The sequence below is a fragment of the Pseudomonas sp. PDM21 genome (assembly GCF_014852505.2).
GTDB lineage: Bacteria > Pseudomonadota > Gammaproteobacteria > Pseudomonadales > Pseudomonadaceae > Pseudomonas.
In genome coordinates this window covers 1,523,641-1,978,233 of sequence record NZ_CM181223.1, presented here as the reverse complement: position 1 = coordinate 1,978,233, position 454,593 = coordinate 1,523,641, and the positions used below count along the sequence as shown (strand labels likewise).

Annotated in this window: 430 protein-coding genes, 6 tRNA genes and 4 pseudogenes (2 of these 440 cut by a window edge); 201 read left to right on the top strand and 239 right to left on the bottom strand. The window is 64.7% G+C overall.

Annotated features, from left to right (window positions below):
* The 3 genes in view from IB275_RS09405 to IB275_RS09395 are tightly spaced (at most 45 nt apart) and all read left to right on the top strand, a layout consistent with a single transcriptional unit that may run on beyond the window.
* Window positions 1-322 carry the 3' portion of a hypothetical protein gene (locus IB275_RS09405; RefSeq protein WP_192318961.1) on the top strand. The gene continues 44 nt to the left of window position 1, outside the view, so only the last 322 of its 366 coding nucleotides appear in the window; its start codon lies off the left edge, out of view; its stop codon occupies window positions 320-322.
* Between the two features lie 45 nt (window positions 323-367).
* Entirely contained in the window at window positions 368-1,288 is a 921-nt protein-coding gene (locus IB275_RS09400) for a recombinase RecT (protein ID WP_192318964.1), read from the top strand.
* The gene (locus tag IB275_RS09395) at window positions 1,272-1,898 is read left to right on the top strand and encodes a lambda exonuclease family protein (protein WP_192318967.1); all 627 of its coding nucleotides are present in this window, start codon (window positions 1,272-1,274) and stop codon (window positions 1,896-1,898) included. Before IB275_RS09400 ends, IB275_RS09395 begins: the two co-directional genes overlap by 17 nt.
* 14 nt (window positions 1,899-1,912) lie before the next feature.
* On the opposite strand, the gene IB275_RS09390 is transcribed toward IB275_RS09395, so the two are convergent.
* Entirely contained in the window at window positions 1,913-2,110 is a 198-nt protein-coding gene (locus tag IB275_RS09390) for a hypothetical protein (RefSeq protein ID WP_192318970.1), read from the bottom strand.
* A 153-nt stretch (window positions 2,111-2,263) separates the two neighbouring features.
* On the opposite strand from IB275_RS09390, the gene IB275_RS09385 reads away from it, so the two are divergent.
* From IB275_RS09385 to IB275_RS09335, 11 genes are all read left to right on the top strand, one after another.
* Window positions 2,264-2,749 carry a hypothetical protein gene (locus IB275_RS09385; RefSeq protein ID WP_192318973.1) on the top strand — a complete coding sequence of 162 codons (486 nt, stop codon included), beginning with the start codon at window positions 2,264-2,266 and terminating at the stop codon, window positions 2,747-2,749.
* Window positions 2,730-2,909, top strand: coding sequence for a hypothetical protein (locus tag IB275_RS09380; RefSeq protein WP_494514426.1), 180 nt, complete (start codon window positions 2,730-2,732; stop codon window positions 2,907-2,909). Before IB275_RS09385 ends, IB275_RS09380 begins: the two co-directional genes overlap by 20 nt.
* Window positions 2,906-3,139 (top strand): hypothetical protein, encoded by a 234-nt coding sequence (locus IB275_RS09375; protein ID WP_192289040.1) that lies wholly within the window; start codon window positions 2,906-2,908, stop codon window positions 3,137-3,139. The genes IB275_RS09380 and IB275_RS09375 overlap by 4 nt, the downstream gene beginning before the upstream one ends.
* Window positions 3,136-4,113 carry a hypothetical protein gene (locus IB275_RS09370; protein ID WP_192289042.1) on the top strand — a complete coding sequence of 326 codons (978 nt, stop codon included), beginning with the start codon at window positions 3,136-3,138 and terminating at the stop codon, window positions 4,111-4,113. Before IB275_RS09375 ends, IB275_RS09370 begins: the two co-directional genes overlap by 4 nt.
* Window positions 4,106-4,594: a hypothetical protein gene (locus IB275_RS09365; protein WP_192289044.1), complete on the top strand. Its 489-nt coding sequence runs from the start codon at window positions 4,106-4,108 to the stop codon at window positions 4,592-4,594. The genes IB275_RS09370 and IB275_RS09365 overlap by 8 nt, the downstream gene beginning before the upstream one ends.
* A 212-nt stretch (window positions 4,595-4,806) precedes the next feature.
* Complete coding sequence (locus IB275_RS09360) at window positions 4,807-5,109, top strand: phiTE_015 family protein (RefSeq protein ID WP_192289046.1); 303 nt, start codon at window positions 4,807-4,809, stop codon at window positions 5,107-5,109.
* Window positions 5,109-5,369: a hypothetical protein gene (locus IB275_RS09355; RefSeq protein WP_192289048.1), complete on the top strand. Its 261-nt coding sequence runs from the start codon at window positions 5,109-5,111 to the stop codon at window positions 5,367-5,369. Before IB275_RS09360 ends, IB275_RS09355 begins: the two co-directional genes overlap by 1 nt.
* Window positions 5,366-5,791, top strand: coding sequence for a hypothetical protein (locus tag IB275_RS09350; RefSeq protein WP_192289050.1), 426 nt, complete (start codon window positions 5,366-5,368; stop codon window positions 5,789-5,791). The genes IB275_RS09355 and IB275_RS09350 overlap by 4 nt, the downstream gene beginning before the upstream one ends.
* Window positions 5,788-6,054 (top strand): DUF551 domain-containing protein, encoded by a 267-nt coding sequence (locus IB275_RS09345; RefSeq protein WP_192289052.1) that lies wholly within the window; start codon window positions 5,788-5,790, stop codon window positions 6,052-6,054. Before IB275_RS09350 ends, IB275_RS09345 begins: the two co-directional genes overlap by 4 nt.
* Before the next feature lie 101 nt (window positions 6,055-6,155).
* Window positions 6,156-6,680: a GIY-YIG nuclease family protein gene (locus tag IB275_RS09340; RefSeq protein ID WP_192289054.1), complete on the top strand. Its 525-nt coding sequence runs from the start codon at window positions 6,156-6,158 to the stop codon at window positions 6,678-6,680.
* 310 nt (window positions 6,681-6,990) lie between these two features.
* Complete coding sequence (locus tag IB275_RS09335; protein ID WP_192289056.1) at window positions 6,991-8,169, top strand: tyrosine-type recombinase/integrase; 1,179 nt, start codon at window positions 6,991-6,993, stop codon at window positions 8,167-8,169.
* Between the two features lie 82 nt (window positions 8,170-8,251).
* Here IB275_RS09335 and IB275_RS09330 read toward each other — a convergent pair.
* The 10 genes from IB275_RS09330 to IB275_RS09285 all read right to left on the bottom strand — a co-directional run bounded on the left by IB275_RS09330 (window position 8,252) and on the right by IB275_RS09285 (window position 16,765).
* A tRNA-Pro gene (locus IB275_RS09330) sits at window positions 8,252-8,328 on the bottom strand.
* An 85-nt stretch (window positions 8,329-8,413) separates the two neighbouring features.
* Window positions 8,414-8,770, bottom strand: coding sequence for a MerR family transcriptional regulator (locus tag IB275_RS09325; RefSeq protein WP_015476661.1), 357 nt, complete (start codon window positions 8,768-8,770; stop codon window positions 8,414-8,416).
* On the bottom strand, window positions 8,751-9,053 hold the full coding sequence (gene ihfA / locus IB275_RS09320; RefSeq protein WP_003090661.1) for an integration host factor subunit alpha: 303 nt from the start codon (window positions 9,051-9,053) through the stop codon (window positions 8,751-8,753). The genes IB275_RS09325 and ihfA overlap by 20 nt, the downstream gene beginning before the upstream one ends.
* A 3-nt stretch (window positions 9,054-9,056) precedes the next feature.
* Entirely contained in the window at window positions 9,057-11,435 is a 2,379-nt protein-coding gene (pheT, locus tag IB275_RS09315; protein ID WP_192289058.1) for a phenylalanine--tRNA ligase subunit beta, read from the bottom strand.
* Between the two features lie 34 nt (window positions 11,436-11,469).
* On the bottom strand, window positions 11,470-12,486 hold the full coding sequence (pheS, locus tag IB275_RS09310; RefSeq protein WP_024763164.1) for a phenylalanine--tRNA ligase subunit alpha: 1,017 nt from the start codon (window positions 12,484-12,486) through the stop codon (window positions 11,470-11,472).
* A 97-nt stretch (window positions 12,487-12,583) separates the two neighbouring features.
* Window positions 12,584-12,940, bottom strand: a complete 357-nt coding sequence (gene rplT, locus IB275_RS09305) for a 50S ribosomal protein L20 (protein ID WP_045217787.1) — start codon at window positions 12,938-12,940, stop codon at window positions 12,584-12,586.
* Window positions 12,941-12,961: 21 nt separating this feature from the next.
* Window positions 12,962-13,156, bottom strand: coding sequence for a 50S ribosomal protein L35 (gene rpmI / locus IB275_RS09300; RefSeq protein WP_017516491.1), 195 nt, complete (start codon window positions 13,154-13,156; stop codon window positions 12,962-12,964).
* 60 nt (window positions 13,157-13,216) lie between these two features.
* A complete protein-coding gene (infC, locus tag IB275_RS09295; protein ID WP_192290605.1) occupies window positions 13,217-13,768 on the bottom strand; it encodes a translation initiation factor IF-3 in 552 nt (183 codons plus the stop codon).
* Window positions 13,768-15,690: a threonine--tRNA ligase gene (gene thrS, locus IB275_RS09290; RefSeq protein ID WP_192289060.1), complete on the bottom strand. Its 1,923-nt coding sequence runs from the start codon at window positions 15,688-15,690 to the stop codon at window positions 13,768-13,770. Before thrS ends, infC begins: the two co-directional genes overlap by 1 nt.
* A 241-nt stretch (window positions 15,691-15,931) precedes the next feature.
* The gene (locus IB275_RS09285) at window positions 15,932-16,765 is read right to left on the bottom strand and encodes an alpha/beta fold hydrolase (RefSeq protein ID WP_192289062.1); all 834 of its coding nucleotides are present in this window, start codon (window positions 16,763-16,765) and stop codon (window positions 15,932-15,934) included.
* A gap of 255 nt (window positions 16,766-17,020) precedes the next feature.
* Here IB275_RS09285 and IB275_RS09280 point away from each other — a divergent pair, with 255 nt between their 5' ends.
* Together IB275_RS09280 and IB275_RS09275 are read left to right on the top strand one after the other, a co-directional pair.
* Window positions 17,021-17,374 (top strand): histone-like nucleoid-structuring protein, MvaT/MvaU family, encoded by a 354-nt coding sequence (locus tag IB275_RS09280; protein WP_192289064.1) that lies wholly within the window; start codon window positions 17,021-17,023, stop codon window positions 17,372-17,374.
* Between the two features lie 443 nt (window positions 17,375-17,817).
* Window positions 17,818-18,042, top strand: coding sequence for a hypothetical protein (locus IB275_RS09275; RefSeq protein ID WP_138212887.1), 225 nt, complete (start codon window positions 17,818-17,820; stop codon window positions 18,040-18,042).
* 69 nt (window positions 18,043-18,111) lie between these two features.
* On the opposite strand, the gene IB275_RS09270 is transcribed toward IB275_RS09275, so the two are convergent.
* Window positions 18,112-18,633: a DUF4946 domain-containing protein gene (locus tag IB275_RS09270; protein ID WP_192290607.1), complete on the bottom strand. Its 522-nt coding sequence runs from the start codon at window positions 18,631-18,633 to the stop codon at window positions 18,112-18,114.
* Between the two features lie 447 nt (window positions 18,634-19,080).
* Window positions 19,081-19,257, bottom strand: coding sequence for a hypothetical protein (locus IB275_RS09265; protein WP_192289066.1), 177 nt, complete (start codon window positions 19,255-19,257; stop codon window positions 19,081-19,083).
* 140 nt (window positions 19,258-19,397) lie between these two features.
* Between IB275_RS09265 and IB275_RS09260 the strand changes: the two genes are divergently transcribed.
* Complete coding sequence (locus tag IB275_RS09260; protein WP_192289068.1) at window positions 19,398-19,712, top strand: hypothetical protein; 315 nt, start codon at window positions 19,398-19,400, stop codon at window positions 19,710-19,712.
* Between the two features lie 21 nt (window positions 19,713-19,733).
* On the opposite strand, the gene IB275_RS09255 is transcribed toward IB275_RS09260, so the two are convergent.
* Window positions 19,734-20,351, bottom strand: a complete 618-nt coding sequence (locus IB275_RS09255; protein ID WP_192289070.1) for a hypothetical protein — start codon at window positions 20,349-20,351, stop codon at window positions 19,734-19,736.
* A gap of 659 nt (window positions 20,352-21,010) precedes the next feature.
* Window positions 21,011-21,136, bottom strand: coding sequence for a hypothetical protein (locus IB275_RS09250; RefSeq protein ID WP_263864834.1), 126 nt, complete (start codon window positions 21,134-21,136; stop codon window positions 21,011-21,013).
* 289 nt (window positions 21,137-21,425) lie between these two features.
* Here IB275_RS09250 and IB275_RS09245 point away from each other — a divergent pair, with 289 nt between their 5' ends.
* Window positions 21,426-21,599 carry a hypothetical protein gene (locus IB275_RS09245; protein WP_353051514.1) on the top strand — a complete coding sequence of 58 codons (174 nt, stop codon included), beginning with the start codon at window positions 21,426-21,428 and terminating at the stop codon, window positions 21,597-21,599.
* A 100-nt stretch (window positions 21,600-21,699) separates the two neighbouring features.
* On the opposite strand, the gene IB275_RS09240 is transcribed toward IB275_RS09245, so the two are convergent.
* A tRNA-Val gene (locus tag IB275_RS09240) sits at window positions 21,700-21,776 on the bottom strand.
* 186 nt (window positions 21,777-21,962) lie between these two features.
* On the opposite strand from IB275_RS09240, the gene IB275_RS09235 reads away from it, so the two are divergent.
* Window positions 21,963-23,246 carry an NAD(P)/FAD-dependent oxidoreductase gene (locus IB275_RS09235; protein ID WP_192289072.1) on the top strand — a complete coding sequence of 428 codons (1,284 nt, stop codon included), beginning with the start codon at window positions 21,963-21,965 and terminating at the stop codon, window positions 23,244-23,246.
* A 34-nt stretch (window positions 23,247-23,280) separates the two neighbouring features.
* Here the strand turns inward: IB275_RS09235 and IB275_RS09230 are convergent, their stop codons facing one another.
* The 7 genes from IB275_RS09230 to moaA form a co-directional block, all read right to left on the bottom strand.
* On the bottom strand, window positions 23,281-24,240 hold the full coding sequence (locus IB275_RS09230) for a formate/nitrite transporter family protein (RefSeq protein ID WP_192289074.1): 960 nt from the start codon (window positions 24,238-24,240) through the stop codon (window positions 23,281-23,283).
* A gap of 73 nt (window positions 24,241-24,313) precedes the next feature.
* A complete protein-coding gene (locus tag IB275_RS09225; protein ID WP_192289076.1) occupies window positions 24,314-25,258 on the bottom strand; it encodes a PA2778 family cysteine peptidase in 945 nt (314 codons plus the stop codon).
* Window positions 25,259-25,269: 11 nt separating this feature from the next.
* Complete coding sequence (locus tag IB275_RS09220) at window positions 25,270-25,665, bottom strand: PA2779 family protein (RefSeq protein ID WP_081518106.1); 396 nt, start codon at window positions 25,663-25,665, stop codon at window positions 25,270-25,272.
* 130 nt (window positions 25,666-25,795) lie between these two features.
* A complete protein-coding gene (locus IB275_RS09215; RefSeq protein WP_192289078.1) occupies window positions 25,796-26,281 on the bottom strand; it encodes a hypothetical protein in 486 nt (161 codons plus the stop codon).
* Window positions 26,278-26,613: a low molecular weight protein tyrosine phosphatase family protein gene (locus IB275_RS09210; RefSeq protein WP_192289080.1), complete on the bottom strand. Its 336-nt coding sequence runs from the start codon at window positions 26,611-26,613 to the stop codon at window positions 26,278-26,280. The genes IB275_RS09215 and IB275_RS09210 overlap by 4 nt, the downstream gene beginning before the upstream one ends.
* A 59-nt stretch (window positions 26,614-26,672) precedes the next feature.
* Window positions 26,673-27,503: a substrate-binding periplasmic protein gene (locus tag IB275_RS09205; protein WP_225607753.1), complete on the bottom strand. Its 831-nt coding sequence runs from the start codon at window positions 27,501-27,503 to the stop codon at window positions 26,673-26,675.
* 65 nt (window positions 27,504-27,568) lie between these two features.
* The gene (gene moaA / locus IB275_RS09200; RefSeq protein WP_192289082.1) at window positions 27,569-28,564 is read right to left on the bottom strand and encodes a GTP 3',8-cyclase MoaA; all 996 of its coding nucleotides are present in this window, start codon (window positions 28,562-28,564) and stop codon (window positions 27,569-27,571) included.
* A 210-nt stretch (window positions 28,565-28,774) separates the two neighbouring features.
* Between moaA and IB275_RS09195 the strand changes: the two genes are divergently transcribed.
* A complete protein-coding gene (locus IB275_RS09195) occupies window positions 28,775-29,428 on the top strand; it encodes a TetR/AcrR family transcriptional regulator (RefSeq protein WP_192289084.1) in 654 nt (217 codons plus the stop codon).
* Between the two features lie 113 nt (window positions 29,429-29,541).
* Here the strand turns inward: IB275_RS09195 and IB275_RS09190 are convergent, their stop codons facing one another.
* A complete protein-coding gene (locus IB275_RS09190; protein WP_081518101.1) occupies window positions 29,542-29,973 on the bottom strand; it encodes a GlcG/HbpS family heme-binding protein in 432 nt (143 codons plus the stop codon).
* Window positions 29,974-30,330: 357 nt separating this feature from the next.
* Between IB275_RS09190 and gcl the strand changes: the two genes are divergently transcribed.
* The 11 genes from gcl to IB275_RS09135 all read left to right on the top strand — a co-directional run bounded on the left by gcl (window position 30,331) and on the right by IB275_RS09135 (window position 44,608).
* A complete protein-coding gene (gcl, locus tag IB275_RS09185; RefSeq protein ID WP_081518100.1) occupies window positions 30,331-32,106 on the top strand; it encodes a glyoxylate carboligase in 1,776 nt (591 codons plus the stop codon).
* Between the two features lie 132 nt (window positions 32,107-32,238).
* Complete coding sequence (hyi, locus tag IB275_RS09180) at window positions 32,239-33,021, top strand: hydroxypyruvate isomerase (protein WP_081518099.1); 783 nt, start codon at window positions 32,239-32,241, stop codon at window positions 33,019-33,021.
* Between the two features lie 69 nt (window positions 33,022-33,090).
* On the top strand, window positions 33,091-33,981 hold the full coding sequence (locus tag IB275_RS09175; protein ID WP_024763150.1) for a 2-hydroxy-3-oxopropionate reductase: 891 nt from the start codon (window positions 33,091-33,093) through the stop codon (window positions 33,979-33,981).
* A 269-nt stretch (window positions 33,982-34,250) separates the two neighbouring features.
* Entirely contained in the window at window positions 34,251-35,522 is a 1,272-nt protein-coding gene (locus tag IB275_RS09170; RefSeq protein WP_192289086.1) for a glycerate kinase type-2 family protein, read from the top strand.
* The gene (pyk, locus tag IB275_RS09165; protein WP_081518096.1) at window positions 35,519-36,949 is read left to right on the top strand and encodes a pyruvate kinase; all 1,431 of its coding nucleotides are present in this window, start codon (window positions 35,519-35,521) and stop codon (window positions 36,947-36,949) included. The genes IB275_RS09170 and pyk overlap by 4 nt, the downstream gene beginning before the upstream one ends.
* 511 nt (window positions 36,950-37,460) lie before the next feature.
* Complete coding sequence (locus tag IB275_RS09160; RefSeq protein WP_192289088.1) at window positions 37,461-38,363, top strand: urea transporter; 903 nt, start codon at window positions 37,461-37,463, stop codon at window positions 38,361-38,363.
* 33 nt (window positions 38,364-38,396) lie between these two features.
* On the top strand, window positions 38,397-39,233 hold the full coding sequence (dapF, locus tag IB275_RS09155; RefSeq protein WP_192289090.1) for a diaminopimelate epimerase: 837 nt from the start codon (window positions 38,397-38,399) through the stop codon (window positions 39,231-39,233).
* Window positions 39,234-39,450: 217 nt separating this feature from the next.
* Window positions 39,451-40,695: a serine/threonine transporter SstT gene (sstT, locus tag IB275_RS09150; protein ID WP_192289092.1), complete on the top strand. Its 1,245-nt coding sequence runs from the start codon at window positions 39,451-39,453 to the stop codon at window positions 40,693-40,695.
* Window positions 40,696-40,784: 89 nt separating this feature from the next.
* Window positions 40,785-41,636 (top strand): ion transporter, encoded by an 852-nt coding sequence (locus IB275_RS09145; protein ID WP_192289094.1) that lies wholly within the window; start codon window positions 40,785-40,787, stop codon window positions 41,634-41,636.
* Window positions 41,637-41,777: 141 nt separating this feature from the next.
* Entirely contained in the window at window positions 41,778-43,433 is a 1,656-nt protein-coding gene (locus IB275_RS09140) for a mucoidy inhibitor MuiA family protein (protein ID WP_225601892.1), read from the top strand.
* A 176-nt stretch (window positions 43,434-43,609) separates the two neighbouring features.
* Entirely contained in the window at window positions 43,610-44,608 is a 999-nt protein-coding gene (locus IB275_RS09135; RefSeq protein ID WP_081518090.1) for a sulfate ABC transporter substrate-binding protein, read from the top strand.
* Window positions 44,609-44,793: 185 nt separating this feature from the next.
* On the opposite strand, the gene IB275_RS09130 is transcribed toward IB275_RS09135, so the two are convergent.
* Window positions 44,794-45,891, bottom strand: a complete 1,098-nt coding sequence (locus tag IB275_RS09130; RefSeq protein WP_192289096.1) for a DmpA family aminopeptidase — start codon at window positions 45,889-45,891, stop codon at window positions 44,794-44,796.
* Window positions 45,892-45,919: 28 nt separating this feature from the next.
* Window positions 45,920-47,284: an APC family permease gene (locus IB275_RS09125; protein ID WP_192289098.1), complete on the bottom strand. Its 1,365-nt coding sequence runs from the start codon at window positions 47,282-47,284 to the stop codon at window positions 45,920-45,922.
* Window positions 47,285-47,495: 211 nt separating this feature from the next.
* On the opposite strand from IB275_RS09125, the gene IB275_RS09120 reads away from it, so the two are divergent.
* On the top strand, window positions 47,496-48,299 hold the full coding sequence (locus tag IB275_RS09120; RefSeq protein WP_192289100.1) for a helix-turn-helix transcriptional regulator: 804 nt from the start codon (window positions 47,496-47,498) through the stop codon (window positions 48,297-48,299).
* Window positions 48,300-48,554: 255 nt separating this feature from the next.
* Here IB275_RS09120 and IB275_RS09115 read toward each other — a convergent pair whose 3' ends face one another.
* A complete protein-coding gene (locus IB275_RS09115; protein WP_225601893.1) occupies window positions 48,555-49,553 on the bottom strand; it encodes an FkbM family methyltransferase in 999 nt (332 codons plus the stop codon).
* 210 nt (window positions 49,554-49,763) lie between these two features.
* On the opposite strand from IB275_RS09115, the gene IB275_RS09110 reads away from it, so the two are divergent.
* Together IB275_RS09110 and IB275_RS09105 are read left to right on the top strand one after the other, a co-directional pair.
* On the top strand, window positions 49,764-50,348 hold the full coding sequence (locus IB275_RS09110) for an HD domain-containing protein (protein ID WP_192289104.1): 585 nt from the start codon (window positions 49,764-49,766) through the stop codon (window positions 50,346-50,348).
* 141 nt (window positions 50,349-50,489) lie between these two features.
* Window positions 50,490-51,881, top strand: a complete 1,392-nt coding sequence (locus IB275_RS09105) for an adenylate/guanylate cyclase domain-containing protein (protein WP_192289106.1) — start codon at window positions 50,490-50,492, stop codon at window positions 51,879-51,881.
* A 552-nt stretch (window positions 51,882-52,433) separates the two neighbouring features.
* On the opposite strand, the gene IB275_RS09100 is transcribed toward IB275_RS09105, so the two are convergent.
* The gene (locus tag IB275_RS09100) at window positions 52,434-53,735 is read right to left on the bottom strand and encodes a dicarboxylate/amino acid:cation symporter (protein ID WP_081518078.1); all 1,302 of its coding nucleotides are present in this window, start codon (window positions 53,733-53,735) and stop codon (window positions 52,434-52,436) included.
* 365 nt (window positions 53,736-54,100) lie between these two features.
* Here IB275_RS09100 and IB275_RS09095 point away from each other — a divergent pair, with 365 nt between their 5' ends.
* Window positions 54,101-55,102, top strand: a complete 1,002-nt coding sequence (locus tag IB275_RS09095; RefSeq protein WP_192289108.1) for an AraC family transcriptional regulator — start codon at window positions 54,101-54,103, stop codon at window positions 55,100-55,102.
* 181 nt (window positions 55,103-55,283) lie between these two features.
* On the opposite strand, the gene IB275_RS09090 is transcribed toward IB275_RS09095, so the two are convergent.
* From IB275_RS09090 to IB275_RS09070, 5 genes are all read right to left on the bottom strand, one after another.
* Complete coding sequence (locus IB275_RS09090) at window positions 55,284-56,627, bottom strand: ATP-binding protein (protein ID WP_192289110.1); 1,344 nt, start codon at window positions 56,625-56,627, stop codon at window positions 55,284-55,286.
* The gene (locus IB275_RS09085; RefSeq protein ID WP_151186432.1) at window positions 56,624-57,301 is read right to left on the bottom strand and encodes a response regulator; all 678 of its coding nucleotides are present in this window, start codon (window positions 57,299-57,301) and stop codon (window positions 56,624-56,626) included. The genes IB275_RS09090 and IB275_RS09085 overlap by 4 nt, the downstream gene beginning before the upstream one ends.
* A gap of 56 nt (window positions 57,302-57,357) precedes the next feature.
* A complete protein-coding gene (locus IB275_RS09080) occupies window positions 57,358-57,969 on the bottom strand; it encodes an outer membrane beta-barrel protein (RefSeq protein WP_192289112.1) in 612 nt (203 codons plus the stop codon).
* Between the two features lie 183 nt (window positions 57,970-58,152).
* Window positions 58,153-59,361, bottom strand: coding sequence for a lytic murein transglycosylase (locus tag IB275_RS09075; RefSeq protein WP_192289114.1), 1,209 nt, complete (start codon window positions 59,359-59,361; stop codon window positions 58,153-58,155).
* Window positions 59,358-60,029 carry a polysaccharide lyase family 7 protein gene (locus IB275_RS09070; RefSeq protein ID WP_192289116.1) on the bottom strand — a complete coding sequence of 224 codons (672 nt, stop codon included), beginning with the start codon at window positions 60,027-60,029 and terminating at the stop codon, window positions 59,358-59,360. Before IB275_RS09070 ends, IB275_RS09075 begins: the two co-directional genes overlap by 4 nt.
* A 215-nt stretch (window positions 60,030-60,244) precedes the next feature.
* Between IB275_RS09070 and IB275_RS09065 the strand changes: the two genes are divergently transcribed.
* The 3 genes from IB275_RS09065 to IB275_RS09055 all read left to right on the top strand — a co-directional run bounded on the left by IB275_RS09065 (window position 60,245) and on the right by IB275_RS09055 (window position 63,599).
* Window positions 60,245-61,045 (top strand): dienelactone hydrolase family protein, encoded by an 801-nt coding sequence (locus tag IB275_RS09065; protein ID WP_081518071.1) that lies wholly within the window; start codon window positions 60,245-60,247, stop codon window positions 61,043-61,045.
* Window positions 61,046-61,282: 237 nt separating this feature from the next.
* Window positions 61,283-62,005: a 4'-phosphopantetheinyl transferase family protein gene (locus IB275_RS09060; protein ID WP_151186430.1), complete on the top strand. Its 723-nt coding sequence runs from the start codon at window positions 61,283-61,285 to the stop codon at window positions 62,003-62,005.
* 220 nt (window positions 62,006-62,225) lie between these two features.
* Window positions 62,226-63,599 (top strand): OprD family porin, encoded by a 1,374-nt coding sequence (locus IB275_RS09055; protein WP_192289118.1) that lies wholly within the window; start codon window positions 62,226-62,228, stop codon window positions 63,597-63,599.
* 184 nt (window positions 63,600-63,783) lie between these two features.
* Here the strand turns inward: IB275_RS09055 and modC are convergent, their stop codons facing one another.
* The 3 genes from modC to modA are packed head-to-tail and all read right to left on the bottom strand — an operon-like array spanning window position 63,784 to window position 66,348.
* Window positions 63,784-64,887 (bottom strand): molybdenum ABC transporter ATP-binding protein, encoded by a 1,104-nt coding sequence (gene modC / locus IB275_RS09050; RefSeq protein ID WP_192289120.1) that lies wholly within the window; start codon window positions 64,885-64,887, stop codon window positions 63,784-63,786.
* A 7-nt stretch (window positions 64,888-64,894) separates the two neighbouring features.
* A complete protein-coding gene (gene modB, locus IB275_RS09045) occupies window positions 64,895-65,581 on the bottom strand; it encodes a molybdate ABC transporter permease subunit (RefSeq protein ID WP_138212850.1) in 687 nt (228 codons plus the stop codon).
* Window positions 65,582-65,592: 11 nt separating this feature from the next.
* Window positions 65,593-66,348 carry a molybdate ABC transporter substrate-binding protein gene (gene modA, locus IB275_RS09040; protein WP_045217828.1) on the bottom strand — a complete coding sequence of 252 codons (756 nt, stop codon included), beginning with the start codon at window positions 66,346-66,348 and terminating at the stop codon, window positions 65,593-65,595.
* A 128-nt stretch (window positions 66,349-66,476) separates the two neighbouring features.
* Here modA and IB275_RS09035 point away from each other — a divergent pair, with 128 nt between their 5' ends.
* Window positions 66,477-66,905, top strand: coding sequence for a TOBE domain-containing protein (locus IB275_RS09035; protein ID WP_192289122.1), 429 nt, complete (start codon window positions 66,477-66,479; stop codon window positions 66,903-66,905).
* A 217-nt stretch (window positions 66,906-67,122) separates the two neighbouring features.
* On the opposite strand, the gene IB275_RS09030 is transcribed toward IB275_RS09035, so the two are convergent.
* From IB275_RS09030 to IB275_RS09020, 3 genes are all read right to left on the bottom strand, one after another.
* Window positions 67,123-68,748, bottom strand: coding sequence for an ATP-binding protein (locus IB275_RS09030; protein WP_225607754.1), 1,626 nt, complete (start codon window positions 68,746-68,748; stop codon window positions 67,123-67,125).
* Between the two features lie 226 nt (window positions 68,749-68,974).
* Window positions 68,975-69,529, bottom strand: coding sequence for a GNAT family N-acetyltransferase (locus IB275_RS09025; RefSeq protein ID WP_151186426.1), 555 nt, complete (start codon window positions 69,527-69,529; stop codon window positions 68,975-68,977).
* Window positions 69,530-69,532: 3 nt separating this feature from the next.
* Window positions 69,533-70,237, bottom strand: a complete 705-nt coding sequence (locus tag IB275_RS09020) for a response regulator (protein WP_192289124.1) — start codon at window positions 70,235-70,237, stop codon at window positions 69,533-69,535.
* 768 nt (window positions 70,238-71,005) lie between these two features.
* Between IB275_RS09020 and IB275_RS09015 the strand changes: the two genes are divergently transcribed.
* The 4 genes from IB275_RS09015 to IB275_RS09000 all read left to right on the top strand — a co-directional run bounded on the left by IB275_RS09015 (window position 71,006) and on the right by IB275_RS09000 (window position 77,724).
* A complete protein-coding gene (locus IB275_RS09015; protein WP_138212845.1) occupies window positions 71,006-73,894 on the top strand; it encodes a ribonucleoside-diphosphate reductase subunit alpha in 2,889 nt (962 codons plus the stop codon).
* Window positions 73,895-74,132: 238 nt separating this feature from the next.
* The gene (locus IB275_RS09010; RefSeq protein WP_081518061.1) at window positions 74,133-75,380 is read left to right on the top strand and encodes a ribonucleotide-diphosphate reductase subunit beta; all 1,248 of its coding nucleotides are present in this window, start codon (window positions 74,133-74,135) and stop codon (window positions 75,378-75,380) included.
* A 177-nt stretch (window positions 75,381-75,557) separates the two neighbouring features.
* Window positions 75,558-77,018, top strand: coding sequence for an SIR2 family protein (locus IB275_RS09005; protein WP_192289126.1), 1,461 nt, complete (start codon window positions 75,558-75,560; stop codon window positions 77,016-77,018).
* Between the two features lie 238 nt (window positions 77,019-77,256).
* Window positions 77,257-77,724 (top strand): BRO-N domain-containing protein, encoded by a 468-nt coding sequence (locus IB275_RS09000; protein WP_192289128.1) that lies wholly within the window; start codon window positions 77,257-77,259, stop codon window positions 77,722-77,724.
* 1,171 nt (window positions 77,725-78,895) lie between these two features.
* Here the strand turns inward: IB275_RS09000 and ycaC are convergent.
* Window positions 78,896-79,525 carry an isochorismate family cysteine hydrolase YcaC gene (gene ycaC / locus IB275_RS08995; RefSeq protein WP_192289130.1) on the bottom strand — a complete coding sequence of 210 codons (630 nt, stop codon included), beginning with the start codon at window positions 79,523-79,525 and terminating at the stop codon, window positions 78,896-78,898.
* A gap of 354 nt (window positions 79,526-79,879) precedes the next feature.
* Between ycaC and IB275_RS08990 the strand changes: the two genes are divergently transcribed.
* The gene (locus IB275_RS08990; protein ID WP_024763117.1) at window positions 79,880-80,101 is read left to right on the top strand and encodes a DUF1654 domain-containing protein; all 222 of its coding nucleotides are present in this window, start codon (window positions 79,880-79,882) and stop codon (window positions 80,099-80,101) included.
* Window positions 80,102-80,156: 55 nt separating this feature from the next.
* Here the strand turns inward: IB275_RS08990 and IB275_RS08985 are convergent, their stop codons facing one another.
* On the bottom strand, window positions 80,157-80,480 hold the full coding sequence (locus IB275_RS08985) for a hypothetical protein (protein WP_081518058.1): 324 nt from the start codon (window positions 80,478-80,480) through the stop codon (window positions 80,157-80,159).
* A gap of 157 nt (window positions 80,481-80,637) precedes the next feature.
* Between IB275_RS08985 and IB275_RS08980 the strand changes: the two genes are divergently transcribed.
* The 4 genes from IB275_RS08980 (at window position 80,638) to IB275_RS08965 (ending at window position 83,606) form a co-directional block, all read left to right on the top strand.
* Window positions 80,638-80,910 carry a hypothetical protein gene (locus IB275_RS08980; RefSeq protein ID WP_192289132.1) on the top strand — a complete coding sequence of 91 codons (273 nt, stop codon included), beginning with the start codon at window positions 80,638-80,640 and terminating at the stop codon, window positions 80,908-80,910.
* 82 nt (window positions 80,911-80,992) lie between these two features.
* The gene (locus tag IB275_RS08975) at window positions 80,993-81,877 is read left to right on the top strand and encodes a LysR family transcriptional regulator (protein WP_192289134.1); all 885 of its coding nucleotides are present in this window, start codon (window positions 80,993-80,995) and stop codon (window positions 81,875-81,877) included.
* A gap of 187 nt (window positions 81,878-82,064) precedes the next feature.
* Entirely contained in the window at window positions 82,065-82,901 is an 837-nt protein-coding gene (locus IB275_RS08970; RefSeq protein WP_192289136.1) for a bifunctional allantoicase/(S)-ureidoglycine aminohydrolase, read from the top strand.
* A gap of 183 nt (window positions 82,902-83,084) precedes the next feature.
* Complete coding sequence (locus IB275_RS08965) at window positions 83,085-83,606, top strand: hypothetical protein (protein ID WP_192289138.1); 522 nt, start codon at window positions 83,085-83,087, stop codon at window positions 83,604-83,606.
* Between the two features lie 4 nt (window positions 83,607-83,610).
* On the opposite strand, the gene IB275_RS08960 is transcribed toward IB275_RS08965, so the two are convergent.
* Window positions 83,611-84,459 carry a CAP domain-containing protein gene (locus tag IB275_RS08960; RefSeq protein ID WP_081518053.1) on the bottom strand — a complete coding sequence of 283 codons (849 nt, stop codon included), beginning with the start codon at window positions 84,457-84,459 and terminating at the stop codon, window positions 83,611-83,613.
* A gap of 233 nt (window positions 84,460-84,692) precedes the next feature.
* Between IB275_RS08960 and IB275_RS08955 the strand changes: the two genes are divergently transcribed.
* Entirely contained in the window at window positions 84,693-86,132 is a 1,440-nt protein-coding gene (locus IB275_RS08955; RefSeq protein WP_318652546.1) for a sensor domain-containing diguanylate cyclase, read from the top strand.
* A gap of 7 nt (window positions 86,133-86,139) precedes the next feature.
* On the opposite strand, the gene IB275_RS08950 is transcribed toward IB275_RS08955, so the two are convergent.
* The gene (locus tag IB275_RS08950) at window positions 86,140-86,433 is read right to left on the bottom strand and encodes a putative quinol monooxygenase (protein ID WP_192289140.1); all 294 of its coding nucleotides are present in this window, start codon (window positions 86,431-86,433) and stop codon (window positions 86,140-86,142) included.
* A gap of 164 nt (window positions 86,434-86,597) precedes the next feature.
* Between IB275_RS08950 and mdaB the strand changes: the two genes are divergently transcribed.
* Window positions 86,598-87,188, top strand: a complete 591-nt coding sequence (gene mdaB / locus IB275_RS08945; RefSeq protein ID WP_192289142.1) for an NADPH:quinone oxidoreductase MdaB — start codon at window positions 86,598-86,600, stop codon at window positions 87,186-87,188.
* 109 nt (window positions 87,189-87,297) lie between these two features.
* Complete coding sequence (locus tag IB275_RS08940) at window positions 87,298-87,579, top strand: peptidylprolyl isomerase (RefSeq protein WP_184594568.1); 282 nt, start codon at window positions 87,298-87,300, stop codon at window positions 87,577-87,579.
* A gap of 70 nt (window positions 87,580-87,649) precedes the next feature.
* On the opposite strand, the gene IB275_RS08935 is transcribed toward IB275_RS08940, so the two are convergent.
* Both IB275_RS08935 and IB275_RS08930 read right to left on the bottom strand, forming a co-directional pair.
* A complete protein-coding gene (locus IB275_RS08935) occupies window positions 87,650-88,282 on the bottom strand; it encodes a LysE family translocator (RefSeq protein WP_192289144.1) in 633 nt (210 codons plus the stop codon).
* A 210-nt stretch (window positions 88,283-88,492) separates the two neighbouring features.
* Window positions 88,493-89,152: a response regulator gene (locus IB275_RS08930; protein ID WP_225607755.1), complete on the bottom strand. Its 660-nt coding sequence runs from the start codon at window positions 89,150-89,152 to the stop codon at window positions 88,493-88,495.
* A gap of 27 nt (window positions 89,153-89,179) precedes the next feature.
* Between IB275_RS08930 and IB275_RS08925 the strand changes: the two genes are divergently transcribed.
* From IB275_RS08925 to IB275_RS08910, 4 genes and pseudogenes are all read left to right on the top strand, one after another.
* The gene (locus IB275_RS08925; protein WP_192289146.1) at window positions 89,180-90,949 is read left to right on the top strand and encodes a hybrid sensor histidine kinase/response regulator; all 1,770 of its coding nucleotides are present in this window, start codon (window positions 89,180-89,182) and stop codon (window positions 90,947-90,949) included.
* A gap of 136 nt (window positions 90,950-91,085) precedes the next feature.
* A pseudogene (locus tag IB275_RS08920) lies at window positions 91,086-91,814 on the top strand (PAS domain-containing protein); the annotation flags it as partial.
* Between the two features lie 9 nt (window positions 91,815-91,823).
* Window positions 91,824-92,402 carry a methyl-accepting chemotaxis protein gene (locus IB275_RS08915; RefSeq protein WP_494514441.1) on the top strand — a complete coding sequence of 193 codons (579 nt, stop codon included), beginning with the start codon at window positions 91,824-91,826 and terminating at the stop codon, window positions 92,400-92,402.
* Window positions 92,403-92,516: 114 nt separating this feature from the next.
* Entirely contained in the window at window positions 92,517-93,632 is a 1,116-nt protein-coding gene (locus IB275_RS08910; RefSeq protein ID WP_192289150.1) for a PilT/PilU family type 4a pilus ATPase, read from the top strand.
* Window positions 93,633-93,947: 315 nt separating this feature from the next.
* Here IB275_RS08910 and IB275_RS08905 read toward each other — a convergent pair whose 3' ends face one another.
* On the bottom strand, window positions 93,948-95,177 hold the full coding sequence (locus IB275_RS08905; protein ID WP_192289152.1) for an SGNH/GDSL hydrolase family protein: 1,230 nt from the start codon (window positions 95,175-95,177) through the stop codon (window positions 93,948-93,950).
* Between the two features lie 105 nt (window positions 95,178-95,282).
* Between IB275_RS08905 and IB275_RS08900 the strand changes: the two genes are divergently transcribed.
* Both IB275_RS08900 and IB275_RS08895 read left to right on the top strand, forming a co-directional pair.
* Complete coding sequence (locus IB275_RS08900) at window positions 95,283-96,191, top strand: LysR family transcriptional regulator (protein ID WP_192289154.1); 909 nt, start codon at window positions 95,283-95,285, stop codon at window positions 96,189-96,191.
* An 88-nt stretch (window positions 96,192-96,279) separates the two neighbouring features.
* Complete coding sequence (locus IB275_RS08895; protein WP_192289156.1) at window positions 96,280-96,831, top strand: hypothetical protein; 552 nt, start codon at window positions 96,280-96,282, stop codon at window positions 96,829-96,831.
* Here IB275_RS08895 and IB275_RS08890 read toward each other — a convergent pair.
* Together IB275_RS08890 and IB275_RS08885 are read right to left on the bottom strand one after the other, a co-directional pair.
* Window positions 96,828-97,733: a YihY/virulence factor BrkB family protein gene (locus IB275_RS08890; RefSeq protein ID WP_081518044.1), complete on the bottom strand. Its 906-nt coding sequence runs from the start codon at window positions 97,731-97,733 to the stop codon at window positions 96,828-96,830. The two genes, IB275_RS08895 and IB275_RS08890, sit on opposite strands and share 4 nt — an antisense overlap.
* Before the next feature lie 156 nt (window positions 97,734-97,889).
* Window positions 97,890-98,324 (bottom strand): PGDYG domain-containing protein, encoded by a 435-nt coding sequence (locus IB275_RS08885; RefSeq protein ID WP_192289158.1) that lies wholly within the window; start codon window positions 98,322-98,324, stop codon window positions 97,890-97,892.
* Window positions 98,325-98,531: 207 nt separating this feature from the next.
* Between IB275_RS08885 and IB275_RS08880 the strand changes: the two genes are divergently transcribed.
* The 3 genes from IB275_RS08880 to IB275_RS08870 all read left to right on the top strand — a co-directional run bounded on the left by IB275_RS08880 (window position 98,532) and on the right by IB275_RS08870 (window position 99,382).
* On the top strand, window positions 98,532-98,969 hold the full coding sequence (locus tag IB275_RS08880) for a hypothetical protein (protein ID WP_081518042.1): 438 nt from the start codon (window positions 98,532-98,534) through the stop codon (window positions 98,967-98,969).
* Between the two features lie 21 nt (window positions 98,970-98,990).
* Complete coding sequence (locus tag IB275_RS08875) at window positions 98,991-99,179, top strand: hypothetical protein (RefSeq protein WP_081518041.1); 189 nt, start codon at window positions 98,991-98,993, stop codon at window positions 99,177-99,179.
* A gap of 74 nt (window positions 99,180-99,253) precedes the next feature.
* Window positions 99,254-99,382, top strand: a complete 129-nt coding sequence (locus tag IB275_RS08870) for a hypothetical protein (RefSeq protein ID WP_017516671.1) — start codon at window positions 99,254-99,256, stop codon at window positions 99,380-99,382.
* A 118-nt stretch (window positions 99,383-99,500) separates the two neighbouring features.
* Here the strand turns inward: IB275_RS08870 and IB275_RS08865 are convergent, their stop codons facing one another.
* The 11 genes from IB275_RS08865 to edd form a co-directional block, all read right to left on the bottom strand.
* Window positions 99,501-100,337, bottom strand: coding sequence for a D-hexose-6-phosphate mutarotase (locus IB275_RS08865; RefSeq protein ID WP_192289160.1), 837 nt, complete (start codon window positions 100,335-100,337; stop codon window positions 99,501-99,503).
* 181 nt (window positions 100,338-100,518) lie between these two features.
* Entirely contained in the window at window positions 100,519-101,877 is a 1,359-nt protein-coding gene (locus tag IB275_RS08860; RefSeq protein ID WP_138212817.1) for a carbohydrate porin, read from the bottom strand.
* A 52-nt stretch (window positions 101,878-101,929) separates the two neighbouring features.
* A complete protein-coding gene (locus tag IB275_RS08855; RefSeq protein WP_192289162.1) occupies window positions 101,930-103,090 on the bottom strand; it encodes an ABC transporter ATP-binding protein in 1,161 nt (386 codons plus the stop codon).
* Between the two features lie 11 nt (window positions 103,091-103,101).
* Window positions 103,102-103,947 (bottom strand): carbohydrate ABC transporter permease, encoded by an 846-nt coding sequence (locus IB275_RS08850; RefSeq protein WP_192289164.1) that lies wholly within the window; start codon window positions 103,945-103,947, stop codon window positions 103,102-103,104.
* A complete protein-coding gene (locus IB275_RS08845) occupies window positions 103,940-104,866 on the bottom strand; it encodes a carbohydrate ABC transporter permease (RefSeq protein WP_192289166.1) in 927 nt (308 codons plus the stop codon). Before IB275_RS08845 ends, IB275_RS08850 begins: the two co-directional genes overlap by 8 nt.
* A 102-nt stretch (window positions 104,867-104,968) precedes the next feature.
* Window positions 104,969-106,231 carry an ABC transporter substrate-binding protein gene (locus tag IB275_RS08840; RefSeq protein ID WP_192289168.1) on the bottom strand — a complete coding sequence of 421 codons (1,263 nt, stop codon included), beginning with the start codon at window positions 106,229-106,231 and terminating at the stop codon, window positions 104,969-104,971.
* A gap of 377 nt (window positions 106,232-106,608) precedes the next feature.
* Window positions 106,609-106,974: an endonuclease domain-containing protein gene (locus IB275_RS08835; RefSeq protein ID WP_192289170.1), complete on the bottom strand. Its 366-nt coding sequence runs from the start codon at window positions 106,972-106,974 to the stop codon at window positions 106,609-106,611.
* Between the two features lie 253 nt (window positions 106,975-107,227).
* On the bottom strand, window positions 107,228-108,649 hold the full coding sequence (locus IB275_RS08830) for an ATP-binding protein (RefSeq protein ID WP_139791564.1): 1,422 nt from the start codon (window positions 108,647-108,649) through the stop codon (window positions 107,228-107,230).
* A gap of 19 nt (window positions 108,650-108,668) precedes the next feature.
* Window positions 108,669-109,403 carry a response regulator gene (locus tag IB275_RS08825; RefSeq protein WP_081518033.1) on the bottom strand — a complete coding sequence of 245 codons (735 nt, stop codon included), beginning with the start codon at window positions 109,401-109,403 and terminating at the stop codon, window positions 108,669-108,671.
* A gap of 47 nt (window positions 109,404-109,450) precedes the next feature.
* Window positions 109,451-110,449, bottom strand: a complete 999-nt coding sequence (locus tag IB275_RS08820; protein ID WP_225607756.1) for a glucokinase — start codon at window positions 110,447-110,449, stop codon at window positions 109,451-109,453.
* 115 nt (window positions 110,450-110,564) lie between these two features.
* Window positions 110,565-112,391, bottom strand: a complete 1,827-nt coding sequence (gene edd, locus IB275_RS08815) for a phosphogluconate dehydratase (protein WP_192289172.1) — start codon at window positions 112,389-112,391, stop codon at window positions 110,565-110,567.
* A gap of 128 nt (window positions 112,392-112,519) precedes the next feature.
* Between edd and gap the strand changes: the two genes are divergently transcribed.
* On the top strand, window positions 112,520-113,524 hold the full coding sequence (gap, locus tag IB275_RS08810; protein WP_192289174.1) for a type I glyceraldehyde-3-phosphate dehydrogenase: 1,005 nt from the start codon (window positions 112,520-112,522) through the stop codon (window positions 113,522-113,524).
* Window positions 113,525-113,797: 273 nt separating this feature from the next.
* Here the strand turns inward: gap and IB275_RS08805 are convergent, their stop codons facing one another.
* Entirely contained in the window at window positions 113,798-113,980 is a 183-nt protein-coding gene (locus IB275_RS08805; protein ID WP_081518029.1) for a DUF1289 domain-containing protein, read from the bottom strand.
* Window positions 113,981-114,156: 176 nt separating this feature from the next.
* Here IB275_RS08805 and IB275_RS08800 point away from each other — a divergent pair, with 176 nt between their 5' ends.
* A complete protein-coding gene (locus IB275_RS08800) occupies window positions 114,157-114,936 on the top strand; it encodes a hypothetical protein (RefSeq protein WP_192289176.1) in 780 nt (259 codons plus the stop codon).
* Window positions 114,937-114,995: 59 nt separating this feature from the next.
* Here IB275_RS08800 and bglX read toward each other — a convergent pair whose 3' ends face one another.
* From bglX to IB275_RS08770, 6 genes are all read right to left on the bottom strand, one after another.
* Window positions 114,996-117,293, bottom strand: a complete 2,298-nt coding sequence (bglX, locus tag IB275_RS08795) for a beta-glucosidase BglX (RefSeq protein WP_285888652.1) — start codon at window positions 117,291-117,293, stop codon at window positions 114,996-114,998.
* A 217-nt stretch (window positions 117,294-117,510) separates the two neighbouring features.
* A complete protein-coding gene (gene scpB, locus IB275_RS08790) occupies window positions 117,511-118,551 on the bottom strand; it encodes an SMC-Scp complex subunit ScpB (RefSeq protein WP_192289180.1) in 1,041 nt (346 codons plus the stop codon).
* Window positions 118,552-118,634: 83 nt separating this feature from the next.
* Window positions 118,635-119,651, bottom strand: coding sequence for a segregation and condensation protein A (locus IB275_RS08785; protein ID WP_192289182.1), 1,017 nt, complete (start codon window positions 119,649-119,651; stop codon window positions 118,635-118,637).
* A gap of 369 nt (window positions 119,652-120,020) precedes the next feature.
* The gene (locus IB275_RS08780) at window positions 120,021-121,196 is read right to left on the bottom strand and encodes a tryptophan--tRNA ligase (RefSeq protein WP_494514440.1); all 1,176 of its coding nucleotides are present in this window, start codon (window positions 121,194-121,196) and stop codon (window positions 120,021-120,023) included.
* Between the two features lie 100 nt (window positions 121,197-121,296).
* Window positions 121,297-121,926 (bottom strand): L-threonylcarbamoyladenylate synthase, encoded by a 630-nt coding sequence (locus IB275_RS08775; protein WP_081518024.1) that lies wholly within the window; start codon window positions 121,924-121,926, stop codon window positions 121,297-121,299.
* Window positions 121,923-122,798: a PHP domain-containing protein gene (locus tag IB275_RS08770; protein WP_151186399.1), complete on the bottom strand. Its 876-nt coding sequence runs from the start codon at window positions 122,796-122,798 to the stop codon at window positions 121,923-121,925. Before IB275_RS08770 ends, IB275_RS08775 begins: the two co-directional genes overlap by 4 nt.
* Window positions 122,799-122,998: 200 nt before the next feature.
* Between IB275_RS08770 and IB275_RS08765 the strand changes: the two genes are divergently transcribed.
* From IB275_RS08765 to IB275_RS08735, 7 genes are all read left to right on the top strand, one after another.
* Window positions 122,999-123,592, top strand: a complete 594-nt coding sequence (locus IB275_RS08765) for a septation protein A (RefSeq protein WP_138212802.1) — start codon at window positions 122,999-123,001, stop codon at window positions 123,590-123,592.
* A gap of 1 nt (window position 123,593) precedes the next feature.
* The gene (locus IB275_RS08760) at window positions 123,594-123,893 is read left to right on the top strand and encodes a YciI family protein (protein WP_192289185.1); all 300 of its coding nucleotides are present in this window, start codon (window positions 123,594-123,596) and stop codon (window positions 123,891-123,893) included.
* 107 nt (window positions 123,894-124,000) lie between these two features.
* On the top strand, window positions 124,001-124,423 hold the full coding sequence (locus IB275_RS08755; RefSeq protein ID WP_192289187.1) for a translation initiation factor 2 (IF-2, GTPase): 423 nt from the start codon (window positions 124,001-124,003) through the stop codon (window positions 124,421-124,423).
* 13 nt (window positions 124,424-124,436) lie between these two features.
* Window positions 124,437-125,114, top strand: coding sequence for a response regulator transcription factor (locus tag IB275_RS08750; protein WP_192289189.1), 678 nt, complete (start codon window positions 124,437-124,439; stop codon window positions 125,112-125,114).
* Between the two features lie 170 nt (window positions 125,115-125,284).
* A complete protein-coding gene (locus tag IB275_RS08745) occupies window positions 125,285-125,740 on the top strand; it encodes a Spy/CpxP family protein refolding chaperone (RefSeq protein ID WP_045210140.1) in 456 nt (151 codons plus the stop codon).
* A gap of 93 nt (window positions 125,741-125,833) precedes the next feature.
* Window positions 125,834-127,171 carry a sensor histidine kinase gene (locus IB275_RS08740; protein ID WP_192289191.1) on the top strand — a complete coding sequence of 446 codons (1,338 nt, stop codon included), beginning with the start codon at window positions 125,834-125,836 and terminating at the stop codon, window positions 127,169-127,171.
* A gap of 26 nt (window positions 127,172-127,197) precedes the next feature.
* Window positions 127,198-127,677, top strand: coding sequence for a hypothetical protein (locus IB275_RS08735; protein WP_192289193.1), 480 nt, complete (start codon window positions 127,198-127,200; stop codon window positions 127,675-127,677).
* Here IB275_RS08735 and IB275_RS08730 read toward each other — a convergent pair.
* The gene (locus IB275_RS08730) at window positions 127,658-128,218 is read right to left on the bottom strand and encodes a nitroreductase family protein (protein WP_192289195.1); all 561 of its coding nucleotides are present in this window, start codon (window positions 128,216-128,218) and stop codon (window positions 127,658-127,660) included. The two genes, IB275_RS08735 and IB275_RS08730, sit on opposite strands and share 20 nt — an antisense overlap.
* Window positions 128,219-128,397: 179 nt before the next feature.
* Between IB275_RS08730 and IB275_RS08725 the strand changes: the two genes are divergently transcribed.
* Window positions 128,398-129,852 carry a TrkH family potassium uptake protein gene (locus IB275_RS08725; protein ID WP_192289197.1) on the top strand — a complete coding sequence of 485 codons (1,455 nt, stop codon included), beginning with the start codon at window positions 128,398-128,400 and terminating at the stop codon, window positions 129,850-129,852.
* Window positions 129,853-130,020: 168 nt separating this feature from the next.
* On the opposite strand, the gene IB275_RS08720 is transcribed toward IB275_RS08725, so the two are convergent.
* A complete protein-coding gene (locus IB275_RS08720) occupies window positions 130,021-131,019 on the bottom strand; it encodes an AraC family transcriptional regulator (RefSeq protein ID WP_192289199.1) in 999 nt (332 codons plus the stop codon).
* Window positions 131,020-131,167: 148 nt separating this feature from the next.
* On the opposite strand from IB275_RS08720, the gene IB275_RS08715 reads away from it, so the two are divergent.
* Window positions 131,168-131,485, top strand: a complete 318-nt coding sequence (locus IB275_RS08715) for an Mpo1-like protein (RefSeq protein WP_045210136.1) — start codon at window positions 131,168-131,170, stop codon at window positions 131,483-131,485.
* Between the two features lie 12 nt (window positions 131,486-131,497).
* Here the strand turns inward: IB275_RS08715 and IB275_RS08710 are convergent, their stop codons facing one another.
* Together IB275_RS08710 and IB275_RS08705 are read right to left on the bottom strand one after the other, a co-directional pair.
* Window positions 131,498-133,018 carry a glycosyltransferase family 39 protein gene (locus tag IB275_RS08710; protein WP_192289201.1) on the bottom strand — a complete coding sequence of 507 codons (1,521 nt, stop codon included), beginning with the start codon at window positions 133,016-133,018 and terminating at the stop codon, window positions 131,498-131,500.
* Between the two features lie 57 nt (window positions 133,019-133,075).
* Window positions 133,076-137,392: a DEAD/DEAH box helicase gene (locus tag IB275_RS08705; RefSeq protein WP_192289203.1), complete on the bottom strand. Its 4,317-nt coding sequence runs from the start codon at window positions 137,390-137,392 to the stop codon at window positions 133,076-133,078.
* A 111-nt stretch (window positions 137,393-137,503) separates the two neighbouring features.
* Between IB275_RS08705 and IB275_RS08700 the strand changes: the two genes are divergently transcribed.
* Window positions 137,504-137,872 (top strand): hypothetical protein, encoded by a 369-nt coding sequence (locus tag IB275_RS08700; protein ID WP_192289205.1) that lies wholly within the window; start codon window positions 137,504-137,506, stop codon window positions 137,870-137,872.
* A gap of 134 nt (window positions 137,873-138,006) precedes the next feature.
* On the opposite strand, the gene IB275_RS08695 is transcribed toward IB275_RS08700, so the two are convergent.
* Entirely contained in the window at window positions 138,007-139,569 is a 1,563-nt protein-coding gene (locus tag IB275_RS08695) for a sigma-54-dependent transcriptional regulator (protein WP_192289207.1), read from the bottom strand.
* A gap of 259 nt (window positions 139,570-139,828) precedes the next feature.
* On the opposite strand from IB275_RS08695, the gene phhA reads away from it, so the two are divergent.
* The 3 genes from phhA to IB275_RS08680 all read left to right on the top strand — a co-directional run bounded on the left by phhA (window position 139,829) and on the right by IB275_RS08680 (window position 142,272).
* Window positions 139,829-140,617 (top strand): phenylalanine 4-monooxygenase, encoded by a 789-nt coding sequence (gene phhA / locus IB275_RS08690; RefSeq protein ID WP_192289209.1) that lies wholly within the window; start codon window positions 139,829-139,831, stop codon window positions 140,615-140,617.
* Window positions 140,618-140,722: 105 nt separating this feature from the next.
* A complete protein-coding gene (locus IB275_RS08685; protein WP_081518008.1) occupies window positions 140,723-141,079 on the top strand; it encodes a 4a-hydroxytetrahydrobiopterin dehydratase in 357 nt (118 codons plus the stop codon).
* Window positions 141,076-142,272 carry an amino acid aminotransferase gene (locus IB275_RS08680; protein ID WP_192289211.1) on the top strand — a complete coding sequence of 399 codons (1,197 nt, stop codon included), beginning with the start codon at window positions 141,076-141,078 and terminating at the stop codon, window positions 142,270-142,272. The genes IB275_RS08685 and IB275_RS08680 overlap by 4 nt, the downstream gene beginning before the upstream one ends.
* A 126-nt stretch (window positions 142,273-142,398) precedes the next feature.
* Here IB275_RS08680 and IB275_RS08675 read toward each other — a convergent pair whose 3' ends face one another.
* The 6 genes from IB275_RS08675 to IB275_RS08650 all read right to left on the bottom strand — a co-directional run bounded on the left by IB275_RS08675 (window position 142,399) and on the right by IB275_RS08650 (window position 150,229).
* On the bottom strand, window positions 142,399-143,421 hold the full coding sequence (locus IB275_RS08675) for a transporter (protein WP_192289213.1): 1,023 nt from the start codon (window positions 143,419-143,421) through the stop codon (window positions 142,399-142,401).
* Between the two features lie 158 nt (window positions 143,422-143,579).
* Window positions 143,580-144,710, bottom strand: coding sequence for a TIGR03364 family FAD-dependent oxidoreductase (locus tag IB275_RS08670; protein ID WP_192289215.1), 1,131 nt, complete (start codon window positions 144,708-144,710; stop codon window positions 143,580-143,582).
* Window positions 144,711-145,000: 290 nt separating this feature from the next.
* Window positions 145,001-146,026 (bottom strand): putative 2-aminoethylphosphonate ABC transporter substrate-binding protein, encoded by a 1,026-nt coding sequence (locus IB275_RS08665; protein WP_037012373.1) that lies wholly within the window; start codon window positions 146,024-146,026, stop codon window positions 145,001-145,003.
* A gap of 110 nt (window positions 146,027-146,136) precedes the next feature.
* Window positions 146,137-147,852 (bottom strand): putative 2-aminoethylphosphonate ABC transporter permease subunit, encoded by a 1,716-nt coding sequence (locus tag IB275_RS08660; protein ID WP_192289218.1) that lies wholly within the window; start codon window positions 147,850-147,852, stop codon window positions 146,137-146,139.
* A 1-nt stretch (window position 147,853) separates the two neighbouring features.
* The gene (locus IB275_RS08655) at window positions 147,854-148,909 is read right to left on the bottom strand and encodes a putative 2-aminoethylphosphonate ABC transporter ATP-binding protein (RefSeq protein WP_192289220.1); all 1,056 of its coding nucleotides are present in this window, start codon (window positions 148,907-148,909) and stop codon (window positions 147,854-147,856) included.
* 468 nt (window positions 148,910-149,377) lie between these two features.
* Complete coding sequence (locus IB275_RS08650; protein ID WP_192289222.1) at window positions 149,378-150,229, bottom strand: LysR family transcriptional regulator; 852 nt, start codon at window positions 150,227-150,229, stop codon at window positions 149,378-149,380.
* Window positions 150,230-150,484: 255 nt separating this feature from the next.
* Between IB275_RS08650 and wecB the strand changes: the two genes are divergently transcribed.
* The 5 genes from wecB (at window position 150,485) to IB275_RS08625 (ending at window position 159,028) form a co-directional block, all read left to right on the top strand.
* Window positions 150,485-151,639 carry a non-hydrolyzing UDP-N-acetylglucosamine 2-epimerase gene (gene wecB, locus IB275_RS08645; protein WP_192289224.1) on the top strand — a complete coding sequence of 385 codons (1,155 nt, stop codon included), beginning with the start codon at window positions 150,485-150,487 and terminating at the stop codon, window positions 151,637-151,639.
* Entirely contained in the window at window positions 151,636-153,810 is a 2,175-nt protein-coding gene (gene nfrB, locus IB275_RS08640; protein ID WP_192289226.1) for a cyclic di-3',5'-guanylate-activated glycosyltransferase NfrB, read from the top strand. The genes wecB and nfrB overlap by 4 nt, the downstream gene beginning before the upstream one ends.
* Window positions 153,807-156,992, top strand: a complete 3,186-nt coding sequence (locus IB275_RS08635) for an NfrA family protein (RefSeq protein ID WP_192289228.1) — start codon at window positions 153,807-153,809, stop codon at window positions 156,990-156,992. The genes nfrB and IB275_RS08635 overlap by 4 nt, the downstream gene beginning before the upstream one ends.
* Entirely contained in the window at window positions 156,992-157,864 is an 873-nt protein-coding gene (locus IB275_RS08630) for a DUF4434 family protein (RefSeq protein ID WP_192289230.1), read from the top strand. The genes IB275_RS08635 and IB275_RS08630 overlap by 1 nt, the downstream gene beginning before the upstream one ends.
* 96 nt (window positions 157,865-157,960) lie before the next feature.
* The gene (locus IB275_RS08625) at window positions 157,961-159,028 is read left to right on the top strand and encodes a GGDEF domain-containing protein (protein ID WP_081517996.1); all 1,068 of its coding nucleotides are present in this window, start codon (window positions 157,961-157,963) and stop codon (window positions 159,026-159,028) included.
* 53 nt (window positions 159,029-159,081) lie between these two features.
* Here IB275_RS08625 and IB275_RS08620 read toward each other — a convergent pair.
* Window positions 159,082-159,158: transfer RNA gene (locus IB275_RS08620), tRNA-Arg, on the bottom strand.
* A 92-nt stretch (window positions 159,159-159,250) separates the two neighbouring features.
* Between IB275_RS08620 and IB275_RS08615 the strand changes: the two genes are divergently transcribed.
* Window positions 159,251-159,727, top strand: coding sequence for a GNAT family N-acetyltransferase (locus IB275_RS08615; RefSeq protein WP_081517983.1), 477 nt, complete (start codon window positions 159,251-159,253; stop codon window positions 159,725-159,727).
* A gap of 2 nt (window positions 159,728-159,729) precedes the next feature.
* On the opposite strand, the gene phnN is transcribed toward IB275_RS08615, so the two are convergent.
* Window positions 159,730-160,293, bottom strand: a complete 564-nt coding sequence (gene phnN, locus IB275_RS08610) for a phosphonate metabolism protein/1,5-bisphosphokinase (PRPP-forming) PhnN (RefSeq protein WP_081517982.1) — start codon at window positions 160,291-160,293, stop codon at window positions 159,730-159,732.
* A 487-nt stretch (window positions 160,294-160,780) separates the two neighbouring features.
* Between phnN and amrZ the strand changes: the two genes are divergently transcribed.
* The gene (gene amrZ / locus IB275_RS08605) at window positions 160,781-161,113 is read left to right on the top strand and encodes a transcriptional regulator AmrZ (protein WP_017517196.1); all 333 of its coding nucleotides are present in this window, start codon (window positions 160,781-160,783) and stop codon (window positions 161,111-161,113) included.
* Between the two features lie 125 nt (window positions 161,114-161,238).
* On the opposite strand, the gene mgtE is transcribed toward amrZ, so the two are convergent.
* Window positions 161,239-162,681: a magnesium transporter gene (gene mgtE / locus IB275_RS08600; protein WP_192289233.1), complete on the bottom strand. Its 1,443-nt coding sequence runs from the start codon at window positions 162,679-162,681 to the stop codon at window positions 161,239-161,241.
* A 322-nt stretch (window positions 162,682-163,003) separates the two neighbouring features.
* Here mgtE and bamE point away from each other — a divergent pair, with 322 nt between their 5' ends.
* Window positions 163,004-163,531: an outer membrane protein assembly factor BamE domain-containing protein gene (bamE, locus tag IB275_RS08595; RefSeq protein WP_192289235.1), complete on the top strand. Its 528-nt coding sequence runs from the start codon at window positions 163,004-163,006 to the stop codon at window positions 163,529-163,531.
* An 83-nt stretch (window positions 163,532-163,614) separates the two neighbouring features.
* Here bamE and IB275_RS08590 read toward each other — a convergent pair.
* The 25 genes from IB275_RS08590 to IB275_RS08470 all read right to left on the bottom strand — a co-directional run bounded on the left by IB275_RS08590 (window position 163,615) and on the right by IB275_RS08470 (window position 189,793).
* Window positions 163,615-163,691: transfer RNA gene (locus IB275_RS08590), tRNA-Arg, on the bottom strand.
* Between the two features lie 98 nt (window positions 163,692-163,789).
* Window positions 163,790-163,866: transfer RNA gene (locus IB275_RS08585), tRNA-Arg, on the bottom strand.
* A 110-nt stretch (window positions 163,867-163,976) separates the two neighbouring features.
* Window positions 163,977-164,067 (bottom strand) — tRNA-Ser (locus IB275_RS08580).
* Between the two features lie 60 nt (window positions 164,068-164,127).
* Window positions 164,128-164,313, bottom strand: coding sequence for a carbon storage regulator CsrA (csrA, locus tag IB275_RS08575; RefSeq protein WP_003085981.1), 186 nt, complete (start codon window positions 164,311-164,313; stop codon window positions 164,128-164,130).
* A 186-nt stretch (window positions 164,314-164,499) separates the two neighbouring features.
* Complete coding sequence (locus IB275_RS08570) at window positions 164,500-165,735, bottom strand: aspartate kinase (RefSeq protein ID WP_081517979.1); 1,236 nt, start codon at window positions 165,733-165,735, stop codon at window positions 164,500-164,502.
* Window positions 165,736-165,836: 101 nt separating this feature from the next.
* Window positions 165,837-168,461: an alanine--tRNA ligase gene (gene alaS / locus IB275_RS08565; RefSeq protein WP_192289237.1), complete on the bottom strand. Its 2,625-nt coding sequence runs from the start codon at window positions 168,459-168,461 to the stop codon at window positions 165,837-165,839.
* 121 nt (window positions 168,462-168,582) lie between these two features.
* The gene (ltaE, locus tag IB275_RS08560) at window positions 168,583-169,587 is read right to left on the bottom strand and encodes a low-specificity L-threonine aldolase (RefSeq protein ID WP_192289240.1); all 1,005 of its coding nucleotides are present in this window, start codon (window positions 169,585-169,587) and stop codon (window positions 168,583-168,585) included.
* Window positions 169,588-169,679: 92 nt separating this feature from the next.
* Entirely contained in the window at window positions 169,680-170,672 is a 993-nt protein-coding gene (astE, locus tag IB275_RS08555; protein ID WP_192289242.1) for a succinylglutamate desuccinylase, read from the bottom strand.
* A gap of 50 nt (window positions 170,673-170,722) precedes the next feature.
* Window positions 170,723-171,004, bottom strand: a complete 282-nt coding sequence (locus IB275_RS08550; protein WP_026078911.1) for a GTPase — start codon at window positions 171,002-171,004, stop codon at window positions 170,723-170,725.
* A gap of 9 nt (window positions 171,005-171,013) precedes the next feature.
* Window positions 171,014-172,360 carry an N-succinylarginine dihydrolase gene (astB, locus tag IB275_RS08545; RefSeq protein ID WP_192289244.1) on the bottom strand — a complete coding sequence of 449 codons (1,347 nt, stop codon included), beginning with the start codon at window positions 172,358-172,360 and terminating at the stop codon, window positions 171,014-171,016.
* Window positions 172,360-173,826 carry a succinylglutamate-semialdehyde dehydrogenase gene (gene astD / locus IB275_RS08540; protein WP_192289246.1) on the bottom strand — a complete coding sequence of 489 codons (1,467 nt, stop codon included), beginning with the start codon at window positions 173,824-173,826 and terminating at the stop codon, window positions 172,360-172,362. The genes astB and astD overlap by 1 nt, the downstream gene beginning before the upstream one ends.
* Window positions 173,827-173,851: 25 nt before the next feature.
* On the bottom strand, window positions 173,852-174,871 hold the full coding sequence (gene astA, locus IB275_RS08535; RefSeq protein WP_192289248.1) for an arginine N-succinyltransferase: 1,020 nt from the start codon (window positions 174,869-174,871) through the stop codon (window positions 173,852-173,854).
* A gap of 11 nt (window positions 174,872-174,882) precedes the next feature.
* A complete protein-coding gene (gene aruF / locus IB275_RS08530; RefSeq protein WP_138215125.1) occupies window positions 174,883-175,899 on the bottom strand; it encodes an arginine/ornithine succinyltransferase subunit alpha in 1,017 nt (338 codons plus the stop codon).
* A 165-nt stretch (window positions 175,900-176,064) separates the two neighbouring features.
* Window positions 176,065-177,285 carry an aspartate aminotransferase family protein gene (locus IB275_RS08525; RefSeq protein ID WP_138215126.1) on the bottom strand — a complete coding sequence of 407 codons (1,221 nt, stop codon included), beginning with the start codon at window positions 177,283-177,285 and terminating at the stop codon, window positions 176,065-176,067.
* Window positions 177,286-177,654: 369 nt separating this feature from the next.
* Window positions 177,655-178,638 (bottom strand): transcriptional regulator ArgR, encoded by a 984-nt coding sequence (argR, locus tag IB275_RS08520; RefSeq protein ID WP_192289251.1) that lies wholly within the window; start codon window positions 178,636-178,638, stop codon window positions 177,655-177,657.
* A gap of 34 nt (window positions 178,639-178,672) precedes the next feature.
* Window positions 178,673-179,437, bottom strand: a complete 765-nt coding sequence (gene aotP, locus IB275_RS08515) for an arginine/ornithine transport ATP-binding protein AotP (RefSeq protein WP_015476463.1) — start codon at window positions 179,435-179,437, stop codon at window positions 178,673-178,675.
* A 17-nt stretch (window positions 179,438-179,454) separates the two neighbouring features.
* Window positions 179,455-180,567: a succinylglutamate desuccinylase/aspartoacylase family protein gene (locus IB275_RS08510; protein ID WP_192289253.1), complete on the bottom strand. Its 1,113-nt coding sequence runs from the start codon at window positions 180,565-180,567 to the stop codon at window positions 179,455-179,457.
* 10 nt (window positions 180,568-180,577) lie between these two features.
* Window positions 180,578-181,276: an ABC transporter permease gene (locus tag IB275_RS08505; protein ID WP_138215129.1), complete on the bottom strand. Its 699-nt coding sequence runs from the start codon at window positions 181,274-181,276 to the stop codon at window positions 180,578-180,580.
* A gap of 16 nt (window positions 181,277-181,292) precedes the next feature.
* A complete protein-coding gene (locus IB275_RS08500; protein ID WP_081517967.1) occupies window positions 181,293-181,982 on the bottom strand; it encodes an ABC transporter permease in 690 nt (229 codons plus the stop codon).
* A gap of 140 nt (window positions 181,983-182,122) precedes the next feature.
* A complete protein-coding gene (locus IB275_RS08495) occupies window positions 182,123-182,902 on the bottom strand; it encodes an ABC transporter substrate-binding protein (protein ID WP_192289255.1) in 780 nt (259 codons plus the stop codon).
* A 627-nt stretch (window positions 182,903-183,529) separates the two neighbouring features.
* Window positions 183,530-185,485: an acetate--CoA ligase gene (acs, locus tag IB275_RS08490; RefSeq protein ID WP_192289257.1), complete on the bottom strand. Its 1,956-nt coding sequence runs from the start codon at window positions 185,483-185,485 to the stop codon at window positions 183,530-183,532.
* A 162-nt stretch (window positions 185,486-185,647) separates the two neighbouring features.
* Window positions 185,648-186,928 (bottom strand): C4-dicarboxylate TRAP transporter large permease protein DctM, encoded by a 1,281-nt coding sequence (dctM, locus tag IB275_RS08485; RefSeq protein ID WP_151186375.1) that lies wholly within the window; start codon window positions 186,926-186,928, stop codon window positions 185,648-185,650.
* Complete coding sequence (locus tag IB275_RS08480; RefSeq protein WP_151186374.1) at window positions 186,925-187,563, bottom strand: TRAP transporter small permease; 639 nt, start codon at window positions 187,561-187,563, stop codon at window positions 186,925-186,927. Before IB275_RS08480 ends, dctM begins: the two co-directional genes overlap by 4 nt.
* 61 nt (window positions 187,564-187,624) lie before the next feature.
* Window positions 187,625-188,641: a TRAP transporter substrate-binding protein gene (locus tag IB275_RS08475; protein WP_192289259.1), complete on the bottom strand. Its 1,017-nt coding sequence runs from the start codon at window positions 188,639-188,641 to the stop codon at window positions 187,625-187,627.
* 204 nt (window positions 188,642-188,845) lie between these two features.
* Entirely contained in the window at window positions 188,846-189,793 is a 948-nt protein-coding gene (locus tag IB275_RS08470) for a LysR family transcriptional regulator (protein WP_081517961.1), read from the bottom strand.
* A 362-nt stretch (window positions 189,794-190,155) separates the two neighbouring features.
* Between IB275_RS08470 and IB275_RS08465 the strand changes: the two genes are divergently transcribed.
* Both IB275_RS08465 and IB275_RS08460 read left to right on the top strand, forming a co-directional pair.
* Window positions 190,156-192,303, top strand: coding sequence for an FUSC family protein (locus tag IB275_RS08465; protein ID WP_192289261.1), 2,148 nt, complete (start codon window positions 190,156-190,158; stop codon window positions 192,301-192,303).
* 552 nt (window positions 192,304-192,855) lie between these two features.
* Window positions 192,856-193,119: a DUF2790 domain-containing protein gene (locus IB275_RS08460; RefSeq protein ID WP_024766324.1), complete on the top strand. Its 264-nt coding sequence runs from the start codon at window positions 192,856-192,858 to the stop codon at window positions 193,117-193,119.
* Window positions 193,120-193,178: 59 nt separating this feature from the next.
* On the opposite strand, the gene IB275_RS08455 is transcribed toward IB275_RS08460, so the two are convergent.
* Entirely contained in the window at window positions 193,179-194,501 is a 1,323-nt protein-coding gene (locus IB275_RS08455) for a phospholipase C/P1 nuclease family protein (RefSeq protein ID WP_192289263.1), read from the bottom strand.
* 237 nt (window positions 194,502-194,738) lie between these two features.
* Between IB275_RS08455 and IB275_RS08450 the strand changes: the two genes are divergently transcribed.
* Window positions 194,739-196,403 (top strand): MFS transporter, encoded by a 1,665-nt coding sequence (locus tag IB275_RS08450; protein ID WP_192289265.1) that lies wholly within the window; start codon window positions 194,739-194,741, stop codon window positions 196,401-196,403.
* A gap of 58 nt (window positions 196,404-196,461) precedes the next feature.
* Here IB275_RS08450 and IB275_RS08445 read toward each other — a convergent pair whose 3' ends face one another.
* On the bottom strand, window positions 196,462-197,799 hold the full coding sequence (locus IB275_RS08445; RefSeq protein WP_192290621.1) for a DEAD/DEAH box helicase: 1,338 nt from the start codon (window positions 197,797-197,799) through the stop codon (window positions 196,462-196,464).
* A 171-nt stretch (window positions 197,800-197,970) separates the two neighbouring features.
* On the opposite strand from IB275_RS08445, the gene IB275_RS08440 reads away from it, so the two are divergent.
* The 3 genes from IB275_RS08440 to IB275_RS08430 all read left to right on the top strand — a co-directional run bounded on the left by IB275_RS08440 (window position 197,971) and on the right by IB275_RS08430 (window position 199,866).
* Window positions 197,971-198,516, top strand: a complete 546-nt coding sequence (locus IB275_RS08440; RefSeq protein WP_192289267.1) for a dihydrofolate reductase family protein — start codon at window positions 197,971-197,973, stop codon at window positions 198,514-198,516.
* Window positions 198,513-198,917 carry an NUDIX hydrolase gene (locus tag IB275_RS08435; protein ID WP_192289269.1) on the top strand — a complete coding sequence of 135 codons (405 nt, stop codon included), beginning with the start codon at window positions 198,513-198,515 and terminating at the stop codon, window positions 198,915-198,917. Before IB275_RS08440 ends, IB275_RS08435 begins: the two co-directional genes overlap by 4 nt.
* A 343-nt stretch (window positions 198,918-199,260) precedes the next feature.
* Window positions 199,261-199,866: a C40 family peptidase gene (locus IB275_RS08430; RefSeq protein WP_081517953.1), complete on the top strand. Its 606-nt coding sequence runs from the start codon at window positions 199,261-199,263 to the stop codon at window positions 199,864-199,866.
* Between the two features lie 54 nt (window positions 199,867-199,920).
* Here IB275_RS08430 and rarD read toward each other — a convergent pair whose 3' ends face one another.
* From rarD to mtnA, 10 genes are all read right to left on the bottom strand, one after another.
* Complete coding sequence (rarD, locus tag IB275_RS08425) at window positions 199,921-200,817, bottom strand: EamA family transporter RarD (protein WP_192289271.1); 897 nt, start codon at window positions 200,815-200,817, stop codon at window positions 199,921-199,923.
* A complete protein-coding gene (locus IB275_RS08420) occupies window positions 200,814-201,683 on the bottom strand; it encodes a carboxylate/amino acid/amine transporter (protein ID WP_192289273.1) in 870 nt (289 codons plus the stop codon). The genes rarD and IB275_RS08420 overlap by 4 nt, the downstream gene beginning before the upstream one ends.
* A 140-nt stretch (window positions 201,684-201,823) precedes the next feature.
* Window positions 201,824-203,506 (bottom strand): 30S ribosomal protein S1, encoded by a 1,683-nt coding sequence (gene rpsA, locus IB275_RS08415; protein ID WP_017517968.1) that lies wholly within the window; start codon window positions 203,504-203,506, stop codon window positions 201,824-201,826.
* Window positions 203,507-203,902: 396 nt separating this feature from the next.
* Complete coding sequence (gene cmk, locus IB275_RS08410) at window positions 203,903-204,592, bottom strand: (d)CMP kinase (RefSeq protein ID WP_192289275.1); 690 nt, start codon at window positions 204,590-204,592, stop codon at window positions 203,903-203,905.
* Window positions 204,592-206,817, bottom strand: coding sequence for a bifunctional prephenate dehydrogenase/3-phosphoshikimate 1-carboxyvinyltransferase (locus IB275_RS08405; protein WP_192289277.1), 2,226 nt, complete (start codon window positions 206,815-206,817; stop codon window positions 204,592-204,594). The genes cmk and IB275_RS08405 overlap by 1 nt, the downstream gene beginning before the upstream one ends.
* Entirely contained in the window at window positions 206,810-207,922 is a 1,113-nt protein-coding gene (gene hisC / locus IB275_RS08400) for a histidinol-phosphate transaminase (RefSeq protein WP_192318976.1), read from the bottom strand. Before hisC ends, IB275_RS08405 begins: the two co-directional genes overlap by 8 nt.
* 87 nt (window positions 207,923-208,009) lie before the next feature.
* Complete coding sequence (gene pheA / locus IB275_RS08395; protein ID WP_192289281.1) at window positions 208,010-209,107, bottom strand: prephenate dehydratase; 1,098 nt, start codon at window positions 209,105-209,107, stop codon at window positions 208,010-208,012.
* Window positions 209,107-210,192 (bottom strand): 3-phosphoserine/phosphohydroxythreonine transaminase, encoded by a 1,086-nt coding sequence (gene serC, locus IB275_RS08390; RefSeq protein ID WP_192289283.1) that lies wholly within the window; start codon window positions 210,190-210,192, stop codon window positions 209,107-209,109. Before serC ends, pheA begins: the two co-directional genes overlap by 1 nt.
* A 14-nt stretch (window positions 210,193-210,206) precedes the next feature.
* Entirely contained in the window at window positions 210,207-212,987 is a 2,781-nt protein-coding gene (gyrA, locus tag IB275_RS08385) for a DNA gyrase subunit A (protein WP_081517945.1), read from the bottom strand.
* Window positions 212,988-213,220: 233 nt separating this feature from the next.
* Window positions 213,221-214,297: an S-methyl-5-thioribose-1-phosphate isomerase gene (gene mtnA, locus IB275_RS08380; protein ID WP_081517944.1), complete on the bottom strand. Its 1,077-nt coding sequence runs from the start codon at window positions 214,295-214,297 to the stop codon at window positions 213,221-213,223.
* 151 nt (window positions 214,298-214,448) lie between these two features.
* On the opposite strand from mtnA, the gene IB275_RS08375 reads away from it, so the two are divergent.
* The 5 genes from IB275_RS08375 to IB275_RS08355 all read left to right on the top strand — a co-directional run bounded on the left by IB275_RS08375 (window position 214,449) and on the right by IB275_RS08355 (window position 219,246).
* Complete coding sequence (locus IB275_RS08375; RefSeq protein WP_192289285.1) at window positions 214,449-215,774, top strand: TRZ/ATZ family hydrolase; 1,326 nt, start codon at window positions 214,449-214,451, stop codon at window positions 215,772-215,774.
* 111 nt (window positions 215,775-215,885) lie between these two features.
* Entirely contained in the window at window positions 215,886-216,584 is a 699-nt protein-coding gene (ubiG, locus tag IB275_RS08370) for a bifunctional 2-polyprenyl-6-hydroxyphenol methylase/3-demethylubiquinol 3-O-methyltransferase UbiG (RefSeq protein ID WP_081517942.1), read from the top strand.
* Window positions 216,581-217,258, top strand: a complete 678-nt coding sequence (mupP, locus tag IB275_RS08365; RefSeq protein WP_139791535.1) for an N-acetylmuramic acid 6-phosphate phosphatase MupP — start codon at window positions 216,581-216,583, stop codon at window positions 217,256-217,258. Before ubiG ends, mupP begins: the two co-directional genes overlap by 4 nt.
* Window positions 217,259-217,309: 51 nt before the next feature.
* Window positions 217,310-218,053 (top strand): YciK family oxidoreductase, encoded by a 744-nt coding sequence (locus IB275_RS08360; protein ID WP_138215154.1) that lies wholly within the window; start codon window positions 217,310-217,312, stop codon window positions 218,051-218,053.
* 266 nt (window positions 218,054-218,319) lie between these two features.
* Entirely contained in the window at window positions 218,320-219,246 is a 927-nt protein-coding gene (locus IB275_RS08355) for a GGDEF domain-containing protein (RefSeq protein WP_192289287.1), read from the top strand.
* A 112-nt stretch (window positions 219,247-219,358) separates the two neighbouring features.
* Here the strand turns inward: IB275_RS08355 and rluB are convergent, their stop codons facing one another.
* On the bottom strand, window positions 219,359-220,789 hold the full coding sequence (gene rluB / locus IB275_RS08350; protein ID WP_151186359.1) for a 23S rRNA pseudouridine(2605) synthase RluB: 1,431 nt from the start codon (window positions 220,787-220,789) through the stop codon (window positions 219,359-219,361).
* 122 nt (window positions 220,790-220,911) lie between these two features.
* Between rluB and IB275_RS08345 the strand changes: the two genes are divergently transcribed.
* The 4 genes from IB275_RS08345 to IB275_RS08330 all read left to right on the top strand — a co-directional run bounded on the left by IB275_RS08345 (window position 220,912) and on the right by IB275_RS08330 (window position 223,685).
* Window positions 220,912-221,346, top strand: a complete 435-nt coding sequence (locus IB275_RS08345) for an NUDIX hydrolase (RefSeq protein ID WP_192289289.1) — start codon at window positions 220,912-220,914, stop codon at window positions 221,344-221,346.
* A gap of 151 nt (window positions 221,347-221,497) precedes the next feature.
* Complete coding sequence (ccoN, locus tag IB275_RS08340; protein ID WP_192289291.1) at window positions 221,498-222,925, top strand: cytochrome-c oxidase, cbb3-type subunit I; 1,428 nt, start codon at window positions 221,498-221,500, stop codon at window positions 222,923-222,925.
* Between the two features lies 1 nt (window position 222,926).
* Window positions 222,927-223,157 carry a cbb3-type cytochrome c oxidase subunit 3 gene (locus IB275_RS08335; RefSeq protein WP_192289293.1) on the top strand — a complete coding sequence of 77 codons (231 nt, stop codon included), beginning with the start codon at window positions 222,927-222,929 and terminating at the stop codon, window positions 223,155-223,157.
* 261 nt (window positions 223,158-223,418) lie between these two features.
* Window positions 223,419-223,685 (top strand): DUF2790 domain-containing protein, encoded by a 267-nt coding sequence (locus tag IB275_RS08330; RefSeq protein WP_138215160.1) that lies wholly within the window; start codon window positions 223,419-223,421, stop codon window positions 223,683-223,685.
* Between the two features lie 183 nt (window positions 223,686-223,868).
* Here IB275_RS08330 and IB275_RS08325 read toward each other — a convergent pair whose 3' ends face one another.
* Window positions 223,869-225,773, bottom strand: a complete 1,905-nt coding sequence (locus IB275_RS08325; protein WP_081517935.1) for a potassium transporter Kup — start codon at window positions 225,771-225,773, stop codon at window positions 223,869-223,871.
* A gap of 244 nt (window positions 225,774-226,017) precedes the next feature.
* On the opposite strand from IB275_RS08325, the gene rimO reads away from it, so the two are divergent.
* From rimO to IB275_RS08310, 3 genes are read left to right on the top strand one after another with little or no spacing between them, the layout of a single operon-like run.
* Window positions 226,018-227,340, top strand: a complete 1,323-nt coding sequence (gene rimO, locus IB275_RS08320; protein WP_081517934.1) for a 30S ribosomal protein S12 methylthiotransferase RimO — start codon at window positions 226,018-226,020, stop codon at window positions 227,338-227,340.
* Between the two features lie 49 nt (window positions 227,341-227,389).
* Window positions 227,390-227,851 (top strand): YehS family protein, encoded by a 462-nt coding sequence (locus tag IB275_RS08315; RefSeq protein WP_081517933.1) that lies wholly within the window; start codon window positions 227,390-227,392, stop codon window positions 227,849-227,851.
* Between the two features lie 7 nt (window positions 227,852-227,858).
* Window positions 227,859-228,227 carry a DUF2784 domain-containing protein gene (locus IB275_RS08310; RefSeq protein ID WP_192289295.1) on the top strand — a complete coding sequence of 123 codons (369 nt, stop codon included), beginning with the start codon at window positions 227,859-227,861 and terminating at the stop codon, window positions 228,225-228,227.
* Here the strand turns inward: IB275_RS08310 and IB275_RS08305 are convergent.
* On the bottom strand, window positions 228,175-229,758 hold the full coding sequence (locus tag IB275_RS08305) for an ArnT family glycosyltransferase (protein WP_192289297.1): 1,584 nt from the start codon (window positions 229,756-229,758) through the stop codon (window positions 228,175-228,177). The genes IB275_RS08310 and IB275_RS08305 overlap by 53 nt on opposite strands.
* Window positions 229,759-229,931: 173 nt before the next feature.
* Between IB275_RS08305 and IB275_RS08300 the strand changes: the two genes are divergently transcribed.
* Entirely contained in the window at window positions 229,932-230,705 is a 774-nt protein-coding gene (locus IB275_RS08300) for an SDR family oxidoreductase (protein ID WP_151186354.1), read from the top strand.
* 57 nt (window positions 230,706-230,762) lie between these two features.
* Window positions 230,763-231,461, top strand: a complete 699-nt coding sequence (gene tsaA / locus IB275_RS08295) for a tRNA (N6-threonylcarbamoyladenosine(37)-N6)-methyltransferase TrmO (RefSeq protein WP_192289299.1) — start codon at window positions 230,763-230,765, stop codon at window positions 231,459-231,461.
* Between the two features lie 8 nt (window positions 231,462-231,469).
* Here tsaA and IB275_RS08290 read toward each other — a convergent pair whose 3' ends face one another.
* Entirely contained in the window at window positions 231,470-231,772 is a 303-nt protein-coding gene (locus IB275_RS08290; RefSeq protein WP_138212700.1) for a heme-binding protein, read from the bottom strand.
* A gap of 60 nt (window positions 231,773-231,832) precedes the next feature.
* On the opposite strand from IB275_RS08290, the gene IB275_RS08285 reads away from it, so the two are divergent.
* On the top strand, window positions 231,833-232,246 hold the full coding sequence (locus IB275_RS08285) for a VOC family protein (protein WP_192289301.1): 414 nt from the start codon (window positions 231,833-231,835) through the stop codon (window positions 232,244-232,246).
* Between the two features lie 181 nt (window positions 232,247-232,427).
* On the opposite strand, the gene fpr is transcribed toward IB275_RS08285, so the two are convergent.
* A complete protein-coding gene (fpr, locus tag IB275_RS08280; protein ID WP_081517926.1) occupies window positions 232,428-233,204 on the bottom strand; it encodes a ferredoxin-NADP reductase in 777 nt (258 codons plus the stop codon).
* 222 nt (window positions 233,205-233,426) lie between these two features.
* On the opposite strand from fpr, the gene IB275_RS08275 reads away from it, so the two are divergent.
* Window positions 233,427-234,353: a LysR family transcriptional regulator gene (locus IB275_RS08275; protein ID WP_081517925.1), complete on the top strand. Its 927-nt coding sequence runs from the start codon at window positions 233,427-233,429 to the stop codon at window positions 234,351-234,353.
* Between the two features lie 115 nt (window positions 234,354-234,468).
* On the opposite strand, the gene IB275_RS08270 is transcribed toward IB275_RS08275, so the two are convergent.
* Window positions 234,469-234,840, bottom strand: coding sequence for a diacylglycerol kinase (locus IB275_RS08270; RefSeq protein ID WP_024765290.1), 372 nt, complete (start codon window positions 234,838-234,840; stop codon window positions 234,469-234,471).
* 115 nt (window positions 234,841-234,955) lie between these two features.
* A complete protein-coding gene (erdR, locus tag IB275_RS08265) occupies window positions 234,956-235,606 on the bottom strand; it encodes a response regulator transcription factor ErdR (RefSeq protein ID WP_024765291.1) in 651 nt (216 codons plus the stop codon).
* Between the two features lie 265 nt (window positions 235,607-235,871).
* On the opposite strand from erdR, the gene IB275_RS08260 reads away from it, so the two are divergent.
* Window positions 235,872-236,756 carry a DMT family transporter gene (locus IB275_RS08260; protein ID WP_081517924.1) on the top strand — a complete coding sequence of 295 codons (885 nt, stop codon included), beginning with the start codon at window positions 235,872-235,874 and terminating at the stop codon, window positions 236,754-236,756.
* A 67-nt stretch (window positions 236,757-236,823) separates the two neighbouring features.
* On the opposite strand, the gene IB275_RS08255 is transcribed toward IB275_RS08260, so the two are convergent.
* Both IB275_RS08255 and IB275_RS08250 read right to left on the bottom strand, forming a co-directional pair.
* Window positions 236,824-237,540 (bottom strand): tRNA-uridine aminocarboxypropyltransferase, encoded by a 717-nt coding sequence (locus IB275_RS08255; protein ID WP_192289303.1) that lies wholly within the window; start codon window positions 237,538-237,540, stop codon window positions 236,824-236,826.
* Window positions 237,541-237,677: 137 nt separating this feature from the next.
* Entirely contained in the window at window positions 237,678-239,375 is a 1,698-nt protein-coding gene (locus tag IB275_RS08250) for an OmpP1/FadL family transporter (protein ID WP_192289305.1), read from the bottom strand.
* Window positions 239,376-239,706: 331 nt separating this feature from the next.
* Between IB275_RS08250 and IB275_RS08245 the strand changes: the two genes are divergently transcribed.
* Together IB275_RS08245 and IB275_RS08240 are read left to right on the top strand one after the other, a co-directional pair.
* Window positions 239,707-240,114, top strand: a complete 408-nt coding sequence (locus IB275_RS08245) for a quorum-sensing-regulated virulence factor family protein (protein ID WP_017518004.1) — start codon at window positions 239,707-239,709, stop codon at window positions 240,112-240,114.
* 9 nt (window positions 240,115-240,123) lie between these two features.
* Entirely contained in the window at window positions 240,124-240,339 is a 216-nt protein-coding gene (locus IB275_RS08240) for a DUF3820 family protein (protein WP_045210039.1), read from the top strand.
* Window positions 240,340-240,379: 40 nt separating this feature from the next.
* Here the strand turns inward: IB275_RS08240 and IB275_RS08235 are convergent, their stop codons facing one another.
* Window positions 240,380-242,785: a phosphoketolase family protein gene (locus tag IB275_RS08235; RefSeq protein ID WP_192289307.1), complete on the bottom strand. Its 2,406-nt coding sequence runs from the start codon at window positions 242,783-242,785 to the stop codon at window positions 240,380-240,382.
* 125 nt (window positions 242,786-242,910) lie between these two features.
* Here IB275_RS08235 and IB275_RS08230 point away from each other — a divergent pair, with 125 nt between their 5' ends.
* A complete protein-coding gene (locus IB275_RS08230; RefSeq protein WP_192289309.1) occupies window positions 242,911-244,332 on the top strand; it encodes an MBL fold metallo-hydrolase RNA specificity domain-containing protein in 1,422 nt (473 codons plus the stop codon).
* 167 nt (window positions 244,333-244,499) lie between these two features.
* Entirely contained in the window at window positions 244,500-245,573 is a 1,074-nt protein-coding gene (locus tag IB275_RS08225; RefSeq protein WP_192289311.1) for an LOG family protein, read from the top strand.
* Window positions 245,574-245,634: 61 nt separating this feature from the next.
* Here IB275_RS08225 and recX read toward each other — a convergent pair whose 3' ends face one another.
* From recX to IB275_RS08210, 3 genes are all read right to left on the bottom strand, one after another.
* The gene (recX, locus tag IB275_RS08220; RefSeq protein WP_192289313.1) at window positions 245,635-246,099 is read right to left on the bottom strand and encodes a recombination regulator RecX; all 465 of its coding nucleotides are present in this window, start codon (window positions 246,097-246,099) and stop codon (window positions 245,635-245,637) included.
* 5 nt (window positions 246,100-246,104) lie between these two features.
* Window positions 246,105-247,160, bottom strand: coding sequence for a recombinase RecA (gene recA, locus IB275_RS08215; protein ID WP_081517917.1), 1,056 nt, complete (start codon window positions 247,158-247,160; stop codon window positions 246,105-246,107).
* Between the two features lie 85 nt (window positions 247,161-247,245).
* Window positions 247,246-247,758, bottom strand: a complete 513-nt coding sequence (locus IB275_RS08210) for a CinA family protein (RefSeq protein WP_192289315.1) — start codon at window positions 247,756-247,758, stop codon at window positions 247,246-247,248.
* Between the two features lie 82 nt (window positions 247,759-247,840).
* Here IB275_RS08210 and mutS point away from each other — a divergent pair, with 82 nt between their 5' ends.
* Both mutS and fdxA read left to right on the top strand, forming a co-directional pair.
* Window positions 247,841-250,414, top strand: coding sequence for a DNA mismatch repair protein MutS (mutS, locus tag IB275_RS08205; RefSeq protein ID WP_192318979.1), 2,574 nt, complete (start codon window positions 247,841-247,843; stop codon window positions 250,412-250,414).
* Window positions 250,415-250,479: 65 nt separating this feature from the next.
* Window positions 250,480-250,803 carry a ferredoxin FdxA gene (fdxA, locus tag IB275_RS08200; protein ID WP_015476292.1) on the top strand — a complete coding sequence of 108 codons (324 nt, stop codon included), beginning with the start codon at window positions 250,480-250,482 and terminating at the stop codon, window positions 250,801-250,803.
* A gap of 434 nt (window positions 250,804-251,237) precedes the next feature.
* On the opposite strand, the gene rpoS is transcribed toward fdxA, so the two are convergent.
* From rpoS to IB275_RS08160, 8 genes are all read right to left on the bottom strand, one after another.
* Window positions 251,238-252,242, bottom strand: a complete 1,005-nt coding sequence (rpoS, locus tag IB275_RS08195; protein WP_045210031.1) for an RNA polymerase sigma factor RpoS — start codon at window positions 252,240-252,242, stop codon at window positions 251,238-251,240.
* Window positions 252,243-252,337: 95 nt separating this feature from the next.
* Window positions 252,338-253,186 carry a peptidoglycan DD-metalloendopeptidase family protein gene (locus IB275_RS08190; protein WP_405306688.1) on the bottom strand — a complete coding sequence of 283 codons (849 nt, stop codon included), beginning with the start codon at window positions 253,184-253,186 and terminating at the stop codon, window positions 252,338-252,340.
* 73 nt (window positions 253,187-253,259) lie between these two features.
* Window positions 253,260-253,895, bottom strand: coding sequence for a protein-L-isoaspartate(D-aspartate) O-methyltransferase (locus IB275_RS08185; RefSeq protein ID WP_139791561.1), 636 nt, complete (start codon window positions 253,893-253,895; stop codon window positions 253,260-253,262).
* 25 nt (window positions 253,896-253,920) lie between these two features.
* Window positions 253,921-254,679 carry a 5'/3'-nucleotidase SurE gene (gene surE / locus IB275_RS08180; RefSeq protein ID WP_081517912.1) on the bottom strand — a complete coding sequence of 253 codons (759 nt, stop codon included), beginning with the start codon at window positions 254,677-254,679 and terminating at the stop codon, window positions 253,921-253,923.
* A complete protein-coding gene (gene truD, locus IB275_RS08175; protein WP_081517911.1) occupies window positions 254,667-255,725 on the bottom strand; it encodes a tRNA pseudouridine(13) synthase TruD in 1,059 nt (352 codons plus the stop codon). The genes surE and truD overlap by 13 nt, the downstream gene beginning before the upstream one ends.
* Window positions 255,722-256,195 carry a 2-C-methyl-D-erythritol 2,4-cyclodiphosphate synthase gene (gene ispF, locus IB275_RS08170; protein ID WP_192289321.1) on the bottom strand — a complete coding sequence of 158 codons (474 nt, stop codon included), beginning with the start codon at window positions 256,193-256,195 and terminating at the stop codon, window positions 255,722-255,724. The genes truD and ispF overlap by 4 nt, the downstream gene beginning before the upstream one ends.
* A 59-nt stretch (window positions 256,196-256,254) precedes the next feature.
* Window positions 256,255-257,106 carry an S-formylglutathione hydrolase gene (gene fghA / locus IB275_RS08165; protein WP_081517909.1) on the bottom strand — a complete coding sequence of 284 codons (852 nt, stop codon included), beginning with the start codon at window positions 257,104-257,106 and terminating at the stop codon, window positions 256,255-256,257.
* A 45-nt stretch (window positions 257,107-257,151) separates the two neighbouring features.
* Window positions 257,152-258,264 carry an S-(hydroxymethyl)glutathione dehydrogenase/class III alcohol dehydrogenase gene (locus tag IB275_RS08160; protein ID WP_138522672.1) on the bottom strand — a complete coding sequence of 371 codons (1,113 nt, stop codon included), beginning with the start codon at window positions 258,262-258,264 and terminating at the stop codon, window positions 257,152-257,154.
* A gap of 216 nt (window positions 258,265-258,480) precedes the next feature.
* Between IB275_RS08160 and IB275_RS08155 the strand changes: the two genes are divergently transcribed.
* From IB275_RS08155 to yedF, 3 genes are all read left to right on the top strand, one after another.
* A complete protein-coding gene (locus tag IB275_RS08155) occupies window positions 258,481-259,374 on the top strand; it encodes a LysR substrate-binding domain-containing protein (protein WP_192289323.1) in 894 nt (297 codons plus the stop codon).
* Between the two features lie 68 nt (window positions 259,375-259,442).
* Window positions 259,443-260,669: a selenium metabolism membrane protein YedE/FdhT gene (gene yedE / locus IB275_RS08150; protein WP_192289325.1), complete on the top strand. Its 1,227-nt coding sequence runs from the start codon at window positions 259,443-259,445 to the stop codon at window positions 260,667-260,669.
* Window positions 260,635-260,883 (top strand): sulfurtransferase-like selenium metabolism protein YedF, encoded by a 249-nt coding sequence (gene yedF / locus IB275_RS08145; RefSeq protein WP_192289327.1) that lies wholly within the window; start codon window positions 260,635-260,637, stop codon window positions 260,881-260,883. The genes yedE and yedF overlap by 35 nt, the downstream gene beginning before the upstream one ends.
* Before the next feature lie 91 nt (window positions 260,884-260,974).
* Here yedF and ispD read toward each other — a convergent pair whose 3' ends face one another.
* The 23 genes from ispD to rpsB all read right to left on the bottom strand — a co-directional run bounded on the left by ispD (window position 260,975) and on the right by rpsB (window position 286,684).
* Window positions 260,975-261,673: a 2-C-methyl-D-erythritol 4-phosphate cytidylyltransferase gene (gene ispD, locus IB275_RS08140; protein ID WP_192289329.1), complete on the bottom strand. Its 699-nt coding sequence runs from the start codon at window positions 261,671-261,673 to the stop codon at window positions 260,975-260,977.
* Window positions 261,670-261,954, bottom strand: coding sequence for a cell division protein FtsB (gene ftsB, locus IB275_RS08135; RefSeq protein ID WP_017521200.1), 285 nt, complete (start codon window positions 261,952-261,954; stop codon window positions 261,670-261,672). Before ftsB ends, ispD begins: the two co-directional genes overlap by 4 nt.
* Window positions 261,955-262,029: 75 nt before the next feature.
* A complete protein-coding gene (gene eno / locus IB275_RS08130; RefSeq protein ID WP_081517903.1) occupies window positions 262,030-263,319 on the bottom strand; it encodes a phosphopyruvate hydratase in 1,290 nt (429 codons plus the stop codon).
* 107 nt (window positions 263,320-263,426) lie between these two features.
* Window positions 263,427-264,272, bottom strand: coding sequence for a 3-deoxy-8-phosphooctulonate synthase (gene kdsA, locus IB275_RS08125; protein WP_192289331.1), 846 nt, complete (start codon window positions 264,270-264,272; stop codon window positions 263,427-263,429).
* Between the two features lie 2 nt (window positions 264,273-264,274).
* Complete coding sequence (gene pyrG / locus IB275_RS08120; protein WP_024766069.1) at window positions 264,275-265,903, bottom strand: CTP synthase; 1,629 nt, start codon at window positions 265,901-265,903, stop codon at window positions 264,275-264,277.
* A gap of 171 nt (window positions 265,904-266,074) precedes the next feature.
* Window positions 266,075-267,394: a tRNA lysidine(34) synthetase TilS gene (gene tilS / locus IB275_RS08115; RefSeq protein WP_192289333.1), complete on the bottom strand. Its 1,320-nt coding sequence runs from the start codon at window positions 267,392-267,394 to the stop codon at window positions 266,075-266,077.
* A 69-nt stretch (window positions 267,395-267,463) separates the two neighbouring features.
* The gene (gene accA, locus IB275_RS08110; RefSeq protein ID WP_081517900.1) at window positions 267,464-268,414 is read right to left on the bottom strand and encodes an acetyl-CoA carboxylase carboxyl transferase subunit alpha; all 951 of its coding nucleotides are present in this window, start codon (window positions 268,412-268,414) and stop codon (window positions 267,464-267,466) included.
* 114 nt (window positions 268,415-268,528) lie between these two features.
* On the bottom strand, window positions 268,529-272,059 hold the full coding sequence (gene dnaE, locus IB275_RS08105) for a DNA polymerase III subunit alpha (RefSeq protein WP_192289335.1): 3,531 nt from the start codon (window positions 272,057-272,059) through the stop codon (window positions 268,529-268,531).
* Between the two features lie 154 nt (window positions 272,060-272,213).
* Entirely contained in the window at window positions 272,214-272,825 is a 612-nt protein-coding gene (gene rnhB, locus IB275_RS08100; RefSeq protein ID WP_192289337.1) for a ribonuclease HII, read from the bottom strand.
* Window positions 272,825-273,967 carry a lipid-A-disaccharide synthase gene (lpxB, locus tag IB275_RS08095; RefSeq protein ID WP_192289339.1) on the bottom strand — a complete coding sequence of 381 codons (1,143 nt, stop codon included), beginning with the start codon at window positions 273,965-273,967 and terminating at the stop codon, window positions 272,825-272,827. The genes rnhB and lpxB overlap by 1 nt, the downstream gene beginning before the upstream one ends.
* Window positions 273,968-273,969: 2 nt before the next feature.
* Window positions 273,970-274,746 (bottom strand): acyl-ACP--UDP-N-acetylglucosamine O-acyltransferase, encoded by a 777-nt coding sequence (lpxA, locus tag IB275_RS08090; protein WP_192289341.1) that lies wholly within the window; start codon window positions 274,744-274,746, stop codon window positions 273,970-273,972.
* A complete protein-coding gene (gene fabZ, locus IB275_RS08085) occupies window positions 274,743-275,183 on the bottom strand; it encodes a 3-hydroxyacyl-ACP dehydratase FabZ (protein ID WP_081517895.1) in 441 nt (146 codons plus the stop codon). Before fabZ ends, lpxA begins: the two co-directional genes overlap by 4 nt.
* A 48-nt stretch (window positions 275,184-275,231) precedes the next feature.
* Entirely contained in the window at window positions 275,232-276,293 is a 1,062-nt protein-coding gene (gene lpxD, locus IB275_RS08080; protein ID WP_192289343.1) for a UDP-3-O-(3-hydroxymyristoyl)glucosamine N-acyltransferase, read from the bottom strand.
* On the bottom strand, window positions 276,293-276,796 hold the full coding sequence (locus IB275_RS08075; protein WP_081517893.1) for an OmpH family outer membrane protein: 504 nt from the start codon (window positions 276,794-276,796) through the stop codon (window positions 276,293-276,295). Before IB275_RS08075 ends, lpxD begins: the two co-directional genes overlap by 1 nt.
* Before the next feature lie 48 nt (window positions 276,797-276,844).
* Window positions 276,845-279,235 carry an outer membrane protein assembly factor BamA gene (bamA, locus tag IB275_RS08070; RefSeq protein WP_192289345.1) on the bottom strand — a complete coding sequence of 797 codons (2,391 nt, stop codon included), beginning with the start codon at window positions 279,233-279,235 and terminating at the stop codon, window positions 276,845-276,847.
* Window positions 279,236-279,308: 73 nt separating this feature from the next.
* The gene (gene rseP / locus IB275_RS08065; RefSeq protein WP_192289347.1) at window positions 279,309-280,661 is read right to left on the bottom strand and encodes a sigma E protease regulator RseP; all 1,353 of its coding nucleotides are present in this window, start codon (window positions 280,659-280,661) and stop codon (window positions 279,309-279,311) included.
* A 16-nt stretch (window positions 280,662-280,677) separates the two neighbouring features.
* Window positions 280,678-281,868 (bottom strand): 1-deoxy-D-xylulose-5-phosphate reductoisomerase, encoded by a 1,191-nt coding sequence (gene ispC, locus IB275_RS08060; RefSeq protein WP_192289349.1) that lies wholly within the window; start codon window positions 281,866-281,868, stop codon window positions 280,678-280,680.
* Window positions 281,865-282,680 (bottom strand): phosphatidate cytidylyltransferase, encoded by an 816-nt coding sequence (locus IB275_RS08055; protein WP_192289351.1) that lies wholly within the window; start codon window positions 282,678-282,680, stop codon window positions 281,865-281,867. The genes ispC and IB275_RS08055 overlap by 4 nt, the downstream gene beginning before the upstream one ends.
* Window positions 282,674-283,429, bottom strand: a complete 756-nt coding sequence (uppS, locus tag IB275_RS08050; protein WP_192289353.1) for a polyprenyl diphosphate synthase — start codon at window positions 283,427-283,429, stop codon at window positions 282,674-282,676. Before uppS ends, IB275_RS08055 begins: the two co-directional genes overlap by 7 nt.
* A 16-nt stretch (window positions 283,430-283,445) precedes the next feature.
* Window positions 283,446-284,003 (bottom strand): ribosome recycling factor, encoded by a 558-nt coding sequence (frr, locus tag IB275_RS08045; protein ID WP_045210004.1) that lies wholly within the window; start codon window positions 284,001-284,003, stop codon window positions 283,446-283,448.
* Window position 284,004: 1 nt separating this feature from the next.
* The gene (gene pyrH, locus IB275_RS08040) at window positions 284,005-284,742 is read right to left on the bottom strand and encodes a UMP kinase (protein ID WP_017521181.1); all 738 of its coding nucleotides are present in this window, start codon (window positions 284,740-284,742) and stop codon (window positions 284,005-284,007) included.
* A 206-nt stretch (window positions 284,743-284,948) separates the two neighbouring features.
* Complete coding sequence (tsf, locus tag IB275_RS08035) at window positions 284,949-285,818, bottom strand: translation elongation factor Ts (RefSeq protein ID WP_017521180.1); 870 nt, start codon at window positions 285,816-285,818, stop codon at window positions 284,949-284,951.
* A gap of 125 nt (window positions 285,819-285,943) precedes the next feature.
* The gene (gene rpsB / locus IB275_RS08030; RefSeq protein WP_045210003.1) at window positions 285,944-286,684 is read right to left on the bottom strand and encodes a 30S ribosomal protein S2; all 741 of its coding nucleotides are present in this window, start codon (window positions 286,682-286,684) and stop codon (window positions 285,944-285,946) included.
* Window positions 286,685-287,003: 319 nt separating this feature from the next.
* On the opposite strand from rpsB, the gene map reads away from it, so the two are divergent.
* The 3 genes from map to dapC all read left to right on the top strand — a co-directional run bounded on the left by map (window position 287,004) and on the right by dapC (window position 291,865).
* The gene (map, locus tag IB275_RS08025) at window positions 287,004-287,786 is read left to right on the top strand and encodes a type I methionyl aminopeptidase (protein WP_081517886.1); all 783 of its coding nucleotides are present in this window, start codon (window positions 287,004-287,006) and stop codon (window positions 287,784-287,786) included.
* A gap of 143 nt (window positions 287,787-287,929) precedes the next feature.
* Complete coding sequence (locus IB275_RS08020; protein ID WP_192210123.1) at window positions 287,930-290,629, top strand: [protein-PII] uridylyltransferase; 2,700 nt, start codon at window positions 287,930-287,932, stop codon at window positions 290,627-290,629.
* Between the two features lie 39 nt (window positions 290,630-290,668).
* Window positions 290,669-291,865: a succinyldiaminopimelate transaminase gene (dapC, locus tag IB275_RS08015; RefSeq protein ID WP_081517884.1), complete on the top strand. Its 1,197-nt coding sequence runs from the start codon at window positions 290,669-290,671 to the stop codon at window positions 291,863-291,865.
* A gap of 72 nt (window positions 291,866-291,937) precedes the next feature.
* Here the strand turns inward: dapC and IB275_RS08010 are convergent, their stop codons facing one another.
* On the bottom strand, window positions 291,938-293,602 hold the full coding sequence (locus IB275_RS08010) for a Na+/H+ antiporter (RefSeq protein ID WP_192289355.1): 1,665 nt from the start codon (window positions 293,600-293,602) through the stop codon (window positions 291,938-291,940).
* Window positions 293,603-293,816: 214 nt separating this feature from the next.
* On the opposite strand from IB275_RS08010, the gene IB275_RS08005 reads away from it, so the two are divergent.
* The 5 genes from IB275_RS08005 to IB275_RS07985 all read left to right on the top strand — a co-directional run bounded on the left by IB275_RS08005 (window position 293,817) and on the right by IB275_RS07985 (window position 297,544).
* A complete protein-coding gene (locus tag IB275_RS08005; RefSeq protein WP_494514439.1) occupies window positions 293,817-294,125 on the top strand; it encodes a Spx/MgsR family RNA polymerase-binding regulatory protein in 309 nt (102 codons plus the stop codon).
* Between the two features lie 11 nt (window positions 294,126-294,136).
* Window positions 294,137-294,763 (top strand): LysE family translocator, encoded by a 627-nt coding sequence (locus IB275_RS08000; protein ID WP_192289359.1) that lies wholly within the window; start codon window positions 294,137-294,139, stop codon window positions 294,761-294,763.
* A 42-nt stretch (window positions 294,764-294,805) separates the two neighbouring features.
* Entirely contained in the window at window positions 294,806-295,840 is a 1,035-nt protein-coding gene (gene dapD, locus IB275_RS07995) for a 2,3,4,5-tetrahydropyridine-2,6-dicarboxylate N-succinyltransferase (protein WP_081517880.1), read from the top strand.
* 94 nt (window positions 295,841-295,934) lie between these two features.
* Entirely contained in the window at window positions 295,935-297,140 is a 1,206-nt protein-coding gene (locus IB275_RS07990; protein WP_192289361.1) for an aminotransferase class V-fold PLP-dependent enzyme, read from the top strand.
* Window positions 297,137-297,544 (top strand): SufE family protein, encoded by a 408-nt coding sequence (locus tag IB275_RS07985; RefSeq protein ID WP_192289363.1) that lies wholly within the window; start codon window positions 297,137-297,139, stop codon window positions 297,542-297,544. Before IB275_RS07990 ends, IB275_RS07985 begins: the two co-directional genes overlap by 4 nt.
* A 93-nt stretch (window positions 297,545-297,637) precedes the next feature.
* On the opposite strand, the gene tcdA is transcribed toward IB275_RS07985, so the two are convergent.
* On the bottom strand, window positions 297,638-298,444 hold the full coding sequence (tcdA, locus tag IB275_RS07980; protein ID WP_192289365.1) for a tRNA cyclic N6-threonylcarbamoyladenosine(37) synthase TcdA: 807 nt from the start codon (window positions 298,442-298,444) through the stop codon (window positions 297,638-297,640).
* Window positions 298,445-298,745: 301 nt separating this feature from the next.
* On the opposite strand from tcdA, the gene IB275_RS07975 reads away from it, so the two are divergent.
* From IB275_RS07975 to IB275_RS07955, 5 genes are all read left to right on the top strand, one after another.
* The gene (locus IB275_RS07975) at window positions 298,746-301,346 is read left to right on the top strand and encodes a glycosyltransferase (protein WP_192289367.1); all 2,601 of its coding nucleotides are present in this window, start codon (window positions 298,746-298,748) and stop codon (window positions 301,344-301,346) included.
* A gap of 83 nt (window positions 301,347-301,429) precedes the next feature.
* Window positions 301,430-302,587, top strand: coding sequence for a succinyl-diaminopimelate desuccinylase (gene dapE / locus IB275_RS07970; protein WP_192289369.1), 1,158 nt, complete (start codon window positions 301,430-301,432; stop codon window positions 302,585-302,587).
* Complete coding sequence (locus tag IB275_RS07965) at window positions 302,584-302,778, top strand: hypothetical protein (RefSeq protein ID WP_081517874.1); 195 nt, start codon at window positions 302,584-302,586, stop codon at window positions 302,776-302,778. The genes dapE and IB275_RS07965 overlap by 4 nt, the downstream gene beginning before the upstream one ends.
* Window positions 302,772-303,581, top strand: coding sequence for a putative RNA methyltransferase (locus tag IB275_RS07960; protein WP_192289371.1), 810 nt, complete (start codon window positions 302,772-302,774; stop codon window positions 303,579-303,581). The genes IB275_RS07965 and IB275_RS07960 overlap by 7 nt, the downstream gene beginning before the upstream one ends.
* 10 nt (window positions 303,582-303,591) lie before the next feature.
* Window positions 303,592-303,963: a hypothetical protein gene (locus IB275_RS07955; protein ID WP_192289373.1), complete on the top strand. Its 372-nt coding sequence runs from the start codon at window positions 303,592-303,594 to the stop codon at window positions 303,961-303,963.
* A gap of 66 nt (window positions 303,964-304,029) precedes the next feature.
* On the opposite strand, the gene IB275_RS07950 is transcribed toward IB275_RS07955, so the two are convergent.
* Window positions 304,030-304,239, bottom strand: coding sequence for a cold-shock protein (locus tag IB275_RS07950; RefSeq protein WP_045209986.1), 210 nt, complete (start codon window positions 304,237-304,239; stop codon window positions 304,030-304,032).
* A gap of 556 nt (window positions 304,240-304,795) precedes the next feature.
* On the bottom strand, window positions 304,796-305,266 hold the full coding sequence (locus tag IB275_RS07945) for a YMGG-like glycine zipper-containing protein (protein WP_192289375.1): 471 nt from the start codon (window positions 305,264-305,266) through the stop codon (window positions 304,796-304,798).
* Between the two features lie 169 nt (window positions 305,267-305,435).
* Between IB275_RS07945 and plsB the strand changes: the two genes are divergently transcribed.
* The 24 genes and pseudogenes from plsB to IB275_RS07825 all read left to right on the top strand — a co-directional run bounded on the left by plsB (window position 305,436) and on the right by IB275_RS07825 (window position 331,458).
* Window positions 305,436-307,946, top strand: a complete 2,511-nt coding sequence (gene plsB, locus IB275_RS07940; protein ID WP_192289377.1) for a glycerol-3-phosphate 1-O-acyltransferase PlsB — start codon at window positions 305,436-305,438, stop codon at window positions 307,944-307,946.
* A 92-nt stretch (window positions 307,947-308,038) separates the two neighbouring features.
* Entirely contained in the window at window positions 308,039-308,485 is a 447-nt protein-coding gene (locus IB275_RS07935; RefSeq protein WP_192289379.1) for a low molecular weight protein-tyrosine-phosphatase, read from the top strand.
* 149 nt (window positions 308,486-308,634) lie between these two features.
* A complete protein-coding gene (locus tag IB275_RS07930) occupies window positions 308,635-309,687 on the top strand; it encodes a glycosyltransferase family 4 protein (protein ID WP_192289381.1) in 1,053 nt (350 codons plus the stop codon).
* A gap of 338 nt (window positions 309,688-310,025) precedes the next feature.
* Window positions 310,026-310,472, top strand: coding sequence for a low molecular weight protein-tyrosine-phosphatase (locus tag IB275_RS07925; protein WP_192289383.1), 447 nt, complete (start codon window positions 310,026-310,028; stop codon window positions 310,470-310,472).
* A gap of 19 nt (window positions 310,473-310,491) precedes the next feature.
* Window positions 310,492-312,738: a polysaccharide biosynthesis tyrosine autokinase gene (locus tag IB275_RS07920; RefSeq protein WP_192290623.1), complete on the top strand. Its 2,247-nt coding sequence runs from the start codon at window positions 310,492-310,494 to the stop codon at window positions 312,736-312,738.
* Between the two features lie 36 nt (window positions 312,739-312,774).
* Window positions 312,775-313,272 (top strand): transcription/translation regulatory transformer protein RfaH, encoded by a 498-nt coding sequence (rfaH, locus tag IB275_RS07915; protein WP_192289385.1) that lies wholly within the window; start codon window positions 312,775-312,777, stop codon window positions 313,270-313,272.
* 174 nt (window positions 313,273-313,446) lie between these two features.
* Window positions 313,447-314,772 carry a UDP-glucose dehydrogenase family protein gene (locus IB275_RS07910; protein WP_192289387.1) on the top strand — a complete coding sequence of 442 codons (1,326 nt, stop codon included), beginning with the start codon at window positions 313,447-313,449 and terminating at the stop codon, window positions 314,770-314,772.
* Between the two features lie 35 nt (window positions 314,773-314,807).
* Window positions 314,808-316,106, top strand: a pseudogene (locus tag IB275_RS07905) (flippase).
* Window positions 316,107-316,152: 46 nt separating this feature from the next.
* A complete protein-coding gene (locus tag IB275_RS07900) occupies window positions 316,153-317,313 on the top strand; it encodes a polysaccharide pyruvyl transferase family protein (RefSeq protein ID WP_192290625.1) in 1,161 nt (386 codons plus the stop codon).
* Window positions 317,306-318,157 carry a glycosyltransferase family 2 protein gene (locus tag IB275_RS07895; RefSeq protein WP_192289393.1) on the top strand — a complete coding sequence of 284 codons (852 nt, stop codon included), beginning with the start codon at window positions 317,306-317,308 and terminating at the stop codon, window positions 318,155-318,157. Before IB275_RS07900 ends, IB275_RS07895 begins: the two co-directional genes overlap by 8 nt.
* Window positions 318,157-319,584, top strand: a complete 1,428-nt coding sequence (locus IB275_RS07890; RefSeq protein ID WP_192289395.1) for a hypothetical protein — start codon at window positions 318,157-318,159, stop codon at window positions 319,582-319,584. Before IB275_RS07895 ends, IB275_RS07890 begins: the two co-directional genes overlap by 1 nt.
* Window positions 319,511-319,954 (top strand): oligosaccharide biosynthesis protein Alg14, encoded by a 444-nt coding sequence (locus IB275_RS07885; protein ID WP_192289396.1) that lies wholly within the window; start codon window positions 319,511-319,513, stop codon window positions 319,952-319,954. Before IB275_RS07890 ends, IB275_RS07885 begins: the two co-directional genes overlap by 74 nt.
* A complete protein-coding gene (locus tag IB275_RS07880) occupies window positions 319,951-320,445 on the top strand; it encodes a glycosyltransferase (protein ID WP_192289398.1) in 495 nt (164 codons plus the stop codon). The genes IB275_RS07885 and IB275_RS07880 overlap by 4 nt, the downstream gene beginning before the upstream one ends.
* A 22-nt stretch (window positions 320,446-320,467) precedes the next feature.
* On the top strand, window positions 320,468-321,883 hold the full coding sequence (locus IB275_RS07875) for an undecaprenyl-phosphate glucose phosphotransferase (RefSeq protein ID WP_192289400.1): 1,416 nt from the start codon (window positions 320,468-320,470) through the stop codon (window positions 321,881-321,883).
* A 176-nt stretch (window positions 321,884-322,059) separates the two neighbouring features.
* Complete coding sequence (locus tag IB275_RS07870) at window positions 322,060-323,166, top strand: polysaccharide biosynthesis/export family protein (RefSeq protein WP_192289402.1); 1,107 nt, start codon at window positions 322,060-322,062, stop codon at window positions 323,164-323,166.
* Window positions 323,167-323,175: 9 nt separating this feature from the next.
* Window positions 323,176-323,832: a YjbF family lipoprotein gene (locus IB275_RS07865; protein ID WP_192289404.1), complete on the top strand. Its 657-nt coding sequence runs from the start codon at window positions 323,176-323,178 to the stop codon at window positions 323,830-323,832.
* Complete coding sequence (locus IB275_RS07860; protein ID WP_192289406.1) at window positions 323,829-324,602, top strand: capsule biosynthesis GfcC family protein; 774 nt, start codon at window positions 323,829-323,831, stop codon at window positions 324,600-324,602. Before IB275_RS07865 ends, IB275_RS07860 begins: the two co-directional genes overlap by 4 nt.
* A complete protein-coding gene (locus tag IB275_RS07855; protein ID WP_192289408.1) occupies window positions 324,599-326,698 on the top strand; it encodes a YjbH domain-containing protein in 2,100 nt (699 codons plus the stop codon). Before IB275_RS07860 ends, IB275_RS07855 begins: the two co-directional genes overlap by 4 nt.
* A gap of 80 nt (window positions 326,699-326,778) precedes the next feature.
* Complete coding sequence (gene rfbB / locus IB275_RS07850; protein ID WP_192289410.1) at window positions 326,779-327,837, top strand: dTDP-glucose 4,6-dehydratase; 1,059 nt, start codon at window positions 326,779-326,781, stop codon at window positions 327,835-327,837.
* Window positions 327,834-328,739, top strand: a complete 906-nt coding sequence (gene rfbD, locus IB275_RS07845; RefSeq protein ID WP_192289412.1) for a dTDP-4-dehydrorhamnose reductase — start codon at window positions 327,834-327,836, stop codon at window positions 328,737-328,739. Before rfbB ends, rfbD begins: the two co-directional genes overlap by 4 nt.
* Complete coding sequence (gene rfbA, locus IB275_RS07840; RefSeq protein WP_192289414.1) at window positions 328,736-329,617, top strand: glucose-1-phosphate thymidylyltransferase RfbA; 882 nt, start codon at window positions 328,736-328,738, stop codon at window positions 329,615-329,617. The genes rfbD and rfbA overlap by 4 nt, the downstream gene beginning before the upstream one ends.
* A complete protein-coding gene (gene rfbC, locus IB275_RS07835; RefSeq protein ID WP_192289416.1) occupies window positions 329,617-330,165 on the top strand; it encodes a dTDP-4-dehydrorhamnose 3,5-epimerase in 549 nt (182 codons plus the stop codon). The genes rfbA and rfbC overlap by 1 nt, the downstream gene beginning before the upstream one ends.
* Window positions 330,166-330,270: 105 nt before the next feature.
* Complete coding sequence (locus IB275_RS07830) at window positions 330,271-330,672, top strand: YbaY family lipoprotein (protein ID WP_192289418.1); 402 nt, start codon at window positions 330,271-330,273, stop codon at window positions 330,670-330,672.
* Between the two features lie 108 nt (window positions 330,673-330,780).
* On the top strand, window positions 330,781-331,458 hold the full coding sequence (locus tag IB275_RS07825; RefSeq protein WP_081517852.1) for a DUF4197 domain-containing protein: 678 nt from the start codon (window positions 330,781-330,783) through the stop codon (window positions 331,456-331,458).
* Window positions 331,459-331,534: 76 nt separating this feature from the next.
* On the opposite strand, the gene IB275_RS07820 is transcribed toward IB275_RS07825, so the two are convergent.
* Both IB275_RS07820 and IB275_RS07815 read right to left on the bottom strand, forming a co-directional pair.
* Window positions 331,535-334,603 carry an efflux RND transporter permease subunit gene (locus IB275_RS07820; protein ID WP_192289420.1) on the bottom strand — a complete coding sequence of 1,023 codons (3,069 nt, stop codon included), beginning with the start codon at window positions 334,601-334,603 and terminating at the stop codon, window positions 331,535-331,537.
* A 6-nt stretch (window positions 334,604-334,609) separates the two neighbouring features.
* A complete protein-coding gene (locus IB275_RS07815) occupies window positions 334,610-335,713 on the bottom strand; it encodes an efflux RND transporter periplasmic adaptor subunit (RefSeq protein WP_192289422.1) in 1,104 nt (367 codons plus the stop codon).
* 97 nt (window positions 335,714-335,810) lie between these two features.
* On the opposite strand from IB275_RS07815, the gene IB275_RS07810 reads away from it, so the two are divergent.
* Entirely contained in the window at window positions 335,811-336,443 is a 633-nt protein-coding gene (locus IB275_RS07810) for a TetR/AcrR family transcriptional regulator (protein ID WP_138212639.1), read from the top strand.
* A gap of 39 nt (window positions 336,444-336,482) precedes the next feature.
* On the opposite strand, the gene IB275_RS07805 is transcribed toward IB275_RS07810, so the two are convergent.
* From IB275_RS07805 to ppc, 8 genes are all read right to left on the bottom strand, one after another.
* Window positions 336,483-337,265, bottom strand: a complete 783-nt coding sequence (locus IB275_RS07805; RefSeq protein WP_192289424.1) for a class I SAM-dependent methyltransferase — start codon at window positions 337,263-337,265, stop codon at window positions 336,483-336,485.
* A gap of 54 nt (window positions 337,266-337,319) precedes the next feature.
* The gene (locus tag IB275_RS07800) at window positions 337,320-338,012 is read right to left on the bottom strand and encodes an extensin-like domain-containing protein (protein WP_192289426.1); all 693 of its coding nucleotides are present in this window, start codon (window positions 338,010-338,012) and stop codon (window positions 337,320-337,322) included.
* A 3-nt stretch (window positions 338,013-338,015) separates the two neighbouring features.
* On the bottom strand, window positions 338,016-338,843 hold the full coding sequence (locus IB275_RS07795) for an isocitrate lyase/PEP mutase family protein (protein WP_192289428.1): 828 nt from the start codon (window positions 338,841-338,843) through the stop codon (window positions 338,016-338,018).
* Between the two features lie 74 nt (window positions 338,844-338,917).
* Window positions 338,918-339,778: a DUF72 domain-containing protein gene (locus IB275_RS07790; protein ID WP_192290627.1), complete on the bottom strand. Its 861-nt coding sequence runs from the start codon at window positions 339,776-339,778 to the stop codon at window positions 338,918-338,920.
* Window positions 339,775-340,122, bottom strand: coding sequence for a hypothetical protein (locus IB275_RS07785; RefSeq protein WP_192289430.1), 348 nt, complete (start codon window positions 340,120-340,122; stop codon window positions 339,775-339,777). The genes IB275_RS07790 and IB275_RS07785 overlap by 4 nt, the downstream gene beginning before the upstream one ends.
* A gap of 67 nt (window positions 340,123-340,189) precedes the next feature.
* Entirely contained in the window at window positions 340,190-340,864 is a 675-nt protein-coding gene (tsaB, locus tag IB275_RS07780) for a tRNA (adenosine(37)-N6)-threonylcarbamoyltransferase complex dimerization subunit type 1 TsaB (RefSeq protein ID WP_192289432.1), read from the bottom strand.
* A 103-nt stretch (window positions 340,865-340,967) separates the two neighbouring features.
* A complete protein-coding gene (gene adk, locus IB275_RS07775; protein WP_081517842.1) occupies window positions 340,968-341,615 on the bottom strand; it encodes an adenylate kinase in 648 nt (215 codons plus the stop codon).
* 248 nt (window positions 341,616-341,863) lie between these two features.
* The gene (gene ppc, locus IB275_RS07770) at window positions 341,864-344,500 is read right to left on the bottom strand and encodes a phosphoenolpyruvate carboxylase (protein ID WP_192289434.1); all 2,637 of its coding nucleotides are present in this window, start codon (window positions 344,498-344,500) and stop codon (window positions 341,864-341,866) included.
* Between the two features lie 205 nt (window positions 344,501-344,705).
* Between ppc and IB275_RS07765 the strand changes: the two genes are divergently transcribed.
* Complete coding sequence (locus IB275_RS07765; RefSeq protein WP_192289436.1) at window positions 344,706-345,041, top strand: pilin assembly protein; 336 nt, start codon at window positions 344,706-344,708, stop codon at window positions 345,039-345,041.
* A gap of 322 nt (window positions 345,042-345,363) precedes the next feature.
* Here the strand turns inward: IB275_RS07765 and cadR are convergent, their stop codons facing one another.
* Window positions 345,364-345,831: a Cd(II)/Pb(II)-responsive transcriptional regulator gene (cadR, locus tag IB275_RS07760; RefSeq protein ID WP_088417911.1), complete on the bottom strand. Its 468-nt coding sequence runs from the start codon at window positions 345,829-345,831 to the stop codon at window positions 345,364-345,366.
* A gap of 87 nt (window positions 345,832-345,918) precedes the next feature.
* On the opposite strand from cadR, the gene IB275_RS07755 reads away from it, so the two are divergent.
* From IB275_RS07755 to IB275_RS07740, 4 genes are all read left to right on the top strand, one after another.
* On the top strand, window positions 345,919-348,261 hold the full coding sequence (locus IB275_RS07755) for a heavy metal translocating P-type ATPase (protein WP_225607759.1): 2,343 nt from the start codon (window positions 345,919-345,921) through the stop codon (window positions 348,259-348,261).
* Window positions 348,262-348,450: 189 nt separating this feature from the next.
* A complete protein-coding gene (locus IB275_RS07750; protein WP_192289438.1) occupies window positions 348,451-348,870 on the top strand; it encodes a DUF4398 domain-containing protein in 420 nt (139 codons plus the stop codon).
* Between the two features lie 37 nt (window positions 348,871-348,907).
* The gene (gene lptF, locus IB275_RS07745) at window positions 348,908-349,699 is read left to right on the top strand and encodes a lipotoxin F family OmpA-related lipoprotein LptF (protein WP_192289440.1); all 792 of its coding nucleotides are present in this window, start codon (window positions 348,908-348,910) and stop codon (window positions 349,697-349,699) included.
* Window positions 349,700-349,865: 166 nt separating this feature from the next.
* A complete protein-coding gene (locus IB275_RS07740; RefSeq protein ID WP_192289442.1) occupies window positions 349,866-350,315 on the top strand; it encodes a DUF7832 domain-containing protein in 450 nt (149 codons plus the stop codon).
* A gap of 18 nt (window positions 350,316-350,333) precedes the next feature.
* Here the strand turns inward: IB275_RS07740 and IB275_RS07735 are convergent, their stop codons facing one another.
* The 15 genes from IB275_RS07735 to IB275_RS07665 all read right to left on the bottom strand — a co-directional run bounded on the left by IB275_RS07735 (window position 350,334) and on the right by IB275_RS07665 (window position 366,466).
* Window positions 350,334-350,843 (bottom strand): O-acetyl-ADP-ribose deacetylase, encoded by a 510-nt coding sequence (locus IB275_RS07735; RefSeq protein ID WP_192289444.1) that lies wholly within the window; start codon window positions 350,841-350,843, stop codon window positions 350,334-350,336.
* A 38-nt stretch (window positions 350,844-350,881) separates the two neighbouring features.
* On the bottom strand, window positions 350,882-351,208 hold the full coding sequence (locus IB275_RS07730) for a PA3694 family proteiin (RefSeq protein ID WP_081517833.1): 327 nt from the start codon (window positions 351,206-351,208) through the stop codon (window positions 350,882-350,884).
* The gene (locus IB275_RS07725) at window positions 351,205-352,143 is read right to left on the bottom strand and encodes an alpha/beta hydrolase (protein ID WP_192289446.1); all 939 of its coding nucleotides are present in this window, start codon (window positions 352,141-352,143) and stop codon (window positions 351,205-351,207) included. The genes IB275_RS07730 and IB275_RS07725 overlap by 4 nt, the downstream gene beginning before the upstream one ends.
* 162 nt (window positions 352,144-352,305) lie before the next feature.
* A complete protein-coding gene (locus IB275_RS07720) occupies window positions 352,306-353,610 on the bottom strand; it encodes a flavohemoglobin expression-modulating QEGLA motif protein (RefSeq protein WP_192289448.1) in 1,305 nt (434 codons plus the stop codon).
* Window positions 353,607-354,170, bottom strand: coding sequence for a hypothetical protein (locus IB275_RS07715; protein ID WP_081517830.1), 564 nt, complete (start codon window positions 354,168-354,170; stop codon window positions 353,607-353,609). The genes IB275_RS07720 and IB275_RS07715 overlap by 4 nt, the downstream gene beginning before the upstream one ends.
* A 107-nt stretch (window positions 354,171-354,277) precedes the next feature.
* Window positions 354,278-354,994, bottom strand: a complete 717-nt coding sequence (locus tag IB275_RS07710; protein WP_138212622.1) for a TetR/AcrR family transcriptional regulator — start codon at window positions 354,992-354,994, stop codon at window positions 354,278-354,280.
* A gap of 316 nt (window positions 354,995-355,310) precedes the next feature.
* Window positions 355,311-356,816: a lysine--tRNA ligase gene (gene lysS, locus IB275_RS07705; protein WP_081517829.1), complete on the bottom strand. Its 1,506-nt coding sequence runs from the start codon at window positions 356,814-356,816 to the stop codon at window positions 355,311-355,313.
* A gap of 82 nt (window positions 356,817-356,898) precedes the next feature.
* Window positions 356,899-357,994, bottom strand: a protein-coding gene (gene prfB, locus IB275_RS07700) for a peptide chain release factor 2 (protein WP_138212621.1) whose coding sequence is annotated in 2 segments (ribosomal slippage) — window positions 356,899-357,921 and window positions 357,923-357,994 — 1,095 coding nt in all. Because the reading frame shifts where the segments join, the coding sequence is not laid out codon by codon here.
* A 119-nt stretch (window positions 357,995-358,113) separates the two neighbouring features.
* On the bottom strand, window positions 358,114-359,124 hold the full coding sequence (locus IB275_RS07695; protein ID WP_139791560.1) for a response regulator: 1,011 nt from the start codon (window positions 359,122-359,124) through the stop codon (window positions 358,114-358,116).
* 38 nt (window positions 359,125-359,162) lie between these two features.
* Window positions 359,163-360,170, bottom strand: a complete 1,008-nt coding sequence (locus IB275_RS07690) for a chemotaxis response regulator protein-glutamate methylesterase (protein WP_081517827.1) — start codon at window positions 360,168-360,170, stop codon at window positions 359,163-359,165.
* Complete coding sequence (locus IB275_RS07685) at window positions 360,167-362,437, bottom strand: hybrid sensor histidine kinase/response regulator (RefSeq protein WP_192289450.1); 2,271 nt, start codon at window positions 362,435-362,437, stop codon at window positions 360,167-360,169. The genes IB275_RS07690 and IB275_RS07685 overlap by 4 nt, the downstream gene beginning before the upstream one ends.
* Window positions 362,434-363,135, bottom strand: coding sequence for a chemotaxis protein CheW (locus tag IB275_RS07680; protein WP_192289452.1), 702 nt, complete (start codon window positions 363,133-363,135; stop codon window positions 362,434-362,436). Before IB275_RS07680 ends, IB275_RS07685 begins: the two co-directional genes overlap by 4 nt.
* Window positions 363,128-364,363 (bottom strand): CheR family methyltransferase, encoded by a 1,236-nt coding sequence (locus tag IB275_RS07675; protein WP_192289454.1) that lies wholly within the window; start codon window positions 364,361-364,363, stop codon window positions 363,128-363,130. The genes IB275_RS07680 and IB275_RS07675 overlap by 8 nt, the downstream gene beginning before the upstream one ends.
* Complete coding sequence (locus IB275_RS07670; RefSeq protein WP_192289456.1) at window positions 364,360-364,872, bottom strand: chemotaxis protein CheW; 513 nt, start codon at window positions 364,870-364,872, stop codon at window positions 364,360-364,362. The genes IB275_RS07675 and IB275_RS07670 overlap by 4 nt, the downstream gene beginning before the upstream one ends.
* Window positions 364,847-366,466, bottom strand: coding sequence for a methyl-accepting chemotaxis protein (locus IB275_RS07665; RefSeq protein ID WP_151186238.1), 1,620 nt, complete (start codon window positions 366,464-366,466; stop codon window positions 364,847-364,849). The genes IB275_RS07670 and IB275_RS07665 overlap by 26 nt, the downstream gene beginning before the upstream one ends.
* Before the next feature lie 203 nt (window positions 366,467-366,669).
* On the opposite strand from IB275_RS07665, the gene IB275_RS07660 reads away from it, so the two are divergent.
* From IB275_RS07660 to IB275_RS07650, 3 genes are all read left to right on the top strand, one after another.
* Window positions 366,670-367,107 (top strand): YqaA family protein, encoded by a 438-nt coding sequence (locus IB275_RS07660; RefSeq protein ID WP_192289458.1) that lies wholly within the window; start codon window positions 366,670-366,672, stop codon window positions 367,105-367,107.
* 168 nt (window positions 367,108-367,275) lie between these two features.
* On the top strand, window positions 367,276-368,886 hold the full coding sequence (locus IB275_RS07655) for a methyl-accepting chemotaxis protein (protein WP_225610415.1): 1,611 nt from the start codon (window positions 367,276-367,278) through the stop codon (window positions 368,884-368,886).
* A 118-nt stretch (window positions 368,887-369,004) separates the two neighbouring features.
* Window positions 369,005-369,397, top strand: a complete 393-nt coding sequence (locus tag IB275_RS07650) for a hypothetical protein (protein WP_192289462.1) — start codon at window positions 369,005-369,007, stop codon at window positions 369,395-369,397.
* Window positions 369,398-369,698: 301 nt separating this feature from the next.
* Here the strand turns inward: IB275_RS07650 and IB275_RS07645 are convergent, their stop codons facing one another.
* A complete protein-coding gene (locus tag IB275_RS07645) occupies window positions 369,699-369,983 on the bottom strand; it encodes a hypothetical protein (RefSeq protein WP_081517818.1) in 285 nt (94 codons plus the stop codon).
* 266 nt (window positions 369,984-370,249) lie between these two features.
* Here IB275_RS07645 and IB275_RS07640 point away from each other — a divergent pair, with 266 nt between their 5' ends.
* The 7 genes from IB275_RS07640 (at window position 370,250) to IB275_RS07610 (ending at window position 375,642) form a co-directional block, all read left to right on the top strand.
* Window positions 370,250-370,840, top strand: a complete 591-nt coding sequence (locus IB275_RS07640; RefSeq protein WP_192289464.1) for an amino acid synthesis family protein — start codon at window positions 370,250-370,252, stop codon at window positions 370,838-370,840.
* A 23-nt stretch (window positions 370,841-370,863) separates the two neighbouring features.
* A complete protein-coding gene (locus IB275_RS07635; protein ID WP_081517816.1) occupies window positions 370,864-371,697 on the top strand; it encodes an alpha/beta fold hydrolase in 834 nt (277 codons plus the stop codon).
* Entirely contained in the window at window positions 371,694-373,175 is a 1,482-nt protein-coding gene (locus IB275_RS07630; protein WP_192289466.1) for an aldehyde dehydrogenase, read from the top strand. The genes IB275_RS07635 and IB275_RS07630 overlap by 4 nt, the downstream gene beginning before the upstream one ends.
* A 13-nt stretch (window positions 373,176-373,188) precedes the next feature.
* Window positions 373,189-373,677 (top strand): flavin reductase family protein, encoded by a 489-nt coding sequence (locus IB275_RS07625; protein WP_192289468.1) that lies wholly within the window; start codon window positions 373,189-373,191, stop codon window positions 373,675-373,677.
* 172 nt (window positions 373,678-373,849) lie between these two features.
* A complete protein-coding gene (locus IB275_RS07620; RefSeq protein ID WP_081517813.1) occupies window positions 373,850-374,239 on the top strand; it encodes a carboxymuconolactone decarboxylase family protein in 390 nt (129 codons plus the stop codon).
* A gap of 82 nt (window positions 374,240-374,321) precedes the next feature.
* Window positions 374,322-375,074, top strand: coding sequence for a GntR family transcriptional regulator (locus tag IB275_RS07615; RefSeq protein ID WP_081517812.1), 753 nt, complete (start codon window positions 374,322-374,324; stop codon window positions 375,072-375,074).
* A 4-nt stretch (window positions 375,075-375,078) separates the two neighbouring features.
* The gene (locus IB275_RS07610; RefSeq protein ID WP_192289470.1) at window positions 375,079-375,642 is read left to right on the top strand and encodes an NUDIX hydrolase; all 564 of its coding nucleotides are present in this window, start codon (window positions 375,079-375,081) and stop codon (window positions 375,640-375,642) included.
* 192 nt (window positions 375,643-375,834) lie between these two features.
* On the opposite strand, the gene IB275_RS07605 is transcribed toward IB275_RS07610, so the two are convergent.
* The 5 genes from IB275_RS07605 to ribBA form a co-directional block, all read right to left on the bottom strand.
* Window positions 375,835-376,977, bottom strand: a complete 1,143-nt coding sequence (locus tag IB275_RS07605) for an ABC transporter ATP-binding protein (RefSeq protein WP_192289472.1) — start codon at window positions 376,975-376,977, stop codon at window positions 375,835-375,837.
* 17 nt (window positions 376,978-376,994) lie between these two features.
* Entirely contained in the window at window positions 376,995-377,804 is an 810-nt protein-coding gene (locus IB275_RS07600; protein WP_081517808.1) for an ABC transporter permease, read from the bottom strand.
* A 3-nt stretch (window positions 377,805-377,807) separates the two neighbouring features.
* Window positions 377,808-378,758 (bottom strand): ABC transporter permease, encoded by a 951-nt coding sequence (locus IB275_RS07595; protein WP_192289474.1) that lies wholly within the window; start codon window positions 378,756-378,758, stop codon window positions 377,808-377,810.
* Window positions 378,743-379,768: a polyamine ABC transporter substrate-binding protein gene (locus IB275_RS07590; RefSeq protein ID WP_192224884.1), complete on the bottom strand. Its 1,026-nt coding sequence runs from the start codon at window positions 379,766-379,768 to the stop codon at window positions 378,743-378,745. Before IB275_RS07590 ends, IB275_RS07595 begins: the two co-directional genes overlap by 16 nt.
* A 322-nt stretch (window positions 379,769-380,090) precedes the next feature.
* Complete coding sequence (ribBA, locus tag IB275_RS07585) at window positions 380,091-381,200, bottom strand: bifunctional 3,4-dihydroxy-2-butanone-4-phosphate synthase/GTP cyclohydrolase II (RefSeq protein WP_192289476.1); 1,110 nt, start codon at window positions 381,198-381,200, stop codon at window positions 380,091-380,093.
* A gap of 88 nt (window positions 381,201-381,288) precedes the next feature.
* On the opposite strand from ribBA, the gene IB275_RS07580 reads away from it, so the two are divergent.
* Window positions 381,289-381,582, top strand: a complete 294-nt coding sequence (locus tag IB275_RS07580; protein WP_192289477.1) for a DUF1330 domain-containing protein — start codon at window positions 381,289-381,291, stop codon at window positions 381,580-381,582.
* A gap of 578 nt (window positions 381,583-382,160) precedes the next feature.
* On the opposite strand, the gene IB275_RS07575 is transcribed toward IB275_RS07580, so the two are convergent.
* Window positions 382,161-383,558, bottom strand: coding sequence for a purine-cytosine permease family protein (locus IB275_RS07575; protein WP_081517803.1), 1,398 nt, complete (start codon window positions 383,556-383,558; stop codon window positions 382,161-382,163).
* 334 nt (window positions 383,559-383,892) lie between these two features.
* Here IB275_RS07575 and IB275_RS07570 point away from each other — a divergent pair, with 334 nt between their 5' ends.
* Window positions 383,893-384,378, top strand: coding sequence for a flavin reductase family protein (locus IB275_RS07570; protein ID WP_151186231.1), 486 nt, complete (start codon window positions 383,893-383,895; stop codon window positions 384,376-384,378).
* A 414-nt stretch (window positions 384,379-384,792) separates the two neighbouring features.
* On the opposite strand, the gene IB275_RS07565 is transcribed toward IB275_RS07570, so the two are convergent.
* Both IB275_RS07565 and IB275_RS07560 read right to left on the bottom strand, forming a co-directional pair.
* Window positions 384,793-385,491, bottom strand: a complete 699-nt coding sequence (locus tag IB275_RS07565) for a methyl-accepting chemotaxis protein (RefSeq protein WP_494514438.1) — start codon at window positions 385,489-385,491, stop codon at window positions 384,793-384,795.
* Window positions 385,492-385,698: 207 nt separating this feature from the next.
* Window positions 385,699-386,583, bottom strand: a pseudogene (locus tag IB275_RS07560) (cache domain-containing protein); the annotation flags it as partial.
* A 358-nt stretch (window positions 386,584-386,941) separates the two neighbouring features.
* Here IB275_RS07560 and IB275_RS07555 point away from each other — a divergent pair.
* Window positions 386,942-387,985 carry an LLM class flavin-dependent oxidoreductase gene (locus IB275_RS07555; RefSeq protein WP_192289481.1) on the top strand — a complete coding sequence of 348 codons (1,044 nt, stop codon included), beginning with the start codon at window positions 386,942-386,944 and terminating at the stop codon, window positions 387,983-387,985.
* Window positions 387,986-388,192: 207 nt separating this feature from the next.
* Here IB275_RS07555 and IB275_RS07550 read toward each other — a convergent pair whose 3' ends face one another.
* From IB275_RS07550 to IB275_RS07540, 3 genes are all read right to left on the bottom strand, one after another.
* Window positions 388,193-388,531 (bottom strand): DUF5713 family protein, encoded by a 339-nt coding sequence (locus tag IB275_RS07550; protein ID WP_192289483.1) that lies wholly within the window; start codon window positions 388,529-388,531, stop codon window positions 388,193-388,195.
* A 150-nt stretch (window positions 388,532-388,681) separates the two neighbouring features.
* Window positions 388,682-390,319: an MFS transporter gene (locus IB275_RS07545; RefSeq protein ID WP_192289485.1), complete on the bottom strand. Its 1,638-nt coding sequence runs from the start codon at window positions 390,317-390,319 to the stop codon at window positions 388,682-388,684.
* Between the two features lie 126 nt (window positions 390,320-390,445).
* A complete protein-coding gene (locus IB275_RS07540) occupies window positions 390,446-392,110 on the bottom strand; it encodes a GMC family oxidoreductase (protein ID WP_192289487.1) in 1,665 nt (554 codons plus the stop codon).
* 124 nt (window positions 392,111-392,234) lie between these two features.
* On the opposite strand from IB275_RS07540, the gene IB275_RS07535 reads away from it, so the two are divergent.
* Together IB275_RS07535 and IB275_RS07530 are read left to right on the top strand one after the other, a co-directional pair.
* Window positions 392,235-393,140: a LysR family transcriptional regulator gene (locus IB275_RS07535; protein WP_192289489.1), complete on the top strand. Its 906-nt coding sequence runs from the start codon at window positions 392,235-392,237 to the stop codon at window positions 393,138-393,140.
* Between the two features lie 94 nt (window positions 393,141-393,234).
* On the top strand, window positions 393,235-393,963 hold the full coding sequence (locus IB275_RS07530; protein ID WP_192289491.1) for a WGR domain-containing protein: 729 nt from the start codon (window positions 393,235-393,237) through the stop codon (window positions 393,961-393,963).
* A 195-nt stretch (window positions 393,964-394,158) separates the two neighbouring features.
* Here IB275_RS07530 and eco read toward each other — a convergent pair whose 3' ends face one another.
* From eco to IB275_RS07515, 3 genes are all read right to left on the bottom strand, one after another.
* Window positions 394,159-394,641 carry a serine protease inhibitor ecotin gene (eco, locus tag IB275_RS07525; protein ID WP_192289493.1) on the bottom strand — a complete coding sequence of 161 codons (483 nt, stop codon included), beginning with the start codon at window positions 394,639-394,641 and terminating at the stop codon, window positions 394,159-394,161.
* 109 nt (window positions 394,642-394,750) lie between these two features.
* Window positions 394,751-395,488 (bottom strand): tellurite resistance TerB family protein, encoded by a 738-nt coding sequence (locus IB275_RS07520; protein WP_192289495.1) that lies wholly within the window; start codon window positions 395,486-395,488, stop codon window positions 394,751-394,753.
* 289 nt (window positions 395,489-395,777) lie between these two features.
* On the bottom strand, window positions 395,778-396,500 hold the full coding sequence (locus IB275_RS07515) for a tellurite resistance TerB family protein (RefSeq protein WP_192289497.1): 723 nt from the start codon (window positions 396,498-396,500) through the stop codon (window positions 395,778-395,780).
* Window positions 396,501-396,745: 245 nt separating this feature from the next.
* On the opposite strand from IB275_RS07515, the gene IB275_RS07510 reads away from it, so the two are divergent.
* The 11 genes and pseudogenes from IB275_RS07510 to IB275_RS07460 all read left to right on the top strand — a co-directional run bounded on the left by IB275_RS07510 (window position 396,746) and on the right by IB275_RS07460 (window position 409,250).
* Complete coding sequence (locus IB275_RS07510; RefSeq protein ID WP_081517787.1) at window positions 396,746-397,657, top strand: LysR family transcriptional regulator; 912 nt, start codon at window positions 396,746-396,748, stop codon at window positions 397,655-397,657.
* A gap of 277 nt (window positions 397,658-397,934) precedes the next feature.
* On the top strand, window positions 397,935-399,389 hold the full coding sequence (locus IB275_RS07505) for a gamma-aminobutyraldehyde dehydrogenase (RefSeq protein WP_405306730.1): 1,455 nt from the start codon (window positions 397,935-397,937) through the stop codon (window positions 399,387-399,389).
* A 119-nt stretch (window positions 399,390-399,508) separates the two neighbouring features.
* On the top strand, window positions 399,509-400,654 hold the full coding sequence (gene ydcS / locus IB275_RS07500) for a putative ABC transporter substrate-binding protein YdcS (RefSeq protein WP_192289501.1): 1,146 nt from the start codon (window positions 399,509-399,511) through the stop codon (window positions 400,652-400,654).
* A gap of 193 nt (window positions 400,655-400,847) precedes the next feature.
* Complete coding sequence (locus tag IB275_RS07495; protein ID WP_192224872.1) at window positions 400,848-401,876, top strand: ABC transporter ATP-binding protein; 1,029 nt, start codon at window positions 400,848-400,850, stop codon at window positions 401,874-401,876.
* A gap of 1 nt (window position 401,877) precedes the next feature.
* Window positions 401,878-402,828 carry an ABC transporter permease gene (locus IB275_RS07490; protein ID WP_192210090.1) on the top strand — a complete coding sequence of 317 codons (951 nt, stop codon included), beginning with the start codon at window positions 401,878-401,880 and terminating at the stop codon, window positions 402,826-402,828.
* On the top strand, window positions 402,818-403,639 hold the full coding sequence (locus tag IB275_RS07485) for an ABC transporter permease (protein ID WP_192289502.1): 822 nt from the start codon (window positions 402,818-402,820) through the stop codon (window positions 403,637-403,639). Before IB275_RS07490 ends, IB275_RS07485 begins: the two co-directional genes overlap by 11 nt.
* Window positions 403,640-403,743: 104 nt before the next feature.
* The gene (locus tag IB275_RS07480; protein WP_192289504.1) at window positions 403,744-405,168 is read left to right on the top strand and encodes a gamma-aminobutyraldehyde dehydrogenase; all 1,425 of its coding nucleotides are present in this window, start codon (window positions 403,744-403,746) and stop codon (window positions 405,166-405,168) included.
* 291 nt (window positions 405,169-405,459) lie between these two features.
* The gene (locus tag IB275_RS07475; RefSeq protein ID WP_192289506.1) at window positions 405,460-407,322 is read left to right on the top strand and encodes an FAD-dependent oxidoreductase; all 1,863 of its coding nucleotides are present in this window, start codon (window positions 405,460-405,462) and stop codon (window positions 407,320-407,322) included.
* An 86-nt stretch (window positions 407,323-407,408) separates the two neighbouring features.
* The gene (locus IB275_RS07470; RefSeq protein WP_024766936.1) at window positions 407,409-407,885 is read left to right on the top strand and encodes an ester cyclase; all 477 of its coding nucleotides are present in this window, start codon (window positions 407,409-407,411) and stop codon (window positions 407,883-407,885) included.
* A gap of 207 nt (window positions 407,886-408,092) precedes the next feature.
* Window positions 408,093-408,386, top strand: a pseudogene (locus tag IB275_RS07465) (methyl-accepting chemotaxis protein); the annotation flags it as partial.
* A 132-nt stretch (window positions 408,387-408,518) separates the two neighbouring features.
* Complete coding sequence (locus IB275_RS07460; RefSeq protein WP_494514437.1) at window positions 408,519-409,250, top strand: PDC sensor domain-containing protein; 732 nt, start codon at window positions 408,519-408,521, stop codon at window positions 409,248-409,250.
* 51 nt (window positions 409,251-409,301) lie between these two features.
* On the opposite strand, the gene IB275_RS07455 is transcribed toward IB275_RS07460, so the two are convergent.
* Window positions 409,302-409,631: a hypothetical protein gene (locus tag IB275_RS07455; RefSeq protein ID WP_138212580.1), complete on the bottom strand. Its 330-nt coding sequence runs from the start codon at window positions 409,629-409,631 to the stop codon at window positions 409,302-409,304.
* 604 nt (window positions 409,632-410,235) lie between these two features.
* On the opposite strand from IB275_RS07455, the gene IB275_RS07450 reads away from it, so the two are divergent.
* The 3 genes from IB275_RS07450 to IB275_RS07440 are packed head-to-tail and all read left to right on the top strand — an operon-like array spanning window position 410,236 to window position 412,213.
* The gene (locus IB275_RS07450; protein ID WP_192289509.1) at window positions 410,236-410,937 is read left to right on the top strand and encodes a PEGA domain-containing protein; all 702 of its coding nucleotides are present in this window, start codon (window positions 410,236-410,238) and stop codon (window positions 410,935-410,937) included.
* A gap of 38 nt (window positions 410,938-410,975) precedes the next feature.
* Window positions 410,976-411,377 carry a TssQ family T6SS-associated lipoprotein gene (locus tag IB275_RS07445; RefSeq protein WP_192289511.1) on the top strand — a complete coding sequence of 134 codons (402 nt, stop codon included), beginning with the start codon at window positions 410,976-410,978 and terminating at the stop codon, window positions 411,375-411,377.
* A gap of 26 nt (window positions 411,378-411,403) precedes the next feature.
* On the top strand, window positions 411,404-412,213 hold the full coding sequence (locus tag IB275_RS07440; protein ID WP_192289513.1) for a hypothetical protein: 810 nt from the start codon (window positions 411,404-411,406) through the stop codon (window positions 412,211-412,213).
* A gap of 81 nt (window positions 412,214-412,294) precedes the next feature.
* On the opposite strand, the gene IB275_RS07435 is transcribed toward IB275_RS07440, so the two are convergent.
* The 3 genes from IB275_RS07435 to IB275_RS07425 all read right to left on the bottom strand — a co-directional run bounded on the left by IB275_RS07435 (window position 412,295) and on the right by IB275_RS07425 (window position 414,536).
* On the bottom strand, window positions 412,295-413,401 hold the full coding sequence (locus tag IB275_RS07435; RefSeq protein WP_081517775.1) for an NADH:flavin oxidoreductase/NADH oxidase: 1,107 nt from the start codon (window positions 413,399-413,401) through the stop codon (window positions 412,295-412,297).
* 197 nt (window positions 413,402-413,598) lie between these two features.
* Window positions 413,599-413,907: a transcriptional repressor gene (locus tag IB275_RS07430; protein ID WP_192289515.1), complete on the bottom strand. Its 309-nt coding sequence runs from the start codon at window positions 413,905-413,907 to the stop codon at window positions 413,599-413,601.
* Window positions 413,908-413,915: 8 nt separating this feature from the next.
* On the bottom strand, window positions 413,916-414,536 hold the full coding sequence (locus IB275_RS07425; protein WP_192289517.1) for a hypothetical protein: 621 nt from the start codon (window positions 414,534-414,536) through the stop codon (window positions 413,916-413,918).
* A 306-nt stretch (window positions 414,537-414,842) separates the two neighbouring features.
* Here IB275_RS07425 and IB275_RS07420 point away from each other — a divergent pair, with 306 nt between their 5' ends.
* The 3 genes from IB275_RS07420 to IB275_RS07410 are packed head-to-tail and all read left to right on the top strand — an operon-like array spanning window position 414,843 to window position 416,865.
* Window positions 414,843-416,027: a PepSY-associated TM helix domain-containing protein gene (locus tag IB275_RS07420; protein ID WP_192289519.1), complete on the top strand. Its 1,185-nt coding sequence runs from the start codon at window positions 414,843-414,845 to the stop codon at window positions 416,025-416,027.
* Complete coding sequence (locus IB275_RS07415) at window positions 416,024-416,548, top strand: PA2404 family protein (RefSeq protein ID WP_192289521.1); 525 nt, start codon at window positions 416,024-416,026, stop codon at window positions 416,546-416,548. Before IB275_RS07420 ends, IB275_RS07415 begins: the two co-directional genes overlap by 4 nt.
* Entirely contained in the window at window positions 416,545-416,865 is a 321-nt protein-coding gene (locus tag IB275_RS07410; RefSeq protein ID WP_192289523.1) for a hypothetical protein, read from the top strand. The genes IB275_RS07415 and IB275_RS07410 overlap by 4 nt, the downstream gene beginning before the upstream one ends.
* Window positions 416,866-417,264: 399 nt before the next feature.
* On the opposite strand, the gene recJ is transcribed toward IB275_RS07410, so the two are convergent.
* From recJ to IB275_RS07395, 3 genes are all read right to left on the bottom strand, one after another.
* Window positions 417,265-418,980 carry a single-stranded-DNA-specific exonuclease RecJ gene (recJ, locus tag IB275_RS07405; RefSeq protein ID WP_192289525.1) on the bottom strand — a complete coding sequence of 572 codons (1,716 nt, stop codon included), beginning with the start codon at window positions 418,978-418,980 and terminating at the stop codon, window positions 417,265-417,267.
* Between the two features lie 67 nt (window positions 418,981-419,047).
* A complete protein-coding gene (locus tag IB275_RS07400; protein ID WP_192289527.1) occupies window positions 419,048-419,587 on the bottom strand; it encodes a YaeQ family protein in 540 nt (179 codons plus the stop codon).
* A gap of 61 nt (window positions 419,588-419,648) precedes the next feature.
* Window positions 419,649-420,827 carry a GGDEF domain-containing protein gene (locus IB275_RS07395; protein ID WP_192289529.1) on the bottom strand — a complete coding sequence of 393 codons (1,179 nt, stop codon included), beginning with the start codon at window positions 420,825-420,827 and terminating at the stop codon, window positions 419,649-419,651.
* A 260-nt stretch (window positions 420,828-421,087) separates the two neighbouring features.
* Here IB275_RS07395 and IB275_RS07390 point away from each other — a divergent pair, with 260 nt between their 5' ends.
* Window positions 421,088-422,287, top strand: a complete 1,200-nt coding sequence (locus IB275_RS07390) for a CaiB/BaiF CoA transferase family protein (RefSeq protein ID WP_192289531.1) — start codon at window positions 421,088-421,090, stop codon at window positions 422,285-422,287.
* 229 nt (window positions 422,288-422,516) lie between these two features.
* On the opposite strand, the gene IB275_RS07385 is transcribed toward IB275_RS07390, so the two are convergent.
* Entirely contained in the window at window positions 422,517-423,203 is a 687-nt protein-coding gene (locus IB275_RS07385; protein WP_192289533.1) for a GntR family transcriptional regulator, read from the bottom strand.
* A gap of 72 nt (window positions 423,204-423,275) precedes the next feature.
* Complete coding sequence (locus IB275_RS07380; RefSeq protein ID WP_045209895.1) at window positions 423,276-424,010, bottom strand: SDR family NAD(P)-dependent oxidoreductase; 735 nt, start codon at window positions 424,008-424,010, stop codon at window positions 423,276-423,278.
* Between the two features lie 333 nt (window positions 424,011-424,343).
* Between IB275_RS07380 and IB275_RS07375 the strand changes: the two genes are divergently transcribed.
* The 3 genes from IB275_RS07375 (at window position 424,344) to IB275_RS07365 (ending at window position 427,952) form a co-directional block, all read left to right on the top strand.
* Complete coding sequence (locus tag IB275_RS07375) at window positions 424,344-425,372, top strand: ABC transporter substrate-binding protein (RefSeq protein WP_151186205.1); 1,029 nt, start codon at window positions 424,344-424,346, stop codon at window positions 425,370-425,372.
* Between the two features lie 172 nt (window positions 425,373-425,544).
* Window positions 425,545-426,633, top strand: a complete 1,089-nt coding sequence (locus IB275_RS07370) for a phosphotransferase (RefSeq protein WP_192289535.1) — start codon at window positions 425,545-425,547, stop codon at window positions 426,631-426,633.
* Entirely contained in the window at window positions 426,630-427,952 is a 1,323-nt protein-coding gene (locus tag IB275_RS07365) for an aspartate aminotransferase family protein (RefSeq protein WP_192289538.1), read from the top strand. Before IB275_RS07370 ends, IB275_RS07365 begins: the two co-directional genes overlap by 4 nt.
* 77 nt (window positions 427,953-428,029) lie before the next feature.
* On the opposite strand, the gene IB275_RS07360 is transcribed toward IB275_RS07365, so the two are convergent.
* From IB275_RS07360 to IB275_RS07350, 3 genes are all read right to left on the bottom strand, one after another.
* The gene (locus IB275_RS07360; RefSeq protein ID WP_192289540.1) at window positions 428,030-428,488 is read right to left on the bottom strand and encodes a sn-glycerol-3-phosphate transporter; all 459 of its coding nucleotides are present in this window, start codon (window positions 428,486-428,488) and stop codon (window positions 428,030-428,032) included.
* Between the two features lie 14 nt (window positions 428,489-428,502).
* Window positions 428,503-428,967 carry an outer membrane lipoprotein gene (locus tag IB275_RS07355; protein ID WP_081517759.1) on the bottom strand — a complete coding sequence of 155 codons (465 nt, stop codon included), beginning with the start codon at window positions 428,965-428,967 and terminating at the stop codon, window positions 428,503-428,505.
* 129 nt (window positions 428,968-429,096) lie between these two features.
* Complete coding sequence (locus IB275_RS07350; protein WP_192289542.1) at window positions 429,097-430,026, bottom strand: LysR family transcriptional regulator; 930 nt, start codon at window positions 430,024-430,026, stop codon at window positions 429,097-429,099.
* Window positions 430,027-430,119: 93 nt separating this feature from the next.
* Here IB275_RS07350 and IB275_RS07345 point away from each other — a divergent pair, with 93 nt between their 5' ends.
* A complete protein-coding gene (locus IB275_RS07345) occupies window positions 430,120-430,719 on the top strand; it encodes a short chain dehydrogenase (protein WP_192289544.1) in 600 nt (199 codons plus the stop codon).
* 89 nt (window positions 430,720-430,808) lie between these two features.
* Here IB275_RS07345 and IB275_RS07340 read toward each other — a convergent pair whose 3' ends face one another.
* On the bottom strand, window positions 430,809-431,207 hold the full coding sequence (locus tag IB275_RS07340) for a DUF488 domain-containing protein (RefSeq protein ID WP_192289546.1): 399 nt from the start codon (window positions 431,205-431,207) through the stop codon (window positions 430,809-430,811).
* 76 nt (window positions 431,208-431,283) lie between these two features.
* On the opposite strand from IB275_RS07340, the gene IB275_RS07335 reads away from it, so the two are divergent.
* Window positions 431,284-431,952 (top strand): COG3650 family protein, encoded by a 669-nt coding sequence (locus IB275_RS07335; protein WP_192289548.1) that lies wholly within the window; start codon window positions 431,284-431,286, stop codon window positions 431,950-431,952.
* 68 nt (window positions 431,953-432,020) lie between these two features.
* On the opposite strand, the gene IB275_RS07330 is transcribed toward IB275_RS07335, so the two are convergent.
* From IB275_RS07330 to IB275_RS07280, 11 genes are all read right to left on the bottom strand, one after another.
* Window positions 432,021-432,272, bottom strand: a complete 252-nt coding sequence (locus IB275_RS07330) for a hypothetical protein (protein ID WP_081517755.1) — start codon at window positions 432,270-432,272, stop codon at window positions 432,021-432,023.
* A gap of 14 nt (window positions 432,273-432,286) precedes the next feature.
* Complete coding sequence (locus IB275_RS07325) at window positions 432,287-432,976, bottom strand: aspartate/glutamate racemase family protein (RefSeq protein WP_192289550.1); 690 nt, start codon at window positions 432,974-432,976, stop codon at window positions 432,287-432,289.
* 16 nt (window positions 432,977-432,992) lie between these two features.
* A complete protein-coding gene (locus IB275_RS07320; RefSeq protein WP_192210072.1) occupies window positions 432,993-434,093 on the bottom strand; it encodes a PLP-dependent cysteine synthase family protein in 1,101 nt (366 codons plus the stop codon).
* Between the two features lie 38 nt (window positions 434,094-434,131).
* Complete coding sequence (locus IB275_RS07315) at window positions 434,132-434,992, bottom strand: EamA family transporter (RefSeq protein ID WP_494514436.1); 861 nt, start codon at window positions 434,990-434,992, stop codon at window positions 434,132-434,134.
* A 149-nt stretch (window positions 434,993-435,141) separates the two neighbouring features.
* Window positions 435,142-435,477: a Na+/H+ antiporter subunit G gene (locus IB275_RS07310; protein ID WP_192289554.1), complete on the bottom strand. Its 336-nt coding sequence runs from the start codon at window positions 435,475-435,477 to the stop codon at window positions 435,142-435,144.
* The gene (locus tag IB275_RS07305; RefSeq protein ID WP_081517750.1) at window positions 435,474-435,743 is read right to left on the bottom strand and encodes a K+/H+ antiporter subunit F; all 270 of its coding nucleotides are present in this window, start codon (window positions 435,741-435,743) and stop codon (window positions 435,474-435,476) included. Before IB275_RS07305 ends, IB275_RS07310 begins: the two co-directional genes overlap by 4 nt.
* Entirely contained in the window at window positions 435,728-436,228 is a 501-nt protein-coding gene (locus IB275_RS07300; protein ID WP_192289556.1) for a Na+/H+ antiporter subunit E, read from the bottom strand. The genes IB275_RS07305 and IB275_RS07300 overlap by 16 nt, the downstream gene beginning before the upstream one ends.
* Entirely contained in the window at window positions 436,225-437,721 is a 1,497-nt protein-coding gene (locus tag IB275_RS07295) for a monovalent cation/H+ antiporter subunit D (RefSeq protein ID WP_192289558.1), read from the bottom strand. Before IB275_RS07295 ends, IB275_RS07300 begins: the two co-directional genes overlap by 4 nt.
* The gene (locus IB275_RS07290) at window positions 437,718-438,050 is read right to left on the bottom strand and encodes a Na+/H+ antiporter subunit C (protein ID WP_192289560.1); all 333 of its coding nucleotides are present in this window, start codon (window positions 438,048-438,050) and stop codon (window positions 437,718-437,720) included. Before IB275_RS07290 ends, IB275_RS07295 begins: the two co-directional genes overlap by 4 nt.
* Window positions 438,050-440,848 (bottom strand): monovalent cation/H+ antiporter subunit A, encoded by a 2,799-nt coding sequence (locus IB275_RS07285; protein ID WP_192289562.1) that lies wholly within the window; start codon window positions 440,846-440,848, stop codon window positions 438,050-438,052. The genes IB275_RS07290 and IB275_RS07285 overlap by 1 nt, the downstream gene beginning before the upstream one ends.
* A 259-nt stretch (window positions 440,849-441,107) precedes the next feature.
* Window positions 441,108-441,572, bottom strand: a complete 465-nt coding sequence (locus tag IB275_RS07280; protein WP_045209875.1) for an outer membrane lipoprotein — start codon at window positions 441,570-441,572, stop codon at window positions 441,108-441,110.
* A gap of 195 nt (window positions 441,573-441,767) precedes the next feature.
* On the opposite strand from IB275_RS07280, the gene IB275_RS07275 reads away from it, so the two are divergent.
* The gene (locus IB275_RS07275) at window positions 441,768-442,004 is read left to right on the top strand and encodes a hypothetical protein (protein WP_192289564.1); all 237 of its coding nucleotides are present in this window, start codon (window positions 441,768-441,770) and stop codon (window positions 442,002-442,004) included.
* On the opposite strand, the gene IB275_RS07270 is transcribed toward IB275_RS07275, so the two are convergent.
* From IB275_RS07270 to dinG, 6 genes are all read right to left on the bottom strand, one after another.
* Window positions 441,989-443,128, bottom strand: coding sequence for a glycerate kinase (locus IB275_RS07270; RefSeq protein WP_192289566.1), 1,140 nt, complete (start codon window positions 443,126-443,128; stop codon window positions 441,989-441,991). The genes IB275_RS07275 and IB275_RS07270 overlap by 16 nt on opposite strands.
* A 172-nt stretch (window positions 443,129-443,300) precedes the next feature.
* On the bottom strand, window positions 443,301-443,948 hold the full coding sequence (pdxH, locus tag IB275_RS07265; protein ID WP_192289568.1) for a pyridoxamine 5'-phosphate oxidase: 648 nt from the start codon (window positions 443,946-443,948) through the stop codon (window positions 443,301-443,303).
* A gap of 108 nt (window positions 443,949-444,056) precedes the next feature.
* Window positions 444,057-444,869 carry an OmpA family protein gene (locus IB275_RS07260; RefSeq protein WP_192289570.1) on the bottom strand — a complete coding sequence of 271 codons (813 nt, stop codon included), beginning with the start codon at window positions 444,867-444,869 and terminating at the stop codon, window positions 444,057-444,059.
* 244 nt (window positions 444,870-445,113) lie between these two features.
* Complete coding sequence (locus tag IB275_RS07255) at window positions 445,114-446,259, bottom strand: serine hydrolase domain-containing protein (protein ID WP_192289572.1); 1,146 nt, start codon at window positions 446,257-446,259, stop codon at window positions 445,114-445,116.
* 118 nt (window positions 446,260-446,377) lie between these two features.
* Entirely contained in the window at window positions 446,378-448,660 is a 2,283-nt protein-coding gene (locus IB275_RS07250) for a beta-galactosidase (protein ID WP_192289574.1), read from the bottom strand.
* 79 nt (window positions 448,661-448,739) lie between these two features.
* Entirely contained in the window at window positions 448,740-450,884 is a 2,145-nt protein-coding gene (gene dinG, locus IB275_RS07245; protein ID WP_081517739.1) for an ATP-dependent DNA helicase DinG, read from the bottom strand.
* A 122-nt stretch (window positions 450,885-451,006) separates the two neighbouring features.
* Here dinG and IB275_RS07240 point away from each other — a divergent pair, with 122 nt between their 5' ends.
* Window positions 451,007-451,471 carry a CopD family protein gene (locus tag IB275_RS07240; RefSeq protein ID WP_192289576.1) on the top strand — a complete coding sequence of 155 codons (465 nt, stop codon included), beginning with the start codon at window positions 451,007-451,009 and terminating at the stop codon, window positions 451,469-451,471.
* Window positions 451,472-451,535: 64 nt separating this feature from the next.
* Here the strand turns inward: IB275_RS07240 and IB275_RS07235 are convergent, their stop codons facing one another.
* The 3 genes from IB275_RS07235 to IB275_RS07225 all read right to left on the bottom strand — a co-directional run bounded on the left by IB275_RS07235 (window position 451,536) and on the right by IB275_RS07225 (window position 453,333).
* Window positions 451,536-452,300 (bottom strand): collagen-like protein, encoded by a 765-nt coding sequence (locus tag IB275_RS07235; RefSeq protein WP_192289578.1) that lies wholly within the window; start codon window positions 452,298-452,300, stop codon window positions 451,536-451,538.
* Window positions 452,293-452,580, bottom strand: coding sequence for a DUF1145 domain-containing protein (locus IB275_RS07230; RefSeq protein WP_192289580.1), 288 nt, complete (start codon window positions 452,578-452,580; stop codon window positions 452,293-452,295). Before IB275_RS07230 ends, IB275_RS07235 begins: the two co-directional genes overlap by 8 nt.
* Before the next feature lie 120 nt (window positions 452,581-452,700).
* Complete coding sequence (locus IB275_RS07225) at window positions 452,701-453,333, bottom strand: OmpA family protein (RefSeq protein ID WP_081517735.1); 633 nt, start codon at window positions 453,331-453,333, stop codon at window positions 452,701-452,703.
* A gap of 140 nt (window positions 453,334-453,473) precedes the next feature.
* Between IB275_RS07225 and IB275_RS07220 the strand changes: the two genes are divergently transcribed.
* The 3 genes from IB275_RS07220 to IB275_RS07210 form a co-directional block, all read left to right on the top strand.
* Window positions 453,474-453,962, top strand: a complete 489-nt coding sequence (locus tag IB275_RS07220; protein ID WP_192289582.1) for a DUF6231 family protein — start codon at window positions 453,474-453,476, stop codon at window positions 453,960-453,962.
* A gap of 2 nt (window positions 453,963-453,964) precedes the next feature.
* Window positions 453,965-454,438 (top strand): YchJ family protein, encoded by a 474-nt coding sequence (locus tag IB275_RS07215; protein WP_192289584.1) that lies wholly within the window; start codon window positions 453,965-453,967, stop codon window positions 454,436-454,438.
* Between the two features lie 123 nt (window positions 454,439-454,561).
* Window positions 454,562-454,593 carry the start of a trimeric intracellular cation channel family protein gene (locus IB275_RS07210; RefSeq protein ID WP_138212538.1) on the top strand. The gene runs 595 nt beyond the window's last position, so the window shows 32 of its 627 coding nt (coding positions 1-32); its start codon is at window positions 454,562-454,564; its stop codon lies off the right edge, out of view.

Sequence of the window (454,593 nt, the reverse complement as noted above, 5' to 3'; positions counted from 1 at the left end):
GAACTATCAGGAATTCAAGGATCGCTATCTAGGCGAATACGAGGAAGGTTACGACCAGTACGTCGATTCCTTCAGCGACAGCGCCTATAAGGGCATCCAGCACCACGATGGCCTATGCGTCATCTTCGATGGCATGAGCGGCGCGTATGTATTCATCGGCCGCGTACTGGCGAAGTCCATAGACGAGCATGGAGAGGGCATCCAGATCACCGAATGCACCGTGACCGCTGGGCTGCGTGCAGAAGTCTCCGACCTTCTGGTCAAGCACTTCGAACTGTCAGAGCCAGACGTCCGCATCTGGGCCTTCACCCACTACCGATAACCCCTCCCTTCACTGGCTGCGCGATGCGCGGCGAGGTATCACCACATGAGCAATCTTGCGGTCATCGAGCAGGATGTCTACGGGGCTCGCAGCTCCTTCGCGTCCGTGCTGACCGACTCGGCACTCAACTTCGAGCGTGAAGCCGAGTTCGCCATCCAGACCTTCCAGAACAACGATTACGCCGCGAAGATCGCCGCCAGCAACCGCCAGTCGGTTGTGAACGCAGTGACCAACATCGCGGCCATCGGGATAAGCCTGAACCCAGCGAAGCGCCAGGCGTACCTTGTGCCGCGTGATGGGCGCATCTGCCTGGACATCAGTTACATGGGTCTGATGGACCTTGCCATGGCTACGGGGTCGATCCTGTGGGCTCAGGCCGAACTGGTCTACGCGCACGACTCCTTCGCCCTGAATGGCTTCGACAAGCCCCCTACCCACTCCTACAACCCTTTCGCCAAGGAGCGCGGGGATATCGTCGGTGTGTACGTGGTGGTGAAGACGGCAGACGGTGACTACCTGACCACCTGCATGAGCCGGGATGACATCGACGGGATCATGAACCGTTCCCAGTCGGTGAAGTCTGGCAAGTCTTCCCCTTGGAAGACCGACTACGGCGAGATGGCGAAAAAGACGGTCGTGAAGAGGGCCTACAAGTACTGGCCAAAGACAGACCGCTTGGACAAAGCCATTCATCACCTGAACACCGATTCCGGCGAAGGGCTGGCAAGCCTTGCGGCCAACGCTCAGGGCGGCGAGCTCGCAGAGAAGTGGATCGCCCAGGTGGTGAACGCCGAATCGCTGGACGCGCTGCAAAGCGTATGGCTCGCCGGCAAGGCAGAGATGCAGTCAGCCCGCGATGTGCAGTCGTTCGCAAAGTTCAAAGAGGCCGTGAAGCAGCGCCAAAGCGCGCTTGCCGCTCAGCCTGAGCCGATCGATGCGGAGGTGGAACATGCTCCAGCAGACTGATGATTGGTTCGCCCAACGACTCGGAAAAGTCACGGCGAGCAAGGTGAAGGACGTAATGGCAAAGGGGCGCGGAGGCGCCCCTTCTGCTGTCCGCACCAACTACATGATGCAGCTGCTGTGCGAGCGCCTTACCGGTACGCGAGAGGAAGGCTACACGAACGCAGCCATGCAACGCGGTAATGATCTGGAACCTATCGCGCGCTCGGCCTACGAGATGTACGAGGACTGCGAGGTGCTGGAGGTAGGCCTGATCCTGCACCCAAGCATTGAAGGATTCGGCGCGAGCCCTGATGGCGTGATCTTGTTGGACGGCGGTCGCCGCGGACTGGAAATCAAGTGCCCGAACACGGCGCAACACATTGCAGTCATCCAGGCCGGCAAGCACGACAGCCAGTATGAGTGGCAGATGCTCGCCCAGATGGCCTGCGCCGAATTGGAATCGGTCGACTTCGTGTCCTTCGACGACCGCCTGCCAGATGAACTGCAGTACGTCTGCTTTCGCTACCACAGGGACGACAAGCGCATTGCAGAGATGGAGGCCGAGGTGAAGGTGTTCCTGGAAGAGCTGGCAGCGCTTGAGGCTGACATGCGCGGGAGGATGGCAGCGTGATCACTCCCGAAACCCTAGCCTGCTTCGAGCGCGCCGGAGTAGTTGCGGCAGCACGAGCGTTTCACCGCAGCACGCGGACCATAGGCCGCCTCGCCAAGCAATTTGGCGTTGAGTTCAGGACCGATACCGAACGACAGCTTGAGCGGCGCCGGAAGGAACGCGCAGCGCTTGCCCCAGCAGTTCGGAAGCTCGCCCGCCAGCGCCTCAGCCAAGCACAGATTTGCGAGGCGCTAGGCATCACTCGATGGGTTCTGCGGCACATAGCCGAGGAACACCACATCGACATCAACAGCCGTTCCTACGGATGAATCCCTTGCATCACGTCCTATAGGCGCCTCCACGGCGCCTTCTTTTTGAGGTGTGCCATGGAAACAGACTTCCCCGAGATTGAAGAACCCTGCGAGGCAGACGCTTGGCAGGAGATCGTCCACTGCGATCACAAGCTGAGTCATGACGACATTGACCGGCTGATGGCTGAGTTTCTGGCCAGTGGCGGCGCAGTGCAGGAAATCGGATTCGGCCAGCGCACTGACCTGATCCCGGTGTTCAACGGCCAGTTCATCCACAAGAGTTCTCCGCTTGAGCGCATGCACGAAGTTGCACGTCGCCGCAGCGCTGAGTCCCGCATCGAGCTGGGTGACGCCGAGCTGATCAAGCGGATGGACGCAGAGATAGAAGCCTTCCCCACCCGCAAGCACATGATGCGTGCCCTGCACATCAGCAACGACCGAATCCTGCGGCTGATCTACACGCACTTCCGCGATGACCCGCGGTTCGCGCTGATGCTGACCCGCAAGGACATCAACGCGCAGCGGCTGTGGGAGGAGCGCCATGAACAGGCAGCAGCTTGAGTACCCCGAGAACACAGCCGAGTACCAGGACGGCGTAGAGGCCAAGCAACTTGGCCTTACCGAGCGCGCCTGCCCATGGGGACTCCACGAACTCGACCGCCGCTGCCGTTGGCTGGCCGGCTACCACGACACCGTCCTTGATCGGAGGGCAGCAGCATGAAAGGCCTCGACAAGTCCAAAACACAGCGTCAGATCGAATCGATCACCGGCCAGTCCTTCGACGACATATTCGAATCCGCGCGCCGGCAAGCCGAGGCAGACGCACTGCTCCGCCGCTGCAAACACATGACCGGCCAGCTCAGCACCATCGGCGGCCAGCAACTCAGCGAAGACATCTGCGAGTACTTCAAACAGTACGCCACGCAACGGGATCAGGAGAAAGCTGCATGACCATCAAGCACGAACTTCCCGCCGACCTCGACAACTACATCGCCGGGCTCCGCATCGAGAACATCAACCTGAAGTTGGCGGCGAAGCAGGCGGAAGCGCTTCTGCGTGAGATGCGCACCATCTTCAGCATCCCGCCGTATTGGCATGAGCGAATCGACGCTTTCCTCGCCTCGCAGCAGGGGGAGCAGACCGTAGAAGAACGCAACGAGGAAATCCTGCGGAAGTTCTCCGCATGGGTGAATGATGAGCACCCCGAGCAGGCAGAGGGCGCGCAGGGGGAGCGGGAGGTCACGCCAAACCAATCGTGCAGCATGTGCCGAGGTAGTGGTTACTTCTTCGAGTTCAGTACGGTCGAAACTTGCTGGTGCTGCCTGCCAAAGTCTGAACCCGAAGAAACGGTTGAGGCGCTGAAGGCCAGGATTGAAAGCCTCAAGGCCTGCATAACCCACATGAAGCAACAGCGTGACGCTGCGATTGCCCGCGCCGCCCTGGCGCAACCCTCCCCGGCGCCGGAGCTGGAGCGGCCGCGCCTGAAGGTCTGGTCTGCCGCAATGCCGGAGAGCAACGGCAAATCGAACTTCACCGCGATCCTCATGCGTGAAGGCGGCGACATCTGCGACGGGTTCACCATCGCCCGATCCGAATACCCCGACCGGGTTCGCTATGAGGCTGACTGTGTGCGCTGGCTGATCGGCGAACTCCCTGAGAAGCCTTTCATCCTCGACTACGACGCGAACAAGCACAGCGGCTACAAGGCCCCGGTCGCCCAGGCTGGGCAGGTGCCGGAGGAATGGCGCGACATGCTGGCGAACCTGCAATGGCACTACCGCGACCACGACGACTACTGGCACCGCCCGCAGGGCTACTACTGCCCGCAGTGTGGCGGCGAAAAAGACAAAGGCCATGAGCAGCACTGCGAACTTGCCGCGCTGCTCGCCGCCGCGCCGGCGCAGGGAGGGTCGACCGATGAGTAAGCCTGTGACTGGATGCGAGCGCTTCAAGACCTGGGTTCCGCAGACTATCGGCGGTTCGATGCTCGCCGAAGCTGTGCCGGCAGAACGATACGAAAACCTCGAAGCCGAGGCCCAGGCGCTCAGGGAGGAAGTCGCGGCCCTGCGCGCAAGGGTGGTGGTTCTCCCCAGCGTCGATAGCGTCATGAACATCGTCATGCGCTACCAGTGGAACGAGAAGACGAACGTCACCGGCACTACGAACTGGGCTGCAAACCTTGGCATGAAGGTTGTCGATGAGGTCAAGCGCCTCAACGGCAAGGTGGTGAGCGAGGGGGTGTTGCGCGAGACCATGCGTCATCTCGGCAACTGGCTGGAACTCCACGAGTGCGAGTGCGAAAGCGGGTTTCATTACTGCGGGCGCGAACAGGTGGCGAAGACCCATCGGGAACTGCGCGCCCTGCTCGGCGAGGGGAAGGAGGTGGGCGATGTGCCAAGCGCATGAGCTGAAGGCTGACTTCGGACGGTGTCAGGGAGTGCGGACATCGAAGTACTACAACGACAACCTCTACTCAGACTTCCAATGCACTCGCTCTGCTCGCTTCGAAGTGAATGGCGTTCGGTACTGCCTGCGCCACGCTGAGATTGAAGCGCTCCGCACCCTCCTCCACCCCTAACCCTTCCCCTTAACCGCACACCCATATGGGAGGCATTCGCATGTCTGGAATTCGAGAAGAGTTTGAAGCGTGGGTTAGGACTCAAGTGCCTGAGCCATCCCACGCGACAGCGCTTGCATATAGCGCCGGTAACGATCTGTACCTCAACCCGCACATTCAGGGCCGCTATGAAGGCTGGCAAGCCAGCCGCGCGGCTCTGAGGGTGGAGCTGCCGGCTGAGCGCGATGAGACGCTTGGTAATAGTGCCGTCAGCGAGTACCAGGCAACCAAGAACCAAGGCTTCAACGACTGCCTTGAGCGCGTGACCGAAGCCCTCCAGCAAGCCGGAATAGAGGTGAAGTGATGAGCGACTTTCTAGTTTGGTGCCCCGACTATGGCCATGAAGAAGATGACGCGATGCATGTTCGCGACTCCTACGACCATGCTGCTGCGGCACGCGAGTGGGCTGAGCGGTATGAACAGCGTAACGCGGACTACAACATCGCCAATGGCGAGTGCGTGACCGTGATGGTTCATCGCTTAGGCGAGGACACACAGGCTTTCGCTGTCTCCGGCTATGCGCAGCCAGTCTATACAGCAACCGCTATCAGGGAGCAGCCATGACCGACACCAACAAGCTGAAGGAGCTGGCGGAGCGGGCTGTCGATGACTTCGGAAGCTTCGATCCGAGCGAGGCTGAGCAGGAGTTTATGGAGCAGATAACGCCGCGGGATGTTCTCGGGCTGATTGCCGAGGTGGAGCGGCTGCGCGCCAGGCTGGAGATCGACGAGCGCACGTCTTACGACGGCATTGCCTGTCGTGACGAAACGATCAAAGGACTGGACGAGAAATGCGACAGACTCAAGGCGGAGAACGAGGCGCTTCGCAAGGACGCTGAGCGGTATCGGTGGCTTATTGCATCTGCATGGTACGTAGGGCCTGAGCCGCGTGGAGATACCGAAGCAGTCAGTTGGCATGACCACAACGACACCATGCACGGGGTGACGGCTGCAATCGACGCAGCCCTGGAAGGAGGCGGGAGATGAGCGAGTGGATCAAGTGCAGCGACAGGCACCCCGAGCACTCGGAGGAAGTCATGGTCTGGCGAAAGTGGCCGGGCTGGGACTGCTTCGCGCCAGAGTTCGACCGCTGGGAATCTGACGAAGGCTCGGATGAAGGCGGTTTCTGGATCCTTGCCGAGGATTCCTGCCAACACATCGAAACCTGTGCCGACGGTCCAGGTCACGTAAAGCGGCCTGAAACTACGCACTGGATGCCACTCCCTGTCCCACCGCAGAACCCTTCCTGACACCCCATCCTTGCCCGACGCGGGCGACCTCTCAGGTCAGGTCCTGGCCTTCACCATAGATCATTCATCGCCGGCAATCGCTGGCAGGCGAGGTATTACCCATGGATGCAGCAGAGAAGATTGAAGCGCTGGCTAAGCCAGGCTTCCTTTACAGGCACTTTGATGCAGATGGAGTGCTTCTCTATGTCGGTATATCCCTGAACGCTGTCAGTCGGCTTGCTCAGCACAAAGACCATGCGCATTGGTTCCAGCTTATCGCCAAGGTGGAGATTGAGCAGCACCCGAGCCGAGAGGCTGCAATTCAGGCAGAGAAGGTTGCGATCACCGAAGAGAACCCACGCCATAACCTGGTTCGACCAGCTCCGCCGAAGCAGTCGCGAGGCGCCCAGGCCAGTTCCGAGAACCTGGTATCCCGTCTTGTCAGCTTCAACCCCACCTATTCGCTGAAGCAAATTGCCGAGTGCCTTGGTATTCGGACTAGCAAGGTGAACGACCTGATGGATAAGGGTCTGCTGTCCTTCTACGAGATCGAAGGCCCTAGAGCTGGCGGCCATGAGCCGAAGCTTCACCGGAAATGTACCGGCTGGCAGCTGATCGACTATCTCGAATCCCTGCAAGGCAAATGACCTTCTGAGGTAACGCTATGTCCGCCCTTCTCGCGCCGACGGAACCCCGCCTGCAGCAGCCTCCTCTCGCCCCGAGATTCATCCGTGCGAAGGACGCCCCGGCCTATTTCGGCATGTGCCGTGACGAATTCAAACGAACCATCCGCCCTCTCCTGACGGAAATACGCATTGGGAAACAGGGGGTTGCGTTCGACAGAGTGCAAATGGACGCGGTCGCCGACTCACTGGTCGAGCGCGCATCAATTGAAAAACCGGGCGCCGGGGGCAAGAATCTGTCCCGCAGCGAGCGCCAGGGCAACGGAGCATTGCCATGGCAAAAACAATCACAGGGCTCCAGAAGCAGCCGAACGGCATCTGGAAAATCGACAAGGTCTACAGAGGAGAACGAATTCAAGAGAGCACTGGCACTTGTGACCGGGAGGAAGCAGAGCAATACCTGATCCATCTCCTGGAGAAGAAGCGTCAGCAAAAGGTCTACGGGGTTCGCGAGTCGAAGACCTGGCGCCAGGCGGCCACGAGATTTCTGGTCGAGTTCAAGGACCAGCCATCGATCCGGCTGTCCGCGATCTACCTGGAACAGCTCGACCCATATCTCGGCCACCTGCAGGTGGAGTGCGTCGACGACGAGGCCTTGGCCCCGTACATCTACGATCGGCAGAACCCGAAGGAAGGAAAGGCGGCCAGCAACCGGACGATCAACATCGCCATCGAGCGCGTGATCCGCATTCTGAACCTCTGCGCCCGGAAGTGGCGAGATGATCAGAAGCGGCCCTGGCTCGATACGGTGCCGATGATCACCAAGCTGAACGAGAAGAAGGCCAGCAGGAAGCCCTACCCGATGTCGTGGGAGGAGCAGCGGATTCTGTTCGCTGAACTGCCGGACCATCTCCACCGGATGGCGTTGTTCAAGGTGAACACCGGGTGCCGAGAGCAAGAGGTCTGCAAACTGCGCTGGGAGTGGGAGATCAAGGTTACGGAACTGGGTACCAGCGTGTTCCTGATCCCTGACGGGTTTGGCGGGCGCCACGAGAAGTCGGGCGTGAAGAACGGCGAGGAGCGCTTGGTCATCCTCAACGAGGTGGCCCGGAGGGTGATCGAGGGACAGCGTGGGTTGCACACCAGTCTGGTCTTCCCCTACGGGAAGCCGGATGAGTATGGCCCTACCGCTATCCACAGGATGAACGACAGCGCCTGGAAGAAGGCCAGGGTGCGGGCGGCGGACAAGTGGGAGAAGGACCACCGTACGCAGGCGCACCCTGGTTACAGGTCTCTCCGGATCCACGACCTGAAGCACACGTTTGGCAGACGGCTTCGGGCAGCGGGCATTACCGAAGAGGATCGGAAAGCGCTATTGGGCCACAAGAACGGAAGCATCACCAGCCACTACTCCGCGGCGGAGTTGGATCAGCTGATTGATGCGGCCAACAAGGTATCAGCTACCGACAGCCGCGCACCGGCGCTGACGATACTGAAGAGGAGGATTGGCTAGTCAAAAAGGGGCATGTCACTTGAAAAGTCACTGACCCAGAAACGAGAAAGCCACCAGAAGGCGGCTAAATCGTTGAATTTTTTGGTCGGGACGGAGTGATTCGAACACTCGACCCCTTGCACCCCATGCAAGTGCGCTACCAGGCTGCGCTACGCCCCGACATTGCATCCGAGTTCCCTCAGAAGCGGATCGCACTATACCCCAAGCATTTGCTTTGGAGAAGTGCTTTTTTCATTTTTTTCAGCTACTTGCGCAACACATGCAGCACATCTTCCAGTTCGGCGATCATCTGCCGGATCAGTTGCTTGTACTGGGTAGCGTCCTCGCGGGCTTCGTCGCCGGTGAGGCGCTGACGGGCTCCACCGATGGTGAAGCCCTGGTCATAGAGCAGCGCACGGATCTGGCGAATCATGAGCACGTCCTGGCGCTGGTAGTAGCGCCGGTTGCCCCTTCGCTTGACCGGGTTGAGTTGCGGGAACTCCTGTTCCCAATACCGCAGCACGTGCGGCTTCACCGCGCAAAGGTCGCTCACTTCACCGATGGTGAAATAGCGCTTACCCGGGATAGGGGGCAACTCGTCGTTATGACTTGGTTCCAGCATAAGCTTCAACCCTGGCCTTCAGTTTCTGCCCTGGACGAAAGGTGACGACGCGCCGGGCTGTGATCGGGATTTCCTCTCCCGTCTTCGGGTTGCGTCCGGGACGCTGGCGCTTGTCGCGCAGATCGAAGTTGCCGAAACCCGACAACTTCACCTGTTCGTTGTGCTCCAGCGCCTGGCGGATCTCTTCGAAGAAGAGCTCCACCAGTTCCTTGGCTTCCCGCTTATTCAGGCCCAGCTCTTCGTACAGACGTTCAGCAATTTCAGCTTTCGTCAGAGCCCCCATACGCTACTTCCTTAACGTGGCGTTGAACCTTTGTTCCAGCGAGGCGACGATATTCTGCGTAGTCGCGTTCACCTCGTCATCATTAAGAGTGCGTGATGGATGCTGCCAGGTCAAGCCAACGGCCAAGCTTTTTCTAAGCGGATCAATGCCTTTACCGTGGTAGACGTCAAAGAGCCTGAGGTCCGTCAGCCATTCGCCCGCCGTTTCACGGATATTTGCCAGGACGAATTCGGCCGGGGTATCCAGATCGACGATCAGCGCGAGGTCACGGCGCACTTCGGGGAAGCGCGACAGTTCGCTGAATTTCGGCAGGCGACCCTTGGCGACTTCGGCCAGTACCAGCTCGAAGACGTAGACCGGGCGATCCAGGTCCAGCGCCTTGGCCAGCTCCGGGTGCAGGGCGCCCAGGTAGCCGACCAGCACGCCGTCGCGCTCGATCTTGGCGGTCTGGCCCGGATGCAGCGCCGGGTGCTCTGCCGGAGAGAAGGTGAAGGCTTCGAGGGCGCCGGCATTACCCAGCAGCGCTTCGACGTCGGCTTTGACATCGAAGAAGTCGACGCTCTCGCGGCCGTTGGCCCAGCCTTCCGGCTGACGAGCACCGCAGACGACACCGGCGAGCATGTTTTCCTGCACCAGCCCTTCCAGCTGACCAACGAAGCGCAGGCCGCTTTCGAACAGGCGCACGCGGGTCTGCTGGCGGTTGAGGTTGTGCTGCAGGGACTTCACCAGACCCGGCCAGAGCGAGGCGCGCATGGCGGCCATGTCGGCGGAGATCGGGTTGGCCAGCATCAGCGGCTCGACGCCAGGATGGAACAGCTGGAACAGCTTGGGATCGATGAAGCTGTAGGTGATGGCTTCCTGGTAGTCGCGGGCGACCAGCAGGCGGCGCAGCGCCGGCAGCTCGGCCTGGGACTCGGACTTGGTGTTCGGCGCCAGGCGAGCCTGCGGGTAACGAACCGGCAGGCGGTTGTAGCCGTACAGGCGACCAAGTTCTTCGATCAGGTCGACTTCGATGGAGACGTCGAAGCGATGGCTCGGCACACCCACGGTCCAGGCATCGGCACCGGCTTTCTGGACGTCGAATTCCAGCGCAGTGAGCAGGCGCTCGATCTCGGCGTTTTCCAGGGTCATGCCCAGCATCTGAGTGACGCGCTCGGCACGCAGGGTGACCGGCGCAACCTTCGGCAGGCCGGCTTCGCTGGCTTGCTCGATGATCGGGCCGGCTTCGCCGCCGACGATCTGCAGCAGCAGCTCGGTGGCGCGCTCCATGGCGCGGCGGGCCAGTTGCGAGTCCACGCCGCGCTCGAAGCGGTGCGAGGCATCGGTGTGCAGGCCATAGGAGCGGGCCTTGCCGGCGACGGCGATGTTGTCGAAGAAGGCGCTTTCGAGGAACAGGTCGCGGGTCTTGGCGCTGACGCCGCTGTGCTCGCCACCCATTACGCCAGCAATGGCCAGGGCGCGTTCATGGTCGGCGATCACCAGGGTGTCGGCACGCAGGGTGACTTCGTGGCCGTCGAGCAGGACGAGCTTCTCGCCCTCCTCCGCCATGCGCACGCGAATGCCGCCCTTGATCTCGTCGAGGTCGAAGGCGTGCATCGGCTGGCCCAGCTCGATCATCACGTAGTTGGTGATGTCGACGGCGGCATCGATGCTACGGATGTCGGAACGGCGCAGGCGTTCGACCATCCACAGGGGGGACGGCTTGCTCAGGTCGACGTTGCGGATGACGCGGCCGAGGTAGCGCGGGCAAGCCTTGGGCGCCAGCAGTTCGATGCTGCGTACTTCGTCGATATGCGGAGCAACGGCGTTGACCACCACCGGCTTGACCTCGGCGCTGTACAGCGCGCCGACTTCGCGGGCGAGACCGGTCAGCGACAGGCAGTCACCGCGGTTCGGGGTCAGGCCGATCTCGATGGAGGCGTCGTCCAGTTCGAGGTAGTCGCGGACGTTGGCGCCCACCGGCGCGTCTGCGGCGAGCTCCATCAGGCCGGCGTTCTCTTCGCTGATTTCCAGCTCTTTGGCCGAGCAGAGCATGCCGTTGGATTCAACGCCGCGCAGCTTGGCTTTCTTGATCTTGAAGTCGCCCGGCAGTTCGGCGCCGATCATGGCGAAGGGGATCTTCAGTCCCGGGCGCACGTTGGGCGCGCCGCAGACGACCTGGAAGGTCTCCGAACCGTTGCTGACCTGGCAGACGCGCAACTTGTCGGCGTCCGGATGCTGTTCGGTCGACAGCACTTCGCCTACGACCACACCGCTGAACTGGCCGGCGACGGGGATCACGGCGTCGACCTCGAGGCCGGCCATGGACAGACGAGCGACCAGCTCGTCACGGGATACCTGCGGATTTACCCAGCTCCGCAGCCACTGTTCACTGAATTTCATCCTGCTCTCCTAAATGCGTTGACGGTCGTGCGGGCTAGCGGAACTGGCCGAGGAACCGCAGATCGTTGTCGAAGAACAGGCGCAAGTCGTTCACGCCATAGCGCAGCATGGCCAGGCGCTCGATCCCCATGCCGAAGGCGAAGCCCTGGTATTTCTCGGGGTCGATGCCGGACATGCGCAGCACGTCGGGGTGGACCATGCCGCAACCCATGACTTCCAACCAGCCGGTCTGCTTGCAGACGCGGCAACCCTTGCCGCTGCAGAGCACGCACTGGATGTCGACTTCCGCCGAAGGCTCGGTGAAGGGGAAGAAGGACGGACGGAAGCGGACTGAGAATTCCTTCTCGAAGAAGGCGCGGAGGAATTCCTCGATGGTGCCCTTGAGGTCGGCGAAGCTGACGTCTTCATCGACCAGCAGACCTTCGACCTGGTGGAACATGGGCGAGTGGGTCAGGTCGGAGTCGCAGCGGTAGACGCGGCCCGGGCAGACAATGCGAATCGGCGGCTTCTGGTTTTCCATGGTGCGGACCTGTACCGGCGAGGTATGGGTGCGCAGCAGCATGTTCGCATTGAAGTAGAAGGTGTCGTGCATGGCACGAGCCGGGTGGTGGCCCGGAATGTTGAGCGCTTCGAAGTTGTGGTAATCGTCTTCGACTTCCGGACCCTCGGCCACTTCATAGCCGATGCGGGTGAAGCACTGCTCGATGCGCTCTTTGGTGCGGGTGACCGGGTGCAGGCCGCCGGAGGACTGGCCACGGCCCGGGAGAGTCACGTCGATGCGCTCGGCTGCCAGCTTGGCGGCGAGGGCGGCGCCCTCCAGCTCGGCCTTGCGGGCGTTCAGCACATCCTGAACCTTTTCCTTGGCGACGTTGATCAGCGCACCGACCTTGGGGCGCTCTTCGGCCGGCAGGTCGCCCAGGGTCTTCATGACCTGGGTCAGCTCGCCTTTCTTGCCGAGGTAGTGAACCCGGATCTGCTCCAGGGCGTTGACGTCTTCGGTGTTCCGCACGGCGTCCAGGGCCTGCGAGACCAGCGCGTCCAGGTTTTCCATGTACCAACTCCAGATACAAAATAGGGGAAGAGCGGTAAGGCTCTTCCCCTATCGGTGACGTTACGTCCGGACCAAGATCCGGTAACTGTCGCGGGGCTTAAGCCAGGCTGGCTTTCGCTTTCTCGACAATTGCGGTAAACGCCGCTTTTTCGTTCACAGCCAGATCGGCCAGGACCTTACGGTCGATCTCGATGGCCGCTTTTTTCAGACCAGCGATCAGACGGCTGTAGGACAGACCGTTCAGACGAGCACCAGCGTTGATACGAGCGATCCACAGAGCGCGGAACTGACGCTTGCGCTGACGACGGTCACGGTAGGCGTATTGGCCTGCTTTGATGACCGCCTGCTTGGCAACACGGAACACACGCGAACGCGCGCCGTAGTAGCCTTTTGCGAGCTTCAGAATCTTTTTGTGACGACGACGGGCAATCACGCCACGCTTAACACGAGCCATTTATTTATCCTCTACCAGAAATCAACGCAGACGCAGGGAGCGCGCTACACGGCGAACGTCGGAAGCAGCGAGCATCGAAGTGCCGCGCAGCTGACGCTTACGCTTGGTGGTCATTTTGGTCAGGATGTGGCTCTTGAAAGCGTGCTTGTGCTTGATACCACCAGCAGTCACTTTAAAGCGCTTTTTGGCGCCACTCTTGGTTTTCATCTTTGGCATGTTTAGTACTCCGCATTCGTTAACAACTGATAACCATCAGGCCTGCCAGTGCCCGGGAGGTTATTTACGCTTCTTGGGAGCGATGACCATCATCAGCTGGCGTCCTTCCAGCTTAGGATGCTGTTCCACGGTGCCGACTTCGGCGAGGTCGGTTTCGACCCGCTTCAACAGCTCCATGCCCAGCTCCTGGTGGGCCATCTCACGACCACGGAATCGAAGCGATACCTTGGCCTTGTCCCCTTCATTAAGGAAACGTACCAGGTTGCGTAGTTTTACCTGGTAATCCCCTTCTTCCGTCCCTGGACGAAACTTGATTTCTTTGATCTGTTGCTGGTGCTGGTTCTTCTTCGCAGCAGCGGCTTGCTTCTTCTTCTCGAAGAGGTGCTTGCCGTAGTCCATGATGCGGCAGACAGGGGGCACCGCATCAGCAGAAATTTCCACCAGGTCCAGCTTGGCCTCGTCAGCCAGACGGAGAGCCTCATCGAGGGAGACCACACCGATCTGCTGACCGTCAGCACCAATCAGACGAACCTCACGGGCGGTGATGTTCTCGTTGATCGGCGGTTTCGGGAGAGCCCGCTTATCCTGTCTCATTTCACGCTTAATAATGATTACTCCGAGTCTTGGCGACCACGCCGGGAAACCGCCTGAGCAAGCAGCTCAGCGAACTGGGCGACCGGCATCGAGCCGAGGTCTGCCCCTTCGCGCGTACGTACGGCGACGGCCTGCGATTCAACTTCCCTATCACCGATGACCAGCAGATAGGGAACCTTGAGCAAAGTATGCTCGCGGATTTTAAAGCCAATTTTCTCGTTTCTCAAGTCAGACTTGGCACGGAATCCGCTTTGCTCGAGCTGACGCACCACTTCTTCAGCCCATTCGCCCTGCTTGTCAGTGATATTCATCACTACAGCCTGGGTCGGTGCGAGCCAGGCCGGGAACAGGCCGGCGTAGTGCTCGATGAGCATGCCGATGAAGCGCTCGAAGGAGCCGAGAATCGCGCGGTGCAGCATGACCGGGCGGGTACGGCTGTTATCTTCGGCGATATAGCTGGCATCCAGACGCTCCGGCAAGTTCGGGTCGTACTGCAGGGTGCCGCACTGCCAGTTACGGCCGAGGCAATCCTTCAGGGTGAACTCGATCTTCGGACCGTAGAAGGCGCCCTCGCCCGGCTGGTATTCCCACTCCAGGCCGGATTCGTTCAAAGCGTCGGCCAGCGCGCTTTCAGCGCGATCCCACAGCTCTTCGGAACCGACGCGTTTGGCCGGACGAGTGGACAGCTTCATGGAGACATCGCTGAAACCGAAGTCCGAATAGACCTGCAGGGTCAGCTTGATGAAGTCGGCCGCTTCCTTCTTCACCTGCTCTTCGGTGCAGAAGATGTGGGCGTCGTCCTGGGTGAAGCCACGCACGCGCATGATGCCGTGCAGCGCGCCGGACGGCTCGTTGCGGTGGCAGGCGCCGAACTCGGCGAGGCGCAGCGGCAGGTCACGGTAGGATTTCAGGCCCTGATTGAAGATCTGCACATGACATGGGCAGTTCATCGGCTTGACCGCGAAGTCACGGCTTTCCGACGAAGTGGTGAACATGTTCTCGGCGTAGTTGGTCCAGTGGCCGGAGCGCTCCCAGAGGATGCGATCGACAACCTGCGGGGTGCGGACTTCCACATAACCGTGGTCGCGCTGCACCTTGCGCATGTACTGCTCGAGCACCTGGTAAACGGTCCAGCCGTTCGGGTGCCAGAAGACCATGCCCGGCGCTTCTTCCTGGAGGTGGAAGAGGTCAAGCTGCTTGCCGATGCGGCGGTGATCGCGTTTCTCGGCTTCCTCGATGCGCTGGATGTAGGCAGCCAGCTGCTTCTTGTCCGCCCAGGCGGTGCCGTAGACGCGCTGCAGCTGCTCGTTCTTCGAGTCGCCGCGCCAGTAGGCACCGGAAATCTTGGTCAGCTTGAAGGCCTTCAGGAAACGAGTGTTCGGCACGTGCGGGCCGCGGCACATGTCCACGTACTCCTCATGGAAGTACAGGCCCATGGCCTTCTCGTCCGGCATGTCGTCGATGAGGCGCAGCTTGTACTCCTCACCACGAGCCTTGAAGGTCTCGATGACTTCGGCACGCGGCGTCATCTTCTTGATGACGTCGTAGTCCTTCTCGATCAGCTCGGCCATGCGCTTTTCGATCGCGGCCATGTCGTCCGGAGTGAAGGGGCGCTCGAAGGCGATGTCGTAATAGAAGCCTTCGTCGATCACCGGGCCGATGACCATCTTGGCGGTCGGGTACAGCTGCTTGACCGCATGGCCCACCAGGTGAGCGCAGGAGTGGCGGATGATCTCCAGCCCGTCCTCGTCCTTCGGGGTAATGATCTGCAGGGTCGCGTCGCTGTCGATGATGTCGCAGGCATCGACCAGGCGGCCATTGACCTTGCCGGCCAGGGTGGCTTTTGCCAAGCCCGCGCCAATGGATTGCGCCACCTCGGCCACGCTGACCGGATGATCGAATGAACGCTGACTACCGTCGGGAAGAGTAATGATGGGCATGGCGCCTCCTCTCCTAGTGGTGACCCCTACGAAAGGCCACATGGGTTGGGATGTGCCAGTAAGCGTCGCCCGCTGGGTAAGCCTGCCTCACAGTGGCAGGCGCCTTGTCGGCACCCTGCGCTTACGCGCGCGGACGTAGATCACTGGAAGAAATCGAAAACCTGTCCGCAAACGATAGCGGGCAAGGCGTGGGATGTTACTGCATGTTTGGGAAGCTGACGAGCGGCAAGCCTGACTTCGCTCAGTACTGGTCGACAAACTCCAGCACGCTGCGATTGAAGGACGCCGGGCGGATCACATTCATGCCGTGGGACGCACCGGGAATCGTCACCGAGCGCGCATCCACAAGCGTCGATTGCAATGCCTGGATGATTCGCGGAAACGGCTCCGGACTTTTTGCCCCGCCGATCAGCAATACCGGCAACTGCAACTGCAAGATCTGCTCATGCCTTATAGGCACGGGATGATCAGCGACCTGCCCAACCAATGTCATGGCATTAGCTGTCGCCATTTCGCGGAATTTCCGGGAAGACCGCGACCAGACTCCTGCACCACTGACAGTATCGACAAAGAGTTGCAGCCCCTCTTCCACCGCCCCCGCTCGAATCATCTCCAGCGCCTGCTGACGAAACTGATTGCGCTCCACGGGAGATACTGGCGCTTCGATATTTACCCCCGCGAAAACATCATCGGCATAGTCCCCGCCGGGATCAGCGAGTGTCAACGAGAGTAATTTCTGCGGAGCCGCCAGTGCCAAGCGCAGACAGATATTACCGCCCCGCGAATGCCCCAGCAGATGAACCGGACCCGGCAACTGATCGAGCAACGCCCACAGATCATCGACATGCTGCTGCGTTGTAAAATCCGGCCCCGCTCCATCCCACTGCTCGGGAAAATAGTGGCGCAGGCTGGGCACCACCACACGATAACGGGCAGACAACGCCTGGACTTGCCCCTGCCAGTAGCGGTAGTCACAGAGCGAACCATGCACCAGCAGCAGCGGCACGCCCTGCCCGGCAACCTGGCACGTCAGTTCATAATCATTGACCCGGTATTGCACTATCTCGTTATTCATCCAGCACTCGCACGCAACGCACCACAATAAAGCACACAGATTTCGCAGGGGCTATTGATCGACGAAAAATACCGCCACACCCTTTAGCCGGCACATTATCCCTCATTGATCAATTAATCGACCAATCCTTCATGCGCCCTTAACATTTAAAGCGTGCTTCCCAATCGCAACAATTCATATATTCAGTTGACGCGAACAATCACAAGAACACAGAATCGCGCCGTACTAAATCACCCTGCATACGGGAGCACCCAGATGTCCAAACTTGCGGAATTCCGCGAAGCCGAGCGCAAACTCCAGGAACAACTCGCCCTGCTCGAGAAACTCAAGAGCGATGGCGGCCTGAAGAAAGAACTGGAGTTCAAGGATCAGCTGCAAGCCTTGATGAACCAGTACGGCATGAACCTGCGCAATGTCATCGACATTCTCGATCCGCAGACTTCCACCGAGCCGGCTGCCGCACAACAGCCGCGCCGTACCCGCCAACTGAAGGTTTACAAGAACCCGCACAACGGCGAGACCATCGAGACCAAGGGCGGCAACCACAAGACCCTGAAAGCCTGGAAACAACAATACGGTGGCGACACCGTGGAATCCTGGCTGCAGTAATGCTGATGTTCCGCGGAGCGCTCCCGCTCCGCGGAATCTATCCTTTGCTCGGCGACTCCTGACAGACGGCTGCATATAAACTAGCCATCGTTAGAAGAAATCCTTATACTGGCCGACAGCGAACACCAAACCCAAGGTCGCCCCTCCCAGCACTCCCTACCTGATCCAGGGCAGAAGCTGGGCTCTACAGGGCCACGGCCAGCGCATCCTCCGCATTGATTCCAGAGCACGCCAACCGCGCCAGGAACATTTGCCCGAGCGATCAGCGCCCCACGTCAGACCCCCTGCTTTCACCCAACATCGCAGCCTGACGCGAACAGACCCCCAAGTTTCCAATCGCTGCCATATTCCGGTCATACGTTTTCTGCATTCTCAGATCGCACCCGGAGCTTTTGACGATTTCGACGGTCATAGGACCGTTACCTATTTGGAAAGACAAGACAATGAAAACCTCCCTGCAAATCCAGGAGGCGATTCGCACCCTCTCGGCGGCCTTCGCCCCTCTGAACTGCGTTATCCAGGCCAAGCGCAAGCACGGCTTCAGCTTCACCCTGGTGAACGAGCATGGCATCGCCAAGCACACCGAACGCCTCTACCCTCAGCAATACCAGGGCGAGGTACCGCTGAGCGCGGTGATTCAGCGAGTGCAAGCCACCATCGCTGCCTGAGCCTGAAAACGAAAAAAGCCCCGCATGAGCGGGGCTTTTGCTTTTCTGCCGTCCCTATAAAGGCAGCACTCAATTCAGACTGATGCCTGCCTTCACCGATTCGATCTCCGCCATCAGCGCCGCATAGCGCTCCGATGGCGCCGCATAGGTCAGCGAGTACGCCGCCCCATCACCCAACGCGACCTGCACGGTCTGCTTGAGCACCTCGGTGCCGTTCTGGCTGATGCCGCAATGCACTTCCAGCCCCGCCAACCCACCCAGCCTCGCATCCAGCGGCTTGCTGCACGCCGCCTGGAATCCCTGGCGCATGAAGTCCTTCTGCAACGCCTTGCGCATCTCGACGATGACATTCTCGACACTGACCTTGGCGGCATCGCCGAGCCGACTGCGCGTGATCTCCATGACCAGATCCTGGGATCCATCCTCCGCCATGCGCACGCCACGCTGACGAACCACCGGTGCATCAGCAGCCGCTTCCGCTGGCGAACGCGAAACCTCCCAGCCCTGCGGCCAGATCACCTGCATTTCTGCCAAAGCCGGCAGCGGCACCCACAACACGCCGAGCAACAACCAGGATCGCAGACCACCCATCACCACCTCCGTGCACACGCCAAGGGCCACCATAGCAGGCAGCCCTGCAATTTCGCGGGCCAGCCGCCCTTCCGAGAGCCAAGGAAAGGGCGACCCTACCGGACCACCCTTCCAGCGCCAAGCACCGCTTACGACGCCTGACGCCCCAACCGCCGGGTCGAAGCTACATTCACAGTACAGCCGAAGGACCGGCTTGCCCGTACCCCCCCTGAGTTGCCGTCTTGAAGCCCCGCGCGCTCCAGCTGCGGGGCTTCTCCTTAGTGCCACCAGCAAAACGCCGTCCATCGATCGCCGGAAATGCATCAGCGCCGACACAATACTTACCCTGCCGATACCAAATTCTTCGAGACACCGGCGCCCCCGGCGGGTCTACTTCGCACCGATTTTTCCATGTCCCACGGTGTCTCGATGTTATCCAAGCTGACCAAAGCCGCTCTGCTCACCGCCTTAGTATTGCTCTCCGGCTGCTGGCCGTTCTTCCCGCCCTTCGGCGGTCCAGGTGGAGGTGGCCACGGCGGTGGCGGCAACCACGGAGACGGTGGCCACGGCGGCGGTCCCGGCTTCGAAAGTCGCCGATAGCGAAACGCCCGGCGCACCGCATCGGGCGTTTTTGATTCCCGTCATCACAAACAACCTGGGCAGATCCGGCAGACACACGCCCCGAAAGAGAGAGGCTTCGTCACACTCACGCACAGGACGAGCAGAAGGCCGCAGCAGGCTCCATACTTAGAGGCAGAATGAAATCGCAGGCTCAGTGAGGCCACATGAAAAAGCTCACAGCATTGCTCCTGCTCATGCCACTTGCCGCCGGCGCCCAAGCCTCCGACTTCTGCACCGGCATCGGCCTGTTCGCCCGAGCGGGAGCCCTGTACCGAAACGAGGGCAAGACCGAGCAGCAGGCGATAGCGGCCGTTCACGAGGGCAGCGCCAAGCTCGACGCGGATACTCAGGTGGTCGTCAGGTACTTCGTGCGCTTCGGCTACCACGGAGATCAGACACCCGACCAGGCGTTTGCCAACGCCGAGCAGAAATGCCGGCAGTACGAAGCCTATAGCGAGCGCAGAAGCGCGATGAACTAGAGGCGACTCAACCGCCCGCGCCTACTTCGGCGACTGAGGCGGTTCGATGCGATACACGTAGCGGGGATAGTAGAGGCATTCGGTCTTGGCCTTGATTGCTGCCGAGTAGCGCTCCCGAGGACTCGTGCTTTCATTCAGAGCGATCGCCATTTCGGTCTTCACTGCCGCGCTGATGTTGTTTGCAATCGTAATATCTGCACCGCCGCTCATCCCAGCACTATCCACTTGGCGAACAGCAACAGCGCTCGCACCACCAACACCACTGAAAGCCGCAATCCAGGGCGCATTGGCCGCGGCGTTCGCTGCTGTCAGCGCGGGAGCAATCACTGAACCGGCTGCCAAACCAATCAGCGAGATGCCAAGGGTATCGCGAGACCTCTTCTGGGCCAGTTGCTCGCGCGAGCCGATGACTTCGCTGCAAGTCTGATTGGCATCCTCGATGGCGGACTGGATCTTCGCATCCAGCTTCTCCTCGACCTCGACTCTTTCCTTCTGCGCACTGGCGTCCCCACCCGCCGCCAAGGCCATGAGCTGTTGCCGCCGCTGCAGCAGCTCAGGAAAGCCAGTTTTGAGTGTGTCGGTGGTGGAGCAGCCTTCCAGCAGGGCAAGTGAAAGCAGCAACACGGCGCAATGGCGCATCGGGAGAGTCCTTTCAGTGATGGGCGTCAATATCAAATTGATAGCACACCACCAGCATCGCGACGCCCAACCTCCGATTAATTCAATCAGCGCCCCACCGCACTCCTTGCACGGCAGTTACCGGCGACCGGCGCACTCACCCATAAGCCAACTGAGGGGCTGCCGGGTTAAGCAGGCGAAAGGCAAACCGTGCGAATGACCCGGGATTCTGGTGCGAAGGCCAGCTTCACCAGTCGTGGCGCCGGCAACAAAAGCGATTTCGTCGACGCCTATGCGAGAGGGGCATCCGGGAAAACAAACGCCCAGGAGAGCAAGACGATGCCCCCAAGGCCAACCAGCAGCAATCACCACCAGCCAGCACGCAGGCAAGCGCGCCATCTTCAGCAAGCCGTCCTCGCACGGCGCAGGCCGGTGCTTCGCCAGCTTCACTAGCGGCCTGCTGGCCGGCGCGCAGGTCAAGGTCAGCGATATCCAGGCCATCCTTTGATGGCCTACGTCACTTGGGCCGTCGACAGTCGCAAACTTCCGACCGAGATCAACTTCTGCACCCACTGCAGCGCCGAGCCTTAGAAGATCATCCCATTGAGCGAGACCGATCAAATCCTGGGCGCGGATAGGGCCGCATCCCGGTACCGCTTCTCGCAGGAGGCAGCGCGATGTCAGCTCACGCCCAGCAACAATATCGAGGACACGGCGAGGGCGCCTGCGACCAGTGAAAGAACGCCGAGCGCAACAACGGCATCGTCACTGCCAATCAGATCTACCAATGCGGACAGAGCTTTCATCTTCAGGTCCTCCAAACAGCGCTCATAGCGCCTGACCTAAGTCTCGCCCTCCTCGCTCGGCGCCTGACTGATAGATGTCAACGCACCAGCGGGCGCCGGCCGGATGAGGTATTGCCCATGACAAAGGTGATTTCACAAGTTACCGCGAGAACGCCGCGCCCAATGGAGGCCGGCGAGCATAGAAAGCTGCGGTACGTCGGCGGCAAGCCGAGCCTGCAGCAACTCAAACGATGGATTGAGGAAGGCGCGGGACAACTGCGGGGCGTACACCCACATCACCAGGCCAACTGTGCATGAGCTTCGCGCACTGAGTTCCTGGCTATATGAAGAGCAGGGATTCCCGACCGAGTACGTGCAGGCGCTGACGGGCCACGCCGACGGCGAAATGACGACCTACTCTCAGGAGGGACACGAACAGAAGGCGATCGAGTATCGGAGGATGCGAGCCAACCTGAAACTCTAGAGCCGGCGGCCGTTTTCCCAAGGATTTTCCAAATAGCCCCAAGACAAAAAGGGCGACCCTTTCGGATCGCCCTTTCTGAAATCGCCGAAGCGATTATGTTTGGTAGGCACAATTGGACTCGAACCAACGACCCCCACCATGTCAAGGTGGTGCTCTAACCAACTGAGCTATGTGCCTGTCGTGTGGGGCGCATTCTACGCGATCGTTTTAGAGCGTCAAGCACTTTTTTCAGCTAAGCCACTGAAAAAGTGAATTTTTTTATGTTCGACCGTCCGTAAATTATTTTGCACGGGCACTAGCCGGTCCGATTCGACTCAGGTAGCATCCGCACATCTCGTAAAAAATAACAAACACAGGTGCATTATGCCGCACACTTCCTACCCCTCTTCCTATTACGCAGCTTCGGCCAACCCGGTTCCGGCCCGTCCTGAACTGCAAGGCGAGGTGGAAACCGATGTCTGCGTGATCGGCGCAGGCTACACCGGCCTGTCGACCGCCCTGTTCCTGCTGGAAAACGGTTTCAAGGTCACCGTACTGGAAGCCGCCAAGGTTGGCTTCGGTGCCTCGGGCCGCAACGGCGGTCAGATCGTCAACAGCTATAGCCGCGACATCGACGTCATCGAACGCAGCGTTGGCGCCAAGCAGGCCAGACTGCTGGGCGACATGGCCTTCGAAGGCGGCCGCATCATTCGCGAGCGCATCGCCAAGTACAACATCCAGTGCGACCTGAAGGACGGCGGCGTGTTCGCGGCCCTCAGCACCAAGCAGATGGGCCACCTGGAGTCGCAGAAGAAGCTGTGGGAGCGCTTCGGCCACACCCAGCTGGAACTGATGGACGCCAAGCGCATCCGTGAAGTCGTCGGTACCGACAGCTATGTCGGCGGCATGCTCGACATGAGCGGCGGCCACATCCACCCGCTGAACCTCGCCCTAGGCGAAGCCGCCGCCGTGGAGTCCCTGGGCGGCGTGATCCACGAGCAGTCCCCTGCCGTGAAGATCGACCGTGGTGCCAACCCGGTAGTGCACACTCCGAAGGGCCGTGTGAAGGCCAAGTTCATCGTGGTAGCCGGTAACGCCTACCTCGGCGGCCTGGTGCCGGAACTGGCTTCCAAGTCCATGCCGTGCGGCACCCAGGTGATCACCACCGAGCCGCTGAGCGCCGACCTGGCCAAGTCCCTGCTGCCGACCGACTACTGCGTCGAGGACTGCAACTACCTGCTCGACTACTACCGCCTGACTGGCGACAACCGCCTGATCTTTGGCGGTGGCGTAGTCTACGGTGCACGCGACCCGTCGAACATCGAAGCAATCATTCGTCCGAAGATGCTCAAGGTCTTCCCGCAGCTGAAGGACGTGAAGATCGACTTCGCCTGGACCGGCAACTTCCTGCTGACCCTCTCGCGCCTGCCGCAGGTTGGTCGCATCGGCGACAACATCTACTACTCCCAGGGCTGCTCGGGCCACGGTGTGACCTATACCCACCTCGCGGGCAAGCTGCTGGCCGAAGTGCTGCGTGGTCAGGCCGAGCGTTTCGACGCCTTCGCCACCCTGCCGCACTACCCCTTCCCGGGCGGTCGCATGTTCCAGGTCCCGTTCTCCGCGATCGGTGCCTGGTACTACACCATGCGCGACAAGCTGGGCATCTGACGCCTCGCTTCTCACCGCACGAAAAAACGGCGCCTCAGGGCGCCGTTTTTCTTTTCGGGGACTTCTCCGGTGGCGACGTATCGCTGCGCACCTGGGCATGGCTCATCAGAGCGAAGATCAGGCTGCCGCCGACGATATTGCCCACCAGCGTCGGCAAGGCGAAATCGACGACGAACGCCGCCAGCCCCACTTCGCCGGCAAACATCAGGTAACCCACCTCGCAGGTGCCGACCACGATGTGGCTGAAGCTGCCCAACGCCATCAGGTAGGTAACCAGGAAGATGATCCACACCTTGGCGTTTTCCGCCGCCGGCACCAGCCAGACCATGGTGGCGATCATCCAGCCGGATACGATGCCCTTGGAGAACATCTGCCAGTGGTCGTTCTCCATCACCTCGCGGCCGATATCGAGGAAGGCCTGGTCGGCCTTTGTGTCGAAGATCGGCAGATGCAGCATGCCGTAGGCGAACAACAGCGCGCCGACGACATTGCCCGCCAATACCACCGACCACAGCCGCAGCAACTGTCCGAACTTTTCCAGCGTTGGTTCGCTCATCACCGGCAGCACTGCCGTCAGGGTGTTCTCGGTGAACAGCTGCTGGCGCGCGAGAATGATCGCCAGGAAGCCCACCGGATAACCCAGGCTGGTGGTGATCACCGCCATGTCGTGATCCGGCAGCCGAGCACGGAACAACCCCATGGCCATCAGCGACAGGCCGATAGTCAGCCCGGCCGCCAGCGCCGACCACCAGAGCGCCGCCAGAGTGCGGTCCAGTTCATGATTGCCCTGCAGGCGGATGACTTCGTGCAGCACCAGCGCACGGGGCGGCTGGCTTTTCTCGACCTTGCGGCGCTCCTCGGCGGAGAGATCGTCGGCCGTGTCGCTCCCGGCTTTCGAGCTGCGGGAAGGATTGCGAGGCGCCGCCTTCTTAGTAGTCGACGCGCTCTCCTTGGCACGCGCGCCGCCGCGTGCCGGTGGTTTTTCGCTGGCCATGCCAAGCACCTCGCTGGGACATTGCAGGTTTAGGCTGTGCCGTTCCCGCTTCGGATCCAGAAACCTTCGCGTCTCAGTTCGCCGGGCAGACCGGCACCGCCTGGCAACCGTCACCTGCCGCGGCCGTACTACCGATCCTCTGCGAGAAGCGCGCATCGTCTGGCGCCAGGTGCCGCGCACAACTCGCCGCTGCGCCAGCCTGCTGCGGACAACCACGCTCGCCCAATACGTTGGCCAGGTTGAACCAGCCCGCCGCAAACCCCGGCTTCGCGCCGACGCTGTGGCGCAGCGCATCCTCGGCATCGCCGAGATTTCCGTCGCTGTAGCGCGCATTGGCCAGGGCGAACCAGCCGAGCGACTCCTGCGGCCAGGCCTTGGTCGCGGTGCGGTAGGCCTGCTCCGCCAATGCCGGCTGACCGGTTTCCTCCAGGTCATGGGCCGCCCTCAACCAGGCCGTCGGCTCCGCCGTCGCCGGTAGCCGGTCCGCTGGCACGGTCAGCACCGCCCAGCGCTGGCTGCGCTTCCAGGTCACGTCGAAGGCGGTGAAGTCGATCACCAGGCGCTCGGTGATGCCCGAGCGGAGGATCAGTTCGTGCCGATTGCGATCGAAGCCGACCACCACCGCGAAGTGCCAGACCGGCAGCCAGCCCAGCCCCTGATTCTGCAGGATCAGCACCGGATTGCCCGCCGCCACTTCGGTCAGGATATTCTCCAGGCGCGGCCTGAGCGGATAGACCAGCATGCCCTTCTCCCGCGCCGCCGCTACCAGCTCCACCTGCAAGCTGCCCTCGCGTCCAGGGATGAACACCCGATCCTTCAGCTCGCGAGGAGTCACCCGCACGCCGCGCTGATTAAGCATGGTCGCGAGCGCGGCCGGGCCGCACTGGAACTCCTGCTGCGGGAAGAACTGCACATCACTCAGTTCCACCCGCTCCGGCAACGCATCCACGCTGGCTGGCAACCTCGGCGACTGCGCGCAGCCGCCGAGTGCCACGGCCGCCGCAAACGCGACGGCCATGGCCCAGCGTCTCAACGCTGGCACCTCACGAAGGTGAAGATGTGGGTGATACAGAGCAGGTCGGTGATCACGAAGATCAGCAGGAACAACAGGATGATCCCGATGATGCCGCCAGCGGGAGCCTCGTCCAGTTGCTGGTTGAACTGCGCCAGCTCTTCATTGGACAGGCTCTTGATGCGCTGCTCGACCTTGCTGCGCTCGACGCCCATGGACTGCAGTTTTTTCTGCACGCCCTGGTCATCGAGCATTTTCAACAACTGTTCGCGGTCGACCTGTTGCTGCTGTGCCTGCAGCACTTCGCCGGTGCCAACCATGGCGGCCTGAGCCAACGGGACTTCCGCGACGACACCCAACTGCGCGAACACCAGGACTGCTGCAAGGCTCTTTACCCGTCTTGTTATGGTCATTCTGGGTCACCTCATCATGGACTGCATGCACTGGGCAGGAGGTGCAGGCCGCTCGCACGCGAGACAACCGACCACGACGCTCCCGCCGTATCGGCGGCACCGCAGGGCCGCTATCTAGTGTGATGCCGGCTCAGGAAAAGAGTTCGAAGCGAATTTGGCGCCAGTCGGCGTCCAGATGCCCCAGGTAGAGGCAGGCATGGCCATGGGGAAAGAGGATGTGCTCCGGGCCGATGCCCGGACCTTCGAGGCGCAGCAGACGTCCCCAGGGATAATGGCTAATGCGCCCGCGCACATCGTCGACCGTGCCGCCGCGCCACCAGTGGATAGCGGCCTCGGCATCCTCGACGCCTTCGGGCTGCTCGATGCGCACCGGCTCGTCGCGCCAGCCGATCACCCGCTGCGGGTCGAAACCAGCCTGCTGCGCCAGCGGCAGCGGCGTGATCCACTGTGCGCCGTCACGCTCCTCGAGCGACACAGCCAGCGGGCACCACTGCGGCTGCTCCAGCGCCCAGAGCAGATCGCCGTCGATGGCCAGCGAAGGTTCGGGCTGGGCCTGGATGCGGAAACCAGGGCAGACCAGCGCGCCTTCGCGCAGGGGAATGCGAAGCTCGCTCACGCACTCTCCTGCCGTAGAAAAGGCCCGACCTTGCGCTCCAGCAGGAGCACCAGCTCGGGCTGGAGATAGACGTAGTCGTCAGGGATATCCAGGCACACCAGGCGCTTGCCGCGCATCGCCACGGGGAAGCGGCGCAGCAGTGCCTGCCGATGGCGGCGCTCCATGACGAAAACCAGGTCGGCCCACTCCAGTTGCTCGGCGCTCAGGGAGACTTCCGCGTCCGACGCCAGACCGGCGGAGTCAGTCTCGACCTCCGGCCAGTTGGCGAAGACGGTTTCGGCAGTGGGACTGCGCAGACGGTTGCGGCTGCAGATGAACAAAGCGCGGCGCACTTCATCCTCCCTACGGCTGGCGCGCAAACGGCAGCGGCGATTCTAGGGAAGAAGGCGGCTCACGGCGACTTCTGTTTCGCTTTCTGGCGCTCGAGGAAATCCACTTTCCACTGCTCGACGCCCAGGTGCTCGGAGTCCAGGCTCGCCTCGACGCCGTACTTGGCCTTGAGCGCAGCCACCTCCCTGGAATGGTCGACGAGGAAGCGGTCGAAGCGCTCGATCAGCTCGCCCTGCTTCACCGTGGACAGGTGGAAGGCGCTGCGCGTGTGTGGCAGTGAAGGATCGAACACCAGTGCCCCCGGCTTCGCGCGGATGTTGTCCAGGTAGAAAGTGGCGACCACCACGTTGAAATAGACGCCGTCGGCCTGCTTCTTCAGCGCGGCATGGATCATCTGCTTGAGGTCGGCGCTGGGCGCGAGGGCGATCTGCCCGGCCTGCACCGACTGCTCATAACCGCGTGGCGTCCAGCCATCCACCAGCGCCAGCCGCCTCAAGGCGCCAACGCCTTGCCCCAGCCGCTCCGGCGCCACCAGCACGCCGTCGACGTACTCGGTCACCGGCTGGCTGTAGCGCAGGGTTCTCCCGGCTTTCTGCTCGGGCGCCCAGTTCGGGTTGTCCGGGTACTTGAGATCGACCTGGCCGGACAGCAGCGCCGGCAGCAGCGCGTCCACCGGCAGCGGACGATACTCCAGGGTGATGCCGCTGGTGCTGGCGAAAAGGTCCAGCACCTCACGGGCGAAGCCCTGGTAATTGCCCTGCACATCGGTGCTGTAGTGAGGGGCGAAGGCCAGGTTCTCGACGCCGACGACGAAGGTCTGCGCCATGGCGACACTTGAAACACCGGTGGAAAAAATGCTGGCGAGCGCGCAGCAGAATGCCTTGAGCTTCAAACGACTCTCCTTGTTGCCTGTTGTTTTTGTTCTGTCCGGCGGGCCGGGCGCCCGCCGTGGCGGACTCAGCCGCCGGTCATGCTCATGAAGCGCAGCACCTGCACCTGCTGGTCGGCTTCGAAATGATGGCGTTCGGGCTTGAGCTGCAGCGCCTGCATCAGCGCCTCGCGCAGGCGCGCGCCGTCGCCGGGGTGCTCGCGCAGCAGTTGGCGCAGGTCCAGCGCGCCCTCGTGGCCGAGGCAGAGCACCAGCTTGCCTTCGGCGGTCACCCGCACCCGGTTGCAGTCGCCGCAGAAGTTGTGGCTGTGCGGGGAAATGAAGCCGATGCGGCTGGCGTAGCCGTCGATGCGGTAGTAACGCGACGGGCCGCCACTGCGCTCCGGCGTCGGCAACAGTTGCCAGCGCTCGGCGAGCTGCGCACGGACTTCGTCGCTGCTGCACAAAGTCTGCTTGCGCTCGTGGCTGCTGACGCTGCCCAGCGGCATCTCCTCGATGAAGCTGATGTCGATACCCTTCTCCAGGGCGAAGGCCACCAGGTCGCAGACTTCGTCGTCGTTGCGGCCCTTCTGCACCACGGCATTGAGCTTGATGCGCTCGAAGCCGGCCTCGCGGGCGGCGTCGATTCCGTCGAGCACCTGCTCCAGCTTGTCGGAGCGGGTGAAGGCGGCGAAGCGTTCGCGGCGCAGCGAGTCGAGGCTGATATTCAGCCGACGCACGCCGGCCGCGCGCAGCTCTGCTGCACGCTCGCGCAGTTGCGAGCCGTTGGTGGTGATGGAGAGATCGTCCAGCTCCGAACGTGCGCCCAGTCTTGCCAGCAGACCGGTCAGGCCCTTGCGCACCAGCGGCTCGCCGCCGGTGATGCGGATGCGCGTCACGCCCAGGCCGATGAAGGCGTCGGCCACGGCTTCGAGTTCCTCCAGGCTCAATACCTGGTCGCGAGGCAGGAACTGCATGTCTTCGCTCATGCAGTAGGTGCAGCGGAAGTCGCAGCGGTCGGTGACCGACAGGCGCAGGTAGGTGATGCGTCGACCGAAGGGGTCGACCAACTGGGAATCGGACATGGGGGGTTCCGGATGGCAGGTGCCGAACGAAAGTGCGCTAGAAATACCTTAGAACGTCGTCGCTGTACACACAAAACCGACCCGCGAGTCAGGAAATTGCACGCAAGTACCCGCAACGGGGCCGAGTTGAGGGGCTCAAGAACCCGGTGCTACCATGCCCGGCTCGGTGACAACAGCTATAACAGCAATAAAAGAAAAGAAGACCAGCCAATGACCAGCATCCGCGAGCGTAACCGTCGCCTCATCCTTCGCGCCGCCAGCGAAGAATTCGCCGAAAAGGGTTTCGCGGCGACCAAGACCAGCGACATCGCCGCTCGCGCCGGGCTGCCCAAGCCCAACGTCTACTACTACTTCCAGTCCAAGGAAAACCTCTACCGCTGCGTGCTGGAAAGCGTAGTGGAGCCGCTGCTGCAGGCCTCCGCGCCGTTCCGCGAGGATGACGAACCGAGCGAGGCGCTGCGCGCCTACATCCGTTCCAAGGTGAAGATTTCCCAGGAGCTGCCGCACGCCTCCAAGGTGTTCGCCAGCGAGCTGATGCACGGTGCGCCGCACCTGCCCAGGGAATACCTGGATGAGCTGAACGCCCAGGCGCAGCGCAACATCGCCTGCCTGCAGAGCTGGATCGACCGCGACCTGCTGGCGCCGGTGGACCCGCACCACCTGCTGTTCACCATCTGGGCGGCGACCCAGACCTACGCCGACTTCGACTGGCAGATCTCCATGGTCACCGGCAAGACCAGCCTCAGCGAGGCAGACTTCGAAGCGGCCACCGAAACCATTACCCGCCTGGTGCTGCGCGGCACCGCGCCGGACAATGGCGCCGAACACAAGCCGCAGGGGCGTTTGCGGCCGTTGTCGATCTGACGGTTATCAACCGCTGCTGCATGGGTATCGCTTCGCTCCACCCATCCTACGGATGCCCCGGAAACGCGTAGGAGCGAGGCGCGCGATGAACCGCGCGCCCTGCCCTTCTTCGATCAGCCCGCGTCAGCGACCAGGCCCAGCGCCTGCACGCCACGGATCGCGCATTGCTCGTCGATGTCCGAGACGTCGCCGCTGATGCCGATGGCACCAATCACTTCATTGGCCGAATTGCGGATCAGCACGCCGCCGGGCGCGGGTACCACGTTGCCTTGCGCCAGGGTGTTCACCGCGGCGATGAACGACGGCCGCTGCTGAGCGTCCGCCGCCAGCACCCGCGACGACTTGCCCAGCGCCACCGCGCCCCACGCCTTGCCGATGGCGATCTGCGGGCGAAGCATGCTCGCGCCGTCCTCGCGCTGCAGGCTCAACAGGTGCCCGCCGGCATCCAGCACGGCGATGGTCAGCGGAGCGGTGGACAGCTCGCGGCTGGCGACCAGGGCGTGACGGGTGATGTCCAGTGCGGTTTCCAGACTCAGGGTGCTCATGAGGTTTTCCTCTTCAAGTTGATAAGGCGGTTCAAGATCGACAAGCCGGGGCCACGCCATGCGCACAAGTGAATGCTGCGCACACGCGTATCAGAAATCTGTACGCAATCTAGTAGCCGAAGGTCTCAACCAAAGCAACTGAAAAGGACAATTCATATATATTTTTGTATACATTTTTTCAAACGACAGTTTGACCCTGCGTTCAGCTTTTTCTCGAAACCCCCGGAATAAACGGCCCACAGCGAAAAATGACCACTCAGTCCCTCGTATACAACCCGTCTTGACCTTCGTCGAATTGCCTGCCTAGAATCGCCTCAACTTTTGTACACAATCAGTATAAGAACCGAGGAACAAAATATGGCCAGAATGAGAGCAATCGAGGCTGCCGTACTCGTCATGCGTCGCGAAGGCGTGGATACCGCCTTCGGCGTACCGGGCGCCGCCATCAACCCCATGTATGCGGCCATGAAGAAACTCGGTGGCATCGATCACGTCCTGGCCCGCCACGTGGAAGGCGCCTCGCACATGGCCGAGGGCTACACCCGCACCAACGCCGGCAACATCGGCGTGTGCATCGGCACCTCCGGCCCCGCCGGCACCGACATGGTCACCGGCCTGTACTCGGCTTCCGCCGACTCCATCCCGATTCTCTGCATCACCGGCCAAGCTCCCCGTGCGCGCATGCACAAGGAAGACTTCCAGGCCGTGGACATCACCAGCATCGTCAAGCCGGTCACCAAGTGGGCGACCACCGTGCTGGAACCGGGCCAGGTGCCCTATGCCTTCCAGAAGGCCTTCTTCGAAATGCGCAGCGGCCGTCCCGGCCCGGTGCTGATCGACCTGCCCTTCGACGTGCAGATGGCCGAGATCGAATTCGACATCGACGCCTACGAACCGCTGCCGGTGAACAAGCCCAAGGCCACTCGTGCCCAGGCCGAGAAAGCCCTGGCCCTGTTCAATGACGCCGAGCGCCCGCTGATCTGCGCCGGCGGCGGCATCATCAACGCCGACGCTTCCGACAAGCTGGTCGAGTTCGCCGAGCTGACCGGCGTGCCGGTAGTCCCGACCCTGATGGGCTGGGGCACCATCCCCGACGACCACCCGTTGATGGCGGGCATGTGCGGCCTGCAGACCTCGCACCGCTACGGCAACGCCACCGTCCTGGAATCGGACATGGTGCTGGGCATCGGCAACCGCTGGGCCAACCGTCACACCGGTTCGGTCGACGTCTACACCGCAGGCCGCAAGTTTGTTCACGTGGACATCGAACCGACCCAGATCGGCCGTGTGTTCACCCCGGACTTAGGGATAGTTTCCGACGCCGGTTCCGCCCTCGACGTGTTCCTTGAAGTAGCCCGCGAGTGGAAAGCCGCCGGCAAGCTGAAGGATCGCAGCGCCTGGGTCGAAGCCTGCCGCGAGCGCAAGCGCACGATGCAGCGCAAGACCCACTTCGACAACGTGCCGGTCAAGCCGCAGCGCGTCTACGAAGAGATGAACGAGTTCTTCGGCAAGGACACCTGCTACGTCAGCACCATCGGTCTGTCGCAGATCGCCGGCGCGCAGTTCCTGCACGTCTACAAGCCGCGCCACTGGATCAACTGCGGCCAGGCCGGCCCGCTGGGCTGGACCATTCCGGCAGCGCTGGGCGTGGTCAAGGCCGACCCGAGCCGTCAGGTCGTCGCGCTGTCGGGCGACTATGACTTCCAGTTCATGATCGAAGAACTGGCCGCCGGTGCGCAGTTCAACCTGCCGTACATCCACGTCCTGGTGAATAACTCTTACCTGGGCCTGATCCGCCAGGCGCAGCGTGGCTTCGAGATCGACTACTGCGTGCAGCTGGCCTTCGACAACGTCAACGCTCCGGAGCTCAACGGCTACGGCGTGGACCACGTCGCAGTGGTGGAAGGCCTGGGTTGCAAGGCGATCCGCGTGTTCGACCCGAACCAGATCGGCGCCGCCTTCGCCCAGGCTCGCGAGCTGATGCAGCAGCACCGTGTACCGGTGGTGGTCGAGGTGATCCTGGAGCGCGTCACCAACATTTCCATGGGTACCGAGATCAACGCGGTCAACGAGTTCGAAGAGCTGGCCCTGAAAGGCGTTGATGCGCCGACCGCCATCTCGCTGCTGGACTGATAGATCCGAACGACTCCTCCCTTAGGGGAGGAGCAGGGGGTGGATATTTCCTGGCGGAGAGTCCCCCACCCCCTGCTCTCTTTCATCAGGACGCCGAGCGCCACGCACCACCCGTTCAACAGGAGTGACCCCATGCCCCGTTTCTGCGCCAACCTGTCCATGCTGTTCACCGAGGTGGACTTCCTCGACCGTTTCGAAGCCGCCGCGCGCGCCGGTTTCAGCGGTGTCGAGTACCTCTTCCCGTATGACGTCGAGGCCGAGGTGATCAAGGCCCGCCTGGACGCCAACAAGCTCGAACAAGTGCTGTTCAACCTGCCGGCCGGCGACTGGTCGAAAGGCGAGCGCGGCATCGCCTGCCACCCGGACCGCGTCGAGGAATTCCGCGCCGGCGTCGACAAGGCCATCGCCTACGCCAAGGTCCTGGGCAACACCCAGGTCAACTGCCTGGCCGGCATCCGCCCGCAGGGCCACGACTGCGCGACCATCGAGAACACCTTCCTGAACAACCTGGAATACGCGGCAGGCAAGCTCGAAGCCGCGGGTATCAAGCTGGTCATGGAAATGATCAACACCCTCGACATTCCCGGCTTCTACCTGCAGACCACGAAGCAGGCCCAGGACATCCGCGAGAAGGTCGGCAGTGCCAACCTGTTCCTGCAGTACGACATCTACCACATGCAGATCATGGAAGGTGACCTGGCGCGGACCATCGAGAAGAACCTCGCCTCGATCAACCACGTGCAGCTGGCCGACAACCCCGGCCGCCACGAGCCGGGCACCGGCGAGATCAACTACCGCTTCCTGTTCGATCACCTGGACCGCATCGGCTACCGCGGCTGGATCGGCTGCGAATACAAGCCCAAGACCACCACCGAAGCCGGCCTCGGCTGGCTCAAAAGCCACAACGTCATCTGATTCGCCGGCCGGCGCGGTGGGTACGCACTGCGCCAGCCAGCCTAACAAGAACAACCAGGAGAACTCCTCATGGCCAAAATCGGATTCATCGGCACCGGCATCATGGGCCTGCCCATGGCGCAGAACCTGCAGAAAGCCGGCCACCAGATCTTCGTTTCCACCCACCACGACGCAGCCCCGGCGGCCCTGGTCGAAGCCGGCGCCATCGGCCTGGCCAACCCCAAGGAAGTCGCCCAGGAAGCCGAGTTCATCATCGTGATGGTCCCGGACACCCCGCAGGTCGAAGACGTGCTGTTCCGCAAGGACGGCATCGCCGAAGGCGTGGGCCCGAACAAGGTGGTGATCGACATGAGCTCGATCTCCCCCACCGCCACCAAGACCTTCGCCGAGAAGATCAAGGCCACCGGCGCGCAGTACCTGGACGCCCCGGTTTCCGGTGGTGAAGTCGGTGCCAAGGCCGCTTCCCTGAGCATCATGGTCGGCGGCTGCCCGAACACCTTCGAACGCGCCCTGCCGCTGTTCCAGGCCATGGGCAAGAACATCACTCGCGTCGGCGGCAATGGCGATGGCCAGACCGCCAAGGTGGCCAACCAGATCATCGTCGCCCTGAACATCCAGGCTGTTGCCGAAGCCCTGCTGTTCGCCGCGAAGAATGGCGCCGACCCGGCCAAGGTACGTGAAGCGCTGATGGGCGGCTTCGCCTCCTCGCGCATCCTCGAAGTGCACGGCGACCGCATGGTCAAGGGCACCTTCGATCCGGGCTTCCGCATCAGCCTGCACCAGAAGGACCTCAACCTGGCCCTGGCCGGCGCTCGCGAACTGGGCCTGAACCTGCCCAACACCGCCAACGCCCAACAGGTGTTCAGCACCTGCGCGGCCATCGGCGGCAGCAACTGGGACCACTCCGGCCTGATCAAGGGCCTGGAGCACATGGCCAACTTCTCCATCCGCAAGGACTGAGAATCGGCGGATGAAGCGTTCCGCTTCATGCGCCCTGCAAGGTACGCCAACGTAAGGCGCATAACGCCAAAGGCGCTATCCGCCACAGTGCAAAGTGACGGGCGAGGTTATGGGAGTGGCCTCGCCCGCCACGCTGCAAAGCGACTCGAACCCCCGGCCGTAGGGAATCACGGCCTCGCCGGCCGGGGTGTTCGATTCCATCGCTGAGCCTTCTGCAAGACAGAAGCCTGAGCCATGGAACACCACAACAAGAATCATCGGAGCCTGTCATGAGCCTCGACCCACGCGCCTTCCTGCGCGAGCTGTTCGACACCGCCATTGCCGCCGCGCATCCGGCCCAGGTACTGGCGCAGCACCTGCCCACCGACAAGGGCGGCCGCACCATCGTCATCGGTGCCGGCAAGGCCGCCGGCGCCATGGCCGAAGTCGCCGAGAAGCACTGGAACGGTGAGGTCCAGGGTCTGGTGGTCGCGCCCTACGGCTACGGAGCGCAGTGCCGCAGCATCGAAGTGGTGGAAGCCTCGCACCCGGTGCCGGACGACGCCGGCGAACGCGTCGCCCGCCGCGTGCTGGAACTGATCAGCGGCCTGTCCGAGAACGACCGGGTGATCTTCCTGCTCTCCGGCGGCGGCTCCGCCCTGCTCGCCCTGCCGGCCGAAGGCATCAGCCTCGACGACAAGCGCAGCGTGAACAAGGCGCTGCTGAAATCCGGCGCCGCCATCAGCGAAATGAACTGCGTGCGCAAGCACCTCTCGGCCATCAAGGGCGGCCGCCTGGCCCGCGCCTGCTGGCCGGCCAGCGTGTACACCTACGCGATTTCCGACGTGCCCGGCGACGAGGCCACGGTGATTGCCTCCGGCCCGACCGTGGGCGACCCGACCACTTCCGCCGACGCCCTGGCGATCCTCAAGCGCTATGCCATCGACATCCCGGCGAACGTGCGCGCCTGGCTGGAAGACCCGCGCTCGGAGACCGTCAAACCCGGCGACGAATGCCTGTCGCGCAGCCACTTCAAGCTGATCGCCACGCCTCAGCACTCCATTGACGCGGTAGCTGCCAAGGCCGAAGCCGCCGGCATCCCGACACTGATCCTGGGCGATCTGGAGGGCGAATCCCGCGAGGTCGCCAAGGTCCACGCCGGTATCGCCCGGCAGGTCCGCAAGCATGGCCAGCCGCTGAAGGCGCCGTGCCTGATCCTTTCCGGCGGCGAGACCACCGTGACCGTGCGCGGCAACGGCCGTGGCGGACGCAATGCAGAGTTTCTCCTCAGCCTCACCGCCGACCTCAAGGGCGAACCGAACATCTGGGCCCTGGCGGGGGACACCGACGGCATCGACGGCATGGAAAGCAACGCCGGTGCCCTGATGAGCCCGTGCAGCTACAGCCGCGCCCTCAAGGCCGGCCTGAATCCGCTGCACGAACTCGACAACAACAACGGCTACGGCTTCTTCGCTGAACTGGGCGACCTGGTGATTACCCGGCCGACCCGCACCAATGTCAACGACTTCCGCGCCATCCTGGTCCTCGAGAACGACAAATGACTCCGGATAAAAAAGTAAAGATCCTCGCCACCCTGGGCCCGGCGATCAAAAGCCGCGACGACATCCGCGCCCTGGTGGAAGCCGGCGCCAACCTGTTCCGCCTGAACTTCAGCCACGGCGAATACGACGACCACGCCCAGCGTTTCGCCTGGGTGCGCGAAGTGGAAGCCGAACTGAACTACCCCATCGGCATCCTCATGGACCTGCAAGGGCCGAAGCTGCGCGTGGGTCGTTTCGCCGACGGTGCGGTCCAGCTGCAGAAGGGCCAGACCTTCACCCTCGACCTGAACGACGCACCGGGCGACGACAAGCGCGTCACCCTGCCCCACCCGGAAATCATCCAGGCGCTGGAGCCAGGCATGAGCCTGCTGCTGGACGACGGCAAGATTCGCCTGCAGGTACTCAACGCCCATAGCGATGCCATCGAGACCCGCGTGATGAACAGCGGCGAGCTGTCCGACCGCAAGGGCGTCAACGTCCCCGAAGCGGTGCTCAAGCTCAGCCCGCTGACCGCCAAGGATCGCCGCGATCTGGCTTTCGGCCTGGAGCTGGGCGTGGACTGGGTCGCCCTGTCCTTCGTGCAGCGCCCCGAAGACATCGAGGAAGCCCGCGAGCTGATCGGCGACAAGGCCTTCCTCATGGCCAAGATCGAGAAGCCCTCGGCGGTGCAGTCCATCGAAGCCATCGCCAGGCTGTCCGACGCGATCATGGTCGCCCGTGGTGACCTGGGTGTGGAAATGCCGGCCGAGAGCGTGCCGGGCATCCAGAAGCGCATCATCCAGGTCTGCCGCCAGCTCGGTCGCCCGGTGGTGGTCGCGACGCAGATGCTCGAATCCATGCGTTTCTCCCCGGCGCCGACCCGCGCCGAGGTGACCGACGTCGCCAACGCCGTCAGCGAAGGCGCCGACTGCGTGATGCTCAGCGCCGAGAGCGCCTCGGGCCAGTACCCGCGTGAAGCGGTGGAGATGATGGCGAAGATCATCCGCCAGGTCGAAGCCGAGCCGGACTACCAGGCCACGCTGGAAATCAACCGCCCGGAACCGGATGCCACCGTCTCCGACGCCATCAGCTGCGCGATCCGCCGGATCAGCCGCATCCTGCCGGTGGCGGTGCTGGTGAACTACACCGAATCCGGAGCCTCGACCCTGCGCGCTTCCCGTGAGCGGCCCAAGGCACCAATCCTCAGCCTGACGCCGCAACTCAAATCCGCCCGCCGCCTGACGGTGGCGTGGGGCGTCCACTCGGTGGTCAACGCGCAGCTCGCCCATGTCGACGAGATCTGCTCCACCGCCCTGGACATCGCCCTGGCACAGCGCATGGCTCGCCGTGGCGACACCGTGGTGATCACCGCCGGCGTGCCCTTCGGCCAGCCGGGCAGCACCAACATGCTGCGCATCGAGACGGTGGCGCCGGCGTTGGAGGTTTGACTCAAGCCTGAGAGCCCCTCTCCCAACCCTCTCCCTGAAGGGAGAGGGGGCAGTTCGGCGCCGCCGGTGACTCCGGTGTTCCGCCTTCTGCCACTCAAGCCCCCTCTCCCGCTTGCGGGAGAGGGCTGGGGAGAGGGCAACCGAGTTCAGGAGCCACGCCCAAGCGCGTGCCTCCGCACCGAGTCACTCCCGGACGGACGGGGCCGGGAATACGGGGCCGCGTCCCCGTCCGTCCGGGATTGACCTTTGTACTGAGTGCTTACGCACCAGCAACATGCGTACCGAATGCTTGTCGGTCCATGGCCCCCACGCAGCAACTCCCAATGCTGGCCATGGAATTTCGAGGTTGTTGGCGGTGATCCCGCCGGCAACCTCTTTTCTTTTTCCTGACCCGTGGCGCAGCCCCGTATGGCGGCGTCACAAGGTTCTCACGCAGCGCCCGCCGATGGGGCCTCGATGCCCCACACCCAACGAGGCGCTGCGGAGTCACTTTCAACTGCCCAGACGTCAAATGCCCCTGAACAAGTTCATCCCCAACCGGCTGATCGGCTTCGGCCAGATCTACCTGCAGGCCGATGCCCGATTCGGCCTGATCCTGCTGCTGACCATCGCCTGGTCCGCGCCGCACCTGCTGCCCGGCGCCCTGCTCGGCGCGCTGCTCGGGCCGCTGACCGCCCGCTTCGTGCGCGAGCCGCAGACGGACATCGATGCCGGCCTGCACGATTACAACCCGATCCTCATCGGCCTGCTGCTGCCCTTCCAGTTCCAATGGTCGCTGGGGCTGGTGATGCTGAGCATCGCCGCCATCCTCACCAGCGTCGCCGTGCAGGCCGTGCTGCTGCGCCAGTCGCGCCGGCGCTTCGGCCTGCCGGCCTACACCTCGGCCTTCGTGCTGCTGGGCTGGGTCTCGGTCGCGCTGGGCAAGGCGCTCGGTTTCGCGCCGGCCAGCGGCGTCGCCTGCCTGTCCTGCGGCACAGCCAATCTGCTGCTGGATTCGACTGCACTGGGCTTCGGCGAAGTGATCTTCCTCGGTGAACCGCTGGCCGGCCTGACCATCGCCCTCGGCCTGCTGCTGGTGGAGCGTCGCGCCGCGTTCTGGGCACTGGCCGGCGCCGCCGGTGCGCTGGCCATGGCGCCGCTGTTCGACCTGCCGGGCGCCTCGGCGCAGGCCGGCCTGCTCGGCCTGAACGGCGCGCTGGCCGGTATAGCCCTGTCGCTGCGTTTCCGCAGCCCGCTGGCGCCGCTGTGCGGCATCGTCCTGGCGGTGCTGCTGCAACCCGGCTTCGCCCTCATCGGCCTGCCCGCGTTCACCGCGCCCTTCATCCTCGCCTGCTGGCTGGTGATCCTCGGCCAGCGCGTGCTGGAAGCGCTGCTGCACGATCCGCGAAGGGAAAACAGCCGCCCGCGTGTATAGTCGGGGACCTTCTTCCGGCGATGGATCGCACCGATGAACTTCGTGAAATACCAGGCCCTGGGCAACGACTACCTCGTCTATGCCGGCGACGCACCGTTTGCCCTGACCGCTGCGCAGATCGGCCGCGTCTGCGACCGCCACCACGGCATCGGCTCCGACGGCATCCTGGTGGCGAACCACAGCGACGCCGCCTTTGGCCTGCGCATCCTCAACCCCGACGGCTCCGAGGCGGAGAAAAGCGGCAACGGCCTGCGCATCTTCTCCCGCTACCTGTGGGACTGCGGGCTGGTCGCCGGGCAGGCGTTCGACATCGTCACCGCCGGAGGCACCGTCACCAGCCAGGTGTCCGACGAGGGCCGCACCGTGGAGGTGTCCATGGGGCGCGCCGAGTTCGCCTGCGCGAAGATCCCGGTGCTGATCGATGCTCCCGAGGCGCTGGACCACGAGCTGGAAGTCGGCGGCGTGGCGCTGAGGATCAACGCCGTCTCCATGGGCAACCCGCACTGCGTGGTGTTCGTCGAACAGACCAGCCGCGAACTGGCCTGCCGCCTCGGCCCGCTGCTGGAAAACCACCCGCTGTTCCCCCGCCGCACCAACGTGCAGTTCGTCCAGTGGCTGTCCCGCGATGCGCTGCGCGTGGAAATCTGGGAGCGCGGCGCCGGCTACACGCTGTCCTCGGGCACCAGCAGCTGCGCCGCCGCTGCGGTGGCGCGCCGGCTCGGCCTGTGTGACGGGCACATCGACCTGCACCTGGCCGGCGGTCTGCTGAAAATCCGCGTCGAAGACGACTTTCAGGTGACCATGCGCGGCGCCGTGCAGCGGGTCGCCGGCATCGACCTGGATCCGGAAGCCTTCGCCGACCTCGGCTGACCCGCCGGCTGGTTCCTCGGGAATTGCCGACGCGACCGGCATGGATCAATGCCGGCCCGCTCGCGCCCGTCCAGACTTCGACCTGACACCTGCCGAAGCAAAGCCTGACCGATCAATCGACGGGTAACCGCGCATTTCCCGGCATCAGACGGCATAATCCGCGACCTTTCGCACCCGGTCCGCCGGGGCGATCCCACTTCCAGCAGCGAAAGACGTCATGACGCTTCCAACTCCCACTCTTCTGCAGCGCATCAAGGGCACCAGCCTGGTCCTGCGGATTTTCATCGGCATGCTCTGCGGCATCGCCCTCGCCGTGCTCTGGCCGCAGGGTGCGGCGGCAGTCAGCCTGCTCGGCAAGCTGTTTATTTCCGCCCTGAAGGCCGTGGCGCCAGTGCTCGTCCTGGTGCTGGTGATGGCCTCCATCGCCAACCACAAGCAGGGCCAGCGCACCCACATCCGGCCGATCCTGCTGCTGTACCTGATCGGCACCTTCTCGGCTGCCGTGGTCGCGGTGATCGCCAGCTTCACCTTTCCCTCGACCCTGGTGCTCAGCGCCCCCACCAGCGAACTGACTCCGCCCGGCGGTATCGGCGAGGTACTGCGCTCGCTGTTGTTCAGCGTCACCACCAACCCGGTGAAGGCGCTGCTGGAGGCGGACTTCATCGCCATCCTGGCCTGGGCCATCGGTCTGGGCATCGCCCTGCGCCACGCGCGCCAGAGCACCCGCGACCTGCTCGATGACATGGCAGGTGGAGTGACCCTGATCGTCCGCGTGGTGATCGCCTTCGCCCCGCTGGGTATCTTCGGTCTGGTGGCCGGCACCATCGCCGAATCCGGCTTCGACGCATTACTGGGCTACCTGCACCTGCTGGCCGTTCTGCTGGGCTGCATGCTGTTCGTGGCGCTGGTGGTCAACCCGCTGATCGTCTTCGCCAAGATCCGCCGCAACCCCTACCCGCTGGTTCTGCTGTGCCTGCGCGAGAGCGGCATCACCGCTTTCTTCACCCGCAGTTCGGCGGCCAACATCCCGGTCAACCTGCAACTGTGTGAACGCCTGGGCCTGCACGAGGACACCTACTCGGTGTCGATCCCGCTGGGCGCGACCATCAACATGGCCGGCGCGGCGATCACCATCAGCGTGCTGACCCTGGCAGCGGTGCACACCTTGGGGATAGCCGTGGACCTGCCCACCGCCATCCTGCTCAGCGTGGTCGCCTCGGTCTGCGCCTGTGGCGCATCCGGCGTGGCCGGCGGCTCGCTGCTGCTGATCCCCCTGGCCTGCGGCCTGTTCGGCATCTCCAGCGAAGTGGCGATGCAGGTGGTGGCGGTCGGCTTCATCATCGGCATCCTCCAGGATTCGGCCGAGACCGCGCTGAACTCCTCCACCGACGTGCTGTTCACCGCCGCGGCGTGCATCGCCGAAGGCGACGTGGACGAGCCGCAGGAAGGCGAGCGCGCCTGAACCTGCTTTCCCGGATGTGAACCGGGGCGGCTGCGGCCGCCCCGGTGCATCTCGGCTAAGGTGTCTGAATCCCTTCCGTGGATTCCCCCATGGCCGACTCCCCCAGCTGGCGCCAGCGTCTCTACGTCGTCATTTTCCAGTCCGACACCATTGCCGGCCGGCGCTTCGACAGCGCGCTGCTGGTCGTCATCCTCGCCAGCCTGCTGGTGGTGATCCTCGACAGCGTCGACGACATCAGCCACGCCTACGGCAGCCTGCTCAGCGACATCGAGTGGGTGATCAACGGCCTCTTCCTCATCGAATACCTGCTGCGCCTGTACTGCTCGCCCAAACCGCTGCGCTATGCGCTGAGCTTCTACGGGCTGGTCGACCTGCTGGCAGTGCTGCCGGGAGTGATCGCCATCTTCTACCCCGACGCGCAGTACCTGCTGGCGGTGCGGGTGATCCGCGTGCTGCGCATCTTCCGCATCCTCAAGCTGCGCCAGTACCTGCGCCAGGCCGACTTCCTCCTCACCGCGCTGCGCGGCAGCCGGCAGAAGATCACGGTGTTCTTCGTCTCGGTGATGAGCCTGGTGACGGTGTTCGGCTCGCTGATGTACGTGGTCGAAGGCCCCGAGCACGGCTTCACCAGCATCCCGCGCGGTATCTACTGGGCCATCGTCACCCTCACCACCGTGGGCTTCGGCGACATCACGCCGAAGACGCCGCTGGGCCAGGCCATCGCCAGCCTGGTGATGCTCACTGGCTACTCGATCATCGCCGTGCCCACCGGCATCTTCAGCGCCGAACTGCACAACGCCATGCGCCAGGAACGCATACCAGGCGCGCTGGACAAGCCTTGCCCCGCCTGCGCCAAGGCCAGCCACGAAGCCGAGGCGGCGTTCTGCTCGCGCTGTGGCAATCCGCTCTATCCGCGTATGGACGACGCCGCGCAGCGCTGATCCGCGCTGGATAGCCGTTCGTCGGTCATCCTCACCCACGCTCAACCCGTTCCGCACGCCCTCTTCGTCACACGCTGCATGGACGGACGCCGTGGTGGCGTTCCGCAGTGCCGGCCGCCTTCCAGGCCGCGAGGTGAGCACATGCCCTTTCGATTCCACCCACTGATCCTCGCCATGGCCGGCGCGCTGGCCAGCCCTTCGCTGCTGGCCGCGCCGCAGGTGGCCGACAGCCGCATCAGCGCGGTCACGGTCTACACCGACCGCGCCATCGTCACCCGCACCGCCACCCTGCAATTACCTGCCGGCCAGCATGAAATCGCCCTGGAGCAGTTGCCCCTGCGCATCGACGACAACAGCCTGCAGGCCTCGCTCAGCGCCAGCGCCGCCGCGACCCTGCTCGATGTCAGCAGCGCACCGCAGGCGTCGCCGCCCTCCGCGGACAACCGCTTGCAACAACTGGACGCGCAACTGCGCGACATCGAGCGGCAGGAGCGTGAGATCAGCGACCGAGGCAGCGTGCTGGAGAATCAGAAGCAGTTTCTCGCCGACATCCAGGCCAGCAGCACCAAGCCGGGCAAGAACCAGGCACTGCCGAGCATCGACGAACTGAAGAACCTTCTGCAGATGAGCGAGGGCAACCTCGGCCGCATCCTCGACGAGCAGCGCAAGCTCGACCAGCAGGGCGAGGAGTTGCAGCAGCGCAAGCAGGAGCTGGAGAACCAGCGCAGCCACCTGGCTGGCGACGGCACCCACTACAAGCGCGCGATCCTACGCGTAGCGCTGGAGAAGCCCGCACAGGTCCAGCTGCAGCTCAGCTACACGCTCTACGACGCCTCCTGGCGCCCGGCCTACGACGCCCGCCTGCGCGATGGCGAAGAGCAGATCGAGATGACCTACCAGGGCATCGTCCGGCAGAGCAGCGGCGAAGACTGGACCGACGTCGACCTCACCCTGTCCACCGCCCGCCCCAATCTGGGCAGCAGCGTACCGGCACTCTCACCATGGTTCGTCGATACCTTCGACCCGCGCACGGTGATGGCCGCCCGCCCCGCCCCGGCGCCAGCCGCGCCGATGATGGCGCTTGAGGCGAAGAAGGCCCAGCGCTTCGCCGCGGACGAGATGGCCGCGACCGGTTCGCTGGAAGAGATGCCGGTGGCCGTCGCCGAAGTCAGCGGCGCGACCACCAGCGCCTCCTTCCACATCCCGACCCGTGCCACGCTGAACAGCGACGGCAGCTCGCAGAAGGTCTCCATCGCCCAGTTCAAGCTGCCGGCGACCTTCCGCTACCTGGCCACGCCGTCGCTGCGCGAAGCCGCCTACCTGCAGGCCGACACCCGCAACGCCAGCGACTATCCTCTGCTGCCGGGCACACTCAACACCTACCTGGGCAACACCTTCGTCGCCAGCGGCCAGCTGCGCGCAGTGATGCCGGGCGAGACCTTCGAGCTGGCCCTGGGCGGCGACGAGGCGATGTCGATCAAGCGCAAGCTGGTCAACCGCTACACCGACTACACCGGCCTCACGGGTGGCCGCAAGCGCGTCACCTACGAGTTCCGCATCGACGCACAGAACAACCACAAGACCGAGCAGCGCCTGCAGTTCAAGGACCAGTTGCCGGTCTCGCGCAACGAGCAGATCAAGGTGGCTCTGCTGGCGCCCGAAGACCAGGCCGCCACCCGCGAGGACGACGGCAAGCTGCTTTGGGACTGGCAACTGAAGCCGGGCGAGAAACGCAGCACCACCTTCAAGTTCAGCGTGGAGTATCCGAAGGAGCTGGAAGTCAGCGGGCTGGACTGACGTCCGTCGGGAGCAGTCATAGCCCGGCAGGCCTGCTAGGCTGCCGGGCAACCTTCTTCTGCGTTGGGTACGACACACGGGGAACCCCGCATAAGCAAATAGCCTTTAAGTATTTAAGTGCCATATAACCTGTCGGCATAATCGACACCCAACAACACTGCCAAAAGGAACTGCTCGTGAAACGTCTGTTCAGCGCCTCGCTGCTGGCCGCCGGCCTTGCCCTGGCCTCCACCGCCCAGGCCGCCCAGCCCCTGCTCAACGTCTCCTACGACGTGATGCGCGACTTCTACAAGGACTACAACGCCGCCTTCCAGAAACACTGGCAGGCCGAGAAAGGCGAGAAGATCACCATCCAGATGTCCCACGGCGGTTCCAGCAAGCAGGCCCGCGCCGTGATCGACGGCCTGCCGGCCGACGTCATCACCATGAACCAGGCCACCGACATCGACGCCCTGGCCGACAACGGCGGCCTGGTGCCCAAGGACTGGGCGACCCGCCTGCCCAACGACAGCGCGCCCTTCACTTCCGCCACCGTGTTCATCGTGCGCAAGGGCAACCCCAAGGGCCTGAAGGACTGGAACGACCTGGTGAAGCCGGGCGTGCAGGTCGTGGTGCCGAACCCGAAGACCTCGGGCAATGGCCGCTACACCTACCTCTCCGCCTGGGGCTACGCGCAGAAGCACGGCGCCGATGAAGCCAAGGCCAAGGAATTCGTCGCCCAGCTGTTCAAGAACGTTCCGGTGCTGGATACCGGCGGCCGTGCAGCGACCACCACCTTCATGCAGAACCAGATCGGCGACGTGCTGGTGACCTTCGAGAACGAAGCCGAGATGATCGCCCGCGAGTTCGGCCGTGGTGGCTTCGAAGTGGTCTACCCGACCGTCTCCGCCGAAGCCGAGCCGCCGGTGACCGTGGTCGACAAGGTGGTCGACAAGAAAGGCACCCGCGCCGAGGCCGAGGCCTACCTGAAGTACCTGTGGTCCGACGAAGGCCAGACCATCGCCGCGAACAACTACCTGCGCCCGCGCAACCCGGACGTGCTGGCCAAGTTCTCCGACCGCTTCCCGAAAGTGGACTTCTTCTCCGTGGTGAAGACCTTCGGCGACTGGCGCACCGTGCAGAAGACCCACTTCGCCGACGGCGGCGTGTTCGACCAGATCTACACTCCGAACTGATTCCGCTCCCGCGAAAATGTGAAAGCCGGAGCTGCGCTGCAGCTCCGGCTTTTTTCATGGAGCAGCACTCCTGCAAACAGCGCCGAACCTTCCGGTTGCGACTCGCAGCGATCCCCATGCCGCATCGGCACAGGGCCCATCGATGGGTATCGCTGCGCTCCGCACCATCCTACCCATGCGTCATCTCATCCCTTCCAACCCACTTCGCGCAACGCCGCCAGCAGGCGCTCCCCGCTCAGCGCAGGCACCAGCACGCCGTCATCGGTGCGCATGTCCTTGCCGGCCAGCAGCACGTTGACGATGGCTTCCTCCACTGCCTCGGCGGCGGCGGCGAACAGCGGCGAGATGTGGTCGTTGTTCACCATCTCCAGGGCCGTGGCGAACGGCAGGCCTTTGCGTCCGTAGTCCGCGGGCGGCAGGTCGCGGTTGCCAGTGGCGAAGGCGAGGAAGATGTCGCCGCTGGAGTCGTCGGTACCGCCTCCCGTGCGGGCGATCCCCAGCGAAGCACGCTGCGCCAGGCGCTGGCACTGGTGCGGCAGCAGCGGCGCGTCAGTGGCGAGGATCACCACGATGGAGCCCATACCCGGCGTGCCCTGCTCGGCGAAGGGTGACGGCAGGTCGCCCAGTTGGCGGCCGACCGGGTAACCATCCACCCGCAGTTCGCGGCGCTGGCCATGGTTGGCCTGGACCAGCGCACCCACGGTCCAGCCGCCCTGCTCCATCGGTAGTTTGCGCGAGGCTGTGCCAATGCCGCCCTTGAACTCGTGGCAGATCATCCCCGTGCCGCCACCCACCGGGCCTTCCCGTACCGGACCGGACTCGGCCGCAGCCAGGGCCTCGCGCACCTGCTCGGCGCCGACGTGCTGGCCCCAGATGTCGTTGAGCAGGCCATCGTAGGTTTCCATCACCACCGGCATGCACCAGTAGATGGTCGGGTCCGCCAGCTCGACATGCTCGGCGGCGATCAGCGCATCGCGCACCGCGCCCACGCTGTGGGTGTTGGTGATGGCGATGGGCGTGGTCAGCAGCCCCGCCTCGCGAATCCACTCAAGGCCGGTGGCGTCGCCGTTGCCGTTGAGCACATGGCAGCCGGCGAAGCAGGGTTGCTGGCGCGCCGCGCCGTCACGTGGTTGCACTACCGTGACGCCGGTGCGCACAGCCTTGCCGTCGCGCTCGCCGATCAGAGTACTGTGACCGACACGGATGCCGGGCACATCGGTGATGGCGTTGAACTCGCCGGGAGTGCCCAGGCCGAGGGTGATGCCGAGTTGACGAGCGCGCATGCTGTCTCCTTGGTTTTCGAAAAGGGGTTCAGAGCTTCTGGAAGGCCGGGCTGAGCTTGCCGTAGGTGCTGTAGAGAATCACCGACACGGCCAGTATCCCGACAATGATCATGACGTCCCGCGAGGAGGCATCCAGTAGCAGGTTGAGCAACAGGTAGCCGGCGCCGACCACCGCCAGCATCGCCGGCAGCGGCCAAAGCGGCATGCGGTACGGGTGCTCGCGGTCGCGGCGCAGCACGCGGCTGAACAGCGCGCAGAGCGCCACCACCAGGTAGACCATCACCAGCAGCAGTACGGTGAAGGAGGTCAGCTCCTCCAGGTTCGAGCTGAAGCTCAGCGCCGCCGAGGGCACGCCGAGGAACAGCGTGGCGATCCATGGCGATTCCCAGCGCGGGTGAATACGGGTGAAGGCACGGTTCATCAGCGGCGTCCACAGCTCGTCGCGGCCGCTGCTGAAGATCACCCGGCCGACCTGGATGACGATGGCGACGATGGCGTTGAACACCGAGAGGAAGATGCCGGCGCTGACCAGCCGCGACAGCGTTGCATTGCCGTGTGCGGTGAGCAGGTAGCCGACCGGGTCGGGGCTGGCGATCATGTCCTTGAGCGAAGGCGCGCCCAGCAGCAGTGCGGTCAGCGGGACGATCTCGATCGCCACCACCAGCACCAGCGACCAGATCACCGCGCGGTGCACATTGCGCCCGCCGCACTTCATATCCTCGGCCAACAGCACCGCGCCGCCAAAGCCGTTGTAGGAGAACAGCGCGGTGCCCACGGCGCCGATCACCAGCGCCCAGGGCGCGGCGGCCAGTATCCCGCCGTCGATGTGCTGCGGTTGCACCAGCACACTGACCGGCTGACTGACGTGGCCAAAGCCGAGCACCACGATCACCAGCAGCGCCGCCACTTCGCAGAGCAGGAACACCCCGGTGATCCAGGCGTTCACGCGGATATTGAGGATGCCCAGCACGTAGCTGGCGGCGACTATCACCAGGGCGACGGTCTGGGTGTCGAAGTTCGTCCCCAGGGCGTTGTTGAGGTAAGTCGCCGCGCCCGTCGCCAGAACCGGCGGGATGAACAGCAGCGAGACCAGTACGGTGAGGAAGGTGGCGTAGCCGGCGAGACCGCCGAACACGCGCTTGGCGTAGACGTACTCGCCGCCGGCGGAGCTGTGGGCGCGGCCGAGTTCGGCGTAGCACCAGGCAAACATCAGCGCCAGGAAGCCGGCGAAGACAAAGGCCAGGAAGGCGCCGCTGCCGGCCTGCTGGATGGCAAAGGGGGCAATGACGAAAACGGAGCTGGCGGGGGTGACCGCCGAGACGGTAATGGCGACTACGTCGAGCACGCCCAGGCTGGGCTTGAGCGCGCTCGCTGGCGCAGGGGAAGCGCTCATATCGTTGTTTCCTCGTGTTGTTATTGGTGGCTGAGGCAGGAACGAAAACCTTCTTGCGCCCTCTTGCTCGGGGCGTCAGGTGGCGCTGAGTCTGTGCGTGGCACGCGGAGCGGCCAATCACCATTTGGGGTTACGCCCCCTTGACGGCAGGCAGGTAAAAGGAGGAAACCGTGGGCCGAACCCACGCCGCCAGTTCGGAGAACTACCGTCGATGCACACCCTGTTCCGCGAGGTCGGCATGCACGCCAACCTCGGCCGCGCCATCGAGCAGATCGGTCAGCCGCGCTTCTGGAAGCAACTGGTCCTGCTGCTGCACCAGTGGTTGCCGTTCGATAACGCCCTGGCGATGTTCTACCCGGCCAGCGGCACCCCGGTGGCGCTCGAGGAATACGATGCCGAACCCACCGCCGGACCGGCCGCCATGGCCATCTACCTCGACGGCCTGTTCCAGCTCGACCCGTTCTACCAGGCCTGCCGCGAGGGCGTGCCCAGCGGGCTGTACCGGCTGGAAGAAATCTCCCCGGACCAGTTCCGCCAGAGCGAGTACTTCCTCAGCTACTTCCACGACAACGTGCTGGAGGACGAGGTGCAGTTCATCCTCCAGCTTCCCGGCCAGGGCGCGCTGTCGCTGTCACTGGGTATGCGCAAGCTGTTCGATGGCGAGCAGACCGGCCTGTTGGCGATGCTCGGCCCCTGGGTGCTGGCGCTGATGCAGCAGCACTGGCAGCAGCGCAGCCAGCGCCTGCTGCCAGGCACCAGCGACGGTGTGGCGGTGCAGGTGCGCGACGCCCTGAGCCACTTCGGCGCCGGCGTGCTCTCCGAGCGAGAACTGGAGATCGCCCGGCTGATCCTGCGGGGTTACTCCTCCAAGGCCATGGCCGAGCGCCTGGCGATCTCGCCGGAGACCATCAAGGTCCACCGCCGGCACCTGTACAACAAGCTCGACATCTCCTCGCAACCGGAGCTGTTCTCGCTGTTCCTGCAGTCGCTGGGGCACGATCCGCAGAATCCCTGAACGCCAACGCGCTTCGCTGCCCAAGGACTGAGCACGTCGCCGGCCCAACCACAGCGCGCCATTCACCCTGGCCACCGCGTTCAGCGTGCGCTCGCAAAAGCTCGAAGTACTGGCAGGGCTCTCCGAGCGCTTCCCCAAGGCGGATGTATTCTCCGTGGTGAAGACCTTCGGCGGCTGGCGGCGGGCTCGGCCAGTTCTACCCCCTGACAGATTTCCCCCCGGCTGCGCGCGCAACTTTGCAGCACAGGCCCTGTATCAACGCCGCAGGCTGGACAGGACCTTCCTGAGCGGCTCGGTGGCACGCCAGCTGGTCGAATTTCTCAGTGCGCGAAGCTCTTCCCGCAAGCATGAATTCTCCTGCCTCAAGTGCTCCTGGAGGCTGCCCATCCTTTCCAGCTCGGCGCCCTGCAAGTCAATTTCGGCCTGAGTTGCTTCCAACTGAAGGAGAGTCGACTGCGGGGTCGAATCAACCTCCTGAAGATAGGGCAAGGCTCCCTTCGTATGGGCCAGCTCTGCAAACTGATCTGCCTTTTCCCCTGGGACCATAAAGAAGTCCCAGCACAGGAAATCCACTGCCTCGACCCAATCCGTGCGGTCTTCCAGGCGGTTCAGGAAGATGTCGAACAGGACATATCCTGCCTCGGTCGCCAGGTCATAGAGGCTTTCCGGCACATGACCATAGGCTTTGAAGGCCAGCGAACCATACTCGACCGAAATGATCGGCCGAAGCCGCTTCAGGACGTCGCCAGCACCTCGCAGACAGTCGATCTCAGCGCCTTCGATATCGATCTTGATATAGGCAACACTGCTCAGATCCTGGGTGAATTCGTCCAACTGATGCACTTTGACCCGAATGGTTCTGGGTCTTGCCAGCTCAGGCACATTGAAGGTTCGCTGGATCAGACCACTTTCTTCCGGAGAACCTTCGGCGAAGGTGAAATCGAATTCGCCATCCTTGTTGGAAAGCGCGACGTTGTGCAGCGAGAGATTGGAATGAGGCAGGGTGCTGCACAACTGTTCGTAAGCGAACGGCAAGGGTTCGAAGGCGATCGCTCTGCCGCTTTCACCAATGCACTCGAGCAATGGACGCAAATGCCGTCCGGCATGTGCACCAATGTCGATCACGGTGTCCCCCGGTCGCAGGATCTGCCGGTAGACATGCTCGAGCATGCGTTCGAACTCCAGGCGAATGATTCCCCGGGAAAGGAGATTGGCGACACCTTCCATTCTCGATCTCATCGACACTCGTTCCATGTTGCGTTCCTTTGTCAGAGCCGGATCCGAATTGGCAAAACCCGATTCAGGCTAGCTGCTTCCTCCCGCTCTGCAATTACATAACAGGACAACTTACCCATCGGGACATCCCGTTGGCGTCCTACGGACACTTCCGTGTTCCATACAGGCTTCTAGACTGGACCCGTGCCATCCAGACACGCCACGACAATCACAAGAGAGCACAGCCTGATGAACGCACGCGCCAATTTCACCCACATGGAAGACGGCAGCGCCGAGGACTGGGCGATCATCGCCAAGGACTTCGGCCAGTACGCCGCGCTTCTGCCCGACCGGATCATGACCCACCTGCGCCTGCTCGACGGCGACTTCGGTGGCTTCCCGGTGGACCGCCTGACCCACTCGCTGCAGACCGCCACCCTGGCCCACCGCGACGGCCGCGACGAGGAGTACGTGGTCTGTGCCCTGCTCCACGATATCGGCGACACGCTCGGCTCGTTCAACCACGCCGACATCGCCGCGGCCATCCTCAAGCCGTTCGTCAGCGAGGCGAACCTGTGGATGATCGAGAAGCACGCGATCTTCCAGGGTTACTACTTCTTCCATCACCTGGGGCTGGACCGGCACCTGCGCGAGCAGTTCAAGGACCATCCGCAGTTCGAGCAGACCATCGAATTCTGCGCGCGCTACGACGCCGCCGCCTTCGATCCGGACGGCGAAGTGATGCCCCTGGAGTTCTTCGAACCCATGCTGCGCCGGGTCTTCGCCCAGCCCCGCCGCTCGATCTACCAGAAGCCTGACGGCACGATGGCCTGAAGGTCCCGTGGTGACCGGCGGTCCGCGACGAAGAGTGGCGAACCGCCGCTGGCCCGGGGGCTGCGCATGGAATAAGATTCCTCCCAAAATCAGACGCGCAACCGGCCACGAGCCTACGCGCACCAGGGAAGTTTCTTGCGCATGAAGCCTAACGTTCTTGAGCGCCCCAGCAGTCCGCTCACCCCCGCCCCTCTGCGCGAATACCATTCCCGCGTGCTGGCGTATATCGCCATCGCCGCGACCATCACCGCCGGCATTTTCGCCAAGTACTTCGGCTACGAGATCCTCTGGATGATCCCGTACGCCCTGCTCTACCCGCACCTCGCCCAGCAGGTCAGCCGCCGCTTCAAGCGCGACAACCCACAACGCACCCGCCTGGTGCTGCTGTTCATCGACGCCCTGCACGCCGGTATCGCCACCACGCTGCTGGGCTTCTCCGAAGTGCCCAGCCTGATGCTGGTGCTGATCCTCGCCTTCTCCGCGCTGATCATCGGCGGCCTGCGTTCCCTGGGCCTGGCGCTGCTGGTGGCACTGAGCGCCGCGGTCCTCAGCGCCGCGCTGATCGCCCCGGCCTACAAGGGCCAGACGCCGAGCATCGTCGCGCTGGTCAGCGTGCTGTTCTCCACCCTGTATATCTGCATCACCGCCTTTTTCGTGCACCAGCAGGGCCTGCGCCTGGCCCAGGCCCGCTCGGACATCACCCTGGAGCAGGAAAAGGCTGCGCGCCTGGCCAGCAACCTGGCCAAGTACCTGTCTCCGCAGGTGTGGGAATCGATCTTCAGCGGCAAGCGCACGGTGCGCCTGGAAACCCAGCGCAAGAAGCTCACGGTGTTCTTCTCCGACATCAAGGGTTTCACCGAGCTGTCCGAAGAGCTAGAAGCCGAAGCCCTTACCGACATGCTCAACAACTACCTCAACGAGATGTCGAAGATCGCCCTGAAGTACGGCGGCACCATCGACAAGTTCGTCGGCGATTGCGTAATGGTGTTCTTTGGCGACCCGGCCACCCAGGGCGCGAAGAAAGACGCCGTGGCCGCCGTGTCCATGGCCGTGGCCATGCGCAAGCACATGAAGGTCATGCGCCAGCAGTGGCGCGCCCAGGGCATTACCAAGCCGCTGGAAGTGCGCATGGGCCTGAACACCGGCTACTGCACCGTGGGCAACTTCGGCGCCGACACACGCATGGACTACACCATCATCGGCCGCGAAGTGAACCTCGCCAGCCGCCTGGAAAGCGCCGCCGAAGCCGGCGAGATCCTCATCAGCCACGAGACCTACTCGCTGGTCAAGGACGTGCTGATGTGCCGCGACAAGGGCCAGATCGCCGTGAAGGGCTTCAGCAAGCCGGTGCAGATCTACCAGGTGGTCGACTTCCGCCGCGACCTGGGCTCCAACCCCAGCTTCGTCGAGCACGAGGTGCCGGGGTTCTCCATGTACCTGGACACCAACAACGTGCAGAACTACGACAAGGAGCGGGTCATCCAGGCGCTGCAGCAGGCGGCGGAGAAGCTCAAGGACAAGATCATTCTCTGATCCTCCGACCTCCTCGCTCAGGCTCACCCGATCGCGGACAGAGTCCGCTCCTACCCGAAATATTGCGCAAGGGCATGCCCTCTCCCCCACCCTCTCCCTGAAGGGAGAGGGAGCCGCCTGTGCCGGCTGACACTTTGGTTTCAACCTGTGCTGAACGGTCCCCTCTCCCTTCAGGGAGAGGGTTAGGGAGAGGGAATCGCTGGCACAGGGTTTCAGATAAAGACAGTTGTTCCTACGCTCGCCGGGCAGTATCTGGCGTCCGGCAAGGCTCACGCCTGGCATCGCGGCGTGGCCCACCGGCGTAGGAGCGGACCCTCTCCGCGAAATCCATCGCGGCGGCCCCCTCTCACCGGTTAGCACTAATACGTGCCGCCATTGCAGGCGCACATCCTGCCCACGATCCATCGTCAAACGACGAAGCCCAGCGCTCCTACGAAGAGCCGAAGAGCCCGCCCTTTTCCCCCGCCCATAAAAAAGCCCGCTCAATCGAGCGGGCTGGAAAGGCTCCGGCGCTTCACGTTCACCGGGCCGAATTGCTCGTTGAGGCACTCGTCAGGAGGGCTGAAGCTCCGCAGAGTTGCCCGGGCCGGCGGCCAGTTCGGTGGACAGGGTCTTCTCGTCCAACTGCTTGCACCACTTGGCAACCACGATGGTGGCCACGCCGTTGCCGACCAGGTTGGTCAGGGCGCGGGCCTCGGACATGAAACGGTCGATACCCAGGATCAGCGCCAGGCCGGCAACCGGCAGGTGGCCGACGGCGGACAGGGTGGCGGCCAACACGATGAAGCCCGAACCGGTAACGCCGGCAGCACCCTTGGAGGCAATCAGCAGCACGACCAGCAGGGTCAGCTGGTGGGTGATGTCCATCGGGGTGTCAGTGGCCTGGGCGATGAACACGGCGGCCATGGTCAGGTAGATCGAGGTGCCGTCGAGGTTGAACGAGTAGCCGGTGGGGATCACCAGGCCGACGACGCTCTTGTCGGCGCCCAGCTTCTCCATCTTGGCGATCATGCGCGGCAGGGCCGATTCGGAGGACGAGGTGCCCAGCACGATCAGCAGTTCTTCGCGGATGTAGGAGATGAAGCGCAGGATGCTGAAGCCATGGGCGCGGGCGATGCCACCCAGCACGATCAGCACGAACAGCAGGCAGGTGATGTAGAAACACAGCATCAGCTGACCCAGCTGCACCAGCGAGCCGAGACCGTAGGCGCCGATGGTGAAGGCCATGGCACCGAAGGCACCGATGGGAGCGACCTTCATGATCACGTTGATGATGTTGAACATCACATGGGTGATGCGATCGATGAACTCGAACACCGGCTTGCCGTAGTCACCCAGGCGGTGCAGCGCGTAGCCGAACAGCACGGAGAAGAACAGCACCTGGAGGATGTCACCGTTGGCGAAGGCGCCGACCACGGTGCTGGGGATGACGTTCATGAAGAAGTCGATGGTGCTCTGCTTCTCGCCCGAAGCGATGAAGCCGGTGAGCGCCGCGTTCTTGTTCATTTCGGCGGTCAGCGTGGCGACGTCGGCGTGCATGCCGGCACCCGGCTGGACGACGTTGACCACGACCAGGCCGATGATCAGCGCGACGGTGGAAACGATTTCGAAGTACAGCAGCGCCATGCCGCCCGTCTTGCCCACGGCCTTCATGCTCTGCATGCCGGCGATGCCGGTAACCACGGTGCAGAAGATGATCGGCGCGATGGCCATCTTGATCAGTTTGACGAAGCCATCGCCCAGCGGCTTCATCAGTTTGGCGGTGTCGGGGTAGAAGTGGCCAAGTGCGATACCGATGGCGATGGCGATCAGTACCTGCACGTACAGGCTTTTGTAGAAGGGTTGCTTGGTCATGGCAGCTCTGTCCTCACGGGCGAGTGCTCCCTGGGAGGAAACACAAGACCGAACGCGTTATCTCCCTGCAATGGGAGAATTTGTTTTCAGGGCATGCCAGAAGGCAGGCCTTGATCGCATATGGCAAGTGCTGTGCCAGACCTTTAAAAAATATTTAATCCCTTTAAATTCAATAGCTTCCGTAAAAAGTCGCGGCACGGAAGGCCTCGGAAATGGCGGAAACCCGCCTCCGCACTGGCGGGTTTCCCGCCCTCTGGCGGGTATCCGCCACGGCCTTCGTACCGTAGATTGTAGAACTCCGATCAGGTTCGATCGGGTTAACCGCGCGGCTGTTGGACGTGCGGCCAGAACAACAAGGACCGCTCATGCGTGAACGCACCATTGCCAGCCATTTCGTCCGCGCCGCCGTCCACGGGGCCCAGCGCAAGGGGCTGGATATCCAAGTCCTGCTGCGTGACGCCGGCATCGCCCCGGCCATCCTCGACGAGCCCCGCGCACGCATCGATCCATTGCAGTTCACCTGCCTGATGCAACGCCTGTGGGAAGTGCTCGACGACGAGTACATGGGCTTCGGCGCCATGCCCAGCAAGCGCGGCACCTTCGCCATGATGTGCAACGCGATCATCCACTGCCGCACGCTGGAAAAGGCTCTGGGACGCGGCGCGCTGTTCTACGGGCTGTTTCCCGAGGCACCACGGATCGAGCTGGTGCGCGACGGCGACCGCGCCCGCCTGACCCTGGATGAAACGCACCTGCGCGACCCGGACCACTTTCTCGCCGAGAGCCTGCTGCTCATCTGGCACCGCCTGGCCAGCTGGCTGATCGGCCAGCGCATCCGCCTGGAGGAAGCTACCTTCAGCTACCCGGCGCCCGAGCATCAGGCCGAGTACGACCTGCTGTTTCCCTGCCCTCGCCGCTTTTCCGCCGGCAGCACCAGCCTGCTCCTGCAGGCGCGCTACCTGGACATGCCGCTGCTGCAGGACGAGCGCACGCTCAAGCACTTCCTCAAGGATTCCCCCGCCGACCTGCTCGCCCGCCCCGACGGCGGCGACAGCCTGACCAGCCAGATCCGCCGCCTGCTCGGCCGCGACTGCCGCAGCTGGCCGGACCTGGAACAGGTCGCCGCGCAACTGCACATGAGCCCGCAGACCCTGCGCCGGCACCTGCGCGAGGAGGGGCCGAACTTTCAGGAGCTCAAGGACCAGCTGCGCCGCGACCTGGCGATCTACTACCTGGGCCGCGCCGAACTCTCGATCCAGGACATCGCCGACCAGCTCGGCTTCTCCGAGCCCTCGGCGTTCCACAGGGCGTTCAAGAAATGGACGGGGCTGACGCCGGGCGCCTACCGGGCGCAGCAGGGGGAATAGCTCGGTTTCAACCTGCAGGCGCGCCGGCGCCCAGGCCGTGGGGCGCATAGCCCGGAACGGGTTATCCGCCGATTGCTCTCGCGGCGGATAACGCTGGCGCGTTATGCGCCCTACGACCTAAAACGAGACTACGGTGCGTGGGCGTTCGCGAGCAAGCTCGCGAATCCGAACCGACTCCCGATCACCCCGGCAGGCGAATGCGGAAACACGCCCCGCCCAGCGCGGAATCCTCCAGCGCCAGCTCGCCGTCGTAGCTGTCGATGATGTCCTTCACCACCGCCGTGCCGATGCCCTGGCCGGGGTGCTGGGTGTCCAGGCGCTCGCCGCGCTTGAGGATACGTTCGCGCTGGCTGGCCGGCACACCGGGGCCGTCGTCTTCGATGATCAGCTCGAACAGCCGGCCGTTCTTGCGTGCACTGACCTTTACCGTGGTCAGGCAAAGGCGGTAGGCGTTCTCCAGCAGGTTGCCGAGCATCTCCAGCAAGGCGCCCTTCTCCAGCGGCAGGGAAAAGCCCGGCGGAATTTCCCGCTCCAGCTTCACACGCTTGTCGCGGTAGACCTTGTCCAGCGCACCGCCGATGGTGTCCAGCAATGGGTCGAGTGCCGCGCGGTGGCGGATCAGACCACTCTTGCGCATCGTTGCGCGCTGCAACTGGTAGCCGATCTGCTGGCTCATGCGCTCGATCTGGGTCTGCAGCACCTGCACCTGCTCGCGGTTCTTCGGCTCGTCGGCGAGGGTTTCGCTGACGCCCTGCAGCACCGCCAGCGGCGTCTTCAGGCTGTGGGCAAGGTCGCCCAGGGAGTTGCGATAGCGCTCGCGCTGGGCGCGCTCGCTTTCCAGCAGGCGGTTCAACGAGTCGGTCAGGCGCAGCATCTCGGCGGGGTGATCGTCACTCAGGCGCTCGCGGTCACCGGTCTCGATCTGGTCCAGCTCCGAACGCAGGCCGCGCATGGATCGGAAGCCCCAACCAAGACCGAGCCACAACAGGCCCAGCAACAGCAGCAGCGCGCCCCCCAACCAGAGGTAGAGCTGATCACGGAAGCCGCTGACCAGCTCACGGAATTCGCTTTCCGGCTGCATGGTGACGATGCTGTAGGCCGCGCGCTTGCCACCGAGCAGGTCGATCTCCACGTCGTAGACGAAGAACTCCTGGCCGGTGGCGTCGCGGATACGGGTGAACTCGTCGATCAGGCCGTCGTACTTGGGCGAGTAATCAACGCTCTCGTCCTGGGCCGAGGTGGAGCGCCAGACCAGCCTGCCGGACTGATCGTAGATAAAACCCAGCAACTTCGATTCGGGGAGGTTGAAGTCCTCCACCGGCAGGTGCTCGGGCATGCTCAGGACATTGCCCTCGATGCGCGCCGAGGACACCAGGGTCGCCACGTCCGCCGCCAGGCGCTGCTGGATGGCGTTCTCCAGGGCAATGCTGAATGCACGCTGGAGCGCCGGCAGCAGCGCCGCCATGAACAGCACGGCGAGAATCGCCGCACCGATCATCAGCCGCAGCCGTAGCGAGCGGATCATTTACACAGCTCGTTGAAAATGTAGCCTTGGCCGCGCACGGTATCGATCGGCTTGAAGCCTGCGGCACTCTCCAGCTTGCGGCGCAGGCGGCCGACCAACACTTCGATGACGTTCGGATCGCGCTCGTCGTCGTCCGGGTAGAGCTGCTCGATCAGGCGCTCCTTGGCCACCACCTGCTGGTGATGGCGCATGAGGTATTCAAGGATGCGGTACTCGAAGGCCGTCAGCTGCAGCGACTCGCCGTTGACCAGCGCCTGCTTGCGGTTGGTATCCAGCACCAGCGGGCCGGCCTCGATGCTCGACTGGGCGAAGCCGCTGGAACGGCGCAGCAGCGCGTTCAGCCGGGCCTCCAGCTCTTCGAACTGGAAGGGCTTGACCACGTAGTCGTCGGCGCCGGCGGCCAGGCCCTCGACCTTGTCCTGCCAGTTGCCGCGAGCGGTGAGGATGAGAATGGGGAAGGTCTTGCCCTGGCTGCGGAATTCGCGGATCAGGTCCAGGCCGCTCATGCCCGGCAGGCCCAGGTCAATCATCGCCAGATCGTGATGGTATTCGCTGGCGCGGTACAGCGCCTCTTCGGCGTTGGCGACGGCATCGACCACATGGCCTTGCTCGCCGAGCCGGGTATACAGGTGATGGCGCAACAGCGCCTCGTCTTCCACCACCAGCAGTTTCATGCGCGTGCTCCCTGAGTCAGGCAACCGGGCCACGCGGGGCCCGGTTGCGGTACCGGTCAGAACTTGTAGTTGGCACCCAGGTAGAACTGGGAGCTGCTGTGCAGGTCAAGGGATCCCACCTTGCCGCCGCCGTGCGGGCTCATCTCGGTACTCGCGTTGGTACGCAGGTAACGGTAGCCGCCTTCTACGGATGCGTTCTTGCCGAGTTCCTGGAGGATACCGGCTTGGGCGCCGATGGCGTACCCCACATCGCTGTCGCGGCTGTAGCCCTTGGAGTCCTGCTCCAGCTTGACCAGGCCGGCGGTGCCGCCGCCGAACAGCTTGGTGCCCTGGTCGCCCAGCGGCAGGAAGGCGTCGTAGCTGCCGAGCAGGTTCTGCTGGCGCAGCTTCAGGCCGTTCTCGGTGTCGGAGACGTTTTCATAGGTGACGTAGTAGCGACCCTGCTCCATCTGCTGGCCGGCGCGTACGCCCCAGGTGCCGCTGTTGTTGATCACACTGTCGAATTTCGGGTTGCCGAGGTTGCGGTTCAGCGCATCGGACTTCTGGATGTTGTTGCTGGTTTCACCCCAGGTCATACCGACGAAGGTGTCGGCGGCATTGGCTGCGGTAGCGGCGACGCTGGCACCGAGAATGGCGGTGGCGAGGGCGATTTTCTTCATGGTGTTCATGGGGATTCTCCCGTCAAGGATGTCTGTAATGTGTTGACGGGAAGTAGGTTACGAGGGGGGCACTGAACCGAACCTGTCGGACTGCTGAACCAATGCTGAACGACTTGGCTGAAGGAAATTTCGCTCCTACAGAAATGCAAAGCCCCGGCACAGGCCGGGGCTTTGCTGGAACGGGCGGGATGCTCAGCCGCCCTGCAACGCCTTCAGGATCTTCTGTCCAGCGCGACCGTCCGCCGGCGTCATACCGCGCTTGTTCTGCTCCTGCTGGATCGCCTTGCGCGTCACATCGCCGATCATGCCGTCGGGCTGGCCGATGTCGTAGCCACGCTGGACCAGCAACTCCTGCAGCTCCTTGCGCTGCGCGCGGCTCAAGCCCGGATCATCGGTCGGCCAGGGCGTGCGCAGGCCCGGCTCGCCGCGCAGGCGATCGGACAGCAAGGCAATGGCCAGCGCGTAGCTTTCCGCCGCGTTGTAGGAATAGATCGCGTCGTAGTTGCGCAGCACCAGGAAGGCCGGGCCGTTGGCGCCCGCCGGCAGCAGGATCGCCGCCTTGGAATCGATGCTCGGGATCGGCTTGCCGTCGACACGTTTCACGCCGCGGCTGGTCCAGTCGGACAGCGCACGGCGCTTGGTGCGCCCCGCCAGCGAGGCGTCGAAGCCCGCCGGCAGTTTCACTTCGTAGCCCCACGGCTGCCCTTCGCGCCAGCCGGCCTTGCGCAGGTAGTTGGCGGTGGACGCCAGGGCGTCGGCGGTACTGCCTACGAGATCGCGATGACCGTCGCCGTCGAAGTCCTCGGCGATGCGCGCGTAGGTCGAGGGCATGAACTGCGTCTGGCCAAAGGCGCCCGCCCAGGAACCGGTGATGCCGCTGTCGCGGATATCGCCCTGCTGCAGCAGCTTGAGGGTGGCGATGAACTCGCCCTGGAAGAACGACTGGCGCCGCCCATAGCAGGACAGCGTCGACAGCGACACCAGCAGCGGGCGCTTGCCGGTGATGCGCCCGTAATCGCTCTCCACGCCCCACACGGCGACCACCGTGGCCGGGTCGACTTGATAGCGCGCCGCGACCTTGCGCAGCAGGTCGGCGTGCTCGGCCATACGCGCCTTGCCGTCAGCCACGCGCTGGTCGTCCACCAACCCGGCCAGGTAGTCCCAGATCGGCGTGGTGAACTCGGGCTGGGCGTCCAGCAGCGGCAGCACGCTCATGTCCGGCTGCAGACCCTGGGTGAATTGCGCGAAGCTGGCGGCGCTGACGCCCTTGGCCTGGGCTGCACCCTGCAGACGATTCAGGCAGGAACCGAAATCGTCGCCCGGCGCTGCCTGCGCCAATGCCGCCGGCAGCAGCAGGGACAAGGCCAGGGACGCGCGGCGCGCGATGGAGGAAGTCTTCATTGGTGTCGAATGCTCAGATCGGTGAAGGTGGCGCGCCCGCCCTCGCTGGCGGGCCCGCGATTGTCCTGCAGGTAGAGCCCTGCCTTGAAGTACAGGCCCTGGTAGGCCCATTTCGTATCCAGTTGCTGGCTGACCTGGCCGCCCTCGACCTGCACGCTCAGCACCCCGCTGCTGGACACGCCCAGCCGGTAGGTAAAGGTATCGCCCAGCGCAATGCCGTCATAGACGGTATAGGTGCGCGTGGTGATGTCGTCCGGCCGATCGCGAACCAGCGCCTGTACCCGCGCCTTGTCCAGGCGCTGCTGGTACACCAGCTTGACCAGCGGCAGGGCCTCGGCGCTGCCGCTGCCGTTGCTGTGGATCTGCCCGATCACCATGCGCCGGCTGGAGGGCACGGACTCCACGCGCAGAGTGGCGACCATCAGGTTCTCCGCCAGCGGATAGCGCCAGGTCAGCAGACGGCCGTCGGGCTTGGTCTCGCGCAGTTCGGTGCGGGGATATTCGCTGCCGCTGGTATGAGCGCCGTTCACCGGCACCCAGAACTCCACGCCATCGGCGCTGCGGCGGAAATACGGGCTCTCGTAGTCACGGCCGAGTTTCGCCGTGGAAATGGTCGCGGCCGGGCCGCGTTGGGGAATGGTCAGATTCCAGGTGCTCAGGTCCAACATCGGCCTATCGCTTCGCGGGTCAGGACATGGGCGCAAGGGTAGACGAGGCTGTCGGACTTTTCATCCATGCGGCTTCCCCCCTCTTCTGACGAACAACCGCGCCCTTGAGCGGCCGCGTGCAGTCTGCACGGGCGTTTTCCGCATCACCGGCTATCGTCATGGTTTCCGCCATCCGCCATCCGCCATTGCCACGGCCAACGCCACGGAGAAACCTCATGCGCCTGCTCACTGCCCTGCTGCTGTTCGCCTTCGCGGCCAGCGCTTCAGCCGCGATCAAGACTCAGGAAATCCCCTACGAATCCACTGACGGCACGAAGATGATCGGTTATTTCGCCTACGACGACGCCAAGTCCGGCATCCGTCCCGGCGTCATCGTCGTCCACGAATTCTGGGGCCTGAACGACTACGCGAAAAGCCGCGCGCGGCAGCTCGCCGAACTGGGCTACAGCGCCCTGGCCATCGACATGTACGGCGAAGGCAAACACACCGACCATCCCAACGATGCCAAGGCCTTCATGGCCGAGGCGCTGAAGAATGCCGACGCCGCCAAGGCGCGCTTCCAGGCCGGCCTGGAGTTGCTGAAGAAACAGCCGCAGACCGACCCGAGCAAGATTGCCGCCATCGGTTACTGCTTCGGCGGCAAGGTGGTACTGGACATGGCCCGCGCCGGCCTGCCGCTGGCCGGCGTGGCCAGCTTCCACGGCGTGCTGGCGACCCAGACGCCGGCGCAGCCGGGGCAGATCAAGGCGAAGATACTGGTCGAGCACGGCGGCGCCGACACCCTGGTTCCGGCCGAGAGCGTTGCGGCATTCAAGACAGAAATGGACAACGCCAAGGCCGACTACAAGCTGGTGATCCAGCCCGGTGCCAAGCACAGCTTCACCAGCCCGGACGCTGACAAGCACAAGGGGCACGGGCTGGACGTGGGCTACGACAAGACCGCCGACCAGAAGTCCTGGGCGGACCTGCAGGCGTTCTTCAAGGAAATCTTCGACGTCAAACCGGACGCGTCATAAATCGCAGGCAATAAAAAACGGGAGCCCATTCGGGCTCCCGCACTCAATCAAGTGTCTAAGGTCAGAGCCCGCCTTGGCGGTACTCCAACAACAACCTCACCTGCGTCCCCTAGGGAACGCGGCGTGCAGTGTGACAAAGCTTGTCAGACGAATCCGTACGCCTTTGGTGAAGGTTTGCAAACGAATGTAAGTGCCGCGTGACTGGTGAGCCACGTTCCGGCGCGGCAGAATGCTCCCATGACTGCCCTCCCCGACTTCTGCACCCCCCTCGATGCCGACTGGCCCCTGCCCACCCCGCTGGCAGGCATTCAATTGCGCAGCACCCGCTTCGACCGCCAGCGCCTGCAGGCCGGGGACTTTTCCCTGAGCCAGGTCGAGGCGCCGGCCAACATCCAGCGCTCCGTCGCCAAGCGCCAGGCCGAGTACCTGGCGGGGCGCATCTGCGCCCGCGCGGCATTGCTGGCCGCAGGCTCGACGGCCTGGGTACCGGGCACCGACGAAGAACGTGCGCCGGTCTGGCCGACGGGCTTCTGCGGCTCGATCACCCACGGTGACGGCTGGGCGGCGGCCATTGTCGCCCGTGACAGTTGCTGGCGCGGGCTCGGCCTGGACGTGGAGAACCGCCTGGAAACCGCACGAGCGGAGCGACTGGCCGCTGAAATCCTCACGCCTGACGAACTGGCGCGCCTCGACCCACGGCAGGCGGCGCTGCAGGTCACCCTGACCTTTTCCCTCAAGGAAAGCCTGTTCAAGGCGCTCTTCCCGCTGGTGCGCAAGCGCTTCTACTTCGAGCACGCCGAGCTGCTGAGCTGGTCCGCCGGGGGCCATGCGCGCCTGCGTCTGCTCACCGACCTGTCGGAGGAATGGCACCACGGCAAGGAGATCGACGGGCAGTTCAGCCTGTTCGATGAACGCCTGCTGAGCCTGGTGGCCATTCCTTCGGTCAAGGGCAGCGCCTGACCGCCGCGACTGACAGACACATCCGAAAGTCTTGACTTAAAAGTCAGAATTTGGCGTCATGCACGCCATCCAGACGTCCCCGTACCTCTTTTGATCCTCAAGTTTTGCCTTCAGAGGAATCGTCAGCAGGCCTATCGGTATATAGAATCTTATACAGCCAAACGGCAACGTCTGGTTCTTGGGGTCCCCACAAAAAGAAATGACCATCGGAGCAAACGTAATGACCAGAAACACCCTGGCGCTCGCCATTGCCGCCAGCTCGCTCGGCCTCATCGCGCAATCGGCACACGCCGGCGGCTTCATCGAAGACAGCAAGGCCAGCCTGACCCTGCGTAACTTCTACATCAACACCGACAACCGCAACGGCCCCGCCTCACCCAGCAAGCAGGAAGAATGGGGCCAGGGCTTCATGCTCAACTATTCCTCGGGCTTCACCCAGGGCACCGTGGGCTTCGGCGTCGACGCCCTGGGCCTGCTCGGCGTGCGCCTGGACGGCGGCGGCAAGGCCGGCAAGGCCGGCGTGGATCGCCAGCCCGGCACCATCTTCCCGCTGGAGAGCGATGGCAGCGCCGTCGACGAATTCAGCAGCCTCGGCATGACTGCCAAGGCGAAGATCTCCAAGACCGAATTCCGCTACGGCACCCTGCAGCCCAAGCTGCCGGTGGTGGTCTACAACGACGCCCGCCTGCTGCCGATGACCTACGAAGGTGGCCAGGTCACCTCCACCGACATCGACAACCTGACCCTGACCGGCGGCCAACTGACCCACACCAAGGGCCGCAACTCCACCGACTGGCGCAGCATGTCCATCGCCGGCGCCAACGGTAGCAGCGCCTCTTCGCGCGACAGCAACAAGTTCTACTTCGCCGGCGGCGACTACAAGGCGACCAAGAACCTGACCCTGTCGTACTACTACGGCGAACTGGACAACTTCTACAAGCAGAACTACCTCGGCCTCGTCCATAACTGGGGCATCGGACCGGGTACCCTGAAGTCCGACATCCGCGTCTTCATCAGCGACTCCGACGGCAAGAACGGCAGCGCCTCCGGCCGCGCCGACGGCTACGTCAGCAGCGGTTACTACGGCGGCAACAGCCTGAAGGGCGAAGTGGACAACAACGTCTACAGCGGCATGTTCACCTACTCCCTGGGCGGCCACAGCATCGGCGCCGGTTACCAGACCATGACCGGCGACAGCGACTTCCCCTACCTCAACCGCGGCGACGGCGAAGGCACCAGCACCTACCTGATCTCCGACGCCCAACTGCTGAAGTTCAACCGTGCCGGCGAGCGCACCTGGATCGGTCGCTACGCCTATGACTTCGCCGACCTCGGCATGCCCGGCCTGACCTTCAGCGTGCTCTACCTGAACGCCGACAACATCGACACCAAGCAAGGCGACAAGGGCGAGTGGGAACGCGATATCGCCCTGGGCTACGTGGTCCCGGAAGGCACTTTCAAGGGCCTGGGCCTGGCCTGGAAGAACGCCGCCATGCGCAGCGGCCTGCCGGCAACCACCACCGCGGGCGTGCCGAGCCAGCGCGACCAGGACGAGAACCGCCTGATCGTCAGCTACACCATCCCGCTGCTGTAAGGCGTGGAGTGAAACGAAGAAGGGCGGCCAATGGCCGCCCTTTTTGTTTCTGATCTATCCGCAAAGCTGGTCGTCAGGAGGCATCTGCAGGATGGCGTGGAGCGCAGCGATACCCATCGCTCCAGCGCACCGGCAGCCTGGGTATCGGCGCGCTCCACCCATCCTACGAGAAGCAGGCGCAGTCTCAGGCCAGCAACGCCACCGATTTGATCTGCGCCCAAACTTCCTGCCCGGCGTGCAGGCCGAGCTGGTCGTGGGAGTAACGGGTGATCCGCGCCAGCAGCGGCGTGCCGGCCACATCCAGCTTCACCAGCAGGTGCGCCGGGTTGTCCGTCGGCACGATCTCGACAACGGTCGCCGGCAGCACGTTGAGGATGCTGCTGTGGGCCGCCGGCTCCAGGCTCAGGCTGACGTCCCGCGCCTGCACCTTGATGCGCAGCGCCCTGCCCTTGTCCATCGGCGCGTGGGCCAGGCGGATGCGCTGCTCGCAGTGGGGCAGCGCCAGGGTCAGCAACCCGTAGTCGGCGTTGTGCCCCAGCACCTGGCCGTCGATTACCACACCGGCGTCTTCCAGATGGGAGATGGGCAGGTCGGTGCGAGCCAGGGTCTCCACCACCGGGCCACTGGCGATGGCCTTGCCCTGGTCCAGCAGCACCAGGTGATCGGCCAGCCGCGCCACTTCATCCGGCGAGTGGCTGACGTAGAGAATCGGGATATCCAGCTCGTCGTGCAGGCGCTCCAGGTACGGCAGGATTTCCGCCTTGCGCTTGAGGTCCAGCGCCGCCAGCGGCTCGTCCATCAGCAGCAGGCGCGGGCTGGTCAGCAACGCCCGAGCCATGCCGACTCGCTGGCGTTCGCCGCCGGAGAGGTGACCCGGCATGCGCTCCAGCAGATGGCCGATGCCCAGCAGTTCGGTGGCCTGCTCCAACGCCACACGGTGCTGGTCGCGCGGCACGCGCTTCATGCCGTAGGTGAGGTTGCGCTTCACCGACAGATGCTCGAACAGGTTGGCGTCCTGGAACACATAGCCCAGCGCGCGCTGGTGCGGCGGCAGGAACACACCGCTCGCGCTGTCCTGCCAGACCTCGCCGTTCACCACCAGCCGGCCGATCGGCGCACGCTCCAGGCCCGCCACGCAGCGCAGACAGGTGGTCTTGCCGGAGCCGGAATGGCCGAACAGTGCGGTCACGCCCTTGCCCGGCAGCTGCAGGTCGACGTCCAGGCTGAAGCCCGAATAGGCGATCTGGAAGCGGGCCTCGATGGCACGCGCGGAAAACTCTTGCGACATGCCCACCTCAGGCCCAGGCCGACCGGCTGCGGCGACTCGCATAGAGCGCCAGCAGGACGAAGAAGGAGAAGATCACCATGCCGCCGGCCAGCCAGTGCGCCTGGGCGTACTCCATGGCCTCGACGTGATCGAATATCTGCACCGACACCACGCGGGTCTTGCCCGGGATGTTGCCACCGATCATCAGCACCACCCCGAACTCGCCCACCGTGTGGGCAAAGCCGAGGATGCTGGCAGTGATGAAGCCCGGCCGCGCCAGCGGCAGGACCACGGAAAAGAAGGTATCCAGGGGGCTCGCGCGCAAGGTCGCGGCGGCCTCCAGCGGCTTGTTGCCGATGGCCTCGAAGGCGTTTTGCAATGGCTGCACCACGAAGGGCAGCGAATAGAACACCGAGCCCACCACAAGCCCGGCGAAGGTGAACGGCAGGCGCCCCAGCCCCAGGCTCTCGGTCGCCTGGCCGATGACGCCGTGGGGGCCCATGGTGATCAGCAGGTAGAAGCCGATCACCGTCGGCGGCAGCACCAACGGCAGCGCCACCACCGCTCCCAGCGGACCTTTCAGCCAGGAGCGGGTGCGCGACAGCCACCAGGCGATCGGCGTGCCGATCAGCAGGAGGATCAAAGTGCTCAGGGCGGCCAGCTCGATGGTGAGCCGGATGGCCAGGAAATCCTCCTGCGTGAGGGGCATCGCTATTCCTTGAAGGCTTAGAGTTCGTAACCGTAGGACTTGATCACCGCAGCGGCCTTCGGCCCTTTCAGGTACTCGACCAGGGCCTTGGCGGCGGCGCTGTCCTTGCCCTTATTGAGGATCACGGCATCCTGGCGGATCGGGTCATGCAGGTCGGCCGGGACGATCCAGGCGGAACCGCTGGTCACCTTGCCATCCTTGTAGATCTGCGACAACGCCACGAAGCCCAGCTCCGCGTTGCCGGTGGAGACGAACTGGAAGGCCTGGGTGATGTTCTGGCCTTCGACGATCTTGCCGGCGACCTTGTCCTTCAGGCCGAGCTTGTCGATCACCTGGGTGGCGGCCAGGCCGTAGGGCGCGGCTTTCGGGTTGGCGATGGACAGGTGCTTGTACTCGTTCTTCTTCAGCACCTCGCCCTTGGCGTCGACGTAGCCGTCTTTCGCCGACCACAGCGCCAGGGTGCCCACGGCATAAGTGAAGCGTGAACCGGGGACGATTTCCTTCTCTTCCTCGAGCTTCTTCGGCGTGGTGTCGTCGGCGGCGAGGAAGACCTCGAACGGCGCGCCATTCTTGATCTGGGTGTAGAACTGGCCGGTGGCACCGTAGGCGGCGACCAGCTTGTGGCCGGTGTCCTTCTCGAAGTCCTTGGCGATCGCCTGGATCGGCGCAGTGAAGTTGGCGGCGACGGCAACCTGCACTTCATCGGCCAGGGCCGAGTGCAGGGTGAAGCAGGATGCGACCAGCAGGGAAAGACTTGCGAAGCGGTGTTTCATCGTGAGGCTCCAGTGGGTGTTGTTTTTTAAAACTTCGATTTGTCAGGACTGGTCTATAAACTCGGTTCAGCCCCGTGTTACGCCCGGCGCAAAGCCGGCCATTCAAAACGTTCAAGGAGAGTCAGTTCATGAAGGTCAGTGCACGCAACGTGTTCAAGGGCAGCGTCAAGCAACTGCGCAACGGTGCGGTCAACGCGGAAGTCGTGGTCGCCCTGCCCGGCGGCAGCGAGCTGGTGGCGATCGTCACCGAGGAAAGCGTGAAGAGCCTGAATCTTGCCCAGGGCAAGGAAGTCATCGCGCTGGTCAAGGCGCCCTGGGTGATGCTGATGACCGAGGCCGACGGCATCCGCCTGTCCGCGCGCAACTGCCTGGCCGGCACGGTGAAGTCGGTCACCGACGGCGCGGTGAACGCCGAAGTCGTGCTGAGCCTGCCGGGCGGCACCGAAGTGGTGGCCGTAGTCACCCGCGATGCGGTCAGTGAGCTGGGCCTGGCGGCCGGCGTGAAGGCGACTGCAGTGATCAAAGCGTCCCATGTGATCCTCGGTGTTCCTGCCTGAAACCCTGCGCGGGCCTGTCGCTGACAGGTCCGCCTGCCGTGCCTGCAAGCGATCGTTATAGCAAAAATTACATAACGATACCGGTGACTCTGCAATACCCCCTAAGAGAGAGCGAACTCGAAAGGCTATTTACCGTAGGGAAGGCATGCAGAGTGACGCGGCGACTGCCATCCACCCGTGATGGCACCGCAGCATTCTGCATTTTTTGACTTCAAGGTCAAATATTGTCTTCGACCTTCGGCGCCTGGCGGCGTGGCCACATCAGCGTGAAGCACGCGCCGCCCAGCACTTCGCTTTTGGCGATCTGCGCGCGGCCGCCGTGCCAGTGGATGATCCGCCGCACGATGGACAGCCCCAGCCCATGCCCGCCGGTAACCCGCGTGCGGCTGTCGTCGGCGCGGAAGAACGGCTGGAACAGTCGATGCCACTGCGCTTCCGGCACGCCGGGGCCGTCGTCCTCCACATCCACCTGGCAGCGGTCCACGCTCACCCGGTAACTGATGCGCACCCGCCCCTCGGCGTAGCGCAGCGCGTTGGTCATCAGGTTCTGCAGCGCGCGATGCAGGTAGCGCGGCTCAGCCTCGATCCAGCTGCCCTGGTCGAACGGCACCAACGCACCCGCCTCGCAGGTGACGGTGATTTCCCGGCGCAGCGGGGCGATCTCCGACACCACCTGCTCCACCAGCGCGCCCAGCTCGATGCGCTGGTAGCTCAGCGCCGGCGAGCCCTGCTCCAGCCGCGCGTAGGTGAGCATCTCGTCCACCAGCTGGTCGAGGTCCTGAATGTCGCCATCCATGCCTTCCATGTACTTGCGCCGCGCCGTCTCAGTCTCGGCGGACTCGATCATCTCCAGCCCGAAACGCAACCGCGCCACCGGTGTGCGCAGCTCGTGGGATACCGCGCGCACCAGCTCGCGCTGCACCGTCAGCAGCAGGTGCAACTGCTCGGCCATGTGGTTGAAGGCCCCGGCGAGGCGCCCCACCGAGTCCGCGCCGCGCACCTCCACGCGGGTGTCCAGGCTGCCGCGGGCAATGCGCGTGGCGGCGGACTCGAGCCCGCGCAGGCGCTGCTCCAGGCCGCTGATCAGCAGGTACAGGGTCAGGCCGATCAGGGTCAGCGCGACGACCACGATGATCGTCAGCAACTGCGGCGGGTACGGATTCATCTGGTAGATCGGCCCCAGCTCCAGCACCCAGGGCGTGTCGAGTATGCCGGAGAGCACGCGGATCGAATCGCCGCCCTTGCCCAGCGCCATCACCGTGTCGCCCTCTTCCACGCGGCGGCTCTGGTCGTCGTCCAGGTCGACCTCCTTCAGGCGCAGCAGGTGCACCTCGAAGCCGAAACGCTTGTCGCGGACGATGCGCGCCAGGTGATAGGGCTGCTCGCTGGCAGGGTAGCGCTTGAGCTCGTCCATCAGCAGGTAGATGGTGGCGCGCGCCAGTTGCTCGCTGACCTGCTCCACCTCGCCGGTGAGGATCAGCCCTTCCGCTGCACTCACCTGGGTCATCACCTTCACTTCATGGGGCGCGCCGGCCTGCACCAGCACCTGGTCGTTCATCAGCCGCGCCCGGCTCCGCCCTTCCATGCCCAGCGCGTCCAGGCTGGTAAGCTTCAGCGGGATGCCCAGCAGGCGGCTCCACTGGCTCAGCGCACGCTTGCGGTCCACCTCGCTCATGGGCAGCAGCTCATCCGCCATCAGGCGGAAGGTGCCGCGCGCCAGGTCCTCGCGGTAACGCTCACCACGCACGTCGTTGACCAGGTGCAACGTCAGCACCGCCAGCGCGGCGACCGCCACCAGGGTCAGCAGCATGCCGCCGTAGATGCGCAGGAAGATGGATTTCATTGAGGGCTGTTCCGGGGTGACACGGTGCAGGCTGGGAGCACCCTCACCCTAGCCCTCTCCCAGAGGGAGAGGGGACTGTGCGGAGTACGCGTGAAGATTGGCGCCCTGCTCGAATGGCTCGGCTGGCATCGATCACGACAGGACAACACCGAATCGGCAGCTCGCACGGACGGCCCCCTCTCCCCCTGGGAGAGGGTTGGGGTGAGGGCAGGCCCGAGCACCGGACTCACCCTGCCTCCTCCGAGTTGAGCAACCCGTAGTTGTCCAGGCTGAGGAACGCCCCGTCCTTCACCTCGCATTCGCGGCGCCGGCCTTCCAGCGTGAACCCCTGGCGCAGCAGCAGGCGGCCGCTGGCAAGGTTCTCCGTTTCCACCTCGGCCTCGATGCGGTGCACGTTCATTTCGCGGAAGGCGTGGCGGAAGATCAGCGGCAGGCACTCGCCCATCACGCCCTGTCCCCAGTGCTCGGGCAGCAGCCAGTAGCCCAGTTCCAGGCGGCGATGTTCCTGCTGCCAGTTGTTGAAGCCGCAGCCGCCGAGGATGTCCTCGGGCGCATCCGGCCGGCAGATCGCCCACCAGATGCCGCTGCTTTCCTTATAGATGCGCTCGAACCACTCCATCTGCTCGCGGGTGGCTTCCAGCGTCGCGTAGGAGACGCCGTAGTAGCGGATCACCTCGGGATGCGACAGCGCGCGGAACACCGCCGGCTGGTCGGCATCGGTGAAAGCCCGCAGGCGGAAGCGTTCGCCATGCAGCTCGGGGAACGGTGGCACGGCGCTCACGGCTCAGAGTTCCCCGACGAACAGGTAGCCCTTGCTGCGCACCGTCTTGATCAGGCGCGGGTGCATCGGGTCGTCGCCGATCTTCGGGCGGATGCGCGAGATGCGCACGTCGATGGAACGGTCCTGGCCGTCGTACTCGATACCGCGCAGGGAGTTGAAGATTTCCTCGCGGGAGAGAATGCGTCCGACGTTGGCCGCCAGCAGCCAGAGCAGGTCGAACTCGGCGCTGGTCAGCTCGATGGTCTGCTCGTCCAGCCAGGCCTCGCGCATCGCATTGTCGATCACCAGCTTGCCGAAGGTCAGGCGCTTGCCGCTCACCGCCGGCGCAGCCTCGGCCGGCTCACTGCGGCGCAGCAGGGCGCGGATGCGCGCCAGCAGCACGCGCGGGCGCACCGGCTTGCACACGTAGTCGTCGGCGCCCATCTCCAGGCCCTGCACCTGGTCCATGTCGTCGGTACGCGCGGTGAGCATCAGGATCGGCCCGTCGTAATCCGGGCGCAGGCGCTTGCAGATGGACAACCCATCCTCACCCGGCAGCATCAGGTCGAGCACCACCAGGTCCGGCCGTTCGGCCAGCACCCGTTCCACCGCCTTGCCGCCATGGGACTCGATGGACACCGCCAGGCCGTTGCTCTCCAGGTAATCCTGGGTCAACTCGGCCAGTCGCTGGTCGTCCTCGACGATGAGAATGCGCGCTTCTTGTTCCACCTTGCCTCCTGATGCGCCATGAGCGAGCACGGCCCCTCTTACTATAGAGAGCCCGCAAAAGCGGCCGGCATTGTAGCCAGATTGCCAGTGCCGCCGCACGCCAACGGCGTAAACAGGCATTGCACGAAAAGGTCAAGGGCTGCTGCGCCAGAAACACTACATATTGTGGTAGTGTTCCTCCCCGCGCAGCGCCCCTTACGCGTGTGAAAAATCTGTCGCCGAGCACGACGAACGGTGAAAGGCAGTCAGCATCAGGGATAGCGCGAGTTACCCCGCTTCACCCACATTCCATGCACATTTTATCCACAGCTTTTCCCCGCCTCCCCGCCTTGCAAACACCCCCTTAGCGCATTATCTTGTATCCCCGTTGCGGTATACCCCTACATCTTGGGGTTACAGCAGCGAACCGGACACAAGAAGAAAGTCGAAATCCCGAGCCTGTTCCACGGCTCCTCCGGTTCCACCACAACGTATTCCAGACGTACTGATGTGCCAGGCGGCCCCGCCCGCGAGGAGCGATTCATGTCGATGGAAATGCGGTACGGGTGTTGCAACGTAACGTTCAACACCACTAGGTATTGTGGTCCCGGCCCGTAAAGCCGGCACCCGAGATGGGCCAGGGAGGCGCTTCGGGTCATTCCCCCTGTTCCAGAAGAATTCCAGCTTGCGGCTGCAATCGCGGGCGACTGCTCTTTTTGCTCTTTATTTCGCAACGACGCCCCGGCGTCAGCAACACACCAAATTACGAGAACGTGGAGACAACCACCCATGCAAATCGACACCACTCGCGAGAACCCGCAGGCCAACGCGCCGCAGGCCGCCGAATCCGCTCAGGATCTGGCTGCCACCGCGCCCGGCCAGCTGCGCGTGATCAAGCGCAACGGCACCGTAGTTCCCTACACCGATGACAAGATCACCGTAGCCATCACCAAGGCGTTCCTCGCCGTGGAAGGCGGCACCGCCGCCGCCTCGTCGCGCATCCATGAGACCGTGCGCCGCCTGACCGAACAGGTCACCGCGACCTTCAAGCGCCGCATGCCCTCCGGTGGCACCATCCACATCGAAGAAATCCAGGACCAGGTCGAACTGTCCCTGATGCGCGCCGGCGAACAGAAAGTCGCCCGCGACTACGTGATCTACCGCGAAGCCCGTGCCAACGAGCGCAAGACCGCCGGCGTCGCCAGCGACATCGCCCAGCCGCACCCGAGCATCCGCATCACCAAGGCCGACGGCAGCACCCAGCCGCTGGACATGGGCCGCCTGCAGACCATCATCCGCGAAGCCTGCGAAGGCCTGGCCGAAGTCGATGGCGCCCTGATCGAACGCGAGACCCTGAAGAACCTGTACGACGGCGTTGCCGAGAAGGACGTCAACACCGCCCTGGTGATGACTGCCCGTACCCTGGTCGAGCGCGAGCCGAACTACTCCTACGTCACCGCCCGCCTGCTGATGGACACCCTGCGCGCCGAAGCCCTGGGCTTCCTCGGCGTCGCCGAGAGCGCCACTCACCACGAGATGGCCGACCTCTACGCGCAGGCCCTGGTTGCCTACGTCGAGAAGGGCTCCGAGTTCGAGCTGATCGACAGCAAGCTCAAGGGCTACGACCTGGCCAAACTGGGCGCCGCGATCAACCACGAGCGCGACCAGCAGTTCACCTACCTCGGCCTGCAGACCCTGTACGACCGCTACTTCATCCACAAGGACGGCATCCGTTTCGAACTGCCGCAGGTCTTCTTCATGCGCGTGGCCATGGGCCTGGCCATCGAAGAGAAGGACCGTGAAGCTCGCGCCATCGAGTTCTACAACCTGCTCTCCTCCTTCGACTACATGTCGTCGACCCCGACCCTGTTCAACGCCGGCACCCTGCGTCCGCAGCTCTCCAGCTGCTACCTGACCACCGTTCCGGACGACCTGTCGGGCATCTACAACGCCATCCACGACAACGCCATGCTGTCCAAGTTCGCAGGCGGCCTGGGCAACGACTGGACTCCGGTCCGCGCGCTGGGCTCCTACATCAAGGGCACCAACGGCAAGTCCCAGGGCGTGGTTCCGTTCCTCAAAGTGGTGAACGACACCGCGGTGGCCGTGAACCAGGGTGGCAAGCGCAAGGGCGCCGTCTGCGCCTACCTGGAAACCTGGCACCTGGACATCGAGGAATTCCTCGAGCTGCGCAAGAACACCGGTGACGACCGTCGCCGCACCCACGACATGAACACCGCGAACTGGATTCCGGACCTGTTCATGAAGCGCGTCTTCGACGACGGCAAGTGGACCCTGTTCTCCCCGTCGGAAGTTCCGGACCTGCACGATCTGACCGGCAAGGCCTTCGAAGAGCGCTACGAGTATTACGAAGCCCTGACCGAGTACAACAAGATCAAGGTGTTCAAGGTCGTCCAGGCCAAAGACCTGTGGCGCAAGATGCTCTCCATGCTCTTCGAGACCGGCCACCCGTGGCTGACCTTCAAGGACCCGTGCAACCTGCGCAGCCCGCAGCAGCACGTGGGCGTGGTCCACAGCTCGAACCTGTGCACCGAGATCACCCTGAACACCAACAAGGACGAGATCGCGGTCTGCAACCTGGGCTCGATCAACCTGGTCAACCACATCGTCGACGGCAAGCTGGACACCGCCAAGCTCGAGAAGACCGTGAAGACCGCCGTGCGCATGCTCGATAACGTTATCGACATCAACTACTACTCGGTCCCGCAGGCTCGCAACTCGAACCTCAAGCACCGCCCGGTTGGCCTGGGCATCATGGGCTTCCAGGACGCGCTGTACCTGCAGCACATCGCCTACGGCTCCGACGCTGCCATCGAGTTCGCCGACAAGTCCATGGAAGCGGTGAGCTACTTCGCCATCCAGGCTTCCTGTGACCTGGCCGACGAGCGTGGCGCCTACGAGACCTTCGACGGCTCCCTGTGGTCCAAGGGCATCCTGCCGCTGGACTCCCAGCAGATCCTCATCGAAGCCCGTGGCCAGAAGTACATCGACGTCGACCTGACCGAATCCCTCGACTGGGCTCCGGTACGTGCCCGCGTACAGAAAGGCATCCGTAACTCGAACATCATGGCCATTGCGCCGACCGCGACCATCGCCAACATCACCGGCGTATCGCAGTCCATCGAGCCGACCTACCAGAACCTGTACGTGAAATCGAACCTCTCCGGCGAATTCACCGTGATCAACCCCTACCTGGTTCGCGACCTGAAAGTGCGCGGCCTGTGGGACCCGGTCATGGTCAACGACCTGAAGTACTACGACGGCTCCGTGCAGCAGATCGAGCGCATCCCGCAAGACCTGAAGGACCTGTACGCCACCGCCTTCGAAGTCGAGACCAAGTGGATCGTCGACGCCGCCAGCCGCCGCCAGAAGTGGATCGATCAGGCCCAGTCCCTGAACCTCTACATCGCCGGCGCCTCGGGCAAGAAGCTGGACGTGACCTACCGCATGGCCTGGTTCCGTGGTCTGAAGACCACCTACTACCTCCGTGCCCTGGCCGCGACCAGCACCGAGAAGTCCACCATCAACACCGGCAAGCTCAACGCCGTGTCGGCCGGTGGCAACGAAGGCCTGCAAGCCGCCGCTGCCGAGCCGCAGCCGGCTCCGGTCCCTCAGGCATGCAGCATCGACAATCCCGACTGCGAAGCCTGCCAATAAGGTGAGCGCGCCGCGAAAGCGGCGCTGACACCGAAACGGCAGACCGCACGGACTGTCCCCTCTCCCTCTGGGAGAGGGCTAGGGTGAGGGGCTCTTCCGGGCCCCTTTTCCCCACCGAACAACAGCCTCCTCCGCCGCGCACCGCGCAGGACGGAAGACGCACAAGCTCTTAGCGTGCACCACACGCCACCAGACATCAGGCCGCCCTAGAACGGCCATCCAGAACAGGAGAGGACCCATGCTGAGCTGGGACGAATTCGACAAAGAAGACGCCACCGAAGCCAAGGCCGCCCCGGCCGTCGCCCAGGCCGCCGCGCAGAACGCTGACAAACTCGACGCCGACGCCGCCGGCTCCGTCGAAGAAGCGCGCGCCGTTTCCGCCGACGACTCCGACGCCGTCGCCCGCGCCAAGCAGGCCCTCGACGCCCTGGACATCCAGGAAGGCCTGGACGATCTCGAAGGCTCCGCCGCCCGCGTACAAGTCGGCGACAAGCAGATGATCAACGCCCGCGCCGACCTCAACCAGCTCGTACCCTTCAAGTACGACTGGGCCTGGCAGAAGTATCTGGATGGTTGCGCCAACCACTGGATGCCCCAGGAAGTGAACATGAACGCCGACATTGCCCTGTGGAAGAGCAAGGACGGCCTGTCCGAAGACGAGCGCCGCATCGTCATGCGCAACCTCGGCTTCTTCTCCACCGCCGACTCCCTGGTCGCCAACAACCTGGTGCTGGCCGTCTACCGCCTGATCACCAACCCCGAATGCCGCCAGTACATCCTGCGCCAGGCCTTCGAAGAAGCGATCCACACCCACGCCTACCAGTACTGCATCGAGTCGCTGGGCATGGACGAGGGCGAAATCTTCAACATGTACCACGAGATTCCTTCGGTCGCTAAGAAAGCGTCCTGGGGCCTCAAGTACACCCGCTCGATCTCCGATCCGAAGTTCGAAACCGGCACCCCGGAGACCGACCGCCAGTTCCTGCGCAACCTGATCGCCTACTACTGCGTCCTGGAAGGCATCTTCTTCTACTGCGGCTTCACCCAGATTCTCTCCATGGGCCGCCGCAACAAGATGACCGGCACTGCAGAGCAGTTCCAGTACATCCTGCGCGACGAATCCATGCACCTGAACTTCGGCATCGACGTGATCAACCAGATCAAGATCGAAAACCCGCACCTGTGGGATGCCCAGATGAAGGACGAGGCCACCCAGATGATCCTCCAGGGCACCCAACTGGAGATCGAATACGCTCGTGACACCATGCCGCGTGGCGTACTGGGCATGAACGCCGCGATGATGGAGGACTACCTCAAGTTCATCGCCAACCGTCGCCTGACCCAGATCGGCCTCAAAGAGGAATACCCGGGCACCAGCAACCCGTTCCCGTGGATGAGCGAAATCATGGACCTCAAGAAGGAAAAGAACTTCTTCGAGACCCGCGTGATCGAGTACCAGACCGGCGGCGCGCTGAGCTGGGACTGACGGAAGTAGTAGCACCACCGCAAGTCAAGACCATTAGAAACGCTGTAGACCGAAATGGAATTTTGGGGCAGTGATAAAGAAAGACGAAAAGCCCCGCCTAGTGCGGGGCTTTTTATGCGTTCAACATGACTATTGATATTAAAGAGCCATCCATGTAGATTCATTTGAAAACCCATCATGGATGAAGGGATGACAAAGCCAAAGCCCCGCCATGCGCGGGGCTTTTTGCTAATTAAGGAAAATACAAAAATGAATATTCACATAAAGAGAAATTCCGAAAGCAACGAGTTTGAGCAAAGGGCTTTTAATCTGCTAAAGAAACTCTGCGCACAATCTGAAACTCCGTTTTATTCCGGCCCTGAAGCTGGCGAAATATACAAAAGCATTGATGCATTTGCCCCAGCTGGAATCTTGGGACTACCAGGCCCGACAGCTATAGAAATGACGCTAGCAAACAATTTAGCCAGCCTCAGCCTAAGAGTATTACGAATTCGATCTCTACTACCCAAAATACGTAGCATTCTACTTGTCACGGACAGGTCAGAAAACTACGTAATAAACGCAACAAAAAGCCTATTAGAGAAGCACGAATTCGAGGTAAAGGTTATAGGAAAGGACTTCCTCTCTGAGCTTTCACAAAAATTCCCAGAAATAGCAATTCCATACGATCACAAATTGCTATCGATAGCCATAGAGTCACTTAAGAAAATTGAATCAGGCTCACAAAACAAGTCTCACATTGAAAGCCTAAAAACCGCCTACAAGAACGACCAACTAGTTCTATACCTAGGCGCGGGAGTTTCTCTCGATAGCAATCTCCCTACCTGGAAAGAACTCCTTGCCCGGCTAATATCCACAGTGCTAAAAAAGCACAACAACGCCATGGGCATCAAAAATGAGATAAATGGTTTAATAGATGTCTTCAAAGAAAACTCACCTGAGTCCCCTCTTATTGCTGCAAGAATTCTATCTGACGCTTTAGGAGATGAGTTCCCAAATGAAGTCAGGAGTGCTCTGTATAAAGAGTTCGACCCAAACACCAGAACAAAGTTAATTGAAAAGATCGGATCAATTTGCTCACCGCAGCGCTCGAAGCTTGGCCTGCAAGCGGTAGTCACCTACAATTACGATGAAATACTTGAAGCAGAACTCTCTAGGCGATCAATTTCTCATTATGTAGTCACAAAAGAAACCGACAGCCCATCTGCCAATGAACTACCAATATACCACCCCCATGGCTTTCTCCCGATACATGGAGAACTTAGCCAAGAACTAAAATCAGCGCTGGTCCTGTCCGAAAACGCATACCACCTACAATTTATGGACCCTTACTCCTGGGCAAACATAACCCAACTTAACTTGCTAAGAAATTATTCCTGCCTATTTATTGGCTGCAGCATGACCGACCCAAATCAACGCCGACTTCTTGAAATATCCCAAAGCAAACGAAGTGGCGTTCGACATTATGCAATACTCAAAGATAATTGGAAATCAAAGACAGAAAACTTCAGCTCCCAAGAGGCAGGAAACATACTTAGAGGCTTTGAGGAAGCATCACTTAGCAAGCTTGGTGTATCGATTATCTGGATCAATGACTACAACGAGATACCTGACATAGTAGCCAGCATCAAAGAATAATCGACCAAACCAAATAAGGGCTGGCACTTCAAAGCCACCCTTATTCTATTTGACAGCAACTTATTTTCTAAATAACTTAGAAGCCAGCGCCTAAGAAACGCTTCACGTAGCGGCATTACTGCTCCCGAAAGTAGCGGTGTACCCATTAAGGTAATGGATATGCCTATCACTCCCTACCTTCGCCCCGAAGGCGCTTCGCTGTACCCGCCCTCTTCTCCCTCCTTCCCGGAGGTGCGCCATGTCTGAAGAGTTCCTGATCCCCACCGAATTCATCCGCCACAAGCGCCTGTTGCGCGCCGTGCTGCGGGAAGACCAGTGCTGGTTCTGCGCCCACGACCTGGGCCGGCTGATCGGCGTTCCATGGCTGGCCGAGCGCGTGGAACGCAACCTGGACGACGACCAGTTCCGCCGCGCCTGGGTGCGCGATGGCAGCGGCGATTACGTCGATGAGCTGCTGATCAGCGAGTCGGCGGTGTATGCGGCGTTGATTCACTACTTCCATCCGGAGAATCGCAGCGTGCGGCAGTGGTTGTCGCTGCATGTGATTCCGGCGTTACGGGACCAGCATCGGGTGGATGCTGGCAAGCCGAGACGGGAGCTCCTGCGGGGGACGACGACGTTGTCGGTGTTGAAGTGGCAGGGTGTGACCTGGGTGCCCTACCAGAACTGGCCCGAGCTGAGCCTCGGGCCGGAGAGCAAGACGTAGGATGGTGTGGAGCGGAGCGATACCCATCGCTCTGCTCTTCCCATTCGACGCGCGGGCGTTCCCTTGTAGGAGCGGGCCATGCCCGCGATCCGCCGGCAGGGCCGGCGCCCGTTTCGGTGCCTGTGTTGGTCTGTTGCTTCGGAATGGGTGTTTCTGCGCCGCTTCGGCGTACGCGCGGGCTTTTTGTTTCGCCCCCTCGGGCGAGTCCCTTTTGGCAAACGCCCCAAAAGGAACCAAAAGGGCTTGCCCCTGCCATCCGGCTTTTCGCTTCGCGAAAAGTACAATCGGTTCTTCGGAGTTTCAGGGGGCCGCCGCGAAGGGCCATCCCTGGCCAGTCGCGGCTTCCGCGGCATCCATGCCGCTCTCCCCCTGAAACTCCGATCACCTTCGGCCTCCTGAAAGGGGCATTTCGGCGCGTGCGGTTGTATCGCTGGAAGACTTGCAAGAGCCAAAGCCAGTGCAGCGGCGTTGAGGAGTTTTGTAGGATGGGTGGAGCTTGCGATACCCATGCTGCCCCGCGCACAGCAATCGATGGGTATCGCTGCGCTCCACGCCATCCTACGTTTGTGCTTCGCCGTGGCTTCGGCGTGGATGGAAACTCCAATCGCGGACAAGGTCCGCTCCTACGAAAGCTGGTACGTCGGCGCGGGGATGGTTCGCGAGCAAGCTCGCTCCTACGAAAAGCCCAACCTGCCAATCCCCGGCTCTGGCTCTGGCTCTGGCTCTAAAGGCTTCCAGAGAAATACCAGCGCACTCCGGCCTGCCCCGTTCAGGAGGCCTCGTTGAATTGGAGTTTCAGGGGTTGAGCGACATGGATGTCGCGAGAGCCGCGATGGGCCAGGGATGGCCCTTCGCGGCGGGCCCCTGAAACTTCGATTCAACGAGGGAATTTTTCGCCTAAGCGAAAAACCGGATGTCCGGGGCAAGACCTTTGGTTACTTTGGGGCGTTTGCCAAAGTGACTCGCCCGAGGGGGCGAAACACGAAGCCCGAGCGCACACCGAAGCGGCGCTGGAACACCCAAGCCAACGCAGCAGCCCTGCAACACCGAAAACGTCGGCCCTGCCGACGGATCGCGGGCATGGCCCGCTCCTACAGGGAGCACTCTGCAAACCCGCAACGCAAAAAACCGGAGCCTCGCGTGAGGCTCCGGTTTTCATTTCAGCGGGCTGTTACTTGCCAGCAGCGAACGCGTTGTAGCTGGTCATCAGATTCCGATAATCCGGAATGTGGTTCGAGCACAGCGCCGCCAGCCCTTCGATGTCGTTGCGCCAGTCGCGGTGCAGCTCACAGGCCACGCCGAACCAGGTCATCAGCTGCGCACCAGCCGCTTCCATCCGGCGCCAGGCGGCGTCGCGGGTCATCTCGTTGAAGGTGCCGGACGCATCCGCCACGACGAACACATCGAAACCTTCCGCCAGGGCCGACAGCGCCGGGAACGCCACGCAGACCTCGGTCACCACGCCGGCGATGATCAGCTGCTTCTTGCCAGTGGCCTTCACCGCTTTCACGAAATCCTCGTTGTCCCAGGCATTGATCTGACCGGGGCGGGCGATGTACGGCGCGTCCGGGAACTGCGCTTTCAGCTCGGGAACCAGCGGGCCGTTGGGGCCGGTTTCGAAGCTGGTGGTGAGGATGGTCGGCAGGTTGAAGAATTTGGCCAGGTCGCCCAGCGCCAGCACGTTGTTCTTGAACTTGTCCGGATCGATGTCGCGGACCAGCGAGAGCAGACCGGCCTGGTGGTCAACCAGCAGTACGGCGGCGTTGTCTTTGTCCAGGCGGTTGTAGGTGGCGTTGGTCATGGTGAAATCCTCGATTTGCTTTCAGTGGGTGCCGGCTGGGCCGGGAAGGTTTGGACTCGTTTGCAGTGCGTCACTGCATGGAACAAAGATTAAATTCGACACCCTTGATCCACCAGATGGCAAAAATTGCTTCTAGCGTTCCATTTTCAGAACGATAGCAACAAGACACCCCGCAAACCCACGGCTCCCAGGGGCTGCGCCCCTGAGCAAACGCCGAGCATCACTCCAAGCACCGCCCCAGAGCCCCGATTTCTCGTCCTTCAGAAATCAGCCTACCAACGATCACCCAGGCCTTTACAAGAAACACTGTATTTACATACAGTATTTCCATCCACCCCGAACCGGAGGCCTCCCATGCACGCCGCAACCTACAACCAGCTGTCCGCCCGCGTGAACGCCCTGCTGGCAGACCCGACCACCCTGAAGAACCTCGGCATCACTCTGCGCCGCGAACCCAGCGACGACTCCGCCGCCTGGAGCCAACTGGTCACCGACCTGCGCCAGGCCCCGAACCTGACCCTGCTGCCCCTGCAGGACGGCGCGATCCGGCTGGCCTGGCACAGCTGGCTGGATTGATCCACGAGAGGGAAAGCAAATCAGGATGGACCACAAACACCCCATCCCAGGTGACTTACGGCGAGCTGGTCCGCGCCGTATCGGCGATGGCGTTGCAGGTGGTGGGGTTGAGGCAGTAAGTGATGTAGGTCGCCTGCTTGTTACAGCCGCGCACGCCGATGGTGTATTCGGTGCGCTCCATGGCACGGCGAACCTGGGTGACCTTGCTCGACAGCACGCTGCTGGTGACCGACTCGCAATTGAGCTCGAACTTCGCCCGTGATTCGGTGGCACTGATCGCGGCCTGCTGGTTCGAGGCAAGGAACTCTTCGTTACTCATGCAACCGGACAACGCGGCGACAGCGGCCAGCACCGGCAGGGACAGCGGTAGACGTTTCATGAAGACGCTCTCCGTGTAATTCCCCCGGTAGGGTCAGCTTCTGGAGTCTAGATCGCGCTGAAGGAAACGTCTGACGTGCAGTCCGTCGGCTGATACGGCGCAACGCCACTACGCTTCTACGCTCACCTCTGAGGGTATTGCAGTGGAGCGACGCGTGATGAATCTCGACGACGATTTCAACCTCAGTGATTTCAACTTCGATGACCTGAACATCGATGAACTCAGTCTGGTTCCCATGGAGCCCACCGCCGCGCCCGTTTCGGCGATGCCGGCCAAGCCCAAGGCCAAGTTCCAGATCGACACCCGCCACAACGAGCGCCGCTGCAGCGCCGACCGACGACAATCCATCCGCTTCGAAGACGACCGCCGCAAGGGCGACCGCCGCGGTAGCAGCGTCAGCGATCCCTGGGCGAAGACAGTCGACTTCTGAGCGTCGGCGGCGCCAGGTGATTTGCCGGGGCTCGGGCTGAGCTGCTAGAAAGCGGTATCGCATTCAGATTTCCGATACCGCCATGAGCGACAGTGATAAACCGAATACCCGTCTCTTTGACCTCGATCTGCTCCGCGCCATCGTCACGGTGGCCGACTGCGGCAGTTTCACCACGGCCGCTACGCGCCTGCACTCGACCCAGTCCACCGTCAGCCAGAAGATTCGCCGGCTCGAGGAAATGGCCGGGCACCGGCTGCTCGAGCGCGGCAACCGCGATGTGCTGCCCACCGATGCCGGCGACACGCTGCTGGGCTATGCCCGGCGCCTGCTGGCGTTGAATGACGAGATGCTCGAGGCGCTGTCCGGCGCCACCGTGGCGCTGACGGTGCGCATCGGCGTGCCGGACGACTTCGCCACCGGGCGCACGACCGAGCAACTGGCCGCGTTCAACCGCCGCTACCCGCAGGTGAAGCTGGAAGTCACCAGCGGGCTGAGCCGTGATCTGTCCGCCAGCTATGACCGTGGCGAGCTGGACCTGGTACTGCTCAAGCAGCGGCAGAACGCCCGCGAGGCGGTGGCCTGCTGGCCGGAGAAGACGCGCTGGGTGGATAGCGCGAAGAACGCCTGCATCGAGCTGGACCCGCTGCCCATCGTGACTTTCCCGCCGCGCGGGGTGTACCGCGACGAGATGATCGCCGCGCTGGAATCCATTGGTCGGCGCTGGCACATCAGTTTCACCAGTTCGAGCCTGTCCGGCATCCAGTCGGCCATCGCCGACGGCATGGGCATCGGCCTGCTGCCGCAGCGCGCGGTGACCACGGAACACGCCGTGCTGCCGAAGAATATCGGGCTACCCTCGGTGGACGTGTTCGAGGTGGCGATGCTGCACCGGCCAGCGGTGGACCCGATGGTGAAGGAGCTGGCGCGGGTGCTGTCGCGGGTTCTGGCACAGGACACGAAAGGCTGAGCGCCTCCATCGTCGCATTCAGAAATTGAATACAGCGGATTCCAACATTTAATTTGTGCATGAAGTCGCCGCTGGATATCGTGGTTTCCAGCGACGGCCAGCGCACCGACAGCGCGCCGCTCTGCACGAATTGCTCACCACGGCGCCGCACGCGCCGGGCAGCAAGACAACAATGAGGAATTACCCCATGGCCAAATCCACTTATTACGCGCCGCACGGCGGGCACCCGGCACAGACCGAGCTGCTCACCGACCGCGCCATGTTCACCGAAGCCTATGCCGTGATCCCCAAGGGCGTGATGCGTGACATCGTCACCAGCCACCTGCCCTTCTGGGACAACATGCGCATGTGGGTCATCGCCCGCCCGCTGTCTGGCTTCGCCGAGACCTTCGCGCAGTACATCGTCGAGCTGGCGCCCCAGGGCGGCAGCGACAAGCCCGAGCAGGACATCAACGCCGAAGCGGTGCTGTTCATCGTCGAAGGCGAGCTGACCCTGACCCTGCAGGGTGAAGTGCACAAGATGCAGCCGGGCGGCTACGCGTTCATTCCGCCGGGCGCCGACTACAAGGTGCGCAACACCAGCAGCCAGCACACCCGCTTCCACTGGATCCGCAAGCACTACCAGAAAGTCGACGGCGTACCGCTGCCCGAAGCCTTCGTCACCAACGAGCAGGACATCGAGCCGCGGGTGATGCCGGATACCGAAGGCCGCTGGAGCACCACCCGCTTCGTCGACATGGCCGACATGCGCCACGACATGCACGTGAACATCGTGAACTTCGAGCCGGGCGGCGTGATTCCGTTCGCCGAGACCCACGTGATGGAGCACGGCCTGTACGTGCTGGAAGGCAAGGCGGTGTACCGCCTGAACCAGGACTGGGTCGAAGTGGAAGCCGGCGACTTCATGTGGCTGCGCGCCTTCTGCCCGCAGGCCTGCTACTCCGGTGGCCCCGGTCGCTTCCGCTACCTGCTGTACAAGGATGTGAACCGTCACATGCGCCTGACCCTGAACCAGCCGCACTGAGTGGCAGGTTCAGCCGGGAACTGACTCCGGTTCCCGCAGTGTCACCTGAAAAACCGGCGCCCAGGCGCCGGTTTTTCTTTTGCGCGTCGCCCGTGCCGTGACCGGCCTCGCGTGGCAAGCATGCCCTGGTCTGCTAAAACGTCTGGCTGGGAAATGTTTTGCAGTCGCCGAGGAAACAGGTACATGGAAGTCCGGTTCTTGCCGCAGACCGAGTTCGACAACGTCCATTTCTACCGCGCCGCCACGCTGCTGATTCTGCTGGCGATGGCCGCGTTCACGCTGATCAAGATGTTCAGCGGCGTCGTTCCCCTGTTCTCCGCCCTGCCCCTCTGCCTGCTGCTGCTCGGCGGGCGCTTCGCCTTGGAGTGGCGGCGGGTGTCGAAGGCGGAACCGGCCTTCATCGACAAGGGCGAACTGGTGCTCTGCGGCCAGGAAAGCCACCGGAAGATCGCCCTGGAGAAGATCAGCTCGGTACGCAGCCGCCACAGCCTGTTCATGGTGCGGCGCTATCGCTCCTGGTCGGAGCACCTGGCGTTCGTGGAATTCACCCTGGACAGCGGCGAGCGCGTCTCCACCCTCGCCGAGAGCCGCGTGCTCGAACTTCCCGCGGCATCCGGCACGCTGGCGGCGGTCGAGTCGGCCATCCTCGCGGCGAAGGTGAAGCGCCAGGGCGGCGAGGCCGACGCCGTCGGCAACGGTCGATGACGGCTCAGGGCGAGCCGAACATGGCCGTCCAGTAGATGCCCGCGTCGCTTTTCGGGTCCGCCGCGTAGGCCGCGCCCAGCTCGCTGTACTGCGGGTTCATCAGGTTGGCGCAATGGCCGGGGCTGGCCAGCCAGCTGTCCACCACCTTCTGCGCGTTGCCCTGGCCGGCGGCGATGTTCTCGCCGATGCGCTGGCCGGCGTAGCCATCCAGTTCCGCGCGGTCGCCCGGCGTGCTGCCGTCGCGGCCCTTGTGGTCGAAATAGTTGTTGTTGGCCATGTCGCGGCTGTGGGCTTCGGCGGTGCCGCCCAGGGTGGCGTTCCAGCTCAGCGCAGCAGCCGGGCCGAATGCCTGGCCGCCGCACTGGCGGCCCTTGCCGCGTGCCGCGTTGATCGCCTGCAACAGTTGCTGGCCTTCGGCTTCCCAGGTGCCCAGCTTGCCCTGCAGCAGCGGGCGGCCGAGCAGCACGCGCCAGTCATCACCCTCGCGGACGATGCCGACATCGACGAACTGCGGGTCCAGCAGCACCTGGCAGAAGCTTTCCTGCAGCGCCTTCATGGCGGCCGTCACGTCGCGCGGGCCGGTGAGGCTGAGCATGCGCACGCTGCTCATCGGGTAGCCGGCCTGGTTCAGCGCGGCCTTCCACTCCCCCGCAGAAGCGGGCAGCGCCAGGCGCGGGTCCGGCGACAGTGGCGGCAGCACCTGGGAGGCCTGGCCACCGCAGGACTGCACGTCGCCACGGTAGGCGTTGATGGCTTCGAGCAGTTGATCCTGGTCGGCCGCGCCGGCATTGGCGGCGGCCAGCAGGCCGAGCGACAACAACAGGCTACGCGGAAGGAACGACTGGCTGGGCATGGATGGCTCCGATGGTCGAAAAGGGCTCAATGATGCGTGATTTCTCGGCGTTTGGCTGCGGCCGGGACGTTCCGGTTCCCTTTGCGGAAAAACCCGGCAACGTTTGCCTGTCCCGGCCTGCAGAGAATTTCCGGGCCGCCTGACATAGGGCAAGAGAGCTCCCGACTTCGATTGCCGGCCCCGCGCTGTCAGGGACAATTCAGGTACCTGAACGAAACCGGACAACCCGCATCGTGCTCAAACCGCTGCATGTCTTCGCCCTGACCTTCCTCCTGGCCGTGCTCGCCACGCTGCTGGCCGGCTGGCACATGCTGCAGATGAAGCAGGACGCGCTGATGTACGCCCGCGCCAGCGGCACCAACACCCTGCTGCTGGTGGAGCGTGAATTCCACCGCGACCTCGACGTCCACGCGCAGACGTTGCAGACCCTCGCCAATGTCATCACCGGCCCCAGCACACCGGCCATGACCCAGCAGGTGCTGCAGGAACTGGTACAGGGGCACGCGGCGGGCGCGCTGCAGTCCGGCACCCTGGTGGTGACCGACGCCAAGGGGCAGTTGCTGGTGGACCTCAACCATGCCGGCGAAACCCGCCGCGACCTGTCGGCCCGCGAGTACTTCACCGCGCAGCGCGCCAACCCGGGGCATCTCTACCTCAGCCATCCGTTCCTGCCGTCCTATCCCGGCTCGGGGCCGAGCATCGCGCTCAGCCGCGCCATCGTCGGCAAGGACGGTCAGTTCCAGGGCGTGGCCGTGGCGATCAAGGACCTGCATCACCTGGACGCCTTCGTTCACGGCCTCGACCTGGGCCAACGCGGCGTGGTCGCCATTCGCCTGCTCGACGGCACACCGCTGACGCAATGGCCGCCGCAGCACCCCATGCACGAGGACGAGAGCGGCACCTTCCATGACTTCGTCGCTTCCGGCCGCGCCGAAGCGGTCGACGAGAGCATCGGCGGTGCCAGCGCCCACTGGCGCGGCTACCGGCGCATCGGCGATTACCCCGCCGTGGTCTCGGTGGAGTTGTGCCGCGAGGAAATCTTCCACACCTGGACCGGGCGCACCTGGATCACTGCGGGCCTGCTGCTGGCGATCAATGCCGCGACCATCTGTTTCGCCTACCGCCTGACCCGCCACCTGAAGCACCGCAATGCCAAGGAGAACAAGCTGCGCATCCAGGCCGACACCGACCCGCTGACCGGTCTGCACAACCGTCGCTGGTTCGATGAGAAGGCGCAGCACGAATGGCAGCGCCGCCGTGCCGGGGATGGCCACCTGGCGGTGCTGATGATGGATATCGACCAGTTCAAGGCCTACAACGACCACTACGGCCACCCGCGCGGCGACCTGGCGCTGATCAATGTCGCGCACCTGGTGCGCAAAGGCTGCCGCCGCGAGGAAGACGGCGCGGCGCGCTACGGCGGCGAGGAGTTCGTGATGATCCTCCCCGGCTGCGACAGCGCCGCCGCCGCCCAGGTCGCCGAATCGATCCGCCGCGACGTGGAGGAAACCGCGCTGCCCCACGAAAAGAGCCAGCGCGGCGTGGTGACTATCAGCATCGGTGTGGCCAGCACCTCGGACACACCGGCGGACAGCCTGCAGGCGCTGATCGATGCGGCGGACGCCAACCTCTACAAGGCCAAGGAAGCCGGGCGTAACCAGGTGGTGGCCTGAGCGCCGGTCAGCGTGGCTGCATGACCTCGACTTCCTGGATATCGAAATCGCGGCGCAGGTACTCCATGCGCCGCTCGTGGAACTCGCGCATGTGCGGTAGCGAGGAGTGGATGGCCAGGTGCTCGCGGCTCTGCCAGACCTCGAAGAAGGTGAACAGGGTCGGGTCGCTGGCGTCGCGCAGCATGTGGTACTGGAGGCAGCCTTCCTCGGAGCGGCTGGGGGTCAGGTAGGTACGGAACAGGTCCTCGAAGGACTGGGATTTTTCCGGAAGGGTGTGGGCCTGGAGGGTGAAGGCGTACATCGGACTGGCTCCTGGAGGGCGAAAAGATTACCCAATCCTGACGCAAATCAATCCTCCACATTCTTGATTCTCACGCACGGATCATTTGTCCGAAAACGGGTTTTTCCACCCTGCTGCGCTCGATATTCTGCCGCCATCCAATTTCTCACCTCAGGGCCCACACCATGAAAAAGATCCTGCTGATCAATGGCGGCAAGCAGTTCGCCCACTCCGATGGCCGCTACAACGCGACCCTGCATGAAGCCGCGATCGCGCATCTGGACCACGCCGGTTTCGACGTGAAGGAAACCTTCGTCGACGGCGGCTACGACATTCAGGAAGAAGTGCAGAAGATGCTCTGGGCCGACGTCATCGTGTACCAGATGCCCGGCTGGTGGATGGGCGCGCCCTGGACCGTCAAGCAGTACATCGACGAGGTGTTCACCGCCGGCCACGGCAGCCTCTACGCCAACGACGGTCGTACCCGCTCCGACGCTTCGCAGAAGTACGGCAGCGGCGGCCTGCTGCAGGGCAAGCAGTACATGATCTCGGCCACCTGGAACGCGCCGCAGCAGGCCTTCGACGACCCGACCGATTTCTTCGAGGGCAAGGGCGTGGATGCGGTGTACTTCCCCTTCCACAAGGCCAACCAGTTCCTGGGCATGAGCCCGCTGCCGACCTTCCTCTGCGTGGACGTGATGAAGCGCCCGAACATCGAGAATGATGTGGTGCGTTATCAGCAGCACCTGAGCGAAGTGCTGGGCGGCGGGGCCTGATACTCCGCGCCTGAAGAATCCGCCCGTACCGCTGGGCAACCAGCATTGGGTTCGTCAGCGGAATCGGCTAGGCTTCGCCCTTTCCTACTGCCTGTTCAGGAGTTATCCCATGGCCCGTGCATCCGCCCGTCACATCCTGGTTTCCAGCGAAGCCAAGTGCAATGAACTGAAAACCGCCATCGAAGGCGGCGCCGACTTCGCCCAGGTGGCGCGCGACAACTCCACCTGCCCGTCCGGCCGCAGCGGCGGCGACCTGGGCAGCTTCCGCCCGGGCCAGATGGTTCGCGAGTTCGACCAGGTCGTGTTCAGCGCTCCGCTGAACGTCGTCCAGGGGCCGGTGAAGACCCAGTTCGGCTATCACCTGGTGGAAGTGACCAGCCGCGAGGACTGATCCGCTTCGCCCGCGCCGCGCCCTTTGCCGGGGGCGGCGCCTGCTCTGCTTTGCGCTCCAGATCCCCGCGTCACACCGGCCCGCCCCGCGCCACCAGCATCACGCCCAGCCCGACCAGAATCGAACCGCACACCCGCGGCATCAGCCGCTGTCCGCGTCCCTTGCCCAGTGCGCCCAGCAACAGCGAGGCGAATAGCACGGCGAGCACGTCAGCCGTGGAAAACACCAGGTTGACGATCATTCCGAGGATGAAGAACTGCAGGCCCACCGGCAGGCTCGCGGTCGGGTCGACGAACTGCGGCAGGAAGGTCAGGAAGAACAGCGCCGTCTTGGGGTTGAGCACCTCGACGATGATGCTGTCGCGCAGCACCTTCGGCCGTGCCTCACCCGCTTCCTGCTCGTTCCCGAGCAGGCGGCGCCCGCCGAAGATCATCGTGCCGCCAAGCCAGATCAGGTAGGCCGCGCCGGCCAGCTTCAGCGTGAGGTACAGGTTCGGCGCGTGGTGCAACAGTGCGGCAAGGCCGGCGCTGGCGGCGAGGATGTGTGCGTAGCAACCCAGGTGAATGCCCAGCGCGGCGTGCAGGCCGGCGCGGCGGCCGTGGGCGAGGGTCTGCGAAGTCATGTAGAGGATGGCCGGGCCCGGCATGCAGGCGAAGGCCAGCGTCGCCACGGCGAACGAGGCCCAGTAGGCAGGCAGTGTCATGGTGTGATCCTTCCCTTGATCGGGTGTCGGCCGGCGCTCATCGAGGCGGCGTCTGGTCCGTGACGAGAAGGTTAAGCAGCGCGGGCGGCCGGGCACATACGGCAGTTGCCGTATTTTTTCCCGGCGTGCGGGACGCTAGTCTCTGCCGGACGACTCATCCATGGGACGGGGACGCGCCGCATGCGCACGCAGGCAAGGCACAGGTTCGACTCAGGCGCTGGGCAGGCCCAGGCGCACGGCGAAGGCAGCCAGCTCCGCTGGGCTGTGCAAGTCGAGCTTGCGCATGAGGTTTTCGCGGTGCTTGCGCACGGTCAGCGGGCTGATGCTGAAGTGCTCAGCGATTTCCCGCGCACTGTGCCCCTGGGCGGCCAGGATGAGAATCTGTCGCTCGCGCCTGGTCAGTTCCACGGCCGACAGCAGACTGGAATCAACCGGGGTGCGGGCGTTCGGGTTGTCCAGCAGGACGCGCAGGCTGTGCGCCAGGAAATGCCGGCCGCCACGCAGGACATCGATGGCTTCGAGCAGCTCGCCGGTATCATCGTTCTTGCTCAGGTAGCCGTGTACGCCGGCGTCGAGCACCGAGCGCACCGTGGCCGTCTCCGTGTTGGCGGTGAGCACCAGTATCTTCAGCCGGGGGTGACGCTGGCGCAGTTCGTGGATGAACTGCAGCCGGTTGAGGCCGGGCATGTTCAGGTCGAGCAGGAGCAGGTCCGCGCCCTGTTCTTCCAGCAGGGCGTGCAGGCGCATGCCGTCCCCCGCCTCGCCCACCACCTGGATGCCGTCCTGGGTCGACAGCAGCAGGTGCAGGCCGTCCCGTACGATGCCGTGGTCATCGGCGATGACCACCCGCATTTCGCGCTTCCCGTCCATCTTTCGTCTCCCTGAGGCATTCCGGATATGCACAACAGCCTGCAGCAGCGCGATCTGGTCGATCTCTTGTTCCGCCAGTCCTACGCCGTGCTCTTTGCCAACCTGGTGATACCCCTGCCGGTGCTGTACATCTTCCGCAACGCCCTGTCGCCGACGACGATGGTCTTCTGGTTGGTCGCGCTCTACGCGCTCACGCTGGGGCGGATTGTCCTGGCACGCACGTACTTCCGGCAAGCCCCGGCGCGCACGCGGGAAGAAAAATGGTTGTGGAGCAATACGCTGCTGTCCTGGGCCAGCAGCCTGCTCTGGGGATGGCTGGGCTGGGCCGGCTTCGCCCATGGCGATCCGCAGCTCTTCGCCTTCACCTGCATCGTGCTCACGGGCCTGGTGTGCGGCGCGGTGCCCTCGCTGTCGGCCTTTCCGCCGGCCTACATCGGCTCGCTCACCGCGATGCTGCTGCCCATGCTGGTACGCTGCCTGAGCATTGCCGATGAACAGCACACCACCTACAGCTTCTTCATCGTCTGCCTGGCCGCGGTCAACCTGTACTACAGCCGGGTGACCTACCGCAGCCTGTGCGAGACCATCCGCCTGCGCCAGGAAAACTCCGAGCTGGTGCAGGACCTGCGCGAGCAGCGAGACCGCGCCCGCGCTGCCGACCAGGCCAAGACGCGCTTCCTCGCCGCCGCCAGCCACGACCTGCGCCAGCCGATCCACGCCCTTGGGCTGTTCGTCGGGGCGCTCTCCGCCCTCGCCGAGCGCGGCCCCGTCGATGCCCGCCAGGCGCGCGATATCGCCTCGCGCCTGCGCGCCATGCTCGGCAACCTGAGCGACCTGCTCAACGGCCTGCTGGATATCTCGCGCCTGGACGCCGGCGTGGTGCCGGTGGCGCGCGAGCCGATCTCGCTGCACAAGCTGTTCGCCGACCTGCGCGAGGCATTCGCCGGCACCGCCAGCGAGCACAACCTGCGCTGGCGGGTGCAGGACAGCCGGCTGTGGGTGGATAGCGACCCGCTACTGCTCAAGCGCATCCTCGACAACCTGCTGAGCAACGCCTTCCGCTATACGCCCAAGGGCAGCGTGCTGCTGGGCTGCCGGCGGCGCGGCGACGAGCTGGAGATCCAGGTGATCGACACCGGCGTCGGCATCCATGCCAGCCAGCAGGAGGTAATTTTCGACGAGTTCGTCCAGCTGCATAACGCCGAGCGCGACCGCAAGCAGGGGCTCGGCCTGGGCCTGGCCATCGTGCGCCACACAGCGCGGCTGCTCGGGCATCCGCTGGCGCTGACCTCCGAGGCGGGCCGGGGCACCTGCTTCAGCCTGCGCGTGCCAGCAGCCGAAGCGCCGTTGCAGGCTCCGCCCCTGCCGCTGCCGACGGCCGCCCGCGGGCCCGGCCTGGGCATCATGGTGGTGGAGGACGAAGTCGACGTGCTGCACGCGCTGTGCAGCCTGCTGGAGGTCTGGGGCCATCGCGTCTATCCCGGCACCAGCGCCCTGCTCGCCTGCCAGCGGCATATCGAGGCCAGCCACACTGGCCGCGCCCCCGTGGACCTGATCCTCAGCGACTACCGCCTGGGTGACGGCCAGACCGGCGCCGACGCGGTGCGCCGCATCCGCAGCTACCTGTCGCGCGGGCATTTGGGAGAGGTGCCGGCGCTGATCATCACCGGCGACACCTCCCCCGAGCGCCTGCGCGAGGCCGCCGCCAGCGGCAGCCAGCTGTTGCACAAGCCGCTGGACACCGACCAGCTGCGCGCCGCCATCGCCAGCAGTCAGGATGTGACCAGCACCGCCTGAAAACTGGCGTCAGGCCTTGTGGCATGGGGGCTACGCCGGTTCATCCGGGGCTAAAGTCGCGGCTGGATCGGCCGATGCACTGGGTGAAACGAATCGGCAGCAGCCTTCGTGCCTCACCACTAGAGAAAGCCCTCGCATGTTCAACTCGCGTCTGAAGCAGGAAATCGCCACCCTGCGTGAAGAACTCGCCTCCTTCGAAGAGATCCGCGCCAGCCTCGACGAAGAAATGCTCGTGCTGTTCCTCGACCCCCGAGGGCGCATCGAGTCGGTGAATGCCAACTTCGAGAAGGAAATGCTCCACCGCGGCGAACAGCTCAAGGGCCGCCCGCTTCTCGACCTGATCCCCGACCACGTACGCGGGCTGGACTTCCACCTGAAGGTGAAGCACGCCATCGAACGCGGCGAGCACCTGGCCGGAGTCATTCGCCTGCTGCGCGGCGACGGCGAGGAAGCCTGGCTGCGCTCGATCCTGCAGCCGGTGCACGACAGCGCCGGGAAGATTCAGCACTTCTCGATCTACGCCAGCGACCTGACCCGCACCATCGAGAACTCCCGCGAGCACGAGAACCTGATCGAGGCGCTGCAACGTTCCACCGCAGTAATCGAATTCAACCTGCAGGGCGAAGTGCTCGCCGCCAACGACCGCTTCCTCAACGCCATGGGCTACAGCCTGACGCAGATCCAGGGCAAGCATCACCGGATGTTCTGCGAGCCGGCCGAATACAACTCGTCGCAGTACGACGCCTTCTGGGCCAAGCTGCGCCGCGGCGAGTTCGTCACCGGCCGCTTCAAGCGCCTCGACAGCCGCGGCCACGAAGTCTGGCTGGAGGCCTCGTACAACCCGATCATCGACGCCCACGACCGCCTCTACAAAGTGGTGAAGTTCGCCACCGTGATCACCGAACAGGTACACCGCGAGAACGCCGTTGCGCAGGCGGCGACCATTGCCTTCGACACCTCGCAGACCACCGACGACAGCGCCACCAAGGGCGCCGCCGTGGTGCAGCAGACGGTTGAGGTGATGCGCGAGCTGGCCGACCGCATGCAGGAGGCCGCCCAGGGCATCGAGGCACTGGACCGCCAGTCCCAGGCCATCGGCGCGCTGGTGCAGAGCATCCGCAGCATCGCCGACCAGACCAACCTGCTGGCCCTCAACGCCGCCATCGAAGCCGCCCGCGCGGGCGACCAGGGACGCGGCTTCGCGGTGGTCGCCGACGAGGTGCGCCAGCTCGCCTCGCGCACCAGCGCTGCCACCGAGGAAATCACCCGCGTGGTGGAACAGAACCAGCACCTGGCGGGCCAGGCCGTGGCCATGATCGACCGAGGCAAGCAGCAGGCCGAGCTGGGCCTGGAGCTGTCCGGGCAGGCCGGTACGGTGATCATCGAGATCCAGGACAGCGCCCAGCGCGTGGTCAACGCCGTGGGCCAGTTCGCCAACCAGCTGTCGACCTGAGGCGCTTCCCTGCGGCACGTCAACACGGCGTGCCGCAGCCTCCCCTAGGCTCCCGTCCGGCATTGCAGCTAGGCTCAATGCAGATGCGCATTTTCGCCATCGAAGGACGACCCCATGAGCGACACTCCCCTCCCCGACGTTATCCAGTATCTGAGCCTGCTGCCCGAGCGCGGCGGCTCGGACATGTTCTTCAGTGTCGGCGCGCCGCCGCACCTGAAGGCCGAAGGCCACAGCCAGCCGGCGGATGACCGCGTACTGCAGAACGGCGAAGTGAAGACCCTGGCCTGGCAACTGATGTCGCCGGCCCAGGCACAGGATTTCGAGCGCGACCTGGAAATGAACCTGGCGCTGAGCGTGCCGGACGTCGGGCGCTTCCGCGCGAACATCTACTACCAGCGTGGCGAAGTGGCCATGGTGGTACGCCTGATCAAGCAGGTGATCCCCGACGTCACCTCCCTCGGCCTGCCGTCGATCCTCGACAAGCTGGCCATGCAGGATCGCGGGCTGATCCTGGTGATCGGCGCGGCCGGCGCGGGCAAGTCGACGACCCTGGCGAGCATGCTGGACTTCCGCAACCGCCACCGCTCCGGGCACATCGTCTGCATCGAGGACCCCATCGAGTTCCTCCACACGCACAAGAAGTCGATCATCGACCAGCGCGAGGTCGGCCTGGACACCCACAGCTACGAAGACGCCCTGCGCAATGTGCTGCGTGAGGCACCGGACGTGATCATGCTCGGCGAGATCCGCGACGCCGCCACCATGCAGCACGCACTGCACTACGCCGAGACAGGCCACCTGTGCGTCGCCACCCTGCACGGCACCAGCTGCCGCCACGCCATCGAGCGTATCACCCGCTTCTTCCCCGACGAGGCGCGCCCGCAGGTGCTGGCCGACCTGTCGCAGAACATCCTCGCGCTGGTCGGCCAGCGCCTGGTGCCCGGCACTCACCAGCGGCGCGCCGTGGCGGTGGAACTGGTGCTGGGCACGCCACACATCCGCGGCATCATTCAGCGCGATGAACTCCCCGAGCTCAAGGGCGCGGTGGAGCGCGCGCTGGAAAGTGGCATGCAGAGCTTCGACCAGAGCCTCTACAAATTGCTCGAGGAAGGCCGCGTGAGCGTGAGCGATGCACTGAAGTTCGCCGACTCGCGCACCGACCTGGCGCTGAAGATCAAGCTGGAGCGCGGCATGGACGACGACAGCGTCGGGCCGGTGTTTGGTAGCTGAACAAGCCTGGTCGGTATAAGCCAGGGTTGAGCCAATCGCGGACAGAGTCCGCTCCTACCGGATAGATCGGTGCTCGGATCGGCCCTCACCCTAACCCTCTCCCAGGGGGAGAGGGGACCGTTCGGAGCCGGATGAAACCACAGCGTCAGCCGGCACGATTTGCTCCCTCTCCCTGAGGGAGAGGGCTGGGGTGAGGGGGAAAGCACAAACACGGAACCACCAGGGAAAGACAGTTGCTCCTACGTATCCTGTTAGCGCGTGCGTAGGAGCGGACTTCGTCCGCGATAGATCCCCGGCAACGCCTATATCCAGGCGTCATATCCCCTGCAACAACGCATCAATATCCACGCTCTGGGCCATCGCCCGGTTCCCCGCATCGTTGGGGTGCAGGTGGTCGCCGCTGTCGTAGGCCGGCAGCAGGCGCAGCGGATGGGCGGGATCGCGCAGGTGCGCATCCAGGTCCACCACAGCATCGAACTCGCCGCTCTCGCGAATCCACTGGTTCACCCGCTGGCGCAGCGCTTCCTTGTTGGCGGCGTGATAGTTCTCGATGGGCGACCCGCTGAGCGCACGCTCGAACGGCAGGAGGGTCGCGCCGATGAGGCGCACGCCACGTACATGGGCCTGGGCGATCAGCTGGCGGTAACCGGCGACCAGGTCCTCGTACTGCACCAGCGGGTTGTTCGGCGCGAAGGTACTGCCGGGCCAGGAGATGTCATTGATCCCCAGCGCCACGATGACCGCCTTCACACCCGGCTTGCCCAGCACGTCACGCTGAAAGCGCACCAGGGCGCTCTGCCCCATGCCGTCGGAGAGCAGGCGCGCTCCGGAGATGCCGGCATTGACCACACCCACGTCACGCAACGCCAGCCGCTGCGCCAGCAGGTCCGGCCAGCGCTGGTTACCGTCCAGGCTGGCGCCACGGCCATCGGTGATCGAGTCGCCGAGCACCGCCACCACCGGGCGCACTTCGGAACTCTCCACCAGCACGTCGGCAAGGAACAACCGCGCCTCCATCTTGCCGTCCGCCGGCAGGCGCGCGGCGTCGAGCTGCTCGCCCGGGCCACCGTAGACGCGCTGCTTGCCGTCCCAGTGGAAGCTTTCGATGGCGGTGGGCTGCGGCAGGTAGATCGACACGGCCAGTTCGCCCAGCGGCGGGACGGCAAGGTCCAGGGGATCGCTCAGCAGCTCGGCGCCCGGTGCGATGTACGCCGTGGGCTGACCGGCGAAGGTCAGGCGGCGGCCAGGGCCATCGAGCTGGCCGGCGGACGCGGCGAGTGCCACGGCGACACCGCCGATGGCCACCGGCTGGCCGCCATAGGCATTGGACAGCGCGACGCGCACACGCTGGCCACCCAGGCTGAGCTTCACGCTCTGCCGCAGTGTGTGGTTGCCGATCACCGACGGCACACCCAGCGGCAGCGGTACTTCCTTGCCCCAGGTGCGCTGCGGGCTGGCGCTCCAGGTCGCCTGCCAGTGTCCTTCTTCGGCCTGCGCCAGCGGCAGGGCCAGGGTGATCAGGGCGGCGAGCAGCAGTCGTTTCATGGCATTCCTCGAAATCGGTGATGGGGTGGCCATAGGCTCAGCCATTCCCAATCACGGAGGTAGACGGCATATTTGCAGACCCGTCATTCGATAAACGAATAGGACATGGATACCCTCAAGGCGTTGCACTGTTTCGTCCGCGCCGTGGAGCTGGGCAGCCTTTCCGCCGTGGCCCGCGAATCCGGCAGCAGCCAGCCGACAGTGAGCAAGACCATGGCGGCGCTGGAGCGGCAGGTCGGCGCGCAGTTGCTGATCCGCAGCACCACCCGCGTACAGCCCACCGAACAGGGCCGGCGCTTCTACGAGCATGCCCGGCAGACGCTGGAAAGCTACGCCGAGGGCGTCAGCGAGGCCCGTGGCGAGACCGAGCAGGTGCGCGGCCGCCTACGGGTCAGCGCACCGGTGAGCCTGGGCGTGCTGCGCCTGAATGCGCTGCTGCTGGAGTTCATGCAGTTGCACCCGGAGGTCGAGGTGGAATTGCTGCTCAACGACCGCTTCGTCGACCTCGCCGAAGAAGGTATCGACCTCGCCCTGCGCCTGGGCGGCGAACTGCCGGACCAACTGATCGCCCGCCCGCTGGCGCGCTCGCCGCGCTATCTGGTGGCCGCCCCGGCATGGCTTGCGCGGCAGCCCGGGCTGCACGCTCCCGAAGACCTGCCGCTGGCCGACTACCTGCGCTTCGCCTGGCTCGACGCCGGACAGCACCTGTTGCTGCGCCACGCCGACGGGCGCGAACTGAACCTCGCCACACGCAGCCGCTACACGGTGAACAGCTCCCTGGCGATCCGCGAGAGCTACTGCCTGGGCGCCGGCTTCGGCCTGACGCCGGCCTGGCTGGTGGCCGACCTGCTGGCCGACGGCAGCCTGCAACACCTCCTTCCAGAGTGGCGCGGGCCTATTCAGGAGGCCAGTCTGCTGTATCCTTCGCGGCTTTTTCTGCCGGCCCGAACCCGCGCGCTGATCGATTTCCTCATCGAGCGCCTGCCGCGCCTGCCTGGTTTCGAAGCTCTCTGACGGGCAGCGGCTATGCTTTTCGCCAATGAGCAGAACCGGCGCGCCCACCAACCGGTCGAACCCTGACATCCGCTCCCGAGGGACTTGCATGGGCAAGCAACACACACCTTACCTGCTGGCCGCCCTGGCGCTGCCGCTACTGCTGGCCGGCTGCTCGACGAACGCCAGCAATCCCTGCGACGAGCCGCTGAGCGGCGAGGCCTGCCGGCAGGAGCACCTGCTCTACCAGAACGACATGCTGCAGGCGAAGCTGCTGATCGCCAGCGGCGACCTGGCCAACTACGAGCTGGCCGAGGCGCTGCTCGCCCGCTCCATGGAAAAGGACGTGCGCGGCGAGGCGAGCTTCTACATGGCGCTGCTGAAGATCAAGGAAGGCCCGCAGGTGGACGAGGTGCTGCCGCTGCTGGAGAAGGCCGCCGACGCCGGCCAGCCCTACGCCGTGGCGCTGCTCTACAAGATGTGGTCCGAGCCCTTCCTGGTGGAGCAGGCCGACCCGGCCAAGGCCCGGCAGTATCTTGAGGACTACGGCAACCTGGACGTCGCCAAGAGCGGCTACCCGTCGTTCGAGAAGGCCACCGCACTGGTCAACTCGCTGCTCAGCGAGCCACCCGCCGTCGCCGGCCAGCCGGCCCAGCCCTAACCCTCATCGGGCGCCGGAGCGGCCCGGTCAAAGGTCTTCTCGCCCTCGTCCTTGCCGTGGGGCAGATGGTGCTCGATCACCGCGTTGAGCTCCGCGCCCAGCAGCAGCACCGCCGACGAGATGTAGAAATACAGCAACAGCACGATGATCGCCCCGACGCTGCCGTACATGGCGTTGTAGTCGGCAAAGTTCTTCACGTAATAGCCGAAGCCCAGCGATGCGGAAATCCACAGCACCACGGCGAGCACCGAGCCGGGGGTGATGAAGCGGAATCTCTGCTGCACGTTGGGCGTGACGTAGTAGATGATCGCCACCGCCATCATCATCAGCAGCACGATCACCGGCCAGCGCAGGATGCTCCAGAGGATCACCACGAAGTCCTCCAGGCCCACCTTGGCGGCGATCCAGCCCATCACCTGGGGCCCGAGGATCATCAGCGCGGCGATCAGCATCAGCATCGCCACCAGGCCGAAGGTGTAGAACAGCGACAGCGGGATGCGCTTCCACGCCGGGCGTGCTTCGCGCACATCGTAGGCGGCGTTGAGCGCGATCATCAGCGAACGCACCGCCGCCGAGGACGACCACAGCGCCACCACGATACCGATGGACAGCAGCCCGCCCTGGCGCTGCTGCAACTGGTCGATGACCGGGTTGACCTGATCCAGCGCCTGCGCCGGCAGCACGTAGTCGGCCTGCTGGCGGAGGAAGTCGAAGAATTCCGGCAGGTGCAGGAAGCCCAGCAGCGCGATGAGGAACAGCAGGAAGGGAAACAGCGAGAACAGCCCCTGGTACGCCAGCGCGGCGGCATAGGTGGGCATCTCGTCGTCGAGGAACTCCTTCACCGTCAGGCTGATCAGCTTCCAGGGCCCCAGACTGAGCCCGCGCATGTCCATGAATCGCATCCCGCACCGTCCTCCCGATGAGCGTCCCGCCCGCCGGCGGGCTGCAGGGTGGACCTGCGCAACGCCGGCAAAGTTGCAACAAAAGCGCGACGCAGAGCGCCAGCCAGCACAGACCATAGCCGCTGGCGGGGCGTGGAAGCCAGTGCGGGGGCGGTTTCAGTCGGCCAGGCGATAGACCTTGGCGAAGCGCTCGGCCTTCACCACACCGTAGTCGCCGGGGGCGTATTGCATGATCCAGTCGCCAGCGGCACCGGTGAGGCGGTCGCCACCGGCCGAGCGCAGCAGGGTGAAGGGTTCGTCCATGCGCCGGGCCAGCACCGGACTGGGGATGTTGCGGTAGGCACCCGGCTCGCCGTGGGTTAGCGCTGTGTCGACGGGCCGGTACTTCGGATCGAAGCGCTCGCGGGAGACGACCCAGCGCTCGCCGGTCGCGCCGCTGATGATCGCGTCGCCGACGGCATAACGGTTCGGGCCTTCGAGGCTCATCAATGCGCCTGCCACCGCAGCGAATTCGACGGTGACGGTTTCGTCCTTCACCACGCGCTGCGCGGCGGGATCGGTGCGGAGGTCGACCTGGGTCAGTTCGATCATGGCGGGACTGCGGACCTGCGGAAAAGGTGGGGGAAAGAACGGGGGCAAGCCTACTCGCAAAAGAATCGCCCTGCGAGAAGCCAGCCGCTGGTGGTGCTCTACACTCACTGACCATGCGTGCCGTCACGACACTCCCGGCCGAACCCAGCCCGCTTTCCGGCGGTCGCACCTACTGAGCCAACCCCATCAGCCGTACAGGAATCTCCCATGCCGTTTGCCCGTCTCGCCCTGCCCTTCCTGTTGCTCACCAGCCTTGCCGTCCACGCCGAAGACACTCCCGAAGAAGCGAAATTCCTCAAGGAATCGGCGGACTATTTCGACCAGGTGACCAAGTCCAACCTGCCACGCCAGGTAGACAAGGTGACGACCCTCAACAGCGTGCAGCTCGACCCGGCGAAGAAGATGCTGTATTACCGCTACGCCATCTCCAACCTGCGCCTGGACGCGATGGACCTGGGCGCCCGCGCCAAGTTCGAGAACGGCCTGAAGAAGCAGCTCGAAGGCACCACCTGCGAGCAGCCCGACCTGCTGCAGCGCTTCCGCGAGCACCACCTGAGCGTCACCCACGAGTACGCCGGCAGCGACGCCAAGCCGCTGGCCAGCATCACCATCGACCCGCAGACCCTGAGCTGCGCCAAGACCTGACACTGCACCGAAGAACCGCCGATGAGCCGTGCCGACTACCACCAGGAAAACGCCCAGCGCGCCGAAGCCGAAGCCCGGCGCCTGCTGGCCGAACGCGACCAGCTCGGCGCCCGCTGGCTGCCCTGGGTGGCCGGCGAGCTGTACCGGCTGAGCCCGCCGCACTACGCCAACATGGTGCGCCGCGAGCTGGAGCGCCTGACCGCCGGCTGAACAGCCGCCTTCCACGGGACTATGCTGAAGCAGTCAGCTCTCGGCCCGAGGGCGTCCCGTTGGAGGACAGGCTCGTGAAAGGTCTCGACGCGAAGAAACAGGCGAAGAAGAAGCCGCTGAAAACCGCGCACGAAAAACGCATGGCCAAGCGGCAGAAGAAAACCGGCAAGTCGCTGCTGGGTACTCCGCAGCAACCGTCCTGAGGGCGCGCCCCTCGTTCTGCGGATGGCCTCGGTGAGGCTGTCCGCTCACCTTTCTTCCCGCTCCTACAAGTGTGTTCCGGCGCACCGCCCAGGTAAGAGTGCGCGAAACCAATCCGGGTCAGATCAATCCGGCCCGCAGATTCAGCAGCATCCGCTCGCCCTGGGCGAGAATCAGCCCGCCGGCGCGATAGCCGGCGGCGCCGATGCACAGGAAGCGCTCCGCTTCACCCGGCTCCACCTGCTCCACCGCGCGGCTGCCGGGGTGCCAGATGACACTGCCGGCGCTGGTGTTCTTGTCGATGCGCAAGCGCCGCTGCCAGCCGGCATCCTCCAGCACCAGGGAACCGGTGTTGTAGAGCACCTGCTTGACCGCGCCACGGGGAGCCCAGGTGTTGGGCAGGCCGCTGGCCTTGCCGTCCAGCTCCATCCCATGGACCACCGAGCGGCGCAGCGAACCCACGCGCCAGTAGGGCTGCAGGGCGAAGCTGAAGAGGCAGTCGCTGTCATCTTCGTGGTAGCTGGAGAGTTCGATGTCCAGATCCTGGCCCAGGCGCGCTTCCAGGCGCACGTGCCAGTCCTCGATATCCAGCTGCCAGCTGACCACCACCTTGCTGTCGTCGGCCCAGGCATCGAGCATGCGCCACTCGCGCTGGCGCGCCCAGCCGTGCTGCGGCCAGTCGGCTTCCACCGGGTGGCTGCCAAACCAGGGCCAGCAGACCGGGATGCCGCCGCGGATCGGCGCCGTGCTCAGGCTCGGCCACTGGCTGGAGCACCACAGTAGCGGGCGCTCGCCGCGCGGCTGGAAGTGCAGCAGTTGCGCTCCCTGGCGGCTGAACACCGCCTGGCATTGCGGATGATCGATGAGCAGCAGGTCGCGACGCTGGAAGCGCACCCAGTCGAAGGGACGCTTGCCCCGCATGGAATGAAAAAAGCGCTGCAGCGGATGCTCGAGCATTGTCCGGATGTCCTGATCCAATCCCTGCCCGGACATTCCGGGGCGTGAAGATCTCTGTAGTTTCACTACATCTTACAGAAAAGGCGGCGATTCTAACCGCAAAGCCTAGTCACGCGCAGCGCCCGCGCCAATGAAAAAAAGGCCCGTCACAAGGACGGGCCAGGTTCACACCAGGGAGCAATCAGAAGCTGGACTGGATCTTCAGGCCGGCGACCACAGCGTTGTTGACCTCGTCAACGCCGCCCGGATGGCGGATGTACTGCAGGTTCGGCCGCACGGTGAGCCAATTGGTCACATGCACGCCGTAGTACAGCTCGGCGTTGTACTCGGTGTCCTGGATGGGCTGGTACAGCGGGTTGTCGTAGTCGTCGATGCCGTTGACCTGGTTCACCAGGCGCTGGCGATCCTGCACGTCGTCGTTGACGTGGATGCGCGCCACGCCGAAGCCGATATCGTCCTTGGGCCGCGCGTCGAACGGGCCCTTGTAGACCACGCCGAGCTGCTGGTAGTTGTCGACGGTGTTGGTGGCCTTGTCGTGGACGGTGAAGTTGGCGAACAGGCTCAGGCCGCGCGAAGTGTCGCCGTCATGGGCGGTGACCTGCTGCTGCGCCACCACCCACCAGCCGTGCTTGCCGCTGTGGGTCTTGGCCGGCTCGCCGGTGAGCGCCTGCGGGTTGCCGTTGACGTCGTCGTACACGTCGTCAGCCTCGGCAGTGCTGTAGTAGTAGCCCAGGCGGTATTCGCCGGGCAGTTGCTGGGCGCCGACCTTGGGCATCCAAACCAGCTCCACCGGCAGGATGGTGCCCTTGGTGCCGCTGCCGTTGAGCTTGAAGCCGTTACCGGTTTCCAGGTTCGACGGGTTCTGGTTGTACGCGCCGACCTGGGCGTACCACTCGTCGTTGAAGTTCCACTTCACGCGGGCCGCCCACTGGCTGACCGGCCAGTTGTACCAGATGCCGCCGACCCAGTTGCCCACCTGCGAGCCGCAGAAGGCCAGGTTCTGGAAATCGCAGGGGAAGCTGTTGAAGTCCTCGCCCTCGCCGAAGCGGCCCACCTTCACGTCCAGCGCGCCGTCGAAGTACTGCTGCTTGATCCACATCTGCGTCAGGCGCCAGGTCTGGCCACGGCCCCAGACTTCCTGCACGGAGCTGAACTGCCCGGCGCGCGGGTCGCTGATACGGTCGTTGGAGAGGTTGCGGCCGCTACGCTCGGTGACCGTCAGCTGGAACTCGGTGGCGTCCCAGCCGAGGATCTTCTGCAGGTCCAGGTGGGTGCCGAGGGCGAACTGGTCGGAGTAGCGCGCCGTGGTGTGCTGGTCGTAGCCGCCGCCCAGGTTGCTGGCGGCCTCGCCGACGTAGTCGAGCTTGAAGTCGTAGCCCTTCTCCAGCAGCTCGGTGCGCTTGCCGCCCCAGTCACCCAGGCCCCACCTGGACTCGGATGAGAAGGCATCGGCGGCATGGGCGACGTTGCCCGCGCAGCCTAGCGCGAGCAGGCAGCCCAGGGTTCTTGCTGCAGGCCGGTTGTTGTTGTTCTTGTGCATCTCCAGCGTCCTCGTTGTCTTGGTTTCTAGCGTAGTTACAGGCAGGGGTGTTTCAGGAATGCTTCTGGCGGGCCAGCGGCGTCACCTTGTTCGCGCCGTCGCCGCGCGGCTCGGCGCGCAGGCGCTCGCCGCTCTGCGCGTCGAACAGCAGCGCGCGGGAAGGATCGAAGCGCAGCTGCAGGGACGAGCCCGGCTGGGGCGCCTGGTCCGGCGCGAGGCGGCAGCAGACCTTGGCGCCATTGAGCGTGACGAAGGCCAGGGTGTCCGGGCCGGTGGGCTCGACCACCTCGACCTCGGCGCGCAGGTCGCTGGGACCGTTGGCGCCATCAGTGGCCAACTGCACCTGTTCCGGGCGCACGCCGAGGATCAGCTCGCGGCCTTCGATCAGCCCGGCCTGCAGTTGCAGCGGCAGCTCGCAGCGGTCCTGGCCGCTGTCCAGCAGGCCGACCAGCCGGCCGCCCTGCTGCTGGACCTTGAGCGGGATGAAGTTCATCGGTGGCGAACCGATGAAGCTGGCGACGAACAGGTTCGCCGGGTCGTTGTAGATCTGCTGCGGTGTGCCGAACTGCTGGACGATGCCGTCCTTCATCACCGCCACCTTGTCGCCCAGGGTCATGGCCTCGATCTGGTCATGGGTCACGTACACCGTGGTGGTCTTCAGGCGCTGGTGCATCAGCTTGATTTCGGTGCGCATCTCCACACGCAGCTTGGCGTCGAGGTTCGACAGCGGTTCGTCGAACAGGTAGATCTTCGGCCGCCGCGCCAGCGCCCGGCCCATGGCCACGCGCTGCTGCTGGCCGCCGGAAAGCTGCGAGGGCTTGCGTTCGAGCAGGTGCTCGATCTGCAAGAGCTTGGCCACGCGAGCCACCTCGGCGTCGATCTCGGTTTTCGGCAGCTTGCGGATCTTCAGGCCGAAGGCGATGTTCTCGCGCACGCTCATGGTCGGGTACAGCGCGTAGGACTGGAACACCATGGCGATGTCGCGATCCTTCGGGCTCATGCCGCTGATGTCCTGGCCATCCACCAGGATGGCGCCGCCGGTGACGTTCTCCAGCCCGGCGATGCAGTTCATCAGGGTGGATTTGCCGCAGCCCGAAGGGCCGACCAGGATCAGGAACTCGCCCGACTCGATCGCCAGGTTGATCGACTTCAGGGTGTCCGCCAGGCCTGCGCCGTAGGACTTGTGCAGGTTGTGCAGTTCAAGGGTGGACATCGGTGCTTACCTCAACCTTTGACGGCGCCGGCAGTGAGCCCGCGCACGAAGTACTTGCCGGCCAGTACGTAGACCACCAGCGTGGGCAGCGCCGCGATCATCGCGGCCGCCATGTCGACGTTGTATTCCTTCACGCCCGTGCTGATGTTCACCAGGTTGTTCAGAGCCACCGTGATCGGTTGCGCGTCGCCACTGGCGAACACCACACCGAAGAGGAAATCATTCCAGATCTGGGTGAACTGCCAGATCAGGCAAACCATCACGATGGGGGTGGACATCGGCATCAGAATGCGTAGGAAAATGGTGAAGAACCCCGCGCCGTCCAGGCGCGCGGCCTTCACCAGCGCATCCGGGATCGCCACGAAGTAGTTGCGGAAGAACAGCGTGGTGAAGGCCAGGCCGTAGATGCAGTGCACCATCACCAGGCCGGTGGTGGTGTTGGCCAGGCCGAGCTTGCCGAGGGTGAAGGACATCGGCAGGAGGATGACCTGGAACGGCAGGAAGCAGCCGAACAGCAGCGCGCCGAAGAACAGCTGCGAACCGCGGAAGCGCCACATCGACAGCACGTAGCCGTTCATGGCGCCGATGAAGGTGGAGATCAGCACGCCCGGCACGGTGATCTTCACCGAGTTCCAGAAGTAGTCGCCCACTGCGCCCCAGGCTTTCACCCAGCCAACCACGGTGAACACGTCCGGCAGCGCCAGCAGGTTGCTGCTTCTGATGTCCTCGGGCGACTTGAAGCTGGTCAACAGCATCACCAGCAGCGGGATCACGTACAGCGCCACGGCGCCCCAGAGGGTCGCGTGCACCGCCAGGCGGCTCAGGCTGAACGACGGTTTCAGGGTCGAGTCATGCATGGCGCTTGCCCCGCAGTTCGGAGTACAGGTACGGCACGACGATGGCCAGCACGGCGCCCAGCATCAGCATCGCGCTGGCCGCGCCCAGGCCCATCTGGCCACGGGTGAAGGTGTGGGCGTACATGAACATCGCCGGCAGGTCGGAGGAGTAGCCGGGGCCGCCGGCGGTCATCGCGGCGACCAGGTCGAAGCTCTTGATGGCGATGTGCGCGAGGATCATCAGTGCGCTGAAGAACACCGGGCGCAGGCTCGGCAGGACGATGCGCAGGTAGATGGTCGGCAGGCTCGCGCCGTCCACCTGGGCGGCACGCACGATGGCCGGGTCGACCCCACGCAGGCCGGCAAGGAACAGCGCCATGACGAAGCCCGAGGCCTGCCATACGGCGGCGATCACCAGGCAGTAGACGACCCGCTCCGGGTCCACCAGCCAGTCGAAGCGAAAGCCGGTCCAGCCCCAGTCGCGCAGCAGCTTGTCCAGGCCCAGGCCGGGATTGAGCAGCCACTTCCAGGCGGTGCCGGTGACGATCATGGACAGCGCCATGGGGTACAGGTACACCGTGCGGATGAAGCCTTCGCGACGGATGCGCTGGTCCAGCAGCACCGCGAGGAACACCCCGAGCACCAGGCAGACGCCGATGAACAGGCCACCGAACAGCAGCAGGTTCTTGCTCGCCACCCACCAGCGGTCGTTGTCCCACAAGCGCAGGTACTGGCTCAGCCCGGCCCAGCTGTAGGCCGGCATGAAACGTGAGTTGGTGAAGGACAGCAGCAGCGTCCAGCCGATGTAGCCGTACACGCAGACCAGCACCACGAGCATGCTCGGGGCCAGCACCAGCTTCGGCAGCCAGGCCTGCAGGCCATCGAGCAGCGAAGCGCGTGGCGCGACAGCAGGAGTGAAAGTCGGAGATCGGGTCGCCATCTGCTTTCTCGAGGATGAGTGAGCCCACCCGGGCCGCCATGGCGGCCCGGAGTCGTTCAGTTGGGAAGAGAGGCCGGCTCCGCGACGGAGCCGGCGAGCGTGTTACTGCGCGGCGGCCTGGATGGCGGCGCCCAGTTGCTGCGCGGCCTTCTGCGGGTCGGCGGCGGGGTCGTTGAAGAAGTTGGTGACCACGTCGAAGATCGCGCCCTGTACGTAGCTGGAGGCGGCCATGCTGTGGGCCATGCTTGGCACCAGGTTGCCGCTGGCGGAAGCGGCCTTGAAGTCCTTCATCGACTGCTGGGCGCAGCTGTCGAACGGCGTCATGTCGACGTCCAGGCGCACCGGGATCGAGCCCTTGTTCAGGCTGAAGTCCTTCTGGAAGGACGGGTCGAGCACCGCGCGCGCCAGGTCTTCCTGGGCCTTGCGGTTCTCCTCGTTGCTCAGCTTGAACATCACCAGGGAATCGATGTTGTAGTCGAAGGCCTTCTGCGTGCCGGGGAACGGCAGGCACTGGTAGTCCTTGCCCGCCACCTTGCCGGCGGCGGTGAACTCGCTCTTGGCCCAGTCGCCCATGATCTGCATGCCGGCCTTGCCATTGATGACCATGCCGGTGGCGACGTTCCACTCACGTCCGGCAGCGTCGGCGTCGACGTAGCCGTGCAGCTTCTTCAGCGCGGCGAAGACGTCGGCCATCTGAGCACCGGTGAGGGTTTCCTTGTCCAGTTCGACGAAGGCCTTGCGATAGCCCTCCGGGCCCATCTTGCTGAGCACCAGGTTCTCGAACAGGGTGCCGTCCTGCCAGGGCTGGCTGCCGTGGGCCAGCGGCGTGAAGCCGGCAGCCTTGAGCTTGTCGGCGGCGGCGAAGAATTCGTCGAGGGTGGTCGGCGGCGTGGCACCGGCCTTCTTGAATACTTCCGGGTTGATGTACAGCCAGTTCACCCGGTGCACGTTGACCGGCACGGCCACGTAGTCGCCCTTGTACTTCATGATCTGTGCGACCTGCGGCGGCAGCAGCTGGTCCCACTTGCCTTCGGCGGCGACGTCATTGAGGTCGGCGAGCAGCCCCAGCTCGCCCCACTCCTGGATGTCCGGCCCCTTGATCTGCGCGGCGGCCGGCGGATTGCCGGAGACGGCGCGGGTCTTCAACACGGTCATGGCCGCTTCACCACCGCCACCGGCGACGGCGAAGTCCTTCCAGGTGTGCCCCTTGGCTTCGACGAGTTTCTTCAGGGTTTCGGCAGCGCGCTTCTCACCGGGGGAAGTCCACCAGTGCAGCACTTCGACTTCACCGGCGTGGGCCAGCAGGGGGGAGAGACAGAGGGAGGAAAGACAGATGGCGGCCGACAGGCGACGGATCGCATTCATGGGGAGCACCTTGTTCTTGTTATTGGAGGCAAGTCTTTGCTTGCGATGGTCCGAGTCTATCCAAGGCATTCCGTTCTCCGGGTAACGAAGCGATCTTTGATTGTCACGAGGTGGTGACATTGGGGCTTGGGGTTGATACGAGCGTGGAGGTGGATTGGAGCGTGAAAGCGCGCTTACGGATACCCCCTGGGGGATTTCCGCTCGGCCTACCACCCTCTCCCCCGCCCTGGCTGCGCGCCCCGCTCCGAAGGGAGAGGGAGTTGTCCTCTGCCGTGCCAGGTGTGCAGTTCGCCTGATGCCATCGGAGCTTTCAAATATCAATGGAGAGGCCGGCTGAAACCGAGGTCTCGCTTCACGCCGAACGGCCCCCTCTCCCTTCAGGGAGAGGGTTGGGGAGAGGGCAAAGCGTCCGCATCGAGCGCCAGACGTATCGCCTCCAGCACCGAATCCATCTTCGACAGCACATCATGATTCCAGAAGCGCAGCACCATGAAACCCCTGGCCTTGAGCCACGCGTCGCGCTGCTGACCCTCACTGGAATCCAGATGCTGCCCACCATCCAGCTCAATGATCAACAGGCGTTCGTGACAAATGAAATCGATGATGTAGGGCCCGATGACCTTTTGCCGGCGGAACTTGAGGCCGAGGAAGCGGTGGGCGCGCAGGTGGTGCCAGAGGGCGCGTTCGGCTTCGGTCTGGTCATGGCGGAGTTGTTTCGAGAACTGGGTGAGGTGGGAGGTCATTGGGTTGGCTCCGGCGGGGCTACGCCTGGAGGCTAGTGCCTCGGCCCACCACTCTCTCCCCAGCCCTCTCCCTGAAGGGAGAGGGAGCTTTCCGAGCTGCCTGTAGGCTTCTGCGTCCACTCACACCGTGGCATCAAGCCAACTCCGTGGTTACCACTCGCGCCGATCCAGTCCCCTCTCCCTTCAGGGAGAGGGTTAGGGAGAGGGGCGCAATAACCGAGCACTCCGGAGCGACCAAGAGCAACCAACCGCCCTACTCAACCTCCAGCCGCGGCAACCTCAACGTCACTCGCAGCCCACCCTCACGGCGGTTCTGCAAGGTGACTTCGCCGCCGTGGGTATGCGCGATGTTGCGCGCGATACCGAGGCCAAGGCCGTACCCCTGGCCGCGTTCGGACAACCGGAAGCGCGGTTCGAAGACTTTCTCCAGGCGTTGTTCCGGCACGCCGGGGCCCTGGTCGTCGACGTGCAGGACCACCGCGTCGGGATCATCCTCGATGCTCAGCTGGGCGCGGCCGCCGTACTTCAGGGCGTTGTCCAGCAGGTTGCCGATACAGCGCTTGAGCGCCAGCGGCTTGCCCGGATAAGGCTCGAGCGCCGCGCCCAGCACTTCGACGCGGCCGTCGGCGATGTAGGGGCCGGCGACGTACTGCAGCAACTGGTTGAGGTCCACCGACTCGACGTTTTCGTGGATGTCGGTGTCCTTCACGCATTGCAGCGCGCCCTTCACCAGCAGTTCCAGTTCGTCGAGGTCGTGGCTGAACTTGTCCTGCGCCTGTTCATCCTCCAGCAGTTCCACGCGCAGGCGCAGGCGGGTGATCGGCGTGCGCAGGTCGTGGGAGATGCCGCTGAACAGCTGCGCGCGTTCGTTGACGTAGCGGTCGATGCGCTCGCGCATGGTGTTGAAGGCGCGGGAGACCTCCACCAGCTCGCTCGCGCCGCTCTCCTCCAGCGGCTGTTCCTCGCCGCCCAGGGCGATGTCGCGGGCGGCGCGGGCCAGGCGCTTGAGCGGGCGGCTCTGCCAGTGCACCAGCAGGCCGGTGAACAGCAGCAGCAGGAGGCTGGTGAAGACGATGGAGATGACCTGCTGCGGCGGCAGGCCTTCGGGTTCCAGGGTGACGTAGGGCGCCGGCATCAGGCTAGCGATGTACAGCCATTCGCTTTCGCCGATGCGGATCTGCGTGACCAGCACCGGTGGGTTCACCGGCTCCAGGGTCAGCGCGTAGTGCGCCCAGGAACGCGGCAGTTCCTCCAGCTTCAGCTCGCCGTTGAACAGCCGCAGGTCGTCCGGGCTGACGAACTCGACCTGCAGCTCGACGTCCTTGCCCAGCTTCTGGTGCAGCACGTCCTGCACGATGTCGATCACCGCCTGCTTGTTGGTGGTGTCCGGCAGCGCGCGCAGGTTCAGCGGGCGTTCGTTGAGCGAGACGAAGAAGCGCGTACCGCCCATGCTGCGCAGCTGGTCGAGCACCAGCGGACGGTAACCGATGGGCAGCGAGCGAAAGTAGCTGACGCTGGCGGCCATGGAATAAGCCAGGCTGCGCGAGCTGGTGAGCAGGCCGTCACGCTGGCTGGTGCGCAGGTGGGATATCCAGAACAGGCTCGACAGGCCCTGGGCGATCAGCACCGCCAGCAGGGTGAGCAGCAGCATGCGGCCGAGCAGCGAGCGCGGCACCAGGGCCCAGCGGCGGCGTTCACTCATGGCCGGCGAGGTGCGGGCGAACCTGGGCGGCCAGCAGGTAGCCGCTGCCGCGCACGGTCTGGATCAGCCGCGCCGGTTTCTCGGTGTCACGCAGGCGCTGGCGCAGGCGCGACACGGCCATGTCGACGATGCGCTCCAGCGGCATCACTTCGCGGCCACGGGTGGCGCTGGCGATGGTATCGCGGTCGAGAATCTGCCGGGGGTTGTCGAGGAACAGCTTGAGCAGGGCGAAGTCGGCGCCGCTGAGGAAGTGCTCCTCGCCGTCCTCGTGGAACAGCCGGTGGCTGATGGTATCCAGCCGCCAGTCGTCGAACGCGATGACCTCGCCGCCGCGCACCTGGGTGAACTGCGCACGGCGCAGCAGCGCCTTGATCCGCGCCAGCAGCTCGCGGGGGCTGAAGGGCTTGCCGAGGTAGTCGTCGGCGCCCAGCTCCAGACCCACCACGCGGTCGGCTTCGTCGGAACTAGCGGTGAGCATGATCACCGGCATGCAGGCGTGGCGCTGGTGTGAGCGAATCCAGCGGCACAGGCTGAAGCCGTCCTCGTCGGGAAGCATCACGTCGAGGATCGCCAGGGCGGCGTCCTCGTCGCACAGCGCGCGGCGGAAGCTCTCGCCATCGGCGACGCTGCGCACCTGGAAGCCGGCGCGGCTGAGGTAGGTTTCCAGTAGCTCGCGGATTTCCTGGTCGTCGTCCACCAGCAGGATGGATCGGGCAGGCTGGTTCACTTCGGGCGTCCTTTGTTCTTGTTGTTCTTCAGGGATGAAGCGGGGTGTCAGCCTTCGTTGCGCAGCGCCTGCTCCAGGGCCACGCCGGCGCCGAACAGGCCCGGATGATCCGCCGTCATGACCCACACCGGAACCTGGTCGAGGTACGGCCCGCTGGTCTTGCCACGGCTGCGGAAGGCCTCGGCGAAGCCGCTGTGCTGGAAGCGCTCGAGGAAGCGCGGGACGATGCCACCGGTGATGTACACGCCACCCAGCGCGCCGACCGTCAGCACGGCGTTGCCGGCGACGCGCGCCAGCCAGACGAAGAAGTGCTCCAGCACCGCGTCGGCATAGGCGTCGCCAGCCATGGCGCGCTCGCCGATCTCGGCGGCAGTCGCGCATTTCGGCTCCACGCCATCGAGCTGACAGCTCATGCGGTAGAGGTTTTCCAGGCCGCTGCCGGAGAGCACGCGCTCGGCCGAGACATGGCCGTACTTCTCGCGCAGCAGTTGCCAGAGGGCGAAGTCACGTTCGGAGGTCACCGGCAGGTCGACGTGGCCGCCTTCGCAGGGCAGCACTTCCCAGCCGCCACCCGGCAGCGGCATCAGGCTGCCGACACCCAGGCCGGTGCCCGGACCGATGATCAGCTTGGCGCGGCCTTCCAGCGCCTTGCCGGGGCGCACCTGCACCAGGTGTTCCTCCGACAGCCGCGAGGCCGCCCAGGCCATGGTGCTGAAGTCGTTCACCAGCAGCAGGTGGCTCAGGCCCAGCTCGGCGCGGAAGGCGTCGCGGCGAATCACCCAGTGGTTGTTGGTGAACTTGAAGTCGCCATCGCCAACGGGGCCGGCGCAGGCCAGGCAGACGTTATCGACGGCCGACAGCGGCTGGCCGACGCGCTGCAGGTAGTCGCGCACGGCGTCTTCCGGGCGCGGGTAGTCGGCGCAGGCCAGGACCTGGATGGACTCGAGGACTTCACCGCGCCACAGGGCGAAGCGGGCGTTGGTGCCGCCGATGTCGCCGACCAGGGCGAAACCGTTCGAGGCGGGCTGAGCGTTGTTGGAAATCATTGTGGGCTCGGGCCTGGAAGTGGAGGAAAAGGTTCAGCGTAGGACAGCGCCGAAGGCTCTCCCGTGCGACAGACAGGCAGTCACGCCGCTCGGAAGACTCCATCAAGTACGCGTCTCAGCGCAAGCCGTCGAGCTCGGCGGTGAAGCTGCAGGCGCCCTGCTCGGCCGAACTGAAGGCATTGCGCATGAAGGCGAACAGCTCGCGACCCATGCCGACATTATCCAGTGTCGGGGTCTCGACGAGCGGACGGGCATCCCACTCTGCGGTATCCACCAGCACACGCAGCTCGCCGGTAGTGCCGTCGACGCGCACCACATCGCCGTCGCGCAGTTTGGCCAGCGGGCCGCCGTTGAGCGCCTCCGGAGACACATGGATCGCCGCCGGCACCTTGCCAGAAGCGCCGGACATGCGCCCATCGGTGACCAGCGCCACCTTGAAGCCACGGTCCTGCAGCACGCCAAGGAACGGTGTGAGCTTGTGCAGCTCCGGCATGCCATTGGCGCGCGGGCCCTGGAAGCGCACCACGGCCACCAGGTCACGCTCCAGCTCGCCGGCCTTGAAGGCGGCGGCCAGGCTCGACTGGTCGTGGAAGATGCGCACCGGGGCTTCGACGATCTGGTGCTCCAGCGCCACGGCGGAAACCTTCATCACGCCGCGACCAAGGTTGCCTTCCATCAGGCGCAGGCCGCCTTCGGCCGAGAACGGCTTGTCGATGGGGCGCAGGATGTTCTCGTCCAGGCTCGCCGCCGGACCTTCGCGCCAGACCAGCTTGCCGTCGTCGAGGAAAGGTTCCTGGATGTAGCGACGCAGGCCCTTGCCGACCACCGTCTGCACGTCTTCATGCAGCAGGCCGCCGTCGAGCAGCTGACGGATCAGGAAGGACATGCCGCCTGCCGCCTGGAAGTGGTTGATGTCGGCCTGGCCGTTGGGATAGATGCGCGCCAGGGTCGGCACGATTTCGGAGAGGTCGGCCATGTCCTGCCAGGTCAGCTGGATGCCGGCGGCCTGGGCGATGGCCAGCAGGTGCAGGGTGTGGTTGGTCGAGCCGCCGGTGGCCAGCAGCGCCACTACCGAGTTGACCATGGCCTTCTCGTCGACGATCTCCGCCATGGGCACGAACTGGCCGTTCTCCGGCGCCAGGCGCGCAGCCTGGCGCGCGGCTTCGCGGGTCAACTCGTCGCGCAGCGGGGTGTTCGGGTTGACGAAGGAAGCGCCCGGCAGGTGCAGGCCCATCACCTCCACCAGCAACTGGTTGGTGTTGGCGGTGCCGTAGAAGGTGCAGGTGCCCGGCGCGTGGTAGGAGGCCATCTCCGAGGCCAGCAGCTCCTCGCGGGTGGCCTTGCCTTCGGCGAACAGCTGGCGCACCGCGGCCTTCTCCTTGTTGGAGATACCGGTGGGCATGGGGCCGGCGGGCACGAACACCACCGGCAGGTGGCCGAAGCGCAGCGAGCCGATCAGCAGGCCGGGGACGATCTTGTCGCATACGCCCAGGCACAGCGCGGCGTCGAACATGTTGTGCGACAGCGCGATGGCGGTGCCCATGGCGATCACGTCACGGCTGGCCAGGGACAGTTCCATCCCCGGCTCGCCCTGGGTAACGCCGTCACACATGGCCGGTACGCCGCCGGCGAACTGGCCGACCGAGCCGATCTGCCGCAGGGCGTCCTTGATCAGTTCCGGGAAGCGCTCCAGCGGCTGGTGCGCGGAAAGCATGTCGTTATAGGCGGAGACGATGGCGACGTTGGCCTGGTTCATCAGCCGCAGCGCCTGTTTGTCGGAATCACCACAAGCCGCGACGCCGTGGGCGAGGTTGCCGCAGGGCAGCGTGCCGCGGTGCGGACCCTTGGTGGCGGCTGCCTTGACCAGATCGAGGTAGCGCTGACGCGTGGCCGCGCTGCGGGCCTGGATGCGCTGGGTGACTTCAAGCACACGAGGGTGCATGGCAGCATTCTCCTACAGACTATCGGTTGTTGTTTTTACAACATTATCGTTGATTACTCGGTGTTTACTTTTCATCAACGTGGAAATTTAATTGTTTTTACCACAACAAAAGAAAAGAGACGACCTTCATGACTATACGCCTGGCAATCAACGGATTTGGCCGCATCGGTCGGAACGTACTCCGCGCGCTCTACTCGGGCCCCTACCGCCAACACCTGCAAGTGGTGGCGATCAACGACCTGGGCGACGCCGCGATCAACGCCCACCTGTTCCAGTACGACAGCGTGCATGGGCGCTTCGCCGGCCACGTCGAGCACGATGCCGAAAGCCTCAGGGTAGAGGGCGACCGCATTGCCGTCACGGCGATCCGCCATCCGGCCGAGCTACCGTGGAAGGCCCTGGGGGTGGATATCGTGCTGGAGTGCACCGGCCTTTTCACCTCCCGCGACAAGGCTGCGGCGCACCTGCAGGCCGGCGCGCGCCAGGTGCTGATCTCCGCGCCCGGCCAGGACGTGGACGCCACGGTGGTGTTCGGTGTCAACGAAGGCATCCTGCGCGCGGAACACCGCATCGTCTCCAACGCCTCCTGCACCACCAACTGCCTCGCGCCGGTAGCCCAGGTGCTGCACCGCGAGCTGGGCATCGAACACGGGCTGATGACCACCATCCACGCCTACACCAACGACCAGAACCTCTCCGACGTCTACCACAGCGACCCGTACCGCGCGCGCTCGGCTACCCAGTCGATGATCCCGACCAGAACCGGCGCCGCCGAAGCCGTTGGCCTGGTGCTGCCGGAACTGGCGGGCAAGCTGACGGGCCTGGCGGTGCGGGTGCCGGTGATCAATGTGTCGCTGGTGGACCTCACGCTGCAGGTCGCCCGCGACACCAGCGCCCAGGAGGTCAATGCGCTGCTGGAGCGCGCCAGCGAGCGCTCGACGATCCTCGGCTTCAACGGCCAGCCGCTGGTCTCGGTGGACTTCAACCACGACCCGCGCTCGGCCATCTTCGACGCCAGCCACACGCGGGTGAATGGCCGGCTGGTGAAAGTGATGGCCTGGTACGACAACGAATGGGGCTTCTCCAACCGCATGCTGGATACGGCGCGGGCGATGGTTGCGGCACGCGGCTGACATTCTGTAGGGCGCATAACGCGCCAGCGTTATCCGCCGTGGAGGATGCGGCGGATAACCCGTTCCGGGTTATTCGCCCTACGCCTGGAGTGCTCGCTGGAACCATGGCATTCACTTTCCGCTGCCCTCACCCTAACCCTCTCCCAGAGGGAGAGGGGACTGTCCGGTGCAGGAGGAAACGAGGGTGTCAGCCGGCACGATCTGCCCCCTCTCCCTTCAGGGAGAGGGCTGGGGAGAGGGGACCCCAGGCACGGCGTTACCGTCAAACACCACTCAGCGGTACAGCCTTTTCCCCTGCGCCTCCAGCACCAGCAGGCGCATGTCCGCCTCGGCCAGGATCGCCTCCTGGCCCAGGTGGTCGACGCGCTTCCACGCCTTGATTTCCTCACGGCTGCGGCCGCAGCCCAGGCAGATGCCCTCTTCGAACTCGCAGACCTTGATGCACGGACTCTTCACGGACTTCCTCTCGATTCGATGGGTGAACGTCAGTGGGCCTGCACAATGGACACCCGCGCGGCGCCAAGGTCCAACTCGATTTCCCCATCGGCGCCATCGACACGGGTTATCGAAGCGGGCAATCGAAGGCTGCGCGCCTTGCTAGAATCCGCCCTCCACGCCTTCCGGCCTCGCCCATGCTCGCCCTCAAGCTCACCCTGGTTCCGTTGTTCCTGCTGCTGGTATCCCTCTCCGGGCGCTGGTGGGGGCCGACTGTTGCCGGCTGTCTCGCCGCCCTGCCCGCCATCGCCGGCCCCATCCTGTACCTGATCACCGTGGAGCACGGCCGCGACTTCGGCGCCCAGGCCGCGTTACTGGCGCTGGCGGCGATCTTCGCTTCGGAAGCGTTCAACTTCGCCTATGCCTGGTTGTGCCGGAAGCACCGTTGGACGCTGGCCCTGAGCGGCGCGATGCTCGCCTGGCTGGTGGCTGCCTGGGCCCTGACGCAACTTCCAGCCGCGCCCGTCTGGGCTCTTCTCGCCGCAGTACTGGGCGCGCTGACCAGCCAGCTGTTCATGCCCCGCGCCGAGTTGCCGGGCACGGTCGCCGCGTTGGGCCACTTCGAGCTGGGCCTGCGCATGCTCGCCGGTGCGTTGCTGACCCTGGCCGTCACCGCCCTCTCCGGCTGGGCCGGGCCTAGCTGGAGCGGCCTGCTGGCGGTCTTTCCGCTGCTCTCCATCGTGCTCTGCGTGTCATCGCAGCGCTTGCACGGCGCGGGATTCGTCATCGCCCTGCTGCGCGGCATGGTCAGCGGGCGCCCGGCCTTCGCGGCGTTCTGCCTGTGGCTGGCGTTGCGCCTGCCGGCCAACGACATCCTGCCGAGCTTCGCCGAGGCGGCGCTGCTTTCCGTGCTGGTGCAAGGCGCGGTGCGCTGGCTGATCGGGCTCCGCTCCCGCAAGGCAGCCAAAGCCGCCTGAACGAAAAACGCCACGGCTGGATCAGCCGTGGCGTTTTCGTTTACAGCAGCGCGTGACGCTTAGAGCAGCGTGAAGCTCTGCTCCTTCACGTTGTCCGAATCCAGGCCGACGTAGACCTTGAACTCGCCCGGCTCCGAGGCGTAGCGCAGCTGGCTGTCGTAGAAGCGCAGGTCTTCCTCGCGGATCGGGAATTGCACCACCTTCGACTCGCCCGGCTGCAGCAGGATCTTGCTGAAGCCCTTGAGCTCCTTGACCGGGCGGCTGATGGACGCGGCGACGTCGCGCAGGTAGAGCTGCACGGTGGTTTCACCGGCGACCTTGCCGGTGTTCTTCACGGTCACGCTGGCCGTCAGCTGGTCACCCTTCTTCAACTTGCTGCCCGACATCTTCACGTCCGAGACGCTGAAGTCGGTATAGCTCAGGCCGTAGCCGAAGGGGTACAGCGGGCCGTTCTGCGAGTCGAAGTAGCGCGAGGTGTACTTGTTCGGGTGCTCGTGGTCGAACGGGCGGCCGGTGTTCAGGTGGTTGTAGTAGATCGGCACCTGACCCACCGAGCGCGGGAAGGTCATGGTCAGCTTGCCCGACGGGTTGTAGTCGCCGAACAGCACGTCGGCAATGGCGTTGCCGCCCTCGGTGCCGCTGAACCAGGTTTCCAGCACCGCGTCGGCGTTGGCGCTTTCCCAGCGCAGGTCCATCGGCCGGCCGTTCATCAGCACCAGCACCAGCGGTTTGCCGGTGGCCTTGAGGGCCTTGAGCAGCTCGATCTGGCTCTGCGCGATGTGCAGGTTGGTCTTGCTCGACGCCTCGTGGGCCATGCCCTGGGATTCGCCGACCACGGCCACCACCACGTCAGCCTGTTTCGCCTTCTCGACGGCTTCGTCGATCATGGCTTTTGGGCTGCGCGAGTCGACCTTCACGTCTTCGCTGTATTCGTTGAGGTATTTGACGATCTCCGGATCGTCGGTGACATTGGCGCCCTTGGCGTAGAGCAGCGCGGCATGACCACGGGTGGCGGCGCCCATGCCCTCGAGCACGGTCACGGCCTGGAAGGCCTTGCCAGCGGCGGACCAGCTGCCCATCACGTCGCGCTTGCTGTCGGCCAGCGGGCCGATCAGGGCGATCACGCCGTCACGCTTGAGCGGCAGCACGCCGCCTTCGTTCTTCAGCAGGACCATGCCCTTGCGCGCAATCTCGCGGGCGTCGGCACGGTGCAGGCGGTCCTCGGCGTCGGTGTCGACCGGGTCCTTGCCCTGCAGGTAGCGGTACGGGTCCTGGAACAGGCCCATGTCCCACTTGGCGGCGAGCACGTCGCGGCAGGCTCGGTCGATCTCGTCCTGGCTGATCAGCCCGGCCTTGAGCAGCTCGGGCATGTGCTTGCCGTAAAGGTCGTCATTCATGTTCATTTCGACGCCGGCGTTGATCGCCGCCCGGGTGGCGTCACGCTCGGTGGCGGCCACGCCGTGCTTTATCAGCTCCAGCACCGCGCCGTGGTCGCTCAGGGTCAGGCCCTTGTAGCCCCACTGGCCGCGCAGCAGGTCCTGCAGCAGCCACTTGTTGGCGGTGGCCGGCACGCCGTTGATGCTGTTCAGCGAGACCATCACCGCGCCGGCGCCGGCGTCGATGGCCGCGCGGTACGGCGGCAGGTAGTCCTGGAACATGCGCTGCGGACTCATGTCCACGGTGTTGTAGTCGCGGCCGCCTTCGCCGGCGCCGTACAGGGCGAAATGCTTGACCCCGGCCATGATGGTTTGCGGCTGGTTCAGGCCCTGGCCCTGGTAGCCCTTGACCACCGCGGCGGCGACCTTGCTGGTCAGCCAGGCGTCTTCGCCGAAGCCTTCGGAGACACGGCCCCAGCGCGGATCGCGGGCGATATCGACGGTGGGCGAATACGTCAGGTTGAGGCCGTCGGCGCTGGCCTCGATGGCCGCGACGCGGGCGCTGCGCTCGATGGATGCCATGTCCCAGCTCGCCGCCAGGCCCAGGCCGATGGGGAACACGGTACGGTGGCCGTGGACCACGTCATAGGCGAAGAACAGCGGGATCTTCAGCCGGCTCTTCATGGCCGCATCCTGCAGGTCACGGATGCCCGGACGGACCACGGTGTTGAAAACCGCGCCGGTGGTGCCCTCGGCGATTTCCTTCAGCAGTACCGGCTTGGGATGGTCCGGCCCGACGCTGACCAGGCGCAGCTGGCCGATCTTCTCGTCCAGCGTCATGCGCTGCATCAGGCTGTCGATGAAGGCGTCCTTCGACTGGCCGGCCAGCGGCACGGCAGGTGCGGCGGCAGGCGCCTGGGCGGCGGAAAGCGAAGCGCTGCCAAGACCCAGCAGGAGGCCGAGCCAGCAGATACGGCTGATTGGAGTTCTTTTCATATGGGTACTCAGCAGCCTGCGCGACGCGCCAGGCCACTGTGGATTGTTGTCGAGAGACGTCGTCAGGGCGGTCGATCGGGCGGCATCCCCGGGTGTTGCCGCCAGCGCCTTGCGAACGCGGCACATAAGGTCGTCGCGCCGAGGGCGGAAGTCAATCACCGAACGGCTGGAAAGCCTCGGTCAGATGCGCCAAAGCCCAGGCTCAATGGTCGCGATTGCGCGCGTTGAACTCCATTTCCTCGAGCATGGCTTCGCGCAGGGCGCGCTCTTCGTCCCATTCGTCTTCCGCGGGCGCGGACGGTGCGTGGGCTTGCGGGGGCGCGGGTGCTTCGGGCTGGCTTTCCGTTTCTGGTTCGACAGGCGCTTCGGCTTCGCCCTGCGGCTCGACCTCCGGCAGCGCATGCACGCCGCTGAAGTCGGCATCCACACCGGTGTCCTCGTCGTCACTCGGCGGGCGGTCGATCAGGTCGTCGAAGTCGGTCTTCAGGCCCTGCTCCATCTCGTCCAGCTCGGCGAGCAGACTGCGGAAACTGGTCTCCTCCTTCGGTTCCTCCGGCGGCGCGGGCTCCGGCTCCTCGCCGGCATCGCGCACGGCCTGGTCGGCCAGGGCCTGCAGCGACGGCGGCACGTAGTCCTCGTCGTATTCCTCGGGGCTCGGCAGGCTGGCCACCGGCGCCATGTCCTCGAGGATCGGCTGCGGCTCGGGCTCCATCAGTTTCAGCTCGGCCAGCGGCGGCAGGTCTTCCAGGCTCCTGAGGTTGAAGTAGTCGAGGAAGGTGCGGGTGGTGGCGAGCATGGCCGGGCGGCCGGGGACTTCGCGGTAGCCGACGATGCGGATCCACTCGCGCTCCATCAGCGTCTTGACGATCTGGGTGTTCACCGCGACGCCACGGATTTCCTCGATCTCGCCACGGGTGATGGGCTGGCGATAGGCGATCAGCGCCAGGGTTTCCAGCAGCGCACGGGAGTAGCGCTGCGGACGTTCCTCCCAGAGCCGGCCGACCCAGGAAGCGAACTTCTCGCGCACCTGCAGGCGGTAACCGGTGGCGACTTCCTTCAGCTCGAAGGCCCGCCCGGAGCATGACAGGCCCAGCACCGCCAGCGCATCGCGGAACTGCTGCGGCTCAGGGCGCTCGGCCTCCTCGAACAGCTCACCGAGGCGTTCCAGCGACATGGGCTTGCCGGCAGCCAGGAGGATGCCTTCGAGCAGGGTCGCCAGTTCTTGCGGGTCGGAGAGATTCATCGGGGGCTCGGGTCGGGGTTGAAGGTTTCGCCGTTCAGGCGGGAAAGCTACTCAAAGCGCGGCGCCAGGGCAACGCTGGCGGATCAGAGCGGCTCGTCTTCCGGCTCGCCGCCCAGTGCCTGGTCAAGCGCTGCCTCGCCTTCCGGGCCGTCGAAGTGGCCGTCCTCGAAGGTCAGCTCGGCTGGCGGCTCTTCGCGCGGCTCGAAGACGTCTTCGTCGCCCTCTTCCAGCACGTCTTCCGACGTTTCTCCGAAGCGTGCGGCGCCCTCCTGCACTTCCGTGCGGGCGCGGACGTGGATGGGCGCAAAAGCTTCGTTCTGTACCAGCTCCACCAGCTGTTCCTTGACCAGCTCCAGCACCGCCATGAACGTCACCACCACGCCGAGCTTGCCCTCCTCGACGCGGAACAGGCTGATGAAGGGCACGAAACCCTCGCCCTTCAGGCGTTCGAGGATCTCGGTCATGCGCTCGCGGGTGGAGAGCATCTCGCGGGTGACCTGGTGACTCTCGAACAGGTCGGCGCGGCGCAGCACCTCGGCCATGCACAGCATCAGCTCCTGCATGTCCACTTCCGGCAGCAGCCGGCGCGCCCGCGCATCCGGCGCGGCGACAGTGGGCACCACGTAGTCACGGCCCAAGCGCGGCAGGTCGTCGAGGTCCTCGGCGGCCTTCTTGAAGCGCTCGTACTCCTGCAGGCGGCGGATCAGCTCGGCACGCGGGTCTTCCTCTTCGGCCTCGGCCTCGGCCGAGCGCGGCAGCAGCATGCGCGACTTGATCTCGGCGAGCATGGCGGCCATCACCAGGTACTCGGCGGCCAGTTCCAGGCGCACCGACTTCATCAGTTCGACATAGCCCATGTACTGGCGGGTGATCTCCGCCACGGGAATGTCGAGGATGTTGATGTTCTGTTTGCGGATCAGGTAGAGCAGCAGGTCGAGCGGGCCTTCGAAGGCCTCGAGGAAGACCTCCAGGGCGTCCGGCGGGATGTACAGGTCCTGCGGCATCTCCGTCAGGGCCTCGCCGTAGACGAGCGCCAGCTGCACCGGCACCTGGTATTCAGGGGCGGCGGCGGGGGCTTCCGGCTCGGTCAGGTCACTCATCGGCCACTCGTCAGGCGCTGGGGTTCGAAGGCGGCATTATCCCTGCTTTTGTCGGTGGCGCGAGGGGCTTTTGGCGGATTTGCGGCCTGTGCGGTTTGCCTGCGCGTAGGAGCGGGCTCTGTCCGAGATGGGGTCTGCGCTTGGCTTCGGCGCGATGCGGGCCTATCACGGACAACGTCCGCCCCTACAAAGAGCGAAGGCCCCTCACCCTAACCCTAGCTGCGCGCCCCGCTCCTCAAGCGGGAGAGGGGACAGATCGGAGCCGGCTGAAGCCACGGAGTCAGCCGGCACGGACGGCCCCCTCTCCCTCTGGGAGAGGGCTGGGGTGAGGGAGCCGCGAGCACCAACTACCCGAAGAGCAATGGCGCGTCAGCGGTAGGACAGCCCCATCGCATGCCGCACTTCCACCAGCGTCTCCCGCGCGGCCTCGCGGGCGCGCTCGGCGCCTTCGGCGAGGATGCTGCGCACCAGTTCGGGATTGTCCTCGTAGTCCAGCGCGCGCTCCTGGATCGGCGCCAGTTCGTGGAGGATCGACTCGATCACCGGCCGCTTGCAGTCCAGGCAGCCGATCCCGGCGCTGCGGCAACCTTCCTGCACCCACTGGCGGCAACCCTCGTCGGAGTAGATCAGGTGCCACTGCCATACCGGGCAGCGCTCCGGGTCGCCTGGATCGCGGCGGTGTACGCGCGCGGGGTCGGTGGGCATGCGCGCGATCTTTTCCTCGATCACCGCCGGGCTGTCGCGCAGGGCAATGGTGTTGTGGTGCGATTTGGACATCTTCTGCCCGTCCAGCCCTGGCATCTTCGGCGCGTGGCTGGTGAGGGTCTGCGGCTCGGGCAGCAGCACGCGGCTGGTGCCTTCGAGGTAGCCGAACAGCCGGTCGCGGTCGCCCAGGGTCAGGCTCTGCTGCTCCATGAGCAGCGCGCGGGCCGTCTCCAGCGCCTCGGCGTCGCCCTGTTCCTGCCAGGCACGGCGCAGGCTGCTGTAGAGCTTGCCGGTCTTCTTGCCCAGGCGGGTGATGGCGGTCTGCGCGCGGTCCTCGAAGTCGACTTCACCGCCGTAGAGGTGGTTGAAGCGGCGGGCGATCTCGCGGGTGAACTCGACGTGGGCAAACTGATCCGAGCCCACCGGCACCAGGCCGGCGCGGTAGATCAGGATGTCAGCGGCCTGCAACAGCGGGTAGCCGAGGAAGCCGAAGGTGGAGAGGTCCTTGTGGACCAGCTTTTCCTGCAGCTCCTTGTAGGTCGGCACGCGTTCCAGCCAGGACAGCGGGCAGATCATCGACAGCAGCAGGTTCAGCTCGGCGTGCTCGGGCACCTGGGACTGGATGAACATAGTCGCGGCGCTGGGGCTGACGCCCACTGCCAGCCAGTCGATGGCCATGTCGCGCACGTGCTGGCGGATGCTGGCGGTCTCGTCGTACTCGGTGGTCAGCGCATGCCAGTCGACGATGGAGAAGTAGCATTCGTACTCGTGCTGCAGTTTCACCCAGCTCTGCAGCACACCGTGGTAATGCCCCAGGTGCAGGCGCCCGGTGGGGCGCATGCCGGACAGCACACGGCGCAGGGATTCGACGCTGGTCAAGCGGTCAACCTCGCGGGTTCGGCGATGGGACGAGGGAGTATAGCCAGCACGCAGGGCGTGTTCAGGCGTTGACCATGAAGGGTTCCGGGTCGCCGCAGCCGACGCGCACGACCACCGGGTCTTCGTCGGTCAGGGCGATCACGGTGGAGGCCTCGCCGCCGCCGAAACCGCCGTCGATGATCAGGTCGACCAGGTGCTCCAGCGAATCGCGCATCTCGTACGGATCGTTCAGCGGCTCGCTCTCACCGGGCAGGATCAGGCTGACGCTCATCAGCGGCTCACCCAGTTCCTCCAGCAGCGCCAGGGCGATCGGGCAGGCCGGCACGCGCAGGCCGATGGTGCGGCGTTTGGGATGCAGCAGCATGCGCGGCACTTCGCGGGTGGCGTTGAGGATGAAGGTGTAGGGGCCGGGCGTGTGCGCCTTGAGCAGGCGGAACAGGCCGGTGTCGACCTTCGCGTAGAGGCCCAGCTCGGACAGGTCGCGGCAGACCAGGGTGAAGTTGTGCTTGTCGTCGAGCCGGCGGATGTGGCGGATGCGCTCCACCGCGGATTTCTCACCGATGCGGCAGCCCAGCGCGTAGGAGGAGTCGGTGGGATAGGCGATCACCCCCCCCTGCCGGACGATCTCCACCGCCTGCTTGATCAGGCGCGCCTGGGGATTTTCCGGATGGATCTGAAAGAACTGGCTCATGGAGTCTCCTTGATCCCGATGGCGTTCTCGGCGCTGGCAAAGCGCGGCCAGAGCGGCACCAGGTCTTCCGGCACGCTCCGGTAAAGGCCCAGCTCCGACCAGTCGCTGGGGCCGTGGAAGTCGCTGCCGGCGGTGACCATCAAGCCGAATTCGCGGGCGAGGATGCTCAGCACGCCGACCTGCTCGGCCGGCTGCGGGCCGTTGCAGACTTCCAGCGCATGACCGCCGGCGGCGATGAAGTCGGCCACCAGCTTGCGCCGCTTGGTGCGGGTGAAATCGTACTGGTAGGGGTGCGCCAGGCTGATCCAGGCGCCCGCCGCGCGCAGCGTGCCGACGGCGTCGGCGAGGCTCGGCCAGTGCTGTTTGACGTCGCCCAGCTTGCCGGCGCCCAGCCACTTGCGGAAGGCCTCGGCGCGGTCCTTGACGTAGCCCTGACGCAGCAGGAACTCGGCGAAGTGCGGGCGCGCCGGGGCATTTTCGCTGTCGCCCAGTTCGGCCTGAATCGCCCGCGCGCCCTCGAAGGCGCCGGGCATGCCCTTGGCTTCCAGGCGCCGGCCGATTTCCTCGGCGCGAGTCCAGCGGGCGCGGTGCAGGTCGTCCAGCGCCTTTACCAGCGGTTCGGCCGTCACGTCGAAGCCGTAGCCGAGCACGTGAATGGTCGCCCCGCCCCAGGTGCAGGACACTTCGACGCCGTCCACCAGCTCCATGCCCAGCGCCTGCGCGGCACGGCGCGCCTCGGGCAGGCCGTCCAGGGTATCGTGGTCGGTCAGCGCCAGTACGCGCACGCCGCGCCCATGGGCACGCTCGAGCAGGGCCGTCGGGCTGAGCTGTCCGTCGGACGCGGTGCTGTGGCAGTGCAGATCGACTCGCATGGGGCTTCCAGGGAATGCAGGGGGTGGCTTTGTGTCAGGACAGCTTTGTGTCGGGATAGCTTTCTGTATAGACGCTTCTGTGCCAACGCTCCCGCGGCAACGCATTGAAACCATGATCTGACGCAGCGTTGGGCGGATGGCTCTTTCAGTTCATCCGCAGGTTGGTATTATGCCGGCTCTACTGGGCTCTGGCTGCCGTAATGAAGCAATTCATCGATTTCATTCCCCTCATCCTCTTCTTCATCGTTTACAAGCTCGACCCGCGCAACGTCGAACTCGCCGGCCAGAGCTTCTCGGTCGGCGGGATCTACAGCGCCACGGCCGTGCTGATCGCCGCCTCCGTGGTGGTCTACGGCGCCCTGCTGATCAAGCAGCGTAAGCTGGACAAGGGCCAGTGGGTGACGCTCGCCGCGTGCCTGGTGTTCGGCGGCATGACCCTGGCCTTCCACAGCGAAACCTTCCTCAAGTGGAAGGCGCCGGTGGTGAACTGGCTCTTCGCCCTGGCTTTCGCCGGCAGTCACTTCATTGGCGGCCAGCCGCTGATCCAGCGCATCATGGGCCATGCGGTACACCTGACCGATTCCCTCTGGGCGAAACTGAACGTCGCCTGGGTGCTGTTCTTCCTGATCTGCGGCTGTGTCCAGCTGTTCGTCGCCTTCACCTTCCAGGACTACTGGGTGGACTTCAAGGTGTTCGGCAGCCTGGGCATGACCCTGCTGTTCCTGATCGGCCAGGGCGTGTTCCTGGCCCGCCACATGCACGATGAGCCTACCGGCGAAAAACCCAAGGACTGACATGCTCTACGCGATCATTGCCCGTGATATCACCGCTTCCCAAGAACGCCGCCTGGCCGCCCGTCCCGCGCACATCGCACGCCTGGAGCAGCTGAAGGAAGAAGGCCGCCTGGTCCTGGCCGGCCCGCACCCGGCCATCGACAGTAACGACCCGGGCGCCGCCGGCTTCACCGGCAGCCTGATCGTCGCCGAGTTCGACTCGCTGACCGCCGCACAGGCCTGGGCCGACGCCGACCCGTACCGCGCCGCCGGCGTCTACGCCGAAGTCGTGGTCAAGCCGTTCAAGAAAGTCCTGCCCTAACAGCGCGCGAGCGTTGCACCCCGAGGCACGGAGCGCCACGGGGCATCGCAGCCGGACAGCGCCGGGATGGCCACGGACGGCGGCACATCATCGAACAAGGAGTCCCGATGCGCCGTTTGCCCCTGCTCGCCTGCCTCGCCCTGCCGCTGCCCGCACTCGCCGAAGAGCCCGTCACGGAGCAACCGGCGCAAAGCGCTGTCCAAGCATCAGCTCAACCGCCGGCCGCCAATCCTGAACTGGAGCGGCGCCTGGCCGACAGCGAACGGCAGCGCGCCGAACTGGCCGCGCAACTGGCCGCGCAACCGGCACAGCTGGATAACAGCCAGGACGAAGCCCGCATCACCCGCCTGACCCAGGAAAACCAGCGCCTGAAGCTGCAGCTGCGCGAGGCCCAGGCCAACCAGCCGCCGCGCCTGCTCAGCGAGCAGCAGACCTGGTACGTGACCGGCGCCGGCACTGCCCTGCTGGCCTTCATCCTGGGCATGCTGAGCCGTGGCCGCCGACGCTCGCGCCGCGAATGGATCAACTGAAAGAAGCCTCTTCATGAGTGAACTGCTGCTGATCGACGACGATGTCGAACTCTGCGAACTGCTGACCACCTGGCTGACCCAGGAAGGCTTCAGCATCCGCGCCGCCCACGATGGCGCACAGGCCCGCGCCGCGCTGAGCAGCCGAGCGCCGGACGCGGTCGTGCTCGACGTCATGCTGCCCGACGGCAGCGGCCTGGAACTGCTCAAGTCGCTGCGCAGCGACCACCCGGACCTGCCGGTGCTGATGCTCTCCGCCCGCGGCGAGCCACTGGATCGCATCCTCGGCCTGGAGCTGGGAGCCGACGACTACCTGGCCAAGCCCTGTGACCCCCGCGAGCTGACCGCCCGCCTGCGCGCCGTGCTGCGCCGCAGCCACCCGGCGCAACCCGCTGCGCAACTGGAGCTGGGCGACCTGGCGCTGAACCTGTCGCGCGGCGTGGCCACCATCGGTGCCGAGGAAATCAGCCTGACCCTCTCCGAGAGCCGCATCCTCGAAGCCCTGCTGCGCCAGCCGGGCGAACCACTGGACAAGCAGGCGCTGGCGCAGCTCGCGCTGGGCCGCAAGCTGACCCTGTATGACCGCAGCCTGGACATGCACGTCAGCAACCTGCGCAAGAAGCTCGGCAGCCACCCCGACGGCCGCCCGCGCATCCTCGCCCTGCGCGGGCGCGGCTACTTCTACGCAGCCTGAAATCTCGCCCTGCGGAGGGCCCGGGCCGCTCTGGTCCGGGCTTCGTAAAGTTTCCAGCCGGGCTTCACGTAATCTTTACCGAAGCTTTACGTGGGACTGACCGCCCTTGACCTTGCCAACCCTAGACTGGGCTCATCCGGTAACGACCGGCCCCTGAAAGGAGAAACACCATGCGCAAGACCCTGACCGCCCTGCTGATCGCTGCCGCCCTGCCGACCGTCGCGCTGGCGGCCACTCCCGCGCCGACCGACGCTCCGCCGCCGGCCCCGTTCATGAAGGACCACGGCCCGGGCATGCACCGTGGCGAACACGGCGGTGCGTTCCGCGAACTGAACCTGACCCAGGACCAGCGCCAGCAAGTCGGCAAGCTGATGGGCGACTCGATGAAGGATCGCCGCGCGATCACCGAGAAGTACTGGAACAAGCTGCCCGAGGCCGACCGCAAGGCCATGCAGGAAGAACTGAAGGCCAACCGTGACAAGGCCGACGCCGGCATCCGCGGCATCCTCACTCCCGAGCAGCAGAAGAAGTTCGACGAGATGAAGAAGCAGCGCGAACAGCGCAAGGCTGAATGGGCTGAATTCCAGACCTGGAAGGCCCAGAAGGACGGCGCCAAGACCAACTGATTCGCTCCAGCAAACGCAGGCGCCGGGTTCTACCCGGCGCCTTGCCGTGGAGCCCCTGACAACGGATAGACCATGCGGCTGAACAGGAAGACCATGCGTTCACTCTTCTGGCGGATCCTCGCCGCCTTCTGGCTCGCCCTGCTGCTGGTGGCCGGACTGTCGATCCTGCTGGGCCGCGCCCTGAACCAGGACACCTGGGTGATCGCCCGCTATCCCGGCCTGCATGACATCGCCAAACAATGGACCCTGCTTTACGAGACGCAAGGCCCGGATGCCGCGCAGGAACTGCTGGAAAGCCGCCGCAAGCAATACGAACTCTCGGTGCAGGTGCTCGACGAGACTGGCCAGCGCCTGGTCAACGGTACCTACCTGCCGCGCCCGCCACGCCCGCGTGACAACAACTTCGACCGGGAAAACCTGCCGCGCTTCCCCTGGCGCCAGTTAAGCCAGGAATACACCAGCAGCCGCACCGACCAGACCTACCTGTTCATCTACCGCATTCCGCACCCGACGCTGCAGGCCTGGCACCGCAGCAGCCTGCTCTGGCCGCTGAGTGCGCTGGGCATCGCGCTGGTGGTGCTGACCGTGTTCAGCCTGCTGCTGACGCTGTCCATCACCCGCCCGCTGAACCGCCTGCGCCGCGCCGTGCATGACCTCGGCCAGACCAGCTATCAACAGGACAGCCTCGCCCGCCTCTCCCGCCGTGGCGACGAACTGGGGGTGCTGGCCCGTGACTTCAACCGCATGGGTGCCCGCCTGCAAGGGCTGATCGGCAGCCAACGCCAGCTCCTGCGAGATGTATCCCACGAGCTGCGTTCACCGCTGGCGCGCCTGCGTATTGCCCTGGCCCTGGCCGAACGCGCCGAGCCCGACCAACGCGCCGCCATGTGGCCGCGCCTGGAACAGGAATGCGACCGCCTGGAAGCGCTGATCAGCGAGATCCTCGCCCTCGCCCGCCTCGACGCCGAGCCCGGCCCGACCAGCCGCATCGACCTGCTGCCGCTGTTCGAGCGCCTGCGCAACGACGCGCAACTGCTTTACCCGGAACAGAACATCCAGCTCGACGTTGCCCCACAACTGGCCCTCGACGGCTGGCCGGACATGCTCGAGCGCGCCCTCGACAACCTGCTGCGCAACGGCCTGCGCTTCAACCCGGCGGAGCAGCCGCTGGAAGTGCAGGCGCGGATCGATGGCGAGCGCCTGCACATCAGCATCCGTGACCACGGTCCCGGCGCCAGTGAGGAACACCTGGCGCAACTGGGCGAACCCTTCTTCCGCGCGCCCAACCAGAGCAGCCCCGGCCATGGCCTGGGTCTGGCCATCGCCCGTCGCGCCATCGAGCGCCACCATGGGCGGCTGCGCCTGAGCAACCATCCCGAGGGCGGTTTCCTGGCCAGCATCGACCTGCCGCTGCGCCGCCAGATCGCCTGAACCGAGCGCATTATCGGAGAGCAACCATGAGCCTTCCCGCCTTCGCTGTCCCGACTCCCGCCCTGCAACAGGCGCTGCCGCCGGCAGCCCTGCTGCGCAGCGAACCCTACGATGATCCGCAGTACCTGGTGCTGGCGGTGGAACTGGCGCGCCTCGCCACGCAATGGCGCGCACGCTGGCCCGGCTTGCGCCTGAGCCTGCCGCAGAGCGGCACCTGGCCACTGGAAAGCTGGCCGGATGCGCTGGGCGAAGCCCTGGATGCCTTGCTGGAAGGGGCGCTGGCGCGCCATCCGCATGCTGCGCTGGAGCTGTCACTCAGTTCAGCACGCGGTGAGCTGCGTCTGGATCTGCAAGGCTACGATCCGCAGGCGCGAGGCTGGCTGCCGGAGGCATTGCCCCCGGCGCGGCGCCTCGCCGCCTGGCAGGGCGGGCACCTGCTCTGGCGCGCCCGCGACGGAGGCTGGAAGGTGCGCCTGGAACTGCCGCTCAGCCCCGCCAGGCGCTGACGAACCCGGCCGGGTCCAGCGGTGCCGGCCGGCGCAGTTCGCCGATAGGCGTGCCGAGGTAGATGAAACCGACGATACGTTCGTTCTCGGCCAGGCCCAGGCCCTCGCGCACCAGCGGGTCGAACGCCATGGCGCCAGTGCGCCACATCGCTCCCAATCCTTCGACGTAGGCCGCCTGGATGATGCCGTGGGCGGCGCAACCCGCCGCCAGCCACTGCTCGATCTCCGGCACCTTGGGGTGATCCTGCAAACGTGCCACAGCGACCACCAGCAGCGGCGCGCGCAGCGGCATGGCGCGAGCCTTGTCCAGCGCCTCGGGCTTGCCATCCGGCTCATTGGCCGCCACCGCGCGGGCGAACAGCTCACCCAGCTCCTTGCGCGCCTCGCCTTCCACGGTGAGGAAGCGCCACGGGCGCAGTTGCCCGTGGTCCGGGGCGCGCAAGGCGCTGCGGAACAGGCGGTCCAGTTGCTCGGGGGACGGTGCCGGCTCGCTCAGGCGGGCATGGGACACACGGTTGAGCAACGCGTCGAGAGCCTCCATGGGCTGCCTCCAGTCAATCTCGAAAGTCGCCATTGTAGACGCAAAGGGTTCGCATTTGTCCGGGAAAGACGGCGCACTCCTTCTCCGCCCAACTTGTAAAGGGGAACGGTGTCACGCGGTTTACTCTCGGCAGGCGGCAGGTAAAATGGCCGATTCCTATTGGATTCAGACCTCAGCGCATGGCCCTGCCGACACTACGCACCCTCGGATTCATCATCGGCATCTTCGTGATCACGCTGGCGGTCGCCATGCTGGTCCCCATGGCCACGCTGCTGTATTACGGCCGTGCCAACGAGCTGCACCCGTTCATCTGGTCGGCGATCATCACCTTCACCTGCGGACTGGGCATGGTCATTCCCGGCCGCCCGGAGCAGGTACACATGCGCCCGCGGGACATGTACATGCTCACCGTGTCGAGCTGGGTGATCGTCTGCTTCTTCTCGTCCCTGCCGTTCATGTTCGCGCGGCACATCAGCTTCACCGACGCGATATTCGAGAGCATGTCGGGCATCACTGCCACCGGGTCGACCGTGCTGTCGGGGCTGGACAAGATGTCCCCGGGCATCCTCATCTGGCGCTCGCTGCTGCACTGGCTGGGCGGCATCGGCTTCATCGCGATGGCGGTGGCGATCCTGCCGATGCTGCGCATCGGTGGCATGCGCCTGTTCCAGACCGAATCCTCGGACCGCTCCGACAAGGTCATGCCGCGCTCGCACATGGTGGCCAAGTACATAGTCGGGGTCTACGTGGCCATCACCATCGCCGGCACCCTGGCCTTCTGGTGGGCCGGCATGGGCCTGTTCGACTCGCTCAACCACGCGATGTCGGCAATCTCCACTGGCGGCTTCTCCACCTCCGACCAGTCCCTGGCCAAGTGGCACCAGCCAGCGGTGCACTGGGTCGCGGTGATGGTGATGATCCTGGGCAGCATCCCCTTCGTGCTCTACGTCGCCACCCTGCGCGGCAACCGCAGGGCGCTGCTGCGTGATCATCAGGTTCACGGGTTCCTCGGCCTGCTGGTTTTCACCTGGCTGGTGATGGGCACCTGGTATTCGGTGAACTCGGGCCTGCCCTGGTTCGACGCCTTCCGTATCGTCGCGGTGAACGTAACCTCGGTGATGACTACCACCGGCTTCGCCCTGGGCGACTACGGTCTGTGGGGGCACTTCTCGATCATGCTGTTCTTCTACCTGGGCTTCATCGGCGGCTGCTCCGGCTCCACCGCCGGCGGCATCAAGATCTTCCGCTTCCAGGTGGCCTACACCCTGTTGCGCGCCAGCCTGTACCAGCTGATCCACCCGCGCGCGGTGATCAAGCAGAGCTACAACGGCCACCGCCTGGACGAAGAGATCGTGCGTTCGATCCTGACCTTCTCGTTCTTCTTCGGCGCCACCGTCGGCGGCCTGGCGCTGGGCCTGTCGTTCCTCGGCCTGGACTGGATGACCTCGCTTACCGGCGCGGCCAGCACCGTAGCCGGCGTCGGTCCGGGCATGGGCCCGATCATCGGCCCATCGGGCAACTTCGCCTCGCTGCCGGACGCAGCCAAGTGGCTGCTCTGCGGCGGCATGCTGCTCGGGCGCCTGGAGATCATCACCGTGCTGGTGCTGTTCACCCCGGCGTTCTGGCGCCACTGATCGCTCCAACAGCCGCTTAATGGGCCGAATGAACAGGCCGTAGGATGGCGTGGAGCGCAGCGATACCCATCGAATCCGCGCACCGACAGCATGGGTATCGCTGCGCTCCACCCATCCTACAAATCGATATACCGGGAACGCCGGCACACGGCGCTTCTACACAACGACTCACAAGTCCTCGCGGTATTCCCCTGGCGTCTTGCCAAACCAGCGGCGGAAGGCGCGGAAGAAATTGCTCGGCTCCGAGAACCCCAGCAGGTAGGCGATCTCCAGCAGCGTCATGCGCGGCGTGGCGAGGTACTGCTGGGCCAGTTCGCGGCGAGTGTCGTCGAGCAGTTGCTGGTAGCTGGTGCCCTCTTCCTGCAGGCGGCGCTGCAGGGTGCGCTCGGACAGGTTCAGCGCCTGGGCCACGCTTTCGCGCTTGGGCTCGCCCTGGGGCAGCAGGCGGCACAACACCTGGCGCGTCTGATGGCTGAAGCGGCTGCTGACGAAGCGCGCCAGGTATTCCCCGGCGAAACGGTCGTGCAGGCGCGCCAGCTCCTCGTTGGCCGTGGGCAGCGGCGCGCTCATGTCCTCATGGGAGAACAGCATCGCGCAGTCCGCATGGCCGAAGCTCAACGGTGCCTGGAACAGCTCGCGGTAGGGTTCGATATGCGGCGGCGCCTCGCCCGCCAGGCGCACCTCCAGTGGCTTGATCGCCCGCCCGGTGATCCAGCGCAACATCGCGATCAGGCTCGCCAGCGAGCACTCCGCGCTCTGCCGCGGCACAGGCAGGAGATCACCGTGGACCACGATGCGATACAGGCAGCCCTCGGGCAGGCGGCGGAAGGTCAGGTCGGCGCCCTCGGCGATGATCCGCTGGTAGCGCTCCAGGCGCTCGAAGCCCTCGCCCAGGTTGCGGCTGGACATCAGCGCATAACCCACCACGGGGAACGCCGGCGTGTGCACGCGGGCAATGTTCAGGCCGATGGCCGGGTTGCCGGACAACTCCACGGCGCGGTTCCACAGACGGCTCATGGCGTCCTGCGGGAAGCGCGCATCGGGGTCATCGAGGGCGGCGAAATCCAGCTGCAGTTCAGTGAACAGCGCGCGGCAGTCGAGGCCTTCCAGCTCCAGCGACTGGACGATCCCCCGCACCCAGCTCGACAGGGTCGTACGCTCAGGCATGCAATTTCTTCTGGTTATGGTGGTGATCCGCGCCGAACGGCCGGATAAGCCGGCGGCACAGGGGGATACTAAACTGGCCCCCTATGTCATCCGCAAGTCTGAAGGCACCAGCCTACACTGGCGCCATCACAACAACAGGAGGTGCACCATGAGCACCCAGACCGCCGATCGATTCCAGAGCTTCGCCGAGTTCTACCCGTACTACCTGCAGGAACACAGCAACGCCGTGTGCCGCCGCCTGCACTACGTGGGCAGCCTGCTGGTGCTGTCGATCCTCGCCTACGCCATCGTCAGCGGGCACTGGCTGTGGTTGCTGGCCATGCCGCTGGCCGGCTACGGCTTCGCCTGGGTCGGCCACTTCGTGTTCGAGAAGAACCGCCCGGCCACCTTCAAGTACCCGCTGTGGTCGCTGATGGGCGACTGGGTGATGCTCAAGGACGCCTTCACCGGGCGCATCCGCTTCTGAGCCACTGAGCGATCAGCGCGCGGCGTTTCGCAGCGACGCGCGTTCGAACAGCAGCGCCTGCACTTCCCCGCCGGCGTGCTGGGCGATGCGTCGCCAGCTGGCGGGCACGTCGGGAATCTCCTGGTCGTTGTAGCGACTCATCACCAGCCACACGCGACCATCGCCTGGCGGCAGGTCGGCCAGGCGGTCGACGAAGCTGTGCTGGCGGTCATCGATCAGCGAACCGAAGCCATAGTGCCCCGGCCGCCCGGACGAACCATCCGCAGCCGGCGCGGTGTACAGCAGCGGTTCGCTGCCGGTGCGGTTGTAGTAACGGAACGCCAGGTACCAGAGGATATCGTCCACCACCACCCGGTCGCCGGCACGGTAATGGGCGTTGACGTAAGCGACCATGCCGTCGAACTGCTCGTCCGGGTCCGTCTCGTAGGCGCGCGCCAGCCCCAGGCCCTGCAGGCCGAGCAACGTCGCCAGGGTCACCACTCCCAGCGCCCGCCGCGCCTCCAGCAGGCGGTCCAGCGCCAGCGCGAACAGCAGTGGCAGACCCAGCGCGAAGGCCGTCAGGTAGCGCTCGACAAACACCGGCGAAACGAAGGACACGCCATACAGCCCCAGCAGCGGCAGGCCGACGTAGAGCGAGAGCAACACGCCGGCGCGCTGGCGGCTGCGATCGTGATGCAGCACCAGCAACATCGCCCCCACCACCAGCAACGGCACGCCCACCAGCAGGGGCCACGCCAGTTCGTTGCCATCGGACTGCGCCAGCCATTGCCAGAGCATCGACGGGACGGAACGGCCATCCACCGGCGGCGCCCAGCCCACGTCTCCGCCAGCGACCAGCACCGCCATGTGGCGAACCAGGTCCAGCAAGCCGGGCAACCAGGGCAGGAACAGCACGGCGATGGCCAGGTTGGCCAGCCACCAGTCGCGGCGACGCAGGGGAGTGTTCGGCAGCGACGCCAGCCAGGCCCAATGCACCAGCAGGCCGAACAGGCTGAAGTAGTGGGTGTAGAACGCCGCCGTCATCAGCAGGACGTAAGCCAGCAGATGGCGGCGCTTGCCCTCCTCCAGCCAGTAGAGCAAGGCCAGGGTCGCCGCCAGCAGCCAACAACCGAGCAGCGAATACATGCGCACTTCCTGGCTGTAGCGCACCGCCGTGGGCAGCAGCGCCAGCAACACGACAGCGAGCAATGCCGCGCGGCGACTGGCGAGGCGCCAGGCCAGCCAGCCGCCGAGGAACACCGCGAGCGTGCCGAACAGCGCACTGAACAGGCGCAGCGACAACACGCCCTCGCCCAGCAGCCCGGTCCACAGATGCAGCAGGTAGAAGTACAGCGGCGGGTGCACGTCGTGGGCAGCGTGCTGCCAGAGTTGCAAAGGCGAATAGCGGGCGAGGAACAGGCTGGAGCTTTCGTCGCCCCAGATGGCCGAGCCGGTCAGCTGATACAGGCGCAGGCACAGCGCGAGGGCCAGCAATGGCAGGAACCACCACTGGCGCAACAGGTCAGGCAGGCTCGGGGACTCGCGGGAAGACATCACAGCCTCGCAGGGAGAAACTTCCGTGCCGCTGAGTGTACGTCAGCCGCGCCCGGCTTACCGGCGGATCAGCAGTTCCCGCGCGCGGGCCTGGTCATCCGGTTGTAGCTCCGCGAGCAGCTCCACCTCGCCGGCGATCAGCGCGCCCACCGGCACGCCGTCGCGATAGAGCACGCGGTTGCCGCTCACTGCCGGCACCTTGCGCCCCGGCAGCAGGGTGCCAGCCAGGTTCAGCGGGTCGACCGCCGACACCACCACCCATTCGCCGCTTGCTTCCCGGCGACGCACTTCACGCAGCAGGCCGACGGCCTCGGGCAAGGCGAACTGCTCGCCGGTCAGCCCGGCGACGAAGCGCCCGCCGCGGACTTCCCCGCGCGCTTCCAGGCGGTGGTAGACCCGCAGCAGGTCGCGCCATGGCGGCAGCCAGTCGGCTTCGCGGTCGAGCAGGCGCCAGCAGACCACGCCGTAGCGGCGCAGCAAGGTCATGGCGACATGTTCCAGCACTTCCGCCGGCAACCGCTCTCCTGGTTCCAGCGTGGCGCGACGCAGCAGCGCCCAGCGCCCGGCATCGGCCATGCCGAACAGTGGCGTGCGCGAACGACGCTGCGGGTGCCGCCGAGCCGCCGGCATCAGCAGGGCGCGCAGACCGGCGAAGCTGTCGGCATTCACCCGCCCGGCCGCCACCAGTTCACCCAGCACGGTTTCCAGCTCGGTGCGCAGCAGGTGGCTGTCGCTGGCCAGCTCCTCGAAGAAGGACGCGCCGTGCTCCTTGAGCACCTCCAGCACCTTGCTGGCCTTGGCGGACAGCTCGGCACCCGCCTGCCCCGCGCTCAACGCGCTCCACTGCGCCATCTGTGCGCGGGGCAGCAGCACGATGGGCGTGCTCTTCAGCGGGCCGCCGCGGCTTTTCGCGGCCGTTCGGCCCGGCAGGCGCGCCCAGACGATGCGGCCGGCGCGGCACAGGTCATCCAGCCAGTTGATCCCGTAGTCGGCCACGCGGCTGGGCAGGATGTCGCTCTCCCAGGCACTGGCGGCGGCCTGGAAGCCTTCCAGCTGGCTGAGCACGCCGGCCAGGGATTCCGCGCCGCGCACCCGCGATCCAGCGGACACCCGCTGCCAGTCGAACAGGAAGCGCATGAAATCCGCCCGCGCCACCGGTTCGATCTCCCGGCGCAGGCGCTTGACCGTGTAGCGATGGATGCGCGCGAGCAAGTGGCGTTCGCACCACTCCTCCTCGCTCGCGCCCGGCGTGAAGCGACCGCGCAGCACGTAGCCCTCGCGTTCCAGGCTGGCCAGGGCGAAGCCGGTATCGCCGGAGGGAATCCCCAGGTCATCCGCCAGCTCGCGCAGCAGGCGCGGGCCGAAGCCGGTCAGGCGCGCCCGCACCAGTTCGACCTGCGCTTCGTCCACTGACAAGGGTTCACGCAGCTCCGCGGGCAGATCGAGCGAGGGCTTCATCGAGACCTGAGGATGCAGCGCAAGCCATTGGCTGAGCCGTTCCGCCGCCACCCAGACGGCGCCCACGGACAGCTCCAGGCGCGTCGCCCTCCCCGCTTTGGCCAGTGACTTGAGCAGGAATGGCCAGCCCTCGTTGGCCTGCGCCTCGCTTTCGCGGATGCCACCCAGACCGGTCAGCGCCTCGTGCATTTCGTCAGCGTCGCGGGCTTCGGGCCAGGCCTCGGCGCGTACCGCGTCGATGGCATCGGCATCCAGCGCGCCGAGGTCGTCGGCGCTTTCCGGGTCGGTCCAGCGCCGGCTCCGCACGGCCTGGGTGCGGCGCTCTTCCAGTGGCGCGTCATCGAGGAAGGAGTAAGGGCTGGCGGACAACACCTCCGCCGCCAGCGGCGACGGCGCCGGCAGGTCACGTGCCAACAGGGTCACCGCACCACTTTCCATGCGTCGCAACAGATCGAGCCAGCCTTCGCAGTCCATCGCTTCGTGCAGGCAGTCGTCCAGGGTCTGAGCCACCAGCGGATGATTGGGAATCTCGCGCTCGCCGACGATGTTCTCCAGGCAGGCCACCTGGTCGGGGAACACCGAGGCCAGCAGGTCCTCGCTGCGCATGCGCTGCAACTGCGGGGCGACTTTCCGCCCGCCGCTGTAGCGCGGCAAGGCCAGCGCGGTGGTGGCGTTCCAGCGCCAGCGCACACCGAACAGCGGTGCGTCGAGCAGCGCCTGGATCAGCACGTGTTCGCCGCTGTTGGAGTGCAGGTAGCGCCACACTTCGTCCAGCGGGAAGCTGTGGCTGGTGGACAGCGAGAGAATGATCGCGTCTTCCGTGGCCGCAGCCTGCAGCTCGAAGTTGAAGGTGCGGCAGAAGCGCTTGCGCAGTGCCAGGCCCCAGGCGCGGTTGATACGGCTGCCGTAAGGGGAATGGATGACCAGCTGCATGCCGCCGGATTCGTCGAAGAAGCGCTCGAGGATCAGCGTCTTCTGCGTCGGCAGCGCGCCGAGGGCGTGGCGTGCGCGGGCCAGGTACTCCACCAGCTGCCGCGCCGCCGCGTCGTTCAGGCCAAGCAGCCCCTGCAGCCAGTCGATAGCCCGTGCCAGCGGCTCAGCGTCGCTCTCGCCCTGGGCGAGCAGTTCGTCCAGTTGCCCGCGCAGGCGCGCGACGCTGGTGGACAGCTCGTCGGTGCGCCCCGGCGCCTCGCCGAGCCAGAAGGGAATGTTCGGCGGCTGGCCCTGGGCGTCTTCGACGCGCACGCGGCCCGGCTCCACACGCAGGATGCGGTAGGAGATATTGCCCAGCTGGAACACATCGCCAGCGAGGCTCTCCACCGCGAAATCCTCGTTCACCGTACCCACGCTGAGGCCCTGTGGCTCCAACAGCACGGCGTAGTCGCCGGTATCGGGGATGGTGCCGCCGGAGGTTACGGCGGTGAGCTTGGCTCCGCGCCGGCCACGCAGGCGCTGGTGTACGGCATCACGGTGCAGGTAAGCGCCGCGCTGCCCGTTGCGGCTGGTGTAGCCCTCGGCGAGGGTGCGCAGCATGGCGTCGAAGTGTTCGCGGCTCAGCTCGGCGTAGGGCTGCGCCGCGGTAAATAGCTCGAACAGCGAGTCCTCGCGCCATTCCTGGCAGGCCACTTCGGCGACTATCTGCTGAGCCAGCACGTCCAGCGGAGCGTGGGGAATGCTCAGGGCGTCCAGCTCGTTCTGCCGCACGCTGTCGAGCAATGCCACGCATTCGATCAGGTCATCCCGCGAAGTCGGGAACAACCTTCCCTTGGGCGTACCACCGACACTGTGGCCGGATCGGCCGACCCGCTGCAGGAAGGCGGCGATAGAACGCGGCGAGCCGATCTGGCAGACCAGCTCGACGTCGCCGATGTCGATGCCCAGCTCCAGCGACGCGGTGGCCACCAGCACCTTCAGTTGCCCGGCCTTGAGCCGCCGTTCGGCGCCCAGGCGAAGTTCCTTGGACAGGCTGCCGTGATGCGCCGCCACCCAGCCGGCGCCGATGCGCTCGGCCAGGTGCCGGGTGATGCGCTCGGACAGCCGTCGGGTATTGACGAAAACCAGCGTGGTGCGGTGCTCGCTGGCCAGTTCGGCGAGGCGGTCGTAGACCTTGTCCCAGACATCGTGGGACATCACCGCCTCCAGCGGCGCTGCGGGCACTTCCAGGTTCAGGTCGCGCTCGCGGCTGTAGCCGATGTCGACGATGCGGCAGCCCTGGTGACGCCCGACAAGAAAACCCGCCACTGCCTCGATGGGCTTCTGCGTGGCGGACAGGCCGATGCGCACCAGCGGCGCTTCGCACAACGCCTGCAACCGCTCCAGTGACAGCGCCAGGTGGCTGCCACGCTTGCTCGCGGCCAGCGCGTGGATTTCATCGACTATAACGCTGCGCCCCCCCGCGAGCATGGCGCGGCCAGAGTCCGAGCCGAGCAGCACGTAGAGCGATTCGGGTGTGGTGACCAGAATGTGCGGCACCTGCCGGCGCATGGCCTCGCGCTCGCTGGAGGTGGTGTCGCCGGTGCGCACCGCGGTGCGGATATCCACCTCCGGCAAGCCCATTTCCAGCAGCGCCGAGCGGATGCCGGCCAGAGGCTCCTCGAGGTTGATGCGGATGTCGTTGGACAGCGCCTTGAGCGGCGAAACGTAGATCACCGAGGTGCGATCGGGCAGCGTACCGCCGTTCGCCAACCCCTCACGGACCAGCGCATCGATGGCCGAGAGGAAGGCCGTGAGCGTCTTGCCCGAACCGGTGGGCGCCGCCACCAGGGTCGATTCGCCTGCCTGGATTGCCGGCCACGCCTCGACCTGCGCCTGCGTCGGTGCCGCGAAGTGCGCACGGAACCAGCCGGCCACCGCCGGGTGGAAGGCGGACAGCACATCGGCGCGCCTGGCGCGGGAGGAGGTTCGAGGAGCAGTCATGCAGACCAATATGGTGGTGCGCGAAGCCCGTCACAAGGACCACTGATCGCGCCTCGCCGGAGGCTGCGCCAGCCGGTACTCTTCCCCCATCCAACCGGCGGAAGTACACCGATGAGCGACCGTGATCGCGACTACTACTGGGAGCAGGTCAGGCGGCAGAACAAGCAGAAGCCACCCGAAGACCCGAAGCGCAACTGGCGGATGCTGGTGAAGCCGCTGCTATGGTTTCTCATCCCCCTGCTCCTCCTCGCCGCCGGCACTGCCCTGTGGCGCAATCCGGCCAGCCAGCTCTGGCTGCACGAGCGCTGGGTGCTGCTGCAGATTCGTCTGGGTACGACTCCTGACGGCATGCAGACGACGCCCGCCACCTCGCCCTACAGCGACAAGCCCCGCAGGCTGTCCGACTGCATCAAGCCCGGCAACGTGATCGACGATGAAGTGCACGCCTGCATGAAGGGGTATCGACCGAAGACCTGGTGACTGGCTGGCTTCGGCCCCGCCGGCGGATCGCGGGCTCCTGCGGGTCAACCTGCCAACACGGGAGCGGGTCTTGTCTGCGGCGCAATCCTCAGCTACCGGAAAGCCCCCCATGCAGCCCCTACAAACAGGCATGGTCACGCCTCGTCGTTCTGTCCCAGCCCATGCATCCGCAGCTTGTTGGCGATGGTGGTGTGCGACACCCCGAGCCGCTTGCCCAACTGCCGGCTGCTCGGGTGCTCGCGGTAGAGCCGCTCCAGCACGGCCCGCTCGAACCGGCCGACGATGGCGTCGAGCCCGCCTTCCAGGGAGAAGTCCCCCAGTGGGTGCGGCGCGCCATAGTCCGGCAGGCGGATGTGCTCGGGACGGATGGTGCCGCCTTCGCACAACGAGACCGCCTGGAACAGCGCGTTCTCCAGCTGCCGCACGTTGCCCGGCCAGTGGTAGCGGCCGAGGCGGTCCAGCGCCTGCGCAGACAGTTTGGGCAGCGAGCAGCCGATCTGCCGGCTGGCCTGGTCGAGAAAGTGCTCCACCAGCGGCTCCAGGCCGTCCAGGCATTCGCGCAGCGGCGGAATGTGCAGCGACAGCACGTTGAGCCGGTGATACAGGTCCTGGCGAAACTCGCCCTTGGTGCAGAGCTCGGACAGGTCCACCTGGGTCGCGCAGATCACCCGCACGTCCAGGTACACCTCCTCGTCGCTGCCCACGCGGCGGAAGCAGCCATCCTGCAGGAAGCGCAGCAGCTTGGCCTGCAGGCGCGGGCTCATCTCACCGACGCCATCGAGGAACAGCGTACCGCCGGCGGTCAGCTCCAGCAGGCCGAGCTTGCCTTCCGGGCGCGCGCCCTCGAAGGCACCGGGGCCGTAGCCGAACAGTTCGGTCTCGGCCATGGATTCGGGCAGGCCGGCGCAGTTCAGCGCCATGAATGGCGACTGCCCGCGCGGGCTGGCGAGGTGGCAGGCGCGGGCCAGCAGTTCCTTGCCTGTGCCGGTCTCTCCTTCGATCAGCAACGGCGCGTCGAGCGGCGCCATGCGGCGTGCCTCGCGCACCACCGCGGCCATCACCCGAGAACTCTGGAAGATGCTGTCGAAGCCACGCAGCTCCAGGCGACGCACGTTGTAGATGCGCTCGCCGACGCGGTCGGCGCGGTGCAATGTGAGCACGGCGCCAGCCAGTGCTTCGCTTTCGTCGTGTTCGGTCTGCAACGGCGCGATGTCGGCGAGGAACACATCGCCCTTCACCTTCACCCGCAGGCCGTTGATGCGGGCCTTGTTGGCCCGCACCAGTTCGGGCAGGTCGAGGTCCTCGACGTAGCGCGACAGCGGGATGCCCGGCACTTCGTCGACACGCACACCCAGCAACTGAGCGGCGGCGCGGTTGCCCGCGACGATCTGCCCGGCCATGTCGATGGACAGCACCGGGAACTCCAGCGCTGCCAGCAGCGCGTTCAGCTCCAGGTGACGGCGTTCGCTGGGCATCAGGCCGACGCGCTTGACGCCGAACACGCCAGGCACCGCTTCAAGCTTGGGCTTGAGCGACTGGAACTGCAGGTTGATGAGGTTCGGGCAGAGCAGGTAGATGGCGTTGCCCTGCTCGCCGCCGACTTCGCCACGGTTGACGTTGATGCCGTAATCGACCAGCAGGTTGAGGATGTCGCGCAGGATGCCGACGCGGTTCTGGCAGTGCACTTTGATACGCATGGCGGGCCCGTGGTTGTCGTTGTGGTGGGCAATCCGGCACGGGTATTCGCAAGGCGGCCGGAAATTACCGTCAAGAATATGTGACAGATCACCGCACCTCAAGCCATGGCCGGATGCTGGCGCCGACGATCGTAATGTTTTCTTTACGTATTGACGGACCACCGACCTGCCAGGGCAGCGCCAAGGGGGCTGTTCGCCGGCACGCATCGCGCTATTTGTGAGTCATCACAAGAACAGGCAGCTCGACGCCGGAGGCTCCATGAAGACAACGCAGTACGTGGCCCGCCAACCTGACGAAGACGGTTTCATCCACTACCCGGAAACCGAACATCAGGTCTGGAATACCCTGATCACCCGCCAGCTGAAAGTGATCGAGGGCCGCGCTTGTCAGGAATACCTGGACGGCATCGAGCAGCTCGGCCTGCCCCATGAGCGCATCCCGCAACTGGGCGAGGTCAACCAGGTGCTCCAGGCCGCCACCGGCTGGCGCGTGGCGCGGGTGCCGGCGCTGATCCCGTTCCAGACCTTCTTTGAGCTGCTGGCCAGCCAGCAATTCCCCGTCGCCACCTTCATCCGCACCCCGGAAGAGCTGGACTACCTGCAGGAGCCGGACATCTTCCACGAGATATTCGGCCACTGCCCGCTGCTCACCAATCCCTGGTTCGCCGAATTCACCCACACCTACGGCAAGCTCGGCCTGGCAGCCAGCAAGGAAGAGCGCGTGTACCTCGCCCGCCTCTACTGGATGACCATCGAGTTCGGCCTGCTGGATACCTCGCAGGGCCTGCGCATCTACGGCGGCGGCATCCTCTCCTCGCCCAGGGAGACGGTCTACAGCCTCTCCGGCGAGCCCGAGCACCAGGCCTTCAGCCCGCTGGAATGCATGCGTACGCCATACCGCATCGACATCCTGCAGCCCCTGTACTTCGTGCTTCCCGAACTCAAGCGGCTGTTCGAGCTGGCCCACGAGGACATCATGGCGCTGGTGCGCGAAGCCATGCACCTGGGCCTGCACGCGCCGAAGTTTCCGCCGAAACAGGCCGCCTGATCCGCTGCAATCGATCCCATCTGTGCCTAGGATGAGACGTGCTCGCGAGCCTAAGATGGTTCGCGAGCGCACTCCTATGCCACCCCAAGACAAGGAGAACCTTTCATGACCGCACTCACCCAAGCCCATTGCGAAGCCTGCCGCGCCGACGCCCCGAAGGTGTCCGACGAAGAGCTGGCGGTGCTGATCAAGCAGATCCCGGACTGGAACATCGAGGTCCGTGACGATCACATGGAACTGGAGCGGGTCTTCCTGTTCAAGAACTTCAGGCACGCCCTGGCCTTCACCAACGCGGTGGGCGCCATCGCCGAGGAAGAAGGCCACCACCCCGACCTGCTGACCCAGTGGGGCAAGGTCACCGTCACCTGGTGGAGCCACGAACTGAAGGGCCTGCACCGCAACGACTTCATCATGGCCGCGCGCACCGACGAGCTGGCCGCGACAGCAGAGGGACGCAAATGAACCATTTCGCCAAGGTCGCCCGCGTACCGGGCGACCCGATCCTGGGCCTGCTCGAAGCCTACCGGGCGGATCCCAACCCCGCGCGGCTCGACCTTGGCGTGGGCGTCTACAAGGACGCCCAGGGCCTCACCCCGATCCCGCGCGCGGTGAAGCTCGCCGAACAGCGCCTGGTGGATAGCGAAACCACCAAGAGCTACGTCGGCAGCCACGGTGATGCCCTGTTCGCCGCGCGCCTGTGCGAGCTGGTGCTGGGCGTCACCTCGCTGCTGCTGGCCGACTCCCGCGCCGATGCCACCCAGACACCCGGCGGCACCGGTGCCCTGCGTCTGGCGGCGGAGTTCATCGCGCACTGCCTGCCGGGCAAGAGCATCTGGCTGAGCGACCCGACCTGGCCGATCCACGAGACGCTGTTCGCCGCCGCTGGCGTGCCGATCAAGCACTACCCCTACGTCGGCGCGGACAACCGCCTCGACGCCGAAGCCATGTTCGCCATGCTGGAGAAAATCCCCCAGGGCGACGTGGTGCTGCTGCATGCCTGCTGCCACAACCCCACCGGTTTCGACCTGGATCACGGGCAATGGCAGCGCGTACTGGAGATCGTCCGTCGGCGCGAACTGCTGCCGCTGCTGGACTTCGCCTACCAGGGCCTGGGCGACGGGCTGGAAGAGGACGCCTACTCCGTGCGCCTGCTCGCCCAGAGCCTGCCGGAAGTGCTGATCACCAGTTCCTGTTCGAAGAACTTCGGCCTCTACCGCGACCGCGTCGGCGCGCTGATCGTCTGCGCCGAAAACACCGACAAGCTCACCGACATCCGCAGCCAGCTGGCGCTGTTTGCCCGCAACCTCTGGTCCACCCCCCCGGCCCATGGCGCGGAAGTGGTCGCCACCATTCTCGGCGACCCGGAACTGAAGAACCTCTGGCTGGACGAACTGGACGGCATGCGCGGCCGCATCGCCGAGCTGCGTGTCGGCCTGGTGGAAGCCTTGCGCCCCCACGGGCTGGCGGATCGTTTCGCGCACATCGCCATCCAGCGCGGCATGTTCTCCTACACCGGCCTGCAGGCGGAGCAGGTACGCATCCTGCGCGAGGAGCACAGCATCTACCTGGTGAGCAGCGGCCGCGCGAACATCGCCGGACTCGACGGTGAGCGCCTCGACCACCTGGCGGCGGCCATTGCCCGCGTCTGCCGCTGACAACGATTTCTTCCCCCTCGACCGGCCTTTGAGCCGGTCTTTTTTTGCCCAGACGCCGGAATCACCGTGCAGGAGCGCGCCATGCCCGCGATCGCTCGCATGGCGCGCTCCTGCAGATGAATTGCTTCAGTAATCGTCGCGCTTGCGGAACGCCCAGCGCCCGGCCAGGCCGGTGAAGCTGGCCACCAGCACCACGAGGATCCAGAAACCTTCCGGGTCGCCGGAGAACGGAATGCCGCCGACGTTCATACCGAAGAAGCCGGCGATGATGTTGATCGGCAGCGCCAGCACCGTGACCACGGTGAGGGTGAACAGCGTGCGGTTGCTCTGTTCGTTGATCTTCGCAGCGATCTCTTCCTGCAGCAGCTTGATGCGTTCGCCCAGCGCGGTGAGGTCGTTGATCACCAGGGAAAATTCCTCGGTCGCCTCGCGCAGCACGCGCACATCGTCCTCCGTCAGCCACATCGGCGGGCGGTTGAGCAGGCGCATCAGCGAGCCCGGCTCCAGCGCCAGCAGGCGCTGCAGGCGCACCAGCACACGGCGCATGGCGCCCAGGTCGGCGCGGCTGGCGGAGAGGCGCGAGGAAAGCAGCTGATCCTCGATGCGGTCCACGCTGATGCTGGTCTCGCGAACGATGCGGGTGAGGATTTCACCCTGGTCGCGCAACAGGTGAATCAGCAACTCCAGTGGCGAGTTGAAGCTCTCGCCGTGCTTCACCGAAGAACGCAGCGTGTCCACCGAGCGCAGCGGCTGCGCACGGGCGGTGACCAGCAGGCGACCACGGGCGCAGACCCAGAGGGTGGCGACATCCGAGGACATGCGACTGCCGAAGTCGAATACCACGTCGTTGACCACCGCCAGCAGCGCACCGTCCACATGCTCGATGCGGGTGGAGCGCGAGCCTTCACGCAGGGTCTCGAAGAAGTAGTCGGGCAGTTCCAGGTGCGACTTCATCCAGCGCTCGCAGGCCGCGTGCGCCAGGTTAAGGTGCAGCCAGAGGAATTCGTCCGCCGCACGCGGCTCCCGCAGGCATTGCAGGGCCGTTGGCGAATCGATCTCGAGCCCCGGTTGGTCGGGGCGAAAGCTGAAGCCATAAAGCAGGCCGAACAGGTCGGAGTCCTGATGGCTCTGGACGATGCTGTGGTTCATGGGACCCCGCTGAACCTGGGATATCTGACGTAGGGCGAATGACCGTTTGCGGTCATCCGCCATGGCGGATGAAGCGTTCCGCTTCATGCGCCCTACGAAAGCCGCATCGCCCTTCCGGTGTTATCAGAACCGGGTGAACGGCAGATGACAGCCAGGTGTCAGCCGAACAGTGCGGCAACGGTGCGCTCACCCAGCGCCGGGCCGACACTCATGCCCACGCCGGTATGCATCAGCACGGCGGTGATGCCGTCGGCGGCCTGCAGCACCGAGAACGGTCCCGGTCCGCGCGAGCCATAGACGCCCTGCCAGCGCTCGACGATCTCCACGCGCATACCCAGCGTGTCCTCGGCCAGTTCCAGCATCAGCCGGTCGACGAACTCGGCATTGAACGGCGCCGCGTCGCTGCCGTAGTGGTGGGAGTCGCCGATGATCAGCTCGCCATGGGGGGTCGGGCTGACCAGCAGGTGAATGCCCTGCTCTTCCAGCTCCGGCGTTTCGCGGCGGATCTGCTCGCGCACCGCTTCGGCCTCGGGCAGGTCGGAGAAGGCGCCGTAATGCACGCAGCTCAGGCCGGTGAGGATCGAATGGGAAAGACCGATGTCGACCTGCGGGCGGGCGCGCAGCATCTGCAGACGGCACACCTGCGGTTCCAGCGGTGCGATGACTTCGGCCAGCAGCGTCTGGTAGTCGTGGCCGGAGCAGACGATGACCTGCCCGGCGGTGAAGGTGCCCGCCGTGGTGCGCAGCACGCCGGTGTCGACATCACGCACCAGAGTGGAGAAGTGGAACTCAACGCCGTGCGCGCGGCGCAGGTAATCGATCAGGCTCGGCAGCGCCTCGCGGGAATACAGTTGCTGGTCGTCGAAGCCCAGCAACGCCGCGCGATGATGACGGAAGTGTCCCTGATAAAGGTCGTTCAGTTCGCTGCCGCGCAGCAGGCCCACGCGGTAGTCCAGCTCCCTGGCGCGGCCGGCGCAGAAGGCTTCCAGCAGGTGTTCCTCGGCTTCGCTGCGGGCGAACAGCAGCGAACCGTTGCGCCGCAGGGAGAACCCGGCGCCTTCCGCCCACTGCGCCCAGATCGGCCGGCTGGCGCGGGCCAGGTCTGACATCACGCCCGGCGGCTGTCCGGTGACCAGTGCCTGACCGAAGTTACGCACCGAAGCGCCCAGCGGCGTGGCGGTGCGCTCGAAGACGCGCACGGAGAGGCCGCGGCGAGCGGCGGCGTAGGCGTGGGAAAGGCCGAGGATTCCGGCGCCGACGATGGCGACGTCGCAGTGGGTGTGGGTCATGGGGATAGGTTCCTTGCGTATAAAACAAGCAGAAAAGCGCCTCTCCCAGCCCTGGCTACGCGCCCCGCTCCGAAGGGAGAGGGAACCCTCCTCTGCCGAGAAAAGTTACGAGTTCATCCTGGTATTTCAAGTGCAACTTTCGGAGCGAATGCACTTTCAGTCGCCGCGTTGTCCTGCCCTCCTGGGCTCCAGGACTGCACAACCTCGAACCGACACGCCGAACGGCCCCCTCTCCCTTCAGGGAGAGGGTTGGGGAGAGAGAGCCGCCAGCGCCGAGCCTTGGTCGAACCTTATTTCTGCGCGACCTTTTCCGACTTGCCGTCGTAGCGCTTGCGCCACTCGGCGAGGATCTCGTCGCGGTTCTTCGAGGCCCAGGCGAAGTCGTTCTTGATCAGGCGCTGTTCGTAGTCGGCCGGCAGTTCGGTCTGCGGCTTGGCGATCCCGGGCTGGGCCAGCACGGCGAAGTTTTCCTTGTACAGCTCCATGGCCTTGGGGCTGGCGGAGAAGTCGGCGAGCTTCTTCGCCGCGGCTTCATGCTGGGTGCCCTTGACGATGCCGGTGGCTTCGATTTCCCAGCCCAGGCCTTCCTTCGGCAGGACGATGTCCAGCGGCGCGCCCTGGCGCTTGAGCTGCACGGCCGGGTATTCGAAGGAGATGCCGATCGGGAATTCGCCGGCGGCGGCCAGCTTGCACGGCTTGGAACCGGAGTGGACATACTGGCCGATGTTCTCGTGCAGCGCGTCCATGTAGGCCCAGCCCTGCTTCTCGCCGAAGGTCTGCAGCCACGCGGAGACGTCGAGGAAGCCGGTGCCCGAGGAAGCCGGGTTCGGCATGACGATCTTGCCCTTGTACTCGGGCTTGGTCAGGTCCTGCCAGCTCACCGGCTTCTCCAGGCCCAGCTTCTCGGCCTCGACGGTGTTGAAGCAGATGGTCGCGGCCCAGACGTCCATGCCGACCCACGCCGGCGGGTTGGCCGGGTCGCGGTAGTTCTTGCCGATGGCGTCCAGGTGCTTGGGCGCGTACTTCTCCAGCATGCCCTGCTGGTCGAGGATGGCCAGGCTGGAGGCGGCCAGGCCCCACACGGCGTCGGCCTGCGGGCGATCCTTCTCGGCCAGCAGCTTGGCGGTGACGATGCCGGTGGAGTCGCGCACCCACTTGATCTTGATGTCCGGGTTCTCGGCTTCGAAGGCCTGCTTGTAGGCGGTCAGCTGTTCCGGTTCCAGGGCGGTGTAGACGGTCAGCTCGGTGTCGGCGGCGTGGACCTGTGCAGCGAAACCGGCAACCACGGCGGCGGCGAGGGCAAGACGTTTGAACATGTGGAGCTCCTTGGCAGTGTTGGTCTCCCGCTCGGGGCGGGTTTGTCAGGGGTTGAGCCCGGCAGCTGACCTGAAAGGGCACAGGCGCCGGGCGACAGCGTCCAGCGGTGTTACGGGTTCGCGCCCGTCCTCCAGGCCTGGGAGCGGCGCAGCAGGCCGCGCGAGGCACCGGCCAGCAGCAGCGACACGGCCGCGGAGGTGAGCAGGATCAGGGTCGACATGGCGGCGGCGCCGCCGACGTTGCCGGAGTCATCCATGTTCAGCACGGCGACGGCGGCAAGGATGGTGTCCGGGTTGTAGAGGAAGATCGCCGCCGAGACCGTGGTCATCGCCGAGACGAACAGGTAGCGGGTGATGTCCAGCAGCGCCGGCAGGCAGATCGGCACGGTGACGCGCAGGTAGTGGCGCCACAGCGGCATCTTCAGCGACAGCGCGGCGGCCTCGAACTCGCCGTCGAGCTGGCGCAGCGCGGCGGTGGCGGTCATCTGCGCGGTGGTCAGGTAGTGGGAAATGGTGCACACCACCAGCAGCGCCATGCTGCCGTAGAACACGTGCAGCGGGTTGCCTGGCAAGTTGAAGAAGAACACGTAGCCCAGGCCCAGCACGAGGCCCGGCACAGCCATCGGCACGAAGCACAGCATGCGCAGCAGTTGGCTCAGCCAGCGCTGCTCGCGGGTCTTCTCGATCAGGTAGGCACCGGTGAAGATCAGCGCGCTGCCGATGATCGCGGTGCACGCCGCCATGGTCAGACTGTTGCGGTAGGCCAGCCAGCCGCCGCCGGCAGTGGTGTTGAAGTCGTAGTGGTTCAGCGACAGCGATAGGTTGTACGGCCAGAACTTCACCAGCGAGGAGTACACAGCCATGCCCAGCACGCCCAACAGCACCGCGCTGATCAACACGACGATGGCGAGGAAGGCAGCATCGCGACGACGCGACGGCTTGGGATGGTAGACCTGCGCGCGGCCGCTCATGGCGCCGCCCTGGCGACGGCGCAGCCAGGTGTCGACGGCGAAGCTGAGCAGCGCTGGCAGCAGCAGGATCATGCCGATCTGCGCGCCACGGCCGAACTGCTGCTGGCCGACCACCGCCTTGTAGGCTTCCAGTGCCAGCACCTGGTAATCGCCGCCCACCACGACTGGCACGCCGAAGTCGGTGATGGTCAGGGTGAACACCAGGCAGAAGGCGGCGAATACGCCCTGCCGAGAAGCCGGCCAGGTGATGCTGCGGAAAGCCTTCCAGGGCCCGGCACCCATGCTAGAGGCGGCGTCGAACAGTCGGGCATCGGCCAGCGACAGCGCCGACAGCAGGATCATCAGCGCATGGGGGAAGGTGTAGATAGCCTCGCCAAGGACTATGCCCCAGAAGCCGTAGATGTTGTCCGGCAGCAGGTGGCGCAGCAGGCCCTGGTTGCCGAACAGGTAGATCAGCGCGATGCCCGGCAGCATCGACGGCGCCAGCAACGGTAGCAGGGAGATCCCGCGCCACAGCCCCTTGGCCGGGATCAGCGTACGCTGCAGCGCGTAGGCGAACAGGTAGGCCGCCGGCACGACGATGCACGCCACGCTCAACGAAACCTTCAGACTGTTGCCCAGCAACCAGTGAAAATTGTCGCTGCGCAGCAGTTCGCCCATGGCCGCCAGGCCGCCGCCCTGTCCCGCTTCGCCGCTGAAGCCACGCCAGAAGATGGCCAGCAGCGGCATCAGCACCGCGAGGGTGAGCAGGAGCAGCAGCAAGTACTTGCCGCCGCGGACGAACAGGCGATCCCCCAGATCGCCGCGAATCTTGCCGGCCGACAGCGCCGGGCTGTGTTTCACCACGGCGTCCATCTCAGGCGAACACCTGCAGGCTGCGGGGCGGCAGCGACACCCAGATGTCCGGGGTGCCCAGGCGCGGCATGTCCTCAGGCGCCAGCTCGGCGAGCAGCGCGTGGCCCGGCAGCTGTTCCAGCTCGAAGCTCATGCGGCAGCGGTTGCCAAGGAAGGTGATCTCGCGGACCTGCGCGCGGAACAGGTTTTCCTGGTGTACGGCGGGGTTCACGCTGATCGCTTCCGGGCGGCAGAACAACCGGCCCGAAGCACTCGGTGCCTGGCAGTGCAGGCGCAGGTTGAGGCTGCCGACCCGTGCGTGACCGTCACTGCCACGCTCGAAGGGCAGCCAGTTGCCCTGGCCGACGAACTCGGCGACGAAGGGCGTGCTCGGGCTGCTGTAGATCTCCTGGGCTGTGCCGTACTGCTCGATGCGCCCGTGGTTCATCACCGCGATGCGGTCGGCCATCAGCATGGCCTCGTCCTGGTTGTGGGTGACCATCACGGTGGTGATGCCCAGGCTCTTCTGCAACTGGCGCAGCTCGCCGCACAAGTGTTCGCGGACGCGGGCGTCCAGCGCCGACATCGGCTCGTCGAGCAGCAGCAGCGAGGGGCTCGGCGCCAGCGCGCGGGCCATGGCGACGCGCTGCTGCTGGCCGCCGGAGAGCTGGCCGGGGTACTTCTTCTCGCTGCCGGTGAGGCCGACCAGTTCGAGCATCTCGGCAACGCGGCGGCGCGCTTCATCCTTCGAAGCGTTGGTCAGACCATAGGAGATGTTCTGCTCGACCGTGAGGTTGGGAAACAGCGCGTAGGACTGGAACAGAATGCCGTAGTCCCGCGCCTGCGGCGGCAGGTTCGAGACATCGCGCGAGCCCAGGTGCAAGGTCCCCTCGTCCTGCTGCTCCAGCCCGGCAATGCAGCGCAGAAGGGTGGTCTTGCCGCAGCCGGAAGGGCCGAGCAGGCACACCAGCTCACCGGCCTTGACCTCCAGCGACACGCCGTCGAGGGCGACGAACTGGCCGAAGCGCTTGCGGATGTGACGCACGCTGAGCGGCGTGCCGGCGATGGTGGGATGCATGGCGGTACCTCGTTTTCTTGTGGTCCACGCCGCGTGAGCCGTGACGTGAAGGAACGAGGTCCATGCTAGGGAGCGATTGCGACGGCACTATTGCTAAAAGGCCAAGTGCGCCGATAGATCCATAGGCAGATTTGGGTATAGGGGCGAAGTTTTTTGGGAAGTGCCGTGTAGAGCGGTCAAACGTAGGGCGGATAACCCGGAACGGGTTATCCGCCAATACCCATGTGGCGGATAACGCTGGCGCGTTATTCGCCCTACGAACTACCACCTTGCCCGGCGCCCTGCCGTCCCTGCCGGTGAACGCTTAGTAGGATGGTGTAGAGCGCAGCGATACCCATGCTGACGGCACACGGAAATTGATGGGTATCGCTTCGCTCCACACCATCCTGCGTTCGTGCGTCGCTCTGACTTCGGTGGGGAGGGAAACTCTGATCGCGGGCATGGCCCGCTCCTACACGGGAATCGGTTCTACGCCTGCGCCAACGCCAGAAACGCACTCGGCAAGCGCGCCTGCCGCCGGTCCTTCAGGCAATACAGGTACTCGTCGATCAGGCTGGCGCCCTTGATCTCAAGCACGCACAAGTGCGGGTTATCCGGCACTTCCTGGCGGGCGATGATGCTCACGCCCAGGTTGCGGATCACGGCCTCGCGGATCGATTCGCGGCTGCCGATCTCCAGCATCGAGGCCGGCGTTACCCCCGCCTGCTGCAACATCGCTTCGGTCAGCTGGCGGGTGGTAGAACCCGCCTCGCGCATCAGCAGGCAATGGCTGCGCAAGTCGCCCAGACTCACCGATTGCAGCGCCGCCAGCGGGTGGCTGCGGTGCACCGCCAGCACCAGTGGATCGCTGCCCAGCACCACGCGGGTCAGGCGCGCGTCGTCCACCTGCTGCGAGGAGGCCGCCAGGTCCACCCGGCATTCGATCAGCGATTCGAGCACCTGCTGGGAGTTGCCGATCTCCACCGACACTTCGATCTGCGGGAAGCGCTCGCGGAAGTTCTTGATCAGCCCGAGCACGTAATAAGGAGAGGTGGCGCCGATGCGCAGCGCACCCTGCATCTGCCCACAGTTGCGCAGGTAGAACTCGATGTCGGCTTCCTGCTGCAACAGCGCCTCGACCATCGGTAGCAGGCGCGCGCCCTCGTCGCTCAGGGTCAGGCGACGGCCGCCGCGATAGAACAGCTCCACCGCGTACTGGCTTTCCAGGTTGCGTATCTGCGTGGTCACGGTCGGCTGGCTGAGGCCGAGTTTCTTCGCCGCCTGGGTGATGCTGCCCAACTTCGCCACCCGGTAGAACGCCTTCAATTCCGCGCTCAGCATCGACCGATCCGCCTTCTCGAAAAATTCATCAACATTTTTTCTCGACGCTGCCGGCAAACCGGCGCCGGCCCACTGACGACGCGGCCTGCAGCCAGGCGACAAAACACCCAAAAAGGTCAATGTACCTGACCTGTATCACTGGCAACACCAGTTGTCGCTGGACAGCCCGGACTTGAGCGACTTTCATTGCCCTTGGAAAAATCCCACACGGAAAACCGAAGGCGGCCCCACAAGGGTGCGCCCAAGGAGCAATTGATGAAGTACAAAGTCACCATGGTTTTCGGAACCCGTCCGGAAGCCATCAAGATGGCCCCCCTCGCCCGCGTCCTCCGCCGTACCCCGGAAATCGAGCTGCGCATCTGCTCCACTGGCCAGCATCGCGAGATGCTACAGCAAGTGCTGAACTCCTTCGAACTCGAGGTGGATGAAGACCTCGACGTCATGACCCAGGGCCAGACGCTGAACAGCCTGTCCCTGCAGATGATGGGCAAGCTGGACGACAGCTACGACCGCCATCGCCCGGACATCGTGCTGGTCCACGGCGACACCACCACCAGCTTCATTGCCGCCCTCACCGCCTTCCACCGGCAGATCCCGGTCGGCCATGTCGAGGCCGGCCTGCGCACCGGCAACATCCATCAGCCCTGGCCGGAAGAAGCCAACCGCCGCCTCACGGCAGTGATCGCCGACCTGCACTTCCCGCCGACCAAGGCCTCGCGCGACAACCTGCTGCGCGAAGGGGTGAACATCGACCAGATCGAAGTCACCGGCAACACGGTGATCGACGCCCTGCTGTGGATGCGCGAGCACCTGCACGAGACCGGCTGGAAACCCGCCATCGACTCCCCCCTGGCCAAATTCACCGGGGACCGCCGGGTGGTACTGATCACCGGCCACCGCCGGGAAAACTTCGGCAAGGGTTTCGAGCGCATCTGCCTGGCCCTGGCCGAGCTTGGCCAGCGCTTCCCCGATGTGGACTTCGTCTACCCGGTGCACCTCAACCCGCAGGTGCAGAACGCCGTCTACGGCCTGCTCTCGGACAAGCCGAACATCCATCTGATCGCTCCGCAGGACTACCAGCACTTCGTCTGGCTGATGGACCGCGCGCACATCATCCTCACCGACTCGGGCGGCATCCAGGAAGAGGCCCCGGCGCTGGGTAAACCACTGCTGGTGTTGCGCCGTGTCACCGAGCGCCCGGCCGTGCTGGAAGGCGGCACCGTGGTGCTGGTGGGGACCAACACCGGGCGCATCGTCAGCGAAGCCAGCCACCTGCTGCGCGACGAGGAAGTCTACGAGCAGATGAGCCGGGTATTCAGCCCCTACGGCGACGGCCATGCCAGCGAGAAGATCGTCGCCCGGCTGCTCTCCTGGTTCGGTGAATCACGTACGCCAAGCGAGTTCGAATGAGCCTCGAACTGGTCGATATCCTCACCTACGTTCTCTATGCCCTGAAGTACCTGGCGATCATCCTCGCCGCGCTGATGTTCCTGCTCGGCCTGGATGACCTGTTCATCGACCTGGTGTACTGGGGCCGGGTACTGGTGCGCCGCTTCCGTATCTACAACCGCTTCGACCGGGCCGACGAGGAACGCCTCTTCGCCGCTCCGGAGAAGCCGCTGGCGATCATGGTGCCGGCCTGGAACGAGGTCGGCGTGGTGGGCGAGATGGCCCGCCTGGCCGCCTCTACCCTGGACTACGAGAACTACCAGATCTTCGTCGGCACCTACCCCAACGATCCACAGACCCAGGCGGACGTGGACGCGGTGTGCCTGCACTACCCCAACGTGCACAAGGTGGTCTGCGCGCGTCCCGGCCCCACCAGCAAGGCCGACTGCCTGAACAACATCATCGACGCCATTCTGCGCTTCGAGGCCGATGCCCGCATCGAATTCTCCGGCTTCATCCTGCATGACGCCGAAGACGTCATCTCGCCGCTGGAACTGCGCCTGTTCAACTACCTGCTGCCGGCCAAGGACCTGATCCAGATCCCGGTCTACCCCTACGCCCCGGAATGGACCGGCTTCACCGCCGGCCACTACGTCGACGAGTTCGCCGAGAACCACGGCAAGGATGTGCCGGTGCGCGAGGCGCTGACCGGCCAGGTACCCAGCGCCGGCGTCGGCACCTGCTTCAGCCGCCGCGCCATCGCCGCGCTGCTCGAAGACGGCGATGGCATCGCCTTCGATGTGCAGAGTCTCACCGAGGATTACGACATCGGCTTCCGCCTCAAGCAAAAGGGCATGAAGTGCATCTTCGCCCGCTACTCCATCACCGACCCGCAGCTGGCGCTCAAGAGCGACTGGGTGCCGGGCATGGACCGGCGCTTCTCCCAGGTCATCTGCGTGCGCGAACACTTCCCGCGCACCTGGCAGCACGCCATCCGGCAGAAATCCCGGTGGATTACCGGGATCGTCTTCCAGGGCACGCGCAACCTGGGCTGGAGCAGCAAGACCATGCTCAACTACTTCCTCTGGCGCGACCGCCGGGGGCTGATCGCCTACCTGCTGAGCTTCCTGGTCAACCTGCTGTTCCTGGTGCTGATCACCATGTGGCTGATCACCAGCCTGTCGCCCAACGCCTGGCGCTTCCCGTCGATCCTCGAAGGCAGCCAGTTGCTGGTGGTGCTGCTGTTCCTCAACGGCCTGATGCTGCTCAACCGGCTGTTCCAGCGCTTCTGGTTCGTCACTCGTTTCTACGGCATCTTCGAGGGGCTGCTGTCGGCGCCGCGGATGATGTGGAGCAACTTCGTCAACTTCTTCGCCAACCTGCGCGCGCTCAAGCAGGTGATGGAGATGGGCGATTCACGCCGGGTCGCCTGGGACAAGACCACCCATGAATTCCCCGCCCTCGCCGGCCCGCAGCGCACGCCACTGGGCCAGCGCCTGGTCGCGCAGAGCCTGATCACCGAAGAGCAGCTGCAATCGGCACTGACCAGCCCGGTCCGTCGCCGCCTGGGCCGCGAGTTGCTGCTGCGCGAACTGATCACCAGCACCCAGCTGGTCGAAACCCTGGCCGAAGAGCTGGGCGAGGAATGGGCGCCGCTCAACCCCTTCACCCTCGACGAGAAGCTCATCGAAGCGCTGCCGCGCAAGCTCGCGCTGCGCTATGCGGTACTGCCGGTGGCCCTCGAGGGCGACACCCTAGTGCTGGCCAGCGAGCAGCAGATCAGCCAGGTGTCCCTCGGCGCCATCAGCCGCCAGCTCAAGCGCCCGGTGCGCGGTCGCCTGGCTCCCCAGGGACGCGTCACCCTCGGCTTGCGCCACTGGTACGGAGGCCGCAACCAGACTGACGAAACCCGCGCCATCATCGACGCACTCCGTCAGCGCCAGGGCGACGAGTCGCTGATGGAACGCTTGTGCGGGCACGTGGTGATGTTCGGCACCCTGCTACAGGTACGCGGGATGGTCCCGCCAAGCCTGTTCAATCAGGCCCTGATCGATTTCGATCCCGAGCAGGACTCCCTCGGCGAACACCTGATCAAGCGCGGCATGATCACCCAGCAGGTGCTCGAGGAAGCGCTCAAGGAACAGGCCAGCGAACAGCACGAGGCCTATCGCATTGCCCGGGAGGCCGAGTGAAACCGCAACAACCCCTGCTTTACGGCCTGATCCTGGCCAGCATCGCCGCCCCGCTGGCGCAGGCCGCCGATGACCAGCTCACGGAGTTCCAGCGTTTCCGCAGCTTCCCCTACCTCGACAAGGGCTACAAGGAAGCGAAGAAGAGCAACTGGGCGGAAGTCGAACGCCTGATGCGCCACCTGCTCGACCGCGTTCCGAACAACACCGAGGCGCGCTCCCTGCTGATCCAGTCCCTGGCCAAGCAGCAGCGTTTCGACGACGCCGAGAAGGAAGCCCAGGCACTGGCCGGCACCGATGCCGGCGCGCAGGCCCTGACCGAATTGCGCCTGGACCTGATCGAGAACGGCCCGCCCCCCGAAGCCCAGATCAACCAGTGGCTGGCCCACACCAGCAACGCCAACGAGCGTGTGCGCCTGTGGCAGGCCTACAGCCTCAAGCTCGGCCAGACCCAGGGTGCCGCCAAGGCGCTGGAATGGCTCAGTACCGTACCGCCGGGCAGCGATGGCCGCGTGCTGCGCGAGGCCCGCGCCAACTGGGCCGAACAACTGCGTGACTGGGACACCACCATCGCCCAGCTGGCTCCGCTGGCCGCCGCTCACCAACTCTCCGCCGATGACTGGCGCCGCCTGGCCAACGCCTACGCCCAGCGCCTGGAAGAAAAGCCGCTGGAGGAGCTGATCCAGCAGGCGCCCGACGCCAACGCCGCGCGCCAGGCAAGGCTGGCGATCATCGACCGCGCCATCGCCGTCGAGCAGACCGAAGTGGCCAAGCGCTGGTTGCTCACCCTGCCGGAACAGGACCGCAACGACCCGACACGCCAGGCGCAACTGCTGGAGGTCGCCCGCGACAGCGCTGACGCCCCGCTGGTGACCAAGCTCAGTGACCAGCAGAACCGTCCCTGCCTGGAAACCACCGAATGGCTGTCGCGCCACGACCAGGCGGAGGCATTGGCGAAGCTGCAGCAGTGCAAGCCGGCTGACGATCCGAAGACCTGGCTGGTGCTGGCCCAGCGCCTGGACGCCACCGACCTGCTGGAGAACACCCGGCTGCCCGAACCCTGGGACACCGCCCGGCGCGACCAACTGGTGGACTCCTGGCGGCGCCAAGGGCGCACCGATCTGGCTCTGGCCTGGCTATCGCGCCAGCCACAGACGCCCGACACGGTGCGCCAGCGCGCCGAGCTACTGCAGGCCCGCGGCCGCACCGGCGAAGCGGCGGCACTGTGGGAGCAGCGCTATCGCCAGACCGGTGACCTCAAGGCGCTGGATCAGGCCAGCTACCTCGCCCTCAACGCCGGGCGCACCGAGCGCGCCAAGCAACTGCTGGAGAGCGCCTACGACCGCCGCGGCGGCAACCTGCCGCCCACGCTGCTGCAGCGCCTGGCCGGCATCCACGCACGCAGTGACACGCCTCTGGACGTCGCGCGCATCGAAGCCCTGTTGCCCAAAGCCGACCCGGTCTCGCGCGGCTACCTGCTCGGCCGCCTCGCCGAAGCCGGGCGCTGCGACGCCCTGCAACGCTACCTGAGCCCGAACTCCAACACCCCCGGCGAGCTGCGCGCCCTCGGCCGCTGTTCCATGCCCGCGCGGCCCGGCGAAGCGGTGGTCTACTACCAGGCCGCGATCGCCCACGGCGACAAGCAAAGCCAGCTGCCACTGGCCTATGCGCTGGAAGCCGCCGGCGATCCGGCCGGTGCGCTGCGCATCTTCAACGCCCTGCCCGCCAGCGAACTCAACGACAACGCCCGTCTCACCGCCAGCCGCGCCGCGTTGCTCACCAACGACAATGCCGGCGCCGAGCGCTACTGGCAGCAGGCGAAGAAAGGCAGCGCGGACGACTGGGCACTGGGCGCCAACATCGCCGACGCCCGCGGCGATTACCCCGAAGCCCTTTCGCGGCACCGCGAGGCCCTGCAGCACCAGCCCAACGGCCAGCACTTCTACAACGCCGCCGGCAGTGCACAGAAGGCCGGGGACACGCAGCAGAGCAAACTCTGGCTGGCCGAGGCGGTACGCCGCGAACCGAACAATCCGCGCTTCCGTGCCGACTACGGCATGCGCCTGGCCGGCACCGACACCCCGGAAGAACGCCGCACCGCGATCCCCTACCTGGAGCGCGCCACCCGCGATTACCCCGAGGACTTCCGCCTGGGCGAAACCCTCGCCTGGCGCTATGACGAAGCCGAGGACAGCTTCGCCGCCCGCCGCGAGCTGCGCCGGGTGATCGATCTGGAACAGGACCCGGTCGCCGCCGATGACGAGTACGGCAGCCTCGAAGCCCGCCGCTTCCGCCAGCGCCGCGCACACCAGGTCATGTCCCAGCGCGACAACCTGACCATCGCCAGCACCTGGTCGCCTGCCGGCGTCACCACGGTGCCGATCCTCAATGGCGACAACCAGACCGGCAACCGCCGCCGCGCGCAATCGCAGAACCTGCAGACCTTCATCTGGGACCACGCCCTGGGCGAGGAGCCGACCCGCAACGGCAGCACCCTCTCGGTCTACGGCCGGGCGATCGCCGGCAACGAAGGACGCAAGCAGTACACCCAGACCCTCGCCGCCGGTTTCGGCCTGCGCTACAAGCCCTTCGGCGACTACAACCTCAACCTCTACAGCGAGCTGTACAAGCAGAATACGGTGAACGACGACGGCGATTCCGACTACGCCTTCGACGGCATCCGTCTGCACGAGATTGGCACCCCCGAGAAGTTCGAGCGCTACGTGCGCCAGCGCGACAAGTACGGCCAGACCTCCACCGACTTCCTGCTGCGCGCCACCGCCTCCTTCCTCGACCAGGGCGAGTACCGCAACGACTGGCGCGTGGACGAGAGTGACTGGGACGAGCGCTTCCTCTACACCGACTTCGCCTGGTGGACCCACGCTGGCGACCATCAGTGGGTCTCGCGCTACCAGCAGGGCCACACCTGGAAGCTGCCGGTGGACTCGCCGCAGACGATCATGCCGTACGGCTTTGCCGAGTTCTCCGCGCAGGACCCGAGCAACGACTGGCGCCAGGACCTGCGCAGCGGCGTCGGCCTGCGCTGGCAGTACTGGTATGGCGAGGACCGCTACAACGCGTACCGCGCTCACGTCACCGTGCGCACCGAGTACCAACTGGGCATGGCGGGCAATCTCTATGAACAGGCCAACGGCTGGCTGGTGGGACTCGAGGTGAACTTCTGATGCGACGTCTGATTTTCACCCTGGCCCTGCTGTGTTCCACCGCGGCGCACGCCGATGAGCGCCTGTTCTACCAGCCGCTGAATGTCGATGCAGCGCTGAGCGACGCGCAGTGGCAGCAGATCTGGCGCGCCAGCGCGGCCCAGGGTACGAAGACCCTGATCGTGCAATGGACCGCCTATGGCGACTCCGACTTCGGCGGTGCCAACGGCTGGCTCGCGCGCTCCCTGAAAAGCGCCCACGACAATGGCCTGCAACTGGTCCTCGGGCTGTACATGGACCCAGCCTACTACCAGCGCCAGAGCGAGTTGGACACGCCCGGCCTGGAAGCCTACTGGCAGCATCAGCTGGGCCGCTCTCTGGCGCAGCAACGGCAGGTGGGCGAGCAGTGGAAACTGCCCGTCGCCGCCTGGTACCTGCCGATGGAACTGGACGACTGGCACTTCCAGGCCGTCGAACGCCGCCAGGCCTTGCAGCATCAGCTTAAGCACTTTGCCGGGCAGTTGAAGGCACCGCTGCAACTGAGCGCCTTCTCTGGTGGCAAGCTGGCGCCGCAGGTATACGGCGACTGGCTGGGGCAGATCGCCGGGCTCGGCGTGCAGGTCTGGTGGCAGGACGGTGCCGGCACTGGCGCGCTGCCCGAGCGCGTGCGCCAGGCTTACGCCGCCGCCCTGCCCTGCCCGGTCGGCATCGTCCGCGAAGCCTTCCGCCAGACCAGTGCCGCCGGCCAGCCTTTCCATGCCGAACCTGCCTCGCCTTCCAGCGCGTCCACCGGCTGCCACGCCAGCGCCGTGTTCGAGGTGCGCTACCGGCCCTGGGGCAAGGCGCTGCTGGACAACCAGCGCGCGCATCCCAGCACCTCCGCAACGCCCTGAAACATCCCCCACCCGATGCCCGCCGCACGCTAGCGCGGTCGGCATCGGGTTCGGCTATTCTCGCGCGAGCGATCCCACACGCGCACAGGGCGGTTCATGTTCAAGACCATCGAGTCCGAGATACTCAAGCAAAGCGTCCCGGCCGGGATCAGGGCCGAATTCCTCCAGCACGATTTCGAGCGACTCCACGGGCTCAGCCTGCTGATCTTTGCCGTGAGCGCCGCCATGTGGCTGCTCTTCGATCTCATCGTCAGCTTCCAGGCCGGTCAGGGTTTCACCTATGTCTCGGTGCTCTTCCTCGGTGTGTTCTTCCTCATCACCGTGGTGGCCAGCTTCGTACGCAAGGCGATGCACTTCTACTGGCTCAACCTGGCCTTCGTCATCACCTTCAGCCTCGGCGCACGCCTGGTGATCGACGGCTTGCCGGAGCCACTGCGCCCTGCCTGGCTGGTGATCGCGGCCGCCACGGTGCTCTACAGTGCCACCGCGATGCCGCTGAACAATCTCGCCTTCTATTCCGTGCTGGTAGTGACCTGGACCTTCCTCAACCCGCTGCTGGGCGATGTGCCGGCCCTGGACGCGCGACGCAGCATGCTGGTCTGCTACCCGCTGTTCATCAGCGCGCTCTCGGTCTACATCTTCCACCACCTGAGCAAGGCCAAGCTGTACAACTACGCCATGGCCCGGCTGCTGCTGGATCAGGCCTACCTCGACGTGCTCACCGGCATCCCCAACCGCCGCTCCTTCATGACCCGCGTCGGCCAGCGCCTGGGAGGCGACGGCGAGCAGCGCTACCTGGTGATGATCGACATCGATCACTTCAAGCGGGTCAACGACACCTACGGGCATGACATCGGCGACGAAGTGCTGACCCGCGTCGCGCGCGCCATCCAGCATGAAATGCAGGACTTCGAATTCGCCCGCCTGGGCGGAGAGGAGTTCGGCCTGTACCTGTGGGGGATCAGCGTGGAGGAGGCTCAGTCGCGGGTCGAGCAGTTGCGCCGCGTGACCGCCGAGCTGCCCGGTACACCCAACGTCACCATCAGCCTGGGCCTGGCCCATCTCACCGCCGACGGCACCCTCAGCCAGGCGCTGATCAAGGCCGACCAGGCGCTGTACGACGCCAAGCACAACGGGCGCAACCGGGTGACCTTTTCGCCTTGATGGCCACCCCGGGCAGAAACGAAAAAGGCCCGCAGTTGCGGGCCTTGGCGTACTGGTGTCCCGGAGAGGGGTCGAACCTCCAACCTTCCCCTTAGGAGGGGGACGCTCTATCCAATTGAGCTACCGGGACAATCGGGTCGGCATGTTAACCACCGACAAGCGATTTGTCATGCCGCCGCCACCGTCGCGGTCCATAATTTCGCCGTCAGCCGGAGAATCACCATGACCACAGACGACGGCGCCCTGCCCGATTCCCCCTTCGCTACCTTCGATGTGCGCGTCGCCACGGCCGATGATGCGGCGGCCCTTGCTCCTCTGCTGCAACAACTGGGCACACGCGACCCGCTGCCCGACACCGCGTTGCTCGCCCTCGCCCTGAGCAACCAGCAGCCCTCGCGGGTAACGCTGATCGCCGAGCGCGACGGAGCCTTGCTCGGCACCTGCACGCTGCACCTGATCGAACACATCGCCCACGGTTTCGCCCGCTCGGCAATCCTCGAGGACATGGTGGTGGACAGCCGTGCACGCGGCCAGGGCATCGGCCAGGCGCTGATCGGCCGGGCCGTGGAATGGGCGCGGGACTGGAAGTGCTACAAGCTGGCGCTCTCCAGCCACCAGGACCGGGAAATGGCGCACCGTTTCTATGCGGCGATGGGCTTCGCGCCCCACGGCGTCAGCCTGTCGCTGAGCCTGGACTGACTTCAGCTGGCCTGGGCATCCGGCGGGGCGAGCAAGCCCAGCAGGTGGCCGACTGTCACATCCAGGGACACCGAGTTATCCAGCTCCACCAGCGGCCCGGGCAGACCATCGGCAAAGTGCGCATTGCGCGCCAGGCGCTCCTCGATTTCCACCAGCGTCTCCCGCCCGCGCTTGAGCAGGCGCTGTCGCAGCACCTCGGCATCGACCTTCAGCAGCACCGCGATCAGCTGCGGATAACGACGACGGGCCTCAGGCAGGTACTTGCGCGAACCATTGACCAGCACGTCGTGACCGGCAGCAAGCCAGTCATCTATCTCGCGGGGAATGCCGTAATGCAGGCCATTGGCGCGCCAGCTCATGGCAAAGGCGCCGGAGCGCTCCAGCTCGGCGAATTCGTCGATGCTCACCGACTGCGCCTCTTCACCCCGCGCCTCGGCTGACCGGGTGATGACGCGCCGGACGATCCGGCAATCCAACGCGGCCAGCGGAGCGCTGGCGGCCTGCAACACGCTGTCCTTGCCGGAGCCCGAAGGGCCCATCAGGAAAATCAGTCTGCCTGGGGTCATGAAACTCTCGGTGCGCCGGCGGCTCGGCGCTACTTCAATTCTGATCCGCGGGGCGGATAATACTCCGAGCCTTGTGCGATATCAGTGAAAACCCGATATCGACGCCCGCACGCCGCCACCGCTCCTGACTCTCCACCCAGCGCTGTGCCATCATGGCAATCCGCGACGAAGTGCCCTCATCAGGCTGCCCAACGGCAGGCAGGCGCACAGTACACATCGACTACGCTGACTGGAACGGGCACTTCGCCAGCTTTCCCTTCAATTCCCATCCAAAGAAGGGTCTGCCTAGGCGGTCTCATTTCGGACGATTGGTGCTGGCATTTAGCCTTCACCCGAGACACAATATGCCGAAGGTTTGACGTCAAGTTATTGGATATTTTTTCAAAAGCTTTGACGACGCGCTGAACGGCCACTGGAAATCGCTGTCAAAGGGCCTGAACGAACGCTGACCCATGGCATCGGCCTCCCTGACTTACAGGTTTAAAGTATGCGCCCATTGAAACAGGCAACCCCCACCTACTCCAGCCGTACCGCTGACAAGTTCGTCGTACGTCTGCCCGAAGGCATGCGTGAGCGTATCGCCGACGTCGCTCGCAGCCACCACCGCAGCATGAACTCCGAGATCATCGCGCGTCTCGAACAGAGCCTGCTGCAGGAAGGCGCCCTGCAGGACAACCTGGGCATTCGCCTGGACAGCCCGGAACTCAGCCTGCACGAGCGCGAACTGCTGCAGCGCTTCCGTCAGCTGACCCATCGTCAGCAGAACGCGCTGATCGCCCTGATCGCGCACGATGCCGAGATGGCACAGAACGACGCCTGATTCGTTCGCGCCACCCGAAACAGCCGGCCTCGAGCCGGCTTTTTCATGCCCGCGATTTACCGGTGCCGCATAACCACAGGCACAAAAAAGCCGCCTCGCGGGCGGCCTTTTCGGCAGAGCTGGCGTTACATCAGGAACAGCGTGGCCAGCCCGAGGAAGATGAAGAATCCGCCGCTGTCGGTCATGGCGGTGATCATCACGCTGGAGCCCATGGCCGGGTCGCGGCCCAGGCGCAGCAGCGTCATCGGGATCAGCACGCCCATCATCGCGGCGAGCAGCAGGTTGAGCGTCATGGCGCCTGTCATGACCGCACCCAGCTCCCAGTTGCCGTAAAGGTAGAAGGCAACCAGACCGATCACGCCACCCCATACCAGGCCGTTCACCAGCGCTACGCCCAGCTCCTTGCGCAGCAGGCGGTTGGCACTGCTGGTCTGGATCTGATCCAACGCCATGGCGCGGACAATCATGGTGATCGTCTGGTTACCGGAATTGCCGCCGATGCCGGCCACGATGGGCATCAGCGCGGCCAGCGCCACCAGCTTCTCGATGGAACCTTCGAACAGGCCGATCACCCGCGAGGCGATGAAGGCAGTGACCAGGTTGGTGGCCAGCCACGCCCAACGGTTGCCGACCGACTTCCAGACCGAGGCGAAGATGTCTTCTTCCTCGCGCAGACCGGCCATGTTCAGGACTTCGCTTTCGCTTTCCTCACGGATCAGGTCGACCATCTCATCGATGGTCAGACGGCCGATGAGCTTGCCGTTCTTGTCCACCACAGGGGCGGAAATCAGGTCGTAACGTTCGAACGCCTGGGCGGCGTCGTAGCCGTCCTCGTCGGGGGTGAAAGTCACCGGATCGGTAGCCATGACTTCAGCCACGTCCTTGTCCGGATCGTTCACCAGCAGGCGCTTGATCGGCAGCACACCCTTGAGCACGCCGTCGTAGTCGACCACGAAGAGCTTGTCGGTATGGCCCGGCAGCTCCTTCAGTCGACGCAGGTAGCGCAGCACCACTTCCAGGCTGACGTCGTCGCGGATGGTGACCATCTCGAAGTCCATCAGCGCGCCGACTTGGTCTTCCTCGTAGGACAGCGCCGAACGCACACGCTCGCGTTGCTGCTGGTCGAGGCTTTCCATCAGCTCGTGGACCACATCGCGCGGCAGTTCCGGCGCGAGGTCCGCGAGTTCGTCGGCGTCCATGTCCCTGGCCGCGGCGAGGATCTCGTGATCGTCCATGTCGGCGATCAGGGTTTCCCGCACGGAGTCGGAGACTTCGAGGAGGATGTCGCCGTCGCGCTCGGCCTTGACCAGCTGCCAGACCGTCAGGCGGTCATCCAGCGGAAGGGATTCGAGAATGTGGGCGATGTCGGCCGGGTGCAACTCTTCCAGCTTGCGCTGGAGTTCCGCCAGGTTCTGGCGATGCACGAGGTTTTCGACGAGGTCTTGATGCTGGCCTTCCTGACGGTGCGTCAGGTCTTCCACCAGCTTGTGCTTGTGCAGCAGGTCGACCACCTGGTTGAGGCGGTCCTGCAGGCTTTCCTGCGGCTTCTTGGCTTCTACTTCGGTCATAGCACGCTCCACCCCCAGTGGCAGAACGGGCCAGAGGGGATCAATACATCAGGTCGTGTGTACGCAATCGGGGTTCTGAGTAACTACTGGGTAAGTCCATGGTGGTGTCCCATGCGCCCATCGAGGGCAGATGCGGGAAATGATAACACTCCGGGGTGTATTAGGCGTTACAAAATGGCGGCCAGAACAATCGCTTGCGGGCGAAAGTTCACTGGCGAATCACTGCCCGGTTCGACGCCCGAAAGCTCCCACAGGACACCCGGCTCCGACTGACAATTTCCACTCCTAGGCTGCAGGCAGGCCCGCCATCACGGAGGAAACCATGCGCCTGCCCGCCCTGCTCTGCTCACTCCTGATTCCACTGGTTCCGACCAGCGAGGCGACCTCGGTGTTCCGCTGCACTGCGGCCGACGGCAGCGTGCTGTTCAGTCAGTATGGCTGCCCCGTGGAAAGGCAGCAGGAAATCCAGGAAGCGAACAACCCCACGCCCGGCAGCGGCGAGCCGGTGCCGATGGCGATCCCGCAAGAGTCCGCCCCACAGAAGCCGCTGGTGCGCAGCAAAGGTCAGGGCAAGAAGGACGCCGAGCGAGAGTCCGTCGTGGTCGTTGGCGAACAGCAGAATGGCTGCGGCAATCGCGTCACTGGCAGCGCACGGCGCAAGGCGATCATCGAAGGGCGAGTGAGGACCGGAATGACCCGCAGCGACGTGGAGAGCGCCCTGGGGAGGCCCGACAGGACCAGCCAGCACAACGAGACGTTGCGCTACCACTACGAGGCGGACAAGAAGCACGGCGCACGTACCGTGACCTTTGACGAGGATGGTTGCGTGATGGGCAAGGCGAAGCGCTGATTACGCCGCCCAATGCTTTTCGAATGGAAAGTTTTTTGAAGGCAAAGAAAAAGGGCCTGCATTACTGCAGGCCCTTTTGTATATGGCGCACTCAGGAGGATTCGAACCTCCGACCGCTCGGTTCGTAGCCGAGTACTCTATCCAGCTGAGCTATGAGTGCGTCGTTGGCAAAGTTTAACCAGATTCACCAACTGGTTGCAGCTAATGGCTTTTCAGCCCTTTCGCCACTGAAGCCCCGCTTTCGCGTTGCCTCTTATATGGCGCACTCAGGAGGATTCGAACCTCCGACCGCTCGGTTCGTAGCCGAGTACTCTATCCAGCTGAGCTATGAGTGCGCTGATGAGGGCGCAAATTCTAGGGCGATTCTTCTGAGCTGTCAACAAGATTTTTTCAATCTTTTCAGTCACTTACGTAACCGGGCAACTCATCGCACCAGAGGATGCAATGGCGGAGAGGGGGGGATTCGAACCCCCGACACCCTTTTGAGGTGTACTCCCTTAGCAGGGGAGCGCCTTCGGCCACTCGGCCACCTCTCCGCAACACGGGGCGCATGATATCCATGTTTTCCCCGTTTGCAAAGAAAAATTTTAGAAAAATTAATGGTTTGGTTCTTGGTCTTTCTCTTTCTGGATGCGCTGGTAGATTTCCTCACGGTGCACGGCAACTTCCTTCGGCGCATTCACACCGATACGCACCTGATTGCCTTTGACGCCCAGTACAGTCACGGTGACGTCATCACCGACCATCAGGGTCTCTCCGACCCGGCGTGTCAGAATCAGCATTCCTTTCTCCTTACGTGTTACGGGATAAGCAGTCTGCAAAAAAAGAAATGGTGGCAGATTCGTATAGATCAAGTGCGCGAATCCTTCACCCAAGTATTGACCAGTCCTGCCGGAAAGAAAGTTCCTGTCAGACAGTCAAAAACGACAAAAGGCGCGGGGTAGCCGCGCCTTTCGGTATATCCCGCCTTACTCGCCCTGTCGGGCCGGGGCGTCGAGTTCGAAAGCGGTGTGCAGGGCACGGACCGCCAACTCGAGGTATTTCTCTTCGATGACCACGGAAACCTTGATTTCCGAGGTGGAGATCATCTGGATGTTGATGGTCTCCTTGGCCAGGGCTTCGAACATGCGGCTGGCGACACCGGCGTGAGACCGCATGCCGACACCGACGATGGAAACCTTGGCGATGTTGGTGTCGCCAGTGGCTTCGCGCGCACCGATGGTGGTGGCGGTCTGCTTGAGGATTTCCAGGGCGGCCTGGTAGTCGTTGCGGTGCACGGTGAAGGTGAAGTCGGTGGTGTTATCGTGCGCGACGTTCTGCACGATCATGTCGACTTCTACATTGGCGGCACTGATCGGGCCGAGAATCTTGAAAGCAACGCCGGGAGTATCCGGTACGCCACGGATGGTCAGCTTGGCTTCGTCGCGGTTAAAGGCGATGCCGGAGATGATCGGCTGTTCCATGGATTCCTCTTCATCAAGGGTAATGAGGGTGCCCGGACCCTCCTGGAAGCTGTGCAGCACGCGCAGCGGGACGTTGTACTTGCCGGCGAATTCCACCGAGCGGATCTGCAGCACCTTGGAACCGAGGCTGGCCATTTCCAGCATCTCTTCGAAGGTGATCTTGTCCAGGCGGCGCGCCTGCGGCACGACGCGCGGGTCGGTGGTGTAGACGCCATCGACGTCGGTATAGATCTGGCACTCATCGGCCTTCAGTGCCGCCGCCAGGGCTACGCCGGTGGTGTCGGAACCACCACGGCCGAGGGTAGTGATGTTGCCCTGCTCGTCCACACCCTGGAAGCCAGCGACCACGACTACACGGCCGGCTTTCAGATCTGCGCGAATGTTCGCATCGTCGATGCTCAGGATACGCGCCTTGGTGTGGGAACTGTCGGTAAGGATACGGACTTGGTTACCGGTGTAGGAAACCGCCGGCACGCCGCGCTTCATCAGCGCCATGCTCAGCAGGGCGATGGTCACTTGCTCGCCGGTGGAGACCATCACATCCAGCTCGCGCGGAATCGGCTGGTCCATGATCTGTTTCGCCAGACCAATCAGGCGGTTGGTCTCGCCGCTCATGGCGGACACCACCACGACGATGTCGTCGCCCGCTTCACGGAATTTCTTCACCTTCTCGGCTACCTGCTCGATTCTCTCGACGGTGCCGACGGAGGTCCCTCCAAACTTCTGTACGATCAAAGCCATTTCAAAAGCCGCCTGATTCCTGAAGGGCGCCCATTAAACATGCATCACCGCATGCTGCCAAGGCCCGCCGGACGCGCTGCGGGCCCCGTATTTCAGGGCCTTTAGAGGCCCTGTTCGACAAACTTCACTGCCAGCGCCAGAGCTTCGTCCAGCTTGCCGGCATCGACGCCACCGCCCTGGGCCATGTCCGGGCGACCACCGCCCTTCCCGCCCACGGCCGCAGCGGCCTGCTTCATCAGATCGCCCGCTTTCAGCTTGGCGGTCAGGTCCTGGGTCACGCCGGCGACCAGCACGACCTTCTCTTCGAACACGCCGCCCAGCAGGATGACCCCGCTGCCCAGCTTGTTCTTCAACTGGTCGACCAGCGCCAGCAGCGCCTTGCCGTCCAGGCCGTCGAGACGCGAGGACAGCACCTTCACGCCACCGACTTCCACGGCGGAACCCGCCAGGTCGTCGCCGGCCGCGCTGGCGGCCTTGGCCTTGAGCTGCTCCAGTTCCTTCTCCAGCTGACGGTTGCGTTCGATCAGACCGGAGAGCTTGTCCAGCAGGTTGTCACGGCTGCCCTTGACCAGGCCGGCTGCCTCCTTGAGCTGCTCTTCGGCACCGTTGAGGTAGGCCAGCGCTGCGCCGCCGGTGACCGCCTCGATACGACGCACGCCGGAAGCCACACCGCCTTCGCTGGTGATCTTGAACAGGCCGATATCGCCGGTGCGGGACACGTGGGTACCGCCGCACAGCTCGACGGAGAACTTGCCGCCCATGCTCAGCACGCGCACCTGATCACCGTACTTCTCGCCGAACAGCGCCATGGCGCCCTTGTTCTTGGCGGACTCGATATCGGTCTCTTCGGTCTCGACCTCGGAGTTCTTGCGGATTTCGGCGTTGACGATGTCTTCCAGTTGCTTCAGCTGCTCGGGCTTGATCGCCTCGAAGTGGCTGAAGTCGAAGCGCAGGCGCTGGCTGTCGACCAGCGAGCCCTTCTGCTGGACGTGATCGCCCAGTACCTGGCGCAGCGCAGCGTGCAGCAGGTGGGTAGCGGAGTGGTTCAGCGCGGTGGCCTGGCGCACGCCAGGCGCGACCTCGGCCTTCACGGCAGCGCCAACGGTCAGGCTGCCCTGGGCAACCACGCCGTGGTGCAGGTGAGCGCCGCCAGCCTTGGTGGTGTCGCGCACGTCGAAGCGCACGCCTGCAGCCTCAAGGAAACCGCTGTCGCCAACCTGGCCGCCGGATTCGGCGTAGAACGGAGTCTGGTCGAGGACGACCACGCCCTCCTCGCCTTCACCCAACTGCTCGACGGCCTTGCCGTCCTTGAACAGGGCAATGATCTGGCCGGCGCCGGAAACGCCCTGGTAGCCGAGGAAGCGGGTGTCGCCATCCACTTTCACCAGGCTGTTGTAGTCCATGCCGAAGGCGCTGGCGGAGCGGGCACGCTCGCGCTGGGCCTCCATCTCGCGCTCGAAGCCTTCCTCGTCGAGGGTCAGGCTGCGCTCGCGGGCGATGTCGTTGGTCAGGTCCACCGGGAAGCCGTAGGTGTCGTACAGCTTGAACACCACGTTGCCGGGGATGACGCTGCCCTTGAGCTCGGACAGGTCCTGCTCGAGGATCTTCAGACCCTGCTCCAGGGTCTTGGCAAACTGCTCTTCCTCGGTCTTCAGCACGCGCTCGATGTGCGCCTGCTGCTGCTTGAGCTCGACGAAGGCCTCGCCCATCTCGCCGACGAGGGCGGAGACGATCTTGTGGAAGAAGGTGCCCTTGGCGCCCAGCTTGTTACCGTGGCGGCAGGCGCGACGGATGATGCGGCGCAGCACATAGCCACGACCTTCGTTGGACGGCAGCACGCCGTCGGCGATCAGGAAGCCGCAGGAGCGGATGTGGTCGGCAACCACTTTCAGCGACGGTGCGTCGTCGTTGGCGCAGCCGATGGCGTCGGCCGAAGCCTTCAGCAGGCTCTGGAACAGGTCGATCTCGTAGTTCGAGTGGACGTGCTGCAGCACGGCGCTGATGCGCTCAAGGCCCATGCCGGTGTCCACGCTCGGCGCCGGCAGCGGGTGCATGACGCCGTCCGCGGTGCGGTTGAACTGCATGAAGACGTTGTTCCAGATCTCGATGTAGCGGTCGCCGTCTTCTTCCGGCGAGCCGGGCGGGCCGCCCCAGATGTCGGCGCCGTGGTCGAAGAAGATCTCGGTGCACGGGCCGCACGGACCGGTGTCGCCCATCGCCCAGAAGTTGTCCGATGCGTAGGGAGCGCCCTTGTTGTCGCCGATGCGGACCATGCGCTCGGCGGGAATGCCGACTTCCTGGGTCCAGATGTCGTACGCCTCGTCATCGCTGGCGTAGACGGTGACCCAGAGCTTTTCCTTGGGCAGGTTCAGCCATTTGTCCGAGGTCAGGAATTCCCAGGCGTAGGTGATGGCGTCGCGCTTGAAATAGTCGCCGAAGCTGAAGTTGCCCAGCATTTCGAAGAAGGTGTGGTGGCGCGCGGTGTAACCGACGTTTTCCAGGTCGTTGTGCTTGCCGCCGGCACGCACGCACTTCTGGCTGGTGGTGGCGCGGGTGTAGGCGCGCTTTTCCAGGCCCAGGAAGCAATCCTTGAACTGGTTCATGCCTGCGTTGGTGAACAGCAGGGTCGGGTCGTTCGCGGGGATCAGCGAACTGGACGCTACGCGGGTGTGCCCCTTCTCTTCGAAGAAGCGGAGGAAGGCTTCACGGATTTCAGCGCTTTTCATAGGTTCTTCCACGGAAAAATGCGGCCACGAATCGCCGGCAAAGGGCCGCATTATATCGGCCCCGCATCAAGGTTGTAGTGTCTTTGCGCGATAGTTAACCCCTATCGCGCAATAATTTCTGTCAGGAACGACGAAAGGCGGCAAAAGCTTCGACGATACGCGGGATATCGGCGCTTTTCACACCGAGGTGGGTGACCAGTCGCAGGCGCGCCGCCGGGCTGACACGAATGCCATGTTCGGCCAGGTGCTCGCCCAGCGCGCCGGCCTGCTCGCCGATGCCGACGTAGACCATGTTGGTCTGCACCGGCTCGATGGCGTAACCCAGTTCGGCCAGGCCACGACCCAGCGCTTCGGCGTTGGCGTGGTCCTCGGCCAGGCGCTCGACCTGATGGTCCAGCGCATACAGCGCCGCCGCCGCGAGGCCACCGGCCTGACGCATGCCGCCGCCGACCATCTTGCGCAGGCGACGCGCGCGACCGATCAGCTCGGCATCGCCGCAGAGCACCGACCCCACCGGCGCGCCAAGGCCCTTGGACAAGCAAACAGAGACGGAGTCGAAGTGGCGGGTGATCTCGCCGGCATCCACGCCCAGCTTCACTGCCGCGTTGTACAGGCGCGCGCCGTCCAGGTGCAGCGCCAGGCCACGGCGGCGAGTCATTTCCCGTGCAGCGGCCAGGTAGGTCAGCGGCAGGACCTTGCCCTGCATGGTGTTTTCCAGCGCCAGCAGGCGAGTGCGGGCGAAATGGAAATCGTCCTGCTTGATCGCCGCCTCGACCTTGGCCAGGTCCAGCGAGCCGTCGGCTTCGCCATCGATGGGCTGTGGCTGGATCGAGCCCAGGACCGCAGCGCCGCCGCCTTCATATTTATAGGTGTGCGCCTGCTGGCCGACGATGTACTCATCGCCCCGGCCGCAGTGAGCCATCAGGCCGAGCAGGTTGCTCATGGTGCCAGTGGGCACGAACAGCGCGGAGGCGAAGCCCAGGCGCTCGGCCAGGGACGCTTCCAGACGGTTCACCGTCGGGTCTTCGCCGTAGACGTCATCGCCCAGTTCGGCCCGCGCCATCGCCTCGCGCATGCCGGCGGTGGGCAGGGTCACGGTGTCGCTGCGAAGGTCGATGATGGACATGGCAAGGCTCCTCGGGCATCAGGCGGAAAGGGCCGATGCTAAGCGCTCGCCAGAGGGGAAACAAGGCGCGCGATGGGCGCGCGCCGGGGAGATCAAAGCTCGGTGGGAATGACCAGGATGCCGGCGCGCAGGCCGTTCTTCACCCGCGGGTTGGGGAAGATGATCCGCGCGCCCTGCTCTTCCACGATCCAGCGGGTGCCGCCGATGTCCTCGGCGAGCAGGAAGCCGTGATCCAGCTCGGTGAAATTGTCCACCGCATCGTCCAGATGCAGGCGGAAGTGATCACTGTGCTTGATCACTTCGCGGGAGACCGCGAACAGTTGCAGGCCGTCGATCTGCGCGCCGCCCGCCTCCTGGCCGCTGATCACGCCCTGCAGCATCGCTTCGAGGCGATCCAGGTTCACCGCCTGGTTCTGGCCGAACGGCCGCGCCTTGCCCAGTTCCAGGGTGAACGCCTCGGCGCCCAGCTGGCTGTAGGTGTAGGCGCTGAAAGTGATGCCCGGCTTGCTTTGCAGCAGCACCGCATCGATGCCGGCACTGCGCAGGCGCGCCAGCTCGTCGCGGGAGTGCTCGCGGCCGCTGGCCCAGGGGTAGAGCGCGAACTGCTCGATCTTCGAACCCCGAATGGCCGTGTGCAGGTCGTAGTGCAGACGCGGGCGGCCCTCGCGGGCGAAGAACGCGGCAGCCAGACGCTCCAGCTCTGACGCCCGCAGCGCTTCGTTGCCGCTGCCCTCCTCGTGGCGACCGCAGAACAGGCGGTTGATGTCCTGCTCCAGGTAACGCTCGCCACGGCGCATGGCTTCGGGGTTGCCGAGCAGGAACAGCACCCGCGACGCCGGCTTCAGCTCGCCACGGGCGATGCGGTGCACCAGGCGGTCGAGCAGTTCGATGGGGGCCGTCTCGTTGCCGTGGATACCCGCCGAGAGCAGCAGGTCGCGGCCATTGTCGCGCGCCACCGGCGGAGTGACTTCGAGGGCGCCTTCAGCCAGCCAGTGCAGACGGGTACCGTCCGCGGTGAGCTGAATCTTTTCCGTCGGCTCACGGCCGGCGAGGGTCAGTTCGAGCAGTTTGCCCAGAGCTAGCATGCGGACGCCTCCATCATTCCCCGCGGCCGGAGCGGCCGCAGACTCCGCGATCAGTGGTGATGGTCACATCCACAGTCTGGACCATGTTCGTGGACTTCGGCGGCTTCCAGCTCAAGGCTCAGGCCCAACTGGTTCACCGCCTGCGGGCGCACCACCAGCAGCGGGATCTCGGCATCGTCCTCATGGGAGTCGGCGTAGATCGTAAGGCCGCCCTTGCCATCGGCCTCCAGCCACAGCTCGCGCCCTTCCAGGCGGATGGCCAGGCGCGCGGTGTGGGTTTCGCGGCGCTCGCCCTTGTTGTCTTCGAGAATCAGCGGGAGGCTTTCGGTCATGTCAGTTACTCAAATCTGCTGGAAGGGATAAACCGAGCCCAGTTTAAGGATCTGGCTCAATTCATCCAACGCCGTCCGGCACTCGACGAGCAGTTGCGGATCGGCCAGGTCGGTTTCGGCCAGTCGATCGCGGTAGTGCTTGTCGACCCAGGTGACCAGGGTGTCGTGCAGGGTCGGGGTCATGATCACGCCCGGATTGACCGCGGCCAGCTCGGCGTCGCTGAGCGCCACGCGCAGGCGCAGGCAAGCGGGGCCGCCGCCGTTCTGCATGCTCTGCTTGAGATCGAACACCTTCACCTCGCGGATCGGGCCGTCCTCGGCGGTCAGGCGCGAGAGGTATTGCCAGACGCGCTCGTTCTTGCGGCACTCCTCCGGGACGATCAGCAGCATGTTGCCATCGGCGCGCGTGAGCAACTGGCTGTTGAACAGGTAGGACTTCACCGCGTCCTCGACAGTCACCTGGTCGCGCGGCACGCACACGGCGCGGAAGCGACCGCCACGGCGCCCCAGCTTGTCGTGCAACTCGGCAAGCACGCGCTCGGTGTCAAGGAAGGCGTCTTCGTGGTGGAGCAGCACTTCGCCGTTGCCGACCGCAATGACGTCGTTGTGGAACACGCCCTGGTCGATTACCGCCGGGTTCTGCTGGGCGTAGACCACGCCGTCGTCGCTCAGGCCGTGCAGGCGGGCGACCGCCTGGCAGGCTTCCAGGGTCTGCCGCGCCGGGTAGCGCTGCGGCGCCGGGAAGCGGCTGTCGAAGGCGCTGCGACCGAACACGAAGAACTCGACGCCAGCTTCGCCATAGGACTTGCAGAAGCGCGTGTGGTTGGCCGCGCCCTCGTCGCCGAACTGGGCGACTGCCGGCAGCGCGGCGTGGTGGGCGAAGTGCTGCTCGTCATTGAACATCGCCGCAAGGATGCGGCTGGTCTGCGGGTGCTCGATGGAACGGTGGAACTTGCAGTTCAGGTTGGCGGCGGTGAAGTGCACGCGGCCATCGGCCGTGTCGGCACCGGGGCTGACGGTGGCGGCGTTGGCGGTCCACATGCAGGACGCCGAGCTGACCGCAGCGAGCAGCGGCATGGCGTCTTTCGCTGCCTTGGCGATCACCTCGGCGTCGGTGCCGGAGAAGCCCAGGGCGCGCAGCGAGGCGACGGCAGGGCGTTCCTGCGGGGCGAACACGCCCTGCTTGAAGCCCATCTCCATCAGCGCCTTCATCTTCGACAGGCCCTGTTTCGCCGCTTCACGTGGGTTGGACGCGGCCTGGCTGTTGCTCTGCGAAGCCACGTTGCCGTAGGACAGGCCGCCGTAGTTGTGCGTCGGCCCGACCAGACCGTCGAAGTTCATTTCATAGGCGGTCATCACAGGCTCACTCCCGGAGTCAGGGTTGCAGGCAGGCTCAGGCTGTCGCTTTCCAGCGAGGCGACCGGGTACGCGCAGTAGTCGGCTGCGTAGTAGGCGCTCGGGCGGTGGTTGCCGGAGGCGCCGATGCCGCCGAACGGCGCGCTGCTGGCGGCGCCGGTCAGTTGCTTGTTCCAGTTGACGATGCCGGCGCGGCTTTCGATGAGGAAGTCCTCATAGCGCTCGCGGGAGTCCGACAGCAAGCCAGCAGCGAGGCCGTACTGGGTAGCGTTGGCTTCACGCACGGCGGCGTCGAAGTCGGCGTAGCGGATCACCTGCAGCAACGGGCCGAAGAACTCTTCGTCCGGGCGCTCGCTGACGGCGGTCACGTCGAGGATGCCGGGAGTCAGCAGCGCGGCCGTGGCCAGCGGCTGGGTCATCGCCAGCAGCGGCCTGGCACCCTTGGCCAGCAGTTGTTCCTGAGCCTTGATCAGATGCTCGGCGGCGGCCAGCGAGATCACCGAGCCCATGAAGGGCGCCGGTTGCTCATCGAAGGCGCCGACCTTGATGGTCGCGGCCACGGCCACCAGGCGCTCGATCAGCGCGTCGCCCCAGGCGCCCTGCGGCACCAGCAGGCGGCGGGCGCAGGTGCAGCGCTGGCCGGCGGAAATGAAGGCGGACTGGATGATGGTGTAGACAGCAGCATCCACGTCCTTCACTTCGTCGACGATCAGCGGGTTATTGCCGCCCATTTCCAGTGCCAGGATTTTCTGCGGGCGACCGCCGAACTGGCTGTGCAGCAGGTTACCGGTGCGGCTGGAGCCGGTGAAGAACAGGCCGTCGATGTCGTCGTTGCCAGCCAAGGCCACCCCAGTATCGCGGGCGCCCTGCACCAGGTTGATCACACCAGCGGGAATGCCCGACTCGATCCAGGCCTGCAGGGTCAGCTCGGCGACCTTCGGGGTCAGCTCGCTGGGCTTGAACACCACGGCATTGCCCGCCAGCAGGGCCGGCACGATGTGGCCGTTGGGCAGGTGGCCGGGGAAGTTGTAAGGGCCGAACACGGCGACCACACCGTGAGGCTTGTGGCGCAGCACGGCAGTGGCGTCGGCCAGCGGGCCACTCTTTTCACCCGTGCGTTCACGGAAGGCCTGGACCGAAATGTTGACCTTGTTGACCATGCTGGTCACTTCGGTGGCGGCTTCCCACAGCGGCTTGCCGGTCTCCTCACCAATGGCGCGGGCCATTTCTTCGGAGCGGCCCTTGAGGGCAGCGGCGAAGCGCTCCAGCACGGCGATGCGCTCCTCCACCGGGCGACGGGCCCAGGCCGGGAAGGCATTGCGCGCGGCGGTGACGGCGGCGGCGACTTGCGACTCGGAAGCGGCACGGCCGGACCAGACCACGTTCTGGCTGACCGGGCACAGCGATTCCAGAGGCTCGCCTTCGCCCGCCAGCCACTGGCCGGCAATGTAGTGGGTATTCATCATCAGGCTCCCCTGACGCCGGGCGGCGTCAGTTGCGTTTTCCGGAGAGGGGCACCGCGCGGACCGAGGCCCCGGCGGACAGGCGCAGGCGCTTGGCAGTCTGCGCATCGACCACCAGCGAGCCGGCGGCCACGCGCGCCGGGGCCGCGGTGATACGGCACTCCTCGCGCTTGCGGTTGTGGATCAGGTAAGGCTCGGCATCGTCGCCCGGCGTGCCGATCGCCAGCACCAGGTTCTGGCTGTCGGCGATGGCGCGGACCTTCTCGGTCGGCGCCTCGATGGCGGGGCCGGCGTCGAAGATGTCGACGTAACCCTGATAGCTGAAACCTTCAGCCTTGAGCATGGCCAGCGCCGGCTCGGTATCGGAGTGCACACGGCCGATCACCGAGCGCGCCTCTTCCGAGAGGAAGCAGGTGTAAAGCGGGAACTTGGGCATCAGCTCGGCGATGAAGGCCTTGTTGCCCACGCCGGTCAGGTAGTCGGCCTGGCTGAATTCCATCTTGAAGAAGTGCCGGCCCAGGCTTTCCCAGAACGGCGAGCGCCCGGCCGCATCGGACATGCCGCGCATCTCGGCGATCACCTTGTCACCGAACAGCTCGCGGAACTCGGCGATGAACAGGAAGCGCGCCTTGGACAGCAGGCGACCGTTCAGGCCGGAGCGGTGATCCGCATGCAGGAACAGCGAGCACAGCTCGGACTGCCCGGTGAGGTCGTTGGCCAGGAAAAGCGTGGGAATCTCGCGGTGGATGCCCAATTCCTGGGAGGCGCTGACGGTCAGGCCAACGCGGTAGTTGTACCAAGGCTCGCGCAGGCCGACGGCGCCGGCCACGGCGGAGATGCCGACGACCTTGCCTTCATCGTTCTCCAGCACGAACAGGTAGTCGGCGTCGGCGCGCTCGGCTTCGCCACGGAAGGCCTTTTCGGCCCAGTTCACCCGGTGCTGCAGGCGCTGCTCGTTGGCCGGCAGGGTGGTCAGACCGGTGCCGGTGCTGCGCGCCAGGTCAAACAGAGCCGGCAGGTCGGCGCTGGTTACGGGACGGACGATCATGCTCTCTCCCCTCAGATCGCAACCAGGCGCACGCTGGCGCCCTCGCCGATGCCCAAGGCATCGGCGGTTTCCTGGTTCAGGGTGACGGGCTTGCCCGGCACCCAGTCGAGTTCGGCGACAATGGCGCGGAAATCCTGCAACTGGCCGTTGGTCACCAGATAACTGCGGCTCCCATGACCCGACGCGCCGATGCGCACCGGCACCTGGCGGCTCTGAGCGATGGAGCGGATGTTCGAGGTCCGCGCATGCAGCGCCGGACCGCCATCGAAGATATCCACGTAGTTCTCGGACTCGAAGCCGTCGCGCATCAGGATGTCGAAGGTGATCTGCGCACGCGGATGCACCTGGCCCATCGCTTCCTGCGCCTCGTCTGGCAGCAGCGGCACATAGATCGGGTAGTGCGGCATCAGCTCGGCGAGGAAGGTGCGGCTCTTCAGCCCGGACAGTTTTTCGGCCTCGGTGTAGTCGAGATCGAAGAAGTTGCGCCCGATGGCGTTCCAGAACGGCGACTGGCCCTGATCGTCGCTGTAGCCGACGATCTCCACCACCACCGCGTCGGCAAAGCGCTCCGGATGGCTGGCCATGAACAGCAGGCGGCCACGGGAGTTGAGCTCGGCGATCGGCGTGTTCACCAGGTCGCGCTCGACGTAGAAGCTGGTCAGCAGGCTGTTGCCGGTGAGGTCGTGGCACAGCGAGAGGACGTGGATCTTGTTGTGGATCTTCAGCTCGCGGGAAGCATGCACGAAGGTTTCGTTGCGGAAGCTGTAGAAGGGCTCGGAAAAGCCGGCGGAAGCAACGATGGCCGAGCAGCCGACCAGGCGGCCAGTCTCGCTGTCCTCGAGCACGAAGAAGTAGCTCTCTTCACCGTTGAAGCTCACTTCGGCGGCGAACGAGGCCTCCGAGGCGAGGATCTTCTCGCGCAGGCGTTCCGCGTCGTCCGGCAGCGACGTGACGCCGACCGGGCTGTCCGCGGCGAGACGCTGCACTTGCTGCAGGTCGGCCACTTGGGCGGGGCGCATCACCAGCATGGCGTCACTCCTCTAACCAGACAAAAATTGTGATTCTTGGTTGATGGATCATGGACGCGACACAGCCTGTGCCGCGCTCATAGGGGCATTCGAAGAACCGGCCGGGACGATCCGGCCGGTTGAGCGGCGAGGCACAGGCCCCGCCGGTTCAGCGTAGCCGGGGGATCAGCCGCGGGTCAGCTTGGCGATGGCGCGCTCGAGGCGATCCAGGCCTTCGTCGATGTCCGCGTCCGGGATCACCAGGCTGGGCGCGAAACGCACCACGTCCGGGCCAGCCTGCAGGACCATCACGCCTTCCTTCTCAGCGGCGTTGAGCACGTCCTTGGCCTTACCCTTGAAGGCATCGTTGAGCACCGCGCCGATCAGCATGCCCATGCCGCGAACCTGGGTGAAGATGCCGTACTCGGCGGCGATCTTTTCCAGGCGGACCTTGAAGCGCTCGTGCTTGGCTTTCACACCTGCGAGCACTTCCGGGGTATTGATCACGTCGAAGGCTGCGCCGGCGACTGCGCACGCCAGCGGGTTGCCGCCGTAGGTAGTGCCATGGGTGCCGACGACCAGGTGCTCGGCGATCTTCGCGGTGGTCAGCATGGCGCCGATCGGGAAGCCGCCGCCCAGGCCCTTGGCGCTGGAGAGGATGTCCGGGTTCACGCCGTAGTACTGGTGGGCGTAGAGGTAGCCGATACGACCGAAGCCGCTCTGCACTTCATCGAAGATCAGCAGCGCGTTGTTTTCGTCGCACAGCTTGCGCACGCCTTCCAGGTAGGCCTGGTCGGCCGGCAGCACGCCGCTCTCGCCCTGCACCGGTTCGATGATCACGGCACAGGTCTTGTCGGAGATGGCCGCCTTCAGGGCTTCCAGGTCGTTGAACGGGATGTGGGTGATGCCTTCGACCTTCGGGCCGAAACCATCGGAGTACTTGGCCTGGCCACCGACATTGACGGTGAACAGGGTACGGCCGTGGAAGCTGTTGACCATCGAGATGATCTCGTACTTCTCGGGGCCGTAGACATCGTGGGCGTAGCGGCGCGCCAGCTTCAGCGCGGCCTCGTTGGCCTCGGCGCCGGAGTTGGCGAAGAACACGCGCTCGGCGAAGGTGGCGTCGATCAGCTTCTTGGCCAGGCGCAGGGCCGGCTCGTTGGTGAAGACGTTGGAGACGTGCCAGATCTTGCCGGCCTGCTCGGTCAGCGCCTGCATCAGCGCTGGATGGCCATGCCCCAGGGAACTGACCGCGATGCCGCCGGCGAAGTCCACCAGCTCTCGGCCGCTCTGATCCCAGACTCGGGAACCCTCGCCACGCACCGGAATGAAGGCTGCCGGCGAATAGTTGGGAACCATGACCTGGTCGAAGTCGGAGCGTTGGACCTGAGCTTGCGGAGCGGACATCGGTGTTCTCCTGCCTGGTTGAGGCGGCTATCGATGAATGGATTGTAGGGACGAACAGCGGGCCGTCATTGCCGCCATGCGACAACTTGTTATAGCGCCAACCCGCGAATTGCCGAGGCTTACGGAAATGCGACAGAAAGCGTCGGGAAGGCGCAGTGTAAGGCCTGCGGCCTGCTGCGGGTACAAGCGACCGTGGAATTTGTTCGCTGCGCGAACGAGGGAAAAAGGAATAAGGCAGGAAGGGGCTTTTGTGCAGGAGCGAGAGGGCGTCTGCCCCCTGCTCGCCAACTGCGCAACAAGAAAGTATCAGGCGAAGCTTGTAGGGCGGATAACCAGCTCCAGGTTATTCGCCCTGCGCAAAGCGCGGTGTCAACCGCGCTCGGTGGCGACCGGGGCGGCTTCGGCGGCGCTCTGGCCGCGGCGCTGGTTGCGGTCTTCGCGCGGGGTCACGCCGAAGAAGTTGCGGTAGGCGCTGGAGAAATGCGGACCGCTGGAGAAGCCGCAGGACAGGCCGATCTGGATGATCGACTTGCTGGTCTGCATGAGCATCTGCCGCGCGCGGTTCAGGCGCAGCTCCAGGTAATACTGGCTGGGCACCCGGGTCAGGTACTGTTTGAAGATGCGCTCCAGCTGGCGGCGCGAGACGCACACGTGCTGGGCGATCTCGTCGGTGGTCAGCGGCTCCTCGATGTTCGCCTCCATCAGCAGCACCGCCTGGGTGAGCTTCGGGTGGCTGGAGCCGAGGCGGTTCTTCAGCGGGATGCGCTGGCGTTCGGAGCCTTCGCGGATGCGCTCCACTACCAGCTCTTCGGAGACTGCGCCCGCCAGCTCCGCACCATGGTCGCGGGACAGCACGGCCAGCAGCAGATCGAGCACCGCCATGCCGCCGCAAGCACTGAGTCGATCACGGTCCCACTCGAACAGGTGGTTGGTGGCGATGACCTTGGGGTAACGCTCGGTGAAATCGTCGTGCCAGCGCCAGTGCACAGCGGCGCGGTAACCGTCGAGCAGACCCAACTGCGCCAGCGGGTAGATACCGGCGGACAATGCTCCGATGCTCACACCGCTGCGCGACAGCTGCTTGAGTACGGCAGCCAGTGGCGCGGGGACCGTCTGCGGAATCTCGTCGGCGACCAGGAATATCCGCTGGCACTGCTCCAGCACACCGCTCCAGGCCTGCCCCGGCAGGCGCCAGCCATCGGCCTCGGCCACCGGTTCGGCGCTCATGAAGACCGGTTCGTAGAGCGCTTCGGGGTGCAGTCGGCGGGCGACCCGCAGAGCCTCCTCGGCCAGACCGAGGGTCAGCGCCCGCGTGTGCGGCCAGAGGAGGAATCCGATGCGTTGTGCGGTCATGCGATCAGGTCACCAGGCGACTGTAACGGACAGCTTACTTCAAGCTGCCGGAAAGGAACTGCTTGAGGCGTTCGGATTGTGGATTGGCCAGGACTTCCTTCGGGCAGCCCGCCTCTTCCACCAGGCCTTTGTGCAGGAACACCAGCTGGTTGGAGACCTCGCGGGCGAAGCCCATCTCGTGGGTCACCACCACCATGGTGCGGCCTTCCTGGGCCAGGTCCTGCATCACGCGCAGGACTTCGCCGACCAGCTCGGGGTCGAGCGCCGAGGTCGGTTCGTCGAACAGCATGACTTCCGGCTCGACCGCCAGGGCACGGGCGATCGCCACGCGCTGCTGCTCACCGCCAGACATGTGGGCCGGGTAGGCATCCTTGCGGTGCGCCACGCCGACTTTCGCCAGGTAGTGCTCGGCCTTTTCCAGCGCCTCTTTCTTCGACACGCCCAGTACGTGGACCGGAGCTTCGATGACGTTTTCCAGGGCACTCATGTGCGACCACAGGTTGAAGTGCTGGAACACCATCGACAGGCGCGAGCGCATGCGCTGCAGCTGCTTGGCGTCGGCAGCCTTGAGCGCGCCGTCCTTGTTCGGCACGAGCTTGAGCTCTTCGCCGTTGAGCAGGATCTTGCCCGCATGGGGCTGTTCGAGCAGGTTGATGCAGCGCAGGAAGGTGCTCTTGCCCGAGCCGGAGGAGCCGATGATGCTGATCACGTCGCCCGCTTTCGCCGCCAGGGAGACGCCCTTGAGCACCTCGTGGGTGCCGTAGCGCTTGTGCAGGTCCTGGATTTCCAGTTTGTACATGGTGTCGGTTCTCGAATTCAGTCGTTGATCAGCCGGCCCTTGCGGAACGGCTCACGCCCGGCCACCTTGGCCAGCCAAAGCCCCGGCTGGGCGTAGCGCCCACGCTCGATGGCGAACAGCACGCCGGAAGTCCCGGCGCGAACAGTGCTGACCTGGTCGTTCAGCGGGTCGACCACTTCGAACAGTGCGTCGCCCTTCTCCACCCACTCCCCCGCCTTGCGCAGGAAACTCACCACGCCTACGTGGGGAGCGTAGAGGTATTCAGTGCCTTCGAAGGGCATGCCTTCGCAGCATTCGGCCGGTGCCGCCGGCCAGTCGCCGGCGATCAGACCCTGCTCGGCGAGGAAGCCGAGGATGGCCTCGGCATTGGCCTGCCCCTGGTCGACGCGGGTATCTCCCACACCGCCCAGCTCGACGGTGGTCGCCAGGCACGCCAGCGGAATCGCCGCCTGCGGGAAGGCCTGCGCCAGGCGCAGCCAGGGCAGCGAACAGGATTCGTCGAAGGAACTGCCGCCGGAATCTTCGGCAAGCAGAGCGACGCCGGCTTGCAGACGCGCAGCCAGGGACTTCCAGCGCGGCCAGTGCTGCGGGATCGCATAGACGTGGATGGCAGCGTCGAAGTCGCAATGCAGGTCGAGGACCACTTCAGCATCGCAGGCGTGGCGCAGCAGGATGCGCTGCATGCCCTGCAGCTCGGACGAGGCCGGCGGCAGCGCGTCGAGGCCATCACGCATGGCCTGGCGGATCAGCTCGACGTTGGCGGCTTCATCGACGCCCAGCTGGTCGCCGACACGCTCGGCAACCAGAGCGCTCAGCTCGACGAAATCGCGGTTGAAGTTCTTTCCGCTGCCGAACTCGAAACGCCCCAGATGGCTGGCCTGCAGGGTCTGGCCCAGGCCGATGGGGTTGGCCACCGGCACCAGTTCGACGACGCAGTTCAGCTGCCCGCGCGACTCGAGGTAGGCCAGGCGCTGCTTGAGTTCCCAGGCGGTGCGCATGCCCGGCAGCTCGTCGGCATGCAGGCTGGACTGGATGTAGACCTTGCGCGGGCCCTTGCCGTAGCGGAATACGCTCAGGCGGCGCTCGCTACCCAGGCTGCTCCACGGCAGCAGATGATCGATACGTTCCACGGTGTATTCCTCAGTGCTTGCGCGGCGCGAGATAGGCCAGCCAGCGGCGCTCGGCCAGCTTGAACAGGCGCACCAGGGTGAAGGTCATGATCAGGTAGAAGATGCCGGCGGTGATGAACGCCTCGAACGGCAGGTAGTACTGCGAGTACACGGTGCGCGCGGCGCCGGTGATGTCCACCAGGGTCACGATGGACGCAAGGCTGGTGGTCTGCAGCATCATGATCACTTCGTTGCTGTACTGCGGCAGCGCGCGGCGCAGGGCCGAGGGCAGCAGGATGCGGCGGTACAGCTTGATCCGCGACATGCCCATGGCCTTGGCGGCTTCGATCTCGCCGTGCGGGGTCGCGCGGATGCTGCCGGCAAGGATCTCGGCGGTGTAGGCGCTGGTGTTGATGGCAAAGGCTGCGCAGGCGCAGAAAGTGGCGTTGGACAGCAACGGCCACATCGCGCTCTCGCGCACCGCCTCGAACTGTGCCAGGCCGTAATAGATGAGGAACAGCTGCACCAGCATCGGGGTGCCGCGGATCACATAGGTATAGAGCCAGGCCGGCAGGTTCACCGCGGGGTTCTTCGAGCAGCGCATCAGCGCCAGCGGCACCGCCGCCAGCAGACCGAAGAACAGCGAGATTGCCAGCAGCTTGAGGGTCACCAGCAGGCCGCTGAAGTAGAGCGGCAGGCTGTCCCAGATGACGGAGAAGTCGAAAATCATGATCAGGCTCCCGGTCTCAAAGCTCGGCGACTTTCACGCCGACCGAATAGCGGCGTTCGAGCATGCGCAGCAGCACCAGGGAAACGCTGGTGACCACCAGGTACAGCGCCGCCACGGCGAGGAAATAGGTGAAGGGTTCGCGGGTGGCGTCCGAGGCCTGCTTGGCCTTGAACATCATGTCCTGCAGGCCGACCACGGAGATCAGCGCGGTGGCCTTGACCAGTACCAGCCAGTTGTTGGTGAAGCCGGGGATGGCCAGGCGGATCATCTGCGGCACCTGGATGCGGAAGAACACCTGAAGCGGGCTCATGCCGTAGGCGAAGCCGGCCTCGCCCTGCCCTTTCGGGATGGCCATGAAAGCGCCACGGAAGGTCTCGGACAGGTAGGCGCCGAAGATGAAGCCCAGGGTGCCGACCCCGGAGGCGAAGGGGTTGAGGTCGATGTAGTCGTCATAGCCGACCATGGGCGCGATCCAGTTCACCGCAGCCTGGCCGCCATAGAAAATCAGCAGGATCAGCACAAGGTCCGGTACGCCGCGGATCACGGTGGAATAGAGGTCGCCGCACCAGGCCAGCCACTTCACCGGCGACAGGCGGATGGCCGCGCCGAGCAGACCCAGCGCGATCGCCAGGGCCATCGACAGCAGGGACAGCTGAAGCGTCAGCCAGGCACCATCGACGATGGTGGCTCCGTAGCCATTGAGCATAATTTCGTACCTCGTGAAACCGGACGCCGCCCGCAACGACACGGACGCTCAGGGCGAGCGCGACTGCAGGCTCACCCCCAATAAAAAAGTGGCACAAACTTCAGGATCAGGCCTGGGTCTGTGCCACTTCTGGACGTGGATCAGTTCTCGCCGTAGACGTCGAACTTGAAGTACTTGTCCTGTACTTCCTTGTACTTGCCGTTGGCACGGATGCCGGCGATGGCCGCGTTGAATTTCTCGATCAGGGCGGTATCGCCCTTGCGCACGGCGATGCCGGCGCCACCACCGAAGTACTTCGGATCGTTGTATTCCGGACCTACGAAGGCGTAGCCCTTGCCGGCATCGGTTTTCAGGAAGCCGTCGTCGAGGTTGACCGAGTCAGCCATGGTCGCGTCGATGCGGCCGGAGACCAGGTCCATGTTGGCTTCGTTCTGCGAGTTGTAACGCACGACCTCGATGCCGGCCGGAGCCAGGACGTCGGTGGCGTAGCGGTCATGGGTGGAGGCGCGCAGCACACCGACCTTCTTGCCCTTCAGGTCCGCCAGCGGATCGCTCAGGGTCACGCCTTCCTTCATCACGAAGCGCGCGGGGGTGTGGTAGTACTTGTTGGTGAAGTCCACGGACTTCTTGCGCTCGTCGGTGATGGTCATGGACGAGAGGATGGCGTCGATCTTGCGAACCTTCAGTGCCGGGATCAGGCCGTCAAACTCCTGCTCGACCCAGGTACATTTGACCTTCATCTCTTCGCACAGGGCGTTGCCGATATCCACGTCGAAACCGGCGAGCTTGCCGTCGGGAGTCTTGAAGGAGAAAGGCGGATAGCCGGCTTCGATGCCGATGCGGACCGGCTTGTCGTCAGCGTGGGCAACCAGGGAAAGCGCGGACAGGGCCAGCGCACCGAGAAGTGCAAACTTCTTCATCAGTAACTCCTTCGAGGGTAGGGCTTCGATTGGCAGGAGAAAGGGGTTGGCCCAGGCTGCCCGTGCAGAAGTGAAGGTTATTGTTCGTCTGCGCATTGCCGGCGCGATTCTTGTGAAAAGCGCGCCTACCGGGGTGAGCGGCATTCTAGCGACAGCCCCGGAGCGGTTATTTCTTCAATGCGACAAGTAATTATAGAAGCGCCGGAGACAGAGCCCCGGCGGCTTGACGGCGTGGATTTTACGTGATCTGAAAGCGAGTAGTAAAACCCAATTTACTTGCAGTAATTGGGCCACAAATACCAGACCTCAGTCCCTGCGCGGGGTGCGCGATATTGACTAATTCCGCGCGGACAGAAAAGACGCACCGAAGCTGTGCGAAATGTTTCCTGGCGCCTCATTTTGTCGCAGGGAAATGTTACCGGTGGGAGGGACGCACACTGTAGGAGCGAGCTTGCTCGCGAACCGCATCCGGTCAGTGCCGGGATTGATGGGTATCGCGGCGCTCCACGCCATCCTACGTTGATGCTCCAGGAGAGCTTCGGCGATTGTGGATTGTGGGCCGCCGGCACAAAAGCGCAGAAATGAAAAACGCCCCGGCAAGCGGGGCGTTTTTCATCGGGCGGCGGATCAGGCCGCGCGCATGGCCTGGTGCGTATCGATCAGGTGCTGCACCACACCCGGATCGGCCAGGGTGGAGATATCACCCAGGGTGTCGTACTCGGCCGTGGCGATCTTGCGCAGGATGCGGCGCATGATCTTGCCCGAGCGGGTCTTCGGCAGGCCCGGCGCCCACTGGATCACATCCGGCGTGGCGATCGGGCCGATTTCCTTGCGCACCCAGGCACGCAGTTCCTGGCGCAATTGCTCGTTGCTTTCCTCGCCGGCATTCAGGGTGACGTAGACATAGATGCCCTGCCCCTTGATGTCGTGCGGTACGCCAACCACTGCGGCCTCGGCCACTTTCGGGTGGGCGACCAGGGCGCTCTCGATCTCGGCGGTACCCATGCGGTGGCCGGAGACGTTGAGCACGTCATCGACGCGGCCGGTGATCCAGTAGTAGCCGTCTTCGTCGCGGCGGGCGCCGTCACCGGTGAAGTACATGCCCTTGAAGGTCTTGAAGTAGGTGTCCACGTAGCGGTCGTGGTCGCCGTACAGGGTGCGCGCCTGGCCCGGCCAGGAATCCAGGATCACCAGGTTGCCCTCGGTGGCCCCTTCCAGGATGTTGCCCAGGTTGTCCACCAGCGCCGGCACCACGCCGAAGAACGGCTTGGCAGCGGAGCCCGGCTTCAGGCCGTGGGCGCCCGGCAGTGGGGTCATCAGGCAGGCGCCGGTTTCGGTTTGCCACCAGGTGTCGACGATCGGGCAGCGCGACTGGCCGACGGTCTCGTAGTACCACTGCCAGGCTTCCGGATTGATCGGCTCGCCCACCGAACCCAGCAGGCGCAGGCTGGAGCCGTCGGCGCCTGCGACCGCTGCCTTGCCCTCGGCCATCATGGCGCGGATGGCGGTCGGGGCGGTGTAGAGGATGTTGACCTTGTGCTTGTCGACGATCTTCGCGACGCGGGAGATGTCCGGGTAGTTCGGCACGCCCTCGAACAGCACGGTGGTCGCGCCGTTGGCCAACGGGCCGTAGACGACGTAGGTGTGACCGGTGACCCAGCCGATGTCGGCGGTGCACCAGAAGACTTCACCCGGACGGTAGTCGAACACCCGCTCATGGGTCAGCGAGGCGTAGACCAGGTAGCCGCCGGTGGTGTGCAGCACGCCCTTGGGTTTGCCGGTGGAGCCGGAGGTGTAGAGGATGAACAGCGGGTCCTCGGCGCCCATTTCCTTCGGTGCGCAGGTGGAGCCGGCGACCTTCATCAGGTCCTCGAACCACACGTCGCGGTGCTGGTTCCACTTGATGTCCGAACCCGTGCGCTTGCAGACGATGATCTTCTGCACGCTGTTGGTTTCCGGGTTGGTCAGGGCGTCGTCGACGTTGGCCTTGAGCGGGGTCTTCTTGCCGCCACGCAGACCTTCGTCGGCGGTGATCACCACCTTGGAACGGCAGTCGATGATGCGGCCGGCCAGGGCTTCGGGGGAGAAGCCGCCGAACACGACGGAATGGATCGCACCGATGCGGGCGCAGGCCAGCATGGCGACCACGGCTTCCGGGATCATCGGCATGTAGATGGTCACCACGTCGCCACGGTGCACGTCCTGGCCGCGCAGGGCGTTAGCGAACTTGCAGACCTGCTCGTGCAGCTCGCGGTAGGTGATTTCACGGTGCTCGGAAGGATCGTCGCCTTCCCAGATAATGGCGAGCTGGTCGCCGCGCTCGGCCAGGTGGCGGTCGAGGCAGTTGTAGGAGAGGTTCAGGGTGCCATCGGCGAACCACTTGATGTCCACGTGGTGATCGTCGAAGGAGGTCTGCTTGATCTTGGTGAACGGCTTGATCCAGTCGATGCGCTGGGCCTGTTCGCGCCAGAAGCCGTCGGGGTTGACCACCGACTGCTGGTACAGCTTCTTGTAGGTGGCCTCGTCGGTCAGAGTGGTCGCGGCCACTTCGGGACGCACGGGGTACACGGATGCCGCTGTCATGGCGTTCTACCTCGGTGAAGAGTGTTGTTTTTGTTGCCCTAAGTTGTAACGGCGACACCCTCTCCCGAACCATACGACCATGGTCTTACCAATCCTTAGTCTTAGTGATGAGCCCCATAAGCCGTTGTTTTGGCAACGGACTCATGGAGCCGCGACAACCTGTCACATGCCAAGGGCGTGGGGCAGCGCCAGCGAGATGTAGGGCACGTAGGTCACCAGGATCAGGAACAGCAGCAGGATCATCAGCCACGGCAGCGCCGCGCGGATGGTCGAGCCCAGCGGCAGGCCGGTGACCGCCGAGGTGACGAACAGGTTGAGCCCTACCGGCGGGTGCACCAGACCGATCTCCATGTTCACCACCATGACGATGCCGAGGTGGATCGGGTCGATCCCCAGGCGCATGGCGATGGGGAAGAAGATCGGCGCGAGGATCAGCACGATGGCCGAGGGCTCCATGAAGCTGCCGGCCACCAGCAGCACCACGTTGACCATCAGCAGGAAGCCGATCGGCGTCAGCCCCTCCTGCATCACCCACTCGGTGATCTGCTGGGGAATCTGCTCGGTGGTCAGCACGTGGGCGAAGAGCATGGCGTTGGCGATGATGAACATCAGCATGATGCTCAGCCGCCCCGACTCCACCAGCACCTTGGGGCAGTCGCGCAGGCGCATGTCCTTGTAGACGAACAGCGCGACGAAGGCCGAGTAGACCGCCGCCACCGCCGCCGCCTCGGTAGGCGTGAACAGCCCGGAGTAAATGCCGCCAAGGATGATCACCAGCAGCAACAGGCCCCAGATCGCCCGGCGTGCGGCGGACAGCCATTCGCGCAGGCTGGCGCGCGGTTGCGCCGGCAGCTTCTTCACCCGCGCGACGATGTAGATCACCACCATCAGAATCACGCCCAGCAGCAGGCCCGGCACCACGCCGGCGACGAACAGCTTGCCCACCGAAGTCTCGGTGGCAGCCGAGTACACCACCATGACGATCGACGGCGGAATCAGGATGCCCAGGGTACCGGCGTTGCAGATGATCCCGGCGCCGAACTCGCGCGGGTATCCCGAACGCACCATGCCGGCCACGGCAATCGAGCCCACTGCCGCCACGGTCGCCGGCGAAGAACCGGACAGTGCGGCGAACAGCATGCAGGCCAGCACCGCCGCGATCGCCAGGCCGCCACGGATGTGGCCGACGCAGGCATTGGCGAAGTCGATCAGCCGGCGGGCCACGCCGCCGGTGGTCATGAAGGCGCCGGAAAGCAGGAAGAACGGGATTGCCAGCAGCGTGTAGGCCTCGGAGGTCTCGAACAGCTTGATCGCCAGCGAACGCACCGAGTCAGGACTGAACAGCAGGATCGTCAGTGCGCCGGAAAGCCCGAGGGAAATGGCGATGGGCACGCCGATGAACATGAAGACGAAGAGCAGGAGGAACAGGATCATCACGGTCATGGACGGCTCTCCGCGGCTTCTTCACCGGCCAACTTCGAGGCTTCCGCGGCCTCGTCGGCGAGGCCCAGGCCGAGTTGGCGGCCGCGCAACAGGTTGACGAGGATTTCCAGGTAGCGCAGGACCACCAGGCCGAAGCCAATGGGCACGATCACCGCGATGTAGGCCTGGAGGATGCCGAAATGGTCGAGGTCTTCCGCGCCGATGCCGGCGACGAACAGGGTCTTCACCCAGTCGAAACTGGCGACCATGAACAGCCCGGCGTAGCCCAGGCAGCAGAGACAGGCCAGCACGCCGATGCAGCGTTGCACCGGGCGCGGCGCCAGCCGCACCAGCGCGTCCACGCCCAGGTGGCCGGCGGTACGCACGCCATAGGCGATGCCGAAGAAGATCAGCCAGCCGAACAGCGCCTTGGTCAGTGCGTTGCTCCAGGACATGTCCTGGGCGACGCCGAGGATCGCATCGCCGATGGCGTAGAGCGGCCCCTGTAACGATGGCAGGCGGTCGCCCAGGTCATAGAACAGGGTGAAGACGTTGGTCATCACCACGTAGACGAAGGTCACCAGCGTCATGGCCGCCAGCAGGAAGGCGATGGCGCCTTCCTCGAAGTGGTTCCAGACGCGCACGAGTCGGTTCATCGAAAGTTCTCCACAACGGAACATCCGCACACAGCCCCGCCAGCCGGCGGGGCCGGGTGGATCAATGGGGACGGTTGGAGGCTTCGGCGGCCTGGAGGAAATCGGCGCCGACGTTGTCGCGGAATTTCTGCCACACCGGCTGCATCGCCTCGCGCCAGTCGGCGCGCTGCTGCGCGGTGAGCGGGTGGATCTCGCTGGTGCCGCTGGCGAGGATGCGCTGGCGGGCGTCGCGGTTCAGCCGCTCGGCTTCCTGGTTCACCTTCACGGTGACCTCGGCCATGATCCTTTCCAGCTCGGCGCGCAGGTCCGGCGGCAGGCCGTTCCAGAACTTCGCATTGGTGATCACCATGTAGTCCACCAGGCCGTGGTTGGACTCGGTGAAGTACTTCTGCACCTCGTTGACCTTCTGGCTCTCGTAGTTCGACCAGGTGTTCTCGGTGCCATTCACCACGCCGGTCTGCAGGCCCTGGTAGACCTCGGCGAAGGACATCTTGCGGGAGATCGCGCGCAGCTCGCGGAACTGTTCGTTGAGCACGTCGGAGGCCTGCACGCGGAACTTCAGTCCGCGCGCATCGCCCGGCTCGAGCAGCAGGCGATTGGCCGACAGCTGCTTCATCCCGTTGTGCCAGTAGGCGAGGCCGAGGATGCCCTTGCCCTGCATGCTGGTCAGCAGGCTCTGGCCCTGCGGGCTGCGCTGGAAGTTGTCGACGGCGTCGATATCGTCGAAGAGGAACGGTAGATCGAAGATCTGTACCTTGCGGGTGTACTGCTCGAACTTGGCCAGGGACGGCGCGAGCATCTGCACGTCCCCCAGCAGCAGCGCTTCCATTTCCTTGCCGTCGCCGTACAGCGAGGAGTTCGGGTAGACCTCCACGCGCACCCGGCCGGGCAGGCGCTCTTCGGCCAGGCGCTTGAACATCAGCGCGCCCTGCCCCTTGGGCGTGTTCTCCGCAACCACGTGAGCGAACTTGATCACTATCGGTTCGCTGGAAGGCCGGGGTTCATCGGCAGCCTGAATGGCAGAAGCGCAGGCCAACGCCAGGACGGCGAGCAACGCCCGCCCCATGGTTGTAAACATCGCGTCACCCTCAATTTGTTCTTGTGCTTGCGAGGTGAGCCTGGCGACAGGCTCGCAACGAGACTGACGCAAATAGTCGCGTTCGGAGAATTCGTCTTTTCCCAAAGCGGCGTTCGACACAGCGGAACGCAAGGTACGAAAAAACACGCCCGGCAGATGCCGGGCGCGGTGAGGTTCAGAGGCTCAAGACAGAAGAATGGCGCGTCAGCCGGGCACTTGGGTGCGATGCTCGAGCATCATCCGTTCGTGCTCCTCAAGCATGCCGGGCACACAATCACGGAGGAACTCCACCCAGGTGCGGATCTTCGCGTCGAGGTACTGGCGCGACGGATACAGCGCATAGACGTTGAGGTGGAACAGGCTGTAATCGGGCAGCACGCGCACCAGGCTGCCGTCCTTCAGGCCCTGCACGGCGGAGTACACCGGCAGCGCGCCGATGCCCATGCCGGCGCGTACCGCCTCGGTCATGGCGTCAGCGGTGTTGACCTGGAAATGCGTCTGGTTGATGCCGACCATTTCCTGGCCGTCGGGGCCGTCGAACAGCCACTTGTCCAGCGACATCACCGAGTTCACCAGGCGCAGGCAACGGTGATCGGTCAGCTCGCCGAGCTGCTTGGGCAGGCCATGGCGCGCCACATAGTCGGGCGACGCGCAGAGCACGCTGTAGGTCTTGCCGATGCGCTTGGAGACGAAGCCCGAATCCGGCAGCTCCTGGGCGATGACCACGGAGATGTCGTAGCCCTCGTCGAGGATGTCGGTGATGCGGTTGGCCAGAGTCAGGTCGAAGGTGACCTCCGGGTAGATCTCGCAGTACTGCGAGATCGCACGGATCAGGTAGTGCTGGCCGATGCCGGTCATGGCATGCACCTTCACCTTGCCGTGGGGCCGGGCATGGGCGTCGCCCGCTTCGGCTTCGGCCTCCTCGATGTAGCCGAGGATCTGCTGGCAGCGCTGCAGGTAACGCTGGCCGGCTTCGGTCAGGGCGATGCGGCGGGTGGTGCGGTGCAGCAAGCGGGTACGCAGGTGAGCTTCGAGCTTCGCCACCGTCCGCGAGACGTAGGCGGTGGTGAGGTCCATGCGCTGGGCGGCGGCGGTAAAGCTGCCGGTCTCGGCGACACAGACAAAGGCACGCATGTTGTGCAGCAGGTCCATCATTTCTCCTGAGAGCCTGTCCACGCCACGGCGGGCGGCCTCTGCAACGGCGCTCGGACGAGCAACGCCTTGTTACAGATTCATGACAGGCGGCGAATTGTCGCACACCTGTCGCGACGGGATTATTGTCCTTTCAGGCAACAATAATTCATCCAACCGTCAGCTTATCCTGCCCCCCGGCGCACTTCTAGAATCGCCCTCCCCAACGCGGCCCGCCGCGACACCCCAGGATTCGCACCCGTGCTCCGCCTTTCGTGCAACGTGCTGCCACCCCTTCGCTCGGCCTCAGAACTACAGGGTTGTCCAAACCCGTCCGCCGCCTGCCAAGAAAAGCCCGACCACCGCCTGCCGAGATAAGCCCGATGAGCAGTCTGTCCGTGCGCCTGCCCAAGGCCGCCGCGGTGCGCTTCGCCCTGTCCGACTGGGCGCACACCGACGGCGTCACCTGGATGTTCATCCTCAAGACGCTGATCACCGCCTTCACGGCATTGTGGCTGGCCTACCGCCTGGAGCTGCCGCAACCCAATACCGTGCTGGTAAGCGCCTTCATCGTGCTGCAGCCGCAGAGCGGCCAGGTGCTGGCGAAGAGTTTCTACCGCATCCTCGGTACGCTGGCCGGGCTCACGGTGATGGTTACCTTCATTGCCCTGTTCGCCCAGGAGCGCGTGCTGTTCCTGCTCTGCGTGGCGATCTGGGTCGGCCTGTGTACTGCGGGCGCGGCGCGCTACCGCGACTTCCGCGCCTATGCCTGCCTGCTTGCCGGCTACACCGCGGTGATGATCGGCATCCCTGCCACCCTGCACCCCGAAGGTGCCTTCATGCAGGCGCTGTGGCGGGTGATCGAGATCACCCTGGGGATTCTCTGCACCGGCGTGGTCAGCGCCGTGGTCCTGCCGCAGACCAGCACCGCCGCCCTGCGTAACGCGCTGAACACCCGCTTCGGCGACTTCGCCGGCCTCGCCAGCGCGGGTCTCAACGGCACGCTGGAGCGCGAGCGCTTCGAGCAGGCCAGCGCACGTATCGCTGCCGAGGTGGTCGGTCTGGAAAGCCTGCGCAACGTCACTGCCTTCGAAGACCCGCACATGCGTCTGCGCAGCGGCCGCCTGGCGCGGCTGAACAGCGAGTTCATGCAACTGACCACACGCTTCCATGCGCTGCAGCGGCTGCTCGACCGCCTGCGCGAACGCCAGGCCAGCAACGTGCTGGAAGTGCTGATGCCGTGCCTGATCGATGTCAGCGAGCTGCTCGCCAGCTGGCACGGCCGGCCGCTGAGTGAAGCGGATGCCGAGCGCCTGAGCGTGCAGCTGGAACTCTGCAAGCACCACCTGATGCCCCGCATCCGCGAAGCCCGCGCCAACCTCGGCCACACCTGCCCGCGGGAAGCCGACCAGCTGGACTTCGAGACTGCCGCCGAACTGCTCTACCGCTTCGCCGACGATATGCACAACTACGCCCAGACCCACGCCTCGCTGGCCGCGCACAAGCACGAACGCGAGCAATGGAAGGAGCGCTTCACACCCAAGGCCAACGCCCTCGCCGCCGCCGTCGCGGGGTTCCGTTGTGCGCTGCTGGTGATAGTCGGCGGGGTGTTCTGGATCGAGACTTCCTGGCTGAGCGGAGCCACCTTCGCGCTGACCTCGGTGCTGATCGCCGCGCTCTCCTCCGCCTCGCCGAATCCCAAGCGGCTATCGCTGCAACTGACCCTCGGCACGCTGCTCGGCGCCACGCTCGGCTTCATCCTGACCTTCCGCGTGCTGCCGCACATCGACGGCTTCCCGCTGCTGTGCTTCGTACTCTCGCCGGTGTTCGCCCTCGGCGCGTTCCTGATTACCCGGCCCAAGTGGAGCGGCTACGGCGTCGGCCTGCTGGTGTGGTTCTGCATCGCCTCGCTGCCGGCCAACGTGGCGCGCTACGACGCCTACACCTTCATCAACGAATACCTGGCGATGCTGCTGTCGATGGGCATGGCGGTGGTCGCGGCCATCGTCATCCTGCCGCCGAACCGGCCGTGGCTGTGGGAGCGCCTGGAAGCAGAGCTGCGCCTGCGCGTGGTGCGGGTGATCAGCGACCCGCTGAAGGGCCTCTCATCGAACTTCGAAAGCGGCACCCGCGACCTGCTGAACCAGGCCTATGGGCTATCCACAGGCCGCCCGGACGTGCAGCGTCGGTTGCTGCGCTGGACCTTTCAGGTGCAGGAGATCGGCCTGTCGATCATTGAGCTGCGCCGCGAGCAGGCTGCCCTGCCGAAGGAGCCCTGGTACGCCGAGCGCATGCCCTGGCGCCGGGCGATCCGCGCGCTGGGCCGGGCGCTGATCCGGCTGTTCATCCAGCCCAGCGAGAGCAACCGCCAGCGCGCCCTGGCAGCAGTGGAACACGCCATCCATGCCACGCGCACCACGGACGATCGCCGCCCGCCGCACTTCGATTCGTCGCCCCTGCGCCGGGTGTGCAGCTACCTGCACTTCATTCGCACTTCGCTGCTCGACCCACAGTCGCCGCTGCGCGATTGAGGTCGCCCATGTTCGCGAGCAAGAACTGGGCGTCCCCCCTCGTTCCTGCAGGAAAAGCCTGACGCTCCTACACGAGAGGTCGTGCCAGCCTACCCTCTCCTCCGCCCTGGCTACGCGCCCCGCTTCGAAGGGAGAGGGAGCCGTCCGTGCCGGCTGACGCTTTGGTTTCACCCTGCACCATACGGTCCCCTCTCCCTTCAGGGAGAGGGTTAGGGAGAGGGAAACTCCGGGCACGGACTTTCAGAGAAAGACAGTTGCCCCTACGCCAGCCGGCAACCCCGCCGCGAATCCGCCAGACCTGCGACAGCCCGCCGCAAGCCCCCCCCCGAAACCCGCGTCACGCCTGGATTGTTGCCTCTGAGTACGAAGTCTTGTTGGCGCCTGGATATATGACTCAGGTCAGGCAAATCCTATTATTTCCGTGCTGTTACAGCGCGCGCCGCAACACCACCCAAGACCCGTAAATCATTCCCCAACGCTTCCCGATGCAGCCATGAGCTGAACGTCACGGACCCGTCACGTCCGGACTCCGGGAACAAGGCAGGTAAATTCATGAAAGCTGTAGTCATCCTGGCCATGCTGGGCTTCTCTTCGCTCGCCCTCGCCGAGCAGGTGAACGCCGCCGACCAGGCGCCAAGCGCGGCCGTGGAGCAGTACACCTACGACATGAAACTGGACGTCGCCCACGTCATCTCGACCACCGACGTATCCAACGAATGCGGCATCGTGCCGGCACGCATGACCTACGAAGACACTCAGGGTCAGCGCCACACCGTCGAATACCAGGTGTGGGGCAACGGCTGCTCCGGCGGCTAAGCGACTTGCGCACTCCCGCCGCGGCCCACGCAGCCCGGCGGGAATGCCAACCCTCTTCCTTACGGCTGCAGGGCCGCCTTCGCGATGTTGCGACTGTGCGCGCCGAAGTGCCGGATCAATTGCAGAATCTGCTCATCCAACGCCTCATCGTGGCTGAACGGCTCCGGTGAGTTCCCCGCGCTGAAATCCCCCGCCGGCGCCTTCTCGTTTTCCAGCCAATGGCCGATCGCCGCATCGAACGCCGCCGCATGGGCATGGGATTCGCTCGCCACCACCTCGCGCAGGTACTGGGTCGAATACGGCGGGTAAGTGCCATCCGTGCTGACATCCGCATAGGCCGCCAACAACGGCGACTGCCCGCCCAGGCGCAGCGTCTCGCGCAGCCAGTCCACCTGATAACGCTCAACACCCGTATGCCGGTCCGCCACGCGCTGGATCGCCGCCTGCTTGTCGGCGTCGAAACCGGCAATGGACTTGCCCGCCGTCCACAGCATGCTGGTGGTGGTCTCGCCCGGCAGCGGCGTCGAGTGGTAGGGCTGGGTCATGTCCTGGATGTAGTGCATCGCCCAACCGAGGAAACGGTAGCCCCAGTACGGATGACCCTTGTCGAAGGCGAAGCGCGCCAGGCCATAGAACTGGTAGGCGCGCCACTCAGGCCAGTTGCGCTCCAGGTACGGGGCGCCGGTGTAGATGATCGCGTCCTCGTGGTAGAAGCCCATGTGGAACGGCGCCTGGGAGCTGAACTCGTAACGCGGATCACCGAACGGCTGGGTGCCGAAGCCGTAGCGCTGGCCGGCTTCGCCGGGGTTGTCGCTGAACAGGTTGATGTCGTGGCCGAAGTCCGGCTCGTCGGCAGCACTGGCCAGCACGTCCAGCGCGGGAATCTTCTCCCCCGCCTGCAACTGCACGAAGCGCCACTGGTTCCAGCCGGAGAGATTGCGGAACACCAGCACGTCCGCCGGCTGCAGGGCCGCATGCTTCTGCAACAAATCGCTCGACAGCTCACCTCCGGGCGGCGGCTGCACGGCGGTGGCCAGCTTGATCTCGGGGTTCAGGCGCAGCGCCATGAGGAAGGCCTTGCGCAGGTCGTCGCGGCCGTCCTCGGTCAGGCGCAGATCGTCCGGGCGCGGTGGGTACTGGCGAAAGTGCTCGCGGGCATAGGCCTCCTGCTCGTCCAGCAACTGCACCAGGCCGGCGCGCTGCTGGCTGACGAAGCTTTCCAGCGGCTCGACCTCGACGTCCGGCGCCTGGGCGACCGCCGGCAATTGTTGCAGGGCGATGTAGCTGCCCAGGGTGTGATTGGACCAGGCCCAGAGGCTTTGCGGCAGGGCCAGCAGGCCCGCCAGCAGGCAGGTGGGCAGACAGGTGGAAAGTCGCTTCATCGGCTCTTCGCTCTTATTTGCCAGTGCAGTTATTTGCCAGTGCAATGCGGAAAATTCCGACGCAGCCTAACAATCCAAAGCCACTCCGGCACTGTCGAAGCTTGCCAGCGCGTGTCACCGATAACGCCACGGATGACCATCATCAATGGCACGAACCGCCTCAGCCACTACACTTGCCCGGCATGGAAAGGCACCGGTTGCGCGCGCGTGCCGGCCACTCGAAATAAGGGCGTCCCCATGCTGCAGTCCGTTTCACCCAAGCAAGACCTCCCCCTCAAGCCCGATCCAGCCGAACCCCGCAGCGGCGTCCTCGCCCCCTTCAGCATCGCCGCGTTCCGCATCATCTGGATCTGCAACCTGTTCGCCAACTTGGGCACCTGGGCGCAATCGGTCGCCGCCGCCTGGGTGGTCACCGAGGCCCATGCCAGCCCGTTGATGGTCGCGATGATCCAGGTCGCCTCGGCGCTGCCGCTGGTGCTGCTGTCGATCATGTCCGGCGTGCTGGCCGACAACCACGACCGCCGCAAGATCATGCTGGTCGGCCTGACGGTGGAGCTCTCCGGCGCCGCGCTGGTGACGGTGCTGGCGTTCATGGGCTACCTCGACCCGCTGATGCTGATCGTGTCGATCCTCTGGCTGTCGCTGGGCAGCTCGATCACCATCCCCGCCTGGCAGGCGGCAGTGAACGAGCAGGTGCCGCCGCGCATGCTCGGCGATGCGGTGCTGCTCAACAGCGTCAACTACAACGTCGCCCGCGCCGTCGGCCCGGCCATCGGCGGCCTGCTGCTGTCGGCCACCGGGGCCTCCTGGGTATTCCTGTTCAACTGCCTGTGCTACGCCGCGCTGATCTGGGCGATCTGGCAATGGCGCCGCGACGTGCCCAAGCGCACCCTGCCGCCGGAGCACATCTTCGAAGGCGTGATCGCTGCGCTGCGCTTCACCCAGTACTCCAGCGTCACCCGCCTGGTAATGCTGCGCTCGGCGGTGTTCGGCCTCTCCGCCAGCGCCGTCTGGGCGCTGCTGCCGCTGCTGGCGCACCGCAACCCGGACGGCAGCGCCTCGGTATACGGCTACATGCTCGGCGCCCTGGGTCTGGGCGCCATCGTCGCCAGCACCATGGTGAGCAAGGCGCGGCAGTGGCTGGGCAGCAGCCGGTTGATCAGCTTCGCCGCCGCTACGCTCGCCGTGGTCATGCTCATCCTCGGCTGGGTCGACAACCTCTGGGTGATCTTCCCCGCGCTGGTGCTGGGCGGCGCCTGCTGGATCGCGGCAGTGGCCACGTACAACTCCGCCGTGCAGATCCTCGTGCCCGACTGGGTCAAGGCCCGCGCCCTGGCGCTGTACCAGACCGCGATCTACGGCGGCCTGGCGGCAGGCTCCTTCCTCTGGGGGCACTTCGCCGAAACCATGGGTGTGCAGGGTGCGCTGATCGCCGCTGGCTGCCTGTTACTGGTCTCGGTGGCGCTGCTGTACAACTCCCGGCTGCCGGAGCTGGATTCGACCAGCATTGCCCGCGCACCGGGCGGCGTGCCGGGGCAGCCAACCTTCGTGTTCAACCCCGAGCGCGGCTCGGTACTGGTCTCCATCGAGTACCGGATTCCCGCCGAGCGCACCCGTGACTTCGTCCGCTCCGCCAAACCCCTGCGTCGTCTGCGCCTGCGCAACGGCGCGGAGCGCTGGGCGCTGTACCGCGATGTGAGCAACCCGGAGGTCTGGCAGGAACTGTTCCTGGTGGACAACTGGATCGGCCACCTGCGCATGCTCGATCGCCTGACCCTGGAGGACAAGACCATCATCGACAACGTCACCAGCCTGCACGTGGGTGACGCGCCGCCGGTGATTCGTCACGGGGTGAGCTACGAGTCGGGCAGCTATGAGGCGCCGCCGGAGACGCTGGGCTAGCGGCGCACAAAAAAAACGCCTCCCGGTCAGGGGAGGCGCTTGGGGTGATGCGAAAGACTTATTCCGCGGCAGGCTTCTTGCGCTTGAGCGGCGCCAGGCCGTCCTGGCTCACCACCTTGGACGGGCCAGCCTTGCGCTTGGCAGCGGGCTTCTTCTTCGCCGCCGCCTTGCCACCGGCCTTCTTAGCATCATCCTTTTTCTTCTTGGTGCCAGCGGCCTTGCCGGAAGCCTTGACCTTCTTCGGCCCCTTGTAGGTGGCCTTCAGCTCGTTGATGACACGCAGCTCGAAGCGCAGCTTGAGGTAGCGCTCGATGCTCGACATCAGGTTCCAGTCGCCGTGGCCCACCAGCGAAATCGCCGCACCCGCGGCGCCTGCACGCCCGGTACGGCCGATGCGGTGCACGTACTCATCGCCGCGACGCGGGATATCGAAGTTGATCACCAGGTCCAGGCCGTCGACGTCCAGACCGCGTGCGGCCACGTCGGTGGCGACGAGGATCTTCACCGCACCCTGCTTCAGGCGCTCGATGGCCAGCTTGCGATCCTTCTGGTCCTTCTCGCCGTGCAGCACGAAGACCTTGTGGCCAGCGGCAATCAGGCGGCCGGTCAGACGGTCGGCGGCAACGCGGGTATTGGTGAAGACGATGGCCTTCTCGTAGCTCTCATTGGTCAGCAGCCACTGCAGCAGCTGTTCCTTGTGACCGACGTGGTCGGTCAGGATCACCTGCTGGCTGACGTCCTCGTTCAGCTCGCTGACGCGGTTGAGCTGCAGGACCTCAGGCTCGCGCAGGACCTTCTCGACCATCTCGTGCAGGCCGCTGCCGCTGGTGGCGGAGAACAGCAGGGTCTGGCGCTCGGTCGGGCACTGTGCGGCGAGCTTGAGCACGTCCTCGGAGAAGCCCATGTCGAGCATGCGGTCGGCTTCGTCGAGGATCAGCACTTCCACGTCGCCCAACGGCAGGTTGCCGGCGTTGAACTGCTCGTTCAGGCGGCCCGGGGTGCCGATGATGATCTCCGGGTTCTTGCGCAGGCGCGCACCCTGCACCTTGAAGTCTTCACCGCCGGTGATCAGGCAGGCCTTGATATAGGTGAACTGGGCGAAGCGCTCGACTTCCTTGAGGGTCTGCTGGGCCAGCTCGCGGGTCGGCAGCAGGATCAGCGCTCGGGCGCCGCTCTTGGGTTTCTCCTCGGTGAGCAGGCGATTGAGCAGCGGCAGCAGGAAGGCCGCGGTCTTGCCGCTGCCGGTCTGCGCCGTCACTCGCAGGTCACGTCCCTCCAGGGCCTTCGGAATGGCCGCAGCCTGGACCGGGGTCGGCTCGGTGAAGGACAACGAATCGAGCGCCTTGAGCAGGCGTTCGTGGAGGGCGAATTGGGAGAACAAGGCAGACCTCGATATCACGTAAAGACCAAATAGCTGCATAGCTTAATGTTTGCCGAGCCGACGCGCTGGAATTATTGCCGACGAGCCCTGTGCGCGACCCGTCGCGTCAATAGCCCGACAAACGTACCGGCGCCGGACCAAAGGCAATGCCATGCTCTGATGGGCCTGACAAAAAGGAGAATACAGGTGCCATCGACTCTCATTTATTACGTGGCGGCCAGCCTCGACGGCTACATCGCCCGCCCCGACGGCAGCGTGGACTGGCTCGAAGGCTACGGCAACGAAGCCGACGACCACGGCTACAACGCCTTCTATGCCAGCATCGACGGTCTCCTGATGGGCCGCGCCACCTACCTGTTCTGCCTGAAGCAGGACGAATGGCCCTACCCGGACAAGCCCGCGCTGGTCATGACCCGCTCCAACCATCTGCCCAAGGCAGCGCCGCAGGTGGAACTGGAGCACTACACGCCAGTGGACGCGCTCGCCTCACTGGAGCAGCGCGGCTGCGAGCGCATCTGGCTGGTGGGCGGCGGCAGCCTGGCGGGCAATTTCCTCGCCGCAGGCTTGCTCGACGAAGTGATCGTCAGCATCATTCCGCACCTGCTCGGCGCTGGCATTCCCCTGTTCAGCATCGGCCTCGAGCAACGCCTGCAGCTGCTGGAGCAGCGCAGCTTCCCCAGCGGCATCGTGCAGATGCGCTATCAGGTTCTGAAGGAAACGCCCTCGCCATGACCACCACCATTCGTATCGCCGCCGCCTGCCTGCTGGATGAAGCCGGACGCCTGCTGCTGGTCCGAAAGCGTGGCACCCAGGCCTTCATGCTGCCTGGCGGCAAGCACGAGCCCGGCGAGACTTCAGTCCAGGCGCTGCTGCGCGAACTGGGCGAAGAACTCGACCTGCACTTGTCAACCTCCGCGCTGGCCCCGCTTGGCCACTTCCAGGCCAACGCCGCCAACGAGCCGGACATGCGCGTGGACGCGCAGGTTTACCTCGCCGCCCTGCCCCACGCCGTCCAGCCCGCCGCCGAGCTGGAAGAGCTCGCCTGGTTGGACCCAACCGGCGACTACCCTCACAACCTCGCCCCGCTGTTGCGCGAGCAGGTGCTCCCCGCTCTGCTTGCCCATCTGGGCTGATTCGTTCAGCTCAAATACCTGCACTTCGTCGGGTTTTTCCTTAAGAAGCCTTAAGCGACTGGCTTCTGGCTAGCACCCCGCCAGTTTTCTGCCGCCAGGCGGAAAGCCCCGTTTTATAGGGCTTGCGGCTATAAGGTCAGGCCATGACTGATGCGTCGGAGCACATGTCACGCAGCGCCCTGCAAGTCACAAGGGAAAAGTCAGAATCGACAGACGGTACGAACTGTCATGAAAAGTCGTTCAGAATGCGTGGAATTTTTGAGCGGACCAAAGGAAACCACGCCGACAACAATGGCGATCCAGCGGAGTCTGGGCGATATCAACCAGCAAGAAGACATGCCGAATGCGAAGTACCCTTTTGACATGCCTTTCCATAGGCTTGGCGACCTTTTTGGCCGCTACCGAGGCTACGGCCTCCTACAAGATCACGCGCACCTATCAACCCGCCCCGGTTGATCTCCGTGTCCCGGTCCAGGGCAGCGCCCTGCTGACCTTCAACGCCAAGCCGGTCAAGCAGACCAAGAGCGAGGCGCACCAGGTAACCCAGCGTGCCTACAGCATGATCGGTACGCCTTACCGCTGGGGCGGCACGTCGCCCAAGCGCGGCTTCGATTGCAGCGGCCTGGTGAACTACGTGTTCCAGAACGTCGACGAAGTCGACCTGCCGCGTACCGCGCAGCAGATGTTCAGCATGCGCGGCAACTCCAAAGTGGCGCGTGATGACCTGCAGCCCGGCGATCTGGTGTTCTTCCGCATCCACAACCGCCGCAATGTCGACCATGTCGGCATCTACGTCGGCGACAACCAGTTCGTCCACGCGCCGCGTCGCGGCCAGAAGGTCCGCGTTTCCGACCTCGGTGGCGACTACTGGAAAAAGCACTACACCGCTGCCCGCCGCATCCTGCCGGAAACCCTGGCCAAGGCTGACGTCGGCGGTCGCTTCGACTGACGCCGAGCGCTCTCCCCTCGCCGGAGAGCGCTTGCTCCTCACCTCTCTCTTCGCTTACAGCCCGCGACGCGCCTGTCGGCGCAGCAGTCGCGCGCTATCCCAACCGGTCAGCAGCACGGCGATCCAGATCGGCCCGTAGGTCCAGATCTGCGCCGGATTGAACGCCTCGCCCAGGAACAGCACGGCGATGGCAAACAGCAGCACCGGCTCGACGTAGCTCAGAATTCCGAACAGCCCCATGGGCAGTAACCGGCTGGCGGCCATCATCGCGCCGAACGCCAGCGCGCTGATCAGTCCCAGCAGCGGCAGCAGCGCCCACAGGCGCGGCACATCCTCCAGCACCTGGCCGCTATTGGTTATCCACAGGGCCGCCAGGGCGAACGGCAGCAGCACGATCATCTCGAAGACAAAGCCCGACAGCGAATCCACGGCCATCTTGCGGCGCAGCATGAAGTACGGCGGATAGCCCAGCGCAGTGATCAGGGTGAACCAGGAGAATGCGCGGGTCAGCCAGAGTTCATGCAGCACACCCGCCAGCGCAAAGGCAACGGCGATGGCCTGTAGCGTGGTCAGGCGCTCGCCGTAGAACACCCGGCCGCACAGCACCATGGTCAGCGGCAGCAGGAAGTAGCCCAGCGACAGCTCCAGCGTGCGCCCGACCATGGGCGCCCAGATGAACACGCCCCACTGTATCAGCATCATCGCCGCCGTCAGCGGGAAGCACGCCAGCAGCCACGGCTCGCGCAACAGGCGCCGGCCCGCGTCGCGCAGCACACCGCCCTGGCGGGTGAACAGCACCAGCAGCAGGACCATCGGAATCGACCAGACCACCCGGTGCGCGATCACCTGGATGCTGGTCAGCGGCTCCAGCGAATGGATGTAGCCCGGCAGGGTCACGAACAGCACGGAAGACGCCAGGGACAGCGCTACGCCACGCCCGGAGATGTTCATGCGAAGCGCTCCTTCTGACGGCGCAGGCCGAAACGGTTGACGCCCAGCGACGCCACGATCACCGCACCACCCAGCGCCAGGCGCGGCAGGTCGGCGGCTTCGTTCCAGATCAGCAGATTGATCAGCAGGCCCACCGGCACGTGCAGGTTGTTCATCACCGCCAGGGTGCCGGCATCCACCAGCGTGCCGCCCTTGTTCCACCAGAACTGCCCCAGCGCGGTGGCCAGCAGGCCCATCCACACCAGCACGCCCCATTGCAGGTCGGTCGTTGGCAGCTTCTGCGGATTGCCGAACAGCAGCCAGCCCGGCAGTGCAATCAGCAGCGCGCCAACGAAGAAGTAGCCGAAGCGGCGGTATTGCGGGATATCCGAGGGATAGCGCTGCACCAGGTGCTTGTAGAACACCTGCCCCGCCGCGAAGGTCGCATTGGCCAGTTGCAGCAGCAGGAAACCCTGGATGTAGTCGCCGCTGACGCCGTCGTAGCGAATGATTCCGGCGCCGAGTACCGCCACGGCGGCTGCCAGCAGCGCCCAGGCGTTGAAGCGGCGGTTCAGCGCGTCATCGATCAGCGCCACATGCAGCGGCGTCAGCACGGTGAACAGCAGCACTTCCGGTACCGTCAGCACGCGGAAGCTCTGGTACAGGCAGACGTAGGTAATGCCGAACTGCAGCGCGCCCGCCAGCATCACGCCGGCGATGAAGCGCGGCTCGACGCCGCGCCAGCGGGTCAGCGGCAGGAACACCAGACCGGCCAGCACCACTCGCGTCAGCACCGCGAAATAGCTGTCGACCTGCCCGGCAAGGTACTCGCCGATCAGGCTGAAGGAGAACGCCCAGAGGACGGTGACGAAAAGCAGATAAGGCATGAAAAAGACGACCGGAACGGGGCAGGCAACATAGCGCCAGTCTCAGCGTAGAGAAAGCACTGCGCGCCCGCGCCCCAGGAAAGGCAGAAACGAAAAAGGGCGACCGAAGTCGCCCTTTTCCTTGGATGGTGAATCAGGGATTAGCCCTGGTTCTCCATCTGAGCACGGATCAGATCACCGATGGTGGTCGGACCAGTGTTTTCTACGTCTTGCTTGGTGCGCAGTTCTTTCATCGCATCTTTCTCGTCATCAACGTCTTTCGACTTGATGGAGAGGGAGATGACGCGGCTCTTACGGTCGATGCTGATGATCTTGGCTTCGACTTCTTCGCCTTCTTTCAGAACGTTGCGAGCGTCTTCAACGCGGTCACGGCTGATTTCGGAGGCTTTCAGAACGCCTTCGATTTCGCCGCCCAGGCTGATGACGGCGCCCTTGGCGTCGACTTCTTTCACGGTGCCGCGAACGATGGTGCCTTTCTCGTTGAGCGATGCGTAGTTGGAGAACGGATCGTCTTCCAGCTGCTTGATGCCCAGGGAGATGCGCTCACGCTCCGGATCAACGGAGAGGATGACGGTTTCCAGCTCGTCGCCCTTCTTGAAGCGGCGAACGGCTTCTTCGCCAACTTCGTTCCAGGAGATGTCGGACAGGTGAACCAGACCGTCGATGCCGCCTTCCAGGCCGATGAAGATACCGAAATCGGTGATCGACTTGATGGTGCCGGAGATCTTGTCGCCCTTGTTGAAGCGGCCAGAGAAGTCTTCCCACGGGTTGGACTTGCACTGCTTGATGCCCAGGGAGATACGACGACGCTCTTCGTCGATGTCCAGAACCTGAACTTCCACTTCGTCGCCAACTTGAACGACTTTCGACGGGTGGATGTTCTTGTTGGTCCAGTCCATTTCGGAGACGTGTACCAGGCCTTCCACGCCCTCTTCCAGCTCGGCGAAGCAGCCGTAGTCGGTGAGGTTGGTGACGCGCGCGGTAACGCGGGTGCCTTCCGGGTAACGGGCTTTGATGGCAACCCATGGGTCTTCGCCCAGTTGCTTCAGGCCCAGGGATACGCGGTTGCGCTCGCGGTCGAACTTCAGAACCTTGACATCGATCTCATCGCCAACGTTGACGATTTCCGACGGATGCTTGATACGCTTCCAGGCCATGTCGGTGATGTGCAGCAGACCATCGACGCCGCCCAGGTCAACGAACGCACCGTAGTCGGTGAGGTTCTTGACGATACCTTTGACCTGCTGGCCTTCCTGCAGCGATTCCAGCAGAGCTTCGCGCTCGGCGCTGTTTTCGGCTTCCAGGACGCTGCGACGGGAAACGACAACGTTGTTGCGCTTCTGGTCCAGCTTGATGACCTTGAACTCGAGCTCTTTGCCTTCCAGGTGAGTGGTGTCACGCACCGGACGCACGTCGACCAGCGAACCCGGCAGGAACGCGCGGATGCCGTTGACGTCGACGGTGAAGCCACCCTTGACCTTGCCGTTGATGACGCCTTTGACCACTTCGTCGGCAGAGAAAGCAGCTTCCAGAACGATCCAGCTCTCGGCACGCTTGGCTTTTTCGCGGGACAGCTTGGTTTCACCAAAGCCGTCTTCTACCGCGTCCAGCGCAACGTGGACTTCGTCACCCACATTGATGGTCAGCTCGCCCTGTTCGTTGTAGAACTGCTCGACCGGGATGACGCCCTCGGATTTCAGACCGGCATGGACGGTGACCCAGTCACCATCGATGTCGACCACGATGCCGGTGATGATTGCACCCGGCTGCATGTCGAGGGATTTAAGACTTTCTTCAAAGAGTTCTGCGAAGCTTTCGCTCATGTCTATACCTGTAGTCAAAGGCTTGTAAGCCCGATTCCGTGCCACCAGCAGACACGGTCAAGTGATGAAAAAGAAGCCAGCGGGATCAAGACTGGTATCCCGCCGGCCCCCTGTTGCACCCGCCGAAACGGATGCTCCACATTCAGATTTTAAGGGAACGTTTCGCTCGATATGGGCGAAACCCTCCCGATATAAGGTCTGGAATGGTAGCAACGGATCCCGATTGCGTCAATCGGCGACCCTGGTTTCCAACGTTCTTCGCGACTCCAGCCTCACTTCTGTATTTTCGCCCAGCCTCGGAAATTGGGAGAACCGCCCGTCTGATCCCTGATGCGGGCATCCTTACCCGAAAAGAAAAATCCCCGGCATGGCCGGGGATTTTCGTTTCCCGATCGACTAGTCGGCCAGCCCCAGCCGCGAAACCTCGGCAAGAATGCTGTCCACCACGTCGTCGATGCTCATCGAGGTGGAGTCCACCAGGATGGCGCCTTCGGCAGGCTTGAGCGGAGCGACGGCACGCTGGCTGTCGCGCTCGTCGCGGGCGCTGATTTCCTCGGCCAGTTGTGCCTGGTCGCTGTCGATGCCCTTGCCCTTGAGCTGCAGGTAGCGGCGACGGGCGCGCTCCTCGGCGGAGGCGGTGAGGAATATTTTCAGCGGAGCGCCGGGGAAGACCACGGTGCCCATGTCGCGCCCGTCGGCGACCAGGCCCGGCGCTTCGAGGAAGGCGCGCTGGCGTTGCAACAACGCATCGCGCACCGCCGGCAGCGCAGCAACCTGCGAGGCGCCGGCGCCGACTTGCTCGGTACGGATCACGTCGGTGACGTCTTCGCCTTCGAGGATGATGTGCTGGCCCTGCCCACCCTTGGCATGGGTGAACTGCACATCCAGGTGCGCAGCCAGCACCTTGAGGGCTTCCTCGTTGGTCAGGTCGATGCCGTGGTTACCGGCAGCGAACGCCAGCAGGCGATACAGCGCACCGGAGTCCAGCAGGTTCCAACCCAGGCGCTTGGCCAGCAGACCGGCGACGGTGCCCTTGCCCGAGCCACTGGGGCCGTCGATGGCGAGGACCGGCCATTCACCGTTCATCAGTTCTTCTCCTCGGCGACGCGGATGCCCGCGCCGGAAGCCAGCCCGAGGAAATTCGGGAAGGAAGTCGCAACGTTGGCGCAGTCGTGGATGCGGATAGGCGCACCGGCGCGCAGGGAGGCCACGCTGAAGGACATGGCGATACGGTGGTCGCCGTGGCTCCAGACTTCGCCTCCGCCGTAGCTGCCGCCGTCGATGATGATGCCGTCCGGGGTCGGCTCGCACTTCACGCCCAGGGCCAGCAGGCCGTCGGCCATGACCTGGATGCGGTCGGACTCCTTCACCCGCAGCTCTTCTGCGCCGCGCAGGACGGTGCGGCCTTCCGCGTTGGCGGCGGCGACGAAGAGTACCGGGAACTCGTCGATCGCCAGCGGCACCAGGTCTTCGGGAATATCGATGCCTTTCAGCTGGGCAGAACGCACGCGGATGTCGGCAACCGGCTCGCCGCCCACTTCACGCTGGTTCTCCAGGGTAATGTCGGCGCCCATGAGTTTGAGGATGTCGATGACGCCGGTACGGGTCGGGTTGATGCCGACGTGCTCCAGAGTCAGGTCGGAACCTTCGGCGATGCTCGCGGCGACCAGGAAGAAGGCTGCCGAGGAGATATCGGCCGGCACTTCGATCGAGGTGGCGCTGAGCTTGTGGCCGGACTCGACGCGGGCGGTGGCGCCTTCAACGTCGACCGGGTAGCCGAAGCCGCGCAGCATGCGCTCGGTGTGGTCGCGGGTCGGGGCCGGCTCGGTGGTGGAGGTTTCGCCAGCGGCATAGAGGCCGGCGAGCAGCAGGCAGGACTTCACCTGGGCGCTGGCCATCGGCATGTCGTAGTGCATGCCGGTGAGTTTCTGGCCACCACGGATGGTCAGCGGCGGACGGCCTTCGGGGCCGGTCTCGATCACTGCACCCATCTCGCGCAGCGGCTTGGCGACGCGGTTCATCGGGCGCTTGGACAGCGAAGCGTCGCCGGTCAGGGTGGTGTCGAACGGCTGGGCGGCGAGCAGTCCGCTGAGCAGACGCATCGAGGTGCCGGAGTTGCCCAGGTAGATCGGGCCAGGCGGGGTCTTCAGACCGTGCAGGCCAACGCCGTGAACGGTCACGCGGCCGTGGTGCGGGCCTTCGATGACCACACCCATGTCGCGGAACGCCTGGATGGTGGCGAGGGCGTCTTCACCCTCGAGGAAACCTTGCACCTCGGTCGTGCCTTCGGCGAGGGAGCCGAGCATGATCGAGCGATGGGAAATGGACTTGTCGCCCGGTACGCGAACACGTCCGGAAAGGCGGCCACCCGGCTGGGCCAGGAAAATCAGGTCATTGTTGTGCATGGCGTCCACATAGGCCCGACGGGCCAGGATTTTGCTGAAATGCTCGCGGGCAACGCGGGCGCGAGTGAAGACGCCCATCAGTTGTTGCCCGTCCCCTTTATCGACGGCCCCGCGCAGATCATCGAGGTCGTCACGGAATACGTCGAGGATGCGCAGCACCGCCTCGCGGTTGGCGAGGAAGATGTCGTGCCACATCACCGGGTCGCTGCCGGCAATCCGCGTGAAGTCGCGGAAGCCGCCAGCGGCGTAGCGGAAGATTTCCAGATTCTCGCTGCGTTTGGCCAGCGAGTCGACCAGCGTGAAGGCCAGCAGGTGCGGCAGGTGGCTGGTGGCGGCGAGGACTTCGTCGTGGTGTTCGACGGCCATCTGCTCGACATCCGCACCCAGCTCGCGCCAGAGGCGATCGACGCACTGGATCGCATCCGCGTCGGCATTATCCAGCGGCGTGAGGATGACTTTATGACGACGGAACAGTTTCGCGTTGGCCGCTTCCACCCCGCTCTGCTCGGAGCCGGCGATGGGATGGCCAGGGACGAAGCGCGCCGGCATGCCACCGAACACCGCTTTCGCAGCACGCACCACGTTGCCCTTGGCGCTGCCCACGTCGGTGAGGATAGCGTTGCCGATGTCCAGGGCGGCGAGCTCGCCGAGGAGCTTTTCCATGGCCAGGATCGGCACGGCGAGCTGGATCACGTCAGCGTTACGGCAACCGGCGGCGAGGCTTTCCTCGCAGCGATCGACCACGCCCAGCTCCACCGCCAGACGGCGGGTCTCCGGGTCACGGTCGACACCAACCACTTCCTCGAACAGCTCCTTCTCGCGGATACCCTTGGCGAAGGAGCCGCCGATCAGGCCGAGCCCCACCACCACCAGGCGGCGCAGCTTGTGCGGCTGGGCATCAGGCACGGGCGAGTACCTTGGCCAGCGCTTCGAGGAAACGGGCGTTCTCGGCCGGCAGGCCGATGGAAATGCGCAGGTGCTGTGGCATGCCGTAGCCGCTCACCGGACGGACGATCACGCCCTCGGCGAGCAGGGCCTGGTAGACCGGACCGGCATCGCGCTCGAGGTCCACGGCGATGAAGTTGCCCTTGGAGGGAATCCATTGCAGGTCCAGGGCGCGCAGGCCGTTTTCCAGCTGGGCCATGCCTTCGTCGTTGATGCGCTTGCCTTCGGCCAGGTACTGGGCGTCGTCCAGCGCGGCGCAGGCGGCGGCCAGGGCCAGGCTGTTGACGTTGAACGGCTGGCGCACGCGGTTGAGCACATCGGCGACCTGCGCCGAGGAGATCGCGTAGCCGACCCGCAGCGACGCCAGGCCGTAGGCCTTGGAGAAGGTCCGCGAGACCAGCAGGTTCGGGTAGCGAGCCAGGTACTTCAGGCCGTCCGGCAGCTCTTCGCCTTCGGCGTACTCGATGTAGGCCTCATCGAGCACCACCAGGACGCTTTCGGGAACCTGCGACAGGAAGCGCTCCAGCGCGTCCGGGCCGAACCAGGTGCCGGTGGGGTTGTTCGGGTTGGCGATGAAGACCACGCGGGTGTTGCCGTCGATGGCTGCCAGCATGGCTTCCAGGTCATGGCCCCAGTCTTTGGCCGGCACAACCTTGCCCTGGGCACCGACGGCCTGGGTGGAGATCGGGTAGACGGCGAAGGCGTACCGGCTGAACACGGCGTTCAGACCGGGCGCAAGATAAGCACGGGCGACCAGGTCGAGGATGTCGTTGGAGCCGTTGCCCAGGGTGACCTGCTCGGTGTCGACGGCGCAACGGGCGGCCAGTCGGCTCTTCAGCTCGAAGCCGTTGCCGTCGGGGTAGCGGGTCAGTTCGGCCAGTTCGGCACGAATGGCTTCAAGGACCTTCGGGCTCGGGCCCAGCGGGTTCTCGTTACTGGCCAGCTTGACGATGCCAGCGGGATCGAGTTTCAGCTCGCGGGCCAGTTCATCGACCGGCTTGCCGGGTACGTAGGGGGAAAGCTTCTGCACGCCCGGCTGGGCCAGGGCAAGGAAATCACACGACATCGCTAAAAGCCTCAAGCTATGGACCGCAAGCCATCAACCGTCCACCGACGTGTCGGCAGCTTGCGGCCCTGGCTTGCGGCTGTCGGTTCAGAGAACCGCTTTGGGGTACGAGCCCAGCACCTTCAGGGCAACGGCTTCGCTGTTGATCTTTTCCAGGACGTCCTTGATCAGAGGGTCCTTGTGGTGGCCGACGAAGTCGATGAAGAACACGTAGGTCCACTTGCCGCTGCGCGACGGGCGGGTCTCGATGCGGGTCAGGTCGATGCCGTTGTTGTGGAACGGCACCAGCAGCTCGTGCAGCGCGCCCGGCTTGTTGCGCATGGAAACGATGATGGAAGTCTTGTCGTCGCCGGTGGGCGGCACTTCCTGGTTGCCGATCATGAGGAAGCGCGTGGAGTTGTCCGGGCGATCCTCGATCTTTTCGTGCAGCTTGTCCAAACCGTACAGGCTGGCGGCCATGTCGCCGGCAATGGCTGCGCTGTTCCACTCGCTCTTCACCCGCTTGGCGGCATCGGCGTTACTGGAAACCGCCACGCGCTCGACGTTCGGGTAGTGCGCGTCCAGCCACTTGCGGCACTGAGCCAGGGACTGGGCGTGGGAGTAGATGCGGGTGATGTTGCCGGTCTTGGTGTTCTCGCCCACCAGCAGGTGATGGTGGATGCGCAGCTCCACCTCGCCGCAGATCACCATGTCGTGCTCGAGGAAGCTGTCGAGGGTGTGGTTGACCGCGCCCTCGGTGGAGTTTTCCACCGGCACCACGCCGAAGTTCACCGCACCGGCGGCGACTTCGCGGAACACTTCGTCAATAGCCGCCATCGGCGTGCTGATCACCGCATGGCCGAAGTGCTTGAGCGCCGCGGCCTGGGTGAAGGTGCCTTCCGGGCCGAGGTAGGCCACTTTCAGCGGCTGCTCCAGGGCCAGGCAGGAGGACATGATCTCGCGGAACAGACGAGCGACTTCCTCGTTGTCCAGCGGGCCCTTGTTCAGCTCCATGATGTGCTTGAGCACCCACGCCTCGCGCTCGGGCCGGTAGAACACCGGCTTCTCGCCTTCGGGCAGGGCAGCCATCTTCACGCGCGCCACGTCGGTGGCGCAGCGGGCGCGTTCGCTGATCAGCTCGAGGATCTTCTCGTCGAGGCTGTCGATGCGTACGCGCAAAGCCTTGAGCTGGTCAGCGTCGCTCATCAGCCGTGCTCCTTCTCGAACTCGGCCATGTAGCCAACCAGGGCTTCGATGGCGTCCAGGCCCAGGGCGTTATAGATGGAGGCACGCATGCCACCCACCGAACGGTGGCCTTTCAGGTTGAGCAGGCCGCGCGCATCGGCGCCTTCGAGGAAGGCCTTGTCGAGCTTCTCGTCGGCCAGGCGGAACGGCACGTTCATCCAGGAGCGGGCGCTGGGCTGGATCGGGTTGGTGTAGAAGTCGCTGTTGTCGATGAAGCCGTACAGCATGTCCTTCTTGGCGCGGTTGCGCTGTTCCATGGCGTCGACGCCGCCCTGCTCCTTCAGCCACTCGAAGACCAGGCCGGAGAGGTACCAGGAGTAGGTAGCCGGGGTGTTGTACATGGAGCCGTTATCGGCGGCGACCTTGTAGTTGAGCATGGTCGGGCAGATGCTGCGGGCGCGGCCCAGCAGGTCTTCGCGGACGATGACAACGACCAGGCCGGAAGGGCCGATGTTCTTCTGCGCGCCGGCGTAGATCAGGCCGAACTTCGACACGTCGGTCGGGCGGGAGAGGATGTCCGAGGACATGTCCACCACCAGCGGGACGTCACCGACTTCCGGAATCCAGTCGAATTCCAGGCCGCCGATGGTCTCGTTGGACGCGTAGTGCAGGTAGGCGGCTTCCTTGGACAGGTTCCACTCGTTCTGCCCGGGAATGGCGAAGTAGTCATACTTGGATGCACTGGCAGCCACGTTGACGTTGCCGTAGCGGCGAGCCTCTTCGATGGCCTTCTTCGACCAGATGCCGGTTTCCACGTAGTCCGCCACGCCGTCTTCGGGCAGCAGGTTCAGCGGAATCTCGGCGAACTGCTGGCTGGCGCCGCCCTGCAGGAACAGCACCTTGTAGTTCGACGGCACGCCCATCAGGTCGCGCAGGTCCTGTTCGGCCTTCTCGGCGATGGCCACGTAGTCGTCGCTACGGTGGCTCATCTCCATGACCGACAGGCCCTTGCCCTGCCAATCCAGCAGTTCGGCGCGGGCGCGCTCCAGCACCTCGGTGGGAAGCGCCGCAGGACCGGCGCAGAAGTTAAAGGCTCGCTTGCTCACATCCACTCTCGCTATCAGTCTTCGCTGGCCTGCGGGGCTTCTTCAGCCGCAGCTTCGCCTGCTTCTGGGTTCTCTTCCGACACTTCGCCCTCGACGATCTCGCCGTCGATGACGTCGTCTTCGTCTTCCACCACGGTCGGCTCCTGCACCCGCTCCAGCCCCACGACGGTCTCGTCGGCGGCCAGCTTGATGAGGATCACGCCCTGGGTGTTACGGCCAGCGCCGCGGACTTCGTCGACACGGGTACGCACCAGGGTGCCCTGGTCGGAAATCAGCATGATCTCCTCGCCGTCCAGCACCTGCACGGCGCCCACCAGGTTGCCGTTACGCTCGTTGATCACCATGGCGATCACGCCCTGGCCACCACGACCGCGACGCGGGTAGTCGGCCAGCGGGGTGCGCTTGCCGTAGCCACGCTCGGAGGCGCTGAGGATCTGCGCTTCGCGGCACTCAGGGATCAGCATGGAGATGATGCGCTGGCCTTCGGCCAGGCGCATGCCGCGCACGCCACGGGCGTTACGGCCCATGATGCGCACCTTGCTTTCCTTGAAGCGGATGACCTTGCCGGCGTCGGAGAACATCATCACGTCCTTCGAACCGTCGGTGATGGCGGCGGCGATCAGCGAGTCACCCTCTTCCAGCTTCAGGGCGATCAGGCCGTTGGAGCGCGGCTTGGTGAACTGGATCAGCGGGGTCTTCTTCACGGTGCCTTTCATGGTGGCCATGAAGATGTACGCGCCGGTCGGCTCGTCCTGGCTGAAGTCGGCGTCGTCGCCCTCTTCGGCCTCTTCGGCTTCCACTACTTCGGCGACCTGCTCGGCGACCACGTCGTCGTCATCGTTCTCGTCGCCGGCGAACTGGGCGCGCACGGCTTCCAGGTCGATCTGCAGCATCGCGGTGATGCGCTCGCCCTCGTCCAGCGGCAGCAGGTTCACCAGCGGACGGCCACGGGCGGTACGCGAGGCTTCCGGGATCTCGAAGGTGCGCAGCCAGTAGACCTTGCCCTTGCTGGAGAACAGCAGCAGGGTGGCGTGGCTGTTGGCGACCAGCAGGTGCTCGATGTAGTCCTCGTCCTTCACGCCACTGGCGGACTTGCCCTTGCCACCGCGACGCTGGGCCTCGTAGGCGGCCAGCGGCTGGGACTTGGCGTAGCCGCCATGGGAGATGGTCACCACGCGCTCTTCTTCGGTGATCAGGTCGGCGATGGTCAGGTCCATCTGCGAGGCGACGATCTCGGTGCGGCGGGCGTCGCCGAACTCGGCCTTGACCTTTTCCAGCTCCTCGCGGATGACTTCCATCAGGCGCTCGGGGCTGGTCAGGATACGGATCAGCTCGCCGATCAGGGTGAGGATTTCCTGATACTCGGACAGGAGCTTCTCGTGCTCCAGGCCAGTCAGGCGGTGCAGGCGCAATTCCAGGATTGCCTGGGCCTGTTCCGGCGACAGGAAGTACTTGCCGTCACGCAGGCCGTACTGCGGGTCCAGGTCTTCCGGGCGGCAGGCATCGGCGCCGGCGCGCTCGACCATCGCTTCCACGGCGCTGGATTCCCAGCCAGTGGCGATCAGGCGCTCCTTGGCCTCGGCCGGGGTCGGCGAGGTCTTGATCAGTTCGATCACCGGGTCGATGTTCGACAGGGCAACGGCCTGACCTTCGAGGATGTGGCCGCGCTCGCGGGCCTTGCGCAGCTCGTAGACGGTCCGGCGGGTCACCACTTCACGGCGGTGACGAATGAACACCTCGAGCATGTCCTTGAGGTTCATCGTGCGCGGCTGGCCATCGACCAGGGCCACCACGTTGATGCCGAAGACGCTCTGCAGCTGGGTCTGGGCGTAGAGGTTGTTCAGCACGACCTCGCCCACTTCGCCGCGACGCAGCTCGATGACCACGCGCATGCCGTCCTTGTCGGACTCGTCGCGCAGCTCGGTGATGCCTTCGATCTTCTTCTCTTTCACCAGCTCGGCGATCTTCTCGATCAGACGGGCCTTGTTCAGCTGGTAGGGCAGCTCGGTGATGATGATCTGCTGGCGGTTGCCGCCCTTCTCCATGTCCTCGATGGTGGCGCGGGCACGGATATAGACGCGACCACGACCGGTGCGATAGGCCTCGATGATGCCCGCACGGCCGTTGATGATGCCCGCGGTCGGGAAGTCCGGACCGGGGATGTACTGCATCAGGTCATCAATGGACAGCTCGGGGTTGTCCATCAACGCCAGACAGCCGTCGATCACCTCGGTGAGGTTGTGCGGCGGAATGTTGGTCGCCATGCCCACGGCGATACCGCTGGAGCCGTTGACCAGCAGGTTCGGGATCTTGGTCGGCATGACCGCCGGGATCTGCTCGGTGCCGTCGTAGTTGGGCACCCAGTCGACGGTTTCCTTGTCCAGGTCCGCCAGCAGCTCATGGGCGAGCTTGGACATGCGCACTTCGGTGTATCGCATGGCTGCGGCGTTGTCGCCGTCCACCGAACCGAAGTTGCCCTGGCCGTCGACCAGCATGTAGCGCAGCGAGAACGGCTGGGCCATGCGGACGATGGTGTCGTACACCGCAGTGTCGCCGTGCGGGTGGTACTTACCGATCACGTCGCCGACCACACGGGCGGACTTCTTGTAGGGCTTGTTCCAGTCGTTGCCCAGTTCGCTCATGGCGTACAGGACGCGACGATGCACGGGCTTCAAGCCGTCGCGCGCATCGGGCAGGGCACGACCGACGATCACGCTCATGGCGTAATCGAGGTAGGACTGTCGGAGTTCGTCTTCGATGTTGACCGGGAGGATTTCTTTGGCCAGTTCGCCCATGAGAAGCCTGGTTCCTTTTTCAAATGGGACTCCGCCAAGCCCGTCCTGAGCCCGGCGGAGCGCGGTGCGCCATCAAAGCGCCACCGACTCTCTACAAATCAACGACTTGGCCGTTGATCCGCGATGCTGTGGGGGCCGAAAAAATGCCCCATCAAGAACCGTCGGAGCTTACCACAAGCCAGGGTCAAACCCTACCCTCGGCCAAGCCCCTCGATGAATTGCCGCAGGCCCCGTCAGTGCAGGCGCTTGCGGCTCATCAGCTGGGCCATCCGCTCGGTGTCCGGACGTTCGACGACGCCGCGCTCGGTCACGATGGCGTCGATCAGGTCGGCCGGGGTCACATCGAACACCGGATTGAAGGCTTCGACGTCAGCGGCGACACGTTTGCCGCCGATTTCCAGGAGTTCGCGACCGTCACGCTCCTCGATCGGAATGTCCTCGCCGCTTTCCAGGCCCATGTCGATGGTCGAACTGGGCGCCACCACCATGAAACGCACGCCGTGGTGCATCGCGGTGACCGCCAGCTGATAAGTGCCGATCTTGTTGGCGACGTCGCCGTTGGCGGTGATACGGTCGGCGCCGACAATGACCCAGGTGATGCTTTCGGTCTTCATCAGATGCGCGGCGGCCGCGTCCACGTTCAGGGTGACCGGCACGCCTTCGTTGGCCAGTTCCCAGGCAGTCAGGCGAGCGCCCTGCAGCCAGGGGCGGGTCTCGTCGGCGTAGACACGCTCGATCAGCCCTTCCAGATGCGCCGCGCGCAGCACGCCCAGTGCGGTGCCGAAGCCACCGGTGGCCAGGGCGCCGGTATTGCAGTGGGTGAGGATCTTCTGCGGGCCGCCATGGTGCTTGCGGATCAGGTCCACGCCCAGTTGAGCCATGGTCAGGTTCGCCTCGCGGTCGCTCTCGTGGATCGCCACGGCCTCGGCTTCCAGCAGCGGCAGCGGGTCCTCGCCCGGCTTCAGGCGCTCCAGGCGGTCGCGCATGCGGTTCAGCGCCCAGAACAGGTTGACTGCGGTCGGACGCGACTCGGCCAGCACCGTGAAATCATCTTCCAGCGCCGCGCGCCAGTCGCCACCAGCGGCCACACGGGCACGCAGGCCCAGCACCAGGCCATAGGCAGCGGCGATGCCAATCGCCGGCGCGCCGCGCACGACCATCTGGCGAATGGCGTCGGCTACGCCTTCGGCGGTCTCGTACGACAGCCAGGTTTCCTCCAGCGGCAGCAGGCGCTGGTCCAGCAGACGGAGTGTGCCCTTGCGCCAATCAATGGCCGTGACCCGTTCGGCCGCCAACAGTCGCTCACGCATGGAACACCTCTTCATTTCAATGGAATCGCGGGCCGCTCCGGCGCCACGGGAATCACCCGGAAACACCGGGAAACGGCCGAGTATACCGAGCCTGAAGCCCTGGTGCTCGGCTATACTCGGCGCCTTTATCCACGCGCCCAGGATGCGCTTCATGCCGACCGAAAAAGTCCCGCTCGACCTGCTGCTCTTCCCCACCTGGATCGTCCCCATCGAACCCGCCGGCGTCGTCCTGCGCGATCACGGCCTGGGCATCCGCGACGGCCGCATCGCCCTGCTCGCCCCTCGCGCCGAAGCGCTGCGCCATCCGGCCACGGAAACCCGCCAGCTGCCGGGCATGCTGCTCTCCCCCGGTCTGATAAACGCCCACGGCCACGCGGCAATGAGCCTGTTCCGAGGCCTGGCGGACGACCTGGCGCTGATGACCTGGTTGCAGGAACACATCTGGCCGGCGGAGGCCAAGTGGGTCAGCGAGGACTTCGTCCGCGACGGCACCGAACTGGCCATCGCCGAGCAGCTCAAGGGCGGCATCACCTGCTTCTCGGACATGTACTTCTTTCCGCAGGTCGCCTGCGAGGTAGTTCACAAGGCCGGCGTGCGCGCGCAGATCAGCGTGCCGGTGCTGGACTTCCCGATCCCCGGCGCCCGCGACGCCGACGAGGCGATCCGCCAGGGCCTGGCGCTGCGCGACGACCTCAAGCATCACCCGCGCATCAAGGTCGCCTTCGGCCCGCACGCGCCCTACACGGTCAGCGACGACAAGCTGGAAACCATCCTGATGCTCGCCGAGGAGCTGGACGCCGGCATCCACATGCACGTCCACGAGACTGCCTTCGAGGTCCAGCAGGCGCTGGAGAAGAACGGCGAACGGCCCCTGGCCCGCCTGCATCGCCTCGGCCTGCTCGGCCCTCGCTTCCAGGCGGTGCACATGACCCAGGTGAGCGAGGACGACCTGATCATGCTGGTGGAAACCAACAGCTCGGTGGTGCACTGCCCGGAATCCAACCTCAAGCTGGCCAGCGGCTTCTGCCCGGTGGAGCGGCTGTGGCAGGCCGGCGTCAACGTCGCCATCGGCACCGATGGCGCGGCCAGCAACAATGACCTCGACCTGCTCGGCGAAACCCGCACCGCCGCACTACTGGCCAAGGCCGTGGCCGGCCAGGCCACCGCACTGGACGCCCACCGCGCGCTGCGCATGGCCACCCTGAACGGCGCCCGCGCGCTGGGCATGGAGCAAGAGACCGGCAGCCTTGAGCTGGGCAAATCCGCCGACATCACCGCCTTCGACCTCTCCGGGCTGGCCCAGCAGCCGGTGTACGAGCCGGTCTCGCAGGTCATCTATGCCAGCGGCCGCGACTGCGTTCGCCATGTCTGGGTCGGCGGCAAGCAGCTGCTGGACAACGGCAAGCTCACCCGCCTGGACGAAGAGCGCCTGATCGCCGTCGCCGGCGAGTGGGGCCGCAGGATCGCCGGCGCCTGAGCCCCGACGCCCCTGGCGCTGCGACAATCTGTCATGCCGCGCCCCATCCATTGAACGAAGCTGGCATCATAGTCAGCCTTCGTTTCCAGCTTTTTGATCAATAGGGACACCATGAGCAACGTCGACCACGCCGAGATCGCCAAATTCGAGGCCCTCGCCCACCGCTGGTGGGACCGCGAAAGCGAGTTCAAGCCCCTGCACGACATCAACCCGCTGCGGGTCAACTGGATCGACGAGCGCGTCAGCCTCGCCGGCAAGAAGGTGCTCGACGTCGGCTGCGGCGGCGGCATCCTCAGCGAAGCCATGGCCCAGCGCGGCGCCACCGTCACCGGTATCGACATGGGTGAAGCGCCCCTGGCGGTCGCCCAACTGCACCAGCTGGAATCCGGCGTACCGGTGGAGTACCGCCGCATCACCGCCGAAGACCTGGCCGAAGAGATGCCCGAGCAGTTCGACGTGGTGACCTGCCTGGAGATGCTCGAGCACGTGCCGGACCCGGCCTCGGTCATCCGCGCCTGCTACCGGATGGTCAAGCCCGGCGGCCAGGTGTTCTTCTCCACCATCAACCGCAACCCGAAGGCATACCTGTTCGCCATCGTCGGTGCGGAGTACGTGATGCGCCTGCTGCCGCGTGGCACCCACGACTTCAAGAAGTTCATCCGCCCCTCCGAGCTGGGCGCCTGGTCGCGTGACGCGGGCCTGGCGGTCAAGGACATCATCGGCCTGACCTACAACCCGCTGACCAAGCACTACAAGCTGGCGGGCGACGTCGACGTCAACTACATGATCCAGACCCTGCGCGAGGAGTGAGTCGCATGCTCAGAGCGGTTCTCTTCGACATGGACGGCACGCTGCTGGATACCGCGCCGGACTTCATCGCCGTGTGCCAGGCGATGCTCGCCGCCCATGGTCGCGCGCCGATCGATGACCAGCGCATCCAGGATGTGGTTTCCGGCGGCGCCCGCGCCATGGTCGCCGCGACCTTCGACATGGACCCGGAGGCCCCCGGCTTCGAGGCCCTGCGCCAGGAGTTCCTCGACCGCTACCAGGAGCATTGCGCCGTCTTCACCCGCCCGTACGACGGCATGACCGAGCTGCTGGAGAGCATCGAACAGTCGCGCCTGATCTGGGGGGTGGTGACCAACAAGCCGGTGCGCTTCGCCGCGCCGATCATGGAGCAGCTCGGCCTGGCCGAGCGCTCCGCCGTGCTGGTTTGCCCGGACCACGTGACCAGGAGCAAGCCGGACCCGGAAATGCTCCTGCTGGCCTGCAGCCAGCTGAAGGTCGACCCGTCCGAAGTGCTGTTCATCGGTGACGACCTGCGCGACATCGAGTCGGGCCGCGCCGCCGGGACCAAGACCGCGGCCGTGCGCTACGGCTATATCCACCCGGACGACAACCCCGCGCACTGGGGCGCCGACGTCATCGTCGACGCACCCCGCGACCTGCTCGCCGTCCTCGACCGCGCCCTCTGCTCCTGCTGAGCCGACTTCCCGGGAGCCCGTCGCGCTGACGGGCTCCGCCAAGGAGAAACCATGTTCGACTATTCCGCCCGCCCCGACCTACTCAAGGGCCGCGTGATCCTGGTGACCGGCGCCGGCCGCGGTATCGGCCGGGCCGCCTCTCTCGCCTTCGCCGCCCACGGCGCCACCGTACTGCTGCTGGGCAAGACCGAGGACTACCTCAACGAGGTCTACGACCTGATCGTCGCCGCGGGTCATCCGGAACCGGTGGTGATTCCGCTGAACCTGGAAACCACCCTGCCGCACCAGTACGACGAACTGGCGGCGATGATCGAGAAAGAATTCGGCAAGCTCGACGGCCTGCTGCACAACGCCTCGATCCTCGGCCTGCGTTCGCCCATCGAGCAGATTTCCACCGACAACTTCACCCGCGTCATGCAGGTGAACGTCAACGCCATGTTCAGCCTGACCCATACCCTGCTGCCGCTGCTCAAGCTCTCCGAGGACGCCTCGGTGGTCTTCACCTCCAGCAGCGTCGGCCGCAAGGGCCGGGCCTACTGGGGCGCCTACGCGGTGTCGAAGTTCGCCACCGAAGGCCTGATGCAGGTACTGGCGGACGAGTGCGAGGACATCACCCGCGTGCGCGCCAACAGCGTCAACCCCGGTGCTACCCGAACCGCCATGCGCGCCCACGCCTATCCGGGCGAGAACGCCTACAACAACCCGGCGCCGGAAGAGATCATGCCGGTCTACCTGTACCTCATGGGCCCGGACAGCCAGGGTGTGAACGGGCAGGCCTTCAACGCTCAGGACTGATTCCGCCCCTGAAGATTCGGCACTGACGTACCAGCGGCGTTGGCCTGCAGCCCAGCAACCACGCCGCTTTCCGCCAATTTTCCGGCTCCATCTCTCACCACCTCCGGCAAAGTGCCACTATTTCGCCAGACTTCTGGCGAAACCTTCCGCCCCTCGGGAACCCTGACCGCCATCGGTCGGTCAATACGGCGTCTTTTCAGGCCTTTCCGCGCCCTGGCACGGAAATCGCTCTGTCCTCCGCAAACGCCGTAAAAATGGTCACCGCCATGGTTCCTCCCAAGCAGTCCAACACCATCGATTTCGATGCTGCCAAGCTCCAGCGCGCAGCCAGCCAGGACACCCGCGCCCTCTCGCGGCGTCCGCTGGACCTGCTGGAATTGCGCCAGCAGCTGAACCTGCAATTGCAGGTGAGCCTGGAGGCCGAGCGCATCCTGGCGGTGTTCTTCCGCGAGATCCAGCAGATGCTGCCGGTGGAATACATGGCCTACTCCCACGCCGGCGCCGACCTGCGCCTGGAGTTCGGTGAAGCGGCCCGGCACAACGCCGACTACCGCCTGACCCACGGTAGCGAATACCTCGGCGAGATCAGCTTCCGCCGCGCCCGGCGCTTCTCCGAGGCCGAGCTGTCGCAGCTGGAATCGCTGATGGCCTGCCTGCTCTACCCGCTGCGCAACGCCCTGCTCTACCGCGCCGCCGTGCAGTCGGCACTGCGTGATGCGCTGACCGGCACCGGCAACCGCATCGCCATGGACCAGACCCTGGGCCGCGAGGTCGAGGTGGCACGGCGGCACCTGCTGCCGCTGTCGATCCTCATGCTCGACCTTGACCACTTCAAGCAGATCAACGACGAGCACGGCCACAGCGTCGGCGACGACGCCTTGCGCGCCGTGGCCACGGCACTGAAGAACAGCCTGCGCAACGTCGACATGGTGTTCCGCTTCGGCGGCGAGGAGTTCCTCGTACTGCTCTCCAACACCCCCGGCGTCTCCGCCGTGCAGGTGGGCGAACGGCTTCGCGCTGCCGTGGAGGAGCTGAACCTGGCCGCCGACGGCAAGCGCTTGCCGCTGTCCATCAGCCTGGGCTGCGCGACACTCAATGGCGGCGAGTCGGTGGACGATCTCCTGCGTCGGGCAGACAACGCCCTCTACGAAGCCAAGCGCGACGGCCGCAACCGGCTGGCCTGCGCCAGCTGACGCCTGCCTCGACTGCAGGAGCACTGCCGGGTCGACAGCGCAATGCTTTCCCACCCAATCGCAGGCAATAAAAAAGGGCTCCGAGGAGCCCTTCTTCATTTTCCGCTATCGCTTAGCGCTTGAAGCCCGGACGCATGCCGTCACCGGCAGCTTGCGGACGACGCTTGGCGATCGGCTTGCGGGCGACCGGCTTGCCGGGACGCTCGGCCAGCGGAGCGCCCTTCTCGCGAGCCGGACGGTCGCTTGGCGCCTTGCGCGGAGCACGGCCTTCGCCGGCATCGCTGCGCGGGCCACGGGCCGGACGATCGGCGCCGTCACGCGGAGCGCGAGCAGGACGATCACCACCGGCGTCACGCGGCTTGCGCGGAGCGCGGCCTTCACCAGCATCGCTGCGCGGTCCACGAGCCGGACGATCACCCGCATCGCGCGGAGCACGAGCAGGACGATCACCACCGGCGTCACGCGGCTTGCGCGGGGCGCGGCTGTCGGCGGAGTCACCGCGCGGGGCGCGCGCCGGACGGTCGCCTGCATCACGCGGAGCGCGAGCCGGGCGCTCGTCCGAATCGCGCGGAGCACGGGCCGGACGCTCACCAGCAGCCGGACGCGGAGCACGCTGCGGACGCTCGCCTTCGGCGCGCTCGGTGCGGGTACGCGAGCCACGGCCAGGACGCTCGCTGGGCGCCAGCTTCTTGCCGAGCTTGCGCTCCTGGCGCTCGACCTTTTCCTTGGTCTTGGTGGAGACCGCCGGCAGGGCGATCGGCGTCAGGCCGACTTCCTCGCTGAGGATGTCCAGCTCGCGCTGGCCCATCTCGCGGTAGCGGCCCATGGTCAGCTCGGAGGTCAGGAAGACCGGTCCGAAGCGCACGCGCTTCAGGCGGCTGACCACCACGCCCTGGGATTCCCACAGGCGGCGGACTTCGCGGTTACGGCCTTCCATCACCACCACGTGGTACCAGTGGTTGAAGCCTTCGCCACCCGGCGCTTCCTGGATGTCGCTGAACTTGGCCGGGCCGTCTTCGAGCATCACGCCAGCTTTCAGGCGCTCGATCATCTCTTCGTCGACTTCGCCACGCACGCGCACGGCGTACTCGCGGTCCATTTCGTAGGACGGGTGCATCAGGCGGTTGGCCAGCTCACCGTCGGTGGTGAACATCAGCAGGCCGGTGGTGTTGATGTCCAGGCGGCCGACGTTGATCCAGCGGCCACTGCGCAGGCGCGGCAGGCGGTCGAATACGGTCGGACGGCCTTCGGGATCGTCGCGGGTGCAGACTTCGCCTTCGGGCTTGTTGTAGATGAGCACGCGACGGACGTGCTCTTCGATCTTCTCGCGCTTGAGCAGGCGGTCATCGACGGCGATGGCGTCGCGGTCGCCCACGCGCTGGCCAAGGGTGGCCACGGCGCCATTGACCTTGACGCGGCCTTCTTCGATCCAGGCCTCGACGTCGCGGCGCGAGCCGACGCCCATGCGGGCGAGGACTTTCTGCAGTTTCTCGCCGGCCGGGGCTGGGGTAAGTTCTTCAAGGTTTTCGTGCGTGTCGGTCATCTGGGCACCTCCCGGTGTGGCATGCAACGAATAAAAAAGGTCGCGCATCATACGCGCTTGCGGGCAGCAAAGCACCGTCCGCAGTCGGGAAAGACTAGTCGACTTACAGGGGGAAGATAGCCATGCAGCCAGAAGACGACTTCACCGGCGCCAAACTCGCGCTGTTCCACGGCGGCCAGCTGGTGGTCTACAAGCGCGACGAGAAGCCCGGCATCCCCTACCCCGGCTGCTGGGACTTCCCCGGCGGCGGCCGCGAAGGCGGCGAAACGCCGGCGCAATGCGCGCTGCGCGAACTGGAGGAAGAATTCGCCCTGCGCCTGGACGAGCAGCGCATCGAATGGCAGCGCCGCTACCCGGCCACCCATGGCCCGGCGCCCTGGGCGTGGCTCCTGGTGGCGCGCCTGGAACAGGCCGAGTTCGAGGCCATCCGCTTTGGCGACGAAGGCCAGTACTGGCGCCTGATGCGCGTCAGCGAATACCTCGCCCACGACCAGGCGGTGGATTACCTGCAGGAACGCCTGCGGCATTTCCTCGCAGGACGGCTGGACATCGCCTGATTCCGCACCGCAGGCCGCTGATCCGTATTTGCGCGGCCTATCTGAATCTGTTTCCTGCCCGCGCATTTTCCTAGATTGCCCGCTCACCGAAGCGCGTCGGACTCGCAGTCCATGGCGCGCCCGGACGTTCTGACACAAGCGGGAATCGAGCATGAACACGAAAAGCACGGAGCAGGCGTACAACTACAAGGTGGTCCGCCAGTTCGCCATCATGACGGTGGTCTGGGGCGTCATCGGCATGGCCATGGGGGTTCTGATCGCCTCCCAACTGGTCTGGCCGCAACTGAACCTGGACCTGCCCTGGACCAGTTTCGGGCGCCTGCGCCCGCTGCATACCAGCCTGGTGATCTTCGCCTTCGGCGGTTGCGCACTGTTCGCCACCAGTTACTACACGGTGCAGCGCACCTGCCAGACGCGGCTGTTTTCCGACAGCCTCGCCGCCTTCACCTTCTGGGGCTGGCAGGCGCTGATCGTGACCATGATGATCACCCTGCCGCTGGGCTACACCACCACCAAGGAATACGCCGAGATCGAATTCACCGGCGCGGTGTGGATGGCCATCGTCTGGGTCGCCTACGCGGTGGTGTTCTTCGGCACGCTGATGAAGCGCAAGACCTCGCACATCTATGTGGGCAACTGGTTCTTCGCCGCCTTCATCCTCGTTACGGCAATGCTGCACATCGTCAACCACCTGGCCATTCCGGTGGACTGGTTCAAGTCCTACCCGGTCTACTCCGGCGCCACCGATGCCATGGTGCAGTGGTGGTACGGGCACAACGCGGTGGGCTTCTTCCTCACCACCGGCTTCCTCGGCATGATGTATTACTTCGTGCCCAAGCAGGCCGGGCGACCGGTGTACTCCTACCGGCTGTCCATCGTGCACTTCTGGGCGCTGATCACCCTGTACATCTGGGCCGGCCCGCACCACCTGCACTACACCGCGCTGCCCGACTGGGCGCAGTCGCTGGGCATGGTGATGTCGCTGATCCTCCTGGCGCCCAGCTGGGGCGGCATGATCAACGGCATGATGACGCTCTCCGGCGCCTGGCATAAGTTGCGCACCGACCCGATCCTGCGCTTCCTGGTGGTCTCCCTGGCGTTCTACGGCATGTCGACCTTCGAAGGTCCGATGATGGCGATCAAGACTGTCAACGCCCTGTCTCACTACACTGACTGGACCATCGGCCACGTCCATGCCGGCGTACTGGGCTGGGTGGCGATGATTTCCATCGGCTCGCTCTACCACCTGATTCCCAAGGTCTTCGGTCGCGAACAGATGCACAGCATCGGTCTGATCAACGCACACTTCTGGCTGGCCACCATCGGCACGGTCCTCTACATCGCCTCGATGTGGGTCAACGGCATCACCCAGGGCCTGATGTGGCGCGCGGTGAACGCCGACGGCACGCTCACCTATTCCTTCGTCGAAGCGCTGCAGGCCAGCCATCCCGGCTTCGTGGTGCGCATGAGCGGCGGCATGCTGTTCCTCGGCGGCATGCTGCTGATGGCCTGGAACACCTGGATGACCGTGCGCCAGGCGCGCCCGGAAGCCCTGCGCATCGCCGAGCGGATGGCCTGAGATGACGCTCTGGCTGGGGTTGGTCGGCCTGCTGGCGCTGTACTTCGGCGTCGGCTGGTGCCTGCGGGCGCACCGCGAGCGCGGCATTGAGGAGGCCAGCATGCTGCCCTTCGCCGATGACGAAGAAGCCGCCCAGCGCATGGAGAAAGCCACGGGCCGCAGCCGCACTGGCTGCGCCTGCCCCGGCCGCTGCCAGGGCGACTGCGAGCACTGGCGCGACTGGCAGCCCTAGCGCGCTACCTCGGGCGCGCACCTGCGACAGAGCGCCGCATCACCTCCATCAATTTTCATTAGCAAGCACATCAATTTCCCGGCGGGCAGCCCGAGGAGGAATATCACTCCCGTGCCCCGCCACCTGATGGACGCCTGAAGCATCGTCCCCTGCCCTGTCTGGACCCCAGGACAGACATCATCGATGCCAGTGCTCCCCGGTGGGGCTTTCAAAATCCCATTCAAGGGACCCCGAGCGGGCCCTTCACCGAGGAAATAAAGAATGAAGCTTGCCTCTGTCGTGTCGGCTGTCATCTCCAGCCTCGCCCCGATGGCTTTTGCCCAGGACGCAATCAAGAACCCCGGCGCCGAACTGCCGGTTACCGAATACCACTACGGCATGTCCCTGGACGTCGACAAGGTTCTGCACCGCACCGACAACTCCGGCAAGGTCGGCATCGTGCCGGCATTCATGGTCTACCAGGATCACAACGGCGAGACCCACAAGGTCCGCTTCCTCGAATGGGGCGGCAGCACCAGCCAGGGCTGACCTTCAGCGAACATCGTCCTCCGGCCGTCTTGGCCCAACCCCGCGAGCCTGTGGTGGCGGTCGGGGGGCGATCCTGATTCCTGCACAGCGATGCAGCTCGCCCCTGCGAAGAGCCATCAGCACGGGGCTGCACCCACAATGAAAAAACGCGCCATTGGGCGCGTTTTTTCACACAGCGAAAAATCAGATTTCCACCTGCGTCCCCAACTCGATCACCCGGTTCAGTGGCAGGTTGAAGTAACGCAGGTTGCCATTGGCGTTCTTCAGCAGGAAGGCGAACAGCGCCTCGCGCCAGCGCGCCATGCCGATCAGCTTGGACGGGATCACCGTCTCGCGGCTGAGGAAGTAGGTGGTGCGCATCGGGCTGAAGTCCAGCTCGTTGAGGTGGCACAGTTTGAGCGCCTGCGGGATGTCCGGGTCTTCCATGAAGCCGAAGTGCAGCACCACGCGGAAGAAACCCTCGCCGTAGGCATCCACCTCGAAGCGACGGTCCGGCGGCACGCGCGGGCTGTCTTCGTTGACCACGGTGAGCAGCACGACCTGCTCATGCAGCACCTGGTTATGCAGCAGGTTGTGCAACAGCGCATGGGGCACGGCGTCGGTGCGGGCAGTGAGGAACACGGCGGTGCCCTGCACACGGTGCGGCGGCTGCGAGCGGATGCTGGAAATGAACAGCGGCAGCGGCAGAGAGCCCTCGTCGAGGCGGTCCACCAGCAGTTGGCGGCCGCGCTTCCAGGTGGTCATCAGGATGAACAGGCCGATACCGGCGATCACCGGGAAGGCACCGCCCTGAACGACCTTGGGCAGGTTCGCGGCGAAGAACAGAGTGTCGACGAACAGCATCATCAGGAAGAACGGAATCGCCAGCCACAGCGGCCACTTCCACAGCAGCCAGACCACCACGCCCATCAGCAGGGTGGTCATCAGCATGGTCCCGGTCACCGCCACGCCATAGGCCGAGGCCAGGGCGGCGGAGGATTCGAAGCCCAGCACCAGCAGGACCACGCCGACCATCAGCGCCCAGTTCACGCCCGGAATGTAGATCTGCCCCTGCTCGTGGCTGGAGGTGTGCTGGATCGACATGCGCGGCACGAAGCCGAGTTGGATGGCCTGGCGGGTCAGCGAGAAGGCGCCGGAAATTACGGCTTGCGATGCAATCACCGTCGCCGCAGTGGACAGCGCCACCATCGGCACCAGCGCCCAGCCCGGCGCGGTCAGGTAGAAGGGGTTACGCGCGGCTTCCGGGTTGACCAGGATGGTCGCGCCCTGGCCGAAGTAGTTCAGCACCAGCGCCGGCAGCACCAGGGCGAACCAGGCACGGGCGATGGGCTTGCGGCCGAAGTGGCCCATGTCGGCGTACAGCGCTTCGGCGCCGGTCAGCGCCAGCACGGTGGCGCCGAGGATGGCCACGCCGATGCCCGGATGGGAAACGAAGAAGTTGAAGGCCCAGGCCGGGTTCATCGCCTTCAGCACTTCCGGCTGCCGCGACACGCCGTAGGCTCCCAGCGCCGCCAGCGCGAGGAACCACGCCACCATCACCGGGCCGAACAGAATGCCGATGCGCGCAGTGCCGTGCTTCTGGATGAGGAACAGGCCGACCAGCACGATCAGCGACAGCGGCACCACCCAGTGCTCCAGGCCGTCGAAGGCGATCTCCAGGCCCTCGATGGCCGAGAGGACCGAGATTGCCGGGGTAATCATGCTGTCGCCATAGAAGAGTGCCGCACCGATCAGGCCGGCGATCACCACCATCGCCTGCAACCGATGCTTCCCGGCGGCGGCGCGGCGAGCCAGCGCGGACAGCGCCATCACCCCGCCCTCGCCCTGGTTGTCGGCGCGCAGTACGAAGATCACGTACTTGATCGACACCACCCAGATCAGCGACCAGAAGATCAGCGACAACACGCCGAGAACGCCGTCGTGGTTGGCCTGTACGCCATATCCGCCGACGAAGACTTCCTTGAGGGTGTACAGCGGGCTGGTGCCGATATCGCCGTAGCAGACGCCCACGGCGCCGACCATCAGGCCGATCGCGGAGCTCGAATGGGGCTGCTCATGCTCAACGGTGCCGGCGCTTGCATCGGACATGTAACAAAATTCCTCAAAAAAATTCGGCGCATCCTGCTCCGACCCTTTCGTCGATGCAAGAGCCGGGTACGAAGGTTCTGAATGACTATAGAGCGTGTTGCCCGGAATTACCGGGCGAACGGGGCTGTCCGGCGGCGTGCGACAGCTTGTCCCAGAGAGGCTGGTCAAGTGCGCGGGACGCCGCTAGAATTGCGCACTTTTTGATCAGAGGCGCCGCCAGCGCGCCCTTCGAGGTTAGCCGCACATGTCCACCGCCACACCCAAAGTCGGATTCGTCTCGCTCGGATGCCCGAAAGCGACCGTCGACTCCGAACGCATCCTCACCCAGCTGCGCATGGAAGGGTACGAAATCGTTCCCACCTACCAGGACGCAGACGTGGTGGTGGTGAACACCTGCGGCTTCATCGACAGCGCCAAGGCCGAGTCTCTGGATGCCATCGGCGAAGCCATCGCCGAGAACGGCAAGGTGATCGTCACCGGCTGCATGGGTGTCGCCGAAGACAGCATTCGTGACGTGCACCCCAGCGTGCTGGCCGTGACCGGCCCGCAGCAGTACGAGCAGGTGGTCAATGCCGTCCACGAGGTGATCCCGCCCAAGGCCGAGCACAACCCGCTGATCGACCTGGTGCCGCCGCAGGGCATCAAGCTGACCCCGCGTCACTATGCCTACCTGAAGATTTCCGAAGGCTGCAACCACAGCTGCAGCTTCTGCATCATCCCGTCGATGCGCGGCAAGCTGGTCAGCCGGCCGGTCGGCGACGTGCTCAGCGAAGCCCAGCGCCTGGTCAAGGCCGGCGTGAAGGAACTGCTGGTCATCTCCCAGGACACCAGCGCCTACGGCGTGGACCTGAAGTACAAGCTGGACTTCTGGGACGGCCAGCCGGTGAAGACCCGCATGCTGGAGCTGTGCGAGGCGCTTTCCTCGATGGGCGTGTGGGTGCGCCTGCACTATGTCTACCCGTACCCCAACGTCGACGACGTGATCCCGCTGATGGCCCAGGGCAAGCTGCTGCCCTACCTGGACATCCCCTTCCAGCACGCCAGCCCGAAAGTGCTCAAGTCCATGAAGCGCCCCGCCTTCGAGGACAAGACCCTGGCGCGCATCAAGAAGTGGCGCGAGATCTGCCCCGAGCTGACCATCCGCTCCACCTTCATCGTCGGCTTCCCCGGCGAGACCGAGGAAGACTTCCAGTACCTGCTGGACTGGCTGACCGAAGCCCAGCTCGACCGCGTCGGCTGCTTCCAGTATTCCCCGGTGGAAGGCGCTCCGGCCAACGACCTGGGCCTGGACGTCGTACCCGATGACGTCAAGCAGGACCGCTGGGAGCGCTTCATGGCGCACCAGCAGGCGATCTCCGCCGCCCGCCTGCAACTGAAGATCGGCAAGGAAATCGACGTGCTGATCGACGAAGTGGACGATGAAGGCGCGGTCGGCCGCTCCTACGCCGACGCCCCGGAAATCGACGGCGCCGTGTACATCGACAGCTTCGACGTGAAGCCGGGCGACAAGGTGCGTGTACGCATCACCGACGCCGACGAGTACGACCTCTGGGCCGAACTGGTCTGATCCGCAAAAGCCCCGCTGAAGCGGGGCTTTTCATTTCAAGGGTAAGAACATGACCAACAACGACGTGCTGCGCAGCCTGCGCTACCTGCTGGACATCCGCGATGCCCAGGTGGCCGAGATCACCGCGCTGGCCGGGTTCAACGTCAGTGCCGAGGAAATCGGCGCCTACCTCGCCCGCGACGACGAGCCGGACTTCAAGCCGTGCAGCGACCGCGTGCTGGCGCACTTTCTCGACGGCCTGATCGTGCATCGCCGTGGCCGCGACGAATCGCGCCCGCTACCGCCGGTGGAACTGCCGCTGACCAACAACATCACCCTGAAGAAGCTGCGCGTCGCCTTCGAGCTGCGCGATGACGACATCCTCGCGATCCTCGACAGCGTCAGCTTCATCGTCACCAAGACCGAACTGGGTGCACTGTTCCGCAAACCCGGCCACAACAACTACCGCCCCTGCGGCGACCAGTTGCTGCGCAACTTCCTCAAGGGACTGACCCAGCGCCAGCAGCGCTGAGGCCGCCGTGCTCTATCGTCTGGCCGCCGACGCCGTCGTCCTGCTGCACTTGGGGTTCATCCTCTTCGTGCTGCTCGGCGGCCTGCTGGTGCTGCGCAGGCCGTGCCTGGCCTGGCTGCACGTGCCGGCGGCGGCCTGGGGCATGGCGGTGGAGTTCCTCCACCTCTACTGCCCGCTCACTCCGCTGGAAAACCACTTCCGCGCGCTGGCCGGCGACAGCGGCTACAGCGCCGGCTTTGTCGAGCACTACCTGATCCCGTTGATCTACCCCGCCGGCCTGACCGAAGCGACACAGGTCGTCCTCGGCCTGGTGGTGGTGGCGGTCAATCTGCCACCGTACCTGTTTCTGTTGCGCCGGACGTTGCGTTCGCGCTGAGCGGCTTGCCTATTGGCAGATACGCCAGGCTGGCCTCCTTGTTCTTCGCATGGCCCAGGCGCTGGCCATTGTTGAGCCTCGACTCGATCAGCCGGTGATCCGCCGTCAGCCAGTTCAGCGGCTGCTTTCCTTCGTGGGTCACCTGGGAAATGATCAGCGTGCGTGCGGGGTCCCAGTCCTCGCCGGTAGTCTTGCGCAGCCAGTCGAACAGCGCGGCGCTGTCGCCCTGTGGATAACCGGAGTGGATATAGAGGAACGGATGCGCCTGGCGTTCGCCGCGCTGCTCCAGGTACATCGGCAGGCGCGCATCGTCATCGCCGAGGATCAGCACCCGCCACTGCGACCAGGGCGCGGTCTGCTCCGCCGCGGCGCGCACCTCCTTGGCGAACAGCGGAACCCCGCCACCGCCGTTGCTCCACGGATAAGCCACGCCAACCACCAGCAGCATCAGCACCGCTCCCGCGCCCACCACCCGAGGCCAGATACGCCCCGGCCCCGCGAGCCCGCGCTCGTGCCGCGATTCGACCACCCACCAGGCCGCCAGCAACTGGGCGAACGGCACCAGCGGCAGCACGTAGTAGCTGCGCCGGCCGCCGCTGGCGGTGAAGAAGGCGAACAGCAGCACCAGTGCCCAGACCAGCCAGCGGGCGTTGGGTTGCAGTTGCTGCCAGCGGCGCGCGGCGAACCACAGGCCGAGTATCCACAACGGCGCCCAGGGCAGCGTGTAGGCCGGCAGGTAAAGCAGGTAGGTGTAGATCGGCCCCTCGTGGTCAAAGGGCTGGAAGAAGCGCACGACGTTCTCGCGGAAGACCAGCGCCAGGCCGCTCTCACCGTAGCTGGGCTGGCCGTAGAAGTGCGACAGCACGAAGGGAATCGCGTAGGCCGCGCCGGCCACCACCAGCGCCGCCAGCAGCCGCAGGTTCAGGTGCCGACGCCAGCGCCTCTCGCTGAACAGGTGCGGCAACAGCACCAGCCCCGGCAGGACGAATCCGATCAGCCCCTTGCACAGCGACGTCAGTGACAGGATCAGGAAGAAGCCCAGGTAGCCGGAGAACCGTGTGTTCTCCGGATCACGCCAGTACCAGGCCAGCGCCGCCAGCACGCCGAACACCGTGAGCACGTCCGCCGTCGCCACCCGCGCCCAGAACAGGAAGTAGAAGGTGGTCGCCAGCAGCCAGCCGGCCAGCACTCCAGTGCCCTTGCGCAACAGGCGCTCGCCCAGCCACCAGGTCAGCCAGACGCTGCCCAGCCCGGCCAGCACGGTACTCAGACGCAGCGTCCAGTGATTGAGGCCGAACAGGCTGGCGGGCGCGGTGATCAGCCAGTAGGACAACAGCGGCTTGTCGTAGTACGGCGCGCCACGCAGGTAGGGGTCGAAGTAGTCGCCCGACTGCAGCATCTGCAATGAAATGTCCGCCCAGCGCACTTCCGGTCCCCAGACCTCGCGCCAGCCCAGCCCGAACACCAGCAGCACCAGCGTGGCGCCCAGCAATAGCGCCAGCGCCTTGCGATCGTTACTCCAACCCTGCATCACCCGGCCCCCGGCCTCTCGAACGTGCGCTGGACACTAGGGCAGCGATGGTTATGTGCAGGTTAAGAAAATGCAGCCATCGCGTAATGCGTCGGCATTTGCCGATTGGATAGTGCTCGGAGCGCCCCGGCGATCCCGCTAGGGTGAGGCGAAAACCCAGCCAGGAGAGGCTCATGCACCCGTACTTTTCCCTCGCCGGACGGACCGCCCTGGTCACCGGCGGCACCCGTGGCATCGGCCGGATGATCGCCCAGGGCCTGCTCGAAGCCGGCGCCAAGGTAATCATCTGCGCCCGTGATGGCGCCGCCTGCGCCGATACCGCCGCCGAGCTGTCGCAGTACGGCGAGTGCATCGGTCTGCCGGCCAACCTCGCCACCGAGGAAGGTGCCCGCGCCCTGGCCGCCGAGCTGAACGAGCGCCTGGACCACCTCGACATCCTGGTGAACAACGCCGGCACCACCTGGGGCGCACCGCTGGAAAGCTACCCGGCCTCGGGCTGGGAGAAGGTCATGCAGCTCAACGTCACTGCCGTGTTCAGCTGCATCCAGCAACTGCTGCCGCTGCTGAAGAAAGGCGGCAGCGCGCAGAACCCGGCCCGGGTGATCAACATCGGCTCGGTGGCCGGCCTCACCTCCCACGGCGAAAGCGCCTACGCCTACGGCCCGAGCAAGGCCGCACTGCACCAGCTGTCGCGCATGCTCGCCCGCGAACTGGTGAAGGACCACATCAACGTCAACGTCATCGCCCCCGGCCGCTTCCCCAGCAAGATGACCCGCCACATCGCCAACGACGAACAGGCCATGGCCGAGGACACCGCCGTCATCCCCATGCGCCGCTGGGGACGCGAGGAAGAGATGTCCGCCCTGGCAATCAGCCTGGCGAGCGCCGCCGGCGCCTACATGACCGGCAACATCATCCCCATCGACGGCGGCTTCCACCTCGGCTGAGCCCCGCTACGAAGGGAATCGGGTACCATGGCGGCCCCTGCAACAGCCCGTGCCGCCATGTCCCACAGCATCTCGCCGATCGGCCACGTCCGCTCCTGCTTCAAGGAGAAGTTCGCCATTCCGCGCCAGCCGCAACTGGCCCCGGCCGCGACCGGCGTGCTGGAACTGCTGCCGCCATTCGATACCGGCGACGCGGTGGCAGGCCTGGAGCAGGTCAGCCACGTCTGGCTGATCTTCCTCTTCCATCAGGCGCTGGAAGACAAGCCGCGGCTGAAGGTGCGCCCGCCGCGCCTGGGCGGCAACCAGTCGATGGGCGTGTTCGCCACCCGCGCCACCCACCGCCCCAATGGTCTTGGCCAGTCGGTGGTGAAGCTGGAGAAGGTCGAGCCCGGCCGCCTCTGGCTGTCCGGCATCGACCTGCTGGATGGCACCCCGGTCATCGACATCAAGCCCTACGTGCCTTATGCCGATAGCGTGCCGGACGCACGCAACACCATCGCCGACACGCCACCCGTCCCCATTGCCGTGCACTGGAGCGACGAAGCCCTGCGCCAGGCCCATGAGCACGGCCTGCGCCTCGGCCAGCCGGTGCACGAACTGGTCGAGCAGTGCCTCGCCCAGGACCCACGCCCGGCCTACCAGAAGCCGCCGCCCGAGCGCCGCTATGGCGTGCGCCTGTGGGACCTCGACGTGCACTGGCACTACCCCGCCGACGGCGAAATCCGCGTGCTGGACCTGCAACCCGCCGCCGACTGAAGCCGGCGTCAGTCCACCGGATTGAGGGCGATCACGTCGCTCTCGAAGCACTCCTGCTCGACGATCAGCGGTTCCACCAGCGGGCGGCTGTCGCGGAAGTGCGCGGTTTGCGTGTGCGCCTCGTAGGCCGCGTCGTCGCGGTAGATCTCGTAGAGGTAGATCACGTCCGGATCGAGGCGATCCTGGGACACATCGAAGACCAGGCAGCCAGGTTCGCTGGACACGGAAGCGGCGGCATTGGCCTTGATGGCGTGGAGGAAATCCTCGGCGCTGCCGGGCTTCACGCGGGTCTTGATGAACAGACTGTACACAGGGCGCTCCTTTTGTTTTAAATTTGAAATAAAATTGTATACAAAAAAGGAACCGCATCCATGTCCGATCTCCCTGCCCGCCCCGGCCGACTCAACGGCCTGCGCCACCTCGCCCTGCTGGTACCGAACCTCGAGGAGTGCGAGCACTTCTACGTCGACGTGCTCGGCATGCAGGTGCTCAATCGCGCCAACGAAGACCTGGTCTACCTCACCTGCGGCAACGACAACCTCTCCCTGGGGCGCGGCTTCGGCGCGGCCAACGGCCTGCAGACCATGGACCACTACGGCTTTGTCGTCGACAGCGTGGAAGAGCTGGAAGCCTGGTACCAGTATTTCAAGGCACGCGGCGTGACCCTGCTGGACCGCCCTTTCGACCATGGCGACGGCGCGCGCAGCTTCCACCTGCTCGACCCGGCGGGGAACAAGGTGCAGCCGCTGTATCACCCGGCGGTTTCCGGCCAGCGCCTGTCATAGGCCGTGCCTCGACGCTCGCGTAGGGCGCATAACCCGCGGCAAGGGTTATCCGCCAATTCGGCGGATAACTCCACTGGCGTAATGCGCCCTACGTCCCCCGCCACAGGCATCCGCGCATAAAAAAACGCCGCGCCCCCAAAAGGAGTCGCGGCGCTCTTTCGACTGAGCTGTCGTGCGCGGTTTACTTCTCTACGAAGGCGCGCTCGATCAGGTAGTCGCCCGGCTCGCCCATGCGCGGGGAGATCTGCAGGCCGAAGCCGTTCAGCACTTCGCTGGTCTCGTCGAGCATGCTCGGGCTGCCGCAGATCATCGCGCGGTCGTCCTGCGGGTTCATCGGCGGCAGGCCGATGTCGGCGAACAGCTTGCCGCTGCGCATCAGGTCGGTTTGGCGGCCCATGCTGTGGAACTCTTCACGGGTAACCAGCGGGCAGTAGATCAGTTTTTCTTTCACCATGTCGCCGAAGTACTCGTGCTCCGGCAGGACCTTGGTGATGAAGTCGGAGTAGGCCAGTTCGCTGACCCAGCGTACGCCGTGGACCAGAATGACCTTCTCGAAGCGCTCGTAGACTTCCGGGTCCTGGATGACCGACAGGAACGGCGCCATGCCGGTGCCGGTGCTCAGCAGGTACAGGTGCCGACCGGGCTTGAGGTCATCCAGCACCAGGGTGCCGGTGGGCTTGCGGCTGACCATCAGCTCGTCGCCTTCCTTCAGGTGCTGCAGACGCGAAGTCAGCGGACCGTCCGGGACCTTGATGCTGAAGAACTCCAGGTGCTCTTCGTAGTTCGGGCTGGCGATGCTGTACGCGCGCATCAGCGGACGACCGTTGACTTCCAGGCCGATCATCACGAACTGACCGGTCTTGAAGCGCAGACCCGGGTTACGGGTGGTCTTGAAGCTGAAGAGGGTGTCGTTCCAGTGGTGCACGCTGAGAACGCGCTCGGTGTACAGGTTGCTCATCAAGGACTCCTAGGAGAAACGTGGCGCACCCCAGCAGATCCCGGACGTAGCGCAATTGCGCGACATTTTATAGGCGGCGACAATATCCGCAAAATAAATTATCTGGATATTGCTAATCCAAAACGCAGATAAGGCCGCCCAGTCGCCGCGAAAGGATACCGTCAGGTGCTTCCTACGCCGGGGTGACGAAATGTCGCGCAGCCTTCTCCGGAGCCCCACAGCATGAAGTTCACCCTGCGCCAGCTCGAAGTCTTCGTCGCCGTCGCCCAGCAGGAAAGCGTCTCCCGCGCGGCCGAAGCCCTGTCCATGTCGCAGTCGGCCACCAGTACCTCGCTGGGCGAGCTGGAGCGACAGTTCGACTGCAAATTGTTCGACCGCTCCGGCAAACGCCTGACGCTCAACGCCCTCGGCCGCCAGCTGCTGCCCCAGGCGGTGGCCCTGCTCGACCGCGGCAGCGAGATCGAGAACATGCTCAACGGCAAGAGCGCCTTCGGCTCGCTGGACCTGGGCGCCACCCTGACCATCGGCAACTACCTGGCGACGCTGCTGATCGGCACTTTCATGCAGCGCCAGCCGGACTGTCGGGTGCGTCTGCACGTGCATAACACCGCCCATGTGGTGCAGCGCGTGGCTCATTACGAGCTGGACCTGGGTCTGATCGAAGGCGACTGCCAGCACCCGGACATCGAGGTGCAGCCATGGATGGAAGATGAACTGGTGGTCTTCTGCGCGCCGCAGCACCCGCTCGCCCGTGAAGGCCGCGCGAGCCTGGAGCGGCTGACGGAGGAAGCGTGGATTCTGCGGGAACAGGGCTCAGGCACACGGCTGACCTTCGACCAGGCCATGCGCCATCACGTGGAGCCGTTGAACGTGCGACTGGAGCTGGAACACACCGAGGCGATCAAGCGTGCGGTGGAGTCGGGGCTGGGCATCGGCTGCATCTCGCGCCTGGCCCTGCGCGACGCTTTCCGCCGTGGCAGCCTGGTACCGGTGGAAACGCCGGATCTGGACCTGCGCCGGCAGTTCTACTTCATCTGGCACCGGCAGAAGTACCAGACCGCGACCATGCGCGAGTTCCTCGAACTGTGCCGCAGCGAAACCGCCGGGGTGACGCGCAGCGACGACATCGTCCTGCCGATGATCCCCTGACGCGAAACCTAACGCTGCGTAGGGCGAATAACCTGGAACAGGTTATCCGCCGGCTCTTGCTGGCGGATAACGCTGACGCGTTATTCGCCCTACGAAAGCCCCTGCAGAAAACCGTTTAGCCGAGCAGGATGCCCGCCCAGGTCACGGTGATGATGGTCAGCGCGACGAACTGGGCGGCGCTGCCCATGTCCTTGGCGTTCTTCGACAGCGGGTGACGCTCCAGGGAAACCCGGTCCACCACCGCCTCGATGGCGGAGTTGAGCAACTCGACGATCAGCGCCAGCAGGCACACGGCGATCATCAGCGCGCGTTCGCCGCGGGTCACGTCGCAGAAGAACGACAGCGGAATCAGGATGACGTTGATCAGCACCAGCTGGCGGAAGGCCGCTTCACCCTTGAAGGCGGCGGCGAAGCCGGCCAGGGAGTAGCCGGCGGCGTTGAAGATGCGTTTCAGGCCGGTCTGGCCCTTGAAGGGGGAGGCGGACACGTGTGGTTCTCACAGGCAAAGGTCGCGGCACTCTATACCAGCGATCGTCAAAAAGGGGTCAAGGCCATTACAGAATGTGACGACCTCAGGGGCTGAGTGTGACGGGCCTCAGGCCTCAGGCCCCCGGCACCGACTCCATCTGCGCCAGCAGCAACGCCGCCTGGGTACGGGTGCGCACATTCAGCTTGCGGAAGATCGCCGTCACGTGAGCCTTCACCGTGGCTTCGGAGACACTCAGCTCGAAGGCGATCTGCTTGTTCAGCAGACCTTCGCAGACCATGGTCAGCACACGGAACTGCTGCGGGGTGAGGCTGGCCAGACCGGCGCTGGCGGCGCGCACGTCGTCGCTCATCTCGGTCACGGCGTCCACCTGCGGCGGCCACCAGACATCGCCATCGAGCACCGCGCGTACAGCCTGCTGCAGCACGCTCAGCTCGCTGGACTTGGGAATGAAACCGCTGGCGCCAAACTCGCGTGAGCGCTGCACCACGGCGGCGTCTTCCTGGGCCGAGACCATCACCACCGGAATCTGCGGGTACTGCCCGCGCAGCAGCACCAGGCCGGAGAAGCCATAGGCGCCGGGCATGTTCAGGTCCAGCAGGACCAGGTCCCAGTCGGCCTTCTCGTTCAGGCGCGTCTCCAGCTCCGCGATACTCGCCGCCTCCGACAGCCGCGCCTCGGGGCCGAGACCGATGGTCAGGGCCTGGTGCAGGGCACTGCGGAACAGCGGGTGATCGTCAGCGATCAGGATCTCGTAGGAAGCCATGAATTTTCCTTGAAGGCCGCGCCGAAGTCCCGCCGCGGATAACAGCCAGACTTGCGCACGAAAGGTCGGAGCACGGATAGAGCACTACTTGTCACATTGTACGCAAAGAGCGGCTTCGCTGTCCGCCGCGAATACGTCCCTCGCAGTACATGCACAATGGCCTGAAAGCCCCTGCCACTGTGCCCGCCGGGAACCCCGTCCCCTTTCCAAAGGCCCGGCGTTACGGCAGAGTTCCGCTTTTTTTCCTGCCCGTTACGAGAACAAGATGAAAAGCCATGCGCTGCGCGCCGATTTCCTGATGCTGTTCACCGCGATGATCTGGGGGGTCTCCTTCGTCGCGCAACGCCTCGGGATGGATGCCATCGGTCCCTTCCTCTATACCGGCCTGCGCTTCACCCTCGGCGCCGTGGCACTGCTGCCGCTGCTGGCCTGGTCGAGCAAGCGCGGCGCCCAGCCGTTCAACCGCGGGCTGATCCTGGCGGGCCTGGCCATCGGCACCGCGCTGACCGTGGGGATCAACCTGCAGCAGGTCGGCCTGATGTTCACCAGCGTGACCAACTCCGGCTTCATCACCGGCCTGTACGTCATCATCGTGCCGCTGCTCGGCCTGCTGATCGGTCATCGCGCCGGCACGGGCACCTGGATCGGCGCTGCGCTGGCGGTGACCGGCATGGCGATGCTGAGCATCGGCCCGGACTTCCACGTCGCTTCCGGTGACTGGCTGCAACTGACCGGCGCCTTCGTCTGGGGCGGCCACGTCCTGCTGGTGGGCCTGTTCGCCAGCCGCTACGACCCGATCCGCCTGGCCTTCCTGCAGTTCGCCACCTGCGCGGTGGTGAGCATGATCCTGGCGCTGGTGTTCGAGGAGATCCACCTCGACGCCATCCTCCAGGCCGGCCCTGCCCTGCTCTACGGCGGCCTGTTCGGCGTCGCCACCGGCTTCACCCTGCAGGTCATCGCGCAGAAGCACGCCATCGCCTCCCACGCGGCGATCATCCTCTCGCTGGAAGCCGTGTTCGCCGCCATCGCCGGCGCGCTGTTCCTCAACGAAACTCTGCATGTACGCGGCTACTTCGGCTGCGCGCTGATGCTCGCCGGCATGCTGGTTGCTCAGCTGTGGCCGAAGAAGGCTGACGCCAAGGCGGCTTGAAACACCGAATCCCCCCTGCAGGCGCGGGCCTGGCCCGCGCCTGCAAAGGTTGCGTTGGCGAGTCAGGTTATCGCTGGGTAAACGGCCTCAACGCCTGATGCGCCGGGCTCTGCTCGTCCAGCGGCTGCTGGCGCTTGGAGCCCAGGTAACGTTCGCTGAACACATCCAGGTAGGCATCCAGCGCATCACCGGCGCGGCGGTCGCCGGCCAGCCCCAGGCACAGCGCGGCAACCTCGGCGGTGCACAGGTGCTCGTCAAACTTGGAGCGGCGCAGGCGGTAGCGCGACAGCGCATCGGGGGTGATGCTCAGCACCGGGAAACGGTCCAGGTAAGGGCTCTTGCGGAACATCTTGCGCGCCTCGTTCCAGGTGGCGTCGAGCAGGATGAACAGCGGGCGCTTGCCGTCCTGCGGCTCCACCGTGGTGACCACGCGCTCGGGCTGGACGAACTCGCCAGGGAACACCACGTACGGCTGCCACTGCGGATCGTCGAGCAGCGCCAGCAGCGCCGGGTCGACCTCGATGCGCGACCAGCCGAAGGCCCAGGTCTCGGGCACGGTTTCGGCGATCAGCCAGCCGGTGTTGCTGGGCTTGAGCGGTTCGGTGTCGAACATCACCAGGCACATCGCCGAGTTGGACTCGACCTGCGGGCGCAGGCTGCACATGCAGTAGTTCGGCCGCAGGCGGCAACCGGGGCAGCGCGGCGAGCGTGAGCCACGGGCGAAGAACGGCTTGATGCAGCGGGCCAGGCGTTCATCGCGAAGGCGGGCAACGGCGTGGCTCATGCTGCAGCCACCGGGATGAGGGAAAGCGGACGGGACATCGAAGGCTCGAACGGGACGACGGTTGCGGACCGCCGATTGTACCAGAGCCGCCGCCCACCTCCCTGCGGACGGCGCGGTGGCTTCGAGATAAACGACCTTCAGAAGCTGTGGTTGAGCGCCAGGCCGATGAACTGGATCTGCTGCTTGTATTCGCCCTTGTAGTTGCCTCCGTTACCGGTGCAGCGCACGCCGCTGTCGACGTAGAGCCCTCCGGAACCGGGCGCCCAGCCAGCCGGCGAGCAGCCGTCGGCGTAGTCCATCTTGCCGCTGTCGAACTTCACGAAGCTGTAGGCCAGGTCCACCGAGGTGTCCTTGGTGAACTGGTAGTTGGCCCCCAGCGACAGCCACTTGCGATTGGCGTCGGGAAAGGCCGGGTGGCGTAGCCCGTCGCCGCTGACCGGGGTCTTGTCGTAGGCGATGCCGCTGCGCAGCAGCAGGTCGTCGTTGAACTGGTAGTTCATCCCCAGGGAGACCTTGTAGGTGTTCTTCCAGTCCTGTTTGACACTCAGGTCCCCCTCGGTGACGCCATTGAAGTACGGGTAGCCCTGCACCTGGTCGATGCCGATATCCACCGAGTCCAGCCGCGAGTGGCGCGTCCAGGTCACGTCGGCCATCAGCGCAACCTTGTCGTTGAGCTGGTGAAAGCCGTTGATGGAGAGCGATTCGGGCGTGTCGATGGTGACCTTGGCGTTGGAGTTGGGGTGCAGCCGGGTGGCGGCGAACTGGCCGGGGTTGACCCACTGGTCCGGGTCGAACAATTGCTGGATGGCGTCCTTGGGCGGCAGTTCGATGATGCCCAGGTCCAGGCCGCCGCTGAGGTCGGTATCCGGCGAGGGCACCGTACCCTGCACGTCGGAGAAGCTCCACTTGGTCTTGCCTTCCAGCTCATGCTTGATCCGCGAGCGGTAGGCGATACCAAAGCGCGTGCTCTCCGTGGGTTCCCACAGGTAGCCGAGGTTCCAGCCGTAGCCCCAGTCGTCGCCCTTCACGCGGAAGTAACCGTCGCCCTGGACGTTGTCGGAGAAGTTCTTCGCCACGCAGTCGACAAAGGCATCACCGCTCTGGCCGTTACAGCTGGTCACCTCCTCCGGCACCTGCACGCCGTAGACCAGCGGGATCACCGCCTGCCCCAGGGGCGAAGCGGCCAGTTCGGTGACATCCTGGTTCTCCTTGACGAACTGTCCGGCCAGTTGCCGCGAGGCGCCCTTCACGTCGGCCGCGCCGCGCTGGATGGAGCGGATGTACTGGGCCGAGACACCGAAGCCGACGCTGTGGTGTTCGTTGAGGCGGAAGGAAATGCTCGGGTTGAAGGTGACGGTTTCCAGCGAGGCCGACTGGATACCGTAGCGGCCGCTCCAGTCCTTCTCGTAATCGAGCTTGGCGCCATAGGGTGTGAAGATGCCCAGTCCGATGTTGATGGTGTCGTTCACCTGGTGGGAGAAGTAGAAGTTCGGCGCGGCGGCCGCGTCCGGCAGGTAGGAGCCGGCGTCGCCGTCGCCCTCGCCGGTGCGGTTGCCGAACACGTCGGTGGAGCCGTCGTCATCGTACTCGCCCTTGGGCAGCAGAATGGTCAGGCCCCCGGTGACCTGGTTGCCGGGCAGGCGGGCCATGCCGGCGGGGTTGTAGAAGATGGTCGAGGCGTCGGCCGCTTCGGCGCCGTTGGCATGGGCGGTGCCCTGGGCGGACACCGACTGTGAGCCGAAGTGATAACCGGACGCCTCGGCCTGCTGCGCGGGAACCGCGATCAGGCACCAGGAGCCCAGGGCAAGCGGCCAGGGGCGCAATACTCTTGTCATTGTTCTTCTCCTGCGATGGGATGATTCGCCCGACGCATCGACAAGAGTCCGCCCTACCGCAGAAGCAGCATGAAAATGGCACCGCCTTGCGCGGCGGCTGGACCTCCCGATGGTCGACCCTCCCGCTTGGAGGGCAGAGGTTGTGACCGGAGAGCGGCGCCATCCTCCCCCCATCCTTTGACGGGGTTGGCCGCCCGGCGGCGCAGCCTGGGGTCTGAGGTAACAGTTCCTCGGCACGCGCGCCGTTTTAAGGGACAATAGGCGGCTTGAATGACCGTCGAACCCGGAAGGCTCGCCACGGTCGAATCGGCACCATTGTCAGGAGATGCCCATGCTGCGCCTCACCGCCCTCGCCCTCTGCCTCGTCATTCCCGTCGCGCACGCCGCGTCGAAGAAGGACTTCGAACTGACCCAGACCCTGGAAAAGGTCGCCAAGGAAAGCAGCGAAGGCACCCCGCGCGCCATCAACGAGGACATCCTCGACCAGGGCTACACCGTCGACGGCCCGCAGTTGATCAACCACCTGAGCGTGCGCGCCAGCCATGCCGAGCGCATGCGCGAGAACCCCGACAGCGTGCGCAGCCAGCTGGGCGACAGCGTCTGCAGCAACACCGCCTACCGCCAGTTGCTGGCCGAGGGCGCGATCCTCACTTACAGCTTCACCGAGTACAAGACCAACGCCCCGGTCGCCACCGAGCGCTTCGACGCTGGCAGCTGCAAGATCAAGCTGAAGAAGTAAGCCGCACCCATGCTCGACAAGGAAATGCTGCTGAAGATCGCGCGTACGCCGATGCCCTTCGGCAAGTACCAGGGTCGCATGCTGGTGGACCTGCCTGACGAGTACCTGCTGTGGTTCCACAAAAAGGGGCAGTTTCCGGCCGGCGAATTGGGCCGGCTGATGCAGCTGACCCTGGAACTGAAGATCGATGGCCTGGACGACCTGATCAAAGCGCTCAAGCGCTGAGGCCCGCGCAACCGCCCTGTGGCGGTTGCGCCAGCGCTCGTCAGCGCAGCACGGACGGATTCTCCTTGCCGGCCACCGCCGCCGCTTCGTCCGGCGCTAGCAAGGCGCTGCGCGGCACACCCAGCAACCGCGCGCAGGCCGCCAGCACGTGGGCCCAGCTGCAGCGGTTGGCAAACAGCATGCCCGCCTCGTCCAGCGTACCGCCCTGGTTGCGATAGCCCAGCACCGCCGTCTTCAAGGCGTCCGGCAGAATCGGCCAGAGGTGCCCGCGCGCCACTTCCGGACGCATGTGAGTGAGCAGCACGCGGCGCTGGTAATGGTCTGGGAACAAACGCATGGCCACGGACTCATCCGTCAGCGCCTGCAACTCCCAGTTGTCACGCGGCGCGCGGAAGCGCCCCGGCTCCTGCAGATAGACCAACCGATACGGATAACCGGCCTCCTCCAGCCGCAACGCGGCGCGACGCATCTCGGCCAGTTGGTAGCTGCCGTTGGCGATCAGCAGCAGTGGCTCGGCACCGGGATGTTCGTCCATCAGGATCGCGCCATCGCGGGCCAGTTGTTCCGCCTGGGCCTGGTTGAACACGGCCGGACGCTCGCGCTTGGGTGCCACGATGCAGGCCAGTTGCCCGCGACTGCGGTAGATGTCCGGCAGCAGGGCCAGGTGACTGTTGTGGTCGGCCGGGAAAACCACCCGAACCATGTCGCTCATCTCGCCCAGCAGCGCCTCGCAGAAGGTGGTGTCCTGGTGTGACTGCTGGTTCTTGCCGTTCTCCCACGTATGCGAAGTCGCCACCAGCGGCCAGCCAAGCCAGCCAGCCGGGCGCCCGGCTTCCTTCTGCTGACGGGCGAAGATCAGCGTCTGGCGCACGGCCCCGAGCATCTTCACGCAGAAGGCTTCGTAGCTGGCCACCAGGTTCAGCCCGCCCTGGTTGGCCAGGCAGGCGGAAACCACCGCCTCCTCGTTGAGTGCGGTGATGATCCGGCCATCCACGGCCTCGAGATCGCTTTCCGGCTCGCTCACCCGGTGCCGCAGCGCCTTGAGCACGCCGCCCAGGCGGTTGCTCGCCAGCTCGTCCGGGTTGCCGACGCGAGCGCGCAGGTCCGGGTTGGCGCCGCACAGGTCAACGAAAAAGCGATCCAGCGCGGCCATGGGCGAGCATTCGTCGTTGCGGTAATGCAGCGGCGGGATCGAAGGTTCGATGGGCCGACGCACGGCCAGCGGGTTGTCCCGCTCCATTACGCGGCCGCTGCGCGAATCGGCAAACATCCGGCATGCTTCGGCCAGTTCTTCCGGCTCGACCCACAGCGGCGCCGCATGCTGGTTGAACAGCTCGCGCGCCTCGGCGTCCACGCTGGGGTTACCTGGCAGCGGCAGGTTGTGTGCGGCGTTGCTGCCGGCCCCGTAGAAGCCGTAACCCTTGGTCGTCTCGGCAATGCCATAGGGAATCGGCAGCGGATAGCGCAGGATGCCGCGCGCCTTCTCGTCGACGCGGTGTTGCAGGCGCTCTTCCATTTCCCACAGGGCGCAGACGAATGCCGCCGGGTCACGCCCATCGAAGCTGATCGGGTCGAAGCCACAGCGCCGCAGGTGCAGCTTGAAGCCTTCCAATCCTTCGTGGCTGCCCAGGTCGGTACGCTGCTCGATGCGCCGGCCGTTGGCGATCATCACCGGCAGCGCGGTGCCGCAATCCTCGGCGCGCCACCAGCGGGGAATCCAGTCGCTGCCGCGTTGCTCCTCGGCGGCGCCGTCGGAAAGGAAGGCCACCAGGGTTTCGCCCGGTAGCGGCATATGCGCATACATCAGCTCGGCGAAGCCGAGGTAGCCACCTTCGGCAATGCCGCCAGCGGTATGCGGGTTGACATGGCTGCCCAGCGGCGCGGCGACCTTGCCGTCCGGCTGCTGCGCGTAGCTGTAGAAGTCCTGCATCAGCCGATCCAGCCCAGCCGCGCCGCTTCCATAGGCGACAGCCTGATCCGGATGCAGGTTACCGGTGAGCACGTTGAGCGCGTCGATCGCTGCCACACAGTGCCCCTGCCCCATCAGCCAGCCGCGGGTCTTGCCGCTCAGGGCATTCAGGGCGAGGTAACCGGCGTAGGCTGGCACCATGTTCAGCGCGCCGCCGGTGTGACCTTCCGGCTGAGCCTTGAAATCCTCCACCTGCAACGGTGCGCCATCGAGGCGGACGCGCGTGGCATAGGTCATGTGCGCCACCAGCCAGAGGCCGGCGCAGGTCAGCCGGTCCAGCGCGCCGAACAGCCGGTAGATGCTGGGCAGATCAGGCTGCAAGCCGTACTGGACCAATTGATGAGCGACACGAAAGACCGCCGCCTGGGTCTGCGGGCTATGCTGAAGCGGTCCACGGCCTTGCCGCCAACGGGCAAACTCCGGCTCGGCTGCCGCGTGGCTGTCGAGTTCCTCGGGACTGGGCAGTATCTGTGGCATCTCGGCTCTCCCTTGGCTTTGCAGGAAAGTCTAGGTCGCCACGGATCGGACCGGCGCTGACATGTATCAACGAGCGCCCCGACCATTCGAGCAAGGCTGAAAGAGAATTCCCACAAGGAGACGACATGGCGCTTCTCACTTTCATCGGCGCGATCCAGGAAGTCACCGGTTCCTGCTACCTCCTGGAAACCCGCGACGGCGTCCGCGTGCTGCTCGAATGCGGGATGCGCCAGGGGCGCGGCGGCAACACGGGTACCCGCGAAAACGAAGCGACCAACCGCACGCCCTTCCCTTTCGACCCGAAGGAACTCGATGCCGTCGTCCTGTCCCACGCCCACCTGGACCACAGCGGCCTCCTGCCGCGCCTGGCGAAGGAAGGCTACAAGGGTCCGATCTACGCCACCGAATCCTGCTGCGACCTGCTGGAGCTGATGCTGATGGACTCGGCGCACCTCCAGGAGAAGGACGCCGAATGGGAGAACAAGTGGCGCGCGCGCCTGGGCAAGCCGCCCGTCAAGCCGCTGTACACCGTCGAAGACGCTTCCCGCGCCCTGAACCAGCGCCGCCGCGTCAGCTATGGCAGCACGGTAGACGTAGCGCGCGGCATCCGCGTGACCTTCCACAACGCCGGGCACATCCTCGGCTCGGCCATCGTCGAACTGGAAATCCATGAGTTCGGCTCGACCCGCCGCCTGGTGTTCTCCGGCGACCTGGGCAGCACCTGCTCGCCACTGATGCGCACGCCGACCCCGCTGACCCGCGCCGACGTGGTGCTACTGGAATCCACCTACGGCGACCGCGACCACCGCGACGCCAACGAAACTCTGCTGGAACTGGCCGGCATCCTGCAACGCGCGCAGAACGAAGGCGGCAACGTGCTGATCCCGTCGTTCGCCGTCGGCCGCACCCAGGACCTGATCTACTACCTCGGGCGCTTCTACCAGGAAGGTCGCCTGCCGCAGCAGGTGGTCTACCTCGACAGTCCCATGGCCGCCCGGGCCAACAACATCTACCTGCAACACATCGGCGAGATCGCCGACGTCGACCGCGAGTACATGCGCGGTACCGGCACGGCCAAGGTCGGCGAGTGGCTGCCGATCCTGCGCACCACCCAGAGCGCCGATGAATCCATGGCGCTGAACCGGATCAAGAGCGGGGCCATCATTATCGCCGGCAGCGGCATGTGCACCGGAGGGCGCATCGTCCACCACCTCAAGCACAACCTCTGGCGCGAGGAATGCCATATCGTCTTCCCTGGCTTCCAGGCCAAGGGCACGCTGGGCCGCGCCATCGTCGACGGCGCCCAGACGGTGCGCATCCTGCGCCAGCGCATCAGCGTGAAAGCGCAGATCCATACCCTCGGAGGGTTCTCCGCTCATGCGGGACAATCACAATTAATTCAGTGGGTTGGCCACTTCGAGAACAAACCCGAGCTATACCTGATACATGGCGAGCGGGAAAAGATGGATGTACTCAAGGGTGCACTCCAGGATCGCCTGAACTGGACGGCCAACATTCCGGAGCCCGGAGACCGGATCGCCATCTGAAATCGGGGCCTCACCGACTGTCACACCCCGCGTGCCAGACTGGGCAGGCCTCCTGCTGAACCCTGTGCGTGCGGCGAAGCGCCAATGCGTCAACGCCAGAGCCACCTTGCGTGGCCGGCGCCGCCCACGGACAGGCGATCAGGGGTTGATGAACAAGGAGTATCAACATGCCCTATGAGCCCGACGACTACCTCTCCAGACACTTCCAGACCAGCGGCACCGACCTCGCACAGAAGATCGAGGAACTGGCCGAACTGGCCGCCCCCGGCAACAGCCAGAACCTGCCGCTGTACCGCGAGATGCTCACCACCGTGGCCCGCATGGCCCAGGCCGACCGCAACCGCTGGGACGCCAAGATCATGCTGCAGACCCTGCGCGAGATGGAGCACGCCTTCAGCACCCTGGAGCAGTTCAAGCGTCGCCGCAAAGTCACGGTGTTCGGCTCGGCCCGTACACCGGCCGACCACCCCGTCTACGCTCTGGCCCGCGAGCTGGGCGAAACCCTTGCCCGCTACGACCTGATGGTCATCACCGGCGCTGGCGGCGGCATCATGGCCGCGGCCCACGAAGGCGCCGGGCTGGAAAACAGCCTTGGCTTCAATATCACGTTGCCCTTCGAACAGCACGCCAACCGCACCGTGGACGGCACCAGCAACCTGCTGTCCTTCCACTTCTTCTTCCTGCGCAAGCTGTTCTTCGTCAAGGAGGCCGATGCCCTGGTGCTCTGTCCGGGCGGCTTCGGCACGCTGGACGAAGCGCTCGAAGTACTGACGCTGATCCAGACCGGCAAGAGCCCGCTGGTACCGATCGTGCTGCTGGACCAACCGGGTGGACACTACTGGGACCACGCCCTGGAGTTCATCAAGGAACAGCTTGAAGACAACGGCTACATCCTGCCCAGCGACATGAACCTGATGAAACTGGTGCACACCGCCGAGGACGCCGCCGAGGAAATCGCCCAGTTCTACAGCAACTTCCACTCCAGCCGCTGGCTCAAGGATCGCTTCGTGATCCGCCTGAACCACCCGCTGAGCGTACGCGCATTGCAGTTGCTGGAGCGCGAGTTCGGGAGCCTGTGCGTCACCGATGGCTTCCACCAGCAGCCCTACAGCGAATCGGAACTGGACGAGCCGGAGTTCTCCCACCTGACCCGCCTGGCCTTCGCCTTCAATGGCCGTGACCATGGGCGCCTGAGGGAACTGCTGAACTTCATCAACCAGCCGGAGAACTGGGAGCGCTGATTTCCTGGGCAACTTCCAGAGCAAGGAAACAAAAAAGGCACCCGGTGGGTGCCTTTTTCGTTCAATCATCTGATCGTCGACCGCTCAGAAGCCGGCTGATGGCTTCCATCGAGTAGCCCCGATAGCTCAGGAACCGGCCCTGCTGGGCTCGCTCGCGAGCGTCCTGCGGCAATCGGGCGAACTTGCGGCGCCAGACTTCACGCAGGTTTTCACTCCAGTCGACACCCGACTCGCTCAGCGCACCGTCGATCTCGCTACGAGGCAAACCACGTTGCGACAGCTCCTCGCGAATCCGCACCGGACCGTAACCGGCCCGCGCACGGCTGGCGATGTAGCTTTCCAGGTAGCGGCTTTCGTTGAGCAGCCCCTCCTCGGCCAAACGGTCGAGGGCTGGGTCAATCACGTCCTGCGTGGCACCGCGTTGCCGCAGCTTGCGCGAGAGCTCCGCCCGGCCATGCTCGCGTCTCGCCAGCAGGTCCATGGCGACCCGCCGCACCGCGACGGGGTTATCGAGCTCGACGGCCATGGCTATCAGTAGTCGGCTTCAGCTTCTGCTTCGGCTTCCGCCGCAGCGAGCTCAGCCTTGGTCGGCGGAGTCTGCTTGGACAACAGTTGGTCACGGATAGCCTTGTCCAAGGTGGTGCAGACCTCGGCGTTGTCTTCCAGGAACTTGGCGGCGTTCGCCTTGCCCTGGCCGATCTTGCTGCCCTGGTAGCTGTACCAGGCACCGGACTTCTCGATCAGCCCCAGCTGTACACCCAGGTCGATGATCTCGCCGGTACGGTAGATGCCGCGGCCGTACATGATCTGGAACTCGGCCTGACGGAACGGCGGAGCAACCTTGTTCTTCACGACCTTGACGCGGGTTTCGCTGCCGACCACCTCGTCACCTTCCTTCACCGCGCCGGTACGGCGGATGTCGAGACGGACGGAGGAGTAGAACTTCAGTGCGTTACCACCGGTGGTGGTTTCCGGGTTGCCGAACATCACGCCGATCTTCATGCGGATCTGGTTGATGAAGATAACCAGGCAGTTGGCGTTCTTGATGTTGCCGGTGATCTTGCGCAGCGCCTGGGACATCAGGCGGGCCTGCAGGCCGACGTGCTGATCGCCCATCTCGCCTTCGATTTCGGCTTTCGGTACCAGGGCGGCCACGGAGTCGACGATGATCACGTCAACGGCATTGGAGCGCACCAGCATGTCGGTGATCTCCAGAGCCTGTTCGCCGGTGTCCGGCTGGGAAACCAGCAGGTCGTCGACGTTGACGCCCAGCTTGCCGGCGTAGTCCGGGTCCAGGGCGTGTTCGGCGTCGACGAAGGCGCAGGTGGCGCCGATTTTCTGGGCCTGAGCGATGACCGACAGGGTCAGCGTGGTCTTACCCGAAGATTCCGGGCCATAGATCTCGACGATACGGCCACGCGGCAGACCACCAATGCCCAGCGCGATGTCCAGCCCCAGCGAGCCGGTGGAGATGGCGGGAATTGCCTGGCGCTCATGGTCGCCCATGCGCATGACAGCGCCCTTGCCGAATTGGCGTTCGATCTGTCCCAGGGCCGCGGCCAGGGCGCGCTTCTTGTTGTCGTCCATTGAAGTCCTCGCGAAGTCAGGCGGCCGGGCGGCCACGAACAACTGTATAAGTAGCCAGTATTATTCCACAGGGCAAGCCGCTCGCCTACCCCTGAATCGGATTTTCACCGTCCGCCAGTCGCAATAGTCCTTCCAGAGCGGTCGCCACGGTCTGCCGGCGAACAGCTTCCCGATCACCGACATACAAGCGGCGTGAGCTGAACACCTGTCCGCCCTTCCTCCAGGCCAGCCAGACGGTGCCCACGGGTTTCTCGGCAGAACCACCATCCGGCCCCGCAATACCGCTGACTGCTACGGCAATATCCGCCCCACTTCGCGGCAGCGCGCCGGCGACCATCGCCTCGACCACTTCACGGCTCACCGCGCCGACTTGCGGGAACAGCTCGGCCGGCACATCCAGCTGACGAGTCTTCTGGCTGTTGGAGTACGTGACGTAGCCTGCCTCGAACCAGGCGGAGCTTCCGGCTATACGGGTGATCGCCTCGGCAATGCCGCCACCGGTGCAGGATTCGGCAGTCGTGACGCGCAATTTGTTGGCAGCCAGCCGCGCGCCAAGCAGGGAGGAGAGTTCAGTAATAAAGGAATCGGTAACGGGCACAGAGCGCTCCGGGGTTAAAGAAGGCCAGGCGGATACCGTACACTAGGCGCTTTTGCATGTTGAAGCCGGACAGCCAGAAGCCATGAGTCAGAGCGACCTTTCCGCCCACACACCGATGATGCAGCAGTACTGGAGGCTGAAGAACCAGCACCCGGACCAACTGATGTTCTACCGCATGGGCGACTTCTACGAGCTGTTCTACGAGGACGCCAAGAAGGCCGCCAAACTGCTGGACATCACACTGACCGCACGCGGCCAGTCCGCCGGCAACTCCATTCCCATGGCCGGCATTCCCTTCCACTCCGCCGAAGGCTATCTGGCCAAGCTGGTGAAGCTCGGCGAATCGGTGGTGATCTGCGAACAGATCGGCGACCCGGCCACCAGCAAGGGACCGGTTGAACGCCAGGTTGTACGCATCCTGACCCCCGGCACCGTCAGCGACGAAGCGCTGCTCGACGAGCGCCGCGACAACCTGATCGCCGCAGTGCTGGGCGACGAGCGCCTGTTCGGCCTTGCCGTGCTGGACATCACCAGCGGCCGCTTCAACGTCCAGGAAATAAAAGGCTGGGAAACCCTGCTGGCCGAACTGGAGCGCCTGAACCCCGCCGAGCTGCTGATCCCCGACGAATGGCCCCAGGGCCTGCCGGCGGAAAAGCGCCGTGGCGCGCACCGCCGCGCGCCCTGGGACTTCGATCGCGACTCGGCGAAGAAAGGCCTGTGCCAGCAGTTCGGCGTGCAGGACCTCAAGGGCTTCGGGTGCCAGGAGCTGACCCTGGCCATCGGCGCCGCGGGCTGCCTGCTGACCTACGCCAAGGAAACCCAGCGCACCGCCTTGCCGCACCTGCGCAGCCTGCGTCACGAGCGGATCGACGACACCGTGATCCTCGACGGCGCCAGCCGCCGCAACCTGGAGCTAGACACCAACCTCGCCGGCGGCCGCGACAACACGCTGCAGTCGGTAGTCGACCGTTGCCAGACCGCTATGGGCAGCCGCTTGCTGACCCGTTGGCTAAACCGACCGCTGCGCGACCGAGCCGTGCTCGAAGCCCGTCAGGAATCGATTGCCTGCCTGCTGGAGCGCTATCGCTTCGAAGTCCTCCAGCCGCAGCTGAAGGAAATCGGTGACGTCGAACGAATTCTTGCCCGAATCGGCCTGCGCAATGCCCGCCCGCGCGACCTCGCGCGCCTGCGCGACGCCCTCGCCGCCCTGCCGCAACTGCAGAGTGGCATGACCGAGCTGGAAGCCCCGCACCTGGGCGAACTGGCCGTCAGCATCCGCACCTACCCGGAACTGGCCGACCTGCTGGCCCGCGCAGTGATCGAGAACCCGCCGGCGGTGATCCGCGATGGCGGTGTCATCGCCCGCGGCTACGACGCCGAGCTGGACGAACTGCAGATGCTCAGCGAAAACGCTGGCCAGTACCTGATGGACCTGGAGACTCGCGAAAAGGCCCGCACCGGCCTGCCGAACCTGAAGGTCGGCTACAACCGCATCCACGGCTACTACATCGAACTGCCCCGCGTGCAGGCCGAACAGGCACCCGCCGACTACATCCGCCGCCAGACCCTGAAAGGCGCCGAGCGCTTCATCACGCCGGAACTGAAGGCCTTCGAAGACAAGGCGCTGTCGGCCCAAAGCCGTGCCCTGGCTCGCGAGAAGCAACTCTACGAAGAACTGCTGGAACTGCTGATCGGCCAACTGGCGCCACTGCAGGACACCGCTGCCGCCCTGGCCGAACTGGACGTGCTATCCAACCTCGCCGAGCGTGCACTGAACCTCGACCTGAACCGCCCGCGCTTCGTCGAAGAGTCCGGCATCCTCATCGAGCAAGGCCGCCACCCGGTGGTCGAGCAGGTGCTGGATACGCCCTTCGTCGCCAACGACCTAAACCTCGACGAAGACACCCGCATGCTGGTGATTACCGGCCCGAACATGGGCGGTAAATCGACCTATATGCGACAAACAGCGCTGATCGTGCTGCTAGCGCACATCGGCAGTTTCGTCCCGGCCGCGCGTTGCGAACTGTCCCTGGTGGACCGAATTTTCACCCGTATCGGCTCCTCCGACGACCTCGCCGGTGGCCGCTCCACCTTCATGGTGGAGATGAGCGAAACCGCGAACATCCTGCACAACGCCAGCGACCGCAGCCTGGTGCTGATGGACGAAGTTGGCCGTGGCACCAGCACTTTCGACGGCCTGTCGCTGGCCTGGTCCGCCGCCGAACACTTGGCCAAACTGCGCGCCTTTACCCTGTTCGCGACGCACTATTTCGAGCTGACCGTGCTACCCGAAAGCGAACCGGCGGTGGCCAACGTTCACCTGAACGCCACCGAACACAACGAGCGCATCGTGTTCCTGCACCACGTACTGCCCGGTCCTGCCAGCCAGAGTTATGGCCTCGCGGTTGCGCAATTGGCCGGTGTGCCGGGTGCGGTAATTCAGCGCGCCCGCGAGCATCTGTCGCGCCTGGAAACCACCAGCCTGCCCCATGAAGCGTCGCGTTCGACCGACCCGAAAAGCCCGGCCCCCCTGCAAAGCGACCTGTTCGCCAGCCTGCCGCACCCGATCGTCGAAGAGCTGATGCATGTCAGCCCTGACGACCTGACACCGCGTCAAGCTCTCGATTTGTTATATGCATGGAAGATGCGGGTCTGACGGACCGCTGGACAAGCTGCTAGAATCGCGCGCGCTTAGCCGCCCGCCTGAGGAGAAAATTAGAAATGACCTTCGTCGTCACCGACAACTGCATCAAGTGCAAATACACCGACTGCGTGGAAGTATGCCCGGTGGACTGCTTCTACGAAGGCCCGAACTTCCTGGTCATCCACCCGGATGAGTGCATCGACTGCGCCCTGTGCGAACCGGAGTGCCCGGCACAGGCGATCTTCTCCGAGGACGAGGTCCCGGATGGCATGCAGGAGTTCATCGAGCTGAACAAGGATCTGGCCGATGTATGGCCGAACATCACCGAGAAGAAGGATTCCCTGCCGGACGCCGAAGAGTGGGACGGCAAGCCGAACAAGATGCAGTATCTGGAGCGCTGATTTCCAGCACCTCCGGAAATAGAAAAGGCCCGCCTAGTGCGGGCCTTTCTGCATCTGGGGCTTCACTTTTCTGCAGGCAAAAAAAGGGGCGGGATAACCCGCCCACTCTTTCTTCCCTTCTTCATCATCCTGATGAACCGCATCCTGCGGTGGGTCCTGACCGACATCCTTACCGGCCTGCGCCTTTCCGTGTACGCAGGAGTGATATTACCCGCCTGCAGGAACGCGGCAACTGGGACACTTCCGCGCACTCACCGCTGACGGCATCCCATCATTGAAATAAAACACTTATAAAACAATAAGATACGAAAAACCTACGTCAAGACTGGCGGCACTTTAAGCTGAACACTCACACACTGTGTAAGCGAATGCTTACATCGCGGCGCATAAAAAAGCCCGGAATCATCCGGGCTTCTTCGTTGTCGGCCTGCACGCTACTGGAACAGTGCGTCGCTCGACAGGCCGTTCTTCTCGAGAATCTCGCGCAGACGCTTGAGGGCCTCGACCTGGATCTGCCGAACCCGCTCGCGGGTCAGGCCGATCTCCTGGCCAACTTCCTCCAGGGTACTGCTTTCATGGCCGCGCAGGCCGAAGCGGCGAATCACCACCTCGCGCTGCTTGTCGGTCAGTTCCGACAGCCAAAGATCGATGCTCTCGCTGAGGTCGTCGTCCTGCAGCAGTTCGCAGGGATCAGTGGGGCGGTCGTCGGTCAGGGTATCGAGCAGGGTCTTGTCCGAGTCCGGGCCGAGGGAAACGTCCACCGAAGTGACCCGCTCGTTCAGACCGAGCATCCGCTTGACCTCTTCCACCGGCTTCTCGAGCAGGTTGGCGATTTCCTCGGGCGACGGCTCGTGGTCCAGCTTGTGGGTCAGCTCGCGAGCGGCCCGCAGGTAGACATTGAGCTCCTTCACCACATGGATCGGTAAACGGATAGTTCGGGTCTGATTCATGATGGCCCGTTCGATGGTCTGACGAATCCACCAGGTTGCATAGGTGGAGAAGCGGAAGCCACGTTCGGGGTCGAATTTCTCCACCGCGCGGATCAGCCCGAGGTTGCCCTCTTCGATCAGGTCGAGCAGGGAAAGGCCGCGGTTGACGTAACGCCGCGCGATCTTCACCACCAGACGCAGGTTGCTTTCGATCATTCGCCGCCGCCCGGCTGGGTCGCCCTTCTGCGCGAGACGCGCGAAATGGACTTCCTCTTCCGGAGTCAGGAGCGGCGAGAAACCGATTTCATTCAGATACAGCTGGGTCGCGTCGAGCGCGCGGCTGTAGTCGATGTGCTTGTGTTGCTTGAGAGACGAGAGTGAGGTGGCTTTAGGAGTGACTCGAAGCGATACCTGCTCTTCGGCAAATGACTCTTCGAGGATGATGCCAGGCTCCAGCAGGAGCACTTCATCATCGACGTCAAACTCCGGCCCTTCTTTTTTAAGTGCCATGTCGTTATCCCTTGCTGAGTTCGACAACAAGCCCAGGTGCGTCCTTATCCTTAGGACACCTAGGCCCGCTCACCCACGCAGGGGAACAGCAAGCATCAACGACTTGGCAGGTATTGCAGCGGATCTACAGGTTTACCCTGGCGGCGAATCTCGAAGTGCAGCTTCACCCGGTCGGTCCCTGTGGAGCCCATCTCGGCAATGTTCTGCCCGACTTTGACCTGTTGCCCTTCCCGCACCAGCAACCTGCGGTTGTGACCGTAGGCGCTTACGTAGGTATCGCTGTGCTTGATGATCACGAGTTCGCCGTAGCCCCGCAAACCACTACCGGCGTACACCACCGTGCCATTAGACGCAGCCAGGACAGGCTGGCCCAATTGCCCGCCTATATCAATCCCTTTATTCAAACTGCCGTTTGATGCAAAACGCCCAATAAGAGTGCCATTGGTCGGCCATATCCAGCCCCCCGGAGCCCCCCCTGCGACCGCCGGAGTTCCGACGCTGGCGGGGGGCTGCGCCGGAGCCGTGACAGCAGGAGTGGTCGGTTTGCTGGCGGTTGCCGGCGTGGATGTCGGTTTGTTGACTACGATCGGAGCGACAGGCGTCGTATTTTTTGCGACAGACGGTGCTGTCGACGAGCCACCATCGAAGCGGATGGTTTGGCCGGGGCGAATGGTGTACGGCGCGGAGATGTTGTTGCGCGCGGCCAGGGCTTTCCAGTCCCAGCCGTAACGGAAGGCGATGGAGTACAGCGTGTCACCGCGACGCACCAGATACTGCCCGCTGGTGACAGCCGGCTTCTGCTGGGCATTGCGGTCCACCACGGTCGTGGTGCTGCGCGAAGTCGAAGAACAGGCCGCCAGCAGAGAGCAGACGGCGATGGCCACCACAGCGTGGCCCAGGCCCTTGATCCAGTTCCGTTGACACAGGGTCGCTGTCAAGCTCACCCATCCCCCTTATCCATGAATTGACGTCCAGCCTCACTGGCCGGCAGTTACCGCAGCCTTGACCGGCTTGCTCTCAGCCTAGCGGACCGTTGAGCAGCGGGACGAAGCGTACGGAATCCAGCACCTGGCGCTGGAATCCGTCCTCAGTGCGGACGATCAGCATCAGCTGCTGCACCTCGCCGCCACCGACCGGAATCACCAGCCGCCCCCCCGGCGCCAGCTGGTCCAGCAGCGCCTGCGGGACCTCAGCCGCTGCCGCAGTGACGATGATGCCGTTGTACGGCGCCAGAGCCGGCCAGCCTTCCCAGCCATCGCCCCAACGAAAGACAACATTTCTCAGGTTTAGCTCCGCAAGTCGCTCCTTGGCGCGATCCTGCAGGGCCTGGATGCGCTCGACGGAGAACACCCGCTCCACCAGTTGCGACAGCACAGCAGTCTGGTAGCCGGATCCGGTGCCGATCTCCAGCACCTTGTCGAGCGGGCCGGCGGCCAGCAGCAACTCGGTCATCCGCGCCACCATGAAGGGCTGCGAGATGGTCTGGTTGTGCCCGATGGGCAGCGCGGTGTCTTCGTAGGCGCGGTGCGACAGTGCCTCGTCGACGAACAAGTGGCGCGGCGTACGGCGGATCACTTCCAGCACGCGGGCGTTGGAAAGGCCCTCTTCGTACAGACGCTGGATCAGACGCTCGCGGGTGCGCTGGGAGGTCATGCCGATCCCGCCGCGACGCGACAATTCATTGGCCATGGTCGAGCCCTCCGAGCCAGTCGCCAAGGACATTGAACGCCTCCCGGAAGGTCCGGTCCATCTGCAGCGGCGTGATCGACACGTAGCCCTGCATGACCGCGTGGAAATCGGTGCCCTCGCCGCCATCCTCGGCATCGCCGGCAGCGGCGATCCAGTAGCCTTCCTTGCCGCGCGGGTTGACCACCTTGACCGGCGGCTTGGCGCGGGCACGATGCCCCAGGCGGGTCAGCTGGATGCCCTTGATACGCTCCAGCGGCAGGTTGGGAATGTTCACGTTGAGCACGGTGCGCGGCGGCAGCTCGAGCTTCTCGTGGGACTCCACCAGCAGGCGGGCGAAGTGCATGGCGGCCGGCAGGTTATCCGTCAGGCGCGAGCACAGCGAGAAGGCGAAGGCCGGGCGGGACAGGAAGCGCCCTTCCAGGGCTGCTGCCACAGTACCCGAATAGAGCACGTCGTCGCCCAGGTTGGCGCCGAGGTTGATGCCCGAGACGACCATCTCCGGCACTTCTTCGAGCAGGCCGTTGAGGCCCAGGTGCACGCAGTCGGTCGGGGTGCCGTTGAGGCTGATGAAACCATTGCCCAGGCGATGGGGATGCAGCGGCCGATCCAGCGTCAGCGAACTACTCGCTCCGCTACGATCGGCTTCCGGGGCGATCACGATGCAGTCCGCATAGTCGGACAGCGCGTCGTGAAGCGCGGCGATACCGGGTGCAGTGACCCCGTCGTCGTTGGCAATCAATATGCGCATGGGCTTTCCGTCTGCCCTGCCGGCACGAGGTCGATCAGCTCGCGCACTACCACGGTGGCGAAGCAGCCAGCCGGCAGGACGAATTCCAGTTGCAGAATGTCAGGGGCGGGATAATGCCATGTAAGACCCGGGATGGGGAGGCGCAGAATGCGCCGTTCGTGCGCCATGTCCGCACTGGCGAGCCACTGGCAAAGCGCCATCTCGGCCTGCTGTACGCTGCTTTCGATCTCTCCGGGCTGGTTCGTCGCCGGTGAATCGCCCTCGCCCCACATCGGACCGGTGGGGTGCAGGTCGAGTGCGGCGAGGCGAGGGTCGGAGCACTCCGCTTCGCCAGCGGGGAAGAAGCTGCGGCTGTCGGTGAACGCCAGCAGGTCGCCAACCCGCGCCTGGTTCCAGGTGCCTTCCGCGACGCGGCGGGCCAGCACCTGATTGAAGATGAAGCTGCGGGCCGCCGAGAGCATCCGCGAGCGCATGTTGCGATGTTCCGGCAACTTGCCGCGCTCGGCGAAACCACGGGCGTCGAAGACGTTGCCGCCGTCATGGCCGAAACGCTGGGTACCGAAGTAGTTCGGCACGCCCTGGGCGACCAGGGCCTTCAGGCGCGCTTCGAGTTGTTCGCGATCGGCCTGCAACTCGGTCAGGCGCAGGGTGAAGCCGTTGGCCGAATGCGCGCCGCGTTGCAGCTTGCGGCGATGGCGATTGCGCTCGAGGATGCGCAGGCTGTCGTCCTCGGCGGCAGCCAGGTCCGGATCGGACTTGCCCGGCAGGTGCAGACTGAACCACTGACGGGTCAGCGCCTGGCGATCCTTGAGGCCGGCGTAGCTGATCATCTTCACCGGCACGCCGGCAGCACGGGCCAGGCGACGGGCGGCTTCCTCGGTATTCAGGCCGCGCTTCTCGACCCACAGCCAGAGGTGTTCGCCGTCACCGGAGAGCGGGATGTCCAGCACTTCGTCGACCTGGAAATCTTCCGCCACGGCCTTGAGCACAGCGCTTCCGCAGGCATCGCCATGGGCGCGCGGGCCCAGCAGTTCCAGCTCCGTCATGCGCGAACCAGCAGGGCGACTGCGTGGACCGCGATGCCCTCTTCTCGGCCGGTGAAGCCGAGTTTCTCGGTGGTGGTGGCCTTGACGTTGACCTGGTCCAGCTCGACCTTCAGGTCGGCGGCGATACTCTCGCGCATGCTCTGGATGTGCGGCGCCATCTTCGGCGCCTGGGCGATGATGGTGGTGTCGACGTTCTCCACCTTCCAGCCCTTGGCCTCCACCAGGCTCAGCACGTGACGCAACAGTGCGCGGCTGTCGGCGTCCTTGAACTGTGGGTCGGTGTCGGGGAAGTGCTTGCCGATGTCGCCCAGCGCGCAGGCGCCCAGCAGAGCATCGGAAAGAGCGTGCAGCAGCACGTCGCCGTCGGAGTGGGCGACGAGCCCGAACTTGTGGGGAATACGCACGCCGCCGAGGGTGATGAAGTCGCCCTCGCCGAAGCGGTGCACGTCGTAGCCATGTCCGATACGCATGAAAAAACGCCCTGTAGATGTCAGGGCGTCGATTCTACCGGATCACTGCCCCGAGGGTGTCAGCCACAGAGCGCCGCAGCGTGGTGGCGCAGGTGATCATCGATGAAGCTCGCAATGAAGTAGTAGCTGTGGTCGTAGCCGGGCTGCAGGCGCAGGTCCAGCGGATGGCCGACCGCAGCGGCCGCTTCGCGCAGGGCTTCGGGCTTGAGCTGCACAGCGAGGAAGTCGTCGCGCTCGCCCTGGTCCACCAGGATCGGCAGGCGCTCACTGGCATTCGCCAGCAGTTCCACGGCATCCCACTCACGCCAGGCCGCCGGATCTTCTCCGAGGAAGCGGCCCAGGGCCTTCTGACCCCACGGGCAATCGCTGGGATGGGTGATGGGCGCAAAGGCCGACAGCGACAGGTAGCGGCCCGGGTTGCGCAGGGCGCAGATCAGCGCGCCATGGCCACCCATGGAGTGCCCGCTGATGCCGCGCTTCTGGGAAACCGGGAAATTCGCCTCGATCAGCGCAGGCAATTCCTGCACCACGTAATCGTGCATCCGGTAGTGGCGCGCCCAGGGTTCCTGGGTGGCATTGACGTAGAAGCCGGCACCAAGGCCGAAGTCCCAGGCGCCATCTGGATCGCCCGGCACTTCCGGCCCGCGCGGGCTGGTGTCCGGCGCGACGATGACAATCCCCAGCTCTGCAGCCATGCGCTGCGCGCCGGCCTTCTGCATGAAGTTCTCGTCGGTGCAGGTCAGGCCGGACAGCCAGTACAGCACCGGCAAGCCCGCCTCGGGCTCGGCCTGGGGCGGCAGATAGACCGCGAAGACCATGTCGCAGCCGAGGGTGGCGGAACGGTGGCGGTAGCGCTGATGCCAGCCGCCGAAGCTCTTCTGGGTACTGATGAGTTCGATGGAATCCGTCATGGAGCCTCCTGTGAGGCCGGGCGCGCAGGACGCCCGGCGGTTCGATCAGTAATGGATGACGGAGCGGATGCTCTTGCCTTCGTGCATCAGGTCAAAGGCCTCGTTGATCTTCTCCAGGCCCATGGTGTGGGTGATGAAGGTATCCAGCGGGATTTCGCCCTTCTGCGCCTTCTCCACGTAGCTCGGCAGCTCGGTGCGGCCTTTCACGCCGCCGAAGGCGGAACCGCGCCAGACGCGACCGGTAACCAGCTGGAACGGACGGGTGCTGATTTCCTGGCCAGCACCGGCGACGCCGATGATGGTGGATTCGCCCCAGCCCTTGTGGCAGCACTCCAGCGCCGCACGCATCAGCTGGACGTTGCCCACGCACTCGAAGGAATAGTCCACGCCGCCATCAGTCATTTCGACAATGACTTCCTGAATCGGCTTCTGATGATCCTTCGGATTGACGAAGTCGGTGGCGCCCAGTTCCTTGGCGATGTCGAATTTCGCCGGGTTGATGTCCACCGCAATGATGCGCGAGGCCTTGGCCATCTTCGCACCGATGATCGCCGCCAGACCGATGCCGCCCAGGCCGAAGATGGCGACGGTGGCGCCCTCTTCCACCTTGGCGGTGTTCAGCACCGCACCGATGCCGGTAGTCACGCCGCAACCGAGCAGGCAGACCTTCTCCAGCGGCGCTTCCTCGGGGATCTTCGCCAGGGAGATTTCCGGCAGCACGGTGTACTCGGAGAAGGTCGAGCAGCCCATGTAGTGGAAGATCGGCTCGCCCTTGTAGGAGAAGCGGCTGGTGCCGTCGGGCATCAGCCCCTTGCCCTGGGTGGCGCGTACGGCTTGACAGAGGTTGGTCTTGCCGGATTTGCAGAATTTGCACTCGCGGCATTCGGCGGTGTATAGCGGGATCACGTGGTCGCCCACTTTCAGCGAGGTCACGCCCTCGCCGACCGCTTCGACGATGCCGCCACCCTCGTGGCCCAGGATGCATGGGAACACGCCCTCGGAATCCTGGCCAGACAGGGTGTACGCGTCGGTATGGCAGACGCCGGTGGCGACGATTCGCACCAGCACTTCGCCTTTCTGCGGCGGCGCCACATCCACTTCGACGATTTCCAACGGCTTGTTGGGGGCGAAGGCAACGGCGGCACGGGACTTGATCATCGGGAAACTCCTGAACGAAGGAAACGACAACGCCCGCCTGGGGCGGACGGGTTCGGCGCGGTGGCCGAGAAACCGGGACGGGCCTGGGCCACGTCGGGGAGCGTTCGGGGCGGCGCGGCAAAAGCACTCCCCAAAGCCTTGGAAGTGTAGAAAACCCCGTTTCAGGGAATAATCAGGCAATAATCAAAACATTATTGCCATACAGGGATAATCCAGATGCACCGCTGGGAAGGACTGGACGAATTCGTCGCCGTCGCCGAAACCGGCCAATTCACCGCCGCCGCCGAACGCCTCGGGGTTTCTTCGTCCCACGTCAGCCGCCAGGTCGCGCGACTGGAAGAGCGGCTGCAGACGCGCCTGCTCTACCGCAGCACGCGCAAGGTGACGCTGAGCGAAGCCGGGCAGACCTTCCTGCAGCATTGCCGGCGCCTGCAGGACGCCCGCGAGGAAGCACTGCGCGCGGTCAGCGACCTGTCCGCCGAGCCCAAGGGCCTGCTGCGCATGACCTGCGCCGTGGCCTATGGCGAGCGCTTCGTAGTGCCGCTGGTGAACGAATTCATGGCGCAGTTTCCGCAACTGCGGGTGGAGATCGAGCTGTCCAACCGTCAGCTTGATCTGCTCCACGAAGGCTTCGACCTGGCAATCCGCCTCGGCCGCCTGAGCGATTCGCGGCTCGTGGCGACGCGCCTGGCGCCGCGCGTGATGTATCTCTGCGCTACCCCGGACTATCTGGCCCGTCACGGCGCACCACAGAGCGTCGCGGAGCTGGCGCAACACAACTGCCTGGTGGGCAGCAGCGACCAGTGGAGCTTCCTCGAGGACGGCCGCGAAACCCAGCACCGGGTGCAGGGCAACTGGCGCTGCAACAGCGGCCAGGCGGTGCTCGATGCAGCGCTACGCGGCTTCGGCCTGTGCCAGCTGCCGGATTACTACGTGCTGGAACACCTGCGCAACGGCCGTCTGGTCTCTCTGCTGGAAGCCCACCAGCCGCCCAACACCGGGGTCTGGGCACTTTATCCACAGCAACGGCACCTGTCGCCCAAGGTGCGGCAACTGGTGGATCATCTGAAGGAAGGCCTGCAGCATCTTCAACCCACTCCATTGCCCTGAAACAAGCGCCTGAAAGACGCGTTGGCTAGAATGGGCGGTTTCCCACCCTTCGGATCAAGGACGACGAGATGTCAGCCCTTTCTTCTTTCCGGGAGCGCTATCTGCTGCGCTTCTGGTCGCCCCTGCCGACCCTGGTTGCCCTGGGCGTCATCTCCGCCTACTACTTCGCCATGACCGGCACCTTCTGGGCGGTAACCGGCGAGTTCACCCGCTGGGGCGGCCACGTGCTGTCCTGGTTCGGCCTGCAGCCCCAGGAATGGAGCTACTTCAAGATCATCGGCCTGCAAGGCTCGCCGCTGGATCGCATCGATGGTGTGATGATCATCGGCATGTTCCTCGGCGCGCTGGTCTGCGCACTCTGGGCCGGCAACGTCAGTCTGCGCTGGCCGACCAGCAAGCGGCGCCTGCTGCAAGGCCTGATCGGCGGAGTGATCGCCGGATTCGGCGCGCGCCTGGCGATGGGCTGCAACCTGGCTGCCTTCTTCACCGGCATCCCGATGTTCTCCGTGCACGCCTGGGCCTTCATGTTCTCCACCGTGATCGGTGCCTGGTTCGGCGTGAAGATCAGCCTGCTGCCCTTCCTGCGCATTCCGCTCAAAGTCGGCGGCAAGGCTGCCGCCTTGCCAAGCTCCGAAGCGCTCGCTCGCCGTGCCAAGCTGCAATGGCGCCTGGGCATGGGCGTGCTGGCGATCGCTGCGCTGTTCGCAGTCTGGCGCTTCGAAGTCTCGCTGGTGCTGGGCATGGCCTGCCTGTTCGGCCTGCTGTTCGGCGGCCTGATCGAGCGCGCGCAGATCTGTTTCACCAGCGCTGCCCGCGACCTCTGGACCACCGGCCGGACCCAGGCCGCACTGGGTATCCTGCTGGGCATGGCGGCCGCCTGCGTCGGCACCTTCGCAGCGATCCACAACGGCCTGCCACCGAAGATCTTCTGGATGGGCCCGAACGCCGTGATCGGCGGCGTGCTGTTCGGCATCGGCATCGTGCTGGCCGGCGGCTGCGAGACAGGCTGGATGTATCGCTCGATGGAAGGCCAGGTGCACTTCTGGGTGGTGGGCGTCGGCAACGTCATCGGCGGCACACTGGTCGCGGTGTACTGGGACCAGCTCGGCACCAGCCTTGCCCTGCCCTATCCCAAGCTCAACCTGCTGCAGGAGTTCGGCCCCGGTGGCGGCCTGCTGATCACCTTCGCCGGCCTCGCCCTGTGCATGCTGCTGGTACAACTCAACGCGCAACGCTTCACCCGCAAACGGAAACCGTCCGATGCCCGACACCAAGATGCCGACGCTATCGCTTGATCTGCGCGGCGAACACTGCCCCTACAACGCCATCGCCACCCTGGAAACCCTGGAGACGCTCGAGCCGGGCGATCTCCTGGAGGTGATCACCGACTGCTCGCAGTCGGTGCATGGCATTCCGGAAGACACCCAGCGCCATGGCTACCATTGCCTGGCGGTAGAGCAGCACGGGGCGCTGTTCCGCTTCCTGATCGAGGTACCACTGCTGGGCTGATGCCCGGCGCTCAATCTGTAGGAGCGGGCCGTGCCCGCGATCGTGCGCATGGCGCACCCCTACAGGGTGCTCCGCCCCGGCTGCGAAGGATTCAGTGCTTGGCGAAATTGCGTTGCAGGCGCTGCAGGTCTTCCGGGGTGGTGACCTTGATGTTGTCTACTCGCCCTTCCACCATGCGCGGCGCATAGCCCGCCCACTCCATGGCAGAAGCCTCGTCGGTGATGGCCGCATCGGCCACCAGCGCATCGGCGAGCGCGCGATGTAGCGCGCCGAGGCGGAACATCTGCGGGGTGTAGGCCTGCCAGACCACGCTGCGGTCGATGGTTTCCACCACGCGGCCGTCGGCACCTACACGCTTGAGGGTATCCCGTGCGGGTACGCCGAGCAGGCCACCCACGGCGTCGAACTCCAACTCGCCCAGCAGGCGATCCAGATCCGCGCGAGCCAGATTGGGCCGGGCGGCGTCATGCACCAGCACCCAGTCGTCGCTGCCTGCGCCCAACTCGGTCAGACGCAGCAGGCCATTGAGCACGGAATCGGCGCGCTCGCGGCCACCGTCTGCACGCTGGATCAGTTCGTTGGAAGCACTCGGCAAGATCGGCCACCAGGGATCGTCGGCGGCCAGGCACACCACCAGCCCCTTCAGCCGAGGATGGCCGAGGAAACAGTCGAGGGTGCGTTCGAGAATGCTGCGACCGGCAAGGTCGAGGTATTGCTTGGGGCGGTCGGCGCGCATCCGCGAACCGATGCCAGCGGCCGGGATCACGGCCCAGAAGGCGGGTGTGGTCATTGCGCGAGCTGGTAGAGGGTTTCCTTGTCCTTGACCATACCGAGTTCGTGGCGGGCACGTTCCTCGACGGTCTCGGTGCCTTTCTTGAGCTCAGCGACTTCCGCCTCGAGGATGCGGTTACGCTCGAGCAGGCGCTCGTTCTCGCCCTGCTGGTCGGCGATCTGCTTCTGCAGGTCGCGTACCTGCGCCAGGCTGCCATCACCAACCCACAGGCGATACTGCAGGCCGGCCAGCGCCAGGATCAGCACGACGAACAGCCAGTAAGGGCTACGTAACCTCAAACCATCAGCTCCATGTACGCAAAGGGGTGGCTCCTGCCACCCCTTCACCGTACCAGACTAGTATCAGGATCAGGATCAGCCGCGGAATTCCGCGCGACCACGGTACGGCGCCTTGGCGCCCAACTGCTCTTCGATGCGCAGCAGCTGGTTGTACTTGGAAACACGGTCGGAGCGGCAGAGGGAACCGGTCTTGATCTGACCAGCGGCAGTGCCAACAGCCAGGTCAGCGATGGTGCTGTCCTCGGTTTCGCCCGAACGGTGCGAGATCACCGCGGTGAAGCCAGCGGCCTTGGCCATCTGAATGGCTTCCAAGGTCTCGGTCAGCGAGCCGATCTGGTTGAACTTGATCAGGATCGAGTTGCCAATCTGCTCGTCGATGCCGCGCTTGAGGATCTTGGTGTTAGTCACGAACAGGTCGTCACCGACCAGCTGTACCTTCTCGCCGATCTTGTCGGTCAGGACTTTCCAGCCAGCCCAGTCGGACTCGTCCATGCCGTCTTCAATGGAGATGATCGGGTAGCGCTGGGTCAGGCCGGCCAGGTAGTCGGCGAAACCTTCGGCGCTGAACACCTTGCCTTCGCCTTCCAGGTCGTACTGGCCGTCCTTGAAGAACTCGGAGGAGGCGCAGTCCAGGGCCAGGGTGACGTCGTCGCCCAGCTTGTAGCCGGCGTTGGCGACAGCTTCGGCGATGGCGGCCAGGGCGTCTTCGTTGGAAGCCAGGTTCGGCGCGAAGCCACCTTCGTCACCTACGGCAGTGTTCAGGCCACGGGCCTTCAGCACGGCTTTGAGGTGGTGGAAGATCTCGGCGCCCATGCGCAGTGCGTCGGCGAAGTTCTTGGCGCCAACCGGCTGAACCATGAATTCCTGGATGTCGACGTTGTTATCAGCGTGCTCGCCGCCGTTGATGATGTTCATCATCGGAACCGGCATGGAGTACTGGCCCGGAGTACCGTTCAGGTCGGCGATGTGCGCGTACAGCGGCACGCCCTTGGCCTGAGCGGCGGCCTTGGCGGCAGCCAGGGAGACGGCCAGGATGGCGTTGGCGCCCAGCTTGCCTTTGTTCTCGGTGCCGTCGAGGTCGATCATCGCGTGATCCAGACCTTTCTGGTCAGCCGCGTCCTTGCCCAGCAGCAGGTCGCGGATCGGGCCATTGATGTTGGCCACGGCTTTCAGCACGCCCTTGCCCAGGTAACGGCTCTTGTCGCCATCGCGCAGTTCGAGAGCCTCGCGGGAACCGGTGGATGCACCGGACGGGGCGCAAGCGCTGCCGACGATGCCGTTGTCCAGGATCACGTCCGCTTCAACGGTCGGGTTGCCGCGGGAGTCCAGGACCTCACGGCCCTTGATGTCGACGATCTTTGCCATTCTTGATAACACTCCGAAGATAGAGATAAACGGGGCGGCTGGTGAGACATCAGAACCTGCCCGATGCCCCGCCGAGCTTGACGCTACGGGGGACATCGGGCGGATTCTCAGGCAGTCTCGATAGTGGGGAAACTCTTGACCAGGTCGTCCAGCTGCTTGAGCTGGGACAGGAAAGGCTCGAGCTTGTTCAGGCGCAGGGCGCACGGACCGTCGCATTTGGCGTTCTCGGGGTCCGGATGGGCCTCCAGGAACAGGCCGGCGAGGCCCTGGCTCATGCCGGCCTTGGCCAGGTCGGTGACCTGGGCGCGGCGGCCGCCGGCGGAATCGGCGCGACCGCCCGGCATCTGCAGGGCGTGGGTCACGTCGAAGAACACCGGGTACTCGAACTGCTTCATGATGCCGAAGCCGAGCATGTCCACCACCAGGTTGTTGTACCCGAAGGAGGAGCCACGCTCGCAGAGGATCAGCTGGTCGTTACCCGCCTCCTCGCACTTGCGCAGGATGTGTTTCATCTCCTGCGGCGCGAGGAACTGGGCCTTCTTGATGTTGATCACCGCTTTGGTCCGGGCCATGGCCACGACCAGGTCGGTCTGCCGGGACAGGAAGGCCGGCAGCTGGATGATGTCGCAGACCTCGGCCACCGGAGCAGCCTGGTAAGGCTCGTGCACATCGGTGATGACCGGCACGTTGAAGGTCTTCTTGATCTCTTCGAAGATCTTCAGCCCTTCTTCCATGCCCGGACCACGGTAGGACGTGATCGAGGAACGGTTGGCCTTGTCGAAGCTGGCCTTGAACACGTAAGGGATACCGAGCTTCTCAGTGACCTTGACGTACTCTTCGCAGACCTGCATCGCCAGGTCGCGCGATTCCAGCACGTTCATGCCGCCAAACAGCACGAACGGCAGGTCGTTGCCGATCTGGATATCACCGACGCGGATGATCTTCTGGGTCATGTTCAGGCTTTCCCGGCTTGCTTCAGGGCGGCGTTGACGAAGCCGCTGAACAGCGGGTGACCATCACGCGGGGTGGAAGTGAATTCCGGGTGGAACTGGCAGGCCACGAACCACGGGTGGTCCGGCGCTTCCACGACTTCCACCAGCGCACCGTCGCCAGAGCGGCCGGAAATCTTCAGGCCAGCGGCTTCCAGTTGCGGACGCAGGTTGTTGTTCACTTCGTAGCGGTGACGGTGACGCTCGACGATCACTTCCTTGCCGTAGCAGTCGTGCACCAGGGTGCCGGCGGAGAGCAGGCATTCCTGGGCGCCCAGGCGCATGGTGCCGCCCAGGTCGGAGGCTTCGGTGCGCACTTCGGTCGCGCCGGTAGCGTCCTGCCATTCGGTGATCAGGCCGACGACCGGGTGGCCGCTGGACTTGTCGAACTCGGTGGAGTTGGCATCGGTCCAGCCCAGCACGTTGCGGGCGTATTCGATGACAGCCACCTGCATGCCCAGGCAGATACCCAGGTACGGAACCTTGTTCTCGCGAGCGTACTGCACGGCGGTGATCTTGCCTTCCACGCCGCGCAGGCCGAAGCCGCCCGGAACCAGGATGGCGTCAGCGCCTTCGAGCAGGCTGGTGCCCTGCTGCTCGATGTCCTCGGAGTCGATGTAGCGCAGGTTGACCTTGGTGCGGCTCTGGATGCCGGCATGGGTCATGGCTTCGATCAGCGACTTGTAGGCGTCGAGCAGTTCCATGTACTTGCCGACCATGGCGATGGTGACTTCACGCTCAGGGTTGAGCTTGGCGTCGACCACGCGGTCCCATTCGGACAGGTCAGCCGGGCCGCACTCCAGGCCGAAGCGCTCGACGACCAGGTCGTCGACGCCCTGGGCGTGCAGTACGGACGGAATGCGGTAGATGGTGTCGACGTCTTCCAGCGAAATGACCGCGCGCTCTTCCACGTTGGTGAAGAGGGCGATCTTGCGGCGGGAGGACACGTCCACCGGATGGTCGGAACGGCAGATCAGGATGTCCGGCTGCAGGCCGATGGAGCGCAGTTCCTTGACCGAGTGCTGGGTCGGCTTGGTCTTGGTCTCGCCAGCGGTGGCGATGTACGGGACCAACGTCAGGTGCATCAGCATGGCGCGGCGCGAACCGATCTCCACGCGCAGCTGGCGGATAGCCTCGAGGAAGGGTTGCGACTCGATGTCACCGACGGTGCCGCCGACTTCAACCAGGGCCACGTCGGCATCGCCGGCGCCCTTGATGATGCGACGCTTGATCTCGTCGGTGATGTGCGGGATGACCTGCACAGTGGCGCCCAGATAGTCACCACGGCGCTCCTTGCGCAACACGTCCATGTAGACGCGGCCGGTGGTGAAGTTGTTGTTCTGGGTCATCGTGGTACGAACGAAACGCTCGTAGTGGCCCAGATCGAGGTCGGTCTCAGCGCCGTCGTGGGTGACGAACACCTCACCGTGCTGGAACGGGCTCATGGTGCCCGGATCGACGTTGATGTAGGGGTCCAGCTTGAGCATCGTGATCTTCAGGCCACGCGCTTCCAGAATGGCAGCCAAGGAAGCCGAGGCGATGCCTTTCCCCAATGAAGAAACAACACCACCCGTGACGAAGATGTAGCGCGTCATGAAAAGCCCTGAATGTCAGCGTTTAGGCGGCTCGGCCGCCGGGGAAGCGAAGGTGTCGGGCACAAGACCCGGCTCACGACTTCGTCGTGAAAATAGCGAACTCCCACTGATTCGAAGGCGAATCAACAGGAGCGGTACAAGACGGGAGCGTAGTCTACCGGAAAGCCGCTATCAGCTCAAACCCGAGTCATTCGTCGGAGGTGTCCAGCGCAGAGTCCAGCCCTGCCCCGCCTCCACCCGCAAGTCCGGCAGCAGGGCCACGCCGAGCAGTTCGTCGGCTCGCCAGAGCAGCGGCAGACGGCCACGCAGGAAGGCCGGCACGGCTGCTTCATTGAGCAGGCGCTTGAGGTCGCGGGAGCCTCGACCGGCCAGCAGCATGACCTCCCCACCCTGCCGGTAGCGAACCTCCAGCGGCCCGTCCGGCGGTTCGCCCTCGAAATGCAGCGAGCCGTTGTCCGGCAGCGAAAGCGGCTGCGATGGATCATGCCAGGCCTGATTCACCGGTACGAAGCCGAGCCAGGGGTTGGCCAGCCACCAGAGCCGGCCATGGGCACGGCGCAGCTCACCGTCGGCGAGGCGCCAGATCGGTTCGGCGTCCTCCCGGGCATCGCGCAGGTCTCGCCAGCCGGCCCAGTGCGCGCTGTCAGGCAATCGCGCCAGAGGAGCAAGCCAGTGGCGCAACGCATTGCGCTGGCGAGGCTCGCTCAGCTCCACCAGCGCAGCGATGGCCAGCGAGGGCAAGCGCATGCCGATGTATTCGTTGCGCGCCCCGGCGGAAATCAGGTCGCTTTGTGCCAGCTCGCCCAGCAGCCCGTCGGCTTCCGCCAGGTGCTCGGCGCTGCGAGCGATGGTCTCAACGGCCGACGGCCAGCGCTGGACGATGCCCGGCAACACCCGGTTGCGCAGGTAGTTGCGGTCGTAATCGTCGCTGGCGTTGGACGGGTCCTCCACCCAGATCAGCCCATGGCAGTGGGCGTACCGCTCCAGTTCCGCGCGACTGAAACCCAGCAACGGACGCAGCAGCATTCCAACGCCAAACGGACGACTGGCCGCCATGGCGGACAGGCCCCGCACCCCGGCGCCGCGGAGCAGCCGGAACAGAACGGTTTCCGCCTGATCGTCACGGTGCTGGCCGGTCAGCAGGCATTCGCCCTCCCCTAGCGCTGCGGCGAAAGCCGCATACCGCGCCTCGCGCGCCGCGCGCTCCTGGCTGGCGCCGTCATCGACTTGCACGCGCGCCACCTGCATTGGCACGCCAAGGGAGTCGCAGAAACGCTGGCAATGCTCCGGCCAGGCATTAGCGACAGCCTGCAGGCCGTGGTGCACGTGAATAGCGGAAATCGGCGGCAAGGCCTCGCGGGCAGCGAGTTGCGCCAGGAGATGCAGGAGAACGGTGGAATCCAGCCCGCCGGACAAGGCGACACGCCACGCCGGCGCGGTGCGCCAGGGCGCGAGAAAAGTCAGCAGTCGGGATTGGAAATCAGCAGACATGGCGCAGATCGGCAGGGTCGGGGACGAGGCAAGGATACCTCGTCACCCGCGCTGCGCCGAAGGCGTCGATCAGGCGACGCCGTAGCTCATCAGGCGCTCGTAACGGCGCGCCAGGAGCTCTTCGCTGCTCAGCTGGTTCAGCGTGTCGAGCTGGCCGAGCAGGGACTTGCGGATGGTCTCGGCCATCGCGGCCGGGTCGCGGTGGGCACTGCCCAGCGGCTCGGGGATGACGCTGTCGACGATACCCAAGTCCTTCAGGCGGTTGGCGGTAATGCCCATGGCTTCAGCCGCTTCCGGCGCCTTTTCGGCGGTACGCCAGAGGATCGAGGCGCAACCTTCGGGCGAGATCACCGCGTAGGTGGAGTACTGCAGCATGTTCAACTGGTCGCACACGCCGATGGCCAGTGCGCCGCCGGAGCCGCCTTCGCCGATCACGGTGGCGATGATCGGAGTCTTCAGACGCGCCATGACGCGCAGATTCCAGGCGATCGCCTCGCTCTGGCCACGTTCTTCGGCGTCGATGCCCGGGTAGGCGCCGGGAGTGTCGATGAAGGTCAGGATCGGCATCTTGAAGCGTTCGGCCATTTCCATCAGGCGGCAGGCCTTGCGGTAGCCTTCCGGACGCGGCATGCCGAAGTTGCGGCGCACCTTCTCGCGCACTTCGCGGCCCTTCTGGTGGCCGATGATCATCACCGGCTGGTCTTCCAGGCGGGCAACGCCACCGACAATCGCGGCGTCGTCGGAGAAGTGGCGGTCACCGTGCAGCTCTTCGAACTCGGTGAAGATGTGCTCGATGTAGTCCAGGGTGTAGGGGCGACGCGGATGGCGCGCGAGCTGGGCGATCTGCCAGCTGGACAGGTTGCCGAAGATGTTCTCGGTCAGCGCCTTGCTCTTCTCCTGCAGACGGGAGATCTCGTCGGTGATGTTCAGGGCGTTGTCGTTACCGACCAACCGCAGCTCTTCGATCTTGGCGTGCAGGTCGGCAATGGGCTGTTCGAAATCGAGAAAATTCGGGTTCATGGGCTATCCGTCGTTCTGTTGGCGGCTGGGCCTGGTCCGTAGGCGCCCTACCTTACGGTATCGGGCGCCAAGGGTCGAGACTGGCGGGCGGGCGGCCTTTGGCCACCGGCTTCACTAGCGGTAGTTGAGGAAGACGTTGTCGCGGCCGAACTGGTCACGCAACGCTTGAATCAGGTTGTCTGCGGGATCGATCCGCCATTGCTCGCCGAACTGCAACAGGGCGCGCGCCTGCTCGCCACTGTAGTCGACGGTGACCGGGCAGCTGCCGCGGTGACGGGTGCACAGGTCGGCCAGCCAGCGCAGACGGTCGCCCTTGAGCGCATCGGCATGGACGCGCACGCGCAGGCTTTCCGCCAGCGAGGTGCGCGCCTCTTCCAGGCCCATCACGCGCTTGGCGCGCAGGCGCAGGCCGCCGGAGAAATCGTCCTGACTGACCTCGCCCTCGATCACTACCAGCGCGTCGGTCTGCAGCAGCGCCTGGTTGGCGGCGAAGGCTTCGGCGAACAACGAGGCTTCGATACGGCCGGAGCGGTCATCGAGGGTCACGAAGCCCATCTTGTCGCCGCGCTTGTTCTTCATCACCCGCAAGTTGACGATCAGGCCGGCGACGGTCTGGGTATCACGCGCGGGTTTCAGCTCGACGATGCGCTGGCGGGCAAAACGTCGCACCTCACCTTCGTACTCGTCGATCGGGTGACCGGTCAGGTACAGGCCGAGGGTGTCTTTCTCGCCCTTCAGGCGCTCCTTGAGGTTGAGCTCCTTGACCTTGCGGTGGTTGGCGTAGACATCCGCCTCGGGCTCGGCGAACACGCCACCGAACAGATCCATGTGGCCACTGTCATGGCTGCGCGTGGTCTGCTCGGCAGCCTTGACGGCTTCTTCCATGGACGCCAGCAGCACGGCGCGGTTGATGTCGACGTGGGCGTGGTAGGCCTTCTGCTCTTCATGGAAGTGCGGGCCGAGGCGATCCAGCGCACCGGCGCGGATCAGCGCCTCCAGGGTGCGCTTGTTGACGCGCTTGAGGTCAATGCGGTCGCAGAAGTCGAACAGGGTCTTGAAGGGCCCGCCCTCGTTGCGGCACTCGGTGATGGCTTCCACCGGACCTTCGCCGACGCCCTTGATCGCGCCCAGGCCGTAGACGATCTGGTTGTCCTCGTCGACGGTGAAGCGAAACTCGGAGTTGTTCACGTCCGGCGCCAGGATGCGCAGCTTCATGTGGCGGCACTCTTCGATGAGCGTCACCACCTTGTCGGTGTTCTGCATATCCGCAGTGAGTACTGCGGCCATGAACGGGGCTTTCCAGTGGGTCTTCAGCCAGGCGGTCTGGTACGACACCAGGCCATAGGCGGCCGAGTGCGACTTGTTGAAGCCGTAGCCGGCGAACTTTTCCACCAGGTCGAAGATGTTGCCCGAGAGGTTTTCGTCGATGCCATTGCTGGAGCAGCCTTCGATGAAGCCGCCGCGCTGCTTGGCCATTTCCTCGGGCTTCTTCTTGCCCATGGCGCGGCGCAGCATGTCCGCGCCGCCGAGGCTGTATCCCGCCATCACCTGGGCGATCTGCATCACCTGTTCCTGGTACAGGATGATGCCGTAGGTCGGCTTGAGCACGGGTTCGAGGCCGGCGTACTGGTAATCCGGGTGCGGGTAGGAGATTTCCTCACGACCGTGCTTACGGTTGATGAAGTCGTCCACCATGCCCGACTGCAGCGGACCGGGACGGAACAGCGCCACCAGTGCGATGAGGTCTTCCAGGCAGTCCGGCTTGAGCTTCTTGATCAGCTCCTTCATACCGCGCGATTCAAGCTGGAAAACCGCAGTGGTCTCCGCCTTCTGCAGCAGGTCGTAGGTCTTCTTGTCGTCCAGCGGAATGCGATCGATGTCGACCAGATCGGTCTCGCCAGCCTTCTGCTGGATGCGATGGATGATTTCCATCGCCCATTTGATGATGGTCAGGGTACGCAGGCCGAGGAAGTCAAACTTCACCAGGCCGGCGGCCTCCACATCGTCCTTGTCGAACTGGGTCACCAGACCGGCGCCCTCTTCGTCACAGGCGATGGGAGCGAAATCGGTCAGCTTGGTCGGCGCGATCACAACGCCACCGGCGTGTTTGCCGGTACCACGGGTCACACCTTCCAGCTTGAGCGCCATGTCCCAGATTTCCTGGGCTTCCTCGTCGGTCTTGAGGAAGTCGCGGAGCATTTCCTCCTGCTCGAAGGCCTTCTCCAGGGTCATGCCCACTTCGAAGGGAATCATCTTCGACAGCTTGTCGGCCAGGCCGTAGGACTTGCCCTGCACCCGCGCCACGTCGCGCACCACCGCCTTCGCGGCCATGGAGCCGAAGGTGATGATCTGGCTCACTGCGTTGCGACCGTAGGCGCCGGCCACGTAGTCGATCACCCGGTCGCGGCCCTCCATGCAGAAGTCGACGTCGAAGTCGGGCATGGAAATACGTTCGGGGTTCAGGAAGCGTTCGAACAGCAGGTCATAGGCCAGCGGGTCGAGGTCGGTGATCTTCAGCACATAGGCGACCAGCGAACCGGCACCCGAGCCCCGGCCGGGGCCCACCGGCACGCCGTTGTTCTTGGCCCACTTGATGAAGTCCATCACGATCAGGAAGTAGCCGGGGAAGCCCATCTGGATGATGGTACCCAGCTCGAACTCCAGGCGATCGACATAGAGCTGCCGTTTCTCTTCGTAGTTCGGCGTGGTGTCCTTCGGCCAGAGCACCGCCAGGCGCTCCTCCAGGCCCTCGTAGGAGACATGGCGCAGGTAGTCGTTGATATCCATGTCATCAAAGGGGATCGGGAAGTTGGGCAGGAAGTACTTGCCCAACTGCACGTCGATGTTGCAGCGCTTGGCGATCTCGACGGAGTTTTCCAGAGCCTCGGGAATGTCACTGAACAGCTCGGCCATTTCTTCCGGGCTCTTCAGGTACTGCTGGTCGGAATAGCTGCGCGAACGGCGCGGGTCATCCAGGGCACGGCCTTCGCCGATGCAAACGCGGGTCTCGTGGGCCTCGAAGTCCGCTTCCTTGATGAAGCGCACGTCGTTGGTCGCCACCAGCGGCGCGCCGCTGCGCGCCGACAGGGCCACGGCGGCGTGCACGTGCTCTTCGTCGTTGACTCGGCTGGTGCGCTGGATATCCAGGTAGAAGCGGTCCGGGAAGACCTCCAGCCACTCGGCCAGCAGCGAGTCCGCCAGGGCGTCGTCACCCTCCAGCAACGCCATGCCGATCTCGCCTTCCTTGGAGCCGGACAGCGCGATCAGGCCTTCGGCGGCGTCCTTCACCCACTGCCGCTCGATGATGATCTCGCCATTGCGCTGGCCTTCCTGCCAGCCACGGGAAATCAGCTCGGTCAGGTTGCGGTAGCCCTTGGCGTTCATCGCCAGCAAGGTCAGGCGGGTCAGCGGGCCGTCCTCGTCGCGGTTGGCCAGCCAGATGTCGGCGCCGCAGATCGGCTTGATGCCGCCACCCATGGCCGTCTTGTAGAACTTCACCAGCGAGCACATGTTGCTCAGGTCGGTCACCGCCACCGCCGGCATGCCCGCCCCGCCGACCGCCTTGATCAGCGGCTTGACCCGTACCAGGCCGTCGACCAGGGAGAATTCGGTGTGCAGACGCAGGTGAACGAAGGTGGCGGTCATGGTGGTCCTTGGCAAACGCGAAAAACGGCAAGCCCCGGATTGTACCGGGGCTGTCCGCAAAGCTACAGGGATCAATGGGCCAGCCGTCGCGCCGGGTGTTTGAAGTCACCGGCGGGCCGCTGGCCGCGAGGAATTCCAGAGTAATAACAGGGTGTTACAGGATGCCGGCAGGGTTTTCCAGCAAGGCGCGCACCGGCCCGAAGGAGCGACGGTGGATGGGCGTCGGGCCCAGACGCTTGAGCGCCTCCAGGTGCACTGGCGTCGGGTAGCCCTTGTGGCCGCCGATGCCGTAGCCGGGGTACAGCGCCTCCATTTCCTGCATCTCGCGGTCACGGCTAACCTTGGCCAGGATCGAGGCAGCGGCGATGGCCGGAACCTTGGCGTCGCCCTGCACCACCGGTGCCGACGGCACCTGCAGTTTCGGGCAGCGGTTGCCGTCGATCAGCGCCAGTTTCGGCGTGACGCTGAGGCCTTCCACCGCGCGCTGCATGGCGAGCATGGTGGCGTGGAGGATGTTCAGCTGGTCGATCTCGTGCACATCGGCACGGGCGATGCACCAGGCCAGGGCCTTCTCGCGGATCTCGTCGAACAGCGCCTCGCGGCGCGCTTCGCTGAGCTTCTTCGAGTCGTTGAGGCCCTTGATCGGCCTAGCCGGATCGAGGATCACCGCCGCGGTGACCACGGGACCGCAGAGCGGACCACGACCGACTTCGTCGACACCGGCCACCAGTTCTTCCACCAGGGTGAAGTCCAGGCCCATCTGCATCAGCGTTTCTCCACCAGGGCGAGCACCGCTTCGGCGGCCTGCGCGGACGCATCCTGGCGCAGGGCGCGATGGATGGCGTCGAAGGATTCGGTCTGCACACTGCCGTCGTCGAGCAGGGGCAACAAGGTCGTGGCCAGCGCCTCTGGAGTCGCCGCATCCTGGATCAGCTCGGGCACCAGCAGGCGGCCGGCCATCAGGTTCGGCAGCGAGATGTAGGGACTCTTCACCAGGCGCTTGAGGATGCGGTAGGTCATCGGCGCCACCTTGTAGGCGACGACCATCGGCCGCTTGTACAGCAGGGCTTCCAGCGTGGCGGTGCCGGAGGCGATCAGTACGGCGTCGCAGGCGGCGAACGCTTCGTGGGAAGCTCCGTCGAGCAATTGCACCGGCAGATCGCGACCCGCAAGCATTTCTTCGATCTGCACGCGGCGTTCGGGGCTCGCGCAAGGCAGCACGAAGCGCAGGCCAGGGCGATCCTGGAGCAGGCGCTGGGCGGTATCGAGGAACAACGCGCCGAGCTTCCCGACCTCTCCTCCCCGGCTACCGGGCAGGAGCGCGACGACGCTGGCTTCCTGCGGCAGACCGAGACGCTCGCGCGCACCGGCGCGGTCGGCTTCCAGCGGAATGGTATTGGCCAGCGGATGCCCGACGAAACGCACCGGCACCGCATGTTCTTCGTAGAAACGCGCCTCGAAGGGAAAAAGCGCGAGCATCAGGTCGCAGGCTTCCTTGATCTTCAGCACACGCTTCTGCCGCCAGGCCCAGACCGAGGGGCTGACGTAGTGCACCGTACGGATGCCCGCGCGGCGCAGCTTCAATTCAAGAGTCAGGTTGAAGTCCGGCGCGTCGATGCCGATGAACACATCCGGTTTGGCCGCGATCAGCATCTTCAGCAGGTCCTTGCGCCGGCGCAGCAGTTCGCGCAGGCGACCCAGCACCTCAACCAGGCCCATGACGGCCAGGCGCTCCATCGGGAAATGCGACCGCAGCCCTTCGGCCTGCATGCGCGGGCCGCCGACGCCGATGAATTCGATATCGGGGTGGCGCTGCTTGAGCGCCTGCATGAGGCCGGAGCCGAGGATATCGCCGGACGCCTCGCCCGCGACCAGGGCGACGCGCAGCTTGCGTGCGGTCGATTGCATGGTCAGCGGGTGATGCCGCGGGTGGAGCTCTGGATGGAGTCGCGGAACACCGCGACTTCCGGGAACTGCTCGGAGACTTCGGCCAGTTCGCCGAGTGCCTCATCCACCGTCAGGCCCTGGCGGTAGACCACCTTGTAGGCACGGCGCAGCGCCTGGATCGATTCGGCGCTGAAACCGCGACGGCGCAGGCCTTCGAAGTTCATGCTGCGGGCCTCGGCGGGGTTGCCGAAGACCGTGACATAGGCCGGAACGTCCTTGCCGATGGTGGTGCCCATGCCGGAGAAGGCGTGCGCGCCAATGCGGCAGAACTGATGTACCAGGGTGTAGCCGGAGAGGATCGCCCAGTCATCCACATGCACATGCCCCGCCAGCGCGGTGTTGTTCACGAGGATGCAATGGTTGCCGATCACACTGTCGTGGCCGATGTGCACATAGGCCATGAGCAGGTTGTGATCGCCGATGGTGGTCTCCGAGCGATCCTGGATGGTGCCGCGATGGATGGTCACACCCTCGCGGATCACATTGTTGTCACCGATCACCAGGCGAGTCGGTTCGCCCTTGTACTTCAGGTCGGGGGTATCTTCACCCACGCTGGAGAACTGGAAAATCCGATTGTTCTTACCGATCTTCGTGGGGCCTTTGACTACCACGTGCGGACCGATCACCGTACCTTCGCCGATCTCCACATCCGGCCCGACCATGGACCAGGGGCCCACTTCTACGTCGTCAGCCAGCTTTGCGCGCGGGTCGATGATGGCGCGAGGATCGATCAAACTCATAGTTTGCGTTCCGCACAGATGATTTCGGCCGAGCATACCGGCTTGTCATCGACGGTGGCATGGCAATCGAACTTCCAGATGCCACGCTTGACGCTCAGGAACTGGGCATTGAGCTGCAGCTGGTCGCCCGGCAGCACCGGCTGGCGGAAGCGCAGCTTGTCGGAGCCGACGAAGTAATACAGGGTGCCATCGGCCGGCTTCACGTCGAGCATCTTGAAACCGAGGATGCCGGCCGCCTGGGCCATGGCCTCAATGATCAGTACGCCCGGCATGATCGGATGCTGCGGGAAGTGGCCATTGAAGAACGGCTCGTTGATGCTGACATTCTTGTAGGCGCGAATGCGCTTGCCTTCGATGTCCAGCTCGACCACCCGATCCACCAGCAGGAAGGGGTAGCGATGAGGCAGGTATTCGCGAATCTCGTTGATGTCCATCATGTTCAGGGGAGCCTGTTCAGAAAAGGGAAACGCCAAAAAATGCGTGGATCACGCATCTGATGGAGCGTCTCCGCTTGGGGTCACGGCGGCCACGCGCTTTTCCAGCTGCTGCAGACGACGGGCCATGTCATCCAGCTGACGAATGCGCGCGGCACTCTTCTTCCATTCAGCCGCAGGCTGCATGGCGGTACCGGACGAGTAGGAGCCCGGTTCGGTGATCGAACGGGTCACCATGGTCATCCCGGTGACGAAGACGTTGTCACAAATCTCGATGTGGCCGACCAGGCCGACACCGCCGGCGAGCATGCAATGCTTGCCGATCTTGGCGCTGCCGGAAATCCCGCAGCAGCCGGCCATGGCAGTGTGATCACCGATCTGCACGTTGTGGGCGATCATGATCTGGTTGTCCAGCTTCACGCCATTGCCCACCAGGGTATCGGACAACGCACCACGGTCGATGGTGGTGTTGGCGCCGATCTCGACGTCGTCACCCAGGGTCACGCCGCCAATCTGGGCGATCTTCTGCCAGATGCCCTTGTGGTTGGCGAAGCCGAAGCCCTCACCACCCAGCACGGCGCCGGACTGGATCACCACGCGCTTGCCGATGCGCACGTCGTGGTAGAGCGTCACGCGGGGCGCAAGCCAGCCACCCTCGCCAACCACGCTGCGCGCGCCGACGAAGCAGTGGGCACCGATGGTGACGTTGGCACCGATCTGCGCACCGGCCTCAATGACGGCATAGGGTCCGACGCTGGCACTCGCGTCGACCTGCGCACCTTCATCGACCACCGCGGTGGGATGAATGCCGACCGGCGCCTTGGGCTTGCGGTCGAACTGGTGGGACAGGCCGGCATAGGCCAGGTAGGGATTGGGGACGATCAGCGCATTGCCGGTATAGCCTTCGGCGTCAGCGGCAGTCAGCAGAACGGCGCTGGCCTGGCTGCCTTCGAGGAACTTGCGGTACTGCGGATTGGCCAGGAAGCTCAACTGACCGGCGCCTGCGTCCTGCAGGGTAGCCAGCCCGCTGATCACCTGAGCGGGATCGCCGCGCAACTCGGCATCGAGTTGCGCAGCCAGTTCGGCGAGGGTAAAGGACAGCTCGGTCATCATCAGCGCAGTTGGTTCATGCGCTCGATGACTTGGCGGGTGATGTCGTACTGCGGCTTGACGTCGACCACGGCACCACGCTCGACCACGAGGTCATAACCACCTTTCTTGATGGTTTCCTCGACGGCCTGGTCCAGCTTCGGCTTGAGCTTCTTCAGCATGTCGCGGTCGGCGACGGCCTTGGCTTCGTTCAACTCCTTGGACTGGAACTGGAAGTCACGGGCCTTCTGCTTGAAGTCACCTTCGGCCTTGTCGCGCTCGGAAGCGGACATCTTGCTGCCGCCGTTGACCAGCTTGTCCTGCAGGGCCTTGGCATCGGTTTCCAGGGCCTTGAGCTTGGTCAGCTGGGGGCCGAACTTCTTCTCGGCATCCACGGCGTATTGCTTGGCCGCATCCGACTCGAGGAGTGCCATCTGATAGTTGAGCACCGCGATCTTCATGTCGGCGAACGCGGGGCTCGCTGCCAGGGCGGCGGTGATCAGGACGAACTGGGTCAACTTACGCACAATGCACTCCTGCACAAAGCATGGTTGTCATTACAACGATACGGCCAATTAGAAGGTCTGCCCGAGGGAGAACTGGAAGATCTGGGTTTCGGCGTTATCCGGTTTCTTGATCGGAGTCGCCAGGCTGAAGCTCAGCGGGCCCAGAGCGGTGATCCAGGTCAAACCGACACCCGCGGACATGGCCATGTCCTGGAACTTGACGCCGTCGCAACCTTGGGTGGTGGAGGTCGGGCAGTCGGTGTCGAACACGTTGCCGATGTCATAGAACAGCACGGTGCGCAGTTGGCGCTGGTCCTTCACGAACGGCAGCGGGAACAGCAGTTCAGCGCCGCCGGTGATCAGGATGTTACCACCGAAGGCTTCCGGATCCTGATCCGGGTCGGTGTAGCGGCCGTTGGCATCCGGGCCCGAGACCACCGCACCAGTGCTTGGATCGGTTACCCGGCTAGGCGTACTGCGTGGGCCCAGGGAGCTGTCCTTGAAGCCACGCACCGAGTTGAAGCCGCCGGCGTAGTAGTTCTCGTAGAACGGCAGGCGATCGGTGTCGCCGTAGGCGCCGCCGTAACCGAGTTCGGTATGGAAGCGCATGGTGTAGTTTTCGGTGAGCGGCGCGAAGATCTGGCCACGGTAATCGAGCTTGTAGAACGACAGATCGCTACCCGGAATGGTGGTTTCCAGCACCAGGCTCTGCGAGTGACCGCGGTTCGCCAGCACGCCCTTGTTCAGGGTCGACTCGGACCAGCCGATGGACGCCTTGAAGTTGGTGAAGCTGTCGCCTTCCTTCTCGATGAAGTCGAAGATCTCGTCGACGGTATAGGCGCCAGTGTCGATGTCGTCGCGCTGCACGGTCAGGCCGTAGGTCAGGCGCGAGGTCTCACTGATCGGGTAGCCGATGCTGACGCCGGCACCCAGGCTGTTCACCGAGTAGCTGGAAACGTCAACATCGAGCTCGTCGTAGTCGGTCTTGCGGTAGAAGGCGTTGTAACCCAGGCTCACGCCGTCGACGGTCCAGTAGGGGTCGACGAAGCCGAAGTTGTAGCGGGTCTGGTAGTCGGACTTGGTCAGGCCGATGCTGACCTTGTTACCGGTACCCAGGAAGTTGTTCTGGCTGATCGAGCCGCCGAGGATCAGACCGGCGCTCTGGGCGAAGCCCACGCTCGCGGTGATCGAGCCGGACGGTTGCTCTTCCACGCTGTAGTTGACGTCGACCTGGTCGTCGGTGCCCGGAACAGCCGGGGTTTCGACGTTGACTTCCTTGAAGTAGCCCAGGCGCTCGAGACGCTGCTTGGACTGGTCGATCAGGTAGGTCGAGGCCCAGCCGCCTTCCATCTGGCGCATTTCGCGACGGAGTACTTCGTCCTCGGTCTTGGTGTTGCCACGGAAGTTGATGCGGTTGACGTAGGCGCGCTTGCCCGGATCGACCACGTAGGTGATCGATACGGTCTTGTTCTCGTCGTTCGGCTCGGGAACGCCGTTGACGTTGGCGAAGGTATAACCCTCGTTACCCAGGCGACGGGTGATCAGGTCGGAGGTGGTGGTCATCACCTTGCGGGAGAACACCTGGCCCTTCTTCACCAGCAGGAGCTTCTTCACTTCGTCTTCCGGCACTTTCAGGTCGCCGGAGAGCTTCACGTCGCTGACGGTGTACTTCTCGCCTTCGTTGACGTTGACGGTGATGTAGACGTGCTTCTTGTCCGGGGTAATGGACACCTGGGTGGAGGCGATATCCATGTGGATGTAGCCACGGTCCAGGTAGTACGAACGCAGACGTTCCAGGTCACCGGAGAGCTTCTCGCGGGAATACTTGTCGTCGTTCTTGAAGAAGGACAGCCAGTTGGTGGTCTTCAGCTCGAACAGGTCGGTCAGGTCTTCCTCGGAGAAGACGGTGTTGCCCACCACGTTGACATGGGCAATGGCCGCCACGGTGCCTTCGTTGATGTTGATCTTCAGCGCAACGCGGTTGCGCGGCTGCGGCACGACTTCGGTCTCGATCTCGGCGGAGTAGCGGCCCTGGGCCACGTACTGGCGCTGCAATTCGTTACGCACGCCCTCGAGGGTCGCACGCTGGAAGATTTCGCCTTCGGAGAGGCCGGACTGCTTCAGACCCTTCATCAGGTCTTCGGTGGTGATGGCCTTGTTGCCCTCGATCTCGATGCTGGAGATGGACGGACGCTCGACCACGTTGACGATCAGCACATTGCCATCACGGCTGAGCTGGATGTCCTGGAAGAAGCCGGTCTTGAACAGCGAGCGGGTCGCTTCGACCAGGCGGCGATCGTCGATCTGCTCGCCGACGTTCAGCGGCAGCGCCGCGAACACGCTGCCGGCAGACACGCGCTGCAGGCCGTTGACCCGGATATCGGAAACAGTGAAGGACTCGGCGTGAACCTGGGCGATCATCAGCGCGGAAAGGGCCGCGGGAAGCAGAAAGCGTTTCATGGAGTCCTTTTATTCCAACTGACAAATAGAGAATCTGCCGCAAAGGGCGGCAGATCCGAAAACCAATGGGCGGCTACAGTCGACTCAGATCGTTGACCAGGGCCAACAACATGACCCCGACTACCAGGCTGATGCCAATCTGCATCCCCCAAGCCTGGACCCGCTCCGACAGTGGGCGACCTCGCACCCACTCGACCATGTAGAACAGCAGATGCCCGCCATCGAGGACAGGAATCGGCAACAGGTTGAGAACCCCCAAGCTGATGCTCAGATAGGCGAGGAAATGCAGAAAATCCCCTACGCCGGACTGGGCTGAAGCGCCCGCCACTTTAGCAATGGTTATCGGCCCGCTCAAGTTTTTTACCGAGAGCTGCCCGAGCACCATTTTCTTTAGAGAATCCAGAGTTAGCAGGCTCATGGACCAGGTTCGGGAGAGCGCCTGTCCCACCGCTGCCACCGGCCCATAGCTCACTTCGCGAAGCATTTCCGGCGGCCACTGACCACCGGCGACACCCGCGCCCAGGTAACCGGTGCGGGCCTTGCCCTCGCCTTTGGCCGCCAGGGTCAGGGCGAGCTCCTCGCGCTGACCGGCGCGCTCGATGCCCAGGGTCACCTTACCTTCAGGCATAGCGCGGACACGGGAGACCACTTCTTGCCAATCCGTGACCGACTGGCCATCCAGACTGACGAGACGGTCACCAATCTGCAGGCCGGCAGCCTTGGCAGGCCCTTTTTCGTCCAGCTCAGCAATTACCGGTGCGACAGCAGGTCGCCAGGGCTGGATCCCCAGACCGCCGATGGGGTCGGGATTATCTTCGTTCTTCAGCCAGGAGCTGATGCGCACCTGGTGCACGGCCGGAACGCTGGATCCCTGCCCCAGCACCGAAACGCTCAGCTCGCCGGTTTCACCGAGACGGCGCACCAACTGCAGGTTGACGCCACTCCAGCCGTCGACGGCCTCGCCATCCACCGCCACGACTTCCTGGCCAGACGCCAGACCGGCGATGGCCGCGGGACTGTTCGCCACCACGGAGCCGATGATCGGCTTGATCTGCTGGCTGCCCAGCATGGCCAGGACCCAGAAGAACAGGATGGCCAGCAGGAAATTGGCGATCGGCCCCGCCGCAACGATGGCGATGCGCTGGAACACGGTCTTGCGATTGAAGGCGCGGTCGAGCAGCTCGGCAGGGACATCGCCCTCCCGCTCATCGAGCATCTTCACGTAGCCACCCAGGGGAATGGCGGCGACGACGAACTCGGTGCCGTGGCGATCGTGCCAGCGCACCAGCGGCGTGCCGAAGCCCACGGAGAAGCGCAGGACCTTGACCCCGCAGCGGCGGGCAACCCAGAAGTGTCCGAATTCGTGGAAGGTGACCAGTACGCCCAGGGCGACAATTAATCCCACCACCATATAAAGGGCGCTCATCGCTACCTCCTCGGGCTCAATGCCCGCGCTCCTGCAACCACGCCTGTGCGGCGCCGCGTGCGCGCTGGTCGGCCGCCAGCACCGCATCGAGCGATTCGACCGGTGTGTGCGCCTCGCGGTTCAGCACTTCGTCGATGATAACCGGGATATCCGTGAAGCGGATGCGCCGCTCGAGGAACGCCGCGACGGCCACCTCGTTCGCCGCATTGAGCATCGCCGGCACGCTGCCACCTGCTTCAGCCGCTTGGCGTGCAAGGCGCAGGCAGGGGAAACGCTGCTCATCGGGCGCACTGAAGTCCAGGCGGGCGATGGAGAACAGGTCCAGCGGCGAAACGCCGGAATCGATCCGCTGCGGCCAGGCCAGGGCATGAGCAATGGGGGTCCGCATGTCCGGATTACCCAGTTGGGCCAGCACCGAGCCGTCAACGTAGTCCACCAGGGAGTGGATCACGCTCTGCGGGTGGATCACCACCTCGACCTTCGACGGCGCGGCGTCGAACAGCCAGCAGGCCTCGATCAGCTCCAGGCCCTTGTTCATCATGCTCGCCGAATCGACAGAAATCTTCCGCCCCATCGACCAGTTGGGGTGTGCGCAGGCCTGCTCTGGCGAAACCAGGCCCAACTGTTCCAGCGGCGTTTCGCGGAACGGGCCGCCCGAAGCCGTCAGCAGGATGCGACGAACACCCACTTGGCCCAGGCCGCGAGCATAGTCCGCCGGCATGCACTGGAAGATCGCATTGTGCTCGCTGTCGATCGGCAGCAGCACAGCGCCACTGGCTCGCACGGCATCCATGAACAGCGCGCCGGACATCACCAGCGCCTCTTTATTGGCCAGCAAGACCCGCTTGCCAGCCTCGACAGCCGCCAGAGTGGGCTTCAGACCCGCAGCACCGACGATGGCCGCCATCACCGCATCCACTTCGGGATGGGCGGAAACCTCGCAAAGACCAGCCTCGCCGACCAGCACCCGGGCTTCAAGCCCTGCGGAACTCAGGCGATCCTGCAGCGCACGGGCCTGTTCAGTCTCCGGCACCACGACAAACCGCGGTCGATGACGCAGGCAAAGCAACTCGAGTTCAGCCAGCCGGGAAAAGCCGCTGAGCGCAAAGACGCGGTAACGATCAGAGTGACGCCCGATGACGTCGAGGGTACTGAGGCCGATCGAACCGGTCGCCCCCAGCACGGTGATCCACTGCGGATGACTCACGGCGTACCCCAGCCCACGGCCCAGAGCAACGCGGTGAACACCGGGATGGCGGCGGTCAGGCTGTCGATGCGGTCCAGCACGCCACCGTGCCCGGGCAGCAGGTTACTGCTGTCCTTGAGGCCGGACTGGCGCTTGAACATGCTTTCGGTCAGATCACCGATCACCGACAGGGCCACCACGAGGGCCGCACACGGTAGCGCCAGCAGCAGCTCGCGGACAGTCCAGTCGCGGTAGATGGAGACAGCGACGGTGATCGCCAGGCACAGCACCATGCCGCCGAAGAAACCTTCCCAGCTCTTGCCCGGACTGACGCGCGGGGCCAGCTTGCGCTTGCCGAAGGCCTTGCCGGAGAAGTAAGCGCCGATGTCGGCAGCCCAGACCAGCACCATCACGGCAACGATCAGCCAATTGGACAGCGGCCATTGCTTGAGCAGCACCAGCCCCTGCCAGGCCGGCAGCAGGATCAGCAGGCCGATCAGCAGGCGGCGCCAGCGCCCACCCCAGCTCGACGCGCTATCCGGATAAGTCAGCACCATGACGGTCGCAAGCGCCCACCAGAGCAGGGCCAGCACCAGCACCGCTCCTGCCAGTTGCGGCAGCCAGGCCAATACCAGCATCAGCGCGGCGACGGTGGCAGCGTAACCGACGCGAGCGGGCTGTTCGTTGTAACCGGCCAGACGCGCCCATTCCCAGGCACCAAGGCTGACGACCAGACCGATGAACAGCGAGAACGCCGCGCCATCGAGCAGGAAGAAACCACCCAGCGCGATCGGCAACAGGATCAGCGCCGTGATGATTCGTTGTTTCAACATGACGGGGGTGCCTCGGCCTCGACCTGCTCGCTGGTCTTGCCGAAACGGCGCTGACGAGAGGCGTAGTCCTGCAACGCAGCCTGCATGGCTTCGTGCTTGAAGTCGGGCCAGTAGAGATCGGAGAAATACAGCTCGGCATAGGCCAGCTGCCAGAGAAGGAAGTTGCTGATGCGGTGCTCCCCACCGGTGCGGATGCACAGGTCGGGCAGCGGCTGGTCGCCGGTGGAGAGGCAACCCTGGATCAGCTCCGGGGTAATCTCCTCCGCCGCCAGATGGCCGGCCTGCACCTCGCGGGCAAGACGCTGGGCCGCCTGGGTGATGTCCCACTGGCCGCCATAGTTCGCCGCCACCTGCAGCAGCATGCTGCTGCCATTGGCGGTCAGCGCCTCGGCTTCGCGCATCGCCGCCTGCAACTCAGGAGCGAAGCGGCTGCGGTCGCCAATGATGCGCAGGCGGATGCCGTTGGCACTGAGCTTGCGCACTTCACGACGCAGGGCCATGAGGAACAGCTCCATCAGCGCGCCGACCTCATCGGCCGGGCGCTGCCAGTTCTCGCTGGAGAAGGCGAACAGCGTCAGCACCTCGACGCCCGCCTCGGCGCAGGTCTTGATCACCGCACGGACGGCATCCACGCCAGCCTTGTGCCCGGCTACCCCGGGCATCAGACGCTTCTTCGCCCAGCGATTGTTGCCGTCCATGATGATCGCGACGTGCCGGGGCACGTCCGTCACCTGCTTGGTCTTTTCCATGACGAGAGCCCGGCCGTCAAACGGCCATCAGGTCCGCTTCCTTGGCCTCGAGGGCCTTTTCGATCTCGGCAACGAACTTGTCGGTGATCTTCTGCACATCGTCACCAGCGCGACGCTCTTCGTCTTCGCTGATTTCCTTCTCTTTCTGCAGATCCTTCAGCTGAGCCAGCGCGTCACGACGGATGTTGCGCACGGAAACGCGGGCCTGCTCGGCTTCGGCGCGAGCCTGCTTGGTGAAGCCCTTGCGGGTTTCCTCGGTCAGGGCCGGCATCGGTACGCGAATGGTGGTACCGGCGGTCGCCGGGTTCAGGCCCAGGTCAGAGGTCATGATGGCCTTCTCGACCGCCTGGATCATGGACTTGTCGAAGACGCTCAGGGCCAGGGTACGGGAATCTTCCACGGTAACGTTGGCCACCTGGCGCAGCGGCGTGTCGGAACCGTAGTAGGACACCATCACGCTATCCAGGATGCTCGGGTGCGCACGGCCGGTACGAATCTTGGCGAAGGCATGGCCCAGGGCTTCCAGGGTTTTGCCCATACGATCCTGTGCTTCCTTCTTGATCTCGTTGATCATCTCAATCCTCCTCGATCAGGGTGCCTTCAGCACCACCTACAACAATATTCAGCAGCGCGCCGGGCTTGTTCATGTTGAACACGCGCAGCGGCATTTTCTGGTCCCGGCACAGGCAGATGGCGGTGAGGTCCATCACACCCAGCTTGCGATCGAGCACTTCATCGTACGTCAGACGTTCGAATTTCTCGGCATTCGGGTCCTTGAACGGGTCGGCAGTGTACACGCCGTCCACCTTGGTCGCCTTGAGTACTACGTCAGCATCTATTTCGATGGCGCGCAGGCAGGCGGCGGAATCGGTAGTGAAGAACGGGTTGCCGGTACCAGCGGAGAAGATCACCACTTCACCACTCTTCAGGTGGCGCATGGCCTTGCGGCGGTCGTAGTGATCGGTCACGCCGACCATGGAGATGGCGGACATGACGATGGCGGTGATGTTGGAGCGCTCCAGGGCATCACGCATGGCCAGGCCGTTCATCACGGTGGCGAGCATGCCCATGTGGTCGCCGGTGACGCGATCCATGCCGGCCGCGGACAGCGCCGCGCCACGGAACAGGTTGCCGCCACCAATCACCAGGCCGACCTGCACGCCGATACCGACGAGCTGGCCGATCTCCAGCGCCATGCGGTCCAGCACCTTGGGATCGATGCCGAACTCCTCGGAGCCCATCAGGGCTTCGCCGCTCAGTTTTAGAAGAATGCGTTTATAGCGAGGTTGACGAGCGCTCAGCTGCTGAGCCATGACCTTTTTCTCCTGCGGCGATTGAATGCTGTGCGCCTTGTGGGCGCTTGGCGGAAAGCTTGGACCAGCCAGCCTTACGGCGCCTTTAAACCCGCCTTGCGAGCCTGCGCCGTGGAAACCGCCCCTTTTGGTTTCCCCAGTTTGGCAAAGAGGCCGCGCGCGTTAGCGGGCAGCCTCTTGCGGGGCGACAGTCGTGAGACTGTCTATTACTGCTTGGAAGCGGCTACTTGAGCAGCAACCTCGGCAGCAAAGTCGGCTTCGACTTTCTCGATGCCTTCGCCTACTTCGAAGCGAACGAAGGAAACGATTTCAGCGCCGGCTTTCTTGGCCAGGTCACCGACCTTGACTTCCGGATCCTTGACGAACGCTTGCTCGACCAGGCTGGCTTCGGCCAGGAACTTCGAGATACGGCCTTTGACCATATTCTCGACGATGTTTTCCGGCTTGCCAGCGATCTTGTCGGCGTTCAGAGCGAGGAAGATTTCCTTCTCTTTGGCAACAGCTTCTTCGGAAACCTGCGACGGATCGAGGAACTGCGGGTTGCTGGCAGCGACGTGCATGGCGATGTCGCGAGCCAGTTCAGCGTTGCCGCCCTTCAGGGTGACCAGAACGCCGATGCGATGGCCGTGCAGGTAGGCGCCAACCACTTCACCTTCGGTGCGAGCCAGGCGACGGATGTTGACGTTCTCACCGCACTTGGCAACCAGGGCTTCACGGGCCGGCTCTTGTTCCGCGATCAGCGGAGCAGCATCGGTCAGCTTCTGGGCAACAGCCTTGTCCAGGCTGGCAGCGACGAAGTTCTTGAAGTCGTCCTGCAGGGCCAGGAAGTCGGTCTGCGAGTTGACTTCGATGATGGTGGCCGATTTGCCGTCGTCAGCCACTTTGGCGGCGATGGCGCCTTCGGCGGCGATGTTGCCAGCCTTCTTGGCAGCCTTGATGGCGCCGGAAGCGCGCATGTCGTCGATGGCCTTCTCGATATCGCCTTCGGCGGCTACCAGTGCCTTCTTGCACTCCATCATGCCCTGGCCGGTACGCTCACGCAGTTCCTTGACCAGTGCTGCAGTAATTTCTGCCATTTCGAAATCCTCTTGAGTTGTTCTCAAAACCAGATCGCCCGGATACCCGGGCGGAATTCTCAGGGTGGCAAAAAGGGGGCCTAGCCCCCTTCCTGCTCACCGTAGGACGTCTGGACGTCCTGGAATCAGCCTTCGGCGGATTCGGCCGGTGCTTCTTCGACGAACTCGTCAGCAGTCACGCCGCCGGCATTCTTGCCGCGCAGGACGGCTTCAGCCATCGAGCCCAGGTACAGCTGCACGGCGCGGATGGCGTCGTCGTTACCCGGGATAACATAGTCAACGCCTTCCGGGCTGCTGTTGGTATCGACGATGCCGATAACCGGGATGCCCAGCTTGTTGGCTTCGGTGATAGCAATGCGCTCGTGGTCAACGTCGATCACGAACAGAGCGTCCGGCAGGCCGCCCATGTCCTTGATACCGCCCAGGCTGCGATCCAGTTTTTCCAGATCACGGGAGCGCATCAGAGCTTCTTTCTTGGTCAGTTTGGCGAAGGTGCCGTCCTGGGACTGCACTTCCAGCTCGCGCAGACGCTTGATCGACTGACGGATGGTCTTGTAGTTGGTGAGCATGCCGCCCAGCCAACGGTGGTCGACGTACGGCATGCCGCAACGGGCGGCTTCTTCGCGAACGATCTTGCCGGCGGAACGCTTGGTGCCGACGAACAGGATCTTGTTCTTGCCCTGGGCCAGGCGCTCAACGAAGGTCAGGGCCTCGTTGAACATCGGCAGGGTTTTTTCGAGGTTGATGATGTGGATCTTGTTACGCGCGCCGAAAATGAACTTGCCCATCTTCGGGTTCCAGTAACGGGTCTGGTGGCCGAAGTGCACACCGGCCTTCAGCATATCGCGCATATTGACTTGGGACATGATAGTTCCTCGATAAGTCGGGTTAGGCCTCCATGCACCCCAACGGCCAACCCTCCGACTGTGTCGAAAGGCACCCAGGCCATCGTGTCGATGCATGTGTGGGTTAATGCCCCGAAATGGCCGTAGCCTTCAGAGCGGGGCGCTTTATACCACAACCTCGGCCAGAACAAAACCCGGCAAGGACGCCCGGCACCTCTCCCGCCGCCTCGGCCGACCAGCCCCGCTAGCCACCCGCCCTTAATAGAAAGGCGCCAAATCTGATAGACTTGCGTATTCCTCTCATTTACCCGCGCGTACGCAGCGCCTGAAGAGAAGTCGCATGACCGTCACCATCAAGACGCCCGAAGACATCGAGAAAATGCGCGTCGCCGGCCGTCTGGCCGCCGAAGTGCTGGAAATGATCGGCGAACACGTCAAGCCCGGCGTCACCACCGACGAACTGGACCGCATCTGCCACGACTACATCGTCAACGTGCAGAAGGCCATTCCCGCGCCGCTGAACTACAAGGGCTTCCCCAAGTCCATCTGCACCTCGATCAACCATGTGGTGTGCCACGGCATCCCCAATGAGAAGCCGCTCAAGGAAGGTGACATCGTCAACATCGACGTCACCGTGATCAAGGACGGCTACCACGGCGACACCAGCAAGATGTTCTCCGTGGGCAAGACCCCGGAATGGGCCGACCGCCTGTGCCAGATCACCCAGGAATGCATGTACAAGGGCATCGACGTGGTCAAGCCGGGCGCTCGCCTGGGCGACATCGGCGAAGTGATCCAGAAGTACGCCGAGAAGAACGGTTTCTCCGTGGTGCGTGAGTACTGCGGCCACGGCATCGGCCAGGTGTTCCACGAAGAGCCTCAGGTGCTGCATTACGGCCGCGCCGGCACCGGCCTGGAGCTCAAGGAAGGCATGATCTTCACCATCGAGCCGATGATCAACCAGGGCCGCCCGGAAACCCGTTTGCTGGGCGACGGCTGGACCGCCATCACCAAGGACCGCAAGCTGTCCGCACAGTGGGAGCACACCGTGCTGGTCACCGCCGACGGCTACGAGATCCTGACCCTGCGTAACGACGAAAGCTTCCCGCGCACCTCGGCCTGAGGCGCGGTTTGCAATCTCGCCGACGGCTGGGTAGAACATAGAAATCCCGGCCCGGCACAGCCATCGGGCCTGGCGCCATGCGCACAGGCCCGGTTGCCCTCTTGCCCCTGCCCTCCCCTAAGCCATTGATCAGGAAGGCCGCCATGCCGCAGGTGGATCCCGAGTTGTTCGACCGTGGGCAGTTCCAGGCGGAACTGGCTCTCAAATCCAGCCCCATAGCCGCCTTCAAGAAGGCCATTCGTCAGGCCAACGAGGTGCTCGACGCCCGTTTCAACGGCGGCCGCGACATCCGCCGTCTGATCGAGGACCGCGCCTGGTTCGTCGACCAGATCCTGCAGCAGGCCTGGAATCGCTTCGACTGGGGCGACGACGCCGACATCGCGCTGGTCGCCGTGGGCGGCTACGGGCGCGGCGAGCTGCACCCGCACTCGGACATCGACCTGCTGGTCCTGCTCGACAGCGAGGACCAGGAAAGCTTCCGCGAGCCCATCGAGGGCTTCCTCACCCTGCTCTGGGACATCGGCCTGGAAGTCGGCCAGAGCGTGCGCTCGGTGGCCGAGTGCGCCGAGGAAGCGCGCGCCGACCTGACGGTGGTCACCAACCTGATGGAATGCCGGACCATCTCCGGCCCGGACAGCCTGCGCCTGCGCATGCTCGAAGCCACCAGCACGAAACAGATGTGGCCCAGCGGGCAGTTCTACCTGGCCAAGCGCAAGGAACAGATTCACCGCCACACCAAATACAACGACACCGAATACAACCTCGAACCCAACGTGAAGGGTTCGCCCGGCGGTCTGCGCGACATCCAGACACTGCTCTGGGTCGCCCGCCGCCACTTCGGCAGCCTCAACCTGCATGCCCTGGTCCGCGAAGGCTTCCTGGTGGAAAGCGAATGTGCGGTGCTGGCCTCCAGCCAGGAATTCCTCTGGAAGGTCCGCTACGCCCTGCACATGCTTGCCGGCCGCGCCGAAGACCGGCTGCTGTTCGACCATCAGCGGCGCATCGCCGGGATGCTCGGCTATGAAGGCAACGACGCCAAGCTGGCCGTCGAGCGCTTCATGCAGAAGTACTACCGCGTGGTGATGGCCGTTTCCGAGCTGAACGACCTGATCACCCAGCACTTCGAGGAAGTGATCCTGCGCGCCGGCGAGAACGGCCAGATCCAGTCGCTCAACAGCCGTTTCCAGCTGCGCGACGGCTACCTCGAAGTCACCCACGCCAACGTCTTCAAGCGCACCCCGTTCGCTCTGCTGGAAATCTTCGTGCTGCTGGCCCAGCACCCGGAGATCAAGGGCGTGCGCGCCGACACCATTCGCCTGCTGCGCGACAGCCGTCACCTGATCGACGACGACTTCCGCCACGACATCCGCAACACCAGCCTGTTCATCGAGCTGTTCAAGTGTCAGGAAGGCATCCACCGCAACCTGCGGCGAATGAACCGCTACGGCATTCTTGGCCGCTACCTGCCGGAATTCGGCCTGATCGTCGGGCAGATGCAGCACGACCTGTTCCACATCTATACGGTCGACGCGCACACCCTCAACCTGATCAAGCACCTGCGCAAGCTGCGCCGCCCGGACATGGCGGAAAAGTACCCGCTGGCCAGCAAGATCATGGAGCGCCTGCCCAAGCCCGAGCTGATCTACATCGCCGGCCTCTACCACGACATCGCCAAGGGCCGCGGCGGCGATCACTCGGAACTGGGCGCAGTGGACGCCGAGCACTTCTGCCAGCGCCACCAGCTGCCGCCGTGGGACACCAACCTGGTGTCCTGGCTGGTGCAGAACCACCTGATCATGTCCACCACGGCCCAGCGCAAGGACCTGTCCGATCCACAGGTGATCTACGACTTCGCCCAGCTGATGGGCAACCAGACCTACCTGGACTACCTCTACGTGCTCACCGTGGCCGACATCAATGCCACCAACCCGACCCTTTGGAACTCCTGGCGCGCCAGCCTGCTGCGCCAGCTCTACACCGAGACCAAGCGCGCGCTGCGTCGCGGCCTGGAGAACCCGGTGGACCGCGAGGAGCAGATTCGCCAGACACAGAGCGCGGCCATCGACATCCTGGTGCGCAGCGGCATCGACCAGGACGACGCCGAGCAGCTCTGGAGCCAGCTGGGCGACGACTACTTCCTGCGCCACAGCGCCGCCGACGTCGCCTGGCACACCGAAGCCATCCTCCAGCACCCGGACGACGGCACCCCGCTGGTGCTGATCAAGGAAACCGCCCAGCGCGAATTCGAGGGCGGCACGCAGATCTTCATCTATGCCGGCGACCAGCACGACTTCTTCGCCGTGACCGTGGCCGCGATGGACCAGCTCAACCTGAACATTCAGGACGCGCGGATCATCACGTCCACCAGCCTGTTCACCCTCGACACCTACATAGTGCTCGATGCCGATGGCGGCTCGATCGGCAATAATCCCAGCCGGGTCGAGGAAATTCGTGAAGGTCTTGTCAACGCCCTGAAGGACCCGGACGAGTACCCGACCATCATCCAGCGCCGCGTGCCGCGCCAGCTCAAGCACTTTGCCTTCAACCCGCAGGTGACCATCTCCACCGACGCGGCCCGCCAGGTCAGCGTGCTGGAAGTCACTGCGCCGGATCGCCCCGGCCTGCTGGCGCGTATCGGCGGATTGTTCCTGGACTTCGACCTGTCGGTACAGAACGCCAAGATCGCCACCCTGGGCGAGCGCGTGGAGGACGTGTTCTTCGTCACCGATGCGCACAACCAGCCGCTCTCCGACCCGGAGCTGTGCAAGCGCATCCAGACAGCCCTGGTGGACATCCTCTCGGATGGCGGCCAGCCGAGCATGCCGGTCCGTATCAGCATCTAGCCCGCTATTCAGTCAGAATCAGAAAGAAAGAGCCTTGCCATGAACCCTGCCCTCGACTCGCTCCAGCCCTACCCCTTCGAGAAGCTCCGCGCCCTGCTGGCCGGCGCCCAGCCGCCGGCTGAGCTGAAGCCCATCGCGCTGTCCATCGGCGAACCCAAGCACCGCTCGCCGGACTTCGTCGCCAAGGCCCTGGCCGACAGCCTCGACCAATTGGCCGTCTACCCGACCACCCTGGGCATCCCCGCCCTGCGCGAAGCCATCGCCGCCTGGTGCGAGCGCCGCTTCAAGGTGCCGGCCGGCTGGCTGGACGCCGCGCGCCACGTGCTGCCAGTGAACGGCACCCGTGAAGCGCTGTTCGCCTTCACCCAGACCGTGGTGGACCGCAACGCCAAGGGCCTGGTGATCAGCCCGAACCCGTTCTACCAGATCTACGAAGGCGCAGCCCTGCTGGCCGGCGCGGAGCCGCACTACCTGCCCTGCCTGGAAGACAACGGCTTCAACCCGGACTTCGACGCCGTCCCGGCGGACGTCTGGGCGCGCTGCGAGATCCTCTTCCTCTGCTCGCCGGGCAACCCCACCGGCGCGCTGGTTCCGCTGGAAACCCTGAAGAAGCTGATCGCCCTGGCCGACGAGCACGATTTCGTGATCGCCGCCGACGAGTGCTACAGCGAACTGTACTTCGACGAACAGAACCCGCCGGCCGGCCTGCTGACCGCCTGCGCCGAACTGGGCCGCTCGGATTTTGCGCGCTGCGTGGTGTTCCACAGCCTGTCCAAGCGCTCCAACCTGCCGGGTCTGCGTTCGGGCTTCGTCGCTGGCGACGCCGAAGTGCTGAAGAAATTCCTCCTGTATCGCACCTACCACGGCTGCGCCATGCCGGTTCAGACCCAGCTGGCCAGCGTCGCGGCCTGGAACGACGAAGACCACGTGCGCGCCAACCGCGACCTGTACCGCGAGAAGTTCGACGCAGTACTGGACATCCTCGGCGGCGTGCTCGACGTGCAGCGCCCGGACGGCAGTTTCTACTTGTGGGCGAAAACCCCGGTGGCCGACACCGAGTTCTGCCGCGGCCTGTTCGACCAGCAGCACGTCACCGTGGTGCCGGGCTCCTACCTGTCCCGCGAAGTGAACGGCGAGAACCCTGGCGCCAACCGGGTGCGCATGGCGCTGGTGGCCCCGCTGGCCGAATGCGTGGAAGCGGCCGAGCGCATCAAGCAGTACGTGAAAAGCCTCTGACGCTGCACCGCCCCTTGTAGGAGCGGGCCATGCCTGCGATCGCGCCCACGGGGCGCTCCTACAGGGGAACCCCTACACCCACCGCCCCGCCTTGCTGGTCACCCAGGCCTCCTGGTTATCCAGCTCGCCCAGCACCTCGCGCATGGTCTCGTCATCGATCTCGTGCTCACGGCGCATCCGGTAAAGCTCCAGCCGCTGCGCGCGCAGTGCCTTGATGCGTAGCGCCTGGTCAGCCAGTTCCAGGGCGCGGGCGCGCTCGCGGGCTTCCTTGCTGTCCGGTGCCGGGTCCAGCTCGTGGCGATACTCGGCCATCAGCCTGGCCTTCATCTCCGCCAGCCGTGCTGTCTCGTCGGCATCGCCGCCACCCTCGCTGGCAGGCACCTCCTCGCTCTCCAGCATGTGAATGGCCGCTGCCGCGGTCTTGCGCCAGACCCCCTGCACCTCCAGCTCGCGCTGGTCGTTGCTGGCCGCCGGCAAGCCACGCAACAGGATCGGCAGGCCAATGGTGGCCGCAATCAGCGACACCAGGATCACCCCGGCAGCGATGAAGATGATCAGGTCACGCTGCGGGAAGGCCGAACCATCCAGCAACAGCAAAGGAACTGACAGCACACCAGCCAGGGTCACCGCCCCGCGCACTCCGCTCAACGCGGAGATCGCCGACAGTCGCAGCACCGGCTCACCCGGCTTGCCGCCCAGCTCGATGCCCCACCACTGCTCGAAGCGCACGGAAATCTTCCAGTAGCACCAGACCCAGCCAAAACGCAGCGCGAGCAGCACGGCGAATACCGCGAACACGTAGAAGGCCAGCAGCGACGAGCGCCACATCACGTCGTCGGCGTGATGCGCGACGGACTTGAGGATGTCCGGCAGTTGCAGGCCCAGCAGGAGGAACACCACGCCGTTGAAGGTGAACTCCAGCATCGACCAGACGCTGCGGTTGAGCAGGCGGGTGTTGGTCTGCCGGGGTAGCAGGTCGACCCAGCTCTGCATCATGCCCGCCGCCACCGCCGCGAGGATGCCGGAGACGCCCAACTCCTCGGCGATCATGTAGCAGGCGAAGGGCAAAAGCAGCATCAGCACCACGTGGGTGGCCGGGTCGTCCCAGCCGCGACGGATCATCCAGGCGCGGATGCGCCCCAGCAGCCAGCTGAGGAACACGCCGCTGGCGAGGCCGCCGATGGCTACCAGGAGGAAGTTCAGGCTGGCGTCCATCAGCGAGAAGGTGCCGGTCAGGGCCGCGGCGATGGCGAACTTGAACGCCACCAGGCCGGAAGCGTCGTTCATCAGCGCCTCGCCCTGCAGCACGTGCATCAGGCGCTTGGGCAGGCGGTTCTGGGCAATGGCCGAGACCGCCAGCGCATCGGTGGGCGACAGCACTGCCGCGAGGGCGAAGGCCGCGGCCCAGGGAATCTCCGGGATCAGCAGGTGGATGAACACGCCGCCGCCGACCACGGTGAACAGCACCAGGGCAAAGGCCAGGGTTAGGATCGGCCAGCGCATCTTCCAGAACTCGCCCTTGGGCATGCGCCAGCCATCGGCGAACAGCAGTGGCGGGATGAACAGGAACATGAACAGTTCCGGGTCCAGGCCGACATGCAGCCCCAGGCTCGGCCACGCCAGCATCGCGCCGGCGGCGATCTGGATCAGCGGCAACGGCAGCGGAATCAGCTGCGCCGCAAGCCGGGTCCCGCCCACGACCAGCAGCAGGATGAGTACGGTGTAAACGGTTTGCATCGACGAACTCCCAGCACAGCTCTCCATTGAAGCACCCGTAGCGCGGCGGATCAGCCCCGCATCGGGCAAAAAACTGTTGCAATCCACCGACCTCCCGGCGGCGTCCCGCAAGCGCTGCGGAAATGGCATAATCCCGCGCCTGAAAAAAAGCATCGAAAAGGAGTAGCGCCCCGTGAGTGAGCGGACGCTGTATGGAATCAAGGCTTGCGACACCATGAAGAAAGCCCGCGTATGGCTGGAAGAGCATGGCGTCGACTACGCCTTCCACGACTACAAGAGTAGCGGCATCGACCGCGAACACCTGCGCCAGTGGTGCAACGAGCATGGCTGGGAAACCGTCCTGAACCGCGCCGGCACCACCTTCCGCAAGCTGGAAGATGCGCAGAAGGCCGACCTCGACCAGGACAAGGCCATCGAACTGATGGTCGCGCAGCCGTCGATGATCAAGCGTCCGGTGCTGGACCTGGGTGACCGTACCCTGGTCGGCTTCAAGCCCGACGCCTACGCCGCCGCGCTGGCCTGAGCAGTACCACGATGAGCATCGCCTGGGCCCTGTTCCTCCCCGCCTGCTTCGCCCTGAATATGGCGCCGGGACCGAACAACCTGCTGTCGCTGAACAACGCCGCACGCTTCGGCCTGCTGCGCGCCACCGTCGCGGGCGGCGGCCGGCTGGTCGCCTTCGCCGGCATGCTGGCACTGGCCGCCTCCGGGCTGGCGCTGGTGCTGCAGGCCTCGGCGTGGCTGTTCCTGGCGATCAAGCTGGTGGGCGCCGGTTACCTGCTGTGGCTCGCCGTACAGCTGTGGCGCGCGCCGACGGCGAACCTGTCGGTGGATGGCACCCCAACTGCCGCAACCAGCCTCTGGCGCCTGGCTCGCCAGGAGTTCTGGGTGGCCGCCGGCAATCCCAAGGCCATTCTCATCTTCACCGCTTTCCTGCCGCAGTTCGTCGATCCGCGTCAGGCCGTGGGCGCGCAGTTCGCCCAACTCGGCGCAGCCTTCCTGCTTCTGGAATGGCTGGCCATCGCCCTTTACGGGCTCGCCGGGGTCCGCCTCGGCAAGCTGCTCGCCGGCGCACGCGCCCGGCGCCTGTTCAACCGTGGTTGTGCCGCGCTGCTGGGCAGCGCCGGGCTGGGCCTGCTGCTCAGCCGCCGTCCGGCCTGACCGAATTCGCTATTCGAGAATCTCTTTCAAGGAATCCCCCACATGTCGAAATCCCTGTTCAGCATCGCCTTCGGTGTCGGCACCCAGAACCGCCAGGGCAACTGGCTGGAAGTCTTCTACGCGCAGCCGCTGCTCAACCCCAGCGCCGAACTGGTCGCTGCCATCGCCCCGCTGCTGGCCTATGAAGGCGGCAACCAGGCGATCGCCTTCACCGCTCACCAGGCCTACCAGCTGGCCGACGCCGTCGAGACCGTCGACGCCGCCCAGGCAGCCCTGCTGAACCGCCTGGCCGAGAGCCAGAAGCCGCTGGTCGCCACCCTGCTGGCCGAAGACGCCGCCCCCAGCTCCACCCCGGAGGCGTACCTGAAGCTGCACCTGCTGTCGCACCGTCTGGTCAAGCCCCATGGCCTGAACCTGACCGGCATCTTCCCGCTGCTGCCCAACGTCGCCTGGACCAACCAGGGCGCCGTCGACCTGGCCGAACTGGCTGAGCTGCAACTGGAAGCGCGCCTGAAGGGCAAGCTGCTGGAAGTCTTCTCCGTCGACAAATTCCCGAAGATGACCGACTACGTGGTCCCGGCCGGCGTGCGCATCGCCGACACCGCCCGTGTACGCCTGGGCGCCTACGTCGGTGAAGGCACCACCGTGATGCACGAAGGCTTCGTCAACTTCAACGGCGGCACCGAAGGCCCGGGCATGATCGAAGGCCGTGTCTCCGCGGGCGTGTTCGTCGGCAAGGGTTCGGACCTGGGCGGCGGCTGCTCCACCATGGGCACCCTGTCCGGCGGCGGCAACATCGTCATCAGCGTCGGCGAAGGCTGCCTGATCGGCGCCAACGCCGGTATCGGCATTCCGCTGGGCGACCGCAACATCGTCGAGGCGGGCCTGTACGTCACCGCCGGCACCAAGATCGCCGTGCTGGACGACCAGAACAACCTGGTGAAAGTGGTCAAGGGCCGCGACCTGGCCGGTCAGGCCGACCTGCTGTTCCGCCGCAACTCCCAGACCGGCGCAGTCGAGTGCAAGACCAACAAGACTGCCATCGAGCTGAACGAGGCGCTGCACGCGCACAACTAAGCTGGGCGCCCCGCTCCCGCGGGGTACGCACTAAGCTTTGAGAAGCGGGGGCTGCGGCCCCCGTTTTCCATTCTCCACAACCGGCCGCACGCCCATGTCCATTCCCTCGCCCTGGCGCACCGACTTCCCGGCCCTCGCCGCTTTCGAGGCCGAAGGCCAGACCTACCTCGACAGCGCCGCCACCGCGCAGAAGCCGCGCGCCATGATCGACGCCCTCGCCGGCTACTACGCCAGCGGCGCCGCCAACGTGCACCGCGCCCAGCACCTGCCCGGCGAGCGCGCCACCCGAGCCTTCGAAGCGGCCCGTAACCTGGCCGCCCACTGGCTCAATGGCGGCAGCCCGGCGCAGATCATCTTCACCCGCGGCGCCACCGAAGCGCTGAACCTGCTGGCCTACGGCCTGGAAGGTCAGTTCCAGGCGGGCGACGAGATCGCCGTAAGCGCGCTGGAGCACCACGCCAACCTGTTGCCCTGGCAGCAACTGGCGCAGCGCCGCAGCCTGAAGCTGGTGGTGCTGCCGCTGGACACCAACGGTCGTATCGACCTGAACCGCGCCGCCAGCCTGATCGGCCCGCGCACCCGCCTGCTCGCCGTCAGCCAGCTGTCCAACGTGCTCGGCACCTGGCAGCCGCTGCCGGAACTGCTGCGGATGGCCCGTCGGCATGGCGCCCTGAGCGTGGTCGATGGCGCCCAGGGCGTGGTCCACGGCCGACACAACCTGTCGGCGCTGGGTTGCGACTTCTACGTCTGCTCCAGCCACAAGCTCTATGGCCCGGAAGGCCTCGGGCTTCTCTGGGGCCGCCCGGAAGCGCTGGAGCGCCTGGCGCACTGGCAGTTCGGCGGCGAGATGGTGCGTGTGGCGGACTACTTCGACGCACAGTTCCATAGCGCGCCCATGGGCTTCGAGGCCGGCACCCCGCCCATTGGCCCGGTGATCGCGCTGGGTGCCACGCTGGAATGGCTGGCCAGCCTGGACAGCGCCGAAGTCAGCGCCCACGAGGACTTCCTCCATGCCCGCCTGCTGGCCGGCCTGCGCGCCCGTGACGGTGTGCGCGTGCTGGGCGAGCCGGAAGTGGCGCTGGTCAGCTTCGTGGTCGAGGGCGTGCACGTCTCCGACCTCGGCCACCTGCTCACCGAGCAGGGCATCGCCGTGCGCGCCGGGCACCACTGCGCCATGCCGTTGATGAAGACCCTGGACGTCGCGGGCGCCCTGCGCGTTTCCCTCGGCCTGTACAACGACGGTGCGGATATCGAGCGCTTCTTCGGCGCGCTGGACAGCGCCCTGGAACTGCTGCGATGAGCCTCCCCATCGCTGCCGCCGAGGCGCTGGAGGCCTTCACCGCCCTGCAGGGCTGGGAACAACGCGCCCGCCTGCTGATGCAGTGGGGCGAACGCCTGGAGCCGCTGGGCGAAGCCGAACTGGGCGACGAGCAGCGCGTGCAGGGCTGCGAAAGCAACGTCTGGCTGGTGGCGGATCGTCGTGACGAGCGCTGGCACTTCCGCGCCTACAGCGATGCGCGCCTGCTGCGCGGGCTGCTGGCGTTGCTGCTGGTGCGGGTGGAAGGCTTGCCGGTGGACGAGCTGTCCACCATTGATCTGCCGGGCTGGTTCGAACAACTGGGGCTGGGCCGGCAACTGTCGCCGTCGCGCAGCAACGGCCTGAACGCAGTCCTGAAGAAGATGCGGGATTTGATCTCTGCCTGAGGCAGTTGCCTATGCGCAGGAGCGGACTTCGTCTGCGATAGGTCCGCATCGCGCCGGAGACCATCGCGAACAAATCCGCTCCTACAAATGCCGTCAGCTTGCGGTGCGTTCCGAAGGCCGCCGCGCCCCGGCAACGATCTTGTCCACAGCCCGCGCCGCCGCGACCATCCCGAAGGTCGCGGTGACCATCATCACCGCGCCGAAACCACCGGCGCAGTCGAGTTTCACCCCCTCGCCGACAAAGCTCTTGGACTGGCATACGGTGCCGTCCGGCTTGGGATAGCGCAGCTGCTCGGTGGAGAACACGCACTGCACGCTGTAATGCCGGCCCGGCGTACGGGAGAAGTTGTAGTCGCGACGCAGCGTGGAGCGCACCTTGGCCGCCAGCGGGTCGTTGAAGGTCTTGTTCAGGTCGGCGACCTGGATCTGCGTCGGATCCACCTGCCCACCCGCACCGCCGGTAGTGATGATCTGCAGCTTGCGGCGCTTGCACCAGGCGATCAGCGCGGCCTTGGCGGCGACGCTGTCGATGCAGTCGATCACGCAGTCCAGCTCGGGGGTGATGTAGTCCGCCATGGTTTCGCGGGTGACGAAATCGGCTACGGCGTGCACGACGATGCCCGGATTGATCGCCTTCAGGCGCTCAGCCATGACCTCGACCTTGGGCTTGCCCACGGCGCCCTGGATGGCATGCACCTGACGGTTGGTGTTGGTGACGCAGACGTCGTCCAGGTCGAACAGCGAGATCTCACCCACGCCGCTGCGCGCCAGAGCCTCGGCCGCCCATGAGCCTACGCCGCCGATCCCGACCACCGCCACATGGCTGGCCGCCAGCCGCTCCAGGCCCTCACGGCCGTAGAGCCGCGCGATTCCGCCGAAACGCTGTTCATCCAGTTGCATCGCCCACACCTCATCTCGAAACGGCCGGCATTCTATAACGACCGGGCCCCTGTAACGACCGCGCCCCTTTAACAATCGGTCTGGGCCCGCCTGCAACAAAGCCCGATTGCCGCAGTCTCAGTCACGCGCCTGCCACACATTCTAAACTGTCGGGAAATGCCCACGAACGCCTACGCGGCGGACGGCGCCGGCAACCTGTACAGCCCCCGGAGTGCGGGGTAGGATGCGCCCCGACCGGGCTATCCCGTACAGCGACTGCCCCGGCCCCTCCCCGTTCCACCCTTTGGAACCCGATCGCACCATGCCTGCACGCAAGTTCGGCCTCAACCTGGTGGTGTTCGTTGCCCTCGCGGCACTCTTCACCGGCTTCTGGGCCCTCTATAACCGCCCCGTCAGCGTTCCCGACTGGCCGGAAAGCATTTCCGGATTCTCCTTCTCGCCCTTCCGCCTGAATCAGAATCCGCAGAAGAACCAGTTCCCCAGCGACGACGAGATCCGCTCGGACCTGGAGCTGGTTTCCAAGAGCACCGACAACATCCGCACCTACTCGGTGAAGGGTTCGCTGGCCGATATCCCGCGCCTGGCCGAGGAGCTGGGCATGCGCGTCAGCCTCGGCATCTGGATCGGCCCGGACGAAGCCGAGAACGAAGCCGAGATCGAGCGCGGCATCGAGATCGCCAACAACTCGCGCAGCGTGGTGCGGGTGATAGTCGGCAACGAAGCGCTGTTCCGCCGCGAGGTCACGGTCGAGCAACTGACAGCCTACCTGGACCGCGTGCGCAAGGCGGTGAAGGTGCCAGTGACCACCGCCGAGCAGTGGCACATCTACGAGAAATACCCGGAGATGGCCAAGCACGTCGACCTGATCGCCGCCCACGTGCTGCCCTACTGGGAATACACAGCGATGAACGATGCCATACCGTTCGTCCTCGAGCGCGCCAAGGAACTGCGCGCCAAGTTCCCGCGCAAGCCGCTGCTGCTGGCCGAAGTCGGCTGGCCGAGCAACGGCCGCATGCGCGGCGGCGCCGACGCCACCCAGGCAGACCAGGCCATCTACCTGCGCACGCTGACCAATGCGCTGAACAAGCGCGGCTACAACTACTTCGTCGTCGAGGCCTTCGACCAACCGTGGAAAGTCGGTGACGAAGGCTCGGTAGGCGCCTACTGGGGCGTCTACAACGCCCAGCGCCAACCGAAGTTCAACTTCGACGGGCCGGTAGTGAACATCCCGCAGTGGCGCGCCCTGGCGGTCGCCTCGGTGGTGATGGCGCTGCTCGCCCTGACCCTGCTGATGATCGATGGCAGTGCCCTGCGCCAACGCGGGCGGACCTTCCTCACCGTGGTCGCCTTCGCCGGCGGCTCGGTGCTGGTGTGGATCGCCTACGACTACAGCCAGCAGTACAGCACCTGGTTCAGCATGACCGTCGGCGGCCTGCTGGGCATCGGCGCGCTGGGCGTGTTCATCGTCCTGCTCACCGAGGCCCACGAACTCGCCGAGACCGTCTGGGTACGCAAGCGCCGCCGGCCGTTCGACCCGGTCCTCACCGATACCGGCTACCGGCCCAAGGTCTCGGTGCACGTGCCCTGCTACAACGAACCACCGGAGATGATGAAGAAGACCCTGGATGCGCTGTCCAGGCTCGACTATCCGGACTTCGAAGTCCTGATCATCGACAACAACACCAAGGACCCGGCGGTCTGGGAACCGGTGCGCGATTACTGCGAAGTCCTCGGCCCACGCTTCCGCTTCTTCCACGTCGCGCCGCTGGCCGGCTTCAAGGGCGGCGCGCTGAACTACATCCTGCCGCACACTGCGCCGGACGTCGAAGTCGTGGCGGTGATCGACGCCGACTACTGCGTCGAGCCGAACTGGCTCAAGCAGATGGTGCCGCACTTCAGCGATCCGAAGATCGCCGTGGTGCAGTCCCCGCAGGACTACCACGACGGCGAGGAAAACGTCTTCAAGAAGCTCTGCTACGCCGAGTACAAGGGCTTCTTCCACATCGGCATGGTCACCCGCAACGACCGCGACGCGATCATCCAGCACGGCACCATGACCATGATCCGGCGGACCGTGATGGACGAGCTGAAATGGGCCGACTGGACCATCTGCGAGGACGCCGAACTGGGCCTGCGGGTGTTCGAGAAGGGCTATTCGGCCGCCTACTCGCACCAGAGCTTCGGCAAGGGCGTGATGCCCGACACCTTCATCGACTACAAGAAGCAGCGCTTCCGCTGGGCCTACGGCGCCATCCAGATCATGAAGGGCCACGCCCGCGCGCTGTTCCAGGGCAAGGACAGCAAGCTCACCCTCGGCCAGCGCTACCACTTCATCGCCGGCTGGCTGCCGTGGATCGCCGATGGCATGAACATCTTCTTCACCGTCGGCGCGCTGCTCTGGTCCTCGGCGATGATCATCGTGCCCAAGCGGGTCGACCCGCCGCTGCTGATTTTCGCCATCCCGCCGCTGGCGCTGTTCTTCTTCAAGTTCGGCAAGATCATGTTCCTCTACCGCCGCGCGGTGGGCGTCGACCTGTTGCGCTCGTTCCAGGCGGCGGTGGCCGGTCTTGCGCTGTCCCACACTATCGCCAAGGCGGTGCTCTACGGGACGTTCACCAAGACCATCCCGTTCTTCCGCACGCCGAAGATGGCCTCCAACCACGGCCTGCTGGTCGCACTGGCCGAAGCCCGTGAGGAGGTCTTCATCATGCTGCTGCTGTGGGGCGCGGCGCTGGGCATTGTGCTGGTGCAGGGCGTGCCGAGCCGCGACATGATGTTCTGGGTGGCCATGCTGCTGGTGCAGTCGCTGCCCTACCTCGCCGCTCTGGTGATGGCGCTGCTGTCTGCCGCGCCCAAGGCCCAGGAAGCACCGGTAGCCAGCCCGGCGACACCGGCGGCCTGACCGCCCATCCGTAACCAAGAACGCCGGCCATGCGCCGGCGTTTTTGCTTTAAGATGGGCGCCTTTTTCCGTTCCACCCCCAGGATGCCCTCAATGCCCCTCTCGCCGACACTGGCCCTCGCCTGCGAGCTGATTCGCCGTCCCTCCGTCACACCGGTCGATGCCGACTGCCAGCAGATGATGATGCAGCGCCTGGATGCCTGCGGCTTCGCCCTGGAGCCCATGCGCATCGAAGAGGTGGATAACTTCTGGGCCCTGCGCCAGGGTCGCGACGGCGCCAACGGCCCCGTGCTGTGCTTCGCCGGCCACACCGACGTAGTCCCCACCGGCCCCGAGCAGGCCTGGCAGCACCAGCCGTTCGACGCCCTGATCGACGCCGACGGCATGCTCTGCGGCCGTGGTGCGGCCGACATGAAAGGCAGCCTGGCGTCGATGATCATCGCCACCGAGCGCTTCGTCGCCGACCACCCAGACCACCGCGGCAGCATCGCCTACCTGATCACCAGCGACGAGGAAGGCCCGGCCCATCACGGCACCAAGGCCGTGGTCGAGCGCCTTAAGGCCCGTAACGAGCGGCTGGACTGGTGCATCGTCGGCGAACCGTCGAGCACCACCCTGGTCGGTGACATCGTCAAGAACGGCCGTCGCGGCTCCCTCGGCGCCACCCTCAGCGTGCGCGGCAAGCAGGGCCACGTGGCCTACCCGCACCTGGCGAAGAACCCGATCCACCTCGCCGCCCCGGCCCTCGCCGAGCTGGCCGCCGAGCACTGGGACAACGGAAACGACTACTTCCCGCCGACCAGCTTCCAGATCTCCAACATCAATGGCGGCACCGGCGCGACCAACGTGATCCCCGGCGAGCTGAAGGTGATCTTCAACTTCCGCTTCTCCACCGAATCCACCGTCGAAGGCCTGCAGCAACGCGTCGCGACGATCCTCGACAAGCACGGCCTGGACTGGCACATCGACTGGGCGCTGTCCGGCCTGCCGTTCCTCACCCAGCCGGGTGAGCTGCTCGATGGCGTGGCGGCGGCGATCCGCGCGGTCACCGGCCGCGAGACCACGCCGTCGACCTCCGGCGGCACCTCCGATGGCCGCTTCATTGCCACCATGGGGACCCAGGTGGTCGAGCTCGGCCCGGTGAACGCCACCATCCACCAGGTGGACGAACGCGTGCTGGCCAGCGACCTCGATGTACTGACCGAAATCTATTACCAGACCCTGGTGCGACTGCTGGCATGAGTGGACCGAACAAAGGCTTCTGCCTGGGCGCCGTACAGCCCGACACCCCACCGCCCGCGCCAGCCGCCGAGCGTCGTTATTCCCTGCGCGTGTACCAGATCGCCCAGCGCCGCCGTTCCCTGCCCACCGTGCTGCGTAATGACTTGCCGCAGCCGCTGGTGCCGCCGCCGCAAGGGAAGAAAGGATGCTGATCTGCCCGCTGTGCCGCGAGGCGCTGACCGAGGTCGACAACGGTGTCGCCTGCTCCGCTGGCCATCGCTTCGACCGAGCCCGCCAGGGTTACCTGAACCTGCTGCCGGTGCAGCACAAGAAGAGCCTCGATCCAGGCGACAACGCCGCCATGGTCGAGGCGCGCCGGCACTTCCTCGGTGCCGGCCACTATGCCCCGCTGGCCAGACGCCTGGCAGAGCTGGCCGCTGAGCGCGCTCCGGGGCGCTGGCTGGATATCGGTTGCGGCGAGGGTTACTACACCGCCCAGCTGGGTGAAGCCCTGTCGCAGGCCGACGGCTATGCGCTGGATATCTCCCGCGAGGCTGTCAAACGCGCCTGCAAGCGCGCTCCGCAGCTGACCTGGATGGTCGCCAGCATGGCCCGCGTACCGCTGGCCGATGCTTCCTGCCAACTGCTGGCCAGCGTGTTCAGTCCGATTGACTGGAAGGAAGCCGCTCGCCTGCTCACTCCCGGCGGAGGCGTGCTGCGCCTGGGCCCAGCGCGCGATCACCTGCTGGAACTGCGCCAGCGCCTGTACGACGAAGTTCGCGAGTACGTCGAGGACAAGCACCTCGCCGACCTGCCCGACGAGCTGGAACTGGCGCACAGCGAACAACTGAGCTTCAAGCTGCCGCTGCACACCCGCGAAGCCCGCGAGCACCTGCTGGCGATGACGCCCCACGGCTGGCGGGTCAACCCCGAGCGGCGCGAGCGCATCCTTGCCGAGCCCTTCGAGGTGACGGTCGCGGTACGCTACGATTGGCTGGAACGCCAAGAACCCTGACGAGGACGCCATGCGCCAACCGGATATCGAGATCTACATCAAGGATGCCGACCAGGCCGCCGTCGGCGCCTGGCTGGAGAAGGCCCTTGGCCCCTGCTCCGAATGGCGCGCCCAGGGCGAGACCCTCAAGTGCACCGCCGGCAGCATTCCCGCCACCTGGCTGCCCAAGGCCGTGGGCAAGTGGAACAGCCTGTTCCTGGACAGCGACAAGACCCCATGGGATGACGATGTCGCCTGCGCTCGCGATGCCTGCGCCGCTCTGGAAGTGGAGGTGCGCTGCGCACCGGGCAGCTGGAGCGAGGATCAGGGCGAGGAAGACGCCGACCGCTGGCTGAAAGTGACCGCCGCGGGCGTCGAAGAGATTACCTGGCGCACGGGCTGAAACCGCCGCTGGCAGAGTGTGAAAATCAAAGGCCCGTCCATTGGACGGGCCTTTGATTTCGGGGGCTCAGACCTTCGACACGTCTTCTGCCTGGAGGCCTTTCTGACCCTGGATCACCGAGAACTCCACTTTCTGGCCTTCGACCAGGGAGCGGTGACCATCGCCACGAATGGCACGGTAGTGAACGAAAACGTCCGGACCGCTATCGCGTTGAATGAATCCATAACCTTTGGCGTCATTGAACCACTTGACGGTTCCGACCTCACGATCAGCCATTACCACACTCTCCAACTTGCCTATTATTTTTGGATGGCCCCCGGGAATGAGGACTTCGGCAGTCGCCGGCTGAACGCTTTCCTTATCATCCGACCCGCGCCGAAAGGCACGTAGGAAGGTAATTCGAATAACGCCCAAGGGCGACAGCGCTCCCGAGTATATAAATCAAAAGTTACAGCTGAAAAGCACTTTTTCATCAGCTTCCCGAGCCTATGACCAATCAGGCCAAAGTGCCATTTTTCGGGGCCTGCAGAGCCATTTTGGTGCTCGTTACCCTGCGTAACGAAAGTGTTTCGAACGTGGACCCTTTCGCACTTTGGCGCATTTACGGCGGGTAGTTTCGTTCCCGTTGATGCATTTTCAACGATCTCCGGAAAAGTCTTTCAGACGCAGTCGGAGTGCGCCCTGCAGTTTCTGCCGCGGCAATATGCCCAATCATTTATCTGCTGAATTGGCAGTCCGCCAATCCATTGCACCTGATGAATAACGGCCATGGAATACTCCCCTGGCCGCACTCATGTGCCGTCAGTCGTGCACCATCACAGGACTCGCACGCTCAGGGGCTGACCTGATAGCCCCGCCCCTGCAGACAACCGCTGTAGGCGCTGGCACTGGCAGTGTTCTGCGCCTCACTCTGGGTGCGGCGATCCTCCCGGCGGTCCTGGCGCTGGCGCGAAGCGCCCACGACGGCACCCGCCGCAGCCACGTCGCCAGCGCGGTTCTGCCGGTACTGCTGCTTGGCATCGTCACTGGCGCGATCGTAAACCTCATCATGCCGCTGCCCACGCACTTCCGCCGCCACGGCGCCGGCCGCCGCTCCCCTTGCTGCGCCGCGAACCCGGCCGCCGACATTCGGGTCGGAACTGGTGGTGGCGCTGCTCGCCGCGTTGGCGGCGACGCTGTTGCACTCAGTCATGTCCTGCTGCATCTGCTGGCTGCTCTGGCCCTTGAGCGGGACAACGGTCTGGGCCGCGACGGGCAGCACAACCGACAAGGCGAGCAGGCATCCCCAGGTGAACGTACGCATCGCGGAACCTCCATAGAATGTCATCCCCTAAATGGCAGGATAGCCGCAGTCCACGGGGTGTCCGCCCGCGCCGACCAAGCGCTCGTGACTTTGCTGGCGGGGGCCTAATCCGGCAAACTAGCCGGCCTGAGCAATCGCTCGTTTTACCTACGCCAGCCATAGGGCCTGTATGCCTCGTTACCCGTTCCGCCGCTTCGGTTTTGGTGCACTGCGCCGCCTGCTGTACCTCTGGGTGCGCTCGGAAACCATCAACCAGTCGGCCTTCAGCCTGAAGATCGACCGCAGCAAACCGGTCCTCTACGTCCTGCAGCAGCCCTCGGTGACCGACCTTGCCGTGGTCGATACCGAGTGCCGCAAGGCCGGCCTGCCGCGTCCGGTGATGCCGGTGGCAGTGGGTGAATCCATCGAGCCGGCGGCCTTCTTCTACCTGACGCCCGAGCCCGACTGGCTCGGCCGCCAGGACAAGCGCGGCGCGCCGCCAGCGCTGGTGCGCATGCTCGGCGCCATCGGCCAGAACGGCATCGACGACGCGCAGATCGTTCCGGTCAGCGTGTTCTGGGGCCAATCCCCGGACAGCGAGAAGAGCGCCTGGAAGCTGCTGTTCGCCGACAACTGGGCCGTCACCGGCCGCCTGCGCAAACTGGCACGTATCCTCATCCTCGGCCGCAAGACCCGCGTACAGTTCTCCGCGCCCATCCACCTGCGCGAGCTGGTAGAACAAAACAAGGGCCACGAGCGCACCCTGCGCATGGTCCAGCGCATCCTGCGCGTGCACTTCCGCAACCAGAAGACCGCAGTAATCGGCCCGGACCTCTCCCACCGCCGCACCCTGGTCAAGGGCCTGCTGCGCGCGCCGCTGGTGCGCCAGGCAATCCAGGAAGAATGCGAGACCCAGAAGATCTCCCAGGACAAGGCCGAGGCCGCCGCCCTGCGCTACGCCAACGAGATCGCCGCCGATGTTTCCTACCCGGTGATCCGCTTCCTTGAAGTGACCCTGACCTGGTTCTGGAACAAGCTCTACGAGGGCGTGAAGGTCAACCACATCGAGCGCGTGCAGGAAGTCGCCCAGGGCCACGAGATCGTCTACGTGCCCTGCCACCGCAGCCACATCGACTACCTGCTGCTGTCCTACCTGTTGTTCCGCAACGGCCTGACCCCGCCGCACATCGCCGCCGGCATCAACCTCAACATGCCGGTGGTGGGCTCGATCCTGCGTCGTGGCGGTGCCTTCTTCATGCGCCGCAGCTTCAAGGGCAACCAGTTGTACACCGCGGTGTTCAACGAATACCTGCACACGCTGTTCAGCCGCGGTTTCTCCACCGAGTACTTCGTCGAAGGCGGCCGCTCCCGCACCGGGCGCATGCTGCACCCGCGCACCGGGATGCTGGCGATCACCCTGCGCAGCTTCCTGCGCGACTCGCGCCGGCCCATCGTCTTCGTCCCCGTGTACATCGGCTACGAGCGCGTGCTCGAAGGCCGAACCTACCTGGGCGAACTGCGCGGCGCGACGAAGAAGAAGGAGTCTATCTTCGACATCTTCAAGGTCGTCGGCGCACTGAAGCAGCGCTTCGGCCAGGTCTGGGTGAACTTCGGCGAGCCGATCCACCTCGACGACTTCCTCGACCAGCAGCAGCCGGACTGGCGCCAGCAGGAACTGGGGCCGGAATACCGTCCGGCGTGGCTGTCGGAAACCACCAACCACCTGGCTCGCGACGTCGCCCGTCATCTCAACGACGCTGCGGCGATCAACCCGGTGAACCTGGTCGCCCTGGCGCTGCTCTCCACCACCCGCCTGGCCCTGGACGAAACCGCCCTGGCTCGGGTGATCGACCTCTACCTCGACCTGCTGCGCAAGGTGCCCTACTCGCCCAGCGCCACGCTGCCCGAGGGCGATGGCCACGAGCTGATCGAGTACGTAAAGAGCATGAACCTGCTCAGCGAGCAGAAGGACGCCCTCGGCCGTATCTGCTATCTCGACGAGCAGAACGCGGTGCTGATGACCTACTACCGCAACAACGTGCTGCACATCTTCGCCCTGCCGGCGCTGATCGCCAGCTTCTTCCAGAACAGCGGGCGGATCAGCCGCGAGCAGCTGCTGCGCTACACCCGCGCGCTGTACCCGTACCTGCAGGCGGAACTGTTCATCCGCTGGAGCCTGGATGAGCTGGACGCAGTGGTCGATCAGTGGCTGCAGGCCATGGTCGCCAGCGAACTGCTCAAGCAGGAGAACGACACTTTCATCCGACCGCCGCCCAGCTCGCGCCAGTACGTGCTGCTGACCCTGCTGGCCCGCGCCATCGCACAGACCCTGCAGCGCTTCTACATGTCCATCTCGCTGGTACTCAACGCCGGGCAGAAGCAGCTCACCGCCGAGGAACTGGAAAATCTCTGCACCGTGATGGCTCAGCGCCTGTCGGTCCTCCACGGCCTCAATGCCCCGGAGTTCTTCGACAAGAGCCTGTTCCGCCACTTCATCCAGACCCTGCTGGACGAAGGCGTGCTGCGCAAGGACGAACACGGCAAGCTGAGCTACCACGAGCTGCTCGGCGAACTGGCCGAAGGTGCCGCCAAGCGCGTGCTGCCGGCGGAGATCCGACTGTCCATCCGCCAGGTCGCCCTCGAGCGCCCGCCTCAGGAAGACAGCGCCCCAGCCGAGCCGCCAGCGGCCGGCCAGGGCTGATCCGCCCTCCCTGCCGGCGGCTTGACGCCCCTACACCGCGACCGTTAGATTTCTGACGATCTACCCTCGGTCGCGGTCAGGGACGCTCCTTCGTGTTCAACAGGATTCTGATCGTCTGCGTCGGCAACATCTGCCGCAGCCCCATCGCCGAACACCTGCTGCGCGAATCCCTGCAGGGCAGCGACATCGCCGTGGCCTCCGCCGGGCTCAGCGCGCTGGTCGGCCACTCCATCGACAACACCGCCCTCGCCATCCTTCGCCGCCACGGCCACCATCCCCAGCCGCATCGCGCCCGCCAGCTCACCGCCGAACTGGTCCACGAGGCCAACCTCGTCCTGGTGATGGAGCAATCGCAGATCCAGAGCGTTATCCGCTTGGCCCCCGAGGCTCGCGGCAAGACATTCCTGCTGGGCAAGTGGCAGACCGACCAGGAGATTCCGGACCCCTACCGCAAAGGCCCGGATGCCTTCGAGCGCGCGTACTCGCTGATCGAATCTGCGGTCGCTCCCTGGGGCGATCGACTGCGGATTCGCCGGTAATTTGACGACTCATTGCCGGCCCGACAAAAGCGTCAGAAAACCTTACAAAAACATGATGAAAAAGGCTACGCTCTAGCCCAGCAAGACCATATTCAGCTGTTTGGTCTCCCAGTTACGACAAGTAATTTTCCAGGGGCCTACATCGCTTTATGAAGATCCTGCACATCACCGAGTCTTTCGGTGGCGGCGTCACCTCGGCCATCAACTCCTACATCCTCAACTCCCAGCAGCATGAGCACTATCTGCTGGCCTCGGTGCGCAAGGGCGACACCACCGGAGAGGAAAGTCAGGGCCTGTTCAAGCACATGGAGCTGGTGCCCCGCCGTCTTTCCAGCCTCGCCCGGGTGAAACCGTACGTCGATCGTGTGCAGCCGGATGTCATCCATCTGCACAGCACCTATGCCGGTGCGCTGATCCGCGCCCTGCCCTTCATCCCCGCACAGAAGATCGTCTACACCCCCCACGGCTTTGCCTTCCTGCGCGGCGACCATCCAATGATGCTCAAGGCCTATCGGGCCATCGAATCGCTGCTGGCGAAGCGGACGGCGGTGATTGCAGGCTGCGGCCTGGACGAACAGCGCATCGCCGGGGAGCTGATCGAACCGACGCACACCCTGGGACTGGTGAATGTCTGCGACGACCTGCCGGAAGTGCCTGCCGTACGCAGCCTCACCAGCAAGCCCGTGATCGGCATGGTTGGGCGTATCAGCCGGCAGAAGGGCCATGAGTACTTCCGGGCGCTGGCGCAAAGCTGTGCAGACATTGCGCACTTCAAATGGATCGGTGGCGGGGATGCCCAGGCCATGACGGAGATGGTTCAAGCCGGTATCGAAGTGACCGGGTGGCGCACACGCGGCGAGGTCATCGCACATATGAAAGGGCTCGACCTGTACTTCCACACTGCTGCCTGGGATGGCTTCCCTATCTCGGTGCTCGAAGCGGCGAAGCTCGACCTCCCCATTGCACTCCGCCGCATCGGCCCCTTCGTCGCCGAAGGCCTGTCTACCGCCCAGGACCTGTCGGAGGCACAACGACAGGTCATTGCCTTCGCCAAAGGCGACCCGACCGCTCTGGCTGAGCTGGCGCGAAATAGCCAGAGCATTCAGCGCCTGCACTCTGGCGAACAGCTGCAGTCTTCGCTGGAACACCTCTACTCCCGCTTCACTCCGCAACATCCCGTCAATCAGCTCGCGGCCGGCTGAACGCGAGGCCTGCCCCTGGGGGTAGGCCAAGCCCCTCTGCCCGACGGAGGCTCCCTCCAGACCTTCTGCCTCTGGCAGGAGCATGCCTTTCCGTCGTTTCGTGCCTCTTCGCTGCGCCTTCCACCAGCAGAAATTGATCCCGCGGACAACAAACGGCAGCGGCATTGCGCCACCAGAATTGTCCGCCCTCACCTGCGATTTGAAGGGATTCCCTTTAAGCCTCCTCAGAGAATTCCTAAAGCCCTCAAACGGGGGGGAACACGCATTGAATCGTTCTGACGCGCGGCTTAATTTTCGCGGCCCATAGGTAGCGATCAATCAACGCAGCGGTGGTCAGCGTGTTCAAGAACGTACTGGTTATCTGCGCAGGAAATATCTGCCGCAGCCCGACAGCTGAACATCTGCTTCAGCGCAATCTCGCCGGTACTGGCATCCGTGTCAGCTCTGCTGGCCTTACCGCTGTGGTGGGTCACCCGTTCGAGCGCAACGCTCTCGAGACCCTGCAGCGACATGACCAGCAGCCCTCTGAACATCAGGCACGGCAACTGACGCCGCAAATCCTAAAGGCTTCCGACCTCGTGCTGGTCATGGAGCGCCGGCAACTGCAGGACGTCATCCGGCTTTCACCGGCATCACGCGGTAAGACCTTCCTCTTGGGTAAATGGCAGAGCGAGCGGGAGATCCCCGATCCCTACCGCCAGTGTCCGGCAGCCTTCGAGCATGCGTACTCCCTGATCGAGGAAGGCGCTGATGCCTGGTCCCGCCGCCTCCAACCTCAACGCTGACTACTTCAAGAAGCCTCTCATGCAATACCCTCAAGCGCCCGCCCTTCCGCCGGCCGTCAGCGATGACGATGAAATCGACCTGCTCGCCCTGTTCGGCACCCTGATCGATCACAAGTGGCTGATCGCAGGCATCACGGCCGGCTTCATGCTCGTGGGCGCTGCCTATGCCGTGCTCAGCGCACCGATCTACCGCGCTACCGCGACCATCCAGGTAGAGCAGAAGAAGCCGGGTATTCCTGGACTCTCAGCGGACATGAGTGACTTGCTGGGCGCGCAGTCTCAGGCAGTCACCGAGATCCAACTCCTGACCTCGCGCAGCGTGATCGGAAAAGCCGTGGACGCGCTCAAGCTGGATATCGATATCCAGCCGTCGCTATTTCCGGTGATCGGCAACTTCCTGCAGCGCCGCTACACCCCGGAGCATGAAGGTGACGTGGCCACGTCTCTGCTGGGCATGAGCCACTTTGCCTGGGGCGGGGAGACCTTGAAGATCTTTCAGCTCGAAGTTCCCGACGCGCTACTCGAGAAGAACCTGAAACTCATCGCAGGCAAAAAGGGCAGATTCACCCTGTTCGATGATGACGACAACACCCTCGTTGAGGGGCAAGTCGGCCAGCTCGCCGAGCACAATGGCGTCAAGCTGCAGGTCGAAGCACTGAACGCGAACCCCGGAACGCGGTTCACGGTCGTCCGTGAGCGTCGCCTGAGCGCCACTCTCGATTATCAACAGGCTCTCAATGTCAGCGAGACAGGCAAGGAGTCTGGCATCCTCACCTTGTCAGTGGATGACGAAAAGCCGGCTCAGGCGCTCGCCGTCCTCAATGCCATCAGCCAACAGTACGTGCTGCAGAACGTTGAACGCGCCTCCGCCGAGGCCGCCTCCAGTCTTGACTTCCTGCGTGGCCAGCTGCCGGAAGTACGGCATGACCTGGAGCTGTCGGAAAACGCCCTGAGCGGTTATCAGGCCCGCGCCAAATCAGCGGACATCAGCCTGGAAACAAAGGCTCTGCTGGACCAGATAGTCGCGCTGGACACCAACATCTCCCAACTGAAGCTCCAGCAAGCTGAAATGGACCACAAGTTCACCCGCCAGCATCCGGCCTATCAGGCACTGATGCGGCAGATTGGCGAGTTGACCAGCAAGCAATCCGAGCTCGCCAAACGCGTAGAGGCCCTGCCAGAAACCCAGCAAGACCTTCTGCGCCTGACCCGCGACGTGCAAGTAAGCACCGCCATCTATACGCAAATGCTGAACAAGGCCCAGGAGCTCGATGTCATGCGGGCCGGCGCTGTCGGCAACGTACGCATCATCGATCCGGCCGATGTCGACGTCACCCTGCCGGTGAAGCCCAAGAAGATGTTGATTGTCGCTATCGCGACATTGCTCGGCCTGTTTGTCGCCATTGCTCTCGTGCTGCTGCGCAGGGCATTGAACCGTGGCATCGAGAATCCGGAAGCGATTGAACAGCTCGGACTCCCGGTGTATGCCTCGATTCCCTACAGCGCACTTCAGCAGTCGGAAGAACGCCAGCGAAACAAAGAGAACAAGAAACATAACGGCCCCTTCAATCCCGCCCCGCTGCTTGCGATAGACCACCCAACCGATCTCGCCGTGGAGTCTTTACGCAGCCTGCGCACGAGTCTCCACTTCGCCATGCTGGAGTCGGGCGACAACCGCCTGATGATCTCCGGTCCCAGCCCCTCGATAGGCAAGTCATTCATCTGTGCCAACCTGGCCGCAATCATTGCCCAAGCCGGGCAGAAAGTACTTTTGATTGATGTCGACATGCGCAAAGGCTATCTGCACAAGGTTATGGGAGTTAGAGAGCAACCGGGGCTTTCCGATCTGCTGATTCGAAGGTGCGAGTTCGATGATGCCGTTCAAGCAACGAAAGTGGAAAACCTCAGTGTCATCACCCGGGGGCAGATTCCACCCAACCCATCCGAACTGCTGATGCACCCAAACTTCACTGACCTGTTGGAGAGCGCCAGCAACCAGTATGACCTGGTCATTCTGGATACCCCTCCCCTTCTGGCGGTTACCGATGCGGCCATCGTGGGCCGCCAGGCAGGTACGAGCCTGATCGTAATCCGCTTCGGCCAGAACGCCCGCAGAGAGATCGAATTGACCGCTCGCCGTTTCGAGCAGAATGGAATCGAACTGAAGGGGGCGATATTCAATGGCGTCGAAAGGCGAGCAACGGACTACTACCGGAACGGGGTAAACAGTTCCTATCAGTATGAATACCTTTCAGACAAGAACTGACTGGTATCGCAGGATCAATGCCCCGCGGAGATCAAGATGGATGCGAAGCCTGATAAGCGCTGGTACCTGGTGCAATGCAAACCCAGGCAAGACTTCCGCGCTCTGGAACATCTGCAGAGCCAGGATTATAACTGTGTGCTGCCGAAGCATAGAGTTGAATATCTAAGAAAAGGGCAATGGCAAGTCCAGGAGGAACCCCTGTTTCCCGGTTATTTATTCATTGAACTGGATACGCTACACGACAACTGGATGCCCATCCGATCGACACGTGGCGTCAGTCATATTGTGCGCTTTGGCACAAAGCCACTGGCAGTTCCAGAAAGGGTTGTCGAACGGCTACGCCACATAGATAAGGCTTCCGAGTCGTCCATACAAGAAGGAGATAAGGTTCAGATCCTCTGGGGTGATGAACACTGGCTAGAAGCTATATTCCTGGCCCGCGACGGAACAGACAGAGTGCTACTGCTCCTGAAATTGCTACAGCAAGAATTTCAAATAAGCGTTCCGACCAAGGCTATCACCAAAGCCAGCTGACCAAAACCCTCACTGCCAAGCCACACCCATCCTATGTCTACGTCTCGGGAATTAAACGTAAAGAATCCCAGGGCGGCAGCGTGCCTAAACGATGTCTGGCCACTTCCAGATCAAGCCAGCGATCCAGCGTACTTACTCACTTTAAAATTATTCACCGATATCAAGAGACAGCAAATGAAAGTAACCATATATGGGGTAGGCTATGTTGGTCTTGTTCAGGGAGCGGTACTGGCAGAGGTAGGCCATGATGTGCTCTGTGTGGACATCGATGAAAGCAAAGTAAGTGATTTGAAAGAAGGACATATTCCAATCTACGAACCCGGCTTGGAATGCCTCGTAAAGAATAACTTCCAAAAAGGCAACCTCAAATTCACCGCAAACCAACAGGAAGGTGTAGATCACGGTGGCATCCAGTTCATTGCCGTTGGAACACCGCCGGATGAGGATGGATCTGCTGACCTTAAATATGTGCTAGCTGTTGCGAAAAGCATCGCAAGCCACATGTCAACGTCGAAGATTATCGTAAACAAGTCGACGGTCCCCGTAGGAACGGCGGACAAAGTCAGGCAGGTCGTTCAGGCAGAGCTCAACCGGCGAGAGAAGCACAATCTTGATTTCGATGTGATTTCCAACCCGGAATTCCTGAAAGAGGGCTCTGCCGTTACGGACTGCATGCGCCCGGACCGCATCGTTATCGGCACATCCTGCTCGGCGTCAGAATCGATAATGCGGGAACTCTACGCCCCCTTCAATCGAAACCATGAAAAGATAGTCGCCATGGATGTGCGCAGTGCAGAACTGACTAAATATGCAGCCAACTGCCTACTGGCCACAAAAATCAGTTTCATGAACGAAATTGCAGGGCTTTCTGAACTACTCGGTGCTGATATCGAGATGGTACGGCACGGAATAGGATCTGACCCGAGAATCGGCTACCAGTTTATTTACCCAGGCGCCGGCTATGGAGGTTCCTGTTTCCCGAAGGATGTACAAGCCCTGATTCGCACTGCCGAATCACTGGACTTTGACGCCGGCATACTTAAGTCGGTTGAAAAAAGAAACAAAGAACAGAAAAAAGTAGTCTTCAGAAAAATACACGAATTCTTTAACGGCCAAATAAGCGGCCGAACATTTGCGCTATGGGGGCTCTCTTTCAAACCCAACACAGATGACATGCGCGAAGCGCCAAGTCGTATTCTTATCGAGGCACTCTGGGCAGCAGGCGCCTCCGTACGAGCTTATGATCCTGAAGCAATGAACGAGGCCCGCCGAATTTACCGAGACGATAAAAACCTAGTACTTTGCGAAGACAAATACGCAACCCTGAAAGGGGCAGATGCACTCATAGTCATCACAGAGTGGCCCGAATTCAAAGCACCGGACTTTGAGAAGATAACAAGCAAGCTGTCGACCCCAGCAATATTTGACGGCAGAAATATTTACTGCAAAACAGAACTAGAAAAACTTGGAATCTCATATGTATCCATAGGAAGAAAATAACGCGCCGCACTCCGTTCAGTAGGCATCACACCATAATGAGAACCCGGCTAACTACCACATTGATATCCAACTCGGCCTGGGCACTACTGGATCAAGTGCTCAGGCTTCTGGCAGGAATACTGGTCGGAATCTACACAGCCCGCTATCTTGGACCGAATGACTTTGGGATATATAACTACTGCCTTTCCATCGCAACGATCTGCATTACGTTGTCGCGTCTCGGAATGGACTCAATCCTAGTAAGAGAACTAGTATCAACCCCCAACCAAAAAGACTCCCTGCTGAGCACCGCCTATATTCTTGTGCTGTGCTCAGGAACACTGATTTGCGCGCTATCAACAACTGCACTATATCTTCTCGAGGACTCTAAAGAACTCAAAATTTTCATTCTTACAATATCATTGGCACCCATACTATCCTCACTCTCCATCATAGACTTTTATAACCAATCACAACTTAAAACACGAACATCAACAATCTGCAAGACCCTTACCCTATTAATATCTTCAGCAATAAAATTAGCCCTGATACACTGAAAAACTCCCACCCACTTCTTTATTTTGTCAATTCTCTTTGACCAGGCGCTACTCTCCGCTTTTTTGCTCATCCTCTTCCGAAACTCCTCAAGCCTGAGATTGCTTTCCTGCTTCAGCAAGGAAACCGCAAATAGGTTACTGCGCAGTTCCCTACCTATGGTCCTCGCCTCAATCGCTGCACTTTTGTACACGCGAATCGATCAATTCATGATCCGTGGACTTATGGGGCTCGACGCATTGGGAGTTTACTCAAGCGCAGCCAAGTTATATGAGGCATGGGTAGTTTTTCCTTTTGCACTAAGCATCTCTTTGATACCGGCAATTACAAGACTTAAAACAGGAGATCCTGAAAAATACACAAAACGACTTACTCAACTTTTCAGGGTAGTTACCTGGGGAAGCATCTGTATTTCAGCCATTTCCATCCTGTTCGCCGACTCCATAATCAAACTGGCTTTTGGGAATGAATACTCAAACGCCGCGATGCCATTCAAGCTTCTGATGGCGGCATCCGTATTTACTGCCATTGGTTCCGTTACGGCTCGCTACTTGAGCATTGAGCACATGGAGAAGAAGATAGTAATACGATCAGGCATAGGCGCCCTGCTGAAAGTCATGCTGAACCTCGTTCTAATCCCGAGCTTTGGATTATCCGGAGCTGCAGCCTCCACCTTAGTATGCGCCTTAACAGTCAATATTCTTCTGGATTGGACAGATAGAGACCTGATGCGCCTCAGAAAAATAAAGAAAAATATTATCTGGCCAATAGGCAACCCCACAGGACCACTTCAAAAATGACCACCTACCACATCCTAGGGCCTTTGACAGGCATAACTACGGCGACATCCTCTTCCCGATCATACATACCCGATTTATTAGGCGGTCATGCCCAAGCGCTGAAGTACGCTACTACTCCGTGCGAGAGTATTCTTCAGAACAGTATGGCGGCGTCAGCAACAGTTCCATACGAAGCCTTTTATCATCACAACAAGAAGCAGAAGACCGAATAATAATCAGTGGCGGCGAGGTGTTGCCGACCGACTGGATTACAATGACAGGACACATCTCAAGCAGTACAACCTACAACACCCTCAGGGCATTAAAACTTGCCATTGGAACTAAGCTTTCGAACAAGATAATCCAACGCATTACAGGCCAAAAAAACGATTTCCCCTACATAATCCCACGATCTGCAACCTCGGCAAAAATTTTCTACACAGCCGTCGGTGGGGCAAATTTCTCCAACCCTAGGAACAAACACCAACTCCTAAAAATTGCGTGCGACCTCAAGCAGTCCGACGAGGTTACTGTACGCGACAAGTTAACACAATCCAACCTAATAAGCGCCGGAGTCAACTGCAAGCTAATACCTGACACGGCACTGATCATGTCAAACCACTTCGACTTGAGAGAACTGAAAGAGCGCAACTGGAAATCCAAAATAGAGAAGTCACAGCTTTTCCCGGAAGATAACTACTTCGTATTTCAGGCCGCAAATCGTTATATCCAATCGGAAATAGACAACATCGTCCGACAGTTAATTTTCATCCAGGAAACGTCGGGAAAAGCAATTCTTCTGCTTCCAATTGGCAGAGCTACCGGGCATGAAGACCATATTGTCTTATTTGAAATATTCAAACGTATACGTGAAAAGAACCCAAGCGTCTATTTCCAGAACAGTCCACACATCCTCGACATCATGGCGTCACTGGCAATGTCCAAAGGATATATAGGAACCAGTCTTCACGGAGCCATAACTGCCTACTCCTATGGAGTTAAAGTTTGTGGAATCAATACTAGAAAAGTCAGGAAACTGGGCTCATTCCTCGAAACCTGGATGTTGGAAAACGACTTCAAATCCGTTGCCTCACTCGATTTCTCGGATGCGTTCCTGGGCCTCACGTCAACTGGCCACAAAATCACAGGAAAAGCTGAACTTACGGAACAAAAGAAATTGATTGAGACCACCTTGAAAAACTACATACAAGCGAATAGCCATGAATAATCACCCGCGCATTCTTATTTGCCTGGTAAACTTTAACTCCATTGAGGACTCAGTGTTATTTCTTGAAAATTTCTCAAACTTTCCCAATCAAGAAAACACCACCCTGATATTTCATGATAACGATTCAAAAATCTGCACTAGCGAAAACAAGAAAATATTCCAAGAAGCCGCCAAGAGACTAAACCTGAACATCAACATCCTTTTCTCCTCATGCGCCCAGAACCTTGGATACTTGGGCGGATTTCGTTACGCCTTAACACATGACGACATTGCAGTCGAAGACTACGATTTCATCTGCCTGAGCAATCCCGACATCGAATTTGACTCAAATAAATTATCGACAAGCCTCGCCCCCAAAAAATCTGACACCTATGCCATCATTGCACCAAGGATTGTTTCAAAGCTAAGTAGCCATGAACAAAACCCTTATCTCTCCAAAAAGCCACCAAGAATAAAAGTTATATTTTTCTCCATACTTTTCAAGTCATCTTTAGCAACTGGAATCTACCGATTACTAATGAGCAAAGTTAGAAAATCACTCAGTACCGGGCGCATCAGGGCGACATCCACTTCACCTAGGGATATTTACGCCGGCCACGGATCATTTGTTATATTTACGAGAACCTTCTTCAGCAGAAAAGTTTCTCTATCGATGAGCAACTTCCTGTTTTGCGAAGAGAACTACCTCGGCCACAAAGTCCAAGAAAGCAAACTAAAGACCCTCTATGCTCCGGATATAGAGGTCATGCACCGCGAACACTCGAGCACGAAAATCTTCCCTAGCAAGACTATCTGCACCCACCTCGCCGACGCTCACGCTACAGCAGCCAAACAATATTATTAATGCGCAACTCAAAACTCCTGCTCAGTTTTGTCTCGGCGACATTCATCATATTCTTCTCGTTCTTTGACTTTCGCCTTGGACTTGCTACTTTACTGGCAGCTCTGCTCATCAGCACCCTAGACAGAAACTATAAACCACTCCTTATATTTCTCCTGATCGGACTACTGTTATTCAAGAACATACTTACATCTTCTCTGTCCTACCATTTCGAAAACGAACTCACCAAAATATCACTCACAATAAACCAAGGCCTGGATTTCATTCTGTGCGTAACCGCACTCATCTACCTTTCTGCCGCTCGCCCCAAGCTACTAATTCCTTCAAAAAGATTTTTACTATACATCCTTTCAATATTTTTCTGCTATGCGACCGCACTACTCAAAGTAGATATATCATCAGCAACCATCAGCCTAAGGATGCTTCTCTATCCGCTGGCTCTCTATCTGACGGGGCGAATCACCATCAGCCTTGGCGTTAAAAAAGATGATATATTCCAGACCTTCGTATCATTTGGGGTAATTTCAGTAATATTCATAGCATTCGAAGTATCCTTCCCAGATCTTGTCTACGAGATAACCGGCGCACACCAGTACATCTCCTTAAAGCTTGGCTTGCCATTCCCCTTGTCTGCTGAGCAGTTGGTACAACGAAATACACGATATCTATTCAATTCTGAACTCCTCAAGAACATAAGCATGCTGAGACCCTTGGGCACGTTGCTACATCCGATCTCCCTTGGTTATCTCCTCTCATTCTGCTCACTTCTCCTGATCTCGAAAGGCAAGGTAATAACTCCAATAGTCTTGATGTTAGGAATAGCTATCCTGGGGACCAAAGGACCATTACTGACTTGGTTCATCTGCGTGCTCCTCTACTGGATCCCGCATAAAGGGAAGCATGAAAACCGCATATTCATAACTTCACTCATTCTTCTACTCACAACATACGTGGCCACAACCTTTTCCTTGGGGCTATCTTCAGGCAATCCACATATGGTGAAGCTTCTTTGGGCTATCGGACAACTACCCAGCGTCCTGTTCGGACGAGGCCTTGGCTCAGCGGGCGTTCAGAGCTCCATTGCTAGCGGCAGCGACGAAGTAGGGTTCAGCGATACAGGGCTGGGAGTTCTGATCGGGCAGTTCGGAATCTTCTCAATTTTAATCTACCTATTCTACTTATCGCTTGCCACTGCTGGAATCACATCAAGAGACACGTCGGAACGAATGATTTCACTCTTTGTTATCTGCGTACTCGCAAACAGCATCTTTCAAGAGGAAGGTTTCTCGCCCTACTCGCTGGGAATAGGTTTGTTTTATCTGGGCTCGTGCTCGCTCACAAAATGGAAACACAAGCGTGAAGAAGATAGCTTTAGTCGCCAGCAACGGTGGCCACTGGATTCAACTGTTAAAAATAACGGAAAATCTTAGCAAGGACTACTCGACAATAAGAATATCGACATCCAGCAAGAACTCAGCTGACGGAAGTTTCTATCTCATCCCTGACTTTTCCGGATTCTCTCCCTTTGCCTTTCTTAGAACACTGGCCCATGGTGTCCGGATACTGAAGAGCAACACTCCAACTACAGCCGTAATTTCAACTGGCGCCCTGCCAGGCTTGGCAGTCTGCCTTGCTGCAAGAATTCTCGGAGTAAAGTCGATCTGGATTGACTCGATCGCCAACGTCACCAAACTTTCCTTATCCGGAAGACTTGCGAAGCACATTTGCAGCAAAACGTACAGTCAATGGCCTCACCTGTGCGATGGGAAGTTAGTATTTTATAGCGGACGAATACTATGAAGATCTTTGTGACAGTTGGAACACAACTCCCCTTCCCCAGGTTGATTAAACGTATCGATGAACTAGCCTCCTCACCTCAGGGAGCGAGCTTTTATTTTTCAGCGCAAGTAGGTAATGACCCTGAGCCCTACAATACTATTCAGACCAAGTCATTTCTAGATGAAGAGGAATACGATCTAGCACTTAAAGACTGCGACCTTATTATATCGCACGCCGGCATGGGGACGTTGCTGTCCGCCAAGGAACGAAATATCCCCCTGCTGATAGTTCCGCGAGACCATCTACTCCACGAGCATCGAAACTCGCATCAGGCCGATACAGCAAGATGGCTTGAGCAAGAGCATATCTGCCGGATAATCTGGGACGTTTCCGAGTTAACCATTGATTTTCTAAAAAGATTCATAGGCACTCGAAGCTCTCATTCAGATGTCATTGACCGCACCAATCGAGACCGACTGCTTCGCGCAATTGAACTCGACATTCAATCCTAATTAGTAAATTTCGGATCTGATAATGAACAGACGAGATAGAGGAATTTTACGCCCGCATCAGGCCAGTATTTCAGTTTTGCAGAGGCTACTGGACCTGATGGTAATCTTCTTAGGTATGACTGTCGTGCTCACTTCCAATGGCACGCCGTGGGACTACGCCTCGGCTATTGCTACTTTGTCATCCCTGGTCATCTTCTATCTGCTCAGCGACTTCGCCCAGTTGTATACCTCATGGCGGGGAGAAAGAACACAGACAGAACTACGTAGGGTTTGCAGTGTCTGGACGATAAGCGTCACCGGTGTCGTCTTGATCGATTACCTCGTCCCCAGGTTCACGCTCCTTGATGCCGCTGGCCAATTTCAGTGGTTTTCTCTCGTGCTGGGAGGGCTTAGTGGATACCGCGTTCTACTGCGCCTTGCGTTGCACGCCCTGCGTCGCCGCGGCTTCAATACTCGCTCGGTTGCCATCGCTGGCGCAGGTACGCTAGGGAAACGCCTGGGATCCAGTATTGCCAATGCGCCATGGATGGGACTTGAACTCGTCGGTTTTTACGATGACACGCGGTTGGAGCCAGTCGGCCTCGGATATCGAAAAGTGAAGTTGCCTGTATCAGGCGTGTTGGAAGATCTCGTCGAAAGGGCACGCTCAGGTGAACTGGACAGGATCTACATCACCTTGCCGATGCGTAGTGAGTCCCGCATTAAGTGGTTGGTTCAGCAGTTAAGCGACACAACGGCGTCTGTGCATATCATCCCTGATGTATTCATCTTCAACCTGCTCCACGCCCGTACGCAGAACATCGATGGCATCCCCACCATCAGCATCTTCGACAGCCCCATGGTCGGCGTCGGTGCGTGGGTGAAACGCCTGGAAGACATAGCACTTTCCTCGCTCATTCTGTGCCTGATTGCCCTCCCCATGTTGTTGATCTCTGCGGCGGTGAAGCTCACCTCGGCCGGACCGGTGCTCTTCAGGCAGAAGCGCTACGGCATCGACGGCTGCTCCATCGAAGTCTGGAAGTTCCGCAGTATGCGGGTGATGGAAAACGGGGCAACGGTAACTCAAGCGACGCGCAACGATAGCCGCATCACCCCGGTTGGAGCCTTCCTGCGCCGCACCTCTCTGGACGAGCTTCCGCAGTTCATCAACGTGCTCTTGGGCGATATGTCCATCGTGGGCCCGCGCCCTCATGCGATAGCCCACAACGAGGAATATCGCGGGCAGATCAGCAGCTACATGCTGCGCCACAAAGTCAAACCGGGCATCACCGGATGGGCCCAGGTCAACGGCTGGCGCGGCGAGACGGATACCCTGGAGAAGATGCAGAAGCGGGTCGAGTTCGACCTCGCCTACATCAATAACTGGTCACTCTGGTGGGACCTGAAGATTGTCTTCCTGACCCTGTTCAAGGGGTTCGTGCACCAGAACGCCTACTAGTCATAAGCGCCCTCAGTTAAAGAATTCCCTGTCGCACCTCGCCATCCTTTTCCTACATCCGCCTCCAAGTCCCATTGCTAACCTGCGCAGCCTCCTGACCGCCCCCACCCGAGCCAGGAATACCGACGCTGAAAGGTTCCCGCGTCATCCTCTTCATCTCTCCCGTGTAGCCTTCCATGATCCGTTCACTGTCTGTTGCTGTCCTGTCCGCCCTCGTGCTTCAGGGGTGCATGTTTTCCCCTGGCCAGAATCTGGCTACAGGGCGATTGATGCAGGAGGATTCGGCCGAATCCAGCCGTATCCAACTGGTGCAGATCACGCCGAAGCTGCTCATCGTGGAGGCCGCAACGCAGCAGCATGAGCAGGTTCCACCCGAACTGCTGGCTTATGCGCCGGAAAGCTATCGAATAGGTGCCGGTGACCTGCTCTACATCACCGTGTGGGACCATCCGGAGCTGACCTCGCCAGCCGGGCAGCAACAGCAGATCGACGCCAACGGCCGCCTGGTGCGCCCCGACGGCACGCTGTTCTATCCCTATGTTGGACAGATCAAGGTGGGAGGCCGGACGATCGAGGAAGTTCGCCACCACATCAGCGAGGCGCTGGCCGATTACATCGAGCAACCGCAGGTCGACATTGCCGTGATGCGCTATGCCAGCCAGCGCGTGGTGCTCAATGGCGCTTTCTTGAAGGCAGGACAGCAACCCATTACCGCAACGCCCCTGACATTGATGGAGGCAATCGGAGCCGCCGAACTGGACACGGCCAACGCGGACCTCTCCGGGCTGACGCTGCAGCGCAGCCAGCAGATTTATCGCCTGAACCTGGATGCTCTCAATACCGCACTGGGTTCAGACCTGTACAACCTGTACCTGAAGGACGGTGATCGCATCTACCTGCCCTACAACGACCGCAAGAAGGTCTATCTGATGGGCGAGGTCAACGCACCACGCGCCCTGACCTTCAAGACCCGCGAGATGAACCTGGCCGATGCTCTGGGCAGCGTCGGCGGCCTGAACCAGACCACCGCCAACGGCAAGGCCGTCTATGTCATTCGTGGCGTGGAGAACCTGGAAACCGAGCGCGCCACGGTGTTCCAGCTCGACGCAAACTCTCCGACCGCGTTCATCCTCGCCCAGCAGTTCCAGCTGCGGCCTCAGGATGTTGTGTACGTTGGCCCGGCAGGGGTCACCCGCTGGAACCGGCTGATCAGCCAACTGGTGCCCTCCGCCGGCATGGTCGGCACCGGCTCAACCGTACAGCGCAACCTCAACAACAACTGATCCGGCGCCATGACTGCCCTTCGTCTGATCATGCTCGCCGCATCGGCTGCTTCAGTGAGCGCCTGCAACCCATTGATGCAGGGCTCCCTCGATACATTGGGCGCCAGTCTGCACCGCCCTGCTGGTCTGGAAGTCACGCAGGCTCAGGTCGACTCCCTCCCCTACTACCAGATCCAGGTCACCACCGAGTTTGGCTCGGCGGTGATGGCGCTGGTGCGCGTGCAGGGCAAGCTGCAGTACTGGCGGGCCAACTCCAACCAGCTATTGCTACTGGAGGATGGCGTCATCGTACGCACTCTCGGTTTCCCGAATGATCTCCTGGGGACACGTTTGGCCGCGGGCTCGCCCTTCCCTCGTGAGTTGCAGCGCGTTGCAGACGGGCAGCCGAGTCATCGCTGGATCGACCTCGCTTCGAGCATGCAGTTCGACATCCCCCTCAGCGGGGCTTTCCACCCAGCCGGCATCGAGACGGTCCGCATCCTCGAGCGGGACTACACCCTGCTGCGCATCGATGAAGTCCTGAAATCTCCGATCGCGGGCATGTCTTCGACCAACCACTACTGGGTCGACCCGCAAGACGGCTTCGTCATGCAGAGCCGCCAGCAGGTCACGCCAATCCTGAGCGTCACCCTCACCCAGCTGCGGCCACTGCGGGGGCAACCATGAAGCTTGCGCCAATCGGCTGTCTGCTGCTGGGTCTTGTTCTCGGCAACACGCTGCTTGCCAGTACCCGCATAGAAGTGCTGGGGGCGGTGCCCGCTCCCGGGGAAAAGGAAATTGCTGAAGGCCTGCGCCTGGGCGATCTGATAAGCCAGTTGCGCGTCGACCCGCTGGGCTACTGGCTTGGCGCGTCCTGGCAAAGCGACAGCTTGAAGCAGGGCCAACAACGCCTGAAGGCAGGCGTCCTGTTCGACCTGATCCAGATCGAACGTCTCGCAATGCTTCAGAACGAGCCAGGGCTTGCCGCCGCAGCCCAGCGACTGAATGAGCAGGTGAGCCGACTTCCGATCACCGGACGACGCTTGTACCGGCTCGATCCCTTGGCTGTCGAACTGAACGCCCTGCACTCCCCCAAGCTTCAGGGCGGCGACCGACTGATATTCCCGCCGCGGCCGGACAGCATTCGTGTCACCGGCGCGGTGTCGAACGACTGCAAACTCCCATTCGCCCCGCTGCAACAGGCCTACCGGTATGCGCAACAGTGCCCCGCCCTGGCGGAGGCCGACCCGGACTACCTCTATCTGATCCAGCCCGACGGGCAGGTTTCCCGCCTGGGCAGAGCTCTGTGGAATCGCGAGGAAACCGCTCCTCCAGCCCCTGGCGCCATCCTGCTGATCCCCCTGGATGCCACACGAGTGGATGCGATCGCCGCTGACCTGAACAGTGAACTGGCCAGGTTCATCGCTACTCAGCCGTTATCCATGGAGTTGCCATGAACTGCCGTCACGGACTCTGCCTGCTGCTGGCGGGCGCGAGCCTGGCAGGTGCCGAGCCACGCTACACCCAGAACGATTTCGGCGGAGTAGGCCTGCTACAGACGCCGACCGCGCGCATGGCGCCAGCAGGCGAAATCAGCATCAACGCCAACCGTACCGATCCGTACTCGCGCTACAGCTTCTCGCTGCAACCTTTCGATTGGATGGAGGGCACTTTCCGCTATACGTCGATCAGCAACCGCCAGTACGGCGCGAACGACTTCAGTGGCGACCAGAGCTACAAGGACAAGGCCTTCGACGTCAAATTCCGTCTGCTTCAGGAAAATCGCTGGGCACCGGAAATAGCTTTGGGTGGCAGGGACATCGGCGGAACGGGGCTGTTCTCCAGTGAATATTTGGTCGGCAGCAAACGCGTCGGCGATCTGGATTTCAGCCTGGGACTAGCCTGGGGCTACATAGGGAACCGTGGCGAGTTGAATAATCCACTGGGCTGGATTGACGACCGATTCAGGAGCCGCCCCGCGCCAACGGGCACGGTCGATTCCGCGGGCTCGGTAAATTCGAATTCCTACTTCCGCGGCCGCCCCGCTCTCTTCGGCGGCATCCACTGGCAGACGCCCTGGAAGCCGCTGTCCTTCAAGCTCGAGTACGACGGCAACGACTATCAGCATGAACCGCTGGACGACAACCAGAAGCAGAGCTCGCCCTTCAACATCGGCATGGTCTTCAAGGCCACCGATGCTATCGACCTGACTGCTGCGTTCGAGCGCGGCAACACTGCTATGTTCGGCATTACCCTGCACACCAACTTCACCACCCGTACCGCGCCGGCTAAGGTGAACGATCCCGCTCCCGAAGCCTTGATACAGCGGGTTGGTCAGAAACCAACCGAAGCGACTGACTGGGCCGACGTCTCCCGCCGTCTGGAAGCAAACGCCGGTTACAAGGTGGATCGCATTACCCGGAAGAACCGCGAAGTCGTGGTCTACGGCGAACAGACCCGCTACCTCTACACGCCCGAAGCGGTCGGGCGTGCGGCGCGTATTCTCGACAACAGCACCAGCGACGATGTCCGATGGTTCACCGTCGTCGATACGCGCTACGGCCAGCCTGTCGTCGAAACCAGCGTACCGCGCCGGATGTTCGAGGATGTGGCCAACCAGGAACGACCACTGGAAGACCTGCGCCGCACTACCGAGCAGAACACCCCACTGCCACAGCAGGAGCAGATGCTCTATCAGCAGAAACCCGCCCCACTCACCTACAACGTTGGCCTGGGCTATAACCAGAGCATCGGCGGTCCCAACGACTTTCTTCTCTATCAGATCACCACCGACCTCGACAGCGAGTACCGCTTCACATCCAGCCTATGGGCGAACGGCCTGCTCAGCGTCAATCTGTTCAACAACTTCGACAACTTCACCTACGACGCTCCCAGCAACCTGCCGCGCGTACGCACCGACATTCGCCAATACATGACGACCTCCAACGTCATGCTGCAAAGCTTCCAGCTGAATAAGACCGCACGGCTCGACCAGGATCTCTACGCCATGGTCTACGGCGGCTACCTGGAAAGCATGTTCGCCGGTGTCGGTGGCGAACTGCTGTACCGGCCGTTGGGTGAAGACTGGGCACTGGGCGCCAACCTAGATCTGGTGCGCCAACGCGAGTTCGACCAGCATTTCGGTCTGCGCGACTATCAGGTGGCGACTGGCTTCGTCACCCTCTACTGGCAGACCGGTTTCCAGGACATCCTGGCCACCGTCAGCGCCGGCCGCTACCTGGCGCGCGACTGGGGCGGCACCCTCGATATGTCCCGCCAGTTCAGCAACGGCGTGCGCTTCGGCGCCTGGGTCACGCTGACGACCGCCGACAAGGAAGCCTACGGGGAAGGCAGTTTCGACAAGGGCATGTACGTGTCGATCCCCTTCGATGAACTGATGAGCAGTTCCACCATGCGCCGTGCCAACCTGACCTGGGACCCACTGACCCGCGACGGCGGCGCAAGGCTCAATCACGACTACTCGCTGTATGACCTCACGGACGGGCGGGACCAGGTCATGTTCCAGAACCTCTTCGGCAGGATCGTGGAATGAGTTGCTCCCTCCGATTGAGTGCCACTCCGCGGCGGGCAGTCGCAGCAGCTTTCGCCTAACCACGCAACAGGATCTACTCCATGACGATTCTAGTCACCGGAAGCGCCGGCTTTATCGGCTCCAACTTCGTGCTCGACTGGCTGGCAGCTCATAACGAGCCTGTCGTCAGTCTCGACAAGCTGACTTACGCGGGAAACCGCCAGAATCTCGAAAGCCTGAAAAACGATCCCCGGCATCTCTTCATCAAAGGAGATATCGGCGACGCGGCGCTGATCGAGCAAATAGTGCAAGCACATCGCCCCCGCGCCATTCTCCATTTCGCTGCGGAGTCCCATGTCGATCGCTCGATCCACGGCCCGGATGAATTCATTCAGACCAATATCGTCGGCTCATTCAGGCTGCTGGAGTGCACACGTGCTTACTGGCAACGACTCTCCGGCAATGAACAGGCGACCTTCCGCTTCCTGCATGTTTCCACGGATGAAGTTTACGGTTCCTTGATGCCAAAGGCGCCGGCATTCACCGAACAGCATCGCTACGAACCCAACAGCCCTTACGCAGCTTCCAAGGCTGCGTCCGATCATCTGGTACGCGCCTATCACCACACCTATGGGCTGCCCGTCCTGACGACCAACTGCTCGAACAACTATGGGCCCTATCACTTCCCGGAGAAGCTGATCCCGCTGGTCATTCACAACGCCTTGGCGGCGAAGCCCTTGCCGATCTATGGGGACGGCCAGCAAGTCAGGGACTGGCTGTACGTGAAGGACCATTGCAGTGCCATACGGCGTGTCCTGGAGGCGGGCGTGCCGGGTGAGACCTACAACATCGGCGGCTGGAACGAAAAAGCCAACATCGACGTGGTACAGACGCTCTGCGACATCCTCGATCAGGAGCACCCAAGACACGACGGCCAGAGCTATCGCCAACAGATTGCGTTCGTCAAGGATCGCCCAGGTCATGACCGCCGCTATGCCATCGACGCCACCCGGCTGGAGCGGGAGCTCGGCTGGAAACCGGCAGAGACCTTCGAAACCGGCATTCGAAAAACGGTTCGCTGGTACCTCGAGAATCAGGCCTGGGTAACCAGCATCACCAGCGGAGCGTACAGCGACTGGATCGGCAGGCAATACATATGAAAAGGATTCTTTTATTCGGCGCCAACGGCCAGGTCGGCTGGGAACTGCAGCGCGCCCTGGCTCCGCTCGGCATGCTCATCTCCTGTGATCGGGCAATGGCTGATCTGAACGACATCAAGGCCGTGGACAACCTGATCGCCAAGATCCGTCCTCAGTTCATCGTCAACGCCGCTGCCTACACTGCCGTGGATAAGGCCGAATCTGACGAGGCTGGCGCGCGCCGTATTAACAGCGAAGCCGTCCAGGCAATGGCAGTCGCCGCCGCAAAATCGAATGCCTGGCTGGTGCATTACTCCACCGATTACGTCTTCAGCGGCGACGGGAATTCTCCCTACGCCGAAACGGACGTGACTGGCCCCCGGAATATCTACGGCCGAACCAAGTTGGACGGCGAGGAGACGATTCGAGCCAGTGGCTGCCGGCACCTCATTTTCCGCACCAGTTGGGTGTATGCGGCCCGAGGGAACAACTTCGCGAAAACGATCCTGCGGCTCGCTGGTGAACGCACCGAACTCAAAGTGATAGCCGATCAAGTGGGTGCCCCCACCAGCGCCGAGCTGATCGCGGACATCACGGCACTGGTACTCGCGCGACTAAGCCAGGAATCGCAGCTGAACGATAAAGCCAGCGGTACCTATCACCTGGTCGCCGGGGGCGAAACCACTTGGTACGGATTTGCGCAGTTCATCGTGAAACAAGCATTGCAACTGGGCGTTGCCCTGACTTGCCCAGCAGACCAGGTGTTACCGATCAGTACTGCGGAGTACCCACTACCGGCTCACCGACCTGCCAACTCACGGCTGTCGACACGCAAGCTGCAGAGCACTTTCGGCGTGGCACTGCCTGAATGGCAACACCACGCGCAACGCCTGATTCACGAATTAGCAGGGGCCATCCAATGACACGCAAGGGCATCATTCTCGCCGGCGGTTCAGGCACACGCCTGCACCCCGCCACATTGGCCATTTCCAAGCAGCTGCTGCCGGTTTATGACAAGCCAATGATCTACTACCCCCTCACGACACTGATGCTGGCAGGGATACGAGACATTCTGATCATCTCCACGCCACAAGACACTCCACGCTTCGAACAGCTGCTCGGCGATGGCAACAAGTGGGGACTGAGCCTGCAGTACGCCGTGCAACCCTCCCCCGACGGCCTTGCACAGGCCTTCCTGATAGGCGAGCAGTTCATTGGACAAGATCGCTGCGCACTGGTGCTGGGCGACAACATCTTCCACGGCCATGACTTCCCCGAGTTGTTGCGCAACGCAACGCAACAGGAGACCGGCGCCAGCGTGTTCGCCTACCACGTCCAGGACCCGGAGCGTTATGGCGTCGTGGAGTTCGACTCGACCGGCAAAGCCATGAGCCTGGAAGAGAAGCCCCGCGCCCCCAAATCCAACTACGCCGTGACCGGTCTGTACTTCTACGACAATCGAGTCGTGGACATCGCCAAGAGCATCAAGCCGTCCGCCCGCGGAGAGCTGGAGATCACCGACCTGAATCGCTGCTATCTGGAATCTGGCGACCTGAAGGTGAAAATCATGGGGCGCGGTTATGCCTGGCTGGATACCGGTACCCATGACTCCTTGCTCGAAGCCAGCCATTTCATCGCCACACTTGAGCATCGTCAGGGGCTGAAAGTTGCCTGCCCGGAGGAAGTTGCTTTCCGTCATAAATGGATTGATGCCGAAACGCTGGAAAAGCTGGCGGAACCTCTGTGCAAGAACGACTACGGCAAGTACCTGAAGCACCTGCTTAAAGAGGCTGTTTACTGATGAGAGCAACTCCACTGGCACTTCCGGAGGTCTTCAAGATCGAACCCAGGGTCTTCGGCGACGACCGAGGGTTCTTCTTCGAAAGCTTCAACCACAGACACTTCGAAGAGGCCATCGGCCGCCGGGTGCAATTCGTTCAGGACAATCATTCCCGATCCGCGAAACGCGTGCTGCGTGGATTGCACTATCAGATACAGCAGCCACAAGGAAAGCTGGTGAGGGTTGTCAGCGGTACGGTGTTCGACGTCGCCGTCGACCTGCGTCGCTCCTCGCCCAACTTCGGCCGATGGGCAGGTGCAGTGCTCAGTGCCGAAAACAAACACCAGCTGTGGATGCCCGAAGGATTCGGCCACGGATTCATCGTCATGAGCGACTCAGCGGAGTTTCTGTACAAGACCACCGACTATTACGCTCCCCAGCATGAGCGTTGCATCCGCTGGGACGACCCCGACCTGAAGATCGATTGGCCGTTGGAGGAGAAGATGCCCCTTCTCTCGGCCAAGGACCTGGAGGGCAAGCTTCTGGTCGACGCTGAAACCTACGCCTAGACAAACAGCATGGCTCTCAGGGCAATCGTCATTGAACAAGTCATGTGCGAAGCAACTATCGCCGTGCACAATGGTCTGACGCCCCTTGGTTCAAAGGAGAGCTCCATGAAGAAAACCCTTCCCCTGCTGCTGATGACCGGCCTGCTCGCCGCCTGCAGTGCCACTTCCTCCGGCGACAAGGCTTCGCTGGATGGTGAAGTCTTCTACCTGCAGCGCATCGCCCTGCCGCCGACCGCCCAGGTCACCGTCAGCCTGCAGGACGTATCGCTGGCCGATGCCCCGGCCGTCGATCTGGCCCAGCAGCAACTGGAGCCTGGCCGCCAGGTGCCGCTGGCGTTCCATCTGGATTACGACCGCAACCAGGTCAAACCGGGACACACTTACGCCGTCAACGCGCGCATCGAGGACGGCGGCCGCCTGCTGTTCATCACCACCGAGCGCCACAGCGTCAAACTCGACGGCAGCGACTCGCAACCGCTTCGCGTCCGCGTCGACCCCGTGCGCTGATTCACCGCGCCGCCGGGTTTTCCCCGGCGGCCATCCTCCGTTAATCTCCCCCCTCCATTCTCCACCTCGGCGGTACGCAAGCCGCCGGGTTTCGCCAAGGAAGTACCGATGCTGCGATTCCCCGTTCTGCTGGCCGGCGCCCTGCTGTCCGTCAATGCCTTCGCCCTGTCCCTCTCCGACCTCAGCCAGAGCGACGCCACCGGCGGCCTGAAGGATGCGCTGACGCAGGGTGCACAGGTGGCCGTGAAGCAGCTCAGCCAGCCCGGCGGCTTCAGCAATGACCCGGCCGTGCGCATCGAACTGCCCGGCAAGCTGGGCAAGGCCGCCAAGACCATGAAGCAGTTCGGCATGGGCGCCCAGGTCGACCAGCTCGAGGCAAGCATGAACAAGGCAGCCGAGGCCGCCATGCCGCAAGCGCAGGCGCTGCTGGTCGATGCGGTGAAGAAGATGAGCGTGACCGACGCCAAGGGCATCCTCCAGGGCGGCGACCACTCCGCCACCGACTACCTGAACCGCAGCAGCCGCGATCAACTGCGCGCCAAGTTCCTGCCGATCATCAAACAAGCCACTGACCAGGTTGGCGTGGCCAAGCAGTACAACGCCTTCGCGAGCCAGGCCGCCGCCTTCGGCGTGGTCGATGCGAAGAACGCGAACATCGAGAACTACGTGACCGAGGAAGCGCTGGACGGTCTGTTCAAGCTCATCGCCGAACAGGAAAAGACCATCCGCCAGAACCCGACTGCAGCGGCCACCGGTCTGGCGAAGAAGGTATTCGGGGTGCTCTGAGTCTCGCCAGAAAACAAAAGAAAAGCCCGGCAACCGCCGGGCTTTTTCATGCCTGCCCCCACTGGGAAAGCCGGGGCTAGACTTCCTTTTTCACCCTGAACCACGCCGCATAGAGCGCCGGCAGGAACAGCAGGGTCAGCGCCGTGGCGACGATCAGGCCGCCCATGATCGCCACGGCCATCGGCCCGAAGAACACGCTGCGCGACAGCGGGATCATCGCCAGTACGGCGGCCAGGGCGGTCAGCACGATGGGGCGGAAGCGCCGCACCGTGGCCTCGATGATGGCGTGCCAGGTGTCCAGGCCGTGGGCGCGGTCCTGTTCGATCTGGTCCACGAGGATCACCGAGTTGCGCATGATCATCCCCGCCAGGGCGATGGTGCCGAGCATGGCGACGAAGCCGAAGGGCTTCTGGAACACCAGCAGGAACAGGGTCACGCCGATCAGCCCCAGGGGCGCGGTGAGGAACACCATGATCATCCGCGAGAAGCTGCGCAGCTGGATCATCAGCAGGCTGAGCACCACCACGATGAACAGCGGCACACCGGCGTTCACCGAGTTCTGCCCCTTGGCGGAATCCTCCACGGTGCCGCCGACGTCCAGCAGGTAGCCGTCGGGCAGCTCGGCGCGGATCGGGTCCAGCGTCGGCGAGATCTGCTTCACCAGGGTCGCTGGCAGCGAGTCATCGTAGATGTCGGCGCGAATGGTCACCGTGGGCAGGCGGTTGCGCCGCCAGATGATGCCTTCCTCGAAGCCGTACTCCAGCGTCGCCACCTGCGACAGCGCCACGCTGCGCCCGCTGCTGGTCTGCATCGACAGGCTGGGCAGTTGCGAGAGGTCATGCCGACCACGCTCGTCGCCACGCAGCAGGATCTCGATCAGCTCGTTGTCCTCGCGGTAGTAGCTGACGGTGGAGCCGGTCAGCGAGCTCTGCAGGAACTGCGAGATGTCCGAAGTACTCACGCCGAGGGCGCGGGCGCGTTCCTGGTCGATGTCGAGGAAGATCGCCTTGCTCGGCTCTTCCCAGTCCAGGTGCACGTTCACCACGTGGGGGTTCTCGCGCATCTTGTCGGCGACCTTGCGCGCCAGTTCGCGGACCTCCGGGATGTGCTCGCCGGAGACGCGGAACTGCACCGGGTAGCCCACCGGCGGGCCGTTCTCCAGGCGGCTGATACGGGTACGCAGGGTCGGGAAGTCTTCGTTCATGTGCTTGATCAGCCACTGGCGAATCTCTTCACGGGACTCCAGGCTCTTGGCCAGGACCACGAACTGCGCAAAGCTCGCCGCCGGCAGTTGCTGGTCCAGCGGCAGGTAGAAGCGCGGCGAACCGGTGCCGATATAGGCTACGTAGTTGTCGATGCCCGGATGCTCGGCGAGCATTTTTTCCAGGCGGTTGACCTGCTCGGTGGTGGCGGTCAGCGAGTCACCCTCGGCCAGCTTCAGGTCCACCAGCAGCTCCAGGCGCGCCGAGGGCGGGAAGAATTGCTGCGGCACCAGGCGGAACAGCATGATCGAGCCGATGAAGGCCGCCACGGTGAGCAGGATCACCGTCTTGCGGTAGCGCACACACCACTCCACCACGCGACGGAAGCGCTGGTAGAAAGGCGTCGAATACGGGTCGTGTCCCTTGTCGCTGCCGCCGTGCTTTTCCGCGTGGCGCTTGGCGAGGTCGGGCAACAGCTTCTCGCCCAGGTAGGGCACGAAGACCACGGCGGCGATCCAGGAGACCAGCAACGCGATGGTCACCACCTGGAACAGCGAGCGGGTGTACTCGCCGGTGCCCGACTGCGCGGTAGCGATGGGCAGGAAGCCGGCGGCGGTGACCAGGGTGCCGGTGAGCATCGGGAAGGCCGTGCTGGTCCAGGCGTAGCTCGCCGCCTTGAGCCGGTCGTAGCCCTGTTCCATCTTCACCGCCATCATCTCCACGGCAATGATCGCGTCGTCCACCAGCAGGCCCAGCGCCAGCACCAACGCGCCGAGGGATATCTTGTGCAGGCCGATGCCGAAGTAGTACATGCAGGCGAAGGTCATCGCCAGTACCAGCGGGATCGACAACGCCACCACCAGGCCGGTGCGCAGGCCGAGGGAGAAGAAGCTCACCAGCAGCACGATGATCAGCGCCTCGGCCAGCACGCGGACGAACTCGCCCACGCCTTCGCGCACCGCTGCCGGCTGGTCGGACACCTTGCGCAGCTCCATGCCCGCCGGCAGCGTCTGCTGCAGGCGTTCGAACTCGGCGTCGAGCTTCTTGCCCAGCACCAGGATGTCGCCGCCGTCCTTCATGGCCACGGCGATGCCGATGGCGTCCTCGCCCATGAAGCGCATGCGCGGAGCGGGCGGGTCGTTGAAGCCGCGATGGACCTCGGCGACGTCGCCGATGCGGAAGGTGCGATCGCCGACACGGATCGGGAAGGAGCGGATGTCCTCCACCGAATCGAAACGTCCGGAGACGCGCAGTTGCACGCGGTCGGTCGCGGTCTCGAAGAAGCCGGTGGCGGTCACCGCGTTCTGTTCTTCCAGCGCCTTCTGCACGGCCGCCAGCGGCAGACCGAGGGTGGCGAGCTTGGTGTTGGACAGGTCGATCCAGATCTTCTCGTCCTGCAGCCCGACCAGCTCGACCTTGCCGACGTCCTTGATGCGCTGCAGTTGCAGCTGCAGGCGGTCGGCGTAGTCCTTGAGCACCGCGTAGTCGAAGCCCTTGCCCGACAGCGCGTAGATATTGCCGAAGGTGGTGCCGAACTCGTCATTGAAGAACGGCCCCTGGATGCCCTGCGGCAGGGTGTAGCGGATGTCGTTGACCTTCTTGCGGATCTGGTACCAGAGCTCGGGAATGTCGCGGGAGTGAAAGTCCTCTCGAGCGACAAAGGTCACCTGGGATTCACCGGGGCGGGAGAAGGAGATGATGCGGTCGAAATCACCGGTCTCCATCAGTTTCTTCTCGATGCGCTCGGTGACCTGGCGCGAAACTTCCTCGGCGGTCGCGCCCGGCCAGTTGGTCTTCACCACCATGGCCTTGAAGGTGAACGGCGGGTCCTCGCTCTGCCCCAGCTTGGAGTAGGACAGCGTCCCGACGATGCCCAGCAGGAGCATGAGGTACAGGACGATGGAGCGGTTCTGCAGCGCCCAGGCGGAAAGGTTGAATTGCATCGGGCGTTACTCCTTCGCCACCAGCTTGACCGACCGGTTCTCCCGGTCGACAGGCCGTACCTCCTGACCTTCACGCAGCACCTGCACGCCCGCTGCCACCACCCAGTCGCCATCCTTCAGGCCTTCGAGCACCGGCACGCGGTCCTCGGCGTATGGTCCGATGCGCACCAGGCGGCGATGCAGGGTGGAGGTTTTCGGATCGACTACCCAGACGAACGGCTGGCCAGCTTCGGACGTCAGCGCGGCGAGCGGCACGGCGAGCGGCACGGTGCCCTCGGCATGGATGTAGACGCGGGCGCTCTGGCCCAGCTCGGCCGGCACCTTGGCATCGTCGAACGCCACCCGCGCGGCAAAGGTGCGTGACTGGGGGTCGGCAGCCGGCGATAGCTCGCGGATCTTGCCGCTGAAGCGCTTGTCGCGCTGCGACCAGAGTTCGACGCTCACCGCCTCGCCGACGCGGAAGCGTTCGAAGGCGTGTTCGGGGAAGCTGATCAGCACTTCGCGGTCACCATCGGCGGCCAGGGTGAAGACTGTCTGCCCAGCGGCAACCACCTGCCCCACTTCCACCCGTCGAGTGGCGATCACGCCGTCCTGGGGCGAACGCAGCACCGCGTAGCCGGCCTGGTTGCTGGCCACGTCGTACTCCGCGCGGATCTGCTTCACCCGCGCCTCGCCGGCGCGGTAGGTGTTCTCGATGTTGTCGAACTGCGACTGGCTGACCAGCTGGCGCTCCAGCAGGGTCTTGTAGCGGGCGTATTCGGAGCGCACCGTCTGCAGGTTGGCCTCGGCGGCGGCTACCTGGGCCCGCGTGGCCTCGAGCTGCAGGCGAACGTCTTCAGGATCGAGTTCCGCCAGCGGCTGGTCCTTCTTCACCCGCTCGCCGGTTTCCACCAGACGCTTGCTGACTTTTCCGCCGATACGAAAGGCCAGCTCCGGCTCATGGCGCGCATGCACTTCACCGGGATACGCCTCGGTGATATCCCGCGCCGGCAGCGGCTGCACCACGATGGCAGGGCGCACCGCGGGCTTCGGCGGTTCGCCGTTACCGCAGGCGGAAAGGGAAAGGATGAAGGCAGCAGGCAGCGCGACAGACAGAGCATGGCGGAACATGATGTGTGACCTTTCGCAAAACGCGGTTGGAATTCTTATACTCGCCGGTATAGTAAAAATACAGAACCCATCAGTCCAGTATTAGAAATGTAAAGACATGTCACCAACGAACTCATCGAACGGACCGGGTCGCCCCAAGGATCCAGCCAAGCGCAAGGCCATTCTCGAAGCCGCCAAGGAGCTGTTCGTGCGCTACGGCTACGACGGCAGCAGCATGGAGGCCATCGCCGCCGAGGCCGGGGTGTCCAAGCTCACCGTGTACAGCCACTTCACGGACAAGGAGACATTGTTCGTCGAGGCAGTGCAGGCCAAGTGCGCCGAACGCATGCCCGAGCTGTTCGCCGAGCCGCCGGCCGACGCGCCGCTGGAAAGCCTGCTGCTGAACCTGGGCCGCGGCTTCAACCAGTTGATCAACAGCCCCGAGGCGATTGCCCTGAGCCGGCTGATGGTGGCCCAGGGCGCGGGCAACCCGCATCTCTCGCAGCTGTTCTTCGAGGCCGGCCCGCAGCGCGTGCTGGACCAGATGGAGCGCCTGCTGGAGCAGGCCCGCCAGCAGGGCAAGATGAAGATGGACTGTCCGCGTCGGGCCGCCGAGCACTTTCTGATGCTGGTGCAGGGCTGCGTGCATTTCCGCCTGATGATTGGCTGCGAGAATCCACCGACCCCGGAAGAGTCCGAGGCCCATGTGCAGGAAGTGGTGGCGTTGTTCCTCAGGGCCTTTGCACCCTGATGCACCCGTGACCGCGAGTCACACCGACAGGCGCGGCTCTCAGCCCTTCAGGCTTTTCAGCGGATAGATGTCATAGCGGCTGGACTTGCCTTCCAGGCTGTAGCCGGGTTTCTGACCCTCAATGATCGGCGCCTTGCGCGGGCGCTTGACCACCACGCGGTGGCTGGCCAGCTTGAGTGCGGCTTCCAGCAGCGCCGGAGCGTCGAGGTCATCGCCCACCAGCGGGCGGAACAGACGCATTTCCTTCTTCACCAGCGCACTCTTGTCGCGGTGCGGGAACATCGGGTCGAGGTAGATCACCTGCGGCGCCTCCCCTTCCCACGCGGCCATGCGCTCGATGGAGTTGCCCTGCAGCAGGCGCATGCGCGCGACGATCGCGCCCACCTCGAAATCCCCCGCTGCACGGGCCAGGCCGTCTTCCAGCAGCGCGGCGATGATCGGCTGGCGCTCGGTCAGATCCATCTCGCACCCCAGCGTCGCCAGCACGAAGGCGTCCTTGCCCAGCCCGGCGGTGGCGTCCAGCACACGGGGACGAACGCCCTGCTGGATGCCGACGGCCTTGGCGATCATTTGCCCGGCGCCGCCGCCGAACTGCCGGCGATGCGCAGCAGACCCTTCGAGGAAATCCACCCGCACCGGGCCGGGCGAATCCGGCCCCAGCTGCAGCAGCTGCAAGCCGTCATCCCCCAGCTGCAGGGCGAAATCGGCATCGCCCTCCCCCATCGGCAGACCGAGTCGCTGCGCCCACTGCTCGGCGGCGGCCTGCCAGGCAGGCGCCAGCGCCTGGACGACGATGCGCGGCGGAGTGAGGACTTCGGTCATGGCGGGCGATCCTGGGAAAAGCCGCCATTCTACCGCAGCACGCAGCGGGCGGGCTCAACGGCAGATCTGCCAGCCGCCCAGGTCGAGGTGGAAGTGATCGTGGTGCGCCCGGTTGTAGTCCGGCCCGAGCACGCCGTCGAAGTTGCCGCATGCGCGGTCGCGCACGGAGCGCAGGAAGCGCGCGGCGTCGCCATCCCCGCTCCAGTCCTTCGCTACCACGATGCGCCGGCCATCGGCCAGGCGGAAGGCGGCAATGTCCAGCGCATTGGCAGTGGCGTGCTGGCTGCGCCGGGCATCAGCGCGGCCATAGATGTTGCGGCAGGCGAAGCTGCCCAGGTGCTCCACTGCTACCACCGGCTGGCCGTAGACTTCCCGCGCGGCCGCTTGCAGTGAGTGACGCTCGAACAGCGAAAAACTCACCGCAAGCGGGCAACTGGCGAGGAAGCTGCTGCTCAGCTTCACCCCGGCAGCCTGCACGCGCCAGACGTTGTGCAACGGACAGCCGGCCACGGGTTCGCTGTCGGCCATGGCCTGCGCCTTGAGGTCGGAGCTTTGCAGTGCCAACTGGCAAAGGTCGGCATCATCACGCAGGCGCCAGAGCTTGTAGCGGGTCAGCAGGTTCGGCTGATCGCGCACGTTCAGCGGCGCCCAGGGATTCCAGCGGATGGGCAACTCGATCCAGCGTTGCTGCAGCGCCAACGCCAGGCCGGTGCATACGACAACGAATCCGAGCAACCACCAACGCAAGGCTCAGCCCCGGAACATCCCGTTGATCCGGTCGAACGGCATGGCGCTGTGCATGGGCCTCAGGTCACCCTCGGCCAGCGCTTGCGAAGCACTGAAGAACGCCCCGTAAGCCGCGCGCGCCAGGCAGGAGCCGACGCTGACGCGCTTCACGCCCAGTTCGGCGAGCTCATCCAGATTCAACTGCAGCGCCGGCGAGCCCACCAGCACGTTGACCGGGCGCGGCGCCACGGCGCTGACCACGGCGGCGATTTCCTCGCGGGTTTTCAGGCCCGGCGCGTAGAGCACGTCAGCACCGGCTTCGGCAAAGGCCACCAGGCGGCGGATGGTGTCGTCCAAGTCGACGCGGCCGTGCAGGAAGTTCTCCGCCCGCGCCGCCAGTGTGAAGGTGAACGGCAACGTGCGGGCGGCCTGCACGGCGGCAGCGACGCGCTCTACTGCCAGCTCCAGCGGGTAGATCGGCGCATCCGGGCGGCCGGTGGCGTCTTCGATGGAACCGCCAACCAGCCCGCAAGCAGCGGCCAGACGGATCGTTTCAGCGCAGTCTTCCGCTGCATCGCCGTAGCCGTTCTCCAGATCGGCGGCCACCGGCAGAGGCGTCGCCTCGACTATCGCGCGGGCATTGGCCAGCGCTTCGTCACGGCTCACCGTACCTTCGGCGTCGCGCCGTCCAAGGGCGAAGGCCAAGCCCGCGCTGGTGGTCGCCAGGGCTTCGAAACCCAGGTGGGCGAGCATCTTCGCCGAGCCGGCATCCCAGGGATTGGGCAGGACGAACAGGCCGTCGCGCAGGTGCAGCGCGCGGAAGGCGTCACCACGTTGCTGTTGGTTGGTCATGGCGGTCTCCTTGCCGAACGGGGAAGGAGCAGGTTAGTCCCCTCGCCTGCAGCGCGCCATGCACAGTTGGCGGCTCAGAGCAGGCCGAGCTGTTCCACTTCCGGCTTGGGCTCGAAAAGCGGTGGCAGCCCCGGCAGGCGCTCTCGCAGCAACGCGTGGAAGCGCTGCGCCTGTTCGGCGGCGCGGTGGTTGTCCGGGGTGTGGAGGAAGACATAGGGCGTCAGGCCCTGTTCGATCCACTCGGCGACCTTGCCGATCCAGGGCGTGAGATGGACGAGATTGGCGTCCAGGTCCGGCCCGCCGATGAAGCGCACCTGAGGGCTGTCGCTGAAGGCTGCCGGGCGCACTGGCACCTTGGGCTTCTTCGACTGGGCATGGAGCACGGCTGGATCATCGGACTGCACGGCAAACAACGCCCGCGAGTCCAGGCAGATGCGCTCGACCCCACGGTCCAGCAGCAGTCGGTTCAGCGCCCGCTCCTCGTCACCCTTGGCGAAGAACGCCGGGTGGCGCACTTCCACGGCGATGCGCCGCTCGGAGAACTCATCCAGCCAGGCCGCCAGCTCGCCCAGGCGATCCGGGCCGAAACTCGCGGAAACCTGCAGCCACAGCGGCGCCACCCGCTGGCCCAGCGGCGCCAGCAGCGCGAGGAAGTCCCGGGTATTTTCCAGCTGGCCGCGCAGGTCGCCCTCGTGGCTGATGTCGCGCGGCAGCTTGGCACAGAAGCGGAAGGTCTCCGGCATGGTCTGCGCCCAGCGCACGAGGGTGTCGGTGTTGGGGCGGGCGTAGAAAGTGGTATTGCCTTCCACGGCATTGAATACCTGGGAGTAGAAGGACAGTGTTTCAGCGGGGCGCAGGTCGGCGGGATAGAAAGTGCCGCGCCAGGCGGGCTCGTTCCACGAAGGGCAGCCCAGGAAATACGGCAGTTGCATCAGGCGTAGAGGTCGAGACCGACGACTTCCTGGCCTTCGTACTGACTGACCATGCTGGCGGTGCTGGTGTAGCTGGCGAGCGCCTGGGCGGCGCGGGAGGTCAGCGGGCGCTGGTACTCGAGGTTGTCACGCAGGGTCGCCGGCAGGTTGTAGCTGCTGGCGTTGGACGACTCCACGCGGCGGGTCTGCGACTGCGAGTCGAGCCCCTGGCTGGCCGAGGTCGGCGCGGGCTGCTCGCGGCGAGTCTCGACGTCACGCTGCACTTCCCGGAACGGCGTAACAGCAGTGCCCGTGCGGGAACTGCGCTCCGTGGTCTGGGATGTGGAGGTAAAGCCGTCGATACGCATGGCGAAAACTCGGTGGGAATGCCCATCACTCTAGCGACCGCGCGCGACTGCGGTCAATTGGCACAGGTCAGGCTTTCTTGGGCGTCGCCACGTTGTCGCGCAGGTAGATCGGCTGGGCCTGCTCTGCGTCAACCGCATCGCCCCGCACCCAGGCGAATTCGGCCAGGGTCAGCAGGTCTTCGGAGTGCGGCAGCAGGCTGGCATCACAGGCGGCAACCTTCACCGCCAGGCGCTCCTCGAAGCCCCAGCCAGTGCCGGAACCGAACCAGTCGCCCTGGGCACCGCTCGGCAGCTCGACACGCTCGGGCGGCAGGACGGCTTCGGCGCCAGCCAGGCGCATCTCGCCCTGCTCCAGCCGGTAGCAACCCCAGTACACCTCGTCCATGCGCGCATCGATGGCCGCAGCCACCTGACGGGCACCGTGTTCGCGGTAAGCGCGCTGGGCCAGCACCGCCAGGTCGGAAATCGGCAGCACCGGCTTCTGCAGCGCAAAAGCCAGGCCTTGCACCACGCCGATGGCGATCCGCACGCCAGTGAAGGCGCCGGGGCCGCGGCCGAAGGCGATGGCGTCGACGGCGGACAGCGCGATGCCGGCCTCGCCGAGGATGTCCTGCACCATGGGCAGCAGGCGCTGGGCGTGCAGGCGCGGGATCACCTCATGGCGTACGAACCGGCGGCCGTCATGCAGCAGAGCGACGGAACAGGCTTCGGTCGAGGTATCCAGGGCCAGCAGCGTGGGCATGGTGTTTTCCATAGGACGTTGAGAACAGGGCGATAAAAAACGGGCGGGCATTATAAACGCCAAAGGCCCGCGTGTGCGGGCCTTTGGCTGATACGGCGATGGATCAGTTCAGAGCGCCTAGCACCTTGGAGGTGATCTGCTCGACCGAACCGACACCCTCGACGCGGGTGTACTTCGGAGTGCCCTGGGCGTCGGCCAGCTTCTGGTAGAAGTCGACCAGCGGCTTGGTCTGCGAGTGGTAGACCGACAGGCGGTGACGCACGGTGGCTTCCTTGTCGTCTTCGCGCTGGATCAGCTCTTCGCCGGTCTCATCGTCCTTGCCAGCCACTTTCGGCGGGTTGTGCTCGACGTGGTAGACGCGACCCGAGGCCGGGTGAACGCGGCGACCGGCGATACGGCCGACGATTTCCTCGTCGTCCACGGCGATCTCGACCACGTGGTCGATGGAAACGCCCGCTTCCTTCATGGCCTCGGCCTGAGGAATGGTGCGCGGGAAGCCGTCGAACAGGAAACCCTTGGCGCAGTCGGGCTGGGCGATGCGCTCTTTGACCAGGTTGATGATCAGGTCATCGGAAACCAGGCCGCCGGCGTCCATTACGCTCTTGGCCTGCAGGCCGAGCTCGGTGCCAGCCTTGACCGCTGCACGCAGCATGTCGCCGGTGGAAATCTGCGGAATGCCAAACTTCTCAGTGATGAAGCGAGCCTGGGTACCTTTGCCGGCACCGGGCGCCCCGAGCAGAATCACACGCATCGATATGCTCCTTAATACTTGTTAAGCGAAATCACGGATCCGCCTCGTGGGGCCAATCTCATCATGCTTGGAATGGCGCAGAGGTGCGCCGAAAGGTTGCTCACGATACACAGCGGTCCCACACCACACAAGCCGGCCATGGGGACTGCGCACGCCGATCCCGGGCCAGTTTTGCACCCGGGATCAGCCATCAAATTAATCTCAATTGGCAGCGCGGCAATCCACCTTTGGTGGGGGGTTGCCGACCCTCAGCCGGTATTTCGCAGCCCCGCCGCAATACCGGCCACTGTCACCAGCATGGCTTGCTCCAGACCGCCGCAGGCATCGCCCGTGCAGCGCCGCGAGCGCGCCAGAAGCTCGGCCTGGAGCAGGTGCAGCGGGTCCAGGTAGGTGTTGCGCACACCGATGGATTCGCGTGTCTCGGCGGCGTGGGCGAGCAGCTGCGATTGCCCTGTAAGCCCCAGCACCACTCGCACCGACTGCGACAATAGGTCGCGTAAATGCGCACCTAATGGTCGCAGTTCCGATTGCACCAGTCGCTCGTCGTAGAGTTGGGCGATTTCCCGGTCGGCCTTGGCCAGCACCATCTCCAGCATGTCGATCCGCGTGGTGAAGAACGGCCACTCCTTGCGCATGCGCCCCAGCAGTGCACCTTCGCCGCGTTCGATAGCCTTGAACAGGGCATCCTCCCAGCCCAGCCAGGCCGGCAGCATCAGGCGCGTCTGGGTCCAGGCGAAGATCCAGGGGATCGCCCGCAGGCTTTCCACCCCGCCCTCGCGGCGCTTGGCCGGGCGGCTGCCCAGCGGCAGGCGGCCCAGCTCCTGCTCCGGCGTGGCTTCGCGGAAGTAATCGACGAACTGCGGGTTCTCCCGCACCACCGCACGGTAGGCGAGCACGCCATCGGCGGCCAGGCGGTCCATCTCCTCGCGCCAGGCCGGCTCGGGCACCGGCGGCGGCTGCAGGGTGGCCTCCAGCACGGCGGCCAGGTAGAGGTTGAGGTTCTGCTCGGCGATGTCCGGCAGGCCGAACTTGAAGCGGATCATCTCGCCCTGCTCGGTGGTGCGGAAACGCCCGGCCACCGAGCCCGGCGGCTGCGAGAGGATCGCCGCGTGGGCCGGGCCGCCGCCACGCCCGACGGTGCCGCCACGGCCGTGGAACAGCAGCAGCTCGACGCCATGGTTGCGACAGATGTCCACCAGCGCCTCCTGCGCGCGGTACTGCGCCCAGGCCGCGGCCAGGGTGCCGGCGTCCTTGGCCGAGTCGGAGTAGCCGATCATCACTTCCTGCGGCCCGGCCAGGCGGGTGCGGTAGCTGTCCAGGCTGAGCAGGCGGTCGATGCAGGGGCCGGCGTTGTCCAGGTCATCCAGGGTCTCGAACAGCGGCACCACGCGCATCGGCCGCTCCAGCCCGCATTCCTTGAGCAGCAGCTGGACGGCGAGCACGTCGGACGGCTGCCCGGCCATGGAGATGACGTAGGAACCCAGCGAAGCGGCCGGCGCCTGCGCCACCACACGGCAGGTGGCGAGGACTTCGGCGGTCTCGGCCGAGGCCTGGTAGCTGACCGGCAACAGCGGGCGGCGGCTGGCGAGTTCTTCCAGGAGGAATTCCTGACGCACGCTTTCGTCCCACTCGGTGTAATTGCCCAGGCCCAGGTGCTCGGTGATCTCGGCCATGGCGTTAGCGTGGCGCGTGGAGTCCTGGCGCACGTCCAGCCGTGCCAGGAACAGCCCGAAAGTGGCGGCGCGGCGCAGGGTATCGAGCAGGTCGCCATCGGCGATCACGCCCATGCCGCAGGCCTGCAGCGAGCGATAGCAGAGCTGCAGTGGTTCCAGCAGTTCGCAGTTGTCCTGCAGCACCTCGGCGCCCGGTTCCTCGCTGTTGTGGATGGCGCGCTCGGCCCAGGCGCGGGTGGCCCGCAGGCGTTCGCGCAGTTGCTTGAGCAGCGCGCGATAAGGCTCGGCGAGGTCGCCGACCTCGCCGCGCAGCTCATCGCTGGCCTGCTGCATGGAGAGCTCGGCGGCCAGGCTGTCCACGTCGCGCAGATAGAGGTCAGCCGCCATCCAGCGCGCCAGCAGCAGCACCTCACGGGTGATGGCGGCGGTGACGTTGGGGTTGCCGTCGCGGTCGCCGCCCATCCAGGAGGCGAAGCGGATCGGCGCGGCGCTCAGCGGCAGGCGCTCCCCCAGGGTTTCCTGCAGGGTTCGGTCCACATGGCGGAGGAAGGCCGGCAAGGCGTGCCAGAGGGAATGTTCGATCACCGCGAACCCCCATTTCGCCTCGTCCACCGGGGTCGGACGGGTACGGCGGATCTCGTCGGTGTGCCAGGCTTCAGCGATCAGGCGCTGGAGTTTTTCCTGCACCGCCTGGCGCTCTTCGGGCAGCAGGTCGGAATGGTCGCCGGCGGCCAGTTGCCCGGCAATGGCGTCGTACTTCTGGATCAGCGTGCGGCGCGCCACTTCGGTGGGGTGCGCGGTGAGCACCAGCTCGATCTCCAGGTCCGCCACCTGACGCGCCAGGCCCTCGGCGCCCAGGCCGGACTTGCGCAGGCGGCCCAGCAGTTCGGCGAGCACACGATTCTCGAAGGGCTCCGGCTCCTTGGGCGTGCGCCGGCGGATACGGTGGTACTGCTCGGCGATGTTGGCCAGGTTGAGGAACTGGTTGAAGGCGCGCGCCACCGGCAGCAGTTCATCTTCGCCCAGGCCGTCGAGGGTCGCGGTGAGCTGCTTGGCGCCTTCGGCGGAGCCGCGCCGGGCGGCCTTGGCGCCAGTGCGGATCAGCTCGATCTTGTCGAGGAAGCCTTGCCCGTACTGGGCTCGGATGGTCTGCCCGAGCAGCTCGCCGAGCAGGTGAACGTCCTCGCGCAAACGCGCGTCGATATCCGGCATCACGGTCTCCTTGGTGTGAGAGTCCTTGATTGAAAGGGCGTCGCTTGATTTCACAGTGCCGCCGACGCAGCCGGCAGGCAAGCGTTCGACGAACGCCCGCAATCCTGCTCGGACAACGTCTAGGCTGAAAGTTATCCCCATCGATGGGAAAACCTGCGGCGACCTCACGAGGGCCGACCGCCACGTAACGACCCTAGAGGTGAACATGAAAATCCGCGAGCTGGTACGCCATTGGGAAAAGAACGCCAGGGGGCGCATGACCAACCACCAGTACAGCATTCCGCTGGACGTCGAGACGGCCGCGCGTCTGGCCGCGCTGCATGACATGTACCCCAAGCGCAGTGTCGAGGAACTGCTGGGGGAACTGGTCAACGCGGCGCTGGAAGAGCTGGAAGCGAGCTTCCCCTATGTGCAGGGGACCAAGGTGGTGGCGCAGGACGAACAGGGCGACCCGATCTACGAGGACATCGGCCCTACGCCGCGTTTCCTCGCGCTGTCACGCAAGTACCTGCATGAGCTGACGGAGGCCGAGCACTCCTGAATGCAAACACCCCGGCAGATGCCGGGGCGTTTGGTTTTTCGTAGGGCGCATAACCTGGAACAGGTTATCCGCCGGCTACTCAATCGGCGGATAACGCTGGCGCGTTATGCGCCCTACGACTGGTAGTTCCGTGTTTGTGCTTTCCCCCTCACCCCAGCCCTCTCCCTCAGGGAGAGGGAGCAAATCGTGCCGGCTGACGCTGTGGTTTCATCCGGCACCGAACGGTCCCCTCTCCCCCTGGGAGAGGGTTAGGGTGAGGGCCGATCCGAGCACAGATCTATCCGGTAGGAACGGGCCCATAGCGCGCTCCCACCGGATGCGATCAATGCCGGCCGTGAACGCCGGGCACATGCAAATGCCCCGCCTCCGCGCAGGCCTCCGGAATCACCGACGGCTCCGCCGGCTGCTCCAGCTCGCGCAGGATGCCGCAATCCTCGCTGCTGCCCTCTCCCTGGCACTGCGCGCGCAGGTCGCGCAGTTGCTGGCTGAGCGACTGCAGCTCGGCGATGCGCACCTCGACGTGGTGCAGGTGCTCGTCGATCAGCCGGTTGGCGGTGCCGCAGTCGGATTCGGGGCGGTCGCGCAGGCCGAGGAGAATGCGGATCTCCTCCTGGGTCATGTCCAGCGAACGGCAATGGCGGATGAACGACAGCCGCTCGACGTGGCTGGCATCGTACTGCCGGTAGTTGCCTTCGCTGCGCGATGGCGCGGGCAGCAGGCCTTCGCGCTCGTAGTAGCGGATGGTCTCCACCGGGCAGCCGGTCAGTTTCGCCAGTTCACCGATCTTCATTTTCGACTCCTCGCCAAGGGACGCTTGACTCTGTAGTTGCTACAGGGTGTGCAATCGACAGCAACTCGTCAAACAGGAACGGACGACATGACTGTCAATCGCCAGGGGCCGACCATTCACGGCCCTGTACAGGACCGTGAACATGACGCCGCCGATTGCTGCGGCTGCGACAAAGGCGCGCTGCTGCGCGCCCCGGCTACCGAACCTGCCCCGCACAAGCATGACCACGATCACGATCACGATCACGATCACACCCATGATCATGGCGACGATCGCAGTGCGCGTGCCAAAAGTGCCGCCACGGCCGCGGCCGGTTCGGCCAGCGGCGAACTGCGCTGGACCAGCCTGCGCATCGAGGCCATGGACTGCCCCACCGAGGAACGCCTGCTGCGCGACGCGCTGGGCCGCGTGTCCGCCGTGGAGGACCTGGACTTCAACCTGATGCAGCGCCTGCTGCGCGTACAGCACCGCTTCGACAGCATCGAACCGCTGCAGAAGCTGGTGGCCTCCCTCGGCATGCAGGCCGAACCGGTGGATGAAAACGCTCCCGCGTCCGCGCCGCCTGCCAAGCAGAAACCCTGGTGGCCGCTGGCCGCGGGCGCCGTTGCGGCCGCCGCAGCGGAGTTCTTCGAGTGGTTCGCCATCGGCCCGCAATGGCTGGTGGCCGTGCTGGCCGTCGCTGCCATCCTCGGTGCAGGTCTGCCGACCTACCGCAAGGGCTGGATCGCCCTGAAGAACCGCAACCTCAACATCAACGCCCTGATGAGCATTGCCGTGACCGGCGCCATGCTGATCGGCCAGTGGCCGGAAGCGGCCATGGTGGCGGTGCTGTTCGCCATCGCCGAGCTAATCGAAGCCAAGTCGCTGGAGCGCGCGCGCAACGCCATTCGCGGCCTGCTGCAGCTGGCCCCGGAACAGGCCACCGTGCAGGTGGAGGGGCAGTGGCAGGAGGTTTCCGCCAAGTCCGTCGCCCTCGACGCACGGGTGCGCGTGCGCCCCGGCGAACGCATCGCACTGGACGGCGAAGTGCTCGACGGCCGCTCCAGCGTCAACCAGGCACCCATCACCGGCGAGAGCCTGCCGGTGGAAAAACAGGTCGGCGACACCCTGTTCGCCGGCACCATCAACGGCGAAAGCGCGCTGGAATACCGCGTCACCCGCGTGGCCGACGACAGCACCCTGGCGCGCATCATCCACGCCGTGGAAGAGGCCCAGGGCTCGCGCGCGCCGACCCAGCGCTTCGTCGACCAGTTCTCGCGCATCTACACACCGGTGGTGTTCCTTATCGCCATAACCACCGCGCTGCTGCCGCCGCTGTTCTTCGGCGGCGCCTGGCTGGACTGGGTGTACCGCGCGCTGGTGCTGCTGGTGATCGCCTGCCCTTGCGCGCTGGTGATTTCCACGCCGGTGACCATCGTCAGCGGCCTGTCGGCGGCGGCTCGCCTGGGCATCCTGATCAAGGGCGGGGTGTTCCTGGAAATGGGCCGTTCGCTGGAGTGGATCGCCCTGGACAAGACCGGCACCCTCACCGAAGGCCGCCCGCGCCAGACCGACTTCACCGCCCTGCGGGAATCCGCTGCCGGCGACGTGCGCGCCCTGGCTGCCAGCCTCGCCGCGCGCTCGGACCATCCGGTGTCCCACGCCGTAGCCCAGGCCGCCGAGGCCGACAACATAGCGCTGTACAGCGTCGGCGAGCTGACCGCCCTGCCCGGTCGCGGCGTGAAGGGGGAGATCGACGGCCGTACCTTTCACCTGGGCAACCACCGCCTGGTGGAGGAACTGGAGCTGTGCTCGAAGGAGCTGGAAGCCCGCCTCGACGCCCTCGAACAGCAGGGCAAGACGGTCATCGTGCTGCTCGATGCGCAAGGCCCGCTGGCGCTGTTCGCCGTGGCCGATGGCGTCAAGGAAACCAGCCGTGAAGCCGTCGCCCAGTTGCACGACCTGGGCGTGAAGACACTGATGCTGACCGGCGACAACCCGCACACCGCCAACGCCATCGGCGCCCAGGTCGGTATCGACGAGGCGCTGGGCAACCTGCTGCCCGAGGACAAGCTGCGCGAAGTGAAGCAGCGCCAGGAAGGCGGAAAACGCGTCGGCATGGTCGGCGACGGCATCAACGACGCCCCGGCCCTGGCCCGCGCCGACATCGGCTTCGCCATGGGCGCGGCCGGTACCGACACAGCCATCGAAACTGCCGGCGTCGCGCTGATGGACGACGACCTGCGCAAACTGCCGTCCTTCATTCGCCTGTCGCGCCAGACCCACCGGGTGCTGATCCAGAACATCACGCTGGCGCTGGGCATCAAGGCGGTATTCCTCGCCCTCACCCTGGCCGGCGAAGGCACCCTGTGGATGGCGGTGTTCGCCGACATGGGCGCCAGCCTGCTGGTGGTGTTCAACGGCCTGCGGTTGCTGCGCCATCGCGGCTGATCGACGCCGATTGCCGAAGAATGCCCGCCTGCACGGCGGGCATTTTTTTTGAACCCCCTGACAAAACACTTAGTCCCCTAAACAGATGCCCACTCTCTGCCACGCAGAACCGCGCCGGAGAGCGGCCCGCATCCGCCGGCAATCGAAACGCCGAGGGAACCCCCTACCAATCGTCAGAGGATTCACCCAATGGAACTGAAATCTCAGAGCGCTCGAACCGTCCCGTCCCTTTCCTCCTGTGCCTCGCTGCGCAGCTGGCGCCTGGGGCTGCTCGCCCTTGGCAGCGCCGTGCTGCTGGCCGGCTGCGCCGGCAACCCGCCGAGCGAGCAGATGGCCGTCACCGAGTCCGCGGTGAACGCTGCCGTCAGCTCCGGCGGTCCGGAATACGCGCCAGTCGAAACCAAGAACGCCCAGGACAAGCTCGCCCAGGCGCGCATCGCCCTGAACGACAAGGAATACGACCAGGCCCGCAACCTGGCCCAGCAGGCCGAGTGGGACGCCCGCGTGGCCGAGCGCAAGTCCCAGGCCGTGAAGGCCCAGAACGCGGTGAAGGACGCCCAGCAGGGCGTGATGGAGTTGCGTCAGGAAGGCCTGCAGCAGGCCCAGTGATCCCGCCCCTACGCCCGGTCATATAAGGAATTTCGACATGAACAAACTCATCGTACTGCCCGCCATCTCGACCCTCGCCCTGGCCCTGGCCGCCTGCTCCACGCCGCCCAACGCCAACCTGGAGAAAGCCCGTGGCGACTTCCAGGCCCTGCAGGCCGAGCCCCAGGCCACGCAGCAGGCCGCCTTGGAAACCAAGGACGCCGGCGACTGGCTGGGCAAGGCCGACCAGGCCTACCGCGACGGCGCCAACCAGAAGGAAGTGGACCAGTTGGCCTACCTGACTCAGCAACGCATCGAACTGGCCAACCAGACCGTGGCCCTGCGCGACGCCGAGGATCAGCTGAAGAACACCTCCGCCCAGCGCGCCCAGGCCCGTCTCGACGCCCGTACCGCACAGCTGAACAAGCTCAAGGGCGAGCTGAACGCCAAGCAGACTTCCCGCGGGACCATGGTGTCCTTCGGGGACGTGCTATTCGATCTCGACCGAGCCGAACTCAAGCCGGGCGCGATGACCAACGTGCAGAACCTGGCGGGTTACCTGCAGCAGAACCCCGAGCGCAAGGTGATCGTCGAGGGCTACACGGACAGCAGCGGCTCGTCCTCCTACAACCAGGGCCTGTCGGAGCGTCGCGCCGACGCCATCCGCCTGGCGCTGCTCAGCCAGGGCGTGACGCCGGACCGCGTCGTCGCCCGTGGCTATGGCAAGGAATACCCGGTATCGAGCAACGGCACTGCTGCCGGCCGCGCCATGAACCGCCGCGTCGAGGTGACCATTTCCAACGACGCCAATCCGGTGCAGCCGCGCTCCTCGGTGAGCGGGGCCTACTGATCCGGCCGAACGCCCGCTCCTACTCACACGGTAGGAGCGGATCGCCTTTTTGAAGAGCGTATTGAGCGCGATCGCGCCCATGGGGCCCGTCTACGATGAGCCCCATCGCCAACCACGTGCTTACCGATCTGGCAGAATCAGCGGCCCAACTGCAGTCGGAGCTCCCATGAAATACGATGACGCCTCCTGGCACTACGAAGGCGACTTCCCCGAAGACCTGCCGCCGTCCGCCGCCGCCACCCACATCGGTATGTTCCTGGCCTGGCTGATCCTCAATGAAATGGTCAGCGAGGAGTTGCTCGAGGATGCCGCCGAGGCAGTGGCGGCGCTGCAGAGCAAGGACATGACCGGGGCCCGGTTCCTGATCGAGGTGCTGGACGAGAAGCTGATCGGTGAAGACCTCGCTGCGCATGGCAACGCCTTCACCATTGCCTACTACCGGGGCCTGGATCATGACAGCCGCTATATCGATGACTACTTCGAGACGTTCGGCGTGGACGAAGAGGCTCTCTATTCGGTGACCGACAACTGGGACAACTACGCAAAGCTGAGCCCGGCCATCGACGCGCGTTATCAGCGCTGGATTGACGACGGACGCCCGGAATACATGGCCTGAGCCGGACCTGCCGTTGATCTAGGCCAGCAAGCGCCGATACAGCTCTGCCATCTCCGCCGAGAACGGCACCAGCACCAACTCCTTCAACGAACTCCCCTGCCGCCGTGGACGACGCAGCTCATCCACGGCGACCTGTGCTGCCTCTTCGGCGGGATAGCCGTAGATGCCGGTACTGATAGCGGGGAGCGCGACGCTGGCGAGGCCCTTGTCTTCGGCCAGCTGCAGGCTGTTGCGGTAGCACTGGGCGAGCAGCTCCGACTCGCCGTGCTCGCCGCCGCGCCAGACCGGCCCGACGGTGTGGATAACGAAGCGCGCCGGCAGGCGGAAGCCGGCGGTGATCTTCGCCTGGCCGGTCTTGCAGCCACCCAGCGGGCGGCAGGCGTGGACCAGGTCCGGGCCGGCGGCCCGGTGGATAGCGCCGTCGACGCCACCGCCGCCCAGCAGCGAACTGTTGGCGGCGTTGACGATGGCATCGACGTCGAGGCGGGTGATGTCGCCCTGCCAGACGCGGATCTCGGGATGGCTCACTGTGCTTGCTCCCTTGGCCTGCGACGGCGGGCTCGCCGTCACTTGACCTCTTGCGGGGTCTGCTCGCCCATGCAGCGCACGGCGCGCTTGCGGCCGTCGACCAGTACGCCGGTGAGGCCCTTCTGGCTCATGTCGAACATCACCAGCACGCCATCGATGCACTGCGCCTGCTGGTCGGCCGGGTCCAGGGAGAGCTTGGTGCTGTCCTGGCCGGGGATGCTTTTCAGCATGGTGAACTGGGTCAGCTCCAGCGCGTCCTCGGGCTTGGCGAAATGCAGGTAGCCGTAGTACCAGAGCGTGCCGACCGAGACGAAGATGGTGGCGATGACGGTGAGGATGTAGGAGATCGGGTTGCGCTCGTTCATGGGTTGCCTTGTTGTTTCGGGTCCGCCTGCGATTCCTGTGGCTTCGCCGGAGAGGGATAGTTCGGGACTTCAGCCAGGCGCCGCAAACCGGTGAAGTGCTGCGGGTCGTCGAGGAAGCGCAGCATCACTTCGCGCCACACGGGTTCGCCGAAGGTTTCCACATGGTTGCCGCGCGTCAGCTGGAAGACCTTCGGCGGCTGCTTGGCCTTGTAGAGGCTCAGGCCGTTGTCCAGGGGCACAATGGTATCGTCGATGCTGTGGAAGAGCAGTACGGGTGCGCCAGAAAGTCGCGGCATGGAGCGGATCGCGCTATCGCCGTCGGGCACCAGCCAGGACAACGGAACCTGCAACGGCCAGGTCAGCCAACTGATGGAGAGGGTGTACTGCGCCACATCGCGGTAGCTGGCGGGTACGCCGTCGAGCACCACCGCGTGCAGCTGCTTCTGCCGCTCCGGGTGCAGGCCCAGGTAGTGCACGGCCATGGCGCCACCCAGGCTCTGGCCGAGCAGGATCACCGGCTTGCCCTGCACTTCCGGCGCCTTGTCCAGCCAGGCGAAGGCGGCGTCGATATCCTGGTAGATCGCCGGCAGGCTCGGTTCGCCCTCGGAATGACCGTAGCCGCGGTAATCCACCATCAGCACCTGGTAGCCCTGCTCCGGCATCCAGTAGGCTCCGCCCAGGTGCCAGGCCATGTTGCCGCCGTTGCCGTGCAGGTGCAGCACGGTGCCCTTCACCGGTACGCCCGCCTTCGCCGGCAACCACCAGCCGGCGAGTTTCACGCCGTCGGCGGTGGTCAGGGTGACGTCACGGTAGTCGAGCTTGGCGCGGGCGGGGGTGATGGCGACATCGTCGCTGGGGTAGAACAGCAGCGAACTGCAGCCGCCGAGTGCGAGGAGCAGCGAGACAGCAACAGCGCGGAAACAGCGGTTCAGCATGGGTTCATCCATGGAATACGTCGCACCCTGATTGCAAGGAAGCACCTTACGTAGGATGGGTGGCGCTTGCGATACCCATCACCCGGCAGCGCCGAAATATCGATGGGTATCGCTTCGCTCCACGCCATCCTACGACCGAGGCCCGTTTTGAACGCATGGCGGTCAAAGGATATTGGCGTAATCCGCCTCGATGCGGTCGAGGCTGAGGTGGTTGAGGAAGTTGGAGAAGCACATCCACGCCGACAGTGCGTTGAGGTCGCGGAACTGCGGCGGCAGGTACTTGGGCGGCACCACCAGGCCCTCGTCCACCAGCTGGCGCAGGGTGCGCATGTCTTCCAGGGTGGCCTTGCCGCAGAACAGCAGCGGGATCTGCTCCAGCTTGCCCTTGCGCACGGCGAGCTGGATGTAGTTGTAGATCAGGATGAAGCCCTTGAGGTACGACAGGTCCTTGGTGAACGGCAGGCCGACCGGGGTCGAGCCACGGAACACGCGGCTGGCGTTCTGGTAGCTGCTCTCCACGCTGTAGTTCTGCTCGCGGTAGAAGTGGAACACCTCGAGGAAATCCGCCCCCTCCTCGGCCATGTGGATGGCGCGGGTGCGGTTGGTGAGCTTGCGCAGGCGCGTCGGGTAGGAGGCGAAGGCGATCACTTCCATCAGGATCGCCAGGCCTTCCTGGGTCACCGTGGAGGACGGCGGCCCCTTGGCGAGGAAGGTGCAGATCGGCTGGTTGAGGCCGTTGAGCGTGGTGCCGACGTGCACCAGGCCTTCATGGACTTCCAGCGCGCGCACGTCGCGCTCGTTGAACATGGCGTCGGCGCGCACCTTGATGTAGTCGGCGCCGGCCGCAGCGTCGGCGACGATGCCGTCGGACTCGAAGACGCGGATGGTGTCTTCCTTGCCGTCGAACACCTTGTTCAGGCGCTCCTGCAGCATCTTCACCGCGTCGCTGGCGGTGAGGGTCTTGGGTTCGTCCTTGAGGTCGCCGCGGTCGGCGATGTTGTTCAGGTAGTCCGAGAGCATCAGGCCGAGGTCTGCCAGGGTCGGGTCGCCGGCATGGAAGGCGTCGGAGGCCGAGCCGTAGAGCTCCTGGGAGATCAGTCCGAAGTCCTGGGTGCCGCGCGCTTCGAGCATGCGGATGACCATGCGGTATTCCTTGCACATGCGTCGCATGATCTGCCCGACCGGGTTGAACTGTCCCAGGTGGCGGGTGATGTCGCGCTCGATGTTCTGGAATTCCTGCTTCTTCGCGCTGCTGTCGAAGGACAGCGGGCGGCTGTCGTAGTAGGCGCGGTCGACCTTGGGCGCGTGCTTGCCGCGGCCCTTGAGGAAGTCGTCGCGGACGCCGTCGTCCCACTTGATGGCGTCGAGCACGCGGATCGGCGTCTGCGCCTCGACGATGCGGTCGGACAGGCCGCGGATGATCTGCTGGTACTCGTTGGGCGTGGACTTCTTGCGCCGTGGGGTCATTGCTTTTCTCCCGGGGTCACGCGCGAAAAGCGCAGCGCTTCGACGAACACGTCGGAGTTGGCCGGATCGTTGAGGTAAGCGATCACCTGGGGCAGCTGGCTGGTCACCAGCGCGCCGGCACCCTGTTCGGTGTCGACCTTCTCGCCCTTGAGCGCGCCTTCCTTCATGTCCTGCAGGATGTGCTCGACATCCAGGTTATAGATCACCAGTTCGTCCTTGTCGGTGATCTCGAAGCCGGCCAGGGCGAAGTTGCCGCCCATGCTCTTCGGCAAACCGGCCGACAGGTACCAGCGCTTGCCGTGGTGGGCGACGGTGAAGCCGAAGTCCTCGACGCTGTCAGTGTTGTCCTTGCTGTCGACGTAGCTCAGAGCGCGGTAGAGATTGGATCCGGAGCGGGTGACTTCGAGGAACTGCTCCTCGCCGTACTCGTCCACACGCGACCACTGGCCCAGCAGGTGAGCCGGCGCGGGCTCATTGGCCGGAATCGGGTCCTTGAACGTCACCAGACAGCCACTGAGCAGGCCGATGCTCAACAGCAGCAGTGCACGCCAGACTTTCATCACGCCCTCCTTAGGTCCGGATGCCTTTGCATGCGATGCGCAAGGGCGTCCGGAGTTCCGACACGAAAACCCCGCCGGATGGCGGGGTTGGAATGCAGTAGCCGGGGCTACAGGCCCATCACCAGGTCGAGATAGCGGCTAAGGATGGCACGCATTTCCTCGATCTGCAGGTGGTCGGCCCCGTCCAGCAGGCCCTGATACTCCATCTGCAGGATGATGGCCGTCAACACCCGGGCATCCTGCTCGGGCTGTCTGGAACCGAGCACTTCGAAGAAATGCACCACGCCCAGGGAAAGAATCCGCCGGTGACGCTGTGCCAGATCACTGAGGCTGGGGTTGAGCAGCGCTTCCTGGCGGAAGGCCTGTTCGGCCAGCAGGTGCTCGCGGCGCTCGTTGAGCTGGACCATGACGTACTGGATCGCCAGCTCGACGATATTGGCCGTCAGCTCGCGGCGAGCCTGCGGGTCGTCCTGGCCGAGGCCGGCGGCCATGGCCTGGAGGTCGCCCTCGACGCTGGTCCAGAAGGTCGACAGGGCTTCGGCGCTGCGTTCGACGAAGAGCGCGAAGGTGTCGGTGATGAGGTCCTGGATGTCCTTGAAGTAGTAGGTGGTGGCCGATAGCGGCACACCGGCCTCGGCGGCCACGGCACGGTGGCGCACGGCGCGGACGCCATCACGCACGATGATCCGCAGGGCGGCGTCGAGGATCGCCTGGCGGCGCTGCTCGCTGCCCTGGCGGCTGGCCTTGCGGCCCTGGTATTTGACACTTTCTGCGATGGCGCTGGCGACTTGCGCTGCGCTGTCTCGCGGGGACACTTGGGTCACTGGCATTACCTCCGGCGGCGCGGCCTGATGGCTCATTGTTCGAGCTTTTCTGTGGGAAAACAATTGCCGCTTTGCAGCTGCGACACCGGCGCACGGAACGGGCCGCGAGGCAGAGCAGGCGGCTGGGAATCAGGCCTGGGAGTGAGACGTGCCACAGCGTGGCCGAGCCACGCAAATGACATGCATTTCGTCGGATGGTATACCGCAAGTTTCCATCCGTTCGTAGGTGCGAACTTGCTCGCTCCTACGAAAAGCTGTCGGGTGCGGAAACGAAAAAAGGCCGCCCGAGGGCGGCCTTTCTCTCCTGTTCCTGCGCTTACGCCTGCGGGCGCATGTGCGGGAAGAGGATGACGTCACGGATCGACGGCGAGTTGGTCAGCAGCATCACCAGGCGGTCGATGCCGATGCCTTCACCGGCGGTGGGCGGCATGCCGTATTCGAGGGCGTTGACGAAGTCGGCGTCGTAGTGCATCGCCTCGTCGTCACCGGCGTCCTTCTCCTTGACCTGCAGCATGAAGCGCTCGGCCTGGTCTTCGGCGTCGTTGAGTTCGGAGTAGGCGTTGGCGATCTCGCGGCCACCGATAAACAGCTCGAAGCGGTCGGTGACGCTCGGGTCGTTGTCGTTGCGGCGGGCCAGCGGAGACACTTCGAACGGGTACTGGGTGATGAAGTGCGGCTGCTCCAGCTTGTGCTCGACCAGCTCTTCGAAAATCATCACCTGCAGCTTGCCCAGGCCTTCGTGGCCGAGGACCTTGGCGCCGGCCTTCTTGGCGATGGCGCGGGCCTTCTCCAGGTCGGTCAGGTCAGCCGCGGTGAGCTCCGGGTTGTACTTGAGGATGGCGTCGAACACGGACAGGCGGGCGAACGGCTCGCCGAAGTGGAAGACCTTGTCGCCATACGGCACGTCGGTGCTGCCGAGCACGGCCTGGGCCAGCTCGCGGAACAGCTCTTCGGTCAGGTCCATGTTGTCTTCGTAGTCGGCGTAGGCCTGGTAGAACTCGAGCATGGTGAACTCGGGGTTGTGCCGGGTCGAGACGCCTTCGTTACGGAAGTTGCGGTTGATCTCGAAGACCTTCTCGAAGCCACCGACCACCAGGCGCTTGAGGTACAGCTCCGGGGCGATACGCAGGAACATGGCCATGTCCAGCGCGTTGTGGTGGGTTTCGAAGGGCTTGGCCGCCGCGCCGCCGGGAATGGTCTGCAGCATCGGGGTTTCCACTTCGAGGAAGCCGCGATCGGACAGGAAGCGACGGATGTGGGCGATGACCTGGGAACGCACGCGGAAGGTGTGGCGGGTTTCCTCGTTGACGATCAGGTCGACGTAGCGCTGGCGGTAGCGCTGCTCGGTGTCGGTCAGGCCGTGGTGCTTGTCCGGCAGCGGGCGCAGGGATTTGGTCAGCAGGCGCACGTTGGTCATCTCGACGTACAGGTCGCCCTTGCCCGAGCGGGCCAGGGTGCCTTCGGCACCGATGATGTCGCCCAGGTCCCAGGTCTTGATCTCGGCCAGGGTCTCTTCGGGCAGGGTCTTGCGGTTCACGTAGACCTGCAGACGGCCGCTGCTGTCCTGCAGGACGATGAAGGAGCCGCGGTTGAGCATGATGCGACCGGCAACCTTGACCGGGATGGCAGCTGCTTCCAGCTCTTCCTTGGTCGCGGTTTCGTACTGTTTCTGCAGGTCCGCGAAGTAGTTCTCGCGGCGGAAGTCATTGGGGAAGGCAATGGCCTTGGCTTCACGCACGGCGGCAAGCTTTTCCTTGCGCTGGGCGATCAGCTTGTTTTCTTCCTGTTGCAGTTCGGTAGCGTCGAGTTGTTGGTCGCTCATGGTCGTCTATCTGCCTGGCGTCTTGATCAATAGGGGTTACTGGCGGGGCCGGGCCGCGCGGCCCGCCCCGCAGGGGGTGCTGTTACAGGCCTTGTTTCAGGCTGGCTTCCAGATACTCGTTCAGGTCGCCGTCGAGCACCTTGTCGCAATCGCTGCGTTCCACGCCGGTACGCAGGTCCTTGATGCGCGACTGGTCGAGCACGTAGGAACGGATCTGGTGACCCCAGCCGATATCGGACTTGGTGTCTTCCAGCGCCTGCGAGGCGGCGGTGCGCTTCTGCATCTCCTGCTCGTACAACCGGGCCCGCAGCATTTTCATGGCGGTGTCCTTGTTGGCGTGCTGGGAGCGCTCGTTCTGGCACGCCACCACGGTGTTGGTCGGCACGTGGGTGATACGCACCGCGGAGTCGGTGGTGTTCACATGCTGACCGCCAGCGCCGGAGGAGCGGTAGGTGTCGATGCGCAGGTCGGCCGGGTTGATCTCGATCTCGATGTTGTCGTCGATTTCCGGCGACACGAACACCGCGGTGAACGAGGTGTGCCGACGGTTGCCGGAGTCAAACGGGCTCTTGCGCACCAGACGGTGCACGCCGATCTCGGTGCGCAGCCAGCCGAAGGCGTACTCGCCCTTGATGTGCACGGTGGCGCCCTTGATGCCGGCGACTTCACCCTCGGACAGCTCGACGATCTCGGCGCTGAAGCCGTTCTTGTCCGCCCAGCGCAGGTACATGCGCAGCAGCATGTTGGCCCAGTCCTGGGCTTCGGTGCCGCCAGAGCCGGCCTGGATGTCCAGGTAGGCGTTGTTGGGGTCCATCTCGCCGCTGAACATGCGGCGGAACTCGAGCTTCTCGAGGATTTCGCGCAGGCGCTGGACTTCAGCCTCGACGTCGCCGACGGCGCCCTCGTCATTCTCCTCGACCGCCATGTCGAGCAGGTCGCGGGAGTCGGCCAGACCGCCGGTGAGCTCGTCGAGGGTCTCGACGATCTGCGCCAGCATGGCGCGCTCGCGGCCCAGGTTCTGGGCGTATTCGGGCTTGTTCCAGACCGCCGGGTCTTCCAGTTCGCGGTTTACTTCGATCAGACGATCATGTTTCAGATCGTAGTCAAAGATACCCCCGAATCGAATGGGTACGGTCGGAGAGGTCCTTGATGCTGTTGAGGATCGGTTGGATTTCCATGGCGGGCATCTCTCACGGGTAAAGGGCGTAGAAAAGCCGGCAAGTATACGTGATTTTTTGTCGCCCTTTCAGGCTTTACGACAAAGCACGCTCACCGTTTCCGCGCCCTCCCCGCCCTTTCAGCCGGCGATGGCCACCTGGTTGCGCCCGCCGTGCTTGGCGTTGTAGAGCGCCTGGTCGGCCAGTTCGATGAGCTGGCGACAGGCCTGCCCGGCCTGGGGGATCAGGGTCGCCACGCCGATGCTGATGGTCAGCGACGAACCCGGTGTCGGCAGCTCGTGGCGGATGTTCAGGTCCTGCACCAGGCGCCGCAGCTTCTCCGCCAGCAGTCGCGCGCCGCCGGGCGAGGTGTTGGGCAGGACCATGACGAACTCCTCGCCGCCGTAGCGCGCCGGCAGGTCAGAGGGGCGGCTGGCGCTGGCGCGGATGGCCCCGGCCACCTGGCGCAGCGCCTCGTCGCCCTGTACGTGGCCGAAGGTATCGTTGTAGGCCTTGAAGTGGTCCACGTCGATCAGCAGGATCGACAGCTGGGTCTGCTCGCGCAGGGCGCGGCGCCACTCCATTTCCAGGTACTCGTCGAAGTGCCGGCGGTTGGACAGCCCGGTGAGGCCGTCGGAGTTCATCAGGCGCTGCAGCACCAGGTTGGTTTCCAGCAGCTGCTGCTGGCTCTCGCGCAGGGCGCGGTAGGCCTCGTCGCGCTGCTGCAGGGCGAGGTAGGAGCGCGAGTGGTAGCGCACCCGCGCGATCAGTTCGATGGCGTCGGGCAGCTTGACCAGGTAATCGTTGGCGCCGGCACTGAACGCCGCGCTCTTCACCGCCGGGTCTTCCTTGGTCGACAAAACGATGATCGGCAGGTCGCGGGTCGCCGGATTGGCGCGGTACTCACGCACCAGCGAAAGACCGTCGGCGCCGGGCATCACCAGGTCCTGGAGGATCACCGTGGGCTTGATCTGGATCGCCAGGGCGATGGCCTGGTGCGGATCGGAGCAGAAGTGGAAGTCGATGCTGGGGTCGTCCGCCAGCGCGCGGCGCACGGCTTCGCCGATCATTGGCTGGTCGTCCACCAGCAGCACCATGACTGCTGTATCGCCTGGGGTCGTCACGGGGTAGTCACTCTGGCTTGAGTTCATGGATAGGGGGTTCATGCAATCAGCTCCGTAGCCCGCGCTCAGGCGCAGACCTCAGCGAGTCGTCGGGCGATGTCGCCCAGCGCGCGAATCTCCACTGCGGCGCCGATCGCCGCCGCAGCCTTGGGCATACCGTACACGGCACTGCTTTCCTGATCCTGGGCCAGGGTCAGGTAACCTCGTTCGCGCATGTGTTTCAGGCCCTCGGCGCCGTCCCGGCCCATGCCGGTGAGCAGCACGCCGACGGCGTCGCCGACCCAGTACTCGACCACGCTGTCGAAGAACACGTCGATCGAGGGCCGGTAGATGTGGCTGCTGGGCTCGGCGGTATAGGCCAGCTCGCCGCCCTTGAGCAGGCGGATATGGTGGTTGGTGCCGGCCAGCAGCACGCAGCCCGGCTGCGGCGGCTCGCCGTTGCGCGCCAGGCGCACGGGAATCTTCGACTGGGTCGAGAGCCATTCGGCCATGCCGGCGGCGAAGACTTCGTCGACGTGCTGGACGACCACGATGGCGGCGGGGAAATCTTCCGGCAGGCGGGCGAACAGGTCAGCCAGCGCCGCCGGGCCGCCGGCCGAAGAGCCGATGGCGATCAGCTTGCGCGCGCCGCTGCCCTTGCGCGCCGGCACTGCGTTGATGGCCGGCCGGCTGTCACGCGGGGCGTTGAGCCAGGCCAGGTTCTGCAGCTTGCGCAGCAGTGGACGTGCCGCTTCAGCGGGGTCGCCGGTGCCCATGACCGGCGTGTTCACCGCGTCCACCGCGCCATTGCCCATGGCGTCGAACACGCGGCTCATGTTGCGCTCCAGGTCCACCGTCACGACGATGATCGCGCAGGGGCTCTGGGCCATGATCCGGCGGGTCGCCTCGACGCCATCCATCACCGGCATCAGCAGGTCCATGAGGATCACGTCGGGCTTGTGCGCGGCGCACATCTCCAGTGCCTCCGCGCCGTTGGCGGCGACCCAGACGATGCGGTGCGCCGGCTCGAAAGCCAGCGCGCGGCGCATCGCCTCGACCGCCAGGGGCATGTCGTTGACTATCCCTATCTTCACCCGTGGGCTCCTCCGATCAGATCGACCACCGCATCCAGCAGGGCCTCGTCGTGGAAGCTGGCCTTGGCCAGATAATAGTCGGCGCCGGCATCGAGCCCGCGCCGCCGGTCTTCTTCGCGGTCCTTGTAGGACACCACCATCACCGGCAGCGACTGCAGGCGGGTGTCGCGGCGGATCAGGGTCACCAGCTCGATACCGTCCATGCGCGGCATGTCGATGTCGGTGATGACCAGGTCGAAATGCTCCGAGCGCAGCGCGTTCCAGCCGTCCATGCCATCGACCGCCACGGCGACATCATAGCCGCGCCCCAGCAGCAGCTTGCGTTCCAGCTCACGCACGGTGAGCGAGTCGTCCACCACCAGCACGCGCTTGCGCGCCGGGCCGGTAAGGCGACCGGTGGGATCGATGCGTTCCAGGCGACCGGTGGCCAGGAGTTTTTCCACCGAGCGCAGCATGTCCTCGACGTCGAGGATCAGCACCGGCGTGCCGTCGTCCAGCAGCGCGCCGGCGGAGACGTCCTGCACCTTGCCCAGCCGGGCATCCAGCGGCACCACCACCAGGGTGCGCTCGCCGATGAATTTCTCCACCGCCACGCCGTAGGCGCTTTCCCGTTCGCGGATGACCACTACCGGAATCTCGTCGGGCGTGGCTTCGCCGTCGGGGCGCTGCAACAGCTGGCTGGCGGACACCAGGCCGACATGCCGGCCCTCGTGCCAGAACTGCTGGCGGCCTTCGAGCTGGACGATCTCGTCCGGCGCCAGACGGCGCATGCGCTCAATGTGCGCCAGTGGGAAGGCATAGGCTTCACCGCCAATGCTGACGACCAGGCTGCGCACCACGGACAGCGTCAGCGGCACTTCCAGGTGGAAACGCGCGCCCTGCCCGCGCACCTGTTCCATGCGGATGCCGCCGCGCAGCTGGCGCACCATGTGCTGCACGGCGTCCAGGCCGACGCCACGGCCGGACACTTCGGTGACCTGCTCGCGCATGCTGAAGCCGGGCAGGAACAGGAAGCTCAGCAGCTCTTCCTCGGTAAGGCGCGCCACGGTTTCCTCGGTGGACAGCTGGCGGCGCACGATGGCCGAGCGCAGGCGGTCGAGATCGACGCCACCGCCGTCATCCTGCAGTTCCAGCACCAGCATGCCGGCGTGATGGCGGGCCAGCAGCTGGATCGTGCCCTCCTCCGGCTTGCCGTTGCGGGCGCGCACTTCGGCGGACTCGATACCGTGGTCGACGGCATTGCGCAGCAGGTGGGTGAGCGGCGCTTCGAGCTTCTCCAGCACGTCGCGGTCCACCTGGGTGGTGGCGCCCTGGATGTCCAGGCTCACGGTCTTGCCCAGCGAGCGACCGAGGTCGCGGACCATCCGCGCCTGCCCGGAGAGCACGTCGGAGAACGGCCGCATGCGGCAGGACAGCGCGGTGTCGTAAAGCGACTGGGCGCGCTGGCCGGCCTTGAAACTGAATTCGTCGAGCTCGGCGATCTGCTCGCTGAGCAGTTGCTGGCACTCACCGACCAGTCGCCGCGCGTCGGCCAGATAGGCCTGCGCCTCGGCGTCGAGGTTGGCAGTGCTGGCGGCATCGCGGGCGCCGTCGAGCACACGGCTGGCGCTGGCCTGGATGCGCTTGAGGCGCTGCAGAGAATCGAGCAGCGGCTTCAGCCGCTGGGATTCCACCAGCGACTTGCTGGAGTAGTCGAGCAGTTGGTTGAGGCGCTCGGCGGTCACTCGCAGCACGCGCTCGCCGGCTTCATCGCTGTCGCTGGAGCGGCGGCGCTGGGGGCGTTCGGCGGGAGCCGGCGCGGGCGGTTCGACAGTTACCGGTGAGGGCTCGGCGGGCACTGGAACAGACGGTGCCGGCTGCGCCGGGGCCTTTCCGGAAACCAGCGCCTGCAGGCGTTCGACCATGGCCGGCACGCCTTGCTGGGCCTGTTCGGCACGCTCGGGCTGGGCGTCGGCGATATGCAGGAGGATATCGGTGCCGGCCAGCAGCGCGTCGATATGCCCGGAGGTCAGCAGCAGGCGGCCTTCCTGGGCGCCAACCAGGCAATCCTCCATGACGTGGGCGACCTGCACGCCGGCATCGAGGCCGACGATGCGCGCAGCGCCCTTGAGCGAGTGCGCGGCGCGCATGCAGGCTTCGAGCTGGTCGGCCTGGGTCGGGTTGCGCTCCAGCGCCATCAGCCCATGAACCAGCACCTGCGTCTGGGCCTCCGCCTCCAGGCGGAACAGCTCCAGCATCGACGCGTCCTTCATCTGGTCCGGGGTCATGCGAGGCTCCGGGTGGCGGCGTCGAGCAGGGCTTCCTGGTCGAGCAGGCGGATGCTGCGGTTGCGCCACTGCATCACCCCACGGGTGAAGCGATCGTTGGCGGCGTGACTCTGGGACGAGGCTTCGACGATGGCCTTCTCGTCCAGCTCGTGGATGCCGTCCACTTCATCCACCGGCGAGATGATCGGCCCGCCGACCGCCGCCAGGATCAGCATGCGCGGCACGATGCGGGCGTCGTCGCGGGCGGCCGCGCGGCTGTCGAGACCGAGCAGTTCCCCCAGGGAAATGCACGCCACCAGCGTGCCGCGCACGTTGGCCACGCCCAGCAGCGCCGGCGAGCGCTGATGCGGCAATGAATGCACTCCGCAGGCCGGAGCGACCTCGGCCAGCGCTCGGGTGGGCAAGCCCAGCCATTCCTCGCCAAGGCGGAAGATCAGGTGCGGACGGCCTTCCTCGACCACCGCTTCGGCGACTTCGACGGGAGCCAGGTGTGCGCCTTCGCTGCCCAGCGCGTAGCGGTCCAGCAGGCTGATGGCCGCGGCGGCATGCACCGGACAGTTACGGCAATGAATGTGCTCGGCCAGCTTCGGGCAGCTGCGGTCGCCGCGCACGCCGATGCGGTTCCAGCAGTCGTCCACCGTCGGCAGGTCATCGCCGATGGATGAGCCATCGATGTAAGACGGGCCGCGTTCAACCATTGCGCTTCACTCCTCGCGCGGCGCGCTCCTGCAGACGGCGGGCGCCGGCTGCATCGCCCTGGGCCGCGAGCAGCGCGGCCAGGTGTTGCAGGCTTTCCTGGTGATCGGGTTGCAGATACAGGGCCTTGCGGTAGTACGCCTGGGCCTCGCTGCCCAGGCCCTGGGCGTCGGCCAGCAGGCCGAGCCAGTAGAAGGCTTCGGCGTTCGGGCCCTTCTCGGCCAGCAGCGCCTCGCAGCGTTGGCGCGCTTCGGCGGCCTGCCCGGAATTGGCCAGCCGGGCGATCTCCTCCAGCGCGTTGCCGGCGGCAGCTGCGGGCGGCTGTCCGGGCTGGCTCGCCGGACGCGGGCGCACCGGTGCGGGCTTGGGCGGAGCCGGGCGGGGAATCGGCGGGGGCGCCGTCCAGTTCAGCGGAGCCGCACGCGGCGCCGGCTCGGCATCCTGCAATGGGAAGGCGAAGGACTGCGGCACACCCAGCGGACGCAGGCCGATACGCGACATCAGGCTGGCCTCGGCCGGGCCGATGAACAGCACGCCGTCGGGCCGCGCGAGCCGGCGCAGCACGTCCACCACCTGCTCCTGGGTCGGGCGGTCGAAATAGATCAGCAGGTTGCGGCAGAACACGTAGTCATAGGGTGCTTCGCCAGCCAGAAGACCCGGCGCGAGCAGGTTGCCGACGCGGAAGCGGACCTTGCGGCGCACCGCCTCGGCCAGTTGGTAATCGTTGCCGTCGGCGCTGAAGTAGCGGTCACGGAATGCCAGGTTGGAGCCACGGAACGAGTTGCGCCCGTAGCGCCCCTCCTCCGCCCTCTCCAGTACCGCGCGGCTGACGTCCAGCGCGTCGACCTGGAAGGCGGCTGGGGCGAGCCCCGCATCCAGCAACGCCATGATGATGGAGTACGGTTCCTCACCGGTGGAGCACGGCAGACTGAGGATGCGCAGCGGCCGGGTGCCGGCCAGCTCCAGCACTCGCCGGGACGCGAGGTCCGCCAGCGCGCCGAAGGATTCAGGGTAACGGAAGAACCAGGTTTCCGGGACTATCACCGCCTCGATCAGCGCCTGCACTTCCTCGGCAGAACCTTGTAGCTGCATCCAGTAATGTTCGGCGTTGCCGCCGCTGACCTTGTTGCAGCGCTGGCGCACGGCGCGCTCGATCACGGCGTCGCCGACCGACTCGGCATCCAGGCCGATGCGTTCCTTGAGCAACTGGGCGAAGCGCGGATCGGTCATGCCGGCGCCCCGCCGGAATCGCGCAGCAGGCGCGCGCGGGCTTCGTCGCTGAGCAGCTGATCGACGCCCACGCGCTGCAGCAGGCCCTGCTCGTCCTCCAGCACGGGGCCGAGGTAGCGGGCGCTGCCATTGTCCAGTTCGTAGTCGCGGAAGGCCGCCGGATCACGACGCAGAGTGTGGGTCGCCTGTTCGAGGATCAACCCGAGGCGCTGCTCCGGGCCCTCGCCTGCGGCGCGGTAATGCACCAGCACCAGGCGCGTGCTGGTGCGCCGTGGCGCGCTGTGCCCGAAGGCCAGTTGGCTCATGTCCAGCACCGGCAGCAGTTCGCCACGGTGCGGGAACAGCCCGGCAACCCAGGCCGGCGCTTCCGGCACGCGCTTGAGCGCAGGCACCGGCAGCACCTCGATGACGTCATGGACGTCCAGCGCATAGCGGTCCGCGCCCAGGCGGAACTGCAGGTAAAGCCTGCCCGCCGCGGCGGCGTCAGACCTTGAAGCGGGAGACGCCATTGCGCAGTCCGTTGGCCACGAGGTTCAGCTCGTCGATGGCGAAGCTGGCCTGGCGCAGGGATTCCACGGTCTGCCCGGTGGCCTCGCCGAGCTGCACCAGCGCCTGGTTGATCTGCTCGGCGCCGGTGGCCTGGGCCTGCATGCCTTCGTTGACCATCTGCACGCGCGGCGCCAACGCCTGCACCTGCTGGATGATCTGCGAGAGCTGCTCGCCGACCTGGCCGACTTCCGAGATGCCGCGACGCACCTCCTCGGAGAACTTGTCCATGCCCATCACGCCGGCAGACACGGCGGACTGAATCTCGCGGACCATCTGCTCGATGTCGTAGGTGGCCACGGCAGTCTGGTCGGCCAGGCGGCGCACTTCGGTGGCGACCACGGCGAAGCCACGTCCATACTCGCCGGCCTTCTCCGCCTCGATGGCGGCGTTGAGCGAGAGCAGGTTGGTCTGGTCGGCCACCTTGACGATGGTGGTGACCACCTGGTTGATGTTGCCGGCGCGCTCGTTGAGGATCGCCAGCTTCGCGTTGACCAACTCGGCGGCACCCATCACGTGGTGCATGGTCTCTTCCATGCGCGCCAGGCCCAGCTGGCCGGAGCCGGCCAGGGTGGAAGTCTGCTCGGCGGCCGAGGACACCTCGGTCATGGTGCGCACCAGGTCGCGCGAGGTGGCGGCGATTTCCCGCGAGGTGGCGCCGATCTCGGTGGTGGTGGCGGCGGTTTCGGTGGCGGTGGCCTGTTGCTGCTTGGAGGTGGCGGCGATCTCGGTCACCGAGGTGGTCACCTGGATGGCTGAGCGCTGCGCCTGAGATACCAGGCCCTTGAGCTCTTCGGCCATGCCGTTGAAGCCGGTCTCGATCACCGCGAATTCGTCGTTGCGCTCCATTGCCAGGCGCGTGGTGAAGTCACCGCTGCCCATGACCTGCAGGCCCTTCACCACCTGACGCACCGGCTCGGTGATAGCGCGCATCAGCAGCAGCCCGCAGACCGCCGCGGCGACGATGGCCAGCAACAGGGAGATGAGCATGATCGCCTTGGCGGTGGCGACCTCGCTGACGATGTCGGCGGCGGCCGCGTCAGCGATTTCCTTGTTCAGCGAAATCAGCTGGTTGAGCGTCTTGCGACCGTCTTCCCACAGGGGTTCGAGACGTTCCAGCAGCAGGCGCCGGGCGCCGTCACGGTCGGTGGTGTAAAGCTGCAGGACCTGCCCCAGCAGGGCATCGTATTCGGTCGCCTGCTGCTTGAAGCGGCCGAGAATTTCCTTGTCACGGGAATCGTTGACGGTCCGCTCGTAGAGCGCGATGCGTTCGATCAGTGCATCGTGGATAACGCGGAACTCCTGCCGGCGTGCTTCATCGTAGGGCTTGCCGTCACTCAGGCCGACCAGCACCTGGGTCAGCAGGATGCTGTCGGTCCAGGCCGAACGCACTGTGGTCAGTGCGTAGGTGCCGGGCATGGCATCTTCGCTGACCCGCTGCGTGCTGTGCTCCACCCGCAGAAGACGGGTGTAGGAAATCACCACCATCAGCAGCATGATCGCGACGACGACGGCAAAGCTGGCCAGGATGCGTTGGCGTAGAGTCCAGTTCTTCACAGCGTTCCCCAGAAGAGTTGTGGCGTGCCGACGGACTTTTCACTCGGGCGCGCAGTCGCCGCGAATGTAAATTCCTACCAAGTCCTCAGCAAGATAGGACATATAGTATCTGGACATACCGGAACCTCATCTCTTTATTCCGAATTTTTAGTACGCCGGTCCTCCTCATTCTCCCAGCCCATTAACCACCCTCGATCGACCCGATGCTCAGCCTCGCCCTGGCCGCCCACGCCGGCCTCTTCCTCTCCGCCTTAGTCGCCGCCACCCTGCTGCCGCTGCAGTCGGAAGCCGTGCTGGTCGGCCTGCTGCTCGGCGGCCAGTACCCGCTGTGGTCACTGCTGCTGGCGGCGAGCCTGGGCAACGTGCTCGGCTCCCTGGTGAACTGGCTGCTGGGGCGCGGAATAGAGCGCTGGCACGGCAGCCGCTGGTTCCCGGTGAGCGATGCGGCGCTGGAGAAAGCCCAGCGCCACTACCGGCGCTTCGGCTGCTGGTCGTTGCTGCTGAGCTGGGCGCCGGTGATCGGCGACCCGCTGACGCTGATCGCCGGCGTCATGCGCGAGCCACTGTGGCGCTTCCTGCTGCTGGTCACCGTCGCCAAGGTCGGGCGCTACGCGGTGCTGGCCTGGCTGACGCTCGTCTGAATCATCCCCTCATCAAAAGCGGACAGGTTTTTCGTCTGCTAGTCCTGTTTTGCCACTGCCGCGAAAAAATGGCGCCCAGTAATATCACGGAGCCATCACTGCGCATGGCGGAGCCCAAGAGCTCCACACACTGGATGAAGAAAAGGGAATTTCACGATGTTCAGAAGCATGAGTATTGGCCGCCGCGCGTCCCTGGGTTTCGCAGTCATGGGCCTGCTCCTGGTGTTTCTCGGGTTGTTCTCCCTGTACAAGCTCTCGACCCTGCGCGCCGCATCCGAAGAGATCGACAGCAACTGGCTGCTGAGCATCAACCACATGAACCAGCTGTCGGGCGACATCGCCCGCATCCGCCTGGAATCCATGCGCCTGCTGGTCAACCATGACAGCGCCGCCCGCGAACGCAGCCTGGGGCTGATCGCCGAGGCACGGCAGGACAAGGACAAGGTGCTCGCCGACTACCGCCGGCTGATCCTCAGCGCCGAGGAGCAGCAGCACACCGACGAGCTACGCCAGACGCTGGACGGCTACCTCGGTTACGTCGACCAGTTGCTGGAGAAGATCCGCAAGAACGACGATGAAGGCGCGCTGCACATCCTCAACGGCAACATCGCCCAGCAGGGTGCCGAACTGAACAAACGCCTCACCGCGCTGATCGATCTCAACCGCAATGGTGCAGCGGCCGCCGCCCAGCGCGCCGTGGAGCAATACCAGGGCGGCCGGCTGGTGGTCAGCGCTGTCCTGCTGCTGAGCGTCGGCCTGACCCTGCTGCTGGCCTGGCAGCTCACCCGTAGCATCGTCGTACCGCTCAACCAGGCGGTGCGCGTAGCGCAGACCATCGCCAGTGGCGACCTCAGCCAGCGTTTCACGGTCGAGGGCCGCGACGAGCCGGCGCAACTGCTCAATGCCCTGGCAGACATGCAGCACAGCCTGCGCGAGACCATCCGCGGCATCGGCAACTCGGCCAGCCAGCTGGCTTCCGCCGCCGAGGAAATGCACAGCGTGATGGAGGAGAGCAGCCGCGCGCTGCAGCAGCAGAGCGACCAGATCGAGATGGCCGCCACCGCCGTCAACCAGATGACCAGCGCCGTGGAGGAAGTGGCCAGCAACGCCGCCTCGACCTCCGCCGCCTCCCGCGAGGCCATCGACGCCGCACGCAGCGGCAGCGAGCGGGTCGACGAGACCTCCAATGCCATCGGCACCCTGGCCGGTGAAGTGAGCCAGGCCTCGCAGCAGGCCGAGGTCCTGGCCAACCAGGCGCAGGACATCGGAAAGGTGCTGGAGGTGATCCGCAGCGTCGCCGAGCAGACCAACCTGCTGGCGCTCAACGCTGCCATCGAAGCTGCCCGCGCTGGTGAGGCCGGGCGTGGCTTCGCGGTGGTCGCCGATGAGGTTCGCTCGCTGGCCCAGCGCACCCAGAGCTCGACCCGCGAGATTGAGGAACTGGTCTCGGCCATCCAGAACGGCAGCGACCGTACCGTCACCGCCCTGCTCAGCAGCACCGCCCACGCCGAACGCACCGTCAGCCGCACCGGCGAGGCCGGCGCGTCGTTGCAGGTGATCCTCGAGCGCATGTCGCTGATCAACGAACGCAACCTGGTGATCGCCAGTGCCACCGAGGAACAGGCCCAGGTCGCCCGCGAGGTGGACCGCAACCTGCTGAACATCCGCGACCTGGCGACCCAGACCTCGGCCGGCGCTACCCAGACCAGCGCGGCGAGCCAGGAACTGTCGCGTCTGGCCGTGGACCTGAACGGAATGGTGGCGCGCTTCGTGGTCTGAAGGCTCGCAGTCCTTCTCCCGTTTCGCCAACTTGATAGCGAAACGGGAGTGGTCGGCAGGGAATTTTTCCGGCCTTTTCCTATCCAATGGCCATCATGGAACGCCACAGGGTGGATAGATGAACGTATTGAAATTGTCAGCCGTGCTGGCCACTGCCGCGCTGCTGAGCGCCTGCGGAGGCAACGAGGCCAAGGTCTGCGGCTCGGACGATGTGAAGAACCAGTTGGTGAAGATTTTCCTGTCCGGCGCACTTTCCGCGCAGTCCGACGCACTGAGCAAGGCTGAGCTGAAGGACGTGGCGATCATCGACAAGGACCCGGACAGCGGCGTGCTCGAATGCGTCGGCACCCTGACCGTGCCGGTGGTCGGCCAGGTGGCCTCGGGCACCCTGAAATACCAGATCGCCCCGGCGGCCAAGTCCGAGCACGACTACCTGCTGCTGCTCGCCGACGGCCCGCTGGCGAACGCCTTCGCCAAGCGCATCCAGGGGATGGTCCCGCAGCAGCAGTGAGGGTTATCCACAGACAATGAAAAACCGGCCTATGTGGCCGGTTTTTTATTGGGCGAGCCGATCAGGCTCAGAACCACACTGCAGGAGCGAGCTTGCTCGCGAACCGCTTGGTGCCGTTCCCCCCGGTGAGCGCTTACGTAGAATGGGTGGAGCTTGCGATACCCATGCTGTCGGTACGCGAGAATCGATGGGTATCGCTTCGCTCCACGCCATCCTACGTTGGTGCATCAGTGTGATTTCGGTGTGGGTGGCAACTCTGATCGCGGACAGGCCCTCTCCCGCGAATGCCGAAACGACGGGATTAGAAGCCTTCCAGATCGATCAGCTCGCCTTCGAAGCGAATCGACCCACCCTCCGCGTTCGCCTCACCGCCCTGGATCTCTCCGTAATAAGAGAGCCCGTTCTCCAGCGTCACGCAGACGTGGGTCGGCTCATCCGGCGCATCCAGCTGGCCCTTGAAGCTCACCTCGATCACACCCTCCTGCGGCGCGCTAAGGGTCACCGTCACGCGGGCGTTGTCCACCGCTTCGGCCTCGCGGCCCCAGTGCTCGGCGCTGACGGTCACGGTGGCTATTTCCTGTTTCATACTCGAAGACTCTCCAACAAGGCTCCGGCGCCATGCGCGCCGGCTGATGGCGCCAAGGATACCGCGCCGCCGAAGCCGCCGAAACGGCGGTTTTTCCCTGCGACCGCCCGTCGCCTGCCCTCCCCGCACTTCCACGCACCGCCCGCCACTGCTGGCTCCGGGCGCTCCGCCCCCTAGGCAAATACGCCTTGCGCAAACTGTATTATGGTATACCATGATACCGAATCCCTTCCCCAACCCAGCCGAAGTCACAACTGGAGCGACCCATGAGTTTCGAGATTCGCAAGATCGTCACCTACAGCGAGCAGACCTTCATCGAAGCCGGCAAGGCCACCGACACCCCGGTGACCATGGTCGGCCTGGCCGTGGTGATCAAGAACCCGTGGGCCGGTCGCGGCTTCGTCGAAGACCTCAAGCCCGAGATCAAGGCCAACTGCTCCGAGCTGGGTGCGCTGATGGTCGAGCGCCTGACCGCCGCCATCGGTGGCGCTGACAAGATCCAGGCCTACGGCAAGGCCGCCGTGGTCGGCGCCGACGGCGAGATCGAGCACGCTTCTGCCGTCATCCACACCCTGCGTTTCGGCAACCACTACCGCCAGGCCGTGGACGCCAAGAGCTACCTGAGCTTCACCAACAAGCGCGGCGGGCCGGGCACCTCGATCCAGATCCCGATGATGCACAAGGACGACGAAGGCCTGCGTTCGCACTACATCACCCTGGAAATGCAGATCGAAGATTCGCCGCGCGCCGACGAGATCGTCGTGGTCCTGGGCGCCGCCGACGGTGGCCGTCTGCACCCGCGCATCGGCAACCGTTACATCGACCTGGAAGAACTGGCCGCCGAACAGGCTCAGTGATCCACACCGTGCAGGAGCGCTCCATGATTCGGCTCACCGCTGAACGCACACCGGCCGGCACCAGTTACCTGGCGACCGGCCAGGGCCACCCCGTGGTACTGATCCACGGCGTCGGCCTGAACAAGGAAATGTGGGGCGGCCAGATCGTCGGTCTGGCCCCGCATTTCCAGGTCATCGCCTATGACATGCTTGGCCATGGCGCGAGTCAGCTGCCGCAGCCGGACTGTGGACTGGTCGGTTACGCCGACCAGCTGCGCGAGCTGCTCGACCACCTGGGCGTGACCAGTGCCACGGTTATCGGTTTCTCCATGGGTGGTCTGGTGGCGCGGGCCTTCGCCCTGCACTACCCCGAGCGCCTGGACGGCCTTGTGGTGTTGAACAGCGTGTTCAACCGCAGCGCCGAACAGCGCGCCGGCGTGATCGAGCGGACCCGCCAGGCCGCCGAACACGGCCCGGACGCCAACGCCGAGGCCGCCCTGTCGCGCTGGTTCAGCCGCGAGTACCAGGCCGCCAATCCGGCGCAGATCGCTGCGATCCGCCAGACCCTTGCCAGCAACGATCCGCAGGGCTATCTGACTACTTACACCCTGTTCGCCACGCAGGACATGTACCGCGTGGACGACCTGGGCAGCATCAAGGTGCCGACCCTGGTCGCCACCGGTGAGCTGGACCCGGGCTCGACGCCGAAGATGGCCACCGAGCTCGCCGAACGCATTCCGGGCGCCAAGGTGACGGTGCTCGACGAACAGCGCCACATGATGCCGGTGGAGTCGCCGCGGCTGGTCAACCAGATGCTGCTCGACTTCCTGCAACAGGCGCAGGTTTCCAAGAATCACGTACAGGGGAATGTCGCATGACCCTCGCACGCTTCCAGATGTTCATCGATGGCCAGTGGGTCGACGCTGTTTCCGGCAAGACCTTCGAGAGCCTCGACCCCGCCCGCGCGCAAGCCTGGGCCGAACTCCCCGATGCCGATGAAGCCGACGTCGAGCGCGCCGTGCAGGCCGCCCAGCGCGCCTTCAACGACCCGGCCTGGCGTGGCCTCACCGCCACTGCCCGCGGCAAGCTGCTGCGCCGCCTGGGCGATCTGATCGCCGAGAACAAGGAACACCTGGCGCAGCTGGAAAGCCGTGACAACGGCAAGCTGATCCGCGAGACCCGCGGCCAGGTCGGCTATCTGCCGGAGTTCTTCCACTACACCGCGGGCCTGGCCGACAAGCTCGAAGGCGGCACCCTGCCGCTGGATAAGCCCGACCTGTTCGCCTACACCGTGCACGAGCCGCTGGGCGTGGTAGCCGGGATCATCCCGTGGAACAGCCCGCTGTACCTGACCGCGATCAAGCTGGCCCCGGCCCTGGCCGCCGGCAACACCATTGTGCTCAAGCCTTCGGAACACGCCTCGGCGACCATCCTCGAACTGGCCCGCCTGGCCACCGAGGCCGGTTTCCCGGCCGGCGTGGTCAACGTGGTTACCGGCTTCGGTCCGAGCACTGGCGCTGCGCTCACCCGCCACCCGCTGGTACGTAAGATCGCCTTCACCGGCGGTGCCGCCACCGCGCGCCACGTGGTGCGCAGTAGCGCGGAGAACTTCGCCAAGCTATCGCTGGAGCTGGGTGGCAAATCACCCAACATCATCTTCGCCGACGCCGACCTCGACAGCGCCATCAACGGCGCCGTGGCCGGCATCTACGCCGCCTCCGGACAGAGCTGCGTCGCCGGCTCGCGCCTGCTGGTGCAGGACGAGATCTACGACGAGTTCGTCGCCCGCCTGGTGGAGCGCGCCCAGCGCATCCGCATCGGCAACCCGCAGGACGAACAGAGCGAGATGGGCCCCATGGCCACCGCGCAGCAGCTCGCCGTGGTCGAAGGCCTGGTCGCCGATGCCCTCGCCGAAGGCGCCCGCCTGCGCCTGGGCGGCAAGCGTCCGTCGATCGACTCCGAAGGCTGGTTCTACGAACCGACCCTGTTCGAGTGCGACAGCAACTCGATGAAGATCATGCAGGAAGAAGTCTTCGGCCCCGTGGCCTCGGTCATTCGTTTCAAGGACGAGGCGCAAGCGCTGGCGATGGCCAACGACTCCCAGTTCGGCCTCGCCGCCGGCATCTGGACCCGCGACCTGGGCCGCGCCCACCGCATGGCCCGTGGCGTTCGCAGCGGGATCATCTGGGTCAACACCTACCGCGCGGTGTCCGCCATGGCGCCCATCGGCGGCTTCCACAACAGCGGCTACGGCCGCGAGAGCGGCATCGATTCGGTGCTGGCCTACACCGAGCTGAAGACGGTGTGGATCAACCTCTCGCCAGCGCCCATGCCTGATCCCTTCGTGATGCGCTAAGAGGAGCGACGAGATGATCGAACCTGGCATCTACAAAGAAGTGATGGGCTCCTTCCCGTCCGGCGTCACCGTGGTCACCACCCTGGATGCCGATGGCGAGATCGTCGGCATCACCGCCAGCGCGTTCAGCGCGCTGTCGATCGACCCGGCGCTGGTGCTGTTCTGCCCCAACTACGGCTCGGACACCTACCCGATTCTGCGTGACAGCAAGCAGTTCGCCATTCACTTGCTGTGCTCCGACCAGCAGGCCGAGGCCTACGCCTTCGCCAAGAAGGGCAAGGAGAAGGCCAAGGGCATCGAGTGGCGCCTGAGCGAACTGGGCAACCCGCTGCTGACCAAAGCCACCGCGATCATCGAATGCGAGCTGTGGCGCGAGTACGACGGCGGTGACCACGCGATCATCGTCGGCGCGGTGAAGAACCTGATCCTGCCGGAGCAGGAGGTCACCCCGATGGTCTATCACCGCGGCAAGCTCGGCGCGCTGCCGGAGATAGCCAGCTGACGCTTTCCAAGGCCGCTCGCCATCACCCTCGGCAGCGGCCTTTTTTATTCCAGCCCAGGGGCTGGTGCTTTTCGTAGGAGCGAGCTTGCTCGCGAACGGATTTCCCGGCGACACCGATGCTGGACGGGGTCGCGAGCAAGCTCGCTCCTACAGGGATAGAAAGGAGCTACCGATGAGCAACGACAAATACGAGAAAGGCCTGGCGATCCGCACCCAGGTGCTGGGCGAGGCCTACGTGAACAAGTCGATCCAGAACGCCGACGACTTCACCCGCCCGCTCCAGGAGATGGTCACCGAGTACTGCTGGGGCCACGTCTGGGGCCGGGACGGCTTATCGCTCAAGGAACGCAGCATGATAAACTTGGCGATGATTTCGGCACTCAACCGCCCCCACGAACTCAAGCTGCACGTGCGCGGCGCTCTGCGTAACGGGTTATCCCGCGAGCAGATCCGCGAGATCCTCCTGCAGGTCGGCATCTATTGCGGGGTTCCCGCGGCGGTGGACAGTTTCCGCCTCGCCCGCGAAGCCTTCGCCGAGGCCGACGCCGAGGAACGTGGTTGATTGCTGGCCCGACTTGACGATGGAGCGCCCGAAGGTGCTCCATCGTTCTTCCTATGGACAGCCAGAACACAGAGCGGACCCCATGAAACGCTTGCCACTCGACGATAGCTTCAAGGTCAATCGCAACCCCGTCACCCTGCGCGAAATCGTCCTCGACAAGCTGCGCGGCGCCATCCTCAACTTCCAGCTGCTGCCGGGCGACCGCCTGGTGGAGCGCGATCTGTGCGATCGCCTGGGCGTCAGCCGCACTTCGGTGCGCGAGGCCCTGCGCCACCTGGAGTCCGAGGGCCTGGTGGAGTTCGCCGATGCCAAGGGTCCGCGCGTCGCCATCATCACCCTGGAAGACGCGGTCGACATCTATGAGCTGCGCTGCGTGCTCGAAGGCCTGATCGTTCAGCTCTTCACCTTGAACGCCAAGGCCCGCGATATCCGCAACCTGGAGCGCGCGCTGGAAGAGAACCGCCAGGCGCTGGAAGACGGCGAGCTGCAGCAGGTGATCGAATCGGTGCAGGGCTTCTACGACGTGCTGCTCGAAGGCTCGGGCAACCGCACCGCCGCCACCCAGCTGCGCCAGCTGCAGGCGCGCATCAGCTACCTGCGGGCCACCTCCGTGTCCCAGGAAAACCGCCGCGCCGCCAGCAACCAGGAAATGGAGCGCATGGTCGAGGCGATCAAGAGCGGCGACCCGGTCGCGGCTCACCAGGCCTCGGTCGACCACGTACGCGCCGCCGCCAAGGTCGCCCTGGACTACCTGCGTTCCAAGCAGGACGGTGCCGGCAACGTGCGCGACATCGCCACCCCCATCGCGCTCAAAGAGCCGCGCATAGGCCGCTGACGCCATGCCTGCCCCGCGCTTCTGTCCCGCTTGCGGCAGTGGCAGCCTCGGCCGCCACTGCCCGCCGGGGGATACCCATGAGCGCCTGATCTGCGCGGGCTGCGGCTACATCCACTACGAGAACCCCAAGGTCATTGCCGGCTGCATCATCGAGCGCGACGGCAAGTACCTGCTCTGCCAGCGTGGCATCCCGCCGCGCCCGGGTACCTGGACGCTGCCGGCCGGTTTCATGGAAAACGGCGAAACCACCGAACAGGCAGCCCTGCGCGAAGTCTGGGAAGAGACCGGCGTGCGCGCCGACATCGTCTCGCCCTACTCCATCTTCAGCGTGCCGAAGATCAGCGAGGTCTACATCATCTTCCGCGCCAGCGTGATCGAGGAAACCGGCGAGCACGGTCCCGAGACCCTGCAGGTGAAATTCTTCGCCCCGGAAGATATCCCCTGGGAATGCATCTACTACCCGGCGATCCGGCAAATCCTCGAACGCTACATCGAGGAGCGCCAGGCGGGGGTGTACGGCATCTACATGGGCAATGACGACACCGGCAAGGTGCACTTCATTCGTTGACACCCAACGCTGCGGCGAGCAACGAACCCCGTCACCCGACTCCAACCTGTAGGAGCGTGCCGCGCACGCGATCCGTCGGCAGGGCCGACGGCCGATACCGACGCCATCCCCACCCGCACAAAGCCGGGCAAAAAAATCCCCCGACTCCACAACGGAAGCCGGGGGTTCAAGGGATGAAACGTCAGAACCGAATCAGTGCGCGCCCTTGGTCAGGTCGCTTTCGTTCCACTGGTCATACACGCACGCATCGGCGGCAGCCCAGCGCACGCGGACTTCACTGCCGGGGGCCAGCGGCTGGGTGTTGCCGGAAAGCTCCTTCAGCGTCAGGGTCGCGCCGCTGGCGGTGACCACGCTGCAGGTCAGGCTCTCGCCGAGGAACACCGTCTCGGCCACCTTCGCCGGAATCTCGTTCCAGCCCGCCGCCAACGGCGTGGCGGCAGCCTGGGCCGGGCTCAGTACCTGGGCTTTTTCCGGGCGCACCATCAGCAGGATGTCCTGACCTTCGCGCAGGTTCGCGGTCGGGCGGATGGCCAGGGCGCGGCCTTCGAATTCCGCCGCGGCGTTGCCGTGGGCACGGGCGCGGAGGAAGTTGGAGTTGCCGAGGAACGAGGCCACGAAGGCATTCGGCGGGTTCTGGTAGAGGTCGAAGCCGCTGCCCAGGCCGACGATCTTGCCGTGGCTGAAGATGGCGATGCGCTGGGAAAGGCGCATCGCCTCTTCCTGATCGTGGGTGACGTAGACGATGGTGATGCCCAGGCGACGGTGCAGGTGGCGCAGTTCGTCCTGCAGGTCTTCACGCAGTTTCTTGTCCAGCGCGCCGAGGGGTTCGTCCATCAGCAGGATGCGCGGCTCGTAGACCAGCGCGCGGGCGATGGCGACGCGTTGCTGCTGGCCGCCGGAGAGCTGCGCGGGGCGGCGGTGGGCGAACTTGTCCAGCTGCACCAGCTTGAGCATGGCGTCGACGCGACGGTCGCGCTCGGCGCCCTTCTGCTTGCGGATGTCCAGCGGGAAGCCGATGTTGTCGCGCACCGACAGGTGCGGGAACAGCGAGTAGCGCTGGAACACCATGCCGATGTCGCGCTTGTGCGGCGGCACGTTCACCAGCGACTGGCCTTCGACCAGGATTTCGCCACTGCTGGGCGTCTCGAAGCCGGCCAGCATGGACAGCGTGGTGCTCTTGCCCGAGCCGCTGGAGCCCAGGAAGGTGAGGAACTCGCCGTCCTGGATGTCGAGGGAAATGTTGTCCACGGCGGTGAAGTCGCCATAGAACTTGTTCAGGTTGCGCAGGCTGACCAGGGTCTTCTGCTCGCGGGATTCTTGGATCACGGCACTCATGGCATTTACCTCGGCGCTCAGGCGCGGATTTCGTTGCGCCGGCGCAGGGCGGCGGCGATCACCATCACCAACACCGACAGGCCGATCAGCAGCGTCGAAGCGACGGCGATCACCGGGGTCAGGTCCTGGCGCAGGGTGGTCCACATTTTCACGGGCAGGGTCTGCAGGGTCGGGCTGGCCATCATCACGCTCAGCACCACCTCATCCCAGGAGACCAGGAAGGCGAACAGCGCGCCGGCGACCATGCCGGGGCGGATTGCCGGGAACGTCACCTTCATCACCGCCTGCAGGCGCGACGCCCCGCAGATCACTGCGGCGTCCTCGATGGACTGGTCGAACAGCTTCAGCGAGTTGATGATCGAGATGATGGTGAACGGCAGCGCGACTATCACGTGGCTGACCACGAAGGAGAACAGCGTGCCGGTGTAGCCGAGCTTGAGGAACAGCGCGTACACCGCCACCGCGATGATCACCAGCGGCACGATCATCGGCAGGGTGAACAGCCCGTAGAGCAGCTCGCGGCCGGGGAACTTGCCGCGCACCAGGGCAAAGGCGGTGGGCAGGCCCAGGGCGACCGAGCAGAGGGTGGTGAGGATCGCCACCTTCAGGCTGGCGAACGCTGCGCTCATCCACTCGGGGTTGGAGAAGAACTGGCCGTACCACTTCAGCGTCCAGCCCGGCGGCGGGAACACCAGCCACTGCGAGGAGCCGAACGACAGCAGGACAATGAACACGATGGGCAGCAGCAGGAAGGCCGCGATGGTGCCGGTCGTGAGGTAGAGGCCGACGCGCATGCGCCGGCTCATGGCATTGGGTGAGAGCAGCATGGCTTACCTCGCGCTACTGGAAGCCACCGGGGATTCCGGTTGCAGCTTCAGGTAGAGGTAGAACAGCACCAGGGTGATGGCGATCAGCAGCGCGGCGGCGGCGCTGGCCAGACCCCAGTTGAGGAAGGATTGCACCTGCTGGACGATGAACTCCGGCAGCATCATGTTCTGTGCCCCGCCCAGCAGCGCCGGGGTGACGTAGTAACCCAGGGACATGACGAAGACCATCAGGCCGCCGGAGAACAGACCCGGCCGACACAGCGGGATGAATACCCGGAAGAAGTTGGTCCAGGGGCTGGCGCCGCAGATCGAGCCGGCCTGCAGCACCATCGGGTCGATGGCGGCCATGGTCGCCTGCAGCGGCAGCACGATGAACGGGATCATGATGTAACTCATGCCGATCACCACGCCGGTGAGGTTGTGCACCAGTTCCAGCGGCTGGTCGATGATGCCCAGCGCCATCAGGGTCTTGTTGATCACCCCCGAGGCCTGCAGCAGCACCAGCCAGGAGTACGTGCGCGCCAGCAGGCTGGTCCACATCGACAGCAGCACGATGTTCAGCAGCATGCGCCCCCAGCCGCGCGGGACCAGGGTGATCGCCCAGGCCAGCGGGAAGCCCAGCAGCAGGCTGATCACGGTGACCAGCGCGCCGACCGCGAAGGTGTTGAACAGCACCCGCGAATAGGCCGAGTTGGCGAACAGTTGGGCATAGTTGTCCAGGCCCAGGGTCGGCTCCAGCACGCCGCGCAGCAGCAGGCCGATCAGCGGGGCGAGGAAGAACAGGCCGAGGAACAGCAGCGCCGGCAGCAGGTTGCGGAAACCCCGCCAGCGGTGGGTGAGCAGTTCATCCTGTCGCATGGGTTCTGCCTTCGGGGCCGGCGAGCCGGCGGCGCGCTTGGCGCCCCCGGAGGCCTGGCCCGGCTGCATCACAGCCATTTTCACTTGACCAGCCATTCGTTCCACCGTGCGGCGATCGCCGGGCCGTTCTTCGCCCAGTAGGCGTAGTCGAGGGTGATCTGCTCCTGCGCGTAGGCGGTGGGCAGATTCGGCGCAAGATCAGCCTTGAGCTGGCCGACGCTGTCCAGGTTCACCGGGGCGTAGGCAGTCAGGTTGGCGAAGTCGGCCTGGCCCTTGGCGCTGCTGGAGTTGGCCAGGAACTTCATCGCAGCATCCTTGTTCTTGGCGCCCTTGGGCACCACGAGGAAATCGGCCATGACCAGGTTCTGCTTCCAGCTCACGCCCACCGGCGCGCCGTCCTGCTGCAGGGCGTAGATGCGGCCGTTCCAGAACTGGCCGAGGGTCGCCTCGCCGGAGGCCAGCAGTTGCTGCGACTGAGCGCCGCCGCCCCACCAGACGATGTCCTTCTTGATGGTGTCGAGTTTCTTGAAGGCGCGGTCCAGGTCCAGCGGGTAGAGCTTGTCCTTGGCCACGCCGTCGGCCAGCAGGGCCAGCTCCAGCACGCCGGGGCTCGGCCACTTGTACAGCGCGCGCTTGCCCGGATAGGTGGCGGTGTCGAACAGCGCCGACCAGTCCTGCGGCTGCTTGCCGCCGACCTTGCCCTGGTTGTAGCCGAGCACGAAGGAGAAGTAGAAGGAGCCGACGCCGTGGTCGGAGACGAAACGCGGGTCGATGCGGTCGCGCTTGATGGTGTTGAAGTCCAGGGGTTCCAGCAGGCCTTCGGCGGCAGCGCGCAGAGCGAAGTCGGCTTCGACGTCGACCACGTCCCACTGGACGTTGCCGCTCTCCACCATGGCCTTGAGCTTGCCGTAGTCGGTGGGGCCGTCCTGCACGACGGGGATGCCGGTGGACTGGCTGAAGGGTTCGGCCCAGGCCTGCTTCTGCGCATCCTGGGTAGTGCCACCCCAGCTGACGAAGCTGAGGCTGTCGGCGCCGAAGGCAGCGGTGCCGGTTGCGCCGAGGAATGCAGCGGTCAGGACCGCGATCGCACGTTTTTTGAACACCATCTTGCTTGCCCTCATTGTTGTGATTGTTCACGGCGCTCTTCGTGGAACGCCTGTCTGGAGCAGGTGGCCGTAGCGTCGTCAGGTTGCGATGGAGTGGCACGCTGACTGGCAGAAATTGCAAGGCCTACGGAATGTCATATTATGGTATTCCAAACTTTCCGCAAGTCCTCGGCGACACCGGCCATCGTGGCAGCGAAGCTTGGGCGGACACCGCGTCGTTCCTCGTTCTGCTCAGGTTATTGATTGGAAAGGAAATCTTTTTTCACACTCGCCGTGCTGAAATATTCTGGCGAAAAGCCAGCACAGCGAGCGGACGAACGGATCAGCCCTCGAAGGGCAACGTCTCCACCACTTCCAGGTCGTAACCGGTGAGCCCGGCATACTTCAGCGGCGCGCCCAGGTGGCGGATCTTGCCAACGCCGATGTCCTGCAGGATCTGCGCGCCGGTGCCGACTTCCGAATAGATGCGCGACTGCGAGCGGGTGAACTGTCGCGGCGCCTGGGTGAGCTGCGGCACGCGGGCCAGCAGCGCCTGGGAGGATTCGTTGTTGGCCAGCACCACGACCACGCCGTGACCGACCTCGGCGACCTTCTGCAGGGCAGCCCAGAGGGTCCAGTTCTTCGGCCCGGTGTACTCGGCGCCGACCAGGTCGCGCAGCGGATCGATCACGTGCACGCGCACCAGGGTTGACTCGTCGCGCTTGATGTCGCCCATGACCATGGCCATGTGCACGCCGCCTTCGATGCGGTCCTCGTAGGTGACCAGGCGGAAGGTGCCGTGCACGGTGGGCAACTCGCTCTCGCCGATGCGCGCGACGGTGTGCTCGTTGCTCAGGCGGTAGTGGATCAGGTCGGCGATGGTGCCGATGCGGATGCCGTGCCGCTTGGCGAAGGCTTCCAGGTCAGGGCGCCGGGCCATGCTGCCGTCGTCGTTCATGACTTCGACGATCACCGAGGCCGGGGTCAGCCCCGCCAGGCGCGCCAGGTCACAGCCCGCCTCGGTGTGGCCGGCGCGGGTCAGCACGCCGCCTTCGCGGGCGCGCAGGGGGAAGATGTGGCCGGGCTGCACCAGGTCCTCGGCGCGGGCGCCCGGCTGCACGGCGGTGATCACGGTGTGCGAGCGGTCGGCGGCGGAGATGCCGGTGGAAACGCCGGTGGCCGCCTCGATGGACACGGTGAAGGCAGTGGAATAGGCGCTGCCGTTGGCCGGCACCATCTGCTCCAGGCCCAGGCGGGCGCAGTGCTCATCGGTCAGCGTCAGGCAGATCAGCCCACGTGCCTCGCGGGCCATGAAGTTGATCGCCTCGGGCGTGCAGCGCTCGGCAGCGAGCAGCAGGTCGCCCTCGTTTTCACGGTCTTCGTCGTCGACCAGGAGCACCATCTTGCCCTGGCGGTAGTCTTCGATGATGTCTTCGATGCGGTCGAACGGCATGGTGCGGTACTCGGCTGGATCGTGGATGAAAAAATCTGGTATACCATAATACATTTCTTATCCGAAACAGCAGCAAGCAGAGGTGAACATGAAGGCTTACTGGATCGCTCACGTCGATATCACCGACCCGGAGCAATACAGCGAATACACCCGCCGCGCCCCGGCGGCCTTCGCCAGGCACGGCGGCAAGTTCCTCGCCCGCGGCGGACGCTCGGAGGCCCTGGAGGGGCGCCCTACTCCTCAGCGTAGCGTGGTGATCGAGTTCGATTCCTATGAGCAGGCGGTGGCCTGCTACCGCTCGGCGGAATACCAGGAAGCCTGCGCGCACCGGCAGGGCGTGGCGAAGGCGGATATCGTCATCGTCGAGGGGTTCGAGGGGTAAGGCCCCGGCCAAGGGCGAGCGGGATTGCCGTCGGCCCTGCCGACGGATCGCGGGCAAGGCCCGCTCCTACAGGTTTAGGCCGACTCTTCCGCCGTAGGTGCGGACTCCATTCGCGATGCTTTGACCTGGGTGTTCCAGCGCCGCTTCGGTGTGCGCGCGGACTTCTGGTTTCGCCCCCTCGGGCGAGTTACTTTTCCAAACGCCGAAAAGTAACCAAAAGGCTTGCCCCTGCCATCCGGCTTTTCGCTTCGCGAAAAGTACCCTCGGTTCCTCGGAGTTCCAGGGGCCCGCGTTGACGGGCCATCCCTGGCCCGACAACGCTCTCGCGACATCCATGTCGCTCAACCCCTGAAACTCCGATCACCTTCGGCCTCCTGAAAGGGGCACTTCGGCGCGCGTGGATGTTCCACTGGAAGCCATCAAAGCAAGAGCGTGCTCCCTGTAGGAGCGGGCCATGCCCGCGATCCGCCGGCAAGGCCGGCGTCGATTGACCACTCGGCGTGTCCTGAAAAATCCGGACAAAAAAAAGCCCCACCGAAACCCGGCAGGGCAGAGAGTGTAAAACCCAGGTCGAAACCTTATTCCGCGATCCCCAGCGCCACCGGCTGGCCGACTTCGCGGGCCTGGCCGCGGGTGGCCAGGCAGTAGTACAGCGGGACGGTCACCAGCAGGCCGACCAGCCACGACAGGTCCACCCCGTCGATGTAGTTGGCGTACGGGCCGACGAACAGCGAGGTATTGGCGAACGGCAGCTGCACGATGATGCCGATGAAGTAGGCAATGATCGCGTGCGGGTTGAAGCGCCCGTACACGCCGCCGTCACGACGGAAGATCGAGTTGATGTCGTAGCGGCCGCGCTTGATCAGGTAGAAGTCGATCAGGTTGATCGAGGCCCAGGGCACCAGCACGATCAGCATCGCCAGGATCAGGCCGATGAACTGCGAGATGAAATTGGCCGAGGCGCCCAGCGCCATCAGGCAGCTGCCCGCCAGCACCACCGAAGACAGCACCACGCGCACCCGCACGCTGGGCGTCCAGCTGCCGGCGAAGGTCTGGATCGAGGTGACGATGGAGAGCACAGCGCCGTAAAGATTCAGGGCGTTGTGGCTGATGATGTTGAGCAGGAACAGCAGCATCAGCACCGGGCCGAACATACCGGTGGCCTGCTTGACCGCGACCATCGCGTCGGTGCCCTCCGGGGTCGCCAGCACGGCGACGGCGCCGAAGCTGAACGACAGGCTGGTGCCCGCCACCGCGCCGGCGAAGGTCGCCAGGAACGGCTTGCCGATACCGACGCTGGCCGGCAGGTAGCGCGAGTAGTCCGAGGTGTAGGGCGCGAAGCTGATCTGCCAGATGATGCCCAGGCACAGGGTGGCCAGGAAGCCGGACAGGTTGAAGGCGCCGCGGGAGAGGAAGTTCGCCGGCAGGTCGCCGCCGAGCATGATGACGAAGCCCAGCAGCAGCGCGCCGCCCATCACCCAGGTGCCGATACGGTTGAGGGTGTGGATGAAGCGATAGCCGATCACGCCGATGGCGGTGGCACTGAGTGCGCCGAGGATGATCGCCACGGGCGTCGGGGTCGCCGGCACCAGGCCCTGGATCGACTTGCCCGCCAGGACGATGTTGGAAATGAAGAAGCCGACGTAGATCAGTGCGGTGAAGAACACGATCAGCAAGGCGCCGTAACGGCCGAACTGGCCCCGGCTCTGGACCATCTGCGGGATGCCCATCTGCGGGCCCTGCGCCGACGCCAGGGCGAGGAACACGCCGCCGAACATGTGGCCCAGGACAATGGCGATCAGGCCCCAGAGCAGGTCGAGATGGAACACCTGCACCGCCATCGCGCCGGTGACCACCGGTAGCGGTGCGATGTTGGTGCTGAACCACAGCGTGAACAGGTCACGGGAGCGCCCATGACGCTCGGCCGGCGGCACGTAATCGACGGTATGGTTCTCGATCAGTGGAGTATCGGACATCGTTTTTGCCTTGCTTATTGTCTTTGTAAGGTCTGGTCATCCGGCGCCCTGAATCGGGCAGAAACGGCGCTGCGGTGATGGAGGCAATATTATGGTATTCCAAATACCAGGCAAGGTATTTCTGAGTAACCGTTGGTCGAATGGTAGCCAGCGGGGTGTCTGGCGGACACTCACGCTATCGGCGAAAGCCCCGTATTCCGTAGCCTCCAGCCGACAGTCGGCCTTTCACCGTCCATCCATCGGGAAAAGAAAGGGCTTGCTTTCGAAGTATTACGGTATACCATCAGACGAAACGACCACTCCCGATGGCCGGCTCACAAGACAGGTACTCGCAATGATCGACCACGCTGCCTACAAACAAGTCATGGGCTCCTTCCCGTCCGGCGTCACCGTCATCACCACGATGGACGACGATGGCCAGGTGGTCGGCCTCACCGCAAGTGCCTTCAGTTCCCTGTCGATGGACCCGGCACTGGTGCTGTTCTGCCCCAACTACAGCTCCGATTCCTACCCGGTGCTGATCCGCCGCAAGCACTTCGCCATCCACCTGCTCTCCGCCGACCAGAAGGGCGAGGCCTATGCCTTCGCCAGCAAGGGCAAGGACAAGACCCAGGGCATCGAGTGGACCCTGAGCGAACGCGGCAACCCGTTGCTGGAGAACGCCACCGCCATCATCGAATGCGAGCTGTGGCGCGAATACGAAGGCGGTGACCACGCCATCCTGGTCGGCGCCGTGAAGAACCTGATCGTGCCGGACCAGCAGATCACCCCGATGATTTACTGCCGCGGAAAGATGGGCGCGCTGCAGGCTTTCGCCTGACCGCCTGATCTTTCGCCGTCCGGCGCAGGCCCCTTCTTGCGGGAGTGAGAAGGGGCTTTTCTTTTGTCTGTTGGCTGGTCCTGATGCGCCCTACCTTCGCCAGCGGCGGAGCCACCATGAGGCGCAAACGTAGGATGGCGTGGAGCGCATCGATACCCATCGATCAGGACCGTAGGGCGAATAACCTGGAACAGGTTATCCGCCGTTGCGGCGGCGGATAACGCTGGCGCGTTATGCGCCCTACGATTGCCATGAAGCATGGGACGTAGGATGGTGTGGAGCGCAGCGATACCCATCGATCCGACGCGCCGATGAGCCCGGCGCAGCGCCAGGTGGGCCAGGCGCGCTCCTACAGGCAACCACCTTTCTCAGCCGCAAAAAAAGGAGGCCCGCATTCGCGAGCCCTTTTTCCCATCAGGTCCTGAACCGCGACACCAGGCGGTTCAGCTCGTCCGACAGCCCGCTCAGGGTCTGCGCATCGCCCCGCGTGGCGTCCGCCAGGCCGGCGACCTCCTGGGCGTCGCGGTGGATCTGGCTGATGTGCCGGTTGATCTCCTCCGCCACCTGGTGCTGCTCCTCGGCAGCAGTGGCGATCTGGGCGTTCATGTCGCGGATCACGTCCACCGATTCGCGGATCGCCCCGAAGCAGGCTCGCGCCTCACGGATCGAACCGACAGTGCGCTGCGACGCCTCCAGGCTCGACTGCATCTGCCGCCCGGTGTCGTGGGTGCGGCGGGCCAGGGTGCCGAGCAGGTTGTCGATCTCGCCGGTGGACTCCGCCGTGCGCCGCGCCAGCGCGCGCACCTCGTCGGCCACCACGGCGAAACCACGACCCTGGTCGCCCGCCCGCGCCGCCTCGATGGCCGCGTTGAGTGCCAGCAGGTTGGTCTGCTCGGCGATGGAGCGGATGGTGCCGAGAATCGACTGGATGTCGTTGCTGTCCTGCTCCAGCTGACGCATGGCGTCGGCGGAGTGGGCAATTTCGTCGCTCAGGCGGCCAACGCTGTCCACCGCCTCGTCGATCTGCAGCTGGCCATCGTGGGCCTGGCGCTGGCCGCTGTCGGCGGATTCCGCCGCCTGGCTGCAGGAGCGCGCGACCTCGTTGGCGGTCATGACCATCTCGTTGAACGCGGTGGAGACCATGTCCACCGCCTCACGCTGACGCGCGGCGGTATCGGCCAGCGCCTGGGAGGTCTCGCGGCTGCTGCCGGAGCTCTGGTGGATACTGCCGGCGGCGGTGCCGATGCTCTGCACCAACCGGCGGATCGCATCGAGGAACTGGTTGAACCAGCCGGCCAGTTGCGCCGTCTCGTCGCGGCCACGCACGGCAAGACGGCCCGTGAGATCACCGTCACCCTGGGCAATGCCTTCCAGGCCTGCTGCCACGGCGCGCACCGGACGCACTACCAACCCGGCGAACAGCGAGCCGAGGCCGGCGAACACCAGCGCAATGATCACCGCCACCAGGACGATGCCCCAGGTCAGGCGTGTCGCCTTGCTCATCACCTCGCTTTCCTTGATCAGCCCGACGAAGCGCCAGCCCAGGGTCTCGGACGGCCAGACGTTGGCGAGGTAGGGCTCGCCGCCGATAGTCACTTCCACCAGCCCTTTCTGCGCACTGGCCAGGCGCTGGAAATCGCCGCCCAGCTCGCCCAGCTGTTTGAAGTTGTTCTCCGGGTTGTGCGGGTCGACCAGGATGGTGCCGTCGCCTTCCATCAGCATCAGGTAGCCGGATTCGCCCAGGCGGATAGCCTTGACGATATCGGTCAGGCGCTTGAGCGAGACGTCGATATTGACCACCCCGCCCTGCGGGCCGAACTGGTTGGCGAAGGTCCGCACGCTGCTTACCAGCACCACCTTGTCCGCGGCCCAGTAGTAGGCCTTGGTGCGCAGGGTCTTGCCCGGCTGGGCCATGGCCGCCTGGTACCAGGGGCGGGTGCGCGGGTCGTAGTTGGCCAGCTTGGCGTCGCCCGGCCAGAAGCTGTAGCCGCCCTCGCGGGTGCCCAGGGATACGTAGGCGTAGTCCGGGTGGCTCTGCGCCAGTCCGGTGAAGAGGTCGAACAAGCGCTTGTCCAGCTCTCCGGTCGGGTGCTGTGCGGCGTCGGCGCCGATGTACTGCTTGAGGCTGCTGTCGATGGCCGCCAGCTGCGGATGGCTGGCGAGGTATTCGACGTTCTGGGTGATGCCGTCGAAGAAGATCTGCATGGCGTTTTCGACCTGGCGGATCTCCCGGCTGCTGCCGTCGATGAAGCTGTCCCGCGCCTCGCCGCGCAGGTTGAGGATCACCAGCACGGCGACGAGGATCACCGGCAGGCTGGCGATGGCGGAAAAGGCGAGGATCAGTTTTTGTTTGAGGTTCATCCCTACTCCCTTGGTCTGCTCGCGGCAGAAACGCCTTGCAGACATCCCGTATTATGGTATACCAATATGCAACGGATTCCCTAGCGCGGAAAACGGCCACTCATCCCGCCGCCGCGCCTGACCGCCGAAAAGCAGCGATGCGTGCCTGCGCATCTCCCGCCGGCTGCCGTGCCGGATACAAGAAAGGTTCGAGGTAAGCGATATGAAGTTTTCCCTGTTCGTGCACATGGAGCGCTACGACGACCAGCCCAGCCACCGCCAGCTGTTCGAAGAGCTCACCGAGCTGACGCTGATGGCCGAGGCCGGTGGCTTCTCCACCGTCTGGATCGGCGAACACCACGCCATGGAGTACACCATCTCGCCGAGCCCGATGCCGCTGCTGGCCTACCTCGCCGCGCGCACCCAAACCATCCGCCTGGGCGCCGGCACCATCATCGCGCCGTTCTGGCACCCCATCCGCGTGGCGGGCGAATGCGCCCTGCTCGACGTGATCAGCAACGGCCGCATGGAAGTGGGCCTGGCGCGCGGCGCCTACCAGTACGAGTTCGACCGCATGGCCAACGGCATGCCGGCCGGCGACGGCGGCAAGTACCTGCGCGAGATGGTCCCGGTGGTGAAGGCGCTGTGGCAGGGCGATGTCGCCCACGAAGGCGAGATCTGGAAGTTCCCCACCTCCACCTCCTCGCCGCGCCCGATCCAGAAGCCGACCCCGCCGATGTGGATCGCCGCCCGCGACCCGGATTCGCACAACTTCGCCGTGGCCAACGGCTGCAACGTGATGGTCACGCCGCTGATGAAGGGCGACGAGGAAGTCGTCGACCTGAAGAACAAGTTCGAAGCCGCCCTGGCCAACAACCCGGATGTGCCGCGCCCGCAGCTGATGGTGCTGCGCCACACCCACGTGCACACCGCCGACGATCCGGAAGGCTGGAAGGTCGGCGCCGAGGCCATCTCGCGCTTCTACCGCACCTTCGACGCCTGGTTCGGCAACAAGCAGACCCCGGTCAACGGCCTGCTGCCGCCCAGCCCCGAGGAGAAGTTCAAGGAGCGCCCGGAGTTCGAGCTGGAGAACATCCGCAAGAACACCATGATCGGCACCCCGGAAGAAATCATCGCGCGCATCCGCCACTACCAGGAACTGGGCGTGGACGAGTTCAGCTTCTGGGCCGACAACAGCCTGCCGTATGCGCAGAAGAAGAAGTCGCTGGAACTGTTCATCAAGCACGTGGTGCCGGCTTTCCGCTGATCGCTGCTGCTTGCCGCAAAGGGCGCCTCCGGGCGCCCTTTGTCTTTCCTCTCGCGCCTACCGATTCGGGAATAACCTCCACCCATCCTGCAAGGCGCCTCCCGCCATGCCCGCAACCACCCAGCTCCTGCAGGCGGACTCCGGCGCCCCAATGAAAAGGCCCGGCATCAAGCCGGGCCTTCGTCATTTCACAGAAGCTCGAACGATCTACCACTCTCGCGGCGCGATCAGTTCCTCGATATCGGCATCGAAGCCATAGGCCTCGGCGATGAAGGCGACATCCCCGCCGATACTGTCGCGCGCCGCGGTCTCGATCTCGCTGCCCTGGTCCTCGAACTCCTCGCCCAGCGCATTGAAGGCCAGGGTGGTTTCATGGGTCAGCGCGTACAGCGCATCCAGGTCCGCCGGCGCCTGCGCCTCGATGGACTCGCACAGCGCTACCAGCAACTGCTGCCCCTTGGCGACCAGCTGCGGCGGGAAGTAACTGTCGCGCTGCATCTCGTCGAGGAAGGTGTACTGACTCAGCTTTTCGTTCCTGATGGCCATGATCGTATTCGCTCCTTGAGTGATCCGGCGGTGTACCGGGCACGGCATCCTAAGGCGAAGCCGCAACCGATGCCACGCAGGACTCCCGCGCTGGCGACAGAGATGAAAAAAGCCCGGCAACCAGCCGGGCCCTTTCACCTCAGCCGGGGATCAGTCCGCGTGGATGTCGTTGTCCTTGGTCTCCTTCAGGAACAGCAGCGAGCAGACCAGGCTCATCGCCGTGATCAGCACCGGGTACCACAGGCCGTAGAAGATGTTGCCGGTGTACACCACCAGCGCGAACGAGATGGTCGGCAACAGTCCGCCGAACCAGCCGTTGCCGATGTGGTACGGCAGCGACAGCGAGGTGTAGCGGATGCGCGTCGGGAACAGCTCGACCATCAGCGCCGCCAGCGGGCCGTAGCAGCAGGTAGCGATGAAGATCAGCGCGACGATGATCGCCACCACCATCGGCCGGTTCACCAGCGAGGAATCAGCCACGGTCGGATAGCCGGCGTCCTTCACCGCAGCGCCCAGCGCGGCGGCGTCGAAGCCCTCGAGGCGCTTCTCGCCCACCGTCACCACCAGCTCGCTGCCGGCCGGCGCGGCCACTGTGCTATAGGGCACGCCGCCCTTCACCAGTAGGGTCTTGGCCTTGTCGCAGGCGCTGTCGAATTTGGCCTTGCCCACCGGGTCGAACTGGAAGGTGCAGGTGGCCGGGTCCGCCATCACGGTGACCGGCGCCTGGCGCGTGGCCGCATCGATCTGCGGGTTGGCGTAGTGGGTCAGCGCCTGGAACAGCGGGAAGTACAGCACCGTGGCCAGCAACAGGCCGGTGATCAGTACCGGCTTGCGCCCGACCTTGTCCGACAGCCAGCCCATGACCACGAACAGCGGCGCGCCGATCACCAGGGAGATGATCAGCAACCCGTTGGACAACGCCGGGTCCACCTTCAGCACCTGGGTGAGGAAGAACATCACGTAGAACTGCGCCGCATAGAAGGTCACCGCCTGGCCCGCGTTGATGCTGAACAGCGCGATCAGGACGATCTTCAGGTTGCCCCAGTGGGTGAAGGACTCCTTGAGCGGCGACTTGCTCACCTTGCCCTCGGCCTTCATCTTCAGGAACGCCGGCGACTCGTGCATCGACAGGCGAATCCAGGTGGAGATGCCCAGCAGCACGATGGAGATCAGGAACGGCAGGCGCCAGCCCCAGGTCTCGAACTCGGCGCCGGTGAGCTGGCGGCAACCCCAGATCACCACCAGCGAGAGCAGCAGGCCAGCGGTGGCGGTGCACTGGATCCAGCTGGTGTAGGCGCCACGCTTGTGGTCCGGCGCGTGCTCGGCCACATAGATCGCCGCGCCGCCGTACTCACCGCCCAGCGCCAGGCCCTGCAGCAGGCGCAGCACGATGAGGATGATCGGCGCCGCCACGCCGATGGTGGCGTAGGCCGGCAGCAGGCCCACCGCAAAGGTCGACAGGCCCATCAGCAGGATGGTGACGAGGAAGGTGTACTTGCGCCCGATCATGTCCCCCAGGCGGCCGAACACCAGCGCGCCGAAGGGGCGGACGAGGAAGCCGGCGGCGAATGCCAGCAGGGCGAAGATGAACGCGGTGGTGTCGTTGACCCCGGCGAAGAAGTGCTTGGCGATGATTGCCGCCAGCGACCCGTAGAGGAAGAAGTCGTACCACTCGAACACCGTGCCGAGCGACGAGGCGAAGATCACCTTGCGCTCGTCGCGACGCGAGGTCGCGGGCCGCTCATAGGAGCTGGTCTGTGTCGCACTCGTGATTGCTGGATCGGTCATTGCGGGCTCTCCCGCCCCTTCTGGGGGCTTTTGTTTTTGTCAGCCTCGACTGCCACGGTTTTCACACCGCGCGATACCGTTGATTTGCTACACGCCAAATAAAAAAGTGGGCAGACGGGATCGCCGTCACGCCACCGGAGCTTCCTCCTGTGTGTGCCCACTGGAAGGGATGACCTCCGCGCCACGCGCGGGTTCGCTCAAAATCATCTGCGCGGCCTTTTCCGCGATCACCAGCACCGGAGAGCAACTGTTGCCGGAGGTCAGGCTGGGCATGATCGAAGCATCGGCGATGCGCAGGCCGGGGATGCCGTGCACGCGCAGCTGGCTGTCCACCACCGCGCCCTCGCCCTGCCCCATGCGGCAGGTGCCGGCCGGGTGGAAAATGGTGGTGCCGATCTCAGCAGCGGCGCGGTGCAGGTCTTCCTCGGTCTGGTAATCCGGGCCGGGCTTGAACTCCACCGGCTGGTAGCGCGCCAGCGCCGGCGCGGAGGCAATGCGGCGGGTCAGGCGGATGGCGTCGGCGGCCACGCGCAGGTCCTGCGGGTGACTCAGGTAGTTGGGCTGGATCACCGGTTTGTCGCGCGGGTCCAGCGAACGCAGCGTCACCGAGCCACGGCTCAGCGGGCGCAGGTCGCACACCGAAGCGGTGAACGCCGGGAAGCTGTGCAGCGGCTCGCCGAAGCGCTCCAGCGACAGCGGCTGCACGTGGTACTCGAGATTGGCCGAACGCTGGCCGGGATCGGACTTGGCGAATGCGCCCAGCTGGCTCGGCGCCATGGACAGCGGGCCGCTGCGCTTGAACAGGTACTCCAGGCCCATGCCCATCTTGCCCCACAGCGTCGAGGCGATCTGGTTCAGCGAGGGCGCGCCGTTCATGCGGTAGATCAGGCGCAGCTGCAGGTGATCCTGCAGGTTGCCGCCGACGCCGGAAAGCTCATGGCGCACGCCGACACCGTGTTTCTCCAGCAGATCGCGCGGGCCGATGCCGGAGCGTTGCAGCAGCACCGGCGTGTTGATCGCCCCGGCGCAGAGAATCACTTCACGCCGGGCCCGCAGCTCGCGCCGCGCCCCCTGCCAGTTCACTTCCAGCCCGGCGGCGCGACCGTTCTCCAGCAGCACGCGCAGGGCTTCCACGTTGGTCAGCACAGTGAGATTGGGGCGGTTGGCGATGGGTCGCAGGAAGGCCTTCGAGGCATTCCAGCGCACGCCGGAACGCTGGTTCACCTGGAAGTAGCCGCAGCCTTCGTTGTCGCCGCCGTTGAAGTCGTCCACCGGGCGCACGCCGGACTGCGCTGCCGCCTCGCGGAAGGCATCGAGGATAGTCCACGACAGCCGCTGCTTCTCGACCCGCCATTCGCCGCCCGAGCCGTGCAGCTCACTCGACCCACCGAAGTGGTCCTCCATCTTCATGAACAGCGGCAGCAGGTCATTCCAGCCCCAGCCGGCGTTGCCCTCGGCGGCCCAGCCGTCGTAGTCCAGTGCCTGGCCACGCATGTAGATCATGCCGTTGATCGAGGAGCAACCGCCCAGGGTGCGCCCGCGCGGGTACTTGATGGCGCGGCCGTTCAGGCCCGGCACCGTCTCGGTGTCGAAACACCAGTCAGTGCGCGGGTTACCGATGCAGTAGAGGTAACCGACGGGAATGTGGATCCAGGGATAGTTGTCCGGGCCGCCGGCTTCGAGCAGCAGCACGCGGTTGGCAGGGTCGGCGGACAGACGATTGGCCAGCAGGCAACCGGCAGGGCCCGCGCCGACGATCAGGTAGTCATAAGCATCCAGTGCCTGGGGCATGGAGAAGTCCCTCGTCGTGCTTGTTCTTTTTATCTGAGGACCGAGCCTAGTCGTTCGTTCGTGATAAAAGAACAGTCGTTTCGAGTCAGCTGCTGTGCGTTTTCTAACAACAAGGACTGCCGAGATGTTCGACTGGAATGACCTGCGCTATTTCCTGGAGCTGCACCGCAGCGGGCGTCTGCTGACCACTGCCAAGCGCCTGGGCACCACCCACGCCACGGTGGCGCGGCATATCGAGAGCATCGAGCGCGACTTGGGCACCCAGCTGTTCGCCCAGCACACCGGCGGCTACCAGCTCACCCCGGCCGGCCAGGCACTGCTCAAGCACGCCGAGGCCATGGAGAACACCGCCCTCCTCGCCCAGGAGGAAATGAGCCAGGCCATCTCGCCGCTGGGGCAGATCCGCATCGGCGTCACCGAAGGCCTGGGCACCATGTTTCTCGCCCCGCGCCTGGGCGAACTGATGCAGCGCTACCCCGGCCTGGAAGTGGAACTGGTGTCGGTGCCGCGCTTCGTCAGCATCACCAACCGCGAGGCGGACATCGCCATCACCCTGGAACGCCCGAGCGCCGACCTGGTGATCAGCCGCCGCCTCACCCGCTACCGCCTGAGCCTGTTCGCCAGCCCCGCCTACCTGGAAAACGCCCCGCCCCTGCGCGACCGCGAAGACCTCAGCCGCCACCCGTGGATCGGCTACGTCGACGACCTGCTGTTCAGCCAGGAACTGCTGTTCCACCACAGCTTCTGCCGCCACCCGCAGGTAGTGTTCCGCAGCACCAGCGTGGTCGCCCAGCAACAGGCCGCCCAGGCCGGCATCGGCATCGCCATCCTCCCGCAGTACATGGGCCTGCACGACCCGCGGCTGGTGCCGGTGCTGCCGGAGGAATTCATCGAACGGGAATACTGGATGTGTACCCGGCGCGAACTGCACCGCTCGGTGCGGCTGCGACTGGTGTGGGATTTCCTGGTGGAAGTCTGCGGGCGCGAACAGGGAATACTCGTGGGCGGTAAACCCGGAGTGAATGCGTAGGGCGGATACCCCCTGGGGCGTTATCCGCCCTACATGCTCGACCATTCAGCCGGGAATTCAGATAATTCCCACCTGCAAACCAACTGAGGTCAGGATGAAGGCGTCACTGAAGTTCACGGAAGAAAAAGCGGACAAGTTCTGGCGGGTTGAAACGCTGGGTTCCGAACTGCTGGTCAACTACGGCAAGAGCGGCACCAGCGGCCGCAACCAGATCAAGGCATTCGCGTCCTCCCAGGACTGCGAGGCGCAGGCCCGGAAGCTCACCCAGGGCAAGGTGAAGAAAGGTTATGTCGACTTCTCCTTCGACTATGACAGCCACCGCTACTTCGACGACGAGGAAGTCGGACTGCATCGCCTGACCTCGCACCCGCGCTTCGTGACCCACTTCGCCGATGACGTCTATTACGACTGCTGCGATGAAGATGCACCCTTCGGCAGCGACGAAGGCAGCGATGCCCTGAGCGAGCTCGCCGGCTTCATCCGCACTCAGAAGACCCCGAGCGTCGCGGACTTCCCCCGATGGCTGATCGAAACCCAGTGGGGAATGACCTTCATCGAGCCCGTTTCGATCGATATCGAAGACGCACTCAAGCCGGAAAACAAAGAACTTGAACCGGACATCTACCAGAGCTGCCACGTCGTCATTGCCACCGCATTCGGGCAAATGAAGATCACCGGCAGCATGGACGCCTCGCTGAAAGCCTCCGCCATGGCGGCCATCGCGTGCCTCGACAGGATGGGCGTGCATCTGGGATGGGGCGACGGCAAGCCTTCGGTCATCCTCGCTCAGTTGAGAAAGGACCTCGCTGCATTCGTCCAGTAAAAGCCTCCCCGTAGTCGTGCCCCTGCAGGAGCGTGCCATGCGCGCGATCCGTCGGCAGGGCCGATGGTCGATCCGAACGCCACTCCCCCCGTCAAAGCGGGTGAAGCGAGTCGCGACTGTCCTTCCGGACACTGTCTGGATCCAACCACGCGTACTCGCGCGATCGCGGGCAGGCCCACCCCTGTCGGGAGCGGATTACTCCGCGCGAGCCTTCTCGACCTTCTCGGAGGCCGACCACAGGCGATAGCGCACTTCGACGTCTTTCGGCGCGTAGATCACAATGGGCAGCTTGCTGTTGTAGCGCAGCACGAAGCCATCACCGACCACCGGGACGAAGTCCTGGCGGGTCTTGCCATCCGGGCAGGCCATCAGGGTGCTGGCCGGGCCACTGACCTTGTCCAGGCGGTAGTAGGAGTAGCCCCAGCCTTCCAGGGTTTTCTCTTCCAGGGTGCCGCCCAGGCGCTGGCGGTTGCAGTCGACGGTCAGCGTCTTGCCGGCGAGGATCTCGACCTTGAAGTTCTCTTCCTGCACCTCCCTGGGCAGATGGATGACCTGACGCACGAAGCCGTCCTCGGCCTTGGGATAAGGCGCGACGTCTTCCAGCTTGGCGGCGTTGGCGAAGGTGGCGGTGGCGCTGAGCAGCAGCGCGGTGGGAAGGGTGAATCGTACGAACGGCATGAAGCCTCCTTGCAGAAATGAAGAACGAACGCACCGCGTGGGTGCGTTCGTCCGAGCGCTCTGACCGTTAAATTGTACGAACGCTCCTACAGCCGTGCGCTGAGTTGTATCAAGCTACTTCACCGCCGGCCTTGGCCTGCTGCTCCAGGTGGGCCTGGAGTTCCGGGGCGAGGTTGAGGTGGTAGGCGAGTTCGTCCAGGTAGGTGCGCTCGGTGCCCTGCTGGTCGTCCACCAGCATCACGCTGACCAGGTACATCTCCGCAGCCACGGCCGGGTCGCCCTGGGCGGATTCGGCGACTTCGGCGGCGTCCAGCGGCTTGCGCACCTCAGCATCCAGCCAGTCCTGCAGCTCCGGCTCATCGGTGTGGCGGGCGATTTCGGCCTGGATGGCGGTTTTTTCCTTTTCATCGATGCGCCCGTCGGCCTTGGCCGCGGCGATCATGGCACGCAGGATCGCATGGCTATGAGCCTCGGCCTCCGGGCCGGAGAGCTGGTCCACGGTCATCAGCGACTGCTGCTGAGGAGCCGCGGCCGGGTGCTGGCGCTGGTAATTCTGATAAGCCTGGAAGGCCATCATGCCCAGCGACGCGAGCATGGCGTAGTTGATACCGCCGCTGCTGCCCGTGCGGCCTTGCGGCGCGCCACCGCTGTTCATGCCGCCGCCGAGCATGCCGCCCAGTACGTCGCCCAGGCCGCCGAGCCCGCCACCGGCGCCGCCGGAGGAGCCGCCCAGCAACCCACCCAGCAACCCGCCGAGGCCACCCAGGCCTCCCGCGCCGCCGCCCTGTTGTCCCGATGCGCCTTGGCTGCCGCGCAGCAGTTGTTCCAGTAGATCTGCAGTGTTCATGGAGTGACCCTCGCCGGCTTGCGTGGCGCGCCGGGCGGCGTCGCCAACCTGTTGCAGCAATGAGCTCTGACCTGCCTTGAGCAGTTGATCGAAAAGAGAACCAGCATTCATGAGATGACAACTCTCGCTATGCGTTGGGCAACGATAGTCCCGCCACACCGATGCGCCAGCGCCGTTCGCCGGCCGGGTGTCAGGGCGGGACACCCGGGGCGAAGCCTGCCGCCGCGAGAGATTGCCAGCCAGGCGATTGCCGCCCGGCGCCGACTTCAGCCGGCGATTGCGAGGAAGGTCACGCGGGCACGGCGTCCAGCGCCTTCTGCGCCTGGGCTTCCAGCTCGACCTTGAGGCCGGCGTCGAGGCTCAGCTGGCGGGCCAGCTCGTCAAGGTAGGCGCGCTCCATGTAGCTGGTCTCGTCGACCATCAGCAGGCTGGCCAGGTACATCTCGGCCGCCATTTCCTCGCTGGTGGCGGCGCGGGCGACTTCGGCCGGGTCCAGCGGCTTCGCCAGCTCGCGCTCGAGCCAGCCCTGCAGCTCGACGTCGCCGGTGAGCTTGGCGATTTCGCCGTCGATCAGCTGGCGTTCGCGATCATCGATATGCCCGTCGGCCTTCGCGGCGGCGACGATGGCCCGCAGGATGGCGTGGCTGTGCTGCTCAGCCTGCGCCGGTGGCAGGCGGTCGACGGTCTGCGGCTCGCCGCGCGGGGCACTGGCCTGCTTCTGCTGCCAGTTGCCATAGGCCTTGTAGGCAAGCACGCCAAGCGCCGCGAGGCCGCCATAGGTGACGACGTTGCCGCCGATCTTGCGCGCCTTCTTGCTGCCCATCAGCAGGCCCAGCGCGCCCGCCGCCAGGGCGCCGCCACCGGCGCCGGAGAGCAGGCTGCCCAGATCAAGGCCGCCGCCCTTGCCGGACGAAGAGGACTGCTGAGCACCGTCCTGCCGGGCCACGCCCTTGTTCTGCAGGAGGTCCTGGCCGGATCTGAGGAGTTGGTCGAGCAGGCCGCGAGTGTTCATGGCGATCTCCACTGTCTATCGAAAATTGTGGATTCCGACTCTAGTCCAGCGCACGGTCGGGACGCAGCGACAGTGTGCTTCCGGATATTGCGGGCCAATGCCGGCGGGTCCGCAGCGCAAATAGGCCGCTTTCATTCGATTTAAAAGAATGCTCCTATAGATTTTCGATAATCAACAATGAAAAGCGCCGAGACCGGCTAGACAAGGCTCTAGATCGCGGCTCCGCGCACCAGCGGCCAATCACCATGATGACGCTCCGCCAGATTCGCCATTTCATCGCCGTCGCCGAGACCGGTTCGATTTCCGCTGCCGCCCAGGCGGTGTTCATTTCCCAGTCCACCCTGACCCTGGCCATCCAGCAACTGGAGGAGGAGATCGGCGTGCGCCTGTTCGACCGCCACGCCAAGGGCATGACCCTGACCCACCAGGGCCACCAGTTCCTGCGCCAGGCGCACCTGATCCTGGCCACGGTGGAGAACGCCAAGCGCAGCCTGCAGCAGAGCACCGACCAGGTGGCCGGCAGCCTCACCATCGGCGTGACCAGCCTGGTAGCGGGCTACTACCTGGCGGACCTGATCAACCGTTTCCAGCGCGCCTACCCCAACGTGCAGACCCGCGTGGTAGAGGACGAACGCCCGTATATCGAGCACCTGCTGGTGAGCGGCGAGATCGATGTCGGCGTGCTGATTCTCTCCAACCTGGAAGACCGCCACGCCCTGCAGACCGAGGTGCTGACCCACTCGCCGCATCGTTTGTGGCTGCCGGCGCAGCACCCGCTGCTGGAGCGCGACAGCATCGGCCTGGCCGATGTGGCGGGCGAACCATTGATCCAGCTGAACGCCGACGAGATGGGTCTGCATACTCAGCGCATCTGGTCCCGCGCCGGGCTGGTGCCGCAGGTGACGCTGCGCACGGCCTCGGTGGAGGCCGTGCGAAGTCTGGTGGCGGCGGGCCTGGGCCTGTCGATCCAGCCGGACATGACCTACCGCCCCTGGTCGCTGGAAGGCGACATCATCGAGGCGCGGCCGCTGGTGGACCTCTCCGAGCCGCTCGACGTCGGCCTGGCCTGGCGCCGTGGCACCGCGCGGCCGCCGCTGGTGGACCCGTTCCTCACCGTGGCCCGAGAGCAGCCCAACGCGAAGAAGCTTTCCATCTGAACGTAGGGCGCATAACCGCTTGCGGTTATCCGCCAACAGGATTCGGAGCGGCGCTGATGGCGGATAGCGCCTTGGGCGTTATGCGCCCTACGAGTTCGGTGCAACAAAGTCAGCCATTCGATTTAATCGAACGCCGCTTTCAGTAATTAGAATTTGTCGACCCCACGCCCGGACTCTAGTCTCTGCCCTCATACAAAGGGCCGGCTCCGGGGATCGCCCCATCCGGAGCACGCACATGGCCACCGAAAACAAGACAGATAAAAGACGAGTTTCCAAGATGACCGGCGTAACCCTGCACACCGCCTTGCTGATCGACGGCCAACTGGTCGCCGGCGAAGGCATGGCCGAGCCGATCATCAACCCGACCTCGGGCGACACCCTTATCAGCATCGCCGACGGCTCCCTGGATCAGGTCGAGCAGGCCATCGCTGCCGCGCACCGCGCCTTCCCCGCCTGGGCCCGCACCACGCCCGCACAGCGCGCCACCGCCCTGCTCGCCATCGCCGATGCCATCGACAAGCGCGCGAATGACCTCGCCCAGCTGGAATCACTGAACTGCGGCAAGCCGCTGCACCTGGCGCGCCAGGACGACATCCCGGCCACCGCCGACGTGTTCCGTTTCTTCGCCGGCGCCGTGCGCTGCCAGCAGGGCCAGCTCGCCGGCGAATACGTGCCCGGCCACACCAGCATGGTGCGTCGCGATCCGGTCGGTGTGGTCGCGTCGATTGCGCCCTGGAACTACCCGCTGATGATGGCTGCGTGGAAGATCGCTCCCGCTCTGGCCGCCGGCAACACCCTGGTGTTCAAGCCGTCCGAGCACACCCCGCTGAGCATCCTGGCGCTGGCCCCGGCGCTGGCAGAAATCCTCCCCGCCGGCGTGATCAACATCGTCTGCGGCGGCGGCGAAGGCGTCGGCAGCCACCTGGTCAGCCACCCGAAGGTGCGCATGGTCTCGCTGACCGGCGACATCGTCACCGGGCAGAAGATTCTCCAGGCCGCCGCGCGGACCCTCAAACGCACCCACCTGGAACTGGGCGGCAAGGCGCCAGTGATCGTCTGCAACGACGCCGACCTCGAAGCCGTGGTCCAAGGCGTACGCACTCACGGTTACTACAACGCTGGCCAGGACTGCACCGCCGCCTGCCGTATCTATGCGCAGGCCGGTATCCATGACCGCCTCGTCGCCGAACTGGGCGACGCCGTGGCCAGCATTCGCTTCGCTCGCAAGCGCGATGCCGACAACGAGATCAGCCCGCTGATCAGCGCTCGCCAGCGCGACCGCGTCGCCAGCTTCGTCGAACGCGCCCTCGGCCAGCCGCACATCGAGCGCGTCACCGGCGCCGCCGTGCATTCGGGCCCCGGCTTCTACTACCAGCCGACCCTGCTGGCCGGCTGCAAGCAGCAGGACGAGATCGTCCAGCGCGAGGTGTTCGGCCCGGTGGTCACCGTGACCCGTTTCGACCAGCTGGAACAGGCGGTGGACTGGGCCAACGACTCCGAGTACGGCCTGGCCTCCTCGGTATGGACGCAGAACCTCGACAAGGCCTTCCAGATCGCCAACCGCCTGCAGTACGGCTGCACCTGGATCAACACCCATTTCATGCTCGCCAGTGAGATGCCCCACGGCGGACTCAAGCGTTCGGGCTACGGCAAGGACCTGTCCAGCGATTCGCTGCAGGACTACAGCGTGGTGCGCCACATCATGGCGCGCCACGGCCAGCGGCTGGATTGAACCACCCGGCGGGGCCGCCCGCCGGCACATAAGAAACGCCCCGACGCCAAGCCGTCAGAGGGCTGTTGCTCGATTGAACTGCCCCACCAATAGAGACAACAACGAGAGGGAGACACCCGATGCGCAAGACCGCACTGCTCAGTGCCATCACCACCGCCCTGCTGGCCAGCGCCGGCGTCCAGGCCGCCGAGGCCCTGAAGGAAGTCGGCAAAGGCGAAGGCCGCCTGGACATCATCGCCTGGCCCGGCTACATCGAGCGCGGCCAGTCCGACAAGAACTACGACTGGGTCACCCAGTTCGAGAAGGACACCGGCTGCCAGGTCAACGTGAAGACCGCCGCCACCTCCGACGAGATGGTCAGCCTGATGGCCAAGGGCGGCTACGACCTGGTCACCGCATCCGGCGACGCCTCTCTGCGCCTGATTTACGGCAAGCGCGTGCAGCCGATCGATCCGTCGCTGATCCCCAACTGGAAGAACATCGACCCGCGCCTGAAGGACGCCGCCTGGTACGTGGTCAACGGCAAGACCTACGGCGCGCCGTACCAGTGGGGCCCGAACCTGCTGATGTACAACACCAAGGTCTTCCCTACCGCGCCGGACAGCTGGAAGGTCGTGTTCGACGCCCAGAACCTGCCTGACGGCAAGTCGAACAAGGGCCGCGTGCAGGCCTACGACGGCCCGATCTACGTGGCCGACGCCGCGCTTTACCTGAAGGCGACCCAGCCGGAGCTGGGCATCACCGATCCGTACCAGCTCGACGAGAAGCAATACGCCGCCGTGGTCGAACTGCTGCGCAAGCAGCATGACCTGATCCACCGCTACTGGCACGACACCACCGTGCAGATGAGCGACTTCAAGAACGAAGGCGTCGCCGCTTCCAGCGCCTGGCCGTACCAGGCCAACGCCCTGAAGGCCGAAGGTCAGCCGATCGCCACCGTGTTCCCGAAAGAGGGCGTCACCGGCTGGGCCGACACCACCATGCTGCACGCCGAAGCCCAGCACCCGAGCTGCGCCTACAAGTGGCTGAACTGGTCGCTGGAACCCAAGGTGCAGGGCGACGTAGCCGCCTGGTTCGGCTCCGTGCCGGCCGTGCCCGAAGGCTGCAAGGCCAGCACCCTGCTGGGCAGCGAAGGCTGCGCCACCAACGGCTACAACCAGTTCGACAAGATCGCGTTCTGGAAGACTCCGGTGGCCGAGGGCGGCAAGTTCGTCCCGTACAGCCGCTGGACCCAGGACTACATCGGGATCATGGGCGGCCGTTGATTCCGGCTCCCCTCTCCCGCTGGGAGAGGGGTTGGGGTGAGGGCCGGCAGTGTGCCGTGCCTTCCCTCCCCCCGGCCCTCTCCCAAAGGGAGAGGGCGTTCCCGCCCCACCCAATACGTACCGATACACCCGTATCTCAGATTCACGGGCAGGGCTCCCCTACGCCAGATTCCTGCCCCTTGGAGCGTGCACCATGACCACTCCCGCTGTTCAATTCACCCAGGTCTCCCGCCAGTTCGGCGACGTCAAGGCCGTTGACCGGGTGTCCATCGACATCAAGGACGGCGAGTTCTTCTCCATGCTCGGCCCGTCGGGCTCGGGCAAGACCACCTGCCTGCGCCTGATCGCCGGCTTCGAGCAACCCAGCGCAGGCTCCATCCGCATCCATGGCGAGGAGGCCGCCGGGCTGCCGCCCTACCAGCGTGACGTCAACACGGTATTCCAGGACTACGCACTGTTCCCGCACATGAGCGTGCTGGAGAACGTTGCCTACGGCCTGAAGGTGAAAGGCGTCGGCAAGGCCGAACGCCTCAAGCGCGCCGAAGAAGCCCTCGGCATGGTCGCCCTGGGCGGCTATGGCGTGCGCAAGCCGGTACAGCTCTCTGGCGGCCAGCGCCAGCGCGTGGCCCTGGCCCGCGCTCTGGTGAACCGCCCGCGCGTGCTGCTGCTGGACGAACCCCTCGGCGCCCTCGACCTCAAGCTGCGCGAGCAGATGCAGAGTGAGCTGAAGAAGCTGCAGCGTCAGCTGGGCATCACCTTCATCTTCGTTACCCACGACCAGAGCGAAGCGCTGTCCATGTCCGACCGCGTCGCGGTGTTCAACAAGGGCCGCATCGAGCAGGTCGACACCCCGCGCAACCTCTACATGAAACCGGCCACCCCGTTCGTGGCTGAATTCGTCGGTACCTCCAACGTGCTGCGCGGCGACATCGCCCAGGGCCTGACCGGCAACGCCCAGCCCTTCTCCATCCGCCCCGAGCACATCCGTTTCGCCAATGGCGAGCGCAGCGCCTCGGACATCGAGATCAGCGGCCTGCTGCACGACATCCAGTACCAGGGCGCGGCGACCCGCTACGAGATCCGTCTCGACAACGGCCAGAACCTCTGCCTCAGCCAGGCCAACAGCCAGTGGGCCGACATCGACCTCGCCCACCAGCCGGGCCAGCGCGTGACCGCTCGCTGGGCGCGCGAGGCGATGGTGGTGCTGAACGAGGGCGCGTGACATGGAACTGACGATGAACGCACCGGTACCGCAGGCCAGCAATGGCCCGTTGCGCCGTCTGTGCAACCTGCTCTACCGCAAGCCGACGCTGTACCTCTCGCTGCTGCTGATCCCGCCGCTGCTGTGGTTTGGCGCGATCTACCTTGGCTCGCTGCTGACGCTGCTGTGGCAGGGTTTCTACACCTTCGACGACTTCACCATGACGGTGACGCCGGACCTGACCTGGGCCAACTTCGGCTCGCTGCTCAGTGGCTCCAACTTCGACATCATCCAGCGCACCGTACTGATGGCCGTCGCGGTGTCCATCGCCAGTGGCGCGGTGGCCTTCCCCATCGCCTACTACATGGCGCGCTACACCACCGGCAAGACCAAGGCGTTCTTCTACATCGCCGTGATGATGCCGATGTGGGCCAGCTACATCGTCAAGGCCTACGCCTGGACCCTGCTGCTGGCCAAGGGCGGCGTCGCCATGTGGTTCGTCCAGCACCTCGGTCTTGAGCCGGTGCTGAACCTGTTGCTGGGCATTCCGGGCATCGGTGGCAACACCCTGTCCACCTCCAGCTTCGGACGCTTCCTGGTGTTCGTGTACATCTGGCTGCCGTTCATGATCCTGCCGATCCAGGCCTCCCTGGAACGCCTGCCGCCGTCACTGCTGCAAGCCTCGGCCGACCTCGGTGCACACCCGCGGCAGACCTTCCTGCAGGTGATCCTGCCGCTGTCGATCCCCGGCATCGCCGCCGGCTCGATCTTCACTTTCAGCCTGACCCTGGGCGACTTCATCGTGCCGCAGCTGGTGGGCCCGCCGGGCTACTTCATCGGCAGCATGGTCTACGCCCAGCAGGGCGCGATCGGCAACATGCCGATGGCCGCCGCCTTCACCCTGGTGCCCATCGTGCTGATCGCCGTGTACCTCTCCATCGTCAAACGCCTGGGGGCCTTCGATGCACTCTGACTCTTCATCTCAAGGGCAGGCTTCCTGGGGCCTGAAAGCGGCCGCCTGGGGCGGGCTGGTGTTCCTGCACTTCCCGATCCTGATCATCTTCCTGTACGCCTTCAACACCGAGGACGCGGCCTTCAGCTTCCCGCCCAAGGGCTTCACCCTGCACTGGTTCAGCGTCGCCTTCGCGCGCCAGGACGTGCTCGAAGCCATCGAGCTGTCGGTGAAGATCGCCAGCGTCGCCACGCTGATCGCCATGCTCCTGGGCACCCTGGCCGCGGCCGCGCTGTACCGCCGCGACTTCTTCGGCAAGGAAGGCATCTCGCTGATGCTGATCCTGCCGATCGCCCTGCCCGGCATCATCACCGGCATCGCGCTGCTGTCGGCGTTCAAGACCCTTGGCATCGAGCCGGGCTTCCTGACCATCGTCATCGGCCACGCCACCTTCTGCGTGGTGATCGTCTACAACAACGTCATCGCGCGCTTCCGCCGTACTTCGCACAGTCTCGTCGAAGCCTCGATGGACCTGGGCGCCGACGGCTGGCAGACCTTCCGCTACGTGATCCTGCCCAACCTCGGCTCGGCGCTGCTGGCCGGCGGCATGCTGGCGTTCGCGCTGTCCTTCGACGAGATCATCGTCACCACCTTCACCGCCGGCCATGAACGCACCCTGCCGATCTGGCTGCTCAACCAGCTGGGCCGCCCGCGCGACGTGCCGGTGACCAACGTGGTGGCGATGCTGGTGATGATCGTGACCATGCTGCCAATCCTCGGCGCCTACTACCTGACCAAGGGTGGCGAAGGCGTGGCGGGGAGCGGCAAGTAAGCCAACAGAACCCCTCAGGCCCGCCGGCCCCCTCGCCGGCAGGCCCCTAAAAAGAAACACCCCAACCGAATTTGCACCACGCTCCTGAACGAGAGGACTCAACCATGCAAACCAATCTGCTGATCAACGGCCAACTGGTCGCTGGCGAAGGCGAGAAGCTCGCCGTCCTGAACCCGTCGCTGGGCACCACCCTGGTGGAAATCGCCGAGGCCACCCCGGCCCAGGTCGACGCCGCCGTGCGGGCCGCCGACGCCGCCTTCGACAGCTGGTCGCAGACTGCGCCGAAGGACCGCTCCCTGCTCCTGCTGGCACTGGCCGACGCTATCGACGCCAACGCCGAGGAACTGGCCCGCCTGGAATCCAACAACTGCGGCAAGCCCTACTCCGCCGCGCTGAACGACGAACTGCCGGCCGTGGCCGACGTGTTCCGCTTCTTCGCCGGCGCCTGCCGCGTGATGCAAGGCTCCGCCGCCGGCGAATACCTGCCGGGCCACACCTCGATGATCCGCCGCGATCCGGTGGGCGTGGTCGCCTCCATTGCGCCGTGGAACTACCCGCTGATGATGGTCGCGTGGAAACTCGGCCCGGCCCTGGCCGCCGGCAACACCGTGGTGCTCAAGCCCTCCGAGCAGACCCCCCTGACCGCCCTGCGCCTGGCCGAACTGATGGCCAGCATCTTCCCCGCCGGCGTGGTCAACCTGGTCTTCGGCCGTGGCCCGAGCGTCGGCGAGCCGCTGACCACCCACCCGAAAGTGCGCATGGTGTCCCTGACCGGCTCCGTCGCCACCGGCAGCCGCATCATCGCCGGCACCGCCGACACCGTGAAGCGCATGCACATGGAACTGGGCGGCAAGGCCCCGGTGCTGATCTTCGACGACGCCGACATCGACGCCGCCGTGGAAGGCATCCGCACCTTCGGCTTCTACAACGCCGGCCAGGATTGCACCGCCGCCTGCCGCATCTACGCGCAGAAGGGCATCTACGCCAAGTTCGTGCAGAAGCTCGGCGAAGCGGTGGCCAGCATCCAGTACGGCGAGCAGGACGACCCGAACACCGAGCTGGGCCCGGTCATCACCGAGCAGCACCTGGAGCGCGTCGTCGGCTTCGTCGAGCGCGCCCGCCAGGTGCCGCACATCGAAGTGGTTACCGGCGGCAAGCGTGCCGACCGCGCAGGCTTCTTCTTCGAACCGACCGTGCTCGCCGGCGCCCGCCAGGACGACGAAGTGGTCCGCCGCGAAATCTTCGGCCCGGTGGTTTCGGTCACCGAGTTCGAGGACGAAGCACAGGCGCTGGCCTGGGCGAACGACTCCGACTACGGCCTGGCCTCCTCGGTGTGGACCAGCGACATCGGTCGCGCCCATCGCCTGTCCGCCCGCCTTCAGTACGGCTGCACCTGGGTCAACACGCACTTCATGCTGACCACCGAGATGCCCCACGGCGGCATGAAGCTGTCCGGCTACGGCAAGGACATGTCCATGTACGGCCTCGAGGACTACACAGCAATCCGCCACGTAATGATCAAACACTGATTGGTAGTACGGCCTGCTGCGCGTCGGCGGAGCTGCGTTGGAAGGTGGTTCGTGCCCAGTCATTTGCTACTCGTAAACTCCTGGGCCCGAACCACCTTCCGCCTTGCTGCGCTCTAGCTCGCTAGGCCCAGTAGTTCAGTGAAAAGCAATCGCCGGACCAAGGTCCGGTGGTTCTGCGGCCCCCGCTCGACCGGGACCGCCGCGCGGCCACGCATGCCGCACTCCCTTCCGGATGGAAGGGCATAACCATGACAGCCCGTGCCCCGGGTCATCACCTTGCAAGGACTTCCCATGACCATCACCCGCCGCGACTTCCTCAACGGCGTTGCCCTCACCATCGGCGCGGGCCTCACCCCGCTGCAACTTCTCCAGGCCGCCCCCTCCGGCCGCTACTACCCGCCCGCCCTCACCGGCATGCGCGGCAGCCATCCCGGCGCGTTCGAGGTCGCGCACCAGATGGGCTGGGAGAAGAAGGTATTCGACACCGATGGCCTGAAGATCGAGGAGCAGTACGACCTGGTGGTGGTCGGCGGCGGCATCAGCGGCCTGTCCGCGGCCTGGTTCTACCGGCAGAAACACCCCAAGGCGCGCGTGCTGATCGTCGAGAACCACGACGACTTCGGCGGCCATGCCAAGCGCAACGAATTCCAGGCCGGCGGGCGGATGATCCTCGGCTACGGCGGCAGCGAAGCCTTCCAGTCGCCCAAGCACCTGTACAGCGACACGGTCAACAACCTGCTCAAGCAGCTCAACGTCGACGTGGACCGTTTCGAGACCGCCTTCGACCGCGACTTCTACCCGAACCTGGGCCTGTCGCGCGGCGTGTTCTTCGACAAGGCCGGCTTCGGCGAAGCGAAGCTGGTGTCCGGCGACCCGACACCGATGGTGGCCGACGACATCGCCCCGGAAAAACTCAACGCCCGCAGCTGGCGCGCGTTCATCTCCGACTTCCCGCTGCCCGAGGCCGACCGCCAGGCGCTGATCGACCTGCACGAGGCGCCGAAGGACTACCTCGCCGGCAAGACCCGCGAGGAGAAGGAAGCGCACCTGGCCAAGACCAGCTACCAGGACTTCCTGCGCAAGGACGTGGGCCTGAGCGAAGCCGCCACCCGCTACTTCCTCAGCCGCACCAACGACTTCTCGGCGCTGAGCATCGACGCCGTTTCCGCCGACTCGGCCTACTCCGTGGGCTTCCCCGGTTTCGGCGCCATGGACCTCTCGCCCATCAGCGAGGAAGCCAAGGCGGAGATGGAAGAGCCGTACATCTACCACTTCCCCGACGGCAACGCCTCGCTGGCGCGCCTGCTGGTGCGTGGCCTGATTCCGGGCGTGGCGCCGGGCAAGGACATGAACGACATCGTCCTGGCCACCTTCGACTACGCCAAGCTGGACCAGCCGAAGAACGCCGTGCGCCTGCGCCTGAACAGCACCGCAGTCAGCGTGAAGAACCGCGATGGCGGCGTGGACGTCGGCTACAGCCGCGCCGGCGCCCTGCATCGCGTGCGCGCCAAGCACTGCGTGCTGGCCTGCTACAACATGATCATCCCCTACATCCTGCGCGACCTCTCCGCCGAGCAGAGCCACGCCCTGGCGCAGAACGTGAAGTTCCCGCTGGTGTACACCAAGGTGGTGATCCGCAACTGGCAGAGCTTCATGAAGCTGGGCGTACACGAGATCTACGCGCCGAGCCAGCCGTACAGCCGCGTGAAGCTGGACTACCCGGTGGACATCGGCGGCTACAGCCACCCGCGCGATCCGAACCAGCCCATCGGCCTGCACATGGTCTACGTGCCCACCAGCCCCAACGCCGGCATGGACGCACGCACCCAGGCCCGCGTCGGCCGCGGCAAGCTCTACGCCATGAGCTTCGAGCAGATGGAAGCGATGATCCGCGACCAATTGCAGGCCATGCTCGGCCCGGCCGGCTTCGACCATCAGAAGGATATCCAGGGGATCACCATCAACCGTTGGTCGCACGGCTATTCGTACTTCTCCAACAGCCTCTTCGATGATGAGGAAGAGAGCGAAAAACTGATGAACCTGGCTCGTACCAAGGTCGGCAACGTCACCATCGCCAACTCCGATGCCGCCTGGGACGCCTATGCCCACGCAGCCATCGACGAGGCCTGGCGCGCGGTGGGCGAACTGGCCTGAAGAATCCGGCGCCGCGTACCGCGCGGCGCCGCACTTAACGGCCGTCCGGCCGACAACCCGCGGGCACGCCCGCAACGGAGGCAAGCATGCGTCACCTCGTCAGAGCGTTCTACCTGCTGTCGCTGTTCACCTTTGCCGGCCTCGTACAGGCAGCAGAGTCGCCCAAACAGATCGTCGATGCCTACATGGCCGCGTGGAACGCCCACGATGCCGAGAAGGCTGCCGGCTACCTGGCCAAGGATGCGGAGTACTTCGACGTCACCGTCGGCACCCCGCAGAAGGGCCGCGATGCCGCGCGCGACAACGTGATCAAGGTGTTCGTGGGGGCCGTTCCGGATCTTACGTGGAAGATGAACGGCAAGCCGATCGTCGACAAGGACGGCATCGCCTTCCAGTGGACGTTCAGCGGCACCAACACCGGCGCCTGGGATGCACAGACCCCGGCGACCAACAAGCCGCTGTCGTTCGACGGTGTGAGCTACGTGAAGGTCAAGGACGGCAAGATCGTCTACCAGGGCGACTACTACGACGCCCTGGGCCTGCACAAGCAGCTCGGCTGGTAAGCGGCATCCGGTAGCGCCTTTGTAGGATGGGTGGAGCGCAGCGATACCCATGCTGTACGCAAGGAGCGATGGGTATCGCTGCGCTCCACACCATCCTACGACCTGCGCCTTGCCACAGATTCGCCTCTCGGGGGGTGCGTCTGCCACAACAAGAAAACGATCCTTCGCCTACCTCTGCCCTCCTCCGCCACTGCAGTGTCCCAAGCCATGTCAATCACACTCGAACCACGGCCCGCCAAGGCCGAAGACAGCTCCAGCACCCGCTCCACCATCGACCAGGTCAAGCAGCTGATCGCCGACCTCAATGTGCGCTGGACCGAGATCAGCAAAGTCTCCGAAGTCATCAAGCAGATCGCCAAGAACACCAACCTGGTGGCCCTCAACGCCGCCATCGAAGCCGCCCGCGCCGGGGAAAGCGGGCGCGGCTTCGCGGTGGTCGCCGATGAGGTACGCCGCCTGGCGACCCAGTCGGCCAACGCCACCGCCGACATCGGCAACGTCGTTGCCTCGATCAAGAACGAGAGCGCCCGCGCCCTGGCCGACGTCGAACAGGCCGAGCACTCCAGCCTGCTGGACACCGCCCGCGTGGTGCTCGCCAGCCAGACCCAGCGACTGGAGGCGCGCTTCGCCGTGATGGCCACCGCGCTCTATGGCCTGAAGCATTTCATCCTCGGCATGAAGAGCCGCAACCTCGGCCCGCAGCGTGAGCAGATCGACGCGGTGATGCACGAGTACCTGACCCGCAACCCCGAGCTGCTGGCCTTCGCCTGCGGTTGCGAACCCAATGCCTTCGACGGCCGCGACCGCGAGTTCATCGACGCCCCCGGTCACGACGCCAGCGGGCGCCTCATGGCCTACTGGCACCGCGGCAGCGGCGTGGCCCAGCGCGAATGCCTGGTCGGCTACGACAAGGCCGACGGCAGCGGCGACTGGTACCAGATTCCCCGCGACAAGGGCCGCGACGTGTTCATGGAGCCCTACGAGTACAGCGTCGGCGGCAGCACCGTGCTGATGACCTCGTTCATGTCACCGATGTATTCCAACGGCCGCTTCCTCGGCATCCTGGGCGCCGACTACACCCTGCACCAGCTGCAGGAAAGCCTCGGCAAGCTGAGCCCCATGGGCAACGGCCATTACACGCTGCTGTCCAACGCCGGCATCTATGTCACCCACCCGGACGCCAAGCGTCTGGGCGACAAGGCCGGCGAGCTGCCGCAGGAAGCACGCAACGCCATCGCCCAGGGCCGCTGCTGGGAACAGGTGAAAGGCCGCCGCGTGCAATTGCTGCAACCCATCCGCGTGGGCGACAGCGATGCGCCCTGGGCGCTGATGATGAGCTTCGAGCTGGCGCAGGCCGGCGACTAGGGCATCAACCTGCAGGAGCGCGCCGTGCGCGCTCCTGCAGGGGAGTTCGGATCACGTCCGCTCGGGCAACTCGGTGATGTGGATTTCCGTCACCAGCGACGGCTTCACCAGCGGCGTGCGCGACAGCAGCGGGCAGAAGCGCGCCAGCGCGCCGATCAGCTCCCACTGGGTGTCCAGGGATTTCGCCAGCACATCCACATCCGCCAGCACCCGCTGGCCGACACGTTGCAGGTGCGGATCGGGACTATGGCCGAGCTCCACCGACAACTGGGTGATCAGCGTGCTGAGGTTGGACATGTTGCGGGTGGCGAGGGCGAGGATATTCGCCAGCAGGGCGATTTCCGATTGCGGAATGACAGCAGGCGTTGCAGAAGCGTCCATGCGTGCTCCAGTGGTGCTCTGAGGGGTAGTGGCGCAATCCTTGCGCGAGCGCGGTGAGAGTAGCATCACAGCGCCACTGTGCGACAGATATCACATTTCATTTCTTTTCCTGACCTCTCGGTCACACCTCCTGGAGCGGCGCTCCGGAAGCTGCCGCAAAGCGCGACCTGATCCTCAAATCCCCACGCCGGCGACGGAAACCACCCAGCGCATTTGAGCCGTGGAAATCGGCTTTCTATGATCCGCGGCCATTTTTCGAACATTGAATGCCTGCTTCTCGTCGTGCACGGCAACACGCTACCAGCACGAGGGCCAGGCCTCTTCTTTACCCCCTTGAAGATGCCGCCCGATGGAATCCACCTCGAAAGCTTCCCGCCCCCATGACACCCGGACGCCTTCGGGTACTGAGCGCGCTGGCTCGGCTCCCGTCGAGCCCCTGAGCTCCTGGGACGGTCCGGGTACCGCGTACACCGTGATGCCGCGCCCTGCGGTTTCTTCACCGCCCCCCGCTCGGCCATCTGCTCAGACCTCGCCGCAGCAGCCACCCCAAGCTATGCCAGCGGCCAGCGCCCCCCGGCGCATACCGGGACCAATCGCGAGCGGGTTGCTGATCGTCGGCGTTGCCGCCTGTGCGCTGCTGGTGGCGCTGTGGAAGGCCGGAGCATTCGACGACACCGTCGTCCCTCCCACAGGCCACGAGGCAAGCCACCGGACTCCTGCGCAAACGCAGCTCACCGACAACCCGGCGGAAAGCACCGTGTCCCTTACCCAGGAGCCCATGGAGGACGAGCCGGAGCTGTCTTCAATCGCTGGCCAACTGCCCGACCCAGCGGCTTATGACCGTCAGCTCTCACCCGACACCTTCAGGCAAGCAGCGCCCGCCACGCAGAGCGTTGCAGCACCGCCTCCTGCACCTGCAACCAGCCCCTCTCCAGCAGCGATTCCGGCTCAGAAACACGCGGAGCACAAGCGGCCAGCGCCCGCTTCGTCTGCGATCAAGGAGCAGAAGGCTTCCCCGGTGCTCACCCGCGCCGTGACCATCACCGGCGCGAAACCGGCCAGCCCAACCAAACCGCGCAGCACACTGGCGCCTGTCCCGGTCGGCACGCTGATCGTCGCCGTGCAGCCGTGGGCTGAAGTCTGGATCGACGGCCGCCAGCGCGGCATCAGTCCACCGCTGTTAAAGCTGCAACTGCCACCCGGTATCCACACCGTCGAACTGCGCAACCCCGACCTGCCCAGCTACAGCCAGAAAGTGCAGATAGTCACCGGTCAGTCGGTGACGCTGCAGCACAGCTTCCAGTGAGCGCCGGCAGACTCCTTTTTCCGTGTACGGACAGCCCCATGAAGACTCTGCACACTCTGTCGGCCCCACTGCTGGTCGCTTTTCTGGCGCTGGCATCAGGCTGCCGAAGCCACCTCGATGTACTGCCTGCGCCACCCGTGAACGACACCCAGGCCAACGCCGAGAGCACATTCGCCGACGGCCTGCGATTGTATGAGACGGGACACTACTACCTGGCCGAGGAACAGTTCCTCTCGCCGCCCCTCTGGGCCGGCGATACCCAGGTACAGCTGAAGGCGCTCAAGTACCTCGCGTTCAGTTACTGCGTCACCGAGCGGCCGATCCAATGCCGCTTCGCCTTCGACCGTGCCCTGCAGATCGACCCGACCTTCCACCTGGGAACCGCCGAAGCGAGCCATCCCCTCTGGGGCCCGGTGTTCGTCCAGGCGGCGCGCCGTTGAACCTTTCCCCCGATCGCGAGCCCCCCATGTCCTTCACTCACTGGTCAGGCCGATTGTGCCTGGCGCTTTCCCTACTGGGCGCACTGCCACTCGCCCAGGCCGCCCCCCATGAAAGCCTGAGCGCTGCCGTCGAGAGTCTCTGGAGCGGCGAACAGGTTTCCATCAGCGTGCTGAGTTCCAGCTACACCCAGCAGGCGTCGAAGACCGGGACCGAGTACCGCAGCGAGCTGAAGAACGCGCCGGTCTACCTGCAGACCGCCGGGGAGTCCGCCTGGGTAGTCTCGGGCCGGACGCGTTTCAATGCGGTCGCCACGCCCTGGGGCAACTTCCCCCGGCTAGACATGCGCAACGCCCGGCTGCTGGCCATCGACCTGCCGAACAAGCATTACCAGGTACTGGCCAGCCCCGGCGCCGGCCTGTTCGGCGTCGGCGACTGGCAGCGCTATGGGTTTCTCCAGGTGATCGACCTCAGCACGCCGTCCTCCCCTATCCATTACCCGCTCTACACCGACGCCGAGCTGGGTGAGCGCGCACTGGGCCGTCTGGCAGACTCCCCGGTGCTCAACTATGCACGCCTGGTACCTGCCAGCCGAGGCGAGAGCGGAGAGATCGACACCTATGAAGTCTCCCTCTACGCACTTGGCCGCAAGGGCCCGGAACGTGTTCTCAGGGGAGGCGTTCCGTTGGCCTACCTGCTCAGGCACGAAGCCGGCGGCTGGAACATCGACAGCGTGGAGCGCACGCCAGTGACGACGGAGCGGGACGAAGAGCATCGCCCGTTCACCACCCCGCTCCGTCCGGCGCTGTTCTCGGCAAAAGGAAGCGATCAGCCGTAAGCCCGCGCGCTGGCGCCTGTCTCATCGGTGGGAGGGAAAGGTAGGGGCACGCGGTGCTGGCCCGCGTGCCCCGCTCGGGCGTCAAACCTGCCCATAGGCCTTGCGCTTGGGCGTACCGCGTTGCGCGGCGCGCAGGTACTGCGCCGGCCACGGCACCTGCTGGCCACCCAGTTCATCGGCGGCATGCAGTGGCCAATAGGGATCACGCAGCAGTTCGCGGGCCAACAGGATCAGGTCGGCCTGCCCGGTGCGCAGGATGTGCTCGGCCTGCACTGGCTCGGTGATCATGCCCACGGTGCCGCTGGCGACGCCCGCCTCCTTGCGCACCCGCTCGGCGAACTGCGTCTGGTAGCCCGGCCCCACGGGAATTTCGGCGTTCACCGCGGTACCGCCGGAGGACACGTCGATCAGGTCCACGCCCAGGTTCTTCAGGCGGCGCGCCAGCTCCACGGTCTCATCGGGGTTCCAGCCATCCTCCACCCAGTCGGTGGCGGACAGGCGGACGAACAGCGGCAGCTCCTGCGGCCAGACCGCGCGTACGGCTTCGGTGACTTCCAGAAGGAAGCGGATGCGGTTCTCGAAGCAGGTGCCGTACTGATCGCGGCGCTGGTTGGAAAGCGGCGAGAGGAACTGGTGCAACAGGTAGCCGTGGGCGGCATGCACCTCGGCGATCTTGAAGCCGGCGGCCAGGGCGCGCTCGGCGCCGCGCACGAACTGGTGCTTGATGGTAGCCATCTGCTCTTCGCTCAGGGCGATGGGCGCGGTGTGCTGCGGGTCGAAGGCGATGGCCGAGGGCGCCACCGGCGTCCAGCCGCCTTCACTGATCGGCACCGAGCCGTGCTTGCCCAGCCACGGCGCCCAGGTGCTCGCCTTGCGTCCCGCATGGGCCAGCTGCACGCCGGCCACCGCGCCCTGGGATTCGATGAAGCGGGTGATGCGCCGTAGCGGCTCGACCTGCTCGTCATTCCAGATGCCCAGGTCCTCGGCGCTGATCCGCCCTTCCGGGGCGACCGCCGTGGCCTCGACTATCACCAGACCCGCGCCGCCCACGGCGCGGCTGCCCAGGTGCACCAGGTGCCAGTCGTTGGCCAGGCCGTCCTGGGCGGAGTACTGGCACATGGGGGAAACAGCAATGCGGTTGGACAGGGTCAGCTGGCGCAGGGTCAGGGGCTCGAACAACTGGCTCATGGTGGCACTCCCTCTCTGGTCTTCAGATCTTGTCCTACAACTGTAGACCGGGATCGCCTAAGGATAGGCCCAGATGATAGGTGGCTCCGTCGCAGCCGGGCCCCCTGCAAGCGGACGGAAACGCCAGCCCCCTTGTAGGAGCGCGCCATGCGCGCGATCGCGGGCATGGCGTGCTCCTACAGGGAGCATCGCCGCTGTCAGTGCAGCTCGTTGGACTTTCCCATGGCGGCCACGGCGCCGGGGGCCAGGCTGTAGCGCTTGCTCGCGTCGCGTTCGAGCAGGCCGGAGAGGTGCAGCCGACGCAGGGTCTGGCTGACGCAGCTGAGGGAGATGGGCAGGCCCGGCTCCTCCAGGTAGGCGTGCAGTTCGACCGCGGTCGCCTTGCCGCAGATCACCAGCGCATCGAGGATATTCAGCCGTGGCAGGCTGCTGCGCAGGCCGGCGTGCTCCAGCAGTTGCCGGGCCGGGCGCGGCAGACGCGGCTGTGGCGGGGTACTGACCTTCATCGCAACTCTCATGGGCGCACCTCGAAAGACAGTGTGGAAACATGGATCACGCTGTCATAGCGCTTGCCCTCGATGCTGGCGCCGCCATTGACCTGGGCGGAGACCTCCAGCACGTAGCGCGCCGGGAACGGCGTGATCAGGGTCACCGTGCCGTCCGCCGCCGGCTTCAGGCTGCGGGTCCACTGCTCGGAGGTGTACACGTTGACCTGCGAGGCCGGCACCACAGTGCCTTTCCAGTGCAGGGCGAAGGTGTTGCCGCCGGGCGTGGTGGGCACCAGTTCAAGATCATTCTGCGCCCGGGTTTCGGTCCTTCCCTCGCGCGCCTGATAGATGGTCAAAGTGCCACCCTCGGCCCGCTGGGCGGCGACCCGAATGTCGCCTGCCGGAGCGCTGGCAATCTCGAAGGAGTCGATGCCAGCCTGCATTGGCGCGGTCTTGCCATCGCCCAGCACGACGCGGGGGTTCTGCAACTGGGCCACCGGCAGGTGCTCGCCGGGCTGCACTTCGCTGAAATAGCTTCTCGCGCTCTGGCCTGCATTGCGCTCCAGCCACAGGTAGTCCGCGTTGGCCAATGGCGCGCAGCTCAGCGCCAGGGCCAGCAGCACGGGCTGGCGAAGGGAAACGTTCATGCGGGGGATTCTCCTGTCTGGGGCACTACTCGAAAGAAACGTCGCTCGCATCCGTTGCGAATCGATCGCTTTCACATAACAAGACGGATGAGCCGCGAAAAACACGCACAGAAATTGTGTAAAGAAATCGAAAAGGCCGGGAAACCGGCGCCGAAACATTTATTTGCAACTGCACATGGCCGGTTTTTCGATCTCATCCGTCCTTATTCCTAGAACACCGCTGCTCCTTTGGTGTCTTCGCGCCTCGTCGGCCCTGTCCGGCGGGGGGCCTTTTCCTTTGTCCCCTTTTGTGTGGCCGTGATTCCCATGTCCAAGAAATCCCGCTCCAGGCTCTGGTTCCTGGTCCACAGCTGGCTGGCCCTGCCCATCTGGTTCTTCGTGTTCCTGGTGTGCATCACCGGCACCCTGGCCACCGTGAGCCAGGAAATCATCTGGCTCGCCGACCCCTCCGTGCGTGCAAACCCGCCAGACGATGACGCCCAGCGCCTGGGCTACGACCAAGTGCTCGCGGCCATGGCCCAGCAACAACCGCAGGCCGCCGTGCGCATCATCAGCGCGCCCTCCGAAACGCATTTCGCGCTGCGGGTCAGCGTGACCTATCCGGACAGCGCTACCGCCATGCTCTACGTGAACCCCTACACAGGGATCATCCAGGGCAAGATGCCGCTGTTCGACTTCCGTCAGTTCACCCGCGCGCTGCACGGCTGGTGGCTGGTGCCGTTCAGCCACGGCTTCAGCTGGGGCTGGTACCTGGTCTCGTTGCTCGGCCTGCCGATGCTGGCGTCGCTGGTCACCGGTCTTGTGGTGTACAAGCGCTTCTGGCGCGGCTTCCTCAAGCCGACCCTGCGCCTGCGCCAGGGCGCGCGCATCTTCTGGGGCGACATGCACCGGCTGATGGGCATCTGGTCGATCTGGTTCATCGCGGTGATCTCCATCACCGGCACCTGGTTCCTGATCCAGGCGACGCTGTTCGACAACAGCATCTCCATCTCCAGCGAGGGCGTGCCGACCATCATCCAGCGCGACAGCATCCCCGTGAGCGCAGACGGCAAGGCGCCGCCGCGCATCGGCCTGGACGCCGCCGTGCTGGTTGCCCAGCAGCGCATTCCCGGCTTCGAACCGAACTTCTTCCGCCTGCCCTCCAGCGCCTACGACCCGGTGACCATCTTCGGCAAGGCCTGGTATCCGCTGATGTTCGAAAGCGCGCAGGTGAACCCCTATGACGGCAGCGTGGCCTCGACCCGCCTGCTGGGCGACCGCTCGGGCCTGGAGTTCGTCACCGAGTCCATGCGCCCACTGCACACCGGCGATTTCGGCGGCGTGTGGGTCAAGCTGATCTGGTTCGTGTTCGGCCTGATCCTCAGCATGATGGTACTCAGCGGCCTGATGATCTGGAGCAAGCGCACCTTGATCGCCACCGCCAAGGAACTGAAAAAGCAGAAGGCCCGCGAGCGGATCCGCGTCGCAGCCACCCCGGAGGCCAGCCAATGAGCGGCAACAGCAAGCTGCGCCGCCAGTGGCTGCGCTGGCGATTCCACCTCAGTGCCCTGCTGGTGCTGATCCCGCTGGGCTTCATGCCGCAGTACTTCCATGACGCCAGACTGGACCGCGGTTCGCGCGGCCTGGGCGAGCGCGAGATCGGCGCCGTACAGGTCGGCCCGTGGACCGCGCGCATGGCCGAATGGGAAGTGGGCGAGCCTGAGGACGAAGGCCGCGCCGGCTTCGTCAAGGCATTCACCCTGGTCTTCTGCGACAGCTGTTACCCCCAGGTGAAAGCCGCCTACCTGCGCATCGGCCAACCACGCAGCCTGCGCGCCGCCGGCGGGCTGTTCGCCGGTGCGCGCCACCAGCAGTTCGCCGAGGTCACAATCCCCGCCCGAGTCACCCCGGCCGATGAGCTGTGGCTGACCGTGGAAGGCTGGGACGGCGCCGTGCACCAGGCGCAGATCCCCCTGGACAAAGCCTCGCCCTCGCTGGTGGCCTGGCTGGAAGAGACCCGGAGCAACCGATGAAAGCGATCCTCAAGTTCACTGCGGTGCTGCTCGGCCTGAGCGCCAGCGCCAGCGCCCTGGCCCACGCGCCCTTCTGCGAATGCACGGCACTGGATGCGCAGACCATCCGCTGCGTCGGCGGCTTCACCGACGGCAGCGCCGCGCCGGGCGTGACCCTGGACGTGATGAGCAGCGACAACCAGGTGCTGATCCCCGGCAAGCTGGGCGCGGACTCCAGCCTGACCTTCAAGCGGCCGAGCGGGGATTTCTACATCCTCTTCGACGTCGGGCCGGGGTACATGGTCGAGGTCGATCCGAGCGAGATCAAAGGCATCTGAGCTGCGCTTTTGATCCTGAGAGCATCCAGAGAAACGTCCGCGCACTCCGGACGGCCCCGTTCAGGAGGCCTCGTTGAAGCGCAGTTTCAGGGGTTGAGCGACATGGATGTCGCGAGAGCCGCGATGGGCCAGGGATGGCCCTTCGCGGCGGGCCCCTGAAACTTCGGTTCAACGAGGGGATTTTTCGCCCCAAGCGAAAAACCGGATGTCCGGGGCAAGACCTTTTGGTTCCTTTTGGGAGGGCGGCTATCCGACGTTTGCCAAAAGGGGCTCGCCCGAGGGGGCGAAACCAGAAGCTCGCGCGTACGCCGAAGCGACGCTGGAATACCGAAGGCGAAGCACCGAAAGCTCCTAACCAGCCCGAGTGAGAGCAGTTGAGCGCGCAGGCGTGAAGCCGGATCAACGCGGCGCGATATGCGCGACCATCAGCTGCACGGTCTCGTTACCACGGAACTCGTTGACGTCCAGCTTGTAGGCCACTTCCGCCCAGCGCACGGTAGGGTTCGGCCAGATTTCGCGGTCGATGTTGAAGGCGATGGCGTCCAGTTGCAGCGAGCCGCATTCGGTCTTGAGCACCAGCTTCAGGTGACGTTCGCCGACCACACGCTGCTGGACGATCTGGAAGATGCCGTGGAACAGGGGCTCGGGGAAATGCTGGCCCCAGGGCCCGGCCTGGCGCAGGGCGCGCGCCAGTTCCAGGTGGAACTCCTCAGCGCCCAGCTGGCCGTCGGAGAGCAGGCGGCCGGTGAGGTCTTCTTCATCCAGCTGGCGGCGCACCTCGGCGTCGAAAGCGGCGGCAAAAGCACCGAAGTTCTCCTGCGGCAACGACAGGCCTGCAGCCATGGCGTGGCCACCGAACTTGCTGATCAGCCCCGAATGGCGAGCGGCCACGGCGTCCAGCGCGTCACGGATATGGAAGCCCGGCACCGAACGCGCCGAGCCCTTGAGCGTGCCGTCTCCAGCATCGGCGAAGGCGATGGTCGGACGGTGATAACGCTCCTTCAGGCGCGAAGCGAGAATGCCGATCACGCCCTGGTGCCATTCCGGGTCGAACAGGCACAGGCCGAAGGGCATCTCCTCCACCGGCAGTTCCTTGAGCTGGGCCAGCGCCTCGCGCTGCATGCCCTGCTCGATGGCCTTGCGATCCTGGTTGAGCTGGTCGAGCTGCACCGCCATGTCGCGGGCGACGCTTTCGTCCTCGCAGAGCAGCAGCTCGATCCCCAGGGACATGTCGTCCAGGCGTCCCGCGGCGTTCAGGCGCGGGCCAAGGATGAAACCCAGATCCGTGGAGGTGATCCGCCGGCAATCGCGCCCGGCCACTTCCAGCAGCGCACGCAGGCCAGGACGGGCGCGGCCGGCACGGATGCGCGCGAGGCCCTGGTGCACCAGGATGCGGTTGTTGGCATCCAGCGGCACCACGTCGGCGACACTGCCCAGGGACACCAGGTCAAGCAGTTCGGCGAGGTTCGGTTCGGCGATGCCGCGAGCCGCGAACCAGCCGCGCTCACGCAGGCGGGCGCGCAGGGCGAGCATCACGTAGAAGATCACGCCAACGCCGGCCATGGCCTTGCTGGGGAAGTCGCAGCCGGGCTGGTTCGGGTTGACGATGGCGTCGGCGGCGGGCAGTTCCGCCCCCGGCAGGTGGTGGTCGGTGACCAGTACGCGCAGGCCGGCGGCCTTGGCAGCGGCGACGCCGTCGATGCTGGAGATGCCGTTGTCCACGGTGACCAGCAATTCCGGGCGTTTCTCCAGTGCCACCGCGACGATTTCCGGGGTCAGGCCGTAACCGTACTCGAAGCGGTTGGGCACCAGGTAATCGACCCATGCCGCGCCGAGCATGCGTAGCGCCAGCACGCCGACGCTGCTGGCGGTGGCGCCGTCGGCGTCGAAGTCACCGACATAGAGAATCCGCTGGCCCTTTTCCAGCGCATCGACCAGCAGCTCCACCGACGCGTCCACGCCCTTGAGCTGCTGGTACGGGATCAGCCGCGCCAGCCCCTTGTCCAGCTCGGCGGCGCTCTGCACGCCACGGGCGGCGTAGAGACGGGTCAGCAGCGGCGGCAGGTCGCCCAGGTTGGGCAGGGTTGGCGGGAGGGGGCGGGATTCGATGCGCATGGGTGTTCCAGTCGATTCATTCAGGCGCCGATCCCGGCGCCCTGGTTACAGCAGGTACAACGAGCGATCAGCGCTCGCCCATCAGCCATTCCACCTGGAGCTCGTGCTGGCCGCGCTCGTCGGTCACGAAGATGGTTCCTTCGCTGATCATCACGGTCCAGTTGATCGAGCGCGGCAGGTCGCGGGAGATTTCCTCCAGCGCCTCCTGGGGCATGGCGACGACGTTGAGGTTCTTCAGGTGGCGCACCGTGTCGAGCACCTTGGTGGTCCACACGCGCAGGTTGCCGTAGGCGACCAGGGTCAGCTTCTCGCAGCGGCGCGAGCACCAGGTCAGGCGGTCGGCGTCGGGCTGGCCGACTTCGATCCAGTGCAGCACGCGGTCGTCCAGGCTCTTTTCCCAGAGCGAGGGTTCCTCCACGTCCGACAGGCCGCGGCCGAAGGCCAGCTGCTCGTTGTACCAGATGACGTAGGCGAGCAGGCGCACCGCCAGGCGCTCCTCGGTTTCCGAGGGATGGCGGGCGACGGTGAAGCGCAGGGTCTCGTAGACCCCCCGGTCGAGGTCGGTCAGGCTGATATCGGCTTTGTAGGGCGTGGCGGACAGGGCCATGGGGGTTCCCGGCGAATTTTCGAAGGCGGCAAGTCTACCGCGAAAGCACGGGCGCCGTGCCTTATGTCCGTGGACGCCGGTCGGCTCCCGGCTCCGGCGCGGCCAGTTCGATGCGATTGCGGCCCTTGGCCTTGGCGGCGTAGAGCGCCTGGTCGGCCAACGACAGCAGGCGCAGCAGGTCATGCCCGGCCTCACGCGTGGTGGCAATGCCGATGCTGACGCTGAGCTGGCCCTCGGCCATGAACGGCAGTTCGGCGAACTCGCGGCGCACCCGCTCGGCGACCTGGCAGGCGCCTTCGGTATCGGCGGCCACCAGCAGGCAGGCGAACTCTTCCCCACCGATGCGGGCGAACTGGTCGTGCTTGCGCATCCGCGAGGCGGTGATGCGGCTGAACTCCACCAGCACGCGATCGCCGGCAGGATGGCCGAAGGAATCGTTGAGCCGCTTGAAGTTGTCCAGGTCGCAGAGCAGCAACGAGGCCTGTTCGCCGCGCTCGACGCACAGGCGCAGCAGGCGCTCGCCGGTCTCCATGAAGGCACGGCGGTTGCCCACGCCGGTCAGCGGGTCGCTCAGGGCGGCGCTGCGGAACTGCAGCTCGGCGCGCTCCTTGACCATCGCTAGGGTGGCGAAGGCAATACCGATGGCGAACAGCATGGTCTCGAAGACCAGGAAGGTGAAGAAGGTCGAGCCCTGGCCATTGTCCGCCACGCTCTGGAACGGCATGCCGCGATCCACCACCAGACGCACGCCGTAGACCAGCGTGTGGAAGATCAGCAGCGCCAGGGTCGGGCGCAGCTCCACTTCCAGCTTGAGGCGGCTGCGCCAGAGTTCGGCGATGGACGCCAGGCAATAGACGATGGTGATCGCCGTGCTGACCAGCACCCGCGCCGCGAGGGATTCATAGAAGGCCGGGACGAGGCAGAGCAGCGCCCAGACCACCGCGCCTGCGCCGATCAGCGGCCAATTCGGCTTGCGTCCGGCAAACACCCGCATGGCCGTCCAGGTCATGGCCGAACACAGGTGCAGGACAACGTTGCCCAGCAGGATCGCCACCCAGTCGATGCCCATGCCGCGCAAAGTAGCGAGCAAGGTGCCGACGGCTCCCAGCAGCAGCGCGGCGCTCATATAGCCCAGGGTGGGGTCGCGGCGGCCGCTGTGCCAGGCGAAAGCCATCAGCACACCGACCAGGGTCAGCACATACAGGTCGACGACTACCAGCGTCGGCAGGTTCAACGTCATGCAGCCCCCTCGCCACCCGCCTGCGCGCATTCGTCGGGGAATGCCGCCAAGCCAAGGGGCTGTCTGGAAGTGGGCGAGCGCATCACGGTATACCTGTCCGAAAACCGGCGGGCTGAAGTCAGAAACATCCCTGAATGTCGCTACTCTACGCGCGCCAAAGGTCGGCGCAAAGCACCGTTGCCAGGCGTCTGCCCGGCGGCCTGTTCGAAGCGGCGCACAAGCGTTAGAGTCCGGCGATTCCTCTCTGATCGGACAGACCGATGAACAGCACCGCCAAACCCCTCGCCGGCCTCAAGGTCATCGAACTCGGCACCCTGATCGCCGGCCCCTTCGCCTCGCGCTTGTGCGCGGAATTCGGCGCCGAAGTCATCAAGGTCGAGTCGCCCGATGGCGGCGACCCGCTGCGCAAGTGGCGCAAGCTCTACGAAGGCACGTCGCTGTGGTGGTTCGTGCAGGCGCGCAACAAGCGTTCGCTGACCCTGAACCTCAAGCACGAGTCCGGCCGCGAGGTGCTGAAGAAGCTGCTGGCCGAAGCGGACATCCTGATCGAGAACTTCCGCCCCGGCGTGCTGGAGAAGCTCGGCCTGGGCTGGGACGTGATCCACGCGCTGAACCCGAAGCTGGTGATGGTGCGCCTGTCCGGCTTCGGCCAGAGCGGCCCCTACAAGGACCAGCCGGGCTTCGGCGCGGTGGGCGAGTCCATGGGCGGGTTGCGCTACATCACCGGCTTCGAGGACCGCCCGCCGGTGCGCACCGGCATCTCCATCGGCGACTCCATCGCCGCGCTGTGGGGTGTGATCGGCGCGCTGATGGCGCTGCGTCACCGCGAAGTGAACGGCGGCACCGGGCAAGTGGTCGACGTGGCGCTCTATGAGGCGGTATTCGCCATGATGGAATCCATGGTTCCGGAGTTCGACGTATTCGGCTTCATCCGCGAACGCACCGGCAACATCATGCCCGGCATCACCCCCTCCTCCGTGCACACCACGGCCGACGGCAAGCATGTGCAGATCGCCGCCAACGGCGACGCCATCTTCCGCCGCTTCATGACCGCCATCGGCCGCCTCGACCTCGCCGAAGACCCCACCCTGGCCAGCAACGACGGCCGCGACGCACGGCGCGACGAGCTGTACGGCATCATCGACCGCTGGGTGCGCTCCGAATCGCTGGATACCGTGCTCAAGGTGCTCACCGAAGCCGAGGTGCCGGCCAGCCGCATCTTCTCCGCCGAGGACATGTTCGCCGACCCGCAATTCCTCGCGCGGGAGATGTTCCTCTCGGCCAAGCTGCCGGACGGCAAGTCTTTCCGCATGCCGGGGATCGTCCCCAAGCTCTCCGACACCCCCGGCAGCGCCGAGTGGATCGGGCCGAAACTGGGGGAACATACGGATGAGGTGCTGAGTCGACTGGGTTACGACGCAGCGGCCATCGCGGCGCTGCGCAAGGATGGGGCGGTCTGATTTTTTGCTTCTTGCGGGAGCGGAGCTTCTCCGCGAAATCCCGTCACAGCCGGGGTAGGAGCGCCGGCCTATTGCCGGACCGTGGATAAGAGTCGAAGTCCCGTGCAGGCGGATAACCCGTTCCGGGTTATTCGCCCTACGGGTGGCCCCGACATCGGAGCCGAACCTGTAGGAGCGTGCCATGCACGCGGTCGCGGGCGTGGCCCGCTCCTACAGGGAGCAATAAGGCTCAGCCCGCTTCCTGCTCCGGCTCTTCAGTCTGAGCAATGAACTCCAGCATCTTCTCGCTGCCATCCAGCAGGTCCGCATGGATCGCCTCGCGGGCCGCGGCGCCGTTGCGTTCGCGCAGGGCGCGCAGAACGTCCCAGTGGTGTTCGATGGCCATGCGCTCGCTGAAGTCGGCGTAGGCCTGGGCGATCAGCGGGCCAGTGCGCATCCACAGGCTGTCGAGGAAGGCGCGCAGCAGCGGCATGCCGGCGATATCGGCCAGGGCGAAGTGGAAGGCCTGGTTGAGCTTGAGCGCCAACTCCAGGTCATCGGCGTGGATCGCATCGAGGTTCTCGCGGATGTTGGCTTCCAGCTCGTCCAGTTGCCCGTCGCTCGCGCGCTCGGCGGCGGTCTCGGCGGCCAGGCCTTCGAGCGCCACGCGGATGCTGCGGATTTCCAGGTACTGCTCGCGGGTGAGCAACGGCACGCGGATGTCGCGCGGGGTCTTCAGTACCAGCGCCTGTTCCTTGGCCAGTTGCAGAATGGCGTCGCGCACCGGGGTGACGCTGGTGCCCAGCTGCTGGGCCAGGTCGCGGATACGCAGGCGGTCGTCCGGCTTGAAGCGACCGGTGATCAAAGCCTCGCGCAGCAGCGCGTAGACGCCGCTGCCAAGGTAGGAGTGATTCAGGCCTTCGATCGGGTAGTTCATCGCTTTCTCATCGCGTGCTGCGGCATTTCCGGCGCGCATGATGCGGATTGAGCGCGCTGGATGCCAGCGGGATCACACATGCTGGCCGCCGTTGACGTGGATTTCCGCGCCATTCACGTAGGACGCGCCGCTGGTGCAGAGGAAGTGGATCAGCGAGGCGACCTCCTCCGGCTTGCCCAGGCGGTGCATGGGAATGTCGCGTTCGACGATCAGCTCGGTGCCCGATGACAGTATCGCCGTGTCGATCTCCCCCGGCGCGATGGCGTTGACGCGCACGCCGTGCGGGCCGAAGTCGTGGGCCATCTCGCGGGTCAGCGCCGCCAGCGCGGCCTTCGAGCAAGCGTAGGCGGCACCGGCGAACGGATGCACGCGGGAGCCGGCGATGGAGGTGACGTTGATCACTGAGCCCTTGGCCGCCTTCAGTTCGTCGAACAGCCCGCGCGCCAGCAGCGCCGTGGAGAACAGGTTGACGTTGAACACCTTGAGCCAGGTGCCGTAGTCGCTGCCCAGTACGCCCAGGCGCTCGCCTTCCGGGCCCTTGGGCGAGATGCCGGCGTTGTTCACCAGCGCATGCAGGCTGCCACCGAGCTTCTCGCGGATCATCGGCAGACTGGCCTGCACGCTGTCGATGTCTTCAAGGTCCAGGTGGATGTGGTTGATCAGCCCTTCGGCCCAGGGGCATTCGGCGCTCCAGTCCTGGCGCGAGGCAGTGAACACACGCCAGCCGGCGGCGTTGAAGTGCTTCACCGTGGCATGGCCGATGCCCCGGCTGGCGCCGGTGAGCAGCAGGGTGCGGGTCTGGTTCATGGTGCTTCCCTCTCAAGTCTGAGCCGCTGTCTGCGCCATCCATCGGGGCGCGCGATCTGTGAACATCCGTGAAGCGATGGCGCCAATAAAAACATGATGCATCATGTTTTGGAAGGTGTTTTAATCGGCTCAGCTTGGTCCTACATCGAGCTATCCGAACAACAACAAGAAACGGAGCACATTCCCATGATCGACCTCACCCATTCCGCCCGTTCCTCTCCCTGATGTCCGAGGGCGTATCAGCCGGCCCTTCAGCTTGGCCTGGCGCAGCGCCCCACTCTTGAAGCTGCCCTCTTATTCATGGGCCGGATTGGCCCGCTCAGGAGTCATCGCATGTTCAAGAAAGCCATAGCACTGATGATGCTGGCCGGCGGCGCCGCCCAGCTGCACGCCGAAACACTCACCGTGGTGTCCTTCGGTGGAGACAACAAGGTGGCCCAGGAAAAGGCCTTCTACAAACCCTTCGAGCAGCAGGCCAAGGTCACCGTCCAGGGCGCCGAGTACAACGGCGAGATGGCCAAGATCAAGGTCATGGCCGACACCGGCAAGACCAGCTGGGACGTGGTCGAGGTGGAATCCCCGGAGCTGATGCGCGGTTGCAGCGAAGGCCTGTTCGAGCAGCTCGACTGGTCGAAGCTGGGCAAGCGCGAGGACTTCCTCGACGCCGCCGTGAGCGACTGCGGCGTGGGCATCTTCATCTGGTCCACCGTGCTCACCTACGATGCCAAGAAGCTCGCCAGCGCGCCTACCGGCTGGGCCGATTTCTGGGACGTGAAGAAATTCCCCGGCAAGCGCGGCCTGCGTCGCGGCGCCAAGTTCACCCTGGAGTTCGCCCTGGAAGCCGACGGTGTGAAACAGGCCGACCTGTACAAGGTGCTGGGCACCAAGGAAGGCGTGGACCGGGCGTTCAAGAAGCTCGACGAGATCAAGCCGTACATCCAGTGGTGGGAAGCCGGTGCGCAACCGCTGCAGTGGCTGGCCGCCGGTGACGTGGTGATGACCAGCGCCTACAACGGCCGCGTCGCCACCGCGCAGAAGGAAGGCCGCGACTTCGCCATGCAGTGGGACGGCAGCATCTACGACCTGGACCACTGGGCCATAGTCAAGGGCAGCCCGAAGAAGGAGCTCTCCGAGCAGTTCATCGCGCTGGCCAACAAGCCCGAGCACCAGAAGGTCTTCGCCGAGAACATTCCCTACGGCCCGACCAACAAGAACACCATCCCGCTGATCGACCCGGCCATCGCGCCGAAGCTGCCCACCGCGCCGCAGAACCTGGCAAACGCGCGCGCCATGGACACCGAGTTCTGGATCGACCACGGCGAGGAACTGGAACAGCGCTTCAACGCCTGGGCGAGCAAGTAACACCGGCGACTCCCGCCCGGCCCCGCGCCGGGCGGGAGCAACCACCTCACTGAAACACCGCAATACCGTTGTACCGCTGAACCCTGCTGGACCTGTTATCTCTGCTGGACCTGTTATCCCTGCTGGACCCGTTATCTCTGCTGGACCCGTTATCTCTGCTGGAGAAGTACCCGTGCCCCTCAATACCGCTCCCGTCCACGACCACCTGCTGGAAGCGGCCCCCGCCCAGGTGAGCGACGCCCAGGCCGCTGCCATCGCCGAGGAATACTTCGGCCAGCACGGCACGCTGCACCGCCTCGCCGGCGAGCGCGACCTGAACTTCCACATCGCCCACGGCCATGGCGACGACCGCCTGCTGAAGCTCTCCCACCCGCTGGAAGACCCGCAGGTCGTGGACTTCCAGACCCGTGCCCTGCTCCGCGTCGAAGCGCAGGACCCGACCCTGGCGGTACAGCGCGTCTACCCCTCGCTGAACGGCGAGCACCAGATTCCCCTGGTCGTCGACGGTCAGCCGATGATTGCCCGGCTGTTCTCCTTCGTCGACGGTGTCCCGCTGCACCGTGTCGCGCAACGCAGCCGTGCCCTGCGCGAGAACCTGGGCGACGACCTGGCCCGCCTGGGCCTGGCGCTCAAGGGTTTCGAGCACCCGGCCACCGCCGGCCACGAACTGCTCTGGGACCTCAAGCACGCCTCGCGCCTGCGCAACCTGCTGGTCTACATCCAGGATCAGGAACAACGCGCTCTGGTCGAGCGCTTCCTCGACAACTTCGAGCGCCACGCCCTGCCCCGCCAGGCGACGCTGCGCGCCCAGGTCATCCACAACGACCTGAACCCGCACAACGTCATCGTCGACGCGCGGCACCCGGACCAGGTGCGCAACATCCTCGACTTCGGCGACATGGTTCACGCCCCTCTGATCAACGACCTCGGCGTCGCCGCCGCCTACCAGGTGGGCGAGCCGGACGCCCCGCTGGCCACCGCCTGCGAGATGATCGCCGCCTACCATCGCCGCTGCCCGCTGCTGGCCGAGGAACAGGAAATCCTCCCCGACCTGATCGCCACACGGCTGATCATGACCCTGAGCATCACCGCCTGGCGCGCCAGCCTGCACCCCGAGAACCGCGACTACATCCTGCGCAACACCCGCCACGCCTGGCAGAGCCTGCAGGGCCTGGCCGGCCTAAGCCGGGAGCAGGCGCAGGAGCAGATCGCCGCCGCCTGCGCCCCTTCAAGCGCGAATCAACAGGAGCCCCGCCCATGACCATGCCCAACGGATTCAGCGCCGCCGACGCCGAGCGCCTGAGCGAACAGGAGCGCCGCCTCATCGAACGCCGCGCGCGCCTGCTCGGCCCGGCCTACCGGCTGTTCTACGAGCGCCCGCTGCACACCGTGCGCGGCGAAGGCGTGTGGCTCTACGACAATCAAGGCAACCGCTACCTCGACGCCTACAACAACGTTGCCTCCATCGGCCACTGCCATCCGCGTGTGGTGCAAGCCATCGCCAGCCAGGCGGCAGTGCTGAACACCCACACGCGCTACCTGCAGGAAGGCATCCTCGACTACGCCGAAGACCTGCTCGCCACCTTCCCCGACGGCCTGGACCAGGTGATGTTCACCTGCACCGGAAGCGAGGCGAACGACCTCGCCCTTCGCATCGCCCGCCAGTACACCGGCGGCACCGGGGTGATCATCACCCGCTTCGCCTACCACGGCGTCACCGGCAGCATTTCCGAGCTGTCGCCGTCCCTCGGCGCCGGCATCACCCTCCCCGCCCACGCGCGCACCGTGATTGCGCCAGACGCTTACCGGCTGGGTGCGGAAAACGTCGGCAAACGGTTCGCCGCCGACGTGCGCGCTGCCATCGCCGATATGCGCGCCCACGGCATCAAACCCGCTGCGCTGCTGCTCGATGGCATCTTCGCCAGCGACGGCGTGCTGGCCGGCCCGGCCGGCTTCCTCGCCGAAGCCGTGAAGGTCGCCCAGGACGAGGGCCTGCTGTATATCGCCGACGAAGTGCAGAGCGGCTTCGCCCGCACCGGCGACGCCATGTGGGGCTTCCAGCGCCACGGCGTGCAGCCGGACCTGGTCACCCTCGGCAAACCCATGGGCAACGGCCAGCCCATCGCCGGCGTGGTGGTGCGCCCGGAAATCCTCGAAAGCTTCGGCCGCGAGGTGCGCTACTTCAACACCTTCGGCGGCAACCCGGTGTCGTGCGCGGCGGCCCAGGCAGTGCTCGACGTGATCCGCGACGAGAAACTGCAGGAGCGCTCTCAGCGCATCGGCGCCTTCCTCGCCGACGGCATCCGCCAGTTGGCCGAGCGCCATGAACTGATCGGCGACGTACGCGGCGCGGGCCTGTTCCTCGGCGTCGAACTGGTCACCGACCGCGCGTCGAAGTCTCCCGCCGCCAACCAGACCCGCCAGGTAGTCAACGGCATGCGCGAGCGCGGCGTGCTGATCAGCGCCGCCGGGCCCCTGGAGAACATCCTGAAGATCCGTCCGCTGCTGGCCTTCGAGCAGGAACATGCCGAGCTCTTCATCGACTGCCTGGACAAGTCGCTGAAGGACGTCACTGCCTGACGCTTTCTTCCTTCAGAAACGACGCGGGCCGCGATGAACACTCATCGCGGCCCGTTGCATTTCGGCTGTCGGAAGTATCAGAAGCGTAAGCCAACGTTGACCATCGCGGCGGCATTGCCCAACACCACGAGTTCGGCGCCGACCGGCCCGAAGTGCGCGCCGACCGAAGGAATGATCGCCGGTGCGACGCCCAGGTGGTTCAGCGGGATCTTGTCGCGGTACTCGCCGCGATAGCCCTGCAACGCGCCGCCGGTGACCTTGGCGTAGAAAGGCGTGCCTTCCCAGTCGAAGCGCTTGCCGGCGTAGACATAGTTGGAACGCTGACTGAAGGAGTTCTTGAAGGTCGCACCGCCCCAGACCACGCCATCGGCACGGTTGCGCTCCAGGCCAATCAGCTCCTGGTGGTTGTTGTGGTCCGGATCGTGATTCCAGTGGGTGGTGTAGACGCTGGTCTGCAGGTACCAGAAGCTCCCGTCGTCGGCCATGGCGATGCCACAGCCGAGCAGGGCCAGCGCGGCGATCAACAGGCGGCGCATGGGGCGTCCTCCGTTCAGAGGGTGACGCGGCTGGCGCCGTTGACGGTCATGATGCGAACGCGATCACCGATGCGGAACTGTTGGTTCGCATCCACCGCCTGGACATAGGCGCGGGTGCCGCCGTCATCCTCCCGAACCACGATTTCAACGCCCTGGGTGCGGGTGATGCCCTCTTCCACCGCAGAACCCGCCGCGCCGCCAGCGACGCCGCCGAGAATGGTGGTGATGGCCTTGCCGCGACCGCCGCCGATGGAGTTGCCGGCGATGCCGCCGACTGCCGCGCCGGCCAGGGTGCCGATGGGCGTCTTGGTACCTTCGATCTGTACCGGGCGCAGCGATTCGATGGTGCCCATGCGCACGTTCTGCACGGCGCGGGCGTCAGCACGGGAGTAGGAAGAACCCGACAGGTTGGAAGCGCAGCCGCTCAGCAGAGCGGCGCTGGCAAACAGGGCAGTCAGAAGCAGAGTGGGACGGTTCATGGTGTTGACCTCGGAAGGCTCTCAAAAGTGATGGTGAAAGCCTAACGATCGGTCCCTGAACTCCCCCTGAACCCTCTCTGAACCAATGCTGAACGAAGCTGAACGACTGAATGAATTTACTGAAAGCCGTCAGCCTTCCAGGGCGACCAGTTGCATCCGGCTGCGCTCGAACCAGCGCAGCAGGTAGTCCGCCAGCAGCTGCGTGCGGCGCGGCAAGCGGCTCTGGTAGGCGTGAATGAGGAACACCGGCTGGGTCCGGGTCTGGTAGTCGCGCAGCAGCCAGACGAGACTGCCTTCAGCCAATTCCTGCTGAATCATATAGGAGGGCAGCCGGCTGATCCCCGCGCCCGCCAGCGCCGCCTTCTTCAGCAGGGTGTAGTGGTTGCTAGCCAGCAGGCCGCTCACCGTCACGCGGAACAGTTCGTGGTGGCGCTGGTAGAGCCAGACCTCACTGTCCTGATAATGGGTGTTCTGCAGGCAGGAATGCCCAGCCAGCTCCGCCGGCACTTCCGGTACGCCGTGCTCGGCGAGGTAGTCCGGCGTGGCGCAGGTCAGCTCCTGCAGGGCGAACAGCGGCCGCGCCACCAGGCGCTCGTCCGCCGCCAGGCTGCCGGAGCGGATCGCCAGGTCGAAGCCGTCGGCCACCAGGTCGCGGCGTTCGTTGGACAGGTCCAGTTCCAGGCGGATGTCGGGGTACTGGCGGGAGAACTCCATCAGCCAGGCATCGAAGAAGGTCTCACCCAGCGACACCGGCACGCTCAGCCGCACCTTGCCCTGCGCCTCCTCCTGCAATGCCAGCACCGCCTGCCGCGCCCGCGCAGCCTGGGCGTTGAGCGCCTGGGCCTCGGGCAACAGCGCGGCACCCGCAGCGGTCAGTGACAGACGTCTGGTTGTGCGGTGCACCAGCGTCGCCCCCAAGGCTTGCTCCAGCGCGGAAATCCGCTTGGACAGCTGGCCCTTGCTGCAGCCGAGCTTCTCCGCTGCGCGGGTGAAACTGCCGCATTCGAGGAGCACGGCGAAGGCGGAGAGGTCTTCCAGGTCGCTGGCGATTGTTTCCATATGAAAACCAAAGGTTATCGATTGGCGTGATTATCTAAACAGGAGACCACTCTACTCTGAAGCCGTCTTCAGCCAAATCCCTTCGGAGCCTTCATGAAAATCATCTTGATCGGTGCCAGCGGCACCCTCGGCCAGGCCGTCGCCAACGAACTGGGCCAGCGCCACGAAATCATCCGCGTCGGCCGCAGCAGCGGCGACTATCGCGTGGACATCACCGACAGCGCCTCGATCCGCACACTGTTCGAACAGGTCGGAGGCTTCGATGCGCTGATCAGCGCCGCCGGCAAGGTGCATTTCGGCGCGCTTGCGGAAATGGGCGAGGCGGAAATGGCCGTGGGACTGAAGGACAAACTGATGGGCCAGGTGAACCTTGTGCTGATCGGCAGCCAGTATGCCAACGACGGCGCCTCCTTCACCCTCACCACCGGTATCCTCAGCGAACAGCCCATCGTGCTGGGCAGTTCGGCCAGCCTGGTCAACGGTGCGGTCGAGGGCTTCGTGCGCAGCGCTGCCCTGGAACTGCCGCGCGGCCAGCGGATCAACGCGGTGAGCCCGAACGTGCTGGTGGAATCGATGGAAGGCTACGGCCCGTTCTTCCGCGGCTTCAAGCCGGTGCCGGCCGCCGACGCCGCGCTGGGCTTCGCCCGCAGTGTGGAAGGCAAGCAGAGCGGGCAGGTGTACAAGATCTGGTAACGGGACGCCCTCGTAGGGCGGATAACCTGGAGCAGGTTATCCGCCCTACGACTCCGGTGACGATTTCGCTTGGCTCGCGAGCAAGCCCCCTACTCGGTCTTGCCGGCATAGCAGACCGGGGAACTGCCCTCGCCCTGCTTCTCCAGCTCGTCTTCCAGAAACTCCGCCAGCACCTGCGCGTTGTTGTGTTCCTCGTCCTTGGCCGCATAGAGCAGCGTCAGCGGGCCCTTGCGTGCCAGGTCCAGCAGACCCATCCAGTGTTCCGGATGGGCATTCAGCTCGCTGTGGTAAGCCTTGCGGAAGTCCTCGAACAAGCTCGGATCGTGGTGGAAGCGCTGGCGCAGTTCGTTGGACGGCGACGCCTCCTTGGCCCACTGTTCCATGTGCAGGTCTTCCTTGCGAATCCCCCGCGGCCACAGGCGGTCCACCAGCACTCGCGGGCCGTCTTCCTTCGCCGCCGGTTCATAGGCGCGCTTGCAACGAATCATCCGAAATCCTCCGTGTCAGCTTGAGGTGGCCGGCTTCGCTGGGTAACGTGGGCGCACTTTCGAGGGAGCCCGTTCCATGCGATCCAGCCGTTTCATTCTGTTCAGCCTGCTGCCCCTGTTCGCCGCCTGCCAGGTGTGGACGCCGAACAAGACCGATCTTAACGCCTCCACTCGCCTGCAGGGCGAACTGACCCGCCAGGACGGCAAGCTGGTGTTCCGCAGCTGCACCGAGCAACGCCGCTTCAGTATCGAGGACACCGGCAATACCGGCCTGCCCCGCGATGCGCTGGAAATGTTCAACGACGGCGCGACCTCGCTGTACGCCGACCTGCGCGGCAGCTTCAGCGGCAGCAGCGCCCAGGGCACCGACGGCAAGCTGGAAGTGGCCAAGGTCTATCGCCTGCAGAACGAAGGTTCCGGCTGCGACGACCCGAACTTCAAGCACGCGGTGGTCCGCGCCCACGGCAACGAGCCGGGCTGGAGCGTGCTGGTGAACAGCCAGGGCATGTTGATCGAGCAGCCGGGCAAGGAGTCGCTGGCGCTGCCGTACATCGCCGAAGGCGTGCCTGACGGCAGCACCAGTTATTCCAGCGAGGCCAACGGCGAGAAGGTCGAGCTGTGGGTCGCTCCGGCACGCTGCCAGGACAGCATGAGCGGCGCACTGAGCAACCTGTCCGCCGAGCTGCGCCTGGACAACAAGGTCATGCGCGGCTGCGCCTATCCGGGCGGCTCCAGCGGCGACTGATCGCCGCCGGTGAGGCTCAGACCGCAGGGCGGATAACGCTGGCTCGTTATGCGCCCGACAGAGCGGCGTCAGACCAGTAAACCCGCCGCCACCAGCCGCGCCTTCAGCACGGCGAATTCCCCGTCGTATTCCCAGTACGCCAGCCGGCCATCGCTGGCGGTCACCAGCACGTACTTCTCGCTGATCGACTGGATGCGCTCGATGCGCACCAGCTTCTCGACGAAGTCCGGGTCCGCGACCTGCTCGATCACCTCGCGGTTCTGCTCGTCGTAGCCGTGCATGATGAACGCCGCACGCACCCTCAGGCTGATGAAGCTCATGCTGTGAGTTCTCCTCAAATGGCCGCGTCGGCCGCGTGCAGGGCATGCAGTGCCGTGGTGTCGAACAGCGGCACCGAGGCATCCGCCGGACCGACCAGCAGGGAAATCTCCGTGCAGCCGAGGATCACCGCCTCCGCGCCCTGCTCCACCAGCGCAGCGATGATGCGCCGGTACTCTTCCCGCGACTCGTCGCGAATCCGCCCCAGGCACAGCTCCTCGTAGATGATCCGGTGCACCACCTGGCGCTCGGCTTCGTTCGGCGTCAGTACCTTCAGCCCGAACTTCTCCACCAGGCGATCCTTGTAGAACGCCTGCTCCATGGTGAAGCGCGTGCCCAGCAGGCCGACCGTGGAAACACCCGCCGCGCGGATCGCCTCGGCCGTCGGATCGGCAATGTGCAGCAGCGGGATATCCACCGCCGCCTCGATGGCCGGCGCCACCTTGTGCATGGTGTTGGTACAGAGCACGAGGAAGTCCGCGCCTGCCGCCTTCAGCGAACGGGCCGCGTCAGCCAGCACACGGCCGGCGGCGTCCCAGTCACCGGCATGCTGCAGGCGCTCGATCTCGTGGAAGTCCACGCTGTACAGCGCGACCTTCGCCGAGTGCAGACCGCCCAGGCGCTCCTTGATGCGTTCGTTGATCTGCCGGTAGTAGGGGATCGTCGATTCCCAGCTCATGCCGCCGATCAGGCCGATGGTTTTCATGCGTCCCTCCATGGGATCAGTCCAGCCCGATGCAGGGCAGATCGCCGGGCAGCGCCGCGCCGTGCTCGGCGCACTGACGCACGGCCTCGATCAGCGGGTCGAGGTCGAAGCCCTGGGAAATCAGCCACAGCGGGTTGTAGTAGGTGGTCTCGTAGCGCTCGCCGCTGTCGCAGAGGATCGCCACCACCGAGCCGCTCTCGCGCCGCGCCACCATCTGCCGCGCCACCAGCAGCGCGCCGATCAGGTTGGTGCCGCTGGAGCCGCCGACATGCCGGCCCAGGCGCCGGGCCAGGTAGTGCATGGCCGCCAGCGACAGGTCGTCCGGCACCTTGCAGCAGGCGTCGAGCACGTTGGGCAGGAAGGACGCTTCCACACGGGGGCGGCCAATGCCTTCGATGCGCGAGCCGTAGCTCAGGGTCAGGTCGCGGTCACCGGTCTTGTAAGACTCGAAGAACACCGAGCGTTCGGCGTCGGCGCAGAGCACGCGGGTGTCATGCCGGCGATAACGGGCGAAGCGCCCCAGGGTCGCCAGGGTGCCGCCGGTGCCGGGGCTGGAGACCAGCCACGAAGGCTCGGGGAAGCGCTCGTGACGCATCTGCTGGAAGATCGACTCGGCGATGTTGTTGTTCGCCCGCCAGTCGGTGGCGCGCTCGGCGTAGGTGAACTGGTCCATGAAGTGGCCGCCGGTTTCCTTCGCCAGGCGCTCGGACTCGGCGTAGATCTGCGTCGGGTCATCGACCAGATGCGCCTGGCCGCCGTAGAAGGCGATCTGCGCGATCTTCTCCTTCGAGGTGCTGGCCGGCACCACGGCAATGAAGGGCAGGCCGAGCAGTCGCGCGAAGTACGCCTCGGAGATCGCCGTCGAGCCGCTGGACGCCTCGATCACTGGCGCGCCCGGCTTCAGCCAGCCATTGCACAGCGCATAGAGGAACAACGAGCGTGCCAGGCGGTGCTTGAGGCTGCCGGTGGGGTGGCTCGACTCGTCCTTGAAGTACAGGTCCACGCCCGGCAGGCCGGGCATGTCCAGGGGGATCAGGTGGGTATCGGCGCTGCGCTGGAAATCCGCCTCGATGATGCGGATCGCCTCACGGGTCCAGTTGCGTTCCTGGGTGGCCATCGTGTCGTTCTCCTGGCAGGGCAAGCGGTTCAATGGGTTCAGTCCAGCACACCGGCGGGCGATGTGGGCGGCGCACTGCGCCACTGGCTGAAGGCGACGCCGATGAACACCAGGCCCGCGGCCAGCGCCTGCTGGCCGCTGAGCACCTCGCCCAGCAGCAGCGCGGCGAAGATCAGGGTGAACACGGGGATCAGGTTGATGAAGCCGGTCGCCTGGCTCGCCGGCAGGCGGCTGACGCCGAAGTTGTACAAGCCATAGGCACCAACGGTGACCACGCTGCCCAGGTAGACCAGGGCGAACCAGCCGGTCGGGCCGGGCGCCGGCGGCAGGCCGGAGGTCGCCAGCGCCAGCGGCAGGAAGAACAGCGAGCCGATGAATGCCTGCATCGCGGTGAGGATAAAGGGCGAGTAGCGCGCCGACAGGTGCTTGAGCAACAGGGTGTAGCCGGTGGCGCAGAGCATTGCCACCAACTCGTAGAAATTACCCAGCAGCGGGTTGGGCGCATGGCGGTCCGGCTCACTGGCCAGCGTCAGCCAGAGCGAGCCAAGCACCGCCAGGGCGAAGCCCAGCCAGGTGTTGCGGGCGATCTTCTCATGCAGCAGGAAGAACGCGCCGACCGCCACCAGCAGGGGCAACAGCGCGGTGATCATCCCGGCTTGCGCAGCGCTGGTCTGCTGCAGCGCCAGGGACTCGAAGATGAAGTACAGGCAGGGCTCGCAGGCGGCCAGCGCGAGCAGCCACTTCCAGTCGCCGGGGCGGTAGTCGATGCGTCCGCGCCAGCGCCAGGCGGCGAGGAAGATCAGGCTGCCCAGCGCCATACGGGCGAAGATCACCCACATGGCCGGCATTTCCTGGAAGGCGAACTTCAGTGCGATGAAGGAACTGCCCCAGAGCGCCATGGCCAGCACCAGGCACGTGAGGGCGAACGGCCGGGATTGCTGCACGGGACGCTCCAGTCAAAAGGTCCCCGGAGTATAGGAGGCGCGCACCGGCGGCCGACAGGTACAGAATCGTGGCGAAACTGTATGGGCGATCCGATGTTTCCGGATCAGTCCCAGGGCTTGCCCTTGGTTCCCCGCTCCACCGGCACGCGCTGCTGCATCGCCGCCTTGGCCAGCAGGTGCGCGCTCACCGGCGCGGTGATGAAGAGGAACACAGTGATCAGGATCTCATGCAGGCTGACACCCTCGCCGCGCGTGCTGAAGTACAGCAGCGAGGCCAGCACCACGCCGCCCACGCCCAGGGTCGAAGCCTTGGTTGGCGCGTGCAGGCGCGTGTAGAAGTCCGGCAGGCGGTACAGGCCGATGGCGCCAAGTAGCGCAAACAGGCTTCCCGCCAGCAGCAGCACGCAGACCAGCGCTTCCACGATCATTTCGCCATTCATTCGATGATGTCTCCGCGCAGCAGGAACTTGCACAGGGCCACGGTGCTGACGAAGCCCATCACCGCGATCAGCAGGGCCGCCTCGAAGTACAGGCCGCTGCCTTTCCAGATACCGAACAGCACGATCAGCGCGATGGCTTCCACCGACAGGGTGTCCAGCGCGAGGATGCGGTCCGCCACCGACGGCCCGCGAACCAGTCGCACCACGGTGAGCAGCACGGCGATACCCAGCAGCGCCAGGCAGATCGGGATCACGATACCGAGCATGCGAACACCTCCTTCAGCGGCGCCTCGTAGCGCGCCTTGATGTCCGCCACCAGCGCCTGCGGGTCCGGCACGTCGATGCCGTGGACCAGCAGCGTGCGGCGATCGGCGGAGAGGTCGGCCGAACAGGTGCCCGGGGTCAGGGTGATGACGCTGGCGAGGATGCTGATGGCCAGATCATCGGTCAGCTCCAGGGGAATCTCGACGAAGCCCGGCTGCAGCCTCGCTTTCGGCCCCAGCACCAGTTTCGCCACCTGCAGGTTGGCGACCACGATGTCGTAGAGCACCAGTCCGATGAAGCGCAGCAGCAAGCCCGGCCGCTGGATACGCGGCGCGGCCAGCAGCAGGTTGCGGCACAGCAGCGGGATGCTCAGGCCGAGGAAGGCGCCGAGCAGCCAGTGGCCGAGGGAGAAGTCGTTGACCAGCAGCAGCCAGCTCAGCAGGAGCACGCCGCTGAGCAGCGGGTGCGGAAGGATGCGCCGGATCATGCGCCACCTCCCAGCAGGATCGCCTGACGGTAGAGCCCGGCGTTCAGTAGCTGCACGGCCGTGGCCTGTGCATAAGTGATCAGCGGCCGCGCGGCGACCACCATCAGCGGTGCGCTGGCCAGCAGGCCGAAGCACGCCAACATCTTCACCGGCTCCCGATTGGCGCTGCCCAGCACACTCAGGCCGGTGCGCCAGAACAGCGTGCTGCCGGCGCGACTGAGCGCGACGATGGTGACCAGCCCGCTGACCAGCACCACGCTCCACAGCGCGAAGGCCTCACTGCCCCCGCTGACCGAGCGCAACAGCATCAGCTTGCCGAGGAAGCCCGACAGCGGCGGCAGGCCGGCAACGGCAATGGCGCCGAAGAAGAACGCGCCACCGAGCAGATGCGGTTGCAACAGCGCCGGGCCCTGCACCAGTCGGCCGCCCTTCTCACCGCGCTGGCGGGCAATCAGGTCGGCCAGCAGGAACAGGCCGCCAGCCACCCAGATGCTGTGCAGCAGGTAGTAGAGCGCGGCGGACAGCGCCTCCGGTGTGCCCAACGCGATAGCTGCCAGCAGCGTGCCAGCGGAGACCACCACCAGGTAGGACAGCAGGCCTTGCAGTGTGGTCGCCGCCAGCGCGCCCAGCGCACCGGCGACTATCCCGGCCAGCGCCAGCGGCCACAGCCAGGTTTGCGCGAGGTTCGCCAGCTCGCCGGCCTGCTCGCCGAAGATCAGCGTGTAGACCCGCAGGATCGAGTAGATGCCCACCTTGGTCATGATCGAGAACAACGCCGCCACCGGCGCGCTGGCCTCGGCATAGGCTTTGGGCAGCCAGAAGTACAGCGGCAGCAGCGCCGCCTTCAGGCCGAACACCACCAGCAGCAGCAACGCCGCCGCCCGCACCAGCGGCGCCTGCTCGGCGCTCAGCTGGGCCACGCGCTCGGCCATGTGCGCCATGTTCAGGGTGCCGGTGATGCCGTAGAGCGTGCCCACCGCGAGGAGGAAGAACGCCGAGCCGACGAGATTGAGCACCACGTAATGCACACCCGCGCGCACCCGCCCTGCCCCGCCGCCATGCAGCAGCAGCGCGTAGGAGGCGATCAGCAGGATCTCGAAGAACACGAACAGGTTGAACAGGTCACCGGTGAGGAATGCCCCGTTCAGACCCAGCAACTGGAACTGGAACAGCGCATGGAAGCGCTTGCCGCGCCGGTCATCCCCGCGCACCGCGTAGATCAGCGACAGGCTGGCGAGCAGCGCGGTGGCAGCGATCATCAGCGCGCTGAGGCGGTCCAGCACCAGGATGATGCCGAACGGAGGCTGCCAGTTGCCCAGCGCGTAGAACTGCACCACGCCGCTGTCGGCCTGTTGCAGCAGCACGGCGGAAAGCGGCAGCAGCGCCAGGGTGGCGAGCAGTGACAGGCCGCGCTGCAGGCGCTCGCCCACGAGCAGCAGTGCGCAACCGGCGAACAGTGGCAACAGGACCGGAAGGATCAGCCAGTGGTTCATCGACCGTCCTCCCCTTCGCCGCCATCGACATGATCACCACCGGTATCCGCCAGCCCTCGCAGGGCCAGCACGATGACGAAGGCCGTCATGGCAAAGCCGATGACGATGGCCGTCAGCACCAGCGCCTGGGGGATGGGGTCACCGGCGTTGGCGACCTTGCCGATCACCGCGGGGTCGCCGGCCAGCCGGCCCATGGCGAAGAGGAACAGGTTGACCGCGTAGGACAGCAGGGTCAGCCCCAGCACCACCGGGAAGGTGCGCGCGCGCAGCAGGAGGTAGACGCCGCTGGCGGTCAACAGGCCGAGGGCGATGGCGAACAGCGCTTCCATCAGGGCGCCTCCTTGGACAGCAGCGGCTCCGGCGGTGCAGTGACCGAACCGAGGCCCGAGAGGATCAACAGCGTCGCGCCAACCACAGTGAAGTACACGCCAAGGTCGAAGAGCATGGCCGTGGCCAGTTCGATGTCGCCCACCAGCGGAATGTGGAAGTGACCGAATGCCGAAGTCAGGAACGGGAAGCCGAAGAACCAGGCGCCCAGCCCGGTCAGCCCGGCGATCAGCACGCCGAGGCCGGCGAGACGGCTGTAGTCCAGCGGCAGGCGCGTGCTCACCCAGCGGCTGCCACAGGCGATGTACTGCAGGATCAGCGCCACCGAAGTGATCAGGCCGGCGATGAAGCCGCCGCCCGGCAGGTTGTGGCCGCGCAGGAAGATGAACACCGAGACCAGCAACGCCAGCGGCAGCAGCAGTCGCGACAGCGTGGCGAGGATCGGCGGGAAGCGGTCTTTCGCCCAGGCGCGACCTTCGTCGTCACTCTCGCGGCGCAGCAGGCGAAGGCCGTCGAGCAGTGCGAAGATGCCGACGGCGGCAATCGCCAGCACGGTGATCTCACCGAGGGTATCGAAGCCGCGGAAGTCCACCAGGATCACGTTCACCACGTTGTGCCCGCCGCCACCGGCGACGCTGTTTTCCAGGTAGTAGCCGGCAATGCTGTCGTAGGGGCGCGTGAGCACGGCATAGGTCAGCAGCGTTACCATCACGCCGGCACCAATGGCGATCACGAAATCGCGCAGGCGGCGCAGGCTGCTGGAGGTCTTCGGCGTGCGTGCCGGCAGGTAGTACAACGCCAGCATCAGCAGGACCATGGTCACCACTTCCACCGACAGCTGGGTCAGCGCCAGGTCCGGCGCGGCGAAGCGGGCGAAGGCCAGCGCCACCAGCAACCCGGCGATGCTGAGGATCACCAGCGCGGTCAGGCGCTGGCGATGGAACCAGACGGTGAGCGGCCCGGCGATGGCCAGCAGGATCAGCCCCAGCGCGGTGATACCATCCAGCGGCGTAAGCGCCCGATCACCGGCAATGCCCGGCAGCGGCGCGAGACCGGCGAACACCACCACCACAGCGGCCAGCACCAGCAGCATGGCGTAGCGCTGCTGCGAGCCGTTCTCCAGGTAGCCAGTCACTCGGGTGGCAAAGCGCACCACACGCTGCACCTGCTGCTCGAACACCAGTTTGGCGTCCATCGCCGGCAGCCCGGCGTACCAGTCGAACAGCGGCTTGCGCAGCACGTAGAGCAGCACGCCGCCGGCAGTGGCGACGAAGCTCATTGCCAGCGGCGCATTGAAGCCGTGCCAGATTGCCAGGCTGTACTCGGGCAGCGCGCCATTCAGGCTCGATGCGGCGGCACCGGCCAGCAGCGGGCCGACGATAACCCCCGGCATGACGCCCACCAGCAGGCAGATCAGCACGAGGATTTCCACCGGCACCTTCATATAGCGCGGCGGCTCGTGGGGATGCGGGTTAGGCAGGTTGATCGGCTCGCCGTTGAAGAACACGTCGTGGATGAAGCGTACCGAGTAACTCACCGAGAACAGCGCGCCCACGGTCGCCAGCGCAGGAATCACCCAGTTGAAGCTGCCCATCATGTTCTGCGCCAGGGTCTCGCCGAAGAACATTTCCTTGCTGAGGAAGCCGTTGAGCAACGGCACGCCGGCCATGGACGCCGACGCCACCATCGCCAGCACGGCGGTATGCGGCATGTACTTCCACATGCCGTTGATGCGCCGCATGTCGCGGCTGCCGGTCTCGTGGTCGATGATCCCGGCAGCCATGAACAGCGAGGCCTTGAAGGTGGCGTGGTTGATGATGTGGAAGATCGCCGCGACGTTGGCCATGGGCGAATCCAGGCCGAACAGCAGGGTGATCAGGCCCAGGTGGCTGATGGTCGAGTAGGCCAGCAGGCCCTTGAGGTCGTTCTGGAACAGCGCCATGAAGGCGCCCATCAGCAGGGTCGCAAGACCCGTCAGGCTGACCAGGTAGAACCACAGGTCGTTGCCCGACAGCAGCGGGTAAAGGCGCGCCAGTAGGAACACGCCGGCCTTCACCATGGTTGCAGAGTGCAGGTAGGCCGACACCGGCGTCGGCGCCGCCATCGCATGGGGCAGCCAGAAGTGGAACGGGAACTGCGCGGATTTGGTGAACACGCCCAGCAGCACCAGGCACAGCGCCAGCGGGAACAGCGGGCTGGCCTGCAGCACCTCGCGCGCGCCGAGCACGGTGGAGAGTTCGAAGCTGCCGACCACATGGCCGATCAGCAGGATGCCGGCGAGTAGCGCCAGGCCGCCACCACCGGTGACCGCCAGGGACATGCGCGCGCCTTTGCGCGCATCCGAGCGATGGCCCCAAAAGCCGATCAGCAGGAACGACGACAGGCTGGTCAGCTCCCAGAACACCAGCATCAGCAGCAGGTTTTCGCTCAACACCACGCCGAGCATGGCGCCCATGAACAGCAGCAGGAAGGCGAAGAAGCGCCCGGCGGGCTCCCGCTCGGACAGGTAATAGCGGGCGTAGAGGATCACCAGCAGACCGATGCCGAGGATCAGCAGGGCGAACAGGAAGCCCAGGCCGTCCAGGCGCAGGCTGAGGTTCAGGCCCAGCTCTGGCAGCCACTCCAGGCGTTGAACTTGAGGGTCGGCGCCCAGCACCGAGCGCTGGCCCAGCAGCAGGAGCAAACCCAGCAGCGGAACCAATCCGGTGGCGGCGGCGCAGGCGGTTCGGCCGAATCGCTCGGCCAGCAGCGGCAGCAATACCCCGAAGAAAGGCAGCGCGATGATCAGCGCCAACGTCATGACCCACTCCTTTTCACCGCCGGACGGCGTTCAGACAGGCAACACCGCGCACACGCGGCCGGCTTGCAAGGACGACGATTATCCATATCTATCGATTACGCGTCATGGATTGAATTATTACGAAATTGCAGACTTGTACCGCCGCCGCAGTGGGTTGCGGCGGATTTTCCTAACCCCCAAACGATAGCGCGCGACAGCCGGGTCGACTGTCGCGCGCTGGGTTTCGCTGGCTGCCACGAACCGGGCAGCCGGTAGCCGGTCAGTGAGCGACGCGGCTGGTACCGTTGACGGTCAGGATGCGTACGCGCTCGCCAACGCGGAACACGGCACCTTCATCGACCTGCTGGACGTAGGCGCGGGTACTGCCGTCGTCTTCGCGGACGGTGATTTCCACACCCTGGGTGCGGGTCAGGCCTTCTTCGGTGGCTGCACCGAGCAGGCCGCCGGCCACGGCACCAATGATGGCGGTGACATAGCTGCCCTTGCCGCCACCGATGGCGCTGCCGCCGATGCCGCCCACGGCGGCGCCGGCAACGGAGCCGATGGGAGTCTTGGTGCCTTCGATCTTCACTGGGCGCAGGGCCTGGATGGTACCCATGCGAACGTTCTGTACGGTACGTGCTTCTTCACGGGTGTAGGTGTCGCCGGTCAGGCTGGACTGGCAACCACCGAGGGTCATGGCCAGGGCCGCGAAAGTCACGGCGATCAGGGCAGTTTTACGCATTAGGGAACCTCCGAGTAGGGCTACGGCTATTAGACTCCGACGGCAGCCCGCCTGTCACGCCAGGTCATGAAACATGCTGATCTCGATTCAGCTTTCGTACAGTTTGTGCCAGATCGTCGGAAAACGCCTGCCCTGGCTCAGTTTTTCGTGCAGCACGATGGGTTAGCCTTGCAGCCGCAGAAGGAGCAGCCGTTCATGGACTATTTCATCATCGTCGTCACCACCGCCGCCGGCCTGTATTTCCACTGGTGGATCTACTGGCGCATCCGCCGCTGGATGGACCGCGACCTGGCGCTGTCGCTGGCCGGCGATGATCCGCAGAAACGTATCTATCTGTTGCAGCGCCTGGCCGATGCCAAGCGCGAGAAAGTGAAACGCCGCGACCTGCCCGACTGGCTGCAGCGCGCCGCCGACGCCTACCGCGAGGCCTGAGCCAGCGACCAGAAGCGCGCCAACGCCTCGGCGCGGTTTTCCAGCTCCTGCGCCGCCCGTGCGCAGGCATCGGCCAGGGTGATGGGCCCCGGCGCCAGGCTGAACGCCGCCTCGATCCCCGCTTCACGCAATTCGGCCAGCCCTTCGCCGACGCTGCCCGCCAGCGCGATCACTGGCACGCCCACGCGCCGGGCGACATGAGCCACGCCCACCGGCGTCTTGCCGTGCAGGCTCTGGCCATCCAGCCGCCCTTCCCCGGTGATGACCAGCGACGCGCCAGCCAGCGACGCCTCCAGCTCCGACAGATCGGCAATCAGCTCGATGCCCGGACGGAAGCGCGCCTTGAGGAAAGCCCGGCAGGCGAAGCCCAGGCCACCCGCGGCACCGACGCCGGGGAACAGGCTGTGATCCTGCCCGAGTGCGAGCGCAGCGACTTCAGCGAAGCGTTTGAGTGCGGCATCCAGCTGCTGCACCTGCGCCGGGTTCGCACCTTTCTGCGGGCCGAAGACGGCCGAGGCGCCGTGGGGGCCGCAAAGGGGATTGTTCACGTCGGCGGCTACTTCGACCTCGACTGAGGCCAGTCGCGGGTCGAGGCTCGACAGGTCGATGCGCTCCAGGTCCGCGAGCCGCGCGCCGCCGGCGCCCAGCTCCTTGCCCTGGCCATCGAGGAAACTCACGCCCAGCGCTTGCAGCAGGCCCAGGCCGCCGTCGTTTGTTGCACTGCCGCCCAGGCCGATAATGATCTTCTTCGCACCCGCATCCAGCGCTTCGCGGATCAGCTCGCCGGTGCCGCGGCTGGTGGTGCGGGTGGCGTCGCGCTGCCCTTCCGGGACCCAGTGCAGGCCACTGGCGGCAGCCATCTCGATCACCGCGGTGGCGCCCTCCAGCCAACCCCAGTGGGCTTTCACGGGCTGCTCCAGCGGGCCGCAGACATCCAGCTCGCGGCGCTCGCCGGGCCGCGCCGCCAGCACCGCGTCCACCGTGCCTTCGCCGCCGTCGGCCATGGGCCGCAGCAGGGCTTCGTCGCCGGGCCGCGCGCGCAGCCAGCCACGGGAAATGGCCTCGGCGACCTCGGGGGCGGAGAGGCTTTCCTTGAAGGAGTCGGGAGCGATGACGACTTTCATGGGGACAGGTCCGTTGTGCGGGAGGATGGAGGGCATCCTACACCGCGCAACAGACAGACATGGTTCTGTAGGAACGAGCTTGCTCGCGAACCGCCTCAGCGAGACCAAGTTCGCGAGCAAGGACTGAGCGGCCCCTCGGTCCTACAAAAAGCGCATCGGCACAACCAGCGAATCAGGGCGCCAGGCGCTCGCGCACCCAGGCTCCATTCTCGTGGCGGTAGTTGAGGCGGTCATGCAGGCGGCTCGGGCGGCCCTGCCAGAACTCGATGCGGCTCGGCAGCAGGCGGAAGCCACCCCAGAAATCCGGGCAGGACGGCGCCGTGTCGGCGAAGCGTTGTTCGGTCTCGGCCAGCAATTGCTCCAGCTCGCCACGGCCGTCGATTACCCGGCTCTGCGGCGATGCCCAGGCGCCCAGACGGCTGCCCAGCGGACGCACACGGTAGTAGGCAGCGGACTCTTCGCTGGAGACCTTCTCGACCCGTCCCTCGATGCGCACCTGGCGTTCCAGGGCCGGCCAGAAGAAGGTCATGGCCGCGCGCGGGTTTTCCCCGAGCTGCTGGCCCTTGGCGCTTTCGTAATTGCTGAAGAAGGTGAAGCCGCGCTCGTCCAGGCCCTTGAGCAGGAGCACGCGGCAGTGCGGCTGGCCGTCGGCGTCCACGGTGGCGAGCATCATCGCGTTGGGCTCGACCGGCAGTTGCTCGGTCTTCACCGCGTCCTCGAACCACCGGTTGAACAGGCTGAACGGTTCGGCGGGCGCCTGGGTCTCGGTCAGTCCGTCACGGGTGTATTCGCGGCGCATATCGGCCAGGGTCTGGGCCATCGGAAATCTCCTGCAGAAGAAGTCCTTAAGCTTATCCAGAGTTGCGCCTTCGCGCTTGATCCACGACAAGCGTCATTCCAGCCGGAATGACGCTTGTTGCACAAGGGATCAGTTGGCCTGGGCGAGTGCCAGCAAGCTGGTGCGCTGGGTCACCAGCACTTCGACGCGGCGGTTCAGCGCGCGGCCTTCGGCGCTGGCGTTGTCGGCGCGCGGCAGGCTGGAGCCTACGCCCTTCAGGCGCAGGCGGTCGGCGCCCAGGCCGCTCAGGCGGAAGATCGAGGACACCGCCTGGGCACGCTGCAGGCTGACCTTGTCGTTGAGCGCCTTGTCGCCCGAGCTGTCGCTATGGCCGAGCACCAGCACGCCGCTTTCCGGATCGTTCTGCAGCATCTTCGCCACGTTGCCCAGCGGCGCCAGGGTGATCGGCAGCAGCAGTTCAGGACGCTTGGGGTTGAAGGAGCCTTCCACCGGCGCGATCAGCACCAGGGCGTTCTCGCGGCGCTCGACGGTGAACTTGCTGCCCGCGACAGCGGCACGCAGGGACTGCTCATGCTGGTCCAGCCATTCCTTGCTGACCTTGGTGTCCTGCGGCTTGGCCGCCTTGTCGGCGCCCGGCTTGCTGTCGCTCACGCCGAACGGCCACCACCAGTGGCCGCCGGGCTGCTGGCTGCCAGCGGCAGCGACCTTGGCCGCTTCGACGGGCTTTTTCTCCGGCGCGGGGGCCGCAACGCTCACTTCCTCGTCACCACCGAAGGGCCACCACCAGTGGCCGGTGCCGGGCTTGGCGGCAGCTGCAGCGCTTTCCGTGGTTTTCGCCGGGTCCTTGGTCTGATCCTGGGACTGGAACTGGCTGCAGGCGGAAAGACCGACGCACAGCGCAAGGGTGGAGACTTTCAGCGAATTCGAGAACAGCAGGTTCATGGGAGCGATTCCATAAAGTCGGAACATGAAGAGAGGCCGGGTGCAGCTGGCAGGCAGCGGCACCCTGACTTCAGCAATCAGCTTAAGAGTTGTACATAACTTACTCAGTTGGAACGAGATTTTAATCCCGAACTGACGAGCGGCGCATAGCTGTGCGCAGGGGAAGGCCGTCGCGGCCAGCGCGCCGGCAATTGCGGACGACCTTAAGAAGGCGCAGCGGGAGGAAGGTTCCTCCCGCTCGTCGTTACAGGCAGTCGCCGGCGAGGCGGGCCAGGCGCTGGGCGCGCGGGTCCATCAGCACATAGGGGCCGAGGGTGTTGACGACGAAACCCAGCGCCAGCTCGCGCTCGGGGTCGGCGAAACCGATGGAGCCGCCGGCGCCCGGATGCCCGAAGGCCTGCGGGCCAAGGCCGTAGGTGGCGTTGGCCACGCTCGGTTGGTCAAGCATGCAACCCAGCCCGAAACGCGTACAGGTCAATAAAGTTCGATCCTCTCCAACGGCATGCTCGCGGGTGAGTTCGGCCAGCAGCGCTTCGTCCAGCAATTTGCCCTGCAGCAGGCCCGTGTAGAAACCGGCCAGCGAGCGCGCATTGCCGTGGCCGTTGGCCGCCGGCTGCGACATGCGCCGCCATTCGGGCTTGTTGGTGCTGGTGAGCACCGAAGGCGGATTGGTGAAGGCGCGGGTGGAGAGCGCGGCGGCGTCGGTCATCATCGTCCGCAACAGGCGTTGCGCAGCGGCGTCCCCCAGGTTGCCCTTGCCCCGCGCGATGTGCGCGACGCGGTGGAACTCGCTGTCATCCAGGCCGATATGGAAATCCAGCCCCAGCGGCTCGGCGGTGCGCGCGATGATGGCGGCGCCCGGCTCGCGACCGTCGACACGACGGATCACCTCGCCGATCAGCCAGCCGTAGGTAATGGGGGCGTAGCCGTGTTCGGCGCCCGGCGTCCACCAGGGCGTCTCGGCGGCCAGTGCGGCGGTCATGCTCGGCCAGTCATACAGCGCCTCGGGCGCCAGCGGCTCGCGGATCGCCGGCAGGCCCGCGCGATGGCAGAGGAGCTGGCGCACGGTGATGCCCTGCTTGCCGGCCTGCTCGAACTCCGGCCAGTAGCGCGCCACCGGGGCGTCCAGCTCCAGGCGGCCCTCGCCCACCAGTTGCAGCGCGGCGACGGCGGCGAAGGTCTTGGTACAGGAGAACAGGTTGAGCAGCGTATCGGCCTGCCAGTCCTGGCCCGGCTCCTTGCCCGCGCTGCCGGCCCAGAGATCGACCACGGTTTCGCCGCCAACCTGGATGCACAGCGCTGCGCCGCGCTCCTGCGGGTCTTCGAACAGGGCACTGAAGGCATCGGCAACGGGGGTGAAGCGCGGATCACAGTGGCCGTTCAGGGTCATCTCAAGCTCCGGAAGTGCACATACTCAGGGACGGAAAGTGCGGAAGACGCCATTGTTTCAGCGCACTCCGCCTCTGGGAACCCTGCCGAAGGCAGGGTGTGGCTTCACGAATGACGGATCATTGCTCCGAGGCCTGTTCCTCGTCGTCGCTGTCGTCACCGGCGGGTGCGGCTTTGGGCTGCGGCTCCGGCGCCACCTTGGCGGCGGCGCGCGCCTGTTCGTCGATGCCTTTGAGCGTCTGCTGGTTGGCCTTGCGCACGGCGTCGACGAAGCCGGTGAACGGCAGGTCGGTGATGCCGACCAGGCCGATGTGACCGTTCTCGCCGTCGAGCAGGCGGCCGGTCACCGGCTGATCAAGGTACTGGAACCAGTGCGCGCCGACGATGTTCGGCTCCTTCGCGGCCTCCGCGAGGAATCGCTGGTACGCCTCGCCACGCTGCTGCTCGTTGTACACCTCGGCGACACCGCCCCAGAACGGTCCGCGATCACGGGAACCGAAGTGAAATTCGGTGATCAGCACCGGCTTGTCCAGGCTGCGCACGTAGCTGGCGTCGAAGCCCTGCTGCGGTAGCGGCACGTAGAGGTTGAAACTGAGGATGTCGCAGTACTGCGCACAGGAGGCCAGTGCTTCCGGTGTGCTGACGGCGAAGCGCGGGCCGAGCAGCAGGTGGTTCGGCGCGTGCCACTGCAGCGAGTCCTTCAGGGTCTTGAAGTACTGGTCGGCGTACAGGCGCAGGAAGGCACTGTAGTCCTGGGCGATGGCCGGGTGCGCCTCGCTCGGGACCGGAGCCTGGTAGCCCGGCGCGTCGAGGTCCTCCCAGGAGCCCAGCTGCACGCCCCAGGCCTCGGCGAGCTGCTCGTGATCCTCGTACTTGTCCTTGAGCTGCTTGATGAAGGCGCGCTTGGCCGGGCTGTCGGTGGACAGCTTGAGCGCGCCGAAAGCCAGGGCGAAGTGCGCCTGGTCATCGTCGCCACGGCCGGCCCAGGCCAGTTCGTTGTCGGCGTAGTACCCCAGCAACCAGGCGTCCTCGCGGTGGTCGCGGGCGGCGATGGCGATGGCGCGTTCGGCGGCCATGGCGAAGCGCGGGTCGAACGGATCGGGCATGGCGCCCCACCAGTCGTAGCCGGTGCTGACCGTGGCGTAGTCACCGCTGATCGACAGCGGCACGCTGTACGGCATGCGTGGCTCGTCGGCAAAGGCCGGATCGCTCCAGTCGCCCAGGGTGTTGAAGCCCCAGGAACCGAGACGCTGCACGGTGCGCTCGCGCCAGGCGACCGCGGCGGCTTCAGCGCTCAGACCACCGTCGGCACGGAAGCGGTTGGCGGCGTAGAAGTCGAACCAGCGGCCGTTGCCGAACGCGCGGCCCTGCTGGGCGCCGACGCCACTGCGGTCATCGCGCTGGCCATAGAAGGCGGCCAGCGGCTCGTCCTCTTTCGGCAGGCTGGCGAACATGTACTCACGGCCTTCAACGTAGGTCTGGCTGCTGTCGGCGTTCACCGCGTTGACGCCCATGGACCAGAACGAATGCCCTTCCGGCGTCACCAGCCACCAGCGGCCGTTGCGCTTTTCGGTGCGGAAGAAGCCGGTACCCTCGAAGGCAGGGCCATCCAGCAGGCCACCAAAGGCGTCGCGGCCAGGCGCCGGCTGCCACTTCTTCAGTTGCTCGCCTTCGGCTTTCCAGGCGCTGGCCAGTTGTTCGGGGCTCTTCACCTTCTCCGGCCAGTCGCTGCGGGTGGACTGGCCGAAAGCGTCGACGATACCGGTGTACGCCTTGTGGTATTCGTCATTGCCGGCACGGGTGCCGAAGCGGCCGACGAGGATGTCCTGCGCCGCCTTGGGCGAGGTGAGGAACAGCTTCACCGCGCCGACCTGGCTGCGGTTCAGCTCGCCCGTGACCTTGCTCGCCAGCAGCAGGCGCTGGCCGTCCTGGGTGACGGGCATGGGGACGCCGGCACGCATGCCGAAGTCCTCCGGGGCGATGGCGTGCAGCGGGATCACCAGGGTCTGCGCCGGGCCCGGCGGCAGGGCGATGCTCGCGCGCAGGCCGGGAGCGCCGGCGACGCCTTCGATTTCCACTTCCAGGGTGATGGCCCAGTCCATGGCGTTCTGCAGGCGCAGGCTGACGCTGTCAGCCTGGGACCAGTCCCAGCTACCAGTGGAAGGTGCGAGGCGCAAGGTCGGTTGCGGCGCAGGGTTGAAGTTCACCCGGCGGAGGATTTCGCCTTCGGGTGTGGCCTCGGCGGTGGAACTGGGCAGGTCGGCGTTCTGCGTGCTGACGCTGACCACGGCCATCGGCTTGACGAAGTTGAACAGGGTTTCATTGCCGCCTGCCGACCAGGCCGGGGCACTGGCGATGGCCAGGCTGAGCAGCAGAGGCAGATGCCAACGCATCGATGTCATGGATTCGAGTCCTTGCAACACGCCCGCCGGGCGGCGGGCGTTCGTTTGACAGCAAGCGCGGGAGCTCGCTCCCGCACACTCAAGCGATTTCTCGGCGGAATGGGGGTAACGCGTTCAGGATGGCCTTGCCGTAGCGCTGGGTCACCACGCGGCGGTCCAGCAGGGTGATGGTGCCGCGGTCCTGCTCGGTCCGCAGCAGGCGGCCGCAGGCCTGCACCAGGCGCAGCGAGGCGTCGGGCACGGCGATTTCCATGAAGGGATTGCCGCCTCTCGCCTCGATCCATTCCGACAGTGCCGCCTCCACCGGGTCATCCGGCACGGCAAAGGGAATCTTGGCGATCACCACGTGCTCGCAATAGGCGCCGGGCAGGTCCACGCCTTCGGAGAAGCTGGCCAGGCCGAACAGCACGCTCGGTTCGCCATCGTCGACCCGCGAGCGGTGCTTGTTCAGTGTTTCCTGCTTGGACAGATTGCCCTGGATCAGCACGCGCTTGCGCCAGTCGCGGTCCAGACCGTCGAAGACTTCCTGCATCTGCTTGCGCGAGGAGAACAGGATCAGCGAACCGCGCGAGCCTTCGACGATCTCCGGCAGCTCGCGGATGATCGCCGCGGTGTGGGCGGCGGCATCGCGCGGGTCAGCCTTGAGGTCGGGCACGCGCAGCACGCCGGCGTCGGCATGGTGGAACGGGCTCGGCACCACGGCGGTGACGGCCGCGCGCGGCAGGCCGGCGCGCATGCGGTAGCGGTCGAAGGTGCCCAGCGCCGTGAGGGTTGCGGAGGTCACCAGCACGCCGTAGGCCACGTTCCACAGGTTGCGGCGCAAGGTCTCGGCGGCCAGGATCGGGCTGGCGTTGGCCTCGATGTCATAGAAGGTGCCGCTCTCGGCGAGGGTCAGCCAGCGCGCCATGGGCGGGCTGTCTTCCGGGTCCTCGCAGGTGAAGGCAGTCCACAGTTCCCAGTTGCCCTGGGCGCGGGACAGCAGGCTGCCGAACAGCGGGTACCACTCCTCGGCCTGGTGGCTGGCGATGCCGACGCTGCCCTCCCCGTCCATGGCTTCCTTGAGCAGTTCGGTGAGGCGGGTGAAGAGGTCGGTGAGCTTGGAGAAGCCCTTCTTCAGCTCGATGCCCATCTCGCGGATGTGCTCGGGAATCACCCCGCCCTCGAAGCGATGGCGCGGCCGCTCGCGGCCTTCCATGTCCTCGCCGGCGCGGAAATCGCCGACCTCCTCACAGGCGGTGAACATGAACTGCTGGTGCGTGCGCAGCTCGCGGGCCAGCTCCGGCACCTGTTCGATCAGGCGGCCGAGGTCCCCCGGCAGCGGGTTCTGCGCCAGCAGCTTGGTCAGGTTCTTCTCCACCTGGCCCAGCCAGTCGGCGGTGGCGCGCAGGCGGGTGAAGTGAGCGAAGTGGCCGATGGCCTTGTCCGGCAGGTGATGACCCTCGTCGAACACGTAGAGGGTGTCGCGCGGGTCCGGCAGGATCGCGCCGCCGCCCAGGGCGAGGTCGGCCAGCACCAGGTCATGGTTGGTGACGATCACGTCGACCTTGGTCATGCCTTCGCGCGCCTTGTAGAAGGCACACTGCTGGAAGTTCGGGCAATGGCGGTTGGTGCACTGGCTGTGGTCGGTGGTGACCTGCGCCCACTGCGCGTCCTCGATGGCCTCGGGCCAGGAGTCGCGGTCGCCGTCCCAGCGGTTGCCCGCCAGGCGCTCGATCATCTGGTTGAACAGCTTGGTGGAAGTCTCGTCCACGTCGATGCGGAAGCCTTCCTCCTCGAACAGCTGGGCAGTGGCGCTCTGCGCCTGGCCTTCCTGCAGCAGGTGGTCGAGCTTGGACAGGCACATGTAGCGCCCGCGTCCCTTGGCCAGGGCGAAGCTGAACGACAGCCCGGAGTTGCGCAGCAGGTCGGGCAGGTCCTTGTGGACGATCTGCTCCTGCAGGGCAACGGTGGCGGTGGCGACGACCAGGCGCTTGCCGGCAGCCTTGGCGCAGGCGATGGCGGCGAGGCTGTAGGCGACGGTCTTGCCGGTGCCGGTGCCGGCTTCCACGGCGACCACGGCGGCATCGCCTAGGCGATGGCCTTCCTCGTCGCTGGCGATGGTCCCCAGGACCTTGGCGACTTCGGCGATCATCAGGCGCTGGCCGTAGCGCGGCTTGAGTTCCTTGGCCTCGAGAAAACGCGAGTAGGCGCCCTGGATCGTGGCCTTGAGTTCGGTGCTGAGCATGGACTTCCCGGGCCCCGGAGCGTGCCGTGAGGACACATCCGGATGCTGGATAAATTTTCAGTGGTTCGAATCGGCGGCTATGATAGCGCGCTTGACTTCAATCGCCAGCGGAGATCGTCCGAATGACACCCTTTGCCTTCATCTACGCCCTGCACGTCCTGGCCGCCCTGGTCTGGGTGGGCGGCATGTTCTTCGCCTGGATGATCCTGCGCCCGGCCGCCGTCGTCGCGCTGGAGGCGCCGCCCCGGCTGAAGCTGTGGCTGGAGGTGTTCCCGCGCTTCTTCCGCTGGGTATGGGCGGCAGTGATCCTGCTGCCGGTGACCGGCGTGGGCATGCTGCACCTGAGCTTCAACGGCATGGCCGGCGCGCCGCGCTATGTGCAGGTGATGATGGGCCTCTACGTGGCGATGCTCGCGCTGTTCCTGCGCATCCAGGCGCTGCAACTGCCGGAGCTGCGCCGCGCGGTGGGCGCCGAGGACTGGCCGGCCGGCGGTGCCGCGCTGGGCAAGATCCGCAAGACCGTGGGCCTGAACCTGCTGATCGGCATGGCGCTGGTGGCTTTTGTCGCCGCGCGTCCGCACTGGTAAGACCCGCACCGGCAAGAAAAAAGCCCGCCGGTTGCCGGGCGGGCTTTTTCTCAGGCACGTCGTTTCAGAAGCGTTTCACATCCAGGCGGCCTTCGCTGCCCTTGGAACCTTCCGCGCCGCCCTGACCTTCGGCGCCGGGTTTCTCGCCCGCCACCGAATAGAACCAGCAGCCCTTCTCGCTGCTGCGCGGGCCGGCCTTGCCGGGCTTGCCGCCGGCTCCGCCAGCGCCGCCTTCCAGGCGTACCCTGACCTTAGCGACATCGAACTGCTCGGGTACTTCCAGACGCACCACGCCGCCGGACGCGCCGGTCTGGCCGTCGGCGCCGTTCTGGCCGTTGCCGGCGGACTTCCCGCTGCCCCACAGGCAACCGGACGTCTGCGCGCTGCCGCCATCCAGGCCGTCATAGCCCGGCGCGCCGACACCACCACGGACGTCGATCAGCAGGTTTTCCACCGCCACATCCTGTAGCCGCAGCACCAGGTTGCGGCCGCCGCTGGCAGGCTTCTCGAAGCTGCCGGAACTGCCTTGCGCGGCGATCACGCTGCCGTCGGCGAGGCTGCCGTGCTGCACTTCGATCTGCAGCGCATCGTTGCCGGGGAACACGCCGATCCGCGCATTCTTCGCCAGATCCAGCTCGCCGATCTTCAGCTCCTTGACCCGCGAAGGGATCAGCAGCGCGCCTTCCGGGCCGACGCTGATACGGTCCAGGCTCAGGCTCTCGCCCTTCACCGGCAGGCGCAGCACGGTATTGGCCTCCACCGAGACGGTGCCGGCGGCCGAACACGCCAGCGGGGCGAGCAGCGCCAGGCCCAGCAACGACTTACGCATGGGTATCTCCTTCTACTTTTGCGGATGCCGGCTGCGGCAGGGTAGCGAAATGGAAGACGCCGAACAGCAGGATCTGCAGGCGGTCCATGCCCGGATGCGGGCGGCCCTGCAGCCGCTTGCGCAGCGCCACGACTTCGAGAATGTGGATCAGCAGGATCAGCGCGCCCGCCGCATTGAGCAGCAGCGCGAAGGGATGTGAGAAGGGTTGGATCAGGTTGGCCAGCACCGCCAGCCAGAACAACAGGGCAATCAGTTTGCCCAGCCCCAACAACGCTTTCATGAAGTGCCCCCGTGTTTTTCTTTGCCGGGGAACATACGCCTCTGCTCCGCCCTGTGCCAGTGGCAACCGGGAATGACAAAGGGGGCCACGAGGGCCCCCTTTGCACAGATCACGCCGGACTTACTGACGGGTGATCTTGATTTCCACGCGACGGTTCTCGGCGCGGCCTTCCTTGGTCTTGTTGTCCGCAACCGGCTGGCTCTCGCCATAGCCGACGACCGACTTGATGCTGCTGGCAGGTACGCCAGAGTCGACCAGGTAGTTGGACACGGCGTTGGCGCGGCGCTCGGACAGTTTCTGGTTATAGGCGTCGGTACCGATGCTGTCGGTGTGACCGCCGATGTTCAGCTCGGTGCTCGCTGCCTCACCCTTCAGGCGGGTAGCGATGGTATCGAGCTTGTCCTTGTCCTGCGCATCGATCTTCGACGAGTCGAAGGCGAAGTGCAGGTCACGCACCACGATGGTCTCTTCCTTGGGCAGCGGAGCCGGAGCAGGCTCAGGAGCCGGTGCAGGCGGCGGAACTTCGGCCACTTGCTCTTCGGCGCCATGCACCCAGCAATAGGACGCACCCAGCACGCCACCAATCAGGGCCCCCCAACCGGCCCAGGCGCTGCTTTCGATGGAACCCAGACCGGCGCCGCCGACACCGCCAACCACGGCGCAGGTTGGCCAATCGGACTTCTGCAACCCTGCGCAGCCGGTGAGCAACGTGCTTACCAGCAGCAGGGGTAAAGCGGTCCTTGTGATGCTCATAAAGTTATGTCTCCTCTAATGATCGGGTCTTGACCGACAATTACCGAGTAAAGACGTGACTGACAGAATGCGCCAGCACTAGGCCATATGGGTGTCACACGCTAGTCTTCGTTCATTATTTTTCGCCTTCGACGAGCCTCATGATTTCGACACGCACGCCGCAACAAGCCTTGGCCGCCCTGCTCGATCGCTATGCGCCACAGCGCCTCCTGCTGGTGGGTGCCAGCCAGATTCCGGCAGTGGACGCCTTCCTCGCGGCGCATCCGGATTGCGAACTGTTTCACGCTGACGCCGGCGCCCTGCCGGCGGAACTCGCCGGCCAGCGCTATGACCTCGCGCTGCTGGCCGACTGCCTGGAACACCTGCCGCGCCGCGAAGCGCAGCAACTGGTGGGCGGCATCCGCAACCTCAACAGCAGCCGTGTGGCCGTGCTGGTCGACCTCGACGCCGCCCAGGCGCAGGACGCCGACTTCTACGCCCTGGCCATGCAGGCCAGCGAGCGCTTCCAGCGCGACGACCAGGTGATCACGCTGTTCACCTACGATCTGCATGAATACAAACAGGTCCCGGACTGGCTCAATGCGAAGTTCTGGGCCAACCCGGAAAACTTCGGCAAGTACTGGTGGTGACCATGATCGAACCGACCTGCCCCTGCGGCAGTGGCCGCCCATTGCCCGACTGCTGCGGGCGTTTCCATGCCGGCGTCGCGGCGCCCACTGCCGAGGCACTGATGCGCTCACGCTACAGCGCCTACGCGCTGGGCCTGGTGGATTACCTGCGTGACACGACGCTGCCCGCCCAGCAACAGGGCCTGGACCTCGACGCCATCCGCAACTGGAGCCTGGGCAGCACCTGGCTGGGCCTGGAGGTGGTGAGCCACGAAGTGCTCGGCGGCCAGCCGGAACATGCACGAGTGACTTTCATTGCACGCTGGCACGATGCTGGCGGCGAACACAGTCACCGCGAGTGTTCGGGGTTCGTCCAGCGCGACGGGCGCTGGTACTTCCTCGATCCCACCGTAGCGATGAAGCTGGGACGCAACGACCCGTGCCCCTGCGGCGCCGGCGGCAAGCTGAAGAAATGCTGCGGGCCCTGGATTGAGTAGGACAGGATCGAGTGAGGCGCGAACTCGCCCCACTTGGGGGCGTCCGGTGTCTGGGCTAGAATCCGCGCTTTTTTCCGGGGCGGCGGTGTTTCGCCGCACCGGCTACTCCTGCCGGACCTCGCCATGCTGCTGACCGTTCTCTATATCATCGCCAT

Coding starts and splice junctions, on each gene's coding strand:
- IB275_RS09400 (WP_192318964.1), top strand. CDS start 368: ATGAGCAATCTTGCGGTCATCGAGCAGGATGTCTACGGGGCTCGCAGC.
- IB275_RS09395 (WP_192318967.1), top strand. CDS start 1,272: ATGCTCCAGCAGACTGATGATTGGTTCGCCCAACGACTCGGAAAAGTC.
- IB275_RS09385 (WP_192318973.1), top strand. CDS start 2,264: ATGGAAACAGACTTCCCCGAGATTGAAGAACCCTGCGAGGCAGACGCT.
- IB275_RS09380 (WP_494514426.1), top strand. CDS start 2,730: ATGAACAGGCAGCAGCTTGAGTACCCCGAGAACACAGCCGAGTACCAG.
- IB275_RS09375 (WP_192289040.1), top strand. CDS start 2,906: ATGAAAGGCCTCGACAAGTCCAAAACACAGCGTCAGATCGAATCGATC.
- IB275_RS09370 (WP_192289042.1), top strand. CDS start 3,136: ATGACCATCAAGCACGAACTTCCCGCCGACCTCGACAACTACATCGCC.
- IB275_RS09365 (WP_192289044.1), top strand. CDS start 4,106: ATGAGTAAGCCTGTGACTGGATGCGAGCGCTTCAAGACCTGGGTTCCG.
- IB275_RS09360 (WP_192289046.1), top strand. CDS start 4,807: ATGTCTGGAATTCGAGAAGAGTTTGAAGCGTGGGTTAGGACTCAAGTG.
- IB275_RS09355 (WP_192289048.1), top strand. CDS start 5,109: ATGAGCGACTTTCTAGTTTGGTGCCCCGACTATGGCCATGAAGAAGAT.
- IB275_RS09350 (WP_192289050.1), top strand. CDS start 5,366: ATGACCGACACCAACAAGCTGAAGGAGCTGGCGGAGCGGGCTGTCGAT.
- IB275_RS09345 (WP_192289052.1), top strand. CDS start 5,788: ATGAGCGAGTGGATCAAGTGCAGCGACAGGCACCCCGAGCACTCGGAG.
- IB275_RS09340 (WP_192289054.1), top strand. CDS start 6,156: ATGGATGCAGCAGAGAAGATTGAAGCGCTGGCTAAGCCAGGCTTCCTT.
- IB275_RS09335 (WP_192289056.1), top strand. CDS start 6,991: ATGGCAAAAACAATCACAGGGCTCCAGAAGCAGCCGAACGGCATCTGG.
- IB275_RS09325 (WP_015476661.1), bottom strand. CDS start 8,770: ATGCTGGAACCAAGTCATAACGACGAGTTGCCCCCTATCCCGGGTAAG.
- ihfA (WP_003090661.1), bottom strand. CDS start 9,053: ATGGGGGCTCTGACGAAAGCTGAAATTGCTGAACGTCTGTACGAAGAG.
- pheT (WP_192289058.1), bottom strand. CDS start 11,435: ATGAAATTCAGTGAACAGTGGCTGCGGAGCTGGGTAAATCCGCAGGTA.
- pheS (WP_024763164.1), bottom strand. CDS start 12,486: ATGGAAAACCTGGACGCGCTGGTCTCGCAGGCCCTGGACGCCGTGCGG.
- rplT (WP_045217787.1), bottom strand. CDS start 12,940: ATGGCTCGTGTTAAGCGTGGCGTGATTGCCCGTCGTCGTCACAAAAAG.
- rpmI (WP_017516491.1), bottom strand. CDS start 13,156: ATGCCAAAGATGAAAACCAAGAGTGGCGCCAAAAAGCGCTTTAAAGTG.
- thrS (WP_192289060.1), bottom strand. CDS start 15,690: ATGCCCATCATTACTCTTCCCGACGGTAGTCAGCGTTCATTCGATCAT.
- IB275_RS09285 (WP_192289062.1), bottom strand. CDS start 16,765: ATGAATAACGAGATAGTGCAATACCGGGTCAATGATTATGAACTGACG.
- IB275_RS09280 (WP_192289064.1), top strand. CDS start 17,021: ATGTCCAAACTTGCGGAATTCCGCGAAGCCGAGCGCAAACTCCAGGAA.
- IB275_RS09275 (WP_138212887.1), top strand. CDS start 17,818: ATGAAAACCTCCCTGCAAATCCAGGAGGCGATTCGCACCCTCTCGGCG.
- IB275_RS09270 (WP_192290607.1), bottom strand. CDS start 18,633: ATGGGTGGTCTGCGATCCTGGTTGTTGCTCGGCGTGTTGTGGGTGCCG.
- IB275_RS09265 (WP_192289066.1), bottom strand. CDS start 19,257: ATGACGGGAATCAAAAACGCCCGATGCGGTGCGCCGGGCGTTTCGCTA.
- IB275_RS09260 (WP_192289068.1), top strand. CDS start 19,398: ATGAAAAAGCTCACAGCATTGCTCCTGCTCATGCCACTTGCCGCCGGC.
- IB275_RS09255 (WP_192289070.1), bottom strand. CDS start 20,351: ATGCGCCATTGCGCCGTGTTGCTGCTTTCACTTGCCCTGCTGGAAGGC.
- IB275_RS09250 (WP_263864834.1), bottom strand. CDS start 21,136: ATGAAAGCTCTGTCCGCATTGGTAGATCTGATTGGCAGTGACGATGCC.
- IB275_RS09235 (WP_192289072.1), top strand. CDS start 21,963: ATGCCGCACACTTCCTACCCCTCTTCCTATTACGCAGCTTCGGCCAAC.
- IB275_RS09230 (WP_192289074.1), bottom strand. CDS start 24,240: ATGGCCAGCGAAAAACCACCGGCACGCGGCGGCGCGCGTGCCAAGGAG.
- IB275_RS09225 (WP_192289076.1), bottom strand. CDS start 25,258: ATGGCCGTCGCGTTTGCGGCGGCCGTGGCACTCGGCGGCTGCGCGCAG.
- IB275_RS09220 (WP_081518106.1), bottom strand. CDS start 25,665: ATGACCATAACAAGACGGGTAAAGAGCCTTGCAGCAGTCCTGGTGTTC.
- moaA (WP_192289082.1), bottom strand. CDS start 28,564: ATGTCCGATTCCCAGTTGGTCGACCCCTTCGGTCGACGCATCACCTAC.
- IB275_RS09195 (WP_192289084.1), top strand. CDS start 28,775: ATGACCAGCATCCGCGAGCGTAACCGTCGCCTCATCCTTCGCGCCGCC.
- IB275_RS09190 (WP_081518101.1), bottom strand. CDS start 29,973: ATGAGCACCCTGAGTCTGGAAACCGCACTGGACATCACCCGTCACGCC.
- gcl (WP_081518100.1), top strand. CDS start 30,331: ATGGCCAGAATGAGAGCAATCGAGGCTGCCGTACTCGTCATGCGTCGC.
- hyi (WP_081518099.1), top strand. CDS start 32,239: ATGCCCCGTTTCTGCGCCAACCTGTCCATGCTGTTCACCGAGGTGGAC.
- IB275_RS09175 (WP_024763150.1), top strand. CDS start 33,091: ATGGCCAAAATCGGATTCATCGGCACCGGCATCATGGGCCTGCCCATG.
- IB275_RS09170 (WP_192289086.1), top strand. CDS start 34,251: ATGAGCCTCGACCCACGCGCCTTCCTGCGCGAGCTGTTCGACACCGCC.
- pyk (WP_081518096.1), top strand. CDS start 35,519: ATGACTCCGGATAAAAAAGTAAAGATCCTCGCCACCCTGGGCCCGGCG.
- IB275_RS09160 (WP_192289088.1), top strand. CDS start 37,461: ATGCCCCTGAACAAGTTCATCCCCAACCGGCTGATCGGCTTCGGCCAG.
- dapF (WP_192289090.1), top strand. CDS start 38,397: ATGAACTTCGTGAAATACCAGGCCCTGGGCAACGACTACCTCGTCTAT.
- sstT (WP_192289092.1), top strand. CDS start 39,451: ATGACGCTTCCAACTCCCACTCTTCTGCAGCGCATCAAGGGCACCAGC.
- IB275_RS09145 (WP_192289094.1), top strand. CDS start 40,785: ATGGCCGACTCCCCCAGCTGGCGCCAGCGTCTCTACGTCGTCATTTTC.
- IB275_RS09140 (WP_225601892.1), top strand. CDS start 41,778: ATGCCCTTTCGATTCCACCCACTGATCCTCGCCATGGCCGGCGCGCTG.
- IB275_RS09130 (WP_192289096.1), bottom strand. CDS start 45,891: ATGCGCGCTCGTCAACTCGGCATCACCCTCGGCCTGGGCACTCCCGGC.
- IB275_RS09125 (WP_192289098.1), bottom strand. CDS start 47,284: ATGAGCGCTTCCCCTGCGCCAGCGAGCGCGCTCAAGCCCAGCCTGGGC.
- IB275_RS09120 (WP_192289100.1), top strand. CDS start 47,496: ATGCACACCCTGTTCCGCGAGGTCGGCATGCACGCCAACCTCGGCCGC.
- IB275_RS09115 (WP_225601893.1), bottom strand. CDS start 49,553: ATGGAACGAGTGTCGATGAGATCGAGAATGGAAGGTGTCGCCAATCTC.
- IB275_RS09110 (WP_192289104.1), top strand. CDS start 49,764: ATGAACGCACGCGCCAATTTCACCCACATGGAAGACGGCAGCGCCGAG.
- IB275_RS09105 (WP_192289106.1), top strand. CDS start 50,490: ATGAAGCCTAACGTTCTTGAGCGCCCCAGCAGTCCGCTCACCCCCGCC.
- IB275_RS09100 (WP_081518078.1), bottom strand. CDS start 53,735: ATGACCAAGCAACCCTTCTACAAAAGCCTGTACGTGCAGGTACTGATC.
- IB275_RS09095 (WP_192289108.1), top strand. CDS start 54,101: ATGCGTGAACGCACCATTGCCAGCCATTTCGTCCGCGCCGCCGTCCAC.
- IB275_RS09090 (WP_192289110.1), bottom strand. CDS start 56,627: ATGATCCGCTCGCTACGGCTGCGGCTGATGATCGGTGCGGCGATTCTC.
- IB275_RS09085 (WP_151186432.1), bottom strand. CDS start 57,301: ATGAAACTGCTGGTGGTGGAAGACGAGGCGCTGTTGCGCCATCACCTG.
- IB275_RS09080 (WP_192289112.1), bottom strand. CDS start 57,969: ATGAACACCATGAAGAAAATCGCCCTCGCCACCGCCATTCTCGGTGCC.
- IB275_RS09075 (WP_192289114.1), bottom strand. CDS start 59,361: ATGAAGACTTCCTCCATCGCGCGCCGCGCGTCCCTGGCCTTGTCCCTG.
- IB275_RS09070 (WP_192289116.1), bottom strand. CDS start 60,029: ATGTTGGACCTGAGCACCTGGAATCTGACCATTCCCCAACGCGGCCCG.
- IB275_RS09065 (WP_081518071.1), top strand. CDS start 60,245: ATGCGCCTGCTCACTGCCCTGCTGCTGTTCGCCTTCGCGGCCAGCGCT.
- IB275_RS09060 (WP_151186430.1), top strand. CDS start 61,283: ATGACTGCCCTCCCCGACTTCTGCACCCCCCTCGATGCCGACTGGCCC.
- IB275_RS09055 (WP_192289118.1), top strand. CDS start 62,226: ATGACCAGAAACACCCTGGCGCTCGCCATTGCCGCCAGCTCGCTCGGC.
- modC (WP_192289120.1), bottom strand. CDS start 64,887: ATGTCGCAAGAGTTTTCCGCGCGTGCCATCGAGGCCCGCTTCCAGATC.
- modA (WP_045217828.1), bottom strand. CDS start 66,348: ATGAAACACCGCTTCGCAAGTCTTTCCCTGCTGGTCGCATCCTGCTTC.
- IB275_RS09035 (WP_192289122.1), top strand. CDS start 66,477: ATGAAGGTCAGTGCACGCAACGTGTTCAAGGGCAGCGTCAAGCAACTG.
- IB275_RS09030 (WP_225607754.1), bottom strand. CDS start 68,748: ATGAAATCCATCTTCCTGCGCATCTACGGCGGCATGCTGCTGACCCTG.
- IB275_RS09015 (WP_138212845.1), top strand. CDS start 71,006: ATGCAAATCGACACCACTCGCGAGAACCCGCAGGCCAACGCGCCGCAG.
- IB275_RS09010 (WP_081518061.1), top strand. CDS start 74,133: ATGCTGAGCTGGGACGAATTCGACAAAGAAGACGCCACCGAAGCCAAG.
- IB275_RS09005 (WP_192289126.1), top strand. CDS start 75,558: ATGGATGAAGGGATGACAAAGCCAAAGCCCCGCCATGCGCGGGGCTTT.
- IB275_RS09000 (WP_192289128.1), top strand. CDS start 77,257: ATGTCTGAAGAGTTCCTGATCCCCACCGAATTCATCCGCCACAAGCGC.
- ycaC (WP_192289130.1), bottom strand. CDS start 79,525: ATGACCAACGCCACCTACAACCGCCTGGACAAAGACAACGCCGCCGTA.
- IB275_RS08990 (WP_024763117.1), top strand. CDS start 79,880: ATGCACGCCGCAACCTACAACCAGCTGTCCGCCCGCGTGAACGCCCTG.
- IB275_RS08985 (WP_081518058.1), bottom strand. CDS start 80,480: ATGAAACGTCTACCGCTGTCCCTGCCGGTGCTGGCCGCTGTCGCCGCG.
- IB275_RS08980 (WP_192289132.1), top strand. CDS start 80,638: ATGAATCTCGACGACGATTTCAACCTCAGTGATTTCAACTTCGATGAC.
- IB275_RS08975 (WP_192289134.1), top strand. CDS start 80,993: ATGAGCGACAGTGATAAACCGAATACCCGTCTCTTTGACCTCGATCTG.
- IB275_RS08970 (WP_192289136.1), top strand. CDS start 82,065: ATGGCCAAATCCACTTATTACGCGCCGCACGGCGGGCACCCGGCACAG.
- IB275_RS08965 (WP_192289138.1), top strand. CDS start 83,085: ATGGAAGTCCGGTTCTTGCCGCAGACCGAGTTCGACAACGTCCATTTC.
- IB275_RS08960 (WP_081518053.1), bottom strand. CDS start 84,459: ATGCCCAGCCAGTCGTTCCTTCCGCGTAGCCTGTTGTTGTCGCTCGGC.
- IB275_RS08950 (WP_192289140.1), bottom strand. CDS start 86,433: ATGTACGCCTTCACCCTCCAGGCCCACACCCTTCCGGAAAAATCCCAG.
- mdaB (WP_192289142.1), top strand. CDS start 86,598: ATGAAAAAGATCCTGCTGATCAATGGCGGCAAGCAGTTCGCCCACTCC.
- IB275_RS08940 (WP_184594568.1), top strand. CDS start 87,298: ATGGCCCGTGCATCCGCCCGTCACATCCTGGTTTCCAGCGAAGCCAAG.
- IB275_RS08935 (WP_192289144.1), bottom strand. CDS start 88,282: ATGACACTGCCTGCCTACTGGGCCTCGTTCGCCGTGGCGACGCTGGCC.
- IB275_RS08930 (WP_225607755.1), bottom strand. CDS start 89,152: ATGGACGGGAAGCGCGAAATGCGGGTGGTCATCGCCGATGACCACGGC.
- IB275_RS08925 (WP_192289146.1), top strand. CDS start 89,180: ATGCACAACAGCCTGCAGCAGCGCGATCTGGTCGATCTCTTGTTCCGC.
- IB275_RS08910 (WP_192289150.1), top strand. CDS start 92,517: ATGAGCGACACTCCCCTCCCCGACGTTATCCAGTATCTGAGCCTGCTG.
- IB275_RS08905 (WP_192289152.1), bottom strand. CDS start 95,177: ATGAAACGACTGCTGCTCGCCGCCCTGATCACCCTGGCCCTGCCGCTG.
- IB275_RS08900 (WP_192289154.1), top strand. CDS start 95,283: ATGGATACCCTCAAGGCGTTGCACTGTTTCGTCCGCGCCGTGGAGCTG.
- IB275_RS08895 (WP_192289156.1), top strand. CDS start 96,280: ATGGGCAAGCAACACACACCTTACCTGCTGGCCGCCCTGGCGCTGCCG.
- IB275_RS08890 (WP_081518044.1), bottom strand. CDS start 97,733: ATGCGATTCATGGACATGCGCGGGCTCAGTCTGGGGCCCTGGAAGCTG.
- IB275_RS08885 (WP_192289158.1), bottom strand. CDS start 98,324: ATGATCGAACTGACCCAGGTCGACCTCCGCACCGATCCCGCCGCGCAG.
- IB275_RS08880 (WP_081518042.1), top strand. CDS start 98,532: ATGCCGTTTGCCCGTCTCGCCCTGCCCTTCCTGTTGCTCACCAGCCTT.
- IB275_RS08875 (WP_081518041.1), top strand. CDS start 98,991: ATGAGCCGTGCCGACTACCACCAGGAAAACGCCCAGCGCGCCGAAGCC.
- IB275_RS08865 (WP_192289160.1), bottom strand. CDS start 100,337: ATGCTCGAGCATCCGCTGCAGCGCTTTTTTCATTCCATGCGGGGCAAG.
- IB275_RS08860 (WP_138212817.1), bottom strand. CDS start 101,877: ATGCACAAGAACAACAACAACCGGCCTGCAGCAAGAACCCTGGGCTGC.
- IB275_RS08855 (WP_192289162.1), bottom strand. CDS start 103,090: ATGTCCACCCTTGAACTGCACAACCTGCACAAGTCCTACGGCGCAGGC.
- IB275_RS08850 (WP_192289164.1), bottom strand. CDS start 103,947: ATGCATGACTCGACCCTGAAACCGTCGTTCAGCCTGAGCCGCCTGGCG.
- IB275_RS08845 (WP_192289166.1), bottom strand. CDS start 104,866: ATGGCGACCCGATCTCCGACTTTCACTCCTGCTGTCGCGCCACGCGCT.
- IB275_RS08840 (WP_192289168.1), bottom strand. CDS start 106,231: ATGAATGCGATCCGTCGCCTGTCGGCCGCCATCTGTCTTTCCTCCCTC.
- IB275_RS08835 (WP_192289170.1), bottom strand. CDS start 106,974: ATGACCTCCCACCTCACCCAGTTCTCGAAACAACTCCGCCATGACCAG.
- IB275_RS08820 (WP_225607756.1), bottom strand. CDS start 110,449: ATGATTTCCAACAACGCTCAGCCCGCCTCGAACGGTTTCGCCCTGGTC.
- edd (WP_192289172.1), bottom strand. CDS start 112,391: ATGCACCCTCGTGTGCTTGAAGTCACCCAGCGCATCCAGGCCCGCAGC.
- gap (WP_192289174.1), top strand. CDS start 112,520: ATGACTATACGCCTGGCAATCAACGGATTTGGCCGCATCGGTCGGAAC.
- IB275_RS08800 (WP_192289176.1), top strand. CDS start 114,157: ATGCTCGCCCTCAAGCTCACCCTGGTTCCGTTGTTCCTGCTGCTGGTA.
- scpB (WP_192289180.1), bottom strand. CDS start 118,551: ATGAATCTCTCCGACCCGCAAGAACTGGCGACCCTGCTCGAAGGCATC.
- IB275_RS08785 (WP_192289182.1), bottom strand. CDS start 119,651: ATGAGTGACCTGACCGAGCCGGAAGCCCCCGCCGCCGCCCCTGAATAC.
- IB275_RS08780 (WP_494514440.1), bottom strand. CDS start 121,196: ATGCGCCCCACCGGGCGCCTGCACCTGGGGCATTACCACGGTGTGCTG.
- IB275_RS08775 (WP_081518024.1), bottom strand. CDS start 121,926: ATGAGCCAGTTCTTTCAGATCCATCCGGAAAATCCCCAGGCGCGCCTG.
- IB275_RS08770 (WP_151186399.1), bottom strand. CDS start 122,798: ATGCGAGTCGATCTGCACTGCCACAGCACCGCGTCCGACGGACAGCTC.
- IB275_RS08765 (WP_138212802.1), top strand. CDS start 122,999: ATGAAGCAATTCATCGATTTCATTCCCCTCATCCTCTTCTTCATCGTT.
- IB275_RS08760 (WP_192289185.1), top strand. CDS start 123,594: ATGCTCTACGCGATCATTGCCCGTGATATCACCGCTTCCCAAGAACGC.
- IB275_RS08755 (WP_192289187.1), top strand. CDS start 124,001: ATGCGCCGTTTGCCCCTGCTCGCCTGCCTCGCCCTGCCGCTGCCCGCA.
- IB275_RS08750 (WP_192289189.1), top strand. CDS start 124,437: ATGAGTGAACTGCTGCTGATCGACGACGATGTCGAACTCTGCGAACTG.
- IB275_RS08745 (WP_045210140.1), top strand. CDS start 125,285: ATGCGCAAGACCCTGACCGCCCTGCTGATCGCTGCCGCCCTGCCGACC.
- IB275_RS08740 (WP_192289191.1), top strand. CDS start 125,834: ATGCGTTCACTCTTCTGGCGGATCCTCGCCGCCTTCTGGCTCGCCCTG.
- IB275_RS08735 (WP_192289193.1), top strand. CDS start 127,198: ATGAGCCTTCCCGCCTTCGCTGTCCCGACTCCCGCCCTGCAACAGGCG.
- IB275_RS08730 (WP_192289195.1), bottom strand. CDS start 128,218: ATGGAGGCTCTCGACGCGTTGCTCAACCGTGTGTCCCATGCCCGCCTG.
- IB275_RS08725 (WP_192289197.1), top strand. CDS start 128,398: ATGGCCCTGCCGACACTACGCACCCTCGGATTCATCATCGGCATCTTC.
- IB275_RS08720 (WP_192289199.1), bottom strand. CDS start 131,019: ATGCCTGAGCGTACGACCCTGTCGAGCTGGGTGCGGGGGATCGTCCAG.
- IB275_RS08715 (WP_045210136.1), top strand. CDS start 131,168: ATGAGCACCCAGACCGCCGATCGATTCCAGAGCTTCGCCGAGTTCTAC.
- IB275_RS08710 (WP_192289201.1), bottom strand. CDS start 133,018: ATGTCTTCCCGCGAGTCCCCGAGCCTGCCTGACCTGTTGCGCCAGTGG.
- IB275_RS08705 (WP_192289203.1), bottom strand. CDS start 137,392: ATGACTGCTCCTCGAACCTCCTCCCGCGCCAGGCGCGCCGATGTGCTG.
- IB275_RS08700 (WP_192289205.1), top strand. CDS start 137,504: ATGAGCGACCGTGATCGCGACTACTACTGGGAGCAGGTCAGGCGGCAG.
- IB275_RS08695 (WP_192289207.1), bottom strand. CDS start 139,569: ATGCGTATCAAAGTGCACTGCCAGAACCGCGTCGGCATCCTGCGCGAC.
- phhA (WP_192289209.1), top strand. CDS start 139,829: ATGAAGACAACGCAGTACGTGGCCCGCCAACCTGACGAAGACGGTTTC.
- IB275_RS08685 (WP_081518008.1), top strand. CDS start 140,723: ATGACCGCACTCACCCAAGCCCATTGCGAAGCCTGCCGCGCCGACGCC.
- IB275_RS08680 (WP_192289211.1), top strand. CDS start 141,076: ATGAACCATTTCGCCAAGGTCGCCCGCGTACCGGGCGACCCGATCCTG.
- IB275_RS08675 (WP_192289213.1), bottom strand. CDS start 143,421: ATGAACCACAGCATCGTCCAGAGCCATCAGGACTCCGACCTGTTCGGC.
- IB275_RS08670 (WP_192289215.1), bottom strand. CDS start 144,710: ATGACCCACACCCACTGCGACGTCGCCATCGTCGGCGCCGGAATCCTC.
- IB275_RS08665 (WP_037012373.1), bottom strand. CDS start 146,026: ATGTTCAAACGTCTTGCCCTCGCCGCCGCCGTGGTTGCCGGTTTCGCT.
- IB275_RS08660 (WP_192289218.1), bottom strand. CDS start 147,852: ATGGACGCCGTGGTGAAACACAGCCCGGCGCTGTCGGCCGGCAAGATT.
- IB275_RS08655 (WP_192289220.1), bottom strand. CDS start 148,909: ATGCATCCCACCATCGCCGGCACGCCGCTCAGCGTGCGTCACATCCGC.
- IB275_RS08650 (WP_192289222.1), bottom strand. CDS start 150,229: ATGCTGAGCGCGGAATTGAAGGCGTTCTACCGGGTGGCGAAGTTGGGC.
- wecB (WP_192289224.1), top strand. CDS start 150,485: ATGAAGTACAAAGTCACCATGGTTTTCGGAACCCGTCCGGAAGCCATC.
- nfrB (WP_192289226.1), top strand. CDS start 151,636: ATGAGCCTCGAACTGGTCGATATCCTCACCTACGTTCTCTATGCCCTG.
- IB275_RS08630 (WP_192289230.1), top strand. CDS start 156,992: ATGCGACGTCTGATTTTCACCCTGGCCCTGCTGTGTTCCACCGCGGCG.
- IB275_RS08625 (WP_081517996.1), top strand. CDS start 157,961: ATGTTCAAGACCATCGAGTCCGAGATACTCAAGCAAAGCGTCCCGGCC.
- IB275_RS08615 (WP_081517983.1), top strand. CDS start 159,251: ATGACCACAGACGACGGCGCCCTGCCCGATTCCCCCTTCGCTACCTTC.
- phnN (WP_081517982.1), bottom strand. CDS start 160,293: ATGACCCCAGGCAGACTGATTTTCCTGATGGGCCCTTCGGGCTCCGGC.
- amrZ (WP_017517196.1), top strand. CDS start 160,781: ATGCGCCCATTGAAACAGGCAACCCCCACCTACTCCAGCCGTACCGCT.
- mgtE (WP_192289233.1), bottom strand. CDS start 162,681: ATGACCGAAGTAGAAGCCAAGAAGCCGCAGGAAAGCCTGCAGGACCGC.
- bamE (WP_192289235.1), top strand. CDS start 163,004: ATGCGCCTGCCCGCCCTGCTCTGCTCACTCCTGATTCCACTGGTTCCG.
- csrA (WP_003085981.1), bottom strand. CDS start 164,313: ATGCTGATTCTGACACGCCGGGTCGGAGAGACCCTGATGGTCGGTGAT.
- IB275_RS08570 (WP_081517979.1), bottom strand. CDS start 165,735: ATGGCTTTGATCGTACAGAAGTTTGGAGGGACCTCCGTCGGCACCGTC.
- alaS (WP_192289237.1), bottom strand. CDS start 168,461: ATGAAAAGCGCTGAAATCCGTGAAGCCTTCCTCCGCTTCTTCGAAGAG.
- ltaE (WP_192289240.1), bottom strand. CDS start 169,587: ATGTCCATCATCGACCTTCGCAGCGACACCGTGACCCTGCCCACCGCC.
- astE (WP_192289242.1), bottom strand. CDS start 170,672: ATGCTAGCTCTGGGCAAACTGCTCGAACTGACCCTCGCCGGCCGTGAG.
- IB275_RS08550 (WP_026078911.1), bottom strand. CDS start 171,004: ATGACCGAAAGCCTCCCGCTGATTCTCGAAGACAACAAGGGCGAGCGC.
- astB (WP_192289244.1), bottom strand. CDS start 172,360: ATGACCGCCTATGAAATGAACTTCGACGGTCTGGTCGGGCCGACGCAC.
- astD (WP_192289246.1), bottom strand. CDS start 173,826: ATGATGAATACCCACTACATTGCCGGCCAGTGGCTGGCGGGCGAAGGC.
- astA (WP_192289248.1), bottom strand. CDS start 174,871: ATGATCGTCCGTCCCGTAACCAGCGCCGACCTGCCGGCTCTGTTTGAC.
- aruF (WP_138215125.1), bottom strand. CDS start 175,899: ATGCTGGTGATGCGCCCCGCCCAAGTGGCCGACCTGCAGCAAGTGCAG.
- IB275_RS08525 (WP_138215126.1), bottom strand. CDS start 177,285: ATGTCCGCTCCGCAAGCTCAGGTCCAACGCTCCGACTTCGACCAGGTC.
- argR (WP_192289251.1), bottom strand. CDS start 178,638: ATGACCGCACAACGCATCGGATTCCTCCTCTGGCCGCACACGCGGGCG.
- aotP (WP_015476463.1), bottom strand. CDS start 179,437: ATGTACAAACTGGAAATCCAGGACCTGCACAAGCGCTACGGCACCCAC.
- IB275_RS08505 (WP_138215129.1), bottom strand. CDS start 181,276: ATGATTTTCGACTTCTCCGTCATCTGGGACAGCCTGCCGCTCTACTTC.
- IB275_RS08500 (WP_081517967.1), bottom strand. CDS start 181,982: ATGCTCAATGGCTACGGAGCCACCATCGTCGATGGTGCCTGGCTGACG.
- IB275_RS08495 (WP_192289255.1), bottom strand. CDS start 182,902: ATGAAGAAGTTTGCACTTCTCGGTGCGCTGGCCCTGTCCGCGCTTTCC.
- acs (WP_192289257.1), bottom strand. CDS start 185,485: ATGACAGCGGCATCCGTGTACCCCGTGCGTCCCGAAGTGGCCGCGACC.
- dctM (WP_151186375.1), bottom strand. CDS start 186,928: ATGACCGTGATGATCCTGTTCCTCCTGCTCTTCGTCTTCATGTTCATC.
- IB275_RS08480 (WP_151186374.1), bottom strand. CDS start 187,563: ATGAACCGACTCGTGCGCGTCTGGAACCACTTCGAGGAAGGCGCCATC.
- IB275_RS08475 (WP_192289259.1), bottom strand. CDS start 188,641: ATGTTTACAACCATGGGGCGGGCGTTGCTCGCCGTCCTGGCGTTGGCC.
- IB275_RS08470 (WP_081517961.1), bottom strand. CDS start 189,793: ATGGACCTGCTGCACAACATGCGTGCCTTTGTCTGTGTCGCCGAGACC.
- IB275_RS08465 (WP_192289261.1), top strand. CDS start 190,156: ATGAGCAGTCTGTCCGTGCGCCTGCCCAAGGCCGCCGCGGTGCGCTTC.
- IB275_RS08460 (WP_024766324.1), top strand. CDS start 192,856: ATGAAAGCTGTAGTCATCCTGGCCATGCTGGGCTTCTCTTCGCTCGCC.
- IB275_RS08455 (WP_192289263.1), bottom strand. CDS start 194,501: ATGAAGCGACTTTCCACCTGTCTGCCCACCTGCCTGCTGGCGGGCCTG.
- IB275_RS08450 (WP_192289265.1), top strand. CDS start 194,739: ATGCTGCAGTCCGTTTCACCCAAGCAAGACCTCCCCCTCAAGCCCGAT.
- IB275_RS08435 (WP_192289269.1), top strand. CDS start 198,513: ATGACCACCACCATTCGTATCGCCGCCGCCTGCCTGCTGGATGAAGCC.
- IB275_RS08430 (WP_081517953.1), top strand. CDS start 199,261: ATGCGAAGTACCCTTTTGACATGCCTTTCCATAGGCTTGGCGACCTTT.
- rarD (WP_192289271.1), bottom strand. CDS start 200,817: ATGAACATCTCCGGGCGTGGCGTAGCGCTGTCCCTGGCGTCTTCCGTG.
- IB275_RS08420 (WP_192289273.1), bottom strand. CDS start 201,683: ATGCCTTATCTGCTTTTCGTCACCGTCCTCTGGGCGTTCTCCTTCAGC.
- rpsA (WP_017517968.1), bottom strand. CDS start 203,506: ATGAGCGAAAGCTTCGCAGAACTCTTTGAAGAAAGTCTTAAATCCCTC.
- cmk (WP_192289275.1), bottom strand. CDS start 204,592: ATGAACGGTGAATGGCCGGTCCTCGCCATCGACGGCCCCAGTGGCTCG.
- hisC (WP_192318976.1), bottom strand. CDS start 207,922: ATGTCGTGTGATTTCCTTGCCCTGGCCCAGCCGGGCGTGCAGAAGCTT.
- pheA (WP_192289281.1), bottom strand. CDS start 209,107: ATGAGCGACGCTGACCAGCTCAAGGCTTTGCGCGTACGCATCGACAGC.
- gyrA (WP_081517945.1), bottom strand. CDS start 212,987: ATGGGCGAACTGGCCAAAGAAATCCTCCCGGTCAACATCGAAGACGAA.
- mtnA (WP_081517944.1), bottom strand. CDS start 214,297: ATGCGTGAGCGACTGTTGGCGGCCGAACGGGTCACGGCCATTGATTGG.
- IB275_RS08375 (WP_192289285.1), top strand. CDS start 214,449: ATGCCGACCGAAAAAGTCCCGCTCGACCTGCTGCTCTTCCCCACCTGG.
- ubiG (WP_081517942.1), top strand. CDS start 215,886: ATGAGCAACGTCGACCACGCCGAGATCGCCAAATTCGAGGCCCTCGCC.
- IB275_RS08360 (WP_138215154.1), top strand. CDS start 217,310: ATGTTCGACTATTCCGCCCGCCCCGACCTACTCAAGGGCCGCGTGATC.
- IB275_RS08355 (WP_192289287.1), top strand. CDS start 218,320: ATGGTTCCTCCCAAGCAGTCCAACACCATCGATTTCGATGCTGCCAAG.
- rluB (WP_151186359.1), bottom strand. CDS start 220,789: ATGACCGACACGCACGAAAACCTTGAAGAACTTACCCCAGCCCCGGCC.
- IB275_RS08345 (WP_192289289.1), top strand. CDS start 220,912: ATGCAGCCAGAAGACGACTTCACCGGCGCCAAACTCGCGCTGTTCCAC.
- ccoN (WP_192289291.1), top strand. CDS start 221,498: ATGAACACGAAAAGCACGGAGCAGGCGTACAACTACAAGGTGGTCCGC.
- IB275_RS08335 (WP_192289293.1), top strand. CDS start 222,927: ATGACGCTCTGGCTGGGGTTGGTCGGCCTGCTGGCGCTGTACTTCGGC.
- IB275_RS08330 (WP_138215160.1), top strand. CDS start 223,419: ATGAAGCTTGCCTCTGTCGTGTCGGCTGTCATCTCCAGCCTCGCCCCG.
- IB275_RS08325 (WP_081517935.1), bottom strand. CDS start 225,773: ATGTCCGATGCAAGCGCCGGCACCGTTGAGCATGAGCAGCCCCATTCG.
- rimO (WP_081517934.1), top strand. CDS start 226,018: ATGTCCACCGCCACACCCAAAGTCGGATTCGTCTCGCTCGGATGCCCG.
- IB275_RS08315 (WP_081517933.1), top strand. CDS start 227,390: ATGACCAACAACGACGTGCTGCGCAGCCTGCGCTACCTGCTGGACATC.
- IB275_RS08305 (WP_192289297.1), bottom strand. CDS start 229,758: ATGCAGGGTTGGAGTAACGATCGCAAGGCGCTGGCGCTATTGCTGGGC.
- IB275_RS08300 (WP_151186354.1), top strand. CDS start 229,932: ATGCACCCGTACTTTTCCCTCGCCGGACGGACCGCCCTGGTCACCGGC.
- tsaA (WP_192289299.1), top strand. CDS start 230,763: ATGTCCCACAGCATCTCGCCGATCGGCCACGTCCGCTCCTGCTTCAAG.
- IB275_RS08285 (WP_192289301.1), top strand. CDS start 231,833: ATGTCCGATCTCCCTGCCCGCCCCGGCCGACTCAACGGCCTGCGCCAC.
- fpr (WP_081517926.1), bottom strand. CDS start 233,204: ATGAGCAACCTGTACACCGAGCGCGTTCTCAGCGTGCACCACTGGAAC.
- IB275_RS08275 (WP_081517925.1), top strand. CDS start 233,427: ATGAAGTTCACCCTGCGCCAGCTCGAAGTCTTCGTCGCCGTCGCCCAG.
- erdR (WP_024765291.1), bottom strand. CDS start 235,606: ATGGCTTCCTACGAGATCCTGATCGCTGACGATCACCCGCTGTTCCGC.
- IB275_RS08260 (WP_081517924.1), top strand. CDS start 235,872: ATGAAAAGCCATGCGCTGCGCGCCGATTTCCTGATGCTGTTCACCGCG.
- IB275_RS08255 (WP_192289303.1), bottom strand. CDS start 237,540: ATGAGCCACGCCGTTGCCCGCCTTCGCGATGAACGCCTGGCCCGCTGC.
- IB275_RS08250 (WP_192289305.1), bottom strand. CDS start 239,375: ATGACAAGAGTATTGCGCCCCTGGCCGCTTGCCCTGGGCTCCTGGTGC.
- IB275_RS08245 (WP_017518004.1), top strand. CDS start 239,707: ATGCTGCGCCTCACCGCCCTCGCCCTCTGCCTCGTCATTCCCGTCGCG.
- IB275_RS08240 (WP_045210039.1), top strand. CDS start 240,124: ATGCTCGACAAGGAAATGCTGCTGAAGATCGCGCGTACGCCGATGCCC.
- IB275_RS08235 (WP_192289307.1), bottom strand. CDS start 242,785: ATGCCACAGATACTGCCCAGTCCCGAGGAACTCGACAGCCACGCGGCA.
- IB275_RS08230 (WP_192289309.1), top strand. CDS start 242,911: ATGGCGCTTCTCACTTTCATCGGCGCGATCCAGGAAGTCACCGGTTCC.
- IB275_RS08225 (WP_192289311.1), top strand. CDS start 244,500: ATGCCCTATGAGCCCGACGACTACCTCTCCAGACACTTCCAGACCAGC.
- recX (WP_192289313.1), bottom strand. CDS start 246,099: ATGGCCGTCGAGCTCGATAACCCCGTCGCGGTGCGGCGGGTCGCCATG.
- recA (WP_081517917.1), bottom strand. CDS start 247,160: ATGGACGACAACAAGAAGCGCGCCCTGGCCGCGGCCCTGGGACAGATC.
- mutS (WP_192318979.1), top strand. CDS start 247,841: ATGAGTCAGAGCGACCTTTCCGCCCACACACCGATGATGCAGCAGTAC.
- fdxA (WP_015476292.1), top strand. CDS start 250,480: ATGACCTTCGTCGTCACCGACAACTGCATCAAGTGCAAATACACCGAC.
- rpoS (WP_045210031.1), bottom strand. CDS start 252,242: ATGGCACTTAAAAAAGAAGGGCCGGAGTTTGACGTCGATGATGAAGTG.
- IB275_RS08185 (WP_139791561.1), bottom strand. CDS start 253,895: ATGACCTCCCAGCGCACCCGCGAGCGTCTGATCCAGCGTCTGTACGAA.
- surE (WP_081517912.1), bottom strand. CDS start 254,679: ATGCGCATATTGATTGCCAACGACGACGGGGTCACTGCACCCGGTATC.
- truD (WP_081517911.1), bottom strand. CDS start 255,725: ATGACGGAGCTGGAACTGCTGGGCCCGCGCGCCCATGGCGATGCCTGC.
- ispF (WP_192289321.1), bottom strand. CDS start 256,195: ATGCGTATCGGACATGGCTACGACGTGCACCGCTTCGGCGAGGGCGAC.
- fghA (WP_081517909.1), bottom strand. CDS start 257,106: ATGACGGATTCCATCGAACTCATCAGTACCCAGAAGAGCTTCGGCGGC.
- IB275_RS08160 (WP_138522672.1), bottom strand. CDS start 258,264: ATGATCAAGTCCCGTGCCGCCGTTGCCTTCGCCCCCAACAAGCCGTTG.
- IB275_RS08155 (WP_192289323.1), top strand. CDS start 258,481: ATGCACCGCTGGGAAGGACTGGACGAATTCGTCGCCGTCGCCGAAACC.
- yedE (WP_192289325.1), top strand. CDS start 259,443: ATGTCAGCCCTTTCTTCTTTCCGGGAGCGCTATCTGCTGCGCTTCTGG.
- yedF (WP_192289327.1), top strand. CDS start 260,635: ATGCCCGACACCAAGATGCCGACGCTATCGCTTGATCTGCGCGGCGAA.
- ispD (WP_192289329.1), bottom strand. CDS start 261,673: ATGACCACACCCGCCTTCTGGGCCGTGATCCCGGCCGCTGGCATCGGT.
- eno (WP_081517903.1), bottom strand. CDS start 263,319: ATGGCAAAGATCGTCGACATCAAGGGCCGTGAGGTCCTGGACTCCCGC.
- kdsA (WP_192289331.1), bottom strand. CDS start 264,272: ATGACCCAGAAGATCATCCGCGTCGGTGATATCCAGATCGGCAACGAC.
- pyrG (WP_024766069.1), bottom strand. CDS start 265,903: ATGACGCGCTACATCTTCGTCACGGGTGGTGTTGTTTCTTCATTGGGG.
- tilS (WP_192289333.1), bottom strand. CDS start 267,394: ATGTCTGCTGATTTCCAATCCCGACTGCTGACTTTTCTCGCGCCCTGG.
- accA (WP_081517900.1), bottom strand. CDS start 268,414: ATGAACCCGAATTTTCTCGATTTCGAACAGCCCATTGCCGACCTGCAC.
- dnaE (WP_192289335.1), bottom strand. CDS start 272,059: ATGACCGCCACCTTCGTTCACCTGCGTCTGCACACCGAATTCTCCCTG.
- rnhB (WP_192289337.1), bottom strand. CDS start 272,825: ATGCAGATGGGCCTGGACTTCACCCTGGTGGAAGAACTGGTGGCCGGT.
- lpxB (WP_192289339.1), bottom strand. CDS start 273,967: ATGCAATCGACCGCACGCAAGCTGCGCGTCGCCCTGGTCGCGGGCGAG.
- lpxA (WP_192289341.1), bottom strand. CDS start 274,746: ATGAGTTTGATCGATCCTCGCGCCATCATCGACCCGCGCGCAAAGCTG.
- fabZ (WP_081517895.1), bottom strand. CDS start 275,183: ATGATGGACATCAACGAGATTCGCGAATACCTGCCTCATCGCTACCCC.
- lpxD (WP_192289343.1), bottom strand. CDS start 276,293: ATGATGACCGAGCTGTCCTTTACCCTCGCCGAACTGGCTGCGCAACTC.
- bamA (WP_192289345.1), bottom strand. CDS start 279,235: ATGAAACGCTTTCTGCTTCCCGCGGCCCTTTCCGCGCTGATGATCGCC.
- rseP (WP_192289347.1), bottom strand. CDS start 280,661: ATGAGCGCCCTTTATATGGTGGTGGGATTAATTGTCGCCCTGGGCGTA.
- IB275_RS08055 (WP_192289351.1), bottom strand. CDS start 282,680: ATGTTGAAACAACGAATCATCACGGCGCTGATCCTGTTGCCGATCGCG.
- uppS (WP_192289353.1), bottom strand. CDS start 283,429: ATGGAAAAGACCAAGCAGGTGACGGACGTGCCCCGGCACGTCGCGATC.
- frr (WP_045210004.1), bottom strand. CDS start 284,003: ATGATCAACGAGATCAAGAAGGAAGCACAGGATCGTATGGGCAAAACC.
- pyrH (WP_017521181.1), bottom strand. CDS start 284,742: ATGGCTCAGCAGCTGAGCGCTCGTCAACCTCGCTATAAACGCATTCTT.
- tsf (WP_017521180.1), bottom strand. CDS start 285,818: ATGGCAGAAATTACTGCAGCACTGGTCAAGGAACTGCGTGAGCGTACC.
- rpsB (WP_045210003.1), bottom strand. CDS start 286,684: ATGTCCCAAGTCAATATGCGCGATATGCTGAAGGCCGGTGTGCACTTC.
- map (WP_081517886.1), top strand. CDS start 287,004: ATGACCGTCACCATCAAGACGCCCGAAGACATCGAGAAAATGCGCGTC.
- IB275_RS08020 (WP_192210123.1), top strand. CDS start 287,930: ATGCCGCAGGTGGATCCCGAGTTGTTCGACCGTGGGCAGTTCCAGGCG.
- dapC (WP_081517884.1), top strand. CDS start 290,669: ATGAACCCTGCCCTCGACTCGCTCCAGCCCTACCCCTTCGAGAAGCTC.
- IB275_RS08010 (WP_192289355.1), bottom strand. CDS start 293,602: ATGCAAACCGTTTACACCGTACTCATCCTGCTGCTGGTCGTGGGCGGG.
- IB275_RS08005 (WP_494514439.1), top strand. CDS start 293,817: ATGAAGAAAGCCCGCGTATGGCTGGAAGAGCATGGCGTCGACTACGCC.
- IB275_RS08000 (WP_192289359.1), top strand. CDS start 294,137: ATGAGCATCGCCTGGGCCCTGTTCCTCCCCGCCTGCTTCGCCCTGAAT.
- dapD (WP_081517880.1), top strand. CDS start 294,806: ATGTCGAAATCCCTGTTCAGCATCGCCTTCGGTGTCGGCACCCAGAAC.
- IB275_RS07990 (WP_192289361.1), top strand. CDS start 295,935: ATGTCCATTCCCTCGCCCTGGCGCACCGACTTCCCGGCCCTCGCCGCT.
- IB275_RS07985 (WP_192289363.1), top strand. CDS start 297,137: ATGAGCCTCCCCATCGCTGCCGCCGAGGCGCTGGAGGCCTTCACCGCC.
- tcdA (WP_192289365.1), bottom strand. CDS start 298,444: ATGCAACTGGATGAACAGCGTTTCGGCGGAATCGCGCGGCTCTACGGC.
- IB275_RS07975 (WP_192289367.1), top strand. CDS start 298,746: ATGCCTGCACGCAAGTTCGGCCTCAACCTGGTGGTGTTCGTTGCCCTC.
- dapE (WP_192289369.1), top strand. CDS start 301,430: ATGCCCTCAATGCCCCTCTCGCCGACACTGGCCCTCGCCTGCGAGCTG.
- IB275_RS07965 (WP_081517874.1), top strand. CDS start 302,584: ATGAGTGGACCGAACAAAGGCTTCTGCCTGGGCGCCGTACAGCCCGAC.
- IB275_RS07960 (WP_192289371.1), top strand. CDS start 302,772: ATGCTGATCTGCCCGCTGTGCCGCGAGGCGCTGACCGAGGTCGACAAC.
- IB275_RS07955 (WP_192289373.1), top strand. CDS start 303,592: ATGCGCCAACCGGATATCGAGATCTACATCAAGGATGCCGACCAGGCC.
- IB275_RS07950 (WP_045209986.1), bottom strand. CDS start 304,239: ATGGCTGATCGTGAGGTCGGAACCGTCAAGTGGTTCAATGACGCCAAA.
- IB275_RS07945 (WP_192289375.1), bottom strand. CDS start 305,266: ATGCGTACGTTCACCTGGGGATGCCTGCTCGCCTTGTCGGTTGTGCTG.
- plsB (WP_192289377.1), top strand. CDS start 305,436: ATGCCTCGTTACCCGTTCCGCCGCTTCGGTTTTGGTGCACTGCGCCGC.
- IB275_RS07930 (WP_192289381.1), top strand. CDS start 308,635: ATGAAGATCCTGCACATCACCGAGTCTTTCGGTGGCGGCGTCACCTCG.
- IB275_RS07920 (WP_192290623.1), top strand. CDS start 310,492: ATGCAATACCCTCAAGCGCCCGCCCTTCCGCCGGCCGTCAGCGATGAC.
- rfaH (WP_192289385.1), top strand. CDS start 312,775: ATGGATGCGAAGCCTGATAAGCGCTGGTACCTGGTGCAATGCAAACCC.
- IB275_RS07910 (WP_192289387.1), top strand. CDS start 313,447: ATGAAAGTAACCATATATGGGGTAGGCTATGTTGGTCTTGTTCAGGGA.
- IB275_RS07895 (WP_192289393.1), top strand. CDS start 317,306: ATGAATAATCACCCGCGCATTCTTATTTGCCTGGTAAACTTTAACTCC.
- IB275_RS07890 (WP_192289395.1), top strand. CDS start 318,157: ATGCGCAACTCAAAACTCCTGCTCAGTTTTGTCTCGGCGACATTCATC.
- IB275_RS07880 (WP_192289398.1), top strand. CDS start 319,951: ATGAAGATCTTTGTGACAGTTGGAACACAACTCCCCTTCCCCAGGTTG.
- IB275_RS07875 (WP_192289400.1), top strand. CDS start 320,468: ATGAACAGACGAGATAGAGGAATTTTACGCCCGCATCAGGCCAGTATT.
- IB275_RS07870 (WP_192289402.1), top strand. CDS start 322,060: ATGATCCGTTCACTGTCTGTTGCTGTCCTGTCCGCCCTCGTGCTTCAG.
- IB275_RS07865 (WP_192289404.1), top strand. CDS start 323,176: ATGACTGCCCTTCGTCTGATCATGCTCGCCGCATCGGCTGCTTCAGTG.
- IB275_RS07860 (WP_192289406.1), top strand. CDS start 323,829: ATGAAGCTTGCGCCAATCGGCTGTCTGCTGCTGGGTCTTGTTCTCGGC.
- IB275_RS07855 (WP_192289408.1), top strand. CDS start 324,599: ATGAACTGCCGTCACGGACTCTGCCTGCTGCTGGCGGGCGCGAGCCTG.
- rfbB (WP_192289410.1), top strand. CDS start 326,779: ATGACGATTCTAGTCACCGGAAGCGCCGGCTTTATCGGCTCCAACTTC.
- rfbD (WP_192289412.1), top strand. CDS start 327,834: ATGAAAAGGATTCTTTTATTCGGCGCCAACGGCCAGGTCGGCTGGGAA.
- rfbA (WP_192289414.1), top strand. CDS start 328,736: ATGACACGCAAGGGCATCATTCTCGCCGGCGGTTCAGGCACACGCCTG.
- rfbC (WP_192289416.1), top strand. CDS start 329,617: ATGAGAGCAACTCCACTGGCACTTCCGGAGGTCTTCAAGATCGAACCC.
- IB275_RS07830 (WP_192289418.1), top strand. CDS start 330,271: ATGAAGAAAACCCTTCCCCTGCTGCTGATGACCGGCCTGCTCGCCGCC.
- IB275_RS07825 (WP_081517852.1), top strand. CDS start 330,781: ATGCTGCGATTCCCCGTTCTGCTGGCCGGCGCCCTGCTGTCCGTCAAT.
- IB275_RS07820 (WP_192289420.1), bottom strand. CDS start 334,603: ATGCAATTCAACCTTTCCGCCTGGGCGCTGCAGAACCGCTCCATCGTC.
- IB275_RS07815 (WP_192289422.1), bottom strand. CDS start 335,713: ATGTTCCGCCATGCTCTGTCTGTCGCGCTGCCTGCTGCCTTCATCCTT.
- IB275_RS07810 (WP_138212639.1), top strand. CDS start 335,811: ATGTCACCAACGAACTCATCGAACGGACCGGGTCGCCCCAAGGATCCA.
- IB275_RS07805 (WP_192289424.1), bottom strand. CDS start 337,265: ATGACCGAAGTCCTCACTCCGCCGCGCATCGTCGTCCAGGCGCTGGCG.
- IB275_RS07795 (WP_192289428.1), bottom strand. CDS start 338,843: ATGACCAACCAACAGCAACGTGGTGACGCCTTCCGCGCGCTGCACCTG.
- IB275_RS07785 (WP_192289430.1), bottom strand. CDS start 340,122: ATGCGTATCGACGGCTTTACCTCCACATCCCAGACCACGGAGCGCAGT.
- tsaB (WP_192289432.1), bottom strand. CDS start 340,864: ATGCCCACGCTGCTGGCCCTGGATACCTCGACCGAAGCCTGTTCCGTC.
- adk (WP_081517842.1), bottom strand. CDS start 341,615: ATGCGTGTGATTCTGCTCGGGGCGCCCGGTGCCGGCAAAGGTACCCAG.
- ppc (WP_192289434.1), bottom strand. CDS start 344,500: ATGCCGGATATCGACGCGCGTTTGCGCGAGGACGTTCACCTGCTCGGC.
- IB275_RS07765 (WP_192289436.1), top strand. CDS start 344,706: ATGAAAATCCGCGAGCTGGTACGCCATTGGGAAAAGAACGCCAGGGGG.
- cadR (WP_088417911.1), bottom strand. CDS start 345,831: ATGAAGATCGGTGAACTGGCGAAACTGACCGGCTGCCCGGTGGAGACC.
- IB275_RS07755 (WP_225607759.1), top strand. CDS start 345,919: ATGACTGTCAATCGCCAGGGGCCGACCATTCACGGCCCTGTACAGGAC.
- IB275_RS07750 (WP_192289438.1), top strand. CDS start 348,451: ATGGAACTGAAATCTCAGAGCGCTCGAACCGTCCCGTCCCTTTCCTCC.
- lptF (WP_192289440.1), top strand. CDS start 348,908: ATGAACAAACTCATCGTACTGCCCGCCATCTCGACCCTCGCCCTGGCC.
- IB275_RS07740 (WP_192289442.1), top strand. CDS start 349,866: ATGAAATACGATGACGCCTCCTGGCACTACGAAGGCGACTTCCCCGAA.
- IB275_RS07730 (WP_081517833.1), bottom strand. CDS start 351,208: ATGAACGAGCGCAACCCGATCTCCTACATCCTCACCGTCATCGCCACC.
- IB275_RS07725 (WP_192289446.1), bottom strand. CDS start 352,143: ATGCTGAACCGCTGTTTCCGCGCTGTTGCTGTCTCGCTGCTCCTCGCA.
- IB275_RS07720 (WP_192289448.1), bottom strand. CDS start 353,610: ATGACCCCACGGCGCAAGAAGTCCACGCCCAACGAGTACCAGCAGATC.
- IB275_RS07715 (WP_081517830.1), bottom strand. CDS start 354,170: ATGAAAGTCTGGCGTGCACTGCTGCTGTTGAGCATCGGCCTGCTCAGT.
- lysS (WP_081517829.1), bottom strand. CDS start 356,816: ATGAGCGACCAACAACTCGACGCTACCGAACTGCAACAGGAAGAAAAC.
- IB275_RS07695 (WP_139791560.1), bottom strand. CDS start 359,124: ATGAACTCAAGCCAGAGTGACTACCCCGTGACGACCCCAGGCGATACA.
- IB275_RS07685 (WP_192289450.1), bottom strand. CDS start 362,437: ATGACCCCGGACCAGATGAAGGACGCGTCGATGCTGGAGCTGTTCCGC.
- IB275_RS07680 (WP_192289452.1), bottom strand. CDS start 363,135: ATGGTTGAACGCGGCCCGTCTTACATCGATGGCTCATCCATCGGCGAT.
- IB275_RS07675 (WP_192289454.1), bottom strand. CDS start 364,363: ATGACCGATCCGCGCTTCGCCCAGTTGCTCAAGGAACGCATCGGCCTG.
- IB275_RS07670 (WP_192289456.1), bottom strand. CDS start 364,872: ATGGCGTCTCCCGCTTCAAGGTCTGACGCCGCCGCGGCGGGCAGGCTT.
- IB275_RS07660 (WP_192289458.1), top strand. CDS start 366,670: ATGCTCAGCCTCGCCCTGGCCGCCCACGCCGGCCTCTTCCTCTCCGCC.
- IB275_RS07655 (WP_225610415.1), top strand. CDS start 367,276: ATGAGTATTGGCCGCCGCGCGTCCCTGGGTTTCGCAGTCATGGGCCTG.
- IB275_RS07650 (WP_192289462.1), top strand. CDS start 369,005: ATGAACGTATTGAAATTGTCAGCCGTGCTGGCCACTGCCGCGCTGCTG.
- IB275_RS07645 (WP_081517818.1), bottom strand. CDS start 369,983: ATGAAACAGGAAATAGCCACCGTGACCGTCAGCGCCGAGCACTGGGGC.
- IB275_RS07640 (WP_192289464.1), top strand. CDS start 370,250: ATGAGTTTCGAGATTCGCAAGATCGTCACCTACAGCGAGCAGACCTTC.
- IB275_RS07635 (WP_081517816.1), top strand. CDS start 370,864: ATGATTCGGCTCACCGCTGAACGCACACCGGCCGGCACCAGTTACCTG.
- IB275_RS07630 (WP_192289466.1), top strand. CDS start 371,694: ATGACCCTCGCACGCTTCCAGATGTTCATCGATGGCCAGTGGGTCGAC.
- IB275_RS07625 (WP_192289468.1), top strand. CDS start 373,189: ATGATCGAACCTGGCATCTACAAAGAAGTGATGGGCTCCTTCCCGTCC.
- IB275_RS07620 (WP_081517813.1), top strand. CDS start 373,850: ATGAGCAACGACAAATACGAGAAAGGCCTGGCGATCCGCACCCAGGTG.
- IB275_RS07615 (WP_081517812.1), top strand. CDS start 374,322: ATGAAACGCTTGCCACTCGACGATAGCTTCAAGGTCAATCGCAACCCC.
- IB275_RS07610 (WP_192289470.1), top strand. CDS start 375,079: ATGCCTGCCCCGCGCTTCTGTCCCGCTTGCGGCAGTGGCAGCCTCGGC.
- IB275_RS07605 (WP_192289472.1), bottom strand. CDS start 376,977: ATGAGTGCCGTGATCCAAGAATCCCGCGAGCAGAAGACCCTGGTCAGC.
- IB275_RS07600 (WP_081517808.1), bottom strand. CDS start 377,804: ATGCTGCTCTCACCCAATGCCATGAGCCGGCGCATGCGCGTCGGCCTC.
- IB275_RS07595 (WP_192289474.1), bottom strand. CDS start 378,758: ATGGCTGGTCAAGTGAAAATGGCTGTGATGCAGCCGGGCCAGGCCTCC.
- IB275_RS07590 (WP_192224884.1), bottom strand. CDS start 379,768: ATGGTGTTCAAAAAACGTGCGATCGCGGTCCTGACCGCTGCATTCCTC.
- ribBA (WP_192289476.1), bottom strand. CDS start 381,200: ATGCCGTTCGACCGCATCGAAGACATCATCGAAGACTACCGCCAGGGC.
- IB275_RS07580 (WP_192289477.1), top strand. CDS start 381,289: ATGAAGGCTTACTGGATCGCTCACGTCGATATCACCGACCCGGAGCAA.
- IB275_RS07575 (WP_081517803.1), bottom strand. CDS start 383,558: ATGTCCGATACTCCACTGATCGAGAACCATACCGTCGATTACGTGCCG.
- IB275_RS07570 (WP_151186231.1), top strand. CDS start 383,893: ATGATCGACCACGCTGCCTACAAACAAGTCATGGGCTCCTTCCCGTCC.
- IB275_RS07565 (WP_494514438.1), bottom strand. CDS start 385,491: ATGACCGCCAACGAGGTCGCGCGCTCCTGCAGCCAGGCGGCGGAATCC.
- IB275_RS07555 (WP_192289481.1), top strand. CDS start 386,942: ATGAAGTTTTCCCTGTTCGTGCACATGGAGCGCTACGACGACCAGCCC.
- IB275_RS07550 (WP_192289483.1), bottom strand. CDS start 388,531: ATGGCCATCAGGAACGAAAAGCTGAGTCAGTACACCTTCCTCGACGAG.
- IB275_RS07545 (WP_192289485.1), bottom strand. CDS start 390,319: ATGACCGATCCAGCAATCACGAGTGCGACACAGACCAGCTCCTATGAG.
- IB275_RS07540 (WP_192289487.1), bottom strand. CDS start 392,110: ATGCCCCAGGCACTGGATGCTTATGACTACCTGATCGTCGGCGCGGGC.
- IB275_RS07535 (WP_192289489.1), top strand. CDS start 392,235: ATGTTCGACTGGAATGACCTGCGCTATTTCCTGGAGCTGCACCGCAGC.
- IB275_RS07530 (WP_192289491.1), top strand. CDS start 393,235: ATGAAGGCGTCACTGAAGTTCACGGAAGAAAAAGCGGACAAGTTCTGG.
- eco (WP_192289493.1), bottom strand. CDS start 394,641: ATGCCGTTCGTACGATTCACCCTTCCCACCGCGCTGCTGCTCAGCGCC.
- IB275_RS07520 (WP_192289495.1), bottom strand. CDS start 395,488: ATGAACACTGCAGATCTACTGGAACAACTGCTGCGCGGCAGCCAAGGC.
- IB275_RS07515 (WP_192289497.1), bottom strand. CDS start 396,500: ATGAACACTCGCGGCCTGCTCGACCAACTCCTCAGATCCGGCCAGGAC.
- IB275_RS07510 (WP_081517787.1), top strand. CDS start 396,746: ATGATGACGCTCCGCCAGATTCGCCATTTCATCGCCGTCGCCGAGACC.
- IB275_RS07505 (WP_405306730.1), top strand. CDS start 397,935: ATGACCGGCGTAACCCTGCACACCGCCTTGCTGATCGACGGCCAACTG.
- ydcS (WP_192289501.1), top strand. CDS start 399,509: ATGCGCAAGACCGCACTGCTCAGTGCCATCACCACCGCCCTGCTGGCC.
- IB275_RS07495 (WP_192224872.1), top strand. CDS start 400,848: ATGACCACTCCCGCTGTTCAATTCACCCAGGTCTCCCGCCAGTTCGGC.
- IB275_RS07490 (WP_192210090.1), top strand. CDS start 401,878: ATGGAACTGACGATGAACGCACCGGTACCGCAGGCCAGCAATGGCCCG.
- IB275_RS07485 (WP_192289502.1), top strand. CDS start 402,818: ATGCACTCTGACTCTTCATCTCAAGGGCAGGCTTCCTGGGGCCTGAAA.
- IB275_RS07480 (WP_192289504.1), top strand. CDS start 403,744: ATGCAAACCAATCTGCTGATCAACGGCCAACTGGTCGCTGGCGAAGGC.
- IB275_RS07475 (WP_192289506.1), top strand. CDS start 405,460: ATGACCATCACCCGCCGCGACTTCCTCAACGGCGTTGCCCTCACCATC.
- IB275_RS07470 (WP_024766936.1), top strand. CDS start 407,409: ATGCGTCACCTCGTCAGAGCGTTCTACCTGCTGTCGCTGTTCACCTTT.
- IB275_RS07460 (WP_494514437.1), top strand. CDS start 408,519: ATGGCCACCGCGCTCTATGGCCTGAAGCATTTCATCCTCGGCATGAAG.
- IB275_RS07455 (WP_138212580.1), bottom strand. CDS start 409,631: ATGGACGCTTCTGCAACGCCTGCTGTCATTCCGCAATCGGAAATCGCC.
- IB275_RS07445 (WP_192289511.1), top strand. CDS start 410,976: ATGAAGACTCTGCACACTCTGTCGGCCCCACTGCTGGTCGCTTTTCTG.
- IB275_RS07440 (WP_192289513.1), top strand. CDS start 411,404: ATGTCCTTCACTCACTGGTCAGGCCGATTGTGCCTGGCGCTTTCCCTA.
- IB275_RS07435 (WP_081517775.1), bottom strand. CDS start 413,401: ATGAGCCAGTTGTTCGAGCCCCTGACCCTGCGCCAGCTGACCCTGTCC.
- IB275_RS07430 (WP_192289515.1), bottom strand. CDS start 413,907: ATGAAGGTCAGTACCCCGCCACAGCCGCGTCTGCCGCGCCCGGCCCGG.
- IB275_RS07425 (WP_192289517.1), bottom strand. CDS start 414,536: ATGAACGTTTCCCTTCGCCAGCCCGTGCTGCTGGCCCTGGCGCTGAGC.
- IB275_RS07420 (WP_192289519.1), top strand. CDS start 414,843: ATGTCCAAGAAATCCCGCTCCAGGCTCTGGTTCCTGGTCCACAGCTGG.
- IB275_RS07415 (WP_192289521.1), top strand. CDS start 416,024: ATGAGCGGCAACAGCAAGCTGCGCCGCCAGTGGCTGCGCTGGCGATTC.
- IB275_RS07410 (WP_192289523.1), top strand. CDS start 416,545: ATGAAAGCGATCCTCAAGTTCACTGCGGTGCTGCTCGGCCTGAGCGCC.
- recJ (WP_192289525.1), bottom strand. CDS start 418,980: ATGCGCATCGAATCCCGCCCCCTCCCGCCAACCCTGCCCAACCTGGGC.
- IB275_RS07400 (WP_192289527.1), bottom strand. CDS start 419,587: ATGGCCCTGTCCGCCACGCCCTACAAAGCCGATATCAGCCTGACCGAC.
- IB275_RS07395 (WP_192289529.1), bottom strand. CDS start 420,827: ATGACGTTGAACCTGCCGACGCTGGTAGTCGTCGACCTGTATGTGCTG.
- IB275_RS07390 (WP_192289531.1), top strand. CDS start 421,088: ATGAACAGCACCGCCAAACCCCTCGCCGGCCTCAAGGTCATCGAACTC.
- IB275_RS07385 (WP_192289533.1), bottom strand. CDS start 423,203: ATGAACTACCCGATCGAAGGCCTGAATCACTCCTACCTTGGCAGCGGC.
- IB275_RS07380 (WP_045209895.1), bottom strand. CDS start 424,010: ATGAACCAGACCCGCACCCTGCTGCTCACCGGCGCCAGCCGGGGCATC.
- IB275_RS07375 (WP_151186205.1), top strand. CDS start 424,344: ATGTTCAAGAAAGCCATAGCACTGATGATGCTGGCCGGCGGCGCCGCC.
- IB275_RS07365 (WP_192289538.1), top strand. CDS start 426,630: ATGACCATGCCCAACGGATTCAGCGCCGCCGACGCCGAGCGCCTGAGC.
- IB275_RS07360 (WP_192289540.1), bottom strand. CDS start 428,488: ATGCGCCGCCTGTTGATCGCCGCGCTGGCCCTGCTCGGCTGTGGCATC.
- IB275_RS07355 (WP_081517759.1), bottom strand. CDS start 428,967: ATGAACCGTCCCACTCTGCTTCTGACTGCCCTGTTTGCCAGCGCCGCT.
- IB275_RS07350 (WP_192289542.1), bottom strand. CDS start 430,026: ATGGAAACAATCGCCAGCGACCTGGAAGACCTCTCCGCCTTCGCCGTG.
- IB275_RS07345 (WP_192289544.1), top strand. CDS start 430,120: ATGAAAATCATCTTGATCGGTGCCAGCGGCACCCTCGGCCAGGCCGTC.
- IB275_RS07340 (WP_192289546.1), bottom strand. CDS start 431,207: ATGATTCGTTGCAAGCGCGCCTATGAACCGGCGGCGAAGGAAGACGGC.
- IB275_RS07335 (WP_192289548.1), top strand. CDS start 431,284: ATGCGATCCAGCCGTTTCATTCTGTTCAGCCTGCTGCCCCTGTTCGCC.
- IB275_RS07330 (WP_081517755.1), bottom strand. CDS start 432,272: ATGAGCTTCATCAGCCTGAGGGTGCGTGCGGCGTTCATCATGCACGGC.
- IB275_RS07325 (WP_192289550.1), bottom strand. CDS start 432,976: ATGAAAACCATCGGCCTGATCGGCGGCATGAGCTGGGAATCGACGATC.
- IB275_RS07320 (WP_192210072.1), bottom strand. CDS start 434,093: ATGGCCACCCAGGAACGCAACTGGACCCGTGAGGCGATCCGCATCATC.
- IB275_RS07315 (WP_494514436.1), bottom strand. CDS start 434,992: ATGGCGCTCTGGGGCAGTTCCTTCATCGCACTGAAGTTCGCCTTCCAG.
- IB275_RS07310 (WP_192289554.1), bottom strand. CDS start 435,477: ATGAATGGCGAAATGATCGTGGAAGCGCTGGTCTGCGTGCTGCTGCTG.
- IB275_RS07305 (WP_081517750.1), bottom strand. CDS start 435,743: ATGCTCGGTATCGTGATCCCGATCTGCCTGGCGCTGCTGGGTATCGCC.
- IB275_RS07300 (WP_192289556.1), bottom strand. CDS start 436,228: ATGATCCGGCGCATCCTTCCGCACCCGCTGCTCAGCGGCGTGCTCCTG.
- IB275_RS07295 (WP_192289558.1), bottom strand. CDS start 437,721: ATGAACCACTGGCTGATCCTTCCGGTCCTGTTGCCACTGTTCGCCGGT.
- IB275_RS07290 (WP_192289560.1), bottom strand. CDS start 438,050: ATGGAAGCGCTGTTCGCCATCGCCCTCGGCCTGTTGACCGCCAGCGGC.
- IB275_RS07285 (WP_192289562.1), bottom strand. CDS start 440,848: ATGACGTTGGCGCTGATCATCGCGCTGCCTTTCTTCGGGGTATTGCTG.
- IB275_RS07280 (WP_045209875.1), bottom strand. CDS start 441,572: ATGCGTAAAACTGCCCTGATCGCCGTGACTTTCGCGGCCCTGGCCATG.
- IB275_RS07275 (WP_192289564.1), top strand. CDS start 441,768: ATGGACTATTTCATCATCGTCGTCACCACCGCCGCCGGCCTGTATTTC.
- IB275_RS07270 (WP_192289566.1), bottom strand. CDS start 443,128: ATGAAAGTCGTCATCGCTCCCGACTCCTTCAAGGAAAGCCTCTCCGCC.
- pdxH (WP_192289568.1), bottom strand. CDS start 443,948: ATGGCCCAGACCCTGGCCGATATGCGCCGCGAATACACCCGTGACGGA.
- IB275_RS07260 (WP_192289570.1), bottom strand. CDS start 444,869: ATGAACCTGCTGTTCTCGAATTCGCTGAAAGTCTCCACCCTTGCGCTG.
- IB275_RS07255 (WP_192289572.1), bottom strand. CDS start 446,259: ATGACCCTGAACGGCCACTGTGATCCGCGCTTCACCCCCGTTGCCGAT.
- IB275_RS07250 (WP_192289574.1), bottom strand. CDS start 448,660: ATGACATCGATGCGTTGGCATCTGCCTCTGCTGCTCAGCCTGGCCATC.
- dinG (WP_081517739.1), bottom strand. CDS start 450,884: ATGCTCAGCACCGAACTCAAGGCCACGATCCAGGGCGCCTACTCGCGT.
- IB275_RS07240 (WP_192289576.1), top strand. CDS start 451,007: ATGACACCCTTTGCCTTCATCTACGCCCTGCACGTCCTGGCCGCCCTG.
- IB275_RS07235 (WP_192289578.1), bottom strand. CDS start 452,300: ATGCGTAAGTCGTTGCTGGGCCTGGCGCTGCTCGCCCCGCTGGCGTGT.
- IB275_RS07230 (WP_192289580.1), bottom strand. CDS start 452,580: ATGAAAGCGTTGTTGGGGCTGGGCAAACTGATTGCCCTGTTGTTCTGG.
- IB275_RS07225 (WP_081517735.1), bottom strand. CDS start 453,333: ATGAGCATCACAAGGACCGCTTTACCCCTGCTGCTGGTAAGCACGTTG.
- IB275_RS07220 (WP_192289582.1), top strand. CDS start 453,474: ATGATTTCGACACGCACGCCGCAACAAGCCTTGGCCGCCCTGCTCGAT.
- IB275_RS07215 (WP_192289584.1), top strand. CDS start 453,965: ATGATCGAACCGACCTGCCCCTGCGGCAGTGGCCGCCCATTGCCCGAC.